The following is a 461,373-nucleotide window of genomic DNA, read 5'->3' as shown; positions in this document are numbered from 1 at the left end:
GAGCTACCACGAGAGCGTACAGCAATTGCAGCAACGGCTATAGGGGCAATTCGTGGTTCGATAGATGTCACTATCCAATACGTCAAAGAGCGTCAAGCCTTTGGTCAACATATTTCGCAGTTCCAAAATACACGCTTTGTTTTGGCTCAAGCCAAGATTGATGAACAAGCCACAGCTGCTTTTTACAATCAAAATGTTGAGCTTTATATGCAAGGCAAACTGGATGTCGAAACAGCAGCTGCGCTGAAATGCTTTTCAACAGATATGCAAATGAAGGTGGCAGATAATTTATTGCAGCTCTTTGGTGGCTATGGCTATATGAGTGAATATCCAATTTCACGTTTCTTTGTCGATGCACGTATTCAACGCATCTACGGCGGGACCAATGAAATTATGAAAGAAATTGTCGCGCGTAGCTTACTTGGGCGCTAAGCCTTAGGTGTTGATATAAACATGCGTAAAAGAGCCTCAAGTAGGCTCTTTTTTATCTGTTCAGTACCAATAAACTTTCTTGTATAAAGGCGGGGAGGTCATATTGGGTTTGTGATGAAATGTATAAATTATTGTCATTCACAACACCTGTGTCATAAAGCACGGCACCTGCATCTTTTAAGTCTTGATGAAGGTGATGGATACACGTCATGCGTCTACCTTTCACAACTCCAGCATGCATTAAAATTTGGGGTGCATCAGCACTGCATAAAATGGGTTTTTGCGTGTTTGCAAAGTGCCTGACAAATAAGATATAGCGTTCATCTTGGCACAGGTTATCTGGCGAAAAACCGCCAGGAATGAGTAAGGCATCGAAGTCATGCACGGAGGCATCATCGATACTTTGGTCGATGGTGACAAAGGCTTTACGCTTTTTGCCATAAATGATTTTGCCAGCCTGACTTTCAAGGTTAATAATACTATGCCGAGCTGCTCGAAATGCTTCTACGGGTTCAGCATATTCGGCATCCTCAAAGTCATAGGTGACCAAGACTGCAATTTTTTTGTGCATGACAGTACCTACAGTTCATTATTGTTTTGTTTTATTGAGACTATAGAGCAATCGCTACTGCTGCATACTCTCTTTGTTATGAATACGTCAACTTAAGTAAAGCATATTTTAAAAGATATTCTAACGCACTGAAATACGGATGAATGGTGATTTTTGTGAAGGTGTAGCAAAATTTTTCAAAAGCTAGACAGGGCTTAAAAAGGGAAGAGCTCAGACTCGCAAAACATCGTCGTGGTATTTGGATTGGGCGATATTCTATGCATAACAGCAAGAAGAAAATAGGCAGGGCTCAGTGGTTTTATTGATGTCTATTATTGGGGCAGTTTATTGATAAACTTGATGATTAAATCAACTGTATGTTTTTAGCACTGAAACATACAAAGTCTTATTGCGCAAGATTTCAAAGCTAACTATTGTTATACTGTTTGCACAATGTTTATGAAGGGCGACATAACAATGATCCAAGACGATCAAAACACAACGACTTCTCTTGACCTCAACCAAATCCGTCAGGATATCGACTCTGTTGATCAACAGATTCAACAACTTATTAACCGTCGAGCGAAACTGGCGGAAGCTGTTGCAAAAGCAAAATTTGCTTCTGAAGAGAATCCAATGTTTTACCGTCCAGAACGTGAAGCGCAAGTTTTACGGAATGTTATGGAGCGTAATGAAGGCCCTTTGTCTGATGTGACCATGGCACGTTTGTTCCGTGAAATCATGTCTGCATGTTTGGCTCTTGAAGCACCGCAAAGTATTGCATTTTTAGGCCCTGTTGGTACTTATACACACTCTGCGGTGTTGAAGCACTTTGGACATGATGCTGTGGTTCGTCCTTTACCGACCATTGATGAAGTGTTCCGTGAAGTGGAAGCAGGCAGTGCACACTATGGTTTGGTGCCGGTAGAAAATTCATCAGAAGGTGTGGTCAACCATACTTTGGATTGTTTTAAAGCCTCACACTTAAATGTGATTGGTGAAGTTGAATTGCGTATTCATCACCAGTTTCTTGTGTCTGAAAACACGCGTAAAGACAGTATTAAACAAATTTATGCACATCAGCAAACTTTGGCGCAGTGCCGTGCATGGTTGGACGCACACTATCCAGGTGTGGAACGTGTTGCTTTAAGCTCGAATGCTGAAGCGGCACGTCGTATTCGTACTGAATGGCATTCGGCTGCTATTGCATCTGATGTTGCAGCAAGTATTTATGATTTAGAAATTTTACACAGTAATATTGAAGATAATCCTGAGAACACCACGCGCTTCTTGGTGATTGGTCGTGAAAGAATCCCGCAAAGTGGTAATGATAAAACGTCATTGCTGATTTCTGCACATGATCGCGCAGGTGCATTATTGGAAATCCTTGCACCATTTGCAAAGCACAACATTAGTTTGACCAGTATCGAAACGCGTCCTGCATTGCCTGAAAAATGGGCTTATGTCTTTTTCATCGACTTAGAAGGGCATGTGGAACAAGACAATGTTAAAGCGGCGATTGAAGAGATTCGTCCACTGGTGAAAGAAGTTCGAGTATTGGGTTCATACCCGATTGCAGTACTGTAATCTCTAAGGTGGTTGGGTTTACTCCAAACTCAACCATGTACACCACTTGTAAGAATGGAAAGGTCACATGTCGTTTGCTCCAGCCAATGAAGGTATTGCGAAGTTAAAACCATATCAACCAGGTAAGCCAATCAGCGAATTAGAGCGTGAATTGGGAATGACCGATATTGTTAAGCTTGCTTCAAATGAAAACCCTTTGGGTTGTTCGGACAAAGTAAAAGAAGCAGTTGCTGCTGAATTGGCGGAAATTGGACGATATCCAGACGGTGGTGGTTTTATCTTGAAGGATCAAGTTCATACGCAGTTTGGTGTAGCACATGATTGTATTACTTTAGGCAATGGCTCAAACGATCTACTTGAAATTTTTGCCCGTGCATTTGTTTCAGATAAAGACTCGGTAGTGTATAGCCAACACGCATTTGCAGTTTATGCTTTGGTCACGCAAGCCATCAATGCTGAAGCGATTGAGGTACCTGCTCAAGGTTTTTCGCATGACCTTGACGCGATGGCGGCGGCAATTAAAGACAATACCAAATTGGTGTTTATTGCAAATCCCAATAATCCGACAGGAACTTGGTTTGAAGAGGCCGAATTTGAGCGCTTCATGCAAAAAGTACCGAGCCATGTGATCGTGGTTTTAGATGAAGCTTATGTGGAATATTTCCCAGAAAACTTTAATAGCTTAAAGTTTTTAGCACAGTATCAGAACCTGATTGTTAGCCGTACCATGTCGAAGTGCTTTGGTTTAGCGGCATTACGTGTTGGTTTTGCTTTAGCATCGGCAGAAGTGACAGATTTCTTAAATCGTATTCGTCAGCCGTTTAACGTCAACCATTTAGCCATGGTGGCAGCGGTTGCTGCACTGAAAGATGAAGATTTCATTGAGAAATCACGTGTGGTCAATAAAGCGGGCATGGTGCAACTTGAAACAGGGTTTAAAGCGCTAGGTCTAAACTATGAGCCTTCTCGTGCCAACTTTATTTTGGTCGATATACAAGCCGATCCTGCACAAACTTTTAATGCTTTATTAAAAGAAGGGGTGATTGTTCGTCCCGTGGGCATCGCCAGTCATTTACGAGTATCGATTGGAACTGAAGCTGAAAATACGAAATTTTTAACGGCTTTGGCCAACGTACTAGGTTTAGAGGCGAACGCTTAAATTATGTCTGCGCCACTGTTTGAAAAAGTTGCATTTATTGGTCTTGGACTGATTGGTTCAAGTCTTGCACGGGTGATGATTGCTGAAGGTTTAACCCAAAATATTGTAGCTTCTACACGTTCGGAAAAAACTTTACAGGATGCCAAAGCTTTGGGCTTAATCCAACAGGGGTATAGTGATCCTGTACAGGCGGTTCAAGGTGCGGACTTGGTGGTTTTGGCCTTGCCTGTTCGTGCAACGCAAAAAGTCTTGGAAACCATCAAACCATATTTGCAAGAACATACGATTATTACCGATGTAGGCAGTACCAAAGGCAATGTGGTCGACGCGGCCAAAGCCGTGTATGGCGAAGCATTACCTGCCGGGTTTGTACCGGGGCATCCAATTGCTGGGGCAGAACACACGGGTGTACATGCGGGTAAGGTCGATTTATTTGCAAATCATAAAGTGATTCTGACACCGTTACCGACCAGTGCTGATTGGGCTGTAGAGAAACTGATTCAACTATGGCAAGCTGCGAAAGCAGAAGTGATTTGTATGGATGTGGCCAAGCATGATGAAGTCTTGGCACATACCAGTCATCTTCCGCATTTGATGGCTTTTAACTTAGTTGAACAACTGGCAAACCGTGAAGATAATTTAGACATTTTCCGCTATGCTGCGGGGGGATTTCGCGATTTTTCTCGAATTGCGGCAAGTGACCCACAAATGTGGCACGACATCTTTTTTGCCAATAAAAAAGCCATTTTAAATGCCGTAGATGGTTTTGAATACCAACTGGCAACGATTCGTAAACTCATTGAAGATGAAGATTCACATGCTTTAATGGGCTTGCTTGGACATGCGCAAGCAGCACGCCAGCATTTTAACCATATGCTCGCTCAAAAACCTTTCATGGAGAACAATAAAGTGACGACACAGCAATTCACCATATTACCGGGTAAAAAAAGTTTCCAAGGTAAGTTTAGCGTGCCAGGTGATAAATCTGTGTCACACCGTTCAATCATGTTTGGTGCAATTGCAGAAGGAACGACGCATGTGACAGGTTTCTTGGAAGGAGAAGATGCGCTAGCGACCTTACAAGCCTTCCGTGATATGGGCGTGAGCATTGAAGGTCCTAAAAATGGTGAAGTGACGATTCATGGTGTGGGCGTAAATGGCCTAAAAGCGCCAGCAAGTGCGCTTTACATGGGTAACTCAGGTACTTCGATGCGTCTGCTTTCAGGCATGCTTTCTGCGCAAAAATTTGACTCTGTAATGACGGGTGATGCATCACTGTCGAAGCGTCCAATGGAACGTATTGCTAAACCGTTACGCGAAATGGGCGCACAGATTCAAACAACAGGTGAGCGTGGTACACCTCCTGTTTCGATCACTGGAAACCAAGCTTTGCAAGGCATTCACTATGATTTGCCAATGGCATCTGCGCAGGTGAAATCTGGGATTTTATTGGCAGGTTTGTGGGCAGCAGGTGAAACATCGGTCACAGAACCTGAACCTACACGTGACCATACTGAACGTATGCTACGTGCATTTGGTTATGACGTGAAAACAGAAGGCAATCGTATTTCACTGCAAGGTGGCGGTAAGTTAGTTGGTACAGAGATTCAAGTGCCATCAGATATTTCGTCGGCTGCTTTCTTTATGGTGGGTGCTGCGATTACCGAAGGTTCAGACGTTACTTTAGAAGCCGTGGGCATTAACCCAACACGTACAGGTGTGATCGAGATTTTGAAGCAAATGGGTGCAGATATTACGGTTGAAAATGAACGTATTGCAGGCGGTGAGCCGATTGCAGACATTCGTATTCAAGGCACACGTACACTCAAAGGTATTCATATGCCTGAAGATCAAGTGCCATTGGCGATTGATGAATTCCCTGTATTGTTTATTGCTGCGGCCTGTGCTGAAGGACAAACCGTATTAACGGGTGCTGCTGAGCTGCGTGTGAAAGAATCAGACCGTATTCAAGTGATGGCGGATGGTTTAAAAACCATGGGTATCGATTGTACGCCGACTGACGATGGCATCATCATCGAAGGTAAAGGTCATTCGGGCGAGTGGGGCGCGATTTTCACCGGTGGAGAAATTGAATCACATCACGATCACCGTATTGCAATGAGTTTCTCAATGGCAGGTTTACGCACCTCTGGTGAAATTAAAATCATTGGTACTGAAACGGTTGCCACCAGTTTCCCGACCTTTACGCAATTAAGCAATCAAGCTGGTTTAGCGATCCAAGTCACTGAATAAGACTAAAGCTTAGATATTTTGTGTGAGAACAGCCAAGCTTTTGCTTGGCTGTTTTGTGTTAAGCCATTATGCTAAACCCATATAACAAAAAAGCCTTTGGGATGATCAATGAGAAAATTACAATTTACTGCACAGCATGGACAGCAGCAGGAAGTAAGTGAAAGCGGTGTGGTACAGAAGCAGGTACAAGACTTGCTGGTTCAAAAGTTAGGTCAATTTGGTTTTGAAACATTGCCACAAAGTGGTGATCAGGTGGCTGTGAGTGTCGATAATCATACTTTGCCACTGTCTATTACGTGCCAAGGTCATGACAGCGAAGGAAATCTGGTGTGCGAAATTGCCTCTTATCCAGATGAGGAGCAAGACTGGTTAGACCGAATTGCTGAACGAAGCTTGTTGAACCAACTTGCACAAGCGGTTGAAAATACGCTAAAAACAGATAAAAGTTTTACTGAGTTTGAGTGGAAAGGCTAATTGAATAGATAAAAAATGCTGAATTGATTTTTCCTGATTCAGCATTTTTTAGGACAGAACACGTTTAATATTTTGATGGGTCAACGCGCTTATAACTGGATGTGCTATAAGCCTTATTCCACACGTAACCAAGTTTGGCTACGTCCCACAGCAGAAACGCCTAAATATCCTCTTAAGAATAGCTTTTTACCATTTGGGCTAATTTTACCTTTTAGGCTATACAGCTTGCCTGAAACGGGATCAATGATTTTGCCATGCGTATAATTAATATTATTTTCAGTTTTTAAACCGGTAATCACTTGCATACCAATAATAGGCTTATCGGTGTAGGGTGCAGGGCAGTTGGTGCAAAACTCTTTTGCTGTATAACCTGGACGAGGTGTTGCTTTCAGTGCAGTTCCAGCATAAGTCCCGTTGGCTTGCTTTTCAATTTTCACCAGACCTTTGGGTTCTCCAGTTTTATCATCGATATAACGCCAAGTTCCTATAATGTCCTGAGCACAGGCTGATGTGGTGGCTATAGTGACTAAAACTGCCCCGAGAATTGTTTTCATAAAATCCCTGAATATTTTAAAAATTATTTAAATGAATAGCTCTCTCGAGCTAAGATGTTGATTGTATAACTTATTATTTGAATAATGATGTGCAGAATATATCAAGTTCAAGCGTAGATTGTTGCATAAAGTACCATTAGCAGGGTTCAAGCCTCACTGATTTTTAAAACAGGTATTTGATGGAGGTAGTGCTGATTGAGTTTAGCGCTCAAAAGGGAGCTTAAAATTATTTTGGGAACAGAATAGATATAACGGACGGCTAATGAAGCGTTGGAATAGAAAAAGAGATACGTCTAGATTAAAAATAAAAAGTTCAAGAAAGAAAGGGGCTAATGTTAGACAGTCATTTCTTTCCTGAACTGAGTGATGCGTTAAATCCACAGGAAACGTGTAATCGCAATACGTAACTGTTTTAAGTAACCGGTAAAGAAATGGTTTGCACCAGGTAATACAGTCACTAAATGGCGCTGCGGTTTAGCCCATGTAATCATGTCAGACAGTAAGGTCACTTCATCGGCTTCGCCATGGATAAATAAGATGTCACCTTTAAGTTGAGGTGTTACATAGTGGCGCACACCTGCGACCGTTGCCGTTGGTAGACCACATAAAATGGTTTGTTTTGGTCGAATTTCTTCTTGTAAAGCATCATAGCATTTTGCCATGACATGCGCACCGAAACTAAAACCACCTGCATAGAAGGGTAAAGTTGTATGTGCTGCACGAGCATGCTTAATCACTTCAAGAACATCATCAGTTTCGCCATGACCTTCGTCGTGTAGACCAACACTTTGACCTGAGCCACGGAAACTTGGACGGTACACAATACAACCGCGTTCTAAGAACATTTGCGCAAGCAATGCTGGAACCTTGTGTTGAGGCGTACCACCTTGGAGTGGATGGGGGTGAGTAACTACCGCGAATCCTTTCACTTCACCCTGTGGATAATCTACAAAAACTTCAATTTGCCCAACTGGACCTTGAATGAACATCTGCTCAGACATAGAGAATCGATACATATAACAGGAGAATGGGCTAGTTTAACCGTTTATGCTTATTAAAAACACAGATTGGCAATAAAATAAGTCTACTGATATAGTCTGTTTAATTGTTTTTTAATCAGGTTATCTATGCTTGCCCTTGTTTCTCCTGCCAAAACTTTAGATTACCAAACTGCTTTACCAACCGATGCGTATACACAACCCAGATTGCTACAACATTCCCAAGAATTGATCGAAGTTAGTCGCAAACTGTCAGCAAGTGAAATTGCAAGCTTAATGAGTGTCAGTGAAAAAATTGCCACCTTAAATGTCGATCGTTTTCGCGATTGGCAGCCAGAATTCAACTTTGCAAATGCCCGACAAGCTATGTTTGCTTTTAAGGGCGATGTCTATACTGGTTTAGATGCTTATCATTTGTCAGAGTCGAGCATTGAATACGCACAGCAACATTTAAGAATGCTCTCTGGGTTATATGGTTTGCTACGTCCATTGGACTTGATGATGCCGTATCGTTTAGAGATGGGAACTAAGCTAGCTAACCCACGCGGACATAATCTGTATGAGTTTTGGGGCAATCACATTACCGATTTAATTAACCAAGATTTAGAACAGGCAGGTTCTAAAATTTTGCTGAATATTGCTTCGGATGAGTACTATAAGTCTGTGAAAGAAAGCAAAATTCAAGCAGAAATTATTAAACCTGTGTTTTTAGATCAGAAAAATGGTAAATATAAAGTCATTAGTTTCTATGCCAAAAAAGCACGTGGTTTGATGGCGCGTTATATGATTGAAAACCAAATTGATCAAATTGAGGGGTTAAAATCATTCCAAACAGATGGTTATTACTTTGATGCCGACAGCTCATTAAAAGGTGAGTTGGTCTTTAAACGAGATGAGCAGGCAGCATAACGAAAGGGCATTCCAATGGTGCAGTATACAAAACAGTTTCAGGACTATTGGGTGCTCATCGCAAAGCAATTGAGTTTGGACGACGATACTACTCAAAAGTTCCATGTCTCGCTGTATGACGCCTATAGTGAAGTACAGCGGCATTATCATAGCATTCAACATATTGTTGAATGTTTAGAGCATTTTCATCAGATCAAAACATACTTAGACGATACTTTATCTGTTGAGTTGGCCATTTGGTTTCATGATGTCATTTATAACCCGCAAGCACATGACAATGAGCAGCAAAGCGCCGATTATATGCAACAGATGCTTAAAAATGTGCTTGGAACTGAGCAAATTTCAAAGATCTATGCATGGATTTTGGCAACCCAAGCACATGCACCGACAGCTGACACTGATTTGGCTTATCTATTGGATATTGATCTGGCTATTTTAGCTAGTGATCCTATGCGTTTTGCTGAATATGAACGCCAAATTCAGCAAGAATATGCTTGGGTTGAGCCCGCACTTTATGTGCAGAAGCGCCAGCAAGTGTTAAAGCACTTTTTAGAAACGCAACCATTGTACCAGACGCCATTTTTCCAAAAGTATTATGAGCATCAGGCTAAGCAGAACTTAACCCAAACTTTTGATGTTTAAAGCCCTTTAAATGCTTCAATGGCACGAATACGACTCGATTTTAAATCGACGATTGGTTGGGGATAATCCAATTCCATATTCTGCTGCTTCGCATAAGGCTCATGAATGCTTTTGGCATCTAAATGTGCAAGCTCTGGTAGCCACTGTCGAATATAGTCACCATTGCTATCAAATTTCTGAGATTGGCTCACAGGGTTAAAGACTCGGAAGTAAGGCACAGCATCGGTGCCTGTGGAGGCACACCACTGCCATCCGCCATTATTGGCAGCTAAGTCACCATCAGCCAAATGTTGCATAAACCATTGCTCGCCAAGTCGCCAATCAATCAACAAGTTTTTAGTTAAGAACATTGCGACAATCATACGGACACGATTGTGCATCCAACCTGTCGCAAGTAGTTGTCGCATGCCTGCATCCACAATTGGAATACCAGTACGACCTTGTTGCCATGCGTTTAAATCTTCAGGCGAATCTCGCCAAACAATACGCTGTGTGTTGGTTTTAAATGGTAGATGTTTAGAGACATGTGGAAAATCAAATAAAATATGTTGATAAAACTCCCGCCAAAGTAATTCATCTAACCAAATCTGCTGGCCTGTGTTATCAATCATAAATTGACCGTGTTGAGCACGAAACAGGGCATTGAGACACTGGCGAATCGACACGATCCCGAGATTTAAATAAGTTGAAAGTTGACTGGTGCTATTTAAAAATGGAAAGTCCCTCTCTTTTTGATAGCCACTAACTTTGTGATCAATAAAATCATCGAGCACTGAAAGCGCATATATTTCCGTTTCAGGCCAATAGGCTTTAATTTGATTTAGCTCATTCATATTCACATCAATCAGCGATTCAATGTGTGGAATGGTTGTATTTAAATCGGTAGGAAGTTGTATGGGCTGCTGCGTAGAAGGGAGTGGATAGCACTGCGGTAAGCCAATATTTAAGCGCTCATAACAGGTTTTTTTAAAAGCGCCAAAGACTTGATAGGGCTTACCAGATTGGTTACGAATACTGTTTAAGGGAAAGAGGGTTCGATCTTGGAAGAGTGTAAATTCAATGTGTTGCTGATTTAAGCATTGTTGAACTTCGGCATCGCGCTTAAGCTCATTCACGCCCATTTCGATATTTGCAAAAATCTGTTGTACTTGCAGTGTATGACACAAAGATGAAAGCCGACGTGGAATATCTTGCCACAGCGGAATATTTAGAATGAGCAAAGGAATATTCAGCTGAGCAAGGCTCTGTTTTAAATCGTGCAATTGTCTGACATATAAATCAATTTTTACAGCTGCATCATGATGTAATAGCCACTGTTGTGGGGATAGGATCACTAAAGCCAGCATAGGTCCATGTTGGCTTGCATGCCAAAGTGCGGCATGGTCGTGTATGCGAAGATCTTGTCTAAACCAAATTATGTTCATAAAAGGTTAATCAACTGTAATTTTTTGAAATATAAAATATTACAAAATTGAGCACTTTGATCATATTTTTTTCTCACTCATTTAATTTAATCTTATGTTATTGAAATAATTAAATCAGAAAAAACTATAAAGTGTGAAGATACTTTTTATCTGATAAATGTGTGGCCCTTTGTATTATTTGTTATGATTTGTAATCATGCTAAAGCAGTTGTGGATATTGTGAATGTCATGAAAAAAATTCTAATCCCTATTTTTGTGGCTGCTGTTTGTTTGCTTGGGTTTGTTGTTTTTCAGGATACAGAAACGAAAAAACAGCAACAGTTGAATCAACTCATGAACAGTACTGAGCCTAAAGTGCAAAAGTTGAGTCCTCTCTCAAAGGCAAACGTCGTGCCTGAAAAAGTCAATAGCTCGTTTTCAAAGTGATGCTGAAGCAATAATCGATCAGGTCTCCATTAAAGTAATTTGAAGCTTAAGATAGAATAAAATCATGTATAAATGACTTATCGTGTTGAATTTTAATTAAAAATAAATTTAAAACAATTAAAAATCAGTGTGTTATAATTCGCGCCAAGATATATTGAATTTTAGACTTTGAGTCTAAAATGACGTTTTTGTTGAAAGCTGCATACGGTTTATGCGGCTTTTTTGTTTAGGTATATATGGTTCGACCATACGTTTGAATCATTCATGGCTAAATAAACTTTTCCTGAATTGAGGAAATTTGGCATATTCATTGCTTTAACTTCCAGAAATTTAATCAGATTTTCATCGTACTGAGTGTCGAAATTTTTTGGCAGTTATACAGTTTTAAAAGTTTATTTACAGGGGCTAGGTCATGACGACTCCTAATCCATCTTCAGAAAATATGCTCGAGCGTATGTTCAAACTGAGTGAAAATAAAACCAGTTTTCGTACAGAGCTTCTTGCAGGTGTAACCACATTCTTAACCATGTGTTACATCATTATTGTGAATCCAATGATTTTATCCGAAACGGGGATGGATCATGGTGCTGTCTTTGTAGCGACTTGTCTTGCAGCCGCAATTGGCTGTTTGGTTATGGGTATTGTTGCAAATTATCCAATTGCATTAGCACCAGGTATGGGCTTAAACGCTTACTTTACCTATTCGGTGTGTATGGGTATGGGTGTGCCTTGGCAGACTGCTTTAGCTGCAGTGTTTGTATCAGGTTTGGTGTTCATTGCGATCAGTATGTTTAAGATCCGTGAAGCCATTGTGAATGCAATCCCAATGTCGCTTAAGCTTGCGATTGGCGGTGGAATTGGTTTATTCCTTGCGTTGATTGCTTTAAAAAATGCAGGCGTTATTGTGGACAATCCAGCGACTTTGGTTGGATTGGGCGACTTAAAGCAACCGACGGTTCTTTTGGCTTTATTTGGCTTCTTGATGGTGGTTGTACTGCATCACTTTAAAGTGCGTGGTGCCATCATTATCAGCATCTTGGCTTTAACTGCAATTTCAACAGCAATGGGCTTAAGCGAGTTCAAAGGTGTTGTTGGTGAGATTCCATCAATTGCTCCAACATTCATGCAAATGGACTTTGAAGGTCTATTTACGGCAAGCTTAGTGGGTGTCATCTTTGTATTTTTCTTGGTCGATTTATTTGACTCAACAGGTACATTGGTTGGCGTGTCACACCGTGCAGGCTTACTGAAAGATGGCAAGCTTCCACGTTTGAAAAAAGCATTATTTGCAGACTCAACCGCAATTGTTGCAGGTGCAGCATTAGGTACATCTTCGACGACACCATATATTGAGTCGTCTGCGGGTGTTGCTGCTGGTGGCCGTACAGGTTTAACCGCAGTTGTGGTCGGTGTGTTATTTATCTTATGTTTGTTTTTAGCACCCTTAGCTCAATCTGTACCTGGTTTTGCAACAGCTCCAGCATTGTTATTTGTTGGCGTGTTGATGATTCAGGGGATTACCCATATTGATTGGGATGATATTACTGAAGCCGTTCCTGCGTTCTTAACCATTGTATTTATGCCATTTACCTACTCAATTGCAGATGGTATTGCGATGGGCTTTATTAGCTATGCATTGGTTAAATTGTTCACCGGTAAAGCGGCGACTGTACCGTACATGGTGTGGATTGTAGCTGTGCTTTGGGCATTAAAATTCGCGTTATTTGGTGGCTAATTCATCAAATAGTGATAAGGGTGTAAACTCAGTTTACGCCCTTTTTTATTTTTAAAGAGGAAAAGATATGAGTCAATTGGAGCTCATTCGTGCTTTACCAAAAGCTGAATTGCATGTGCATATTGAAGGGACATTTGAGCCAGAACTCATGTTTGCAATCGCACAGCGTAATCAAATAGACATTCCTTATAAGTCGGTTGAAGAAGTAAAACAGGCTTATAATTTTCACAATTTGCAATCATTTTTAGACATCTATTATGCAGGTGCAAATGTACTGATTCATGAGCAAGATTTCTACGACTTGGCTTGGGCGTATTTTGAAAAATGTGCCGAAGACCGTGTAGTGCATACCGAAATGTTTTTTGATCCACAAACGCATACAGACCGCGGTATTGCTTTTGAAACAGTGATTAATGGTCTGCAACGTGCATGTGATGATGCCAAGGCAAAATTTGGCATTAGTTCGCATTTGATTATGTGTTTCTTGCGTCATTTAAGTGAAGAAGCAGCCCTTGAAACTTTAGCACAGGCATTGCCGTATAAAGATCGAATCATTGGTGTAGGCTTGGACTCAAGCGAAGTTGGACATCCTCCTTCAAAGTTTGAACGTGTCTTTGCTAAAGCACGTGAAGCAGGCTTTTTAGTGGTTGCGCATGCGGGTGAAGAAGGTCCAGCAGAATATGTGTGGGAAGCTTTAGATTTGCTTAAAGTGAATCGTATTGACCACGGTGTGCGTTCTGAAGAAGATCCTGTATTAATGCAGCGTTTGATCGCAGAGAAAATGCCACTGACAGTTTGTCCGCTCAGCAACTTAAAGCTATGTGTCGTTAACGATATGGCACAGCACAACATCCGCCGTTTGTTGCAACAAGGTGTGCAGGTGACAGTAAATTCAGATGATCCATCGTACTTTGGTGGTTATATGAATGATAACTTTATTGCCATTACAGATGCGTTAGACTTAATAGCAGCTGAGCTAAAACAATTGGCGCTGAACTCTTTTGAGGCGTCGTTTATTTCGGCAGAAGAGAAGCAAAAATGGGCGGCTGAAATTGCAGCCATTGCTTAATCTGATGCTCTTTTAAAGACAGAGTTCGCTCTGTCTTTTTTATGTGAGATCAATATGAAAAAAATGATTGCAGTGCTTGTGGTTATTTTTGTGCTCTTTGCAGTTTATTTGCTCAAAACCGATACAGGGTTAACTCAAAAGCTATTAAAGCCAGTGGTGGTGTATCAGTGCGGTGTTGAGCTTGAAGCGACAAGGCTGTGGAAAGTCAGTACAGCATTGCTTGGTGAAGAGAAAAAGAATCAGCTCCAAACGCAAATCTGTGGTTGCGTGGGTGAAAATGCGTTAAAGGATATTCCAGCAACAACCTTGCTACATGCCGTAGTTGATGAACAAGTCAAAAAACAGGTGGTCCAACAGGGTGTGTTGAATACGCTGAAAGGATGTGTGGTGGATGAAGTCCTAAAAGCAACAGATTGATGCTTTTAGGCTGGTTCAACTTGGTCTTACTTTGCCTGTTTGGTCATGCTATTTAACACATTATCTTTATCAATAAAGTGGTGTTTCAGTGCTGCTGCAATATGCCCTACCAACAGTAATCCAGCTGCCCATGAAATCCAGATATGTAAAGGTTTTACGATCGCGAGTAACTGTGGATTGTCTTGTACTAAACGGGGAATTTCAAAAAGGTACAATACCGGTGCAGGGTGCCCAGCACTCCAGCTAAATAAACAGCCAGTAATTGGCAAAGCCAACAAAATGAAATATAAAGCCAAATGACCGAGATGGGCCATTTTTTGCATTAACGGTGACATGCTGTCTGGAAGTTTGGGTGCAGGGTGGGTATAACGCCAAAAGATACGAATTACCACCAGAAAAATAATCGTGGTTGCAATGTTCTTATGTAAGGTAATGACATCCCCTTTAAAGCTACCGTCAGCATCATAGCTGAGGAAGTTTCCGCTATAAAAACCAATCAGCCAAGCAGCAATAAAGATAATTGCCATGAGCCAATGCAGGATTTGAGCAGTACGCGTGTAATGGGTATTTGCCGAGTTCATTAGATTCACATCCATTTTTATGTTGCGCCATTTTATAGAACTATAGGTAGGTCAAAAATGTAGTAGATGCAACATAGCATTGATATTCTGCAACGCTGCACAGACCAATGGTGCATGACTGATTTAAAACTGTGCAATAAGCGAAAGATATTAAAATGGCATGGAAATAGTGTTTCCGTAAACAGTAAAGTTTCGGCAAAATACGCGCACTTTAACTGTTATAAATGGATAGATCCGTGAAAAAAATGATTGCAGTGCTTGCTCCTTTGGCTTTGATCCTTTCGGCTTGTACAACGACTGATATGGCAACGACCAATACGACGACCACCACGCAACAACTGGGTACAGCAGCGCTTAAAATTGCCATTAATGCAAAATGTACGACTGAGTTGAATAATCTACCAGCATGGAAAATAGCAACCAAATTTATGACGGCTGATCAAAAAACCGATATTCAGGCTGAAATTTGTGGTTGCGTAAGTGAAAAAGCCCCACAAAATATTACCGCTGTCGATGTGGCAACAGCGGCCATTGACCCTGCGGCACGTACAACTATTATTAGCAATGCAGTAACCAAAACCATCAATGCATGTGTGGCTGAAGCGGTGAATTAAGTTGTGATATATCAAAGAAGCGGGGACATGCCTGGCTTCTTTGCAGTTTTTTTGTACTTTTTGGCGTTTATCTTTTATATTGATGTGAATAATAACAATTGAAGCCTGATTTCTTTTACAACAAAGGGTGTATCTGTATGAAAAATGATAAGTTAATTCTCTGTTTGTTTGGCTCGCTTATGCTTTCCGCGTGTGTGTCGAATCCTTTATCTAGCTCAGATGATGATGGAATCTCGGCTATTAAAATGGCCTCACATGCAAAATGTATGGATGAAATCGAAACTAATCCGACATGGATCATGGGTAGTAAGCTGTTATCAGAAGACCAAAAACAAAAGAAAAAACGTGAAGTATGTAACTGTGTAGGTGATAACTCTCCCAAAGTATTGTCTAAAGAGCAGTTGGCTTTGGCGGCAATTGATCCCAAAGCAAAGGCAACCTATGGCGCTTTAGCCGCAACAAAAACAACAGCCACATGCGCCTCTGAAATGCTAAACTAAGCCGAATAAATTGTTAAGTTTTTAAAATGGCTGTTGATCAGCCATTTTTTATGAGAGTAGAAAATGCAAATTGCAGGTGCAGATGAGGCAGGGCGCGGCCCTTTGGTGGGTTCAGTGGTCGCTGCTGCGGTAATTTTAGACCCGAATAACCCAATACAAGGGTTGAATGATTCCAAAAAATTGACTGAAAAAAAACGTGAAAAACTTTTTGTCGAAATTCAGGAAAAAGCATTGGCATGGGCCATTGCTGAGGCGAGTGCTGCTGAAATTGATGAGATCAATATTTTACAAGCATCTTTGCTTGCGATGCGCCGCGCGGTTGAACAGCTCACGATACAGCCCCAACATGTTTTGGTCGATGGTAATAAAATTCCACAAGGCTTGAGTATGAGTTGTGAGGCAATTGTGGGTGGGGATGCTTTACATGCTGAAATCTCAGCAGCAAGTATTTTGGCCAAAGTGACACGTGACCATCAAATGATTGAGATGGATCGAAAATATCCTCAGTTTGGTTTTGCCAAACACAAAGGTTATCCAACCAAAGCGCATTTTGAGGCGATTGCTGAACATGGGGTCATTGACGAGCATCGTCGTAGTTTTGGGCCTGTAAAGAAAGTGATTGAGGCACTTGAGCAAAAATAGACTGTATAAAAATTTAAAGCGGCCAATCGGGCCGCTTTATATCTGAATGTTTCAATCTTAACGATTGAAATTATTCTGCTGTGCACCTTCATCTTCAAATGCAGGCTGGTAATCCTGATCAAGATGTTGAAGATGTTCATGCATTGCACGTTCATGCTGAATGCGTTGATAAATCTCTTCACGATGTACAGATACTTCTTTGGGAGCATTGACACCAATACGAACTTGGTTGCCTTTGACACCAAGTACAGTAACACTTACTTGATCCCCAATCATTAATGTTTCACCGACGCGTCGGGTCAAAATCAGCATGTTTATCTCCTTGCAAAACGCTAAACCTGCAGTTGTACTAAAGTAAAATACATAATTTTTTGTATTTAAAAAAATTTAAACAAATGTTTAATACAACCGCATGACACTTGAATTTTTAGATATCTAGTGACATTAGGTATAACATTCATCTAAATTTAAGAAAGCCTCGGGCTTAATATAACAGAGCCACTATAGAAAAAACTATAGTGGCTCCTGATTTTTGTAGTCTTTTGCAAAAACTGTCAGACAATGACAAGTTTTTCGCAAGATTGCTTAAGCACGTGCGCTTGATTCACCGTGTTCACGGTCTAAACCGAAAGCAGTGTGTAGAGAACGTACAGCAAGTTCTAGGTAGTTTTCTTCAATAATCACAGAAATTTTGATTTCTGAAGTTGAGATCATCAAAATGTTGATGCCTTCATCAGCCAAGGCAGTGAACATTTTACTTGCAACACCTGCGTGTGAACGCATACCCACACCTACGATTGACACTTTAACAATGTCGTCACGTGTAGCAACTTCGCGCGCACCAATGGCTTGAGCAGTTTCTTGAAGAATTTTTGTTGCTTTTGCAAGTTCGCCGCGGTTTACCGTGAAGGTGAAGTCAGTTGTACCATCTTCTTCAACATTTTGGATAATCATATCCACTTCAATGTTGGCATTACCAATTGGCGATAAAATTTTAGATGCAATACCTGGTTCATCAGGAACACCTAGAATCGTAAGTTTAGCTTCGTCACGGTTAAATGCGATACCAGAGATAATTGGTTGTTCCATGTTGTCTTCCGCCTCAGTGGTGATTAGTGTTCCGACGTTCTTTTTAAATTCTTCGTCGAATGCGCCATCATCGTCATTATCAAAACTTGATAATACGCGTAAAGGCACTTGGTATTTTCCTGCAAATTCAACCGAGCGAATTTGTAGAACTTTTGAACCAAGTGATGCCATTTCCAGCATTTCTTCAAATGAAATACGGTCTACTTTTTTCGCTTTTGGTGCAACGCGTGGGTCAGTCGTATAAACGCCATCTACATCTGTATAGATTTGGCATTCATCTGCTTTTAATGCCGCAGCAAGTGCTACACCAGAAGTATCTGAACCGCCACGGCCGAGGGTGGTGGTGTTGCCATCGGCATCGAAGCCTTGGAAACCAGCAACCACGATCACACGACCGGCATCTAAATGCGCAGTCATGGTGTCAGTATCAATTGATTCGATACGTGCTTTAGTAAACGCATTGTCCGTTTTGATACCGACTTGGCGACCTGTAAGTGACTTAGCTTCAACGCCAATAGAATTGAGCGCCATTGCTAACATTGAAATCGTTACCTGTTCACCCGTAGAAACCATTTGGTCTAATTCTCGTGGGTCAGGGGTTTCGGTAATGGCTTTCGCTAAAGCAAGTAGACGATTGGTTTCGCCACTCATTGCTGATACAACCACTACAACCTTGTGGCCGTGGTCATGCCAACGCTTTACACGACGAGCAACATTTAAAATGCGCTCTGGAGTACCCATAGAGGTACCGCCATATTTTTGAACGATTAATGCCATAGTTGTTCCATATAAACCATGACCCTGAATGCATCATTCAGGGTCAGTTACACAAAAGGTGAAGTTTTATTTCGCTTCAAGCCAAGCAGTTAAATCTGCCATCACTGTTGCAAACTTCTCGTTTAGTGGCGCGCCACCTTGTGCTAAGTCAGGTTTGCCACCACCTTTACCACCGAGCTCAGTTGCTAGATGTTTGATGATGTCACCTGCTTTAATAGAAGCAGTAAAGTCTTTTGCTACAGATGCGATCAGGCTAACTTTGTCACCTTCAACACCAGCAAGTACGATGACTGCATTTTCTAATTTTGATTTCACACCGTCATGTAGGTTGCGAAGTGATTTCGCATCCATGTTTTGAACAGTCGTGATCAGCGTTTGACGACCCGCAAGCGTTTGAACTTGGCTAAGCAGTTCAGCAGCTTGGAAGCTGGCAAGTTTTTGATTGAGTTGCTCAATCTGTTTTTGCAAGCTTGATGTTGTGTCGACTAAGGCTTCAACTTTTTCTAAAGTTTGGTCCTTTTGAGCTTTCAATAAACCATTGATAGTATTGATATCACGGTCGGATTTTTGAGTAATTTCAATGGCTTTGATACCTGTTACCGCTTCAATACGACGTACACCCGCAGCTACACCACCTTCAGAAGTGATTTTAAACAAGCCAATGTCGCCTGTGCGTTTAACGTGAATACCACCGCACAGCTCGATTGAGAAGTTTTTCTCTTCAATGATTGAACCCATTGAAAGTACACGAACTTCATCGCCATATTTTTCACCGAACAACATCATCGCACCTTTAGCCTTTGCAGACTCGATGTCGAGAAGTTCAGTGGTCACAGCGCTGTTTGCAATCACTTCGGCATTCACTAAACGTTCAATTTCTTGAAGTTGTTCAAATGAAACTGGCTGATCATTGGCAAAGTCAAAACGTAAGATGTCTGACGCAACCAATGAGCCTTTTTGTTGTACGTGTTCACCTAGAATTTGACGTAGTGCAGCATGCAAAAGGTGAGTTGCAGAGTGGTTACGTGCAGTTGCTGCACGAATGTCTGCTTTTACAATCGCTTCAACATTTTGAGCAACCTTAATGCTACCTACAGTCACGATACCTTGGTGTACAAAAGCGCCGCCCGATTTCTTGGTGTCTTGGACTTCAAAAATACCCGTGTCGTTTTTGAAAATACCCGTGTCACCAATTTGACCGCCGCTTTCTGCATAGAACGGGGTTTGGTTCAGTACGATGAGGGCTTCGTCACCTTCAACGACTTCATCAACTTGTTCGCCATCTTTATAGATCGCGATAATTTGACCTTCGCCAACTGTTGCATCATAGCCATCAAACTGAGTTTCGCCTTCAACTTTAACAACAGAGTTGTAGTCAATCGCGAATTTACCTGCATCACGTGCACGTTGACGTTGCGCAGCCATTTCAACTTCAAAGCCTGCTTCATCAATGGTTAAATCACGTTCACGTGCGATGTCAGCAGTCAGGTCAGTTGGGAAACCGTAAGTATCATACAGTTTAAACACCACTTCACCTGGAATCACTGAACCTTTCAGTTGAGCCAATTCACCTTCAAGCAATTTCAAACCTTGCTCTAGAGTTTTAGCAAATTGTTCTTCTTCTTTCAGCAATTGCGCTTCAATACGTACTTTCTGTGCTTCAAGTTCTGGGTAAGCTTGACCCATCACTTCAATTAAAGGTTGCAACATTTTATGGAAGAATGAACCTGTTGCACCTAGCTTGTTACCATGACGAACTGCACGACGGATAATACGACGTAGTACATAACCACGGCCTTCATTTGATGGGTTTACACCATCAGCAATCAGGAATGAACATGAACGTGCGTGATCCGCAACCACTTTAAGTGATGCAGGATATTGAACTGGTGTACCTTTTTCGCGAGCTTCTGCTTCAAGTGCAGCGGTATCTAAACCAATAATTTCAGCGGCTGCTTTGAGTAAGTGTTGGAACAGGTCAATTTCGTAGTTTGAGTTAACGTGTTGTAAAACAGCAGAAATACGCTCTAAGCCCATGCCGGTATCAACAGAAGGCGCCGGAAGAGGGTGTAATACGCCATCCGAAGTACGGTTGAACTGCATGAAAACGTTGTTCCAAATTTCAATGAAACGGTCGCCATCTTCTTCAGGTGTGCCTGGTAAGCCACCCCAAATATGGTCGCCATGGTCAAAGAAGATTTCAGAACATGGACCACATGGACCTGTATCACCCATTGCCCAGAAGTTATCTGATGCGTATTGACCACCTTTGTTGTCGCCAATACGGATAATACGGCTAGCATCTAAACCAATTTCTTTGTTCCAGATGTCAAATGCTTCGTCGTCAGTGTGGTAAACCGTTGCGTAGAGTTTGTCTTTAGGCAGTGCCAACCAAGCTTCACCAGTGAGGAAATCCCATGCAAATTTGATTGCATCACGTTTGAAGTAGTCGCCAAATGAGAAGTTACCTAACATTTCAAAGAAGGTATGGTGACGTGCGGTATAACCGACATTGTCTAAGTCGTTATGTTTACCACCTGCGCGGACACATTTTTGTGAAGACACTGCACGTACATAATCACGTTTTTCTAGGCCTAAGAAACAATCTTTAAATTGGTTCATACCCGCGTTGGTAAACAACAAAGTAGGGTCGTTGGCGGGAACTAGAGAACTCGACGCGACACGTATATGCCCTTGCGATTCAAAGTAGCTTAAAAAAGCTTCGCGAATTTCAGCTGATGTCATAAAACGAGTACTCACAACCAAGTCACTCCATAATTTCGATTTGGCTAATAGTAGCTGAAGAAAGTCTTATTCTAAATACGCTGACTTCAGATACTGGCTTAAAAATTTTAAAACGCCAAATTATAACGGAAAAAGGATGTTGCACCAATCACTTTAAGGAGAATTGATGACATTTCTATGTATTCGATAGTTCTAAGATTTTGCTTGTTATTGTTGGATATTTATATCATTTCGTGGAAATGAGTTGATTAGTGCGAGGTGGTCAGGCTGGTCAATTTATGACTTAAGGGTTCATATACATCATCTTCACTGATGGATGATAGAAAAAGAAAGCTTAACCAAATCTGTATAAATCCATTAATATAGGCCTGCTTTATCTTTCATCATTTTATAAATAAGGGCAAGTCATGCAACGAGTGGCGATAAATGGATTTGGTCGAATCGGACGTAATGTACTACGCGCTTGGTTTGAAAATCCAAAGAACTTTCAGTTTGAAATCGTCGCAGTAAATGATGTAGCAGATGTAGAAACCTTATTGCATTTATTTAAATATGACACCACGCATGGGCGATTTCCGGGAAAAGTCGATTTAAGTTATGAAAATGAAAGGATTTATTTACATCTTTCTAAAGATCAAGCGCAGCTCAAAGTTGAAGTATTGTGTCAGGCAAACCCGCAAGATCTACCTTGGGCAAGTCTCAATGTCGACGTGGTTCTAGAGTGCACAGGTTTATTTCGCTCGCGTGAAGCGGCAACAGGGCATATCAGCTCAGGTGCAAAGCGCGTGATTATTGGTGCGGCACCTTTTGACTCAGTTGATGCCGCAATTGTGTATGGGGTGAATCACCATGAGGTCAAAGCCAGTGACCAAATCATTTCTAGCGTGTCATGTACCACGCAGGCCTTAGTGCCTTTAGTTAAAATCATTGATGATGCTTTTGGAATTGATACTGCGCTCATGACCGAAATTCATGCAGTGACTGCCGATCAGTCTGTATTGGATCATGCGCATCGTGATTTAAGACGTGCTCGTGCTTCAGGTCAAAATATTATTCCCACCACATCGTCAGCCCTCGGTGCTTTAAAACAAGTCATGCCGAAAATGGCCGATCGTATCGATGGTTATTCGATTCGTGTGCCAACGATTAATGTGGCGGCGATTGATTTAACTTTTATTTCACAAACTCCGATTACCGACCATAAAATTAATGAAGTGCTGATTCAGGCGGCGAAGTCAGACTACCGTGAAATTATGGATGTGACGGATGAACCTTTGGTGTCTTCGGATTTTAACCATTCACCCTATTCACTCATTGTTGATTTAACGCAAACCATGGTGGTGGGGCACCAAGCCAAAGTCTTTGCGTGGTATGACAATGAATGGGGCTATGCAAACCGCTTATTAGATTTGTGTGAATCTTTTAGTGCGTCAGCAGCCTAAAGATTTTTTATTTTTAGCATCTTTTACTCTGAAAACAAGATGATAGGCATAGACCGAATACAGACTTGTGGTTATCATGAATTTATAAACGAAAATAATGTAGAGCGGTGCTTATGTTGATCTTAATTTGGGGGTTTATTTTGTTATTGGCGGTTGCTGTTGTGGTTTTAATTTGGTTTCAATTTAAAAATCAGGCAGATAAAACCGATCCAAGCGTAGAGCAAAATCAACTGCAAGAAAAAGTACATCATCTTGAAGAGAATTTAAAAAAGACCTTGGAAATTATGCAAGATCTTGCAAAAAAGATGCATGTGCAACAGGAAGTGATCGAGCAGACCACGTCTAAGTTGCAAAAAGTTGAACTACAAAACGCTGAATTGGTGAATATTCTCGCTAAAGCCGTACAACCAGAACGCTAAAAATTAAGTTTAGATGAGCACGGTACGTAATAATGCCGCGCTCAGCATACTAATCACAACGGTTGGTAAAAGTGAAAAGCGTGAAGCTGCAATTAGAGTGATGGCAATGGCGAGTAGATCTGCGACATTGTCTTTGACAAAATAAGGTGCAATTACTGAAATAAGTACGCAGCCCGGAACAACTTCCAAAATCTTTCGTTGTTTGTTGCTTAAAGCTTTATTTTTCAGCAAAACATAGCCCAATATACGCGTCAGATAAGTGGTGGCTGCGACCAATAAAATTGCGACAAGTGTCGTGCTGTGGATCATAGCTCATCCTCCTGAATAAATAAGAATGCAGAGGCGATACCACAGATTGCACCAATAGGCACATACCAGCCTGTCGGTAAATATAAATAAGCAATGGCCGCACTGATTAGACTGATAAGCCAAGGGCGTGCGGCGCTAAAGCCTTTCCACATGCCACGCAGTAAAACCAGAAATACTGCAGCAAAGGCCATATCAAACCCATAACGGTGAACATCGCCTAGCAAAGGACCAAGAATGGCACCTAAGCTGGTAAAACTGACCCACATCAAGTACAGAGCAAAACAGATGCCTGCGTAGTAGGACATGCTAAAGGCCTGTTGTAACCCAAATCTTTTCTTTTGTTCTGCATCGGCAAGAGCTGCGGCCCAACTTTCATCACACATGAAAAACAGGGCAGGGAAAACCTGTCGATTAGGCAAATGGCGTAAATAGGGCACGAGACTTGCACCCATGAGCAAATGACGGCTATTGACTAAAAAAGTAATGAAAATTAAAACGAGAAAATTTGGTGGATTGGTCCAGACCTCGAGCACGGCAAACTCGGAACCGCCCGCAAAGTTTAGACCAGTAAATAATGGAACTTCTAAATGGCTAAAGCCTTTTTGAGTGGCTTGTGTTCCTAAGACCAAAGCAAAAGGAATAATGCCCAGCAGCATGGGGATAGATGTTTTAATACCACGTTTAAACTCGACGTAATCGGTAGAGTCATTGAGTTCTTGAGTTGTATTTCTAAGGGAGAACATTTTTAAATCGCCTATGCGTGCTAGGTTTTGGTGCAGTAGGTGAATAAGTTTATGTTTTTTATGAGATATTTTTGCTTTATTTAGCTTAATATAGAGATCGTTTGGAATAATATGCTGTGATTGGTTAAGTCTGAGCAAAATTATGCTTTAAGGATGGAATTTATGGATCAAACAGATAAGCGGATATTGCAAGTACTACAAACCGACGGAAAACTTCAAAATAATGAGTTGGCTCAGCGCATTGGACTGTCTGCCTCACCGTGTTTAAGACGAGTAAGACAACTAGAAGAAGACGGGATTATTCGGGCTTATGTGGCTTTGGTAGATCCTGCTAAAGTGAATCTGCGATTGACCGTGTTTGCACGCATTTGGCTAAAGAGTCAGGATCCGCAAACGGTGAACCAATTTGTTGAATCGATTCGTGAAGTTCCTGAAGTGGTCGAGTGTCATTTAATGGCAGGGGATTGTGATTTCTTTTTACGTATTGTGGTTGCAGACTTAGACGCCTATCGACAGTTTCAAATCCATCGTCTAAATAAAATCCCCAATATACAAAGTATTAAAACAGAAATTCCATTGCAAAATATCAAACAAACCACAGAACTGCCGATTTGGTAGCTCAAAAGTTGATAGTGAAATCGCCTATGAATCTGGCAGCATGACTCAAAGTGATAAGACTTGTACTCTAGTCATGCTACTTAGGATGTTATGACTCTTCGTTTAAAAAGCCTTCTTTAATTTCTTTAGGCAGATCTGCGTGCCACCATGCATAAATACTGGCTTTAATTTCTTCATCTTCTTCAGGGTCATTTAGAGGTTCATCATCTTCACGAATCAGTTCATCACCTTCAAATTTGAACCAAAACTCCCAAGGATCATCATCACCGCAACCCCATGCTTGCGCATGGATGTCTGGAAGCAAGGCTTTCAGGAAGAATAAAATCGCTTCCATGAACTCATCACCTGATGAACCATGGACAAAGTGTGCGATGGAATAACCCGCGAGGGAGTATAGTGATTCAGGACCTAAGTCAAACTCGATATTATCGACGGTATTTAAAATATCTTCGGCCAGTTCAGCGCCATGTTCTGGATTGATGTCACAGACTAAAGCCGTAAATTGACTCGCATCGCCGCGATGTTCTTGAAATAATCGGTCTAATTTTGACATGATTTGAGCATCTGCGTGCTTGTAATATAAGTTGCTGTGTATTTCCATCGAAATTTCCCCAAGTAAAAACGGTGTGATTAAAAGTATTATCGGTATAACGATGTAGTATTTATTGTTGCTGTCAAATTGAGCTGAAGTATAAAAGAATGTGTCTTTTGTGCAAGCACAGGTATAATTGGAAATAAAATATAAAACAAAGTCTTAAATGAATTTTTCCAATCTGTGCAGAGCACTAGGATGAGTTAATATTATTGATTCTGATACTTGGGCATTGTCTAAAGTCATGTTTGGAATGGTTCGCTCAAAATCGGTAAGAATGTATAAAGTTGTTAACGATGACATCGAAACGATAAATTAAATTTTCCGAAATTGTCTAATGCACAGCAGATTGTATCGTGATAGACTAAGAGAAATCGGGTGTGCCCCGATTTTTTTATGCGGATTCGTTCCGCGCAGACAAGATTTTAGGTTTACAACATGCCCATTTCAGAGACATGGTTATTACCTGATGGTGTAGCTGATGTACTACCAGAACAGGCGCAAGTGATTGAAACTTTGCGTCGTCAAGCATTAGATTTCCTCGCAACTCGAGGTTATCAGTTGGTGTACACGCCATTCATTGAATACATCGAATCGTTATCTTCTCTTTCAGAATCGAATCAAGATTTAGACTTAGCCACTTTTAAAGTGATTGATCAGCTTTCTGGTCGTTTACTTGGTGTGCGTGCCGATATGACACCACAAGTGGCTCGTATTGATGCGCATGTACATCCAGTGGAAGGCGTTGCTCGCTATTGCTATGCAGGAACAGTCCTACATACCAAACCACAAGGCTTTAATACCACACGTACACCTTTGCAGTTAGGTGCTGAGCTATTCGGTTCAGACAGCATCGATGCCGATGTTGAACTGATTGATGTGATGATCAGCCTGCTTGAAAAAACAGGTTTTGCAGACGGTATCCATTTAGATTTAGGCCATGTGGGCTTATTCCGTAGTATGGTGAAGGTTGCGGGTTTAAACAAAGCGACTGAACGCCAACTCTCTGATTTATATCAACGTAAAGCTCTGCCAGAATTGGCAGAATTTACCCAAGATTTAAACTTTGGTGCAGACTTTTATACTTTAGGCCGTTATGCAAGTGACTTAGCTGCCTTGCAAACGCATTTAAGTGCAGAAGTCATTGCCGATGCTGAATTCAAGCACGCTTTCGATGCATTAAAAACCACACAATCTGAGATTCAAGCACGTTGGCCAAATCTTCAGATGGGTATTGATGTGGTTGAGCTACGTTCGTATCACTACCATACGGGCTTAATGTATGCCGTTTATGCACCAAACCGTGCTGCGCCATTGGCACAAGGTGGACGCTATGACGGAATTGGTGAGCACTTTGGGCGTGCACGCCCAGCAACAGGCTTTAGTTGTGACTTATATGCACTCAGTGCAGGTCGTTTTCAGCAAAACAGTCTCGTGGTTGCACCTAAAGGTACACAAACAGATTTGATCCAAGCGATTGAACACACGCGTGCTCAAGGCATGAGCGTGATTCAACTTTTGGGGCAGGATGATTTAACTACACTTCCGTATGCAACGCACCAGTTGGTGAATGTTGCAGGTCAATGGACTGTAGAACAGATTTAATCACTTCTTCAGGTAAGCTAAAACCTGAGAAGTTCTTCAATTTTAACAGCATGATGCAATGAGGCTATTATGGGCAAGAATGTTGTGGTACTCGGTACCCAATGGGGCGACGAAGGTAAAGGTAAAATCGTCGACCTGCTCACAGATCAAGCGGCTGCGGTCGTTCGTTATCAAGGCGGACATAACGCAGGTCATACACTTGTCGTTGGTGGTAAGAAAACTGTATTACACCTCATTCCATCTGGTATTTTACGTGAAAACGTACTGTGCTTAATTGGTAATGGTGTGGTGCTTTCTCCTGCAGCGCTCATCAAAGAGATGGACATTCTTGAAAAAGAAGGCGTACCAGTTAAAGAACGTCTACGTATTTCTCCGAACTGTCCACTGATTTTGCCAAACCATATTGCACTTGACCAAGCGCGTGAAATCAAGCGTGGTAATGCGAAAATTGGTACCACTGGTCGTGGTATTGGCCCTGCGTATGAAGACAAAGTTGCACGCCGTGCAATTCGTGTTGCAGATTTGGTTCGTGGTGGCGAGCATCTTAAAGCTCAGTTAACTGAACTTCTTGAATACCATAACTTCCAATTAACACAATTCTACGGCGTAGAAGCAGTTAAATTAGAAGATGTACTTGCGCTGTGTGATCAATGGCGTGAAGTGGTTGCACCACTTGTGATTGATGTCACTACAGAGCTGCATAATTACCGTAAAAACGGTGACAACATCATGTTTGAAGGTGCTCAAGGTTCACTTCTAGATGTTGACCATGGTACATATCCGTATGTAACGTCTTCAAATACGACTGCTGGTGGCGTAAGCTCAGGTTCTGGTTTGGGGCCATTACATCTTGACTATGTATTGGGTATTACCAAAGCATATACAACACGTGTAGGTGCAGGTCCGTTCCCAACTGAGTTGGTTTATGACGCTGCAAATGACGTAGGTGATGCGATTGGTAAGCACTTAGGGACTGTAGGTTCTGAATTTGGCGCTTCTACAGGTCGTCAACGTCGTTGTGGTTGGTTCGATGCTGAAATCCTTCGTCGTTCTGTAGACGTAAACTCACTTTCAGGTATTTGCTTAACTAAACTTGATGTTCTTGACGGTTTAGAAGAAGTGAAAATCTGCGTAGGTTACGAAGCAGCGGATTCTGGTTGTGTTGGTTCTTCTGATGCGCTTGCATTTGAAACTTTAAAACCAATTTATGAAACAATGCCAGGTTGGTCTGAGTCTACCTTTGGTGCGAAATCAATGGATCAATTGCCACAAGCAGCGATCAACTATGTAAAACGCATTGAACAATTAATCGAATGCCCAATCGATATCATTTCTACAGGTCCAGACCGTGAAGAAACGATTGTTTTACGTCATCCATTTGACGCTTAAGCGATAAAGCATTGAGTAAAAAACCCTGTCTCGTACAGGGTTTTTTATTTGTGCGGTACATCTGTGCATGAGCATTACTGCTGTTGATTTAAGCTACTGAGCTGGAATGATTTTCCCGACTAAAGTTGCATGAATAAGCACGACATAATGTATAAGTGCTTGTTAGAATAAAATGCACAATAAACAGATGAGCAGGCAGGATGCAAAAGAATATCGCGGGAACTATTTTTTACTCACTACTTTTTGCTATGGGTGGTGCGCCAACAATCGCGATGATGATTATTCAAGGGCAAACCACCGATCCAGACGTGATTTATAGTGCGCTCATTGGATTGTCTGTGATTATTGCTTGTATCTTAGTGCCGATCATACTGCTCCAAAATGCATTCCTGTTCGCGAAGCGTAAAAGTGCGACCCTTGAGGAAAAAATTGAACCTTTAAGCCACCTGTATTTGGGTTTAAATATTCTGTGTTTGGTTTATTGGCTTTTGATTCAGTTTATGTAACTAGGTTTAAGGTGGTGTGTAGATATCGCTCTAGCGCGGAAATTTGGCTTATTGTGCTTAATTGTGAAGATATTTTTACATAATTGCTATGATAAAACGTGGTGATGATATTTAACAATTTAAATCTATTCAATATAATTCAGCACATTATGTAAAATGCTTTGAGATGGATGGAGTTAAGCAATAATGAAAAATAAAATATTAATGAGTTTGTGTGCAGCAAGTGTGGTTACAATTTCAGGTTGTGCAACTTTTGCGGAAGTGGCAGGTGCAGACACTGCAACATTAAATGCAGCAGCAACCCAAGGCTTCAACAAAACTGTGAATGAAGCGCGAAGCACAAAGACCTTAGATACCTCATCTACGACCTATAAGCGTATTTATGGTGTATTCAATCGCTTGAAGCCATATGCTGATCAAATGAATCAAACTGGAACGAAATTTGACTGGCAGTTGGCAGTACTTAAGTCAAATCAGGTCAACGCCTATGTTGCACCTGGTGGTAAGGTGGTGTTCTACACAGGTATTGTAGATAAATTGAACCTAACTGATGCTGAAATTGCAGCGGTGATGGGACATGAGATGGTGCATGCTTTAGAAGAGCACTCGAAGAGTAAGGTTGGTGCGCAGGCATTAACGGATTTGGCATTGGGAATTGGTCTAAGTGCAGCAGGTGTAGGTCAAACGGGTTCGGCAGCAGCACAGCTAGGTAGTCAAATTGGTATTGGCTTGCCATACTCACGTAGCCTAGAAAGTCGTGCAGACCAAGGTGGTTTAATGTTGATGGCTAAAGCAGGCTATAACCCTCAAGCCGCAATTAGTCTGTGGGAAAAAATGAATAAGCTTGATGGAGCAGGCGGCTCTTCATTCCTGTCGACGCACCCATCAAATAGTCAGCGTATTGAAGCAATGCGTAAGAACTTAGCCGCTGCTCAAGCGGTTTATAATCAAAGACGTTAATTTGTTTTTGAGTAAAAAAGGACGCCAAGGCGTCCTTTTTTACTGTCAGTTTATGATTTTGAAAATCATAAATTATTTGTGACAGGTGAAGTAGTGCTTCACCTGAACAGCTAATTAAGAAATATCTATGGCGCAGGATTAGGTTGTTGCTGATGAATAGCTTGAATACCCTGTAAAACTTCTTCCGATAAATCTATCTCAAAGGCTTGGATATTTTCTTTCAACTGGTCTAAGTTGGTCGCACCAATAATCGTACTGGTCACAAAAAACTGCTGCTTGATGAAGGCTAGAGCCAGTTGTGTCGGCGTTAAACCATGACGTTCAGCCAGTTGCGCATACTGTTCTGTTGCCCATTCACACTCTGGGTTGCTATAACGACTAAAGCGGCTGAAAAGCGTCACGCGAGCATTCGCTGGGCGTGCACCATTGCGGAATTTACCTGTGAGATAGCCAAAAGCGAGTGGGGAATAGGCAAGTAAACCAACGCCTTCATATTTCGCAATTTCTGACATACCAATTTCATAAGTACGGTTCAATAGGCTATATGGATTTTGCACACTGACAAATTTAGACAGGCCGAGCTGTTCCGCAATTTGTAGAAACTTCATGGTGCCCCATGGCGTTTCATTAGATAAACCAATATAACGAATACGCCCTTTTTGAATCTCTGCTTCTAATGCTTGTAGTGTTTCTTGCAAAGAGGTCACGGTTTGCGTGTTATGGGCTTCACTGTTTTCATAGCCTAATTTTCCGAAAAAGTTGGTTGGGCGCTGTGGCCAGTGTAGCTGATATAAATCAATATAATCGGTCTGTAAACGCTTTAGGTTGCCATCTAGGGCAGAAGAAATATCGGTTGCATTAAAACGAGTCTGTCCATCACGAATATGACTACCACCTTGCGATGGCCCCGCAATTTTAGAGGCTAGAAATAGCTTGTCTCGACCGCCGCGCTGGGCAATCCATTGGCCAATAATACTTTCGGTTGCACCTTGGGTTTCAGGTTTTGGAGGAACAGGGTACATTTCCGCAGTGTCCCAAAAGTTAATGCCTTGCGCCAAAGCATAGTCAAGTTGCTCAAAGGCTTCAGCTTGAGTGTTTTGCTCACCAAAGGTCATGGTGCCGAGACAAATTTCAGGAACCAAAATACCTGTATCGGCTAAGGGTTTAAATTGCATTCAACATTTCCTTTTATGGACTGCGTTTTTTCGGTCGAATTAGGTTACACAGTTATGCCCAGTAGGTTAAATCACTATTTTTACAAAGTTTGTCATGATTTTGTCAAAGCAGAAGCAGATTTAAAGACATAAAAAAAAGCAAATCCTAAGATTTGCTTTTGGCTGTATCAGCTACGAAGAAAAGTCTTATTCTTCGTCTTCATAGTCATCAGCATTCGCTTTTGACTCTTCTAAAGAGGCATCAAAAATTAAGATGGCTTTACCATCAGTTTCGATCATGCCTTGCTCTTCGAGTGTTTTCAAAACACGACCAACCATTTCACGTGAACAACCGACAATACGTCCAATCTCTTGACGCGTAATACGAATTTGGCGGCCATTTGGTAAAATCATCGCTTCAGGTTGCGACGATAAGTCGATTAGGCAACGTGCAATACGACCTGAAACATCGATAAATGCAAGGTCAGTCACTTTACGTGTGGTATTTTTTAGACGGCGTACCAGCTGTGCAAATACTGCATAGCTTAGGTCAGGGTATTGTTTGCTGAGTTCATGGAAGTTTTCATAAGTCACTTCAGCAATTTCGCAGACATCACGGGTACGCACTTCTGCAGTACGTTGTGAGTTTGCTTCGAATAGACCCATTTCCCCAAAAAAATCACCCGCATTTAAATAAGCGACCACGATTTCACGTTCATCGTCTTCACGCAGAATAATGGAGACCGAACCTTTTAAAATCAAATATAAAGATTTAGATTCTGAGCCTGCATCTACGATGGTGGTACGCTTAGGATAACGATTAATATATGCGCGTTTTAATAATGCTTTGACTGACTCGGGGAGTTGACCTGGAGACAGCGCATCAGTGCTTAATTGTGAAAAGCTTGAAGTCATGCTAACGGTTCCGAAAATGGATAAAATATAGATCGCACAGACCTAGGGTGAACTTGTCACACAGTCAGAGCTGAAATTCCTTATCAACTCAATTTATGTTAGTGTACAGTCACTTCGTCAATCTATAGCTTTTTTTAGGTACTTGCAATGCAAACAACTGTTCATTGGTTAGAGAATGTTGCTTTCGAAGCAAAAACTCAAAGTGGTCACAGTGTTATCATGGATGGATCGCCAGAATATGGTGGTGAAAACCGTGGTCCAAGACCAATGGAATTGATCCTGACGGGACTGGGTGGTTGTGCCTCTTTTGACATCGTGACCATACTTAAAAAATCACGCCAAGAAATTACTGATGTACGCTGTGAACTCAAGGCAGAGCGGGCAGATAGCATCCCTGCAGTGTTCACAAAAATCCACTTACATTTCGTGATTATGGGTCATGCGGTGAAGGAAAAACAAGTCGCAAAAGCCGTGGAATTATCGGCAGAAAAGTACTGTTCTGCGAGCAAAATGTTGATGGATGGTGGGGTTGAAATCACCCATGATTTTGAGATTATTGAAGCAAATTAAACGCTGACTTTTAAGTCATTTGAGGCTGATCTGGTGATCGGCCTTTTTCATGCTTCACGCTTTTGTTTTGATTCCGTAAACTGGGACACAATTCATCACACGAATAAATAGAAAAATGCGTTGCTTGTTTGATTAATAATTGATCAAATGATTTTGGTTGTCACTGATTGATAGGTCGTTGTGGTCTTTAATACATAAATAATGTGGGGTGACGCTTGAAAATAAGGCGGAGAAGACCCATCTTATAACAGAGTCTTATGAGTTTATTATTAAGATAAACTAATGAAAAATAAGTTAAAATGTAGAAAAATTAATTAAATTTGAATTGAATTTTGAGCAATTGTTCCCATATATCCATCAAGTTCGAAATTTATTGTGAGGAAAACAAGAATGCGATTTGAAAAATTCACAAACCGCTTACAGCAAGCTCTCTCAGATGCTCAATCACTTGCAGTGGGGAAAGACCATACCGCAATTGAAGGTATTCATATCTTATCAACATTGTTAGATGAAACCTCCAATCTGAGTTTGTTGCAACAAGCGGGTGCTAATTTACCTGCTTTACAAAGTAAATTAAAACAAGCACTAGCTGATGCACCAACACTGACAAATCCTACAGGTGACGTCAATTTAAGTTCAGAGGCTGTCAAAGCGCTGAATTTGGCAGATAGCTTCGCGCAAAAAGCAGGCGATGAGTTTTTGTCTACCGATTGGGTGATGCAAGCCTTGGCCGAAGTGGGGGCAACTAAAACGCTACTCAACAGCGTGGGCGTACAAGCAGACAGCTTACGAAAAGTCATTTTAAAAATTCGAGGTGATGAGAAAGTCATGAGCAACAATCATGAAGATCAACGTGATTCTCTGAATAAATACACCATTGATTTAACTGAACGCGCACTTGCAGGTAAGTTAGATCCTGTGATTGGGCGTGATGACGAGATTCGTCGTACCATTCAAGTTTTGTCGCGTCGTACCAAAAATAACCCAGTGTTGATTGGTGAACCCGGGGTAGGTAAAACAGCCATTGTTGAAGGCTTGGCACAGCGGATTATTAACCGTGAAGTACCTGAAAGCCTACAAGGTAAACGTGTTTTATCCTTAGATTTGGGTTCTTTGCTTGCGGGTGCCAAATACCGAGGCGAGTTTGAAGAGCGCTTAAAAGCAGTACTGAAAGATTTGTCTAAACAGGATGGTGAAGTCATTTTGTTCATCGACGAATTACATACGCTGGTAGGCGCAGGTAAAGGCGATGGTGCAATGGATGCAGGTAATATGTTGAAACCTGCTCTGGCACGTGGTGAGTTACGCTGTGTTGGTGCAACCACATTAGATGAATATCGTCAGTACATTGAGAAAGATGCTGCGCTAGAGCGTCGCTTCCAAAAAGTGTTGGTCGATGAGCCGAGTGTGGAAGACACCATTGCGATTTTACGTGGTTTGAAAGAGCGCTATGAAGTGCACCATGGTGTGAAAATTTTAGACTCTGCCATCATTGCAGCAGCGAAAATGTCACATCGTTATATCACCGACCGTCAATTGCCTGATAAAGCGATTGATTTGATTGATGAAGCGGCTTCTCGTATCAAAATGGAGCTGGACTCTAAGCCAGAAGCTTTGGATAAACTTGAGCGTCGTTTGATTCAATTGAAACTGCAACTTGAAGCAGTGAAAAAAGATGAAGATGCAGGTAGTCGTGCGGAAGTCGCTCATCTTGAAAAGCAAATTAGCGAAGTTCAACATGAATACAATGATTTAGAAGAGGTTTGGAAAGCTGAAAAAACCTTAGTTGAAGGTACCAAACAAGTTCAAGCTGAATTGGATCAGGCGCGTATTGCGCTGCAAAAAGCGCAGCGTGAAAACGACTTAGGTGAAATGTCGCGTCTTCAGTATGGTGTGATTCCAGAGTTGGAAAAACGTCTCAATGAAGAAGAAGTCGTTGAGGAAAAAGAAGAGCCAAAACTACTGCGTAACAAAGTCACTGACAATGAAATTGCAGAAGTCGTTAGTGCTGCTACGGGCATTCCAGTGGCTAAAATGATGCAAGGTGAACGTGAGAAACTTCTCCATATGGAAGAGTTCCTACATAACCGTGTCGTCGGACAAGATGATGCTGTGGTTGCAGTATCCAATGCGGTTCGTCGTTCGCGTGCTGGCTTGTCTGACCCGAACCGACCAAGCGGCTCGTTCTTATTCTTGGGCCCAACTGGTGTTGGTAAAACAGAGTTGACTAAAGCACTGGCAAACTTCTTATTTGATAGTGACGATGCCATGATTCGTATCGACATGTCCGAGTTTATGGAAAAACACTCTGTCAGTCGTTTGGTGGGTGCGCCTCCTGGTTATGTCGGCTACGAAGAAGGTGGTGTGTTAACTGAAGCTGTACGCCGTAAACCGTATAGTGTCGTGCTGTTCGATGAAGTGGAAAAAGCACATCCCGATGTGTTTAACATCTTGCTCCAAGTGTTGGATGATGGTCGCTTAACGGATTCGCAAGGTCGCGTGGTTGACTTTAAAAATACTGTGATCGTCATGACATCGAATTTAGGTTCGAGTGATGTGCGTGAGTTGGGTGATAATCCTTTGGATGAAGAAGTTCGAGCAGTGGTGATGAATGCTGTGACGCAACATTTCCGTCCAGAGTTTATCAACCGTATTGATGAATTAGTGGTCTTCCATTCACTCAAAAAAGCGCAAATTCGTGGTATTGCCGATATCCAATTGGATCGTTTACGTGATCGTTTGGTTGAAAAAGATATGCGCTTAACGGTGGATGATCAAGCCTTTGACTTATTGATTGACGCTGGTTTTGACCCCGTTTACGGTGCACGCCCATTGAAACGTGCCATCCAACAACAGGTTGAAAACAACTTAGCTCAAAAAATATTGTCTGGTTACTATGTGGCTGGAGACAATATTATGATCACTGCACAAGATGGTCAGTTGAGCTTTGACAAAGTGAAAATGAGTTAATCGTGTAAATGGTTCATTGAAACTAAAAAACCCAGCTTCGGCTGGGTTTTTTATTGCGGGATAGAAATGTTAAAAGCTGACATTTTTAAGCCAAAATGTGACGTAAGTTTTCACATTTATGTGATGGGTATGGCATCTAAGTGATTTATTTGCAAAACAATTATCTTTATTTAAAGATTCTCTTTATAATTTATTTTAATAAAAAACAAACAACTTGAGATAGAAGAAATGACTCAATTGAAGTGGGGTATTGGAGGCGTACTTACGCTTGCTGTGGTCGCAGTAGGGGGGAATCTTTATGCGGATAAAAGCTTGAAGGCTTATTATCAACACAGCACCAAACAATCGAATGATTTAAAGTTGCAATATCAACAATTTCAAATGGGGGCTTTAAATGGCAGTGCGAACTGGACCGCTGAATTAGTCCTAGACCCATGTAAACCGAAAGAAGTGATCCAATTGAAGGGGCAGGATCATATTCAACGGAGTTGGAATGGATATGCGATTCGTTCAGATATTAATATTACGCAAGCACCCGGCGCACTTCAGTCTTTGTTGAAGGAACCACTTAAAGTACAAAGCAAAGTGAATTGGTTGGGTACTTTGAATAGTACCTTGACTACGCCAGTGATTACCCGCAATGAAGCTCAACTCCAGTCTAGATTAGACCCGATGACATTAAAGTTTCGCGCAAAACCGATCGAACAACAGTTAAAGATACTGGATTTACAGCTTGAAATTCCGAATTTAACAGTCACCGATCCAAATATACATTTGCAAATGGTGGGGCTGAAGTTAGAAAGTAACCAAGGGCTGAATGGTGAATATCTTGAGGCGGGGGAAACCAAAATTAAGATGGATCTGCTGAAAATGTCAGATCGAGATATCAATAAACCGATCAATGCTGAACTGAAGAATTTTAGTATAGAAACACAAAGTGAGCTGACAGACCGAGTTGTAAACACCGAAATGTTGTTGCGTCTAGATGAAATGAAAATGCCTTCAGCACCCGCAGTCCAAAACGTACAGTTTAATTTTAATGTACTCGATGTAAACCGGCAGAAATTACAGACGCTGTTTGATATTTTGGCGAAAAGTGAAAACAGTTGTTTGGCAAAAGAGGCAATGGAAAAAGATATGGAGCCTGCTTTATTGGCCGTGATCAATGAAGGTTTCCGTTTTGAATCCAAAGAGAACCAATTTGCTATTGGGGAAGGTGTTGCGCAGGCGAATGTGACGGGGCGTATTATGCCGAGTCATCAATCGACGGTGATGGGTATGGTGAAAATGATGCCGAGTTTAATGGAATACAAAGCAGATATTCAGTTTGATAAAAATATGATCTCGCGCATCATGAATAATTATCTGCAAAAAGGTGGCGTCAGCATGTCTGATCAAGAGATCGAAACCATGCTTTCGACGATGCAGAGTTCAGGGCAGGTGAAACGTGAAGGGAATGTCATGAAAATGTCAGTTGATTACAAATATGGGCAAACCAATTTCCTGACTGAATAATGCAAAATATGATGGTGTAACATATAAAAAAGGGACGTATTTCGTCCCTTTTTTATATCTGAAAATTGTCTAATACATAATTTAGTGAAGATGAAAGACCTACTGATATTTCATCTTCAGTGCATTAGTTTTTTGGATGGGTAATTTTCCATGCACGGTGGATTTTTTGATTGCGCTTGAAATCTGGCCCAATGGTTTCATTGGTAATTTCTTCGACATCAAAGAACGCCAAAATTTCTTCGTCCATTTCAAAACCACGGTAGTTGTTTGAGAAGTACAACGTACCATCCGTGGTTAAACGGTTCATCGCACGTTTAAGCAATGATAAATGGTCGCGTTGTACGTCAAAGGTACCATAGAACTTTTTAGAGTTTGAGAAAGTCGGTGGGTCAATAAAGATCAGCTCATACTGTTCATGACCTTCTTTTAACCACTCAAAACAGTCGCTGGCAAAGAACTGATGTTGTTCATCAGCATGATCGACTGTTAAGCCGTTCAAGACGAAGTTCTCTTTAGACCAGTTCAAATATGTATTTGAAAGATCGACGCTGGTGGTACTTGCCGCACCGCCTAAAGCTGCATGTAAGCTGGCTGTAGAGGTATAGCTATACAGGTTCAAGAAGTGCTTACCACGCGCTTCTTGTGCAATGCGTAAACGCATTTGACGGTGGTCTAAGAACAAGCCGGTATCTAAGTAATCGGTTAGATTGACTAAAATTTTCGCTTTGCCTTCTTGTACGATAAAACGCTTCGAAGCCGTACTCTGCTTGGTATATTGAGTTTTACCTTCTTGGCGAGCACGCGTTTTGATAAAGATCGCATCACGACCAAGACCTGTCACCGCACGAATCGCCTGTAAAGCAAGGTTGAAACGCTTTTTGGCTTTTTCAGGATCGATTTTTTTCGGTGGCGCATATTCTTGGACGTGTAAACGTTCACCATACAAATCGACTGCGACGTTAAAGTCTGGAAGGTCAGCATCATATAAACGTAAACAGTGAATGTTTTCTTTTACTGCCCATTTCTTTAAGGTCTGCATGTTCTTTTGTAAACGGTTAGCAAAGTCTTCAGCACCTTCAATCGCTTCAAACTGTTGCGGTTGCCATGTTTCCAAGAAAGGTTTGACTACTGCAACTGGCTTAACTGAACCTGAACGTACGTAAATTGGCAGTTTACCATTCATCAAACGCATGGTTTGCGGGTCATTCAGCGCCAATACATCGGCTTGCTCGACGGCTGCGGCGATAACTGCTGCGGTTTGATTTGGGAAGTTCTTTTGCAGCAAAGCAGATAAGCCTAAATATAAAGCACGGTTTGAGGCTTTATCACCCAAACGCTCACCATAAGGTGGGTTGGTCACAATAAAGGCTGTTTTTCCTTCGGCTTCAAAGTTTGGCCAGTCTGCTAAAGTCCGTTCTTCGATTTGGATCTGGTCAAGTACACGTTCAAAACCCGCAGCAATAATGTTTTGCTTAGTGGCTTTTACTGCTTCCCAGTCTGCATCAAATGCGTAGAACTTAGGGAGAGGTTGTTCCAAGGCTGTTTGATGGCGTTCAGCTGCTTCTGCTTTAATGCTCATCCACAGATCATGATCATGGCCATTCCAGCCATTGAAACCGAAACGACGAACTAAACCAGGTGCGCGGTCAGTCAGCATCATCAATGCTTCAATAATGAACGTCCCTGAACCACACATTGGGTCAAGGAAAATATCGGGTCTTTTTGCAAGAAGCTTGGCTTTTTGTAAAATCGCAGCCGCTAAGTTTTCTTTAATAGGGGCATCGGTCATATAACGACGGTAGCCACGTTTATGCAATGAATCACCAGATAAGTCTAAACAGTAGGTGTGTTCAGTTTTGCCTGCGAGTGCATAAATGGTAATTTCAGGTTGCTTAATATCAATACTTGGGCGCTTACCCACAGCTTCCATGAATGAATCGACGATACCGTCTTTCACACGTAAAGTTGCAAACTGGCTGTTCACCTTAATTTCACGTTCAATATGTAAACGAACGGCGAAGGTGCTTTGTGGTGCAAAAATCAGTGACCAATCAAAGTTCATTGCACCTTCGTAGAGCTCTTCAGCAACATCACGTGCGTCATGGCTAAATTCCAGCTCATGGACATGAATTGGTGTGAGTACACGCGACGCAAGACGCGACCACATACAAATGCGATAGGCATGTTCCAGTGTACCTTTGAAAACTAAACGCCCAGGAAAACGTTCAATGTTTTGAACACCTAAACCTTCTAATTCTTCTTGGAGTAAGGTTTCTAAGCCATCGGCACACGTAACCCAATAGCTGCTTAAACGCGAAGCGGTTTTCATAAATTTGAGAGACCAAAATAAAACAAAATAAACTCGCTAAAGTTTAACGTATTTTGCCTCTGAATGGTTTTTTAAATATGCCTCTACTCAGCGGAAATATCAAAATAAATGAATCACCATGTGAACAATAACGTTTTTGGTACGTATTTTGCTAATTCCTTGCAAGTTTAATTTGCTGACTGATTTCTGATAGATCGTTAGTAAATATTTTTCACTTGAAAGGGGATGAATATGTCGACCAAGTTAGATCGCGGTGTTGTAAGTCATGCTGATGCTTTTTCAATTGCAACTTTACTTTATGCACGTCTGCGCCGTGTATCGGGGCGTGTAATTGATGTGATGTATTTGGTGGAAAATCCAAGTTATGCACGTCAAATGGCAGAGCTTGCTTTAAGTACGGAAGATGCTGAACTGATTCGATTGGTGAGTCGTTTAGACAGTGTCATGGATGTTTTTAACTATGAAGAAACCGCCGTGATTGAAAAACCTAAACAGGTCGACACGACACGACATGAGTTGGAAGCCACTGAAGAAGAAATCTACCGTGCCCAGGTGTCACATCACTATATTGGCGCTTTACGATAAGAATCGCTGAAGTTGGATCGCTCTCGCAAGAGAGCTTTTTTAAATGTCCGCTTGGGATAAATGAGATAAGAAACTCTATAGAATTGATATTTATAGCAATTTGATGAACTCTGAATTTAGCTAATTTAGCCTTTGATGGTTTAATTTAACTGGTTGAAATAATAGATAAGAATTTCATAATCTTAGTTTTGAAGCCGATGATAATTAAGGCAATTGTTTTAAACTGAGGTCCAAATCAAAAAGAAAATCTGTATAATGCGTTAACTTAACGTACAAGGAATCTCTCATGCACTTGGCAGCATTGCATACTCCGAGTCAGATTCAACTCAACCAAGATGGTCATCTCAAACACTTCCTCACCATCGAAGGTCTTTCTAAAGAAACTCTTACAAAAATATTGGACACCGCGCAGTCCTTTTTTAATGACCAAAATCAGCTGATTACCAACAACCTCTTAGAAGGTCGAACGGTAATGAACCTTTTCTTTGAAAACTCAACCCGTACTCGTACCACTTTTGAAGCAGCGGCAAAACGTCTTTCTGCAAATGTATTAAATATTGATATCGCACGTTCAAGTACTTCCAAAGGGGAGACGCTCAGAGACACTTTGTGGAACTTAGAAGCGATGGCTGCGGATATTTTTGTGGTACGTCATTCTTCGTCGGGTGCAGCACATTTTATTGCCCAAACCGTTTGTCCGCATGTTGCAATTATCAATGCAGGTGATGGCCGTCATGCGCATCCAACACAAGCTATGTTGGACATGCTGACCATTCGCCGTGAAACCAAAAAGAAATTTGAAGATATTTCAATTGCCATTATTGGTGATATTAAACACTCACGCGTGGCGCGTTCAGATGTTGCTGCATTACAAACATTGGGGTGTAAGGACATTCGTGTAATTGCACCGAATACACTGCTGCCATACGGCTTTGATGAATATGGTGAAGGTGTACGTCTATTTAATAACATGGAAGCAGGAATTCAAGACTGCGACGTGATTATTACCTTACGTATTCAAAATGAACGCATTGATTCGCCTGCGCTGTCATCTCAAGCTGAATTCTACAAAATGTACGGTTTAAACAAAGAACGTCTTGCAATGGCAAAAACTGATTGCATCGTGATGCATCCGGGGCCTATGAACCGTGGTGTAGAGATTGATTCCAGTATTGCCGATGGTCCACAGTCTGTGATTTTAAATCAGGTGACCAACGGAATTGCTGTACGTATGGCAGTTTTGGCACTTGCAATGCAAGGTCAACTGCAAGAGCAAGGTTTGTTAGACGCGATTGCGGTATAAGGAATAAGTCATGACTGTTGTAAAAATTGAAAATGTACGTGTTCTTGACCCAATTCATCAAACAGATACGGTTCAAACGGTATATATCGAAAATGGCAAGTTGGTTGCTGAAACAGCCAATGTCACTGAAACAATTGATGGTCAAGGCAAGTGGTTGATGCCAACCATGGTGGACTTATGTGCACGCCTACGTGAGCCAGGTCAGCAGCAGCACGGGACATTAAAATCAGAAGGTCGTGCTGCGCGTGAAAATGGTATTTTGCATGTGTTTACACCGCCAGACTCAAAACCGATTGTGCAAGACAATGGTGCTTTGATTCATGGTTTGATGGAAAAAGCGATGCTGGATGGCGGCATTTATCTGGAAGTGATTGGTGCTCAAACCCAAGGCTTACAAGGTAAGCAACCTGCAAATATGGCGGGTCTTAAAAAGGGCGGTTGTACAGCCGTTTCAAATGCCAATGCGCCTTTTGCAGACGATGATGTGGTGCTGCGCACTTTAGAATACGCAGCTGGCCTTGGCATGACGGTGGTGTTTTATGCAGAAGAACCGCAAATTGCCAAAGATGGCTGTGTCCATGAGGGCTTTGTGGCATCGCGTCAGGGCTTACCAACCATCCCTGCGATTGCCGAAACCATTGCCATTGCCAAGTATTTGTTAATGATTGAAGCGACAGGTGTTCGTGCCCACTTTGGTTTATTGTCTACAGGTGCTTCTGTCGATTTGATCAAAATTGCCAAAGATAAAGGCCTGCCAGTTACATGTGATGTGGCAATGCATCAGCTGCATTTAACAGATCAGCTGATTGATGGCTTTAACTCACTTGCACACGTCCGTCCGCCATTACGTGCTGAGTCGGATAAAGAGCTCCTGCGCCAAGGCGTGAAAAGTGGCGTGATTGATGCGATTTGTACGCATCATGAACCGCTGAGCAGCTCTGCAAAGCTAGCACCATTTGCTGAAACACAGCCAGGCATTACCGCTTTTGATACCTATGTAGCTTTTGGTGTGCAATTGGTGCGCGAAGGTTTGTTCAGTCCTTTGGAATGGGTCGAAAAAGTCACGATTGCACCAGCCACGGTAGCCAATATGCTTGAACGTTGGTCTGCTGAAGCTGGCTGGGTGTTGATTGATCCTGAGTTAGACTGGATTGTGAATAAAGACAATATTTTGTCGCAAGGTAAAAATACGCCTTTGATCAATCAAGTGGTGAAAGGAAAAGTTCTAAAAACTTTTGCAGCTTAAATATTGCCTTAAACGTGGATTAAAAAGTCAGCTTCGGCTGGCTTTTTTATTGGGCCTAGGTAAAACTGATGCAAATACAATATTTTACAAAGTGTAAAAAATGAACAGATAAACTGGAAAATGATGATGAAAACAATGAGAAAAAGTGGGGTAAGACTTCATGAATGTCGATTTTATGGATTTACTAAAACAAAATGTCTCTGCAATTGTTTTAGAGGGTGATACACAACATTTACTTGAAAAAAATCAAGCAATTCAATCCTTTTTACCAATTTTACTGTCTATATTAAAGTCAAAATCTGAATTGATTCCTGCATTTCAACAGCAGTTGAATCCACGTCTCAATGATGCTTTTGCATCGAATGTCAGTCTAAAGCAACAGTTTTTGGAGCATGTCCGCGGGGCAGCGTCCGCAGATGAAATTGAAAGTACCTTGAGCCGTTCGATTACACCTGCATTAGCATTTTTAGCCACTGAGGCAGGCTCTTCAGAACCTGAAGCGATTTCCCATTTACTACAGGTCAACACGGATTCCATTAGTCGTGCGTTACCTGAGTGGGCCAATGCATTACTGGCTGGATTAGGGGTAAATACCTTACAAGGACAGGCTACACATGTCGCACCTGCAAGTGTACATGCCACAAAAGTAGACGAGAAACGGTCATTTTTACTGCCAGTTTTGGCTTTAATTATTTTTGCGGCATTGTTTGCTTTTATTTTTAGGGCCTGTACCGACAAAGCCAAGACTGAAACAGCACCTGCTGCAAATATGAATGCCAGTCAGCCCGCTAAATTTCAAATCACCACAGGGGCAACAGGAGACTTGGTTACCTGCCAAATTTTCTCAGCCAATGCGGCTTATGTTGAAATTTTGCAAAAAGAAGTAAAGCAAATTTTTAATAACAGCATCGGCTGTGGTGCAGATATGCAGAGTATGTATCACACTGAATTTATTGACCAAGATGCGATACCCAGTGTAATCAGTGCGTTGAAAGGTGTGCCAAATGTAAATTTAACATGGTTTGGCAATCAGTTATCGATTCAATCGCAAGATCCAGCCAATGCACTTAAAGTGGCAGATCAAATTAAACCTTTACTGCGTAATATGACAGTTGTGACTCAGCAACCACTGGATGTAAACCGTGCCGTGGATACCAGTATTAGTGATGCTGAGCGTGCGCTGGCAGAAATTAATCCTGAGCAAGTTCGAGCACTAGACGTTGCCACGGCATTGAATTTACAAATTATTAACTTTGATACAGCTTCATCGGCGATACCTGATGTCAATAAGTCGATTTTGGATCAGGCTGCAGCACTGATGCAAAAAGCACCTCAAGTCAAACTGACCGTGATGGGGCATACAGATGCAACGGGAGATGCGGCAGTCAATAAAACCTTGTCGCAAAATCGAGCGCAGGCGGTGGTGGATTATTTAATTTTTAAAGGCGTCGATCCTGCGCAGTTGCGAGCGATTGGTTATGGCCAAGAAAAGCCAATTGCAGACAATCAAACCGATGAAGGTAAGTTTAAAAACCGCCGTATCGAGTTTGAGGTTTTAAATACAGACTCTGGTGTGGTGCGTGAAGTAGATGAACGTGGTGTAGAAAAGGTCAACTAAGTGATACTTTAACCCTGCTACGGCAGGGTTCTTTTATTTAGATACTCGCATAAAAGCTTATTTTTTGGTTAAATACGCTGCGAAAAACAACAGCCTTATGGTTTTATAACAATGATGAAGAACACAATTTTTGCCAGTCTAATCTTGAGCAGTTTATTTTTAAGTGCTTGTAACCGAACAGAGAATAAAACAGAAACGGTTGCTGAACCGCAAGAGATGTCAGATTGGAGTTGTACGGCTCCTGCCAATGTCGAACAAATTCAAGCGCATTTAAAAGCTGAATACTTAAAAGCCCTAGACCGCCGTTTGCGTGATAGCCGTGAATATGAGGCCGATGAAAAATTATTAACACAGATTAATAACGGTATTCGTTTTGAAATTAAAGGGATTTCAACGACCACAGAAAAGCCTGAAACTGCGAAGCAATTGGATTGTGAAAGTCAGTTGGTGGTGATTTTCCCGAAAGGGTTACAGAAACGTGCTGAAAATGCGTTTTTAGCGCGTCCATGCGAAGAGTGTGAGGACGGTTATCAAAGTACTTTGCGTGATGTTTTAGAAGAGGGTGAATATTCACTCAACTTAGACAATGATCAGCTACAAGGTGCATTTAGCTATAACATCATTAAAACGGATAAAGAAGGCATTAGCCTCAATGTACCGAACCAAAATGGCGTGATTGATGGTGTAGTGTTGGTGACTCAGCATGCGGTTCAGTTTGCGGCATATGAAAAAGAAAATGCAGAAATACAAAAGAATATAAAACAATATAATGAGCAAGAAGTTGCGCAGATGGAACTGGCACAGAAAGCCATGAATATTCGTAAGAAGGAACTGGATACTGACCAAGTCAAGGTAGTGGAACGACTGAACCAAACTTGGGACAATTTCACTGAGGAGCAAAAACAGCAGCTACAACAAGACCAAACTGAGTGGTTTGAAAAACGTGATGTAGACTGTAAAGTGATTTCCCAAAAAAGTGTCTACCAAATGACGGATAGTGAAAAAGAAACCTATCAAAAGCAGTCGCAATATTGGGATGATGCTTTACGTGCCCAAGATCAACAATTGCAATATACCAAGTGCTTTAACCAAAAAACCAATGAGCGCATTGTGTATTTAAATAATGTGTTTAATTAATTGGGCTATATTGAAAATACGCTTTATTGAATATTTATAGAATGAGAAAAGGACGAATATGATTCGTCCTTTTTTATTTAGATTGTATTTTCTTCCTTGGTTTAGAAGGTAGGAGGCATATAGGTTAGGCTACGGCCTAAAATCCAAAGTAGGAACAGCACCAAAGGCAGGTGGAAAACCAATTGAGTGACGGTAAAGCCGATCACATCTTTGGCTTTTAATTTGAGAATGCCAAGCATTGGCAGCATAAAAAATGGGTTGATTAAATTCGGCAAGGCTTCAGCAGCATTATAGATTTGCACCGACCAGCCCAAATGCACTTTTAAATCATGTGCAGCTTGCATGACATAGGGTGCTTCAATAATCCATTTACCACCGCCAGAAGGAATGAAAAAGCCTAAAATGGCAGAATATAAGCCCATCACAATGGCAAAGGTCTCTTTGGAGGCAATCGAAACAAAAAACTCAGCAATATAATGTGATAGCGATAAATCATGGCTGTTTAACGCTTGCGTCATCATAAAGGCGATACTGCCATACAGTGGAAACTGAATTAGGACACCTGAAACCGCTGGCACGGCTTTGGTGACAGCATTGAGGAAATTTCGTGGCGTACCATGCAGTGCAATACCCAGCATCAGGAAAATAAAGTTGTAGGTATTTAGGCTTGAAATGGCCAAGATCGGATTACTTTTGCTGAACTCATTGAACATCCAAACTAGACCCAAGAGCACAATCAAGATACTCAATAAAGGCGAGTTCTCTAACCAGTCTCCTGGGCGTTTTGTGGTTGCTGTCGGCTTAGTTTCTTCCTCAAACTGGATGGGGAATTGATCAATGGTTTTAATGTCTTGCCCTTTGGGTGCAGACCAAAATGCAATAGCAATCGAGGCAATAATCAATACAGCCGTCATGATCATGGACTGTGGCAAGAAAATGGTTTCGGTGAAGGGAATCACACCGGTTAGATTGTAAATTGATTCGGGCAGGCTGGCTTTGTTGGCTTGCAGTTGTGCCGCAGAAGAACTAATACCTAAGGCCCACGTCGCTCCCATACCAATAATCGCGGCGGCAGCGGCAGCACGATAGTCCATATTCAGTTCTTTGCGTTTAGCTAAAGCAATCACCAGCAGGGCAGTCAGTACCGTACTCATGGCCCAGTTAATCAGCGAAATTAATAAACTGACTGTCGCAACAAGAACAATCGCACCGCGGCCACTATGGGGAATTCGAGCCATTTTTTGAATCAGCAGTTCTACAGGCTTTGAAACAGAAACCACATAACCAACCACAATCAGCTACACATTTGTAAGGTAAAAGGGATCAGACTCCAAAAACCATCACCAAAGGACACTGCGACATCTTTGGCAGGTGCGCCAATGCTGATCGAAGCAATCGCGACGATCACGACACCCAATAGGGCAAAAATATAAGAGTCTGGAAACCATTTCTCCGACCAATCACTGACACGTAGTGCAAAACGTTGCAAAATATTTTGAGAGTTTTCCATGCATTGATTCCATTTTTATCTATGAGGTATGAATTTTTGATTCAGCCTATCCGTGCTGATAGAAATGCCTTTAAAACAGGATCGCTGCTTTAAAGGCATTGGATTATTTTTTCTATTGTATAAATGATGTTGAATTAACGGATCAGAGCAACACCTGTCACTTTTTGAATCTCTTCAAAACTGACATCTTTCGCCAGTTCAACTAATTTCACACCTTCATGCGTAATGTCCATGACACCGAGATCAGTAATCACGCGATGTACGACATTTTTGCCTGTCAGGGGCAGGCTACATTGCTCGACAATTTTCGGCGTACCATCTTTTGCAGAGTGTTCCATGAGCACCACCACTTTTTGTACTCCAGCCACCAAATCCATCGCACCGCCCATGCCTTTGACTTTTTTACCCGGAATCATCCAATTGGCCAAATCGCCATTTTGTGAGACTTCCATTGCCCCTAAAATGGCGATATTGACATGACCTCCACGGATCATGGCAAAAGAATCTGCACTAGAGAAAAATGCGGCGCCCTGACGTGCAGTAACAGTTTGTTTTCCAGCATTGATTAAATCGGCATCGACTGTTTCGGCTGTTGGAAACTCGCCAATACCCAATAATCCATTTTCAGACTGCAACCAGACGTTGACGTTTTTAGGAATATAGTTGGCTACCAGTGTGGGTAAACCAATGCCTAAATTGACATAAAAACCATCTTCCAGCTCAAGCGCTGCACGTTGTGCCATTTCATTACGAGACCAAGCCATGGGTTAAGCCTCCTCTTTTAATGTGAGTTGTTCGATACGTTTTTCAGGGTTTGCATTCAGCACAATGCGATTGACATAAATACCCGGCAGGTGAATTTGGTCTGGATCTAAAGCGCCAATTTCAACAATTTCCTCAACTTCGACAATGCAGACTTTTCCAGCCATCGCACATACAGGGTTAAAGTTTTGTGCGGTTTTACGGAAAATTAAGTTACCTGCAGTATCGGCCTTGTATGCCTTCACGAGTGCAATGTCTGCGGTGAGTGAGTTTTCTAGAATATAAGGTTTGCCATTAAACACACGCTCTTCTTTGCCTTCGGCAATGAGCGTACCGACGCCTGTTGCGGTAAAGAAAGCGGGAATACCTGCACCTCCAGCACGGAGTTTTTCTGCCAGTGTACCTTGAGGGGTGAGCTCCACTTCAAGCTCACCACTTAAGAACTGACGTTCAAATTCTTTGTTTTCACCTACATAAGAAGCAATCATTTTTTTGATTTGTTTGCTTTCTAATAAGAGCCCTAAGCCGAAACCATCGACTCCTGCATTGTTCGAAATACAGGTGAGGTTTTTCACGCCCGTTTGTTTTAAGGCCGCAATCAGACTTTCTGGAATACCGCATAGATCAAAGCCACCAACCGCTAGGGTTTGACCATCTTGAACTACATCTTGCAGTGCATCCTTTGCACTTGAATAAACTTTATTGACCATAGTGTTCTCGTTATCAATTGAATAGCTTAGGCACAGTGCTTTTGCCAGTAGGCATTGGCATAGTTAGATGGATTGGTGCGTTGCAGTACTTGGCTGATGTTTTGGCTGGCAATCATCAGTGCATCAAGATCAATCCCTGTGTCATAACCCATGTTGGAGAGTAGGTAGTAAAGGTCTTCTGTGGACACATTGCCTGATGCGCCTTTGGCATAAGGGCAGCCACCTAAACCTGCAATGGACGAATCAAATACACGAATGCCTTGTTCTAAAGACTGGTAAATATTGGCAATGGCCATGCCATAGGTATTATGAAAATGTCCTGCTAAACTCGCGGCATCCATTTCAGCTAAACATGCCTGCCAGACTTTTTTCACACGGTCTGGTGTCGCCGTGCCGATCGTTTCACCTAAGGACACTTCATAACAGCCCATGTCTAGCAAACGTTGACTGACGTGTGCAACTTTGCTCGGTGCAATTGCACCTTCATAGGGGCAGTCGACAATACAAGACACATAACCACGCACTTTGATGTTATGGGCTTTCGCCGCAGCCATGATGTCTGCAAATTTTTCAAAGCTTTCGTCAATGGAGCAATTGATGTTCTTTTGGGTAAAGCTTTCAGAGGCTGCGGTAAAAACGGCAACCTCCTGACAGCCGACTGCCAGAGCAGACTCAAATCCTTTTAAGTTCGGAGTCAGTAAACTAAAACTGATATTCGGATCTTTGGGTAAGCTGGCAAAGAGTTCATCACTCTGTGCCATTTGTGGAACCCACTTTGCAGAGACGCAAGAACCCACTTCAATGGCACTGAGTCCTGTCTGCATTAAATCTAAAATCAGTTTACGACGGTCATCCAAGGTGAGCGGTGTCTTTTCATTTTGCAAACCATCTCGAGGCCCGACTTCGACAATTTTGACAAATTCACTCATGCGGCACCTTCCAAGCTCGAAAACTCAACCAATTCATCACCCGCTTTGACCTGATCACCGACTTGGAAGTAAGCTGCAGAGACAATGCCATCATGTGGAGCACGAATTGAATATTCAATTTTCATCGCTTCCAGCGTGAGGAGGACATCATCTTTTTTTACTGCGCTGTTGTTTTGTACCAAGACTTGCGTAATCACACCTGGCATTGGTGCTTTTAAGTTGTTGGCATCAGAAGCATCATCTTCCGTATTAAAGTTAGGCTTAATATGTGCAAACTTATAGCTTTGGCCATCTGCATACAGGGTTAGGCCCTGTGCATTTGAACTATAAGCATAGGTCTTTTTACTTGTTGCACATTCAATTTTAGCTAAATGTGCCTCTAACAATTCACCCTGAATGAAAACGCTCTTTCCATTGTACTTCGCTGTAAAGCCTTTTGCTGTTGGGCTGAAATAGACTTTATGTTCTTCATCGTTTAGTGCCAGTTTAATGGCATAGCTGGCATTAAGATTTAAACGCCATAGAGACTCGGCTTGCCATACAGGATTTGCAGCTGTTTTATTGCTGGTAAAGCGGGACAAAAGTTCAATCAATGCCGCCGTAATAATGAGCTCTGAAGAGGCTGTTTCATTGTGTTGCAGTAAAAATGCTTCTTCACGTTGAATTAAGTCGGTGTCTAAGTTGGCGGTCTTAAACGATTCTGAACGGACCAAACGGTCTAAGAATGCAATGTTATTGCCCAAGCCATCGACATGAAACTGACTGAGTGCATGGTGCATTTGGGTGAGAGCTGCTTCACGATTCTTCGCCCAAACAATTAATTTTGCAATCATTGGGTCGTAAAAGGTCGTGATTTCATCCCCTTCAACAATGCCACTGTCTACGCGGACATGCTCATTTTGCTGAGGGTAGTGCAGGTAGTGAATTTTCCCAATCGCAGGTAAGAAACCTTTTTCAGGCTCTTCAGCATAGACACGCGCTTCTAATGCATGGCCATGAATACTGAGCTCGTGTTGTTGTTTAGGCAGCGGTTCACCAAAAGCGACACGTAGTTGCCATTCCACCAAATCTTGCCCTGTAATCATCTCTGTTACAGGATGTTCAACTTGCAGGCGGGTATTCATTTCCATGAAATACGCCGTGCCGTCTTGTTCCACAATAAACTCAACTGTCCCTGCACCGACATAATCTACTGCACGTGCTGCATCAATAGCGGCTTGGCGCATGGCTTCGAGTTTTGGCTCTGCCATTTGGGGTGCAGGCGCTTCTTCTAGTACTTTTTGATGGCGACGTTGTACCGAACAGTCGCGTTCAAATAGGTGCACATAGTTACCATGCGTATCACCAAAAACTTGTACTTCAATATGGCGCGGTTGTACTACATAGCGTTCAACCAGAACATCGTCATTGCCAAAGCTTGAACGTGCCTCACTTTTACATGAAACCAAATGGCTTAAAAAGTCTTCGCCTCGATCAACCAAACGCATGCCTTTACCACCACCGCCAGCACTGGCTTTAATCAGCACAGGGTAGCCAATGGCATCGGCTTGTTGTTTTAAAAAGTCAGGATCTTGGTTAGTGCCATGGTAGCCCGGTGTCAGCGGTACGCCTGCTTTTTCCATTAAAGATTTAGAGGTGGCTTTTAGGCCCATGGCTAAAATGGCATCTACAGGTGGACCAATAAAGACAATGTTGTTTTTTTGGCAGGCATTGGCAAATTGGTCATTTTCAGATAGAAAGCCATAACCTGGATGAATTGCTTCTGCGCCTGTATCTAAGGCAGCTTGGATAATACGTTCAATTTGTAGATAGCTTTGTGCAGCAGGGGATTCGCCGATATAAATGGCTTCGTCGGCTTGTTGCACGTGCTGTGCTTGAGCGTCAGCATCTGAATAGACTGCAACGGTGGCAATGCCCATTTTTTTTGCAGTTCGGATCACACGACAAGCAATTTCACCACGGTTTGCAATTAAGATTTTATTAAACATATCGATATCCTTTCTTGTTGTTATGCCGTCGTCTTGATCCAGACTGGACTGTGTTTGTTTAAAAAAGCATTTAAGCCATTTTTCGCCTCTGATCCTTGGCGTACATGGGCAATATGTTGTGCGGTTTGCAACAATAATGCTTCGGTTAACACTTGCTGATCGACCATTTGGATAAGTTGTTTTGAAGCCGTTTGTGCTTCTGGCCCACCCAAAAGTAAGACATCGACTATTTCTGTGACTTTTTCATCTAACTGTTCAGCATCGGCCACCACATGCGCCAGACCAATGTGTAGGGCTTGTTCGGCAGAAATACGTTCTGCGGTTAAAAAGTAGCGTGAAGCTTGACGTGCGCCAATCGCACGAATCACATAAGGACTAATGGTTGAAGGGGCTAAACCTAAGTGCACTTCAGATGTCGCAAACTTAGCATCGCTGCTTGCGACACAAATATCACAGGCAGAAGCTAGTCCCATGCCACCACCAAAAGCAATGCCTTGCACGCGGGCGATGGTCGGTTGTTTTAAAGTCGCTAAACTTTGTAGCATTTTCGCTAGTTTTAATGCATCGGCTTCATTTTCAGCCTGTGAGGCTTGTCCTGCTTCTTTCATCCAGTTCAGGTCAGCACCCGCCGAGAAGCTTTTGCCACGTCCTGCTAAAATCACGACACGGACATCATCACGTGTATTGAGTTCGCTAAAGCAGCGGTGCAGTTCTTCAATCACTTGAGTATTGAAGGCATTATGCATTTCTGCACGATTAATCCATACCGTTGCCACTTGGTCGCGTTGTTCGAGTTGTAAATATTGAAAGCTCATCGCTCATCTCCTACATGCGGAACACGCCGAATTTGGTCGGTTGAATGGGTGCATTTAAGGCTGCAGCTAAACTTAAACCGAGCACCTGACGGCTTTGTGCAGGGTCAATCACACCGTCATCCCACAAACGCGCCGATGCATAATATGGATGGCCTTGACGTTCAAATTGGTCACGGAAGGGTTGTTTAAAATCATCTTCTTCTGCGACTGACCAAGACTCACCACGTTTTTCGATTTGGTCTCGTTTTAAGGTCGACAATACACTTGCCGCTTGTTCACCACCCATCACCGAAATACGCGAGTTCGGCCATGTCCACATGAAGCGTGGTGAATAGGCACGACCACACATACCATAGTTGCCTGCACCAAATGAACCACCAATCACAAGGGTAAGTTTCGGTACGTTCGCAGTTGCAACAGCCATGACCAGTTTAGCGCCATTTTTGGCAATGCCTTCATTTTCGTATTGGCGACCGACCATAAAGCCAGTGATGTTCTGGAGGAACAGGAGGGGAATATTGCGCTGCGTACATAACTCAATAAAGTGAGCCCCTTTTTGTGCAGACTCTGAAAATAAAATACCGTTGTTGGCAATAATGCCAACGGGCATGCCATAGATTTTGGCAAAACCTGTGACTAAGGTGGTGCCAAAGCGAGCTTTGAATTCATCAAAACGTGAACCATCGACAATACGCGCAATCACTTCACGAATATCGAATGGTTTGCGTGCATCACTTGGCACAACACCATACAGTTCTGTTGCATCAAATAATGGTTCTTCAATCTCTGTTGCACGCGTATGTGGTGTTTTATTCAGGTTGGCTACGATGTTACGAGCAATGGCAATAGCATGTTCGTCGTTTTCAGCCAAATGATCCGCTACACCAGACAGGCGAGTATGCACATCACCACCGCCTAAGTCTTCACTGCTGACCACTTCACCTGTTGCAGCTTTCACCAGTGGTGGGCCGCCTAAGAAAATCGTCCCTTGATTACGCACAATAATGGTTTCATCAGACATGGCAGGTACGTATGCACCCCCAGCTGTACAACTGCCCATTACCACCGCAATTTGGGCAATCCCCATGCTCGACATGCGTGCTTGGTTATAGAAAATACGTCCAAAGTGATCACGGTCAGGGAAAACTTCATCCTGCATCGGTAAATATGCACCACCTGAGTCAACCAAATAAATACATGGCAGATGGTTTTGCTCCGCAATTTCTTGAGCACGTAAGTGTTTTTTCACAGTCAGTGGGTAGTACGTGCCGCCTTTTACTGTCGCATCGTTGGCGACGATCATACAGGTCACACCATTGACCTGACCTACACCAGCAACGACACCAGCCGCAGGCACATCGTCTGCGTAGACGTTTTGTGCTGCCAACTGACCAATTTCAAGGAATGCCGTGCCTGCATCAATTAACTGATCAATACGATCACGTGCTAACAGTTTTCCGCGTGCCAAATGTTTTTGTCGCGCCGCTTCACCACCGCCTAAAGCAATTTGTTCTGCTTTTTGCTTTAAGTCATCGACCAAGCTTTGCATCGCGGTTTGGTTGGTTTTGAAGTCTTCACTTCGAATATTGATCTTGCTATGTAATTGATTCATCACGAACATCCTTGTCATTTTTATTGTTGTGGAGGGTTAAGCTGTTTCATTAAACAGTTCACGGCCAATCAACATACGGCGAATTTCAGAAGTTCCCGCACCAATTTCATAGAGTTTTGCATCGCGCCATAGACGGCCTGCAGAAAATTCATTGATATAACCATTTCCACCTAAGGTCTGAATGGTTTCACCCGCCATCCACGTGGCTTTTTCCGCGGCATATAAAATTGCACTGGCTGCATCTTTACGTAGGCTACGGCTATGGTCAGCCTTGTCGCACTCAGCACCCACGGCATAAACCAACGCTTTACATGCCAACCAAGTCGAATACATATCGGCAATTTTTCCTTGCATTAGCTGGAACTCACCGAGCGCTTGGCCGAATTGTTTACGGTCATGGATATAGGGAATCACGGTGTCCATGCAGGCATCCATAATGCCTAAAGGACCTGCGCTTAAAACCGCACGCTCATAGTCCAAACCACTCATGAGCACTTTCGTGCCGTTTCCTACACCGCCCATCACGTTTTCTTTTGGCACTTTCACGTTGTCAAAGAACAGCGGGTAAGTGTTCGAACCACGCATACCCAACTTGTCTAAATGTGTGCCATGACTAAAACCTTCCATGCCTTTTTCTACAAGGAAGGCTGTCATGCCTTTAGCGCCTGCATGCAGATCAGTTTTGGCATACACCACAAGCACATCAGCATCACCACCATTGGTGATCCACATTTTTGAACCATTTAACAGGAAGTGATCGCCACAATCTTCAGCTTTGAGTTTCATGCTGACTACGTCTGAGCCTGCGTTTGGTTCAGACATGGCAAGTGCACCGACGTATTCACCTGAAATTAGTTTAGGTAAATAGCGCTGCTTTTGTTCCTCGCTGCCATTTCGGTTAATTTGATTCACACATAGGTTAGAATGTGCACCATAAGAAAGACCTATCGAAGCTGAAGCACGTGAGATTTCTTGCATGGCAATGATATGCGCTAAATAACCTAGACCTGTACCGCCATATTCTTCACTGACGGTCAGACCGAGTAAGCCCATATCGCCAAATTTTTTCCACAACTGAGCTGGAAATTCGTTGTTCTGATCGACTTGTTGCGCAATAGGAGTAATTTCCTTGGCACAAAAAGCCTCAACGGAATCACGCAGTGCAATGAGTGTTTCATCTAAACCGAAATTTAAGCTTTGTAGGGTCATTTCTTCATTCGTCCTATGAGTGTATTTATTGTTCCTGATAAAGCATTTTTGTTGTGCTTGATTTTTACAATACATCGAATTTTTAAAAAAGTGAACTAAAATTCACAAATTGATTTACAATTCATTTTATCTGGTTGAGAATAGAATTATGAGTTATAAAAGATCATCGTTGATGCAAGAAAGAATGGAACAAAATCGTGAAGCGATTTTGCAATCCGCTCGTGAACTTATTGCTCAAGGGGGAATTAAGGACGCACAAATTCAAGCGATTGCTGAACGCGCGGGTGTTTCGAGTGGTTTGGTGTATCGATACTTCGATAACAAAAGCCAAGTGTTAATTGAGGTTTTGTCTGAGGCCATTCAGCATGAGGTGAAAATTTTAAATCACATTGCTGAAAGTGAGCTCTCGTCAAAACAGAAATTGGACAAGGCGGTAACCACGTTTGTGAAACGTGCCATGAATAGCCCCCAACTAGCGTATTCACTCATGTTTGAACCAGTCGATGCTGAGTTAGAACATGAACGTTTTCGCAGTAAACAGCTGATTAAACAGAGCATCAAAGAAATACTGGCCGCAGGGAAAATTAACGGTGAGTTTGGATTTGAAGATTTAAATACCGCAGCACTTTGTGTGGTCGGCGCCATGACCTTTGTGGTGATTGAACCTTTAAATCCGTCTCGAAATGTGATGTTTGATCAAAACTATAAAGACTACTTTGTGAAACAAATTGCCGAATTTTGTGTCAATGCAGTTCAGGTTCAGGAGGAAAAATAGTAGTAGGTGTGAACACAAAGGCTTGGTGTTTCAAGGGAAGTAGTCATAGAACAATTAAAGTTGAATAACAAGATTACAATGAATCAAGGAGATCGATTCGATGACACAAGAACGGTTAAGTTATGCCTATGGAACGAGCAGTCAGCCCTTATTAGGCATGACGATTGGTGAGAAATTTGATCAGGCTTGTCAGCAGTATGCGGAACTAGATGCTGTTGTCAGCCTGCATCAAAATGTCAGACTCACGTATAAGGAATTACAAACTCAGGTCAATGCATTTGCCTGTAGTTTACTAAAACTGGGCTTGAAAAAAGGCGATCGACTTGCGATTTGGTCACCGAACTGTGTGGAATGGACGATTATCCAGTTTGCTGCGTTTAAAGCGGGCATCATTTTGGTCAACTTGAATCCTGCTTATAAAAGTAATGAGCTCGAATATGTGTTGAATAAAGTCTCTTGTAAGGGCTTAGTCATTGCATCACAATTTAAAAGCACGAATTATCAAGATATTTTAATGAAAATTGCCCCTGAAATTAAAGGTGCTGAAAATAAAGTGTTAAAGGCAGAGCGACTGCCACATTTGAAATATATTATTAAAATTGATGAAGAACAACATACGGGGTTACATCGTTTTAGTGATTTGCTCACTCCCCCCAGCAAGAGACAGCTCAATCAATTAGAGCTCGTTGCAAGCGAATCGCAGTTTGATGAAACCATCAATATCCAGTTTACTTCGGGTACTACGGGTAACCCGAAAGGCACAATGTTGACACATAATAATATTTTAAATAATGGTTATTTTGTTGGTGAAGCCATTCATTTAAGTCCTGCCGATCGAGTCTGTATTTCTGTACCGCTCTTTCACTGTTTCGGTATGGTGATGGGCAATTTGGCCTGTATTACGCATGGTTCAACCATGGTCTATCCATCGGCGGTGTTCAATCCTTTAGAAACGTTAAAAGCCATTCAGCAAGAAAAATGTACGGCCGCATACGGTGTACCGACCATGTTCATTGCCATTTTAGAGCATGAACAGTTTGATGATTTTGATCTTTCTAGTTTACGTACAGGCATTATGGCGGGTAGTCCGTGCCCACGTGAAATTATGCAACGTGTTATTGATCGGATGCATATGTCTGAAATTACCATTTGCTATGGTATGACTGAAACGGCACCTGTCAGTGCACAAAGTTCAACTTCAGATTCAGTTGAACAACGAGTCGGAACCGTAGGGCGTGTCCATCCACATCTTGAAATTAAAATTGTTGATGAACAAGGCAAAGTTGTACCGCGCGGTCAGTTGGGTGAGCTGTGTGTTCGTGGCTATTCGGTAATGTTGGGGTATTGGGAAGACCATGAAAAATCGCAAGAAGTGATTGATTCAGCACGCTGGATGCATACAGGTGACATCGCAGAAATGGACGAAGCAGGCTTTGTGAAAATTAAAGGCCGAATTAAGGATGTGGTCATACGTGGTGGAGAAAACCTATTCCCGAAAGAAATCGAAGACTTTTTATATACCCATCCTGATGTCAGCGATGTCCAAGTCATAGGTCTGCCAGATGCGCGTTATGGTGAAGAATTGTGTGCTTGTATTATTTTACATGAGCATCATGAAATTACTGAAGAGTCGATCCGTCAGTACTGTGCGGAACATATTTCACACAATAAAGTCCCACGTTATGTGCGGTTTTTTAATGAGTTCCCAATGACAGCCTCGGGCAAAGCGCAGAAGTTTAAATTGCAGGAATTTATGCGTAATGAACTGGATTTGAAAGAAATCGCATAAGGTTGAAGACGGACTTTCCTTTTGCTGGGTTAAAGCCAAAGGAAAGTCCGAAGTGAAAAGCAAAAGGAATAGCATATGCACCTGAGAAATGATTGGACTCGCGCTGAAATACAAGCAATCTACCAACAGCCTTTTTTAGATTTGGTCTTTCAAGCACAGCAAATTCATCGTCAGTACTTTGAAGCGAATGCCATTCAAGTCAGTACTTTACTGTCGATCAAAACAGGTAAATGCCCTGAAGACTGCAAATACTGTTCACAGTCTGCGCGCTATGACTCAAAGCTTGAAGCTGAAAAAAGAATTGCGGTTGAAAAGGTCATTAGCGAAGCACAGCAGGCGAAGGCCTCGGGTTCTACACGGTTTTGTATGGGCGCGGCATGGCGAAATCCACATGAGCGCGATATGCCTTATGTCTTGGATATGGTGCGTGAAGTCAAAGCTTTGGGTTTAGAAACCTGTATGACGCTAGGCATGCTGAATGCCTCTCAAGCCGAACGTTTAAAAGGTGCAGGACTCGATTATTACAACCATAACTTAGACACGTCGCGTGAGTACTATCCTAATGTGATTAGTACCCGTAGTTTTGATGACCGTTTGGATACCTTAAGTCATGTTCGAGAGGCAGGCTTAAAAGTATGTAGTGGCGGGATTGTTGGCCTAGGCGAAGAGACCAAAGATCGAATTGGGTTATTGTTTGAATTGGCGACTTTACCGATACATCCTGAGTCTGTGCCGATCAACATGCTGGTTCCAATGCAAGGTACGCCTTTGGCAGAAGTTGAAAAGTTAGATGTGACAGAGTGGATTCGCACTATTGCGGTAGCGCGCATTATTATGCCGAAAAGCTATATTCGTCTGTCCGCGGGACGTGAATCGCTGTCCGATACCGATCAAGCTTTGGCTTTTATGGCCGGTGCAAATTCATTGTTTTCGGGTGAAAAATTGCTGACTACGCCAAATACGGCACAAGGCAAGGATCAACAACTCTTTCAAAAACTGGGTTTACATGCAGAAAAAGCCAAACCCCAACTTGCTGAGTTAACGGTCGATGCTATGGCTGTGGCTTAAGTGCTAGAACATGTGGTCATGAACGTGTAGATTTAGGGCGACGAATAAAAGTAGATGAGTGAACAATAAAATGGCGAAAGACTTTCAGAGTCAAACTGTAGTGGATGGTTATGATCAACATATTCGTAAGCTCATTCCAGGATATGAGTTGGTTCATCTGCAAATTCAAGCCATTTTAAAAACACATTTACCAGAACATGCGCATGTATTGATTGTGGGATGTGGAACAGGTTATGAGCTTTCATATTTGTTGGCGCAGCATCCGGCGTGGAGTTTTACCGCTGTTGACCCATCTTTGACCATGATTGAAAAAGCGCAGCAGTTATTGAGCGAGACCCATAGTGATTTAACGCGGGTTCGCTTTGTGCATGGTGATACGACGACCTTACAGGAAAGTGCACAGTTTGATGCCGCTTTAGCCATATTGGTGGCGCATTTTATTCCACTTGAAGCAAAGCCATTCTTCTTTGCCGATATTTTACGCTGTCTTAAAACACAAGCTATTTTACTGAGCTATGACCTGATGCGTTCCAGTGATGACACTGAACTCAAGGTTTTACAAACCTTATGTCAGAGCAATGGTTTGACGGTGGTACAGAGTGAAAAAATGATTGAGCGCCTACAACAAGATTTTTATTTGATCTCGGCCAGCCAGATGCAAGAGCTTCTGACTAAAGTTGGATTTCATGAAGTACGAACTTATAGTCAACTGTTGAATTATTATGGTTTTTTTGCACAAAAGTAAGAACCAATGGCAGTGAAAAGATACATTTTAAAGATAAAAATGAAGGAATACACATGGCAGCCTATTATCAACTTTTAAGTCGTGAACAGCACAGTGATGGGAGCTGTACGGCATCTTATCTTTCCAATATTCATGCACAAGGCGCATGGAATCCGCATGAACAGCACATGGCATCTGCAACAGGGGTTTTGTGTGCGGAGTTAGAGCAGTTTCAACCACGTGATGAGATGCGCATTGGACGCGTGAGTTTAGATATTTTTGGACTGATCGCTTTTGGTGAGTTTACCGTGCATACCCGTGTCATTCGTGCTGGAAAAACCATTGAACTGATCGAGGCGGAAATGCAGGCAAATGGGAAGACTTGTATTGTAGCCCGTGCTTGGAAAATGATGAAGCAAGATACCAGTGCAATTGCAGGGCTAGAAGATCAATCGATTGTACATCCTGAAACTTTGCCAGTATGGGATGGGATGAAATGTTGGCCGGGTGGTTATATTCAGAGTATTGAGACACGTGCGGCAGAAGGGCACCGTGCTGGTAAAGGCATTGTCTGGTTACATAATGATTTGGACATGGTGGAAGCTCAGGACACATCAAGTTTTGTGCGCTTATTGGGTATGGTGGATACAGCCAATGGTATTGTGCCACGTCAAAATCCAGCATCTGGATGGGGCTTTCCCAATTTAGACTTACAACTGCATTTATACCGTTTACCCCAAGGGAAATGGTTAGGTTTGGAAGCGACTCAGCAATATGGTGATGATGGTATTGGCTTAACCAGTGCGGTTTTGCACGATGAACAAGGGCCATTTGGCCGTAGTGAACAGATTTTGACCCTGCGTAAGTTTTAGTTGGTCAGTATCAATTTAATAAAAAAAGGATGAATTGCTTCATCCTTTTTTTATTGGCATGCTGTAGGCACTTTAAAATAGTGAAATGAAGATGCGGATCAGTTTAATTGGAGCGGGGCGGGTGGCTCATCATTTGGCCAAAGCCCTGATGTCTCAGCATGAAATCGTCAATATTTATAGCCGAAGCTTCGACAAAGCTGCGGATTTAGCGCAAGTTGCACATGCAAAGGCGGTCAGTCATTTTAAGCAGTTAAATGCTGATGTGGATTTGGTGATGATTGCAGTAAGTGATCAGTCTATTCCGAGTGTGATTTTGGCCTTGACTGAATATCTGCCGAATGTGTTGATTGTACATACTTCGGGGAGTACAGCGCTTTCAGTTTTGTCTACGAAACATGCACGTGCAGGAGTTTTTTATCCCTTACAGACCTTTAGCTTAGAACGTGAAATTGATTGGTCAAATACACCGTTGTTTGTAGAAGCAACTGAAAATACGGATCTTCAAAGACTACATACACTGGCAGAAAGCCTGAGCCAACGGGTGTATAGCTACAGCTCTGTGCAGCGTCTAAGCTTGCATTTAGCAGCTGTCTTTGCCTGTAATTTTAGTAATTATTGTTATGACATGGCAAAACAAGTGGTGGATGCAGAGCAGGTCGATTTTAGTCTGTTGTATCCCTTGATCTTAGAAACCGCGCAGAAAGCCACACAGAATGACCCAAAGCAGATGCAAACTGGCCCTGCGATGCGTCAGGATCAGAATATTCTACAGATGCATCAACAGATGCTTGCGCAAGCTCAACGAGCGGATCTTGCTGAAGTATATGCCTTAATGAGTCAGCAGATCAGTCAACGTCACAGTTAACATTTAAAATAATAAACGAAGAAGCAAGTCACAAAGAACAAGCAAAGCCACTGAAAACGTGGCTTTTTTTATGTCCTAAGATTCGGTACAGTGTTGCTTAAAATAAATACAAATAGAGGGTATATGCGTTCAGATTCATTATTAGAACAAGTGCAGTGGAAAGATCTCGTTCATTTAGGTCGTACCGATGTGATCAGTGAGTTATTTATCTCTTTACCGTGGTTGATCGTCTCTTTCATTTTTGCAGGTTTACAGTGGTATGTCTTGGCGCTGTTTTGCTCGTTTATGTTTTTCTTAACAGGACTCAGACAGGTACATAACGCTTTTCATTTTGCCTTAGGTATTAGCCGTCCTGCGACTCATTGGGTCATGTTTGTTTTGAGCATCGTCATGCTCGGTTCGATGCATGCCGTACAAATTAATCACCTCCGCCACCATCAGCACTGTATGCAGGACGAAGATATTGAAGCGAAAAGTGCAACCATGCAGTGGTGGCAAGCTTTGCTTTTTGGCCCTGTTTTTCCATGGATATTACATAAAAAAGCCTTTGAGGTTGGGACTAAAACCCAGAAAAAATGGATGTCTGCTGAACTGGTTGCCAACGTCATTGTATTGTTTTTGGTTTCTGTGATCTTGGATATCAGTATTTTAAAATACCATGTCAGTGCTATGTTGATTGGGCAATGTATGACGGCATTTTTTGCGGTATGGACGGTGCATCATGATACGGAAGATCATGTGTATATGGCGCGTACTGTGCGTAATGAGTTTAAACGGGTCGTGACCTACAACATGTTTTATCATGTGGAACATCATTTGTTTCCCGCAGTGCCGACACGACGTTTACATATTTTGGCAAAACGTTTGGATGAACATGATCCAACGGTTGAAATTCGGCATGTGTTCTAACATTTTAAGCATAAAAAATAGGGCACTTGGCCCTATTTTTTTGAAGATCTAAAATTTATTTAATTTTCTTAAATAAGAAGTCGTTGATCTTATGACCTTCTTCGAGTCCACGACGTTCAAATTTAGTTTGTGGACGCCAGTCTGGACGTGGGTAGCTTTTGCCTTTACCTGCCATATTTTCAAGATTTGGACGGTTATCGAGTACATCAATCATCCATTCTGCATATGGTTCCCAGTCTGTCGCTGCGTGGAATGTGCCACCCATTTCTAACTTTTGCTCAACCAGTGGCATACGGTCATGGGATACGAAGCGACGTTTGAAGTGACGTTTTTTCTGCCATGGGTCTGGGAAGTACAGTTGCACAGCGTTGATGCTGTTATCTGGCATTTCACGTAATACTTGAATAGCATCTGCATCTAAAAGACGAAGATTGGTTAAACCTGCAACTCCAGCTTCATACACACATTGCGCAATCCCCGGAACATGCACTTCAATCCCGACATAGTTGCGTTCAGGGTTGGCCTGCGCCATCAAGACCAATGAACGTCCCATACCAAAGCCGATTTCAACCGTGAGCGGACGCTCTGGATGTTCAAACTGCTGGCGTAGGTCACCTACAGGGTATTCCAAAATCATGTGACCATATTGTTCAAGCGCAGTACGTTGCGAGGTGTTCAGCGGAGATGAACGACGCATAAATGTCACAATTTCGCGGTGTTCATTTAAGTTGTCTAGCTCGACGACTTGCTGGTCTAATTGATCATTCGTCATAATTTTGGCAGATGTAGAAATTCGAAAGCGGTATTGTAAGTCCTGAGCAGGACAAGTCAAATTTTTTACTCAGAATTTATTAAATTCAGCACCACCATGTTTGCGCAGCCTAGAAATTGTCATCATTTATTAATCATGATGTAACGAATAAAAATTAACCTGCCAGCTAATTTAACCAACTGATAAAAAAATGATGAAAAATTTTAAGCCACAGATATTAAGCCTGAGCCTGATTTTGGCGGGTTGTTCGTTCCCTGCCTATGCACAACTATTATTGAGTCAGTATGTAGATGGAAGCAAAAATAAGAAAGGGTTGGAAATTTATAATCCAGATCCGACGACAGTCAACTTGGCAGAATATCAGATCAAGCAATACGCAAATGGTGAGACCAGTGCAAATTTGACGGTGAATTTGACAGGGAAATTGGCGAGTAAGGCACACTATTTGGTCGGTTATCCTGATTTAAAAGCAGCTCTAGGTGATGCGGTGCAACAGCAGGCGAATTTAGCTTTCAATGGTGACGACACTTTGATTCTTTATCATAATGGCGTTGCGATTGACCGCTTTGGCACAGTGGGTGAACGCCCAAGCACTGGATGGGGTGGTGTTGCAAAGGGAAATAGCTTTAAACGCACTTTATTAAGCAATAATGTTTCTAGTAGGGGGATAGACGTTACCGCACCATTTGATTTGGCATCGGCATGGGAAAAATGGTCAGATCGAGATGCATTTTCCAGTTATCTGGCTGGAAATACGGCACCGCCGCTAAGCACCGTGAGCTGTAGTACGACAGCTACCCCAATTGCGGCATTGCAAAGTGCAGCGCAAGATGTGGAATATGTGGTGAAAGGCGTAATCACGGCAGATTATCGTTATAACAATGGTTTCTCAGGTTTCTTTGTTCAAACCCCAGATACTCAAGCCAAAGCCAATAGCAGTAATGCGGTGTTTGTCTATGTGCCTTCTTCAAGTAGCGTGACAGGTGGTCAAGTAGGGCAGGAAGTCATTTTCAAAGGCAAATTGAAAACCTATCAAAACCAATTACAGCTTCAAGATTTAAGCAGCGATATTAATGTCTGTAATCCTTCGGCAAGTGATTGGGTTAAACCAATGGCGATCAATTTGCCCTTTGATAATTTGACTGAAGTGTCAGGCCACGCACCAAAACGTTATCAGGGCATGTTGGTCAATATTCCTCAAACCTTAACGGTCAGTGAAAACTATGACTATGGACGTTATGGTCAGTTGGCTTTAAGCCCTGCGCGTTTATATATTCCAACCAATCTATATCCTGCCCATTCAACCGAAGCCAAAACACTGGCACAACAGAATTTACGTTCTAAACTTATTTTGGATGATGGCTATAATAATCAGAATAGAATGCCGTGGTTGCCAACGACCTTTAGTGCTAAAAATACCTTACGTACAGGTGTACAACTGCAAAATGTACAAGGCATTTTAGAGTACCGCTATAACCAATGGCGAATTCAACCTGTGCTTGGGGCAACAGCGCCACAAGTCTTAGACGCGACAAACCCACGTGCAAGCGTTCCAGCAAAGGCTACACAGCAAGTTCGTGTCGCAGCATTTAATGTACTGAATTATGACAATGGTTTGGCGCAAGGTTTTCCTACGGAACGTGGTGCAAGTTCTGAGGCTGAGTTTAAAAAGCAACATCAGAAAATTGTCAGTGCATTAAAAGCGATTGATGCGGATGTTTATGGCCTGATGGAAATTGCCAACAATGGTTATGGTGAGCGTAGCGCAGTTGCTTATTTAGCTCAGGCGCTGGGGAGTGATTGGAAATATGTAACGCCTCCGAATGCTGACAAACTTGGAACCGATGCGATTGCTGTTGCCATTATTTATAACGCCAAGCGGGTCAAACCAATCAATGTTGCAGCGGTCTTTGATGACCAGAGCCAGAAAAACCGAGTCACGATGGCACAAACTTTTCAAGCCTTATCTGGCGGGAAGACTTTTACAGTTATTCCGAACCATTTGAAGTCTAAAGGTAGCTGTCCAGATGATAAAACCTCAATAGAGGCAGATCAGGGCGATGGTCAAGGTTGCTGGAATCCAACCCGCGTTAAAGCGGTACAAGCGTTAATGCAGTGGGTCGCGAAGAATCCAACACAGGTGAGTAAACCAAATGTCTTACTGTTAGGTGATCTGAACAGCTATGCCAAAGAAGATCCAATTCTGGCGCTTGAACAAGCTAACTATAAAGTATTGTTGAATGATGAAAAAATTGGTCAGGGGAAAGCAGCTTATAGCTATGTCTTCGGTGTAGCCAGTAATACCCAAGGTTATGGTGGTGCAGGCAACTTAGACCATGCGATTGCCGACGCAGCACTTTATCCTTTGGTGAAAAAAGCATTTGCATGGCATATCAATGCAGATGAACCGACGGCACTGGACTATAACGAAGAATATAAAACTGAGGAGCAAATTGCTGCATTCTATGCGGACGATGCTTACCGCTCTTCTGACCATGACCCTGTGATTGTGGATTTAGACTTAAACGATGCAGTGGTTAACGATGAGGATAAAACCAGTGCAGGAAGTACAGGGCTGTGGTCTGCATTAGGATTAATTAGTTTGGCCTTGTATGGCAGTTTAAGACGTCGTAAGCATCAGTCTTAACTCGCTTTATTGACAATAAAAGGGCGTCATCGCCCTTTTATTTTGTTTATGGTTTCAACTTTATGAGCTGATACGGTCAATGAGGGTGCTGCTGGCTTCATTTAAGCCTAACACCTCGACCACTACACCGTGGGCTTCAAACTTTTCAACTACCGCATTTAACATTTGGACTGAAGTCATATCCCAAATATGAGCATGGCTGAGTTCAATTTCAACCTTCTGAATGTGTTCGTTAAAGTCAAAAAACTGAAAGAATTTCTCTGAGCTGCTAAAGAAAATTTGACCACTCACCACATAGCGACGAGTATGGTTATGCAGTTCAGACTGAACATGAACCGTACTTTCTAGTTTGTTGATGAAAAATAATGCGGACAGTAAAACTCCGACAAAGACACCCAAAGCAAGATTATGTGTGGCTAAGACAATGATCACCACACTCAACATCACTACATTACTTTGTAGCGGATGTTTAGAGAAGTTTTTAACCGAGTCCCATTGAAAGGTTGTAAATGCCACCATGATCATAATGGCAACCAAAGCTGCCATTGGAATATAAGACAGCCAGTCTTTAAAAAACACCACCAAACACAGTAAAAACACACCAGCCACTAAGGTTGAAAGCCGAGTACGTGCCCCAGAGCTGACATTAATCACAGACTGTCCAATCATGGCACAGCCTGCCATACCGCCCATAAAACCGCTCACAATATTGGCCATACCTTGTCCGCGACATTCTTGATGACGGTCACCTTCAGTACCTGTGACTTCATTCACTACTGTGGTGGTCATCATGCTTTCAAGCAAACCGACGGTCGCTAATGTGATGGCGTAAGGGAAGACAATTTGCAGCGTTTCAAAGGTCAGTGGAATATCAGGCAGTAGAAAAATAGGTAAAGTATCGGGGAAATGACCTAAATCACTGACCATACGCATATCTGTGCCTAAAAACAGCGCCAAAGCGGTCAGGACGAGAATACAAATGAGCGGTGAAGGAATGGTTTTCCCTACTTTAGGCAGATAGGGAAACAGATAAATTACAGCGAGGCCAAGAGCGATAAATGCATAACCCCAGTGATTCATTTGGCTGAGCTCTGGAAGTTGCGCCATGAAGATTAAAATCGCCAGTGCATTTAAAAAACCATACACCACCGACTGCGACACAAAACGCATCAGTTTGGCAACTTTAAAATATCCCGCAATGATCTGAATGACACCAGTGAGGATGGTTGCCGCCAGTAAATACTGTAAACCATGCTCTTTGACCAGCGTGATCATGAGTAGTGCCATGGCGCCTGTTGCTGCTGAAATCATGGCTGGACGACCGCCAAAAAAAGCAATGCTCACTGCGATACAAAAGGAGGCATACAGTCCAACTTGAGGGTCTACACCTGCAATTGCTGAAAAAGCAATAGATTCGGGAATTAGAGCAAGTCCTACCACTAAACCAGCAAGAACATCGGTACGAATGTTAGAAAACCATTCATCTTTTTTAAGGCTAATCACAGATCAAATTCATTTTTAGGGACAAGGGCGCTATGTTAAAACAACTCTGTTGCAAATTGCAGTGTTGTTGTACTTGAAAAAAAATGTGAATTAGACAATATTCAATAGGCGAACGAATGATTTTTCGTTTACGCTTTTTTGCAATTTACAGGTTTTGATCACTTGAAAGTTTGTTAGAAGCCATTTAAAACAGAGAATAGAGTTATAACAAGGATCAGATATGAAGCTTTATTATGCACCGGGTGCGTGCTCACTTGCGGCGCACATTATCCTCAATGAAATTAATGTTGACTTTGATTTAGTCCGAGTAGATTTAAAAACACATAAAACAGAAAAAGGTGCTGATTATTACGAAATTAATCCAAAAGGATATGTACCCGCTTTAGAGATTAATCCAGGTTTGATTCTGACTGAAAATGTAGCCATTTTGCCATTTTTAGCACAACATGATCCAAAACAAGATCTTATTCCGCCATCGGGTTTGGGGCGTGCCAAAGTTTTAGAATGGTTAGGTTATTTAAATTCTGAATTGCACGATGCTTATGCTGTTTTCTTCGGTGCGCCATTAGATGCAGCTGCCAAAGAAAAAGCCTATGCAGAGATTGATCGTTTACTCAGCTATATGGATAAACAAATTGGTGAGTCGGATCATGACTATTTGGTCGATGATAATTTTGGCCCCGCAGATGCGTATTTATTCGTCCTCACCAATTGGTCAAATGGCATCGAACATGATTTATCACCGTATAAAAATATTATCTTTATCCGTAATAAAGTGGCTGAACGTCAGTCAGTACAAATTGCAATGCGAGATGAAGGTCTAATTCCTTAATTTTGATGCTTTGAAGAAGCGCCGAAAGGCGCTTTTTTTATACTTTAAAGTTTATTATTGATATTTAGTCAACAATATTTTGCAGATTCACTACTTTTTAGCGCAGAACAGAGTCTTTATAGTGCCTGCATAGATTTTGGTTTTTAGGCTCTTCCCATGAAAAATATTTTATTAATTAACGGCGCAAAAACTTTTGCACATTCGAATGGTCAGTTAAACGATACCCTAACTGAACTTGCGCAAGAGGTCTTGTCAGGCCTAGGGCATCAGGTTCAAGTGACACGCGCCGACAGCGAATATGATGCAAAAGTTGAAGTGGAGAAATTTCTGTGGGCAGACACCGTGATTTACCAAATGCCGGGTTGGTGGATGGGTGCACCATGGACTGTGAAAAAGTATATCGATGATGTCTTTACCGAAGGGCACGGTAGTCTGTATGCCAATGATGGTCGCTCACGTGCAGATGCTTCAAAAAAATATGGTTCAGGTGGTCTGATTCACGATAAAAACTATATGCTGTCATTGACATGGAATGCACCGATGGATGCATTTAATGATGCTGAACAATTTTTCCATGGGGTTGGGGTCGACGGGGTTTATTTACCTTTTCACAAAGCCAATCAATTTTTAGGGATGCAAACCTTACCGACGTTTATTGTCAATGATGTGATTAAAGCACCTGACGTTGAAGCCTATATGGCACAGTACCGTGACCATTTGACGCAAGTTTTTGCTTAATCGGGAGAAGTGACCATGTTAACTGTCATTGCTGAAATTATTTGTCATTCAGAGCAAGATTTTACAACGGTTCTTGATTCATTCAACAACATCCGTGAGCAAGTATTACAAGAGCCCGGTTGCCATCTCTATGATGTGCATATCGACCATCCTGCTGTTGAGAGTCCATTACAAACCAAAGTACCGTTTTCAATCATGATGTATGAAAAATGGGAAAGCATGCAGCATTTAGAAACCCATATGCACAGTGTCAATATGCAGCAACATGCTCAAGCAACCGAAGGTGCAGTTGCTCATGTGCAAATTCGTATTTTAGAAGCGCAATAAGTGATGCATATGAGTTTGACAGCGCTTTTCTTTGCTCTGTTTATTTAAACTCCAGTAGCTCATTGAACTGAACCTGTTCGAGTTTCAATGCGTAGCGCTGTTTGAGTGTTGTCCATTGAACTTTGACAGGTTGTGTTGTTTCAGCAAACTCATTTTCACCTGTCGTATTTTTTACTTTACCTGTCATAAAGTTGATACTTCGCGCCGTGATGTCGCCTGATGCACGGTGGAAATCGTTGACATCATAACCAATCAGTTTAAATGTGCGGTCTTGGTATCGAAAGGTATACGTGTGATTGGTCACATACCACGAACCACAGCTTAACCAGTAGTGCAGATGAACCTTGAGCACACCTTTTTGAATGCTTAACGCTTCAGTCTCACCGAGTGGATCAGCGAGGCAAGGGGACTCTATGTCACCTTCTGTCGGCAAAGTAGTATTAGTCGCCGCAAGTTGATAACCATGTGTTTGCTTCAATAAAACCAAAAGCTTTCGTTCATTGATATTGAGGACATCACTCCCTAAGCGATCATTTTTAACGAAATGTTCAGGATTGGTGTCTTCAATAATCAGGGCAATATCCGCTTGACCATCTTGGTTTAAATCGCCTTGGACTTTTTCTAAAACCTTCCAGTTTGTTGCCACAAAAGATTGGTAGCTCGTTTTGAGAGTCGGTTTTGCCTCTGCTTTGGCCCAAGCATTGCTTGTGAGTGTTATGAAAAATAGGGTGTTGAGTATGAGTGTTGGTCTGATCCATTTTTGCATGGGCATCGTTTCCTCTCATTTTTATATGGTTATCGATGTTAATAAATAAAGATGGTTGAGTGTATCAAAGCGTGTGGCGAAATGTCCCTACAACCTAGGTCATCATAAAGTGTTGTCCTAGTGTTGAAATAAATAAAAAAGGACTCCGAAGAATCCTTTTTATCGCTTAAAACAGATTAAGAGATTATTTAAAGAAATAACCTGTTTCTGGTGAGCTTGCGTTGGCCATACGTTTGCGAGGCATACGGCCTGCGAGAAATGCTTCTCGACCCGCTTCAACTGCTTTTTTCATAGCAGAAGCCATTAAAATTGGCTGCTGAGCGGCAGCAATCGCGGTATTCATCAACACGCCATCACAGCCGAGTTCCATGGCAATGGCTGCATCGCTTGCCGTTCCCACACCAGCATCCACCAATACTGGCACTTTGGCATTTTCTTTAATAATAGAAATCGTGTGTGGATTCAAAATTCCTAGACCAGAACCAATCAAACTGCCTAAAGGCATGATGGCAACGCAGCCCATGCTTTCAAGTTCTTGCGCCACAATTGGGTCATCCGAGGTATAGACCATGATTTCAAAACCATCGTCAATCAAGGTACGTGCCGCTTTCAATGTTTCGGTAATGTTTGGATATAGCGTTTTTTCATCGCCCAATACTTCAAGCTTCACCAAGTTATGACCGTCTAATAATTCACGCGCCAACATACAGGTACGCACGGCACTATTGGCATCAAAGCAGCCTGCTGTATTCGGGAGAATGGTGTATTTTTCAGGTGGGACCACGGACAATAAGTTTGGTTGGCCGGGGTGTTGACCAATATTGACGCGACGAATCGCAACCGTCACGATTTCTGCGCCACTGGCTTGAATGGCCAAATCGGTTTCTTGCAGGTCTTTATATTTACCTGTGCCCACCAGTAGACGAGATTGAAATGATCTAGAACCAATGATGAGAGGGCTGTCTTGCATGTGAACTCCGTATTAACCGCCACCGACGGCATGAATAATTTCAATTCGATCCATTGCACAAATTGGAGTGTGTTCCAATTTACTTTTACTAATAATGTTTTCGTTTTGCTCAACAGCAAAACGTTTGCCTTCAAGTGCAAAGGTTTGCACCAGTTCAAGCAGGTTTTTACATTCGGTGTGCTGTAGTTCGCCGTTTAAATAAATTTGCATGGTGCTCATCTCTAGTTGTTTACTTGGCATATTTCATGGCATTCCATGCCAGAACCAACCAACCTGCAATCATCAATGCCCCACCAATCGGGGTAATCGCACCTAGGCCACGCGGTAAGCCCAATGCCATGACATAGAGGGAACCACAGAAAAAGAAGATGCCGACTTGAATCAGTAAAAAGCTGATTTTGATGGGAAGCTTGGGAAGGACTTTGGCCAAAATGCCGAGCGCCAATAAACCAAGCGCATGGTAAAAAAAGTAATCAGTTGCAGTTTGCCACCAAGCCAATTGGGCTTCAGTAGCACGTGCTTTGAGACCATGTGCGCCAAAGGCACCTAATATAACGGCAAACGCTAAATTCAGCGCTGAAATCGCAATCCACATATGCAATGCTTTACTTATATCACTGTGCGCAACAAAGTAGCATATTTTGAAGAAAGGTTAAAAGACAAAAAGCCTCATTTATTGGTAAAAAGAAAAGGGCATTTCGCCCTTTTCTGTATTGGTATCATCTTAGTTCGATGACATCGCCACTTTAATTTTTTCCATGGCATTTTTTTCAAGCTGACGAATACGTTCTGCGGAAACATTATATTCAGCAGCCAGTTCGTGCAGCGTCGATTTTTCATCATCTAACCAACGGCGCTGTAAAATATTACGCGAACGGTCATCAAGCTGTTCCATCGCATCATGCAGAGCATTGGTGCTTTGTTCTTCGTAATCTTCTTCTTCAGCCAAACGCGCTGGGTCGTAGCGGTTATCTTCAAGATAGAGGGCAGGTGCAACATGGGTTGAACCTTCATCGTCATCATCACCCTGAGCTTCAAATGCTGCATCATAAGCAGTTAAACGACCTTCCATTTCCAACACTTGTTCAGGTGTTACATTGAGGTCATTTGCAATCGATTGCGCTTCTTTTAGAGTGAGCTTTTTGGACGATTTTTTTAGACTACGTAAATTAAAGAACAGTTTACGTTGTGCTTTAGTTGTCGCAATTTTGACAATACGCCAGTTACGAATCACATATTCATGAATTTCTGCTTTAATCCAATGCACCGCAAAAGAGACCAAGCGTACGCCCATGTTTGGGTCGAAGCGTTTAACGGCTTTCATTAAGCCCAAGTTACCTTCTTGAATGAGGTCACCTTGAGGTAAGCCGTAGCCTGCATAACTGCGGGCAATATGAACCACAAAACGTAGATGCGACATGACTAGAAGTTTAGCGGCATCGAGGTCTTGGTCATAATAGTAGCGTTCAGCTAGCTCTTTTTCTTGTTCCGCTGTCAAAATCGGGATTTGGTTGACAGTACTAATATAAGCGCCCAAGTTTACACCTGGTGCCGATAATGACAGGGGCATCAATTGATTGCTGCTGTCACTCATGTGTTCTCCTTAGGGATTTCATTTTTACCCAACAATTGAATTTATCTTAATCCAATCTTCCACTGAATAATGGAAAATTGGGTATAGAAATGTAAACTTTTATGCAAATGTGAATAGACTTAGTGTAATTGAAAAGAATTAAGATTCAATGAAGTAGTGAAATTCATGTTCATTAATTTGTTTCAAAACACAAGTTAAATGATGGATTTCGCAATAACGCGTGATATCGATCTGACTGTGCGGATCAGACGATTTTAATAGAAAATGCTGCGCCGGACTCTTCTTAAGTGCGCGTTTAAGCAACAACAGAGGCATAGGACATGGTTGCCCCATTGCATCAATAATGTTGGTATTTTGTTCGATATCACTCATATAGCTTAGTAAGGCTTCACAACATTCAGGATGATAGAAATAGTAGCAAATTCAGTGCCAAAACCCAAATATTTCATGTGTTATAGGCCTATAGTCGCTATATCTAAAATTACAAATAACTAGTTAAAAAATATGCTGAATTAAAAAGACGATTAATCAAAAAAAGGGTATGAATTGTTTTTAACCCATGTTAAGCTCGTCGCGTACTGGGATTTAACACAACCATAAATTGTTTTAAATCCTATTTTACAAATGGATGTAACCGGGATTTTGTTAATAGTTATACAGAATGATTACAAGCTTAGAAATAATAAATATTTTTAAACCTTGTTTGGTCTGCTGTTTGCAACACCGGGTGGTCCTTCTTTTAGATACAATGAGGATTAACTTATGACAGCTCGTGAACAAGGCGTAGTTAAATGGTTCAACGACACTAAAGGCTTCGGCTTTATCCAACGCAATGGCGGCGACGATGTATTCGTTCACTTCCGTGCAATCCAAGGCGACGGCCACCGTTCACTACGTGACGGCCAACGCGTTGAATTCAGCGTTGTAAAAGGTCAAAAAGGCTTCCAAGCTGAAGAAGTACAACCTTTAGACTAATTGTCTGAACGTACTTTAAAACGCCCCAATGTAAATTGGGGCGTTTTTGTTTATACTACAGATCAATTTTCGTGATTTTTCGTCAGAGCGCACTTATATGTCATCAGGTTTTGAAACCTTAAATTTACATCCTCAACTTAAACGAGCTATTGATGCTTTAGGTTTTAAGGATATGACGCCTATTCAGCAAAAGGTTTTAAAATTCACTTTGGCGGGACACGATGCAATTGGTCGTGCGCAAACAGGGACTGGTAAAACAGCGGCATTTTTGGTGAGCGTGATTAACGACTTGCTGAATAACCCAATTCAAGAGCAGCGCTACCGTGGTGAACCTCGCGCCTTGATTTTAGCACCGACTCGAGAGCTTGCACTGCAAATCGAAAGCGATGCGAAAGAACTCACAAAATTCTCAGATTTACATGTCGTGACGCTTTTAGGCGGTGTTGACTTTGATAAACAAAAAGCACAACTCGATAAAAAACCTGTCGATATTATGGTGGCGACGCCAGGTCGTCTGATTGACTTTGTTGAGCAAAAAGAAGTTTGGCTCGACCAGATTGAATTTTTGGTGATTGATGAAGCCGATCGCTTATTAGATATGGGCTTTATTCCTTCAGTCAAACGTATTGTTCGTTTCTCACCGCGTAAGGAACAACGTCAGACTCTGATGTTCTCTGCAACGTTTAGTTACGATGTTTTAAACCTTGCACAACAATGGTTGTTTGAACCTGTAACTGTTGAAATTGAGCCAGAGAAGAAGACCAATGCAGATGTTGAACAACGGGTGTACATGGTCGCAAAGTCAGATAAATATAAATTGCTACAAGACATTCTGCGCGATGAGCCTATTGAAAAAGTGATGATTTTCGCAAATCGGCGCGATCAAGTGCGTAAACTCTATGACAACTTAAAGCGTGATGGCTATAAAGTGGTGATGTTGTCAGGTGAAATCGCACAAGACAAACGTTTGAAAATGCTAGATCAATTTAAAAATGGTCAACATAACATCATGATTGCAACTGATGTTGCAGGTCGTGGTATCCATGTGGATGGTGTATCGCATGTGGTGAATTTCACCTTACCTGAACAGTCGGATGACTACGTACACCGTATTGGTCGTACAGGCCGTGCAGGTACAAGTGGTGTGAGTATTAGTTTTTTATCTGAAGATGATGCGTTCTATCTACCCGAAATTGAAAAAGCCATTGGGCAAAAACTACCACTGACACGTTTAGAAGGTTATTGCTAATCGTTTGACGTGATTGGTGTAAAAAAAACCGCTCAGATAAGCGGTTTTTTTATGGCATCTTTATTTTGCTTTACACGAAAAAGTCAGGATTGTTTGATAGTCACTGTCTTGGTTAATGCCTGAGTTTGTGCCCGAAATAGAACCCAGTACAGATGCGGCTGCTTGGATCATTTTTCCAGTTTCGTCACTCACTACGCCTTTTAAAGCACCTTGATATTCGGTTTTTTCATCACTCACAATCGCTGTTGCTTTAGAGCTACAAGTTTTAGCTGCTGCTTCAATCGCGTTGTTTTTTGCAATCAATGCAGTTTTACCAATACCCGTAACTTCGTATTGATTGTCAGCTTTTTGGATCGCTAAAGAGTTGCTTGGTGTCGATGCGCAAGCGCTTAGAAGTAGTGTTAGTGCTGCTGCTCCAGCAATAGCGATATTCTTTTTCATTTCATACCCCAGTCATGTTTTATTAAATCATTGTTTATTGGAACATAGCTTGTCGGATGAATCATGTAAGAAATGTATGAAAAATGCAGTCTTATCGAACAGTTTGAAAAGTGCTCAAAATTTTAAAATTAGTTTTGCCGAAACTGGGTATTTCATACTGAAGCGCTAGAGCAAACTTTTCAGAGTGTGCTACTCTAAAACGTATTGTTTAATTTGAAAGATTAAGAGCCTAATGACGGAACTCGCGGTAGATATCGTTCACCAGAATATGCATCAACGTCAATCGATTGGCCATTTGGTCGAGCCTGCTCCCAATGCAGAACAATTAGAGCGGGCATTTCAAGCCGCATTGACTGCACCAGATCATCATCGTTTAAAGCCGACACGTTTTATCGTAATTGCTGAAGATCAACGTGAGGCATTTGGTGAGTTATTGTCACAGGCCTTGGCTGATTTGGGCGAAACGGAATCAGCGCAATTAGAGCGTGTTAAAAATCATCCTTTTCGTGCCCCATTACTGGTTTTGGCGCTGACTAAATTTCAATCGCATCCGAAAGTCCCTAATTTTGAGCAGACTTTAAGTAGTGGGGCTGCTATTCAGAATTTTATTTTGTCCTTACAAGCTCAAGGTTTTTCGAGTATGTGGCGTAGTGGGGCAGTGGTGGAATCGGTGCATTTCAAACAGGTTTTAGGCCTCAGCGCAGATGATTTGATCTCAGGTATTTTATATATTGGTACGGCAGTTAAAGCGATTCCGCCACGTGCCGAAATTCAAACCCAAGATTATGTAAGTTATTGGAATCAATAGTTCCATTTTAGGATATAAAAATAATGTCAGAGTTAAAGTTTTCAGATTTGGTTGAACCTGTAGCAGTAGATCAAAAAACGGCACTACGTATTACAGTTTTGGGTGGTGGTAGTTTTGGGACGGCCATGGCGAATACCGCGGTTCGTAATGGCTGCGATACCATGATTTGGATTCGTGATGAAACAGTTGCAGCTGATATCAATGTAACGCATATAAATAAACGCTATTTGCCCGATTTTAAACTTGAAGATGGTTTACGTGCAGTTTCAAATATAGAAGAGGCTGTTCGTGATCGCGACATTATTTTGGTGGCGATTCCGAGTCATTCTTTCCGTGATGTCCTTAAACAAATTAAACCGTTTATTACTTCGCAAGCAGTGGTGTCTTTGACCAAGGGTATTGAAGCGAATACTTTTAGTTTTATGAGTGATATTATTCGCTCAGAGTTACCAGAAGTGCCTTATGGCGTGTTATCTGGGCCAAACTTAGCCAAGGAAATTGTGGCAGGACAACCGGCTGGGACGGTCATTGCAAGCCAGTCTGACTTAGTGCGTTACGCTGTACAACAAGCTTTGCATAGTGCCTTGTTCCGTGTTTTCGCCAGTGATGATGTGCATGGTGTAGAACTCGGCGGTGCGCTTAAAAACATTTATGCGGTTGCGATGGGAATGGCTGCTGCATACAAAGTCGGTGAAAATACCAAGAGTATGATTTTGACTCGTGCTTTGGCGGAAATGAGTCGTTTTGCTGTGAAGTTAGGGGCAAATCCACTGACCTTCTTAGGTTTGTCTGGTGTGGGTGATTTATTTGCAACGTGTAGCAGCCCACTGAGTCGCAACTATCAAGTCGGTTTTGCACTGGGGCAAGGCAAGAGTTTGGAACAGGCGACCACTGAATTGGGACAAACAGCAGAAGGCATTAACACCATTGTACAAGTCAAAGCACGTTCTGAAGAGCTAGATGTGTATATGCCGATTACTAGCGCTTTATACAGTGTTATTTTTGAAAATGCACCACCAATGACAATTGCATTATCCTTAATGAAAAATGGGCACCGCAGTGATGTGGAGTTTGTTTTGCCGCATCATGAGGTTTAAAGTCACTTAAAAAACGAAATAAAATGAGCGTTTAAGTGGGTAGAATGACTGAATTGTCATAAAAATTAATTAAAATAATCAGGATTTGAATAAGGATTTTTTATGCAACTGACTTTGGTCCGTCATGGCGAAGCTGCACCACCGATCATGGGGAATGACACTAAACGCCCACTCACTGAACGTGGGCATGCACAGGCAGAGCAAACTGCTGACTTTTTAAAGTCACGGATTCAACCTGATGTCTTTGTGGTTAGCCCATTGCTGCGTGCGCAGGAAACATTGGCACACATCAAACAGCACTTTGCGGATGTGCCTGTCGTAATCTGTAATACCATTAAGCCCGATGATGATGCAAAAGCTGCTGTGGAATGGTTATCACATTTGCCGTATGAGTCTATTGTAGTGGTGTGCCATATGAATGTGGTGGCGCATATGGCCTCGATTTTGGTGACGGAATCTTTTAATCCTTATGCTTTGGCTGAAGCGCGGATTTATGAGCAAGCAGTTATCGCGGAAGGCTTGTCGACACAAACAAAAGCATTTATACCTAGCATATAAAAACCAATTAAAACGGCAGAATATAATACATGTTGCAAATTTGGATGCCCGAAGCCGATGGAACATGGCACTGGTCTATAGGGGAAAGATGGCAATCTGCTCATACACTTGAGCAATTGATCCAAGATATACAAGCGCATCATGGTGAGGAAGCAACTGTTTTCTTTCCAAGCCGTGATGTGCAAATTATTCAGCAAAATATGCCTAAGGCCCAATACAAGCAGTTGGGGGCCGAAGGTGTGAAGTATTTGCTGGAAGAATATATATTGAGTTTAATTGATCAGATGAAAGTATTACATCACTTTCAAGCGCCTGAGCAACTCACTGTTTTGGGTATCTCAAAGTATCGTTTAGAGACTTTGCAGCATGCCTTGAGTTTGATTCCTGTGAAGCTGGTCAGTCTATTGCCTGATTTTCTGATTTTGCCTGTGCCTGACGCAGAACAGGTAATCTTGGGTTGTATTGAAGAACGACTCCTGTTTCGCGCTAATACTTGGTTGGGCGGATCAATTGATGATCTTGCTGTATTTTTAGATTATCAAGCAGTCAACCAAAAATATAAAATTTGTAATTTTAGTGCTTCGCACATGCATAGCTTAAACGCCAGTGTGACGCAGGAGCAGCTTGAGTCTTTCCATTATGAGTGGATGGCATTGCCAAGAGCAAAACAACATCCATGGAATCTTTTGCCGAAGGTGAAAGAGCAACATGTTTCAACGGGCTATTGGAAAGCCTGTGCAGCGGTATTGGCTGCATTGATTGTGACGCAACTGACCTACGATGCGACCCGTTGGTATCAAAATAAAAAGCTTGCAGAGCAAGTGGCTGCTCAGGCGGTCGACCAATTTAAATATTGGTTTGGTGCGAATTATCCTGTGAGCGAGCAAACGCTGCGAAGCCAGTTTGAATATCAACTGAATATGAATAAACAAGCGGATGCGCAAGCTTTGTCTTTATTGAGTCGCGTTGGGCCTGTGCTCATGCAACAGCAAATTGTGGCTAATCAGGTGGTGTATGAAGCGAATAGCCTAAATATGCAACTTAAAGCCAACTCGGCAGAGGCTTTACAGACACTCACTCAGCAGCTTAATCAACAAGGTTTTCAGGTTGAATTAGGCAATATTCAGCCGACCACGGGTGGGGCAATTGGAATGGTGAAAATACAATAATGAAAGCCATGCAAAATTTACAAACTGTTTTGGATCAGCGTTTAGAGCTGATCAGTACTTATTTTGATCGTCTTACACCGCGCGACCGTGTATTAGCCATCTTCTTGCTCATTTTCGTATTGGTGAGCTCGATAGGGGCTGCACTTTGGTATACCTATGCTGCGGCAGAGAAACAGCAAAAACGCGTGAACCAGCTCAAAGAAACCATGACATGGATGCAGAGCAATGCAGTCACCATGAAATCGAGCTCAGATGGGCAACTGACTCCGATGGAGCAGATCCAACGTATTGCGCAGCAGCAAGGTTTGTCGGTTGCTTCGCAGCAGAATGCTGAACAAATTCAGTTGGTGGTAAGCCACGCAAACTATGTGGTGTTGGCCAACTTTTTGACCCAACTGACGCAAAATGGTTTGAGTATTGAAAAAATGGAGTTGGTCTCAGATGCAGGGCAGATTAAATTATCGGCGAGCGTGAAATAATCGCTAAAAATAAAGCCAGACGAAGCATGGTGTTTTAGCGAGGCTATGCCTATAATATGGCGACTTAAAAAGCAGTAGACTTTTACAGATATGTTGTATTCTCTTGCCCGCCCTTTGTTGTTTACTTTAGCACCAGAGCGTGCACATGAGCTAACACTATCGCTATTGAAATCAACGCATAAGCTAGGCTTAATGCGTCAAAATATAGCGGCTAAACCGGTGACATGTATGGGCATCGAGTTCCCCAATCCTGTAGGTTTGGCTGCTGGTCTAGATAAAAATGGTGCTTATATTGACGCACTGGCAGGTCTAGGGTTTGGTTTTATTGAAATTGGAACCATTACTCCGCGTCCACAGCAGGGCAATCCTCTACCGCGTTTATTCCGTATCCCACAAGCTAAAGCCATTATTAACCGTATGGGTTTTAACAACGCTGGTGTGGATCAACTGATTGAAAATGTCAAAGCGGCAAAGTTCAAAGGTGTTTTAGGGATTAATATCGGCAAAAATGCGGATACCCCAGTCGAAAATGCAGTAGATGACTATCTCATTTGTTTAGAAAAAGTCTATAACTATGCGTCTTATATTACTGTTAACATTTCTTCTCCAAATACTAAAAACCTGCGTAGTTTGCAAAGTGGTGATGCTTTAACCGAGCTGCTAGAGACGCTGAAAAAACGTCAGTTAGAGTTGGCTGAAGAGCAGCAGCACTATGTACCCTTGGTGCTGAAAGTTGCGCCGGATTTGGAAGCGGAAGATATTCAATTTATTGCGAAACAACTGCTTCAGTTTAAAATTGATGGGTTGATTGTGACCAATACGACTTTGTCTCGTGAAGGGGTGGAAAACTTACCTTTTGGTGATGAAGCGGGTGGTTTATCTGGTGCGCCTGTGTTTGAGAAAAGTACAGCGTGTTTAAAAACCTTTGCTGAGGTTTTAAAAGGTCAGATTCCTTTGATTGGTGTGGGTGGGATTTTGTCGGGTGAGCAGGCGCTTGCAAAACAAAATGCAGGGGCAAACCTTGTACAAGTTTATAGTGGCCTCATCTATACAGGATCAACCTTAATTCAAGACTGCGTCTCTGCAATGAAAACAACATGAATGCCATTGATATCTTCATATTGATTGTATTGCTCATTGGAGGGCTCAACGGTTTGCGTCAAGGATTTGTTAAAGCCTTTGCGAACTTGATAGGATGGATTTTAGCGCTGATTGTTGGTGCTAAATTTGCAAGCGTTCTAGCACCTTCGATGGTCTCACTCAGTGAAGATCCAGTGGTTCAAAAAATTGCAGCTTTTGCATTTATTGTATTGGTTATTGTGGTTTTGACGTGGATAGTCACGGCATTACTGAATAACATATTGAAGAGTTTAAAACTCGGGCCTTTGAATCGATTAGCCGGCGGTGCTTTTGGTTCATTAAAAGGGTTGTTAATTGTTCTGCTTACGATGCAAGGTGTCGGGTCTTGGGTTGAAAGCTCTCCATATTGGAGACAATCCAAATTTGTCCAAACACTTTTGCCTTACGCGCCTTGGGCGATGGAGCTTTCTAAAGAGGCTGCAAGCGAGGCGATGTCACATATCAAGTCTAAAGATACACATGTATCTTCAGATTCTTCACCGAAAATTTCCTCGAAAAATGCTGAGGGACAGGGTGAGTCAACAAATAATCCTTTTTATTAATCCTAGCTTGTCTGCGAGGTTGCTATGTGTGGAGTAGTTGGTATAGCTGGTAAATCAGCTGTTAACCAAATGTTGTTTGATGCATTAACGATGTTACAACATCGTGGGCAAGATGCAGCTGGGATAGTAACCTGCCACGAAGGTCGTTTATTTTTACGTAAAGACAATGGTATGGTTCGTGATGTGTTCCACACTCGCCATATGCGTGCATTACAAGGTAATTACGGTATTGGTCATGTGCGTTATCCTACAGCGGGTTCATCGAGCAGTGCTGAAGCGCAGCCCTTCTATGTGAACTCACCTTATGGGATCACGTTAGCGCATAATGGTAACTTAACCAATGCTGAAGAAATTCATGACGATCTGTTCAAAACAGACTTACGTCATATGAATACGGATTCAGACTCTGAAGTACTGTTAAACGTGTTCGCGCATGAGTTGCAAAAACGCGGCAAATTGATGCCTACAGCAGACGACATTTTTCATGTGGTTAGTAAAGTACATGAGCGCTGTAAAGGTGGTTATGCTGTAGTTGCAATGCTTACTGGGCATGGCTTAGTGGGTTTCCGTGATCCAAATGGTATTCGTCCACTGATTTACGGTTCGCGTGAAACTGATGCTGGTATGGAATATATCATTGCATCTGAGTCTGTCGCTATTACGGCACTCGGCTTTAAAGTTGAGCGTGATATTGCGCCGGGTGAAGCGATTTTTATCGACTCACAAGGGCAGATGTTTACCAAGCAGTGTGCTGAAGCGCCTGAATACCGCCCATGTATTTTTGAATATGTTTACTTTGCGCGTCCAGATGCGATTATTGATGGCATTTCAGTCTACAAAGCACGTTTAAAAATGGGCGAAAAGCTTGCTCAAAAAATCTTGACGGAGTGGAGTGAAGAGCACGATATCGATGTTGTGATCCCAATTCCAGATACCTCGCGTACCTCTGCACTTGAACTTGCAAATATGCTGGGTGTGAAGTTCCGTGAAGGCTTTATGAAGAACCGCTACATCGGCCGTACCTTCATTATGCCAGGTCAGCAATTACGTAAAAAATCAGTACGTCAAAAGTTGAACCCTGTTGAACTCGAGTTCCAAGGTAAAAATGTACTTTTGGTGGATGACTCGATTGTGCGTGGTACTACGTGTAATGAAATTATCCAGATGGCACGTGATGCGGGTGCGAAAAAAGTCTTCTTTGCTTCTGCTGCGCCGATGGTGAAATATCCAAACGTGTATGGCATTGATATGCCAGCAAAAGAAGAGTTGATTGCATCTGAGCGTACCGTTGAAGAAATTCGTGAAATTATTGGTGCAGATCGTCTAATTTTCCAAGATTTGGAAGACTTAAAAGCAGCTGTGCGCACTAGCAAAGTACCAGATTTACAAGAGTTTGATTGCTCGGTATTTGATGGTAAATATGTTGCTGGTGGTATCGATGAAGCTTATTTAGATGAATTACAGGCGAAACGCCGTGAAACATCGAAAAAGAAAGACAGCTATATTGATGTCAATATTGATGCAGCTTCCGTTGATTTGACGGGCGTGAAAGAAGTCTAATTGATTTAGATTTGAGAAAAGCGGGAGTTTCCCGCTTTTTTCATTTATGATGGATTGATTCAAACAATGTAAGAAAAGGGATTTACATTGAAGGGTGTAAGCTATTCAATCATAAAGAATAAAAACATGTTGTGGTCTGCCAGTATCTGTTTGCTTGCGGTACTTTTGTCGCTATTTATTTTAAATACTGTGGCTGGACTGCTGGTTTTTTATTTTGATTCGAGTCAAAGCATTTTTTGGCATAGTTTGAGTATTTATATCATTGGTTTATTGTTCTTGGTGATGAGTTATTCCGTGGTATATGAGCTGTATGTGTTCCGTTCAGGCGGACACAGTCTGGCCAAGCAACTGCGTGCACGACGTTTAAGTTTGATTGAAAGTACACCAGAAGAAAGTATTGCACTGAAAATTACAGAAAAACTAGCTGATACTTTTTTAATTGAAACGCCTGCAGTCTATGTTTTGCCCGATGAAGTGGGGGTAAATGCCTTAACTGCTGGTTTTTATCCCAAAGATATTGCGATTATTTTAACGTGGGGCGCCCTGCAAAACCTCGATGAACTTGAGCTGACGGGGTTATTAAATCATGAGTTTAATCAAATTTTATCTGGTGAGACCGCTGAAAATACACGGCTAAAAATTTTATATAGTGCCCTCACCACCTTTAGTCAGTGGGGCAGTAAAATTGCTAAATTGGGATTTTCAACTCATCATAAAAAGTCGCAAAGTTTTGAAACTACTTTTGTCGCAACAGGTGGTGTGATCTGGTTGATTGGTAGTTTGGGGGTGCTGGTTACCCGCTGTATTAAGTTTCTGACGTTGGGGGGGCGTACTTTAAAAAATGATATGAAAACACGTCGTCTGATGCAAAATGATGCCAATATTCAAACCTTGATGCGTATCTATGTGCATCACGCAGGTTCGCAAATTCACAGTGAATATTCTGAGTCGATTGCACACATGTGTTTTGCCAACTCATTAAGTGCACAAAGTTGGATGAATATTCATCCAAGTATTGAAGAACGTATTTATGAAATGAATCCGAATTTGGTTCAAGACATACAGTTAGAAAACCTAGAAAAACTGCGCAACCGTCCGCTATTTGGCTTGTTTCGTTCCTTAGAAGAGCAGTACGCGGATTTTCAAGCCCCTTGGACTTCACCGCAGCCTTTGCCCTTATTAAGACTGTCTCCGATTAGTTTTGCCATTAAAGATGCGATTAAACCGCTTAACCCTGAAGTACGTGTACATATTGAACGTCCAGAGCTCATTCAACGTGCTTTACAGACCGCAACAGGTTCGCGCGAGCTGATGGTCGCGATTCTCATGATTCGCCAATTCCGTGAGTTTATTCCTGCTGAGGCTGAAGTGAGTCGTGCCATTGTTGATTCATTGTTAAACCTAGATGGTCGTGTACATATTTCAATTTTCCATGAGGCATGCCGAAATATTGGTGGCATGCCAGCGACAATTGCACGTCAGTTTCTATTAAAGTTGGCGAGGATTATTCAGGAAGATGGAGAAATTGGACTGTTGGATGCGCTGTTACTCGAAAGAGTTAAGTTTGAGCTGAATTTGTTGCCTGTGCATACACCTGCGGCCCTAGATGAAGTTAAACCGCAGATTGTGCGTTTAATTGATGCTTTGTTACATGTGCAACAAATCAATAGTGAAACACAGTTGGAAGTACGAGAGAAAATTTTACGTCGAGTTTTAACTGTGCAAGAGTTGGAGCAGTATGCAGAAATTTCAGATGAACCGATTGATTTGGCCGAAATTTTAAACGATATGGCAGGGCTGTTACTTCGGGATCGTTTGAGTATTTTGGGGGTGGCTGAAATTTGTTTATGGAATGACCGCATTATTACTCAAGATGAGCAGGATGTTTTGGAGTTGCTTTATTGGCGTCTCGGTTTTGACAGTGAAGAGATCGTTGAGCAAATGCAAAAGAAGAATCGCTTGATGATTGTTTAATTGAATGGTGAATTTTGCGTTGAGCATGTTCTTGATATTTGCCTAGTGTCTATGCGAATAAAATGTGAAAAGAACAGCATCTCTAGGCATTTCCCGATAGAATATGCACTGAATTAAGTGTGAAGGTAAAAGATGATCGGGCATCAGCGTGAGGTTTTGGCGAGTTTAGGAATTGATTTGTGGGTTCCTGATTTTTTGCCGTCTCAACAAAATGTAGCCACATCGATCTGGCGAGATCAAAGCGCGACTGAGATTATTTCTGAAATTGTGCGACCTCAATCTCAGCCCGAAGCCAAAAGCATTCCTGAACATCCACTTGTACAGAATAAGCTTCCACATCCAGCGCCTCCTGCTGAAATTGCAACGCAGCCGATTGAACAAGAAGTTGTTACAGCATTAAAAGAAGAAATTGTCCGAGAGGCCATCCATGTTGAGGCTTTTCAGTTGCAAGCTATTGCCTTGGAGCACTGTGCCTTGGTCATTGAAGCGACACAATTGAGCTTGGAGCAGCAACAGCTGTGGCAAAATATTGTGCAAGCCTTACCTGCGCAAAAGTATGCGCTGAATTGGCCTTTTCCTTTGTTGAATTTCCAAGATGGGCGCGGTGTTCAGAGTTATATTCAAGGTTTCATTGATGGTTTAAGTCAGGGTAAAACTGTTATTACATTGGGCTCTATACCAAATGCTAATGGTGTAAAAGTCACACAAGCAGCAAGCTTACAAGAAATGCTTGATCAGCCATTACTTAAAAAAGCCCTGTGGCACATGATGCGAGCAAAACAACAAAATATGGAATAGGTATGAAGCAGAAAGTCGTTGTTTTTAGTCAAATAGATGCAGAAGTATTACAGCGCCTAGAGCACCGTTATCACGTGGTGGTCATCAACCCGAAAGCAGGTGATGTAAATACGCAAATCCGTGAGCAAGTTGCGGATGCGGATGCCATGATTGGTGCAGGGCGTTTACTGAATCAAAACAACCTAGAAACGGCGAAACAGCTCAAAATTATATCTAGTGTTAGTGTTGGCTATGACAACTATGATCTGAACTACTTAAACCAAGCAAAAATTTGGCTCAGCCACACCCCTCATGTGCTAACTGAAACGACTGCCGATTTGGCCTTTACGTTGTTGATGAGTGCGGCGCGTCAAGTGCCTTATTTGGATCAATGGACCAAAACAGGTCAGTGGTCGCGTACTGTCGGGCAGGCACAATTTGGTCAGGAAATTTTTGGTCAAACATTGGGTATTATTGGCTTAGGAAATATTGGTGCGGCAATTGCGCGACGTGGTTTTCATGGTTTTAATATGAATATTTTGTATCACGGGCGCCGAGAAAAATTAGAATTGGCTCAGCCATTAAATGCACGTTTTTGCGAATTAGATGAGCTGTTGGAGCAATCGGACTTCATTGTTGTGGCGGTTGATCTAAACGCGAATACGCAGCATTTGATTGATGCAGAAGCATTTAAGAAAATGCAATCTCATGCCGTCTTTGTAAATATTTCGCGTGGTGCCGTAGTAGATGAGCAGGCACTCATTCAGGCCTTGGAGCAAAAGCAAATTTTTGCAGCTGGGTTGGATGTTTATGAAAAAGAACCCTTGCAAGATTCAGCACTGTTCCAGCTGCATAATGTGGTAACGCTGCCGCATATTGGTTCTGCAACGTCTGTAACACGTAAAAAAATGTCAGAGTTGGCTTACCAAAACTTGGTGAAAGCATTGGAAGGTGGTCAACCTCAATATGTGGTGAATCCTGAATTTAGATAAAGAATTGATAACACTTCATTGCATTTTCATTCAATTATCAATGTTATAGTCATTCGATTCCTTTAAATAAAGTCGGGGTGAGGGTTGAAGCGTTTTCTGTGTGCGTGCAGTTTAAGTCTTATTTCGACTGTTGGTTTTGCAGAAGGTCAATTTCTTACGAATGCCCCACAGTTTAATGTGCCTGAGATTGGTTCGGGTATAGGTTTTATTGATCAATATAACGAGCGCTATATTGGTGAAAAAGTTTATCGTGAAGTACAGCGTCAGCTACCTGTTACGCAAAATCCGTGGCTAGAAGATCAACTGATGAATGCTTTTTCAAGCATTTTGAGTCAAACCCAGCTTGGTCAACCCATAGGTCTGGTGGTCATTAATGACCCGCAAATTAATGCCTTTGCAGTTCCGGGCGGATTGTTTGCATTAAACGCTGGTTTGATTACCAATGCCAATAATATGGATGAAGTTGCCGGCGTAATGGCGCACGAAATTGCGCACGTCACACAGCGCCACTACAGTCGTTCGCAAGAGGCGTTTAAGGGGCAGGGATTACTCGCGCTGGCAGGGATTTTGGTTGGTGCTTTGGTTGCATCTCAAGCAGATGGTGATGTCGGTTCTGCGGTCATGGTGGGTACGCAAGCCGCACTCATGGACAAGCAGCTGTCTTATAGTCGTAACCAAGAGCGTGAAGCTGACCGTATAGGGATGCAGTATATGTATAGCGCTGGTTATAACCCGCAAAGTATGGCTGATTTTTTTGAAGTGATGCACCGTGCAACCAGTCGAGTGAGTTTTTTACCCGACTTTTGGTTCACACACCCACTCACGACTGAGCGAATGAGTGAGGCGAGACTGAGAGCGAATCAGTTGCCTAAAGTGAAATCTACTTGGCGTGATGAAGACTTTGAAATCTTGAAGCTGTATACCATGGTGATCTCGAATCAGGCGACAGAACAGCAACTACAGACGTTGGTGAGTCGTAACAGTTATGCAGCACAACTGGCTTTGGCTAGTTTTTACCTCAAACAAGGTGACTATAAACTTGCTCAACAAGTGTTAGATCAGGCCAAGGCACATCAGAAATTACATAACCTGCAAACCTTGATTCAAACTGATATTTTGCTTGGACAAAATCGGGTGAATGAAGCTCTTGCTGTGATTCAATCACCTACGAGCATCATGCCTGAAAATCGGGCTTTAAATTATAAATTGGCTGAAGTTTACATTCGTCAGAATCGACCTGAGCTTGCGCAGCCTGTACTCAATCGGTTTTTGAAAAATAATCCGCGTGATGTGAATGCGTGGAGACTGATGCAACAAGCCGCAAGTTTAGATAAAAAGTCGCCAATGCATACCATTAATGTTTTGCGCTATCGGGCTGAAGTGCAGTTTTGGTCGGGCTTTGAAGAAGAGGCGATTAAATCTTTGTTGCATGCTCAGCGTTTAGCGAAAGATAATGAATCAATGTCAGCGACCATTAAAACGCGTTTAACCCAAATGCAAAAGGATCGACAATTTAGAGCTTAGAAAAGTGGTATTACAAATAGAGGGATAAAACAGAGATGAGTCAGGAGTTGTTTTTAAAGCTAAGAATGAATAGATAAAATAAAAAGAAGAATAATAATTTTTATATAAAGTAGAACTTTGAACTGCCTTTTTTAAGGTCAGTTCAACGTAATCGATTTAAAGATTTTTAAATTAAGCCAGTTTTGCTTTAATTTTTGCTGAAACTTGAGAAGGATCGGCGCGCCCGGCTATGAGCGGACGCAGAGAATTCATCACCTTACCCATATCTTTCATGCTAGTAGCTTCTTGCGCTGCAATCGTTTGCGCAATCATGGAATCAAGTTCTTCCTCAGTCATAGCTTCTGGTAGAAATTGAGATAAAACCTCAAGTTCGGCTTGTTCCTTACTAGCTAAATCTTCTCGACCAGCGCCTTCAAAGGCTTTGATCGATTCTTTACGTTGTTTAATTTGTTTTTCAATGACCGCAAGAACTTGAGCGTCGTCAAGTTCTTTGCGCTCATCGACTTCGATTTGCTTAATTGCCGCCTGTAGACCACGAATTACCGTTAACTTATCCATTTCTTTAGCACGCATAGTGGCTTTCAAAACTTCAGTTATTTGGCTTTTTAAAGTAGTCATTATTTAGTCCAGGCAGTCAATCACAAATTAATCTTAGTAAAGGCGAGTAGTACGTACTGATTCACGCGCCAATTTCTTTTGGTAGCGTTTAACAGCAGCAGCTTTTTTGCGCTTACGTTCTTGAGTTGGTTTCTCGTAGAATTCGCGCTTACGAACGTCAGCTAAAACGCCCGCTTTTTCGCATGAACGTTTGAAACGACGGATAGCTACGTCTACTGGTTCGCCTTCTTTCAATTTAACTTGTGGCATGAAGAATCCTCATTAAGTTATGGATAAGATCTGGGCGACATTGCCCTGATCACAAGTGAAGGTCAGTATTTTACTCATTTACATCTCATACCACAAGTCTATAATGGTTCACGCAATAGATTTGATACAGGTTATAGGCAGTTTAATGATCGTTTTAGGCTTAGAAACATCTTGTGATGAAACAGGACTTGCCCTTTATGACAGCGAGTTGGGTTTGCGTGGGCAAGTGCTGTACAGCCAAATTAAACTGCATGCAGAGTATGGTGGTGTGGTGCCGGAGTTGGCATCGCGTGACCATGTGCGTAAGCTGATTCCATTGATGAATCAACTGCTTGAAGAAAGTGGTGTAAAAAAATCTGAAATTGATGCCGTTGCATATACGCGTGGCCCAGGTTTGATGGGTGCGCTGATGACAGGCGCGCTGTTTGGTCGAACTTTGGCCTTTGCTTTAAATAAACCTGCAGTTGGTGTGCATCATATGGAAGGGCATATGTTGGCGCCACTTTTATCGGAAACACCGCCAGAATTTCCTTTTGTAGCACTTTTGGTCTCAGGTGGACATTCTCAATTGATGGCTGCCTATGGGATTGGGCAGTATGAATTATTGGGGGAGTCGATTGATGATGCTGCAGGTGAAGCCTTTGATAAGGTTGCGAAAATGATGGGGTTACCGTACCCAGGTGGCCCAAATATTTCAAAACTGGCTGAGCAAGGTGATCCGAATGCCTTTGCTTTCCCACGTCCAATGTTGCATCAAGGTTTGGAGTTTTCATTTAGTGGTTTAAAAACAGCTGTATCTGTGCAAATGAAAAAATTAGGTGATGAAAACCGTGATGCGGATATTGCAGCGAGTTTCCAAGAAGCTATCGTGGATACCTTGGTTAAAAAATCTGTGAAAGCGTTGAAGCAAACAGGTTTAAAACGCTTAGTGATCGCAGGTGGTGTCAGTGCCAATAAACGTTTGCGTGAACGTTTGGAAGCAGATTTAACTAAGATTCGTGCTCAGGTCTACTATGCCGAACCTGCACTTTGTACGGACAATGGCGCTATGATAGCTTTTGCTGGTTATCAGCGCTTAAAAGCAGGGCAGCAAGATGGTTTGGCTGTAACGACAACACCACGCTGGCCAATGACTGAGTTGACCAATCCCAGTGAAGTATAAGGCTTTCATTGTCTTGTCCTGAAATAGATTGACAGTATTCCACTTCAAACCGAGTTAAGCAATTAGCTCGGTTTTAGTTTGCTCATACATCTGATTCGGGGTGTTCATATTTAAACTTAAATGTGGTCTATAGTAATTATAAATCATGATAGATTCCGTAATTAAGTGATCTAACTCCTTCATGGTTTGACATCGTGTAGTTAAAAACTCCTGCTTTAATATTCCATTAATCCGCTCTGCTAATGCATTTTGATATGAGAAACACTGTTTCGCAAGGTATCCATCTGTCATGGAAGGACATATCCCATAATGGCGCAATGCCGATTGATATAGCTCAGAGCAATACTGAGAGCCTCTGTCTGAATGATGAATCATCCTAGTCGCTCGATCCGTCACATGCTGCATCGCCATATGTAGAGCCTGCATAACATTCTCCGCACGCATATCATTCGATAACTTATAACCTTTAATCTGACGGGTATAAGCATCTGTCACCAATGATAAATAATGTACGCCTTCAGCACTCTCAACATAAGTAATATCACTAACAAAGACTTCGTTGGCTTGCACTGCTGAATAATCCTTTAATAAATTTGGATGCTTCTTCATCCAATGCTTGCTATCCGTAGTTTTTGTATAGCGACGCTTGGGGCGAATCAATAAATTATGCTCTTTCAATATTTTAAATAACTGATCCCGTCCACACTTTAAACCACGCTGCAACAATTTGCCTTTAATAAGCCAATACAACTTACGTGTTCCGATACTTGGCATGAGACAACGATATTCCATAACCAACTCAAGTATTTGTTCAGTTGCTTGTGCAGTCATTTGAGCACGTTTTTCTGCTTGATAATAAGCTTGTCGGGTGATTCCCAACCACTGACAATAACGTGAAACGCTTAGTCCTCTTTGGCTTTGCCAATCTTTGAAACGTGCTCGGTATACTTTTTTCCAAGATCAGTCCCACATTCTTTATCAATGTGATAAATCACATCCTGAATAAATTCAGTTTTAAGCTTTTCTGCGGCTAACTGCTTTTCTAATTGGCGGATTCGTTGTTGGGGTGTTAATTGGCGTTTAGAAGAAGGCGGCATATTCGAAGTCCAGTCCTGTTGTCCGTGCTTGCGTAACCATACCAGCACAGTTGATCTTCCTTGAATACCATATTTTGCCTGAGCTTGTTTATAAGTAATTTGCCCTTTTTCTACTTCATGTACAACCATCATTTTAAAGGCAAAGCTATAATCACCTTGTGTACGTTTAACTCTTTGTTCTCGTTCATGTTCCATAAAATAAGCCTCTTAAAGGTGTAAACTTATTTCAGGACGGGACACATTTGATAAGCTTAAAGCCCGACTGAATGTTGGGCTTTTTTTACATTTAGGTCTTTACCAAAGGACTTTTAAAAATGCTCTGCTTAGACTTTAAGAATATTTTTTGACTCACTTAAATGTAACTTAGAATCAAGTTAAAAGTATTTACCCATAGGTTTATCCATAGAAATTGGGGATAAGTATGCCTAGCGTAGTTTTTGATTGATCTCAAAAGATTAAAACTTTGAGTATTTTGACTTCAATTGAAATTCTATTTTATATGGTTTTAAGGTATTGATTAATATTAAGATTTTGTATTTTTCTTAAGTTTTTATTTCTATACGAGGATAAAACTCAAAGCCACGAAGGCCAATTACAACACGTAAGATGATTTAGCTTCCTGAGCTTAAGGATATTCTTTAGTTTATATGAAAGGCAGATGTAGATTTAATTAAAAATATCTTGGTCGTATAAATCACAAAGCTATGACGGTCTGTCTTAGGAACTTTCATTACAACAATGGAAGTACATAATTAGAAGAAAATTTTAGAGGTGTTACCCATGGTGGCTACTAATGGAATGCTAGACCCTGATGATTCGATAATTCTACTGATTGACCATCAAAGTGGACTTTTTAATACCGTACGCGATGTACCTGTACCCGACTTACGCAATTATGTGATTGCAATTGCAAAAGCAGCAACTTTATTAAATATACCTGTAATTACCACGGCTTCTGTACCTGACGGCCCCAATGGCCCTTTAATTCCTGAAATTCACCACTTTGCTCCGCATGCAGTTTATGTACCACGTACTGGACAAATTAATACTTGGGACAATCCCTTATTTGTAGATGAAGTTAAAAAAACGGGTAGGAAGACACTGATTATTGCTGGAACGCTGACCAGTGTATGTATGACTTCCCTGCTGTAAGCGCTCGTAAAGAAGGTTATAACGTCTATTGTGTTGTGGATGCATCAGACAACTGGAGCAAGTTAGCCACAGATACATCAATTGCTCGTGTGACCCAAGCGGGCGCAATTCCAACTGATACTTTTGCGACTGTGGCCGAGTTAATGCGTACTTGGAACCGTCCAGAAGGCTCGCGTTTTGCTGAAATTCTTTCAGATCATGTCTGCCCAGAATATAAATGCTTGATGGAGAGTTATGCAAAAGCGCAAGCTGTGGTCAAAGATGGGCCAGAAACAAACTTGGATAAATATCAATAATCAAATCAAACCTATTTGAACTGATATTCATCCCTCATTTTTTCAAAGAAATAACCCAAATTCTAATGCGGAATTTGGGTTATTTCTTTGATTAGACTGAACTGTTATCCCGCAGATTCAAATCCCAAGTGCAACACATTTGTAGTTAGTTGAAAAAGTTAGGTGTATTCATAGAATCATTAGACTTTTTCAACTCGTAATTGGAAAGCACACAATGAAGAAATACACCCAACTTTCTCAAGATGAAAGATACGAAATTTATGCTACTTTGAAAAGTAAAAGTTCAATCGCTACCCTTGCTCGGGAATTAGGACGTTCACGATCAACCATCTACCGTGAATTAAAAAGAAATACTGGGCAACGTGGATATAGAGCTCAACAGGCAGCTAAATTTGCAAGTCAAAGACGGTACCGTCCTTCATCATCAATGACAGCATTTGCCTTCGCTTATATTGATTATTTGATTGGTTTGGACTGGTCACCCGAACAAATTTCAGGTGCTTTAACACAACGCGGTTGGCTGGATGTACCTTCACATGAGTGGATTTACCAGTACATTTATCAAGATAAATCAAAAGGCGGTAAACTTCATCTACATTTAAGGCATCAGAAGAAATATCGAAAACGCGGTTACAAAAACACGGATCGTAGGGGTCAAATCATTGATAAAACAAGTATTCACTGCCGACACCAGGTCATTGATCAACGACAACGTTTAGGAGATTTCGAAGGTGACACGGTGATTGGTAAACATCATAAAGGTGCTTTATTGACTCTCGTTGATCGAAAGAGCCTGTATGTACATATTGTTCATTTAGGGCCAACAAGAGCATCCTCTCAAACGATTACTTGTGCATTAGATCGTTTACAAATGAGCCATGCTTATAGTGTGACATTTGATAATGGCAAAGAATTTTCCGAACACAAAAGAATTACTGATGCTGGCATAGAGACGTATTTTGCTGATCCTTACAAGTCTATTCAGCGAGCTAGAAATGAAAATACGAATGGTTTAATCCGTCAATATCTGCCAAAATCATCATCGTTTGATGGCGTGTCAAACGAACAAATAGAGCAGATAGAATTTGCACTCAACCATCGTCCTAGAAAAACACTAGGTTGGTATACACCGAGTGAAGTTATGGCTGGTTTTTATACTGTTGCACTTGCCGCTTGAATCCGCCACCTTAGAAAATTAGATAAAAAGGATGCTTAAGTTTTGATCAGTATTTTTATCCTAAAGCTGCTTTAATTGTTGTGAACCGACCCAGTGTTTAGAAAATTGATACGCGGCACGTCCAGAGCGTTGTCCACGCGCCTGACACCAACGTAGTGCTTCGGCTCGTACCATATCGTCCATGGTGATTTGAGCTTTTGCTAAGTAGTGCTGCACAATGTCCAAATATAAGTTTTGATCCATTGGATAAAAAGACAGCCATAATCCAAAACGATCGGAGAGTGAAATTTTTTCTTCAATCGCTTCTTGTGGATGCAGTTCAGTGTACTGCGGTACATCGACTCGAGTTACAGGCGTGTTTTCATGCATAAACTCTGGTAGCAAATGACGACGGTTACTGGTGGCATAAATAATAAAATTACTTGAACCTGACTGCAAAGACCCATCTAGCACACTTTTTAAACTGCGATAGTTTTCATCTTCGGCGTTAAAAGCCAAGTCATCACAATACACAATAAACTTTTCAGGGCGCTCTGCAATTAGCTTTTGAATTTCAGGCAGTTCGGATAAATCATCACGTTCAATTTCAATCAGCCTTAAGCCTTGCTCTGCATATTCCGTTAATAAAGCACGCACAATAGAGGACTTGCCTGTCCCGCGAGAGCCAGTAAGCAGGACGTCATTGGCAGGTAAACCATTAAGAAACTGTTCTGTATTTTGCAGTACTTTTTCTTTTTGACGCTCAATACCTTTTAAATCATTTAGTTCGATTCGTTTGAGCTGATGAATCGCTTTTAATTCGCCATTTTCCCATTTAAAGGCAATCGCTGAAAAATCAGGTGCTTGTTTAACTTCTGGTAGGCTTTGCTGTAGTTGTTGGAGTACAGTCGATAGTGCTTCTAAGATATTGTTCGGTAGGTCAATGGTCGCCATGATTAATCAGCTTATAATTACACTTGTCGTCGATCTTAACATCCGATCTAGTCGTATCAAACCCTTAAAGCGGTGCAGATTTGCCAATTTTAGGGTTGAAATGGCAATTGTAATGCTCACATAATTTGCACATAGTCAGTTAGACTGACGGTTGAACGTGTCAGTGAAATTTTAGGAAAACAAAAAAAGTGGGTGAGTATGAATATGTTGTTTAAAGATTTCACACGGGAAATCAACCCGCACCAAGCCTATCGAATCAAAAAACTGAAAAACCAATTGGCTCAGGCAGAGAACTATACTGAGTGGAAAAGCATTGCACTTAGAATTGATGAAGAGTCAGGGGCGCAAGAGTGGAAGTATGACAACTGTTCACCTTATTTCGATGCAGAAGTGATTACCCATCGTTTGGGGTTGTTGAAGCGTTATCGCCAACAAAAGCGTACGACCGATTTAATGTACCTACTACGTGAAGGTCTGAGTTACGACATTGCCAATATCGCTCACCCCATGTTGTTTACTGCAACCTATGTCGGCACCAAAAAAATTATTGAAGACTATATTGAAGAAGTCAGCCTAGGTTTAGCATTTGTAGCATCTACGGATTGCCAGTGTTTAAATAAACAGCAAAAAATTGAATTTTTTCAGCACTGCCAAAAAGCCTTTGGGCAACCAGCCATGATGTTTTCAGGCGGTGCAACATTAGGACTGTTTCATACAGGTGTGTGCAAGGCTTTGCTTGAGCAAGACCTGATGCCGAAAGTGCTGTCTGGTTCAAGTGCTGGCGCCATTATGACAGCGATGCTGGGGCGAGCAACGCCTGCAGAAATGCTGAGCATCTTAAATGGTGAAAACTTTTTTACCGATGCTTTTCAATTTCGAGGCTTTCGTGAGGTCTTAAAGGGCAATGGTGGCTTAGCGGATGTAAAGCATTTAAAAAACTTTTTAATTGCAAATTTGGGAGACGTTACCTTTGAAGAGGCATTTAAGCAGTCAGGCTTGTATAACAATGTTGCGGTTGCGCCTTATGATGCCTCACAAAATCCACGCATTATGAATACCTTTACTTCACCTGACTTATTGGTGTGGAGTGCGGTGCTCGCGTCTTGTGCAGTGCCGATTCTATTTCCGCCAGTCAAGCTCACCAGTAAACGACATGACGGCTTATATACCCCTTATATGTCTTCCACGCGCTGGGTTGATGGCAGCGTGCGTAGTGATTTCCCGCAGGAAAAAATGGCGCGTTTATATAATTTAAACTACACCATTGCCAGTCAAGTGAACCCGCATGTGGTGCCATTTATGCAGTCGGATGAAGCACGGTTCCGTAAAGATATGTTGAGCTGGCCTGAACGAATTGTACGCAGACAAGGCAAAGTGATTAGTAAAGGGGTGATGGACTTTGCTCGTGAGCGTGTGGGGATGATTCCACCGATCCGCCGTTTACTCGATCATGGCTATGGTGTGGTCGATCAGCGTTATTATGGCGATGTGAACATTGTGGGGAAATATGGCCTGCGTCATTATAGTTATATGCTGCAAAATCCAAGACCACACTTGTTTAAACTCTTACAACGTGAAGGTGAACGTGCAACTTGGCCAAAAATCTCAATGATTGAAACACATGCCCGTGTTGGGAAAACCATTCAACATTGTTTAGAGGTCTTAACTGCATTGGATACGGCAGAGATGAATGAATCCGAATTCTTGGCATTTTAATCGTCAAGAATTAAATGCTCTCGCGACGTCGCTTCATACTCCGACTCAGCGTTTGGGTTGGGGACGAAGACTTTATCGCTTTGAAGTTGCAGGGCAGGGGTATTGGTTAAAGTATCAGTCGCTATCAGAGCATGCGGCGCTAATTAACGGCTTTGACGCTGAACTTGGTTTTTATCAACATGCACTTGCGATGCTGCAACTGCCAAAGTTCTTGCCTGAAGTGCAAATCCTTGAAAATTTTGAGTTTCACTTAGAGCTGGTGAAAGCCGCACTCATCTTAAAAGATGTTCCATCATTATTTATGGCGAATCCCCATCAGTTAAGTAGTGATCATGTCATTCATATCATTTTTAAAATGCTGAATGCAGTTGAAGAATTACATCAGATGGGTTGGATTCATGCGGATTTAAAAGCTTCGCATTTTTTGTTAGATGGTTCTACATGTAAGTTAATTGATTTTGAGCAGAGCCAAAGAATTGGTGAAATAAGCTGTCAAAAGGTTCTAACAGCGACACCGCGCTATATGGCACCTGAATTATTTCATGGTGAAGCAAAGACCGTGCAAACCGACCTATATGCACTCGGGATCATTCTACTTGAATGGTTGACTGATCAACGTTTGCAGGCAGCAAGCTACCAAGATTGGGCGTATTTACACTGTCAGTCTTTGAAGATAGCGCTTCCAGAACCTTTTCAGGGTTTTAGTCCACTATTACATGGACTTTTAGCTAAGCAAAAAAGCCAAAGATGGCAAAATACCATGGCTGCAAAACGATGCTTAATGACTGAAATTGAATGAGAAAAAGCCAAGTATAAAGTTTTTGTTTCTTATTTAATCAAATGAGTGTGTTTTTCTTAAAAATTGCTTGTCATGCGAAAATGATCCCTATAGTATACACAGCCATTGGGGACGTGGCGAAATTGGTAGACGCACTGGATTTAGGTTCCAGCGCCGCAAGGTGTGAGAGTTCGAGTCTCTCCGTCCCCACCATAAATCATTTGAATTAAGATGGTTTATAAGGCAATAGAGGATTGGTGTAATGGTAGCATGACGGTCTCCAAAACCGTTCGTCAAGGTTCGAATCCTTGATCCTCTGCCAACTTAAAGTCTAACGGAAAGTTAGCACCCTGATGGGGACGTGGCGAAATTGGTAGACGCACTGGATTTAGGTTCCAGCGCCGCAAGGTGTGAGAGTTCGAGTCTCTCCGTCCCCACCATCAGTAATGAAGCAAGGTATTAAGCCTTGCTTTTTTATTGCCTAAAATTTAGTAAAGAGCTGAATAGCCTTTTTATATAGATAGAGCATAAAAATAGATTCAACTGCCGATTTTATGACAGAAAAGCGGGTGATTGCTTATAAAAGCGCTTGTCATATAGTGTCTATCGCTATAATATACACAGCCATTGGGGACGTGGCGAAATTGGTAGACGCACTGGATTTAGGTTCCAGCGCCGCAAGGTGTGAGAGTTCGAGTCTCTCCGTCCCCACCATAAATCATTTGAATTAAGATGGTTTATAAGGCAATAGAGGATTGGTGTAATGGTAGCATGACGGTCTCCAAAACCGTTCGTCAAGGTTCGAATCCTTGATCCTCTGCCAACTTAAAGTCTAACGCAAAGTTAGCACCCTGATGGGGACGTGGCGAAATTGGTAGACGCACTGGATTTAGGTTCCAGCGCCGCAAGGTGTGAGAGTTCGAGTCTCTCCGTCCCCACCATCAGTAATGAAGCAAGGTATTAAGCCTTGCTTTTTTATTGCCTAAAATTTAATAGATGATTCATATATAAAAAAAGCCCCTTTAAGGGGCTAAATTTTGATTCATCACGCGAAGTAAGTATGGAGCAATTTAAGCTTTCAAATGGTCTTCGAATTCTTCACCGAGCTGCATGGCCAAGTTATTGCCCGCTAGGTCGCAAGTCACCAGTCCATATTCTTTTTTAAAGCTAAAAGTAAAGCCACGGTTGTCTGCTAAAGTTTTAACTGAATAACCTAATTTCTCTAGCCAAATACGAAAGGCGATGAGGTTTTTTGCTTTCACTACTTTTTTCACGAAGATATTCCTTTTTCACTGATAAATTATTAATAGGGATATTTCACGCTTTTTTAAAGGGGATTTTTTTATATATTTTTGTTTTTGTCTCTTTTTAAAGCAATCTAAACTAAGGCGAAAACGTATAGAAAGCATAAACGATAGTTTTTCATTGTTTAAAATAATTTTATCATGATGAAAAATAATAATATTTTGAGATGAGTCTCAATACAATGGAATTATGTGCGTTCGTGATAGAGAAGTATTTTATCATAAATAGAAATGTAATGATTTTTTTCAAAGGCTGGGTCTTTTGTGACAGTATTTTCAAACAGCCTTGCTCGTGATCATTCGATTCAGGCATCGTGTGGCTTGAAACTGCATTGGTTGAAATTTTGAGAGCTCAAAGGTTAAGGGTAGAAGCCCCAACTGATCGTTTTAACTCAATAGAAGCATACATACATAATAGGAGACTGCGTTCGTTAGCAGTCTCTAGAAGGGGGGAAGCCAATTAAAATTGATCCTTCAGATCACGTAGTCTTTTAAACTCTTCCACATTTTCTGTACGTAAAAAAGGATTGGTTTCAAGTTCGATTTCAATACTGCTAGGAAGGGTACATTGACCCAAATAGCGCATGGTTTCCACACGATCTAAGCGTTCTTGAATGGCGATATTATCTGGTTCGACATGGTTGGCAAACTTCGCGTTAGAGAGCGTGTATTCGTGCGTACAATAGACTTTGGTTTCGGCAGGCAAAGCTGCTAAACGATTGAGCGAATGGTACATCTGCTCATGTGTACCTTCAAACACTCGCCCACAGCCCATAGCAAACAGAGTGTCACCGCAAAATAAAGTCTGGATAGATTCAATAAAGTACACAATATGGCCCAGTGTGTGGCCAGGAACTGCTAAAACATCGATATGTAAATCATGAAATGAGAAATAGTCATCATCCATCAATGCATGGGTGATGAATGGAATTTTAGATAATTCCTCACGTGGCCCATACACAGGAATATTCCGACTCGCAATCAGGTCGGCGACACCGCCAATATGGTCTTTATGCCAATGAGTCAGCCAAATTTGAGCAATGCTTAAGCCATGTTCAGTGCAATAATCTTCAACTAATCCAGCCTCAGTTGGATCAACCACCACGACTTGCTTTGATGAGCTGTGTTCCAGTAGCCAAATATAGTTTTGGAGTTGGTTTTTCACATCAATTATGTGAACTTGATAAGTCATCTTTTTTCTTCAATGTGTTACATGTATTCATTCTACTGTAGCGGGTACACGCACTGAATTCTAGTCATGAATCATGTAAGACGTAAAAGGATAGGTATTTATTGTTTTATGCTTTCTCTTTTTTGTCATATTGTACTGTTATCTTGCTCATAAAAAACCACGCTAAAAAGCGTGGTTTTTTATGTGTTCAATCTAATTTAGATTAGATTTTACCTACTAGGTCGATTGAAGGAGCAAGAGTTGCTTCGCCTTCTTTCCATTTAGCTGGGCAAACTTCACCTGGGTGAGTGTGAACGTATTGAGCTGCTTTAACTTTACGAAGTAATTCTTGAGCATCACGACCAATACCACCAGCGTTGATTTCAACGATTTGGATTTTACCTTCTGGATCGATTACAAAAGTACCACGGTCAGCAAGACCAGCAGCTTCGATTAGAACGTCGAAGTTTTTAGAAAGAGTCCACGTTGGATCGCCGATTAATGGGTATTGGATTTTACCAATAACTTCAGAAGTGTCGTGCCAAGCTTTGTGAGTGAAGTGAGTGTCAGTAGAAACACCGTAGATTTCCACGCCTAATTTTTGGAATTCAGCGTAATTGTCAGCAAGGTCACCAAGTTCAGTTGGGCAAACGAAAGTGAAGTCAGCTGGGTAGAAGAATACTACAGACCATTTGCCTTTAAGATCTGCTTCAGTTACGTCAACAAATTGACCGTTGTGATATGCAGTAGCTGCGAATGGTTTTACTTCAGTATTAATCAAGCTCATCATTGTCTCCATGATTGGGGTTTGTATTTAATGTTGAATAGGGTATCGAAATTTTTGTTATTGCTGAAACAGTATTTTTACATTACAAGAATCGGAAAAACCGAATCTTACTCCAGACTATTTCAGCTAATGTGATCATTCTGTTCATTTAGCATGATAAATATGATGACTAAATGACAAAATCATCTATTCCGCAACTCGTTTACAGACATGATGTCCCTAGGCTTAAAATTCAAGGGGATATTTGAAAAAAAGTTAAAATTAAAAAATTATGCTGTACTTTCGCTTCGCTGTATTACCACGTAAACTAAGCGATTGATGTTTTTGATGTGGGTATTCTTTCTGTGCAGCGTCCTTTAAATATAGAGCAATTGGTGATGGTCAAAGACCGTCATCGTTTAAACCGACTCAAAAAAGGAAAAGATGCCAACGAAAAGCAATATCAAGCATTATTTGAACAGTCGCATTTAAAAGTTCTAGAGCGTATTGAACGCATTCCGAATATTAAACTGAATCAAGACCTGCCTGTTACGCAGTATGCAGATAAGTTAATTGATGCCATTCAAGAGCATCAAGTGATTATCGTTGCAGGGGAAACAGGTTCAGGTAAAACCACACAGCTACCGCAAATTGCGATGCTAGCAGGTCGTGGTTTAACGGGTCTGATTGGTCATACACAGCCACGTCGTTTGGCTGCGCGTAGTGTGTCCCAGCGTATTGCTGAAGAAGTTGGTGAGAAACTTGGTGAGTCGATTTCCTTTAAAGTTCGTTTTAATGAACAAGGGTCGCAGGATTCGATCATTCGTTTAATGACAGATGGTATTTTGCTGGCAGAGTTGGCCAATGACCGTTATCTCAATAAATACGACACCATTATTATCGATGAAGCGCATGAGCGTTCGCTCAATATCGACTTTATCATGGGGTATCTCAAACAGCTTTTGCCTCGCCGTAAAGATTTAAAAGTCATCATCACTTCAGCAACTTTAGATGTAAACCGTTTTAGTCAGTACTTTAACAATGCGCCTATTTTTGAAGTAGAAGGTCGTAGCTTTCCAGTCGAACTACGTTATCGCCCAGTCTCTGAGATGAGCATTGTCGGTAGTGATGATGATGAGTTTGATGACTTTGAAGAAAATCTACCTCGTGCTGTCGTGCAAGCTGTAGAGGAATGTTTTCGGGATGCACAAGAAAAAGGCCATCCTGAATATGCCGATACTTTAATTTTTGCCAGTACCGAACAAGAGATTCGTGAATTACAAGAAACTTTGCAAAAGCATGGGCCGCGACATACAGAAATTTTACCTTTATATGCGCGTTTGGCCTTGGCTGAACAACAAAAAATCTTTAATCCATCAGGTGGTGGGCGACGCATTATTATCGCCACCAACGTTGCAGAAACAGCGCTGACTGTACCCAATATTCGTTATGTGATTGACAGTGGTTTTGCGCGTATTTCTCGCTATAACTATCGTTCACGCGTACAGCGTTTACCGATTGAAGCGGTTTCGCAAGCAGCGGCAAATCAGCGTAAAGGCCGTTGTGGTCGTATTGCCCCAGGTGTATGTATTCGTTTGTATTCTGAGGAAGACTTTCAAAGCCGCCCTGAGTTTACCGAACCCGAAATTAAGCGAACGAACTTAGCTTCAGTTATTTTGCAGATGCAAAGTTTAGGGCTGGGTGCTTTAGAAGATTTTGATTTTATTGAGCCGCCAGATCATCGTTTAGTCAACGATGGTCGTAAGTTGTTGGTTGAACTTGGGGCAATGTCTGATAAAGGTAAAGCCCCTCTTTTGCAAAGAGGGGTTGGGGGAGATTCATCTGAAGTCAATCCCCCTCAATCCCCCTTTTCCAAAGGGGGAGGTAAAGGAGATTTAACCAAAATTGGTCAACAAATGGCCAAAATGCCAATTGATCCACGTTTGGCCCGTATGATTTTGGGTGGGGCACATTTTGGAGTGTTGAATGAAGTCTTGGTGATTGTTGCCGCTTTGGCAGTACAAGACCCACGAGAACGCCCTGCGGATAAACAAATGCAGGCAGATCAGAAACATGCGTTGTTCCGCGAAGCCGATTCTGACTTTTTATTTTATATCAAACTTTGGGAAGCGCTGGTTGCCAACCGAGACATGAGTGAAAACAAACGCCGTACTTTTGCGCGTAATCACTTTTTAAGTTGGTTGCGTCTACGTGAGTGGAAGAAAACTCATGAGCAATTGGTTGATTTGGCAAAAGGCTTAAAGCTGTCTTTTAATGAGAAAAAAGCCAGTTATGAAAATTTACACCGTGCACTTTTAACAGGTTTGTTGTCTTTTATTGCCAATAAAACCGATGAACGCAATGTGTTTATGGCGGTGCGTCAGCAAAAGGCCCGCATTTTTCCAGCATCTACCTTACATAAGACCAATACGCCTTGGGTCATGGCTTTTGAGATGGTAGAAACCTCACAGGTCTACATTCGTACACTAGCAAAAATTGAACCTGAGTGGATTTTGCTTGCAGCAGGTGATTTGCTGAAGCACCACTATTTTGAGCCGCACTGGTCGAAAAAAGCAGGTGTGGTCAATGCCTATGACCAAATTTCACTATTTGGCTTAATTATTGAGCCGAAACGTCAAATCAACTATGAAAAAGTCGACCATGTTGCAGCACATGAAATTTTCCTTCGAGATGCACTGACGACAGGGCATTTGGGCATTACGCCACCATTTTTAAAACACAACCTGCTTAAACTTGAAGAAGTAGAGCGGGTCGAGGATAAGCTACGCCGCCGTGATTTGGTGGTGGATGAAGAGACTATTTACCAGTTTTATGCGGCTAAAGTTCCTGAAGAGGTCGCAAGTCGTCGTAGTTTTGAAGACTGGCGCGCAACGGTTGAACCGCAAAACCCACGTTATTTATTTATCGATGATGATGCGCTATGGCTGAACGACCGTCCAACCACGCAGCAATTTCCCGATTTTTTACGCAATGGTGAACTGCGCCTTGCGGCCAGTTACCGTTTTGATCCAAGTCATGACGAAGATGGTGCAACGGTGAAAATTCCGTTGCAAGCCTTGCCTCAGGTGGATGAAAACTTGTGGTCGTGGGGCATTCCCGGCTGGCGTCAGGATTTAATGGAAGCCTTACTCAAAGCACTGCCTAAAGATAAACGTCGTCACTTGGTGCCTATCCCTGATACGGCTGCAAAGCTAATGGCGAAAGTAGATGCGATGCATTTGCAGCAGCATATTTTTAGTTTTTTAGCCTTCCAGTTACGTGGCGAACAAATCTCTGAAAAAGACTTTAGCTTTGAGCGGATTGAACAGTATTTATTGCCATTGATTAAGGTGATAGATGACAAAGGCCGTGTGATTGAACAAGGTCGTGACTTGTCTGAGTTAAAAGCGCGCTGTCGAACAGAAACTCATAGTCCAGTCAAACAGCTCAAAGGTGAGTTCCAAACTTTTCCTGAAAATTTTGTGTTTGAAGCATCACAAAAAGTGACGGGTGTGGTGGTGAAGCAGTATCAAGCTTTAGTCCCGACCAAGGCCTTTGCTGCACTGGAACAAAAGGATGAGTCTGGTGTGGTGATTCAGACCTTTAATGATCAAGCTGAGGCGATTAAACAGCACCGTGAGGGTGTACTCCGTTTGGTGCATATACAACTGGGGGATTTGGTCCGTCAGTTGAAAAAGCAAATTTCCAAACCGTTGGCATTGGCGTATTCACCTTTGGGCGATAAGGCGCAGTTGGAGCAAATGTTAGTTTATGCCACACTGCAAATGTCGATCAATGAACTGCCTGTCAACGCACAAGAGTTTGAAAACTTGGTTGTAAATGTCAAAAAAACTTTTCTGACCCATGGGCAAAAAGCACTGGCAGATGTGACAGAGATCTATATTCAATGGCAGGATATACGTCGAAAACTGTTGGTCTTAGATGATGCAGTGTTTGGGAAAAATATTGATGATGTTGAAGATCAGCTAGATTTGATGTGCTTATCAAACTTTGTTTACGTAAAATCTTCCGACATTTGGCTTGAATTTCCTCGATATTTGAAAGCATTGGTCTTGCGTTTGGAGCGCCTGCCCAATAACCTACAGAGGGATAATTCTGCCATTGATCAAGTTGACCCGTGGATGGAAAAATTATTTAAGTTTAAAAATGACACTCGCCTTAAAGAATTGTATTTCATGGTTGAGGAGTTTCGGATTTCTTTATTCTCTCAACCGATGAAAACAAAGATGCCCATTTCTCCGACTCGCTTGCAAAAAGTATGGGAAAAACTTGGAATCAGTTAAGATATAGGTAATTTAAAGAAGGAGTTTTACATGGGCATCCGCATTACAGGTATGGGTCTTTATCATCCTGAAGACATCATTACCAATGAAGAGTTAGTTGAAAGTTTAAATGCTTATGTGGAACAGTATAACCTAGACAATGCTGACAAAATTGCTTCGGGCGAGTTGGAAGCCCGTCGTGGGTCAAGCGCAGAGTTTATTGAAAAAGCATCTGGTGTAAAACGTCGTTATGTGGTTGAGAAAACAGGGATCTTAGATCCGAAGCGTTTACGTCCATTGTTACATGAGCGTTCAAATGATGAACTCTCGATTCAAGCCGAATGGGGCGTGATCGCTGCAAAACAAGCGATGGAAAATGCAGGCGTAACTGCAGAAGATATCGATGTGGTAATTTTATCGTGCTCTAATTTACAGCGTGCTTATCCAGCTGTTGCAATTGAAATCCAAACAGCATTGGGTATTCAAGGCTATGCCTACGACATGAATGTGGCATGTTCGGCCGCAACCTTTGGCATTAAACAAGCCTATGATGCGATCAAAGCGGGCGGACGCCGTGTATTATTGGTGAATGTAGAAATCACCTCTGGTCATACCGACTACCGTTCACGTGATTGCCACTTTATCTTTGGTGATGTTGCAACGGCTTCAATCATTGAAGAAACCGACAGCAAAACTGGTTTTGAAATTGAAGACATTAACTTATTCACCCAGTTCTCAAACAACATCCGCAATAACTTTGGTTTCCTAAACTTAAGTGAAGTCGATGCAGACATTGAAAACAATCGTTTCGCTCAAGACGGTCGTAAAGTGTTCAAAGAAGTTTGTCCACTGGTTGCCAAAATGATTACAGCGCAACTTGAGAAAAACAACATTGCACCGACTGATGTGAAGCGTTTTTGGTTACACCAAGCCAATGCCAGCATGAATGAACTGATTCTGAAATTGGTCGTAGGCAAAGAAAATGCTCAGCCTGATTTAGTGCCGATCATTTTGGATGAATTTGCAAATACCTCTTCAGCAGGTGTCATCATTGCGTTGCATCGCACAGCAGACCAAGTCAATGATGGTGAATACGGTGTCTTGTGTTCATTCGGCGCAGGTTACTCTGTTGGTGCTGTGCTTGTGAAAAAACACGTCGCATAAGCCCGTATGTTGCAGGTTGAACATGATGCAAAATGGATTAAACGCCTGAGTGCTTTATCCAAAGTTTATTTCACACCGACATTTATCGGTGCTGAACGGTTAGATGCATCACAACCTGCAATGTATGTAGGAAATCATTCCTTATATGGTGTACTCGATTCACCTCTGTTGATTGATTATCTCTACAATGAGCATCAAGTGGCTGTGGTCAGTATTGCTGATCATAGCCATTTTTATTTGCCACTGTGGCGCAGTGTGGTGAAAAAATTTGGTGCGGTCGATGGCATCCCAGCCTATGTACGTGAAGCCATGCAACAAGGCTATTCTATTTTGGTTTTTCCTGGTGGCGGACGCGAAGTTCTAAAACGTGAGGGCGAACAGTATCAACTGATTTGGAAACAGCGTTATGGCTTTTTAAAACTTGCTCAAGAATTTGGCTATGACATTGTGCCGTTTGCCGCTTTAGGCGGAGATGAAGTCTTTGATATTGGTTTTGATGCTAATAAAGTGGTTCAGCACCAATATTTTCAAAAGTTGCTACAAGTGCCGCAGTTAAGTCGCTTGCTACGTAAAGGGGAGGTGATTCCATCTTTACCGAAACATTTGATTCCGAAACGCTTACCTTTTTATTTTAAGTTTATGCCCAGACAAAGTTTGATGCATATTGAAAACCTAGAACAGTTACAGCAGTTCCGAGACCTGATTGCAGCAGAAATTTATACTGGGCTTGCAGACTTAAGAGTATTGCGTCAACAGCAACATGGTGACCGATTTGATTGAGCATTTACAGACGTAAAATCGGCTTAGCCTTCCTGTAAATCTTTCAACAAATGTGCAATTTTTAAAGTATGGGTCTTATTCCCTTTGACTTCCATAACCTTATTTTCCACCCACCATAAATATTCAAAAATTTCAGTTTCACTGGCTTGTTCACAAATGAATCGGAATAAACTGGGTAAGTATTCCTCATACTCATCTTGTAGTGCAGGATTGCGATAGATACACAGGGGATCCCAGTCTTTAATCAGTATTTTGTTAATCGCATGTAATAAAGAAACATGTCGATTTTCCTCGGTAAACATAATACACCCCGCTGTCCTTGGGTTAGTTTGACGTTTAAAAAAGAAGTTGTGATGAATATTATTTATCTATTGTTTTCATGTTTTAAAAGATCTTAGCGTGCTTTTCGCATGAGTAAATAGCGTGCTCAGATAAGTGGAAGCTAAAGAAAAATATCTAGTAAAGTGGCAGTAAAGTTAGATCGCAGATTTACTTCAAAATATTTTTCAGAATAAATGTTTTAAAATGGTGCGTAATTACGTATCAAGTAACATATAGTAATAATTTAAAAATCAAGTATTTGTTTGAAGGACGCAATTTTCACTAATACCGCGAATTTCATCACTATCTAAATTTATATCATCCCATTTTTGCATTTGCTGTGTGAGCCAAACAAAATCCGAAACTTGCGGCTGGGCTTGTTCGGGAATAAAACCACGAATGATGTTCTGAATCAGGTGATATTTTTCGACGTGAACACTTGCTGAACATGCAAAGCGAATGATGTTGTAATCGACCAAGACTTGCCAAACAGGTTCAAGATCCTGCATTTGTTTAAGTTCAACTTGTGCTTTTTGGATGGCTTGGGCGAGGGCTGCAAGTGTATTGGGATTGGATATAGCCCATTCTTGAGTCACAGCCAGTACTTTGTCTGCGACGCGAGGAATAATGTCTGAGCCAGTCGCAATGATTTGGCTATAGCCTTGAATTTCCGCTTGTGTGTTCCAAGGTTCCCCAACACAAAAACCATCGATCAATTGATTTGAAATGGCTTCCACCATATAGGGCGGCGGTAAAGTGCGGAGATGTACACGTTTGGCAAATTCAGGATTGGCCAATGCCAACCACTCACGTAAACAATAATGATGAATAGACTGCTTAAACACATGGGCAATCGGAAGATACTGTTCATGCTGCATGGCACTAAAGAATTTCTGTGCAGTGGTGGCTGCATCGTCAGTTTTTTTGATATCAAGCGCGTAGCATAGTTTTTGGCTTAAGCTGATAAAAGCACTGTTATAACTTAAGACAAGAGGGGTTTGTAGCGGAATGCCGAGTTGATCTTGAGCGAGTGCGGCAGCAGGCAACATGGCAGACAAACAATGTGCAGCGTCTAGGAAACCAAAAGCCAAACGATCTCTTAAACTTGCCCAAGACGCTTCTTTCACTAAGCTTACGTCTAAGCCTACTTCCTCAAAAAAACCGCGTTGTTTAGCCCAGAGTAAAGCAACACAGTCTAAAAGTGGAATATAGCCCAGATGAAGTTGTGACTTTTCGAGTTGAGCCATGACTTAGTCCTTGAGTTGAGATTGTAAAAGCTGTTGAGCATCCAACAGACGTCTTGCCATTTCGCCGATGGTCATACGGTGGCTCATGGCATTTTTACGCAGCAATTGAAAGGCATCGTCTTCAGATAGTCCATGTAATTGCATCAGTAAGACTTTCGCACGCTCTACATCTTTACGATCGGCGAGTTTATTTTTAGTGTCTTGTAAGTCTGTGAGCAACTTTTTGTGTTTACGAAACTGCTCGATCGAGATTTCTAAAATATTTTCTAACTTTGAAGGATCGATCCCATCCACAATATAAGCTGTTACCCCAGCATCTATGGCACTTTTAATGGTGTCTTTATGGCTATTTTTAGTAAATAAAACAGTGGGTAGATTAAATTGACTTACACAGCTTTCAATAATGTCACGTTGCGGATGGTCCATATCTAACAAAATGACGTCAGCACTTAATTGTTCAAGACGGCTAATATTGATGTGATCGATAATCAGGCAGGCAACCACATCAAAATCATGTTCGATGAGGGAACTTCGAATATATTGTGCGCGTTCTTGATTGTCATCAATCAATGCAATTTTCAGTTTAGGCATACTGTACAGTGCTCAGGAAAACCTGAAAATGAGATCTAAAAGTGTACAAGCAATTTAAATGCCAAACTTAACAAATGCCAGCTTTATCTCGGATTAGGCAGTCAATCTTTATGGTCGCGATTACAGACAAAGTATGCATGTTGCATATGTTGTGATCGGAGTTTTCATGAAAGAGTTTACGGATATGGATTCAGTAAATTGAAGTGTTGATGTTCACAGTCGATTTGTACATCTAAGGGAGAACTTCTAGATGTCGTGCTTAGAACAAAGCAATGTCGTTTATTTGAGAAAGCAGATGCTCATCGATAATGCAAAATGCACCAAGAGGTAGCAGGGTTTTAAAAAGTCGGAAAAATTAGCTGTTGTGCTTTAAAAATAAAAAGAGCTGACTATATCGAATTATAAGATTATTTTTTAAATAAATTTTTAAAAAACAATATGTTGTTATTTAATTATAAATATTGGCACACTCGTTGCATTATCCTTAATGAGTCAAAGACGACTCTAAATCAAATTTGTAAGACGGCCAACGACGTCCGTTCTGATCGCTTCTACATCCCAAGAGTTTGTGCTGTAGAAAAACTATACGCTCAGTTCAGTCTGGAGAAGGTTATGTCTTCAAATTTACATGCTAAAAAAGCAACAAAAATAAGTCTTTTCAGTTTTAACGGCGCAGCAATGAGAGCCTTCCACATGAGTTGGCTCGCCTTTTTTGTCTGCTTCTTTGCTTGGTTCGCTTGTGCTCCGCTGATGCCAGTGATCGCGGGTGAATTTCATTTAACCAAAGATCAAATTGCCAATATTAATATTGCGGCCGTAGCCATCACCATTTTAGTTCGTCTTATTGTGGGGCCGCTGTGTGATAAATACGGCCCGCGTAAAACCTATACCGCACTTCTAGTACTCGGCAGCATTCCAGTCTTTGGAGTCGCGTCTGCAAATAGCTATGAATCCTTCTTGTTCTTCCGTCTATTGATTGGTGCGATTGGGGCGAGCTTTGTCATTACTCAGTATCACACCAGCATAATGTTTGCGCCAAACGTAGTCGGGACTGCAAACGCAGCGACAGCAGGTTGGGGGAATGCAGGCGGTGGTGCAACACAAGTACTTATGCCATTGATGCTCGGTGCCTTGGTGATGTTTGGTGTAGAGCAAGCGATGGGCTGGAGAATTGCACTGATTGTTCCGGGTGTCCTGATGCTGATCGTGGGTTTGATGTACTGGAAATTTACTCAAGATTGTCCACAAGGCAACTTCAAAGAACTTCGTGCAGAGGGCGTCAGTGTTGGTTCAGATAAAAAAGGTGGTGTAGCGATTCTGATGCATGCTGCGAAAAACTACCGTGTTTGGATTCTATTTGGTGCCTATGCCGCGTGTTTCGGGATCGAAATCTTTATTCATAACATTGTCGCGATGTACTACGTCGACCATTTTAGCTTTGGTTTAAAAGAAGCAGGGATGGCGGCAGGTATTTTCGGTTTACTGGCATTGTTCGCTCGTGCTCTGGGCGGCATTGTGTCAGACAAAGTCGCAACCAAAAAAGGGCTTGATGGTCGTACCAAAGTGTTGTTTGGCATGATTTTGCTGGAAGGCCTTTTCCTCGTCCTATTCTCTCAAATGAATACCCCTATCTTTGCGATACTCGCAATGACAGTCTTCGCATTGTTCACGCACATGGCATGTGGTGCAACTTATGCTTTGGTACCTTTTATTGATCGTGATGCCTTAGGCGGTGTGGCAGGCATCATTGGTGCAGGGGGTAACGTTGGTGCAGTGGCAGCAGGTTTCCTACTCAAAGGTATGTTGGATATTCAAACCACACTGATGATTTTAGGTGGCTTGGTGGTCATCGCTGCAAGTTTTGTCCTGATGATTCGGTTCTCTGTTGAGCATAAAGAAAAGGAACAGCGCTTATTCGAACAAGCATTACATGATCGTAGCATTGCTGAAGCGCAAAACTAAATAAAGAGATTAAACCCAAGCCTCAAGGCTCAGGCAGAACAAATGAAATATTGCGGAGAAAGAATATGAAAATCATCATGATTGGTCATGGCATGGTTGGCCACAAATTTATCGAATCAGTACTCGAACATGTGGGTGATGATGTTGAAATTACCATCTTGGCCGAAGAACCGCGCTTGGCTTATGACCGCGTACATTTGACTGAATATTTCAGTGGTAAATCAGTAAAGGATTTAACCCTTTGTCGTGCAGATTTTGCTGATGCTTATGGCATAGATTTACGTTTAAACACCAAAGCGGTTGCAATTGATCAAAGTCATAAAACGGTGACGACGAATCATGGTGATGTTCTTAGTTTTGACAAATTAATCTTGGCAACAGGTTCATACGCTTTTGTTCCGCCTATTTCGGGCAATGACCGTGAAAACTGCTTTGTCTACCGAACCATTGACGACTTAGATGCGATTCGTGCTGCAAGTCTTAATGCGAAATCGGGTGTGGTGATTGGTGGCGGTTTACTGGGCCTAGAAGCTGCTAAGGCGTTACGTGATTTGAACTTGGAAACCCATGTGGTTGAGTTTGCACCACGTCTCATGGCGGTTCAAATTGATGACTTGGGCGGAAAGGTTCTACGTGCAAAAATTGAAAACTTAGGCGTAAAAGTTCATACCCAAAAAGCGACTTCATCAATTGAGGAAGGTGCTACGACGAAGCATGTGATGAAATTTGGTGATGGTTCTGAGCTTGAAACAGACATCATTTTGTTCTCAGCGGGTATTCGCCCACGTGATGAGTTGGCACGTCAAAGCGGTTTAGCTCTAGGGGAGCGTGGCGGGATCATGATTAATGATTATTGCCAAACGTCAAATCCAGATATTTATGCTATTGGCGAATGTGCACTGTGGCAAAACAAAATTTATGGTCTGGTGGCACCGGGCTATGACATGGCACGTATTGCAGCAAAACATGTCACTGAACAAACTTGTGCTGAATTTGCGGGTGCAGACATGAGCACCAAGTTGAAACTGATGGGCGTTGATGTTGCTTCGGTCGGTGATGCACATGCGATGACACCGAATGCACTCAGTTATTTCTATGCCGACGAAGATACGCAAGTTTATAAAAAAATCGTGGTGAACGGCGAAAAGACCAAGTTACTTGGCGCAGTTTTAGTGGGCTGTGCAAAAGAGTACAACGACTTACTACAAATGATGCTGAATGGATTAGCGCTTCCAGAAAATCCTGAAAGCTTAATCATGCCGGGTTATGCACAAGCTTCAAGTAAATCGGGCGGTAGTGGAGTTGATTTACTGCCAGACAGTGCAACCATTTGCTCATGTAATAATGTCTCTAAAGCTGATATTTGCAGTGCAATTGCTGAGGGTTCAACATCTCTAGGTGCACTAAAAAAATGTACCAAAGCAGCTACAGCATGTGGTGGATGTGCGCCACTGGTCACTCAAGTACTGAAGTCTGAATTACAACGCCAAGGCGTGACAGTGAATAACCATATTTGTGAGCACTTTGCTTACTCACGTCAAGAGCTGTATCACTTGGTACGAGTCAATGAAATCAAAACGTTTGATGACCTGATTCAACAACATGGCCATGGTTTAGGCTGTGATATTTGTAAGCCAACTGCAGCGAATATTTTAGCGTCGTGTTGGAATGACTTTGTTTTAAAACCAAGCCATGCAGGTCTACAAGACAGTAATGACTACTATCTTGGCAACATTCAAAAAGATGGTTCTTATTCTGTAGTTCCACGGATGGCAGGTGGTGAAGTGACGCCTGATGGCTTAATTGCTGTGGGGCAAATTGCTAAAGAATATGGCTTATATACCAAACTCACTGGTGGACAACGTGTCGATATGTTTGGCGCGCAAATTCACCAACTTCCTGAAATTTGGGAAAAGCTCATCGCTGCGGGCTTTGAGTCAGGCCATGCTTATGGGAAATCGTTGCGTACAGTGAAGTCTTGTGTCGGCAGTACATGGTGTCGTTACGGTGTGGATGACTCGGTGGGTTTAGCCATTTTCCTAGAGAACCGCTACAAAGGATTGCGCTCACCGCACAAATTAAAAATGGCTGTTTCAGGCTGTACTCGTGAGTGTGCCGAAGCGCAAAGTAAAGATGTCGGTGTGATTGCCACTGAAAAGGGTTGGAATTTATATGTCTGCGGTAATGGTGGGATGAAACCACGTCATGCAGAATTATTGGCTTCAGACCTCGATACCCAAACTTTAATTAAATACATCGACCGACTCTTTATGTTCTATGTGCAAACCGCAGACCGTTTACAACGAACTTCGGTATGGCGCGACAACATGGAAGGTGGTTTAGATTATCTCAAAGATGTGGTTGTGCATGATTCTTTAGGTCTAGCTGCTGAACTAGAACGCCGTATGAGCCATGTGGTGGGGACTTATCAAGATGAGTGGCGTACGGCTGTTGAAGACCCAGAAGTACGTAAACGCTTCATGACCTTTATCAATGCCAAAGCTGAGCAGCAACAAGATCCGCATATTCAGTTTGCAGAAGTTCGTGGACAGATTCGGCCTAAAACTGCGGTTGAACGAGATCGTAGCCGTATTCCAGTGGTTGAAGCTTAACAAATTAGGGTATTCAAACTTCTTTCTTCAGCACTCTCTCAAAAGCAAAGATAGAGGGAATAAATGAATGAAAAAGTTTAAAAAGGATCAAGATGATGACAATTTTAAAAGAAATGAATGAGCTAGATTGGGTTGATGTCTGTGCACTAGATGATCTAACGCCAAATACAGGCGTAGGTGCACTTATTGAAAATCAGCAAATTGCTATTTTTCGTGTCGGTGCTGAAAAGCGGGTATATGCCTTGAGTAACCAAGACCCATTTAGCCAAGCTTTTGTGATGTCGCGCGGCATTATTGGTGATTTGCAAGGTGAGCGTGTGGTGGCATCCCCGATTTATAAACAGCATTTTAGTTTAGCCACAGGACGCTGTTTGGAAGATAAAGATCAAAAACTATTGGTTTTTCCAAGCAAAATTGAAAATGGCCGAGTGTGGATTAGTCCGACACCACAAAAAACTTATATCACCAACACAGGTGCATCTCAGGAAAAAATGAAGCTGGTGCTGGTTGGCAATGGCTTAGCGGGCATGCGTTGTTTGGAAGATTTACTCGACATGGCACCAGACCGTTATGACGTGACAGTGATTGGTGAAGAGCCTTGGGGAAACTACAACCGTATTATGTTATCGCCAGTGTTGTCAGGAGATAAAACCATTGACGACATCATGTTGCATCCACATGCATGGTATAGCGACAAAGGAATTCGTTTCATTGCGGGTGATCCTGCGGTACGTATAGACCGTCCTCGTAAGCAGGTCTATACCGAAAAAGGCGAAGTGGTCGATTATGATCGTTTAATTTTAGCGACAGGTTCGAAACCGTTTATTCCTCCAATTGCTGGAGCGGATTTGAAAGGTGTCATTAGTTTCCGAGATATCTATGACATCAACACCATGCTGGATTACTGCAAGACCAAGAAAAATGCCGTGGTAATCGGTGGTGGACTGTTGGGACTTGAAGCTGCATATGGCCTCAAACAACGCGGGATGAATGTCACAGTTTTACATCTGATGGATCGCATCATGGAGCGCCAACTAGACAGTAAAGCCAGCCAAATGCTACGCCATAGTATTGAACAAAAGGGTATCTCCATTATCACTGAGGCCAATACTGAAGCATTGGTAGGTGTAGATGGTCATGTCACTCAAATTCGCTTGAAAGACGGTACAGTCCTAGAGGCGGATCTTGTGGTTTTTGCAGTCGGTATTCGTCCGAACATGGCACTTGCACAAAGTGCAGGACTGCGCTGTAACCGTGGTGTGTTGGTGAATGACACCATGCAGACTTTTGACCCAAGTATTTACGCCGTGGGAGAGTGTATTGAACATCGTAGCCAGACTTTTGGCTTGGTTGAGCCACTTTGGGGGCAGGCGTTCATTTGTGCCTCACATTTGGCAGAGCATGGCAGCTTAACGTTCAAAGCACCAACTGTTCCAACACAGTTAAAGGTAAGTGGCTGTGATGTGTTCTCAGCGGGTAATTTTGAACCGAAGGATGACTTTGAAGACATCATTTTAAATGATGAAAAACGTCAGATTTATAAACGCATTATTATTCAAAAGGATAAGGTTGTCGGTGCGGTATTGTTTGGTGATACCGAAGATGGTGTTTGGTATGCAGAACTTATTTCGGATCAAACCCCAATTTCCTCAATTCGAAATAAACTGTTATTTGGTAAAGATTTTGCATTAAAAAAAGCAGGGTAAAACCTTCCACTAACCCCTTCTAAAAAGGAGGGGGTGATTTTAAGTATTTGCCATAGATAAAGGAGCGAAGCAGAAATGAATAGTATCCCTGTAATGGAACTGCATAGCTCCACAGAAAAAATGATTACAACCACGCAAACCACCTGCCCATATTGTGGGGTGGGGTGTGGGGTAACAGCAACTGTTGAAGAAACGGCTTTAGGGCAAAATGTGTCTGTGGTGGGTGATGCTCAGCATCCATCTAATTTCGGAAAGTTGTGCATTAAAGGCAGTAATTTAGCCGACACGGTAGGTTTAGAAACGCGCGTCTTACATCCCATGTTGGGGCGTAAACCGCAACGTGAAGTAAGTTCATGGGATACCGCAACAGATTTAATCGCCAACAAATTTCAACATTATATCGATCAATATGGGCCTGAAAGTATTGCTTTTTATGTCTCAGGTCAACTGCTGACTGAAGACTATTATGTGGTCAATAAATTTGTTAAAGGCTACCTCGGTACGGCCAATATCGACACCAATTCACGGTTGTGTATGTCTTCAGCCGTTGCTGCGCATAAACGCGCTTTTGGGGAAGATTTAGTCCCAGCCAGTTATAGTGATTTTGAGCATACCGATATGGTGGTTTTGGTGGGTTCAAATACCGCATGGTGTCATCCTATACTGTATCAACGCATCATGAAAGCCAAAGAGGAGCGAGATCTTTTTGTCGTCGTGATTGACCCACGTTTTACAGCCACCTGTGAGGCGGCTGACTTACACTTACCGATTTTACCGGGTCAAGATGTCGCGCTGTTCAATGGTCTATTACAGTATTTAGCAACCAATCATTATACCGATACCGATTTTATTGAAAAGCATACTCAAGGCTTAGAACAAGCGCTGGCAAGCAGTGCTTCTGAAGCATCAATAGCGAGTGTAAGCGAACGGACGGGGATTTCTGTTGAAAAATTAGCACTCTTTTTTGAAAAATTTGCTCAAACAGAAAAAGTGATGAGCTTATTTTCAATGGGGGTGAATCAGTCTTCACGTGGGGTAGACAAAGCCAATAGTATTACCAATTGTCATTTGCTGACTGGCAAAATTGGAAAATTGGGTGCTGCACCTTTTTCCATGACGGGCCAGCCGAATGCAATGGGCGGACGTGAAGTGGGTGGACTTGCCAATATGCTGGCTGCGCATATGGACTTGGATAACCCACAACATCAACAATTGGTTCAGCAGTTTTGGCACAGTCCAACGATTGCCAAGCAAGTGGGTTTAAAGGCTGTCGACCTTTTTGAAGCAGTTGAAAGCGGTAAAATTAAAGCCATTTGGATTATGGCGACCAATCCTGTGGTGAGTTTACCCAATGCCGATCAGGTGAAACGTGCACTAGAGAAATGTGAGTTTGTGGTGGTGTCAGACATTTGTCTAGATACAGATACCACGCAATATGCCGATGTGTTATTGCCTGCATTGGGTTGGGGTGAAAAAGACGGCACGGTGACCAATTCTGAACGCCGTATTTCCAGACAGCGTACTTTTTTAGACATTCCAGAACAAGCACAAGCGGATTGGTGGTCAGTTTCACAAGTGGCGAAAAAATTAGGGTTTCAGGGTTTTGACTTTGAAAGTAGTCATGACATTTTCAAAGAACATGCCCAGCTCTCAGCTTATCAAAATGCAGAAATTGCTTTACGTTCATCGACTGAAACATTCCGCTATTTCAATTTGGCAGGTCTGACGAATCTTTCATTTGATGACTACCAAGAGCTTGAACCGACGCAATGGCCTGTGCTCGTACCTTTGAAAAATGGCAAAACCAAACCAAACACTTTTGCTCAATTATTTAAAGATGGTCAGTTTAGTCATCCAGATGGTAAAGCCAAGTTTATTGCAACAACAGCAGTTGGTGCAGTGAATCCAATTAGCAGTGAGTATCCATTGGTGCTGAATACAGGACGCATCCGCGATCAATGGCATACCATGACACGTACAGGTTTATCAGCCAATTTAAGTACACATAAAGCAGAACCCTATTGTGAAATTCACCCAAATGATGCCTTGAAATATGGTTTGAAAGATGGGGAACTGGTAGAGATCAAATCGGCTTGGGGAAATTGCGTACTGCGTGCCACGGTCAGTGACAATATCCGCCGTGGACAGATTTTTGCACCGATTCACTGGAGTGATCAATTCGCATCAGATGCACGGATTGGTAAAGTGGTGAATCCTGTGGTGGATGCGATTTCGGGAGAACCTGAGTTCAAACATACCCCTGTGATGATTCATCCGTTTTATACGCAATGGCAGGGCGTATTTTATGTCAGAACGGGCTTTGAACATTTGGTACAACAAAGTATTGAACAAAGCATTTGGTGGACCAAAATCAAAACGTCCAAAGCTATTCGTTATGAGCTGGCAGACCGTCGACGTTTTACGGAAACGACGGAACAGCTCAAAGCTTTATTGCCTTTTGATGACGAAAGTTTTGAATGGCTCAATGTAGAAGATCAAACTGCCCATATCAGTCATAGTGTGGTGTTACAAGATGGACACCTCATTGCAAGTCTGTATATTGCGCCTAAAGCCTTATTGCCAGATCGAGACTGGGTGGCAAGTCTGTTTAAGCGCGAACGCTTAAGTGCTATGCATAGGAAAGCTTTATTGGCAGGGCAAGCGATGTCAATGACTAATAGCGATGGCCCACTGGTCTGTAGCTGTTTTAAAGTTGGGAAAAATCGTATTATCGATGTCATTAAAGAAAAAAATATCACCCATGAAAAACAAGTCACTGCATGCTTAAAGGCAGGAGGCAATTGCGGTTCTTGCTTACCTGAAATTCGAGGTCTGATCAAAGCGTGTCAAACGGAGGATGTAGAATGAAAAGAAAAATATTCAAACCCGTGAGTTACCCAGAAACTGAAGTTGTTATTTTGGCGGGTGGTCAGGCGCGCCGTATGAATGGCATCAATAAACTCTTGCAAAAATTTGATGATGAAATTCAACTTATCAAAATTCATCAGCAGTTAAAGTCACGTGCAACCAAGGTATGGGTCAACAGCCATCGTGATCATTCCATTTATGAGCGGTTGATTCCGTCGATTGGCTTTTTTGAAGATGAGGCAACAGGCTTTCAAGGGCCCTTGATGGGGATGAAAAGTGCATGGACACATGTGCAATCAGACTATGTGCTGTTCGTACCCTGTGATGTAACTTTTATTCCGAAAAAAGTGTTTTCGCGGTTACATCAAGCGATGCAACAAGATCCGAACTGTGGTGTCGTTGTTGTAGAAATCAATGACCGTGCACTGTATCCGTTTTGTTTGTTAAAACGGAGCAGTTTGCCGACATTGATTCAGCACCTTGAGCAAAATCAGCGCAGTTTAAGGCAGTGTTTTGCAGATTTGCACCCACAGGTGGCACGATTTAAAAATCATGCACTGTTTTTTCACAGTATTAACTCGTTGGATGAATTACAACAGCATCGGCAACTCAATTTTTTATAAATATCTCCTCTGTACACGACAAAAATAGATAACTCATTGAAATAATGTCACAATAATTGTTTTCTAACGACGAATACTATGATACATCTCAATGAGTTATATCTTATCTTAAACAAATCTCTAAAATGGAACAAGTCACATTTAAAGTGCTTTGCGCTCATCATGCTTGTGATTATTTTAAAGCAAACATGTAATCTTTCTTCTGCATCTAAAGCCTTGCCCATCAAGTGCTTACCACAATCATTTTATCGACGTATGCAGCGCTTCTTTGCAGGTCAGTATTTTGATTATCGTCAAATTTCTCAGTTGATTTTCAATATGTTTTCATTCGACCAAGTGCAACTGACTTTAGATAGAACCAATTGGAAATGGGGAAAACGAAATATTAATATCCTGATGCTCGCAATCGTTTATCGTGGAATAGCGATACCTATCCTTTGGACATTGCTTAATAAACGTGGAAATTCAGATACGAAAGAGCGCATTGCTTTGATTCAACGCTTTATAGCCATTTTTGGTAAAGACCGTATTGTGAATGTGTTCGCAGACAGAGAGTTTATCGGTGAGCAGTGGTTTACATGGTTAATTGAACAAGACATCAACTTCTGCATTCGTGTTAAAAAAACTTCATTGTCACCAATCATTTAGGAAAGAATCATAAAATTAGTGATTTATTTCGCCATCTTAAAGTTGGTCAAATTGAATGTCGTAAACGACGGATTTTGGTTGGTCGGGTGAAACTATATATAAGTGCACTACAGTTAGAAAATGGAGAGCTTTTACTCGTCGTTTCTCCTCAGTTTAATGCCAATGCTATTCAGGATTATGCATTACGCTGGGAAATTGAAACCTTATTCAGTTGTCTCAAAGGACGCGGGTTTAATCTTGAAAATACGCGCTTGACAGACCCTAGACGAGTGAAAAAATTGATTGCGGTGTTAGCTATAAGCTTCTGTTGGTGTTACTTAACGGGTGAATGGCAACATGATCAAAAAAAAGCGATAAAAATAAAGAAGCATGGACGACTCTCAATGAGTTTATTTCGCTATGGTTTAGACTATGTTCAAATGGCGATTCAGCGTTTAATTGGTTTTGGGAAAAAAGAAGAGTTTAAGGAAATTTTGGCAATTTTAAGAAGGCAGAATCCTGATAGGATAAGGGTTCTGTGAAATTTGTCGTGTACAGAGAAATATCTCAGATACGGAGAATGAGAGTGTGTGTTGAGAGCAAAAGATGTTGCCATAAACCGATTTGACTGTTTAAATAAAAATCTATAAAAGAACCAAATAAGTATTCGTGTTTATATTAAATTTATTATAAAACAAAAATTTAGAATATATTTATGGGAGTCGTTATTTTATTTAGATTATAAACGTATGTAGCAGTGATCACTCATTACGGCGGTGAACTGAAAATACTCAAAATGTAAAAAGTGCACAAAGTTGGAACAGTTATTGCAATTTATACTTTAGAAAATAGGGCGTGAAATATGAACTGCACCGACACCGCTCAAAGGACGCATAGGTAAGACAGATGAACAGCATGACCCATGTATCCGCAGTTAGAGTATTCCAAGATCAGTTTGGACGTGAAAAGCGCAAACTACGAATCTCTGTGACGGATCGTTGTAATTTTAAATGCGTCTATTGCATGCCCGAACATCCCGAATGGATGAAGAAGCACGACTTGCTCAGCTTTGAAGAACTCTACCATTTTTGCAAATTTATGGTGCAGCATGGCATTGAGCAAATTCGTATCACGGGTGGTGAACCGTTAATGCGCCAAGGTGTGGTACATTTTATCGAACAGTTACAAAGCCTAAAAAAACAGGGGCTGAAGCGTATTTCCATGACCACCAATGGTCACTATTTAAAACAATATGCCGCTGCTTTAAAGCAAGCAGGGCTGGATGATTTAAATATTAGTCTAGACAGTCTAGATGCCGAACAATTTCAACACCTCACTAAAAAACAATTACATACAGTGCTGGAAGGAATTCAGGTCGCACAGCAGGTTGGTTTTAACATCAAAATCAATACCGTGCTGATGAAAGGCATCAATGACGATCAAATTGTTCCTTTGGTTCAGTGGGCAAAGCTGCAAAAGGTAGAACTGCGTTTTATTGAGTTTATGCCTTTGGATGGCGATCAAAATTGGTCGCAAGCCGATGTCGTCACTGAACAAGAGATTTTATCCCAACTCAGCTCGCAATTTACGGTGCAAGTGCTTGAAGGACAAGGTGCCAATCCAGCGCGTAGTTATCGAGTGGATGGTGCGAACATTGGGATTATCTCCACTATTAGCAACTCGTTTTGTGGGGAGTGTGATCGACTGCGATTGAATGCACAGGGTGAGTTTTATAATTGTCTTTTTGCCAAGCAAGGTTTAAATTTAAAGTCAGACATTCAACAAATTGCTCGACTTAATCAGCATGAAACCTTTGTTTTAGAGGGGAAACTTTCAACTTATGTTTGGCATAAAGAGCAAGGCTTTCATGCTATTCAAAAACAGCAATTGCATCAGCCCGTGCGAAAAATCAGTATGCATATGATTGGAGGTTAGGATGACTCAGGAATTAAACAATGTGATTAGAGTGAAGATCGAAGCTTTTGGTGCGATTGAACGGCAGTTATCCCCCAATTTAATGCTGCAATGTGAGCCTGATTCATCGGTTACGGTGGTTTTAAAGGATCTCGTTGCTCAATACCCAGCTGTCCACACGTTATTGGAGCGCTGTGCCTGTGCAATCGGTGAAGACATTATTCCAAGGCAGACCATTTTAAGTCGAGATTGTACTTTGGTGTTGTTGTCCCCTGTGGCAGGAGGTTGATATGGAATTAAAACAATTTCCACGGATTCAAACAGTGACTTTTAGCCAAAATGACTTTGATGGCATCCAGCATTTTCCTGAGTGTGGCGGCATAGGCATATTCATTGGTACGGTGCGGAATCATCATCAAGGCAAAGCTGTAAAAGCATTAAAATATACCGCTTATGCACCTGTCGCTGAAAAAATGATTCGTCAAATCGAACAAGAGATCCAATTAAAATATGGCGTGTCCTACGTTCGGGTGGTGCATCGCATAGGTGCTTTAGATATTGGCGATACAGCCATTATTGCGATGGCGTACGCTGCGCACCGCCGTGAAGCCTTTCAAGCCTGTGAGGAAGCGGTAGAGCGGGTGAAACATGAAGTTCCTGTATGGAAAGAGGAATTTTATATGGACGGTACCAGTCAGTATGTCGAGGGTTGCTGTATTCGAACAGATCATGAAGCGCCAAAACTTCATAGCCATGAGCATTGCGAGCATGCACATGTTCATCCCTAACAAATGCATCATGCACTGCCAATATTTACCAATAATTCCTTTCAGATCTGAATAAAGGAAATTTAGTAATAGTTGAGTATGAATGAAAAGTGGCGAGATAATTGAAAGAAAAATCTTCTGAAAACTTTATGAAAAATAATGCTTAGGTTAAGATGATCCATTCTTATATTTGAAGTCTTTTGAATCGCTATGCAACCATTTGTTCTATATAACTCAGAGCAACGCAAAAAAGTAGAATTCGTACCTCGTGTTGAGGGACATATTGATATGTATGTCTGCGGTATGACGGTTTATGACTACTGTCATATTGGACATGCGCGCGTGATGGTTGCATTTGACTATATTATTCGCTTCCTGCGTAGCCAAGGTTGGAGCGTGAAATATGTACGTAACATTACCGACATTGACGACAAAATCATTAAACGTGCCAATGAAAATGGCGAGTCGATTACGCAGCTGACAGACCGCTTTATTCAAGCGATGAATGAAGATGCTGAAAATCTAGGCTGTTTACATCCAGACGAAGCACCGCGTGCAACGGACTATATTGATCAAATGCAAAGCATGATTGGTAATCTGGTTGAAAAGGGTACAGCTTATTCATCTGCCAATGGTGATGTGTATTTCCAAGTGGAAAAATTCGCCAAGTATGGTCGTCTTTCGGGTCGTAAACTGGAAGATATGCAGGCGGGTGCATCTGAACGTGTCGATGTTGAAGTTGAGAAAAAACATCCCTTTGACTTTGTACTTTGGAAACATGCCAAAGAAAATGAACCTGCATGGGCTTCGCCGTGGGGCAAAGGTCGTCCGGGCTGGCATATTGAATGTTCTGCGATGTCGACTTGCTGCCTAGGGAACCATTTTGACATTCATGGTGGTGGTTCAGACTTGATGTTCCCGCACCATGAAAATGAAATTGCACAGTCTGAGGCTTCAACTGGCGAGCAGTATGTCAACTACTGGATGCATGTCGGTTTCATCAACGTTGATGGCGAGAAAATGTCGAAGTCATTGGGCAATTTCTTTACCATTCGTGATGTGATGGATAAGTTCCATCCTGAAGTGATTCGCTACTTCATTGTGTCATCACACTATCGTAGCCCTGTGAACTTCTCTGATGTTGCCTTAAAAGAAGCAAAAACAGCACTGTCACGTTTCTATCATTCATTCAAAGCTTATCAACAAGCCTATGGTGATACGCAAGTCGATACCTTAGATGAAACATTGCTTGAGCGTTTCAATAGTGCCATGCGTGATGACTTCAATACCGCTGAAGCCATTGCGGTATTGTTTGAAGTGAACAAAGAATTGAACCGTGCCGTGAAAGAGCAACAAGCGGAACAAGCGGCGATTTACTATGCAACTTTGCGTCATTTAACCAATATTTTAGGTTTGGTTCAGCACAATGTTGAAGAGTTCCTGAAGTCTGATATTGGGCAAGAGGCTTTGGCTTTGTCTGAAGAGCAAATTGAATATTTGATTCAACAACGTCAAGATGCGAAAAAAGCTAAAGAGTTTGCCAAAGCAGATGAAATCCGTCAGTCCTTGTTGGATCAGGGCGTTGTTTTGGAAGACACCCGTCAAGGGACAATTTGGCGTCGTGCTGATTAATTCAGCAATTGCATTATAGAGTGTTGACAGTTTGATGAAACTCTCTATAATGCACATCCATATTGCGGGAATAGCTCAGTTGGTAGAGCACAACCTTGCCAAGGTTGGGGTCGCGAGTTCGAGTCTCGTTTCCCGCTCCAAAATTTAAAAACCTCAAGTTCAACTTGGGGTTTTTTTATACCTGTAATTTGAGTGTATTGAAAATAATTCATTTAAATGTGAAATTATCTCGGCGTTTCAGCCCATAATTTTGACAAAAATATGCTTAAATTATTCATCCTAATTTGTGAATAAAATTGTGTTTCTTCAACCCCATAGCACTGTAGTACCGACCGAAGATCGAGACTATCCTGAATGGCATTTGGGACGAGAACGCTATGCACTTTGGTATATTGAAGTGGATGATCCCGTTTTGATCAACTATTTAAAACAGCTTCGTGAGCAGTTTTCAGATCTACTTTATCAACCAAACCAACGGCAGTTCCATATCACTTTATTTGTTGCTGGTTTTTGGGTGGAACAGGTGACACAGTCGGATGACTTTAGTCGAGCGCAACTGACTCAGCAGATTGAACGCCTTAAAAATTTAAAACTAGAATCTTTTCAGTTACAGATGGGTGAATTAAATAGTTTTGAAAGTGCCTTATTTTTAAAAATGGATGATACCGCAGGCGTGTTGGATAAAATTAGAAAAACATTGCTGCATACATCGCAGGAAGTCGCGGCATTAAGTTATTGTCCACATATTACATTAGGTCTATACCGTGAAGCAGTGTGCAGTGATCATGTATTGGCACGGATGGCTGAAATTGAAGATATTAGCTATAGCTTAAACGTCTCAAAGCTCACGTTTGGTTTTTATCAGGCCCATGTCCTACAAGGGCCATTGTTTTCACATACACAGATTGAGTTGGGGAATGCACAATGCAGCTGATTTTAGGTGGTGCACGTTCGGGGAAAAGCCGCTTGGCGGAGCAGATTGCACAACAGTTGGCGCAGCCTGTGGTTTATGTGGCAACTGCACAAGCCTTGGATGGGGAGATGCAAGCGCGTATTCAACACCATCAGCAACAACGACCCGAAGATTGGGGGCTGTGTGAAGAACCCATTTATCTTGCAGCGCAGTTGCTCAAATTAGACCGCCCAAACCAAACCATTTTGGTCGATTGTCTGACTTTATGGATGAGTAATTTACTGATGCATGATGACCCAGATTTGCAAGTTCAAGAATGTCAGAAGTTGTTAGATGTAGTCGGAAATTTACAGTCTGAGCTGATTTTAGTGAGTAATGAAACAGGCCTAGGTGTGGTTCCTATAGGACAAATTAGCCGACGCTTTGTCGATGAAACAGGGCGATTGCATCAGCAGTTAGGTCAAATTGCTCAAAAAGTGATGTTCTGCGTGGCAGGATTTCCCATGATTTTAAAAGGAGAACAAGTGTGAGTTGGTGGTTAGAAGCATGTCAAAGTCCGAGTGAGTCTGTATTGGCTCAAGCCCTAGCACGCCAGTCACAATTGACCAAGCCAACGGGATCGTTGTCGGAGTTTGAATCGGTTGCAGTGACTTTAGCCAGTTTGCAAAACACTGTAAAACCTAAGATAGACAGCCCATGGATTACGATTTTTGCAGGTGATCATGGCGTGATGGAAGAAAATATTTCTGCCTATCCACAAGCGGTGACGCGTCAAATGTTGCAGAACTTCGCAACTGGCGGGGCGTGTATTAGTGTGATTGCCAAAGAGTATCAAGCCAAGTTACAAGTCATCGACTGTGGTTCAGTCGGTGAAGCGTATGAATATGTCGGGGTTGAACGCCACTGCATCCGCGCTGGGACGGCTAACTTTGCTCAAACCCAAGCCATGACTGAAGCTGAATGTGAAGCAGCTTTTGCTTTGGGGCAAAAAAGTGTGGAAGATGCCATCGCTTATGGGGCAGATATCTATGTTGCGGGTGAGATGGGCATTGGAAATACCTGTTCAGCCTCAGCTGTCGCTTGCTTTTTATTGGCTGAACCCGCTGAAAAGCTCACGGGTGTTGGAACGGGTATCCGTACTGATCAATTGATACATAAAAAACAGGTGATCGACCAAGCACTTGCATTGCATGCACAATATGTCGGGAACGATCCGTTTAAAGCCTTATGTGCGGTGGGTGGACTTGAAATTGCAGCCATGACAGCTGCGTATATTCGCTGTGCACAATTGGGTCTACCGATAGTGGTGGATGGGTTTATCAGTACTGTTTCGGCATTGCTCGCAGTACGTTTAAATCCAGACGTTCGCGCTTGGATGCTTTTTGGGCATCAGTCGGCTGAATATGGTCATGTACGTTTGTTAGAAGAACTTAAAGCGATGCCTTTATTGAAGCTGAATCTGCGTTTAGGTGAAGGCAGTGGAGCAGGGGCCGCACTGGGGTTGATCAAGCTAGCCTGTCGCTTACATAATGAAATGGCGACATTTGCTGAAGCAGCCGTGATTGGTGAGAAAGTTTAGAGATGTTGTATTTAGATTTTCTGCGCCACGGCGAAACCAGCTTAAGTCATACTCTACGGGGTAGAACGGATGATGCTTTGACTGCGAAGGGGTGGGCGCAAATGCAGTCTACTATCGCCCAGGCTGAGCAGCTTAGGCCGGCGTGGGATGTCATTTATAGCTCACCATTACAGCGCTGCCGTCTATTTGCAGAGCAGTGGGTGGAGCAAAAACAGCTTCCTTTATTTATAGAACCGAATTTGCAAGAAATGGATTTTGGAGAATGGGAGGCTCAGCCGACCGATCGACTCTACCAACAATTTCCTAATGAATTGGTTCAATTTTGGCAAACACCGTTAAGCTTTACCCCGCCTCAGGCGGAAAGTTTAATGGCATTTAAAAGCCGCGTTGTCGAATCTATACAGATCTTGACTCAGCAAATGTATGCGCAGGGTTGGCAACGGGCATTGATTATTTCCCATGGTGGAGTGATTAAACTCTTAAAATGCCAAGCGCTGAAACAGCATGATAACGATCTTTTAAAAATGTCTGCGGAGTTGGGGCAGTTGAACCGCTTTGTATTCGATCAAGGGCAACTTCAGTTTATTCAAAGTGAGGACGTGTAATGACACCTTTTTGGATTGCATTACAGTTTTTAACGACGTTTCCAGTTCGCTTAAGCGTAATGCCAACGCCTCAGCAAAATGCGCAGGCATTGTTGTTTTATCCTGTAGTGGGTTTGCTTATGGGAGGCATTCTATATGGGATCGCCCTATTATTGCATGCTTTACCACTTATGCTGTTAAGCAGTGTGATTCTGGTGCTATGGATTTGGCTGACGGGTGGTTTGCATCTGGATGGTTTGGCTGATACCGCAGATGCTTGGGTCGGTGGTTTTGGCGATAAAGCGCGTACACTTGAGATCATGAAAGATCCGAGTTGTGGACCGATAGGTGTACTCAGTCTTGTCATTGTATGCATATTAAAGTGGGCTGCTGTGTATGTGTTATTACAAAAACAGCTGTATACAGCGCTGATCCTCTTTCCTATGTTAGGGCGTCTCGTGCCGCTATTTTTCTTTTTAAGCACAGACTATGTACGTGAAAAAGGACTTGGCAGTCAGTTGAGCCAACATTTAGCACGGCCAATCGCAATGGCAATTTTGCTGCTTACGCCTTTGGTGGCTTTGTATTGGGCATGGGTTGGTACTGTGGTGATTGCCACTTTTTATCTGGTACTGTGGTATTTGCGGTATAAATTTATACAGCGTATTGGCGGTGTGACGGGAGATACCATTGGTGCCAGTATTGAAATGATTGAATTAGCGACACTCTTTAGTTTTGTGATGGCTACTTTTTATTTCACTTAAGTTAGGGGATATATAAGAGCCTCTCAGTGTGAAAGCTGTGCAGTCATGCGTTGCCGAAAGAAAAAAGAATAAAAAGGTAGCGAGCTATATGCATTTGAAACAAAGGTCTTTCATCATCAGCAAAACACATTTGTAGATATGTTGTGAAAATCCAAAGATTTCCGCGCTAGTTGTCTACAGAGATATGATAAAATTGCGAAAATTATTTTTTATGTGCTGACGTTTCATTTCGTCACACGATTCAGGTAAAACAACGTTGAATTCTGAAAATATGTCAAATCCCATTGATTTCCAAAAAGTTGCTTTAGAAACACTAGAGATAGAGCGTCAGGCACTCTCGGTACTTGCTCAGCAAATCGATGATCGTTTTAGCCGTGCTTGTGAAATTATCTTAAAGTGTAAAGGTCGCTTAGTCATTACTGGCATGGGTAAATCAGGGCATATTGGCCGAAAAATGGCAGCCACCTTTGCCTCTACAGGTACGCCATCATTCTTTATGCACCCAGGTGAAGCGGGGCATGGTGATTTAGGGATGTTGGTTGCAGGTGATGTGCTGATTGCGATTTCAAACTCGGGCAAGAGTGATGAAATCATGATGCTGATGCCTTTGATTAAGTATTTAGGTGTGCCTTTAATTACCATCAGTGGTGATGAGCGTGGGCCGATGCCACAGAATGCTGATGTGGCGCTGACATTGGGTAATATCCAAGAAGCTTGTCCATTAGGTCTAGCACCAACATCGAGTACAACGGCGACTTTAGCTTTGGGTGATGCATTGGCTGTTGCACTGTTAGATGCACGCGGGTTTACTTCCGATGACTTTGCACGCTCGCATCCTGCGGGTGCTTTGGGTAAACGCTTGTTATTACATGTGAAGCATTTAATGCACACTGGGGACGAACTACCGAAAGTGTCTCCAGATACAGCAATGAACAAAGTTCTGTACGAAATCTCTAACAAACGCCTAGGTTTAACCACAATTGTGGATGACAATGATCATCTATTGGGGATTTTTACTGATGGTGACTTACGCCGTTTGATTGATAAACAGCAAGGTTTTGATGTGAACTTGGCGGTGTCTGATGTGATGATTAAGAGCCCGCTGACGATTTCACCTGAAGCGCGTGCTGTTGAAGCATTAGAGCGAATGAATGAAAAGAAAATTAACCAATTTGTCGTTGTTGATGAGAGCAATAAAGTCATTGGTGTTTTGAGTATGCATGACCTGATTCAAGCTGGGGTAAATTAAAAATGGCTTCTTATATTTTGTTAGAACAAGCGCGTTATGTAGAAGCTCTAGTTTTGGATGTTGATGGTATTTTAAGTGATGGTTTTGTGACTTTGACCAACTCGGGGGACGAAATCAAATCTTTCGATATCCGTGATGGCTTAGGTATGAAACTGGTTCAGCAAGCTGGTGTGAAAGTGATTATTATCACAGGACGTAAAAGTCAGATCGTAGAAAAACGGATGTCTGATTTGGGCGTGGACCTTGTTTATCAAGGCCGTGAAGACAAAGGTGTTGCACTGCGCGAGGCTTGTGCAAAATTTGGTATTTCACCTGAAGATTGTTTATACATGGGTGATGACTGGCCTGACCTATCTGCATTTGCCATTGCAGGCATGAAAGTGACCGTGCCAAATGGTCATTTAGAAGTACGTCGTCGTGCCGATTTGGTAACTCAAGCGATGGGTGGACGTGGCGCGGTACGTGAAATCTGCGATATGATTTTACAAGCCAAAGGTGTATACGAAACTTTACTTGAAAAGTACACCGCAGTCCCGCATTAATCTGTATGCATGCATGAGAGTTTAGTTAACATTTATGGATACTAAAGTTTTATATATCACTGCTGTAGCCATTGCGGCTATCAGTAGTGGTTATTACTATTACAGTGGAAAAGGGCAAAAGCTCGAGGTCGATGGTGCGCAAAGCATGACCTATTCTGCTGAGCAGATCCAACTGACTCAAACAGATGAGCAGGGTCATTTATACGTCCGTGCAAAAGTAGATCGTCTTGAGCAGGACATGCAAAAGAAGACCTCTAAGTTAGAAAACTTAAATGCTGAGATGTATAAAGATGGAAAAGTGGATGCAACTTTCTATGCCAAGCAAGCCAATGGCATCAACGACAACGAAAAAGTCGTTCTGACAAACCAAGTGGTTGCAAAGAAAATGTTGGATCAAGGTCAGATGCAGTTTGAGACAGCAGAACTGACTGCGTTTCCACAGACGCGTGAACTTGAATCTCAGCATCAAGTGGTTGTTACGACACCACAAGCAGAATTTGTTAGTCAGGGCTTAAAAGCGAATTTAAATACGGGTCAATATGACTTTTTCCATATTCGAGGGAAGTATGAACCATAATCCAAAATTTTCTATTTCGAAAACTTTCCTCAAGCAAACACTTGCACTGAGTTTAGGTGTGGCTGTTTCAACTTTTGCTTTGGCATTGCCAAGTGACCGTAGTAAAGCGATTTCGTTGGTGGCAGATCGTGCAACTTTTAATGAAAAAACGGGTGTTACGACGTACACAGGCAATGTCATCATTGAACAGGGTACGATGAAACTACAAGCGGATTCGATTGTTGCCAATTTAAATCAAACCCGTCAAATTAGCACCATTACGGCCAATGGTAAGCCTGCACGTTTCCAGCAGCAAGTCAGTACCAACAAAGGTATTGCCAAAGGTCAGGCGCAAAAAATTATTTATAATGCAGAAACAGGCATTATTACCTTATCGGGCAGTGCACTTCTAGAACAAGATGGTGCCAGTATTCGCGGTAATACATTGCGTTATAGTATGAATAAAGGTGATATCGAAGCGATTGGTACACCAAATAACAGTGGTTCGTCGAGTGGTCGTGTTAAGATTGTGATCCCACCTTCAGGTTCTCAATCCTTCCCAGGAGCGCGTGACTAATGGAGCAAACTCTCAATCAGCCACAAACCCTATGTATTAAGCATCTCGCGAAAAACTACAGTAAGCGTTGGGTAGTGAAAGATGTATCTTTTAGCATGCAAAGCGGACAAATCGTAGGTTTACTGGGCCCTAATGGTGCTGGGAAAACCACCAGTTTCTATATGGTGGTTGGACTGGTGCGTATGGACAAAGGTGAAATTCATCTTGATGACCTAGATATGTCTGATTTGGCCATGCATGAACGTGCACGTAAAGGCATTGGTTACTTACCTCAAGAAGCCTCAATTTTTAGAAAACTCACTATTTCTGAAAATATTATGTCGATTTTGGAAACGCGCAAAGATCTAAATAAAGAACAACGTAAACAGCGTCTGCATGAATTGCTGGCCGATTTCAAAATTAGCCATATTAAAGATTCATTGGGTATGAGTGTGTCTGGTGGTGAACGTCGTCGTGCTGAAATTGCACGTGCACTGGCAGCCGATCCAAAATTTATGTTGCTCGATGAACCTTTTGCTGGGGTTGACCCAATTTCAGTGGGTGACATTAAAGATATTATTCGTACCCTAAAAGACCGTGGTATTGGCGTTCTTATTACGGATCATAACGTTCGTGAGACTTTAGCCATTTGTGAACGTGCTTATATCGTGAGTGAAGGGGCGGTGATTGCTGAAGGTTCTCCAGATGAAATCTTAGCCAATGAAACCGTTCGTCAAGTCTACCTTGGTGATGACTTCACTGTATAAGCTTTTTCTGCGTCAATGAAAATAATTGGCGCAGATTTCCCTCTCATATTTTTAATCCATCGCTGTGCATTGAATTAATAACAGGGCATCCCTTTATATTCAAACTGCGCACTCTGCCATCCATTTGATATCGCTTTTTCAGCATGCTACACAGTATGCATATCTCTTTATTTTGTGTGGGCTTAAAGCGAAAAGCCATTTTCATACGATAGCTGATTGAAAATACGTTATAATTTTTTGTGAAATTTTTCTCTGTACACGACAAATTTCACAGAACCCTTATCCTATCAGGATTCTGCCTTCTTAAAATTGCCAAAATTTCCTTAAACTCTTCTTTTTTCCCAAAACCAATTAAACGCTGAATCGCCATTTGAACATAGTCTAAACCATAGCGAAATAAACTCATTGAGAGTCGTCCATGCTTCTTTATTTTTATCGCTTTTTTTTGATCATGTTGCCATTCACCCGTTAAGTAACACCAACAGAAGCTTATAGCTAACACCGCAATCAATTTTTTCACTCGTCTAGGGTCTGTCAAGCGCGTATTTTCAAGATTAAACCCGCGTCCTTTGAGACAACTGAATAAGGTTTCAATTTCCCAGCGTAATGCATAATCCTGAATAGCATTGGCATTAAACTGAGGAGAAACGACGAGTAAAAGCTCTCCATTTTCTAACTGTAGTGCACTTATATATAGTTTCACCCGACCAACCAAAATCCGTCGTTTACGACATTCAATTTGACCAACTTTAAGATGGCGAAATAAATCACTAATTTTATGATTCTTTCCTAAATGATTGGTGACAATGAAGTTTTTTTAACACGAATGCAGAAGTTGATGTCTTGTTCAATTAACCATGTAAACCACTGCTCACCGATAAACTCTCTGTCTGCGAACACATTCACAATACGGTCTTTACCAAAAATGGCTATAAAGCGTTGAATCAAAGCAATGCGCTCTTTCGTATCTGAATTTCCACGTTTATTAAGCAATGTCCAAAGGATAGGTATCGCTATTCCACGATAAACGATTGCGAGCATCAGGATATTAATATTTCGTTTTCCCCATTTCCAATTGGTTCTATCTAAAGTCAGTTGCACTTGGTCGAATGAAAACATATTGAAAATCAACTGAGAAATTTGACGATAATCAAAATACTGACCTGCAAAGAAGCGCTGCATACGTCGATAAAATGATTGTGGTAAGCACTTGATGGGCAAGGCTTTAGATGCAGAAGAAAGATTACATGTTTGCTTTAAAATAATCACAAGCATGATGAGCGCAAAGCACTTTAAATGTGACTTGTTCCATTTTAGAGATTTGTTTAAGATAAGATATAACTCATTGAGATGTATCATAGTATTCGTCGTTAGAAAACAATTATTGTGACATTATTTCAATGAGTTATCTATTTTTGTCGTGTACAGAGGAAATTTTTAAAAATTACGCTATGCCATTTACCATCTCTAGTTTAGTGAGCTATGAAGAAGACATTAAAAAAAGTCGTTTTCAAGCTTTTGCTGTGCCTGTTGAAAATGAACAGGCCGTTAAAGATTTTCTAGAGCAATATAAAGATATCAGTACCACGCATCAGTGCTGGGCATGGAAAATTGGTCATAATGTTCGTTTTAATGATGACGGTGAACCTTCAGGTACTGCAGGTCGTCCTATTTTAGCGACCATTGAAGGCAATGAACTGACCAATGTTTTGGTTTTAGTCAATCGTTGGTATGGTGGTGTCAAGCTAGGCACAGGCGGGCTGGTACGTGCTTATGGTGGAACAGCAGGACAGTGTTTACTGTTGGCTGAAAAAATAGAGCTCATTGAGAAGAAAAAAGTGCATTTTGCCTGCCAATTTAATGAATGGGCGATTTTCCAGTATGAGCTGAATAGCCAGCAGATTGAGTTTAATGAGCAATATACTGCGGATGGCGTGCTTGTAGAAGCATTATTACAAGTGCATCAGATTGAAGCGCTCGCACTTAAAATACAAGATGTGACCCGTGGACGTGAAGCGTTAAAAATTGTGGATGACCATCATGACTGATCCCTTATTAAAATATCGTGAGCAGCATAAGCACCGTTTAAACTATATGCCTTGGTTGTATTGGTCGCTCAAACCCAAAAACCGTGTGTGGGCTGAAGCATGGCAGCAAGAATACCAAGCTTATTTAATGGAAATGGAAACCATTGAAATTGGTCAAAACTGTTTTATTTCTCCATTGGCACACATTTTTGCAGAGCCTGGCCGTAAAATTGTCATTGGGGACAACACTTTTATTGCTGCCGATTGTACTTTGCATGGGCCTTTAGAGATTGGCAGCGAAGTCGCGATCAACCACCATTGTATTTTAGATGGTGGTCGTGTTGGGATTAAGCTACATGATCAAGTGCGTATTGCAGCCTATTGTCACTTATATGCCTTTGATCATGGCATGGCACTCAGTGATCCGATTTATCAACAGTCTGTGCGTTCAAAAGGTATAGAAATTGGACGGGATGTTTGGTTGGGTGCGCATGTGGGCGTGAAAGATGGTGTGAAAATTGGTGCACATGCTGTAGTGGGGATGAATAGCATGGTGACTAAAGATATCGCTGAACAATCGATTGTTGCTGGCAATCCCGCACAGTTTATTCGTTTACGTGATTAAGATATCAAAGAATATTGAACATTTATCAATACTTAATTACATAAAAACCTGCCATCAAAAAAAAAGATATGCTAAGTTTAGAACAACAATGAGACCTTATACCAAATGCGGTGTAATGAGAGGCGATAATGAAACGAGTCATTGCATGTATTGATTCTTCCCCTTGTATCAATGCCCTAGCAGAAGCTGCGGCGTGGATTGCAAAACAGACGGGGCGGGAATTGGTCCTTTTACAAGTTTTGGATTATTATCCTGCAAGTTATCACTTAGGTGAAATTAGTGGGGTAATTGGATTTGAAAGCAATGCAATGTTGCTCAAAGAGCTGGCTGAATTAGAGCAAAAACAAAGTGAACTTGCGCTCAGTTATAGCAATAATTTACTCGATCATATTTCTAAACTCATTCTCGAAACGCATGGCCTGCATACGACACATATTCAAGAAAAGGGTGACTTTCTAGAGCAAAGTTTTAACTTATTGCATGAAGATGACATTGTGGTGATTGGCCGTGTGGGTGAGAAATCGGCTGAACGCAATAAACCGTTGGGCAGTAATGTTGAGAACTTTATCCGTGGCGCAAACTGTACCGTCATGACGGTAGGTGATAGCTTTAAGCCACCTACGCGTTTTATCTTTGCCTACGAGTATTCACCGACGTGTGTGAAGATGATGAAACGGATTGCGCAAAGTGATCTGTTGCGCCTCTTACAATGCCATTTGGTATATGTCGGTGACCACCCTGAAATTTTAAGAGAACCTGAACAGTATTTGAAAGATGCGAATTTGGATGTGATTACAGAATATCGTTATGGTGACGTGGCTGAGAATATTCTGGAATACCAAAATGAGCATGGCATACAACTGATTGTGCTCGGTGCGTTCAGCCACAGTAAAATTCATCAGTTCTTCTTGGGCAGTATTGCAACCACCATTTTTAGGAATGCCAAAGTTCCCTTACTGGTCGCCCGTTAATTTAGAGTGATTTATCTAAATTGGAACTGTTTTATCCATAGTTATCCGCATTAATTGTGGATAACTATATGGACAGTAAATGTAAGTTTATAATTTATATAAGCTTAAATTAATCGATTGTTTTTTAATCTAAGTTTTGGCTCATTTTACAATGGCTAAGGCAAATCCATCATGTCCTTTGCTACCGACCGTTTGAAGTGCGGTGCATGACAAAATTTTTGGATGGTTTTGCATCGCTTTGAACATATCTCGAATCCCTTCAATACTTGGTTTATGATTTTCAGGATTGATAATATCGCCTGCACGAATCACGTTATCGAGGAAAATCAAAGTACCTGAATGCGATAGGTTGAGGCTTAATTCCAAATACTCTGGGTAGCTTTGTTTATCGGCATCAATAAAAATAAAGTCGAAAGGTTCAATGTCTGTAGGCAGTGATTTAAGGATATTTGCTGCACGTCCACATTTGAGTTCAACGGTTTGTTTGAGCTGAGCTTTGTCGATATTTTCTTGACCCATCGCGGCATGCGTATCACGCCCTTCAATCGTTAAAATATAGCCGTCTTCAGGTAAAGCGCGCGCTAACCACATGGTGCTATAGGCAGCAAAAGTGCCAAGCTCTAGCACACGCTTACATTGATTCATTTGAATCAGCATTTGTAAAAGCATGCCTTGGTTCGGTGCAACAGCTAAGTGATCTGGAAAACCATGCTTCTCTGTATTTTCTAAAGTTTGCAGTAGAATGGAGTCTTCAGGAATTAAATGTGCATCGATATAGTTATCAATCTCTGTCCACATTTGTTGCATAGCATGTTCACCTTGGTTGCGATGTGGAGCATTTTAAACTTTTATTTTCAGAGTGCAATTTTTCCGACCATATTTGTTGAAATCAATGCTCAAAAAAAGAGGTCATATTGACCTCTTTTAATTTTTAAAAACTAGTAACTACACATCGAAGAATTGCGACTGAGGTCTGGGCCCCATGTACGATATCCTTGGGTATCAATGTGAATCTGACCAGAAGCATATAAACCTAAGCCCATGTTCAAGCTCTGACCATGTTGGGTCCAAAATTGGCATAGACGATATTTTGTATTTTCAATATAAGCATAATCTTCAGGTTGTGGGTTTTCAGACCCAATTCGAAAATCGATGGCAGAATTGAATAAGTGGCGTGACGAGTTTGCACCGCCAGCACATTGGTTTAAAGGCAGATCTCGATAAACTGAAGTGACTTCAAAATCGGTCAGTACTTTGGCTGCAACTAAGTATTTAAAAACTTTTAAGGTCGCAATTTGGTTTTTCCAAAGTTCACGATTTGGAATCATGTACTGTGAACGACCACATTTTTGCCAGTCACGTGCTGTTCTGAGCAACTCAAAGCTTGGGATGATATTTCCCACACCATTGCGTTCAAGAAAAACTTCATACTCGCGTACGCGTGCTAGCGTGTCACCGACAGACATCCAAGCATTGTAGGTATAAGGAATAATTTTAGGTGGAGCAGGGCGGTCAAAACTAATTTTCTCTTGCGGGATAAAAATACGTTTTCCATCAGGAGTTGTGATGGTCTGTCCTTTGTGGGATGAAGTCGTACAGCCAATCATCACCAAGGGGATTATGCTAACCGCAAATAATCCCTTTAAAAATTTCTTCATTATAGAAATCAAATATTTAAAAAATACGCTTATTATTTTAATCCAAATTTGTGAGGAAAAATTGGAAATATTGCAATCAAATGTGTGTTTTAGGTATAAAAAAAGATCAGCTTATGCTGATCTTTTTCTGGCTTACTTTTCTAAGAATTGTAACTTATCTGTTTTACCGTTCCATTCTTCACGGTCAGCAGGTTGGTCACCAATCTGGGTAATGTTCGGCCAAGTTTGTGATAATTCAGCATTTAGTTCAATAAATACTTCTTGACCTTCTGGCAGTTCATCTTCAGAGAAAATTGCATTTGCTGGACATTCAGGTTCACACAGTGCGCAATCGATACATTCATCTGGATTGATCACTAGAAAGTTTGGACCTTCATAGAAACAGTCTACTGGACAAACTTCTACGCAGTCTTGATATTTACATTTAATACAATTTTCAGTGACAACAAAGGTCATGGCGAAGGCTACCTAAAAATATGGTTCTAATAACTAATGTGTATTTTAGGCAAAAACAGCACCAACTAACAATTGCTTTTATTGATATTTGTTATATGCACGGCTGTTAAATTTGATAAAAACTGAACATTCTGCTGAAAACTGCTTTTGACAATAAAAAAGACCGTCATTTTGACGGTCTAGATGGGTTACAAAAATAGAAAACTACTATGAATGTAACTGATCTTTTAATGCATAAAGCTGCTGTAAAGCTTCACGTGGGCTTAAGTTATCAACATCAATGCTTTTGAGTAGTTCAAGTGCGGCAGAAGGTTTCTCAATTTCGACTACACGTTCAATGATTTCAAGTTCAGGCGTTTCTATTGCAGCAAACAAATCATTTTGAACGACTTTAGGTTTTTGCAGTTGTTGCTTCTCTAAAATTTTCAGACGATTTTGTGCTTCTTTGATCACACTGGCAGGAATACCTGCTAATTTTGCTACTTGTAAGCCGTGACTTTGACTCGCTGGCCCATGTTGGACTTTATGTAACAAAATGAGGTTGCCATTGAGTTCTTTTGCAGTGACATGGTAGTTATCAATAGCAGTTTCTTTCGCCAGCTCGGTCAGTTCAAAGTAGTGTGTGGCAAATAAACATAAGCATTTAATACGTTTAGTTAAGTCAAGTACGCAAGCCCATGCCAAAGATAAACCATCATAGGTACTGGTGCCACGACCAACTTCATCCATCAAAACCAGTGACTGATTGGTTGCATGATGTAGGATTTGCGAGGTCTCAGTCATTTCCACCATAAAGGTCGATTTGCCTGTAGATAGGTCGTCCGCAGAACCAATGCGGGTAAAGATTCGATCAATAGGACCTAATACTGCCGATTGGGCTGGTACATATGAGCCACAATAGGCCAATAGGCTAATTAAAGCCGTTTGACGCATAAAGGTTGATTTACCCCCCATGTTAGGACCGGTAATAATGGCCATGCGGTGGTTAAAATCAAGTGTCGTGTCATTCGGTGTAAATGTGGCTTTGTTCAAAGCCTCAACCACTGGATGACGTCCCGCAATAATTTTAACCCCAATTTCTGGGCTATACTCAGGACGTGACCAATTGCGTAAGCGAGCCTGATGTGCAAAGTTGGCTAAGAGGTCGATTTGCGCAATAGCGCTACTCATCATTTGTAAATGACCAATGTCGGCGCGCAGTTCATCTAAGAGCATTTCGAACAGCATTTTTTCGCGAGCTAATGCACGGGACTCACTCGAAAGTACTTTGTCTTCAAAGGTTTTCAGCTCAGGCGTGATATAACGCTCCGCATTTTTCAAGGTTTGACGACGAATGTAGTGATCAGGTGCTTGCTCGGCTTGTGCACGGGTCAGTTCAATGTAGTACCCACTGACACGGTTATAGCCAATTTTTAAAGTCGAAATTCCAGTATTTTGACGTTCTTGAATTTCAAGGTCGATCAAGTACTGTCCTGCATGATCGCGGATTTTACGCAGTTCATCCAGTTCATGATCGAAGCCTTCGGCTATTACATTTCCATCCCGTAAAAGCACAGGTGGATGTTCAACGATGGCGGACATTAAACGTTGATGTAAGCCATGGAAATCACCCAATTCCTCATTCAATTGGCTAATGAGTGCAGACTGTTTGCTTTGGATCACGGGTTGAATGGCATGACGTAAATAAGGGACTTGCGCACAGGCCTGGCGCAGTTGCACTAAGTCACGCGGACGGGCGCTACCTAAAGCCACCCGACTGAGGACACGTTCGATGTCTCCAATCTCTTTTAATACTAAACGGACTGGTGATTCATGGTAACCATCCACAAGACTCTTGGTAGCATCTAAACGTGCGTCTAAGAGCTTGGTATCACGTAACGGTTGCATCAGTGTACGACTAAGTAAACGTCCACCCATTGCAGTTTGACAGTCATTGATGAGTTGAAATAATGACGTGCCATGTTCAAACAGAGGCTCAACCAGCTCTAAGTTTCTACGTGTCACAGGATCAAGCGCAATGAAATCACTGCTTTGTTCAAGCTGAATAGAGCGAATATGTGGTAAGGCTGTTTTTTGCGTTTCTTTGGCATAATGAATCAGGGATGCCGCTGCTGCTTTAGCAAGCGGCAAATGGTCAATACCGAAACCAGCTAAAGTCGATACTGCAAACTGATCGCATAAGGTTTTTTGTGCGTTGTTTAGGTTAAAGTCGACATTCGGACGGCGTGTTACAGGGCAGTCGAGCAGTTTTTTAATGTGTTCAATAATGTTGGGGTCGACAATATTTTCATCGACCAAAATTTCACTTGGCATGAGGCGAGACAGTTCAATACCGAGTTGCTCAAGCTGAAACTCTTGTTGCTGAACTTTGAATAAACCTGCACTTAAATCTAACAATGCAATACCAATTTCATTTTGTTGTACGCAAAGCGCCACAAGGTTTGAACTTTGATGTGCAGTCAATAAGGCATCGTCAGTCAGCGTACCTGGTGTAATAATCCGGACAACGCCACGTTCAACAGGGGCCTTACCTGTAACTTCACCAATTTGCTCACAGATGACGACGGTTTCTCCTTTTTTCACCAAGCGAGCAAGGTAGCCTTCAGCTGCATGGTAAGGAACACCTGCCATAGGGATGGGTTCACCATTGGCTTTGCCACGATGGGTCAGGGTAATCCCGAGAAGTTTAGCAGCCTTGTGTGCATCTTCAAAAAATAGTTCGTAGAAGTCACCCATACGATAGAACATCAAAGAGTGCGGATGTTGCATTTTGACGCCCATGTACTGTTGCATCATGGGAGTGAGGGTGGACAAATCAGTGATGATTCCCGAATTGCTCATGTAGGTGAAATCCTTAAATCTTTGAAAATGCACAATATAAAAATAGACCGAGCGACACCGCTTACGGTGTGTATTTATGCGCTATGAACAGCTATTGTATGAATGGCAATATCTTAGCAAAATTGAAAACGACTAAACAATAAATCATCTATAAAGCGAACAGTTGTTAAACAGCCAAGTGATTATTGCTGTAGGCGTTAGGTGTAAAGCAGAAATAAAAAAGCCTAAACATCTGTTTAGGCTTTTTAAGATTTAAGGCTTATACAGACCGAGTTCAGTCAGGTGCAACCGCAGGATACGACGTAACTCAAGAACGGCTTCAGGCGTTTCTTGAATAGAATGTCCACCTTTAATAATCTTCTCAGACAATGCACCATCTAGATGGGCACTCGTATAAGGCACGACATCGTCTGTAATGATATTGAGGTCATCACTTTTGGTCGCATTCCCCATGATGCTGTGGAATTTCATGCCTTTGTATGGAACGACGTTTTTAGTTAACCGAGTAAAATTAGAGTTTTTGCTGAGATCACTTGGTCCATTTTGAATGAGTCCATTATCGACATCTTTAATGAAGGCTTGTAGGTCAGGGTCACTACTTTGTATAACATCGGTCAGTGCCCCCAAAAATGCACCTGGTAGACGAATGACTTTACGTGCCGCAAGGGTAAACCAGCGGTCAGCAAACTCTGTCCCACGATGTGGTGCTGCCAAGAAAATGGCCCGACTAAAGTTTGGAATCGGTTGAATGTCGAGGCGTGATTTAAAAAGAGGGTCATTTTTAAATTGTTGCGCACGTCGATTGGGTAGCAGTTTCATTGCCGCAGGGGTTAAGTCAGCATCGCTTACCAAAAGCCGCGCAATAATACCGCCCATACTATGACCCACTAGCACGGCATCCTTTTTGGCAGGCGCTTTGCTATCGACCAAATTAAAACTTTGTTGAATGATTGCATAGATTTGGAAACGACTTTCCAAAATTGGCATATTGGTCGAGTAGAACACTTGCCAGACTTGATAGTGTTCACGTAGCACGGGGTCGCCCATGACATCATTCGTCAAACGAATCCATGCCTCTGGACTACTGGCTAGTCCGTGAACGAGCACCACCACTTTTTTATTTGGGTTGTACGGCTCAAGCATGTATAGGTGCGGCATAGTGAGGCGTGCATCACGATCAATCAGTGATAAATACGCGGCTTTACCTAAATTGTTTTGTGCCAACCATAAGCCATAAGGTGCAGAAAAGTTTGCAGCAAGAGGGTAACTTTTACCTGCAATTTTCGCAGATTCAAACTTATAGGGATCATAAGCTGAGATTTCAAACTCAGGGTTGTTTAAGATCTCATCGATACTGGATGCAGAGCGTGGCTGTGCGGTAATAGTTGCCGCTAAATAACGGGCATTGTGAATGTTGGGATTACGACCGTTGGTGTACTGATAATGCAGTGGATCGACAATATATTTGGCTTTTTCAGGTGAGGTATCGTTGTGCTCGGGTGGGAGGACAATCAGAAACTCTGAACCAAAACCATCGCGACGTGTGATAGAGCGCAGGCCTGAGAAGTTCATATTGTAAGTTGACATTAGTTGTTCAACTTGACGGTTTTTTAAAAGTGGGTAGTTGTCATAATTAATACGGTAAATACTTTGCCCCACTTTTATTTGATTACCGACTTCTGCTGGTCCATGGCGTAGGCCATAACTATTTACAAGTTTAGCGATAGCTTGGTTATAAAAGTCACGGAGTTGGACTTGTCGGTTATCAAAAATACGGTCTTGCGGGCCACGTTTGGTGTTAAACATGTAGGCATAACTATAGCGAATGCTTTTATCAAGCATGCCAAGTTGTTGATCTAGGCAGTTTTGGTAGTTTTGTTTTTGTAGCGCCTGTTTTTCTTCAGAGTGTGTCTTGGCTAAAATACTCACTTTACAGGCTGATGATTTTTCTAAGGAAAGTGCTTTAGCGAGATAGAGTTCGCTGGCAGTAGAGAGGAGCTGTTCATCTTGAATTTGTGGAATTTGTTTGAGTTCGCTGACACATTCTTCAGGTTGCTCTGAACAGATTTTGGCTTCTCGACCTGTCATAGACAGCACGTTTAGACTCGCTTCACTGAGCTTATCCCGCGTTAAAATACTCTCACGCTCATTGGTAATCGTGACGTTCAGTGATTGATTTTTCACACTGACCACTTGGCAACCACTCAAAAGCGAAACGAGAGTGGTCATCATCAAGGTGCTACGGATGTATTTAGGCATAAAAAGCGTCGACTACCGTTTATTCTTTTGAATTTTTTAAATCATACGATAATTCTCGGATTTATCAATTCGCCTAAAATAAAAATAGACCGAAAATTCGGTCTATTTTTATTTACATCATAAGCGATGGAATTATTTTGCAGTATTTAGAACTTGCCAAACATTCCAGCGACCTTGTTTTTCAATTTCATTAATCAAGCGATCCGCAACTTCAGCTTCTTGCGGATATTTTAGCTTGTAGTTTTTCAAGGTTTGCACCGCATTTTTCTTTTGTTCCATAGCGATGTAGTTATTTGCTGTCGCTAAATAAGCTTCTTGAACACCAGATTTCATTGCTTTATCGAGGTATGGCATCGCTTCGCGTTGGCCACCACCTTCAGACAAAGCAAAACCGAACCAGAAGTTTGCTTCAGGGTCTTCTTGGTTAATTTTTAAAATACGCTGTGCATAAGCCAAAGATTTGGTGGTATAGACTGAACCGAGGTCTAAATTACGTGCCATAACGCTAGCTTTGAACGCACGAACCAGTACATCAAATGAGGCATTGTCTTTCGACGCTAACGTATCGAGCTGTTGTGTCACTTCTTTCAGTTTTAACTCAAAACCTTTACGCTCTTGGCGTTCTGTAAAGCGTGGTGGGTAGTGACGGGCTTTGCCTTCAACCAACTGTAAGAAGTCATCAATTTCAGTAATGTCGACTTCATTGTCGCCCGCCAGTACGGCAAACTTCAACTGACGGTCTTTGCTGTTTACGGTCGGAATAATCAGCTTATTGGTGTCTAAAACCAGTTTTTTAGATGGGTCGTCAGAGCGAGTCACTTCCATTTTGGTTACGGGTTGAGCCGCTGCTTTTTTTAAGTTAATTTCAAATGGAGGTGGCGCATCATAATTAAATGGATTGAGTGCATAAAATGGTGCTGTTAATTCAGGCTCTGTAAAAACGATGGTATCGCTATTGTTCTTCGTTGGGTTTGAGCTACACGCTGTTAAAAACGAGACAGCAAGAACAGCAACCGCTAAGGGTTTAAGCATCATAAGGTTCATCCATTCATTATTTTAAGAAGTGGTATAAAAGGCATGTCCGTCAGTCTAAAAAAACTCTGATGAACATGCAAGGTTTGCTATAGGCAGGGTTTCAAAAACTAACACTTTTCATGTTTAGTCATTGGATGGCAGGCTTTGAGCTTCACATTCGCGGCGTACATCTTCCAAAATTTTCAATTCTTCAGCACTAAAGGGTTGTTCATTTTGTTGTTGCTTTTTAAAGGTTGGATCAAGCAAAGACAAACGTTGGCATAGGGTATTCATCCGTTTCTCATTCAGCTGAATGCGGTCAAGTAGAACACGCATACCTTCAAGAATTGGATCAGACTGATCTTGCGTTGCAGCATAAGGTTGGAAACCAATACTTTCTGCATAATCGCGACGACGTGTTTCTGCTTCATCTTTCGGTTTATCTTTAGAAATAAAGCGCGCAGGATTACCCACTGCGGTGGTGTCAGCTGGAACAGCTTTGGTGACGACTGCATTTGAGCCGACTTTCGCATTTTTACCGACAGTAAAAGGGCCTAAAATTTTAGCACCAGCACCAACCACCACGCCGTCTTCTAAGGTCGGGTGACGTTTGCCTTTATTCCATGTAGTTCCACCTAAAGTGACACCGTGATATAGGGTCACATCGTCACCAATTTCAGCGGTTTCACCAATCACGACGCCCATGCCATGGTCAATAAAAAAACGACGACCAATTTTAGCACCCGGGTGAATTTCAATACCTGTTGCAAAACGGCTAAAAGAAGACAATAAACGTGCTGAGCCTTTACATTCTTTTTTCCATAACTCATGCGCCATACGGTGCATGATCAAGGCATGAATGCCTGGATATGTGGTTAGAACTTCTAAAGTGTTTCGTGCCGCAGGATCGCGCGCGAATACAGCTTGTATATCTTCTTTGAGCTGTTTAAGCATTTGATTGATCCTCTGTTTGATCCGTATTTGACTTTTTCCATGTGCCGTTATTTAAAGCTTGTACACGACTAAAAATACCACGAAGTAAATGATATTCCATACGATCTAATTGTATACGTCCAAAAAGACGACGCAAGCGTAAAGGCAGTAAGCGAGGATTTTTTGGATCTAAAAATTCAATCTCAGCCAACATTTTTTCAATGTGCGGGTAGAACTGTTCCATTTGCTCATGTGTGACCAAAGGCTCATCCCACTGCATAGACTCTGTATCTGTTACAGGCATGGTTGCAGCTTCATCTTTACCGCTTTCCACAGCAGCAAGAGTTGCCATACGCATTTCATAACAAATCACTTGAATGGCTTGAGCCACATTTAGTACACCATAGTCTGTATTTACAGGAATGGTGACATGATAGTTAGCCATGGCCAGTTCTTCGTTGGTCAGTCCGCGGTCTTCACGGCCAAATACAACAGCAACCTCTTGCTGATCATTGACCACTGCTGAAATTGATTTTTCAGCCGCGGGACGTGCGTCTAGCAAAGGCCAAGGAATGGTACGACTACGTGCACTCGTGCCAAACACTAAATGGCAGTCTTTGATGGCATCGGCAAGGGTTTCAACGATTTCAATCTGCTCGATTAAATCCGTTGCACCTGCAGCCAAAGCATCGATATCGGGATGCGGATAGGTTTTTGGCGCAACCAAAACCAGTTTTGAGAGTCCCATCGTTTTCATGGCACGCAGTGCGCTACCAATGTTCGCAGGGAGTGTAGTATTGACCATGACAATACGCACATGGGAGAGATGCGCTGAAACAGCGGCATTGTCAAATTGGCTCATGATTTTTCCAATGAATCTTTAAAATTTAAATAATTAAGAGAACTGACCGACTTCAGCTTGATATAAGTCCATGGCATCATCCATGCTCATATCCGCAGGTGGCGGTGGTACATCTACAGGTTTGGCTTCTTCATAGCTCACCGCTTTGGCGGCTTTGGATTTGACCTGATATTCCACATGAAGATTTTCTTTACCAAAATAGTCACGGAGTTTAGAAAGTAGTTCATCCTGCGGCGCCACTTTCCAATTAATCCCTAAGTGTAATTCAGCCGTGGCATACGGGTAGTCCAACAGCAATTGCAGCGGGATGTGGTTACACATATCGACATTACAAAAGGGTGCAAGAATATTTTTTAAATCTTGGCTTAGTGTTTTTGTGCTATGTGTTGGGTCGAGACGAATTTGAATACAGTTGGCCCGTTTTTGACGAATTTCATTCAGCGTAAATGCTTTGGTTAAGCGCCCCATTGGGCGGTCAAAACCTTCACGCTCGTAAATTTCACCCTCAATCACCACCACTTTTTCATTTTGAATGATGTCTTTAAAACGCATAAAGCGTTCATGATTCGCAGAGACTTCAATCCGTGAGGTACCATCATCTAAGGTCACCATCATTCGGTTCGGGAAGTTGGCTACATCAACCACAAGACCAGCAAAAACCGTAGTAACACCGCGACGGGTTGGGGTAAGTTCATTAATTTTGTTCGGAATAAACGCTTTCAACTCAGTGCGATAGACATCGATCGGGTGACCGGTTAAATACAACCCTAGGGTGTCTTTTTCACCTTTGAGACGGACTTCATCTGACCATGGCTTAACAGGTTTGGCAGGTTTACGTTGTAATTCTTCAACCTCCCCAAACAAGTCCATAATGCCTGTTTCACGGTTTGAGCGAGCTTGATCCGCTGCTTGTACCGCTTCAGGTAGCTGCGCCATTAGACTTGAGCGCTCAATGCCGAGGCAGTCTAAAGCACCTGAGCGAATCAATGCTTCTAAAGTCCGTTTATTGATTTTTTTCAGATCAATTCGATGGCAGAAATCAAACAAGTCACGATAAGGCCCATCTTGAATACGCGAGTCAATAACCGACTGCATCGCCGCTTCACCGACGCCTTTAATTGCACCGAGCCCATAGACGATCGTTTTGTCGTCCGAAGCATGGAATTGATAGATAGACATATTGACCGAAGGCGGCAATACCTCTATATCATTGTGGCGACAGTCATCAATCAAGAACACCACGTTATCGGTGTTTTGCATTTCCGATGACATCACCGCTGCTAAGAATTCAGCTGGATAATGCGCTTTGAGCCATGCCGTTTGATAGGCCACTAAGGCATAAGCTGCGGCATGCGATTTGTTAAAGCCATAACCTGCGAACTTTTCCATATAGTCAAAGATATGGTTGGCAGTGGCTTCATCAATGTCTTTTTTGGCTGCACCTTCCGTGAAAATTTGGCGCTGTTTGACCATTTCTTCGGGCTTTTTCTTACCCATCGCACGACGTAGTAAGTCCGCACCACCCAAGCTATAGCCCGCACAATACTGTGCTGCCTGCATTACCTGTTCTTGGTAAACCATAATGCCGTAAGTCGGTTCAAGTACACCTTCAAGTAGGGGATGGAGATATTCAAACTCGCCACCATGCATACGGTGGATAAAGTCAGGAATCAGGTCCATCGGACCCGGGCGGTAAAGGGATACGAAGGCGATAATTTCTTCAAATTTGCTTGGACGTGCTTCCTTGAGCATTTTTTTCATGCCCACGGATTCAAACTGGAAGACCGCTGTGGTGTTAGCATTGGCAAAGATGAGATATGCATCTTTGTCATCAAGCGGAATGAAAGCAATGTCTAAAGGCACATCTAGCTGAATGCGCTTATTGATATTCTTCACGGCATCTTCAATGACCGTTAAGTTACGCAGACCCAAGAAGTCGAACTTCACTAGACCTGCAGATTCAACATCGTCTTTATCGTACTGCGCAACACGGCCTGTACCATCTGCGTCACATAGGACGGCAGAAAAGTCGGTAATTTTAGTCGGGGAAATGACTACGCCACCTGCGTGTTTACCTGTGTTACGGGTAATGCCTTCGAGTTTTAATGCCATTTCCCAAATTTCAGCGGCATCGTCATTGTCTGGGTTGGATGGGTTAGTAACAATATCTTTAAGTTGTGGCTCTGCTTCAATCGACTCTTCGAGGCTTAAACCTAAAGGTTTAGTCGGAATCATTTTTGAGATTCGGTCTGCCAAACCATAGGATTTACCCAAGACACGCGCCACATCACGAATGGCACCTTTGGCTGCCATGGTGCCGAAGGTGGCAATTTGTGATACTGCATCGCGTCCGTATGTACGCGCCACATAGTCAATCACACGATCACGACCAGCAATACAGAAATCGACGTCGAAATCGGGCATTGAAACACGTTCTGGGTTTAAGAAGCGTTCGAAAAGTAGCCCGTATGGGAGAGGATCGAGATCCGTAATTTTTAAGCTGTATGCAACAAGTGAACCTGCACCTGAACCACGACCCGGACCAACGGGAACGCCATTACCTTTGGACCATTGGATGAAGTCCATGACAATCAAGAAATAGCCCGGAAAACCCATTTTAAGAATGGTCCCGATTTCATATTCTAAACGATCATCATATTCTTTACGTTTTTGAGGCCAGTATTCATCACGCGTTTCAGGTGGATATAAAAAGTCTAAACGCTCTTCTAAACCTTCTTTGGATAAATGTGCAAAGTAGGTGTCAATGGTATGGCCTTCAGGAATAGGGTAGTCAGGCAGGAAGTATTTACCTAATTGCAGAGTAACGTTACAACGCTTAGCAATTTGATAAGTATTTTCAATTGCAGATGGAATGTCTGCAAATAATTCCGCCATTTGTTGGCCAGATTTAAAATATTGTTCTGGAGAGTAATTTTTTGGTCGGCGGTTATCCCCTAATACATAACCATCGGCAATACAGACCCGAGCTTCGTGTGCTTCAAAGTCGATTTCTTTCATGAAGTGCACATCGTTGTGCGCAACTACACCAATATTGTATTTTTTAGCCAGTTTTATGGCTTCATAATTGAAGTCATCTTCACCGGAGCGTTCTGTTCGACATAGAGCCAAATAAACACGATTGCCAAACTTTGCAATCCATTCTTCGAGTAAAGGTTCAGCTTTTTGCGGATTCGATGTACAAAGCATTTTGCCGACATCAGATCGCATGCCAAGTAGCGCAATCAGGTCATGGTTTTGTTCTAAAATCCAGTCTTTTGCAACGCAAGGAATATCAAGCTGTTGACCTCGGATAAAACCTTCTGAAACCAGTTCGGTTAGATTACGCCAGCCAACATTGCTCATCGCCAATAATGTCACACGATGTTCAGCATCGTTCAAGCGAACTTCTGAACCCATAATCGGTTTGATACCATTATCTAAGCATTTACCATAAAATTTTACAGCAGCATGTAAGTTAGATAAGTCAGTAATGGCAAGGGCTGGCATACCTTCTGCCTTAGCAGCTTTGACTAAATCAGGTATACGTACAATTGATTCTGTGATTGAAAATTCTGTATGAATACCAAGATGTACAAAGTGCATAAGTGAGTCCCTGCAAAAACCGCTGGATAGTTTAACATGCTCTGCCTTCATTCTGAGTGCCATTCAAATGAATTGGCAAAATTTAATAGGTCGCAGTGTTTGGACTGTTTATTTTATTGTCAGTAAGTTCTAAACGACTTAGAAAAGTCAATGTTAGTCGCATTGTTTCTTGGCATAAAAGCCTTTAGCAGGCCACTGCTTGCTGAATGGCAAAGCTGCTTAACCGTCCATTTTTAAAACCAAAGTTGAGATAAGCCGTGTAGGGTGGGGCAAAGTCTTGCGGTTCTTTTAGAAAGGCTTTGATTTCATTGGGCTACAAGAGCAAAACTTGGGCTTCACCTGATGCTACCATACCTTGTGCACTGTATTTAAAGTCTTGTTTAAACTGCTGCAAAGTATAATTCGGTGTGATCTGAATATTTTGCACGCGTATATTTTCACTCATCGCTTGAGTGCTTTTCCAGTCAAGCCAAACACGGCCTTTGGTTTGACCGAGTTGTTTGAAATTCGTTTTGTCTTTATAGAATTTTTCAGTCTGAATCTTTGGATTATCTTCGTTAAAAATCTCAAACTTTAGGCTTTTGGGTTGGGTACTTGTAATACTGTATTCATAGTTGCCTGTACATTCGGCATATAGTTTGCTGGTTTTTCCATTCGGAGGAGCGAGTAATTGACTGACTTGATGTGCTGACACGGGTGCATTGAGTTCAACCTGATTCACTTTCACACTGGTGACGTAGTTATAGGGATTTGAAGCTGCATGACTGAGCATCGGCAAAAGACTTAGACTGATCAATAGAGTTGTTATTTTCATCGTTATAGCTTTTAAAAGTTTTGTTTGCCGCATGATATAAAACTTAGACCTGAAAAAAAGCTCCCAATATTGAGAGCTTAATTTTGTTAGCGCAGTTTAGATAGCCAATCGCCAACGGATTGTACAATTTGCACCATGATTAACAGCACAATCACCGTGAGGATCACGACACTGGTATCAAAACGTTGATAACCATAAGAAATAGCAAGGTCACCAATACCACCTGCACCCACTGCACCGGCCATCGCGGTTGCACCAATTAAGCTAATCGTGGCTGTGGTTAAGTTTAAAATCAGTGAACTGCGTGCTTCAGGTAAAATAAATTTAAAGATGATTTGTAGTGGAGTTGCACCCATGGCTTGTGCAGATTCGATAATCCCCTCATTCACTTCCAGTAATGAAGTTTCCACCAAACGACCAATGTATGGTCCAACATAAATGGTGAGCGGAACAATCGCTGCCCACGTGCCAATCGATGTGCCGACGATGAGTTTGGTTAAAGGTAAAACCGCAATCAGCAAAATAATAAAGGGCAGAGAGCGCAGGGCATTCACAATTGGGTTCAGGCTGTGATAAATCGCTTTGTTTGGCAAAATACCATCAGGACGTGTGACCAATAAAATGATGGCCTGAATAAAGCCCCAAATACAGCCAAATAGCATTGCAAAAAACACCATATGAAATGTTTCTTGCAAAGCAGTAATAAACTGGTCAATTGATAAAGAGCTTTTCCAAAAAGGCGCTGTGATTTGAGTTAACCACTGGACAATTAAATCTCTCATGCCAGCTCTCCTGATTGTTCAACAGCCACACCATGTTGTTTTAAAAACTCAACCGCTTCAGCAATCAGGCTTTCATTACCCAAGAGCTGAACAAACATTTGTCCAATCACATTGCCATCAATTTCAATCATGTTGGCAAACAGGATATTGAGACTAATATCAAACTGTTTAATTAAGTTTTGAATTACTGTTTCGTGTGCAGAGTTACCCAGGAACTGTAAGCGGTAAATACTATGATGATGCTTATGTTCGAGGTTATTCAGAAGTTTAATTGGTAGCTGTTGATGCAAAATCGTTTGAATAAAATTCTGTGTCGTTGCATGTTGCGGACGACTAAATAAGTCCACCGTTTTTCCAGTTTCAACTACTTTGCCAAGTTCCATCACGGCCACATGTGAGCAGATGCTTTGAATCACATCCATTTCATGTGTCACCATGACGATGGTAATGCCTTGCTCTTGATTGATTTTTTTGAGCAAGTCTAAAACAGACTTGGTGGTTTGTGGGTCTAGTGCAGAAGTCGCTTCGTCACAAAGTAATATTTTAGGATGGTTGGCAAGCGCACGTGCAATACCGACACGTTGTTTTTGACCACCCGAAAGTTCGTCTGGATAAGCTTCTTTTTTGTGTTTGAGATCAATAAACTCAAGTAGCTCATTCAAACGTTTTTCACGTTCAGCTTTGCTATAACCTAAAAGTTTCATGGGCATTTCAATATTGGCTGCAACGGTTTTGGTTTGCAGTAAGTTGAAATGCTGGAAAATCATGCCAATATTTGCACGTTCTTGACGTAATGCTTTTGCATCTAATGCAGTAAAGTCTTTCTGATTGATAATTACTTGTCCTTCGGTTGGACGTTCAAGTAAATTGATCAAACGAATGAGGGTACTTTTACCTGCACCACTATAGCCAATAACGCCAAAAATACTGCCTTCTGGAATGTCCAAATTGATTTGGTCCAGTGCAGGAATGGTTTGGCCCTTCAACTGATAGTGCTTTGAAATGTTTTTAAATTGAATCATATCGTCAAAAACTACACAAAAATGAAAAAACAGGCAAAGAGACTTTGCCTGTTTCGTTGATTTGATTATATTACTATTTAGCTTGAGTAAGGTAGCTTACTGGCTTGTTCACATCAATTTTTGTGCCGCCAAAATGTTCTTGAACATATTTGCCTACTGCAGCGACATGGTAAAGTTCACCGACTTTTTTCAGTACAGGGTCATTTTGACGCGCTTCAGCCACAGCAAGTACGTTTACGTTCATTTTTGTGGTTTGATCGATTGGCTCATAGTAAATCGCATCTTTCAATACGTTTAGACCACCTTCCATTGCAAGGGTATTACCCAAAACAATTGCATCAACTTCGTCTTTCACACGTACAGCCGTTGCCATTTGAATAGGCTTGATGACGAGAGCTTTGTTGTTTTCAACGATGTCTTTCGAAGTGCCCTTCACGAAGTCAAAGTCATTTTTTAACTTCACTAGACCCGCAGATTGTAATAATAACAATGCACGTGATTCGTTCGCACCATCATTTGGAATCGCAATCGTTGCACCATTTTTAAATTCAGCCAGTGTTTTTACTTTGCTTGAATAGATGCCCATTGGTTCTAAGTAGGTCGTTGAAAGAGGGGCAATCTTCGCTGTGTTCGCTTCATTATATGCCACAAGGTAAGCATAAGATTGGAATGCGTTGACATCGACTTCATTGTTTGCAACAGCAGTATTCATTGCGACATAGTCGGTGAAGTTTTTAATGTCTAACTTTAAGCCAGCTGCTTTGGTTTCTGGCAAAGTTGCAATGTGGCGCCAAATATCAGCATCAGAACCAGTTGATGCGATGGTTACTGTTTGTTCAGTTGCCGCTGTATCCGTTTTAACCGCATCTGTTGCAGGGGCTTCAGGTTTGCTGCAACCCGTTAAAGCAACAGATAAACCCAGCGCAATTCCTAGAATTTTTTTCATTTTTTCTTCCCGATTAAGCATCCAAAAGAGGCTTAACTTAGCTGAACAATAGAGAGATCAATTGATTTTAAATCAGGCATTCCTGATTTGTTGCATATGACTGTAATGTGAGTTTTGTAAGCGTGCAATTCGATATCAGTCGAATATGTGCTTTCACTTTGGAAAAGATTAACTTTTTCAACTCACTAGAAACATCTCTGCTCAATCGTTAAATTTTGCACATCATATCAACAAAGTAATATTCGATATAGAGCATAAAAGTTCAATACTTATCTTATTTAAAGATTAGTAATTTGCATTTTGTTTATAATTTTATAATGAAAACAATATATTATTTTTAATTAATCTATTTAAAAATAATAATTTGCATAAATTTTGTGCTTTATAAGATTTTATCTAAACTAAATACAAAAAATAGATATAACGAGTATAAAGTGCAAAAAGTATGTCTCAGAATATAGGATGAATATAGCTATATCTTTAGAAATTAATTTATATTCATACGGATATATTTAAAAAAATTCGCAGCGGTTTGCAATAAAAAAACCCGCATTTAGCGGGTTTTTTAAAGTGTGTTGACTGCATTACTTATGCGTTTTCACGCGCAATGGCACGATAACCAATATCTGTACGGTATTGCATACCCGTAAATGTGACTTGACCACAAACTTCTAAAGCATTGACTTGTGCTTCAAGTACGGTATCACCAAGAGCTGTCACACATAAAACACGACCACCCGCAGTCAAGATGTGACCGTCGGCACTCATTGTTGTGCCCGCATGGAAGATTTTTGTGTTTTCAGGAGATTGACCAAGACCAGAGATGACGTCACCTTGACGAACGGTTTCTGGGTAGCCTTCAGCTGCAAGAACAATACCAATTGATTTGCGTTCATCCCATTCAGCTTCTGCTGGAAGATTACCTGCAATACCAGCTTCAACCAGATCGACCAATGATGATTTTAAACGCATCATAATCGGCTGAGTTTCAGGGTCACCAAAACGACAGTTGAACTCGATCACTTTTGGTTGACCTTTGTCATCAATCATCAAGCCTGCGTATAAGAAACCTGTATAAACGTGACCGTCTTTTTTCATACCTTCAACGGTAGGACGCATCACTTCATTCATGGTTTTTTCAAATACATCTGCAGTCACCACAGGAGCAGGAGAGTAAGCACCCATACCACCCGTGTTTGGACCTTGGTCGCCTTCAAAAATACGCTTATGGTCTTGAGATGTTGCCATTGGTAAGATGTTGTCGCCATCAATCATACAAATGAAAGATGCTTCTTCACCTGCAAGGAACTGTTCAATCACAACACGTGAACCGGCATCACCAAACTTGTTGCCCGCCAACATGTCATCAATCGCATCAAAAGCTTCTTGGTTGGTCATGGCTACAATCACGCCTTTACCCGCAGCAAGACCATCGGCTTTGATCACGATTGGCGCGCCATTTTTTTCAACAAATGCTTTCGCTGCATCGACTTCAGTAAATACATCGTAGAACGCAGTAGGAATGTTGTGGCGTTTTAAGAAGTGCTTAGCAAATGCTTTTGAGCCTTCTAGCTGGGCAGCAAATTGAGTTGGGCCCCAAATTTGAAGCTCTGCCGCGCGGCAAGCATCAACTACACCATTTACAAGCGGTGCTTCTGGACCCACAATAATCAAATCTACTGCATTGTTTTTTGCAAAGTCGATAATTGCAACATTGTCTAAAATGTTGAGTGCAACATTTTCACATTTGTTTTCTGTTGCAGTTCCTGCATTACCTGGTGCAACAAAAACTTTTGCAACTTTTTCATCTTGAGCGATTTTCCATGCCAATGCATGTTCACGACCGCCATTACCCAAAACTAACATGTTCATCTTACTATCCTTTTTTAATCCCTCCCAACCTCCCTTTGAAAAGGGAGGGGCATCACGAATTTAAAGAGTCCTTTAATTCATGACAAGTCCCCCTTTAAAAAGGGGGATTTAGGGGGATTTTTGAATATGAATTATTGTAAATTAATGACGGAAGTGACGCATGCCCGTGAAGACCATCGCAATACCTGCTTCGTCTGCAGCAGCAATGGTTTCTTCATCACGCATAGAACCACCCGGTTGGATGATACATTTAATGCCTGCTTTCGCTGCATTATCAATACCATCGCGGAATGGGAAGAATGCATCAGACGCCATTACAGCACCTTCAACCACTAAGCCTGCATGCTCCGCTTTAATTGCAGCAATACGCGCTGAGTTAACACGGCTCATTTGACCTGCGCCTACACCAATGGTTTGACGACCTTTAGCATAAACAATGGCATTTGATTTCACGTATTTCGCAACTTTCCATGCAAAAATTAAGTCATCAATTTCAGCATCCGTTGGTGCACGTTTCGTCACGACTTTTAGATCATCTTTGGTGATCATGCCTAAGTCTTGGTCTTGAACCAATAAACCGCCATTTACGCGTTTATAGTCAAGTTGTGGCGCACGTTCATCAAGTGCCGGTAATTCACCACAAACGAGAACACGAACATTTTTCTTCGCGCCAGTGACTTCAAGTACGCCTTCAGCAATGCTTGGCGCAATGATCACTTCCACAAACTGACGGTCAACAATCGCTTGTGCAGTTGCAACGTCTAATTCACGGTTGAATGCAATGATGCCGCCAAAAGCTGATTCAGGATCTGTCGCATAAGCCAAGTTATATGCCGCTTGAATACCATCTAAAGACACCGCAACGCCACATGGGTTTGCGTGTTTAACGATGACACAAGCAGGTTTTGCAAATGATTTCACACATTCAAGTGCGGCATCTGTATCTGCAATGTTGTTATAAGAAAGTTCTTTACCTTGAAGTTGTTTCGCTGTTGAAACAGAGGCTTCAGTTGCTGTGCTTTCTACATAGAATGCTGCTGACTGATGCGGGTTTTCACCATAACGCAAGTCTTGAGCTTTATTTAATTGTGTATTGAAGGTACGTGCAAACTTGTCTGCTTGACCTTCTTCCTTGCCTACGCGAGCGCCTAGGTAAGAAGCAATCATGCCATCATACTGTGCTGTATGTTCAAATGCTTTAACGGCTAAGTCAAAACGAGTTTCGTAAGACAAAGCACCATTTGCTTTTAGCTCAGCAACAACAGTGTCATAGTCTGTAGCATTGACCACAATACCGACAGAAGCATGGTTTTTTGCCGCAGCGCGAACCATAGTTGGACCGCCGATGTCGATATTTTCAATCGCATCCGCAAGTGAGCAGTTTGGTTTAGCGACTGTTGCAGCAAATGGATAAAGGTTCACAACCACAAGATCGATCGCATCGATATTGTGTTCAGCCATCACAGCTTCGTCTAGACCGCGACGAGCTAAGATACCACCATGAATTTTCGGGTGTAGCGTTTTTACACGACCATCCATCATTTCTGGGAAACCAGTATGCTCTGAAACTTCGACTACAGCGATATTGTTGTCTTTTAACAACTTATATGTACCGCCAGTAGATAAAATTTCTACCCCTAGAGCAACAAGGTTTTGAGCGAACTCAACAATGCCAGTTTTATCGGAAACAGAGATTAAAGCGCGTTTAATGGTCATGATCTTCGTCACAGTTATCAAGAATTAAAACAAAAAGCCAAAAATAGCAGGTAAAAAAAATGCCTGCGGAAGCCGCAAGCATTTTATCATTTATTCACTCATTAAACCGTGAGCTTTTAACTTTTTACGTAAAGTTCCACGGTTAAGTCCTAGAATCTCCGCAGCACGTGTTTGGTTACCGCGGGTATATTCTAAAACTACAGATAGAAGAGGTTTCTCCATTTCTGCCAGCACCATGTCGTAGACCTGAGATGGTTGCTCGCCTTGCAGTTGTGCAAAATAGTGGCGAACTGCGCGATCTACGTGAATACGAAGAGCGACATCAGACTGTGCAGTAAAAATAGGAGATTTGCTATTCATGCGAAGTAATCCGAAAAATCTAAATATCACTTGGGTAAAGTGACATATATAAAGTGGTCTAAAATTAAAATGAACTTCGTTTTAGATCCTAAAACGACTAGTTCTAAAACTGTACATTTAGCATGCCACAATATCGCTAAGTTGGTCGAAATATAAGCGTAACAATAGTTAAATATTTGTTACCGACCTTTTTTAAACAAAAAAATCTGCTCAATACGCGATATTTTGATAACGCGCATTTTTGCTGATGTTCTATTTGTATTAAAAGACTGAGGAGATTGCAGCACTAAGCTTTTGTGGCGCGTATCATACCATTGTCTAAGAAAAAGTGAGCAAGAAAACTGCATTTTTTTTCACTTTTTTTACATTTTTTTTTAATTTTAGGGCTGGACTATTTCTAAACTGTAATGATTGAAGCTTTTACGACTTACTGGCAGGCTAAATTTGAATTTGAATGGACTATTTTTAGGAATTCGTTTAATTCCAACCAGGCTATCAATCAAATATTCATTTGCATGCAGTTGATAGGTTGAATCGACTTCACCATCCACTTTTAAAATGACCTTAAGATCAGGTAGCGGAAGGCTGGTATCATGATAATTGATCAGTTCACCTGAAAATTGAGTTTTCTGCTTGTCTATACGTTTTACTTTTAATTTATTAATGCTGATCAGACTGTAACGTTCTTGTAGGCTGCTACAGTTCAGTACGAGACAAATTTTATTATAGGTTGCACCTAATGCGGGGCTATTATTGAGGATGTGTGGATTAAACCATAGGTATTGGAAACACAATAATGCCAATAAGCTGAAGTTAATCACACCCCAAAGCATATAGTACATCGGGCTTTTTTGTGGTTTCGCTGGATTGTTGTCTGCCAAATTCATGGCAGGATAGTTACCAATCGGGTCGGTACTAAAATAGTTTAAATTGTTTAAATAGGTTTTAAGGTCAATGTTTGAGTGCTCAACTTTCAGGTTGAAAATATCAAGCAAATTTGATGTCGACATTGAAAGCGCAGCAGATTGTGATAAATCAAAATGAATGCTGTCTACACGAGGAGAGGAAAATGCTGAATTTGAAGACATGCTCATGTCATTCTGATTCGACGATCTTTCCTCACCTGTGTCAAAAGTATGACCCGTGGTTAAATGCGAGAGCGCATTAAAGGTCATCGAACACTTTGGGCAACAAACCATACCTTGCGCAACAGTGAGTTGCGCAACACTTACTTTGTAGATGGTTAGGCATTTAGGGCAAGAGGTTTGTTTGTCGCTCATAGTGTATTAAGAGTTCATTTAAAGGGTGTGGCGTTTACCCGAGATTCGGCACCAGTTTTCATCACGTTTCTCGACCTCTAATATATCAAAAAACTCAGAATAAACACTAGAAACATCAGAAACTTGCTCTTCAATTACACCTGCAAGTGCGAACTCTCCCTCAGATTTGACCAAAGTTGCGAATTCCGGCGCTAACATCATAAGCGGGCCTGCCAAAATATTTGCAACAAATACATCTGCTTTTTGGTCAGCCAGCTCTAAATTGAACTCGTCTGGTAAGCCGACATAAAGGTTCTCAGCCACGCCATTGAGCGCCGCATTTTGTTCAGTGGCTAAAATTGCTTGAGGGTCAATGTCTGTGGCATAGACTTTTTTTGCACCTAGAAGTAGAGCAGCAACACCTAAAATACCTGAACCGCAACCATAGTCGATCACGATTTTATCTTTAACATCAGTTTTACCTAACCACTGCAGGCAAAGAAAAGTAGAGGCATGGTTCCCCGTGCCAAACGCTAAGCCTGGATCAAGTTTAATGTTGACTGCATCTGGTTCTGGTGCTTCCATCCATTCAGGAACGATCCAGTATTTGTCAGCAATTTGAATTGGTTCGTAGGCATCCATCCATGTGCGTTCCCATTCTTGGTCTTCAAGAAATTCGCTACGCATCGGTGCATCAGGCATTTGAGTGCGAATAAAAGTTTCTAATGCATTGACATCAATTTCTTCATCGTCTTCTTGCGCATAAATACCTGTCACAATGACTTTATTCCAAAGTGGCGTTTCACCTGGAAGTGGTTCAAGTAAGTCTTGGTTTTCTGCATCATCTAATGTGACACTGACTGCACCCAAAGATTCTAAAAGGGTTTCAGTAAAATCGACTTGCGCTTGATCAACCGTAATATGAATTTGTAACCACTTCACAGGAATAACCTAATATTTATGTATAAATAAATATTGTAGCGGAACAGGGGGCAGTTCGACAGCATTCCTCAAAATAAAAAAGGATGCCGAAGCATCCTTAGACCTACATCTGTTCTAGGCTTGTTCTGTACTGGTTTGAACCGATGGAGCATAACGGTTGAGTAATGTGCCAAAGATGGCAGCAAAGATATACATAAAAATAGAATAGACCGCTGCGGGCATGGCAATGGTCGTACTGGCCATCACGGTGAGTGCAATGGTCATGGCAAGGGTGCTGTTATGAATGCCAATTTCAAAGGCACAGGCCCGTGCTTGAGCACTATTAATGCCCAGTAGTCTCGGTACAAAATAACCAATCATTAAACTACAAATACAGAAAATGACTGTGGCTAAACCGACCTGAGTCAGATATTCCAGAATATGTGCGCGTTCTTTGGCTATTGCTCCAACAATGATTAAGACCAAAAATACAACAGAAAAAATACGCAATGGCTTATTCAGCTTCTTGGTAAAAGAGGGTGCATAGTGGCGAATCAACATACCAATACAGACGGGGATAAGAATAATCGAGAAAACCTGTAAGATTTTACTAAACTGCATACTGACGTGTTGTCCATCCTGCATAAAGTATTGAATGGCAAAGTTGACAATTAAAGGTAAGGTAAACGCTGCAATAACGGAGTTAATCGCGGTTAAGGTAATATTGAGCGCAATATCACCTTTGAACAAATAGCTAAATAAATTTGCAGTACTACCACCTGGGGAAGCCGCTAAGAGCATTAAGCCGACGGCAAGCAGTGGTGGTAAGTTGAGCACTTTGCAAATCACAAAGGCAATCCCAACAAGAAGTACCAACTGACAAAATAAAGCAACCAATACTGCTTTGGGGTGTTTGCTCACACGTGCAAAATCTTTTGGGGTTAACTCTAAGCCCAAGCCAATCATGATGATGGCAAGAGCTAGGGGTAACATAATAGTTATCATTCCTGAATCCATAGGTACATATTCTCCTTAAAATTATATAAATCATGACCGTGAAATTATTCAGCTACGGTCTCTTTCTTCAAAAATAAACTGTCATTTCTTCGCGAGATTAATAGGCCTAATAACGCAGCAAATACAAACATGAAAATAGAATAAATACCGGCAGGAATGGCCATGGCAGTGTTGCCTAAGACTGACAGGGCAACTGTAATGGCAAGTGCGGTGTTATGAATGGTGATCTCAAAGGAGCAGGTCAACGCTTGTTTTTCTGGAATATTGGCAAGATGTGGCACAAAAAAACCAATAAACATGCTACAGAAGCAGAATAAGGCTACGGCAGGCCCAATCTCAAACACATATTCAACAAAATTATGTCGCTCTAAGTACAGTGCGAGAAAAAAGATAAAAAGAAGACAGCTTGCAGATAAAATACGCATTGGGCGGTTTAATCTGTCGGCAAGTTTTGGAAAGTAATAACGTAAAAACATGCCCATGCTGACTGGAAGTAGAGTGATGAAAAAAACTTTCATCATTTTCATGGCGGGCATGTCAACGGGTTGTGATGTTTGTAGAAAGTACATCAGTGAAAAATTAATAATAAAAGGCAGGGTTAGTGTTGAAATGATGGAGTTCGTGGCTGTAAGAGTAATGTTGAGCGCAACATCACCTTTAAATAAATAGGTCAATAGGTTTGACGTTGGCCCACCTGGTGAAGCTGCAACGAGCATCAAACCAATCGCGAAAATAGGCGCTAAATTTAAAAATTGGCAAATGAGGAACGCAATGCCCACCAATAAAACCAACTGTGAAAATAACGCGATGAAAATGACTTTGGGATGCAGTGTGAGGCGATAAAAATCAGCTGGGCGTAGGTGTAAACCAAGACCCATCATCATTAATGCCAAAGTCAAAGGCAAAAAAACTGTAAACAATTCCGAATCCATGGAATACCTTTTTTTATTCGTTTTTATCTTTTGTGTTTTTGAGTGTATACAGAATTCAATAATTTACAAGGTAGAAAAAAGGGTAAAAAATGGACTATTTTTTACCCTCAATACAGCATGAAATTTAAGTTGTTTTGATTACATTCTTGGTTTAGGTGCTACAAAACCAAGGGCACATTTGCCTTTGATTTCTTTACCTTCGATATTGATTGATGTCGCTTTTGAGTCGCCTTGGCAAATGCTGGCTAACTCAGCTTCATCACCATGAATATTGGCATTTTTTGAGCTTGGGAAAAATTGAGGTTCACAGGTACCATTCCAAATAATGCCTCGATAGGCAAAACTAACCGCTGTTCCTTGTGACTTGCCTTTACAGACTTGTTGATAACGTTGACTATCATAGACCTTTTCAACTTTGTCGTTGGCTGATACAAAAGGCGAAAAAAATAAACCGCAGAGAATGGATGAAAAAAGAATCTTCTTATTCATAATGCTTACCTTTGGTTGTTGTATGATCAACTTATAGGATAAAAAATGATCAAATTAATGCAAGGCTTTTCAGGTAACAAAACGCATCCTTTGTTGAGTTTTTGCTACTGCTCTGCAAGTAAAATTACATAAACCTAGTGCTGGCGCAGTAAGCACAGCACCGCATATACAATAAATTCCACGGAATCTGTCAACTTACAATCGAAAATTTGCTATAATCTTTCGTTATCATTTTTTAATCTCCTTTACCACTATGCATTATCCTAAAGTTTACGATGTCATTGTTATCGGCGGCGGTCACGCAGGTACAGAAGCAGCATTGGCTGCGGCACGTATGGGGCGACAGACTTTACTCTTAACTCATAATATTGAGACTTTAGGGCAGATGAGCTGTAATCCAGCAATTGGTGGTATTGGTAAATCGCATTTGGTGCGTGAAATTGATGCCTTGGGCGGTGCAATGGCATTGGCTGCCGATAAAGGTGGTATTCAGTTCCGTATCCTAAACTCACGTAAAGGTGCAGCCGTTCGTGCAACACGTGCACAGGCAGACCGTATTCGCTATAAAGCCGCGATTCGTGACACTTTAGAAAACCAAGCAAATCTCGATATTTTCCAACAAGCCGCAGACGACCTGATTGTTGAGGGTGATACTGTAAAGGGTGTTGTAACTCAAACGGGTATTCGCTTTGATGCGAAAACAGTTGTACTCACCGCAGGGACGTTCTTAGGTGGTGTAATCCACGTAGGGCTTGAAAAATCAAGCGGTGGCCGTGCAGGTGATCCACCTTCAATTTCACTGGCACACCGTTTACGTGAATTGAATTTGCCGGTGGGTCGTTTAAAGACCGGTACACCACCACGTATTGATGCGCGTTCGGTTGATTTTTCTGTGATGATTCCACAGCCGGGTGATTTCCCATCACCGACTATGTCATTCATGGGTGATGCATCTATGCACCCTGAACAAGTGAATTGTTATATTACACATACCAATGAAAAAACCCATGACATCATCCGCGGCGGTTTAGACCGTTCACCGATGTACACTGGTGTTATTGAAGGTGTGGGGCCACGTTACTGCCCATCCATTGAAGACAAAATTCACCGTTTTGCCGATAAAGACTCACACCAAGTATTCTTAGAGCCTGAAGGTCTAGATACACATGAGCTTTATCCAAATGGTATTTCAACTTCACTTCCGTTTGATGTGCAGTTTGAGCTGGTTCGTTCAATTCGCGGGATGGAAAATGCGCACATTTTACGTCCGGGCTATGCTATTGAATACGATTATTTCAACCCGCAAGCGTTGAAATTTACTTTAGAAACCAAAGCTATTAATAACTTGTACTTTGCTGGTCAAATCAATGGTACGACAGGTTATGAAGAGGCGGGTGCACAAGGCTTGCTTGCAGGCTTAAACGCTGCGCGTCGTGCGTGGGATCAAGAGCAATGGACACCAAAACGTGATGAAGCCTATATTGGCGTATTGGTGGATGACTTGATTACGCTCGGTACGAAAGAACCGTACCGTATGTTTACTTCACGTGCCGAATATCGTTTGATGCTACGTGAAGACAATGCGGATCAACGTTTAACCCCAGTAGGCCGTGAAATGGGCTTGGTAGATGACGAGCGTTGGGCTGCTTACTGTGAAAAAATGGAAGCCGTTGAACAAGAAACTGGTCGCTTACAACACCTTTGGGCAGCACCAAACAACCCAATGGGCAAAAAATTTGTTGAAATGACGGGTGCAGATTTATCGAAAGAGTGTTCTGCGATTGATTTGTTAAAACGTCCGAATATTTCATTTGCTCAAATTGCGGAGCTCACAGGTTCTGAAGTCTCTGCACAAGTGGGCGATCAAATTGAAATCGCGGTGAAATATGCAGGTTATATTAACCGTCAGCATGAAGATGTCGCGCAAATGAAGCGTTTGGAAGAAACTAAAATTCCAGCCGATTTTAATTATGATGTCGTTTCAGGCTTATCTCGTGAAATTACTTTAAAATTGAAAGATGTACGTCCTGAGACATTGGCTCAAGCAAATCGTATTCCGGGGGTAACACCTGCAGCAGTGCAATTGATCATGATTACGATCCGTAAAAATGCACAAGCGAAAAAATCTGCTTAATATTTGAAAGTTATTGAAAAAGTCCGCTTTATGCGGGCTTTTTTTTGGGTAAAATCTGTGCAGGGGAAATATACAATAAAAAATAAGGTGAATTATGTCATTACATTATAAAAGCGGAGAAGAGATTCGCGCGGGTGATGTGGTTATCTGGCTCAATCAAAGTAGTGAGTTTTATCAATTTGATCAAGCCATTATGAAAGTTTGGGAGGTTGCTAAAACCAATGATGGAGAACTGGTTGGGGTAAATTTAATGCCACCAGAAGCAGAATCTCCTATGCAGATGCTGAGAGCTTTGGTTCGACCCAAAGATCCTGAGCCATCTTCTGACATTGTGAAAATGCAAGATGTTCCGGGACTCTATACCATTACACGATGGTTTTTACCCTTGGAGCAAGTATCTAAAAGTTTGGGATTGATTGAACGTATTGAGTGTTTTTCTGAGCATGAAACAGGACATGGAGCGTTAATCCTTCAACTCATTCGAGGTAAAGCCGAGCAACATCGGGGTATTTATCAATATTATTTGGCAGATCAAGCCTACCAAGAGCGTGAGTTTCAGCTCTATATTGATTTACTACGTCAATCTGCTCAGTCGGGTTATACCCCTGCGATGTGTCAGTTAGCGCAGCAATTATTCATAGGCGGAATTTTACAAAAAAGTCTAGAAGGAAGCTTTAACTGGTATCGAGAAGCCGCGTCCAAAAAGGATAGCATAGCGCTATATCAGTTGGCGGGATGCTATGCACGAAGTCATGGCACCGAACAAGATTTACAAAAAAGTTTGCAGCTCTTGGAACAGTCCTCCGAACAGGGTTGTTGGGCAGCCACATTGGGGTTGGCGGCTTATTATCGTTTTGGCTGGTTAACGTGTTTCTTGGTCAATTCAGTTTATCCAAATTATGGCGTGGTGAGCGAACATGTGATTAATTCGGCACGAGCATTTTATCTGTATCATCGAATCTCGTCACAAGCGCCCGAAACTGAAAAAGGTGTTTTGGCAAATGCTTATTATCATTTAGGCTGGATGTATCAAGATGGTATTGGGACTCAACAAGACTACGAGCAATGTGTCTATTGGTATCAAAAGTCTGCTGATCTGGGTAATCCCGTTGCGATCAATAATTTAGCGGATAAGTATGAGCATGGTTTAGGTGTACCACTTGATTTAGATATGGCAATTGGACTGTATCAACAAGTAGCAGGTCAGGTCATAGCGGCAGATTTAAGTTTGGGTCGTATGTATTTAGAAGGACGAGGTGTTGAGCAAGACTTCGAATTGGCTCGAAAACATTTAAATGTAGTACTGGATGCGCGTATCACTGGGATAGATGAGATGCAGGCAGAAGCAATGCAATTAATCGCATCCTTTACCGAAGAAAGTCCACTGCAACAGGCTCAACATGTTCTCAAAAATGCACGTGATTATTCGATTAAACAAGTTTCGGAGCAGATTGGAAAAATTGATTCATTTTTACATATGGATGAAGCCAAACAATTATTCTTCAAACTGTTTTTATTGAATGCCCAAAAAGGTGAGGCATCTTCACAGTACCAAGTGGGTTATTGGTATTTAAATGGCATGTACACTGAGAAAGATTTGGAAGAAGCCGTGTATTGGATTCAAAAAGCGGCTGATCAGAAAGACCAATATGCGGAATGTAAAATTGGCTATTTGTATGAAAAAGGGCTCTATTTTAATGCCGATTTAGACGTTGCACAAAAATGGTATGAGCGCTCATTACGAAAACCTTGTACATCGTATACGCCTGAATATATCGGAGAGCAGTTGAATCCTGAATATTTAAAAATGTATGACAGAATCAATAATGAAGCCCTCAAGGGATTGGTGCGTATTGAAGAAAAGCGGCCTAAACGTAGCAAGTGGCAATTTTGGAAGAAATAAACGCGGATGATTTGTAACGATTACTGATGAGGGCGGTTTTTGAGATCGGCATTTGGAAATGCAGAAGGCTAATCATAAGCCTGCTGACCATAAGGTCTGCTTTTTGTTTTGGCAGATAAACAAAGCAAAAGAGTTGTTTAAGATAAAAACAGATAAAAATAGCCAATCATGTTATTTCACAAAAGTATCGCCATATTTTAAATTGATTTTACGTTCTTAACATGAGGTCAACACCATGACGATGAAATCGATCCGTTTTAACAGTGGAGAGCTTGCATGGCAATGCTAGTTTGTATCAATCACCAAAAACAGCGCACTTATCTTGGTTTAGGGGAGGCATTAAACCAAGATGAGCAATGAAAACGACAAACCCAAGCAATTCAAATATCTAATACCAAAAAAACTGTAAAGCCCCTAATACTTGGGGCTTTTTTTATTTTAGTCGGTGATGGTCTGATTAACTGCATCACGAACTTCTTTGGGTTCAATGTGACTAATTTTATGCCCAAAACTACGTAACCACCACACCAGTTGATTGGTAAAAGGGACGGTCGCATGAACCAAGATTTGCCCATTGCCAAGCGATTCTAAAACCTGATTGGTACTGAGTTTGGTTTCTTCCAAATACAGTGCATCTATTTCAGTCATAGTCAGGGTAAGTGCAACGGTTTCTGTAGGTTTTGAAAAGTCTACACGGAAACCTAATGCACCCGATTCGATGTATTCATCGATATCAAAATTGACTGGGTGTAAGGCACGAGTGGTTAAAACCGTCGCTGATTTGAAACGGTGCAGTGCAAAGGTTTGAATATCAGTTTTGTCGTGGCGGGTACAAATCAGATAAATAATTGCACCTTTTTGAACCAGTGCCAGAGGGTTGAGGGTATAGGTTTTTGCTTCAGCCGCTTGGTTTAAACCTTGATAAACGCATTCCAGTTGTTTGTCTTGGAGCAGTCCTTCATAGATGGCTTGCTGTGCTGTTTTCTCCACAATTGGGGGAATCAGCGGTTGTGTCGCAGGGACAATGCGTACGCGGTTAATCCATTGGCGCACATTGTTTTGAGTAGAGAGGCTACGACGTGCTAAGTCAAACCACGGGTTCATTTCTTCAATTAAGCTGGGAGGAAGAAGATGTTTAAGGTGTTCTTCAACCATCATAAACGTCACCGCCTGAGAGCTGGTCATGTGCGGTAAGCTTTGAATCGGGGCATCAGAACGCCAACGCCAACCTTGAGGTACAGCGCCATTGTTTTCAATCGGAAAGCGTTGAGAGATTTGATTTAAATCACGTTGAATGGTTCGCAAAGTAATATCGATGCCTTCACGTTGTAAAATCTCTTGCAGCTCTCGAGTTCCCATCCATTTTCCAGTGGAAAGACGAGACAAAATTTGCCATTGGCGATAGAGACTATTGGACGTTTCTTTTTCTTGTATAGGCATAGTTTAATAAAATATAGGAGTCGAAATTACTTACTTGAATGTGAACACAATAAGAAAACTCATTCGTTTAAGCAAGCTTTGCTTGAAATTTTTCAGTTATATTTTTTGACACAACTTAATGCGAAATAGAATTGAAGCAATGCGTTTTTTATCGATTAATAAACAAAGCATCTTTAGAAATCCATGGCATAGATATTGCTACGTATGGGTTACATATCGATAACAATTGAGAGGTTTGTATGTTTAAAGAAGATAAAGATACAAATGTAAATACGATGTTGGACGGATATAAGCTTAACTCTCCTGTATTAAATCCGATTCACTCTCATGATCGTCTATCGAGCCAGTCTGTTGGATTGTTTCATCAAATGACCTCGAATTTCTTTAATGAAATGACAGATGACCAAGCGATGTCGGGTGAGGTTTGTACGCGTATTGAGCACTGGTTGTCACAGCATAGTGTAGAAGAACTCGAAGAACTGAACCAAATTGCCAAACAGCATTTTTTATATGAAGGTATTACGTTTACTGTATATGGTGAATCTGAGGGCATTGAGCGCACCATTCCTTATGATTTAATTCCACGTGTGATTGCCAAACAACAATGGAATAAAATCTCCCTTGGCTCTGCACAACGTGTGCGAGCTTTAAATCTATTTTTACATGATATTTACCATCAACAAGACATTCTCAAAGCGAAAATTATTCCAGAACTGCAAGTGTTGACGCATGAGGCTTATCAACCGCATATGTATGAGCGCCGTTTAAAAGGTCAGATTTATAGCCAAATTAGTGGAATTGATATTATCCGGGATGGGCAGGGTGAGTTTTATGTACTTGAAGATAATTTAAGAACGCCGTCGGGCGTGTCTTATATGCTTGAAAGTCGTAAGATTAGTGAAAAACTTATGCCTGATTTGATGCAGAAGAACCATATTTTAGGCATAGAACAATACCCACAATTACTCAAACAAATCTTGGCTGAAAATGCTTATGTCGATCAGCCTTTCATCGTGGTGTTGACACCGGGACGTTTTAATAGTGCCTATTATGAACATGCTTTTTTAGCCCGTGAAATGGATGTGCCTTTGGTGACATCGCGCGATTTGTTTGTAGAACATGATAAGGTCTATGTCAAAACCATTCGTGGCCGTCAACGAGTAGATGTAATTTACCGCCGTTTGGATGATGCATACCTTGATCCGCTGTGCTTTATGCCGAATAGCACTTTAGGTGTCGCAGGGTTAATGTCGGCTTATTTGAGTCATAACGTGGTTATTGCGAATGCACCAGGCACAGGGGTTGCGGATGATAAATCGATTTATCCTTATGTCGATAAAATGATTCAGTTTTATTTAGGTGAAAAACCTATCTTAAAAAATGTTCCGACATATCAATGCCGTAACAAGCAAGATTTGGCTTATGTACTAGAGAACCTTGAGCAGTTAGTGATCAAAGAGGCGCAAGGTTCGGGTGGGTATGGTATGCTGATTGGACCGCAAGCCTGTAAAAGCCAAATTGAGCAATTTAGAGATAAGCTCATGGCGACGCCGCATTTATATATTGCCCAGCCCACTTTAGAGCTTTCAGTCAGTCCAACCATGACTGAATCGGGTGTGTCTGAGCGTCATATTGACCTTAGACCGTTTGTACTCAGTTCACCGTATCGTACCGAAATTGTCCCTGGTGGTTTAACACGTGTTGCGATGAAAGAAGGTTCGTTGGTGGTCAACTCATCCCAAGGAGGAGGAATTAAAGACACTTGGGTCGTGGAAAACTTACATTCATAAAATAAACAAATATGAGGGTAGAACTATGATTTTATTAAGTACCAATGCTGAAAATATTTTTTGGTTAGGGCGTTATTTAACACGTACTCAATATTTGTGTGCTCAGTTTCCTTTTACCCAAGACCAGCCTGCAATGGACTATGCGCATGCATTTTGTTTGCCTGCTTTTGATGCGTGCTCACTGAATGAGCTGATTTTAAACCCAAACAATCCTGCTTCATTTAACCAGCAATTTCAAAGCGCCAAGAGTAATGTTCAAGACTTGCGTGGGATTTTATCTGCAAAGGCCTATGCAGAACTGAATCAATTTATCAAAAATGCCACTGAAAACACCGCCTACATTTGTGATGTGGTTGGAGAGTGTCAGGATGTACTTGAGTCTGAAGTCAGTGATGTCTTTTTATTCTTTAGTTTGGGGCAAATGATTGAGCAGCTCGACCGTCAAATTCGTCTGAAACAAGATGCACAAAATACTTTAGTTGAAATAGAAAACATCGTCATGTTGTTAAAAGAAATGGGCTGGCTAAATTTGGCACAGGCTTGGCTAGAGCTCAAATCACAACCTGATGCGATGAATTTTTATCATTTTAGTGATTATATTCAACAATTGTTTGAGGTTGATGTATGAAACTTATGATCAATCACCAAACGCATTATCAATATAGTGAATTGGCGCTGAATAGCATTCAATATATCAAAATGACACCCACGAATAATTCACACCAAAAGGTATGTCATTGGCATGTGAGTGTACCGGGGGAGCGTGAAGAAAAACGGGATGCCTTCCAAAATATTTGGATTACCAGTTCGCAACGTGAAGCCTATCAACAGCTGACCATAATGGCGCAGGGCATTGTTGAAATTAATAGCTTGGCAGAACATGGCATCCAAGATCGACTGAATCCCAATTTATTTTTACAGCCGACGCTCAATACCCAGTGCAATGCTGAAATGAAGGCATTTGCACATCAGTATGTGCCTGAGTTGAATCGGGAAAATTTGATGAAACTGTCAGAAGCAGTTTTAGCGCATATTCCTTATGTACCTGCCGAAACCTCGGTGCTAACTTCGGCAATCGATGCATTCAATGGGCAGCAAGGCGTATGTCAGGACCATAGTCATGTTTTTATTGCCATGTGTAAGCATCTTGGCTTACCGGTACGTTATGTATCGGGGTATTTGCATGTGCCTGAAACTTCACACCTCGCCAGTCACGCGTGGGCCGAGGTGTATATTGATGATGCATGGTATTGTTTTGATACCAGTAATCAATTGTTCAAACCACAGTCACATATCTATGTAGCTATTGGGCGCGATTATTGGGATGTGGCTCCCGTTCGTGGCGTACGTGAAAAAGGTGGGGTGGAATCGATGCATTCCATGGTACAAGTTTTAAGTTGTTAAGGTTTAGCTGAAAAAGGATGTTCTATGACCTATTGTTGTGCACTTCGTCTGCAAGATGGTTTGGTTTTTATAAGTGATACGCGTACGAATGCCGGTGTAGACCATATATCCGTGTTTAGGAAACTGTATACCTTTGGTGTAGAGGGTGAGCGTTTTATTGCGATTCAAACCTCAGGAAACTTAGCAACAACTCAAGCAGTGATTGGACATTTAAAAAATCATCTGGAGTTAAGCCAAGAACCGAATTTATATAGTGTTAATACTATGTTCGAAGCGGCTGAGTTGGTCGGGCATACTTTGAAAAAAGTCTTGGCGGATATGGCACCAGACACACAAGAACAAAGTAATTACTACTGTAGCTTATTGGTCGGTGGGCAAATTAAAGGGGCTGAAATGCAACTTTACAATATCTACCCGCAGGGCAATTTTATTTGTGCGACCAAAGATACGCCGTATTTTCAAATTGGTGAAAGTAAATATGGCAAGCCGATTCTAGATCGTGCATTACGGTATGACATGCCCTTAGATGAAGCAGTGAAGTGTAGTTTGATTTCTTTTGATTCAACCTTACGCTCCAATGTTTCTGTCGGTTTGCCCTTAGATGCTTTGGTGTATACAAGAGACAGTTTACATATTCCAGTGGGTAAGCGGATTGATGAAGAAGATCCGTATTTTTCAAGCATCAGTAAACAATGGTCAGATACTTTAAGAAAAGGATTGCAAGAATTGGCAAAGCCGACGGATGACTATTTAGTATAAACATGCTAAATGCTAAAAATAATGAAATCAATAAATTGGGGAAGTCTATGCGGCAAATTTGCTATGCAAGTACTTCAACTTCGGATCATGTACAGCTTCTTCAAGATGTTCGAGACATTTTAAGCGAAGCACGTGATTTTAATGCAGTGCATAATATTTCAGGCGTTCTTTATTATGCAGATCAGCATTATTTCCAGTGCTTAGAAGGGGATGAAGCTGCTTTAGAATTATTAATGTCGAAATTATTAAAAGACCATAGACATAAAGATATCAAAGTCTTTGAGGCGAAAACCATTCACGCGGCACATTTTAGAGCTTGGGGCATGAAGTATGTGCAACGTATGAGTAGTGTACATACCAAAATGCGTGAGATGGGTTTTGCAAAATTTGAACCGCAGAGTATGAGTCAGCAATAAATTGATCAGTTGTTACAAGACCTTTACGATGCCCAGCCCGATGAGAGTTTGTGTTGAAAAAAGCCCAAGTAGAACTTGGGCTTTTTTGTTAGATTTGCTTACGTGTAGGGCGATTGCTTAACCGACAAAGTAGTTCATAACCAATAGTTCCATTGGCTTCTGCAACATCGTCAACTAAGCGGTTTTCACCCCAGAGCTCAACCTTTGTACAGAGTTTGGCGTTTAAACCAGTCACATCGATCGCAATCATGTCCATCGCAACTCGGCCCACAACAGCTACTGCTTGACCATTTATAGCAACATAGTTTTGCTTTGGAAATGCACGTGGATAGCCATCACCATAACCAATCGAAACAATGGCCAGTTCAGTTTCTTGGTTCGCGACAAAATGCGAACCATAGCCGACACCTTCACCTGCTTGAATGGTATTTAATGCAATAATTTCCGCCGTGAAAGTCATAACTGGCTTTAAGTCTAAGTCGTGTGCATTTTTATCGGCAAAAGGTGATGCACCGTAAAGCATGATGCCGGGACGAACAAAATCAAAATTAAGTTCAGGCCATTTAAAAATAGCAGCTGAGTTACAACATGAGGCTAGAATTGGTGAGCACGCTTCTTTGATGTGTAGGAATTGCGCACGTTGCTGCTCATTGAGTGGGTGATCCGCATCGGCATTGGCAAAGTGCATTGCTAGGACACATGTAAAGCCTTCTGCTTTTAAAGTGTTGATAACATCAATGATTTCGGCAACTTTAAAGCCTAAACGGTTCATACCGCTATTGAGTTTGACCCATACTTTAAGCTTTTGTGCGATATACGCGGTTTTATGTGCGATTAACCAATCGACTTGCTGTTGCTGATGAACCACACACTCGATATTTTGCTCAATGACGGTTTGCATTTCATCTGCTGAGAAAACACCTTCAATTAGGGTAATCGGCTGTTTAAAGCCGAGTTCACGAATCTCTAATGCTTCTTGTAAACAGGCGACGCCAAAGGCATCGGTTTCTCTTAAGGCTGCTAAACAGTCTTTGACTCCGTGTCCATAAGCATTGGCTTTGACCATGCTGACGATTTTCGCGTTTGGGGCAAGTTGTTTGACACGGTTTAAATTATATTGCAGCGCTTGGCTATCAATATAAACTGTTGCTTGACGCACCCTAATTACTCCTACAGGGTCATGGAAGGGCGACGATGAGGCTTTAATTATTCCTCATCATCGTACTGAGCATAAAACTCAGGGGATAAGTTACTAAAGCGGGTATATTGGCCTTCAAAAGCAAGTCGAACGGTACCAATAGGACCGTTACGCTGTTTACCAATAATAATTTCAGCGGTGCCCGCTTCTTTGGACTCTTTGTTATAGACCTCGTCACGGTAAATAAACATGATTAAGTCGGCGTCCTGCTCGATCGCACCCGATTCACGTAAGTCTGACATCACGGGACGTTTGTTTGGACGGTTCTCGAGGGAACGGTTAAGCTGCGATAGTGCAATCACAGGGCACATCATTTCCTTGGCAAGAGCTTTTAAGCTTCGTGAAATTTCCGAAATCTCACCTACACGGTTATCACCCATGCCTGGTACTTTCATCAGCTGTAAGTAATCGACCATGATGCAGCCGAGTTTGCCATCGTGCTGTTTGGCAATACGACGTGCGCGAGCACGAACTTCTGTAGGTGGAAGAGCAGAAGAGTCATCGATATAGAGCTTTTTCTCTTGCAGTTGCAAAATGGTGCCCGTAACTTTTGACCATTCATCGCCATCGAGTTTACCCGAACGTAAATGGCCCTGATGGACTTTCCCGTAAGAGGAGATCAAACGCATAGCGATGGAGTCGGCTGGCATCTCCATGGAGTAAACCAAGGCAGGTAGGTCATTATTAAACAGCACGCTTTCAACCAAATTCATGGCAAAGGTGGTTTTACCCATCGATGGACGCGCTGCAACAATAATCAAATCACCTGCTTGCATGCCCGAGGTTTTATTGTCGAGTTCAAGAAAGCCTGTGGTTAAGCCTGTAATGCTGCCTTCCATTTGTGATAATTCATTTAGCTTATCAAAGACATCGGCCACAACTGTATTGATGGCTTTAGGCCCTTGAGCTTTGGCGTTGTTATTGTGTTGTTCTGCCAAAGAGAAAATATTGGTTTCGGCCAAATCTAAAATTTCACTGACGTTACGACCTTTGGTGTCATAGGCATTTTGTAAAATTTCAGAGCTGACCTTAATCATACTGCGCAAAGTCGAAAATTCTTTGATCTTAGTAGCATAAGTTTCCATGTTATAGAAACTAGACGGGGAGTCTGCCATCAATTGCATCAGGTACTCTTCACCACCAACCGCATCGAGTAGGTTTTGTGTGGTGAGCCAGTCATGAACTAAAACCGCATCATAGGGTGAGCTGTCTTTGGAGAGTTGCGCAATGGCGCGAAAAATATATTTATGGCGCGTCGCATAAAAGTCATTTTCAGTCAGTACATCGCCAACTTGTTCAAAGGATTCAGCAACCGTCATTAAAGCGGCAAGTACAGCTTGTTCCAATGCTAAGTTATGCGGAGGTGTACGGAATTCTTTCAGTTGCCCTGACTCATTTGGTTTATTGTCTTGTTTCGATGAGCTCTTTTGAGCAGTGGCATTCGCCTGTGACATATAACGCCCTGATTTTTAATACAGTAAGAGGGATAACTTAAGATAAATTTCACTGTAAATTTGGAAAAAATTACAGCCATTTAACTGTATGCACTTTATCAAAAAATGCAGCTGCTGTGTGCTGAATTCAAGGCTTATGGATAAAACCCATAATATTCAAATTTGGCATTTTGAGGGGCAGGCTGATGAAGTTTTAAGCTGAGCGAAGAAACTACTTTTTCATAGAGATAAAAAAAGAGCATGCAAAAGCATGCTCTTTTTTTTGCAAGAAATTACTCAGATACGATAGTAACGAGAACTTCAGCAACAACATCATGGTGCAATTGGATTGCGATGTTGAATTCGCCAGTGTGACGAAGTGCACCGTTCGGTAAACGAACTTCTGCACGGTCAACTTCAAGACCAGCATTTGTTAACGCGTCAGCGATATCACGAGTACCGATAGAACCGAATAGTTTACCTTCGTCACCAGCTTTCGCAGTGATTACGATGTTAACTTCGTCTAATTGGCTAGCACGTGCTTGAGCAGCAGCTAAAACATCAGCTTCAGCTTTCTCAAGTTCAGCGCGACGAGCTTCAAAAGCAGCAGTGTTAGCTTCAGTAGCTGCTACTGCTTGACCTTGAGGGATAAGGTAGTTGCGGCCGTAACCAGCTTTAACTGAAACTTTATCGCCTAATTTACCAAGGTTTTTAATGCGTTGTAATAAGATAATATCCACAGCTCAACCTCACTTATGATTGTCAGTGTAAGGGATCAAAGACAAGTAGCGAGCTTGTTTAATAGCAAGCGCTAATTGACGTTGGTAACGAGCTTTAGTACCTGTAATACGGCTAGGAACAATCTTGCCGTTTTCAGTGATGTACTGTTTTAAAGTGTCGATATCTTTGTAGTCGATGTACGTAACGTTCTCAGCTGTAAAGCGGCAGAACTTGCGACGACGGTAAAAACGTGCCATTGATGTTCTCCTTATGCTTCAGCAGAGTCTTGAGCGTGTTGTGCTTCTTCACGTTGAGCTTTACGCGCACGTTTTTCTTCAGCACTCTTAGCCAATAGTGACTCTTCAGTGATAGCGTTCTCACGACGGATGATAAGGCTACGAATAATTGCATCGTTGTAACGGAACAATTCTTCTAACTCATCAAGAGTAGTTTGACCACACTCAACATTCATAAGAATGTAGTGAGCTTTGTGGATCTTGTTGATTGGGTAAGCCAATTGACGACGGCCCCAGTCTTCAAGACGGTGGATTTGACCTTCAGCTTCTTTGATGTGAGTTAGGTAGCGTTCTACCATACCAACGACTTGATCGCTTTGATCAGGGTGTACTAAAAGTACGATTTCGTAATGACGCATTGTCAGCTCCTTACGGTTTAAACAGCCCCTAACAAAAAAGTTGTTAGAAGCAAGGAGTCACAACCTAGGTTGTGTCGCATTAGATGCGAAGGGGGAATTTTAGAGACTTTGCTCGCCAAATTCAAGAACTTCTCTTAAAAAGCCCTAATTATTTTGAGGTTTTGAGCGTAAAAGGAAGACGACATAGCCTTTAAAGTTCGGATCATTTTCAAGCTTGGGCGGTCTATGCCACTCACCATATTGAACAATGCCAATTTTATAAGGCAGTTTTAGTGCTGAAACTTTTTTTAGATAAGCTGCATAGTTGGGTATGGTGGTTGAACTTTGATAAGTTTGAATGACCAACTCATCGATGGTGTTATTCAGGAGGTTTAAAGTCTCTTGGTTTGTCACATTGGTCCAGTCCATTAAACCAGTGATACTGAGTTGATAGTGCTGCGGTAATTGTTTTCTTAATTGACTTAAGAATAGGGCATATTGGTGGATATGTCTGGTTTTGGCATCGGAATCAATTTGTATGCCTTGAATATGATTCCCTGCATTTTCCCATTGCTGAACGCGTTTTAAAATTTGTGTAAGCTCTTGGCCTTGCCAGTCTAAATGATAATTACGAAAAACCAGCCACACCTTTTGCTGAGGAATTGTTAAGACGCTTACGCCTTGCGGTATGAGCTTAGAGTGATGTGTTTGGGAATCTAAACGGATTTCACCTTGTAAAATATAAAGTTCTTTAGCCGCATTTAGGTAAGGGGTAGATGAAATATTGCCCCAAATCCAAAATGCATCATAGTCTTCGGCATTTACCTGACCAGATGTTGAAGCTAACTGACTCGGCTGACAAGCCATGATGCTGAGCATACAGATCAGCGTCATAACAACGGAAAAAATCTGCTTCAACATATAGTCTTACCAGTAATACTTTAAAGATTGTGCCCAAGAGGTACTTGGATAGTCGCGTTTAATGTGGTCGAACCATTGTTTACGGGTAGATTTTTCAACCTCTGCATCCTGACAGTCATTCATCCCGCTTGGTGAATAACACATGATTGAGCGATAAAGCGCATACGCTTTTAAATCAGGTACAGAACTGGATTTGATGATGTCCTTATACACTTGACCACGGGCAAAAATTGCACCTTGGAAGCTGGAAGTTTCTTTTTCTAAAGCGGTGACATAGCTTATGTTGTAGCCTTGAGTCGAGCGTGCATATTCGCCCAAACAAAGTCGGAGCTTTAAATCTTGAGGTGAATTTTCAAGTTTCTGAGTCAGACTGAATAAGTCAGGGCATTGAATCTGTGGCGTGATTTTTGTTCCTGCCCAAATGAAATCACTGAAGGGTGGTTGATTTTTATAGTTTGTATATGTTTCTGAGTCATATTTATATTTCGCGGCATCTTGTGGTAGCAGTACAAAGGCTTGATTAAACAGTTTAAAGTTTTGATGTACCAATGATTTTTGCAAAGTTTTATATAAAGCTAAATTTTTTTGATCTGAATTTGATGCTTTACTCTGTACAATTTGCATTAAGCTTTTTTCATTGGCTTTATTTTCAATAAAGCTTTTTTGCAATGCAGCTTGTTTGATTTTAGCATCTGAACCGATGAATACGTTTGCGCTTTGCTGCTGAGCATAATGTGGATACAACATTAGCTCAAATAAGCCACGCTGTTCAATGGATTTTGATTGACTCAGCCAACCTTCCCAATACTGTTGTGCATTTTGAGTTTGTCCGAGTTTTTCTAAAATACGACCTTTTAACAAGATTTGACTGAGTTGAAGGTAACTCTTGATTGCATTAGAGGAATGTTCTGGCAAATATTTTAAAGCTTCGGCTGGTTTTTTCTGCACAAAGAATAAGTGATTGGCTTGTAGGTATTGGAACAGTTCTGGCTGACTCTTAAATAGTGTTTTTTGGTTGTTGAGTTCAGACCAGCTTAAGACTTTATCTTCTGCTGAGGTTGCCTGACGCATTTGCATTAAATCTGAAATGGTCAGAAAGAAGGGATCTTTTAGATTTTTTGGATTGAATGAGCGGCTTTGAAAAACATGGCGATCTATTTCAAAGACTAGATTATCGAGCTCTAAATTATAGTATTTGGAATCGGGATGATTGATTTGCCATGCGAGTTCGCTGGTCAGGAGTTCGGTATTTCCACTCAGCCAATAACAACGACGTAGTAAACCGCGTGCGCTTGCCGCATATTTTCCCTCAGGGAAGCGTTTGAAGTAGGTAGTGATATGCTCATAGGTATTTTTGAGTAAAGTCTGATTTACTTTATCGATTTTTAAATCACCATATTCACCGATACCCGACTGATAGCTTTCATTGAGGCTGCTACGGATCAACATATATTGCGATGTTTCTTTGATCCAAGACTGATCAACCGTAGTTAATACTGAGTAAATTTTAGTAGCTGTGGAAAAGTTACTATTATAAAAGGCAATGGTTGCATTTAAATAAGACGCATACTGACGTGCTTGTATAGACCAGTTCGGATTGACTTGGATGAGGGCAAGATCACGGTCACAGGCCGAGATATTTTGTCTTTCTTGAATCAGTAAATCTTTTTCCACTTTGCTGAGATTTTGGTCGGCTTTCACCTGTTGGGTAAATTGATCCGCACCATTGTCTAGACTACTGCAATGTTCTTGGTAAGGAGTCTTTTGATTGTTTGGTTTTAATCGGGCATTCGGTCGTTTATTGGTTGCGCTTTCAAACAATGTTTTAGCCGCAAATGGTACGTTGCTATATTCAGTTTCCCAAAGCGGACTATTTGGCTGATTAAAATTCAATTTGGCCAAGCCCATGTCGCTCAGGAGTAGGAGCATATTGGTTTGATTGTCATTGGCGGGCGTGAGCGCAGGCAAATTGTCACAGGCTGTATAGGCATTGGTTTGAATGTTGGTCGATGGGTAGCAAGTAACATCAAAACCAGAAAAACTGTGCGTGCTATAAGCAAGAGTGATAGGGAATAGACTAATAAAAATAGATTTTTTAAAAAATTGTGATGGCATTTTCATTACAGAGCATGAGTTATTGTTGTGTCTGCTATGGTAACAATTTAAAGACTAGACTTAAATATTGAATAAGTTGAAATAAAAAAAAGATAGAGAGAACTCTATCTTTTTAAAACAGCGGCAAATGTGGAGCAGGTGAGACATAGCTAAAACTAAAACTAAAACTTAATGCAGTAATTAAAATCACTGAATATAAGAAATAGCGTTTTGCCCAAACCTGATCATTTTCAGCTTTAAAACCAATGATTGATAAATATACCCAATAAGCACAGAGTGCGTTAAAGGTGATAAGAAAAAACATATTGGTATAGCCAAAACAATACAAACCATTTAACACCGCAGCAAACAGCAAGACATAAATCAAGCTTTCAACTTTCGTGCGGAAAATTGAACGTGCTACAGGTAAAATTGGAATGCCTGCATTTTTATAGTCGTCAAAGCGGTATACCGCAATTCCCCATGAATGAGGCATTTGCCAAAGTGCGTATGCTAAGAAAAGCAACAATGCGGCAACATCAAATTCATTGGTCACAGCTGTATAGCCGATCACTGGTGGACTAGCACCAGAAATACTTCCAATCACGGTTTGGTGAATGGATGTGCGTTTGCTCCATAGACTATAAAAAATCACATAAACCACAAAACCAAGTACAGCAAAGCCAAAGGCATAAGCATTAACAAAGAACCAGAGTAGGGCGAAACCTAATATTCCAAGCGCAGCAGAAAATGCCAAAGCAACGGAAGGACTGATGGCTTTTTTAACTAATGCACGGTTCATCGTCCGTTCCATCTTTTGATCAATATCTTGATCAATGACGTTATTGACGACACAGCCAGAAGCAACAACCAGTGTTGTACCGAGTAGGGTGATGAGAAGGAGGAGGAAATCTACAGACCCCTGAGCGGCTAAAAAGAAGCCGCCCAGAGTGGTAACGAAGTTACCAAAGAGAATTCCTGGTTTAGTCAGGAATAAATACTTTTTCAACATGACGATCAGTTTAGATCATCATGTTGTAGTGTAAGTAGTTCATAATCCATACAGAGCCGACTAGAAGTACAGCAATACAAAGTACTGTATAGATAAATGCAATCACGTTCCAACGTTGCTCTGAAGATGAGTTCATGTGCAAGAAGTAAACTAATTGAACTAGAACCTGAGCAACCGCTGTAATTGCGATAACCGCCATAACAATACCGCGACCAAAACCACCAGCCATTACCATACCGAATGGAATTACGGTCAGGATAACTGAAAGGATAAAGCCGATCGTGTATTGCTTGGTGTTACCGTGTGAAGCACCAGCTGAGTTATGATCGTGACTCATTATAGAACTCCCATCAAGTAAACTACGCTGAATACACAGATCCAAACGATGTCAAGGAAGTGCCAGAACAAGCTTAGGCAAGCAAGACGACGAGTGTTTGGAAGAGTCAAACCATTTTTCTTGATCTGAATCATCAAAATGATCATCCATACCAAACCTGAAGTTACGTGAATACCGTGCGTACCTACTAAAGTAAAGAACGACGATAAAAACGCACTTACGCTTGGACCGTGGCCAGCATGAACTAAGTGATTAAACTCATATAGTTCCATCCCGATGAATGAAGCACCGAATAACCAAGTGATCGCTAACCAAGTTAAAACTTGGTTGACGTTCTTTTTGTATGCAGCAAGAACCGCAAAACCAAAAGTTACAGAAGAGATCAAGAGGGCGAAAGTTTCAGTTAAAACGAAACCTAAAGATTCACCGAATAATTCTTTTGCACTTGGTGTGCCCATAGGCACATGGCTACTTAAAACAGCGAATGCAATGAAGAGTGTACCGAATAGAATCAAGTCACTCATCAAATAAGTCCAAAAACCAAAGACGGTGATGTCAGTATCATCGTGGTGATGATGCTCATCGTGTCCGTGGTTTTCGTGATGAAGTACGTCAGCCATTGTCTTAGTCCTTCTTCAAATGTTTTTCAAGAATCGCGTAACGTTCATTTTCAATACGCTCAACTTCAGCAGCAGGAACATAGTAGTCCACTTTCTTCGTGAACGAAGACGCGATGAAGCTGATAATAGAAGCGATGAACATCACAACAACTAACCACCAGATATGCCAGATTAAACCAAAGCCCATAACAGTAATGAACATGGCAATCACAACACCAGCAGCACGATTCGTTGGCATATGAATGTCTTCGTATGAAGTAGGTTTCGCATACGCTACGCCATTCTCTTTGTCATTCCAGAATGTATCAATACCATTGATTGTTGGAAGGTGAGCAAAGTTGTAGAACGGAGCAGGAGACGAAGTCGCCCATTCAAGTGTACGACCATCCCATGGATCGCCTGTAAGGTCGAGGTTGTCGTTGCGTTGTAAGTAACCAACAACAATCTGCATAACGAAACATGCAATACCAATCGCGACTAACACAGAACCGAAGAATGCAATAGCAATGTACGGATCCCATTCAGGGTTGTCATATGTATTCAAACGACGAGTCATACCCATGAAACCAAGGATATAAAGTGGCATGAATGCAAAGTAGAAACCGAAGAACCAGAACCAGAACGCAGCTTTACCCCATGCTTCATTGAGCTTCCAACCAAACATTTTCGGCCAGTAGAAAATGATGCCGGCAAACATACCAAACACCACACCACCGATAATTACGTTATGGAAGTGAGCAATCAAGAACAATGAGTTGTGTACAAGGAAGTCCGCAGGTGGAACCGCCATTAATACACCAGTTAAACCGCCAATACCGAATGTTACAAGGAAGCCAAGCGTCCATAACATAGGAGTAGTGAAGGTGATACGACCCTTATACATTGTGAATAACCAAGAGAAGATTTTCACACCTGTAGGAATCGCAATAACCATGGTCATGATACCAAAGAACGCATTCACGTTCGCACCAGCACCCATGGTGAAGAAGTGGTGAAGCCATACTACGAACGCAAGTACTGTGATCGCAATTGTTGCATACACCATTGATTTGTAACCGAACAACGTTTTACGAGAGAACGTTGATACAACTTCAGAGTAAATACCAAATGCTGGTAATACTAAGATGTAAACTTCTGGGTGACCCCATGTCCAAATCAAGTTTACATACAACATTGGGCTACCACCCATGTCATTTGTAAAGAAGTGGAAACCGAAGTAACGGTCAAGCGTTAACATCGCAATTGTTGCTGTTAACACTGGGAATGACGCAATGATCAATACAGCTGTACACAAAGATGTCCAAGTAAAGATCGGCATGTCCATAAGTGACATACCAGGCGCGCGCATTTTAATGATGGTAACGAAGAAGTTAACACCCGTTAATAGCGTACCTAAACCTGAAATCTGAAGTGCCCAGATATAGTAGTCCACACCCACGCCTGGAGAGTATTCGATACCTGAAAGAGGAGGATAAGCCATCCAACCTGTTGCAGCGAATTCACCAATTGCAAGAGATGCCATCATTAAGCCTGCAGCACCAGCAAATAGCCAGAAGCTTAGAGAGTTTAATAATGGGAAGGCAACGTCACGTGCACCAATTTGAAGTGGTACAGAGATGTTCATTAAGCCAACAACTAGACCCATTGCTACGAAGAAGATCATGATGACACCGTGTGCGGTGAAGATCTGATCGTAGTGCTCTGGGTGTAAATAACCTTCACCGCCACCTTTTGCAAGGAACAGTTGAAGACGCATCATAATCGCATCGGCGAAACCACGCAAAAGCATGATGATCGATACGAAAAGATACATGATACCAATTTTTTTATGGTCGACTGATGTGAACCATTCGTTCCACAAGTAGCCCCATTTTTTAAAGTAGGTAATACCAGCAACAACTGCGATACCACCTAAGATCATCATTGCAACTGTGACCAGTACAATTGGATCGTGCGGAATAACGTCCGGACCTAACTTACCTAAGAAGCTCATGTCTTATTCCCCTACAACTGATGAAGCAGGTTCAACAGCGGCATGTGCTTCAGATGAAGCAGCCCCGTGAGCACCCGCAGTCGCTGAGTGATCAGCACCGTGATAGTTGCTCATATATTTGCTGATGACTGACTTAAACAAGCCTTCCTCTACAGAAGAGTAGTAAGTCACAGGGTGTGGCTTAGTTGGATAAGGCTTCATTGCCTCAGCAGCAGCCTTCTCTTCAGGAGTTTTTGCTTTTGAAATCAAAACTTCAATTTGGTGTTTACCACGGTTACCGTCACGTAAAGACTCAAATTCAGCCTGATCTAAAATTGTTTTTTGTACAGCTTTAGGATTAATGCTTGTACCGTTACCTGCTTTAACTGCAGCAACCCATTCAGCGAATTGAGCGTCAGTTACAGAGTGAGCACGGAAGCGCATTTGCGAGAAGCCGTAGCCTGAATAGTTTGAAGAGAAACCGCGGTAGCCTTCAGCTGGGCTAGTTCCATCTGCTAACAAATTCAAGTGCGTTTGCATGCCTGCCATTGCATAAATTTGACCGCCTAACGCAGGGATGAAGAAAGAGTTCATCGTGAAGTTAGAGGTAATTTTAAGTGCAACTGGAGTTTTTTCAGGGAAACGAATTTCGTTAACCGTAGCAATGTTAAGATCAGGGTAAATGAAGATCCATTTAAACTGTTCTGCAATGACTTGAATATTTACAGGTGCTTTATCAGATTCGAGCGGGCGGTAAGGGTCATACTTGTGTGAACCCCACCAAGTTAACCAAGCCAGAATACCAATAATAATGACAGGAATACCCCAAACTACAATTTCAATTGCAGTAGAGTGTGCCCATGTAGGTTTATAGTCTGCATCTTTATTCGACGCGCGATATTTCCAACCAAACCATAATGCCATTACGACTGATGGAATAACCACCAATAGCATTAAATAGATCGCAGTCATCATTAAGTCAGATTGACCTTGTGCAACTGGACCTTTTGAGTTTAGAAGTACCATATCACCACCACACCCAGTTAAGAGCGCGGCGATCGCAGATAAAGACAATACAGCTAAAATCGTTTGTCTCATTTTACAACCTCGGTGAAGAGTCCCATTCCCTAATAAAATTGGGATAGCGATTAAAGTGTCGCATGATTGAAAAGTTTCTTTTTAAGTCTAAAAACACTTCTCAATCATAAGACACCGCTACGTTGTAGGGCATTATGCCTCATATCGACAAACTAAGCTATACGTAAAGATGCTTTAAATGACTGTTATAAAAACCGATTTTTTCACTCGGAATTTTATAATTTATTTATGGATTTATTTTGAATATCAATAAACTGCGGAAAACTGAGGTGAGCCAAACCTCAGCTTAAATATGGTCAAATTACTGCTTAATGACTTTGGTTTTCGCTAGCTTATCGTGCAAAGTTTGACGCTTTGCAGTTAAACCAAAGACGTGATCGGCGATGGTAATAAACGGCATGAACAGCATATTGAGCACAATAAAAACAACGCTGCGTAATGTGAATACACGTAAAAGGCTGACTTTTTCGTTCGTTTCAACGTCTACAATTTTAATCTTGGTGATTTTTTTGCCAATACTTTGACCACTTTTTGCTAAGAAAAAGGCCTGAATACCGAGCATAATCAGCAGGTAAATTCCCATGGTGGTCCATGCTTCAGTAGGAATCAAACTGAACAGTTGTGCTTGTAGTTCACTGGCCTGAGTTGCTGTAGTAGCCGCTTGCATTTTTTGCTGAATTTCAGTGAGTTCACCAAATTTATCGGCTTGTAAAAAGAACGAGGGAATCGCAGCGGCAGGGAGCCAAAGAAGTAAATCAATGACTTTGGCTAAGACACGTGTGCCTATTGATGCCAGTTCAGGTTGAGCAACTTTCGCCACTTTGCGGTTTGGCTGTGAAAATTGATTTGGCGTATGCATTGGCTCAGGAATAGGGGGCTGAGGCTGATACCCTACAGGTTCATACGCCAGTTTTCCTTGGGTGAGTTCACCTAAAGCTTTCCATTCAGGCATACCCTGATGCCAAACTAAATCCGTCAATAAAACTTGTTGGCTTGCGAGCATCTGATTCAACTGCTCTAAGGTATATGGACCGGCTTGTTGATTATTTCGTGCCAAGTAAATCTGCATATAAACTTAATCTCAAAATATAAGTTGGGATATTCAAATAATAAATGTATTTGTTTTCAGATTAAAAACAAATAAAAAATCTATGGTAAAACATGCGGATAGTCTAGAGAATTTCAAGCTAAAATTAACCAAAACTACACAAAATGCAGGACAGTGTAACAAGGATTATGCTGCTTCTTCTAGCTTTATCGCAATGCAATCTTTTCTCAATCAAGATGTTGATGCATGAGTATCAAACTTAGTCTAAATTTTTGCATCAATATGCTTGTTTTAATGCGGATACGTTGAAAGAGTGGATATAAAAAAAGACCCACAAAAGGGTCTTTTTTTATCGGATCAAAAAGTTAAGCTTTTTGAACTTTTTCTGCTGCAAGGAAGAACCAAGTATCTAATACTGAGTCAGGGTTAAGTGATACAGATTCGATGCCTTGTTCCATCAGCCATTGCGCAAGATCTGGATGATCTGATGGGCCTTGACCACAGATACCCACATATTTACCTGCTTTACGGCATGCATGAATTGCCATAGAAAGAAGTGCTTTTACTGCTGGATCACGCTCATCAAATAGGTGAGACACAATACCAGAGTCACGGTCTAGACCAAGCGTTAACTGGGTTAAGTCGTTTGAACCGATAGAGAAGCCATCGAAGTGTTCAAGGAACTGTTCAGCCAATAATGCGTTCGTTGGTAACTCACACATCATGATCACTTTTAGACCATTTTCACCACGTTTCAGGCCGTTTAACGCCAATAATTCAATTACACGTTTCGCTTCATGTACAGTACGTACGAAAGGAATCATGATTTGAATATTGGTTAAGCCCATTTCGTCACGTGCTTTTTTCAACGCGCGGCATTCTAATTCGAAACAGTCACGGAAGTTGTCAGACACATAACGGCTTGCACCACGGAAGCCCAACATTGGGTTTTCTTCTTCAGGTTCGTATAACTTACCACCGATCAAGTTTGCGTATTCATTTGACTTAAAGTCAGACATACGAACGATCACAGGTTTGTCTGCAAATGCTGCAGCAAGGGTAGAAATACCTTCAACCAGTTTTTCAACATAGAATTCGATTGGCGATGCATAACCCGCTGTACGCGCCATCACCGCAGCACGTGTTTCACGTGGCAAGCTGTCAATGTTCAACAATGCTTTAGGGTGGACACCGATCATACGGTTAATGATGAACTCAAGACGTGCAAGGCCAATCCCTTCATTTGGAATTTGTGCAAAGTCAAATGCGCGGTCAGGGTTACCGACGTTCATCATTACTTTGAACGGAAGCTCTGGCATAGATTCGATTGAATTGGTTTGAATCTCGAAATCTAAAGAACCTTCGTAGATGAAACCTGTATCACCTTCTGCACATGAAACAGTTACTTCTTGGCCGTCTACTAGAACTTCAGTTGCATTACCACAACCGACGATTGCTGGAACACCCAATTCACGCGCAATAATCGCTGCGTGACAAGTACGACCACCACGGTTAGTGACAATTGCAGCCGCACGTTTCATTACTGGTTCCCAGTCTGGGTCAGTCATGTCAGATACAAGCACGTCACCGTCTTGTACTTTGTCCATTTCTTTAATAGACGTAACAATACGTACTTTACCAGAACCGATACGTTGACCGATTGAACGACCTTCACAAATCACAGTGCCTTTTTGTTTTAAAAGGTAGCGTTCCATGGTGCCGACGTTTTCACGGCTCTTTACTGTTTCTGGGCGCGCTTGAACGATATAAATTTGACCGTCATCGCCATCTTTTGCCCACTCGATGTCCATTGGAGAACCATAATGGTTTTCAATAATCAGCGCTTGTTTTGCAAGTTCTTGTAGTTCGTGGTCGTTTAATGCGAATTGTTGACGCTCTTGTTTTTCAACATCCACCACAACAACTGATTTACCTGCAGAAGCTTCTTCACCATAAATCATTTTTTGGTGTTTAGAACCCAGATTACGACGGAGTACAGCGTGCTTGCCTGCATTTAAAAGGGGTTTAGAAAGGTAGAATTCGTCAGGGTTTACTGCACCTTGAACCACCATTTCACCCAAACCATAAGATGCAGTGATGAAGACTACGTCACGGAAACCTGATTCAGTGTCGAGTGTAAACATTACACCTGCTGCACCAGTTTCAGAGCGAACCATACGCTGAATACCAGCAGATAAAGCCACAACATCATGCGCAAAGTTTTGGTGTACGCGGTAAGAAATTGCACGGTCGTTATACAGTGATGCAAATACTTCTTTGATCGCGATCAATACGTTGTCGATACCGCGAATGTTTAAGAAGGTTTCTTGTTGGCCTGCAAAAGAAGCATCTGGTAAATCTTCTGCTGTCGCAGAAGAACGAACCGCAACCGCGATGTCTGGGTTGCCGTTTGAAAGCTCTGCAAATGCTTTACGAACTTCTTGTTCGAGTTCTGCCGTCAGTGGAGTATCTACAATCCATTGGCGAATTTTCGCGCCTGTTTCAGCAAGAGCATTTACATCATCAACATTGAGGACTTTTAACTCTGCATTGATTTTAGCGTTTAGGCCACTTTGCTCGAGAAATTCACGATATGCTTGAGCTGTAGTAGCAAAGCCACCTGGTACAGATACACCTGCATTTGATAGGTGGCTGATCATTTCACCTAAAGATGAGTTTTTCCCACCTACAAGTTCAACGTCGTGTTTCCCTAATTTTTCTAGACCAATTACGCGCGCTTCCAAAGTTGTTACTCCACTTTTGCAGTATTTAATCACTATCTTGGCATCAGATTATAACAAATCTACTTAGCTTTTTGATTTTACTAAGCGACAGTCATGTAAGATCGGTTTACTATAAAGATTATATAGCACTAAGACAAATTTTTGAGGAGAATTTTAATGTCAGGAAGTAAACAATTTAAGCGGAGTGTTTTTTTTGTATCTGATGGTACTGCAATTACCGCTGAAACCCTTGGGCACTCGCTATTGGCGCAGTTTCCAAATGTTGACTTTGACATTCATATTATTCCTTATATTAGCTCTGAAGAAGCTGCTACAAATGTGGTTGCTGAGATCAATTTAAGGGCGCAACAAGACGGGCAAAAGCCACTGGTTTTTGACACTTTAGTCGACCCGTACGTGCGTGACATTATTAATACTGCAAATGCTATAAATCTTGATGTATTTGAAGGGCTTATTAGTAAATTGTCTGAAGAGTTAGGAACACCGCCTACAACTTTAGTCGGACAGACCCATGCAGTGACCGATTCGGAGTCTTATAAAGCACGTATTGATGCGGTGCATTTTGCTTTAGATAACGATGACGGTGCACGTACACGCCACTATGACAAGGCCGATCTGATTCTGATTGGGGTGTCGCGTTCGGGTAAAACACCGACGTCAATTTATTTGTCATTACAGTTTGGTATTCGTGTTGCAAACTATCCATTGACTGAAGAAGACTTAGATGACAACCGTTTACCTGCGGTACTTCGCGCGCACAAACAGAAGCTTTTTGGTTTGATGATTGATGCTGAACGTCTTGTTGCTATTCGCTCTGAACGTAAAGCCAATAGCCGTTATGCAAGCTTCAGCCAGTGTCAAATGGAGCTTCGCGCAATTGAAGGGATTTATATTTCTGAAGGGATTAAATACTTAAATGTCTCGGAAATGTCGATTGAAGAAATTTCAACTCGAGTACTCCAAATGACGGGTTTAAAACGTCGCATTGGTTGATATTGTCATTACATTATAAAGCGTCATATTGATGATGCTTTATAATGTTGATCAATATAAAAATACAGATTAGATCAAATGAAAATAATATCAAAATATCTATTAGGTGTATTTTGTTGTGCTCATTTTAATATGGCTTTATATGCGCAAAATATATCAATTCAACAGGCTGAGCAGGCGCTTGATCAAAAATATGCAGCGCTAGATTTTTATGCGGTGAATCAACAGATCGAAAGTGATGTGGTTGATTTAATCCGTGAAAATGCAGAAAGTTATGCTTATTCTTTCCCCAAATTGACTGAAAATCTTAGACTAAAGATTAATGCCTCACCGGACCAACTGCTTAAATTCTATACCTTTGATGTAGGTGGTGGCGGTACCATGGGTGAATTTTCATCCTATGTGCAGATGAAATCGAGCAATTCCACTAAACTTCAGCCTTTAGAAGCTGGCTATATTTTAAAGATTGACCAAGTGAAATGGGGTGCACAACCGATTTATCTGATTCAAAGTTATTACAAAGGCGATAGTTGTCACGGTCTTTATCAAATTCAAGCCTTTAAAATGCACGCCCAAGCTTTGACAGCAACACCAGTTTTTCAGACCAAGAACAAGCAACTAAGTTCGATTGAAGTAGATTATGACTGTCACTATGACGAAGAGCGGCGCGGTTCATATATTCGTGTTTCAAAAGACTTAAACAAGATTGATATCACTTTATTAGATCAAAACAGCCGCCCGACTGGAAAGTACTTACGTTATCAACGTTCAAATACAGGCTATCAATATACAGGTGTGACGAAATAAACAACGGGTAAGTGGCTAAAACTTACCCTATATGGTTAATGGCTATAGGTGGTAATGATCACATCGACGGGATATTCAGCGCCATCTAAACTTTGAATATCATGTTCTCGAATTTTGACGATCGGCCAAGTGATTAGCTTACAGTTGTCGCGCTGTAAGGCATGATAATAATGATCGGACTTAAAAAATTTAAGTTTATCGGCAGCGGAGTTAGGTTTGAGCTGGTGTCTAAGCCATGGGTCTTGAACTTGGGTTTCTAAGAAGCGTAAAGCCAGTAGGCATTTGATACGTGTGTTAAATAGGCGTCGGTTCTTAATAACCAGTGGATGTTGAATTAAGCGCTGAATTCCACGCTCTGTTTTTGGCAAGATAAATTGTGGCGCATTTTGAAAAACATAGACCGATTGAGCGACCTGACAAACCGACTCAAGGGCAGTTACTGTATGCTGGTTGGTACCAATAATTGCGACACGTTGTTCAGTAAAAGCATGTTGTTTAATTTCTGATGCGGTAATCAATTGCCCTTTAAAATGCTGAAAATATTCGGGATGGTTTTGAAATAAACCAGATACGTTGTCTGTTGAATACAAATTGACCATGCTTGATCCTTAATTGTTTTTTATCGTCTTTCCTTAATTTATTATTTTTAGTGCTTTTGCTCTAAAAAAGCAAAGTGATAAATTGTCTGAGCAGTCACGCTAACTTTAGTCTAGACATAGCAGCAGTTTTGCAGGGCTTTAAGGATTTTTTAAGTATCGGCTAAGATTTTGGTTATTCATTTATGCACGTCGCCTTATGGGTATGCATTAATACGCATAAGGCGATTCACTTCATTTGTACTTAACTGTTTTTGATCTGCATGAGACGTTCAAAGTTTTCTAAACGTTTGTCCGTGTCATAGATGTCACAGGTGAAAATAAACTCATCAACATCATATTCTAAAAGAAGTTGTTTCAAACCTTCTTTCACTGTGCCATTGGAACCGATTTGCGCCATGGCATAAAAACTGTCTACCGACATTTTTTCCGCAGGTGACCATAGACCGTCCATGCTGGCAATTGGTGCTTTTAACTTTAAACTTTGACCGCGCATGAGACCTAAAACTCGTTGGTAGGCACTGGTCGCTAGATATTCAGCTTCAGCATCGGTTTCAGCAACGACCGTCGGGACACCCATAGATACATAAGGTTTCGATAAGTATTCGGAGGGTTCAAAGTTTTCACGATAGAGCTGAATCGCTTGTTTCAGCATACGCGGTGCAAAGTGTGATGCAAAAGAGTAGGGAAGTCCGAGTTTTGCAGCCAGTTGTGCACTAAATAAACTTGAACCGAGTAGCCATACAGGCACATGTGTCCCTTGCCCCGGAGTTGCAATGATGCGCTGATTTGGCTCAGCATCTTTAAAGTAATGCAGAATTTCTAAGACATCTTGTGGGAACTGATCTTCAGTTTCTTGACGGCCACGGCGAAGTGCGCGCATGGTCACTTGGTCTGTACCCGGTGCTCGACCTAAGCCTAATTCAATCCGGTTTGGATAGAGTGTCGCAAGCGTACCGAATTGCTCCGCTACGATCAGTGGGGCATGGTTCGGGAGCATGATACCGCCAGAACCTACCTTTAAGGTTGAGGTATTCGCGAGTAAATAGCCGAGTAGCACCGCAGTCGCAGAACTGGCAATACCATCCATATTATGATGTTCTGCAAGCCAAAGTCGGCTATAGCCTAAACGCTCAGCTTGTTGGGCCAATTTTAAGCTATGCTGTAGAGTGAGCTGTACAGTTTGATCTTCGCGGACAGGAGCTAATTCTAGAATAGAAAATTGAGTCTCGGACAACGTGCGCATTCTACTTCTCAGTTTTGTTTTATATATCGAAATAATACGATATAACTGTTATTTTGTATATCGATTTTATTCGATATTCTGGTTTTTTTATATAAGGTGTTGATTTAAAAATGAAACTAAATATCTATTCAACATCGTTGAACCGCACCAGCCACACATGCGTTTAAAACCAAAGAAGTAAGCTGCTGCATTCAGTAGAAACGATACAGTGTCTTTTTTGAGTGTAGTGGTCAGATAAATAAAAAGCACCCGAAGGTGCTCTTTTATTTGAAAATGTTTTATGCGGTGCTTAACGTTTCCCGTTTTTGTACCATCCCAAGTGACGGCCATTGTCACCACGATAGTCACGACCATTATATTTATAATTGCTATTACGGTAGCCGCGGCTGTCATAACGACGATCATAACGGTCGTCGTAACGGCGGTCATATTCATCATCATAACGACGGTCTTCAGAGACTTTTTTACCTAGAACTGCACCACCCGCTGAACCGAGACCTGCACCAATATACCCACCATTGGTACCGCCCATGTTTTTACCTACGGTATAACCACCAGCACCACCGAGTGCTCCACCAATGATTGCACCATTACGGTCACGTTTGTTGGCTGAAGCAGCTGCACCTGCACCACCACCAATGGCAGAACCAATCATTGCGCCTGTTTGTCCACCCATTTGGTTACCAATCGCGGCACCGACAACACCACCTAATGCAGACGTTAGTGCAGTATTGGTTGTATTACCTGCATATGTTGTGGTCATCGTTAATGCTGAAGCTGCAATTACGGTACTCATTAAAATTGATTTAATTTTCATTTTTTAACTCCTAAGAGCATGTCTATTTTGTCTTGATTTCACTTTAGCGAAACATGTTGGAAAAATAATGAAGAGAAACTTTATCGAAACCGTTGCTTTGGTAAGTGCTGTGTAACGACTCTTCGTATTTTCTACCAGTTTGGCTGCTGTGTGTTGCGTCTAAATCTGTGCCATAAAAAAGCACCCGAAGGTGCTTTCAATGACATCTTAACGATGCGGTCAATTAGTGGTGTTTGCGGTGTTTCTTTTTCCATTTTTTACTTTGGTAAGAATCATATTGTTTGTCTTTTGAGATTTTGTTGCCGAGTGCTGCACCGCCCGCTGCACCTAATGCAGAACCAACGTAACCACCATTGGTGCCGCCCATGCTTTTACCTACGGTATAGCCCGCACCACCACCGATGGCACCGCCAATAGCAGATTCAGTACGATGACGTTTGTCACTTGCAACTGCTGCACCACCCGCGCCACCTAATGCTGCGCCAATAGTTGCACCAGTTGTGCCGCCCATGTTTTTACCAATTGCTGTCCCTGCAACACTACCTAAAGCACTTGCTGCCGCAACGCGAGTTGTGCTGTCTGCATATGCAGTTGCAGTAAACATAGATGCCGTTGCTAATGTTGCTGACATTAAAAGTGTATTTAGTTTCATGTGTTTCTCCATGTCCAACATTGGTTGAACTGTCGTACTTTTTTCGATGTGGCTAATGTAACAAAAAGATTCCAGTTAATTGTGGAGAGTTAAAACTAAATTGAAACCCGTTGGTTTCTTGTTTGTATCAGTTTTATTACAAATGTGAATAAGCAGAATGAAATTTATCCAAAATCATGCAAATGTGGATAAACCTAGGAGTGATGCAGTTCACACTCTGAATTTTGAGCTGAAATGACCTATTTAAAAGATGTATATGAAATAAGCTGTTTTGCATTTTTTAAGCGTTAGTAAGTGCATAAACACGCTTTAAAAGTGTATCAATCCACTGCGGCGTATAAAGTAAACGTCGCTCAGGATTGAATAAAGATGTTCTTTGCGTGATAGAGCCGTTAAACTAAGCGCAAATTTTTTGGTGCTGTGAAACTGTATTGCAGCCTTTATATTGAGATATTTTCCTAATGAAAGAATCGTTACGTTTACGATTAGATCAACTTTCTGACCGTCACGAAGAATTAACAGCATTACTTGCAGATGTAGAAGTCATTTCGGATAACAAACGCTTTCGTCAGTTGTCACGTGAACATAGTGATTTAAGTGAAATCACAGAAGTTTGGACCAAGTACAAACAAGCAGAAGCTGATATTGAAACGGCTGAAGCGATGCTGTCAGATCCTGATTTTAAGGATATGGCTGTTGAAGAAATTAAAGAAAATAAAGCTATTATTGCGTCTTTAGAAGCTGATTTAAATATCTTAATGATTCCGAAAGATCCAAATGATGCGAACTCTGCATATTTGGAAATTCGAGCGGGAACAGGTGGTGATGAAGCCGCTATTTTCTCGGGTGACTTATACCGCATGTATACCAAGTACGCTGAATCACAAGGCTGGCGTATTGAAGTGTTGTCTGAAAATGAAGGCGAACACGGTGGTTATAAAGAAATCATTTGTTTGGTGAATGGTGAAGGCGTTTACGGTCGCTTGAAGTTTGAAAGTGGCGCGCACCGTGTACAACGTGTACCTGCAACAGAGTCTCAAGGTCGTGTACATACTTCGGCGTGTACCGTTGCGATTTTGCCTGAAATTGATGTCGATACAACGGTCGAGATTAATGCATCAGACCTACGTATTGATACCTACCGTGCCTCAGGTGCGGGTGGTCAGCACATCAACAAAACTGATTCAGCTGTGCGTATTACTCATATTCCAACAGGAACCGTGGTGGAATGTCAGGAAGAACGTTCACAACATAAGAACAAAGCCAAAGCGATGGCTTTACTTGCTTCACGCTTGGAAAATGCAAAACGTGCAGCAGCTGATGCAGCAACTTCTGAAATGCGCCGTGACTTGGTTGGCTCGGGTGATCGTTCAGAACGTATCCGTACCTATAACTACCCGCAAGGTCGTATGACCGATCACCGTATTAACTTAACTTTATACAAGTTAGACGCGGTTATGGAAGGCGATTTAACTGAACTATTAGATAGCTTACATCGTGAATATCAAGCAGATCAGCTTGCGATGCTTGCACAGCAGAATGGTGGATAATGAATATTGCCCAAGCTTTGGCTTTACGTGGTGAAGCCGAGAGTTACGAACGTCAAGAGAACGCATGGTTGCTGGAACACATTACCAAAATTGATTCTTTTGATTTGGTTATGAAAAAAGATCAAGTGCTGACCAATGAGCAAGAGCAAGCCTATGTTTCTGCCTTGGCACGAATCGAAGCAGGTGAACCTTTGGCCTATGTGACAGGTTCACAGCCGTTTTGGACGCTCGATTTGATTGTCACTCCTGACACCTTAGTGCCACGTCCAGATACCGAGGTACTGGTAGAAACTGTATTACGTTTAGACTTACCTGAAGATGCCCGCATTGTCGATTTAGGTACGGGGACGGGTGCGGTTGCGCTTTCATTGGCCACTGAACGGGACACGTGGGACATCACGGCTACCGATATTTATGAGCCAACTTTAGCTGTTGCGCAGCAAAATGCAGAAAAGCATGACTTAAATGATGTGACTTTTGTGTGTGGCAGTTGGTTTGCACCGCTAAATCGAAAGTTTTTTGATGTGATTGTCTCGAACCCACCGTACATCGATGCCGATGACGCCCACATGCAAGACTTAGCAACTGAGCCTGAACGTGCCCTAGTTGCGGCAGATCATGGTTTGGCTGATTTAAAAGTCATTATCCAGCAAGGTAAAAAGCATTTAACTCTTGATGGCTGGGTGGTACTTGAGCATGGTTATGATCAAGCTGACGCTGTACAGAAAATCTTTAAAGAAGCGGGCTATAAACAAGTCCGTACGGTGAAAGATTATGGTGGAAATGACCGCGTTACTTTAGGGCAGTGGACACAATAATTTCATTGTTCCCTCCAAAATAAAAGCGCATTCGATGCGCTTTTATTTTTTCTACCTTATGTTCCAAATACGTCACGCCAACGTAGTAGCCAAGTCTCGATGGCTTTCATGATGCTATCACTGAATTTTCCGAGCACGGCTAAAAGAATAATCGCTAAGATCACAATATCAGGACGTGAAGTTTCTCGGCCATCACTCAGTAAGTAGCCTATGCCTTGTGTCGCTGCAATGAGTTCTGCTGCAATCATAAACATCCATGCCAAACTTAAACTGTTGCGCAGTCCCGTTAAGATCCCCGGAGATGCCGCAGGCAAAATAATCTGTTGCACTTGCTGCCAGTACTTCAGTCGATAGACTCGTGCGACTTCGATGAGCTTGCGATCAACCCCTTTAATCGCTGCGACAGTGTTGGTATAGGTCGGAAAAAATGCGCCAATCGCAATTAGGGTAATTTTCGATGCTTCATCAATTCCCAACCACAGTAAAAGTAGAGGAATCCACGCTAAGCTCGGGATGGATTTAATCGCTGAAAAACTGGGTTCTAAAAACGCTTCAACCTGTTTATTGAGTCCCACCAAAATCGCAAACATTAAAGCCAGAGCACTCCCAATAAGAAATCCTAAAAACACCCGCCATGTACTGGTCCAGACATGCATCCATAAATCTGCCTGCCATAAATCTAGAAAGGTTTGCCATAGACTACTGGGAGCAGGCAATAAATAAGGTTCAATAAAACCAGCACGGACTAGATATTCACAAGCAATCAGTAAGAGCGCTGGAAGGGTGATCGCTTTGAGAACACTCTTCAATTTCAACTGAAATGAGGAACTCTTTTTCACTACAATAGGGCTGAAAGAGCTCGCGACTGACTTGGTCATTATTTGCTTACAACCTTTTGTGCATATTGTGGTTTAAACAACTGAGTCACGACTTGATTAACATTGGTGCCTTTACGAACTAAGTTTTCTTCATTCAAAATACCGCCAGACTTTTGTAATGCGACAATCTGTTTGGCTGACGGAATGTTTTGATCAAAGTTGGTACGGCTTAATTGTAATTTTGCGACATTCAACGGAAGTTTGGACTCGCGTGCCAATAACTCCGCCAGTTTCTCTGGATTGGCTTTTGCCCATTTACGTGCTTGCTCATAAGCTTTAATCACTGCTTCAATGGCTTCGGGACTTTGCTGAGTAAAAGACTCTTTGACACTGAGTACGCTATAACTGTTAAACCCAATATTTCGATACAGCAGTTTTGCGCCAGATTGCACTTGTGCGGATGCCATCAAGGGATCTAAGCCTGCCCAAGCATCGACTTGACCACGTTCTAAAGCTGTTTTGCCATCTGGATGTTGTAAATGAACCAGTTGAACATCACGTTTATTTAGACCCACTGTATCCAGCGCTTGTAAGGTAAACAGAAAAGGGTCTGTGCCTTTGGTCGCGGCAATTTTCTTTCCTTTTAAGTCTTTTAAACTTTTAATTTGGGAGTTTTTAGCAACCACCAAAGCGGTCCATTCGGGTTGGCTTTGGATATAAACGGTGTTTATCGGACTGCCGTTGGCACGACTGAGTACGGCTGCAAGTCCTGCGGTTGAAGCAAAATCGACACTGCCGCTATTTAAATATTCCAACGAGCGGTTACTTCCTTGGCTAAATACCCATTTAATTTCAGTTTTAGGTAAGGCCTTTTCTAAGAGCTTTTGTTCTTTGACTACGAGGCTGGTTGGTGCGTAGTAGGCATAATCAAGTTTGAGCGTGTTTGGAATAGCGGCATTGGCATAAGAACCGATCAGACTTAAAATCAGTGAAGTGCTCAGTAGTTTAAAGTTTTTCATGTTGTATCATTTAAATAAGTTCATTTGTGGGTTCTTTTAACCTTATGGATGCGAAAAATAAAAAAAGAAAAATGGATAACAAAATATTAGACCTCTTGCGAAAGTATCGTTTTGCCTAATTTTTGAATTGGCTAAAACCTTATTAAATGTAGCTTTAGGCTGTTTAAATTTTGACTAACGCAATAGGTCTATTTATTAGGACAAAATGTATGGTATTTTCAAAAAGATGTAGAAAATCATAGCGAAAGATATGATGATTTTAAAAAATTTATATCAAATAAATTAAGTATTCCTTTTAATAATATTTCGATAGTGGGCAGTGCTAAGACAAAATTTAGTTTTTCACCTAAAAAAAACTTTAAAGAGTTTGGTGTGGATTCGGATTTAGATTTAATTATAGTGTCAAAATATTATTATAAGAAAATTTGGTCGGCTTATAGGAAAATCTCACAAGAAAGTTATTTGCAAAATTTTAATACCAAGACAGGGAATATATTTAACGGTTTTATTGGGATAAAAGACTCAGATAATACTTATGGAAATCAAGATTTAATTGACTGGCAACAATTAGTTCGGACATTTAAAGCTGAATTGCAATTAAGATTTTATATAAATCATGAGCTTAATTACAGAATTTATGCGGATTGGGAGTCAGTGCAAGACTATCACATGCGTGGTATTAATAAGTTAAAAGAAGGAATAGTTAAAAGTGAAATTAATTGATTAGATCTCCTGCGAAAGTCATTATTGCAAGTTTATCCGGTTTACGAGTGCAGCAATTAAGTTAATGCGTAAACCGAATCTTTTCCGTCTATTTCGATAGCGTTCACTTAATATTCTAAATGTTTTCAATTGACTATTAATGTGTTCGATCACAACTCGTATTTTTCCAATCATTTTATTGTACCTTTTCTCAACATCAAATAAGGGTAAATTCTTCTTTTTCTTTATTGGCATCAATAATTTAAAGCCATCTTGCTCTAATCCGTAGTACCCTAAATCGGTCATAACATATTCACAATGTTTGAATTTCTTAACCGTTTTTCTTGCCAATTTAATATCATGCTGACTGCCATTCGATATATCTAGCCCTATGATTTGTTTGCTGTTCGGATGATAGATCACTTGTGCTTTTAGCGTATGTTTCTTCTTTTTACCACTGTAGAACTTACTCTGATTTTTTTTTCGGACGTTCTATTGAACATTCTGTCGCATCAATAATGACCCAGTTAAAGTGTTCGTCTGCTGTGGTAATGCTTCGTTTTGGCAGAGTAAAACGTCTTGATTTCATCAATGCATCTTCAACCTTTTTAATGGTTCGATTCACATTACTTTCAGCGATATGGTAATTTGCCGCTAATTCCAGTTGAGTGCTGTAGTTCCGTAAGTAATTGAGAGTTAATAACAACTGATCCTCTATATCTAAAGTATGAGGACGACCTGATTTCTTTTTGAGTGATTCTGCTTTTTCTAAAACCTCTACCATTTCAGTAAAAACTTGTCGAGGTACGCCAACCAAGCGTTTGAATTCAGAATCTGAAAAACGATTTAATTTCTGATATCTCATGAAATTTATATTGAGGTGGTTTTTACTTTCGCAAGAGGTCTATTAAATTGAAATAAACGGATGGTCTTGGTTTAACTATCTGAATTTTAATAACTTGGTTGAGCTATGTGCAGTTTTTGGAGTATAGAATAACTTCCAAAAAGCATAGAATAATTTCTTCTTATATGAAAATTGCATAACTAAATCATTCATTTTGAATGTAAAAAAGCGACTGTAATAGTCGCTTTTTTAAGGGGGTTGCAAGCTTACATTGGATAGTCTTGTAAACTGTCAAACACTTCAACTTGCTCTAAAGCATCAGTTTCAAGTGCAAGACAAAGTGTCACAATTTTCTTTAGATCAGCTAAATATTGTTCATCTTTAAACGATGCACCTAACTGAAGGGCTTGAATACGGTCAGCGCTAATATCCAACGCTTGAGCAGCTTCAATCGCATTAACTTCATTAAAAAATGCAGTAACAGCATGATTTAATTCAAGGTCTGATGCATTGAGAATACCTTGACCCAGTTGCTCTTCAAATTGTGGGGTAGGAGACTGCAAAGCTTGAGTAAAGTTTTGCACCAGACGTTGATCGAGAACATCAATCATTTTAAGCATGTCATAACCTTTAAAAGAAATAAGGTGATTAAACAGGGGGAGTACAGCCGAAAATAAGCATTAAAAATGCTTTAAAAGTGGGTGAAAAGTAATCTATTTTGGAATATTTTGCAAATAGATTCCGATAAATGAAAGATGGATTTGTTAAGTGAATGAAAAGCTTAAATTTATTAAATCGAGTGCCTGTTTACATTTTACACTATTGTTCCAATGGACTCGGATCGATCAAAAAGAAGTATTCAATGTGAAATATTGTGGAGTTTTAATCAAAAAGTTCTTTTATTTTTATTTAAGATGTTGAATTATAATAATTTATTAATATTATCGTTGCAATGGTCTTTATTTTACGCATCACTGATGCGAACTCAAAACATTGTGGAATTGCAATTTATAAGGACATGCTAAAGCAACATGAGGTATATCACCTTGCTTTAGCTGTCTTTAGCTGTCTTTGTTTGATGTGGAGAATGATGAACGTTTAAGCCACTAGTTAAAGTGTTTTTGCCTCAGTTGTTCTAGACGGAGTTGATATTGCTGCTGCCATGCACTTTCAGCTAAGTTTTGTTTTTGCTGGTTCATTTCTTGGTTGAGAGCAGCAAGCTCAGATTGATAACTGGCGATCTGTTGTTGTTGTCGAGCGACTTGTTGTTCGCGTTCAGCTAACTGCGCTGCTTCTTTGCCTGAAAAGTAGCTGTTACGAATTTGTTGGGTAATTTCTTGTTGCTGCATTGGGTCGGTGACGCCAATTAAAGCCAATTTAAGGGCTTTATCGTAACTACCACTTTGACCATCAATATTTTTGCTCGGGTTTTTGTATTTTTGCTGTAATTGCGCAAGTTCACTCAGTCGTTGTTGTAAGGTCATGTGCGGTGCGCGGCTCAAGAGCTCACCATAAGCAAACTGATAGCTGGCAAATTCTTTTTCTTCAGCAAAGCCGAGTTGTGTTTCTTGCTTACCTAAAGTCTGTTCACGTAAGTTCCAAATCTCCTGATAACGCTGTTGTGGTGTCATTTGTGTGGACATGGTTTTAGCTTGCATTTCTTTTTCGTACAGTGGTAGGCGTTCTATCAATTGTTTTAAAGTCTGGGCAAGCTGCTGATCTGGATATTCGGCCAAAACCTGTTTTAATAAAGCCTGACAGTTAGTATCGGGGCAGTTTTGTTGTAACTGGTTTAATAATTGTGTGATATTGCCCGGATTTTTTTGAAAATGTTGAATCATTTTTTGGATGGATTCTTGTTGCTGTTGTTGCTGCATTTTTGACTCGTCATTGTTTGCAGCAGCAAGCTTCTCTTGCAAACTGCTGGGTTGAGCAGTCTCCGTAAGGGACGGTGAGGATGCCTGAGTTTGACCCGATGTGGCATATGATGAGCCAAGGCCCAACCATATCACCACACCGATCACCAATACACTCAGCACCAAAGCGATAAGCCCAAAGCGCTTCATTATTCTTCCTTATGGGTTGTATTGGAATTGACTCATTACTGGGAAGTGGTCAGATAAGTCCCAAGTCATAAATACGGGGTCGGCAGCCGAGCGAAGAATGCGGACATCATTACGTGCTTGCATAGGCTGACGGTGGTTATTGGATGACACCACGTAGTCTAAATACTCTACGGTAGAGCCACCCGTAAGTCCTGCACCTGCGAGTTTATTCACTCGTGGATCGAAGTTCGATGCGGTATATCCTGTGCTGACTGGTACTGTACCATTCAAGTTAATTTGCATTTGAGCATAATCTTGTGGCCACAGGAGTTTGTTGACATTAAAGTCACCGCCCATGAGCACTGCATCAAATGATGGAATATTTTGCTTATCGACCAAAGCGCGGATTTGCTTAAATTTTTGCTGGCGCATATCACGTGCCGCGTCGGTATCAAACGATGCGGTATGCGTGGAGGTCACATGATAGGCTTTGCCATTCTTGAGAATTTCAGCATAAATCACGCCTTTATCGGCAAAACAGTCAATCCCCGTACAGCTCGGGTAAATAAAATGATCTGTTTTTACAATTGGATGGCGACTTGCAACCAATATGCCGCTGTCATAGATATTGAAACCTGAACCGATTGGAATATAAGTTTGGTACGGATATTCCTGTGCTAATTTGGCCAACATGGCAGTACGACCAGAAGCAAAGGTTTCTTGGAATAAGATCGCGTCGTAGCCTTTTAGGTTTTGCGGCAGTTGTTCTAAACGCGAATCAATTTTACTTGCCACTAAAGGAAGAGCATAAATATTGTAGGTTAAAACTTTAAACTCATCGGCACTGCTGACAACGGGTTCTGGCACGGTATTTTGATGGATAGTGTAGTGGAAGTCGTCATAACCACCAGTGTATTCAGCTTTAAAAGCAGTCTGCGCTGCTTTTCCTGCATAATTGGTGTTGAAGCGCTGAATGTTACGATCGTTAAACCATGGTGCAGAGAAATCACTGCCAGATGCAGAGTGTTTAATATCACTGCCAGACTAAGTGCCAGTCATAGATTGCTTCAGGGTGACACTGGAACCACCGCCTGTAATCACGGTATCAAAATTATAAGTTTGACCTGACTTTACCCCAGTATAACGGTTAAAACGCAGTACACGTTTGGTTTCATAAGGTGCAATTTGGGTGGCTTCTTGAGCCCATTGACTCCCCTGAGTTAAGGTGCGTGTACCATGATGATTAATATTGACGGATACCGTTTCTGGGGTGGTATTGGTCACATAAATGTATGAGTCTGCTATCACTTGCTGACTGCACAGCAATAATGATAACCATCCGATGTTTTTCATTAAGTTTTTATTTAATTGGGTGCTCATGTGTTCCCTCCATGATGTTTTTATTCAATATTGTGTAAAACAATATGACGAGATCACTATGGCAGGTAATTTTTTTAAGTCAGTGACAAAGTGCGACAGCACCCTGATTTTCCGATGAATGAGCATCAAAAATTCAATTTAATTTATAAGCTCTGTTGACATTTCATTTTGCAAATCAAAACCCAAGCCTGAACAGTTGGATGATAAGGTTTGACTTGAACGAGAAAATTTTATGGGTTGGTTATTTATTATGTGGAAAGAGCATGAGCGTCTCATTGCCACCTATATCAATCGGTCTAGGTTAAGCGTCCTTATTTTGACGATAGGCGCCAGGACTGACGCCTGTCCACTTTTTAAAAGCTCGATGGAAAGCACTCGGATCATGAAAATTGAGTTCAGTACTAATGTCTTGTAATGATACTTGGCTGTTACTGAGCAGCTCAATCGCCATATCACGGCGTATATCATTTTTGAGCTGTTGATAACTGAAACCTTCACTTTTCAGTCGACGCTGAATTGTTGCCTCAGACATATTGAAATGATGGGCAATTTCAGACAGTTCAAGCCACTGTATCGGGTGTTCTTGCATTAAATAGCGACGAATTTGGGCACTGGTTGAATGTGGGTTTTTATAACGGGTCAGTAAAATATGTGGGGTTTGTTGAATAAATTGATACCACGATTTACTGTCCTGTTTTATGGGCATTTTTAAATAATTGGCATCAAACTGGATATAATTTTCAGCCATTTGATACTGGATATTTTCACAAAAACGAACTTTGTAGTCGATGTCATCTGTAGGTGCATCACATTTGAGTTGAATTTGATTCAAAATCACCCGTTGCCCCACTAGCCAACACATTAGGGCATGAATCAGCATGATGTAAGTTGCGTAACTAAACATGCGCTTGGGCTGTTGTCGTTCATAAATCACGATATAGGCATAATGCTCTTGCACCATGAGTTGACTGCTAAAGTCGTCTAGTACCAAATTCATAAACTGCAAAATATGCTGAATGGCTTGGTCGAGCTGGGTAGTGTGTAATAGTGATTTAGATAAAAACTGAAAACTGCCACGGCGCATAGCATGGCGATCCATTCCAAAAAACTCATCATTCATGACATTGGCCAGTTCAGTCCAGAGCTGTGCATATTGATTGACTGAGACCCGTGTTTTTGTCGCACTTAACAGTTCGCTATTGATGCCTGCATTTTTCAAAATATCAGCAACTGCATATCCCTGCTTTTCAGCTTCAACCAATGCTTCGTGTACCAAAGCAATTGAAATGGAGTCTTTCTGGGCGTTTGCATGTTCCGATGCAGTCATAGCGGCGTCCATATTTTTATTGTGCATTTTCAGCATTGTCCAAAACCATCATGGAAGATGCAATATTTGGAAATTGTACTCAAGTGCTTCTGTGTTTACATTTCTTCTTAAGTCGTAGCATTCAATCATACAAGGAAAAATAAATGAAGATTCAAGGGAAGGTTTTTGTCGTCACGGGTGGAGCATCGGGTTTGGGCGCAGCAACAGCACGTCATTTGATTGAACAAGGTGCGAAAGTCATTTTGGTGGATATGAACCAAGCTTTAGGTGAAGAGCTACAGCGTGAGTTGGGTGAAAATGCTCAATTTAAAAGCCTCGATGTTACTGATGAGCACGCTGTGCAAAGTTTCTTCCAAGAAGTCGAGGCTGAATATGGGCAATTGAATGGTTTGGTGAACTGTGCGGGTGTAGCACCTTCAGCCAAAGTGTTGGGTCGTGATGGTATTCATGAACTGGCGTTATTCCAAAAAGTATTAAACATCAATGTCTCAGGTACTTTTAATATGCTGCGTTTTGCTGCGCAGTTAATCGCGAAATATGAACTTCAAGCTGGTGAAGAAGAACGCGGAGTGATTGTGAATACAGCTTCGGTTGCAGCCTATGACGGACAAATTGGCCAGACCGCTTATGCAGCCTCTAAGGGTGCTATTGTCTCGATGACTTTACCGCTGGCACGCGAGCTAGCACGTGAAAAAATTCGAGTGATGACTATTGCTCCGGGCATTATGGAAACACCAATGTTGAAGGCGATGCCGCAAAATGTACAAGATGCGTTGGGTGAAATGGTGCCATTTCCGAAGCGTTTGGCAAAACCTGAAGAGTTTGCTCAGCTTGTGGGGCATATTTTTGAAAATAATTATTTGAATGGTGAAGTGATTCGTTTAGATGGCGCGATTCGTATGCAGCCTAAATAATCTATTTTGACTTGTGATCCTTGAGTTTATGACGAAGTCTTTGCGTCGATAAGTAATGGCTTCTTATAACCTTCGGTTCGACCTACTTTTCTTTCGAAAAAAGTAGGCAAAACCATCTCCATTCACAAAACCTGTTCTATTGAATTTACAGACTACTTTCTCGCAGAAACATTATCTTTTGAAAGGCTTTCAGGTTGCGAATGGGTCGCCGTGTATCAAATATTTATTAAATTTAATAACCTGAATAGAGAAGGGATACTCCATGCTTTTAAATGAAGAACAAAAAATGGTTCAGGATATGCTGCGTAGTTATTCGCAGGAAAAACTGAAACCAACTGCAGCTGAACGTGACAAAACGGCACAGTTTCCTGCGCAAGAACTTAAAGAGCTGGGTGAGTTAGGTGCTTTGGGTATGACTGTTTCACCTGAATGGGGTGGTGCAGGCTTAGATTATATTTCACTGGTGGTAGCACTTGAGGAAATTGCAGCAGGTGATGGTGCGATTTCGACCATTGTCAGTGTGCAAAACTCACTGCCGTGCGGTATTACCCAGCGCTACGGAACTGATGCACAAAAGCAGAAATATTTAAGCAAGTTTGCCACAGGTGAGTGGTTGGGTTGTTTTTGTCTCACTGAACCACAAGCAGGCTCAGATGCAGGTGCGTTGGAGTGCAAGGCCGTTCGTGAGGGCGATGAGTGGGTGCTGAATGGAACCAAACAATTCATTACCACAGGTAAGCATGCTCAAGTCGCTTTGGTTTTTGCAGTCACAGACAAAGCTGCGGGGAAGAAAGGTATTTCTTGCTTTTTAGTCCCAACCGATACCGAAGGCTATATTGTCTCTCGTATAGAAGAAAAGATGGGGCAGCACTGTTCGGATACGGCAACCATTGTTTTGGAGAACTGCCGCATTCCGGCAGATCATTTGCTAGGCGCGGAAGGTGAGGGCTATAAAATTGCACTTTCAAATTTGGAGTCGGGACGTATTGGTATTGCAGCGCAATCAGTCGGTATGGCGCGTGCCGCTTTAGATGCAGCAGTTGAATATGCCAATGACCGCAAAGCCTTCGGTGTTGAAATTGTGCAACATCAGGCTGTTGCTTTTCGTTTAGCCGATATGGCGACGCAAATTGAAGCAGCACGTCAGTTAATTCTCCATGCAGCCGCTTTGAAGGATGCAGGTTTGCCATGTTTAAAAGAAGCCTCTATGGCCAAACTGTTTGCCTCAACCATGGCAGAGCGTGTTTGTTCTGATGCGATTCAAATTCATGGTGGCTATGGCTATGTTTCAGATTTTCCTGTTGAGCGAATTTATCGCGACGTCCGTGTGAGCCAGATTTATGAAGGGGCGTCTGATATCCAGCGTCTTGTCATTGCACGTGAAGTCACCAAGGTTTAAGTCTACTCAGTTTTAGACCTTGGTCGATGTTCAAAGCCTGCACTTTCATTGAGGGATTTGGAAATTGTAGGTGCATTTAAAACATGGTTATCTAGGTACAGCGGTTAATTACAGTCATTAAATAGAGCAACTGAACTGCTCGAGGTTTTCAAACAATATAGGACTGACAATCAGGTCAGTTCAATGCTTAAAACGATAAAGAACATGGACGGCCAAAGTGGATTTGGCCTTAAAAAATGGATAATGCGAGGTTGTCGTGATGAAGACATTAGAACAAGCCCATCAAGAATTTAACTATGAGCAACTGATTCAAGAACAATTGGTCGGCCAACCCAATGCAATCAATGCCTATATTGAGTGCTGTCAGCGCTATGTAGGGCAGAAAAAAACAGCACTCATTTGGGAAGGAAAAAATGGCGAGTCTGAGCAATGGAGTTTTGAACAGCTCGATGTTGCCTCAGCTCAGTTGGCAAATTATTTTAAAAGTAGTGGGATTCAAGTGGGTGACTGTATCGCAGGGCTGTTACCGCGTACGCCTGAGCTGTTGATTACGATTTTAGCCACATGGCGGATCGGTGCGATTTATCAGCCTTTGTTTACTGCTTTTGAGTCGAAGGCGATTGAACATCGAGTGTTAACTGCAAACACCAAATTGATTGTAACCAATGCAGAGCAACGTCCAAAGCTAAATCATGTTGAAGTCAAACATATCCTGACTGTGAATGCAGGAACAAACTTAACTAGCAATGAAGCTGATTTTTGGCAGGAAGCAGAACAACATTCCGATCAATGTGAAGCTGTTTTACGTAGCTTTGATGATGATTTCCTGATGATGTTTACCTCAGGCACCACCGGTTTGGCGAAATCCGTGCCTGTTCCTTTAAAAGCAGTTTTGGCTTTTAAGGGCTATATGCAACATGCAGTCGATTTAAGAGAAGACGATTCATTTTGGAATTTAGCTGATCCGGGTTGGGCTTATGGGTTGTACTACGGTATTACAGGGCCGCTCAGCTTGGGACATAGCATCATTATGGATGAGCGTGCATTTAGCGTCGATCATGCGGTTGAAGTCATTAAAAAGTATCGCGTCAGTAATTTAACGGGTTCGCCTACAGCTTTTCGGATGTTCTTTGGTTTTAAAGAAAAGTTTGATCCCACCATTAAAACCCACTTGCGCGCCGTCAGTAGTGCGGGTGAGCCTTTGACCCCAGAAGTGATTCATTGGTTCAATAATGATCTGAACGTCAACATTTATGACCAATATGGACAAACTGAGTTGGGCATGGTGATTGCCAACCATCATGCATTGGAGCATGAGAAAAAAGTTGGGTCGGCAGGCTTTGCCAACCCAGGACATCGCTTTGCTGTACTTGATGCGAACTACCAAGAAGTGAAGTACGGTGAAATAGGAACGTTGGCGATAGACTTTAGCCAGTCACCACTAACATGGTTTAAAGGCTATGGTGGTAATAACCGTAAATCCTTTGTGGGACAGTATTATTTAACTGGTGATACGGTCAAGCTGAATGAAATTGGCGGTATCGACTTTGTAGGTCGTGCTGACGATGTCATTACAACGTCAGGCTATCGCGTCGGGCCTTTTGATGTCGAAAGTACCTTACTTGAGTGTGCGGAAGTACTCGAGTCAGCTGTGATTGGTAAGCCTGATCCAGAGCGTACGGAAGTGGTGAAAGCTTTTGTGGTGCTGAAACCACAGTACCAAGCATCTAAGGAATTGGATAGCAAACTTCAAGCCTATGTGCGCTCACGTTTATCTAAACATGCGTATCCGAAAGAAATAGAGTTTGTTGAAAGTTTGCCAAAAACGTCGAGTGGAAAAATTCAACGTAATTTGCTGAAACAGCAGGAAGTGGCGAAAGTACAAAGCATAATTTAACTACGTCTTTGATGTTTTAAATCTTATATGATTTTGCACCCGAAAGGGTGCTTTTGTTATGGGTTAAGATATAATTACTGCCTTGTATTTTATATATTTTATATAGGTAATGTTTAAATGGATTGGCTGACTTTTATTTCTAATATAGTAAGTTCACTCGCATGGCCTTTAATATTAATAGTAGTTTTTATTTCTTACAAACATGAAATTATTTCGTTAGTACAATCGATCAAAAATTTTAAGGCTGGTGAGTTTCTAGAAATAGAATTTGAAAGAAAGGTTGATCAATTAAGTAATTCTGAAAACAATCCAGATACTAAATTAAGTATTGAGGAACTCAAAGAAATAGAAATGTCCCCAAGAGATGTCGTTCAGACTTCTTGGCTGAAAGTTGATCAGGCTCTAGTGGAGCTGGCTAAAAGTAAAAATATTTTAATAGGATCAACGGTTCCTAGATATACGATTAATAAGTTGAGAGAAGAAAAGTTAATTTCTAATGAAGATGCAATAGCCATTCATGAGTTGAAAAAGTTAAGAAATACATCTGCACATACAATTGATTTTTCACCACAAATTTCATCTATTGTAGAATATAAAACTATGGCTGATAATCTGTGTGAGAAGATAAAGAATAATATTATTCGCTGAAAACCTTTTTCATAACTTATTGTAGTTTCATGGGTATAATTCGCCATCAACATTTTCTTTAGCAAAAGGCTGAATCATGGACGAGTTAGATGAAAGTCTAGAACTCAGTAATGCTGAAATGCACCTCTATAGTCGTCAGATTTTATTGGACGGTTGGGATATAGAGGCACAAGAAAAACTCAAGTTGGCCAACGTACTCATTGTCGGCTGTGGCGGCATTGGTTGTATGACTGCGGAGTTATTGGCACGTGCTGGCGTAGGGCAAATCACCCTGATTGATGCTGATACGATCGAAGTGAGTAATCTCCAAAGACAGATTGCCTATGTAGAAAATAATGTCGGTTTTTATAAAGCGGAGGTTTTGGCCCAGCGTTTAAAGCAGATCAATCCCTACATCAAAGTCCATGCGCATGCTGTAAAACTTGATACAGCCAATGCAGCTAGTTTAATTGCAGGCCAAGACTTAGTCCTGGATGGTTGTGATAATTTTACGACACGGTATTTGGTCAATAAGCAGTGTAAAGTGGCCAATATTCCACTCATCAGTGCATCGGCCATTGGTTTTCAAGGGCAACTGTTTATGGTGGAAGGTGAGTCCGCTTGCTATGAATGCTTGTTCCCGAAAGAAGAACAAGCGAATGAAAGCCTACGCTGTGCAGATTCGGGCGTTCTCGCCACCACGCCAAACGTGATGGCCAGCCTTCAAGCGCATCATGCACTCTTATATTTGGGTTTAAATGTAACCGCACTCAAACAACGCCTGTTGCTTTGGGATGGTCTAAGTATGAAACAACGTTTACTTGCTTTCGAAAAAGATACAGATTGTCCCGTTTGTCAGGCAAGATAAGCCTACAATTTTTTCATTCTTTGATACACTCACTACAATTTATTTTTGACCGATATTATGAAGAACAATATCTTTTTAGATGGACTGCGTTCTGTTGCCCGTGTTGGGGAAACAGCAGTCATTGCAGCGCGTGCAGGTATTAAGTACGCAACTGAAAAACCAAGTAACGCCAAACTGATGCGTGAAACCTTCGAGTCTCTGGGTTCAACCTATATCAAGTTGGGTCAGTTTATTGCGAGTACACCTTCACTTTTTCCACGTGAATATGTTGAAGAGTTTCAAGGCTGTTTAGACCAAACTCCATCTTTACCGTTTAGTTATGTACAAGGGGTTTTGGCGTCTGAGTTTGAAGGCCGAAACCTGTCTGAGATTTTTGCATCGATTGATGAAACACCGTTAGCTTCAGCGTCTATTGCCCAAGTCCATGCTGCAAAGCTGGTGACGGGCGAAGATGTAGTGATTAAAGTACAAAAGCCGGGTGTAGAAACAATTCTCTATACCGACTTAAATGTTCTGCACTGGGCAACCAAGGTTTTAGAAAAAGCAGTGCCTAAAGTCAAATTTGCATCGCTTGCAGACATTGTGGAAGAAATTAAAACCCGCATGGTTCGTGAAGTCGATTTCATTGAAGAAGCCAGTAATCTGGATGACTTTGTGAACTATCTCAATATCACGCAAAACCATAAGGCGATGGCACCTAAGGTCTATCATCAATATTCGACTCGCCGTGTGCTCACCATGCAGCGTCTTTACGGTGTGCCATTAACTGATTTTGAAGTGGTTAAAAAGCGCTGTAAAGATCCTTCACAAGTCCTGATAACTGCCATGAATACATGGTTTGGTAGTCTAATGATGTGTAATAGCTTCCATGCTGACTTACATGCTGGAAACCTGATGCTGCTTGATGATGGTCGTGTGGGTTTTATTGATTTCGGCATTGTGGGACAGTTGAAACCTGAAGTATGGACAGCTTGTATCGCCTTTATGGATGCCTTACAAAAAACGGATTATCCACTCATGGCGGAAAACATGCTGAAAATGGGCATGACCGCAGTGAAGATTGATACGCAAGTGTTGGCTGCAGATCTTGAGCGTTTATTTAGTGGTGTGTTGTTGGCAGATCCGCAAGAATTGCTGAGTTCAAACCCAGCAGATTTAAATGACATCATGATGGATATGGTTGCAGTAGGCGAGCGTCACGGTATTCGCTTCCCGCGTGATTTTGCCTTGTTATTTAAACAGATGCTGTATTTCGATCGTTTCATGCGCATCCTTGCACCGTATACCGACATCTATGCTGACCAGCGTTTGCAAATGGTGCAAACTATGGATCCAAATGTGTTGTTAAAAAACTAAGTTCTTTTGAAGCACATTCACCAAAAGAACCTTTCAATCCTTCTTTTGAAAGGAGGGACTGAAAAACGCTTTCCTGTTTAAGCGGTGAGAAACATGGTTTCGCAAGGCAGGGATTAAAAGTCAAAATCTGTTAAAGGTAATAATGTGGACGCAATTATCATTGAAGGCTTAAAAGTTGAAACAGTGGTTGGCTGTTTTAACTGGGAACGTCAGATTATTCAGCCTTTAATGTTGGATATGATTATTCAAACAGATTTGGAACAAGCTTCAAACTCAGATGACTTAGACCATACCTTAAATTATGCTGAAATTTGTGAAATTGCAGCAAAGGTCATTCAAGACGCCAAGCCTGAACTGATTGAACATGCGGCAAAATTGGTCATCAATGCACTTTTTTCTACCTTTCATGCGATTGAATCGATTAATATTACCATCCGTAAGCCTGCCATTATCGCGCAAGCAAATTCTGTAGGAATTCGTCTTGAACGCCACCGAAACGATTTTCGCCCTAGCTCTGGCGAGTAATAATAATCCAAAGCAACATTTTTTATATGCCTCTAAGCAACTTGCTAAAATTGGGCAACTGCAATTTTCGAACATTTATTTAATTCCATGCCGTGATGGAGTTGGGGCAGATTATTGGAATGCAGCGTGTTTGCTTAAATCATCTTTGTCTGTTGGCGATATTTCGGTATTGCTGAAAAATATGGAAGCAGCATCTGGGCGTGTCCGTCCATCACATCAGATTTCACTGGATGTCGATTTGATTGCATGGGGTGAAAACTTAGAACATATGCAGTTCAATCCCAAAAAATTGCCTTTGGCTCTAGATGTTAAAATTCCAATGTTCGATGTGTGGAAGGATAATGCATTTCAACATCAAGCGCATGTATTTCCAACGGTGAGCTGCTTGGAAGCCAAGTAACATATCGGGTGGTGTTTTAAAAAGTATGCTGACATTAAATGAAGCCATTATTGATGTAAAAGAAGGTTAAGTCGAAGGCTTTAAAATGGTTTTCAAGCTTTTTGGAGAAATTGCAACTTCTTCTAAAACCACGCCTTATTCGATGCCTTATTTTGCAATTATTACCTTCAATTCCTACAGTAAACAACTTACCAATACTTTGCTTGCAGTTTTTAAAAGCAGTGATGAAACTGTCCCAATGATCACTTGCAATTCGGGTGTAGTGAATACCTAATTGTTTAAGCTTTGTCTTCAACCTTTGGACTGTAGCTAAATCTCTCTTACCCCAAACATAAGCAACAATCTCACCTGTTTCTCGATGGTAGGCGTAAATAAGCCATTGTTTATTATTTTTATTTCCAACAAAAGTCCAGAATTCATCTACTTCGAGAGATTCATAATGACTTTGTTTAGGCTGAATTTGATAGGCCGATTCAGTTAAAGTCCGTAAGACTTTACCGATACTAATGCGCTCAACTTCAGCGATATCTCGTATACCGCTGCCTCTGACCATTAACTGTAATATTTTACGAGTAATGCCAGAATTACATCCTAGATAGCTCAGAGCATGGTCACCAATAAACTGACGTTTGCAGTCTTTGCATTGGTAGTTTTGTTTCCCATCTACTTTGATGCCATTTTTCTTTATACTGTCACTGAGGCAGGTTGGACATTTGATTTCTAGAGTTATTTGCATTTCTCTATTTTATCAAAATTCAACCTGCTTTTTTTTAGCATACTTTTTGATACACCACCACATATCGAAGTGTGATTGGCACTTGAACTGGCTTAATATGCTTATAAAATATAATTCGCAGCGAGCTATTTTCATGAAAATACAAATTTTGAGTGCTCTTTCTTTAGCAGTGTTTTTAGCGGGTTGTTATTCAACTCCGTCCAAAACGACAGCGACAACTGCTATGGATATAACGAGTGTATCTCAAACGACTGAAAAACAAGGGTTAAAACTAGCTGTTCAGGCCTATACCCAAGATCAATCAGATTATCAAACTCGCTTATATGACTTAAACCAAGACGGAATCGATGATGCCGTGGTGTTGTTAAGTGGGATGGAGTGGTGTGGTTCAGGTGGCTGTACGTTGTTGGTCTTTAAAGGTCTTGTAAATGGAAGTTTTCAACCGCATAGCAAAATGACTGTTTCATCTACCCCGATTTATGCTTTAAGTACCCAAACCCAAGGTTGGCGTGATTTATCGGTCTATACCCGAGGTTTAGGGCAAGTTGTACTGAAGTACAATGGGAAAAGCTATCCATCCAATCCATCACTAGCATCAAAATATACGGCGAATTTAAAGCAAGCGGGTAATACCTTATTACTGCCGATATCAGCGGAATAAGCGAATTAGAGTCAATAAAAAAGCAGTGGTTTTTCCACTGCTTTTTTATTGGGCTAAAGCATGTTTGTTTAAATAAAATAACTGGTCTTGGTCATGAGTTTGGAAATAGCCGTCATGGTAATTTTGACAGGAATCGGTAAATCGACTCCGCCAGCATTCAGTGCTGTATCACGATGGTGTAATTCATCTTCATTCATTTGCACAAGAATATTGCGTGAACGGTCATCTTGAGCAGGGAGTTGGCTGATGTGATGCTGTAAATGCAGGCTCACTTGGCGTTCAGTTTCTGCAACAAAACCTAAGCTATATTTATCGCCTGCAATGCCTGCGATTGCACCCATACCAAAGGATAAACCGTACCAAATTGGATTAAGCAGACTGGTATGGCTGTCTAGCTCTTTTAAGCGGTCTTCACACCATGCAAGATGGTCTTGTTCTTCAATTGCGGCTTGTTCCATTTCACGGCGTACATTCGGCAGTTTTGCCGTTAAAGCTTGCCCATGATAAAGCGCTTGCGCACACACTTCGCCACTATGGTTGACCCGCATTAAACCTGCAACATGACGCGCTTCACTCACTGCTAGTTGGGTTTCGACCGCCTTGCCTGGGTTTTCACGTTGAGCAGACGTTGTGCCCGGAACTAAGCTACGCAGGGCTTGATCAAAAGAATTGATAAATTTATCGATGCCAGTGTAATGACGCATAACTTTAGTCCTCTAACTCAGGTTGTACAGTTTTTAGCATGGGTTTGAGTCGATATAACAACCACAGCGTAAAGCCCGCACTTAATACAGCAGTAATGCTGAAAAGTATTTTAATATCAATCTTCAAAACAGTTAAAATGATAATCGAAAATACAGCAGAAGACACCATAAACACCGCATTTAATATGTTGTTTGCGGCAACAACGCGTGCACGGTGTGAACGCGGTGAATAGGCTTGCATCATGGCGTATAGCGGCACAATATAAAAACCGCCACTGATGCCGAGCAAGGTCACCGCAAGCATGACATGGTAGTAAATTGCACCGTGGTTAAACATATCTGCAACATTCATCATTGCGCCTGTACGCTCAGGTACAAAAGCCAGACTCAAAGCTAAGTAAAAGGCAAATAGAGTGAGCCCAATTGCACCGATTGGCACCATTTTAATATTCACTTCAGAGCCACCAATTCTACGACACAGCAGTGAGCCGACTCCAATCCCGACAGAAAAGAACGTGAGTAAAAGACTGACGACATTTTCTGATGCATGTAGGTTTTGTTGAGTCAACTGTGGAATTTGGGTGAGATAGGTTGCGCCGTAAAACCAATACCACGAATTCCCCAGTAAAATCATAAAGATGAGGGGGAGGCTTTTGGCATATTTGAGTGTTTGAAAACTGGTTCTAAAGAAATTCCAATCAATTTTTAAGTCGGGTGAGCTGACTTGTTGTTTTAAGATAAATCGACTGGATAGATAACCCAAAACAGCAATGATGACGACAGTCAGGCTGATCCAAATAAGATTGCCTTGAGAAACCGAAATAACTGCGCCACCCAAAATCATCCCGATTAAAATAGCAATGGAGGTGCCCGACTGAAATAGCGCATTGCCTGACATGAGTTCATTCGGTTTTAGAATCTCAGGTAAAATGGCGTATTTAATGGGGCCAAAGAAGGTGGAATGTGTGCCCATCATAAATAGAGCCAAGAGCAGTAGCCATAAATTGCCCAATAAGAAACCCGCGGAACCGATGAGCATAATCACAATTTCTAGAACTTTGATGCCACGAATGAGTTGTGAGCGCTCAAACTTATCGGCAATTTGTCCTGCGGTTGCAGAAAAAATGAAGTAAGGCAAAATAAATAACAGCGCGGCCAAATTATTTAAGGTACTGACATCTGTAGCTTGTTGATTAATCCATCCATAAGTAATGACTAAAAGCAAAGCTTGTTTATAGACATTGTCGTTTAAAGCACCAAAAAATTGGGTAATAAACATGGGAAGAAAACGACGGGTACTTAATAGATGTTCATTGTTTTTCATGCTTTTTGCACTGCATTAAGTTTTATTAAGAAATGTGACTAATTGCTCAAACGTCCAATAAAATCATGTAAGATATTTAAAACCTGAAATTGGGTAAAATAATCAATAGATTTCAGTTCTTTTGTGACAATTCATTAGAGCAAATCCATAACGATTAAATAAATTTAGAGTTTTCTATGCTTGCCAAAACACAATTTAAAAAGTCGACTCTTTCATTGAGTATGAATTCTTTCATACCGTGGCATCATAACAATAAATATTTGTGTCTGAGTATCTTTTTAACGCTTTTGTCACAAGCGGCTTTGGCTGAAACCCCCGTTGTGATTGAACCAAGTAACGTACAAGTCGAGCCACAAAATTCTACACAATTCACTGAAGACATTAAAAAAGAAGCGATTCGTCAAGGTATGGGTAGCGCGGACAAATTAAAAAAAGTTGAAAATGCTGTAATTCGGCCCACGGTTCCAGACAGTATGCAAATGTTGCAACAGCAACAGACAGCTTTAAAAAATTTACCTGAATTTGCACCGATTAAGTTTGATGATCTTGAAGATTTGCCAACTGTACAAGTTGATCAAGGCATGGCCAATGATATTTATCAGGTGGCTGAGCAAGCGAAAGCAGAAGCTCAAGCTTACCGAAGTGGTAAAACGACCGAGTTGGTGCTGAGCGATGCAACTCAGCAGGAAATGGCGGAAATTAATCAAGCTCCGGTCAATGTTGATCAACTGATGCAAAGTATTCAAGCAGACAGTAAAATTTCAGTAGAAGCCAACACGGAAGGAAATACTTTAGATTTTGGCATGAGTGCTGAAGAGCAAATTGCCAAAGAACCTAATTTCTTTAAACGCATGCTTTATAAAATTCGACCACCAAGAGAATTGGATACTGCAAAAGTTCCGAGGATCAGTGCGGATGTCGAAATCATCAATGCGAAATATGAAGGTGAAATATCCAATAAAGCATATCAGGCCGCTTTGGTTAATTTAAAAGAAAATATTAAAGGCAAAGTTTCTAGCTTTACCGAAGAGTCTTTTGAAGACTTTCCTTCTGCACTGCCACAGTTGCGTTCACTTTCCAACCAAGCCGCTCAAGCCGTCGGGTTTTATAATGCTGAGTTTAAGTTTGAAAAAACCAGCAGTAACCGTGTGCGCATTCAAGTGGTACCGAATACACCTGTACGGATTGAAGAACAAAACATCGAGTTTAGTGGTGCAGGTCAGTACTTACCGCAGTTCCAAGTGATTAAAGTCTTACCGGAGCAAGACATCGGTGATGTATTGCACCACGGCTTATACGAGTCGACCAAAGCACGAATTAATGATGCGGCCAGCAATAACGGTTTCTTTGATAGTTACTGGCGTTTACATGATGTGAAAGTTGAGCAGCCGCAAAATACGGCAGACATTAACTTACGTTATGAAACAGGTCAACGTTATAAACTCGGCGGTGTTGAGTTTGTGATGAGTGATCCAAGCAAACCACTGCCTATTGATTTAGATGTTTTACAAAGTTTAGTGACTTGGGAGCCTGGCGCGGACTATACCTTTTGGCGTGTTAATGGTTTGGCCAATAATTTGACCAACTCACGTTACTTCAACTACAGTTTGGTAGATGCTGTTCGACCTGATCCGGTTGAAGGAATCCGTGAGTTACCGCCTGATTTACAGCAGTTGGTCGATGATCAACAACTTTCTCGTCAGGATGTTTTGGTTCAAGAGAAAAAGAAGGTTGCTTCGAATCGTGAAGTGACACAGTCTGTGGTCAGTGAGGCACAGTTTGCCGGTGTCAATGATCCTGAGCAGAATAAAGCACAAGCAGCGCTTCGCACCGCACAAGAAACCAAACAAAGTGAAGAAGAGCGTTTAAAACTTGAAGCTCGGGAAACAAAAGTAATTCCTGTTAAAGTTACTTTAAATGCAGACCAGTTAAATAGTGTAGAAGTCGGGGCAGGTTATGGTAGTGACTCAGGTGCTCGTTTACGTACACAGTATCGCCGTGCGATTGTGAACCAGCGTGGACACTCTTTTGATGCCAACTTAGAACTTTCAGAAATTCGACAGGCTATTGATGGTCGCTATAATATCCCATATAAGCATCCACTAAATGATTATATCAGTCTCGTGGGAGGTTATGAGCGTGAAGAACGAGATGACATCGGACAAGGCGTAAACTTACTCACTGAATCTGCTGTTGCTGGGGCTGACCGTGTTATCAAAAACCCAATGGGGAATTGGCAACATACCTATGGGGTGCGTTACCGTTTAGATCGATTAACGCAAAAGGGTTCGGCGAATGTAGATGATTTGCCGGATGCATTTATTGCAAATAATGACCCTGAGCAAGAGTCGCTTTTATTGGGCTATGAAATTTCTAGAATCGATAGCGATAAGCGTGTAAACCCAAGTAAGGGAATTAAACAAACTTATAAAATTGAACTGGGAAGCGAAAGCCTACTTTCAGATGCAGATATGGCCATCGTAAATGCGGGTTGGCGTTTTATCTATTCATTGGGTGAAAATGATAATCACCAGTTTGTTGGACGTGGTGATCTCGGTTATATCTTTACCTCAGACTTTAATAAAGTCCCTTATAACTTACGTTATTTCACGGGTGGAGACCAAGGCATTCGTGGTTTTGACTACAAGAGTTTGTCACCTGTGGTCGATGGTTTTAAAGTGGGTGGTCAAGCCTTAGCTGTCGGCTCCATGGAATACAATTACCAATTTAAAGAAGGCTGGCGTGCGGCAGTATTCAGCGACTTTGGTAATGCTTATGATACAGATTTTAGCAATGACACCGAATACAGTGTCGGTCTTGGTGTGCGCTGGGCATCACCGATAGGACCGATCCGGATCGATGTAGCTTCAGGTATTTCTGATGATAGTCATCCGATACGTGTGCATTTCTTTATTGGCTCATTATTATAATATTTAACACTTTTTTGGGAAGACTATGGTTGAAGTAGAACAGCAGCAAGAACCAACACCACCTACGCCGCTTGCCAAACAGCGACGTATTCTTAGAAGTGTCCTTTTGACGCTGTTGTTGACGCTCATCTTGTTGGTGATATCGCTTGCGGTCATGTTTTCTACCGATAAAGGCAGTAAGTTTTTACTCGACCAAGTTTTGCAACGTCAGCAGATTATCCAATATGAGTATGAAGGCGGTAATCTGTTGAAGGGTATTATTCTTAAAAATGTGGTGGTTACCTTAAAGCCTGTCGATGTCAAAATTGACCGTGCTGACGTGATTTTGGGTTGGCGTGCCATCTTAGATAAGGAGATTCATCTACGTGAAGCTGATGTACGCAATTTGCGCATCATTACCAAAGGTGAACCGAGTGATGAACCCTTTAAGTTCAGCGAAATTAAATTACCCTTTGTTTTACGTTTAGATACAGCAGATATTGATCATTTAAATATCCGGACTGCATCCGATGCCCAAGTAGATTTTTATGATGTGCATTTAAATAATGCCCTCTGGTCGGGGACGGAACTTGAGTTTGAAGACTCTCGCATGGACATGGGCTATTTAGCAGTTCGTAATGCAACTGGGAAAATGAAATTCTCAGGGAAATATCCACTTGAGGCGACTGCTATTGCCAACCTACCGGCACTGCGTGATAGTTTAAATGTGCATGATATTGCTGTACACGCAACAGGGACATTGGATACTATTCAAGCGGGTTTTGCAACGCGGACACCTGACCTGTTGACGGGTTGGGCCATTTTGCACCCTGTACGTAAGCATGTACCGATGCAAGGTCAGCTTAAATTTAATCATTACAACTTACCGCTCCTGACCGATTACAAACTCTATGCTGAAAAAGGCGTTGCTAAATTTTCAGGTGATATAGAACGTTTAAATATCGACTTAAATACAGATCTGAGTGGTAAAGATATTCCAAAAGGTCAATATACAGCTTTGATGCATACCGACTTGGTTCATCAACTTGACATTGATAACCTAAATGCTCAGTTGATGAAAGGTTCGGTCAATCTGGGTGGTGTGGTAAGTTGGAAGGATCATATCACTTGGGACATACAAGGTCGTTTAGATAAAATCAATCCTAAAGATGATGTACTGCCACAAGTAGTTTCTGACTTTCTACCACCAAGTTTGGATGCAAAAATTGCATCCAAAGGTACGCTTGAAAAAGGTTTACACTTAACTGCAGATCTAGACTTTGATCGTTATGAAGCATGGCATCTCAAACTAGACCAAAACCCAGAGAAAAATAACAAAGTCCAGCCAATGTTGATGGATGTCTCTTGGAAAAATATTGACCGTGCTGTGCCTTATATCGGCTGGTTAAGTAGTGCTTCAGGGGATGTAAAACTGGCGTTAGTTGAAGGTCAGCAAGATATTCATGTTGCAACTGTTGTGAGTCAACACGAAAAAGCGACATTACCTGCGGGTAATTACCTCGCACAGTTAAATTTTAAAAATAATAATTTAAATGTGCCGAGTTTTAGTTATGTGGCAGGCAAGGGAAGCTTAAGTGGTAATGCGGTGGTTGAGCTGCCAGATGAGAAACGTCAACTGAAGTGGAAAGCCGTTTTAAACGCGAAAGATTTTAACCCGCAAATGGTGGCAGAAGCTTCACCGGTTAATCTATTGAACGGAAAGCTACAAGCAAGTGGCTATGCCAAACCGAATCAGCAAATCATTCAGCTACAGGGCATTGATCTGACTGGAAAAATGGTGGGCAATAATGAAACGGTTCACTTAACGGGTAAGTCAACAGCGGCACTCCTGTTTAATGATGAAAAAGCTGGTGGTGCTTTCAGAGGCTATGCAGTGAACTATGATGGTGCTTTAAAAGCCAGCCAGTTTGAAGCCAGTCAGGGCACGTTAAACCTAAAACTTTCAGGAACGCCTGAGTTTATTAAAGTAACTGAGTTGAAACACAATGGTGTGGCAGGTCAAATTAATGCCAGTGGTTTGGTGCATTTTATTCACGGTATCACTTGGGATGTGAATGCAGCATTCATTCGTTTTAAACCACAATATTTTGCATCTAGTGTTAAAGGTGAATTGTCTGGTGTAGTGAAAACTAAAGGTACATGGTCGGATGCTTTAAAACGCATTAACATTGAGAGCTTAAACCTCGCAGGTACGCTGAACAATAAACCAGTCCGTGGCACAGGTAATTTAGCTTTGGTGCTTAACTCCAGCGAAAAGGGCTTTTTACCGCAACAGTTTGAAGCGAATAATCTACTGTTGGCTTATGCCAAAAACCAAGTGCAAGCTACGGGTAATGCACAAAACCTGAGACTGAATATTAATGCACCTGCACTGTATGAAGTTTATGCGGGCCTACGTGGCCGTGCCTACGGCTATTTAAATATCCAATCTCAACCACGTTTAAGAGCTACCGCAAACATAGCAGTGGATAATTTTGGCTTTAAAGATCTGATTGATATGCGTAAATTACGCATTGTCGGGCAATTACCGACATCGGAAACAACGCCATCATTATTGACTGCAAAAATGGAAAGCTTAAGAAGCGGTAACCGTGAAATTCAACAAGGTGAAATTTCACTGGCAGGTATTCGTAAAGCCCATTTATTAAAAGTTTCTGCACAAAACGAAAAGTCGAAATTTTATGTGCAATTGGCAGGTGGTTTTAATGCGCAAAATGATTGGTTAGGTCAGATCCAAAAAGGTGATTTTGACTCTTTACGTGCACGTTTGGTACAGCGCCAAAGTGCAGCCGTGGTCTATAACAGTGCTAAAGCAGATTTGTTGATTGGTGTGCATTGTTGGATGAGTCAACAAAGTCAGTTGTGTTTTGATCAACCGATTCGTGTCAGTAAAACACGTGGCAATATTTCATTCTTGACTCAAAACCTTGACTTAAACGACTTTGCTGCCTTTATGCCGGAAGGATTAGCAATTACAGGTAAGTTAAATGGACATGCTAAAGCAGTTTGGGCACAAGGGTCTAAACCAAAAATTGATGCGCGTTTAGTCACTCGAGATGGTGTGATTGGCTTGGCGGCGGATGACCCACAAGATATGGGCTCAACCTTAAAATATGAACAAGTGGCGTTGGTTGCCAAAAGCATTGCGGAAGGTTTACAAATCCGTTTGGATGTCAAAACGCCTGAAATTGGTGTGGGCTATGCCAATGTGGTTATTGATCCGTATCGGGACAGTATGCCAATGCGAGGTGAAATTGCATTTGATCAGGTACAACTCAAAGTCTTTAAACCTTTCATTGCTGATGTACGTTCGATGGGTGGAACAATTTCGTATGCAGGTAAGATTAATGGAACGTTAAAAGCACCACTACTGACAGGCGATGTCCGCCTGAAAGATGGTTCGATTAGTATGATTTCACTGCCAGTCAACTTGACCAATATTCAGCTGTATTCCGCTATACGCCAAGACCAAGCTACCATCAATGGTGCTTTTAACAGTGGTCGTGGGGTGGGCACACTTACAGGGACGGTAGATTGGAAAAATGATCCACGCATTCAGCTTCAGTTGAATGGAGAAAATTTACTGATTCGCCAAGCGCCATTAATTACCGCGCTAGTGACACCGAAAATCACACTGGATGTTTTACCGTTGAGTAAGAAATTAACCTTAAACGGTGAAATTCAAGTTCCTCGTGCGCTTATTTCGATGCCTGAAGCATCTGTACCTGTGGTGAATGTATCGTCTGACGTACGCGTGGTCAGAGAAGGTCAAAACCAATTGGCGATTTTAAATAGCGCAAAACCTTGGGATATTCGTGCTGATCTGATGGTTGGACTAGGTAATCAAGTTGTGTTCCAAGGGTTTAATAGCCGTATTCCATTGTTAGGACGTTTATATCTATCGCAGCGCGGTGCTGAAACCGCAATGCGTGCCAATGGTGCAATTGGGGTAAGTCAGAAAGTTAAAATTGAAGCTTATGGGCAGAGTTTGGATTTAAACCGTGCCATTGCGCGTTTTAACGGTGTGTTGAGCAACCCAACACTGGATGTCGATGCAAATAAAAATGTACAAGGCAGTACGGTGGGTTTCCGTGTGACGGGAACGGCAACGTCACCAAATATTCAAGTCTATAACGATGCAGGGCTGTCTGAGCAAGAGGCTTTGAATGCGTTAATTACAGGCCGCATTAACGAAGGTACAAGCGGTTTAAGTCAAACGGAAGGCTTCAAGTCAGATGTCAACAACACCATTGCTGCCGCAGGGATTAGTTTAGGTTTAGGCGGTACACGCGCCTTTACGAACCAAATTGGACGTACTTTTGGCTTAAGCGGTTTGGCGTTGGATGCGCAAGGCACAGGGGATGACACACAAGTCAGCCTGACGGGTTATATTACACCTGACTTATATATTCGTTATGGCGTGGGTGTCTTTACACCAGTCAATAAACTGACTCTGCGTTATCAAATGAACAAACGTATGTACTTAGAGGCGAGTCAGTCATTAGAGCGTGCCATCGACGTCTTCTATAACTGGAAGTTCTAAAGCTGCTCTTCTGCCAAATAAAGCCTACATCATGTAGGCTTTATTTTTAGGTGTTAAAAAAGCTTAATTCGTCATTTGATAAAATTCTTTATTTGATAGATGAAGAAAACCTATGAATAACAGACACTAGATACTTAAAATCAATTAAACCATAATGAAAGTAGGTGTATAGTAAATGGACTTGCTAAATTTAGAGTGATGATCCCTATGCCGATCAATTTTGTAATACGCTTTGCAGTGATTTTATTTTCAGTTTTAATTTTAGTGGCGCTTGCTATCCAGTTTTTCTTTGATCCGCACTATACCGTGGTCTTTTGGATCTTTGCTATGCCGTTCATTTTAGGTACTCCAATTCTAGCATCTGTAGTTTTAGCGAAAAATGAAGAGCTTGATATTCACTCAGTCAATTAAAAATGACCTGAAAATACAGCTTTTCAATATAAAAAAGTCCGTCAAGTGATGGGCTTTTTTATATAATCTTAAATTTTGCAAAACTCGCACAGTTTTTTTTAAATATATTTGCTATGTTGATCTTTTATTTAAAGAAATTTTTTTTATGAAAAAAATCGTAATGCTTGGATTAATGGTTGCTGCTATTTCGGGTTGTAGTACTGCGCAAAAGAATGAAACTGACAAACCAACTTTGGGAATGGCTAATCCTGCCAGTACGTACTGTGTTGAACAGGGTGGTAAATTAGAGATTCGAAAAGAGGCTAATGGTGAAGTAGGCTATTGCCATTTACCGAATGGTCAAATCATTGAAGAATGGGCACTTTTCCGTGCTAGTCAAAGCAAATGTGTTGCTGAGCAAGCGACAGCTTTGATTGGTCAGTCAAATTTAACTGAAGCACAGATTAAGCAAAAAACCAGTGCGAAGATGGTACGCTTAGTACAATCAGGGCAGCCTGTGACTATGGATTATCGCGAAGACCGTGTGACAGTAACAGTCGATCCGAAAACCAATAAAGTAGTTCAAGCAAGCTGCGGTTAATTTTTCTAAGTATAAAAGCCCAAATTTGGGCTTTTATACTATTTAAAGTGGGTAATGGTTCTTCATTTGAAAAAGTTTGATTATGATAGGGCGAATAGGAGAGTTGTAATGAAAAAGTTATTCGCTTTGGCTGCTGTGATTGCACTGGTGGGTTGTGCTGAAAAAAAACCGTTAACACCAGAAGAGCAATGGCATGGCTATTGTAAAAGTATTGGTAATGCAGCACGTTCAATTATGTTAGACCGTCAAAATGCCATTGAAAAAGATAAAGCGATTGAGCATGCCAATAAAGTTGAAGACGAAATGACTAAGGCATTTGCGTTAGAAATTATTGAAGATGTTTATGCTTTACCTGAGGCTGAAATTAAATCCGATATTGAAGGTGCGCGTGAAAAAATTCGTGTGAAATATACTGAAAAATGTATTGCAACACCGCATACTGAAATGCCAGATTACAAACCGTTCTAAGGAACGGTTTTTTTATTTTTTGCATGGAACTTTTTGTGACAAAACTCTAAATCATATATATAGCAAAGCATATAAAAATAAAGAATAATGAACATAGAATAAAAAACGAGAGGAGCAGAAAATGGAAGTTGTTGGCTATTTAAATCACGCTGATTTACTCTTGGAAGATGAAAATGGTGTGGCCGTAATTGGCGGTGGTCATTATGTCCTTAGCTTGGGTGACCATGTATACTTCAAACACGCACTTGACCATGAACCTACACGAATTTTAGTACAAATTTCTTTTGCAAGCTCTGCACATCAAAATTTACATGAGGACGAAATTCAGATGAAATTTGAAGGTTGCCGTGAAAGTTTCAAACAATATATTCAAGCGACAACGGTACACTAAGGTTGAATATTTATATTGCGTAAAAAGAGGCAACATAGGTTGCCTTTTTTGTTTTTAAATGGCAGTTCAAAGTTAATGTGAAACAATTCCAAACGATCTGACTATATTGCTGTTTTTATGTCCAATCGATATGAACATCATTTAGTTAGAAAATAATGGGCATCACGAAGAAACACTTGTAGTGCATTAACTTTTAACTGGAATTTTAGTAAAATTAAGCAGTCCATATTATTTACGTAGCTTTATTTAAAGCAGGAATACGTAAATAATTTTTTAAAAAAGAGGAATAACACCGTGCTAGAAGCTTACCGCCAACACGTTGCAGAACGTGCCGCACTCGGAGTCCCACCGAAGCCACTTGACGATGCTCAAACAGCTGAATTAGTTGAATTATTAAAAAACCCACCAGCTGGCGAAGAAGCATTTTTAGTTGATTTACTAGAAAACCGTGTTCCAGCGGGTGTTGACCAAGCTGCATATGTTAAAGCTGCATTCTTAGCTGCTTTGGCTAAAGGCGAGGCGACTTCACCATTAGTTTCTAAAGAACGTGCGGTTTACTTACTAGGCACTATGCTTGGTGGTTATAACGTTGCTCCTTTAGTTGCTCTTCTTGACGATGCTGCACTTGCTGAATTAGCAGCTGAAGCACTTAAGAAAACGCTTCTTGTATTTGATGCGTTCCATGACGTTGCAGACAAAGCAAAAGCGGGTAACGCGAATGCACAAGCGGTTATGCAATCTTGGGCTGATGCTGAATGGTTCACGACTCGTAAAGATGTTCCGACTGAAATCAAACTTACTGTTTTCAAAGTAACTGGCGAAACCAACACTGATGACTTGTCACCTGCACAAGACGCATGGAGCCGTCCAGACATTCCATTGCACGCAAACGCAATGTTGAAAAACGTACGTGACGGTATCAACCCAGAAGTTCCTGGTGAAGTTGGTCCATTAAACCAAATCAAAGACTTGATCGCGAAAGGCAACCAAGTTGCTTACGTAGGTGACGTTGTTGGTACTGGTTCAAGCCGTAAATCAGCAACTAACTCTGTACTTTGGTTCTTCGGTGACGAAATTGCTCACATCCCGAACAAAAAAGACGGTGGTTACTGCTTAGGTTCTAAAATCGCTCCGATTTTCTTCAACACAATGGAAGATGCTGGCGCGTTGCCAATCGAGATTGATGTTGCAAACATGAACATGGGCGATGAAATCGTTCTTAACATTGATCATGCTGCTGCAAAAGTAACTGCAACTAAAGACGGCGCAGTCATTGCTGAAGCTGAACTTAAAACTCCAGTGCTTCTAGACGAAGTACGTGCGGGTGGTCGTATCAACTTAATCGTTGGTCGTGGTTTAACAACTAAAGCGCGTGAAGCTCTTGGTCTTGCTCCATCGACTTTATTCCGTACTCCAGTTCAACCTGCTGCTACTGGCAAAGGTTTCACTCAAGCACAGAAAATGGTTGGTCGCGCATGTGGTCTTCCTGAAGGTCAAGGCGTACTTCCAGGTACTTACTGTGAACCTAAGATGACGACTGTTGGTTCGCAAGATACCACTGGTCCAATGACTCGTGACGAATTGAAAGACTTGGCTTGCCTAGGCTTCTCTGCTGACCTTGTTATGCAATCTTTCTGTCACACAGCTGCGTATCCAAAACCAGTTGACGTTCAAATGCAACACTCGCTTCCTGATTTCATTATGAACCGTGGTGGTGTGTCTCTACGTCCAGGTGACGGTATTATTCACTCTTGGTTAAACCGTATGCTTCTTCCAGATACAGTTGGTACTGGTGGTGACTCACATACGCGTTTCCCAATTGGTATTTCATTCCCAGCGGGTTCTGGTCTTGTAGCATTCGCTGCTGCGACTGGTGTTATGCCACTAGACATGCCTGAATCTGTACTTGTTAAGTTCAAAGGTAAAATGCAACCTGGTATCACTCTACGTGACCTTGTACATGCAATTCCTTACGTTGCGATTCAGCAAGGTGACTTAACTGTAGAGAAGAAAGGTAAGAAAAACATCTTCTCTGGTCGTATCCTTGAGATCGACTTAACAGAAATGGAAACAGACCTTACTGTTGAGCAAGCATTCGAACTTTCTGATGCATCTGCTGAACGCTCTGCTGCTGGTTGTTCTATCACGCTTTCTGAAGAGAAAGTTGCTGAATACCTCAAATCAAACATCACAATGTTGAAGTGGATGATTTCTGAAGGTTATGGCGATGCACGTACTATGGCTCGTCGTGTAGAGAACATGGAAAAATGGTTAGCGAACCCATCACTTCTTAAAGCTGATGCTGACGCTGAATACACGAAAGTGTATGAAATTGACCTTGCGACAATTACTGAACCAGTTCTTTGCTGCCCGAATGACCCAGATGACGCTAAATTGCTTTCTGACGTTCAAGGCGTGAAAATTGACGAAGTATTCGTTGGTTCATGTATGACGAACATTGGTCACTTCCGCGCAACTGGTAAGTTGTTAGAGAAAGTTCCTGGTGGCGTACTTTCAACTCGTTTGTGGATTGCTCCACCTACGCGTATGGACGAACGTCAATTGATGGAAGAAGGTTTCTACAATACTTATGGTAAAGCTGGCGCGCGTACTGAAATGCCAGGTTGTTCATTATGTATGGGTAACCAAGCACGTGTAGCTCCGAACACAACGTGTGTATCGACTTCTACGCGTAACTTCCCGAACCGTTTAGGTCAAGGTGCGAACGTTTACTTAGCGTCTGCTGAACTTGCATCTGTTGCTGCTGTACTTGGTAAATTACCAACTCCAGAAGAATACCAACAGTATGCAGCTCAAATTGATAGCATGTCTGCTGACATCTACCAATACTTAAGCTTCGACAAAATGGGCGACTATACTGACGCTGCTGCGAATGTTGATACCAAGAAAATTGCTGCTGCTCAGTTGACTTAATTGATTGATAATTAAGATACAGTAGTTTATAAAAGCTTCACTTAGGTGGGGCTTTTTTTATGAAACTAACAAAATTTACAATTAAAAATTTCAGAAGTATTACTGATGGTGGACAAATTAATTTAAAAGATCAATCTGTCTTAGTTGGTAGGAATAATGAAGGTAAAACTACAGTTTTACTTGCTTTGAGGGGCTTTGTTGCACAAACCTATCTCTAAAGGCTTATTCCACAATATAATTCTCAAATGAATAAGCCCACACCTAAAATCTATCGTACAACCAATTGGTCTTCTTATAACAGTGCATTAATAAATCGAGGAAATCTCTCAATTTGGTTTGATCCCAAGACGCAATGGTACGCTCAACCCAAAGGTAAACATGGTCGAAATCAAACTTATTCAGATACAGCCATCCAATGCTGTTTAATGATCAAATCCTTATTTCGTCTTTCTTTACGCATGGTCACTGGCTTTGTGCAAAGTCTCATTCATCTTTGTAGATTAGATTGGACAGCACCGGATTATTCAACCATTTGTAGAAGACAAAAGCATATTGATATTGCAATTAACTATCAAAAAAGCAGTAATGGTCTCCAGCTACTCGTCGATTCTACTGGCTTAAAGTTTCTAGGCGAAGGTGAATGGAAGCGTAAGAAACACCAACCTGAATATCGTCGCCAATGGCGTAAACTTCATATTGGTATAGATGCTGAAACCCTTCAAATACGCGCTATTCAACTCACTACAAATAATGTGAGTGATTCACAAGTGCTTGGTGATTTACTCGATCAGATTCCACAAGATGAGCAGATTGACTCTGTCTATACTGATGGGGCTTATGACACCAAGCAATGCCGTCAAGTAATTGCAGACCGACAAGCACATGCGGTGATTCCGCCAAGAAAAAATGCGAAACCTTGGAAAGATACAAAGACCAGCTCGCTAGAGCGAAATGAATTACTTCGAACAGTTAAACGTTTAGGGAGAACAATATGGAAAAATTGGTCAGGCTATCATCGGCGAAGTTTGGTTGAAACTAAGATGCATTGCATCAAATTATTAGGAGATAAACTCAGTGCAAGGAGTTTTGATAGCCAAGTGAATGAGATCCATGCACGTGTAGCAGTCCTTAACAGATTTACGGAATTAGGTCGACCACTTACCCAAGTTACGCCTTAAATTTGGCTCAATTAGGGGCGCTTTGCATTTCAAATCTTTGTGCAACAAAGCCGCTCTCAATTGGTATTTTGGGTTAATATTTTTAGAGATGATATCGTTAATAAAAAAGCACCTTGGGGTGCTTTTTATTGGCTACCATTTTGTATTTGAATAATTTGCACTATCTAAAATATCAGTATTCTAAAACGTATAGACATTAAAAAGCCCCATGGTTAGGGGCTAGTCGTATGCACATCTAAGGCACATACTGTAAGAGGCTCATCTCATACTGAGTGTATTAAACCACATTTACACAATATTTGCAGCAATCACTCAATCATAATGAGGTCGGATTTATTTTCGAGTTTTAAAGGGCGTAAGGCAAAAATGGAGCGTGTATGACGTACACCTTTCATTGAGTATAAGTTTTTACGCAAAAAGCGTTCATAGTGTTCTGCATTTTTCACTGCGACTTTGAGTAAGTAGTCGTAATCGCCAGTTACTAAATGTGCTTCAACCACTTCAGGCATGTAAGCCAGTGCTTCACTAAATTGCTCTAAGATTTCATCATCATGGCGTTCAAGCGTAATCTCAATAAAAAACAGCTCATTAATACCAATGGCTTTTGAATTAATCTTCGCTGTATAGCCTTCAATGATATTGAGGTTTTCTAGACGTTTTACACGTGTCCAGCACGGAGAAGACGAGAGCCCAACTTTCTCAGCCAACTGGGTAACAGTCAGGCGGCCATCTTGGCGAAGTTCAGACAAAATACGGCGGTCAATTTTATCTAAAACGTAGTGAGCGTCATTCATAACGTATTCCTGCGTATAATTTTCTTTATAAACTATTTTATGTGAAAATATTTCTCAATAAATACTCAAAATAAGCAAATAAAAGAGAAACACTCTGCATCGGTTATGACTACAATAAAGTGATTCAATCAAAGTCATTTGGGAAATTGACTTTGATTTGCAACCAGCGCCCTTAAAGGGAAGGGTGCCTTTTATTGGCGCTGTTTGCTGACTTATTTATGGTATTTTTTGCGTTTTTGATCTTTGTTTAAACCAGTAAGTTAGAGTTAAGCAGCCAATCCAAAGTGGAATCAGCATTACTGCAATTCGCATATCAGGTGTGAGCCACATCACCACTAAAATACCGAGCATAAATACAATACAGATATAGTTGCTGATAGGGTAAATCAAAGTTGGAAACAAGGTTGATTTTTGCAATGCCAGCATACGTTGCTTGAATTTTAAATGGGTCAACGCCAACATCATCCAGTTAATCACAATGGCTGAAACCACAAGGCTCATTAGCAGCTTAAAGGCTTTTTCTGGGAAGATATAATTCAATACGACACACAGTAAGGTCACCAACGCAGAGCATAAAATGGCTGCATAAGGAATGCCGCGTTGGTTAATTTTCTTTAAAAACTGTGGGGCATTGCCTTGTTCTGCCAGACCTAATAGCATACGACTCGTGCCATAGCTGGTACCGTTATACACCGATATGGCTGCGGTTAAGACCACAAAATTCAGCACAGTTGCAACGCCTTGACTACCTAAGGAGTCAAAAATCAAAACAAAAGGACTACCGCCTTCTGCGATTTGATTCCATGGAAATAATGAGAGCAGAACGATGATCGTAAGCACGTAAAACAGCAACACACGATAGACAATTTGATTGACTGCTTTAGGAATAGTTGTAGTCGGATTTTTGGTTTCCGCAGCAGCAATACCAACGAGTTCAATCCCGCCAAAGGAAAACATAATGATGGCCATCGCCATGATTAGGCCAGAAATACCATTGGGAAAGAAACCGCCTAGAGCCCAGAGGTTGGAAATAGAGGCATGTGCACCACCGTGACCACTTGCCAGTAACCAAGCGCCATATCCAATCATGCCAATGATTGCGAGAATTTTAATCATGGAGAATAAAAATTCTGTTTCACCAAAGACTTTGACATGTAACAGATTGATGGCATTGATCAGTACAAAGAAACCAAGTGCTGAAATCCATGTGGGAATTTCAGGCCACCAATACTGGACATAGAGGCCTATGGCACTTAGTTCCGCCATGCAGACCAAGACATTGAGCACCCAATAGTTCCAACCCGACATAAAGCCCGCAAAAGGGCTCCAAAACTTATAGGCAAAATAACTAAAAGAGCCACTTACTGGTTCTTCAACCACCATTTCACCCAACTGGCGCATCATGAAAAATGCAATTAAGCCCGCCAGTGCGTAGCCTAAAATAACGGAAGGGCCAGCCAGTTTAATGGTTTGCGAAATGCCTAAAAATAGGCCTGTACCAATAGAGCCGCCTAAAGCAATCAGCTGAATATGGCGGTTGCTCAGCCCATGCTTAAGCTGGGGTTGCTGTTGTGCAGACATGATTCATCCATCTCTAGCACATGCGATAGTCATCACATGAACTATGACTTAATAAAAATTCGTGGTGGAAATATAATATTTATTTATCGATTAATGAAATTAAATTTATCAATAGCGTTGGTTTTTATCTGAAAGCTGCAGTTTTGCGGTGAAAATAAAGCCAGTCAAGTAAGTGCTGCTTGAACTGGCGATAGGCTTGGCTTGATATGTACCGCCTTAAGATGAAAGCTGTGCTGCAATTTCAGGCCATAAGTTTTGATGGGAGCGCTTAAACATCGCCATATGTCCAATGACTTTATGACCATAAGCCTGTGGTTTGAGTTCAATTTGATCTGTTTGTGCATTTGGGTAAAGGCTGAGTAAGCCTTTGACATTCACTTGCGTGGCAATTTCATCATCCGATGCCCAAATGGCTGTGATTGGACAGCGAATATCACGGTGGAAGTCATCTTGTACTGTTTTGCCTAAGGCATTAATTACATAACCAGGTTTGCTGCAAAACTGTGCCCAATCACGTGCCACATCTTTAGGTAGGTTTTCGCCCATGCCAATCGCATTGGTCGGTCCATAACCTAAGGTATAACGTGCAATAGGAAAGATCAGTTTAAACATCACAGGAGCCAGTAATTTGGTACGACCTTTCAAATCTTTTACGTGGCCTGTTGATCCTGCAACAGCAACGACTTTTGCGACTTTTTCATAGTTTGGGTTAATACCTAAAAGTTGCCCACCTGCACTATGACCGAGCAAGATCACTTGTTTTGCTTGGGTCTTATTCAATAACACCTCCATCGCCGCTGGGATATCCAATTGCCCCCATTGCACGATGCTGGCTTTCGACTTTTTAAGTGGTTCATGCAGAGACTCACCAATACCGCGAAAGTCAAAAACCAAAACGGCATAGCCTTGTTCTGCAAGCCATGATGCAAAATGGTGGTAAAACTGCTGGGTAATACCTGTGGCAGGGCAGATTAAAACAGGTAGGGCTTGTTGTGTACCTTGGGCTGCATAAAAGCGTCCACTGAGTGAATAATGGTCAGAGCAGGTAATAGCTAAAGTTTCGTAATTTTGCATAATTGGTTAAGTATTGAATTTTTTTCTACTCTACCTAAGTTCCAAAAAGAAACTTGTCTAATCTATGACTTTGAAGTCAAGTAGATCTGTATAGAATAGGGTGAAAATAAAAAAGGAAAACACATGCAGTTTGTTGAATTAGATATGTCGGTAAAATTCGCACTTTTGTTTAGTGGGATTTTTCTATTTGTTGGAATGCTGACAGGGGTATGGAAATATGCACAAATTCGCCATTCACCACAGTTTCGCGCGCACTATTATGTTGATATCGCACACCGCAGCAGTTTGCTATATGCACCTGCAAGTTTAATTATTGCGGTAATGGCCGCAATTTCAGTCTGGCCTGAACCTGTGAATATGCTGTTTGTGGGAATTAATTTATTCTTTTTTAGCTTTTCGATACTGAGCTATATTGTGCATGGGCTATTGCAAGACACCAATAACCAATTTCGTAGTCCACATGTTTTAGGCAAATGGACTTTACCCAAATCAATCATGCTAATGGCAATGATGGCATTGGTTGTGGGGGAAATTGTGGCGACGTTAGGCTTGTTGTGGGGAATGTTTTTAGGTTTATTTTAAGTTGTTCTTATAGTTTTTTTAATTTTTATACTTTTACAAAGGTGGATGACTAATCATCCACCTGTTTGCTAGTCAATTGACTGTGAGGCCTTTCGGAATTTTTGATCGACGACTGCCCATAAATAAAAGGCAAATGATACGACGATAGCGTAAGCAAAATATTCAGCTTTAAGGTTACCTTGAATTAAGCCATGCATGATCATAATGACCATCAGGGCAATGGTGGTACTTAAATACGTCACCATATTCTTGTTTGCCTTCAGAGCGTTAATGAAGACTTGCTTGTTGAAATGTAATGATAACATCTCCATCCCTCCTTGAGTTTTTGACTAAAAACCAATGTGTTTAGTCGGATTAGTTCTTAATGTTGTACTGCTAAAACTTGCGTTGATCAAGAGCAAAAACAACTATTTTTCAGAGAAATTATGCTATACCAATCAGAAAATATGTGTGTAGCATTTTTTTAGTGAATAAATAGTATTTCGTTACCGTATAAGATGACAAATAAATGATGTATGTAAGCTTATACATATATTAGACCTCTTGCGAAAGTAAAAACCACCTCAATATAAATTTCATGAGATATCAGAAATTAAATCGTTTTTCAGATTCTGAATTCAAACGCTTGGTTGGCGTACCTCGACATGTTTTTACTGAAATGGTAGAGGTTTTAGAAAAAGCAGAATCACTCAAAAAGAAATCAGGTCGTCCTCATACTTTAGATATAGAGGATCAGTTGTTATTAACTCTCAATTACTTACGGAACTACAGCACTCAACTGGAATTAGCGGCAAATTACCATATCGCTGAAAGTAATGTGAATCGAACCATTAAAAAGGTTGAAGATGCATTGATGAAATCAAGACGTTTTACTCTGCCAAAACGAAGCATTACCACGGCAGACGAACACTTTAACTGGGTAATTATTGATGCGACAGAATGTTCAATAGAACGTCCGAAAAAAAAATCAGAGTAAATTCTACAGTGGTAAAAAGAAGAAATATACGCTAAAAGTACAAGTGATCTATCATCCGAACAGCAAACAAATCATAGGGCTAGATATATCGAATGGCAGTCAGCATGACATTAAATTGGCAAGAAAAACGGTTAAGAAATTCAAACATTGTGAATATGTTATGACTGATCTAGGGTACTACGGATTAGAGCAAGATGGCTTTAAATTATTGATGCCAATAAAGAAAAAGAAGAATTTACCTTTATTTGATGTTGAGAAAAAGTACAATAAAATGGTTGGAAAAATACGAGTTGTGATCGAACACATTAATAGTCAATTGAAAACATTTAGAATATTAAGTGAACGCTATCGAAATAGACGGAAAAGATTCGGCTTACGCATTAACTTAATTGCTGCACTCGTAAACCGGATAAACTTGCAATAATGACTTTCGCAGGAGATCTACTGTATAAAGCAATATTGATGCCATGAATGGCTTGCTAGGACAGGCTTTAAAGAATTTTTTATTTTCTAATATTAAATTTATAAGAGATATGAAGGTGTTGATATACGACTTTAGGGGTGTATATGAAATGTATCAGTATGTACAAAAACTGATGTAGAAAGAAATGAAACAATATGTGTCCATTTGGATAAAATGTGACAAATATTGATCATGCTTAAAATCAGGTTTGGGTAAAACCAGACTTTAACAACATCAGTTTTTGCTTACTTTTTCACTTTGTCGATTACAATAGCAATTACAAAAACCACCAATGATGGGATAAGCCATGCAAGGTTTTGTTCTGCAAGAGGTAAGTGAGTCAGCGCATACGGCAGTTCAAAGTTTGCTACTTTTAAACCATCTAGAAGACCAAAGACCAAAGACACTGCTGTAACAGGTGCAATCACTCGGCGAGGATGATTAAAGAATTTCCAGCCAAAGCTCAGCATAATCACCACAATTGCAGGTGGATAAATTGCACTTAAAACAGGCACAGAAAAGGCGATGAGTTTGGTTAAACCTAAGTTTGAAATAATGAAAGAGAAACCAATCAGAATGAAGACCCAAACTTTATAGCCAATTTTAGTGATTGAACTGAAATATTCAGCACAAGCACAGGTCAGGCCAATGGCAGTGACCATACACGCAATAAAAATCATGGCAGAAAGGAAGATAGAACCTAAGTCACCAAATGCATGTTGAACATATGCATGCAGGATCACTGCACCATTGCTCGCATTTGCTGCGACTTCATGGCTTCCAAGGCCAAGTTTAAATAAGCTGAGATAAACTACAGTTAAACCAATACCAGAAATGATACTCGCAATAACCGCATAACGCGTGATCAGTTTAGGGTTGCTGACACCGCGTGAACGAATCGCTTGAATAATCACAATACCAAAAACCAAAGCACCTAAAGTGTCCATGGTTAAGTAACCATTTACAAAACCTTCAGAAACAGGGCTGTCGACATAATTATTGATGGCTGGCGGAACGAAACCCGTTGGAATCATCATCGCCGCAATGCCAAGGATGGCTAAAGATAAAATCTTCAGTGGCGAGAGTACATAGCCAACCGTGTCTAAAATCTTGTTTGGATACAGTGAAATGAGGGTGACTACACTAAAGTAGATTGCACTGTAGATCAGCAAGCTGCTGCTTGATGTTCCAAGATAAGATGAAAAACCAATTTCATAAGAAACGGTTGCAGTACGTGGTGTCGCAAAGAGTGGTCCGACAGTTAGGTAACACGTAATGGTTAAAATGAGACTGGCTATTTTACCCAAAGGTGAACTTAAAATTTGAATCGAACCTTCGACACGTGACAGCGCAATAATGGTGATTACAGGTAAGCCCACAGCAGTGATTAAGAAACCAAAAGCTGCTAGCCATACATGCTCACCCGCTTGCTGAGCCACAATCGGTGGAAAGATAATGTTGCCCGCACCAATGAAGAGTGCGAAAGTCATAAAACCCAAAGCAACAATATCCCGAGTACGCAGACTTGTCATAAAAGGGAGATCGAGTTGAACAAAGGGGACGATTTTAGTGCATAAGTGTTTTTTTGGCTAATTTATTTCATGGGTAGTATTAAATTTTTTTATAAGATGAAAAGTGAATATATCAACTTGTAAAAAATAGGTTGATATATGTGATTGATTATCCATTTTAAAATAGAAAAATTATAAATATTAAAAGCTTGAGGCGCTATTTTTCCTAAATTAAAAGTTGTAGTGCAAATGCTTTAAAATTACACAAATTTTTTAAAGGCTGGTTGTTGGAGGCTACCCTAAGATTTAAGTTTGAACAAAAATATTGAGAAAAGGTCTATACTTGCGACTTCATAATTGAGGATATTTCAATGCGTGGCTTAAATGTGAGCATAAAAACTGAACAAGATGTAGAAAAACTTCGTATATCTGGTCGTTTGGCTGCCGAAGTTTTAGCGATGATTGGTGAGCATGTAAAGCCGGGTGTTACGACTGAATATCTGGATGATATTTGTCATGACTTCATTGTAAATACCTTAAAAGTGACGCCTGCCAATATTGGTTATCATGGCTATACCAAAACCACCTGTATTTCTCCAAATGAAGTGGTCTGTCACGGTATTCCATCGCCGAATGTTGTACTCAAAGATGGCGATATTATTAATATTGATGTGGCGATTATTAAAGATGGCTACTTTGGTGATACCAGTCGTATGTACTATGTGGGTACAGTGAAACCGGAAGCCAAAAAGCTAGTCGATACGACTTATGAGGCGATGGTTGCAGGTATTCATGCTGTGAAGCAAGGTGCAACGCTTGGTGATATTGGTTATGCCATTCAAACTGTTGCGCACCGTGAAGGTTATAGTGTGGTACGCGAGTATTGTGGTCATGGTATCGGCAAGGTTTATCACGAACAGCCAAGCGTATTGCACTATGGTCAACCAGGTAAGGGGATGCAGCTTAAAGCGGGCATGGTGTTTACGATTGAGCCGATGATTAATATGGGCAAAGCGCATGTCAAAGAGCTCAAGGACGGTTGGACAGTCGTGACTGCTGATAAGTCTTTAACTGCGCAGTGGGAGCATATGGTACTCGTGACTGAAACCGGTTTTGAGTTACTATCACCTTGGCCTGAAGGTACGGGCAGTTATCCAGAAATTTAAGTTGATGTTTTGTCGTTGATTAAATTTTAGACTTTGGTCTAGCTTTGTGACTTAAAAGCTAAATTAAGTATTAAAAGCAATCACTGATATTTCTGAATCCCTTTATTTATCGCATTTTTGCTATTTTTTGATTAAAACTTATACATGCAAGCTATTGGTCTATACTTCATTTTGTCACTAAAATTGTTTCCAAGATACTCGCTGTAGTTTCTTATTTTGAAAGTTTATGAGCTTATCCACCTCGGTTAAGCTCTTTTTTTTGTCTAATAGATTGGCTCAATGTCATTGAGCATGTGTAGAGTTTAAAGTGATTTATTTGAGCTAAGGTGTTCAATTAAATAGTCAATAAACACGCGGACAGCAGGCAATAAACCACGACGTGAAGGATACACCGCATGAAAAATACCGTGTGGTGCTTTCCAGTCGGGTAGGACACGAACCAGCTCACCACTTTTCACCATATCTTGTACGATGCTGTCTGGAAGTAAGGCAATACCGCAGTTCTTACGGACCAGTTGAGCCAACATACTCAAATCAGAGCCCATCACTACAGGATTGACGCGTATTTTCTTTTGTTGCTGCGCATCATTATGCACGATGATATGTTGATCTAAATGCTCATCAACCATACTTAGTATATGATGTTGGCTTAAATCTTCAGGTTGTTTCAGTTCGCCAAATTCATTTAAGTAGGCTTGGCTGGCAAATAAATGCTGCTCGATATTTTCAAATTTACGAATTACCAAACTTGGATCATCGTCTAGATTGGAGCGAACCCGCAGCGCGATATCAAAACCTTCGTTAATAATATCCACACGGCGATTTGTTACCATCATTTGCACTTTAATTTCGGGATAGGTTTTTAAGAAGTTCGGTAAAGTACGTGCAATTTCATTTTGTGCAATCGATACAGGCAAACTGAGTTTAATGACCCCACGCGGTTGTAAACTGAGATGATCGACCAAATCGTGTGCGGCTTGTGCTGCATTCATCATCACTTGTGCATGACGGTAAATATTCATACCAATATCGGTCACTGCGAAATGTCGAGAGCTGCGTTGAATTAGGCGGACACCCAATCGTTCTTCGAGGTTATACACGCGTCGACTGAGCTTGGATTTAGGAATATCTGTTGCGCGTTCGGCTGCGCTAAAACCACCATGTTCAACCACTTGAGCAAAACAATAAAAATCATCTAAATCGCTTAACATTCACGATGTCCATTTGTGCAACGATAGGCTTAATTAAAAAGTGATCGTTGCAGTTTGTCAATTTTGAAATTGTAGAGATTTAATTGAAAATACTCAGCTATTTTAAGGGTTTCGCTGAGTTTTCGCTTGTTTGAGTATTTCAAGCACCACTTTATATTCTTCAAGTCGTGCAAAGTCGTGTGCTGTTGGATTGTTTATGCGCGTAAGGTTCATATTATCGAGTACATCAACATATTTCACTTGGGTTGCAAGAGGGTTTAATACAGTGCGCTTAGCCGCTTCCAAACGTGATTCACCTGTTTGTTTGGTCAGTGCTTGTATGGATTGAATGATCTCGGCACTAAAGCCAAGCGCTTTTAAGTCTTCAGCAGTCGTTGCGGTGTCTTCCAAAATGTCATGCAACACCGCAATGATTTGTAGGGTGGGATTGGAAAATTGCAACATGAGGCGAAGTGGATGCAAGATGTAAGGTTGTCCGCCCTTATCGAGTTGCCCCGCATGTTGGGTTGCAGCCAGTGCAATGGCTTTTTCTAAAGTCGACATGATTATTCTAGGTACTTTATCCTATGCTAAACTTCGCAGCATCTTTGTTTAAAAACTAAATTATGACTTATCAATTGATCCCACTAGACTGTGAAGCGACAGATCCCGTAGCGTGTCCACACTGCCAACAACAGGTAATTGATTGGTCTCAGGAACAATACGTTCAGCCTTGTGAGCATACCTTATTTATTGCGATGGACATTGGTTTTGAATATATCACAGATGAATTTGAAGCGACCATGCAGCGCAGTGTTGATGATCTCCATGCACATGATGATCAAGTGATTATGTTTGAAGAGTTAACTCAAGCCAGTTACCCAAAATTTATCATGTTAAAAGCACCACTTGGTGTTGAAGGCTATTCACGCTATTTAGGCTTTACGGCTTAATAAATAAAAGCGCCATTGCGGCGCTTTTATTTGAATCTGTCTTAGTTTTCTAAAGCTTCTTCTTCACTTTCATCATCTGCGGTATCCATACCTAGCTCTTTAAGTTTACGCGTAAGGGTGTTACGCCCCCAACCGAGTAACTCAGCCGCATGCCGTTTACGGCCACGGGTTTGTTGCAGTGCAGCAATGATCAATGTACGTTCGAACATTGGGGTTGCGATATCGAGGATTTTCATCTCGCCATTTTTCAGCTTTTGCACAGCCCATTGACCCAACAACTCATCCCAATGGTGGACTGCAATCCGATCTAAGTTTTGCGCGGCTTGCGCATCTTCACCTGAGCGGGTAATTGGAATTTGCTTCAGCTCTGATGGTAAGTCTTCAGGATAAACTTCACGTCCTGTAATCATGACCGTTAACCAGCGGCAAGTGTTCTCGAGCTGACGTACGTTTCCTTGCCAAGGCAGCTGTTGCATATATTCTTGCGTTTCAGGACGAAGGATTTTAGGGCTTACACCTAATTCTTTGCCTGCACGTGCCAAGAAGTGTTGCGCTAACATTGGGATGTCTTCGCTACGATGCGCCAGTTTTGGAATGTGAATGCGAATCACGTTCAGACGGTGATATAAGTCTTCACGGAAGCGACCATCATGTACCAATTTTTCTAAGTCTTGGTGCGTTGCCGCGACAATACGTACATCTACTTTTACTGGGATATGCCCACCAACACGGTAAAACTCGCCATCAGCCAAGACACGCAGTAAACGCGTTTGTGTTTCAAAAGGCATATCGCCAATTTCATCTAAAAACAGCGTTCCACCATTGGCCTGTTCAAAGCGACCTTGGCGCTGGGTATTGGCGCCAGTAAATGCACCTTTCTCATGACCAAAAAGCTCTGTTTCAATTAGGTCTTTGGGAATCGCGGCCATGTTGAGTGCAATAAAAGGTTTGCTGCTCCGTGGTGAGTGGCGGTGTAGCGCATGCGCAACTAACTCTTTACCTGTACCAGATTCACCATTAATTAACACTGTAATGTGTGATTGAGACAAACGACCAATCGCGCGGAAGACTTCCTGCATAGCAGGAGACTCGCCAATGATTTCGGTCGATTGAATCGGTGGTACCGTTTTTGCCGATTCTTGCTGCTGCATTTTGGTGATGTGCAAAATCGCACGATTCACTAAAGCTAAGGCTTCATCAATATCAAAAGGCTTGGGTAAATACTCAAATGCGCCTGTTTGATAACTTGAAACAGCAGACTCTAGGTCAGAGTGAGCCGTCATAATAATGACAGGTAGATCAGGATAGTTGGCTTTAACTTTCGCTAAAAAAGTTAAGCCATCTATGCCGGGCATACGAATATCGGTCAAGATCACATCGGGTGCATCTAAACTGAGTTGGTCTAAAGCAGATTGAGCTTCTTCAAAACTTGTGACGTCAAAACCTTCTTCTTTGAACGTTTTTTCCAGCACCCAGCGCATGGCGCGATCGTCATCAATTACCCATATTTTATTTCGCGACATGGTTTAACTCCCAAGGTATATATAAGCTAAAAGTTGTTTTTCCGGGAACAGATTGGCATTCAATCATTCCGTTATGTTGATGCATAATATTTTGCGCAATACTTAAACCCAGTCCTGTGCCTTTAGCACGACCCGTGACCAGTGGGTAAAACACGGATTCTAAAATTTCTTCTGGAACGCCCGGACCATTGTCTTCGATATCAATCCGTACCACAGAGCGTTGCAGTACACCATTGATGGTCACTAAACGTTGAATACGGGTGCGTAACATTAGTTCAGGTTGGTGGTCGACAAAGAACTCTTTATTTTCAGTCATGGCTTGCACTGCATTGACGCTAATGTTCAGCATAACTTGTATCAGTTGATCACGATCGGCCATCACTTCAGGTAATGACAAATCATAATCACGGGTGATCTTAATTTTCTTTTTGGTTTGGTTGGTAATGAGTGAGCGAACACGCTCTAAAGGCTCATGTACATTGACCAACTCATAACTTGGGAGCTGACGTGAACCAAGCATGGTGTCTGCTAAATTACGTAAGCGATCGACTTCACTAATAATAATGTCGGTGAACTCGCTATATTGAGGATCATTGAGGCTACGTGCTAAAAGTTGTGTAGCACCGCGAATTCCGCCTAGCGGATTTTTAATTTCATGTGCAACACCGCGAATCAGTTGGCGTGCAACCTGATGTTGTTGTAAGAAGTTTTCTTCCTTGGAAATTTTGAGCATCCGATCAATCGGATTGATCTCAATTAAAAGCAAAGGATGATAGGGTTTATTTGAATTTAGCTGTGACACGGTATAGTCAACATGAATATCTTTAAAGTTGACCTTTATAATGGCTTCACGACGGGTGTAGTGTTGTCCCGAGTTTAGAGTATTGAGGAGTGCTTCTTCTGTATTAAACTCATCATTGGGTGCATGGAGTAAATTAAGCGCAGGTTGGCCAGAGGCACGTAAAAGACTGATATCAAATAATGCTTCGCAAGAGGAATTTAAGTAAAAAATATTTAATTTACTGTCGACCAATAAAATCGCAGTGGTCAAATTGTCCACTAAAAGGCGATAGTCGATAGAAATAGGGTGATCCATTAGCGAATGTATCCTGTATTAAAATAGCGCAATGGCATCTTGATAAAGCATTAACCGTTCCAAATAGCGGACTGAATTGATGCAAATAAAGCAAAATGCACGCCAACTTTGATTTTGTATAGTGAAATGAGCACACTTTTTTTGCGGAATGCGCTGTAAATGAACGATTAGCTAAAGATATAGCGGATTCTAAAAATCAAGTAAACTGAAAGTGACTTAAAATGGTGCGTTATGTTAATTCTACTACAGTGTTGGTTTTATTTTGGTGCATTAAACAAAGAGTGTAGAATCGATCTGTTTTTATAAACAGAAAAGACATACAATACGCGCATTCTAGTGGAGCGCAGATTCATGAAATCCCCCAAAGTCGGTTTTGTTTCTTTAGGTTGTCCTAAGGCATTGGTTGATTCCGAACGAATTTTAACTCAGTTGAAGACTGAAGGTTATGATGTAGCATCAGATTATGATGGTGCGGATTTAGTTGTTGTAAATACCTGTGGTTTTATTGAATCTGCAGTGCAAGAGTCTTTAGATGCCATTGGCGAAGCCATGAGTGCGAACGGTCGTGTAATCGTTACGGGCTGCCTAGGTAAAGACGAAGACAAAATTCGCCAAATGCACCCAAATGTCTTAAAAGTGACAGGGGCGGCTGCATATCAAGAAGTGATGGAAGCCGTGCACCAATACGTGCCTGAGCCACCAAAACACAACCCATTTATTGACCTTGTTCCAGAACAAGGGATTCGTTTAACGCCGAAGCATTATGCGTACTTAAAAATCTCAGAAGGGTGCAACCATCGTTGTACCTTCTGCATTATTCCAAGTATGCGTGGTGACTTAGTGTCTCGCCCAGTCGGTTCTGTTTTAGAAGAAGCGGCTGCGCTTAAACGTGCCGGTGTAAAAGAAGTACTCGTTATCTCCCAAGATACTTCTGCTTACGGCCTCGATACCAAATACAAATTAGACTTTTGGAATGGTCAACCTGTTAAGACGAAGTTCTATGACATGTGTGAGGCCTTAGGTCAACTGGGTATTTGGGTGCGTTTGCACTATGTCTATCCATATCCACATGTGGATGCAGTGATTGACTTGATGGCACAAGGTAAAATTTTGCCTTATTTGGATATTCCATTCCAACATGCCAGCCCAAAAGTTTTAAAACTAATGAAACGACCTGCGCATAGTGAAAATACACTTGAGCGTTTAAAGCTGTGGCGTGAAAAATGTCCTGACTTGGTGATTCGTTCAACCTTCGTTGTGGGTTTCCCTGGCGAAACTGAAGAAGATTTTGAAATCTTACTTGAGTGGTTGAAAGAAGCACAACTTGATCGCGTAGGCTGCTTCACCTATTCACCTGTTGAGGGTGCGACAGCAAACGACTTGCCAGATCACGTGCCTGAAGAGATTAAGCAACAGCGTTATGAACGCTTTATGGAAGTGCAACAGGCGATTTCTGCTGCCAAACTTCAAAAGCGTGTTGGTCAGAAAATGACGGTGCTGGTCGATGAGTTGGATGAAGAATTCCCAGTTGCGATTGCACGCTCATACGCAGATGCTCCTGAAATTGATGGCAATGTCTTTGTGGAAGATATTGATAAAAGCCAGATTAAATCAGGCGATTTGTTAGAAGTCGAAATTACCGATGCAGATGAATATGATCTGTATGCACAGTTGATTTCGATTAAATCGAATTAAGACACAAATAAAATTTTAAAATTTAGATATTGGAGTTATTGCGATGTTGGATTCTAAAAAACCACGTTTTGAACGCATCTTACTGAAACTTTCTGGCGAAGCGTTGGCTGGAAATAAAGATATGGGTATTGATGCTCAAGTACTTGATCAAATGTCTTTGGCAATTGCGCACTTAGTGGGTTTGGGTGTACAAGTCGGGATTGTTGTGGGTGGTGGTAACTTATATCGCGGTAGTCAATTGCAAAAAGATGGTTTGGTTGGTCGCGTAACGGGTGACCAAATGGGTATGCTTGCAACCGTGATGAATGGCTTGGCATTACGTGATGCTTTGGTACGTCGCAATATCAAAACGCGTTTGATGTCAGCATTGCCAATTGGTGCTGTGGTTGAATCATACTCAAGCCGTGATGCGATTCGTCACCTAACACAAGGTGAAGTTTGTGTGTTTGTCGCAGGTACAGGTAACCCATTCTTTACCACAGATACAGCAGCATGCTTACGTGGTATCGAGATTGAAGCCAACCTGATCCTAAAAGCAACGAAAGTTGATGGTGTCTACAACAAAGACCCAAGCAAATATGATGATGCTGTTAAATATGACACATTAACTTTTGACCAAGTGTTAGATGAGAAATTGGGTGTGATGGATTTAACAGCGATTTGCTTGTGTCGTGACCACAATGTGCCGCTTCAAGTCTTTGACATGAATAAAGCAGGCTCATTGCTTTCAGTGGTTATGGGTGAAAAAGAGGGTACTCACGTAACGAACTAATGTACGTGACCTCGAAAGCTCTTTATACTACACGCTATTTTAGAATTTATATCTTTTCGAATTAAGTAAGGAAGATCACATGATTAACGATCTTAAAAAAGACGCAGAAGACCGTATGAACAAGTCACTTGACTCGTTAGAACACGGTTTTGCCAAGGTTCGTACAGGACGTGCGCATCCATCTATCTTAAACGGGGTAATGGTTCCTTACTATGGCTCAGATGTGCCATTAAACCAAGTGGCAAACGTGGGTGTTGAAGACTCGCGAACATTGTTGATTCAGCCATTTGAGCGCACCATGGTTGCGGCAATTGATAAAGCCATCCGTGAATCAGATTTGGGTTTAAACCCGATTACGGCTGATGCGATTCGTGTTCCAATGGCTGCATTGACGGAAGAAACACGTCGTGACATGCAAAAAGTTGCGCGTAACGAAGCTGAAAATGCAAAAGTTGCAGTACGTAATATTCGCCGTGATGTACTGGGCGACATCAAAGCATTGTTGAAAGAAAAAGAAATTTCTGAAGATGATGAACGTCGTGCATCTGATGATATTCAAAAAATCACAGATAAGTTTGTTGCTGAAATCGACAAACGTCTTGCGAATAAAGAAGCTGAGTTGTTGAAGGTCTAACTTGTATAATGACCGATTCAGAAGATAAGCTTACTCTTCCAAAACATGTTGCCATCATCATGGATGGTAACAATCGTTTTGCCAAAAAAAATGCAATGCAAAAGGGCGATGGTCACCGTGAAGGAAAAAATGTCCTTGACCCGATTGTTGAGCATTGTCGAAAAAGAAATATTCAAGCATTAACCGTTTTTGCTTTTTCGAGTGAAAATTGGAAGCGCCCTCAAGCTGAAGTTGATTTGCTCATGAAATTGTTGGAAGACACGATTCATGAACAGTTGCCTCGTATGCATCAATATCAAATGTCCTTACGTTTTATTGGTGATCGTTCTAAATTATCTCCGCAATTGCGTGACTTAATGTTGCATGCCGAACAAGACACTGCTAATTTCGACAAGATGACTTTGACCATCGCAATTAGTTACGGTGGGATGTGGGATATGGCGCATGCGGCTAAGCAGATTGCACTTGCTGTTCAATCTCAAGCGTTAGATCCTGAGCAAATTGATGAACATGTTTTTGGCCAATACGTTAGTTTGAGTGATTTACCCGCTGTGGATCTATTGATTCGTACAGGCGGGGATTTTCGTTTATCGAACTTTATGTTGTGGCAAGCAGCTTATGCAGAGCTTTACTTCACTCCAACTCTTTGGCCAGAGTTCAGTGTAGAAGAGTTTGATGACGCCTTGGCTGTATTTGGTGGGCGTGAACGTCGTTTCGGGAAAACGACGGAACAAATTCTACAAGATAAAATTGAGAACTAATAAATGTTAGAGCGGATTATAACCGCATTGGTTTTGGTGGCCGTTGTACTGAGTTGTATGTTTGCAACCCAGTCACACTATCCAATGTTTGTGCTGATGATTATTGCGGCAGGGGTTGCAGGCTATGAGTGGTTTAAACTCATGCCCCGTACAACAAAAAATGTTAATAAACCTCTAGCATGGGGTTTTGGTTTACTAAGTGCTGGCCTTGCTACACTTGCTTTATACTTTAACGATATTGCGCTTCTACTTTGGGCTGCCTCTATCCTATGTTGGCTGCTAAGCCTGTATTGGGTTAAATCCTATCCAAATTATGATGCTTGGTATAATTCAACCCTTAAGGTGGTTGGTATTGTTCTGATATCTTCAGCTGTGACCGCTATTTTTGCACTCTGGAAGATGTCTCCATGGTGGCTAATGTACCTGTTTTTATTGGTTTGGGGTGCTGACAGCGGGGCATATTTTGTTGGGCGTAAACTGGGTAAGCGTAAACTTGCACCTGAAGTGAGTCCAAATAAATCATTGGAAGGTCTCTATGGTGGTGTGATTACGGCCATGATCATCGTGGTTGCTGTTGAAATCCTCTATTTAGACTTAACGTACGCACAGCATTTATTATTTCTTATTTTATCTGTAGTGACTGTATTTAGCTCAGTTTTAGGTGATTTGTTTGAATCTATGATTAAACGTCGTGCTGGAATTAAAGACTCAGGTCGTATTTTGCCGGGGCATGGTGGAGTACTGGATCGCATTGACTCGCTACTAGCTGCTGCACCTATCTTTGCTGCGGGTGTATATGTGTTAAAACTTATTGGCGTAGATTTGTAAATGTCTCAATCTGTTTGTATTTTGGGTGTTACGGGTTCGATTGGGCAGAGCACCTTAAAAATATTGCAACAACATGCTGAACGCTATTCTGTGTTTGCTGTTACGGCACATAGTCGGATGCAAGAACTTGTTGATATTTGTCAGCAGTTTCAACCTAAAATTGCAGTTGTACCTCAAGTTAAAGTGGATGAACTGCGCCAGCTCCTAGTCGCAGCCAATTTACAAAACATTGAAATTTTGGCGGATGAGGCAGGCCTCATCGCGGTTGCTGAACATCCAGAAGTGGATGTGGTAATGGCGGCGATTGTGGGCGCGGCAGGTTTAATGCCGACGCTAGCAGCGGTAAAGGCAGGAAAGCGTGTCCTTTTGGCAAATAAAGAAGCGTTGGTGATGTCGGGTGACATCATGATGCAGTCTGCTCACGACCATCAGGCTCTTTTGCTTCCTGTAGACTCTGAGCATAATGCAATCTTCCAATGCTTACCGCAGACCTATTTACAAACTGAGCGACACGGACAGCCGAAACTTGGAGTTTCTGGTATTCTTTTGACCGCATCAGGCGGACCATTTCTAAAGCATAGTTTAGATGAATTACATAATGTAACGCCTGCACAGGCGTGCAAACACCCGAATTGGTCCATGGGACAGAAAATCTCGGTTGATTCGGCAACCCTCATGAATAAAGGGTTGGAGCTAATTGAAGCTTGTCATCTTTTTTCAATCGAAGAACATTTTGTTACAGTAGTTGTGCATCCGCAGAGTATTATTCATTCCATGGTGCAATATGTGGATGGTTCAACATTGGCGCAAATGGGAAATCCTGATATGTGTACGCCGATTGCACATGCGTTGGCATGGCCTGAGCGTATTCAAACCCATGTTCCAGCTTTAGATTTATTTAAAAATCATCAGTTGGATTTTCAAGCGCCTGATACGCATCGATTCCCCGCATTAAGCTTGGCACGTCAAGCGATGAAAACTGGGGGCACAGCCCCAGCGATTTTAAATGCAGCCAATGAAATTGCGGTTGCTGCATTTTTAAATCAACAGGTGGGGTTTATGGATATTCCTGCTATTGTTGAACACACTTTGAATACCATCCCACATCAAGCAGCAACACAACTTGATGTTATTTTAGAAGCCGATCGAAACGCACGTCATGTTGCTCAGCAATATGTGGTGAATATAGGAATTTAAGCATGAGCGCCTTGTTTATGATTGTTGCGGCAATTTTGCTTTTAGGCCCACTTATTGCAATACATGAGTTTGGGCACTATTTTGTTGCGCGTAAATTGGGCGTAAAAGTTTTAGTTTATTCCATTGGTTTTGGACCAACGGTTTTAAAGTGGACCTCTAAAAAGTCAGGTATTCAATATCAGCTTTCGGCATTGCCCTTGGGTGGTTATGTCAAAATGCTGGATGAGCGTGAAGGCGATGTTGCTGAAGAGGATGTGCCCAAAGCATTTAATCGTCAGTCACCTTGGAAGCGTATAGCAATTGTTGCAGCTGGCCCATTGATTAACTTGGTATTTGCAATCTTTCTGTTTTGGATTTTGTTTTTGCCTGCACAAGAGCAGTTGAATACTCGTGTGGGTAAAGTGTTACCTAATACACCTGCCGCACAAGTTCAAATGCAAGTGGGCGATAAAATTACCGCTGTTGATGGCTTAACGACACCGACTTGGGAAAAGTTGAATTTCGCCTTGGTTGACCGTGTGGGTGAAACGGGATCAATCCAAATTCAGGCCGAACGTGCGGGACAAGTTAAGACGTTTAGTTTACCTATTCAAAACTTCTTGAAAGATCAATCACAGTCTCCGCTTGATGTTCTGGGTTTTACGCCTTATCGACCAAAAATTCCTGCGGTTGTGACTAAGTTGAGCGAAGATGGTGCAGCCATTCGTCAGGGTATGCAACAAGGTGACAAAATTGTCGCGATTGATGGTATCAAGATGAATGATTGGTTTGATGTGGTGCAAGTGGTTCAAGCCTCGCCTGAGAAATTGTTAAAAATTGATGTGCTTCGCCAAAATCAATTGGTACAACTTGAGGTGATGCCGCAAGGTAAACGTGACAACATGGGCAAGGTTTCTGGTGTCTTAGGTGTACAAAGTGACCCTGGGAAAATCAGTATTCCTACAGAATATAAACAAACGATACAATATAATCCTGCCGAAGCCTTCATGATGGCGGTGGATAAAACCGGTCAACTGTCGAGTATGATTTTGAACTCGATTGTAAAAATGGTGCGCGGTTTGATTGGTCTAGACAACCTATCAGGACCGATCACGATTGCCAAAGTCGCAGGACAAAGTGCGGAAATGGGTTGGCAAACTTTTATCTCATTTATGGCACTGATGAGTGTAAGTTTAGGGATATTAAATTTATTGCCTATTCCTATGCTTGATGGTGGACATTTGGTCTATTATTTTATAGAACTAATACGTGGTAAACCTGTTTCTGAACAAATACAATTGGTTGGTTTAAAAATTGGTATGGTATTGCTCGGAAGTATGATGCTTTTGGCACTATTCAATGATTTTATGCGTTTGTAAAAAAGCGTAGATACGGAATTAAATTTTACATCGGAAAAAACTGGCATGCAGCACACACATTTATTTATGCCTTTGGCGCTCATCAGTGCTATGGCAACAGTACAACAAGTATATGCAGCAGAAGATTATATAGTACGTGATATTAAGGTTGATGGACTTGTTCGTTTAACGCCAGCAAATGTCTATGGAATGATTCCGTTGAATAGTGGGGATCGTGTGAGCGATGCAGCACTTGCCAATGCCATTCGTAGTTTATATGCAACAGGTTTGTTTGATGACATTAAAACAGAAAAGCAGGGTGATGCGCTGGTTTTCAAAGTTGTCGAACGCCCACTAATTTCTAAAGTTGAATTTAAAGGTAATAAACTCATTCCTAAAGAGGCCTTGGAAGAAGGCTTGAAGAAGATGGGAATCACCGAAGGTGAAGTGCTGAAAAAATCAGCGCTACAAACGGTTGAGTCTGAGCTTGAACAACAGTACATGCAGCAAGGTCGTTATGATGCTGATGTAAAAGTTGTGACGACGGCAAAGCCGAACAACCGTGTAGACCTTACTATTGAGTTTGTTGAAGGTAAGGCTGCAAAAGTCGTAGATATCAATATTATTGGTAATACAGTATTTAAAGAAAGCGAAATTGAACAAGCGTTTGCGGTAAAAGAGAGTGGTTGGACATCCATTATTTCACGTAATGACCGTTATGCACGTGAAAAGATGGCTGCAAGCTTAGAGTCTTTACGTGCGCTTTATTTAAATAAAGGCTATATTAACTTTAATATCAATCACTCAAGCTTAAATTTAAGTGAAGATAAAAAGAATATTTTTGTTGAAGTTTCAGTGGATGAAGGCGAACAGTTTAAATTTGGCGAAACCAAATTTTTGGGCGATGCTTTATACACCCCAGCAGAGCTGAAAGCTTTACAAATTTATAAAGATGGCGATATCTATTCACAAGAAAAAGTGAATGCTGTTAAACAGTTGCTTCTGCGCAAATACGGTAATGCAGGTTATTACTATGCAGAAGTGAACGTCGTGCCTCAGATCGATAAAGAAACTCATCTGGTGAATTTAAATTATTATGTGAATCCAGGTCAGCAAGTGACTGTGCGTCGTATTAACTTTACCGGCAACACGAAAACTGCGGATGAAGTATTACGTCGTGAAATGCGCCAAATGGAAGGTGCACTTGCAAGTAATGAGAAAATTGATTTATCTAAAGTTCGTTTAGAGCGTACAGGTTTCTTTAAAACTGTAGATATCAAGCCTGCACGTGTTCCGAACACAGCCGATCAGGTTGATTTAAATATTAATGTTGAAGAGCAGCACTCGGGTACCAGTACCTTAGCAGTTGGTTTCTCACAAAGCGGTGGTGTAACTTTCCAAGCAGGTTTAAGTCAAACCAATTTCATGGGTACAGGTAATTCTGTTGCAATTGATTTATCCCGCTCGGAAACGCAAGACTATTACAACCTAAGTGTGACGGATCCGTACTTTACTATCGATGGTGTACGTCGTGGTTATAACATGTACTACCGTAAAACCAAGTTGGATGAAGACTATAACGTCAATAACTATGTGACGGATAGTCTTGGTGGTGGTATCAATTTCGGTTATCCAATTGATGAAAACCAAAGTATTAGTGCGGGTTTAAACATTGACCAAACTGAAGTAACCACAGGTCCGTATGTATCGACCTATGTACGTGATTACTTGTTGGCGCATGGCGGTAAGGCAACTGGCAAAGCTGAAGATGTTTGTATTGGTACTATAAAAAACTTGTATGAGGATCCTGCTCATCCAACAAAAATAACTGGTACGAAATGTAATGGTCAGACTGTTGATTATGATAATGAATTTAACGGTGATTTCCTAACGTATAACTTAAACTTGGGTTGGTCATATAACACTTTAAACCGTCCGGTGTTCCCTACATCTGGTATGTCGCATCGTGTAAATGGTGAAATTGCATTACCGGGTAGTGATGTTGAATATCAAAAACTGACTTATGATGCTCAAGCTTATTTCCCATTAGGTAAAGACTTCGTACTTCGTGGCTATGGTAAGTTGGGTTATGGTAATGACTTACCATTCTATAAAAACTTCTATGCAGGTGGTTTTGGTTCAGTTCGTGGTTATGATAACAGTACCTTAGGTCCAAAATACCCAGGTGTGACTTATAGTGAATCAAGATCTAAAGATTATGATTTTGAGGAAGTAGGTGGTAACGCACTGATCCAATTTGGTACAGAATTGGCTTTACCTTTACCATTTAAAGGGGACTGGACGCGTCAGGTTCGCCCAGTTATCTTTGCTGAAGGTGCGCAAGTATTTGATACACAGTGTGATGTTCCATCTGGTCAATTATATATGACTGGAAGTAAAACTGATGCTGGTGTGGATGCGAAGCAATACTGTAAAGACAACTTCGGTTTCGAGCTTGATAACATGCGCTATAGCGTGGGTGTAGGCTTTACTTGGATTACGATGATTGGTCCATTGTCTCTCAGCTATGCATATCCATTGAATGATAAAGAAGGCGACGAGACAAAGAACATTCAATTTGAAATCGGTCGTACCTTCTAAGGTCGACCTTTTCTCTACATGAAAGATATCAATATGAAAAAACTTCTTACAGCTTTAACACTTACAGCATTAACTTCTACAGTGGTGAATGCTGCTGGCTATGGTGTGGTGGATCTTGAGCGTGTTGTTGAAAATAGCACCTATTTAAAACAACAAAATTCGAGTTTTCAACAAAAAATTCAACCGCAAAGCACCAAGCTTGATCAACTCAGTAAAGAGCTTCAAGACTTACAACAGCGTTTACAAACAGGTGATAAGCTGAGCGCTGCGGATAAGCAAAAAATGGTGACTCAGTACCAAACCAAAATGAATGAGTTCAATACTTTACAACAAACCATGCAAAGCAGTGTGCAAAGCTCTATTCAGCAAGTACGTACTGTATTTGATGGTCGTGTAAAGCAAGTTGCTGAACAATTGCGTAAAGAAAATCAATTAGATGTTGTTTTGAATAAAAACTCAGCACTTGCCTATGACGCTAAGTATGATTTAACTGATAAAATGATTCAAAAGGTTAACGCAATTAAGTAATCAATGAATCCTCAACAGTATCGCTTAGAAGATCTTGCTCGTTTAGTCCAAGGTGAGTGTGTAGGTCAAGCTGATTTAATCCTTAAGGGATTAGCAAGTCTAGATTCGGCAGAATCTAGACATCTTGCATTTGTAAATGGTGAAAAGTACTTAGAGCAAGCACAGCAGTCTAAAGCTGGAGCATTTATTGTTACAGCAGATTTGAAAGATCACTTGGTTGAACATCAAAACTTTATTGTTGTTGCCAATCCCTATTTAGCCTTTGCAATTTTAACCCATGCTTTTGAGGTTAAACACACTGAACAGGGCATTGAAAGCACTGCGCAGATACATCCTTCTGCAATCATCTCAGATACTGCTTATATTGGTCATTATGTGGTCATTGGTGAAAATTGCGTTGTTGGCGATGACACGATTATCCATTCCCATGTCAGCATACATGATGGGGTTGAAATTGGCCGCGGTGGTTTAATTGAATCGCATGTAAATCTGATGTCATGCAAAATTGGTGATCGTGTCCGTATTCATGCCAATACTGTGATTGGTAGTGAGGGTTTTGGTTTTGCCCCTTATCAAGGGAAATGGCATCGAATTGCTCAATTGGGTTCGGTCATCATTGGAAATGATGTACGGATTGGTTCAAATTGTAGTATTGATCGCGGTGCATTGGATGACACAATTTTGGAAGATGGTGTCATTATTGATAACCTTGTGCAAATCGCCCATAACGCTAAAATTGGTGCCAATTCGGCTTTTGCTGCCAATACTGCAATAGCCGGTAGTACAACCATTGGCAAAAATTGCATCGTAGGTGGTGGGTCTGCAATTGCAGGGCACTTAAATATTGTTGATAATGTTACGTTAACTGGAATGTCAATGGTCACAAATAATATTTCTGTGGCTGGAACGTATTCCTCAGGAATTGGGCTGTTTGAAAATCAAAAGTGGAAACGCACCGTTGTTCGTTTAAGACAATTAGCAGATGTGCCATTGACCCAATTGGTAAAAAAACTTGATCATATGCAGGCTCAAATTGAGTCCCTTGAATCAACAATTAAATTGCGTAAATAGAAATATGATGACTGAGTCGAATTCTACTAGTTTCACGAAACCTGAATTGCCAATGACGATTCAAACTATTCGTGAGTACTTACCACACCGCTATCCTTTTTTATTGGTCGATCGTGTTGTTGATGTGACTGAAAATGGAATTGTGGCGTATAAAAATGTGTCTATTAATGAAGAGTTTCTTCAAGGCCATTTCCCTAATTATCCAATTATGCCTGGTGTTTTGATTGTCGAAGCATTAGCGCAAGTTTCAGGTATTCTTGGTTTCATCATGAACAATGAGAAACCAAGTGAAGGTTCTTTGTTCTTGTTCGCAGGTGCAGAGAAAGTTCGCTTTAAAAAGCAAGTCGTTGCAGGCGACCAATTGGTGTTAAAATCAGAATTGGTCATGCAGAAACGTGGTATTTACAAATATAATTGTATTGCCACCGTTGACGGTGTAGTAGCAGCATCTGCGGAAATTATGGTTTCGCATCAGAAAATAGAGCAATCATGAGCAATAACGAATTTATTCACCCAACAGCAATCATCGATGCATCTGCCGTGATTGCAGCAGATGCAAAGATTGGACCGTATTGTATTATTGGTCCAAATGTCACTATTGGTGCAGGTACGCAGTTACATTCGCATGTGGTGGTCGGTGGTTATACGCGTATTGGAGAACAAAATGAAATTTTCCAATTCGCAAGCGTGGGTGAGGTCTGCCAAGATCTAAAATATGCAGGTGAAGAAACCTGGTTAGAAATTGGTGACCATAATAAAATTCGTGAACATTGTAGTTTACACCGGGGTACGGTTCAGGATCACGGTATAACCAAGATTGGTAGCCATAATTTATTGATGGTGAATACGCATATTGCGCACGACTGCGTGGTCGGTGATCATAATATTTTTGCAAACAATGTCGGCGTAGCTGGTCATGTTCATGTAGGTGACTATGTGATTGTCGGTGGTAACTCGGGTATACACCAATTCTGTAAGATTGATTCTTATAGCATGATTGGTGGCGCATCATTGATTGTAAAAGATGTCCCTGCTTATGTGATGGTTTCTGGTAATCCTGCACATGCTTTTGCGATGAATGTTGAAGGCATGCGTCGTAAAGGTTGGTCTAAAAATGTGATTCAAGGTTTACGTACTGCATTTAAACTGATCTATAAAGAAGGTTTAACGACAGAGCAGGCTTTAGAACGTATCCGTGCAGAAATTTTGCCTGAAGTTGCTGAAGCACAGTTGCTCATTGACTCGTTAGAACAGTCAGAGCGTGGCATTGTGCGTTAAGCTTATTCCAAAGATAAAAAAGACACTTCGCGTGTCTTTTTTTATATCTATAGGAAAATTATTTCTTAAAGAAAGAGGCTTCTTCAGACTTAGGATATTGCTTAAGGAGTTTGGCTTTGTATTGGTTGGCCTGAGTCGAGTTTTTATCCACTTCTTTTGCAATATTATAGAGTTGATAGACTGCTCGAGGCGCACGCGAAGAGTTTGGGTATTGGTTTGCCACAATCCCGTAGTTCTTTTTCGCTTCTGCATAGTTGGTAGGTTCAATCGCTAAATTAAATTCCGCTAACCAGAAATATGCATTGCTGATGTAAACACTGTTGGGGTTGTTTTTAATAAAATTTTGCATGGGTGCAATCGCTTTCTTCGCACCACCTTGCTTATAGGCATCCAATGCGACAGTATACGCGGCTTTTTCTAGCTCAGATGGCTCTGATGTGTTTTGCGTACTGACCACTACAGGTGCTTTGTTTACTGCGACCGTGGTTGTGCTACTGCTGGCGTTGGTGATTGTGGTGTTACTGGGAGGAGTATCCTGTTGGTTATCCTCCGTTGTATTGCTCGCTTCAGGGTCTACTTTTTGTTGAAGTAACTCTAAGCGTTGATCTAGGTCAGCGTAACGGTTTTCCAACTCATGTTTGAGTTGAGCGATCTCGTTGTCTTGCTCTTCAAGTTTACCGCGTAAGCTACGCAAATCATTTTCTAATTGTTGGTTCTTTTGCATGATTTGCCAATTAATATTGGTTGCTGTTGCACTCGCACCTGTGTCTACTGCGACGCTGGTTGGATTGACACTATTGTTCGTTGCTTGACTTAAGCCGCGAGATTCAATTGGAATATTGGCGAAAACAGGCGTTGTGCAAAGTAGGGTGAGGGCACATAGGCTATGCTTCTTTAGCATCATAAAATATCCGTGTTATAAGGCTTTGATGGGGAAAACATCAAACGAAATTCATTTACCCCATTAAAAACGGCAACGTTATGAATTGCAATAAGCTTTTACATTGTTGTCGTATATTTAGGTAAATGAATGTAGCCTAGTCGTTACCAATAATTGAGCGATTTTTCTTAAGTTTGTTTTATAAATAGTCAATTGAATGAAATGCTTATTGAAAAGTCGTTTATAGGCTTGCAACTTAGGGAAAAATCTCTATACTCTGTTCTTGCAATGGTAGCCCTGCCGGTTACTTCGCAATTGTACTCTACGAACCCCGCCAGGACCGGAAGGTAGCAACGGTAGTAGAAATATGATGTGCCGAAGTCTTGCTGGTAGGGTTGCCACCAGTTTTATAAATAAAAAGAATAAAAATGAAAGACTACTATGGCATTGATGCAGGTCTAGTTGTAAGTATTGAATCCTCTGAGAAAGTGAAAAGTATTCTGCTTTTTCTTCTATTTTTTGCAATTACCACTATTTTTATCTATTTCTCAATTCTATATTTTATTTCAAATGGTTTTTTAAATTATATTGCCATAGGCTTTGTTGTATCTTGTCTCTGTGTTTTATTCTGCATTTTTTATTTGTTGCTTGAAAGCATAAATACCGAAATTGTTTTTAATGAAGATCATCTTCTCTATCGTAAAGTTTTCACTGTTAAAAAAGTGCTCTATAGTGAAATAAAAGGCTATGAAATTTTATCTTTTAGAAAAAGAAGTCGTTTGCTACTGATTGATCAGCATCATCAAATCGTTAATATTAGTTCAGATTTTGAGTCATATAAAAGAATTTGTAATATGTTCATGGCACATTTTGAAGATATTGAGGTTGTTAATAAACGAGAGCAAGAACAAAATTTTATACAAGAACATACAAAAAATATTTCCAGTGAACAGCAACAAAAATATTTAAAATATGCATTAAGATTTAGAAAAATTTTAGATGTATTGACGGTTATTATTTTCTTTTTAGCCCCTATATTTGATTGGTCAGATCTTTTATTTCATGGTATGGCTTTGGTTTATCTATACCTTAGTTATCCAAAGCATCATAATTTTTATATTATTTATATGCAAAAGGCTAAAATCTCTACAGAAGTGCTGTCTTTTCTGATTATGCTTGTATGCAATTATTTATTTCTTAGGGGTATTATCCAGCATTACGATTTAGCTTTTTTATTTTATTCATTGATATGCATGAGCTTTCTATTATCTTCTCTATATATTGTATTTAAAAAGAAGTTTGCTCAGAAAATGAAGCGGCAAATGATCATGGTGATCGCACTTGCTATACCTGTTGTTGGTATTTATTCTGCGAGTTTGGTGCGTATTGTGAATAGCATAAATGATAATAGTATTTTAAGTTCTCAAGATGTGCAGGTCGTAAATAAGGAGAAGAGCGAGGGTGTTTGGAGAGTAGGCGCGCGTCGTCATTCGCTTTCGCATTATTATTTAGATGTACGAATGTCTGATGGTGCGGTACAGCGTGTCAAAGTGAGATCTGGTGACTACTATAATACAAATGTTGATGGTGGTTATAAGATGACACTACATAAAGGTAACTTAGGCATTACTTGGTCAGCTTATGAGCTGCAGTAAATTAGATTTTAGTATTTAAGGTTTAATAGCTGATAAGCTTGTTTACGTTTTCTTGATATAGCTAGATGACAGATCAATCATGTGTGGGCCAGTGCAGGTAAATAGCCGTTTAATCTTCAATTTTTCTCGAAATGGCTTTCATAATCGCGTCCATTTCAAAGCCACGGTACATTAAAAAACGGATTTGTTTGGCTTTTAGTTTTGGATCTGTTGCGACCTCAGTTCCATACTTTCTAACTTTGAGTTGATAGGCTTGTTCGACCCAATCCGTTTCTTTCAATTCTTCTAAAATTAAACCAGTGTCAATCTTTTTGGTTTTTAGCGCCATTTTAATGCGATTAGGACCTTTGCCTTTACGCTTTTGGCTCGATAAAGTGATCTCAGCCACACGTTGATCACTCTGATAGTTTTGTGCTGAAAGCTCTTCAACCAGTGTAATCACTTCTTCGCGGTGCATTGCCCATGTGGCCAATTTTTCAATCAATTCTGCTTTTGAATATTCCTTACGTGTTAATACAGCAAAGGCATAAGAGCGTAGACGGGAACCTGTTAAACCTGTGGGTTTGGGTTGATTCTCTTCATCAAAATCTAAAGCATCAACAGTTTCTTGTGTTACCTGCGTGTGGCAGTATTGACTAGCAGGGGATTCTTCCTCGCCAAATTGTTGTTTGAGAGCATCGTAGTCAAGGAGTTTGGGAAATTTTGAATTAGGCATAATTGGGTATGAAGTAGATCTGAATAAACAAAACGCCCCGTAGGGCGTTCTTAGTGTAAGCCTAAATGTCGTGTAATAACATTTAATCTTTTTCGATACTTTTAATTAAGCATCTAAAAAGTCTGGCTCTTCTTCATTCTCTTCTACAGGCGCAGCGTTTGCAGTCGTCAGTAGTTTTTCTCGAATGATTTTCTCAATGGTTTCAGCCAACTGAGGGTTTTCTTCAAGGTGACGGATCACATTGTTTTTACCTTGACCGATTTTGTCGCCTTGGTATGAATACCAAGCACCTGCTTTTTGTACGATTTCTTGTTGAACAGCCAAGTCTACAAGTTCGCCCAAATGGTTGACACCTTTACCATATAGGATTTGGAAGAGCGCTTCGCGGAATGGAGGTGCCATTTTGTTTTTGACAACTTTCACTTTGGTTTCAGAACCAACGATTTCATCGCCTTCTTTGACCTGACCTACACGGCGAATGTCTAAACGCACAGACGCATAGAATTTCAACGCATTACCACCAGTCGTGGTTTCAGGGCTACCAAACATTACACCAATTTTCATACGAATTTGGTTAATGAAAATCACCATACAGTTTGAACGTTTTGCATTACCTGTAATTTTACGTAATGCTTGGCTCATTAAACGCGCTTGGAGGCCCATGTGCGAGTCGCCCATTTCACCTTCAATTTCCGCACGTGGTGTCAATGCTGCAACAGAGTCGACAACGATAAGGTCAATAGCACCAGAGCGAACCAGCATGTCTGCAATTTCAAGTGCTTGCTCACCATGGTCAGGTTGAGAAACCAGTAGATTGTCAATATCTACGCCAAGTTTACGCGCATACTGCGGGTCTAAAGCGTGTTCTGCATCGATAAATGCACATGTACCACCTGCTTTTTGACATTCGGCAATCGCTTGTAAAGTCATGGTTGTTTTACCTGAAGATTCAGGACCATAAATCTCAACGATACGACCTTTAGGTAAGCCGCCAATGCCTAGAGCAATATCAAGTGTCAAAGAACCCGTTGATACCGCTTCAACAGCTTGTACGGTGTTATCGCCAAGACGCATTACTGTGTTTTTACCAAACTGCTTTTCAATTTGGCTTAGCGCAGCATTGAGCGCCTTGCTTTTATTATCATCCATCTTACAACCTCAAAACGATGTCACGGATATTTACTGAATATGCTCAGTATAGTGACAGATTTAGTCTGTATCTTCTATAAAAGTCAGATCGTGTGCGACACAATATGACGCATGTCATTCATCATCATTATAAGACCAATATTGGTCAAATTGTTGATCATTTTCTTGTCTAAACTTACTGATATCGCGTCGGTCTTTTTTACTTGGACGATGATCAGGTCGAGCTAGATTATGCAACTTTCTTTGGCTTGCAATCAATTCCCGTCGTGTAATACTGACTTCAGTTTCTTCATATAATTTTTGTGCAACAGGAGCGGGGCCACGAACGTCAGAGAGTTCTTTGATCACTACGGTTTTCTTGTCAATACCTTGTTGTATGGTGAGTTCCATTCCAACCCGAACTTCTCTCGACACTTTGACACGTTCGCCATGGTGGTGAACTTTGCCCCCCTCAATTGCATTTTTGGCAATGGAGCGCGTTTTAAAAAAACGTGCTGCCCATAACCATTTGTCAATGCGCATGCCGACAGTATCTTCCGCTAAAGTGGATTTACGCATATTTGGCAGTGACCTCAGCTTGCTCTAAATACGGAATTAAATCGGTGAGCTGATTTAAGATCGGATAAGGGCTGGATGTCTTGCTTTGACCTAGTGATGAGGGTTGAGCAATGGTAAATAGGTTTTGAATACCATAACTTTCAGCACCTTTTAATACTTTTTCAGTGTCATCGATAAAGTAACACTGTGTGGCTGCAAAAGGATGGCGTTCATGGAGATGTTGCCAAAACTCAGTAAACTCTTTGGCATGACCGAGGGTTTCGCTGCTAATAATGACATCGAAATATGAGGCCAGTTTCGTGTGTTCGAGTTTGAACTTGAGTCCCTCACAGTCCGCATTGGTGGCAAGCCAGCAAGGGTAGCCGTTACTTTTTAAATAGTCGAGAAGTTCAAGACAGCCTTCACGTAGGCTAACTTTATGCTTAAATTCCTGCTGCAAAGCGAGCGTATCTACGCCAACTTTAGCTGTCCAAAAGCGCGTAGAATACCAATTGAGTGTATGATTATGGGTTTGATAAAACTGAAACAGGGCCTGAGTACTTTGTTCTAAAGAGCACTGGTGTTGTTCAGCATAACGGATAGGAAGCTGATGATTCCAAATAAAATCATCATAGGCAAGATCCAGTAATGTACCGTCCATATCAAAAATGATAATTGGCTTTTCCACTCAAAAAATCTCCAATATTTCAAAGTTCAGCAATGGCTATAGAAAACAGTTAGCAACTGATTTAGCAGTTTTGCTTTATGCAAATATGACGTAATTATAGCGTATAGATGCATAAGATGACGGATTTGCATAGCCCATTGTCAAAAATTGAAGAATATGGGATCTCAATTTTTTAAGTAAGAGCATATAAGATGTGTTAATCGCACATTGATCCACAACAATATTGAACTTCAGCATAAGAAATGATTCACCTTATGGAGAAGGAAGAGTTTTTGTAAACATCCGATGAGAACACTTAGAGCTGTCATTATTATCGAAAGCCTCCACTGTTGCTGCTGACCTAAATCAGCCATGGATTACAACGGACAGCATCATTGGTTTTGTCAGCTTTTCAGTACTGCTTAACTATTCGGCTCACATGTCTATCTAATCTATTTCATCAAATGTTCATTTTATATCGATACCATTAAAACCACCTAAGGGTAGTTTTTATGTTTGAAGCTAAATTTAAACCACTTCAGCTGACGGAGAAAGACTCGTTGTATCCAGCCCAGCGCAATAAAAGTAAGTTTTCTGACAAAAATAAAAAATAAAGTGGTTTTGCTGGTTATTTAAACAAGAATCGGTTAAAAAAGATGTGGCGAATGAGAATAAAATAGAGAGGAATAGATGAGTGAATTAAATTTAGATTTTTTAGATGAAACCTTAGATAAATATGAAGCAAAAGGTAAGAAAAAGGCCATTAAAAAAATCCGTATTGGTTATATGCTTTATGCAAAATTTATGTCGAATAAAAAATTTGCAGAAAATGTAATGAGTTCATCTTTAGATCCAAATAAGCGGACTTATCGTAATACCAAGATTAAAATTACGCATGATGAATATGAGCTAACTTTTTTACGTAATGATGATTAAATATTCAATTGTGTAAAAAAACTAAGGTTTCATTTCTTTGAAATATTTGAGCTGTAGAGTGTATGGCATAAAGAAATGAAAATATAATGATTAGATGATGTTTGTGCAGTTAAACCTGTTTATTTGGAGAGAGGTAAACAGGTTTTTTATTATAATAACTTTCTGGTCTGAGTGATTGCAGACTAAAAGCCCGATTTGTTTTTATACTGATCGGGCTTTTATTTTTCTATTGAAATGAAAATAGTGAGAAAGATGATTTCTGACATCTTTTGATCATATTATTCATGGATAATCTTTTTTATTTTGAGTTGCTTCGATATGTCAATTGTTACTGCAAATGAACTAGACGATATTCTAAAAGAATTAATTTCCAAAAATAAAAAGCCTGAAAAGATTTTGATTGGTTATAAAGCATATAGCGAGCTTATGAATGACCGAAAGTTTTTGCATGAAGTCGCTAGTTCGGCTATGGATCCGAATAAAAGAAAGTATCAAAAGATTAAGATCAAAGTCACACAGGATGAATATCAATTAGAAGTGAAGTGTTCAGATAAAAATGAGTAGGTGTACCGTAATTTAAAAAAACTAGAGGAATGCCGCATTTTTTAATTGATGTATTTTAAATACAGGTTTATACTACACTCGAAATTAAAGCGCTCTAGCTTTTCTTGTTTTATATCCCACGCTCCCATGCGTGGGATTTTTTTGCGCGATGATTTTTCCTAAAGTAATCACTTGGATGTATAAAGCTGAAAAGAAATTAAGAGTAAGCACAAATTAGAAAAAGTCAGTTTTGACTTTTTCTAGCATCAATATTCAATGTGTGAGTAAAGGTAAAGTCAGGTTAATTGGACTACTCAACCCAAAGTCAAAAGAAGAATTGGAATCGAATGACATCTCCTGAATGTCTTAGGCGTATAATGTTTTAAGGCAGTGTTTTGAAAAGTATTCGCTTGCTCTCACTCTAAGGTGACAGTATACCGTTGAATATGAAGCGATCATTAGGCTGCTATCCCAATAGATGAATTTCTCTATCTATAACTTGATGAATAAAAAGGCGATCTCATGTTTAAGCCCACAACTGCACCTCAAGATGCGCTGATATTGCAACTTGTACCGATTGTGACTCAAGCGTGCGAGATATTACGAGCAGAGTATCAAGCTTATGTTGCAGGTGGTGATTTTACAGTTGAACGAAAATCCGATCATTCACCCGTCACGCAAGCGGACTATCGTGTCAATCAATTTATTACTGATGCTTTAAACAAAGCCTTTCCTCATTTGCCTGTTCTTTCTGAAGAAGGGCAGCATGTGCATAGACAGCAGTGGCAGTCTTTTTGGATGCTTGATCCCTTAGATGGTACGAAAGAATTTTTGCATCAACGTCCAGAATTCACTATCAATCTCAGTCTTATCGAGGGTGCGCATACAACTTTTGCGGTGTTGGCTATTCCTTGTGAACAGCAAGTTTACTTCTGTCCACTACACGGTCAGCCGTTAAAATACAATATGGAAAAAGACGTATGGTCTGAATATGCTCCAGTTGAAAACCACAGTGCTGTTCAAGTCGGCTTAAGTCAAAGTAGTCAGAGTAAGCCGCAGTATCAAGTATATTTAGAGCAGTTGGAAAAACTTACGCCTATTCAAGAGTATCGCGCAGGGAGTGCATATAAGTTCTGCATGGTGTTAGAAGACCGAGTCGATATTTACCCGCGCTTTCACCCAACGAGTGAGTGGGATACCAGTGCTGGACAGTGTTTATTGGAGCGAATTGGTGGTGGTTTGGTTGATTTTCAGGGACGACCATTCGTATATAACCAAAGATTGAGTTTACTGAATGGCGGTTTTATTGCATATCGAAATAACGATATGAAAAAACTGGCATTACAAGCACTTGAACTAATGCCTTCGTCGGCTTGAGCTAAAAACTGAGCGTGCTATAGTGTTTTTGAATTATTGAGTTGCTAGTGATTATGGCCTTAGAGTTACTCCCGCCTAGTATGTTGAAGGCAATCGATTTATTGCCAGATGCCAAAACGCCAGTGACGTTGTTTACACGTCATTCCATTCGTGAAGTTGTTACGGGTCAGGGGCTTGCAGGCTATGATTTACAGTTGACGCATCAAGGGCGAGATTTGGCACAGGCATGGGGTTCCTATCTGATCGATAATACGGATCGAGTGATACAACACTGTATTTCTAGCCCAATTCAACGTTGTATTGATACCGCTGCATTAATGATTCAAGGGGCAGATGGACAAACCCTTGAGCCGAATACCCACCGTATTGAAATTATCGAACAAGGTTTATTGGTTGAGCCAGGCAGTTTTGTTTTGGATATTAAGCAAGCTGGGCCTTATTTTCAGCGCCAAGGCGCTTTAGGATTTATTAATAGCTTTGTGAATAATGCCTTACCCGGTATGAAGCATCCGATTCATGGTGTCGTAGATGTATTGGAACTCATATATAACACACATCCGAATAACCCTTATGGTCTGAGCCTTGCGGTCAGTCATGACACGATTTTAGCTGCGATTTTGGCGGTTATTTCAGGGCGCACGATTGTGACCAAAGAAGACTGGCCGAAAATGATGGAAGGTCTTTTTGTATGGTTTGAGGGAGATGTGTTTTTGGAATCAAAATTGAAATGGATTTGGCGTGGGGAAATGAATGAACTGAATATTCATGAATTTCAAAATCTGTAAGTGCTTTTTTTATTAATAAAAAAAATCAGCTATAAATCTCGTTCATTCATTTAGGCGGTCATTTGAACGAGAAAAAGAATATACGAGATTTATAGATCGATCATTTGTCACCGTTATTGAATGATATACCACATAAGTTTAAATTTTTGCTTTGAGTCGATTGGGAAAATCGAGCAAGTCGATACTCAGGCCTTCATCATTTAAAGGCCATAATGAGGTATTCACTGCTACGCTGTGCTGATGAATGCGATTGTATTTATCTGCAGCAATTAACGTGGCAATCTCATGATTCGAAAGAGTATATGCATTGACAACATCGGCTGGATATTGAGTACGGTCATAAAACTCAGCTTCGCTTTCCCCTTGGTGTAGTGCAAAAATACGTTCAATTGCAGGCAAATAGACGCCATAGCCTAACCACGCATCAACGCCCTGAGAAGCCTGAATTTCTGCGGTTCCACGCATATTTGAGATGACTTTGGCGAGTATGTCTTTTTCACCTTTGGCATAAAAATACTCAATATATTGTTGTTCTGTCGGTTGGAATTTTTCAAGTGTTGGAAGAAATTTATTAATCATGCTATTCCCCAGTAGAACATTCTATGTGGTTTCATTATAAGAAAACAGAATACCATAATTTATTTATGGGATTTTAATCATTTTGGATCTAAAAATTAAAATAAGTTACATGCTTACAAAGAAAATTAGGTGTTTAGTCCCAGATTTTAATGGTGCAATATTCTCAGATAAATGGAAGGAAGCACTATGGGACAAGTTCTACACAGCAGCGCCACAACGACACAGGCAGTGCGTCGAGCAATACAAAATAGTCAAGAGAGCTTAAGAACGCTAGCCAAGCGTTACGGCATCAATCAAAAGACCGTCGCAAAATGGAAGAAACGTACTTCAGTAGATGATCTTACAACCGGCCCAAAGAATCCTCGCTCAAGCGTGTTATCGCCTGAAGATGAGGCGGCAATTGTTGCTTTTCGAAAACGCACTTTGTTGCCGCTAGACGATTGCCTTTATGCATTGCAGCCGAGTATTCCTTATCTGACACGCTCGTCGTTACACCGCTGCTTACAGCGGCATGGTATTTCACGACTGCCTGAGGTACAAGGTGATCGCCCTGTCAGGAAGCGCTTCAAGAGCTACCCCATTGGTTACTTTCATATCGACATCGCTGAGATGCAAACAGCACAGGGTAAGCTTTATCTCTTCGTTGCCATTGATCGCACTTCCAAGTTTGCGTTCACTGAATTGCATACTAAAGCCAGTAAGATGGCAGCCGCGGAGTTCATGCGCAATCTGGTTAAGGCTGTGCCCTATAGAATCCATACGGTGCTAACAGATAACGGCATCCAGTTCACGAACCGCACCTGTGATCGCTACGCCTCTGAGCACATCTTTGATCGGGTTTGTACTGAATGTGGCATTGAACATCGTCTTACCAAGGTTAAGCATCCATGGACCAATGGACAGGTCGAGAGGATGAACCGAACGATTAAAGAAGCTACTGTCAAACGGTTCCATTACGACGATCACACTCAGCTATGCATTCACCTTGCTGATTTTATTGCTGCATACAACTTCGGCCGCAGACTCAAAACACTCAGGGGCCTGACTCCCTACGAATTCATCTGCAAACAGTGGACAGATGAACCTGAACTTTTTAAAATTGATCCGATCCATCAAATGCCGGGACTAAACAATTAGGGTCTGTTGACATTTACTGTTCATAATTAACCCTATAAAGGTAGCCATAAAAATATACAGGCTAAAGCAACAGAACTTTGATAATTTCTTTTGAGCTTGTCATATCGAGTAGCTATTCCTCTAAATTGCTTTAATCTACAAAACATATTTTCAACTAAATGCCTGATTTTATATAAATACCAGTCCATATGGTCATTGTTCGATTGGCTATTTGTTTTCTTTGGTATATTCGCTTTAGTCCCTGTTTTCCTGATCTGTTCACGCAGTGGTTCTGAATCATAGCCTTTATCTGCACATACCACTTTTGTCTCTTTTAAATCTAATGTTGATATTAAATCAGGTGCAACTTTAACATCATGTGTGGTTCCATCGGTAATCATGAAATCAATAGGATTGCCATGTGCATCAACAATCAAATGTATTTTTGAGGAGTTTCCTCCTACACTTTTAGAAATAGATTGATTCGCTATGCCGGCAGAATGTTGATGAGCACGTACATGAGAGCCATCAATAAAAATCCACTCCATATCGGGGCATGAGGCTAGTAATTTGAATAATCTAAGTAACTTACCGCTGCTTGACCAACGATTAAAACGTTTGAAAATAGAGTTTGAATGACCAAAACAACAAGGAATATCTCGCCACGGACAGCCTGTTCTAATTCTATAGAGAATAGCTTCAATAAAATTGCGTAAATTTGAGTTGTGGTGAATGGATAAATTACGCAGAATAACTTTCAACTTTTGCCAGTGTTGATCTGTCAGCATGGTACGAGGCATAGCGAATAGTAAAATTGGGTTTGGCGATTTGATTTTACTACTTCGCTATTTTTTTAAGCTAAAAGTGTCAACACACCCTAATGATTTTTTAGTTTTATTTGTGACTATTTTGGGGGAAGATGTGAAAAGTGTGAATGAGTTCTTGTATTGCAAGCTAAGTGTTTGTGTTGTAACGCTGATGCTTGCTGCGTGTGGAGGTGGAGAGAGTGGAACCGAAAACTCTACAAGACCTGTAGTGAAAACATATGCGGAGCCTACACAGGATGTGGCTGATGGAAATACATTGGGTTATTTTGATTACGATGCAAACTCAAAAACACGTGTGATACGAAATGATTTAACTGGTAGCTTTGAGGCGATGTTGCAATTTGGTCAGAGTCATGTGGTTGATCCAAATGGTAATGAAAGTAAAAAAATGCCGCGTCTGACGATGGAAAAAGAGGCATTGTTATTGGTTACACCCAGTCAAGCAATGGGAACAATCGAGATGCTGAGAGCAGACATCTATATGAATAACCAATGGTTAAGAATTATTGAATTGGCTGATCCAACACACATTCCTCAGTCTGATCAAACTAATACTGATGACCGTCTGCGTGTGCAATATAGTAAGCGCGCGTGGAGTGCTCGACTCAATTGGGATGAAATACGTCCAGGTTTGCGTATTCAGCTCAAAGATTCTCTTGGACGTCAGGGGCAAATCGCGGAAGATAAAATTGATTTTGCCTCTCCGGGAGAGTTGGTCTTAAATAATATTCGTATCGGCATGTTAACTGCTCCCCCTGTTTCCAATGGTCACTATATGCTGAATGATCCTGTTCGGGCAGGTTCAGATTACTTTCAAACGATTCCAGCTGCTGAAATGACCGTTGCAAAATATGATGATATTCAGTTGGATCGCGTCATGATTGCCGACGGGACGATTTACGATACTGCAAGTGCCAGCCAAGGTGGGGTTTATGAGGGTGACATGCGTGAAAACGTGGGTAAGTCGACATTTAGCGTGGGCATTAACCTAGCAAACTGGGGCATTACCAGTGCTTCGATGGCAAGTCAAAATCAGCCTCAATTAACTCAAACAGTAGTTGCACACCATAGTCGTGGAAAATATGCCAATGGCGAAATTAGCCATGGTTTAAGTGGTGGTAACGGCATGCTGACGTTGTATGATTCAGTTGGCAACGAGTTTAGTCATGAAATTGGACACCACTATGGACTGGGGCATTATCCTGGGCAGGAGGGTGATAACCAGTTCTGGACTTCACATCATGCGGATAGTGGTTGGGGTTATATTCCCTATCGCAATATGATGCGGGGTAATTTGACTTGGAATAATAAGGATTTATGGGCTGCCTCTACAGGAATTGCAAACTTCTTAGCTTTATATCCACATAGCCGAGATGCAATGTCTGGTGGTTATGCATCAAGCTCAGTTTCACGTTATACCCACTATACGGGCTATAGCACTTATTTAAAAATTCAACCGCATTTTAACCGCTATGTGTGGGACAAGACTTCACCTACAGGCTATAAAAAATGGAATGAAGTCACACGGCAGATGGAAGTGGTTCAGCCTACTATGCCAGATTCTGCTGCACCTGTTTGGTATCAACCAAAGCAAAACTATTTACGCCCACGTGTCTTTGGTGAGCCTGTAGTGACCATTTTGGGTGGCTATGACCCTGTTGCAAAGGTTGGGCTACTATATCCTGCAGCACGTTCAAATTGGGGTAATGTCTATGATTTACCCGCTGCAAATACTGCGTTAAATCAGGATACATGTTGGTTAAATGTACAGTATCCAAATACGGTGACTAATATTGCACTGGCTCCAACACGATTAGGTAGTAATGCCAATAAATTACATGTCAATTTAGCGCTTGCAGATTATCCTCAAAAAGTTGATTTATATTGTAAGCAGGCCAATGCTGCTGCCAAATTATTATCGACTACAGTGATTCCCCAATATACTAAGGCTATTACACCTGCAGTTAAGATTGGTAAAGCACAGGGTTATAAAGCCTTACGCGATGTAGAGTTGCCTCTCCTTGAGCAAGAGCTACTGAATCAAGCGGCGAACAATCTTATTGTTTTGTCATCAAATGGTTCAATGCTTTATCTGGCTTATAAGTCATATAAAAATGAGATGAGTTTGGTTGCACAGCAGGTACTTGAGCGTTATGAAGAGCAAGAAACTAGGTGGATGCGTTTAAATCGTTGGGTAAATGTTTATTATGATGATTTGGCCAAAGATGTACCTGCTGCGATTGATGCACTCAATGCTTTTATCAAACAGCTAGGTTTACAACAAGATGACCCACTTGCACAAAGTACTTTGTTAAAAAATAACAAAAACTGTTTAAAAACGGAGTTAACTGCGAACAAAAAAATGGATGTTTACATTAGTGGCCCGTCGGCTTGTGCTGCTGATGATACTGAGCAGTGGGTTTATGACAGTTTAGGACGTATCCATAGCAAAGCGGCTATGGGGCAGTGTTTAACGGGTAATGGGGGAAGTGCTAAAGTCACCTTGACTGACTGTGTGGCGAATAATGCAGCACAAGTGTGGTCAATGGATGCCACGACGTCTGCTATTAAACAATCAGGACAGTGCTTAGATCTAAACTCGGGTAATTTGGTAAATAACCGTCAAATTGCAATTCGATATAGTTGCTCTGGAAATAATAATCAACGATGGACAATGCTGAACCAAAATACAAGCTTGATTCTAGCTGGGGCAACATCAAGAAACATTGGTATTTTAGTGAAAAACCTGAAAACTCAATCTTTGAATTAAACCACTGCTCATCTGGCAAATGGTTAACATGAAATGAAACGAGCTCCCTAAAAGGGGGCTTTTTTTGTAAGTAGATGTTCTCGTGGGTGCGAGAGAAGGCTGCTGGATTCTATTTAGGTTTTAAGCTGTATTTTTAGGTAGCAGATGTATTAGAAAAGGTATAGGCGTTAGAAAGTTCAAAAAATAGATACAAAAAAAGCCCTTTAAAAAGGGCTTTTTTTAATGCATAAATTAGTTAGCTAAAGCTTTAACTTGTGCATTTAAACGGCTCTTATGACGAGCAGCTTTGTTCTTATGGATGATGCCTTTATCAGCCATACGGTCGATTACTGGTACAGCAGTTTTGTATGCTTCAGAAGCAACTGCGTAATCACCAGCAGCGATAGCAGCTACTGTACGTTTGATGTAAGTACGAACCATAGAACGTAAGCTTGCGTTGTGTTTGCGTGCTTTAACGTTTTGACGAGCACGTTTTTTAGCTTGAGCAGAGTTTGCCACTCGTGCACTCCTTGAAATAGATTGGTCTGGGCGGGCTGAAATTCAAACTGAAAACCACATCAGAAGAACAATCACCAGCCCGTAAACAAGTGGCATATTTTGATTAATATACGCAGTGAAGTCAAGTCTTGACATGCTTTGACTATATTTAAGATACATAAAAATTCTAAAGAAAAGGTAAGATTAGCCATCTGCATGGGAGTTTGTATAAAAATGACACAAAATATAGAACAAGCCATTGTGATTGGAGCGACGGGTTTGGTGGGCTTAAACCTGATTCAACAATTACAACAACTGCCAAGTTGTAGCAAAATTTTGGCTGTGGTCAGAAAGCATAATGTGCAGCTCGATCACTATGACAAAGTTCAGCAACTGGAGCTGGATGATTTTTTATTACTCAACCATGAAGATGTTCAGGGCTATAGTCATGCTTTTAGTTGTTTGGGGACGACTTTAAAGAAAGCTGGCTCAAAAGAGCAGTTTTATGCCATCGACTATGTGGTGAATGCACATTTTGCTGAATTGTTTGTTTTGATCAAAACCCATTATGTGTTGATCAGTGCCTTGGGGGCGCAAGCCAATTCAAAAATTTTCTATAATCGCGTCAAAGGTGAGCTTGAAGAGACTATTCGAGGACTCGATTTATATAAGGTTAGTATTCTGCAGCCATCCTTACTGATCGGACAGCGTAATGAAGGTCGCATGTTGGAAGATATTTTCCAAAAGGCTTATATCAAACTATCGCATTTTATACCAAAGCATTTTAAATATAAGCCAGTGACAGCAGAACAAGTGGCTCATACTATGGTCGAGGCTGCCCAAACGCAGACCGAGAAATTTGAAATATATGATAATTTACGCATACAAAAGACAAAATGAGGGGAAGTGTGGTGACGACAGCATTTGTGACATGCGATTTATTGGATGATCATCCTGAACTTGATTTACAAGTGGTCAGCCCATCGATGGATGGTAAGTTCTTTAGGAGCTATGGTGCACGTAAAACCTTTGGTGGTCAGGTGGTGACGGTTAAATGCTTTGAAGATAACTCTCGGGTGAAAGAGCTGTTAGCAACAGATGGTACGGGTAAAGTATTGGTTGTGGATGGTGGCGCTTCGATGCGCTGTGCCTTGATGGGAGACTTAATTGCAGAGTCAGCAGTCAAAAATCACTGGAATGGTGTGGTGATTTATGGCTGTGTCCGCGATGTAGATGCGATTGCTGAACTAGATTTAGGTGTGCATGCTTTAGCCGCCATTCCACAAAAAAGTAATCGTAAGGGTGTAGGAGAAGTTGATATCAGCCTGCATTTTGGTGGTGTCACCATTCAATCAGGTCATTATCTCTATGCGGATAATAACGGTATTGTCATTGCAAAAGAAAAACTGGTCGATGCATAAGTAGCAACCAGACTCATAACAACATAAACAAAAGATATGGACGTGTAATATGGTGAAGCATCAAATTAAAGTGATTCAGGCTCTTTTTTCGGGGCTTGCGCAAGGTGGGCGTGGTGTAACTGGAACGCCGCATCCTAAACAACCTGAACAACCTTTAAAGCTCTATGAGTTTGAAGGCTCGCCATATTGTCGTCGTGTGCGTGAAGTACTGACTTTGTTGAACTTGGATTATGAAGTGTATCCATGTCCTAAGGGTGGAACTAAATATCGTCCTTTGGTGAAACAGTTGGGTGGGAAAACCCAATTTCCTTTTTTACTCGATGAAAATACAGACACTAAGCTATACGAGTCTGAAGATATTATTCACTACTTGTTTGAACAGTATGGCCGCAGTGGTAAAACACCGAAAAAGTATGCACATTATCCTAAAACACCTTATGTTGCTTATGTCGGGACATTGGTAAATGGTGCGAGTGGAGTGTGGGTCAATAAGAGTATTAAAGATCGCGTAGTGCCAGAACAGCTGTTACAACTTTGGGGATTTGAAGCCAGTCCTTATACTCGGATTGTCCGTGGTTTACTTACCGAGTTGGAGCTGCCTTTTAAGTTTCATAATGTGCCTAAAGAACGTTGGCAAGATCAAGGCCCAGCAGTACTGCGTTTAAAGCCGGGCAAATATGTACCTTTGGCAGGTGGAAAGCGTGAGCAAGTCATGCAGGTGATGGGGCGTGATATTCAAGTGCCATATTTGGTTGATCCAAACACTGAAACGGCTTTGTTTGAATCGGCAGATATTGTTGCTTATCTCAAGCAGACCTATGCAGCATAAGAAAAAGGCATCTCTTAGAGATGCCTTTTTTAATTCCTAAGCATTGATTTTTTATCGGGTTGATCTGTTTTTTGTCATTACAATGGAATGATTGAGTGTATTTATCTTCAGTTGTTATAAAAATATTCATTATTTGATTGATAATACGACACACATTCAAACATCCGTGGTGTTGAGGAAACGTGTAATTTCTTGGGAAAATTTGCGCGGTTCACTCAATAAAGGCGTATGCCCAGATTTTTTAAAGATCACCGTTTTGGCATGCGGTACGCTTGAGGCAATCAGCTTTTGTCCTTGAGCAGGATAAAGTTTTGATTCTTCACCAATAAAAAATGTAGCTGGTCGGTCAAGCTGACGGAGGGCACTGCGATAGTCTTCTTGATGATCAAGATAATTTTGAATATACCAAGCCATATAGTCTAAACGCTGGATTGGGAGCATGAATTTTTGCAAGTGTGGCTGTTGAAATGCTTTTTGAAATAAGGCCGCAGTTCGAGAGGGTGTGGCTTGTAGTTGAATAAAAGCCAACCATTGCTTAACCAGTTCTGTGCGCGTAGACGCTGTTAAGTCTGAAACCAAACGATACTGCGCATTTTGAGCCAATAGGTCTGTAATGTTTTGTAGGATGGCTTTGAAGTCAGCATGCTTTTCAGCAAATAAACCATGTGGCCAGTCTGCATCAACGCTAATCTTGGGTGTTTGGTCGATGTGTAAATAGCTGCGGATATGGTTTTGAAAACGACCATATTGCATGCCATGCATGGCTGTCGTGGCGCCCATAGAATAGGCAATCACATGGAATGCTGTATCAGCATATTGTTTTAGAAAGCAGTTTAAATCTTGCCAGTGGCTGGAAATCGCATCCAGTGTGGGAATTTTGCACTGCGCTGAACCACCAAAACCTCGCCAGTCAGGAATGTAAAAACGGTACTTTTTACGGTGTTGATATAAAAAAGGTAGCCATTGCCAACTTTGCATCCCTAAGCCAGATAAGACCAGTACTGGTGTGCCTTGTCCAAATTCTCGAACATAGAGTTTTTCGCCATCTGGCATCAGGTAATGTGGCATGGTCAATCCTTTGCGTTGTTTATTATTTTTCGAAGTTTTTAAGAGCTGGAATCATGGTCTCTAGCCACTCAATCCAACCACTTTCTAAATTAATTCCAATTTGTAAAATCATCTTATGAATATATAAGGTACGATCATTTTCTTCTGCATGGCCAAAATCTTTGGCAAAAATGCTTTGGTAAATTTGTAGTTTTTCTTTGTGTAGGATGAGATGTCGTTCTAGTTCAGGCAAAACCGTGTTGCCGCCAAGTTGGGCCTCAACACGCAGTCTCACCATCAGTTCTTCGCGGAGCTGGGCAGGTGGGCTTTGTTTTACCAGCCAGTCGGCAAGTTCTGTACGTCCGAGCTGTTCTGCTTGATAGGTTTTTTTACGCGAGGTTGCACCATCATCTTCTATCGTTGAAATCCAGCCTTTGCTCTGCATCGCGCTGAGTTCTCTATATATTTGTTGATGTGTTGCATTCCAAAAGAAGCCCATTGAACGGTCAAAACGACGCGCTAACTCAATACCTGTGCTTGGTTTTTCAATCAAACTGGTCAATAAAACATGAGCTAATGACATTTCGGTAATATTTCGCAAATAAAATGGACGTAGAGTCATTATGCAACATGTTGCATAAAAAACAAATCTCGATTATAAAGATAAACATTATGCAACTTGTTGCATTAAATAATTTGATCTAACCTTGTATTTAAAATACCAGCCAGCGAAAGCACGCCAAGGAGTACACATGTCTAATTATCCGCATTTACTTGCGCCTTTAGATTTAGGCTTTACCACATTAAAAAACCGCGTATTAATGGGATCTATGCACGTTGGACTTGAAGAAGTTGAAGGTGGTTATGATCGCATGGCGGCATTTTATGCAGAGCGTGCCGCTGGCGGTGTAGGACTCATTGTAACAGGTGGTATTTCACCGAATGATCATGGTGTGACTTTTCACGGTGGTTCTAAGTTAGATACTTTAGAAGAAGCGGAAAAGCATAAAGTCATCACACAAGCCGTACATGATGCGGGTGGTAAAATCGCATTACAGATTTTACATACAGGTCGTTATTCGTATCAGGCTGAAAACGTTGCACCTTCTGCAATTCAAGCACCGATTAACCCTGTAAAACCCCATGCTCTTACTTCTGCTGAAGTAAATCAGACTATTGCTGATTTTGCCAATTGTGCAAAATTGTCACAAGTTGCTGGCTATGATGGCGTTGAAATCATGGGTTCAGAAGGCTACTTAATCAATGAATTCATTGCGGCACGTACCAACCATCGTGATGATGAATGGGGTGGAAGCTATGAAAATCGTATTCGTTTTCCGATTGAGATCGTAAAACGCACCCGTGCAGAAGTTGGTGAAAACTTTATTATTATTTATCGTCTTTCAATGTTGGATTTGGTTGAAGGTGGTTCGACTTTAGAAGAAGTGATTCAGCTTGCCAAAGAAATTGAAAAGGCGGGTGCAACCATTATCAATACAGGTATTGGTTGGCATGAAGCACGTATTCCAACGATTGCAACCAAAGTGCCACGTGCGGCATTTACATGGGTGACCAAGAAGCTAAAAGGTTCGGTTCAGATTCCTTTAGTGACGTCTAACCGTATTAATACCCCTGAAATGGCTGAACATGTTTTGGCTCAGGGTGATGCGGATATGGTGTCGATGGCACGCCCAATGCTTGCAGACGCTGAGTTTGTACTCAAAGCAGAACAAGGTCGTAGTGATGAAATCAATACCTGTATTGGTTGTAACCAAGCCTGTTTAGATCAAATTTTCTCCATGCAAATTGCGACGTGTTTAGTCAACCCGCGTGCATGCTATGAAACTGAACTGATTTTTAAAGAAAGTGCAGTTAAGAAAAATATTGCGGTGATTGGTGCTGGGCCTGCAGGTTTAAGTTTTGCGACTTATGCCGCTGACCGTGGACATCAGGTGACTGTTTTTGATACAGCCAGTCAGATTGGCGGTCAGTTTAATATTGCGAAGACTATTCCTGGTAAAGAAGAGTTTTACGAAACACTGCGTTATTTCAAACGTAAAATTGAATTACAACCGAATATTAAATTGGTGCTGAATCATACAGCAACTTATGAGGAACTGAGTGCTGAAAACTATGATGACATCGTGGTTGCAACAGGTGTTACTCCACGTGAGTTGACTATAGAAGGGATTGATCACCCGAAAGTGTTGAGCTATATCGAAGTTCTACGTGAGCGTAAGCCTGTCGGTAAAAAAGTCGCGATTATTGGTGCGGGTGGTATTGGCTTCGATACAGCAGAATACTTAAGCCATGAAGGTGAAAGCGGTAGTTTAAACCCACAAAAATTCTATGATGAGTGGGGAATCGACACTAGCTATGCGCATGTCGGTGGCTTAAAACAGCCAGTCTTGGAGCAATCGGATCGTGAAATTTACCTTCTACAGCGTAAAGCGAAGGCAGTCGGTGCAAGCTTAGGTAAAACCACGGGTTGGATTCACCGCACAGGGCTAAAACATCGCGATGTAAAAATGATTGCAGGTGCAAGCTACGACAAAATTGATGATCAAGGTCTCCATATTACAGTGAATGATCAGCCAACGGTTTTAGAGGTTGATCACGTGATTATCTGTGCAGGACAAGAGTCTTATACTGCAATGTATGATCAGTTAAAAGCCGATGGTAAAAATGTGCATTTGATTGGTGGTGCGAAAGAAGCAGGTGAGTTGGATGCGAAGCGTGCGATTCGTCAAGGTGCGGAATTGGCTGCGACCATTTAATCAATAACAATAATTTATCCGATTAAATTTTGTAATAAAGCTCCCTCTCCTATACGGAGAGGGTTTGGGAGAGGTATTTTCTAAAATATTATCCTTTTCCCTCGTGTTGCCTTTTCCATGAAACGTGTGTGGTGTAAGAGAAGGTACCTTTATTGCAGATTTGAGTGGATTCACTTTCATAAGGACATAAGAATGAGTTTAGCAACAACAAAACAAGCCTTGGTACGCTGGCATGATATGGTCATGATTCGTGATATGAGCATCTTAAATGAGCTTTTAGCAGAAGATGTTGTTTTCCGTTCACCGGTGGCATTTAACCCTTATCCGGGTAAGCAAGTGGTTTTTTTTATTTTAAGTAATGTGATTCAGGTTTTTGAAAACTTTACTTACCACCGTGAATTTTTTACAGAAGATGGTTTAAGTGTCGTCCTTGAGTTTTCTGCCAATGTCGGCGAAAAAAAGCTCAAAGGGATTGACATGATTCGTTTTAATGAGCAAGGTCAAATTGTAGATTTTGAAGTGATGATCCGTCCTAAATCGGGGCTAGAGGCCTTAGCTGTACAAATGGGACAGCGAATGGCAGCTTTTGCACCTCAAGCTGGATGATAAACGTGTGACTTGTTATTTATAGTTAGGCACGAAAATTGATGCATCACCAAGAAAGATAGGAAAAAAGAAGGTGCTGATATGAATGCTGTGTTCAGTTTGCTAAACCAATTAAGCCAAACGGCGTGGGATCGAGTGACTGGTGCGGAACAACCGAAGCTCTATATTAACCCGAAAGGGCAAATTCAAGAGACTGTTGGGGCGCTTACACAGCTTCAAGAAAAGTACCGACCAACACCGTGGTTATCCAACACGCATGCCCATCTTTTGTATTTTGATGTGATTCGAAAGCGTCGGATTCAATTGGAATACGATCATTTTGATCAATTAGAGATGCAAGACGGTGGGGTCACTGGCATTATGTGGTTCGGTTATGACTTGCCTGAAGCGACGCCAACGGTTGTGGTTATGCATACGATTACGGGCTCTCCTGAAAGTATGCGTGAAGTGGTGCGTGACTTAAATCGTTATACGGGTTGGCGCGTTGCACTGTGCTTACGCCGTGGACATGCAGACCTTCCAATGCCTGTACCCAAAATGAATCTTTTCGGTTCAACCGATGATTTACGTGAGCAAATTGCCTTTATTCAAAGCACATTTCCAAGTTCAACGTTGTATGCGGTTGGCTCTTCTGCAGGAACGGGGCTTTTGGTGCGTTACTTAGGCGAAGAAGGGAGTCAAACCCCTTTTAAAGCGGCTTTTGCCCTGTGTCCGGGCTATAACACTGAGTTGGGTTTTGTAAATGTACATCCCTTTTATAGTAAGGTCATGACTAAAAAGCTATTTAAGAAATTTATTTTTCCCTACCAGCAAACGTGGCAACAAACAGCGTCTGTGTCCCAAGTCTTAATGACCAAAACCTTGGCTGAGTTTGAGTCGAGTTATTATGAAATGGCGGGTTTTGTGGACTATGACAGTTATAACCAAGCCACAAACCCAATCTATGTATTTAAAAATGTCACCATTCCATTGCTGATTTTAAATGCAGAGGATGATCCCGTCTGTCACATTAAAAATTTTGAACCGTATAAAGACATGATCCGTCAAATGCCGAATATTGCAGTAGTGACCACCAAAAAAGGTAGCCATTGTGGCTTCTATGAAGGGGCGCTCAATACCGAGTCTTGGGCAACCAAGCTGATTGCGGACTTTTTGAAACTGGAACAACAAAAACACTAAATATAAAAAGACCTACAGCTGTGTAGGTCTTTTTTTAATTGGTTCAGCAGTGTAAAGGCTTAAACGGCTTCACAGGCTTTCTTGCTAAGACCGAACTTCATTTGCAGTAAGACCAAGATCAAGGCCATAAAGCTGAGTGCGGCACCTGCATATGAAACCGCTGCATAGCTGAGTTGCATACTTAATACGGTTGCACCTGCAAAGGCACCTAAGGCATTGCCTAAGTTAAACGCGCCAATGTTAACTGAAGAGGCGAGACCAGGCGCATCTGCTGCAACTGACATGACGCGCATTTGCAGTGGTGGTACTACCGCAAATGCTGCCGTACCCCAAATCACTAAGCCAATCGCTGCACCAACGGTTGTTTGCGCTAATACTGGGAAAACAAGCATCATCACCATCAAAAGTACAAGGAAGCCTATCAGGGTTTTCTCTAGGGATAGATCGGCAAACTTTCCGCCAAAATGGTTACCAATAGAGAAACCGATCCCGATTAACACCAACATCAAGGTGATGGTTTGCGGTGATGCCTGCATAAATACATGTAGGCTCGGAGCAATGTAGGTATATAACGCAAACATTGCGCCCGCGCTCATGACCGTGGTTAATAAAGCAAGGACGACAGGCGCACGTGTTAAAACACGTAATTCTTTTGCTACATTCGGTTTAACCACATCGTGATCTTGTGGGAGTGCTTTCCATAGTGCCAATATGGTCATAACGCCTAAGATTGAAATCGCAGCAAAAGCCATGCGCCAACTGGTATTTTGACTGAGCCACGTTGCAAGTGGCACACCGCCAATATTGGCAATGGTGAGGCCCATAAACATCATGGCGACTGCACTGGCTTGTTTATCTTTAGGCACAACACTGGCTGCCACCACCGAACCTAAGCCAAAGAATGCACCATGGTTTAAACTGGTAATTAAACGTGCACCCATTAAGCTCATATAATCAGGTGCAACGGTCGCAAACACATTCCCAATAGTGAAAATAGCCATCAATAGGATTAAAGCGGTTTTCTTAGGAAAGCGTGCCAGCCATAAGGTCATGAGCGGAGCCCCAATCATGACACCTACTGCATAGGCACTAATCAGCAGTCCGGCTTGTGGAATTGAAACGGACAAATCGTTGGCAATTTCAGGCAAAAAGCCCATGGGTGAAAACTCGGTGGTTCCAATGGCAAAAGCACCCACTGCAAGTGCCAAAAGTGGAAAATTAATTTTCATAGCGATGCTCAATCCCACATCGGTGCTAATCCCTCAGGACTAACTTCACGTTGATTTCGGTCTAATTGCGTAATTGCCATCATTTCTTCAGTCGACAGTTGAATCTCTTGCGCCTTTAAGTTGGACATCAAGTGTTCACGTTTGGTTGAAGAAGGTATGACTGCAAAACCACGTTGTAATGCCCAAGCCAAGCTAATTTGTGCAGTTGATACCTGATGTTGCTGCGCGATGTGCATTAAAACAGGATTATTCAAAACCTTACCGTAAGCCAGTGTCATATATGAAGTGACATCAATGTTTTGAGCTTGGAGAAAATCAACCAACTTGTGGTTTTGTAGATAGGGACTGAGTTCGATTTGGTTGGTCGCGATGTTTTCTAGCCCAATACTCTCAATCGCCTGTTGAGTCAGCTCAATATTGAAGTTAGAAATACCAATGTATTCGGTCAAACCTTGTTGTTTTGCCTCCAATAGGTTCTGCATGAGTTCTGTAATGTTCACACCTGTACTTGGGGCAGGCCAGTGGATCAAGGTTAGATTCACGGTATCGGTTTTTAGTTTATGCAAACTTTCTTTTAAGCTTGGAATCAATTTTTCTGCTGAGTAATTTTCCGTCCAGATTTTTGTGGTGAGAAAAAGATCTTGACGATTGATACCACTGAGTTCAATGGCTTGACCAACTTCGGCTTCATTACCATAGATTTGAGCAGTATCGACCGCACGATAACCGACTTCTAGTGCAGTTTTCACAGACTCAATGACAGTGTCACCTGTTAAACGGAAAGTACCTAGGCCGAATTGAGGAACGATATTCATTTTTTACTCGATAACTTGTTTCATGGAATGAGGCTATTTTGTAGAAAAAAGACTTGCTTAAAAACTGGGTAATTTGCAAAATATTATTGACTATTAATCAATAATTACACATGAAATCAACCATAGAAGAATTAACGGCTTTTGTGAGCATTGTTGATAGTGGCTCTATCGTCAAAGCTGCGCAGCAGTTGGATCAAACCACATCGGGTGTCAGCCGTGCCTTGCAACGTTTAGAGTCAAAGTTGAATGTGACTTTGCTAGAGCGAACGACACGGAAGCTCAAGCTGACCTATGAAGGGCAGCAGTTTTTGACAAAGGCACGTAAAATTTTACTCGACCTGACCGAAGCTGAAGAAAGCCTGCAAAATAATGATGCTGAGGCATCTGGTTTAATTCGGATTGATTCGGCAACGCCTTTTGTGCTGCATGTGATAGTGCCGCTGATTGAAGAGTTTATGCAGCGCTATCCAAAAATTGATATAGAAATTACCAATCACGATCAGGTTATAGACTTACTTGAACATAAAACCGATGTCGCGATTCGGTTTGGTGAGTTGGCGGATTCAAGCTTACATGCCAAGCTGCTTTGCAAAAGTCGTTTATATATTGTGGCAAGTCCGATTTATGCACAAAAACATGGTCTACCTAAAAATGCAGCAGAATTAAGCTCACATACTTTGCTTGGTTTTAGTCAGCCTGCACATTTAAATACGTGGCCTATTCAGTTGGAGGATGAACCTTTAACTATTCAGGCCAAAATTAAATGCTCAAATGGTGAAACGGTTCGTCAGTTGGCATTGCAAGGGGCAGGGATTGCGTGTTTGTCACGCTTTATGGTTGAAAAAGATATTCAGGAAGGGCGTTTTGTAGCTTTGTTTGAAAATGAAATAAAAATACATGAACAGAAAATACATGCAGTTTATTATCAGCAAAATTATGTGCCAAAGCGTATTCGCTTGTTTATCGACTTTCTTGCAGAAAAATTAAAAGCCTATTTATAAGCCAGCATTAAAAAAACCCGATATCAATCGGGTTTTTTTAATCATCTAAATGGTGATGATTAGTTTTCTAAAGCTGGTGTCGCTGCTGCAATGGCTGCTGCAACCGCATCGTCTTCAGTTTGCGTATTTGGGTTTGTATTACTTGGACGTGCTTGCGTTGGTTTTTCTTCAGCTTTTGGTGCTTCTGCTTTAGGTGCAGGCTCTGCTGCTGGAGCAGGTGCTGGCGTTTCACGACGGATTTCAGTAGTTGTATTCGGCGTTTCTTCGCGAATCACTTCAACTTGCGCTGGAATCTCAGGCTCAGACGTTGCTAAAGGTTGAAGTTCAACAGTTTGTTGTTGCTCTGTAGTAACAACTTCAACTTGTTCTTGTTCATCTTCTTTAGGTGCTTCTTTCTTTACACATGCTGTTAATAGTAAGCCTGCTGCAATGGCGCCACAAATTAAAAGTTTTTTATTCATAATTACATAAAATCGAGTGTTTGAAGGATCGTGCCATTATAACAGCAAAATGCAAGATGAAAATCCTATGAACTTAGCTTAATTTTATCTGCCAAATGCTGATAGAATATCCAATTGTTTATTGTTCTATGAATTGATGCGGATTGACTTTGCTTTATTGGTACAAGGTAAAGTAAAATTGCGCAACATTGCAGGCCGAATTAGGCTCGATTGTACGAGAAACCCAATGACCCATTTTATTTTCGTGACTGGTGGTGTAGTTTCATCACTAGGTAAAGGTATTTCAGCTGCTTCAGTTGCTGCGCTTTTAGAAGCCCGTGGATTAAAAGTAACCATGGTAAAAATGGATCCATACATTAATGTCGATCCAGGGACTATGAGCCCGTTCCAACATGGTGAAGTTTTTGTCACAGAGGATGGTGCAGAAACCGATTTAGACTTGGGTTATTACGAACGTTTCTTGCGTCGTGCGAAAATGACCAAGTTAAATAACTTTACTTCTGGTCGCGTATACCAAGACGTTTTAAATAAAGAACGTCGTGGTGACTACCTTGGTGGAACTGTTCAAGTTATTCCACATATTACAGACAACATCAAAGAACGTGTACTTCGCGCAGGCGAAGGTTATGACGTTGCGATTGTTGAAATTGGCGGCACAGTAGGTGACATCGAATCTCTCCCATTCATGGAATCTGTACGTCAACTTATGGTTGAACTAGGTCATAAGCGCACTATGCTTATGCACTTAACTTTGCTTCCATATATCAAATCTGCGGCAGAGTTGAAAACTAAACCAACTCAGCACTCGGTAAAAGAGTTGTTGTCGATTGGTATTCAGCCAGACATTTTAATTTGTCGTACTGAATATGATGTTGATGCAGACACGACCCGTAAAATTGCCTTGTTCACAAACGTTGAAGCACGTGCAGTTGTGGTGTGTAAAGATGCACGCAGCATTTACCAAATTCCACGTACATTCTATGAACAAAATGTTGATGACTTGATCTGTGAACGTTTTGGTTTCAATGACTTGCCAGAAGCTGATTTAACAGATTGGGACAATGTTGTAGAAGCACTACTAAACCCTGAATACACTGTACGTGTTGCAATGGTTGGTAAGTATGTTGAACTTCCAGATGCGTATAAGTCTGTAAATGAAGCACTTTTACATGCGGGTATTCAGAATCGCGTTAAAGTTCAAATTGACTATGTCAATGCTGAAGAACTTGAAAGCCAAGATGTCAATGAAGTATTGAAAGATATGGATGCAATCTTGGTACCAGGTGGTTTTGGCGAACGTGGTACTGAAGGAAAAATGCAAGCGATTAAATTCGCACGTGAAAACGGTGTTCCATTCTTGGGTATTTGTTTAGGTATGCAGTTGGCTGTGATCGAATATGCACGTAATGTCGTGGGTATTAGTGATGCGAGTTCGACTGAATTCAACCGTTCGACGAAGTCTCCATTGATTGGTCTAATCACTGAATGGTTAGATGAGCGCGGTGAAGTTCAACAGCGTAATGTTGACTCTGATCTTGGTGGTACGATGCGTCTTGGTGCTCAAAAATCAGAATTGGTTGAAGGCACTAAAACACGTGAAGTGTATGGTTTAGCAGATATTATTGAACGTCACCGTCACCGTTATGAGATGAATAACCGTTTTATTCCAGCGCTTGAAGAAGCTGGCATGAAAATTTCGGGCTATTCACCTGTACAGCACTTAGTAGAAACAGTTGAAATTCCTCAACATCCTTGGTTTATTGCTGTACAATTCCACCCGGAATTTACAAGTTCACCACGTGATGGACACCCATTATTTGCTAGTTTTATTGATGCTGCAAAAGCACAGTACAAAAAAGCGAAGTAATTTGGGTTAAGCAATAAACTAGGAAGTTTAAATGTCACAATTAAAACCACAAGAAATTGTACGTTTAGGCGATATACAAATGGCAAACCACTTGCCATTTGTACTATTCGGCGGCATGAACGTACTTGAGTCTAAAGATTTGGCTTTTGAAATTGCAGAGACTTATGTCGACATCTGCAAGCGTTTGGAGATTCCTTACGTATTTAAAGCCAGTTTTGATAAAGCCAACCGTTCAAGCTTGAACTCGTTTCGAGGGCCAGGCCTAGAAAAAGGGATTGAGTGGTTAGCTGACATTAAAAAACATTTTAATGTACCCATTATTACTGATGTACATGAACCTTACCAAGCTGCACCTGTAGCGGAAGTTGCGGATATTATTCAACTTCCTGCTTTTCTAAGTCGTCAGACGGATTTGGTTGAAGCGATGGCCAAAACGGATGCCATCATTAACATCAAAAAAGCACAATTCCTTGCACCTCATGAAATGCGCCATATTTTGCATAAGTGTTTAGAGGCAGGGAATGACAAGCTCATTATTTGTGAACGTGGTTCGGCATTTGGTTACAACAATTTGGTTGTAGACATGTTGGGTTTCGACATCATGAAAGAAATGAATGTCCCTGTGTTCTTTGATGTGACCCATGCGCTTCAAACTCCGGGTGGTCGTGCAGATTCTGCGGGCGGTCGCCGTGCGCAAATCACGACACTTGCTCGCGCGGGAATGGCAACAGGTCTAGCAGGTTTATTCTTGGAAGCGCATCCTGACCCAGAAAAAGCCAAGTGTGATGGACCATGCGCATTGCGTATGTCTCAACTTGAGCCTTTCTTGGCACAGCTAAAAGAATTGGACACCTTGGTTAAAGGTTTCAAAAAGCTAGATACACACTAAATTATAAACTCATTGATGCCATCTAAAGCATCTCGTTATTAATCAACTGAGGAATTGTTCATGAGCCAAATCGTTGACATCCGTGCACGTGAAATTTTGGACTCTCGTGGTAACCCAACCATCGAAGCAGACGTAATCTTAGCATCTGGCGTAGTTGGCCGTGCATGTGCACCATCTGGTGCTTCAACTGGTTCTCGTGAAGCTTTAGAACTTCGTGATGGCGACAAAGCGCGCTATTTGGGTAAAGGTGTTAAAACTGCGGTTAACAACGTAAACACGATTATCCGTGATGCTTTAGTGGGCAAATCAGTATTTGAACAAAAAGACATCGATAATACGATGATCGAACTTGATGGTACTGAAAACAAAGAAAAATTGGGTGCAAATGCAACTTTAGCTGTTTCGCTCGCTGCTGCACGTGCTGCTGCTGATGAAAAGAAAATTCCTCTTTTCCAATACATTGCAGACTTACGTGGTCAAACCATTTTGACTATGCCTGTACCAATGATGAACATCATCAATGGTGGTTCGCATGCAGACAACAACGTAGACATTCAAGAGTTTATGATTGAGCCTGTAGGCTTCACCTCATTCTCTGAAGCATTACGTGCGGGTGCTGAAATCTTCCATTCTCTTAAGTCAGTTTTAAACAAAAAAGGTTTAAACACTGCTGTAGGTGATGAAGGTGGTTTTGCACCGAACTTACGTTCAAACGAAGAAGCAATCACAGTTATTCTTGAAGCGATTGGCCAAACGGGTTACAAAGCGGGTTCTGATATTATGCTTGCGCTTGACTGTGCATCTTCAGAATTTTACAAAAATGGTCAGTACATCCTTGCTGGTGAAGGCAATAAAGCATTCACAAGCAACCAGTTCTCTGACTATTTAGCTGGACTTGTAAACCAATATCCAATTATCTCTATTGAAGATGGTCTAGATGAGTCAGATTGGGAAGGTTGGTCTTACTTGACATCAATCCTTGGTGACAAAATCCAGTTGGTGGGTGATGACTTGTTCGTTACAAACCCGAAAATTCTTCAACGTGGTATTAATGAGAAAGTAGGTAACTCTATCTTAATTAAGTACAACCAAATTGGTACGTTGACTGAAACTCTAGATGCAATCTATCTTGCGAAAGAAAATGGTTACTCTACAGTGATTTCACACCGTTCTGGCGAAACTGAAGATTCTACTATTGCGGATCTTGCGGTGGGTACTGCGGCTGGTCAAATTAAGACAGGTTCACTGTGCCGTTCTGACCGTGTTGCGAAATACAACCAATTGCTTCGTATTGAAGAATTGACAAATGCTGCTTACCGCGGTAAAGCTGAGTTTAAAGGTTTAAACTAAGCGACTGATGTCAATGTTCAATGTATTCGACTCGTTGATGAGTAAAGTACTACTAGGCCTTGCGATCATTTTGATCGCAGGGTTTCAGTATTTATACTGGTTTGGTGAGGGTGGTTATCAAGACCATTTACAACTCACACAAAAAATCCAACAACAAACTGAAATTAATAACGACTTAAAAGAACGTAATCGTGTCTTGGCGGCAGAAGTGTATGATTTGAAAAATGGTATTGAAGCCATTGAAGAGCATGCGCGTCTAGATTTGGGTTTAATCAAACCCCGAGAAACGTTTATTCAAATGAGTACCATCAGTACTCAATATAAGCCTGTTTATATTGATCCTAACGCCCAAATTGATTTGCGAACCAATGAAGACGATGAGCCTGAAACCCCTCCAGCTACCCCATAAATTGTGGGCTATTATTCCTGCTGCTGGCTCGGGTAGTCGCTTTTCTAAAACTGAACTAAAACAATATCAAATGATTGGACAAAAGACCGTACTTGAACATACGGTTTCACGCCTTAATCAATTGCCATTGCAGGGCTATGTTTTGGCGATTGGTTCAGATGATGATGTCGCTCAAAGTTTGCCTTTTACCAACATGGAAAAAGCACATTTTTGTGAAGGTGGTGCTGAGCGTGTAGACTCAGTGCTTAATGCGCTCAATTATCTTTCCACAATCGCTGATGCGGACGACTGGGTCTTTGTCCATGATGCAGCTCGTCCATGTGTCACGCAGGATTGTTTGGTGAGACTGGTTGATACTGCTATTCAGTCCAATACAGGGGCAATTTTAGCTATTCCTGTTAGAGATACTTTAAAGCGTGTGATCTCAGCGCAAGATATTCAAGAAACCGTTGATCGTTCAGAGCTTTGGCAGGCACAAACCCCACAGATTGCTAAACTGGGGATACTAAAAAAAGCAATTGAACATGCGCTAGAGGCACAAGCTTTAATTACTGATGAAGCAAGTGCTTTAGAGTTTGTTGGTGAAAAAGTTCAAGTCGTACAAGGGCGCTCCGATAATATTAAAATTACCTATCCAGATGACCTTGAGCTTGCGCGCCTGATTTTGGCGGCACAATAAGAATTATTTAGATTTATTGAGCTAAAACTACAGAAATATGGGTTTGAATGATGTTATCTAAAACACTTTGAACTTATAATTTGCCCTGTCTTTAGCTCATTCAATTTACGCAAATGATACCATCACAGCAGTATCGTTTTTTACGTCAGTCTTTACGTGACGGTAGAAGCATTAAACATGACTCATCTCGCTGGGCTAAATTGCATTTAGATCCATGGCTTTTATGCTTTCTGATTTTAAACGCCGTGTTGGGATTGTTGGTTATTTATAGTGCTTCAGCGCAAGATATGGGCATGGTGTTTCGCCAAGCCACAAGTTTTGCTGTGGGCTTCATTGTGATGATTATCTGTGCACAAATTCCACCCAAAGTCTATCAGGCCATTAGTCCTTATTTTTTCATCTTTGCTGTGATTTTAATGGTATTGGTCTTGGTGGTGGGCGAAACCCGCATGGGAGCTAGACGTTGGATTAGTCTACCCGGTATTGGTAGTATGCAGCCTTCTGAGTTTATGAAGTTTGCCATGCCTTTGATGATGGCGTGGTACTTTGCAGGCCGCGCATTCCCGCCGAAGTTTATGCATATTGTGATTTCGTTGGGTATCATGATGTTGCCGTTTTTATTGGCAGCTTTACAGCCCGACTTAAACCTAGGTCTTTTGATTCCTGGTGTGTGCGTCATTTTCCTCAGCGGTATCTCTTGGCGGCTCATTACTTTGGCCTGTGGCGCATTGGCTGTTGTGGCTCCCTTACTTTGGATGTTCTTTTTGCAAGAGTACCAAAAAAAGCGAGTGCTCACTTTATTTGACCCAGAGTCAGATGCATTAGGCGCAGGTTGGAATATTATCCAATCCAAGATTGCCATTGGTTCAGGTGGCTTAATGGGGAAGGGGTTTACAGAGGGTACACAGTCACATTTGGGGTATTTGCCTGAGCACCATACCGACTTCATTATGTCGACGTATGCAGAAGAGTTTGGCTTTATTGGGGTGTTCTTGCTGTTTAGTTTGTTTGCAGCCATTATCATTCGTTGTTTGATTATTGGTATGAACAGCTTCCATAATTTTGGACGTTTATATGCGGGTGCTGTGGGCTTAACGTTCTTTTTCTTTGTATTGTTAAACTCTGGGATGGTGAGCGGGATTTTACCTGTAACAGGTGATCCATTGCCACTGATGAGTTATGGCGGAACCGCGGTGATTACCATGCTAGCGAGCATGGGCATCGTGATGTCGATTCATACTCATCGCTAAAGTCTAGAAGAATCAAGCCAGCGATATTGCTGGCTTTTTGTGCTTAAAATAAGAAGAAAACTCTAACGGTTTTTTTGATCTTTATAAAGCACCATATTGCTGCCATGTTTCACCTGTATGCAGGCTATTATAATAGTTTTGTAGAGTATTCAAGTCATGGTATTGCGTATAGGCTAATACTAAAAGCCCAAAAATTAAAGCCGCCTTCAATAGATTTAAACGCGAATGTTGCTGTGAAAAATAGCCTAAGCTAAGTAAGATGAGTATGACTGAGGGGAGAATCGCAATACTTTCATGCTGAGAAATAAACCTCCAACCATTGAGATAAATCAGAATTAGAATGATTCCAATCAATCCCATATAGTTATGGATCTTTTTATTTACAGATGCTTTAAAAACAGTAATTGTTTGAAATATTAAAATTAGAACACTGAAAAGGTATGCGCTTTTTCCACCAATAACCACACTATAGATTGCATTGAATAGGCAATAAGCCAACAACACGGATAGTAAGAAAGCATAGAGTTTGGTATAGAGAATGTGTGAAAAGGGGAAAATCTGTTTCATAATTTGCTCTATTGAAAACTCACATCATATTAAAAGAGGATTTGAAGCTTAACATGCTATTCACCTTTTGCCACTGTGGCATGTTTTTTTAGTGTTGGAGATGGCTTGAATAAATGTCGCGTACGAGTAGAGCTTAGACCACAGATTATTAAACACAGCGTCCCTCCAATAAGTACTGCTGGCACCACAGAAAAATAGCGCGTCATCAGGCTCATGTGTAGGGCACCGAGCTGATTGCCTGAAGTGACTAATATGCCATTTAAAGCCGCTACACGCCCTAATAGTGCTTTTGGGGGGAGTTGCTGTAATAAAGTTTGTCGAATGACCATGCTGATGCTATCAAAGGCACCGATTAGAACAAGGAAGAAGACTGAGAGCCAAACATGGGAGGATAGTGCAAAGGCTAAAGTACACAAAGCAATTGCAAAACTACTATAGAGCATATTTCTCCATGCATTTTGCATCGGAGAATAACAGGTCAACATCAACATCATGATACAGGCGCCAATAGCTGGTGCAGCTCTGAGTATACCTAAGCCTTCAACACCAAGATGCAGGATATCGTGTGCAAAAATAGGCAGTAAGATAATGACACTACAAAAAAGCATGGCGCTGAGATCCAGCAACATACTCCAAAACATTAGTGGATGTTTAAAAATAAACAAATAGGCTTCTTTCAAACTTTTGCTCAAATGCTGTTTATGTGGGCTAGGGAATTGACGAGGACTTAATCTGAATAAGCAGATGCTACCCACGCAACACAAGAAAAAAACAATAAAGAGGGTCTTTTCAAGCCCAAGTTGGCCGAGTAAAAGTCCTGCGCATAAAGGCGCTAAAATGCCGCCTATTTGCCAAATGAGCGCGGTCCATGTGGCTGCATTGCTATAGGCTGACTCGGGGGTTAGAAAAGGGCGTAATGAATTAAATGATGGGCTGTAAATGCCTCTAAGTATGCCTAAGCAAAAGATGAGGCTATAAATGCCGCATAAAAGTGTATTTTGTTGAATGTGCTGTTGTTGGTACTGAGAAAAAAGAACAATAAATAATAATGGAATTAAAGTGCTACAGCTAAAACTCCACTGCACAATTTTTTGTCGGTTATAGCGATCAGCCCAGTCGCCACTGATCAGGGAGAGGCAAATAAAGGGGAGTAACTCAATTAAGGCAATCATGCCAAGGCTGAGTGGATTTTGAGTGAGTTGATAGATACTATAGGCAATGACGACTTCTTGAATCATGATGGTTAGAATTAAGCACAACTGATTGACACTCAGAAGTGAAAAATCACGTGAACGAAAAGCCAAAAAAGCATCGGAATGGAAAAGCGACATAAACAGAATAGTTTCAAATATGAATTAAAAAAGGATGGCGCAAAGTCCATCCTTTTTAGGGTTTAAAGCAGATTACTGTGCTTTTGCTACCGCAATAGTTTCGTCATTTGCAGCTTTAGCCATAGGTGTATATTTCAAACCAAGGGTTGTGCTGGTGTATTGGCGAACTTGGTCAAGAAGCACAGGATTAGTGCTGAGTTCTTGTTGGTACGATTTTACAATTTCATGTAATTTCGGATTCCATTTACCTGCTACTTGCTGAGGGAATGCTTTTTCAAGCAAGCTCAACATAATATAAGGGGAAGTTGAAGCACCAGGAGACGCACCTAATAGGGCAGTCACAGCACCATCTTGTGATGCAAAAATCTCGGTACCAAATTGCAAGCTTGTAGGTTTGCCTGGTTCTTTCTTAATGATTTGAACACGTTGACCACCTTGATTCATGCGCCAGTCTTCTGGTTTTGCATCAGGATAGTATTTTTTCAACTCATTAAAACGGTCTTCATCGGTCATCATGACTTGGCTAACTAAGTATTTCACCAAATCAAGATTTTCCATACCCACAGCGGTCATTGGTAAAACGTTGTTCTTAGTGGTTGATTTCAATAAATCAAGCTGAGAACCTTGTTTTAAGAACTTGTTTGAATAAGTTGCAAATGGACCAAACAACACATATTTTTTACCGTCGATATAACGTGTATCAATATGTGGAACAGACATTGGCGGTGCGCCTAATTCAGCACGACCATAAACTTTTGCAGTATGACCTTCAGTGACTTTTGGGTTGTCGGTCATTAAGAACACGCCACCTACAGGGAAGCCAGCATATTGCTTCGCTTCTGGTAAGCCTGTCATTTGTAAAAGTTTAACCGCTGCACCACCTGCACCAATAAAGACAAAGCGCGTTTTCACGTGATCTGTTTTCCCTGTAGTGAGGTTTTTAAATGCAACAGTCCACGTTTTATCATCGTTTTGGCTAATGCCAGTCACTTCAGTCGATGTTTGTAACTGGAAATTAGATTGTTTTTTAAGGTGATCGACCAATTGAGTGGTGATCGAACCATAGTTCACATCCGAACCTACATCCATGCGTGTTGCAGCTACTTTCTGTGCAGCATCACGGCCATTCATTACCAATGGCGCCCATTGTTTAATTTCAGCAGGATTCTCAGAGAATTTCATGCCATAGAACATTGGGTTTTTAACCATTGCAGCATAACGTTTTTCTAGAAAATTCACGTTATCGCCCCAAACGAAGGCAATGTGCGGCACAGGGTTGATAAAGCTATTTGGTTGACCCAAAACGCCTTCTTTCACCTGATAAGACCAGAACTGTTTTGCAACTTCAAATTGTTCCGCAACGTTCACAGCTTTAGAAATGTCCATTTTCCCATCTTTTTCAGAGGTATAGTTCATTTCCATAAAGCCAGAGTGGCCTGTGCCAGCATTGTTGAAGCCGTTTGAGCTTTCTTGTGCAACATTATCTAGGCGTTCATACATGCGAATTTGCCAGTTTGGCTCAAGCTCGCTTAGATATGTGCCTAAAGTTGCACTCATGATCCCACCGCCGACTAAGACTGCGTCAACAACAGGCTCATTGCTGGTGGTTTGAATTTTTTTAGACGTGACGGGTCTAAATAAGAAAATTACAACTGCAATAATAAGCAGTACGATCAATACCAAAAGGTATTTTAAAAATTTGTTCATGCGATTATGACCTTGGGGAGCAGGTTTTGGATCGCTTTATAGCGAATAGAATAAAAATAAGAAGAATGATAGAGCTGCTTATAAATGATCAGCTTGGTATAGTTGAAGTAATACTTAAAAGCTGAAAAGCACACAAAAAATATAACTTTTGAGCCTATCACACAGTTCTGATTTATGAATATTTTAGACTAAATATGTATTGACTTAGTAATTTTTATTGTAAATGAGTTGGGTTAAACTATAAATATGAGTGATGTGTAATATTAATCATTGTTTTTGTTGGTGTTTATTTTTGTTAAGATTTGATAATTAAGATATTGATGTCGAATATATATGCAGGCATTCAATTTTTTAAAAGCTAAAATGTATAAATTGGATGTTAATAGAAATAGCACTGTCTATATAAAACGCAGCACTGTTGTTTAAGAAAAAATGAATAATCACCTGACTTTATTATTTTAAAGCTAATTAAAGTCAGGTGCTGAGCTATTAAAACTTATTCAGTTCCAGCTTGATAAAAAGGTGTATGAGAACGAGGTAGGGCTGTACGGCCACGGATTTGATCCGCAATTTTTTCAGCCATCATAATGGTGGTTGCATTTAAGTTACCTGTGATAATCAGCGGCATAATCGATGCATCCACCACACGTAAACTTTGCAGGCCATGCACACGACCTTGTCCATCGACTACCGCCATATCATCTTCACCCATTTTACAACTACAGGATGGATGATAAGCCGTTTCAGCGTGATTACGTACAAATTCGTCTAATTCAGCATCGCTACTCACATCTTTTCCGGGACTGATTTCTTCGCCTCGGTAAGGATCAAGCGCAGGTTGTTGCATAATTTCACGAGTAATACGGATGGCATCACGAAACTCCTGCCAGTCTTGTTCTGTCGACATGTAGTTAAATAAAATACTTGGATGGTCGAAAGGATTCTTGGATGTCACATGTACTCGACCGCGTGAAGGCGAGCGCATCGAACCGACATGGGCTTGGAAGCCATGCTCTTTGACGGCATTACTGCCATTATAGTTAATCGCAACAGGCAAGAAGTGGTATTGAATATTTGGCCAAGCAAACTCTTTGGAGGATCGAATAAAGCCACCTGCTTCAAACTGGTTGCTTGCTCCAATCCCTGTTCCGTTAAACAACCACTCTGCACCAATTGCAGGTTGATTTTGCCATTTTAAAGCAGGGTAGAGCGAAACAGGTTGCTTACACTTATATTGTAAGTACATTTCTAAATGGTCTTGCAGGTTTTCACCGACACCCGGTAAGTCATGCACGACTGGAATGTCGAGAGATTGAAGTAAGGTGCTTGAACCCACACCTGAACGTTGCAAAATTTGCGGTGATGCAATTGCCCCTGCACAAAGTAGAACTTCTTTATTGGCATAGACCTGAAGCAAGTTGTTTTGATTAGCACCTTGAATATATTCAACACCAATCGCTTGTTTGCCATTGAACAAAATTTGATTGGTCATGGCGTGGGTAATAATGGTTAGATTCGCTCGACCTTTGGCCATATCTAAATAGCCACATGCTGTGCTTGAGCGTCGACCTTTGGGGGTCACGGTTCGATCCATTGGGCCGAAACCTTCTTGTTGATAACCATTTAAGTCATCAGTGCGTGGATAGCCTGCTTGCACACCCGCTTCAACCATGGCGTGGAATAAAACATTGTTGTTTGCTTTAGGCGTGGCGACAGAAACAGGGCCAGCATCGCCATGATAGTCATTGCCACCAATATCACGGGTTTCAGCTTTTTTGTAATAAGGCAGACAGTCTGCATAACTCCAATCTTCAAGGCCTTTAAGGGTTGCCCACTGTTCTAAATCCATGGCATTTCCACGGATATAACACATGCCATTAATGAGGGATGAACCGCCTAAGCCTTTGCCGCGACCACATTCCATACGGCGGTTGTTCATGTGGGGTTCAGGGTCGGTTAAATATGCCCAGTTATAACGACGCCCTTGCAGAGGATAAGCCAAAGCTGCAGGCATTTGAGTGCGAAAGTCGAGGCGATAATCAGGTCCGCCTGCTTCGAGTAACAGTACCGAAACATCGGGGTCTTCAGTTAAGCGAGCAGCTAGTACATTACCTGCTGAGCCTGCGCCAATAATAATATAATCGTAGTGTTGAGAATGCATAATGATCCTTTTTCTATGGCAGGACCACGTTGCATGAGAACGTGGCCACATGTTGAGTTGAGGATGAAAGAAGAATAAATAAAAATGGAGTAAGGATTTAGATAGTTAAAATTCAGATTTTAAAAAATACTTTGGTATTGACCCAGTTCGACTTGAACCGATTTGATGCGAGTATAGTGTTCAAGTGTGGTGATGCCATTTTCACGTCCGACCCCTGACTGTTTATAACCACCTACAGGCATTTCAGCAGGGGATTCGCCCCATGTATTGATCCAACAAATACCTGCCTCAAGTTGATGAATAATGCGATGTGCTTGGGAAATATCTTGTGTGACCACACCTGCGGCTAAACCATAACTGGTGTTGTTGGCACGTTGAATGGCTTCTTCAATATTGTCATAGCTTAAAATGCTCATAACCGGACCAAAGATTTCATCTTGCACAATGTGCATGTCGTCATGACAGTCGGTGAACACGGTTGGTAATACATATGCGCCCTGAGCAAGTGCTGCTTCGGTGGCACGTTGTCCACCAATCAATAAGGTCGCACCTTGTTGTTTGCCTGACTCAATATAAGACAAGACTTTTTCCATATGCGGAAAGCTGACTAAAGGTCCAAAGTTGGTTTCAGCCTGCATCGGGTCACCTATGCGGATACGTTTTACACGCTCAATCACTGCTTGTTCAAATGCAGCCTTGAGGGTTTGTGGTACAAACACACGGGTGCCATTGGTACATACTTGACCTGAGCTAAAGAAGTTCGCCATCACCGCAATATCGGCTGCGCGATCAAGGTTGGCATCGGCACAAATAATCAGAGGTGATTTGCCACCGAGCTCCATGGTAACTTCTTTGAGACTAGAAGCCGCAGCACTGGCCATGACCTTTTTACCCGTTGCCACACCACCTGTGAATGAAATTTTTTGAATATCTGGGTGTTCAGTCAACCATTGACCCACTTCAGCACCAAAACCTTGTACCACGTTGAAAACCCCAGCAGGTACGCCTGCTTCAGTATAGATCTCTGCCAACTTTAAGGCGGTAAGAGGGGTCACTTCGCTAGGTTTAAAAATCATGGCATTCCCAGCAGCGAGGGCCGGAGCTGATTTCCAAAGTGCTATTTGGATTGGATAATTCCAAGCACCAATGCCTGCCACCACACCTAAAGGTTCACGGCGCGTGTAGAAAAAACTACTTTCACGTAGCGGCACTTGTTCACCTTGAATGGCAGTTGCAAGTCCCGCGTAGTACTCTAAAACGTCTGCACCAGTGACAATATCGACGGTAGAGGTTTCACTGAACGCTTTACCTGTATCCAGTGTTTCTAGGCGTGCTAATTCGTCATTACGAGCGCGTAAAATATCGACTGCACGACGTAAAATACGGGCACGTTCGACCGCTGTTTTGGCAGCCCATTCACGCTGCCCTTGTACAGCACTTTGCACGGCTGAATCGACATCAGCTTTGGATGCTTGTTGAATGGTGGCAATGACTTCACCTGTAGCGGGGTTGATACTGTCAAAGGTTTGACCACTGGTGACATTGAAATATTGTCCGTGAATATAAAGCGAGTGAAGCTGTACATCATTCATTTTGTTGTTCCTGCCGTATCTGTTGAATTAAGCGAAGTTGCATATCGACATAGTCGTATGCAATAGAACGTGCCAAATCACGATCAAATGCTTGATGACCACTTAAACTTCCACGTAACCATAAGCCATCAATCAGTGCTGCTAGACCTTTAGCCGCTTGGCTTGCTTGTGACTTTGGCATGAGCTGCAAGAAATGAAACTTTAAATTTGAATAAAGACGTTGGTCATTGATTCGTTGCAGTCGACCTAAGTCGGGTAGGTGCATACTGGCAGACCAAAAATCCAGCCAAACCCGCATAGCAGTGTTGTTGACCTGACTGATGTCAAAGTTGGCATCAATAATGGCTTTGAGCGAATGTTCTGGACTGGGCTTCGCCACCTTTGCCTTATAGCTTGCCGTAGTCTCGGCTAAGACATTCAGCATTTGGCGCATGCAACTGTGAATGAGGCCTTGTTTATCGCCAAAATAATGACTCACAATGCCCGTAGAAAGCTGTGCTTTTTTCGCAATTTGAGCAATAGTGGTGTTGGATAAGCCCACTTCATAAATGACTGCATAGGCAGCATTAATGATTTCTTCACGGCGCTCATGCTCAGGTTTTACTCTACGTTTATTCATGACAATCCAGAACAATTTGCCTTAAATTTAAAGGCGTTAGATTCAATAACTTACATGGAAAGCATCATAGCATTTTTTTATGATACTTTTTATTGATTGAACGTTCAATCAATAAAAAGTACACTTATGGTTAAATTCAAAGCAAAATATTGCTAAATTGCTTTGAGTATTCGACATAACTTTTTATTTATCAAAAGGATGTGCCATAAGAGTTTAATTGCAGAACATCATTCAGAAAAGTGAGCTGATGAGCTACAGGCTTACGGTTTTATACTTTTTTCGAGTTGAGAAAGCTCTTATAGTCATGTTGAAGGGAGATATGTGTAGGATTCCTATCAAAATATCGATGAACAAGGGCGGCTCACATTTTAAGCCTGTGTAGCAAATGCACCTCATAAATGATTTAGACCTTCAGGTTTAAAGAAGATAGCATTTTTATTCCTGATAAAAAAACTATCGTTTTCGTTAGTCGATTTTTAAGCTCTCGACCACGAGAAGTTTAAAAATTGGCTTTTGTCTTTTTTTATTTACTTTCTTGAGGATTGTATGGCAACAGATAATCCAAGAGCAGTTGATGATCAAACATTAGCGCCTAAAGACCGTTTAAATGGTGTGGTCTTTTATATTTCAGCTCTCATTATTTTAATTTTTTCTGCTACTACCATTTTGTTTAATGATTTTGCTAATCGGACCTTAAATACGGTCTTGGCATGGGTAAGTTCAACTTTTAGTTGGTATTACTTACTCGCAGCGACCTTGTATATGGTCTTTGTCATTTTTATTGCCTGTTCTCGCTACGGCAACATCAAATTAGGCCCCAAACATTCCAAGCCAGAATTTAGCCTTTTAAGCTGGTCTGCAATGTTGTTCTCAGCTGGGATCGGCATCGATTTGATGTTCTTCTCGGTGGCGGAACCTTTATCTCACTATATGCATCCACCTGTGGGTGAGGGGCAGACCCTAGAAGCTGCACGTCAAGGCATGGTGTGGACCCTGTTTCACTATGGTCTAACTGGATGGTGTATGTATGCCTTGATTGGCATGGCATTGGGATATTTTAGTTATCGCTATAACTTACCACTGACTATTCGCTCTGCTTTATATCCGATCTTTGGCAATAAGATTCATGGGCCGATTGGTCATAGTGTTGATACCGCAGCGGTCATCGGGACTATTTTTGGTATTGCGACGACCTGCGGGATTGGGGTAGTACAGCTGAACTATGGCTTACATGTGTTGTTTGATTTACCTGAAAACCTTTGGATGCAAACCGCATTAATTGTGGTTGCGGTGGTAATGACCATTATTTCAGTGACTTCAGGGGTGAATAAGGGACTGCGAGTTCTCTCTGAGATCAATATTTATGTTTCTGTTGGGTTGATGCTGTTTATTTTGTTTTTAGGCAATACCGAATTTTTACTGAATGCTTTTGTGCAAAATATTGGAGACTACATTAACCGTTTTCCAAGCATGACTTTGGAAAGTTTTGCCTTTCAACAACCGAAAGAATGGATGAACAGTTGGACTTTGTTCTTTTGGGCATGGTGGGTGGCTTGGTCGCCATTTGTAGGTTTGTTTTTAGCACGGATTTCACGTGGTCGAACCATTCGTGAGTTTGTTAGCGGAACGCTCATTATTCCTTTATTTTTCACACTCACGTGGTTATCAATATTTGGAAATAGTGCACTACATAGTGTGATTTTTGATGGTAATTTAGCCCTTGCACAAAGTGTCATTGCAAATCCTGCGCATGGTTTTTATGACTTGCTAGCACAGTATCCATGGTTTCCGTTTATTGCAGGTGTAGCCACAATTACGGGCTTATTGTTTTATGTGACCTCGGCGGACTCTGGTGCACTGGTGTTGGGTAATTTCACCACTCAATTTACCAATGTTGACCATGATGCACCGCGATGGTTGAGCGTATTTTGGGCCGTAGCGATTGGTTTGTTGACCCTTGCAATGTTGATGGCTAATGGGATTACGGCACTGCAAAATGCCACGATTATTATGGGGTTGCCGTTTAGTTTTGTGATGTTCTTGGTGATGGCAGGTTTGTATAAATCACTGCGGTTAGAAGACTATCGACAAGCCAGTAGCAGTTTAAATGCCGCACCCGTGGTGGGCAATGTCGACATCCTCAACTGGAAAAAGCGTTTGTCCCGAGTCATGCACCATCCAGGAACAACTGATACTCGGCGTATGCTCGATGACATCTGCCGACCTGCGGTAATGGCCGTTGCAGAAGAAATGCAAAAACGAGGTATCGACATCAGTGTTCAAGAAAGTGCGCTAGAAGAAGACCCAAATCTGTATCATTTAGATTTGATGATTCATTTGGAAGAAGAGCAAAACTTTGTCTATCAAATTTGGCCAGTACGCTATATCGCCCCGACTTTTAGTGAACGCGGCAAACTGGGCAAACGCTTCTATTATCGTCTTGAGACCTATTTGTATGAAGGTTCTCAAGGCAATGATCTTGTTGGTTATACCAAAGAGCAAGTGATTAATGATGTGCTGGATCGTTATGAACGCCACATGACCTTCTTACATATCAATCGAATCAGTCCAGGGAATCGTCCCTTATTTCCAGACCCTCAAGGATAATTAGGAGGAACCATATTGACCTCATATTTACATGCTTTTGCTTTGTTTTTCTCATTGCTGAATCCGTTTTTAATGAGTATTTACATGATTGGCATGATTCGGAACTCCGAAGCTAAAGTGTTTAATAAGGCCTTGATTCAGGGCTGTCTCATTGCTTTTATAGTATTTATGCTGTTCGCATGGGGTGGGGAAGCGATTTTTAGTAAATATTTAAATGTACGCTTTGAAGCCTTTCAAATATTTGGTGGTCTGATCTTCTTGGTGATTGGTTATCGCTACGTGTTTCAGGGAGCAGATACCATTGGTGAAATGCGTGGTGCGCCTGAGCATTTGGCAGGAACCATTGCGATGCCTTTTATGATTGGTCCAGGAACCATCAGTGCTGCTGTGGTGACAGGTATGGCACTGCCAATCAGTGGTGCGGCCATGATTATTTTCCTGACTTTGGCGTTGACCTGTGGCTTGATGATTTTAATGAAATTTGCGCATGACCATTTGCGTTACAAGCATGCCAAATATATTGACCGTTATGTTGATATTGTCGGGCGACTGTCGGCCTTACTGATTGGGACTATTGCGGTAGATATGATTATTAATGGCATTATTGGTGTCATGGCTGAAATGTAGAATCCAAGAAAAACGAACCATAAAAAAGCCCTCAGTCAATGAGGGCTTTTTTATTTAACTGAAGAACCAAGTGTAATAACCCCAGATCATCAGTGGCCACGATAGAAACGGGCTAAACAGCCATTTCCAAATCCAGTGGCGTGGCACGAAGCCAACACCGTGGATAAAGCCACCTGAGATACCAATCATGATATACATCAACGCACTGTGGCTATAGTGACCATTGTCATCCAACATAGCAGCAGGATGCACTAACAACACCGCTGCAAGTGGAAAGGCCAATAGGCAGGAAATTAGCATCGCAAATTTGTTCGGCTTTTTATCTACAGTTTGGTTTTCCATAGCAACGTCTGTCATGGTTTATTCCTCATCAAGGTCTTGATGATGTTCGATATACAAAGCACTGAGTACACCTGCAAAGCAAGCCATCAAAATGCCGAGAATCCATGCAAAATACCACATAATTTGATCTCCTTAGACACAGCCTTAGTAAAGGCTGTGTGAATTCTCTTTAATGTGTGTGTTGGTAATAACACCCCACATTTTGTAGTAACACCAAGTGGTATAGCACAAAATGAGTGGGACAAAGATACATGCAGCAACTGTCATTACAGTTAACGTCGTTTTACTTGAAACGGCATCCCACATAGTCAAGCTTGCAACAGGTTGAATGCTTGATGGCATTAAGAATGGGAACAGCGCAAAACCAGCAGTTAAAATTGCACCCACGACCGCTAAACTCGAACCTAAGAAGCTAAAGCCCGCTTTGTTTTTGCCAGCTGCAAGAACCACAATCAAACCACCTAAGATACCTGCGATAGGCGCAATCATGGTAATTGGGTAAGTCGAGTAGTTGTTCATCCAGCCATGGTTGGCATTGGTCAACACTTCTTTTGCCAATGGGTTAGCAACACCGTTGGTATCAAATGGAGTGACTAAGGTATAACCTTCGATTCCACCAAAGTACAACCAAGCACCAGCGCCTAAGAAACAGATGAGATAAGCAATGCCCATAAGTTTCGTTGCTTGTGCTGAGCGTCTGCGTAAGTCACCATCGGTACGAAGCATTAGCCATGCACCGCCGTGTGCACACAGCATTGATAAGCTAACTAGGCCGCAGACTAAAGCAAATGGGTTGAGTAGAGCAAAGAAGCTCCCTGTATAAGTTGAACGGACTGTATCATCTAAGCTAAATGGCACGCCTAAGAACATGTTCCCAAACGCCACACCGAAGACCAGTGCAGGCACAGCACCACCCACGGCTAAACCCCAGTCCCATGACGTACGCCATTTGGTATTTTGTAGTTTAGAGCGGTAGTCAAAACCTACAGGCCGTAAGAATAGGGCAAACAGTACCAACAGTAGCGCCCAATACATGCCTGAGAATGCTGTTGCATAAACCATTGGCCATGCGGCAAACAATGCGCCGCCAGCAGTAATGAACCAAACTTGGTTACCGTCCCAGTGCGGAGCAATGGTGTTGATAGCCGCACGGCGTTCTTCATCTGTTTTGCCCACAAATGGCATGATTGCCATAGAGCCCATATCGAAGCCATCGGTGAGGGCAAAGCCAATCAGCAAGACGCCGACTAAAACCCACCAAATGATTTTGAGTAATTCATATTCGATCATGCTTGAGTCTCCTCATTACGAGCTGCTTCAAGTTTTTCAAAATGGTATTTACCAGTATGAAGCGAACTTGGACCAAGACGTGAGAATTTGATCATTAAATACATTTCAATAATCAAAAGAACGGTATAGAACGCAGCTAAGGCAGCGATAGAACCCCACACATCACCTGTGCTTAAGCTCGATGCTGACAAGTGTGTAGGTAAAACTTCACCAATGGTCCACGGCTGACGACCTACTTCTGCAACATACCAACCTGTTTGTGCAGCAATCCATGGCAGAGGCAGAGCGAATAGTGCGAACTTCAGTAACCATGGTTTGTTTTCTGCATTGCGTTTTGCCACAGCAAAGGTTGCTAGAGCAAATAACAACAGCATAAGGAAACCAGATACAACCATGGCACGGAATGCCCAGAATAAGCTTGGTACGTGCGGAATCGTGTCTTTTGCAGCAGATTTAATTTGATCTTCAGATGCATCAACTACATTTGGTGTGTATTTTTTCAGCAGTAAGCCATAACCCAAGTCTTTTTGAGTTTCAGCAAATGCAGCCTTTAGCTCTGGAGAAGTATCACCCGCGCGTAGTTTTTCCAGTTGCGAGTAAGCCACCATACCGTTACGAATACGATCTTCGTGTTGTACGATCAAATCTTTAATACCAGTCACTTCTTTGTCTAAAGAACGTGTTGCAATAAGACCCATCACATATGGAATTTTCACTGCATAATCTGTAGTCATGGTTTCTTTATTTGGAATACCAAACAAAGTAAAGGGTGCAGGTGCAGGGTGAGTATCCCATTCTGCTTCAATGGCCGCGAGTTTAGTTTTCTGAACATCACCCAGTTCATAACCTGACTCATCGCCCAGTAAAATCACTGAAAGTGTTGAAGCTAAACCAAAAATTGCGGCAATGGCAAATGAACGACGCGCAAACGGAATATCGCGTTTTTTCAGTAAGTAGTAGCTTGAAATAGCAAGGACGAAAATAGCGCCTGTCACATAACCCGCAGACACGGTATGTACAAATTTTACCTGCGCAACTGGGTTAAAAATGAGAGCACCAAAATCTACCAGTTCCATGCGCATGGTTTCATAGTTGAATACAGAACCGACAGGGTTTTGCATCCAACCATTTGCAACCAAAATCCATAAGGCAGACATATTAGAACCGAGTGCAACCAGCCATGTCACACATAAGTGCTGCACTTTGGATAAGCGATCCCATCCAAAGAAGAACAGACCGATGAATGTCGATTCTAAGAAGAATGCCATTAATCCTTCAATGGCTAATGGAGCACCGAAAATATCCCCCACATAGTGTGAGTAATATGCCCAGTTAGTCCCGAACTGGAACTCCATGGTTAAGCCAGTAGTGACCCCTAAAGCGAAGTTAATACCGAAGAGTTTCCCCCAAAACTTGGTCATGTCTTTATAAATTTCTTTACCTGAAATCACATAGGTGGTTTCCATAATGGCAAGAATAAAGGCAAGCCCCAGTGTAAGTGGAACAAAAATAAAGTGATACATCGCGGTCATAGCGAACTGGAACCGCGAAAGATCGACCACGCTTTCAGATATCATCAACGTGTCTCCTTGATTGGGGATGGATTGCCTGCAATACGCTCAGCAACTTGATTGTCAAAATTTTTAGGAATAGTCGGGGCGTCAAACCAGATGTTCTTAATAACCATTAAAATAATCACCTTAATGATTAAAATGGCCACAATCTCTCTGGTGACTTTTTGATTGAGATTTTTGGGGACTAAGCTCATTTCACAAAGCCTATTTTTTAACTTGCTTTATATTATTAAACAAAAACATACAAAAGATAAATAGTCTTTAAACTTAAATAAAAAATATATTATTAATTCTTTTAAATACATGTACTTAAAAAAATGGTGTGATGAAAAATAAACTAATATTTTTGTATTTTAAAGTTGACCAAATTACTTATGTTTATATTTAAATACCTGACTAAAATACTTGTATATATTTATTTTAAATCCGACTAAAACACTTATATTTAACGTTCATCGTTATTTTATTGGTAATTCGTATTAAGATGATAAAAGTGATAGGGCTTTTAAATGATAGATTTTAACGGATATGAATCATGGATGATTTGATCTGTCGCATACATCACAAGGAAATTAGGAGTTGAAAATCGAATTCATATTAAAAAGTCTTTTATTGTGTCATATAAGCTTGAAGGCAGAGGCGGGGAGTAAAATTCTCATTCTGAGCTTATTTTTGCGCAAATATTTTAAATTGTAGAAAGCTGGATTGTGACTGACTGATTCCTTTAAAAAGATTGAGCAAGAAGATGATGCAAGGCTTTGATTTAAACAGCGCGTTGTGAGGCGTTTGTTGGAGACTGACGCAGTAAGTAGGTATGGCAAAGGATAGACATGCTTATATAGACGTGCAGCGTTGAAATAGGATTGGATTTGGTGTTTGTTTAGCGCGTACTTTCACCACTAAAAAGTTGATTAGATTTTGAAATTTTCTTTGCTATATAATGCGACTTTTTTAGACGAATGAGAATAATTTGTGACTGAAATTCAAGTTCACCAAACTCAGGTTCAACTTGGACATAGTGTAGCTGACCATATTCATCGCGAACGCGAGCTTGAGCCGAAAAACCAGGACGTGCATTCCCGCTGGAGATAGTCGCCAGACGACCCAGTAAGTTGGTTTGTTTTTTATCTGGTCTGGGTTTAATAACTTGATCCAAACAGTGGATCATAAAAACGGTAAAGAAAATTGCAATAATCAGCGCAGGCAAAATCAGGTAGTAAGCCGAAGTAAAGGCCTGTTCTTTGGCGTAGATGCAGAACTGAAGGAAATAACCTGCAACACTAAAATTAAGTAAGAGAAAAACTACAATCAGTACTTTAGAAAACTTAACGTCCAGCAGCGGAGATTCAGTCAGTTTTTGTGGCGAGAGCCTTTTAAGGAAATGACTTGGGCGAGATTTAAAAAAGTAGCCTAAGGTTTCCACCATGCTGAGTATGACTAAAGTCAATAAGCTGAAATGAAAGAGCATCAAGTCAGGGTGATGTAGCAACTCATACATGGTGAACGTCCAATTTCATTATTCTTCTGTGAGATAAATCCCGCCGTCAGAATGCACGGTAATCGCTACTTTTTCAAGTGCTTCACCTTGGCATGGGCCAGAAATGCATTCACCTGTTTCCACCATAAACAGGGCACCATGGGTCGAACATTCAATAAATTCTTGGTCGCGGTCTAAAAACTGATTTTCCAAAAATTCAAGTTCAACTTGCAAATGCGGGCAAATGTTTTGGTAAGCAAAGAAGGCACCGTCACGTTGGGTGATAAAAATTGTATCCCCCTTAGGTGTTTCAAAAGAACGCGCTTCGCGTTCTGGGATGTCTTCCGTCATGCAAATTTTTTGCATCATGCACATTCCTTTTGCAGTTGTTGGAACAATTCAGCGTAATCTGCCACAGCCAAACGAGGGCCGAACTGTGACACCACTTCACTTGAAATCAAAATTGCAAGTTGCGCAGCTGTATGTAAGCCTAAGCCCGCATTCACTGCATAAAGGAAGGCACCAGCAAAGGCATCACCTGCACCATTGGCATCGATAGCGTGTACTTTACGACCGGCAACGCTAAATGTTTCCTGTGCATTTGAAATAAGTGCACCTTCAGCTGAAAGGGTAATCACCACATGCTGGCTCAGTGTTTTGAGTTTTGCTAAGGCCGCCTCAACTGTTTCGGTTTCGGTGTACATCATGGCTTCTTGCTGGTTACAGAACAATAAGTCCACACCATCCGCAATCATTTCATCTAGACCATGACGCGCGTATTGCACCATCGCAGGGTCAGATAGGGTTAATGCAATTTTAACACCATGAGCTTTGGCAATTTCACGAGCCTGCTTGACAGCTACACGTGCGCTATCGCTGGTTGAAAGATAACCTTCGATATAGAGCCATTTCGCTGTTTTTAAGGGTTCAAAGTCAATCTGTTGTTCAGTTAACTCGGCCGTAATACCTAAATAGGTATGCATAGTGCGTTCAGAGTCTTCGCTGACTAGAACCATACACGTGCCTGTTACGCCTTGACTGATTGATTTTTCAGTGTTTTTAATGCCTGCTTCGTGCAAACCGTTGAGGTAAGTTTGTCCTAGCTCATCATTACCCACGCGGCATGCATAAAATGCTGAACCACCCAAGGCACTAAAAGCAACGGTGGTATTGGCTGCTGAACCACCCGAAGCTTGACCTTTATAGCTTTGTGTTTCTTTTAATTTTTTATAAAGATCTGCTTGTGTTTCACCATCAGTTAACTGCATAGTGCCTTTTTGCAAATGTTGTTGAATAAGGAAGTCGTCAGAGACTTTAAATTCTTGGTCGATTAGTGCATTACCAATTGCAAAAAGATCAACAGTTGCCATGTCTTTTTTCGTCACGTATTGAAAATAAAGCGACATTTTACACCAATGCTCAAGATTGCTGTAGTTTGTTGAGGAAAATTCATTTTATTTACGCGGCAAATGTAGTGAAATGGCTTTGCTCATATTCAAGGAAGTTTAGATGGAAATTTTAATTCAAGCGGCAGAACAATTACCTCCTCAAATACAAGCTTTGGCACAACTTGCGGCAAAAGAAGGATATGAACCGTTGACCCGCTTGATCGAAGAATATCAAAGTGGAAAAAATCGTTTTGATCAAAAGGGTGAAGTGTTGTTATTGGCCTATGATCAAGACCAATTGATTGCTTGTGGCGGTTTAAATCAGCAATGGGGTGAAAATGAAATCGAGGCGCGTATTGGGCGTGTACGTCGTTTCTATGTGCACCCTAAATACCGTAAGAGTGGTGTGGGTCGTCAGTTGTTGGCGCATCTAGAAAAATGTGCGCGTCCAAACTTTTCTGCACTGTGTTTAAATACCGCAGATTTATCCGCAGCCAGTTTTTATCAAAAGCAAAACTATGTTTTTGTGGAAAATCACCCGAACTATAATTATTTTAAATATCTCATCTAGTTTTACTTTTTGAGAACGCTTCCCTCAAAAAGACTGAAATTTGGAAAGCAGCGAGATGCTTTTCAAATTTCCAGCAAATTACTCGGGTTTTCAGCGTGAAATCTTTTGACAACTAAAGCTATAATGCAGGCAGTGTATTAATTATTGTTAGGAGATCACATGACTGTAGATGTCACTGAAACCATTTCTCAAACTGTACATCCTGCGTTTCAGTTGGTACGTCAACACCATGTTGAAGCTTTAGACATTTTAGTGTCTGAATATAAACATAAAGTCACTGGGGCAGTGCATTATCACTTGGCCACCAATCATGATGAAAATGTATTCTTGGTTGCATTTCGCACCCAACCTATGGATTCAAAAGGCGAAGCGCATATTTTAGAGCACACAGCACTGTGCGGTTCGGAAAAATTCCCTGTTCGTGATCCGTTCTTTTTAATGATTCGTCGCTCACTGAACACTTTTATGAACGCCTTTACTGCGGCGGACTGGACAGCGTATCCATTTGCGACTCAGAATAAGAAAGATTTCCAAAATTTACTTGAAGTGTATTTAGATGCGGCTTTTGCAGCCAATTTGAATCCGCTGGATTTTGCCCAAGAAGGGATCCGCATTGAGCTTGAAAACGGTGAGCCTGTTTATAAAGGTGTGGTTTTCAACGAAATGAAAGGGGCAATGAGTTCGCCTTCAGACCAGTTGTATCATCAGTTAGCGCATCACTTATTTCCTGAAACCACTTACCACTACAACTCAGGTGGCGACCCTAAAGATATTCCCGATTTAACTTACCCAGAGTTAGTTAATTTCTATAAGTCACACTATCATCCAAGTAATGCGGTTTTCATGACTTTTGGTAATGAGCCTGCTTACAACTTACAAGAACAGTTTGAAACTTTGGCGTTGGCGAAGTTTTCAAAGGGTGAAACCCTGTTTTCTAAAGAAGAGCGTCGTTTAACTGCGCCGCTTGAAGTGACTGAAACCTATGCGGTGGATGCAGAAGATTTAAAAGACAAAACTTATCACATTATTTCGTGGTTATTGCCCAAAGCCAGTGAGATCAAACTACGCTTAGGTATGCGCCTAGTGGAAGGTGTACTGTTAGAAGATTCAGCTTCTCCGCTACGTCACTACTTAGAGACCTGTGATTATGCACAATCTACAGGCCCGATTATGGGTGTAGATGATTCTAACTATGAAATGACCTTCTACTGCGGTGTACAAGGTTCAAACCCAGAACATGCAGCTGAGTTTAAAGCAGGTGTGTTTAAAGTTTTGGAAGACGTTGCTGCAAAACCTGTTGATCAAAATATGGTGGATGCGATTTTACATCAAATTGAATTGCACCAACGTGAAATCAATGGCGATGGCATGCCTTATGGTCTAAGCCTGATTTTAAATGGTTTGGGCAGTGCGATTCACCACAGCGACCCAGTCACTGTATGGGATGTGGACTCAGCCATTGCTGCGGTAAAAGAAGAACTGAAAGATCCAATGTGGTTGTCAAACTTAATCAAAACCTATTTGATTGATAACCCGCACCGTGTACAAATGACTTTGGTGCCTGATGCTAATAAGTCTGCAGTGGAAGCGGCAGCAGAAAAAGCACGTTTAGCCGAAATTGGTGCGCAGCTAACAGACGCTGAAAAAGCAGAAATTGAAGCACAAACTGAAGCACTTAAAGTTCGTCAAGATACCCCAGATGACCTTAATCTTTTGCCGAAAGTGGGCTTGGAAGATGTGCCTGCTGAACTGCAAATTGTACAAGGGCAGTTGCGCGAGATTATCTCAAATCGTATCGATTATCCGTTGAATCTTTATCATGCGGGTACGAACGGTATTTACTACAACCAAGTACTGATCCAGATTCCGCAAGATGTAGTGCAGTCACCTTACTTTAATCTGCTTTCCATCCTGATGGGCGAGGTGGGCGCAGGTCAGTATGACTACCTTGAGCTACAACAACTGCAAACTGCGGTGAGTGGTGGTTTAGGGATGGGCGCCTCTTTACGTTCTCAAGTAAATGACAAAAATCAAATCAGTGCATGGTTAACGCTGACCACAAAATCGTTGGTGAGTAATTTTGACAGTATTGCTTTGTTGAAGTTGGCATTTGAACAACTTCGTTTTGACGAAAAAGATCGCATTGTTGAGTTATTGCAACAACGTAAAACCCGTTGGGCATCACGTCTTTCAGGTTCAGGCCACAGTTATGCGATGCAAATTGCAGGACGTAACCACAGTGCGTTGGCAAAACGTGATTATCACAACACGGGCTTAGGTGCACTAAACTGGTTAGGCGATCTAGTCAGCCGTATTGAAAATGATGCAGCAGCTTATGATGATTTGATCAATGAATTAAAAGCGATTCATTTAAAACTTTTACAAGCACCAAAACAGTTCTTACTGGTTTGTGAAGAACATCAGTCAGACCGTTTGGTTGAAGAAGTTCAAAATGTGTGGGACAAGTTAGCCATTCCTGAGCAAACTGTGAGTTTGAAAACGGCTGAGCAGATCGATACCGATGCAGATGAGGCGTGGTTAATTCAAGCCAATGTTCAATTCTGTTCATCGGCTTATCAAGCCGTTGAGGTGTCACATCCAGATGCTGCACCGCTGATGGTACTGGCAGCGTACTTGCGTAATGGTTTCTTACACAGTGCAATTCGTGAAAAAGGTGGGGCTTATGGTGGTGGCGCAAGCTATGACGGCAATGCATGTTCATTCCGCTTCTATAGCTACCGTGACCCGCGTTTGGCTGAAACCTTCAATGACTTTGAAGCCAGTGTGCAATGGTTGCTCAATACTGAGCAAAAGCCACATCAGCTTGAAGAAGCAATTTTAGGTTTGATTGCTGGTATGGACAAACCAGGTTCACCAGCGGGTGAAGCGATTACGGCATGTTATGCACTTTTACATGCTCGTACGCCAGCCTTCCGTAAGCAGTTACGTAGCCGTCTTTTGGCTGTGGGTTTAGAGGACTTGCAACGTGTGGCGGTACAATACTTGCTTGAACAAAAACCAACGAAAGCTGTGGTTGCACCTATGGCGAAGCGTGATACTTTAATTGAGTTAGGTTTTAGTATTCAACAAGTTCAGTAAAACAATAAGAGGGTCGTATGGCGTTCAAATCATTTGAGCGTTCAACTTTAGTACTGGGCATGACTGTGCTCAGTACTTTGGGTGTCGCTAAAACACATGCACAAATTTCCGAAGTACCTGCAGCTCCAGCAACAGCCGAAGCATGTGTTGCATTAGCATCGAATGCAGACCGTTTGGCTTGTTATGATGCATTATTTAAAATTCCTGAAGCGGTAAAACCACATATTGTTTCTGAGCAACGTGCAGCTATGGAAATTGCACCAGAACCTGAAAATATCACAGGGAAGATTGCACAAAGTGTAAGCTCTGTCTTTGCTTCGGAAGGCCCTAAAATATCCCCAAATTTATCTTTAATGGATAGTCGTTGGGAGCTTTCACCAGAAAGCAAACTGGGAACTTGGAATATTCGTGCCTATCAGCCTGTGTATTTAATGCCTGGTTTTTGGACGACAGATAAAAATGAATATCCACAAAGTCCAAATCCGACCAATACGGTGGATGAAGATCAGAACCTAAAGTCAATGGAAGCGAAATTCCAATTGTCTTTAAAAACTAAAGCTGTGGAAAACCTATTTGGGGACAATGGTGATGTTTGGTTAGGCTATACTCAGTTTTCTCGTTGGCAGGTGTATAACGGTGAAGAATCACGTCCGTTCCGTGAAACGAACTATGAGCCTGAAGCCAGTTTGGTTTTTCGCACCAATTATGAATTGTTGGGTTTAAATGGTCGCTTACTGGGATTAACATTCAACCACCAGTCTAATGGCCGTTCCGATCCGTTGTCACGTAGTTGGAACCGTGTCATGTTGAATGTGGGTTTTGAAAGAGACAACTTTGCGCTCATGCTGCGCCCTTGGTATCGTCTAGACGAAGATGCCGGTGATGATAATAACCCTGATATTAAGGATTATAGGACTTACGCACTATTATTTATAGATTCTCTGTGGTAGCAGATGATTTTTATCGAGAATAAAGTCATCAATGAAGTTTTTGATAACTGGTCTAAATAATTTCTTCTGCCAACGATATACATTTTCAAAGATCCGCTCAAACTGGTTCTTTTGTATCTCGACGTAGGCCATCAAGGCTGAAAAAATATGATTCAAAATCAGTTTAGATCGTCTTACTTGAAACTTTTCAATATGACAAACCTGTTTAATCACCCGGTGATATTGCTCTATTTTCCAATGACTTGAATGTAATTCATGAAAACCCTCAAAGGACAATAAATCATCTTCATCTTGATGCACAATATAAAACCTCTGCTGTTCTTTTAACTGAGTCTTAAATAATTGTACAAAGCCAAAATCTTTGAGCCAGACCACTTGACCCTGATGGAAATTTGGCAATAAACGCAGTTGAAACCATTGTCCTTTTTCTGGGGAAACCTTACGGTTACAGTCGATACCAAACATAAATCGAATACCATATTTTCTTATGGTTTTTAGATTTCCAGTCGATGAATACCAACTATCACCTGTAATAAATTGAATCTTTGCACCCCAACTGAGTACTTCACTTAACATATCCATAAAGTAATCATTCTTGGTTTTACTTTCAGATTTGTCATAAATTCGGAAATTAATTGGAATATTTTGACCATTCTGATCTGTCGCATACAAGGTAATGAGATTAATACCCTTGACGGATCGGTGGTGTTTGCCTGACCAAAAATAGCTAACCAAGTCCATATGTTGACTATAGGGTTTATCTAAAACAGTATCATCAATACTGACTATAAGTTTATTATTATCAATATGTTGAATTGCTTCTTGATATAGGTCGTGAGGTGTGTAGTCTTCACGTTCTAGAAAGCGATTTACACTATCATGCGAGATGTTATAAGTCTCGGCAAGTTGTGTGCAGCTAATAGAGTTCGGTTCTGTCATGAGAAAGCCCATATAAATGGGTAATGTACAAGTTGCTGTAGAAGCATGTTTAATTCGTCTGATCACAGATACTTTATAAAGTATTTTAATACTTTTTTGAATCCGTCAATGCGTAAGTCCTAGATTATGTCGGACGGGGTGACTTAACAGCATTCTACCGTTGGAATGAACATGATTTTTCACTCATGCTACGTCATAGTTTAAAAGGTGGCGATGATTCACGTGGTGCTGCACAGTTTGACTGGGCTTTCCCTATTTCAGGGAAGTTGCGTGGCCATTTCCAGTTGTTTGATGGTTATGGCGAAAGCTTAATTGATTATAACCACCGAGCGACTTATGTGGGCTTGGGCGTGTCTTTAATGAATTGGTACTAATTTAGAAACATAAAAAACCACGTTTGATACGTGGTTTTTTATGTTTAAGTGTTAGGTGTTTTAACCAATTTGAATATCGGCAGTTGGGTGTTTTAGGCGGCTCTTTTTCGGCGTCGCTATCAGGTAGGCCAGCGTTAAAGGACCTAAACGACCTGCAAACATCAAGAGCATCAGAATAAATAAACTTGCAGGTTGAAGTTCACCGGTGATGCCACGTGACAAACCGACAGTACAAGCAGCGGAAATAGCTTCAAATAACAAATCCATAAACTGATGATTAGGTTCGATTAAAGATAAACTAAAGATGCCTAAGAAAATAAGTGCTGCAGTAATAGAGACAACAGCCATCGCCTTAAAAGAGGTTTTTTGAGAAACAGAGTGATTGAACACACGAATTTCATCTTCGCGTCGAAGGAAGCTAATCACGCTGAGTAAAACAATAATAAAAGTACCTACTTTAATCCCGCCTGCGGTACTCATCGAGCCGCCCCCAATGAACATCAGTAACATGGTCACGAGGGTCGAGGCATCTTTCATTTGTGCCAAATCGAGGCTGTTAAAACCCGATGAACGAGGCACGGTGGCATGGAACCATGCATTTAAAGCTTGGTCACCTAAGCTCATTGGCGCTAAGGTGAGGGGATTGTTTGATTCAATCGCCCATAAAAGAACAAAAGCAATCAGGTTCAAACCTGCAATGGTGGATAAAATCAGTTTGCTATTGGTACTTAAACCTTTCCAACGTTTGCTGCGTTTAATATCCATTAACACTACAAAACCTGTCCCGCCAATGATGTATAGCATACTAATGGTAAAGGTAATGAGATACTGACCCGAGAAGCTCATTAGACTGTTGGGAAACAGTGAAAAGCCACCATTGTTAAATGCGGATACACTATAAAAAGCCGCATAGAACAAAGCTTGATTGAAGTTGTAATCTTCTAACCATGCAATGGTCAAAATAACCGTGCCGATTGCCTCAAAAAATAAGGAATACAGCAGTACCCCTTTAATGGTGAAGGACACTTTGGATAAGCTGGTTTGACCAATGGTCTCTTGCGCCATGATTTGTTGCTTTAAACCCAGTTTAGTCGACAGACTCAGTGCGGCTAAAATTGCGAAAGTCATAAAGCCTAAGCCACCAATTTGAATCAGCAGCATGATGATGACTTTACCTGTTACGGTAAAAGTTTCACCGACATTCACCACAGACAGCCCGGTAATGGTGACTGCTGAGCTAGCGGTGAACAAAGAGTGAATCCAACTCAGTTCACCGTGGTGTGAAATGGGTAACTTTAATAATAGAGTCCCAATAATAATAAAACTCAAAAAACCCAAAGCCAGCAGGCTGGGCGGGCTTAAATTAATGGTGCTGTTTTTGGGGGTTTGCCATTCTTTGACTTTTTTCATGATTTGAACCGTGCTGAAAGACGACGTAATGTTTCAACTAAACCTTCAACAACTAGAATATCACCCACTTGTAAAATTAAATTGGGGTCAATGCTGTACAAAACGTCTTTGCCACGTTTATGGAGTAATGTTTTCACATCAGGTGCTTGATCCATCAGTTGGCGGAAGCGAGTCCCTTGTAGTTTTTCATCAATTTCAATTTTGACAATATAGTGGTTATCTTCAAGCGCCATATAGCGACTGACCATGGGATAGCATAAAGACTGCGCAATCCGCACGCCCATGTCCTCTTCAGGGTGAATAATTTTACTAATCCCTAAATGGCTTAAAATCATATGGTGCGACTTTGATTTGGCTTTGACCCAAATTTTTTCAACCCCAATATTTTTGAGGTGCAGTACACACAAAATACTGGCTTCAATATTTTCACCAATTGCGACCACCACGGCATCACAGTTTTTAATATTTAATTCATCGAGGACATGTTCATCTGTTGCGTCGGCGATGACAGCATGGGTCACCTGCTCAGAAATATTTTCAACATATTTTTTTTCACTATCGATACCAATGACATCATGTCCCAGTTCAATGAGTTGAGTTGCAACTGTGGCTCCAAAGCTTCCTAAACCAATCACTGCAAATTGTGCCATGTCATCTTTCCTTTAAATTTTTTTATACGTCGATTGTTAACGAATGTTGTGCCAAATTTCACAAGATGTCATCTTTATACAGACACGCTTTTTTCGATCAACCGCGCTTTGCCTTATACCAATATATCACTCATCCAAAGGAGTATATAAATGCGGAAGACACTGTATGAATCCCTCAGGATCGCGTTTCCAGAATTGAATGATACCGCAATTCCAGAAGAACAAGATGAGTTCGAGCACTTTGTACGTTGGTTGAATAGCTATTATTCAAACATTCAAAAAATAGAACTCGATGATTTTCGACAAAATGGTATTGATGAATGCCATCGACTTCAACAGTTGGGTATTGACTTAGACGAGCTGAAAAACCAAATCAATGATGATATGGCGTCTTTTTATCAAATGTATGAGAGTGAGGAAGAAGAAACCTCAGACATGCATGGTTATGATTTTGAATTTAGTTTTGATGTTATTTTTAATCACATTAAAATTTTTATTGAGCCTTATGAACTCAGTTTATTGGTTATTGAGCGGGAAAACCCTTATTGGCTATTGGTACCGCATAATGATGAGCTGATCGATAGAATTATTGTTACGTATAACCACACGTTTGGTGATGAAGAGCCGATGCAGCTCATAGAATAAAACCGCCTCGAAGGGCGGTTTTATGTATGTATTGAATCTTTTATTTTAAGAAACGTTGATAACCTAGGTTATTGGTAATTTCTTCATATGGATACGAAATACTTTCTAAAGTTTCAATCAAACCATCTGGGTTTTGTTTCGCATCACTTGCCTCTAAACCAACGAGGACGCGACCTTCCGCCGCACCATGGTTACGGTAGTGGAATAGGGTAATGTTGTGCGTAGGGCCAAGGCGTTCGAGGAACATTAACAGTGCACCTGGGCGTTCAGGGAACTCAACACGGAACAAACGCTCATTTTCAAGGTCTGCATGACCACCAATTAGGTAGCGAATATGCAATTTTGCTACTTCATCATCAGACAAGTCATCGACATCGAACTGAGTTTTGAGCGCTTCAAAAATATCGTGACGCTCTTTTTCACCGCCTTTTAAGCTAATGCCGACAAAGACTTGCGCTGCACTGGCATCGCTCGCACGATAGTTAAACTCGGTGATATTACGGCCTTGTAGCGCTCGGCAGAAATTCAGGAATGAACCTTTTTTCTCTGGAATGGTCACAGCAAAAATAGCTTCTTTGCGTTCACCCAATTCAGTACGTTCTGCAATATAACGTAAACGGTCAAAGTTCATGTTTGCACCACATACAATTGAGACGATGTTTTGCCTAATTAGCTCGTGTGTTTCAACATATTTTTTAATCCCTGCTAAGGCCATCGCACCCGATGGTTCAACGATGCTACGACATTCATCATAGGTGTCTTTAATTGCGGCACAAATTTCATCTGTATTGACTAAAACTACTTCACGCTCAACGAGCGGGCCTGAGTTATCTGACTTTTGTAGTTGAATCACTTCAAATGGTTTTTCACCAATCTGTGCTACAGCTGTGCCATCAGCAAATAAGCCGACTTGAGGCAGTACAACACGTTCACCTGCTTCAAATGCAGCTTTTAAACAAGCAGATTCGTCATATTCAACTGGAATGACTTTGACATGTGGTGCAACATCGCCTAAGTAGGCTGCTACACCAGCAATTAAACCACCGCCACCAACAGCGACGAAGACATAGTCGACATCGCGCCATTGGCGCAAAATTTCATTGCCAATCGTGCCTTGACCTGCCATGACCAGTTCATCGTCATAGGGTGGAATAAAACTCATACCGTCTTCTGCAGCACGTTGAATTGCATATTTGTTGGCAACATCAAAAGAGTCGCCATGGAGAACTACTTCACCGCCTAAGCGTTTGACTGCCTGAACTTTAATATCTGGGGTGGTTTTCGGCATCACAATAATGGCGCGAATCCCGAGTTTTTTACCTGACAGTGCTACACCTTGGGCATGGTTGCCAGCAGACGCAGTAATCACGCCACGTTCAAGTTGGGCTCTAGGGAGTTGGCTAATGCGGTTATAGGCACCGCGCAGCTTAAATGAAAAGACTGGTTGTAAGTCTTCACGTTTAAAACGAATGTTGTTATTGAGTTTCTCACTAATTCGAGGTGCCGCTTCGAGTGGAGTTTCGATTGCAACATCGTAGACTGTTGCTTGTAATATTTGTCGAACCAAACGAGACAGCATGTTAATTTCCCATTTAACAGTTTAAAATAGAGGATCATTGTAACAAACCCCTGTACATTTGGGCTGTAAAATCAGCAACAAATGTCAAAAAATAGTTGAGCCAAATTATGAGTCTGTATGCTACCCAAGATGAAAAAAAGCAAGCTGCTGCAAAAGCTGCCTTAAAGCACTTACCTAAAGGTGGCATTTTAGGGGTGGGTACAGGCAGCACCGTCAATTTCTTAATTGAACTTTTACCTGAGCTTCAGCTTGAAGCGGCTGTGGCAAGTTCAGAAGCAACGGCTGAGCGCTTAAAAAAATTAGGCATTGAAGTGGTTGATATGAACTCTGTGGGCGGTTTAGATGCCTATGTAGATGGTGCAGATGAAATTGACCGTCATATGCATATGATTAAAGGTGGTGGGGCTGCACTTACTCGCGAGAAAATTGTAGCTTCAATTGCGAGAAAATTTGTTTGTATCGTTGATGACTCTAAGTGGGTCGATCAATTAGGCCGTGACTTCCCACTTCCGATTGAAGTGATTCCTATGGCACGTTCGGCTGTGGCACGTAAAATTGTAGCGCTCGGTGGTGATCCTGCTTACCGTGAAGGCGTGGTGACGGATAACGGTAATGTGATTTTAGATGTTTATAACCTGAATATTTTAAATGCGCTTGAGCTTGAAAAAACCATTAACGACATTCCAGGTGTGGTGTGTAATGGTATTTTTGCAATCAATAAAGCAGATGTGGCAGTTGTTGCAACAGACAGTGGTATTGAAGAGCGTACCGCGGTTTAATTTTAAATCTTCCCTGAGCTCTTCTTTGAAAAAGAGGGGCTAAAAGCAAAAACATTTTTATCTTATGTTTTTCTCCCTCCTTTCAAAAGGAGGGTCGGGAGGATGATTCAATAAAAGAATAATATTAATGACCTTAGCAGACCTACCTGAAATTCAAATCACCCATCATGCACGTGCGACCCGGTTACGACTTCGTGTTGAACCAACTCAAATTCGTTTAACCGTGCCTAAATTTTGTAGCAAACGGCAAATTCAGGATTTTTTAAATCAATCTGAACAGTGGATGGTTGAAACTTGGCAGAAGCAACAAGCCAGTCTGCTACAGATAGATCAAACCCTTCCCACAGAATTACGGTTATTTAATCGCCAAAATGCTTTAACGGTGAGCTATCAAACACAAAAAAATGCGTATATTTTGGATGAGCACAATCACCAGCTTTGGATCAGTGACCGTCAGCCTGAAAGTTATTTAAAATCTTTTGTTATTGTATATGCCAAACAGCACTTGCCTATTTATTTGCAACAGATTAGTCATGAAACTGGTTTAAAATTTGCACAATGTTCAATTCGTCAGCCCAAAACACGTTGGGGGAGTTGTAGTGCCAAACACGACATTATGCTTAACAGTGCTTTAGTGTTGTTTCCTGAAGCCATTACGCGTTATGTCTGTGTGCATGAACTCGCACATACGCAACATTTTGATCATAGTGCACGCTTTTGGGCGGAAGTTGCCAAATATGATGCTGCTTTTCAACAGCATCGAAAAACTTTAAAAACAATCGCATTGCCGCATTGGTGGGCAGGCGTTTAAAGTTAATTTTACGTACAAAATTGAAAAATAATTTCTTCTGATTGATTGAGGGTGAGTCAAAAAATGCTCTAAACTTCATGATCTAAGGTAAACATTCCTCAATTTCAGTCCAAAGACCTCAAATGTGAATTTTACAGATATCCACTATTTTATATTAATTGTTCCAGCTTGCCTGATTTTAATGGGAAGCTTACTTTTAATATGTCATTTTGCTTTTAGGGCTCCCTCATATTTATTGTGGCTCGGGCTTGGATATATTGTGCCTTCGTTTTCTGTGGCCGCGCAAAGTTTTATGTCGAATAAGCAGTTGGCTTTGTCGGCACCCATTTTAGGCAGTATGTATTTGTTTGGCGCATGGGCCAGCGCTTATGCCATGGGCTTAAGAAAGAACGCGAATGCACGTCCATATTGGTGTTTGGCCTTGATCATTATGGCTTTATTTTCACTCAGTTATTATTCCTACGTAGATGATCAACTGTGGATCAGAATGCTGATTCTGAACATTTCAATTGCATTGATTGAGTCTTTGGTTTTGTTTTCAATGTTTAAACATTATCAAGGGATTGATTTGCTCAATAAAATAGTCGACTTTTCCTACTTGTTTATTGTGCTGTATACCTTTGTTCGTGGAATCATTATTTTTCTGTTTTTAAGAAATATCGAAGCAGACATGCTGGCAAATTCAGTTTGGTGGCTGATGATGCTTGCTGCGAGCATTATCTTGAGTATGTGGTTTGCAATAGTGCTGCTCGGAACCTTGGTACGCGATATTATCCATCAACTCAATGATGAGCGGCTAAGAGATCCGCTAACGCATTTATTCAATCGACGTGGCTTTAACGAAGCCGCTAAACGGAAGTTGCATCAGCTCTCTAAACAGCCTTATTTCTTGCTCATGTGTGATATTGACCATTTTAAGAAAATTAATGACACCTATGGGCATTTGGTGGGTGATCAAATTTTACAACAAGTCGGTGAAATTATTGGGCAAAATGTTCGTACGCACGATTTAGTAGGGCGTTTCGGCGGAGAGGAGTTCATTGTCTTATTGCAAATTGATGACCCAACGCTGGCTTATAATATTGCCAATCGTATTCGTTTAGGTATTGCCGATGCACGATTATCCTCAAAAAATATTGCCGTGACAGCAAGTTTTGGACTGGCTGCAGTACATCAACCCAACTTAAAATATGCCATACATGATGCCGATCAATTGTTATATCAGGCGAAACATTCGGGACGAAATCAGATTGGTTTTGAGCCTGCACAGAGTATATTGGGTGTGTCTCATTAGATGTCGATAGCACTAAAAACGCATAAATTCCAAGTAAAACAGTTTAGAAAGCAGAAACTTCCTGTCATACTAGGCAGTTACGAAATGGACAGTTTAAGTTTGAGGTAATACACGTGATTTCAGTTGGTATTGTCGGCGGTACAGGTTATACAGGCGTTGAATTGTTGCGTCTTTTACTACGACACCCAAATGTGCAAGTAAGCGTATTAACATCGCGTACAGAAGACGGTCGCCGTGTAGATGATATGTTCCCAAGCCTACGTGGACATACCGAACTTAAATATTCAGATTTGAATATCGATGAACTGAAAAAATGTGATGTGGTGTTCTTTGCGACACCGCATGGCGTTGCCATGAAGCATGCCGAAGAGTTAGTGGCTTCAAATACTAAAGTGATTGACCTTGCCGCAGACTTCCGTTTACAAGATTTAGAACAGTTTGAAAAATGGTATGGCATGCAACATGCGTGCCCTGAACTACTGAAAGACTCGGTTTATGGTTTGTCAGAATTAAACCGTGAGCAGATTAAACAAGCTAATGTCATTGGTAACCCTGGTTGTTATCCAACAACAGTACAACTGGGCTTAGCGCCGTTATTTAAGCAAAACGACACATTAGTTAAACCTGAAAGCATTATTATTGATGCAAAATCGGGTGTGTCTGGTGCAGGTCGTAAAGCCAGCCTTGGTATGATCTATTCTGAAAATGCTGATAATTTCAAAGCTTATGGCGTTGCAGGTCACCGTCATCATCCTGAAATTGTGGAAGCATTGGAAAATATTTCAGGCTTAAAAGAGGTGTTTAACCACATTTTGTTTGTTCCGCATTTGGTGCCCATGATTCGTGGCATGCTGAGCACGATTTATGTGGACTTAACCGATGCGGGTGAAGCTGCTGATTTGCAAAGTTTATACGAACAGTTTTATGCCAATGAAGCTTTTGTCGATGTGATGCCTGCTGGAAGCTCACCAGAGACACGTTCTGTGCGGGGTGCAAATCAACTTCGTATTGCGTTGTATAAACCGCAACCGAAAAAGTTGGTGGTCATTTCAGTACAAGACAATTTGGTTAAAGGGGCAGCAGGTCAGGCCGTTCAAAATATGAACTTAATGTTTGGATTTGCTGAAACTGCAGGCCTAGACGGAATTGGTTTATTACCATAAAAAACGTTTTAGAACTTCACACACATTTAGATTTCGATTTAAATGTGTGTTTTGAATTGAATCAAAATAAGAGATGACGATGCCGAACACTGACACAAATATGACGTCACAACAGCCTGAACCTGCAAAGCCGTTTTTACAGACCAATAAGCCCTTGGCAATTGGTGCTGCAATATTGATGGTTGCAAGTGGACTATTGGGCTATACCGTCGGACATCGTCAGGGTTTAACGGTGGTAGGTTTTGATGCGGATGCTGAGCAACTGGTTGAAGTGGTACAAAAGCAAAAGACCAGTCTGGATGCTTTAAATAAAAACTACAATGCTGCTGTTCAGGAGCGTGACGTTGCTGTGACCAATTCAAATGAGCTGTATTTGTCGTTGCAAAAAGCTCTAGATCAACAAGCGCAATCTGAAACCACGGCTGTGATTTACCGTGAGGTTTTGCGTCAACGCGGCGGTATTCCACTGGCTGTGCAGCATATTGCGATTAAACCTTTGCCTGAAAATGCATTTGAATATCAACTCGATTTGGTTCAAGTCAGCCCATCTAAACGTGCAGCTTCAGGTACAGTTGAACTCCGACTCATTCGTGGTACAGAGGTTTTAGTTGTGCCTCTTGAAGACAAAAACTTTAACTTTGAAAACTATGAGCGTTTAACAGGGCGTTGGACGATGCCTAAAGGCTTTACGCCACAGTTTATCGAAGTCCGTTTAACAGGTAGCACACCAGTGACACGACGCTTTAGTTGGTCACGTGGTGAGGCCGTAGAAAGTCAATCAGCATTTGTCTCTGAAATTCCTCAGGCTGAGGCGAATGCACAATAATTGTGAATTGTAAGTTTATGGGTATCTCTAAGCGTTCAACGTGTTTAAATGAAATCAAGCAGTCTTTTCATGAATCTGGCTATGTCGATTGGCATATCAGCCCGCGCTTGAGCAATGATGAACCGCATGAAGAAGAAAATGGGGATGTCGCTGTCCAAACCGCGCCACCAGAACTTAAGCGTCCTCCACTCTATGCTGTCGTTTTAATGAACGATGACTATACCCCAATGGACTTTGTTATTGAAATTTTACAACAATACTTTGCTTTGAATCTTGACCAAGCCACTCAAGTAATGCTAACTGTACATTATGAAGGAAAAGGTGTTGCAGGCGTTTACCCGAGAGACATCGCGGAAACAAAAGCAAACCAAGTCAATAATTACGCTCGGTCTCAAGGTCATCCTTTACTTTGTCAGATTGAGCCGAAAGATTAAGGGGGTTCCATGCTCAGTCGTCAATTAGAAGTATCCTTACGTTTGGCTGTTAGTATGGCTCGACAAAAGAGACATGAATTCCTAACAGTTGAACATTTATTATTGGCTTTACTCGATAATGATTCGGCCGTAAATGCATTGAAAGCCTGCGGTGCAGATATTATTGTGCTTCGCAAAGAGCTTGAAGAATATGTAGAGCAGCACACCCCTAAGTTGGGCGAAAACAGTGATCAAGCCCCACATCCAACCGAAAGTTTTGACCGTATCTTACAACGTGCAATTTTTCATGTGCAATCAAGCGGTGGTGATCGTACAGTTGAAGGCGCAGACATTTTAGTGGCGATGTACTCTGAGCGTGACTCTTTTGCAGTCTACCTCTTGAAACGCCATCAAATTAACCGTTTAACTCTGACACAATACTTGGCCCACGGCACACGTAAAGACGAAGTGCAAGTGGAAGAAGAAATTGAAGATCTCGATGGTGAATCTACCAGTTCAAGCAACGCAGGCCCTTTAGAGCTGTATACAACCAACTTAAATGTTGAGGCACAAAAGGGTAAAACAGATCCTTTAATTGGTCGTGAAAAAGAAATTGAGCGTGCAGCACAAATTCTATGCCGTCGCCGTAAAAATAACCCGTTATTGGTCGGTGATCCTGGCGTCGGTAAAACATCGATTGCTGAAGGTTTAGCTTGGCTCATTGTTAATGGTAAAGCACCGAAACCATTGGCAAATGCTGAAGTGTATAGTTTGGACATTGGTGCTTTGGTGGCAGGAACCAAATACCGAGGTGACTTTGAAAAACGTTTAAAACAGCTTTTGAACGCGTTGAAAAAGAAACCAGAAGCAGTTTTGTTTATTGATGAAATCCACATGATTATTGGTGCAGGCTCAAGTATGGGCAGCACGATGGATGCGTCAAACTTGATTAAACCCGCTTTGGCCAATGGCTCATTGCGCTGCATCGGTTCAACTACGTTCCAAGAATACCGTCAAGTCTTTGAAAAAGATCATGCATTGTCACGTCGTTTCCAAAAAATTGATGTCAATGAGCCATCTATTTCAGAAACGATTGATATTCTACGTGGTTTGAAGAGCAAGTTTGAGGATTTCCATCATGTTAAATATGATGACAAAGCTTTAATTTCTGCGGTTGAGCTGTCTGCGAAGTTCATAAATGATCGTTTCTTGCCGGATAAAGCCATTGATGTTATTGATGAAGCAGGGGCACAACGTCGTCTGAAAGCTGAACAAGATGACACCTTGATTACCGTAGAAAATATTGAAGATATCGTGTCGAAAATTGCACGTATTCCACCAAAAACTGTGTCTAAAGATGACAAGACCGTTCTTGAAAATCTTGAACGTGATTTAAAACGTGTGGTCTTTGGTCAAGATGAAGCCATTGAAGCTTTAGGCTCAGCAATTAAGCTGTCGCGTGCAGGCTTAAAATCACCAGATAAGCCTGTGGGTAGTTTTGTTTTTGCAGGTCCAACTGGGGTAGGTAAAACAGAAGTCACTAAGCAGCTTGCGAAATTACTGGGTGTTGAGCTGGTTCGCTTCGATATGTCAGAGTATATGGAGCGCCATGCAGTTTCACGTTTGATTGGTGCGCCTCCAGGTTATGTCGGCTTTGACCAAGGTGGTCTGTTGACCGATGCGATTCATAAAAATCCGCACTGTGTATTATTGCTAGATGAGATTGAAAAAGCGCATCCAGACGTATTCAACTTATTGCTACAAATCATGGATCATGGTTCATTGACCGATAACAATGGTCGTAAATCAGACTTCCGTAATGTGGTGTTGGTCTTGACCACAAATATTGGCGCAGAAACTATTTCTCGCGTGAGTATTGGCTTCATGGATCAAGACAACAGTAATGATAACCAAGATGCGATGAAGAAAGCGTTTTCTCCAGAGTTCCGTAACCGTTTGGACAGTGTGATTCAGTTTAAAGCCTTACCAACGACAGTAATTGAAAATGTGGTGGATAAGTTCTTAACTGAACTACAAGCGCAACTGGATGAGAAAAAAGTCATTCTAGAAGTGGATCAAAGTGCGCGTGAGTGGATGGCTGAAAATGGCTATGACCGTTTAATGGGCGCTCGCCCAATGCAACGACTCATCCAAGAGCATTTGAAAAAACCACTGGCTGAAATGATTCTATTTGGTGAGCTTGCAGAACATGGTGGCAATGTTGCGGTCTCTGTGAAGAACGAAAATGGTAAAGCGGCGGGTCTAAAACTTGAAGTTTTTGAAGACCAAACGGCTGAGCCTGCTTAAAGATCGCTACATAATAAAAAACCCGTGTTCGCACGGGTTTTTTATTGAAAAAGTATTTAACAGTTATAAGTAATAAAAGTAGGTTGCATGGATATTCAATTGACGAAAGTTTTAAGTACATTTGTACTGTTTTTGGTCACCGCTGTGATGGAAATATTAGGCTGTTATTTCCCTTATTTGATTTTAAATCAGGGAAGAAGTCATTGGTTGTGGATTCCTACAGCTTTAGCGCTAGGCGCTTTTGTGTGGTTGTTGACTTTACATCCGGCTGCGTCAGGACGTATTTATGCCGCTTATGGCGGAATTTATATTTTTACCGCATTGCTATGGTTGCGTTATTTCGATCAAGTTTATTTATCCCGTTGGGACATAATGGGTGGGACAGTGGTGTTGATTGGTGCGGCCATGATTATCTTACAACCGCAAGGATTGGTTCGCTAAAGTAGAGAACCAATCGCTAAAAAGGTACTATTTGATACCACAATCTTTTTGCTTTAATTCTAAATCGTAGCTATTTTTCTCAGAGCTGAGCTGTAATTTTATAATGTAGGGGTTATGGCGTTGATATTGATGCTCGAAGAAAATATTGCAGTTTTGCACAACATTCTTTTTAATCACTTTTTGAACTGCTTTCGCACCCAAATCCTGTTCAAACTGCGCGAAATCAGGGGTAATGATCAAGCCTTTAAGCTCGGTACGGTCTGCATATAGATTAAATTGTTCAATGATAGTGTTGTTATCAATTTCAATTGGGAGGGTTCGAGAGTCTTCTGCAGTTAATACCGTTAAGATCTCATTCAACGTTTCTGGTTGTTTAATTTTAAAATTTTGATCAATAATTTGTTTGGATTGTAAGTAGTCATCAAACTCTGAGGCTTGAACCTGAAAAAAAATAGAGCTTAGAATTGTAGCAAGGCACAGGCCAGTTTTTTTGAAATGCATGGAAAGTGTCGCTTATAAAAATTATGTTCCAATTATAGCTTTACCCGTATAAAAAAAGCACCCTTAGGTGCTTTTCGTTGGAAAAATTACTTAATCTTTCTTAGTATTTTCATTGATTAAAAATTCAACCAATGCTTTTTGTGCATGTAAGCGGTTTTCAGCTTCATCCCAAACCACGGCATTTTTATGGTCGAGCATCTTTTCAGAAATTTCTTCGTCGCGATGCGCAGGTAAACAATGCATAAATAAACAATCAGGATGAGCCAGATCCATAAGACTTTCATTCACTTGATAGTCTGCAAAAGCAGCTTCACGAATTTTTTGCTCTTCTTCTTGGCCCATGCTTGCCCATACATCGGTCACGATAAGGTCTGCGTTTACGGCAGCATCTTCAGCTGAGTTAACTAGTTCAGCACAATGCGCAAATTCACTTAAAAATTCTACTTTGGGTTCATAACCTTTAGGCGCAGCAATTTTTAACTTAAAGCCCCACATATGCGCAGCTTCGATATATGAATTACACATGTTGTTGCCATCACCAATCCAGGCTACAGTTTTGCCTGCAATGGGCCCACGGTGTTCAACAAAAGTTTGAACATCTGCAAGTAGTTGGCAAGGGTGGTGATCATCGGTTAAAGCATTAATCACAGGAACTTTTGAATAAGAGGCAAAACGTTCAACAATGTCATGTCCAAAAGTACGGATCATCACAATATCCAACATGCTTGAAATCACGCGTGCTGAATCTTCAATCGGTTCACCACGACCCAATTGGGTGTCTCGTGGAGAGAGGAAAATTGCACTGCCACCAAACTGGCTCATGCCTGCTTCGAACGATACACGGGTACGGGTGCTCGATTTTTCAAAAATCATACCCATGACTTTACCAACAAACGGTTGGAAGACTTCGCTGTTGTGCTGTTTACGTTTTAGTTCGATACCGCGTTGCACAACTTGGTTCAGTTCTAAAGTAGATAAATCGCGTAAGGTAAGAAAGTGACGTAGAGCCATTGTTACTCCACAATAATTGCTGAAAACCGAAATAGGTATAGAACAACAATTAGTTGTTGGTTGGTGAAAAGAAAAAAGAGAGTCGATTAATATACTATATGCAAAGGAAATTGCAAAAAAACTAGACTTTTTGATGACCTGCTAAGAAACGATCTACACAATAATGAACATATTCTAGATTTTCTTGTTCATTTTCTTCAACATAGATGTTCATGAGTACTCGCCACTCTAACTCGCGCACAATGCCAAAAAAAAGCTGGGCAGAATAATTTGGATGTTCACATCGAATAATGCCTATTTCATCTGCTTTGCTTAAAATGCAAGCCACGGCATCTTCAATATGTTTAGGTCCTTGTTTGTGAATATGAAAGGCCAACTGCGGATTACGCTGTACTTGTTCCATAATGAGTCTTAAAAAAGAAGCATTTTCTGGAAGTGCAAGATGCGTTTGAATATTTAAAATGGTTTGTATTAAATAAACGCGCAAATTGTCCTTAGTGAAATCAAAAGGCATACAAATATCTTTAAAAAACAGCTCACGACGGTAGTCGCAAATTGCCGTAAAAAGACCGTCTTTATTGCCAAAATATTTGTAAATGGATGCTTTTGAACCACCCGCATGATTGACAATATCATCGAGTGAAACAGCATCGTAGCCATGTTGCAAAAACAACTCGTTTGCACTTAATAAAAATGCAAGACAGCGTTCATGACCTCGTTTTGTGTGAGGTATGTCACGTGTAAGGGGTTCTAGTTGAACTGAGTCGTGCATATAACTAACAACAGCCTAATAAATGTGGATCTCTAGTTGCTATCATAGCAAAAATATGTACACATTGTTGTTTTGGGGCTTATCTGTTTACCACTAAACCTCAGTGCGTGGAAGAAAATTACACAATAAAAGCGTGAACCATGGGACTAAAGTTTTAGAGTTTTCATTCTAAAATGTCATAGCCAATTCAGTCATTATGGCTATACTCAAAACTCGAAAATTAAAGTAAATGCCGTGGAAAGGACGATGACAGAACAAAGATCTGCAGGCTTAAGATTTAGACAAGCACTGGAAGTGGAAAAACCATTACAAATTATCGGTACAGTCAATGCTTATGCAGCAATGATGGCGAAACAGGTGGGCTACAAGGCCATCTACCTTTCGGGTGCTGGTGTAGCCAACTACTCTTATGGATTGCCTGATTTAGGCATGACCAGTCTGGATAATGTTTTGGAAGATGTACGCCGCATTACCGAACGTGTAGACACCCCGTTACTGGTCGATATCGACACCGGTTGGGGTGGGGCATTTAACATTGCCCGCACTGTGAAACAAATGATTGCCGCAGGGGCAGCCGCAGTTCACATCGAAGACCAAGTAGCACAAAAACGTTGTGGCCACCGCCCAAACAAAGAAATTGTCACCCAACAAGAAATGGTCGACCGTGTAAAAGCGGCTGTCGATGCCAAAACTGATGCAAACTTTGTGGTGATGGCACGTACCGATGCCCTACAAAAAGAAGGCTTACAAGCGGTGATTGACCGTGCCTGTGCCTGTGTAGAAGCCGGTGCTGATGCGATCTTTGCCGAAGCAATGACTGACATTACCATGTACAAAACCGTCTGTGATGCAGTCGGTGTCCCTGTACTGGCCAACATTACCGAATTTGGCGATACCCCATACTACACCAAAGAACAACTGGCAGAACAAGGCATCTCGATGGTGCTGTACCCACTGTCACCGACTCGTGCCATGCAAAAGGCAGCACTGGAAGTCATGCATGCCATTCGCAATGACGGCACCCAAGTCAACGTCCTCGACAAAATGCAACAGCGCAAAGAACTCTACGAATTTCTCGATTACCACACCTTTGAAAACACATTAGACAAGCTGTTTAAACAGGAGAATTAAAAATGGCTGAAGGAAAAGTCCTCACAGGCGCAGGATTGCGCGGACAAGTTGCAGGAAAGACAGCACTCTCAACCGTAGGCAAAAGCGGGGCAGGTTTAACCTACCGTGGTTATGACGTCCAAGACCTCGCTGAAAACTGCCAGTTTGAAGAAGTGGCCTACCTGATCTTCTTTGGTGAACTACCCACAGCAGCACAGCTCACCGCCTATAAAGCTAAACTCAAATCACTGCGCCAACTGCCACAAGCACTCAAAGAAGTACTTGAGCGTATCCCAGCAGATTCACACCCAATGGATGTGATGCGCACGGGCGTATCAATGCTGGGCAATCTCGAAACAGAACAATCTTTTGCAGAACAACAAGATGTTGCAGACCGCATTCTCGCAACGCTTCCAGCAATCATTTGCTACTGGTATCGCTTTAGCCATGATGGTGTACGTATTGAAGAAAATACCGATGACGACTCAATCGGTGCTCAGTTCCTACACCTACTTCGTGGTGAAAAACCAAATGAACTGCATGAACAAGTGATGAACGTATCACTGATCCTCTATGCAGAGCATGAATTCAACGCATCGACCTTCACCGCACGTGTATGCGCATCAACCTTATCCGATATGCATTCATGTATTACCGGTGCAATTGGTTCACTGCGTGGTCCATTACATGGTGGAGCAAACGAAGCAGCGATGGAAATGATTGAAAACTGGACGTCACCTGAAGAAGCTGAGCGAGAAATGCTGGGTAAATTGGAACGTAAAGAAAAGATCATGGGCTTTGGCCATGCAATCTACAAAGACAATGACCCACGTAATGGCATCATCAAAATATGGTCAGAGCGCTTAGCCAAAGATGTCGGTGATACCGTCCTTTATCCAGTTTCAGTACGTTGTGAAGAAGTGATGTGGCGTGAGAAGAAATTATTCTGTAACGCAGACTTCTTCCATGCATCGGCTTACCACTTCATGGATATTGCGACTAAATTATTCACCCCAATCTTCGTGATGAGCCGTGTCACGGGTTGGGCAGCGCATGTGATGGAACAACGTGCGGACAACCGTATCATTCGCCCAAGTGCGGACTATACGGGTCCTGAGCTACGTAAAGTAGTGCCGATTGAAGAACGTTCAGCGGCTTAATATAAAGCTCTGATACATTATTAAAAAAGCCTCTTCGGAGGCTTTTTTTGCATGCAAACTTTTTGTTGGTGTTTCTCACGGTTTGATTTCATATAAATATTTAATTTTAATGAAATAATCAATAAATAAAAGAATAGAGTTGCTATAATCGCGACCGTTTATTTCTTCATTTTTATTGTAATTTACTTTATGAAACATAAGTTTTTGTGTGCATCAGCACTGTTTTTGGGGTTGTCTCATTCTGCTTTCGCCATGCCATTTGATCCGCTTATTGGAACATGGAAAGTGATTGATGATCGGACAGGGTATTACATTTCAGATATTGTGATTCGTAAGAATTCTAAAACATCACAATATAGTGCAGTGGTGACCAAGTACTATCCTTTGGCTGGAGCGCCTGTGAGTGATGTATGTAGTAAGTGTAAGGGTGGGCTTAAGGATAAACCGATTTTTGGTATGCAAGTGCTGAATGGCTTGATGGGTGATGCAACAGGTCAAAAATTCGCAAAAGGACAATGGCTGAATCCTCAAGATGGCCGTGTGTATAATATCAATACTGCGCAGTTAAATGCTGGTAAAGATCAGATGAAGGTACAAGCCTCAGCAAAAGATGCGAAAGGTTTGAGCAACATGACATGGAAAAAGCTTTAAGTTTTTTGATTGTGTCGATAAAGCCATTGCACTTTCATAGTGCGGTGGCTTTTTTTTAGGGATAAAAAAGCTGGAAGGGTATTTTCTAGACTTGTTGAATCCGTATAAAAAGGAAAAATCATCTTTCGGAGTGCGTGGTCAAAGAAAATGTAGTCTATTTAATCGATGAGATGTACGTCATGACAGAGAGATGATTAAGATTTACTTAATTGATAATGATAACTATTATTGTGTGTTAAGCTTCGGTATCTCATGGCTGTATATACGAAAAATGACTCATCTTTATAGAAAGATTTTTACTACTGTGCTTTCGCAAATTTTTGGCTCGTTGTTGATTTTGGGTGCCAGCTTAAGTATTTATGCAAAACCTGAAATGAAACCTTTACCTGCCAATATTGCAGAAATCGGTTCGGCTTATTACAGCTTTAAAGTCAAAGAGTTTGCAACTACAGATCCAAATAAAACTTATAGCGTTTGGTTGGGTATTCCAAAGACAGTACAGAAGACGAAGGATGCTTATGCATCGGTCTTTATGCTGGATGGGAACGCTGCGATGTCCTATCTGAATGAAGAAATACTTAAGTCTTTGTATGAAAATGATGCCCCTGTATTGGTTGCTATTGGTTATAAAACCAATTTGCCATTTGCCACAGCTCTTCGTTCACTTGACTATACTCCAGCAGATTTATTAACTGGAAAACCCGCCCAAGATCCACGAAATCCAGAGCGAATGAGCGGGGGAAGTGCTGATTTTAGAAATGTGATTTTGAAGGACATCGCTCCTTGGGTTGAGCAGAATGTAAAGCTGGATGCGCAAAAAAGAGCGTTATGGGGGCATTCCTATGGAGGGCTTTTTGTGCTTGATAGCTTGCTCGATGGTCGTTATTTCAGCCATTTCTTTGCTGCAAGTCCATCACTTTCTTGGGCAGATGAGCGCATGATGCAAAAAATTAGAACAGTAAAATTAGTCAAAGAGCCACAAAAACATGTATGGCTGATGGAAGGTGATCTTTTAACACATAGTGGAACACAGCAAAGTGCTAATTTTGATGCAAATGGCATCAATAAAAATAGAGAAATTTTGTCTATATTCGATCAGCAGGGCATAGAGTCTAAATTTTTAATCTATCCAAATCTAAAGCATGGTGAGGTCTTTAAAGCGTCTTTATTAGACGTGCTTTCAAATAAATTGTATTGATGGTATTTAAACTATCCGAACATAAAGAAAAGCCTGACCATATGATCAGGCTTTTTATTTTAAACAACGTTAAACAGGATTTTGTTCCAGTAGTACTTGGCCATATTGAGCACGGAGTTCACGTTTTAGCATTTTACCCGTACCGCTCAGTGGAATACTGTCGACAAAGATCACACGGTCAGGGATCTGCCATTTCGCAATTTTGTCCGTATAGTAGTCTAAGACACCTTGTTCAGTGACCGTGCTATCGGGTTTCTTCACAGCGATGACAATAGGACGCTTATCCCATTTTGGATGTTCAGCTGCAATAACGGCTGCCATAAGAATGTCTGAATGTCCCATCGCAAGGTTCTCAAGTTCAACCGATGAAATCCATTCGCCGCCAGACTTAATTAAATCTTTAGAGCGGTCACTGATGCATAAGAAGCCGTCTTCATCTAAGGTTGCAATATCACCTGTGTCAAACCAGCCATCGGTCGTGAGTGCGGATTCATCTTTACCAAAGTAACTGTCAATAATCCAGTGCCCTTTAATTTGTAGATTTCCAATTTGTTCACCATCGCGGGCAATTTCGTTGCTGCCTTTTTCTTCATCGGTAAGACGTAAATCCACGCCAAAAGGCGGACGGCCTTGAGAAAGACGTAGCTTGAAACGCTCTTGTTCAGAGAGTTGTTGATGTTTGGCTTTAAGTTGGTTGGCAGAACCGAGTGGACTGGTTTCGGTCATACCCCATGCATGGATGGTGTCGCAGTTATAGTCATTTTTAAAGGCCGCTAACATGGATGGTGGACATGCAGAACCACCAACAACGTTACGGTCCATACTTGCCAGCTGGCTGCCTGTTTGTTTGGCTGCTGCCAGTAAACCTTGCCAAATGGTGGGCACACCCAAAGCCACAGTGACTTTATAGGTGTCAATCATGTTCACTAAACTTGGCCCATCTAAGCCTGGCCCAGGCAATACAACGGTACAACCGACCATAGCTGCTGCATAAGGCGTACCCCAAGCATTGACATGAAACATGGGCACTACAGGCAACATAATGTCATTTGCAGATAGATTAAGAGAATCGGGTAGGCTGATGGCAAAACTATGCAATATGGTAGAACGGTGGCTATATAGCACGCCTTTTGGATTTCCAGTTGTGCCCGAGGTATAGCACAAAGAGCTTGCTGTTTGCTCATCAAAGCTTGGCCATGCGAATTGTTCAGACTCTTTGCTGACCAAGTCATCATAAAATTTTACATCGGCAATTTTTTCTGTAATAGCGTCATCTGCAGCATCTAAACAAATAAAGTGTTCTACATGGGGTAAATGTGCTTTTACTGCAGCAATCAGTGGTGCAAAGGTTTTATCAAATAACACCACGCGGTCTTGGGCATCATTGATAATAAAAATCAGTTGTTCTGGAAATAAACGTGGGTTGATAGTATGGCAAATATAACCACTGCCAGAGATCGCATACCAAGATTCTAGGTGACGATGGTTGTTCCATGCGATGGTCGCCACGCGGTCACTTTGCGAAAGCCCTAAGCCTGCGAGTACATTGGCAAATCGCTTAGAATTGGCTGCGACTTTGGCCCAGTTAGTTTCAGTGATACTTCCATCTGTATTTTTAGAAATAATAGCTGTATCCGCATGGTAGCGTTCTGCGTGATTAATAAGATTGCTAATTAATAGCGGTTGAAACATCATACGTCCAAGCATGTATAAATATCCTTATCGTTGCTTTTTATCAAACTCTTTATTGGTTGCTCGAAACATCTGTTTTAAGCATTGATTGTATTTTTATCCTAGCTTGATCCAAATTTAAATCAAGCATTGTTTCATTCTCAGCCGCATTTTTAACAGCGATGTGAGGTAGAACGACAAGTAAATAAAAAGCATCATTTAAAAAAGTAAATGACCATTTATCACTTTATGTTGTTATTCGACAAAAGGCACTTGAAATTTATAAAAAGTATGTTTAAAACTGTGTATAGCTCATAAGATATCAGTTGTGGGTATTTCAGGAAGATATACCTATTTTAAGAAGCGAATTTTTAAAAAATCACTTACAGGAGTTAAAAATGCTTCAGTTGTTTAAAAAATTATTTTGCATCCACGTTTATGAATATGAACAAATGACTGAAATAGGGGAGCATATGGAATGCCGAAAGTGCGGTAATTCTAAAACCGACTAATCATCTTAAGGAAAAGTGAGCGTAGGCTCACTTTTTAATGCCTGTATTTTTTATGGCTTGGTTTGGCTGAATCGACGCAGAACGGCTTACAATAGACGAATCACAGTGTTTAGCATATACAGATGATGACTAAAAATTTTCAAGCACAGACTTATATTGTCGATGATAATCTGAGTGATACCTTAAGCTGGCTGTGTCAGCATCAAGAGTGTTTTAATTCTTTTCACTATGACGCGATTTGCCAAACCTTAACGGTACGCCATGCCAATGGTGAAGATGAGATATTCCAAGGCGATTATCTGAATGCCAGTTATGGTATTCTAATTACTGCGCATAATTTTGCTCAGTCGCCTGAAGGTTAAATAGATAGACATTAAAAAAGCCCCATATTGAAATAAGGGGCTTTTTTGTGCTTAGCAGCTCTTAGGTATTAGCTTGCCATGGCATCTAAGCTAAGGTCTGCCACTGTTGGTTTTGGCTTTTCTGCCACTAAACCTAATTTGGTGAACAGTTGGCGGTCTTTACCTTCGCCTGCATTTGGTGTGGTCAGTAATTTCTCACCCGAGAACAACGAATTTGCACCCGCCATAAATGCAAGTGCTTGGTCTGAGTCAGAAAGTGCTTCACGACCTGCAGATAGGCGGATATAACTGTGCGGCATGATAATGCGCGCAACAGCAATGGTGCGAATCCATTCCGTCACATCGAGTTTTTCAACATCTGCCAGTGGCGTGCCTTCAATTGGAACTAACATGTTGATTGGCACAGATTCTGGGTGAATAGGCATCGTTGCAAGCTCTTGCAATAAACCAATACGGTCTTCTTTCTTTTCACCTAGACCAACAATACCACCGCTACACACTTTCATGCCTGCTTGACGGACATATTCTAAGGTATTTAAACGGTCGTCAAAGGTACGTGTGCTAATAATATGTGAATAATACTCGCGTGAAGTGTCGAGGTTATGGTTGTAATAATCTAAACCTGCATCTTTTAAACGCCCAGCTTGAGACTCATTCAGCATCCCTAAAGTCATGCAAGTCTCTAAACCAAGTGCTTTCACCTCTTTAACCATTTCTAGTACATAAGGCATGTCACGTTCATGTGGGTTACGCCAAGCCGCGCCCATACAAAAACGGGATGAGCCTGAGGCTAAAGCTTCTTTAGCTTCTGAAATCACTTTGTCTACAGCAATTCGCTTTTCGGCTTCAAGTTTTGAGTCATAACGTGCTGACTGAGAGCAGTACTTACAGTCTTCAGGACATTTTCCTGTTTTAATTGACAATAAAGTACTGACTTGAATGGTGTTGGCTTGGAAATGTTGGCGATGTACGGTCTGCGCTTGAAAGACGAGATCAAGAAAGGGCTGATCATACAAAGCTTCGATTTCTTCACGCGTCCAATCATTGCGTAGGTTCATAATGGCGATCCATTTTTAATTCTAACTTGTATACATCATACATTTAACGTGCCAACTTAAAAGGCATTATTGCTCAGTTTTAATAGTATCTCCCGATTATGTTTTTAATTTTATCTTTTTATGAGATTGTAAAAATAGTTGCAAAGTTGAGCGTTTTTTCGGAAATTTGGCCGCAAAATTCTATTTATTTGGATTTTGAGTTACACTGAAAATGCAGCTAAATAGATAAAATAAATAAAATTATGCAAGCAAATGGCTGTTTGATTGAACTTTTATTGATTGAGTCTGTTTGAAGCAAGTTTTAGTGCTTTTTCATCAGCTGCTCTTGGATGGCCCAGTCAATATGGACTTGCACAATATCGTTAAGCTCTGGGCGAGAAGCTTGTAATTGCTGCAATATTTCATCTGAAAATGGTGCATTACCTAGACCAATCGCGACGTTACGCATAAAGCTTTGGTAGCCTGTACGACGTAGGGGACTCCCTTCTGTATTTGCCATAAAGGTGTTTTCATCCCATTGCCAAAGGTCAATCAGTTGAATGTCATCCAAGCTATGACGCGGGTTAAAATCATCAATTGGTGTGGTTTTGGCAAAGCTATTCCACGGGCAAATGAGCTGGCAATCATCGCAACCAAACACACGGTTACCAATACCGCGGCGCAGCTCTAGAGGAATAATGCCTTGAAACTCAATAGTTAAATAGGCAATGCATTTACGCGCATCTAATAAATAAGGCTCAACAATGGCTTGGGTCGGGCAAATATCAATACACGCGCTACATGAACCACAGTGTTTGGTGGTGGCTTGGTCAAAAGGTAGCTCTAAAGAGGTAAACAGCTCACCCAAAACAAAAAATGAGCCTGATGTTTTATGAATGAGTAAGGTGTGTTTACCGACCCAGCCCATGCCCGCATTTTCAGCCAATGATTTTTCAAAAATGGGTGCTGAGTCTGCAAATGGGCGAGATTCAAAATCGCCAACTTTGGCTTTGATTTTCTGAGAAAGGGTCTTTAAACGCCCACGCATGACTTTGTGATAGTCACGTCCGCGTGCATAACGCGCAATGATGGCGCTATTTGGTGCAAAAGGCACAAGACGTGGTTCAGGAACGGCAACTAAATAATCCATACGCACACAAATAATGCTTTTGGTGCCCGGAACAAGCAGTGTTGGATCTGCGCGTTTTTCTAAGTTTTCAGCAAGAAAATGCATGTCACCATGATAACCAAGTTCTAAATATTTTTTAAAACGCGGCAATTCAGCTTGAGCATCTGGTTTGGCGATGACACAATCAGAAAACCCCAAAGCCAGTGCTTCAGCTTTAATCCAAGCCTTAAGCTGCTCTGGATCATATTGATCTACAGGGGTTTTTGAGGAAGATGTGGATGTTGTCATAACCAAGAACAAAGGAAAAATCATGCATCAGCAAGTGTACCACAGCAGCGAGATTCAAGCATGGGAAGGGCGTTGGTTCGCGCAGCAAAATAGTGCTTATGGGTTGATGCAACAAGTCGCATGGTCAACAACTGAACATATGCTGCCTAGGCTTAAACAGCAGCAGGTCAAAAGCATCGCAGTATGTTGTGGTCAAGGCAACAATGCAGGTGATGGTTACTTGATTGCATCGTATCTAGCCGCGCAAGGTTATGACGTTGAAATTTATGCAGCTGCTTTGGGAGAGTCTACTTCACTGCAACAAGCACATGCAGCAGCTGTGCAACAGGGGATAATTATTCATACCGGTTTTGCTTTTCAACACCCTTATGATGCCTATATTGATGCTTTGTTTGGCATTGGGTTAAACCGTGAACTCAGTTCAGACTGGCAGGCAGTGATTCAGCAGATTAATAGACAAACAGGTTTAAAAATTGCGGTTGATATTCCAAGTGGTTTGCAGGCCAACACGGGACAAGCTTTACCTTGTGCAGTTGTCGCCGATTATACCTTTACGGCTCTGGGCTTAAAGGCGGGTTTATTTACTGGGCAGGGTAAAGCTTATGCAGGAGTCGTTGAGCTTATTTCGCTACTTCCTGTAGACAGTGCTTTAAAACCTTTAGCTTCACTTGCTCCACAGTATGTGCACCTTGTACCACGTCAAGCCTTTGGACATAAAGGAAGTTATGGGCATGTACTGGTGATTGGGGGACATACACAGATGGGTGGTGCGGTGATGTTAGCCGCTGAAGCTGCCTTTCATGCGGGTGCTGGCAAGGTGACCGTGGTATGTGATGCAAAACACCATACTGCAATTTTAGCTCGTGCACCCAATATTATGCTGCGCGATATTAACCAAATGTCGCTCCAAGAGCGTGAAGCATTGGTGGCACATGTGGATGCAGTCAGTTTTGGCATGGGCTTGGGAAGAGATGCATGGGCTCAGCAGCAGTTTGAAGCATGGTTTCCACTCATTCAGACCAGTGCTTTGCAGGTGGTATTAGATGCAGATGCTTTATGGTTTTTATCCTCAAAGCCAGTAAAGCTTGGTAAACAGGTGTACGCAACACCGCATCCTGGCGAGGCCGCAACTTTGCTCGGTATCAGTACCTCAGCGGTGGAGTTCGACCGTATTGCAGCTATTTATGCCTTACAAGAAAAATATGCAGGGCAATGGGTGCTGAAAGGTTCGGGAAGCTTGATTTTAGATACGCAACTTTGGATTTGTACCGCAGGTAATCCGGGGATGGGGACAGGTGGAATGGGTGATGTATTGGCAGGCATGATTGCCAGTTTAAAAGCACAGTTGCAAGATGACATTGCGTTACATCAAATTGTGACCTTACATGCCCAAGCAGGCGATCTTTTGGCTCAACAAGGTGAGCGTGGTTTACAAGCACAGCAAATGAGTCAGGCTATTTATACGGTCGTGAATCGAGAGCATACAGTATGAAAGCAGTAAAACTGACCATATCGGGAAAAGTTCAGGGTGTTGGATATCGACGTTGGTTTGCACAATATGCTGTTGCTTTAGGTTTAAAGGGTTATGTACAGAATCTGGCTTCAGGTGCAGTTGAAGCGTTGCTTTTGGGTCATGATGGTGTGGTTGCCGAACTGGTGAATTGCGCTAAAGTCGGGCCAACTCATGCGGTAGTCACGGATGTGTTCATCATAGAACTTGCTTCAGAACAGCAAACATTTACAGATTTTCAAATACGTCGCGAATGACTAAGTATTCAAAAATAAAAAAAGGGCAAAAGTTTAACTTTCGCCCTTTTTTCTAAGATGTTAAATCTTAGTGGTGGTGACCACCAGCACCGTGCGCATGGCCGTGCTGTAATTCTTCTTCAGTTGCATCGCGGATTTCTACGATTTCAACTTCGAAAGTTAAATCTTGACCAGCAAGTGGGAAGTTCGCATCAACAATTACGTTTTCGCCTTCAACTGCTTTTACAGTTACGATTTGAACGCCATCATCAGTTTGAGCTTGGAACTGCATACCGGCTTGGATGTTGTCTACGCCTTGGAACATTTGCGCTGGAACTTCTTGAACGAGTTCAGGGTTGTATTCGCCATAACCTTCAGCAGCAGGAACAGTAACAGTGAATTTTTCACCTACAGTTTTGCCTAGCAATGCATTTTCTAAACCTGGGATGATGTTACCTGCTCCGTGCAAATATGCAAGTGGTTCACCTTGTGATTGGTCTAGCGTTTCGCCTTCAGCGTTAGTCAATTTGTAGTTGAAAGAAACCACGTGATCATTTGCGATAGCAGTCATGTTTTTCGTCCATTCATTTAGAATTTAAGGGGTATATCATAAAGTGAAAAGCAGCTTTTGTAGACTAAATTTAGCAAAAAAACTGCATTTTCCACGTTCTTATGGCGTTTTTTTATTAGTGGGGACGCATTTTTAGATTTCAATGCAATTTTATTTTCGGACCGACTTTTTTATTCATCAGGTCTTTTGCGGTCATCAGCCCAGCTTGGGTATAGCCATGTAAGGTGGCCTGATGGAGTCGATATAAAGAAACATACATGGTTTTTGCCAGCACGCCTTGCACATTGACTTGGCCCAGGAGTTCGCCCACAGCTTTGTATTGACTGAGGGAAACCAAAGAGCCTTTGTCAGAAAATTTAAACATCGGCAAAGACTGACCACGAATGCGCGCTTTGAGCGCTCGAAGCAAAAAGGCTGCTTGTTGGCTGGCCACTTGAGCACGTGGGCCAAGGACTGGTTCATCGGCCGCGGGTTGGCAGTGGGCGCAATCACCAAAGGCAAAAATGTTGGGGTCGGAACGGGTTTGCAAAGTAGCATAGACTTTAAGACGGCCAATCGTATCTTTTTCAAAGCCTTTAAGTGCATTTAAAACGACAGGCGCTTTGATGCCTGCCGCCCAAACTTTTAGATCGGCATCGATTTGTGAGCCGTCAGCAAAATAGACATGGTCTTTGTCTAACTTGGCAACACGGTGATGGGTGAGGACTTCAACGCCAAGTTTTTCCAATTGGGTATGTGTGTGATTTGCCATTTTGGTGGATAGGGCGGGAAGAATACGATCCGCTGCTTCAATCAAGGTCACTTTGACTTTATTTGGGTCAATTTTATTGAGACCGTATTTAAAAAAGGTACTTTTCGCATGGATCAATTCGGCTGCAAGCTCGACCCCTGTGGCACCTGCACCAATAATCGCAATATTGAGTGCGCGTGTTTCGGGGCGGTTTTGTGCATCCAAATACAAATGTAGAAGGTCTTGCTGGAAAATTTCAGCTTGCTGGCGACTGTCGAGGAAGTGGCAGTAATGTTTAGCGCCTTCGGTCGCAAAGTCGTTAGAGGTCGAACCGACTGCTAGGACTAAGGTGTCGTAGTGGAGTTCAAACTGCGTGGTTTCCGTGCTTTGTTTGGCATATTGGCGTGCTTCAAGTTTTACTTGTTTATGTTCTTGGTTTAAGCCGACAAAACGACCCAAAACAAACTCATAATGATGCTTAGAAGCATGTGCAAAATAATTAATTTCTTCAACACTTGGGTTGAGTGTACCTGCCGCAATTTCGTGGAGTAAGGGTTTCCAGATGTGGGTGAGGTTTTGATCGACGAGGGTGATTTTAACCCACTTGGATTTTGCGAAGCTGTCACCGAGTTGCGTTGCTAACTCTAGACCACCAGCACCACCGCCAATAATAACAATATGGTGTGGCACTTGTTCTGTTTGTACAGCCATATAAAGCAACCTATTTATTATTAAAAAAAAGAAGATGACATTGAATATGCCATCTTCTTGATTTATTGATAATTAGATTGTCTTACAAGTTACATAAAGTATAAAACTCGGGATACTGCTCGAACTTAACCGAGTGTATAGGTTTTTACTTTAGGTTCATCACTTGATAAAAATGGAAACAAGCTTTTGAACCAAAACATTAGTCGTTGGAAAATATTGGCTTCTTCAATTTGTACATCTTCTTCAATGGTGAACGTTTGAATGAGCTGATTGTTTTGATAAACCTGAACTTTTGCCAGTTGCATCACTTCCGCCAGCGGAGCGGTCAGCTTGTTTTGTAACACTTCAATATTGAAATGCGTTTTTGTAGACTCTAATGGATCAATGCGTTGAATAGTGCCATTGCCTGTATTGAGCATAATGCGTTGGTTGGTCTGGTCAAAGGCATGTAAGTCAATAGCGTAGGGTTGCTCGTACAATGATGTGGTCACAATTTTCGGTTGCTTACTTTCCACTTTGAACATTTTCAATGTCGATTTGACTACAGGCAGTTCTGCGATAATTTGCTTATCTTTCAGTGCAACTTCATTGCGAGTATAGGTATAAGACAAATTCATGAGGTTGTGTGCAACTTCAGCGCGTTTTGCAGCACTTTCTGTACCTAAAACGATGACAACCAAACGACGGTTTGGATTATCGGGGTTCATGGTCGGGCGGTTTGCTGTCAGCGCTAAATTGTATCCCGCTGCTTTGGTATAACCTGTTTTTAAGCCATCTACTGTCGGGTCTTGTTTTAACAGAACATTGGTTGCACGGTGAAAGCGTTGGTTGTAGCTAAAACTTTGCTGTTTTGAATAGTATAAATAGTCTGGCGTTTCATTCACCAAGGCTTGGCCTAATAGCGCTAAATCATGTGCGGTTGAATAGTGCTCTGGCATGGTGATACCCGCAGGGTTTTGAAAATGCGTTTCAGTCATTCCCAGCGCTTTGGCTTCTTGGTTCATTCGTGCAACAAAGTTTGGAATATCACCTGAGATGCGTTCCGCTAAAGTCACTGCTGCGTCGTTGGCAGACATAACCACTAAACCAGCTAGAAGCTGATCCACAGAAATCTGTTCGCCTTGTTTTAAGTACATTTGGGACTCATCCCACATCACAGTACTGACCACAGGTGTCGCGGTAAGAATTTCGCTCTTATTGAGCTTTCCTGCATTGATTTCTTTGAGTGCAATATACGCCACCATCATTTTGGTGAGCGAAGCGGGTGCACGTTGAACATGACTATTATGCTCTGCAATGACTTGCCCCGATTGGCTGTCAAAAACTGTCCAAGCTTGAGCTTCAACTGTTTCAGGAACAATATTGAGCAATGCCGCTTGAGTAAAACTTGAACATAAGGCGAAGAGTGTAGCGATGAAGTAGATGACAGCTTTCAATGAAATTCCCTAACCAAGCCATTCCGTGACTTTTAAACCTAAAACAGCTGCAAATGCTATGCCTTTTTTTCCTCAATGACCAGTCAAAAATGCAGACAAATGTGACTGTGACGCAAAACTGGCGTAAATAATGCTAAGCTAAGTTATAACTCATTTCATTTTATTTTGTATCGCCCATTATGTTGCATTATCAGATCGAATTTGACGATTATCGTCAGCACCTTATACACGTGACTTTACGTTTTGTAGCAGACCCAACACAGGTACTTTCATTACCGACTTGGATTCCGGGTAGTTACCTCATTCGCGAGTTTTCAAAGCATATAGAATCGGTTCGTGCTTATGATGAAGAAGGGCGTTTGTTAGAAATTCAAAAATTTGAAAAGAATAAATGGCGTCTTTTTAATACCGACCATGAACTGATTACGGTAGAGTATGATGTCTATGCCTATGATCTGTCGGTGCGCGGTGCGTATGTAGATCAAACCCGTTTATATGTAAACCCTGCATGTGCTTGCTTAGGTTTGGAGGGTCAAGAGGACAAAGCAGTTGAAGTTGAACTGTTCCTTCCTGATGAGCTGAAACACTTCCAATTGGCTACTGGTATGGCTTCAAAAAGCCTCGTTAAAGGTCGTTTTACCTTAAAAGCCAAAAACTATGCCGAGCTGATTGATGCACCATTTGAGTTAGCAGAGCAGACGCGTTTTGGTTTTGAAGCCAATGGCATTCCACACGAGTTTGTGGTGTCAGGTAAACATGCCATGAATGCTGCACGTATGCAGCAAGACATTGAAAAAATCTGTGCAACAGAAATATCAATGTTTGGCTCAGCGCCATTTGCAAACTACACCTTTATGACGATGGCAACAGCAAATAGCTATGGTGGTTTGGAGCATCCAAATTCAACCAGTTTGATTAGTCCACGTGAAGACTTACCAAAAGCCAATGAGCCTGAAGAGCCGTCTGAAGACTATCAACGTTTCTTAGGTTTATGTAGTCATGAATACTTCCACTCATGGTTGGTCAAATTCATTCGTCCTGAAAACTTTGTCAATTATGATCTAAATAAAGAAGGCTATACCTCTTTGCTTTGGATTTTTGAAGGTTTCACGTCTTATTATGATGACTTGATTTTGCTACGTAGTGGTGTGATTTCCCAAGCCTCATATATCAAACTACTCAAAACTCAGATTGATCGCTATTTGCAAAATCCGGGTCGTTTTGTTCAGTCTGTGTCTGAGTCTAGCTTCGATGCATGGGTGAAATTTTACCGTCAGGATGAAAACTCGAACAATGCAGGCACCAGCTATTACAACAAAGGTTGTTTGGTTGCCCTATGTTTAGACTTAGGTTTGCGCTTACGTGGTTCAAGCTTGGACGCGCTTATGCGTAAACTTTATGAGAACGCGCAAAAGGGCATACAAGTACATGAGCGTACAATTGTTGAGTTGTGTAATGAACTGACGGGTGATAACTGGATTGAGCAAATTAATCACTTAATTAACACCACAGATGAGTTACCGCTGGATCAACTTTTCCCTGAGTTTGGTTTAAGTTATAGCCTGAAAAATGATAAGTCATTACCGCTAGGTTTAAAGCTTGTAGAGAAGCCAGAAGGCGTGTTGGTACAAAGCGCACGTCGTGATGGTGCTGCTGCTCAAGCTGGCCTTTCTGCCCATGATGTGATCATTGCGATTGATGGTCTCAAAGCAACGATGAAACTGGTAGAAAAGTATGCCAAACAAGAAGGCTCGTATAGCATATTGGCATTCCGCCGTGATGAGTTGATGAGCTTTGACGTAAAAGCTTCTGGCTCAGAGCTGACTGAAGTTGAATTGAAAGTTGAAGACCAAGCAAAAGCAGAGAAGTGGTTCAAGGCTTAGTCCCTAAGCCACTTTATTTGTCATTCTGTTGAGATAGAAAACCGATGCTTAGGCATCGGTTTTTTATGCGCTTATTTATGTGCATTAACTACCACGATAAGTGGAATAGCCATATTGGCTAATTAATAGAGGAATATGGTAATGATCTAATGAGCCATCAATTACAAATACCACGGGCACTTCAGGAAAGAATGAGCGCTGATTTTTTTGGCGAAACCAATCACCCGTTTTAAAGGTAACTTTGTATACACCTTTTTGTAAGGCCGTATCTTTGGGATATAAATCGTTGATTCGACCTTGGTCATCGGTCGTGCTTGAGCTGATTTCTGTCCATTTATCATTTTGTTGGGCTTCAAGTGTCACTTTGACATTGGCAGAAGGGAGACCATTTTCCAAATTCAGCACATGGACGCTCAATGGATTTTGAGCAAAACACCAAGAAGAAAAACCAAGTCCAATGAGCGGAAGCAGCATTTTTAGCATTGAATTGACCCTTACCGTTGCAGGAAAAAGATTCAGTTTAACCAACCATATAAAAATCATAGGTTTAAAAATGTAAAAATTGAGGAGTACGCGTAGAGGGTTTATTTATCAATATTTAAGCTGCGGCATGTTGAATGGCTCTGCCGATTTAAATTTAGCGGTGAGAAAAGCTATTTTTATGGATATATGGCTACAAGACTGTAAAACGATTTGAAGACTGTATTATGTGAAAACTATCTGTTGTTGTGGCTTAAATGAGGTAAATAACACATTTCGCTAAAAAATTTGTTTATTTGCTAAGCAAAAGCTAAAGCCTTGTGGAAAGACGTGATTTTGAAAAACGAAGGCTGTAGTGGTATTTTCTGGCGAAATGTCGTTATCACTGGATATTACGTTGACTGGAAAGCCCTGAGGGACGATACTTTCAGGGTTTTATTCAAGCACATCGGTTCGCAGGGGTTGAGCCAGAAGCTCATCACCCTAAAAAACTCAATCTAACGCAAGGGGCTATATATGGCTGGTGGAAAGTCAACCATCATTTACACACTGACCGACGAGGCGCCATTGCTAGCGACTTATTCGCTACTGCCGATCATTGAGACCTTTACTAAACCTGCTGGTGTAGAGATCATTAAAACTGATATCTCTGTTGCCGCACGTGTTCTCGCAGAATTCTCTGAATACCTAAAAGAAGAGCAAAAAGTCCCAGACAATCTTGCAGAACTAGGTCGTCTTACCCAAGATCCAGATACTAATATCATCAAACTCCCGAATATTAGTGCCTCTGTTGCTCAGTTAACAGCATGTATCAAAGAGCTTCAATCAAAAGGCTACGCGATTCCTGACTATCCTGAAAACCCAACCACTGAAGACGAAAAAGCGCTTAAAGCACGCTATGGCAAATGTCTTGGTTCAGCTGTAAACCCTGTATTGCGTGAAGGTAACTCTGACCGTCGTGCACCAGCTGCAGTGAAAAACTATGCGAAAAAACACCCGCACTCTATGAGCGAGTGGAAGCAATGGTCTCAAACTCACGTTTCTCACATGGATGAAGGCGACTTCTACCATGGTGAAAAATCGATGACTTTAGACCGCGCACGTAATGTGAAAATGGAACTCATCACCAAGTCTGGTGAAACGATTGTTCTGAAGTCAAAAGTTGCACTCCAAGACGGCGAAATCATCGACTCAATGTTCATGAGCAAGAAAGCGCTTTGCGATTTCTATGAAAAAGAACTTGATGATTGTAAAGAAGCGGGCATTTTGTTCTCTTTACACGTTAAAGCAACCATGATGAAAGTTTCACACCCGATCGTTTTCGGTCACTGTGTGAAAATTTACTACAAAGATGCTTTTGAAAAACACGGTAAATTGTTCGATGAGCTAGGCATTAACGTAAACAACGGTATGGCTGGTCTTTACGAGAAGATCGCAACTTTACCGACATCTTTACGTGAAGAAATCATTGAAGACTTACACGCTTGCCAAGAACACCGTCCTGCACTTGCAATGGTTGATTCGGCGAAAGGCATCACAAACTTCCATTCACCAAACGACGTAATTGTAGATGCTTCAATGCCTGCAATGATTCGTGGTGGCGGTAAAATGTGGGGCGCTGACGGCAAACCTTATGACTGCAAAGCAGTAATGCCTGAGTCAACTTTTGCACGTATTTACCAAGAAATGATCAATTTCTGTAAGTGGAACGGTAACTTCGATCCACGTACGATGGGTACTGTGCCTAACGTTGGTTTGATGGCGCAGAAAGCTGAAGAATACGGTTCGCACGACAAAACTTTCGAAATGTCTGAAGCGGGTGTTGCAAACATCACTGACCTAGAAACTGGTGAAGTGTTGATGACTCAAAATGTTGAGGAAGGCGACATCTGGCGTATGTGTCAGGTGAAAGATGCACCGATTCAAGATTGGGTAAAACTTGCAGTAAACCGTGCTCGTAACTCGGGTATGCCAGCAATCTTCTGGTTAGACCCATACCGTCCGCACGAAAATGAAGTGATCAAGAAAGTACAAAAATACTTGAAAGACCACGACACTGCTGGTTTAGATATTCAGATCATGTCTCAAGTACGTGCAATGCGTTATACACTTGAACGTGTAGCGCGTGGCCTAGATACGATTTCTGTAACGGGTAACATCCTACGTGACTACCTGACTGACTTGTTCCCAATTATGGAATTGGGTACTTCAGCGAAAATGTTGTCTATCGTTCCGTTAATGGCGGGCGGTGGTATGTACGAAACTGGTGCGGGTGGTTCAGCACCTAAACACGTACAGCAGCTTGTAGAAGAAAACCACTTGCGTTGGGATTCTTTAGGTGAGTTCTTGGCGTTAGCGGTTTCTTTAGAAGAGCTAGGCATTAAAGAAGATAACGCTCAGGCGAAACTTCTTGCGAAGACTTTAGACCAAGCGACTGGCAAATTACTTGATAACGACAAGTCTCCATCACGTCGTACTGGCGAGTTAGATAACCGTGGCAGCCACTTCTACTTAGCGAAGTTCTGGGCTGAAGCGCTTACTGCGCAAGATGAAGACGCTGAGTTGAAAGCGAAGTTTGCTCCACTTGCGAAAGCACTTGCTGAAAACGAAGACAAGATCATTGCTGAACTTGCTCAAGTTCAAGGTCGAGCTGCTGACATCGGTGGTTACTATGCTGTAGATACAGCTAAAGTAAATGCTGTAATGCGTCCAAGCGAGACTTTGAATGCTGCACTTGAAGAGATCTAAGTCAAAACTAAATCGGTAAATTTACCGATGAAGTGAAAAAAGCCGATGCGAATGCATCGGCTTTTTTTTATAACTAAATACTATATATTTTACCGAGGAAGAATTTGTAACTCAGTTGGAATTCATGTAGAAAGTATAGTATCAACCGGCTTTGTTGCACAAAGATTTCATAACTATATGATTTTAAAAGTTTTGATTATTTTTTGATCCAAAATTAAATTTATTTAAATCAGATGCTTACATATTTATGCAACAAAGCCCTTCTGAACTAAAGGGGGATTCTGAGCATTTTTATAACAGGACTTATTCACATATTTACGATACATTGCATGCTCTAGATAATTTAAAGACTTCACATATGAAATCTGCATTTAGGATTTTATATTCAATTTTTGATAAGATTTCATATTTTATTGCAAAGTATTTTGATTTATCTATTAAAGATCATGAGATTAGCATTAAAGGAATATTTTATGAAGGAAAATTAGATAAGATTCGTGGTAGATTTTTTGAATCTAAAAACTATTTCTTGCATGCTTTATTTTATATATTAAAAGAGATTGAGACTGAACCGAAAGGGAAAAACAGAGATTCCATTGAAAATATGAATAAGATGGAAAATCTTGCAAATTTAGAAAAACATCGATTAGCAAAAATTAGGAACCATTTGGAGCATAGGTCTTTTCGAGTGATTGATGATTTTGGCTATGAATTAAATACAAAGTATAATTCTAGTGAAGTGTTTTGGTATCAAGAGTTATTAGAGAAAAAAGAGGAGTTGGAGAAGAAAAACCTTCAGAGTTCTGATGAATATATAGAAGTTATAAATTACATAAAAGAAAAAGAGATAAAATCTAAGTATATTTTCGAAATGCCTTTTTCGGAATTTGAAGAGTGTGTAATGCACATAGCGAGACTTGTTAGAAACTCTTTAATGTATTTATCGTTGGTTGTGCATTATGAAGAAAAAAATAAATCTGTAAGTGATAAATTTATTTTACAAAGAGAAGTTCCTCTGAAGTAAAAGCCCACTGACGTGGGCTTTAAAATACTTAATTTTTAACGTCCATTACGTCCGCGACCGCGTGGCGCTTTTGTATTTGGACGAGTAGTACCATTGGTTTTACGCTTTGGTTTCTCACTATCATCCATTTGCCAAATACGCTTTGTACCTGACTTTTTCACAGAGCCATCTTTGTTCTTACGAACCATAGGCTTACCGCCTGTACCACCCGGTTTTTTCACATAAGAGCGTGAACGGTAAGGTTCTTCCGCAGGAATGTTTTGAAAGTCAGGGTATAAAAGTGGTTCGATTTCTTTGGATTCACCTGGTTGTAAACCCATTTGAACCAAATCAATTGCACCAATTTTAGTACGGATTAAACGTAAGGTTGGAAAACCTACAGCAGCAGTCATACGACGTACTTGACGGTTACGGCCTTCACAAATTGAAATTTCGACCCAAGAAGTCGGCACAGACGCACGGAAACGTACAGGAGGATCTCGCTCCCATAACCACTCAGGTTGTTCAACTTTAGATGCTTCAGCAGGTAAAGTTATACCATCTTTCAGTTCCACGCCTTTACGCAACTGCTCAAGGGCTTCTTCAGTTACATCACCATCGACCTGAACCAAATACGTTTTAAATTTTTTATTGGCAGGGTTGGTGATGTATTGGTTCAAACCACCATGGTCGGTTAAAAATACCAAGCCTTCAGAGTCCATATCCAAACGACCAGCCAAGCGCAAAGTAGAGTCGCTGACAAAGTCAGACATCGTCATATGTGCTTCATCTTTACGGAACTGGGAGAGGACGTCATAGGGCTTATTCAGGATGACGATTTTCATTATAACCTACTAAAATATATAAATTAATTTTGATGTGGTTTCCTACTTACCCGTTTAAGTACCCGCTCTGGGAGAGATAGCGGAGAAATTAGGAATAAAATGACCACTAATTGTGGGGTACTATATCAGATTTAGGCTTATGCTCCTCAACTTTATTCTTAACGTACGAGGAATACCAAAAAACATCTTTATCAGAAAGTCTAATTGGTTGCTGAATATCCCCAGTATTAATCATGTTATAGAATTTATCTTTTCCAATGGATAGGAGTTGCATAAATTCTTTAGCTCGAATTCTGCGATCAATCTCAATCATCTTGCATCCTCTGTGCTCATCCCACCACCTTCATATCTAGAGGATAAGACTCTTGGTGATTCATGTATTCTTCATCAAATGACGGGTAAACTGTATTAGCTTTTAAATTGTGCTTTTTAAATATAAATCTAAGTGAATTTTTCGTACTGTTACCAGAAAAAGTGCAGCTACCATTAGCTTGTACTTTTTTTACATATTCAGATAATTCAAACCGAATTTTGAAGTTCATCGATCCTCCCATAAATTGATAAATTTTTCATTTTCAGGGTGAGCTGGTAATTAAATGAAAAAACGAATATGCACATTATCAAAATATTTAAAAAAAAGATGAGAAAAGTTTAAAAAACAAAAAAAAGTTTTATTTTTTAATTTATTATATCAGTAAAATAATCTTAAGTTTATTTAGATGGTATTTTGTAAAATGTATAATTCTGTTTTGTAAAGTGATTTGTTAGAAAAATTATAATAAAATAAGAGAATTGAATTTTTAGAAACGCACACTGCTAAGCCGACCTTAATTCAGGTCGGCTATTAACGTTTGCTACTTTTTCTGTTAATTTTTAATGGTTACTCATCATAGATTTTAAATGGGTTGTTTAAATTGAGAGAAATTGCGTTCTTTTTATTGTTGAATTCTCTGCCGATATCAGAGATATTAAATTCACTTAACTCTGTATCTGAGAATACTTCTTTATTGAAGTAATCCTGCAATAGATGAAGTTTTATGATCTTAAATAATATCTCAAGTGGATCGTCATCTATATGATGTAATTTAAGAAGAGAAAGTACTGTTCCACCGATAAAGAATTTTTTATGATTCTCTCTATTTCTCTTTTTAATATTTTGTTGTTTGTCTAAAGCATCATCCCTGTCCAAGATGTTTTGATGAATTTTTATTTTTATATTGTCAGGTAGTTTTGACATATAATTGTCTAACATTTTTTCAGCTAAAAAATAATGTTCAAGCACTGGTGGAACAACTTCTCCGAAATAACTATAATCTAAAATATCGCGTTCTATTTTTGTGATCGAGTTTGGATCTTTTTTGGATATAAAATGAAGTTTATTATCATACGTCTTTCTTTTTTTTGTATATAGATACGTTTTTCTGATTAATTGTTTTTCTTTATCACTCAGTTCCCCTAATTTTTTTTGTTCGATTAATTGAATGACATCATAATGTGAACTTTCGAATGCAGGATTATTCATTGCAAAATATTCGATTGAATTAATATGCTCTTGTGTTGTTAATGCTGTACGACTCATCGTGATATTTTCTCACTAAAATAATAAAAAATGTATATCACATGTCAATTTTAAAACTTGAGAAAAGTTTAAATATTCAAAAAAAGTTCTGCTTTTTTTTCTGCTCTCTGTTAGTCACTTTTAGTTTGCTGTTAGTTTTACTGTTAGTGGTGAGGGATAAAAATCATTTTTTGCGAATGCAAAAAAAAGATTTTTATCTCGTCTCCGTGTTCATTAAAATTTTCTTTCAGAAAATTTTAATGAACACTACGGCTCGTCCTGCGGAGCACTTTTAGTTAGTTAAGTGATTGTATTTAAATGATATTATTTATTAAATATTCGAAAATTTACTTGAAGTGGCTAAAAATTGCACAAACGCCTGTTACACGTTAAAAATTGGGGCTGTTACATGTTTTTTTGCTTAAATTTCGTTCGGTGTTACACGTTAAAATTTCTGTTGTTACACGTTAAAACTGGGGGGTGTTACACGTTAAAAGTACATACATTTATGATGCTGATATATTTTCTATAAAAAAACGCATTATTTTTTCATTTTCTGTATCAAACGAATAAAATTTTTGAATAATTTTATATGCTCCATTTTCTTTATTTGAAATTGGATTTGTATATGTATTATTTTGATTTACGTCATAATGTGAAAGAACTAAAAATTCAGCATAAAAATTTGCGTAGAGACAAATTTAGACATTCTTCAGAACTCGGTTATCACTACATTACGCGAACATTATATTTTTCAACGCATAAACAAGATATTGAAGAGCTTGAATATACAGCATCAGCCAATATGCCAATCTGGGCAGCTGATTGCCCCGAAGTATTTTGGAATGCAGCGGATCAATATGAAAGTATGAAGGGGAGGACATCTACGCATATTACCGTGGCTCTGCCGAAAGAACTCAATTATATGCAGCGGATAGATTTATCAAATCAACTTATATATGAATTCTGCGGTCAATATCAGATGCCCTACAGCTTTGCCATCCACAATCATGTTTCCACCCTAGATGGGCGTTATGAACAACCACACCTACATTTATTATATTCAGAGCGAAGTATTTATGATGGCATTGAACGAACACCAGAACTTTATTTTCAAAGACACTGTCCAAAGAATCCTGAGAGAGGCGGTGCCAAGAAACTAACAGCAGATGTAATTGGTCTCGGTCGTCATCAAATTAATCATTATCGAAAAATCACAGAAAATGTCATAAATAAATTTTTAAAAGAATATGCACCCATTAAAGAAGTGGAGATCTACGGAATTAAGTTCCACGTCGAAAATAAGGTCTCATGTTTATCGAATGAAGATTATAATCAAAAAAATGGGACAAATTTAAAAGATGTTCCGCAAATACCTCGCCATTATTTACATAGTAAAGATCCGGATATTCAAGAAAAAATTCAAATGGTTAGACAGACAGTTAAAGAGATTCGAGAAGCGAATTTATATGAATTACATCAAGCTGAGTATCAGTTTGAATTGTCCAGAAGAAATCAGTATCAATATGAAAATAATGATATTGCTCAGAAGCCTAAATCTAATGATTTCGACTTCTAATTTATTTTGATTCTCAGTGTAAGAGTAGTTTCTAAAAAGCAAGTTCAATCTGGATAAGATGAACTTGCTCACTTGATTAAATAGTTGTCGATTTGCAATTGCTCAAGTGCATACCACTTATAGCGATCTTGGCCTGAAAAATGCTGTTTGATATAGGCAATATGTCGAATCACGTGTTTCTGCTGTTTGAGTAAATATTGGATGCGCTGATCTGCATAATGAATATCAACGCGCTGCTGCAACAGCGCTTGATAAAAATGACGATAATCCATATTCATATTTTTGAGTATTTCACTTGTAGCGATCGGGGAGAGTGGTTGGCTCAATCCTTGTGCCGTCGTATGTTCAGAAATGACAATTTTCGACTGTACGCAACATTTCTCTGTTCTTAAGGGCTGCGTGGGTGCAGGCACTTGATCTTTGAGGGTGTGAAAAGCCTGTTGAATCGACTGTGTTAGCGTATCAGCTTGCGTATTTTCCGCAGGATGTACACTGCTTATGGACTTTGTATCTGTTGTCCTCGTTGTTTGAGTAGACGATTGCGGTTGAGCTTGAGTTTCAGTATTCGGCTGGATCAATTGTTCTAACTTTTTATAGTTAATTGAATAAAAATTGGTTTGGAGCCATTTATTTTTTGAGAGCTTTTTAATCACTAAAATCTCTGCCTGTTTTAATTTAGCGACGATCCGTTTGATTGTGGAGACACTATAGATCCCGAGGGTTTGTTGCCATTGCTCATAGCTATGAAACCAATACTTTTTTCCTTTGTGGACTTGAGCATCACTTTTTTCTAAGCAGTAATGCAGCTTTTGCAAGAAAGTTGCGGCTGCGACGCCATACGCTTTTGCAAGCGTAGGCGAAGCAATTAAAGGGTAGTCAGAGGGAGCCAGCAGAATATGCTGATTATGCTTCATAACGTGCTCCCAAAAGACGCTCAGCACGTTCAATCAGGTTTTGACGTTGATGGGTTCGGAATGCCCAGAGCGATGGGGTATGATTATTTTGATTGAGTTTTGCGACTTCAGCGATTTGTTCATCATTCATCTGGCGCATGCATTGACGAATAATTTGGTGCGCATGTTCAAGCTCGGTCAGCATGGAGTCTGCAGTATCGAGTGCTTGATAAAGATGGGTTAAGCTTTGACGCTGGGGATTTGAAATGGTTTTGCCAAGTTCAACAATCAGTTGAGAGGCTTGTTTTTTAGATGTGCAAGTGTATGCACCATGAAATTTAGCGTTCATAGTCGTTTTCTCTGATAAGTTTTAAATACTTACCAACATCACTTTCCTACGGTGATGGTGGCAGCTCGACAGAAGTAGGAAATACCGTTCAGAGAGTACGGCCAGCACAAGGCTGTCCTGTCAAGCCGCCATAGCGACTGCTAAAACAGTAGGCAAAAAAATAGCCGCTAAGCGACTTTTATTTACCGCTCTCTGATGATATCAGGTTTCCTACGCCTGAACACAGATTTTGCTGTGTCCTATAAGCTTATCTGCGTATCCCGTGAGCTGTCAACGCTATATTTGATTATTTTTACAAAACGCAACATTTAATTAATTCATTGATTAAGCTTTAGTTATTGGGGGAAGTCTGACGGCTAGGTCTACCTATGATGAACAGGAATGTGTCGTTTGATACAGCAGGGCTTTTTTTCAGATCCACTTAAAAAAGTGAATGTTTGGTGAAGATCTATTCAATCATTTTATTCATTTATTTTATTACAGAAGAGCAGTTCATTTTAGACCGATCCATAGCATCAAAATCAGCCCATCGATGGTTTTAATTTGAGCTTATGGGTGAAATCAATAACTTAACTGAATTTATTCAAGCCGATCATGTGAATTTTATCGTATCGCGAAATTGACTAAAGCGCTGGATAAATCTAATATGAGCTCGCTGGCCTACATTGCCAGTCGGTTTTAGCAGACCGATTCATCTAGCACATGAGGTTTATATTTTTGGATATAAACTGAATGTGGGAATCTTCACGTCCCCCTTTTTTTCTATGGTAGGACGGAAGGGGGACACTTTCGGGTGTGCTGATTCCTAGATGATCAGTCTGCTAACCCCTTTTCGTTCTGCCACCATTATTTAGCAGTAATTTGGTAGAACTTCTATTACATCTAGGAGCTTCTCATGCTGTATCCATCTAATCTTTATTGTGCCTCCGCATCTGTTCAACCTTGTTGTGTCATTCAACAGGGCATACCGCACTGATTTTAATTTTTAAGCGGTATTAAAAAAACATTTTTATACGAACAATCTCTAAGGTGGATGGCTCAATCACGCCTATAAAAAATACTTATTTTTATATCCCCTGGTGATTGTCAATTGCATTGAACATGCGGGGAACAATGATGTCTGAATTCACTCAACCAAAAATCATTCCAATCGAAACTCGCCCACCAAAATCCAAAGTTTTTATAAAGTGCATCGTGGCGCCGATCGTCATCTTTTTAATTATGGCCAAAGTCTTTTCCTTTGGCTGGTTTGGTTCTCTATTTTTTGGCATTTGGCTGTTATGGTTTGTGATCACCTATTACTTCTATGAATATGGCAATACCTATTTTGCAGGCATGACGGAACAACTGACCCGTCAAGGTGAACAGTTTAATTATCACAATCGTGGGGTCTGGATTAACAGTCAGCATAAAACCATCATCCTGTTTGATGAACCCGAACAGCGTTTAGTGAAATACCCCTTTGACTATATTACGTCGGTCGGTCACTTCAACTTAGTTGAAGACAAAGTCTCTTATACCAGCACAGTCACCAGCAATCCGATGACGGGAACGCATATCCACCATCACGAACATCGCAGCCCAGTCAAAAGAGAATACCAAGTCAATATTGGAACACGAGATCAATTCAAACCGCATTACTGCCTCAAAGTGTTGTTTCCTTGGCGTAGCCCAAAAATGGCCAGTGAAATTCGTCAACTGCTGTCGGCTGATCATTACCAATAAAAACCAAGAATAAGAGGGCGAATAAAATGATGAAACATTCAAAAACGGGGATAGCATCGATTAGAAACAGCACCTTGATGCTGGTCATCAGTATGGCCATGGTCGGATGTGGCGGTGGTGGTTCAGGCGGAAGCACTGGTTCCAATAGTGGTGGAACGGATGGAGCAAACGATGGCGGTACTTCACCTCAGCCTGTCACGTGTTCTGAAACGCAATATCTCCAAGAAGGGATCTGTAAAAACAAGACAGCACAACGCTTTGAACCCTTACAGCTCCAGCGCTTTCTCAAAGGTCAGGCCTATCAGTTGAACCTAAAGACGGATCAAGATCTGGCCCTCAGTTTTAGCAGTGAAAGTCCGAGTATTTGTGACTTCGAACAAGGCGAGCTCAAAGCCCTGGATGTGGGAAAATGTACTTTAAAACTGACACAGGCGGGAACCTCACAGCTTCTGCCTGTGCATAGCACGATGGTGGTGGATGTCATTGAGGCGCAAGCAGAGGAGCATAAAGATCTGAATGCTTGTCAGGCAGGGAGACCCAGTGAGGCGGAGCGGCAGCTGTTTATCAATACCCTGAATGAGATCCGTGCCTTACACAATCTGCCGAAAGTTCGCTATGACCAAGCCTATGAAGACCAAATGATGCAAGCCTCTATGTTACTGGCGGTGAATGAAAAGACCTCACACTATCCGGACCGTACGTGGCGCTGTTTTAGTGACATTGGCTATCAAGGGGCTTCAACATCGAACTTGAACTTTGTTCAAGCCTATCAACCTTTAGCCAGCTACGGTGCTGATACCCATCTGATCAATTGGTTGATTGAAAAAAACTCGAGCAGCATTGGACATCGACGTCATATCTTGAGTCCCTTTCTGACTAAAACCGCCTATGGCGAAGTCTCCAATACCGAGGCTAAAAGCGTATCGACCATCTTAGGCGCTGCCATGAAAGTGGTCTATCCCTATGCATCACAAACCTTAAGCACCACGATGCCGAAAGGGGTGATTGCTTATCCGTATCATGCCTATCCAAAGAAATTCTTTGCAAAAACTGAACCTTTATCCCTGTCGATATTAGTCAATCCACAAAATGCCTATGCCAACAATACGGTGGATTTTTCTCAGGCGAAACTAACCGTGACGAGACGGGATAATCAGCAAAGCCAAACGATCAGCAACATCGAGTATGACAATATCAGCTATGGTTTAGTCGCCAATAATCTGCAATTCCATTTTAGCGCAATGGAATACAACGTGATCTATGACGTTAATGTGCAGAATGTATTGGTGGATGGAAAAGCTGAGGACTATACCTACTGGTTTAAAGTTGATGATCAGTCTAGTGAACAGCACTTATCAGGAGAATCATCCAATGAGATTTAAGCTGAGGCCATTTTTACTTGCCAGTGCTTCACTACTGGTATTACAGACAGCGGTAGCTCAACCCGTTTCTAACGCCAATGCATTGACTTTGCAGCCAGTGACTTTAGCGCAGGGCTTAAACTGTTTGGATTGGGCCAAGCAAGAACAGTCGTTTAGCAATCAACTGGCTACGGGAGATTGGACGCATACCGCAGCCTCTAAGCTAACAACGCTGCAACAACAATTTAAGCAGCAATACACCCAGCAAAAATCATCCGTTGTGGATGATCCAGACGATGAAAACTACTGTGAGGATTGTCCTGAAATCGAGGTCTATTTGCCCAACGATCAACGCAATCCGATTCAACGGATTGAGGCTTTGATGCAGGTCAGTGTGGCTGGGGCAAGTACCTCGATTTATCGCAATGATGACATGGCCCAAACCAAGCGAAAGTTAGAGAAAGGTTTAAAAATTCAGCTCAGTCACTATAGCGGGCAGCAATTTAAACGCTTTAAACAGCAGTGGGATCAAGCCTCAGCACATGACAATGAGAAACGTACTAAGACCCAACAGGTCTTTCAACAGTATCCGCATTTAAAAGTGTTTAACGGGGAGGTCTTTCAAAACGGAAAGCGTTACAGCCCTAAACAGATTTACATCTATACCCAGCACTATAAACGGGATGCTTCTGATCTGACCGACATGATTGCCTATATCAGTCTGTATGACCATCCCGTGAATCCATCACAGCACATATTACAGTGTGGCTTTATTGACAGTATGTCTTAAACCGCTTCAACTGATTAAATAAAGAGTAGCATCATGAAAAAAATATTTTTAGCGGGCTTATGTCTCAGCCTTTCAAGCTTGGCCTGTGCGGGCGCCAAAGAAAATCTTATTGGAAAACGTCTGGTGATGGACATCCCTGAGGTTCAATGTGCCGGCTTGTCCTTCTCGAAAAATGGCAAAGATGCGGCGATGTATGCAGAACTGGGGCAATGTCAGGATCCCCTACATCTTAGAGTCAGATGGTTAGATGACAAGACCTTTATCTTAATCGAAAAAGTACGCCTCAATGAAACCTCTCCACCCCGTAGCTTTTTATATAAGGTCAAAAGCGTCAATCAGCACTATGTAGAACTCACTCAGATCTGGACAGGGTGGGGAGACTCAAAAGACGATACGTGGGGTTATTACTTTAGATAACAAGAGTGTACTAGTGAGCAAGAGAAGCCTCTGCTGAGGTAGGGGCTTTTAAAACAAGAAAGAATGGTTCGATCAGTATTTAAAGGAATTCGATCATGTTATGTCGTCCAGTGTTTTATCCAGCAAAATTCGAACAAGAAGGGCAAGCGTACAATGTCTCTTTTCGTGATATTCCCGAGGCAATGACTTGTGGTGACAATTTCGAGGATGCGCTACAGATGGCCAAAGATGCGCTGTTTACCAGTGTAGACTTCTATCTTGAAGAGGGTCGGAGTTTACCTCCACCCAGTGAATGCCAAGAGGGTGAGATCCTGATTGCTTTGGTTCAGTCTCTGAAATAATCACAGGGATCAACAATGAGGAGGCCAATGTGGAAAGCAAAGAATACAAAGACTTAGAACAAGATAAAGACCTAGAACAACCCACAGATGTTTTATGTGATGTTTGTATGGAATCCACGAAACTGAACCATGCTGTCCTGTCTACCAATTGGGGCAGTGGGTCGAAGCATGATGGAGAACAGTATGAACTGCATTTATGTGAGGCATGTTTCTTCGCTACTCTCGCAACGTTAAAAAGAGAGCATCGGGTGAAGCAGATGTTTAATGAGGATTTTAATGAAGCTGCATTAGAAAAGTTTGGTCTGAAATAAGTAGATCAAGATGACGGATTGTGCCTATGGATGACAATATTAAAAGACTTTTAGTAGAAGCTGAATTGAAAAACTTAGCAGCCGACTCAGTGTTTTCTGTTCAAGATATCAGAGTTGCTCTTTCTAAGAAGCAGCTATTAAGCTTTTTATCTCCTTATCTGGATCAAGGGGAGGTCAGTCAGGTTATCCCTAATATTTACTATAAAGTTAAATGCTCAAATCTTTTTAATCCGCCGAGAGCTTTATCTCCTGATCTCTCCAAAGTATTAGCCGCGATAACCCGATTAACTGGTGAGACGTTTCAATATGATGGCGGCTATTGTGCCAATCGTTTAGGGTTAAGTACTCAAGTGCCTCTATATCATGTCTTGCATACAAATGGCCGTTCAAGGCGATTCAAACTGGCTGGTGTAGATGTGGTACTGAATCACACGGATGATCAGCGGCTCCTCCAATACCCTTTACAAAAAGTGGGCATGGCGATCTCTGCTTTGTACTATTTAGGACCAAATGTTGTTGATGATAAGATCATCAAAGCGATCAGAGATCAGTTATCACTTGAGGAGTATGAAAAGTTACTTTCAGCAGATTTGCCGAAATAGCCTATTCCTGTGTAAGCCTAAGAACTATTCCAATTTGCACCCTACCTGTCATTCCTGTTCCAAGTAGGCTATCAAGAATTAAATTACATAGTTAATATTGATATTGCATGCTTGAAATATGGTCAAATTATAGGGCAAATATGATGCAATTCTTACCATATAGTATGAGGTCTTAGATATGAAAGGATTAACTTTTATTAATGGTGCGACAGTTTCTGCGACTGATGTTCGCAAATCTTGGAGTAAAATTGTTCAAGGTGTCAAAGATAGCCATAAACCTGTTTTTGTTTGCAGGAACAATACGCCCGAAGCTGTTATTCTAAGCTTTGAAGAATTTCAAAACATGCAGGAAATCGTTGAAGCTGCTCGACGTGAACAGTTCGGACAACAGATGGTTTGCGATCTATTGGATATTGCTCAGTTAACAGATCAGCCGATCAAACATATGCTTTTGAACAAAAAAGGTGTGTTTGAAGAAGCAGAAGGGCAATAAGCATAGCTGTTGGTGATAATTATGAGATTTTCGTAAGATTTGATTCAGATACCCTTGAACGGAAAGGGTGTTATACAGTTGGAATTGGTAAAACTAATTTAACTGTTATATTTTTAGATTCGATTATAAGCCAGTACAAAGCAATAAAAAATGAGTTATCACCTGAAGATTATGCAAAGTTACTTTCAGCCTATTTGTCGCAATGGATCAAAAGGTTGATGAGTGATTATGAAAATTGGACTGCCACCACTTTCCTAGACAAATATGGTCTATTTTTGGACTGTCACCTGTATTAGGCTCTACATCTCCTGCTTCAGGATTTAATGCTAAGAATGTTTTGAATTCCTCATATTTTTCCTGAGCCCAATAAACAAGACAGTATTTAGTAAATAATGGTCTCACATATTGTATACATTGATTTTAGTTATACTACCTTGTAGTAGTTTATTTCATACTACTTGGTGATATTTTTACATACTAAATTTTAATTCACAGGGTTAAAGACGATGTACTATTTCGCAGAGGATCCCTTCTAGGTAATGTTACCTAGGAGGAACAATGAAAAAACTAAAACATCAATACAAGCAATCAATACAAAGTACTCGACACGATTATCTTTGGAAGGTTTACCCTAATGTCAGAAGTTCTATATTTAAGAAATTTAGAACTCAGCAAGAGCGTAGCTTTTATTTTTTGCATCGTATTGAATACAAAAGTTATTCGCTTAAAATTCGAGTAGCACGTGGTGCAGGCTTACCTCAAGTTTGGGATGATTTTCCGACTTGCGTTTATAAAGTTGCTAAAAGTTGGAAACATAATTCTAAGAGAGCACATCAGTACTACAAAGAACATGAACAAAAATAAAAAATGGGAGCTATCAGCTCCCATTTTTTGTTGTTTCTGCATAGCCTGCAGAATCAATAGCCCCATTATGTTAAATAGGGCTAAAATTCCCTCTTTGAGAAATCTGATTGAGCTGATCCTAGACAGTCTTAACCAAATATCGGTAACTGTCAGATTAGGTCGGAACTAATACACATGATCAAAGTTTTAATACTGTGCCTCCTGCTTTCAGCCTGCACAGCCCATTCGATTTCGACAAAAGTGCATGTCACTGTTTGCGTGCAGTGTGTGAATAAAAAAAAGCTCTCGTGTGAGAGCTTTTTCGCATAAGTTAGATAGGCACTAAGATTAGTACCGAGTCTTACCTTTTAATTTTTATAAGTTGTATTACAGTATGGGTGAGTTAATTGAGCATTATCAATACTTCCATTTCCACCATCTTCTTTTCGTTTTATGTGATCAATAGAAATTGATTTTTGATGGAGTAGTCCATGGCAAATTTTACATTTTGGAGCACCTAGAAGCGCATCTCGTAAAAAAACTTCGCTTTTTACATTCTTAGAAAAGCTCTTACCTATTTCAAAATCAGGATTGGAATCAAAAACAGTATCTTGAATAATATATGAAAAATCAGGGTTTTCAGGCAATTTTTCTAAAATTTCTTGAATTGAAAGATTCTTTTCTAAAGAATCTAAAACATGGATGTAGAAATCTACAAGTGGTTGAATGGCTTTATTTGCTTGACGTGCTTTTCGAACAATTTGTTGAATGATGTGTTCTGATGAATAAATTATTTTTTCAAAGTTTTCTCGATGTTTTGTGAAGACATTGAGTTTCTTTTTATCAGTTAAATATTGAGTGAAAGCAATAATAGAGTTAAATGAACTCACTCGAAAATTTCCAACAGAGCTGTAAATATAAATAGCAGGATGTAAGCCAAGTGATGAAGGGTGGTTTGAATTCACTCTATAAAGCGTTTTTTTAATATCCTTTAAGGCCTTTAGTGTTAAATTTCCATCAGTATCATCATCATTACTGTTCACTTTTAATGTCGTTAATAGATCTAAGATCATGCTTAAAGAATTACTTGCATGATTTTTACCACCTAGAGGAAGGTCCAAAGTTTTGATTGGGGTCATTAGTGCAGGATTAAAGATGAGTTCATTGATTTCTTGTGCTTGCTCTTTAATTTCTTGTGCTTGCTCTTTAAATTTATCCCAATAACCATAGCCTTGCCCACCTCTTAAAATGGCTCTAGCACATAAGCCAATAGGTTTTCTTCGAGTTTTTAGAATATTTATTTCAGTATCACTAATTGGTGTAGATTTTTGATTAATTTTAAAGAAGCTATCTTCAGCTTTTTTAGAGTCCCCATCAACCCATTGCAATTGAATAGCACGAGTACCAAAGTTCTTAAGCTTACTTTGAATGTTCTTAGGTGCACTAGCTTGATCATATAAAGCTTCTTTAAATGAGCTAAATGAACCAATTTCTTTATTGATTAAATCTCTTGCTTTCTGTGCAACTTTAATTTGTTCTTCAGGGATAGCATTATCAAAAAACTTTCTAGAAATCTTACCATCACCATAATCATCATTAACCCATGCCGCTATAGCACTTAATCGATGTGCACCATCAATTACAAATGTGAAACTATCTGCATATTTCCAAAGAATAATTGCAGGGATCAAATCACCATCTAAGAAGCTAGCAACTAAATCTTTAATTTTTTCAGCATCCCATTCATTTGTTTCTCTTTGAAAATCTGGTTTTCTTAATGAAGAGAAAAAAAATCCAGGAATCTCAAAATCACTATATCCTAATGTAGATTTATGAGGTCCTTGAGACATTAGATTTTGATCTTGAATTTCAAAATCATCGCGCCCGATTAAAGCGTCTAAAAATAATTTTTGTGACATATTAGTATCTTAAAGTATTTGAAATTAAAGTATTTTAATCTTTCTCAGCATATAAAAGCATATATTAGAAATTTTAAGATTTCTTAAAACTAACATAATACGCTTTATAAGAAACTATTAAAAATTTCGTATGAAGATCAAGATTTTAGCTGTTCTTGTTCTTAATAAACCAGAACATATCTTTAGTGATTATTCACGTTTCGCGCATATAATTCAACAGAACTAATGATTTAAATCCTTAGCATTCATTAACTATAAAATATCGCTAACGACAATAAACATCCCTTCCCAACTAAAATAATCCCTAGTCAAACTTCCTCGATCCATCGACCAACCAAGTTTCGGCTGGTGCAATGCAATAGTCATAATTAGGGATCACCTAAAACAAGTTGCCTAACTTTAACTGCTTTCTCGAAATGGTCTAGTTTGTGATGCATAATCCACCATTGAGCAGCTTCCATCAATAGTTCTGGGTTATCATTCTTATTCTTGAAGAAAGCATAAAAGGACAGTCCTACGTTATCGCCCTGCTTCTCAATTTTCTCGTTACACCCACGAATAAAAATCTCTTTTAATTCATCTCTCATTTTTGACCTTTGTTAATTATTCAATTTCTCTAAAACCCATATTCCTGCGGATTGTTTTAGTTTACTGTTCCCAACACTGGAATCATTCTAGGTCCAGCCTGTCTAGCCTTGCCAATAATCTCAACTAGCTCATCATAAGTCAGTTCAAACTTATCTTCGCTGTCAAAGACGTAGACCATATTTTTGTCTTTGTATTCTTCAGGTGTAGGTGGCACAAAACGTTTAGGGATTAGAATCTGCGCCAATTGCTCATTCGAAAGTTTATATATATGCATAGTCTTATCTCACTCTAAAGAGTTCATTCCATTCGGTTAAATAGTTAGGAGATTTGCGTTCTTGATTCATTTGCCAGTGCTCATCTTTGCGCCCGCACAAACCCAAGGACAGTGTGTTCTTGCCATACTTGTGGGTGATGTGATCTAAGGCGTCTGAGAGCTTGGCTCGCTTAATCTGTAGCGAATAATCGGTAAATAGGTCAGGGGAGAATTTCGCTTTCGGGATGATTTCCATCAGGATGATGCCTGCCTTTTTATACTTAAAGCCGGGTTTGAATATTTCATCAATGGCCTGCATGGCTATACGGGTAATCTCTAATACATCATCAGTATGTTCGGGTAGCTGCATAATCACGTAAGGTGTGTATTTCTCAGCCTTATCAAAGCGACCAGTCTGAATGAATACCCCAATCATCTTGCATAAGGACATATCATCCCGAAGTCTTGAGACAGCCCTTTGCACATATAGACGCACTGAGGATTTGATATTTTCAATGTCATAAATCGGTTGGCCATAAGACTGGCTGCTGATGATTTGCTTTTTAGCAGGTGCATCACTCTCCAAATCGATACATGAGATCCCATTCAGCTCGCGTACGGTCTTTTCCATAACAATGCTGAATTGCTTTTTAATTTCTGCCGGGTGCGCTTGAACCAAATCCAAAACGGTACGGATATTCATCGCATTGAGCTTTTTACAGTTCTGGCGACCAACTCCCCAAACCTCACCAACGTCGATCTGTGCAAGCATGGCTTCGGTAGAACATGGGTCCATATCGACCAGATTGCATACCCCATTAAAAAACTTATTCTTCTTGGCTAGATGATTGGCAATTTTTGCTTCTGTTTTTGAACGTCCAATGCCCACACAGCAGGGTAAAGTGAGCCACTGCCAAGCGGTTTTGCGAATTTCTTGGGCATAGTCGGTTAAATCAAATAAGTGCTCATAGCTGGTGAGATCTAAGAAGCATTCATCAACTGAATAAATCTCTTGCTCTCCTGGTGCAACATACATCCCCAGTAAAGTCATAAAACGACGAGACATAGCCCCATACAGCGCAAAGTTGCTGGAGAACACCTGAACATTATGCTTCTTGATGATGTCTTGAATCTGGAATACCGGCACACCCATTTTAATGCCAATATCTTTGGCTTCTTGGGAGCGCGCCACGGCACAACCATCATTACTCGAGAGAACAATGACCGGACGATTATTGAGGGACGGATTAAAAATACGCTCACAACTGACGTAGCAGTTATTCACGTCCACTAACGCGAATATACGATTTTCAGCTTTCATTTTTTATACTTCTTACTTGCTGGTAGAGCGTCTATAAAATTGCTTGAGGTTGAAGGTCACAACCCCTTGGATAGAGATAGACTGGCTGTCTTTAGGAATAATATGTTCGTAAGCTGGGTTTTCAGCTCTCAGCCAAATAGGGGGAAGTTCATAGTCTTCATCCCCAAACATTTCTTTGATTTCTTGTTTTGACATCTTAGCGGTCATCATTAACCGCTTAAGTGTTATTTCACGCTCATCGATGAGGGCTAAAACGATATCTCTATGCTGCGCTGTAATGCTCTTATCGACCAGAAAAGGATCATCGATTTCAAAGCCAGCATAAAGCATAGACTCACTATCAACCCGTCCCATAAAAGTGGATATTGGATTGAAGATGAGGAAGTCATTTAAGTCGATCGACTTGTCGATATGGTCTTTGGTACCAAAAGCAGGACCAGCTGAAAACCGTTCAAGTGCAGAAGGAATTTCGAGGCGGGTTTTGACTGAAATTTCTTTAAGATCAAACTTAGACCCTAGCTCATGCTCTTTTTGTATTTTTTCAAAGACAGCATTGACTGTAGGACTTGGAGCACCATCTGGGCCCATAAGTGTTTGAAGGAATGACCAGACGTCATCCGAGAAATAGATCGGTAGTTTCTTTGACATGTTTGACTCCTACGCTACGAGGCGTGTTTGGAACTGAACTCTTTTTTTAGGATAGTCGGTGGCAAATTAAATTTCAAATTTAAAAGCTGTGGATAATCAATGCACCTTCAAATTAAATTAGGTTGAGCATCGTTTTCAGATAAGCGGGATTTAGGGAAGGTGATGTACTCATCCTGCATTTCAAAGAAGAACTCATGCGCCTCTTTAAAGCTGCAATTCAGCCATTCTTCGCGGTATTCATCAGGGATTACGATGATCGAGCGCTTTTCATCATCTGGTTTATGGAATTGCCTCATGAAAGGGTGTTTATCGGCATTAATGGTGAGCATACTCATCGATCTGATTTGCTCTCCATCGATTACGGCATTCTCATATATGGCCGCCACGGTAAATGGCATACCATCCTCACGCGCAATGCCATACCAATAAGATTTCCCATCAATGTATTTGGGTTCAAAGATGGTTTCGACAGGGATCAAGCCAAACTGAGACTTATGCCAAGCTTCCCTAAAACTGGGCTTCTCGGCTACCGTTTCAGTCCGGGCATTATATGTGTACTTGCCGAAACTTTTTTCTTTGGCCCACTTAGGAATCATCCCAAAATTGACCGATCGCCATTCGATCTTGCCGTCATTGGAAAAGATCAAAGGAGAGGGATAATTAGGGAAAATATCTTCAGGGAATTCCAATTGATCAGGCTCAGGAAGATCCAATAGAAACGCACGATTCTTTCTGATCGCTTCAAAGTTTGCGCACATAGACTTATCCCTTTTTATTCTTTGTAATCATCGCTCAAATAATAACCCAACTAAGAATAAAATGATTTCAAAACAATTTAGTATCGTCAACGCAGTGCTCACATAAGAATTTGCAGTATTAAACCTAAAAACAGTGAGTTTTACATATCTATAATTGATACTCAGCTCTACAAGTCATATTTATTTATATAAGCTATACTGGTGATGGAATCGCTATGACTAATAAACAAACGCAAGAGTCCAATCCTCAAAAAGAATCAAACGATGACAAGGGTGATCAGAAAACCTATCAGAATCCGGATCCCCAAAAAAAACCTAATGAAGAGCCCGAGAACCCGCTTAAAGAGCAGAAGTAGATCAAAAAGCCCTCGACAAGGGCTTTTTGAAATCAAATGCTTACACTACTTTTAATCTCAAATAAATTCATGCTGGAATAGCTGCGACAACTTTTTCTCTATCCCACAAACGGTGATTTTGAATAGCTTGTTTGAATTGATCTTGGATCTCTTTAAAATTTTGAGTAGAGAATAGAGCTGCATCCTTAGTGAGTTGAAACTCATCTATTAAAGCGCATTTATCACCGAGGAAAACAATAGGTTTGAGATGCTTATATGTCTCTAATACATAATGTTTAGAAACTCCATCAGCCTTAAATACTTCTAAATTATTCCCATCAATCACGATTACGGCATCATAAGTCACTGAAGGCTCGCCATTTTGTCTTCCATCTACTGGTATTTCATTGCCATCACTAGATTTAACAGGGGCTGCGTTCGGTGCTAAAGTTTCCACAATAGCTTTTTCTGCTTCAGCCCATATTTTAATATCATCTATTGATGACGCATTTACACCGTTATGAACGAGTAAGGCAATTTTTCGCTGTTTAATATCAGATGCAGGAAAAGATGAGGTACTTAATCTTTTCGAAGATGCAATTACGGGTTGGTGCAGACTATCTTGCTGTTTAGGGGGAGTTTTAATACCTAACTCTTTCGCAACATATTCAGCTAAGTCCAAGTCAATATTAGCTAAGACAGCGTAAACTACACGTCTGCGGATATCTTCCGATTTAACCTTAGATAATTCAAAAGAATATGCATCCTTAATATGCTGTTGTTCATGATTTTCCAAACTATGGTAGTGCATTGTGGCTTGCGAGAAATGATCAGCGAAACTTTCTGGTCGAACTCGTAGTTTGCTGCCTTGTACTTCTTCAGGATGTGTCTTAAAGGCACCACTGTCATTAGGTGATTCTCTTGGCCAATTTTCATCAACAGAATTAGGTTCATAATTTGCCTTTCCTTTATAAACTTCGTGATTAGCATAACCACCTCGTCTATTCGTATGAAAAGGACAAACGGGTTTGTTAATTGGAATTTGATTAAAATTTACCGTACCTAGTCTGTGTAAGTGAGTATCCGTATAGCTAAATAGCCGTCCCTGTAAAAGGGGATCGTTACTAAAATCTATACCTGAGACAATATTTGCAGGACTAAAAGCAACTTGTTCTGTTTCTGCGAAAAAATCATCTGTATTTTTGTTTAAAACAAATTTACCTAGTGGAGTGACAGGTACAAGTTCTTCTGGGATTAATTTTGTAGCATCTAAGACATCAAAGTCCCATTGTTTTGCATCTTCTTCAGAGAAAATTTGTGCGCCTAATTCCCATTCCGGGTAATTGCCACGCTCAATAGCATCCCACAGATCACGTCTGTGAAAATCGGGATCTTTGCCATTAATTTTTAGGGCTTCATCCCAGACGACTTGAGCTACCCCTTGCTTTGGAGTCCAATGGAATTTCACTAAGAATGCTTCATTATTCTTATTAATCAATCTAAATGTATGAACACCAAAACCTTGTATAGAGCGTAGATTTCTTGGAATTGCTCTATCAGACATTATCCAAGTAGTCATATGTGATGCTTCGGTGTTTAAAGAAATAAAATCCCAGAAAGTATCATGGGCAGATTGACCAGTTGGAACTTCATTGGCATCTTCTGGTTTTACTGCATGAACAAAGTCCGGAAATTTAATAGCATCCTGAATGAAGAAGACAGGGATATTATTCCCCACCAAATCATAATTTCCTTCTTCAGTATAAAATTTTATAGAAAAACCTCGTACATCTCGAACGACATCAGCCGAACCTCGCCCACCTTGAACTGTAGAAATACGGACAAAGATAGGAGTTCGATTATTTGTGTCCGTTAGGAACTTAGCTTTAGTCCATTTTTCATTACCTGCATAAGCTTGAAAGTAACCATGAGCACCGACCCCTCGAGCATGTACAACACGTTCTGGAATACGCTCACGATCAAAATGAATAAGTTTATCCCTTAGAAGAAAGTCCTCGAGAAGAGTAGGGCCTTTCTCATTAATTTTTAGACTATTTTGATTATCAGCTACGGGAACACCTAAAGAAGAGGTAAGGGTTTTACCTATAGGATCCACGTATGCTTCCTCAGAAAGTTGGTCGATTTTTGGTGTATTTGGTTCTTTCATATCACATTCTCTTATACATTTGCTTTATAACGTTTTATGAAAATAAGTATTTATTTTCACGTAAGTTAATGGCTTATTTGTTGACGGATATTTTGTGCTTATACAATTTAATAGGTTATCTACAATCGAATATGAGTTACTTGCAAGAAAACTCTTTTTTGGATCAAAGATACCCATATAAACTTTAAGTATTTACTCTTTGAGTAAGGTAAAGAAATGTGTATTTTTTGTTCGCTTAAACTTTTCATTTTAAATAATATTGAATTAATCTAAGTCAAAACAAAAGCTTATTAATTTTGATATTCCTCGCAATACAAACAGGATTTAGCCCATTTGGTATTTTGACAGCGTGGGCATTCTTCATTTAAATGATTTAAATGTTGGGTTTGACCACACAACATACAAGAATAAAAGTGATCTACATTGTGATGATCTGCGATTTGGTATTCATCGGGAAATAGAGGAAGGCCCCATTTTATATTTTCTTTAGAATATGGGATCACGCTTAGGCAGCCATCAGTCTCAAGCAGTGCCATTTTAACTTGTCCAAGATGCTCTATCTTCTTTTGGCGCATTTCAGCAAAGAACTCATCATATGAATACTTTTCTTGCTTAATATCCTCAACAATCAGTAAACCATTTTTGACGATGTATATAGGTCGACCTTCCAATACGGTCTCAAAAGCATCGGATTTCATCATTAAGTAAGTTGTTAAGCGATATAAAGCTATAATTACTGCAAAAACGATGACAGCATGAATGATAGGAACTTCTTCATAGAACATAGCATCGCCAGCAGCAGATCCTAAACTAAGAATAATTGCGATTTCAAAGATGGAAAGTTGCCTAACACCACGTTTACCAGAAAATCTTAAAACTAAGATAATCAGGAAGTACATCAAGACACTACGAAGTACAATTTCTGCTGCAAAAGTAAATGTAGTATCAGCTAATAGTATTTTTATAAAGTCCATTTTACACCTATTTAATTATTATTTAGATGTGCTGATAATGAGCCTAAAAGGCTCATTATCATTATATTGGCTTACATTTTGTCCCATGCATCTTTAATCGCATGTTTGGCTTGTTCCCACTTTAAGCGTGATTCAGCCTTTAGTTCTTCCCATTTTACTTTCAAATCACTTTCGGAATCTTCAAATCGTGCATCAGTACCACGCTCATTACGGGCATGCTGACCTAGTTCATAGGCTGAACGAAGATCACGGTCATAATCCACATCAGGAAGTTCTCTTTGGATATCGCCGTAATATGGGCGGTTTGAATAATCTGTACGCCAATCATGCTTGATTGGGTTTTCGTCTTGATGGTCATTGATAGTCATAATGAACTCCAATTCCATCCAACTAAGAATTCAAAAAATAATTCTTAGTTGGATTTAATTAATGAATGAGTTTTAGAATTTAATAATATTATTCAACATGAAAAACTATTATTTCTGTTGAGCGTGTTGGTCATTTTGCTGGTTTTGGTTCGGTTGTTTTTGATGATTTGGATTTTTTTGCGGTTGGTCTGGTTGCTGTTGCTGTTGTTGCTGCTCTGGCTTTTTTTGCGGTTGATTTGGCTGCTGCTGTTGCTGATTTTTCTGCTGTTGATTTTGATTAGTCATTTTACTGAACCTCATAAGATTAGAATTAATCTACATTAATTAATCAGTAGATTTATTATTAATATCATAATTTTTTTTAAAAAAAACATCAGAGATGTTACATTTTAATTTTTGAGTTAAATTGTGTTTGTTTAAAAGTTTAGGTATTGATAATAAATGGAAATATATATTTTGTTTTTTACAAAAGGCTAACAATGTTTAATTTTATTCTTAATTCAGATTTATATCTTTTTGATTGGAGTTGTGTTTGTAATTTATTGATTTTTTTGAATTTGAAAAACAATAAAAATCCGTTTAGAATCAATGGAATAACGACAGGAATAATAACGGTTCTTGTGCTTTCAATAAATAAAGTTAACAATTTTATAAAATAGATAAAATGCTTTTTACTAATTTTAAAAACCATAATTTTTTTAATTACAATGAGTGTGATTTATATCACAGATTGTGAAATTTATATTTTTTATAAAAATTATAAATATTTAATTAAGGTGTTGTATTGTGATGTTAAATAAATTAAAGGATTACATTTATTAACGTTTCTTTTCAAAGTTGTTAATTAATTAAGTATAAGTGTCAATTATGTTGGTATAAGTTATTTACCGCGAGAGAATTATAATGCCTACTGCAGTAAAAGAGAGAATTTTAAATCTAATAACCGATGCCCATCAGAAATATTTTGAAATAACACAATTTTTTTTAGATCCATCAATGTCACGTTCTTCAAAAGAGTTGAAAGCTTATCATTTCCTAGAAAACGAAATACTTCATTTGGATAGTGATTTCTCTGATTTTCCTACTAGTGTTGATCAATTGGCAGTCTGGGTACAGAAACAAAATAAAACACAATGCTTGCATTACAAAGAGTACTTAGAAAGGCGTGAAAATGGGAGTGCAAGGGAGTTTTTTGGAACTACAAGTAAAGCTTATGAATTTTTATACAAAGTAGCACCGACCAAACGTGTAGACGGTGCTTGGCTTTATAGCTTTACGCAGTACTGGAATGATCCAGCTTTTAGAGACTTTATACAAATATATGTTGAGGAGTTAGGATTAGGTTCTAGCCAAAGTAACCATGTAAAACTTTTCAATAAATTACTTCTATCACTTGGTCTTCACCAATTTTCAATGAATTTACCTGATGAATACTATCACCAGTCAGCAATACAATTGGCTTTAGCTTATGCTCCATCAGATTTTATACCCGAGATTGCAGGTTTTAATTTTGGATATGAACAACTACCACTTCATTTATTGATTACAAATTATGAACTTAAAGAGTTAGGCATTGATTCCAAATATTTTAACCTACACATTACAATTGATAATTTTGATAATGGACATGCTCAATTAGCTACAAATGCTATTAAATGTTTAGCCAAACGCTACCCAAATCAATCCGAATTTATTCGTAAATTAAAGATAGGCTTTTTATTAAATAATCGGGGAGTTAGCTCAGTTCAAATAATAAAGAACCTAAATACTGAGCGAGTGGTTCTGGAGATTTTCAAGAGCAAAGCTTTAGTTGGAAAGCACATGCATAATGAGAAATGCAAGTTTAAGAATAAGTCTGTAAATTCATGGCTATCAGAAGAAGATCAGGTTGAGGAATTCATTCTTGAGCTAACAAAAATAGGATGGATTAAGCTTAACGAAGATCCTGAACATAGCCGATTTTGGAAAATGATCAATGAAGAAGATGGGAAAATGTTTGGAGTTTTCTCTGCTGCAGAAAAAACTTTTATTTATGATTGGATTGCGGGTGCTAATTTAAGTAGACGCATTAATCCAGTAAATTCAGAATATATAAAAAACTTTATCGAACTAAATGATTTTAGTTATTTGTCAGAAAATGAATTATTGCTGTTACAGCAGCAAATTCAGATATCTACAAATACTGGCCATAAAATTAGCAAATTGATGCCATATTTAGCTCCACATCAACATCACCAAGAGATTGGTTTATGGGCTACTCAAAAAGTAGTTGAGTATATTTTCCCATTCTTAGGCAGTAATTTTAAATAAGAGTAGGCTAACTTATTAATTTATAGAGAATAGATGTAGTCTATGACAAATAGATTGCATCTAGCTATTTTTTACAAGTATGAAATGAAATACCTATGACTCAAACGGACATTGCGAAGGGTTAGGGCTTTTTTGAAATTACTTACAAAGAAATAAAGAGTACGATCAAAGTCTAGCCGTACTCTTTACTTTAGGATAATTTAAATAGCTTGCCATTGTTGCTTAACTTCTTCTGAATTTTTAATCAGAACTATTTTGTCATCTTTGACTTCACCAATCCATGCCGTTGGGATCAGATGATGCTGATCATTTTCATCACGCGTCAGCTTGAGTTGGCTATCACCTTCGAGATGATCAACTGTTCCGACTTTGGTACCACAAGAAGCAATTACATCTGAATGTTTTTTAATATCTTGAATATTTAAAGTACTCATTTCTTAAACCTCTTTTATAAACATTACAACACGGAAGCCTTTAAGCTACTGCTTATTTCCTCATAATTGTTGGATTTTAAATAAACCTTACATGATGATTTTATAGATTCACTTAAACCTACTATTTAGTTAACAATGAAACAAAAAGAAATAAATAGTTAAATAATTACGAATAATTATCTCTTCATTACAATTTATCTATTTAACTAAACAGATTATTTCAATTATTATTTAAATAAACTCATTTGAATTAACATTTTAAGAATGAATAGAAAAATATTTATAAAAAGCTCAACTTTAGACATATTAAATCGCTTTGAGCAGTATTCAGCTGAAGAAAAGCTAACTCAACGTCGAATTGTGTTGAAACAGTTGATTCATTCTGTTGGACGATTGCCTGACCCTGCTTCGGGACAAACCTATCAACGCTGGCAAATTTTTGCTCAGATAGCTGGCTTTGACCTAAGTTTAGCCAAGCTTTTTGAGTCCCATTTTGATGCTTTAAGTATTTTGCATGAACTCGGTTATCAACATGAAATCGATGAGGAGACATGGGCTGTTTGGGCTGCCGATGGTGGACCCGTGCCGTTACAGGTCGAAAATGGGCTTTGTCATGGAATTAAGCCGTGGTGTTCAGGCGCTGAATTTATTCATAAAGCATTAATCAGTTTTAAAGATCAACAGGGGCAATCTCAGCTCTGCATTATTGACCTCAACCAATCCTTGATCACCATTGATCTGGCTCACTGGCAAGCTATAGGCATGCAGGGAACACAGACCGCAAGAGTCAATTTTCAGGGGATAGCAGTCAAACTCATTGGTCATCCCAATGACTACCTTGATCGGGTTGGTTTTTGGCATGGTGCTGCGGGTGTTGCAGCTTGCTGGTACGGTGCCGCGGTGCGGTTAGTGGATGAGCTACAACAAAGTTGCCTTAAAACCCCTAATCCTTTTAAGAAAATGTATTTAGGTCAGTTGGCAACTCGACTTGCTGTAACCCGACAATATTTCCAATATATCGCGCAACTGATTGATAGCCAACCCAAACTTAGCCATGAACGGGATGTACGGATCTTGCGTGCGCAGGCAGAGCAAAGCTGTTTGGAGGTTATTGAAGGGGTAGGAAAAGCGCTTGGAGCACGGCCTTTTTGTGAACAAGCAACTTTTGCCAGCCTAATGGCTGATTTACCTGTATTTATTCGGCAAAGTCATGCGGCATTTGATGATGAGCAAATTGCTGAACGATGTTTACAGGAGCAAATATCATGGCAGATCTAAAACATCCTTTAGTCGAAGATCGTATTATTGAAGGGCATGGGACCTCCCGAGAACAATGGCTGCATGCATTTGAGCATCAGCCGCTTTCTCTACTCAATTTTAAAAAATTTCAATCCAAAAGAATCTTGATTGTCGCACCCCATCCCGATGATGAGATACTGGGGTGTGGCGGCTTGATGCAACAATTAATTATGTTGAATTGTCAGTTGGTGATCGTTGCCGTCAGTAATGGGACACAAAGCCATCCACATTCAACCAAATACAGCCCAGATCAATTAGATCAAATTCGCCCACAAGAAAGCTTGGCGGCTTTACAGTGTCTAGATATTTCTGAATATGTTCAACGTATTGCATTAAATTTACCAGACGGGCAGATTCATTTGCACAGGGAACATCTGTGGCAAGAATTAGACAAGTTGGTTAAAGCGGAAGATATTTTAATTTGTAGCTATGCACAGGATGGGCATCCAGATCATGAAGCGGTAGGAAAAACTGTACAGGCATTTGCTCTAGCTCATGACATATCATATTTACACGTGCTGATCTGGGCTTGGCATTGGGCGCGACCACTAGATCCGCGTATCAACTGGCAAAAGGCTAGAGCTTACAACTTAACTCAGGCCCAATTAATCAAAAAACGTCAGGCCATCATGCAGTTTAAGAGTCAGATTGAAGCTGATGAAAGTACAGGCAATGCTGCGATTTTATCTCCAGCAATCATCGAACGTTTGTTAATGCCTTGGGAGGTTTATCTTTGTGAATGATTCTAGTCAATATTTCGAAGCCTTATATCATCACAATAATGACCCTTGGGGCTATGATTTACATTGGTATGAAGCTCGTAAAAGGCAGATTTGTTTGGCATTGCTTACTCAAGAGCGTTATTCATCAGTGTTGGAAATCGGCTGTTCCAATGGACATTTAAGTGTACATTTAGCCAAACGCGCTGATCAGCTTTTATGTCTAGATTTTTCTGAACATGCTGTTCATTGGGCCTCTAAACGTTTAGAGAGTTTGAAGCATGTGAGCGTTCAACACCAAAAAATTCCTGAATATTTTCCTGAACAGAAATTTGATCTGATTGTCATCAGTGAAGTGGCCTATTACTTATCACGCAATGAACTGCATGAACTGATCGATCAGCTCCAAGACAGTTTAACGCCACAAGGTGAAATCCTGTGTTGTCACTGGCGTCACGCCATTCAGGATTTTGAACTAGATGCTTCTCAAGTCCATCATCATTTAAAACAATCTTTGTTGTTCACTCATTATTTAAGTCTGAATGATCCAGATTTCATTATTGATATCTGGACGGTAAATCCTTCATCTTTGGCAAAACAACAGGGCTTAATATGAAAATAGGTATTGTTATCCCAGCCCATAATGAAGAACAGAATTTATCCGCTTGTTTGCAGTCAATTGAACAAGCTACACAGTATATAGGTCACGGTCAGGTCAAGATTCTAGTGGTTTTAGACAGTTGTACTGACCAGTCCCTCATGATTGTAAAGTCACATCAGATGAACTGGGTTGAATGTAATTTTGCTTGTGTGGGCAAGGCCAGAGACCTTGGTATTAGGCAGCTAATCGATCAAGGAGTTACATGGGTCGCTTGCACGGATGCTGATACAATTGTAGATCCAGATTGGTTACTATGCCAAATGCGACATCAGCCAACAGATGCCATTTGTGGTATCGTTATACTGGATGATCTTAGTCACTTATCAATACAACAACAGCAGAAATATCTGACGCATTATCAGGACATGATGGATCATCAACATATACATGGGGCGAATTTAAGCTTTAGTGCCGAAGCCTATATTCAGGCAGGAGGCTTTGAACCTATTCCTTGTCATGAGGATGTCTCATTAATTGAAAAATTTATTAAGCAATGTTGCAAAATCACTTGGAGCAATTTGGTTCGGGTCACCACTAGCAGTCGATTAAATGGACGTGCACCTGAAGGTTTATCGTACTTTTTAAAACATTTATAAAATTGACCTAATTCGAGAGAGAAAGTTAATCCACAGCTTTAGCGGGTGACATATATTATTCAGCTTTATAAATGAGCTATTTAATTCTGTCATCTTTACAAAATTTAAGTAAATTCATATCTTTGCCTAATTAAATTGAAAAGCTAAGAAGAAAAAGGGTTAAAAATAAATGCTTTAATTTTATTTGGATAATTAATAATAAGTTATTGATATATATAAATTTTATTTTTGTAAAAAATACTGTTTTTAGATTGGTTTTGTGTATAATTTCGTCATAAAAGCCTCTGTGGATTTATAGAACTTCTCTATAGATTAGCAGGGGTTTTTCTATGGCGATTTATCCGAGATGGACGCTCTGAGTTAATTTGTGTGGATGGTATTAAATGATCCTTTTTTCCAGAACTGCTCTTATTGATCCTGAAATTCAATTAAGTGCTCAACGTCTTTCAACTCGTTTTAGCTTTTTCGGTCTGGGTTTCGCCACGGCTGCATGGGCGCCGCTGATTCCTTTTGCCCAGCAACGTTTACATTTTAATCATGCCGATTTTGGTTTGTTGCTATTATGCAGCGGCTTAGGTGCAATGCTAGCTATGCCTGCAACAGGTAAAATTGTTCAGCGTGTTGGTTGTCGTGTGCCGATCGGTTTCGCTTTACTCTTGCTTGCCGTTTTATTGCCAAGCCTAAGCTTATGGACCACGCCGTTAATGATGGCGATCACCTTATTCTTATTTGGTACAGCAGCAGGAAGTCTGGGCGTTGCACTCAATATTCAGGCCGTAGTGGTTGAGAAAAATAGCTTAAAATCATTGATGTCTGGCTTTCATGGTATGGCGAGTCTAGGCGGATTAGCTGGGGTACTGACGATTACTGCATTGCTTGCTTTAAGTATTTCGGCTGTTATGAGCGCATTTGCTGTGAGTTTACTGTTGGTAATTATTGTTTTTCTTTCAGTGCCATACAGCATAAAAGCTGTAGAAAATACCAGTCTTGAAGCATCTTCGAAAGTGAAAAAGTCGATACGCCAGCGCCTGCCACAACCTTTGATTATATTAATTGGTATTGCCTGCTTCATCATTTTCATGGTGGAAGGCGCGGCGATGGACTGGAGTGGTATTTATTTAACGCAACAATATGGAGTTAATACCGCTTTTGCGGGATTGGCGTATACCTTCTTCGCGATTGCCATGACCACAGGACGTTTTACGGGGCATTATCTGATCCGTTATTTTGGTGAAAAAAAGCTTTTAACCTATAGCGCGATTTGTGCAACTTTAGGTTTAGCTTTGGTCAGTATCGTGCCTTATTGGTGGCTGGTTTTAGTGGGTTATACACTGGTTGGGACAGGTTGTTCTAACATCGTCCCGATCATGTTTTCCCGTGCTGGACGTCAGACGGTGATGCCGAGCGCAGTTGCATTGTCTTGTGTTTCGACCATGGCTTATACGGGTATTCTGGTTGGACCGGCTTTCATTGGAATGGTGAGTGAGCTGATTGGCCTAAGTACAGTGTTTATGGCACTATCTGGTCTATTATTATTGATTGTGGCTTTAAATCGGTTTACTTATGTGAAATAAGTATCATAGTGAATTGAACTGGCAATATCTGGATACTGCCAGTTCCTTACAAATCGAAGTACTATAAATTTTGATAAATAGGGTTGACGTTACGTATTCCCAGGAATCTGAAATCCTGCATAGCGGTTTTGTTCTGTAAGTCGTTAAGAAATGCATTGCGCCAGTCATTAATATCAAAATCTTTTAAACCTTTCATTAGTTGTTTGTAGCGTGAAATACGTTCTTGTCGTGGCATTTCCAGTGCTGTTTTTAAAACATCGACCATTGCCGTTTTATCGGTAGGATCAACCAGTAGTGCTTCTGACATATGCTCTGCAGCACCTGCATATTTGGATAGAATAAGTACACCAGGATTTGATGGATTTTGCGCGGCAATATATTCTTTCGCGACCAGATTCATCCCGTCTCGTATTGAACTGATCCAGCACACATCGGCTTGACGATAGATTTGCATCAAATGATGATGTTTTATTGCATCATAAATACATTCCACGGGTTGCCACTCTTCCTTTGCAAATTCCTGATTAATCATCTCGATCTTAATCTTGAAACGCTCAAATAAACGTTGATAAGCTGGAACTTCCAAACGACATGGGCAAGCAATTTGTAAATGTTGAATATGCTGCTGATACTCAGGATATTTCTCTAAGAACTCTGCATAGGACAAAAAGCGTTCCAGTAAACCTTTTGAATAATCAATCCGATCTACGCCGATAATGGTTTTTGCAGCATTCAGCTCTACTGGGCGGGTAAGGAAGTCTTGTACATCAATAAACTTATGGGCCGCTTTTTGAATCGCTGTTGGATTTACACCAATTGGGTAGCATTTAATTATGGTTAAACGTTGATGGTAGCTTAACAAAGTTTGTTGAATTTTCTGTGCGTTCAATAAAGATGTGCATACTTGCATACACACTTTTTGATCTTTATCTGTTTGTAGACCCACCACATCGTATTGGCATAGATCCTCAATCAATTGTTGAGCACATGGAATTTTTTGCCAGATAAATAAAGGTGCAAAAGGAATGTGCAGGAAAAATCCAATTTTATTCTGCATACCGAGTTCACGGCAATATTTCGCCACACTTAAAAAATGATAATCATGAACCCAAATGGTATCGTCTGGATCTGCAATTTCGGCAAGTTTTTGAGCGAATAAAGAATTTACTTTTTGATATCCTTCGTATTCTGATGTTTTAAACTCAATCAGGTCTGAACGATAATGCATGGCAGGCCAAAGTGAATTGTTGGCAAACCCTGCATAATAATCTGAATATTGAGAATTTGTTAAAGGGCAGGTGACATAATCAACTTTATCCTTCCGAAAAATATTAAAATGTACTTCCTCTTGCTTATGAACTCGTTCGCCATTCCATCCGAGCCATATACCACCAATATCATCTAATGCATCTTGTATAGCGACTGCAAGCCCACCTGCGGTAGTTTTTTGCCCGTTGGGAATAGTGACTCGATTCGATAAAATAATTAATTTAGACATGTTTTCTCTCCATCTAAGTTGTTGTTACCCTTAAAATTGTTATCATGGTTTCGAATATGGTCTAAAAATAATTCTAAAAAATCATATACTTGCTTTGTGTCTCTAAGCTGGTATTTGGCATGGGTAAGCCCTTGACCGACTTTGATTGAGATGCCATCTTCCAACTGATTCACAAAATAAAAACCATCTTCGTCCGTAACGTCATCACCAATGAAAATTGGTGTGTAAACCTCATACTGGTTTAAATGAGCTAAAACTTCCTTGATTGCCAAGCCTTTATTGGCTTGAGCGGGTATTAATTCATAAACGAATTTCCCTTGAATTAATCTTAGGTTGGGGAATATCTTTTGAGCTTCTAACATTATTTTTTTTGCTATATCTTCGAGCTCTGGAGCTTTCCTATAATGCAACGCAATTGATGATTTCTTGTTTTCAATCAGTAAACTTGGATAGGCGATACATGCTCGAGCTAAAATTTTGTAAATATTTGAAATTTCTAAGAAACTCTTTGGTGTATGTAATTTTTTTTCATTTCCTATATATATTTCTAATCCATGCAATGCGGCAATTGGAAGATCAATGGATTCAAATAATTTACGTGCAGAATCAATATCTCGTCCAGTCACAGCTATAACAGGAATCTTCTTTGAAATAATTTGTCTTAAAATATTTAAAGTCTTAGTCGGAATATAACTATCGATAGGATTTAATTGAAAATCAGATAAAGTGCCATCTATATCTAAAAATAGACATGGCTTATTGTAATTTGAGCTAAGCTTATCTCTTAATAAAGAGTTCAAGTATTCTAATTGTGAAATTGATTTATCTATTATGTCTCTCAATTTTTAATATCTCATATTGCGATTATATTTTATTATAGATCGATATTTTTTTTATAATACTTAAGTTGTCAATAAGCAAACACAAGCAGAACGTAATTTACATTATTAATGCTTATAATACATCGTAAACCTTTCTTACATGTTTAATAAGAATTCATTTTTTATATTTATTATGGCTTTGTTACACAAAGATGTATAAGTTGAAGTCGCTTTATTGCATAAATTTCTTCTTGAATATTTTTCAACAATATAAATTCCAAATGAAGAAGCCTGTACCTAAAATCTATCGTACAGTGAATTGGTCCACCAATAACCGAGCTTTAATAAATCGAGGAAATATCTCGATTGGTTTTGATCTTACAACTTAATGGTAGACTCCTCCCAAAGGCAAACATGATTGAAATTAAACTTATTCGAACACATCCATCCAAATTATTAACTTATTATTCCTTAAATGTCTCATTCAAAGCTTGTTGTACAGCATCAACACGTGTTTTACAGGCTTTGTATGCCACCATAGACTCTTCAACGATTTTCATTAAATTGTCGATGTCTGGCTCTTCGTGTGACTCCAATAGCTCGGCATTCTTTTTAAGGACTCCATAGCCTTCCTTGAAAGAGAGTTCTTTTTTACTCATTACCAATTACCTTCGTTACATTTGCTTGAATGGTACCATCCTGTAATTCGACTTGGATGTTATCACCTGAGATTTGTTGGATAGATCGAATAGCTTTACCTTCGCTACGAACTATTCCATAGCCTTTAGCCATCACGTTTCGCGGATTCTGGATTAGGGTTTCACGCATCAGCGATTCGACTTGATTCGTTGCCAGTTTGATCTGTTGCTGGGCTAAGTAATGTAGGGTGCTTCGCATCAAATCTACGCTTTTATTAGCTTCATTGATCTGCCCATGTGCAAGTGTCTTAATCATTCTCATGTATTGATCATTTTGGCTTTGGTACGCCGTGATTTGATGTTGGGATAATAGCTTAATGGTTTGGAATGAATCTAAGACACCCTGAGTCCGTTCAGCGATAAGATTACGAATACCACCAATTACCTTACTTGGTGTGTCAAATGAACGGTTTGCAACTTCATCCAATATCGTACGGTCTTTCTCGTGACCAATACCGACCCAAATCGGAACGGTTCGTTTGGCCAACAATGCTGCCAGTTCGAAATCATTTAAATAGGCAAGGTCGTTCACGGTACCACCACCGCGGATAATCACAATGAGATCAGGTGGGGTATTGAAATCAGTAGCCCATTGTCTCAGACCATTACTTAAAGATGTGATGATACTCTGTGCTGCTGTGTTTCCTTGGAATGTAGCTGAATAGTATTTGAAATGACATACACCAGCTTTTTCTAAAGCATCAGCATCTTTTTTGAAGTCACCTAAACCTGCAGCATTTTCAGGAGCAATTACCAGGACATTCTGAATATCAAATGGAGTAGGGATGAGCTTATTTTTATTTAACAGACCTTCAGTGGTTAGTCTTTCTAATATTTGTTGATAACGCCGTGCAATGTCTCCAAGGGTATAGCTTGAATCAATATCTTCAACATTCACCGAAAAGCCATACTGAGGATCAAACTTGGCTCTAACTTTTACCAAGACATTTAAATCCTTTGAAAGCTCTACACCGCTTTCTCTTTCAAACTTAAGCACCATTTTCTGAGCTGTAAATTTCCAGATGGTCCCTTTGCAACTTGCTATAACTTTGTCGGTACTTTCATCCTTTTCAGCTAACTCAAGATAGTAATGCCCACCCTTAATACTAAGATTGCGGATCTCAGCTTTAACCCATACAGGTTCATTGAAAGTAATTTGAATTACTTCCTGTACTGTGGATAGATAATCACTGAGAGAAAACTGAGGTTCAGACATTAGGTCAATTATTTTAAGTGCTTAGATGAATAGTATTAAAGCAAAGCCAGAAGTGCAAATTGAGAATATGCTCACTTGACCCTGATCAAGGTATATGGCATATTTCTGCTATAGTGGACGTACATATGGAAATTCACTTAATTACCGTAAAAAGCTCATCATTTGATGGGCTTTTTTTGTTGCTAGATAATTTGGAATAAAATGTGAATGAGGTCTCAATATAAACCAAGTATATTAGTTGGTATTAAGTTCTCCATGATAGTTAATATCAGTTTATACCTGCACCTTCCCCAAGTTGCAGGTTTTTTTTCTTCATTTTTTATTCGATTAATGATTTAATTATTTTGTTGTAAATAAAAACAACGATTCCTTGTTTCGGCGCAAAAGACCAAGGGGAAAGCCTTACAGAAATGTAGGGCTTTTTTAATAGGAGCTTAACTTAAATCGTATTGGTATAAATTTTTAATTTTTTATCAGATGCTTAGTCGATAAAGTGCGTTCAAATAATTGCGCTTTTTTGTTGTGATATATTTTAATCATTACTTACAACAAGAAGAATAGAAATGAATATTTATATCGGTGGTGATTTAGATGGCAGGGTAATAGTGCTTGATAAACCATGTTTTAATGCTAAAAAAGTAAACAAGACTAAAGCAGCAAACTACATTAAGCAAATGTATGTCATACATGGTGACGTCTATTATTTTTGGCGTGATGCTGAGCTTAAATTATTGGAAGTTACTCAACGTATAGAGATCTTACTGGCAAAGACTAAGCGAAAATCTATTTAACTGTCCCTGATAGTAAGTTTTTTATTGTCTTTATCCGTAAAAGAAATTAGTTTAAATTGAACCAATTGTTAAAATAATTATGAGAACGGAAAAAATGAATAGAAAATTTGAACTACATGTGATTAGCCAGATCTATGACTTTTTAGTTGAAAGAGAGGCGTTTACCTCACTAAACCTTGATCGGAAAGTTACGGAGTTTTTTCGGGAAGTACATGTAGGGCGAGAAGAAGATTTTACAATTCGTGAATCAAATAAAATCTCAGGAAACTTTGGTGAAGTTTCCTATATCAATTTATTGAATGTCCCTAATTTCAACGATAAAGATAAATTTCTGAAATGGGCACATAAAGCTTTAAATTTATAAGTTGTAATAAATCAGTGTAATTTAATAGGAATTGTTTCATTGTTTAACAAATTCAATTACATAAATAATAATGTGGTTACATTATGAACAGTAATTCATCATAAGGCGGTTAGATAAATACAAATCACAGTGTTATGTTTGAATCAAAAGTTCTACATGGATGGAATTAAAGATGAAATTCTTAACTTTGGTGAGCATAGGTGCGGTAGCAAGTTTCTGTTTATTGTTAAAGAGTCACACTACTGAAAATTCATTTCATTCAAACTTCGATAAAGTTGTTCGAAATGCTGTCTTACAGGGATTCATATAAATATAGATGCCTAAGACATATACTTTTTAGGTACTTAAAGGAGGAATAAGATGATCAGATTATTAATGTGTATATTTGGCCTTCATGGTGCTAGAGAGATTGATTACACAAATGACCATAAAGAAATTTGTGTATGCCGAGAGTGCTTGAAGAAATTTAAAAGTCCTCATGATTAGGTATAATTTCTTTTTATGAAAAGACTGCCTAAAAAATCTGAGCATATAACCTCAAATTGGACAACCGAGCAGGATATTTTCTTAATTGAAAATAGTGTTATGGCGATTGAGGAGCTTATCAATCATCTGCCTTTTACTAAAGATGAAATTATTAAGCGCAAAGAGGTACTAGGTCTCACTAGAAGACATAGACAGATGCGTAAATTTTTAAGCAATCCATCTTAAGAGAGTTCTAAGCCTCTATTTTTTTAAATGGATCAGACATAAAAGACCCTGTTCGATATCTATTATTCGCGGAGGTTTTTTCTCTCTTATGAAATGTTGTTATACAACTTTATACACTTAATCAACGTCACAGTTACTTTTATAAAACCTCTTACATGTCTATCCCTAGAATTTGTGATAATTGTTTGCATTTAGAGTCAAATGCATTCTTAATGACTAGAGCATTAAATAGAACAATAGAAGGAGATGGATATGACCTCGCAAGAAGTACTCGTATTTTCAGCCTCAGCATTTGGTCTCACATTACTCATTTATGAGTTTGGACAGATGTCAATGATGTTTAGTTAAACCACCTTCGGGTGGTTTTTTATTGCAAGATATAACTACATCACAATATGGATAGAATATGTAAACTGGTTAAATTTTAGTGTAATTGTGAATTTACAATATTTACTGGAAGTTTCATTTACGTAACAAACGAGTAATTAATTATTGATTATGTATTCACATAATAGTTTAGGTATGATTTATATAAAGGAAATTATCATGCCACAATATCTAGCTTTGGCTGAAAAAGTCATAAAAGACATTAAGGAAGAGGTTGGTATTGAAAGGGATCAAAAAGGCCTTTTCACATTGATAATCCTCAAAGTTAGAGAGTATACCCACTCAAGCAATTTAAAAGTTGATCATGAAATTTGTGCGACCATTTTTGATGATGAGAATAAAATTGAGGGTATTAAAAGGTTGGATTTAACCCTAATTCCTCGAATCTCAAATGAAGATGAGTTTCTGTTATGGTTAGCAGGTTTCATACAACATATTACTATTGATGAGAGTAAGAAAGACCAGATTTCTTTATCCATTGTTATGAAACAAAGTAAAAAATCCAGCAAACATACTTTGTTAGATGATGTTAATTATGAGTATGAAATTTATAAGTATTTCAGAGAGCCATCTAAGGAAAAAATTACTGATGAATAATAAGTTCTAATAATAAAATAGAACTCATAATAATTATTTCTAGATATTTTAACCACCTTAGGGTGGTTTTTTAATAAGCGTACCATGTGTAAGCAGACGACTACTTCCAGAAAAACAAAAAGCGGCCACCCAACTGCTATCAGGCTGTGCAGCATATTCGATTTCGACAAAGGTACATGTCCTAGTTTGTGTGCAGTGTGTGAATTGAGAAAAAGGAGGTAAAACTGATTTATTGAATGACCGCAATCCAGTCAACGTCACACTTTTCACCATTTTTAAAAATTAACTGATTTGAGTATGAATATTTATCGTAAATCAAAATAGCTTCCTCTCCATAAATATATTCATAGCAATATTTAGTTTTAATAATTAGTTTTGCTTGGGTATCCATGTAGATGTTGCTATCGTCTCTTTTAATGTAAACTTTATAGTATTCCGCATTCGCTAAGGTGGAAAATAGTGAGAGTGCGAAAGCCCCAGAGATTAAAAAGCTTTTCATATTTAGAGTTGTGTCCTAATTTTTTAAAGGATTATACATAAATCAATAAATTAGGGCCTAATTTTCTAATAACCTTAGCACCTTTCCACGTTGTTTTAATAAGGAGGAACTGGCAATCCCTCTAGTGTTAAACATTTTTGTTGTCAACCTAAACCTTTCTTTGACACCTTTCACAGCAAGCTGTAGCTTTTCATTTCGTTCTATCGATTCAACATTAGTAAGCAAGGCCAGGTTGTATGCAGCCTTGTTCTCGATACATATTAAAATCACACAGCACTTTTTAAACTAAATTCCTTCTTGAAACAGCTCATTCGAGTGCGATTTCCCATTAATGTATTGGGGTTCAAAGATGGTTTCGAAATGGATTAAACCAAATTGAGACTTGTGCCGAGCTTCTCTAAAACTGGGTTTCTCAGCAACCATCTCTGTCCAGGCATTATATGTGTACTTTCCAAAAATTTTTTCTTTTGCCCATTTGAGAATCATTCCAAAATCAACTGATATCTATTTGATCTTGACGTCATTGGAAAAGATCAAAGGTGAGGGGGAGTTCGGAAATATGTCTTTAGGGAATTCTAATTGATCTGGTTCAGGAAGGTCTAGCAAGAATGCGCGATTCTTTCTGATCGCTTCAAAGTTTGCGCACATGAGAGAAATATTCAGTAATATACAATTTTTTGATCGTTTACACCAAAGCCAGTATAAAACGCACTCCATCTTGAGACCGAGGGAGATATGTTAATTTTTTCTTTTTCGATTAGCTTTCCAAATAACTCCCAATCAATCACTAGAACCGATTTTACTTTCATTACTTATCTAGTGCATTAGGTAGTTAGTTGGGTGTTATATCTGATATTTTCATAATTCATGTGCTCCAGCTATCTACAATATTTGCCCAATCCTGAAGCATCTTTCTACGATCAGTCAAATATTTCGCATGGTTATATGAAGCGCGGGTCTTATTTACTTCGGCATGGGCTAGTTGTGTTTCAATCCAGTCAGTATTATAGCCAAGGCCATTTAATTCAGTTGAGGCTGTAGCCCTAAAGTCATGAGCTGTTACTTGATTTAAGCCAATATATGTAAGCATTTTGTTTAGAGTAGTTCTAGAGATCATGCAGTCTCTTTTTTGCGGGGAAGGGAATACATATTTTTGATCTTTAGTAAAAGCATATTGTTCATTCAAAATATTAAGTAATTGATTGGAAATGGGAACGATATGAACTCGATTTTTCTTCATTGTTCGTTCTTGCTTTAATCGTCTAGAGGCTTTAGGAAATTTGATAATCTTCTCTTCAAAATCTACAAAACTCCATTCCATTTTTCTTATTTCAACAGTCCTGAGCATAGAGTAAAGCATTGCCAAACATGCATTCTTAACGGTTGTAGAACCTCCATAACTATCAATATTTTGTCGTAGTGCATTCTTCTCATGCTTTTCAAGTGGTCGAGCATGTTCTACCTCAGGGGATTCAATGGCCTCCCTTACCGCGTATGTGGGATCGTTATCAGCGCGTAAAGTCACAATTGCATAGCGCATAACTAAACCAATGAATCTACGATTAAGGTTGGCAGCAGACTCACCAGTGCCATGCTTCCCTTGACTTAATACACGTTGAACAGTGTTCTTCATAATGGATAAGATATCTGCAGAGCTAACGTCATTGATTGGCTTATTGCCAATGGCTTTGTAGACATCCTTTTCCATAGAATTATTAAAACGGCCGATATAGTCCTCTGATTTGTACTTCATTCTCTCTTGAACATATTCTTGAGCAATGGCCTTAAATGTATTGTTAACAGCCAATTCTTTTTCAATTCTATCTTTTTTCTTTTCTTCAACAGGGTTCAAGCCTTTAGCAAGTTTAGCTTTAGCCTCGTCTTTAAGCTTACGAGCATCCTGAAGTGATACTGCAGGGTATTCGCCAAAACTAATAGTCCCTTCTTTTCCATGTAAGACAAATTTGAATCGCCAAATTTTTTTACCAGTCGGGCGCACTTCAATATATAAACGTTCAGCATCAAGTATTCGGTAAGATTTTTCTAGTGATTTTAAAGTTCTGACTTTTGCATCTGTGAGCATACGGGTATCTTGTTAATAGAAATATGTTACCCGTTAAGATACCCGTTTTTATTGAGGATTAAAATAGAATAAAAAAGACTAAAATAGAGTGTAAGTTTTGTTTTGTAAAGGTTTTAGTGGTTTTGATTAGATTGTAACGGATTGATACAGACTCATATTATCAGCATTATTCAGGATGACGATTTTCATAGTCAATAACTTCTGTAATTACATAAAATAAGAAATATCAAGATTTATTTAATAGAGAAATGTAGTTATTTCTCGTATAAATCTCAAAAACAGCGGAATTCGATTAAGCTATTATGCGATAAGAAGAGTGGAAAGTATTGTCTATCGGCAATTATTTTTTAAATTTGCCAATTATAATAAAAGGGAGCGCCTGCAAAATGGGTTATCAGAAGATCATCGTTCCTGCGGATGGTAGTAAAATTACCGTAAACGCAGATTTATCCTTAAATGTTCCAAATCAACCGATTATTCCTTTTATTGAAGGCGATGGTATTGGTGTCGACATTACACCAGCTATGAAAACTGTAGTTGATGCTGCAGTACAAAAAGCATATGGTGGTAAACGCTCGATTGAGTGGATGGAAGTCTACTGCGGTGAAAAAGCCAATAAAATTTATGGCTCTTATATGCCAGAAGAAACTTTTGATGCGCTACGCGAGTTTGTGGTTTCAATTAAAGGCCCCTTAACCACACCCGTCGGTGGGGGCATTCGTTCTTTGAACGTGGCGCTACGCCAAGAATTAGATTTGTATGTCTGTGTACGCCCTGTACGTTGGTTTGAAGGGGTACCATCACCTGTTCAGCATCCTGAACTGACCGACATGGTCATTTTTCGTGAAAACTCAGAAGATATTTATGCTGGAATCGAGTGGAAAGCTGACTCTCCTGAAGCGAAGAAAGTGATTAAGTTTCTCAAAGAAGAAATGGGCGTGACTAAAATCCGATTTGAAGATAACTGTGGTATTGGGATTAAGCCCGTATCGAAAGAGGGAACGCAGCGCCTTGTGCGTAAAGCCATTCAATTTGCGATTGATAATGATAAGCCGAGTGTGACCTTGGTTCACAAAGGAAACATCATGAAATATACCGAAGGGGCGTTTAAAGAGTGGGGCTATGAACTTGCGATGGACCGCTTCGGTGGTGAGCTCATTGATGGCGGGCCATGGGTAAAAATTAAAAACCCAAAAAATGGTAAAGACATTATTATTAAAGATGTGATTGCCGATGCATTCTTGCAGCAGATTTTAATGCGTCCTGCGGACTATTCAGTGATTGCAACTTTAAACCTGAATGGTGACTATATTTCTGATGCACTGGCTGCAGAAGTTGGAGGGATTGGTATTGCGCCAGGTGCGAATATTGGTGGGGCGATTTCTGTTTATGAAGCCACGCACGGAACAGCACCAAAATATGCAGGCCAAGATAAAGTCAACCCAGGCTCTATTATTCTTTCTGCTGAAATGATGCTACGGGACATGGGCTGGGTTGAGGCGGCAGATTTGATCATTAAGGGGATTTCAGGGGCAATTGAGGCGAAAACAGTCACTTATGATTTTGAGCGATTAATGCCAAATGCAACCTTATTGCGTTGTTCAGAGTTTGGTGAGGCTATCATTGCAAATATGGAATAAGTTTTAAGCTGAATTGGTAGAAGCCCGCACATACTGCGGGTTTTCTTTTGTTGTGTTGAAAATAGCTCTGGAAATAGGTTTGCAATGTAAAACTAGGTTAAAGGATTTGTGCTTTCAGTGAGTATAGGTAAGGTTAAATAAAAAGGAGAGTTGATTCTTAACCACAATTTATATATGTAATTACAATGAAGTACTTTGATACAGCTTATAGCTTGGGTTTTTAGCTGAGTGATGTATGGTGGTCTTTGTCGAATGTTACGGCAGATGATAAAGGAGTAGTCTCATGGCTAATCAACAAAATCAACAGCAGAACAATCAGCAGCAACGTCAACAACAACCAAATCAACCACAAGAACAACCAGACCAGCAACAACAGCAACAACAACCCAAACCAAATCAAGGTCAGCAAAAACAGCCGAATCAAAACCAACCGAACCCAGATCAGCAACAACGCTAGGCGTATTGCTATTTCATGAACGAATGTTAAAGGCATTTCAAGGAAGAATCGATCAAAGGGAGTTGAACCAAAGGAGGACCCTATGTCGAATAATGTTGTGAAAACATTAAAACAGAAGATCAAAGCACGTTTAAAAAAGATCTCTAAGCATCAGTCTAAGCTGAAAGCCTTAGAGAAAAAACTGAAGAAGCGTAAGTAGTTTTACGTGGTTTATTTGAAGCAAAGCCCTCATTTTATATGAGGGCTTTGCCGTTACATATATAAGATATCTTTCAATATATGAGGCATTTAGTATGAAAAGGTAACTTTATCTTATTTTAATATCTAAAAATTAGCTGAGTAGTTGAATCATGTCTCGTTTAGTTCTGAGTGGAGCTATTTTAAGTACAAGTCTGCTGATGAGTGGATGTCAGCCACCCGCTTCGGGTGAAGCAGCAGGTTTGAGTTATCCATATTTATATTGGCAGTTATATAAGACACCTTTAGAGAAAAACTTAAATGTGCCTGTACAAGGTGTAAGCCATAAGCAGATACAGGACACTTGGGGGGCTGCACGTGGTCAGGGCCGAAAACATCAAGGTATTGATATCTTTGCCAAACGTGGTACGCCTGTCTTAAGCGCCACATCAGGCATTGTCTTGGATGTCGGCCTCAATAGTCTAGGTGGACAAGTAGTATGGGTAATGGGACCAAACTTAAGCCGTCACTACTATGCACATTTAGATGCTTATGCGCCTAATATTCAAACGGGTGATTGGGTTGAAGTGGGAGAGGTATTGGGCTATGTCGGGAACACGGGCAATGCCAAGAATACGCCACCACATTTGCACTATGGAATTTATAGGACTGGGAAAGGAGCTGTGAATCCTTATCCGTATTTAACTTTAAATGCATTGAAATAACCGAGCTTTGATTTACAGCTGTAAAAGTTTGAATGCGTGAATTGTATTGGTTATAGAAGGCACATCAATTGGGTTCTTTTCTTATACTTACACAGTACATTTGTATTATTTAGAGGTAAGTTAAAAATATCACAGGTATTTAACATGGACGGCCCTTTATAACGGAACCTACAATTCTTTTTCGATTTCCTTCTATGTGAAGGATTAAAAGGCCTCTTTTTTAGTTGTTGAATTGGAGCTGGATGTCGTACGGGTAAAGTAAAATAGTTGCAGTGTTCCTAAACCGAGAACTCCCGCAGCAAGCATAAACTGAAAGTGATATGACCAACCCAAATGTTGCAAGGTACTAAAACTTAAACCACCGAGCAGCTGGACCGTTGCAAAGCTGAGTGTTGCCATACTCCACAACTTTTTATAGGCCAAGCCGTAGAGTTGTAAGATGGTGTAGGAAGTGAGAAAAACCACCGCAGGGTTCAGTAGGCCTGTGAGAAATGAGGACATGAGCGTAAATACGGGCGAAAAACTCAGAACCGCAATAAAAACTGCCGCAATATAGACACTGTATAAAATCTTTAAAGCCAGAAAGTTGCCAAATTTACGCGCTAAAGCATAAGCTGTCGCTGCACCCAAAGCGCTGCCTAAGCCATATAAAATCCAGTTAAAATTGATCCAATATAAATTTAGCGTTAACACATGGCTTAAGTAATCAATCCAAAACAAAGAATGGGGAATATACGCAAAGGCGCTGCAGGCATAAACAATGAGTAAGCTATAGTAAATTTTATTCACTGTATAAGTCTGGGGCTGGCTTGTAGGGATACTGTGCAGTTGTTTTTGGAAAGGGTGAACAAGTATCCATAATAACCATGTAATGACAAATGCAAAGCCACAGAGAATGAACCATGCGCTACTGATTGCAATACGGTCTAAATACGGCATAAACAGCGTGGCTGCCAATACACCAATTCCTATTCCGCTAAATCCAATGAGATTAATTTTAAAACGGTGCTGTAACTCACTGCACTGTGCCACAATACTGGGCGATAGAATCATCAGCAAACCACCGCCGATACCTGAAATGATGCGCCACACCAAATACCAGACTTCATTAAAATGCGCAAATGCACAGGCAAACAGGCTGATTGAACCAAAGAGCGCAGCAAAAATGATATAGGTCGGCATTTTTGCATTTTGTGGCAACTTCATCGCCCAGAACGCGCCGATCAGATAACCCAGCAGATTGGCACTACCGAGTAGACTGGCGAAATTGTGTGACCATTCATAGGCTTCGCGAGTGGACGGCAGTAGCGCGGTATAAGAAAAACGTAAGATGCCAATTCCCAAGCACATACTCAGGCAGAGAAAGAGACTCAGTTGTACGGTGCTTGAGAACGTCCTGTTCATCATAATTTGACTATTTGTTTAAAAAACACACTTGAACTATAAGATGAAATTTACAATAAAACAATCGGGTGATGTCCACCTTTAGTCGAGCGGAGTAAAGGCGCAGTCAATTTAATCAGTATCTTTGAGTTGATTGATATCCACTGCATCACCAATGGTATAAAAATGCCCGCCTGCAACATGATGGATACTTTTCCATTCATCTGCGGCTTCATGGTAGTACCAATGGCCATCTCTAAAAACACGATCATCTGCATAAGCGGCAATGACTTTGCCAATAAACAAGTCATGCTGCTGCTGATTATGCGGTTCAGGAATGAGTTCACACAGAATCCATGCACTACAGCCTTCAACCACTGGAATTGGGCTGTGACCAAACTGAAAAAGTTCGACCCCACATTGACGTAACTTTTCAGGAGCATCATATTGACTGATCATGCCCAGTGCGTAGACCATTTTCAGCTGTTTAAGTGTAGGGACTTGCAGCGCAAACAAACCCGATTTTTCAATAATACTGCGGGTTTTTGTCGATTTATCGAGTACCACCGTCACTTTGGCTGGGCTAAACTCTAGAGCGCATGCCCAAGCCGCGGCCATGACATCGGTGCTTTCATCATCTTGACTAGAAACCAGCACGGTTGGGCCGTGGTTGAGTAGCCGATATGCTTTTTCTAAAGGGACGGGCAGAATGTGAGGATTAAGCAAAGATTGATTCATGTAAAAGAACACTTTAACAGCCGTTTAAATGCTTTATACCACATTCTAAAACTGCCAATTCAGTCTAAATTTGTACATTCAGCGTGGAATATGGCGCAAAACAGTAAGCCCGTTTAAATTTTGATTTATAATTATGACAGCATCATTTAGGGAAACAATATGAATATCCCCTTAATCGTCAATGTCATCATTTTTATTGCATTGCTTTTTTTACTGGGCCGAACCCGTAAAACCGATTGGAGTTTAGCGAAGAAAGTACTGGCGGGTCTCTGTCTTGGTATTGTTTTTGGTCTCGCTTTACATGGGTTTTATGGTACGAATTCGCCTGTACTGCAAGAGTCGGTACAGTGGTTTAATTTGGTCGGCAAAGGCTATGTCAAACTACTACAAATGGTGGTGATGCCTTTGGTATTTGTTTCCATTTTAGGCGCTGTGATTAAGCTGCACGATGCGGGTTCATTGGGTAAAATTAGTTTTATCAGTATTGGGACTTTGTTATTTACCACAGCGATTGCTGCATTTGTCGGTGTGGTGGTGACCAATCTGTTCGGCTTAACTGCGGCAGGTTTAGTGCAAGGGGCACAAGAAACAGAACGTTTAAATACGATTCAAACTGACTATGTCGGGCAAGTGGCTGACTTGCAAGTGCCTGATTTATTTCTGTCATTTATTCCGAGCAATCCTTTTGCCGAGCTGACAGGGGCACATCCAACCTCAATTATCAGTGTAGTCATTTTTGCAGTGTTTTTAGGCATTGCAGGCTTGAACCTCATGAAAGCGGATGCTGAGAAAGGGCAAAAACTGTTGTCTGCAATTGACATCTTGCAAGCGTGGGTCATGAAGTTGGTGCGTCTAATTATGATGCTCACGCCTTATGGTGTGTTCGCACTCATGACCAATATTGTGGCCAACTCTAAAATGGCGGACATCTTAAACTTAGGTGGCTTCTTGGTTGCGTCTTATATCGGCTTGGCGATTATGTTTATCGTGCACGCCGTGATTTTGGCGCTCACAGGCGTGAACCCAATTCAGTTCTTTAAAAAGGTTTGGCCTGTGCTGACCTTTGCGTTTACTAGCCGTTCAAGTGCTGCGAGTATTCCTTTAAATATTGAAGCGCAAACACGACGTCTGGGTGTACCTGAGTCGATTGCCAGCTTTTCAGCATCATTTGGTACGACCATTGGGCAAAACGGCTGTGCGGGGCTGTATCCTGCGATGTTGGCTGTTATGGTTGCACCGACAGTTGGCATTAATCCACTCGATCCACTTTGGATTTTGACTTTGGTTTGTGTCGTGACCTTGAGCTCGATTGGGGTGGCAGGTGTAGGTGGTGGTGCAACATTTGCAGCGCTGATTGTCCTGCCAATGTTGGGCTTGCCTGTGACTTTGGTTGCACTGCTCATTTCAATTGAGCCTTTAATTGATATGGGTCGCACAGCTTTGAATGTGAATGGTTCGATGACCGCAGGTGTCGTGACCAGTCAAGTCTTAGGTCAAACAGATAAGCGCATTTTTGAGCAAGACAATGTGGACTTAAAAGAAGTCTAAGCTGAGAAATATATAGCTTATGAACTGAAAAGAAGCCTATCTTCATGATTAGGCTTCTTTTTATTGGGCGTGTATCCATAAATGACGAAAAACTGTATCTACTTTTTTGCGCAGTTTTTTGCAAAATAAAGCTTCAATTTAGGAGAAAAACGATGAAAATGTATCAAGTCGATGCCTTTACAACTGAATTATTCAAAGGTAATCCTGCAGCTGTGATTGTGCGTGATGAATGGTTAGCAGTAGATTTGATGCAGAATATTGCCCTGGAAAACAATTTGGCAGAAACGGCTTTTGTGAAAGTGATTGATGCTGAAAACTTTGAAATTCGCTGGTTCACTCCTCAGGTTGAAGTAGACTTTTGTGGGCACGCGACTTTAGCCAGTAGTTTCGTCCTGTTTCGCGATTATACCGATGCTAAACGTATCCAGTTTCATGTAAAAGACTTGGGTATTTTTATCATTGATCAAGATGCTGACGGCAAGATTCATATGAATTTTCCAATTCGTGCACCGCAAAAGTTAGAAGACTATCCTGCGGAAATTCATGAGTTGGTCGATTGTGAAATTAAAGAAGTCTATTTAAACCCACAGGCTTATATTTTAGTCTGTGAGTCTGAGCAGGCCGTTAAGGATGCCAAACCGAACTTGGATAAAATTCGTCAAATGGCAGAAAAGCACAAAGTCAGTACTGCTATTACCGCTGAAAACTTGGATGTTACCCTGACTTCAACGTCGCAAGACTATGACTATATCGCGCGTTATTTCGCACCGCATAAAGGCATCAATGAAGACCCTGTGACAGGCTCCATGCATACAGGTCTTGCGCCCTTGTGGGCGGAGAAGTTGGGTAAAACCTCATTGATTGCCTATCAGGCATCGAGCCGTGGAGGATTGCTTTACTGCGATCTTCAGTCTGAAACACGGATCCAAATCTCAGGCTATGCCAAGTTATATATGACGGCTGAACTTTACTTAGATTAAGTTGTAATTCTCTTAAATTAAAACTACTGGTGAAAAATAAGCATTGATTAAAATGCTATTTTTCACCAAATTACTATAAAAATAATTTCACTTTCCTCTATGATGTTGAGAATCATTCATATTTTGTCGAATTATTTGGAAAAATAATGTTAATGCGTTTTAAAACATTGAGTTTGTCGGTATTGCTACTTGGCTTTGGGGGCACAGTATGGGCACAACCCGTATTGGTAAAATCGGAACAGAAAATTGAAGAATATAAATTAGATAACGGTTTACGTATTATTCTTGCGCCAAACGATAAAGAAAATAAAGTGTATATGAATATGGTCTATTTGACTGGTTCATTGAACGATCCCAAAGGTAAGGGCGGTTTGGCGCACCTACTGGAACATTTAGCGTTCAAGGGAACTAAAAATGTTCCAGGGGACGAGTTTCAGCGCCGCTTAGATCAGTACGGTTTAATGAATAATGCCAGCACGGACTATTATTCAACCAAATATATTAATGTGGTTCGTCCTGAACAAAATGCGATTAATGAGCTGATTCATCTTGAAGCTGAGCGTATGGACGGCTTGGTGCTCCAAGAAAAATATGTACTGTCTGAAATCGCGATTGTAAAACGCGAGCGTGAAGTCCGTATGGATCAGCCTTTTTCGGTACTCATGGATCAGATGTGGAAGTCTGCTTATGGTAATCAATATTTAGGGCGTTTACCGATTGGTGATCTAAATGAGTTACAGTCAATCAAAATGGCTGAACTGAATAAGTTTTATCGTGACTGGTATGCACCGAATAATGCGGTATTTGTTATTTCAGGTAAGTTTGACCAAGCAGCTGTACTGAAGCAGATTGATGAAAAGTTTAGTGCGATTAAAGCGCGCGCTGTGCCTGCGAAAGTTAAAGTGCCTGTCTTAGATGCCAGTAAGATTAAAGAACGCCAGTTTGTGGTGAAAAAAGGCAGTAACTTAGCCAAATATAATATTTACCTGAATGGTAAAAACGAGAACATTAAGACCGCGTTGGCGGTGTCACCGTATTTATATACCATGCAACCCAGTGGACATTTGTACCAAAGCATCGTAGAAACCGGAACGGCGACAGCAGTTCAGTCGACCACATGGTTAGACCAAGATTTCAATATGGTGTTTATGGGTGCAGTTTATGCACCCAACCATGATGTGAAAAAAGTCGAGTCGGCTTTGGTTACTGGGGTAGAAAAAACACCAAGCTTCAACGAGGTTGAGCTCAACCGTGTGAAGAGCATGATTAAAAATGCTCAAGAAAGCATGTTCAGCAGTGCAACAGCAGTCGGTGGCATGCTCAGTGACTATGTGGTTTCTGCCAATGGTGATTGGACACAATACTTTAAAGATCAGCAACAGTTACAACAGCTCAGCGTTACTGATGTGAACCAACGTTTAGATGACTTTTTAGTGCCTGAGCATCGTATTTCAGGCACTATTTTACCAACCCCAGAAGATCAGAAAAAAGCACTTGAACAAGCGGCAGCAGCGACCCCAGCAAAAACTTTAGACCAACAAGCAGTGGCTGAAGAACCATTGAAAGATGTCAGTGCGTATAAGGCAGAAGTGGCTGGATATGTAAAAAGCTCAAAGCAGTATTTAGAAAGTGCTGAAAAACAAATTCAGCGTGGTAAGTTAAAAAATGGCATGCAATATGCGCTGTACCCAAGTACCACGCGTGATGATAAGACTTATGCCACCATTTCGATTGATTTCGGTACTGCAGAAAGTTTGTTTAATAAAGCAGAGTTATTAGATTTAACTTCTTATTTACTGCTCAGAGCTTCAACTCAATATAGTTTGCAAGATATTGCCGATCACTCGATCGATGCGGGCGGTGGAGCAAGTGCCTCAAGTAATGGCAATGGGATTAATATTTCAATCGTGGCGAAGAAAGAAAAATTTGATGAATTTTTTAACTTCGTGATTGATGTCCTTAAAAATCCAACCTTTGAACAAAGCCAGTTTGATTTGATTAAGTCACAAAGCTTAGCAAGTCTAGATCGACCGTATACTGAACCTGAAACTGTAGCGGCTTTAACCATTGCTCGTTTACTTGAAACTTATCCAATTGGGGATATTCGACATCACTTCGAGCCTGAATATGTCAAGAAGCAGTATCAGGCCGCAACACAAGCTCAGGTTAAACAGTTGTATCAGCAGTTTTTTGCGATGAATCATGCACAAATTTCGGTAACGGGCGTGATTGATACGAAAAAGATGAAAAAGACTTTAAATCAGGCTTTTGCGAACTGGAATTCGGCAGCGCCTTATCAGCGGATTACTTCTGACTTTACTGCATATAAAGCGCAGCGTGTACATGCACTGTCAGAGCAGCGTGAGTTTGGTAGCTATCAGAGTATTATGACGTTCCCTGTGGGCACATACCACCCAGATGCACCTGCTTTACAGGTACTCGAGCACATTTTAGGTGAGTCGCAGTTATCTTCTCGTTTGGCACAAGAGCTGCGTGAAAAGAATGCCTTGGTCTATGGTTTCGGCAGCAGCATTTCGTTGGATGACTGGACGGAGTCAGGAGCGCTGACGATTGATGCAAACTATAGCGCAGGCAAATCGGCTCAAGTGTCTCAGGCGGTCTATAAAGTGTTGAATGAGTTACTGGCAAAAGGCGTTACTGAACAGGAAGTGGAAGCTGCCAAGGCTGATATTTTGAAAAAGCGTGTGACTGCACTTGAAGATAGTCGCAATATCCATCGTATGTTAATTCCTCAAATGAAGCGTAATCGTACTTTACTGGATCGTGAACAACGTGATTTAGCATTGGCAAAAATTAGTAAAGCCGATGTTGATGCGGTGATTCAGAAGTATATTAAGCTGGATCAGTTGGTTGAAGTGATGGCTGACCAATATGGCAAAGCGCAACCAGCGCTGAAAAAGTAAAGATTTCAGTTTTCATTTAAAAAGAACCCCTCAAAATTGAGGGGTTCTTTTTGTTATAGCTTTTAGAAATTAGTTTTCTTATTTTTTCAATTAAAGCCGATAAAACTGTTTGGCATTGTGATGGAATACGCGTTTTAAAGCATCAGGGTCATAGGCTGCGACGACATCGCTAAAGGCATCGATAATATTCACCAACGATGTACTGACCGAATCCATCGGAAAGTTAGAGGCAAACATCACCCGATAGGTGCCAAAACAGGCGAGGGCATGTGTAATCATGGGATGTGCAAAGTCAAAGACTTCTTGTTTGGAAGCCAGTCGGCCTTCTTTATGAAAACGATGTCCTAATACAGGCATGAAAAGCCCTGACATTTTGGTATAGACATTCGGATAGCTTGCAAGTTCAGCTAAGTCATCTTTCCAACGGAAGAAAATATTTTCCCGTGCCGTCTGCGTCATGCCTGTATTTGCACCAATTGGACCAAATAAACCTGCGGGTGTACCCAAATGGTCTAGCACAATGGAAGTTTCAGGGAACTGCTTGGCCAGATAAATCACATCTTCAAGCTGTGTGGAATAAACCCAAGCATCAAAACTCAAGTTGTATTGGGACAGCACTTCGAAGCCTTTGAGAAATTTTTTATTGCGATATAAGTGTGGCTCATCTGTCCACGCATGGATTGCTTTGTCTTCATGAAAAGACGCCATTTTACGTATACCACGAAAGTGTGGTGAAGCTTTATGGTGTAATTTTAGGATCTTTTTAAAGTTACGATCACGTGGGTCAGCTGTTGCGACAATGCCACCCAATTTGACCGTATCGGCCCCAAAAGCTAAAGACTCGATAAACTGAGTTTCCTCAACCACACCTTTGCCTTTGCTGTGATGCCAACTGGCTTCAACATGTACCACTTGTTCTATTGTGTATGGGCCAGTATCGTGTTTATAGTCTTGGGGCAAATAAGGACGTGTGATATGACGGGTTAGGCCTAGGGTTTCAATCAGATCTTTAGGTTTCACCAAACGAACCATTTTGTCCAAAAGCTTAGGATGCTTACCCAATAATTTGACTGCCAAAGCCGCTGCATGTGGCGTGTTATAGGGGTCCCACTGATGGATGTATGGATCGATGAGTGCAAAGTCCAAATGCTGCATGTTCTTCCCTAAGTCATATTCCTTAGCGATTACCTTACTGTAAATTGAGGTGTTGCAACATTGTATTTCGTTTCAAATACGACGAAATGAAAAAAGCCTGCACGAGGCAGGCTTGGATTGATCAGTGATCGTGTTTGTGGTCATGCTTGTTGGCATGAAATTCTTCGTTATGACGGAAACGAAGGTAGTTCTCAAACTGTTCACAATATTCGTCATAGTTGTCTTCAAGCATCATTTGGAACTGCTGCAAAATATAAGACATCACTTGTTCTTTGGCATCACGCATTTCATCGCCATCTTTAAAGTTGTTGGCTGCCACCCATGTGTTAAAACGGGCTGTACCAAACAACATCGCAGCACTCACTTGGCCACGTATTTCAGCAGGTTTCACTTGTGAACCTTTTTCAGTGCGACAAAAATCGTTGGCTTGCTTAATAAATTCATCTGCACGTTCAAAAAAAGCAGCATTCAACGCTTCTTCTTCGGTTACATCTGTTGCTTCAATCTTCTGAACCATGAACTTGTCCTAAAATACATAAATAACTCAGACTGCATTATAGGCAAAGCCTTGCAGAAACTAAACCTTTGCCTTAATCTAAAAATAGCCTAAGCAATAAAATAGAGAATATCCATGCAAGATGCGATTGCGGTACAAAGTTTAAAAAGTGATATTGCCTTATTGCGTCAAAACATTTGGCCACCACAAAATTTAGCCAATGTTGAAGGCTTACCAATCTATTACGGCACGAAAGCGGAAGTCGAGGACTACTATCTTCAGTGGACGGGTTTGATTGAGCGGGCACAAGACTTGTTCCAACCTTTTATGGAAGATGAAGTGTTGGATGCAATTCATTTACCTAGTCATTTGAACTTACCGCTGTTTTATTTTCACGTCGATCGTATTCGGATTAATAAGACCCGCGCCAAAGAGTCTAAAAGTTTTCGCGGCATTGCGAGCTTAATTGAAAAATGCGGACAATTTGAACCAGAGCAAGTCCAAGCCATGCGTGCTTGGTTAGACAGCGATGATAATGCCGCCTTGGTTGCGCATAGGGAATTTATTGACCTCAGAACCTATGTGTTTCAGCATGGGCAGAGTGAATATACCCGTACCCGATTTTATGTAAATGGTATTGTGTTAAGTACCGAAGCACATTTTGAGTTGGTCGATGCTCGAGACAAACCACGTAAACAGCGCAGTGATAGCTATAACGACCCCTTAGCAGATAACAATATGTGGAAAGTGTATGGAAAGTATCGTTAACTTAGGTATAGACAGGAAATTCACTTATAGAAGAACTTTTCACTGTTGGTGGATATTTTGGTTTAAAGGTTATTTCAGCTTTTGGGTTTGACTGAACAACATCAGTTGTTGTTCAACCAATTTCAGCATTCTATTTTTTTCCGCAGCGATCCAGCCTGCGGCAAAACTATAAGCGGCTTCTGGTTCAGGGGCTTGTTGAAATAAGGCGTCTGCAACCACCAAATCATTATAGTGCCCTAAGCTTTCCTGAACTGCTTTGAGTTTTTTTAAATAGGTTTTTAATGCTTTTGCATCGAGTAAAGACGCCACAAACTCAATGCTATAACGCAGTTGTTTGACTTGCTTACGAACGCGGTGTTTTTCCTCATCTTCAAGCTGGCTAAAGTGCTCGGCATGTGCGCATATTTTATGGTGTAAAGCTTGTATCACTTTGAGTGCATGTTTTTTCAGTTTGCTTTTTGAAGGCGAATCTAGTTCTTGCTCTGTAAATAAAATTAATTCAAGCCAAAGTTGAGTCGTTTCTGGTCGTTGGAATAGAGCGCAGACATCAGTGATGGCTTCTGTACTTGGAGCAAGATGGTCTAATGGATAACCTGCCTCAATTAGCTGAGGAAGTAAATCCTCGTTCAGCGCATCGATATCACGTGTTCCACTTAAGGCTTGAAAAATAGTGGTGAGTTCCGTTTTCCAGTGCGGTTGCGTAGCCTCCGACCATGCAGCAAAACTTTTTAGTGCACTACGTAATCGGCGGATTGCCACGCGTGCTTGGTGCACATGCTCACTGGAGTACTGCTGTCGAGCAATTGAACTGGCATTCGGAAGTAAGTGCTGTAAGCAATTGGCCACTATGCTTTGTAGCGCTTCAGCTTCACTTGAGGTTCTGTTCAGTACAAGAGCTGTTTGATACTGCGCAGGAAAGTAGGTCTGTTGGTGAACCACTTGAAGACCATAGTCTGACTTGCTATGTATGTCGAGAGTCAGTTGGTATTTTTGAACCCAAGGTCGTATAAATGCGATCAAATCCTCTGTTGATCCTTGTTTTAATTCAAATTCGATCTCGAAAATATCAACACTGTTTTGTTCTTTAAAAATTTTGCCAATATCGAGAGCAATTTCAACTGTACTGCTTCCAACATCCTGCAAAACGCGTAAACGTTGGATGTTGGTTTCAAAGAGCAATTCAAGGGTTGGAAGTGGAAGCCCCAAAGCGCGTTTTAATTTTTTGTAGATAGCGGAATAATCTTTATAGTTATCTAAGTCGAGTGTAGTCGTTTCAGGTAGTGAAATATCAAATTCAAGTTCAAAGCGACTCAATGCTTTTGCGCTGTTCACTGCTTTGAAGGTTTGTTTCCATGCATCATTTTCCAGACGCCGTCGAATCTCGATGCAATGCTTAGCAAGCGTTTGATCGACTGTATCAAAGTATTGGGCTGCCAAATGAATCGGCTCAGCCTTGAGCAGTGTAAAGGCTTTTTGCAAGGCCTTACGCTTCTTAACTGGAACTTGAAACTTAAATTCAATCTCTTGCATAGCCCTGACTCATGACAATCTACGTTTTACTATATGCTAAATTGAGCAAAAAAAGACCAGTTTTGAATAGGTATAAGCTAAAAGAGCAGAAATAGTGGGCTAGATGTCACTTTTAAAATAAGATCGTGGTTGAGAAACATGCAGGGTTAATAAGTATGGATTGTCGCCGTGAAGTGACTATAACTCGACGTTAAGTAGGGGTGCATAGCTATATCTTCTTAAAGAATAAAAATGAATATAAAGCCTGTATTGTTCTGATAATGTTTTTTTATCACAGATAAATTGGTGACATCCATGCCACCAACCACGATTGTCTATCGTGGTTTTGGGGCTTATCAAGCCTCATGGAGAGTCGATAGCAGTCATGTATTTAACATGACTGCTATGGGATACAGAGCGTTATTTTAAGAATTTACGGCTAACTAAGAACTGTTCTGTCGCTTCTAAAAGTTTATCGGCATAAACTTCAAGCTTTGCCGTGAGCCAACCCAAAACAAACCAATCACTGGCTTCAAGTTCGGTCTGTTGAATGTATGTAGCTGAAGTCGCCAAGATTTGATATTCATGTGCGGCTTGTTGGGCATCATTTAACGCTTTACTGTATTTCTGCAAATTTTTCACATCATAAATGGATGTTAAAATAGGAAAGCTAAACTTCAATTCCTTAATTTTCTGCGCCACAACATCTAAGCTTTCAAAGTGGCTAATATCTGCAGTATTTAAGCTTTCTTGTAGCTGTCGATATTGGTTTTGCAGGGTGTTGTGTGCATAGGTTTTTAAATCCTGCTTTTGCACCTGATCATGTGAACTTAAACTAAAGGTCAATAATTCAAGATAATGATGTACGTTTTGGGTCGATTTAACTAAATTTCCAAGCTTTTCTTGAGCATATAAAATGTCTTTGGCAAGATTTTCAGTAGTGGTTGGGTTTTGAAGAAAAGCACCTAGGGTACTTTGCATATGCTGCAAATGTTGTAAATGATCAAACTGATGCTTAAATGCAGCAAGTTGCATCGCCCATTTATCAGAAATATTACTATTCCAGTCTTTAAACAAAGCTAAGGTCAGTTGTAAGTGCTCTAAAGCGGTTTGAGCCTGATCAATATGGCTTTGCTCAGCAACACCTGCTGAAATTGCAGCAATATTCGGCAGTAAATGCTGCATTTGCTGACCAATCAACAAACTCAGGTTATGTGCTGCACTTTCTTTTTTCGATAAGACAAACTCTTTTTCAAAACGTGCTGGACTTACGGTTTGCTCAAGTGCCAGTAGATTACCCATTTCGGCTTTGCTGCGGACATCTAACCACAGTTGATACTTCTTCACCCATTCAAAACTAAAAGCCAAAAGCGACTGAACAGAGCCTGATTTGAGTTCAAACTCTACCTCATGGATGGTCTGTTCTCGACCAGATGCACGAACCACACCAACATCTAAACAGACTTCAATTTCAGCGTCTTCAAACTTAATGACGCGATAGGTACGTTGGATGTCCGTTTCAAAGGTGAGCTTTAACGCAGCTGCATCTGAGCCTAAAGCTTGGGTTAAAATTTGCTGAGCCTCTGGAATAGTTGCATAAATGCTTAAGTCCAGTTCAGGAGATGACTCTAACTCACCCAAATGATGATTATGTTCAAAACGGTGTAAATGACTTTTACCTGCGGCTTTGAGTGTTTGAATCCAGCAAGTACCTTCAAGACGCTGACGCAAAGCAGCGCCGTGTTGGGCCAAGAGGCGATCAGGCGTGTCAAAATACTTGGCTTGAAGTTGAATCGTTTCAGATTTTTTAGGATCTAAAGCTTTAAGAAGGGCGGTACGTCGTGCTTCGCTAATCTGAAATTTTAATTCAATTTCAACCATGAAAAATTCCTAATTTGAGGGGCTAGGTCAGTGCCAAGCCTTTATGTATTTAGATGCATGATCTGTAGTTTGTTTTTATGTGCGCTAAAGGCACAACAATGGACCACTGGATTGTAGCGAAAAAGAGACAGTATGTAAGACTTGACGACACAATAAAACAAAGTTGCAGTGCGAGATTGATCAAAAAACAATTCTGTTTTTAGTGGACGCGCGCCCAGAGGCGATTGCACTTTGCAGATTGCATATTTTCAGTTATGTTGATAGAAAAACATCAGGATGATGACAGATGAATGCTCAGGTTGAACCGAAACAGGAACACGACGCTGAACCTAATTTTCAATTGCCGATTAAGGACTATCACCAGTTTTATCGTTTTTATCTAACAGAGCACCGCAACATCATGAGTCGTCGGCTACACGTCGCGGGTAGTTCAATTGGACTGTACTTTTTCTCTAAAGCCATACTTAAACGCAAGCCGCGTTATTTTATATACGGCTTAGTCTCTGGCTATGCCTGTGCGTGGGTAGGTCATTTTGTTTTTGAAAAAAATAAGCCAGCTAGTTTTAAACAGCCTTTGTATAGTTTTATTTCTGACTGGCGCATGTTTTCCGATGTTTTACGTGGAAATTTAAGCTTACAAGATCGTGCTTTGGATAAAATTCCAAGTTAGTGAAGCACTTTGTGACTTCATCATGAAAGTTTTATGAAAAGCTTGAAATTAACAGTTGCAAAGTATGAATTAATGTTCTAATAATGAGGTAGTTGATTATATTTTCATCAAATAATATATAAGTACTTTGAACTTTAAAGTGCTTTTAGTTTTCCAAGCCTAGAGCGACCTTCTCTAGGCTTTTTTTATATGGACGTTAATTAAAATATGCGGCTTTTTAGCTTTTATGATGTTATTTCAACATCACTGGTTTAAAAAGCTAAAAAGCCGTATCAGATCGCTGTGTGTCTCTTATTCTTGTTATAAAGTTGTTATTTTTATTTTATTCTTGTTGCTTTCTGTATCCATTAAACTGCGAAAGCGGTGGGGCGACTATCACTGAAAATAGGTATTTTTATATAGCCTGAACTTGGCCGCGGGATTTTTGTGCAAAGCAAAGTATTTTCGGTCCCAATTCATTAAAGAATTAGTCACCATTAGCTTTATAATAGAATGACATAACCCAAAGGTAGAGTTAAATGCGCGGTTTATATTTAATTACAAATGATGATCCTTTAGAGCTACTTTTGGCTAAGCTAGAAGGTGCAATGGCAACACGTGAAGTTGCCATTTTGCAGTATCGCCGAAAAAAAGTACCCAAAGAAGAACAGGCTTACGAAGTTGAGTATATGAAAGCGATGTGCGCTGAGTATCGTGTTCCTTTTGTGATCAATGATGACTTAGAAATGGCCGTTAAATACGGCGTTGGTGTGCATTTAGGGCAAGGTGATGGCGAAGTTGCCGAAGCTGTCGCACGCCTGCCAAAAGATACGGTGATTGGTCGTACGTGTTTGAACTCGATTGAGCTGGCTGAAAAGGCGATTACTGAAGGTGCAACTTACGTCGCTTTTGGTGCAATTTATGCAACTGAGACCAAACCAGAAGCTGGCAATATTGGCTTGCAGACTTTAAAAGAAGCCAAAGCCAAATTGGATGTGCCTATTTGTGCGATTGGTGGCTTAACAGTTGAAAATTCAGGTGAAGTGATCGAAGCTGGTGCCGACCTTTGCGCAGTGATTAGTGATATATTAGGGCTATCAATGTCTGCGATTCCTGATCGTATAGAACAGTGGGCTGATTTATTTGCATCTAAAGCTTAAGCGTTTTTAGATGTTTTTTTATTTTTTGAGTTGAGTAACTTCATGAGCTTATCTCCAAAGCAAGAACAATTGTTTAAACAAGCAAGCAAACATATTCCGGGTGGTGTGAACTCACCTGTACGTGCATTTAATAGCGTAGGCGGAACGCCTGTCTTTATTGAAAAGGCGCAAGGTGCATACTTGTACGATGTGGATGGTAAGCGCTATGTAGACTATGTGGGCTCATGGGGACCAATGATTTTAGGTCATGCTCATCCTGAAATTATTAAAGCAGTTCAGAATGCTGCAGTGGATGGTTTAAGTTTCGGTGCGCCTACCGTACATGAAACGACTTTAGCCGACATTATTTGCGAAATTATGCCGTCAATTGAGCTGGTTCGTATGACCAACTCAGGTACTGAAGCTACCATGACAGCTATTCGTCTTGCGCGTGGTTATACAGGTCGTGACAAGATTGTAAAATTTGAAGGCTGTTACCACGGTCACTCAGATTCACTGTTGGTCAAGGCAGGCTCTGGTTTGTTAACCAGCGGCGAAGGCGAAGCAACTTCAGCAGGTGTTCCTGCCGGCTTTGCCAAACACACACTGACTCTTCCATATAACGATATAGCCACTTTAAAAGAGTGCTTTGCTAAGTTTGGTTCAGAGATTGCAGGCGTGATTGTGGAGCCTGTGGCAGGGAACATGAACCTAGTCAAACCAATCGACGGCTTCTTACAAGCGATTCGTGACGTATGTGATGAACATGGTTCTGTTTTTATCATAGATGAAGTGATGACTGGTTTCCGTGTTGGATTGGGTGGTGCACAAGCTCACTATGGCGTGACTCCAGATTTAACCACCTTGGGTAAAATTATTGGTGCAGGCTTACCCGTGGGTGCTTTTGGTGGGAAACGAGAAGTGATGGAGTGTATTGCGCCACTGGGTAAAGTTTACCAAGCTGGAACACTGTCGGGGAATCCACTTGCAATGCGTGCAGGGATTGAGATGTTTAAACACCTGCGCCAAGATGGTTTCTATGAAAAATTGACAGCGCAGCTAGAAAAACTTCTTGTAGGTTTACAAGCCGCAGCTGATGAAGCGGGTATTGCTTTTAAAACACAACAAGTAGGCGGTATGTTTGGTTTGTACTTTACAGATCAAGAAGACATTACCAGCTTCGACTCGATGCTGAAGTGTGATATCGATGCATTCCGTAAGTTCTTCCACGGTATGTTAGACCGTGGTGTGAACCTTGCACCCTCCGCATTTGAAGCTGGCTTTATTTCAGCTGCTCACTCTGATGAAGATATAGAATTTACGCTGCAAGCAGCGAAAGAAGTTTTTGCAAGCATGAAGTAAGTATTTGTCCTTGCTAAAAAGCCCATCTCATTTGATGGGCTTTTTATATGATGGGTATTTTGAATAAAAAAATACTATATCTCAAATACTTTGTGTTAATTTTAGGAGTACATGAAAAAAATGAATAATTAAATAAGATGACTTATGATTTTAGATTTTCTTAGAAAGCCGATTCAGCTAAAACATTTTTTGATCTTTATACTATTGTCACCAATCATTATCGTCATTTTGAGCGTTATTGTTAGCGTATTAGAACCAAGTGATATACCGAGCTTAAAAGAAAAACCTTATGAGTGCGGAAGTTTTGGCGATCAGAAAATGCGTATAGATCGACGATATTTATTTTTTGCAAGAGTTGAATATCAAGATGTCAGTTACTGGGAGAAAGGCTATAGAGAGCTGCATAATACCAAAGATTGTAAGGATCAAATCGGTAACGCCACATTTCTTGTGAAATGGCCAGAAATGCATCCTTCAGAAGGTTTTAGGCTTTCCTCAAATCAACACAGTGACATCGCTTTCACTCTATTACAACGTGGTACTTGGAAGGATGAGTGGGGAGACGACAAAACGTTTTTTGATTATACGCCTTCATTGAAATTTTATTTAAGTAAACGAATGGGTGCTCGAAAAGATATGAGCATAAGTGAGATTAATTCAGAGAAGAAATTTAATTCAAGTTTGTCACTTTATGAAATAGATTTGGGGGAGCAAGATAATATTTCTAAAAAAATTTACTGGAAAGAAGAAAACGGGAAAGGCATTGGTGTAGTCATTGCGTGTGCTTCATATCCAAGTGGTGCTACGGCGTGTGAATTAAATAGTCATGTACCAAATTATGGTTTTAATACTAGTAATTTGGATATAGATTTCCATGCGGAGCTTCTGCCACATTGGGAAAAAATTCAGCGTGATTCTTTAAAATTATTTAATTCTTTTCAGATAGAAGAAAATAAAGTAAATGCTTCCAAGTAAGAATATTGAAGTAGCATAAGAACTATTGAGTAGTAAGAAAATGCGATATAACGCAATCAAGCCTAAAATTTAAAGACTTCGAATAATGGTAAAAGTGGGGGAGGAAGAATGGATAAATACTTACTGGTGGCCTTGGTGGTTGGTGCATGCATACTGTTGGTGATTTATACCCAACTTGCACCATCAGGTGGACAGAAAAATTTTAAACAAATCGTACAGCAGGCATTTGGTCGTTATAAAGTGATCGAAAAAAACTACACTATTATGATTTGTGAGATCAACCATCGCAATGAGCCAGAAGAATTGGTCTTTATCCGTATCGATCCTGCTCAAAAGAAAAATTTACGCATTTCGGGAAGAATGCTGATAGCAACTTATCCCAAAGCACCGTCAGTATGTGAAATGCGTAAAGACTTTAAAAACCATCTCACTTAACACTTAGCTTAGCGTCGACGAGAGCTACTACGGCTGCGTCCGCGCGCCATACCGCCGAGAGCATTGAGTACAGCAAGCTTGGTCATACTGCCTGAAGCATGTGCATGACAAATAGCAGCAGCGAGAGCATCGGCGGCATCTTGCTGTGGTTTGATGCTCAGGTTTAGGAGTCTCATCACCATCATTTGTACTTGTTCTTTGTCCGCAGCGCCATAACCGACCACCGACTGTTTAATCTGGCGTGCGGTGTATTCTGCAACTTGTAGGTCAAGGTTTACCAGTGCAGCAATAGCAGCCCCGCGTGCTTGCCCTAGCTTCAGTGCGGAGTCAGGGTTTTGTGCCATAAATACTTGCTCAACTGCGGCTTCGGTTGGGCCATGAAATTTTACAATACGATCAATCCCTGCAAAAATACGTTTTAGCCGTTCAGGCATATCAGCAGCTTCGGTACGAATGGTGCCAGCATCGACAAAAATTAGTTTTTGACCTTCTTTTTGAATAATACCGTAGCCTGTGAGGCGAGAACCGGGGTCAATACCAATAATTAATGACATGCTTGCCCTTTAAAAAAAATAATATGCCCATATTGTTACATAAGCGTATCAAAAAAGCTTGATGTAGATTGAGCACTTGATTCTTGCACCTTATTCATTTTGTTGAGATTAGATTAATTTTCATGAAATTATTTCTTTTTATATTAGCTGGTGTCATTCTCGAAGTCTTCGTATGGATTGGCGTGGGCGACCTCGTTGGTAGCATGTGGTACGTGTTCTTCTGGTTTATTGCCGCTTTCTTTATTGGTATGAGCCTGATTCGTAAGTATTCAGCAGGTTTAATGCCACAAATGCAGCAAATGCAAGCGGGCCAGATGGGTGCAGATCCTGCATTAACAAACAATCTGCCAAAAATCATTGCGGGTTTTCTTTTATTGATTCCTGGCTTGGTGACAGACGTGGTTGCCGTGTTATTGCTTATTCCTGCGGTACAAAAAGCCATGACGGGCGCGCTGATGAACGTGATGATGAAACGTCAGCAAGCGATGATGGAAAAAATGATGGGTGGCATGATGGGGGATATGAATGGCATGGGCGGTGGTACCCAAGGTCAAAACCCATTTGCAGATATCATGCGTCAGATGCAAGAAATGCAGCAACAGCAGGGCAGTTCAGCTTATCGTGACTCGAGTATTATTGATGGCGAAGCACGAGAAGTTACGCCAGAGGCGAAAAAAATTGAAATGAAAGATGTGAATAAATAATTTCATACCTAATTTTAAAGCCGAGTTCTAATTCGGCTTTTTTATCTTTATGAAAATGTTTTAAGTGCTTATGATTTAAAATAAATATAACAAACGATATAATTATTTTTTAAAATTTATGCCGCTTTTTTATGTCATTGCTTTTCACGATTTGCGCATTGCATTTTGTTGCGCAGCTAAGTCCTGGTCCTGATGTTTTGCTGATTGCTAAAAGTTCAGCTTCGGTCACACAAAAAAATACTTTAAAAACGATCTTAGGTATTTCTGTTGGAATCGTCGTTTGGGTGGTTTTAACCTTGTTAGGTTTTACCGTACTCATCGACAAAATGCCGTGGATTCAACAAGTATTGATGGTGGTTGGTGGGGTGTTCCTTGCACGTATGGGTTGGCTTATGTTGAAAGCAGGCCTCAGCGCAATGCAGCAAGAAGCCTTGCTAGATGATGGTCAAAAACTGCCTCCACCAAAGGCCAACCATTATTTCATGTCAGGTTTGCTGACTAACTTGTCTAACCCGAAAACGCTAATTTATTTCAGTAGTGTGTTTTCATTGGCACTGAGTTCTAGCGCAAGTCCCTATTTAAAAATGCAACTTGCGGTCATTATTCCCATTCAAACTTTTATGACTTTTGCACTACTGATGTTGCTTTTGTCATTACCTAAAATTAAGGCGGCATACCAACGTTCAGGAAGTTATATTGACATTTTTTCTGGCGGGCTGTTCCTAATTTTTGCTTTATGGCTTTGGTACGATGCTCTCGCAATCTACATCTAAGTCATTTTTAAGCTCTTTAGATGATGGAGCCTGTTCCAAGATAGAAACTTCGTCTTTTTTACTTTGCTCATAGCGGTTGGGCTGCAATGTCGCTTCGGTATTTTCTGAGCCCTTATAGCTACGACTGCGGTTGGCACGTTCGCGTAAACCGCCTTTTTTAATCAACTGAACCATTCTTTCTTCCTCATCGTTGCATCTTATTTTAATAAACAATCGCGAGAAAACTAAAGGGTTTTAAGCAAATACTTTGGAATACGTCAAAAACTATTATGTTACAAAATGAAATTGTCATGATTCGGTGTTATAAAGAGGAATATGCGTTAAATCAATTGATTGATCTTTCAGTGTAAGCCGTTGCTGACATCACTTCAGGTGAATTGCGCTTGAGTCTCAACAAATACTCACATAAGATAAATGAATCTAACATTCTGTGAGGCAGGGTGATGGACAATAAAAACAAGAAAGGACAAAAACAAGGGGGGTAAAGCCATGCTCTATCAATACCACTGCGCATGTTGTGAAACAGTTGTCGCATCAACAGATAAAGACTGTCCAAACTGTGGATCACATAATATTCGAAGTCCTTTTGGATTTTGGATTTTCTGTATTGTTGCATGTCTTGCAGCAGCGATTATCGTTAAATCTGTACAAGTCTATTTGGCTGACCGAAACAGCGAACCAGCTGCCGTGACTTCGCTCTTTGATGTACTTAACCATGACAACAAACCCAAGTAGTGAGGTTCAATGACTTCACGACTGAACTGATGGAAAATAGTCCATCAGTTAAAATAAAAAAACCCGCATTAAGCGGGTTTCTTTTTGGATCAAACTTATAGACCAGCTGAAGCTTTAAGCGCTTCCACTTTGTCTGTTTTTTCCCAAGTAAATGCAGTATCTGAACCTTCACGACCGAAGTGACCATAAGCAGCAGTTTGCTTATACATCGGTTGAATGAGGTCAAGCATACGAGTGATCCCGTATGGACGTAAGTCGAAGTGTTCACGGACTAACGCAATGATCAGCTCTTCAGATACTTTTGCTGTATTGAAGGTATTGATCGAAATAGATGTTGGCTCAGCCACACCAATGGCATAAGACACTTGAATTTCACATTTGTCTGCAAGACCCGCTGCTACGATATTTTTCGCAACATAACGACCTGCATATGCAGCAGAACGGTCAACCTTAGATGGATCTTTACCAGAGAAAGCACCACCACCGTGACGCGCCATGCCACCGTAAGTGTCTACAATGATTTTACGACCTGTTAAACCACAGTCACCTACTGGACCACCAATCACAAACATTCCTGTTGGGTTGATGTGGAATTTGGTGTCTGCATGGAACATTTCAGCAGGGATCACTTTTTTCACGATTTCTTCAATCACAGCTTCTTTTAAGTTGCTTTGAGAAATTTCAGGATCGTGCTGAGTAGATAATACGACTGCATCTAAACGAACAGGCATGCCATTTTCATAAGCAAAAGTCACTTGGCTTTTTGCATCTGGACGTAACCATGGTAAAGCGCCACTACGACGTAGCTCAGCTTGCTTTTCCATTAAACGGTGTGCATATGAAATTGGAGCAGGCATAAGCACGTCAGTTTCACGGCTTGCATAACCAAACATTAAGCCTTGGTCACCTGCACCTTGATCTTCAGGCTTTTGACGGTCAACACCTTGAGCAATCTCTGGTGACTGTTTACCAATCATGTTGATCACAGCACATGTTGAACCATCAAAACCAAGGTCAGAATGGTGGTAACCAATGCCATTTACGGTTTGACGAACAATCGCTTCGAAGTCAACATTTGCAGTTGTTGTGATTTCACCTGCAAGTACTACCGCACCCGTTTTTACAAGCGTTTCACAAGCAACCCGCGCATATGGGTCTTCTTTTAAGATCGCATCCAAGATAGCATCACTGATTTGGTCAGCCATTTTATCTGGATGGCCTTCGCTTACAGATTCCGAGGTAAATACAGCGTACTCGCGCATAAGTCCTATCACAGTTAATTTAAAAGACGCAATATGGTACATCGACTTAGCCGTTTGAGCCAGTTCTACACGACCAAAATGACTGAATTTATTTCAATTCAACGACTTTTTATCTGATATAAGCATCTAAAAAATTGATATAGCGTTTATTTTTAGTTCGAAATGACAAAGTAAAGGCTTGTTATTCAAAGTTTATGGGTGCGTATCATGAGATTTTGTGCTTTGGTTATATCTAATTGTAAAACAATAGTTTGTTTGAGTATTTTTTGGCTTGGGTGTTAAGTGGATAAATAAAAAATGCTCAAAATAAGTATCATAAAATCATCTATAATTTGTACTAATTCATGAAAAATCTAAAAAAATGAATAAAATTCACTATGGATGTTTAATTGTATGTAAAAAATACAAATGTATCCTGTGATGTGTTTGATACTCAAGGATAACGGTTTGTTCTGATTAGTGAATAGGGTAGCCGAGCTTTGTTTTTAAAAAGTTGGCCATTCTATCGTGTGGAATTTGAACTAGAAGAAGCTAGAGAGACATTTCTGAGTGAAATTGTTGTGATTTTAGGCAATGCCCGCATTTATTAGACATTGATGATGAATAAATAGCGAAATATTGTCCATTAGGCTTTACCCATTCCTCTTTTTTTAAGACAATACACCTATCTTTGAATTCTATTCATCTTACTCTTTAAATCATTTGTTTGGACTCTGACCTATGACAACCCCGCTTAACGAACGTCGTATTGCAAACGCAATTCGTGTATTGGCAATGGATGCTGTGCAAAAAGCAAACTCTGGACATCCAGGTGCGCCAATGGGGATGGCTGATATCGCTGATGTGGTATGGCGTGAGTTTTTCAACCATAACCCGACTAACCCGCAATGGGCGAACCGTGACCGTTTTGTATTATCAAATGGTCACGGCTCTATGCTGCAATATGCGTTATTGCACCTTACGGGCTATGATTTATCAATTGAAGATTTAAAAGCATTCCGTCAACTGCACTCTAAAACGCCGGGTCACCCAGAATTAGGTTATGCACCAGGTATTGAAACGACAACTGGCCCGCTTGGTCAGGGGATTGCAAACGCAGTTGGTTTTGCTCTAGCTGAAAAAACCTTAGCAGCGCAGTTCAACAAAGATGAGATGAGCGTTGTTGATCATTTCACTTACTGTTTCTTAGGTGATGGCTGTTTAATGGAAGGTGTTTCTCACGAAGCATGTTCACTTGCAGGCACACTAGGTCTAGGTAAACTGATTGCTTACTATGACGACAACGGTATTTCGATTGATGGTGAAGTAGAAGGTTGGTTCTCTGACGATACAGAGCAACGTTTCTTGGCGTATGGTTGGCAAGTACTTAAAGCTGATGGTCATGATGCAGATGCATTACGTGCTGCAACTTTGCAAGCAAAAGCTGAAACGAAAAAACCAACGATCATTATCTGTAAAACGATTATTGGTCTAGGTTCACCAAATAAGCAAGGTAAAGAAGACTGCCACGGTGCACCGCTAGGTAATGACGAAATTGCATTAACACGTGAGGCATTGGGCTGGACTGAAGGTCCATTTGAAATTCCTGCTGACGTTTATGCAGCATGGGATGCAAAAGCAAAAGGGACGGCTTCTGAAGCAGCTTGGAATGAATTATTTGCTCAATATGCAGCAAAATATCCAACTGAAGCAGCTGAATTGAAACGTCGCCTTTCAGGTGAATTGCCAGCTGAATTCCTTGCTCAAGCAGATGCGTTTATTGCTGACACCAATGCAAAAGCGGAAACCATTGCTACACGTAAAGCAAGCCAAAACACATTACAAGCTTTCGGTCCATTATTGCCTGAATTATTAGGCGGTTCTGCGGACTTAGCTGGCTCTAACTTAACACTTTGGAAAGGTTGCCAAGGCGTTCAAGACAATCCAGCAGGTAACTACGTACACTATGGCGTACGTGAGTTTGGTATGACTGCCATTGCAAACGGTGTTGCGCTTCACGGTGGTTTCATTCCTTACGTTGCAACATTCCTCATGTTTATGGAATATGCGCGTAATGCAGTACGTATGTCTGCGTTAATGAAACAACGTGTAATCCATGTATATACACATGACTCAATTGGTTTGGGTGAAGATGGTCCAACGCACCAACCTGTAGAGCAAATTGCGTCTTTACGTGGTACACCAAACTTAAATACTTGGCGTCCATGTGACACAGTTGAAGCAGCGGTGTCTTGGAAATCTGCACTTGTACGTTCAGAAGGCCCAACTGCGTTGATCTTCTCTCGTCAAAACCTACCATTCCAAACACGTACAGATGCACAAATTGCAAATGTAGCGAAAGGTGGTTATGTATTGGCTGAAGAAAAAGGCGAATTAAAAGCGATTATTATCGCGACGGGTTCTGAAGTATCTTTAGCAATGGAAGCACATGCTCAACTTGAAGGTGTGCGTGTCGTGTCTATGCCATGTGCAGAAGAATTTGTGAAGCAAGATGCAGCGTACCGTGAAGCGGTTCTTCCATCAAATATTCGTGCGCGTGTTGCTGTTGAAGCAGCGCACGTAGACTACTGGTGGAAGTTTGTAGGTTTAGACGGTCGTGTAATTGGTATGACGACTTATGGTGAATCTGCACCTGCGAAAGACTTATACCAATACTTCGGTATTACCACTGAAGCAGTTGTTGCTGCGGTAAAAGAATTGACAGCTTAATTTTTAAAATTAACTGTTTGAAGGACGCTCCAGTTTAGGGGCGTCTTTTATTTTGAATGGCGTATATAATATGCAAGCTGCTGCTGAAGTAGCTGCATAAATTTTAGGTGATGATATGAGCTTGTACGATCAAATTCATGATGAAGTTGTATTGATGGATGCGGGCGAACAGAAGTGGATTGGACCAGATCTACCTTTGGAGGCGATGGTTGCTGTTGAACTGTTATTGCAAGATTTAGCAGAAGATAAGCAAATTAAGATCCGTCGTAAAAACCATGAAAAGCAGACAGGTATGAAGTTGATTGATCGGATTCTGATTGAAAAACTATGATGGTTGTCACGTCTAAAAGAAGTCTTATTGAAGCGATTCAATAAGGCTTTTTCTTTGTGGTGATTTTAGCTTAAATATAAGCCTTACAAAAATAAATAGTACTTTGAGAGCCAAATGGAAGTACGAAATATTCAAATTGTGCCACTGACAGAAATCGATCAGTCGATCTGGGTTACACTATGGCAAGCTTATCAGGCATTTTATCAGGTTGATTTATTGGAACAGATATCTGAAAACACATGGCATAAACTGACTGATTCTAAGCGTGAATATAGTCAAATCATTATAAAACAAATACAAATAAGTCGATGAATTATTTAGAGTTTTCTTATAATAATGTATGGATAATAAAGTAGTTTGACTATATATGTATGGTTTGCTGCACTTATATAGCAGGTCGGCTTGTAGGCATTGTGGATGTGATAGAGCATGATAGTACGCATACTTACAAGATGTGTTTACCCATGAGGACTATCATGGGCTAGGAATTGCAAGAGCTTTAATCGAACACGTCAAAATGCATACCGAAAAGCGAGCCTGTGATCGGGTTTATTGGCTCACCCATCAGGACAATTTGGTCGCACAACAACTTTATAATAAAGTCGTGAAGAAGACGGGTTTTATTCAATATCAGGTGTAGGTAAGTCGCTACATTTAAAAACAATTATATCGTTCTAAAGTTGCAACATATCGTTTTATCTTTATAGATGTATTCGTTGTAGAACTCTATAGACTAAGCAGTATTCCAATGTGAGATAAAAACATGAACTTTAAAGCTTTAACAATCGGTTTGGCTGTTGCAACTGCGACTACATTTGCTATGGCGAAACCTGTGGCCTATCAAATTGACCCTACACATACAGCAACAGTTTTCACATGGAGCCACTTTGGTTTTTCAACTCCATCTGCTAACTTCAGCGACATTCAGGGTGTAATTAATGTTGATAATGCAAAACCTGCAAATTCATCGGTGAATGTAACGATTCCTTTATCTAGCTTAAACACCAACGTAAAAGCTTTAGATGAGCACTTGCAAGGCGGGGATTTCTTTGATGCAGCAAAATATCCAAAGATCACTTTCAAGAGTACAAAAGTACAAGCGGTTGGTGCAAACAAATACAAAATCACAGGTGATTTAACCATTAAAAATGTGACAAAGCCTGTCGTTTTAGATGCCGTGTTGAATAAGCAAGGTGAGCACCCAATGACCAAAGCACAGTCAATTGGTTTCAATGCAACCACTTCATTTGACCGTTCTGCTTTTGGTGTAGGCGCATACGTGCCAAACGTGGGTGATAAAATCACTGTGAATATCACCACTGAAGCATCAGTTCCACAGCCTAAAGCTGCTGCAAAATAAGCGATATCTACCAAAAAAGCACCTCATAGAGGTAATGCTGATCAGTTAAGACAAAATAGCTGAAATGCGGTAAAAATGAGCGTATCCAGATACGCTCATTTTTTTATGACTTTTTCTCAGAATTTAAGTTCAGCATTTCAGCAGACAGCTCCTTCACTTTCTAATTTTAGCGAATTAATTGATTTAAACTGGATTGAAGACTGTTTAAAACGGACCGGGAAAGCATCGGTCAGAAAAAGAAAACTCCCCGCAGAGCATGCTGTATGGCTAGTTATTGGACTTGCATTGTTCCGCGACCAGCCCATCTGGTATGTTGTTCAGCAGCTGCAGCTGGTTTTTGGCACGGCTGAAAGCTGCGCCCCAAGCGCATCAGTGCAGGCCAGACAGCGCTTGGGTCTGGAGCCTTTAAATGTCCTGTTCAATACACTGAGTCAGACATGGTTTGAAGATTCTCAGCCGCAATATTCCGCCTTTCATGGCCTAAGCATCTGCGCTGTAGATGGAGCCGTCTGGTCCATGCCCCACACAGATGAGAACTTCAGGCACTTCGGTTCTTCCAAAGGCAAAACGATAGCAGCACCTTGGCCGCAAGCCAGAGCGGTTTGCCTGATTAACACCAATACTCATGAAGTGATTGATGCCGGGATTGGAAGTATGGATCAAGGCGAGCTGACTTTAGCGAAGAAATTGAAAGTGCCTGCAAATAGCCTGACTTTATTTGACCGGGCCTACTTCTCTGCTGATTTCTTATCAGGGTGGCAGTCTCGGGAAAACTGCCATTGGCTTATGCGGGCTAAAGACAATCTGCGCTATGAAATTATCAGGAAAAACTCAGCGCATGACTTTCAAATCAGAATGCCTGTTTCTCCAAGAGCGAAGAAACTGAATCCGGATTTAGGTGACTATTGGGAAGCCCGCCTGATTGAAACTGAACAGTCTGGAAGGGTTAGACGATACGTTACATCATTATTAGATTCAAAGGCTTATCCTCTGGAAGAGGTCAGTACGCTGTATGCTCAGCGCTGGGAAATCGAGATGTGCTACCGTGAAATCAAGAGCGACCTGCAAGATGGGATGCATTTAAGAAGCAAGCAGCCTGAATTGGTGTATCAGGAATTATGGGGTGTATTGATTGCTTATAATATTCTTAGAAGGCAAATGAAATTTATGGCTCAACGGGCGAAAGTCAGCCCTTTGCGTATCAGTTTCCATATTGCTTCAATCAGCATTATCAATATATTAAGGCATACTCCGCTGGAATCGGCAGGGAATTTGCCCAAGCATTTAGAGCGTTTGCTGGAACAGTCTAAAATGTTTGTTTTGCCTGAAAGAAGATCAAGGCAATGCCCTAGAGTCGTCAAAATAAAGCCTCAAAAGTACCCAAGAAAATGCCAGTCAATTTCTTAACTGACTGGCATTACCTCATAGAGGTGCTTTTTTATGTCCGCTGTAAACTTAAAAGTTAGAGCAATAGGCGCATTGAGCGGATTATGGCTGAATTATTAAACCAGTGCTTTTAAATACGCTGCCAAAACTTGTCCAGAGACATGCTCTAGTTGAGCTGCAAAGCGTTGGTTATCTGCACGCAATGCTGGAATATTGATGTTCGCTTGACGAAGCTCAGCAGTATGCCCGATGAGCCATTTTTCTAAACCGTCCGCTGCGACTTCAGGATGGAACTGTAAGCCAAGAATATTTTTGCCTACACGAAAAGCTTGGTTGGGATAAACTTCTGAGCTGGCCAACAGTTCAGCTTGAGCAGGGAGTTCAAAGGTGTCGCCATGCCAATGTAGCACTTCAGTTCCTACCAGTGCTTGTAGCGGGTTATGTTCAACGGTATTGAGCTGTAACTGACTCCAGCCAATTTCTTTGCTATGACCTGCATATACTTTTGCACCGAGTGCGTGTGCAATTAATTGTGCACCTAAGCAAATGCCTAAAGTCGGTAAATTCTTTTCTAAACGAACTTTTAGTAAGTCTATTTCTTTTTGTAAGAAAGGGTAATCTTCAGTTTCATATACCCCAATCGGGCCACCTAAGATGACAGTTAGACCTGTGTAGTTCAACGCTTTAGCTAAGTCATCTTTGCCTGCTTCGAAATATCGTACCCGATAACCCAATTGATATAACACATCTTCCCATGCGCCCAAATCTTCAAAAGCAAGATGCTGAATCGCGTAAATGGTGTCGGGTAGTGTCGTCATAGCTGGCTCGTTCACAGGCGTTAAAGGAGTGTAAAAATGTACAGGGAAATGCACAGAAGTTGAAGGCAATAAATCAGAAAAGATGCAGAAAAAAACTATAAATTCAATCCAAGCTTTCACTTGCGCTGCAGCATGTTTTTAATCATCCATTTGCTTGAACTTAAAATTTCTCTTTGTAGATGTTCATCCGCCATGCTGCGCGCCATGACGATTGCGCCGACCAGTTGACATAGTACCGCCCAAGCTTGTGTTTCACTGCCTAGATGTTGTGTAAAGAGTGCGTGACCACGAAGCATTTCCTGTTGAAAACACAGTTTTGTTGTTTCACTACTACGTGCTACTTCGGCTGCAAGAGAGGGAATAACACAGCCTTGATCTGGACGTTGCACATGAGACAGCGCTAAATAACGTTCAAGTTCGAAGTCAATCCACTCTTCGAGGTTGTCATGCGGATTGGCTTGCCATGCTTGAAAGCTGTGTTGTAACTCGGACTGGATCAGTGCTTCAAATAATTCATGTTTTGATGAAAAATGCGAATAAAAAGCACCGCTGGTCATTTGAGCCGCTTTCATAAAACCGTCGACACCTGTATTGGCAAAGCCTTGCTTCTTGGCCAGTTGAGCACTGATTTTAAGCAACTCTTGACGTTTTTCTTCTTTATAGCCTGTTTTATAGCGCATAGGGGTTTCATCAAAATAAAATTGACTGATGCTGAAAACTATAACATAGTGATCGTTATGATAACGATCGTTATTTTATAAAGGGAGTGGATTTATGGATGGATTACAGCCAGAACAGCAGTTGCAAAAGACTGATGCTGAAAAGAAAGTCGCGTTAGTGATTGGCGCAGGAGATGCTACAGGGGGCGAAATCGCAAAACGGTTTGCACGTGGTGGATACATCGCCTGCATGACGCGAAGAAATGCCGAAAAACTCCAGCCTTTAATTGCAGAGATAGAAGCTGAAGGTGGTCTTGCATATGGCTTTGCTTCTGATGCACGTAAAGAAAATCAAGTCATCGCTTTGGTGGAAGAAATTGAAGCCAATATTGGTGAAATCGATGTTTTAGTGTTTAACATTGGGGCGAATGTGCCGTGTAGTATTTTAGAAGAAACTGCACGTAAGTATTTTAAAATTTGGGAAATGGCTTGCTTTGGTGCGTTTTTGACTGGGCGTGAAGTGGCGAAGCGTATGGTCATACGTGAACATGGGAGCATTATTTTCACGGGTGCAACCGCAGGCATAAGAGGTGCAGCAAACTTTGCCGCTTTTGCAGGGGCGAAACATGCACTGCGTGCCTTAGCCCAAAGTATGGCACGTGAGCTCGGCCCGAAAAATATTCATGTGGCACACGTGGTGGTGGATGGGGCAATTGATACTGATTTTATTAAAGACACTTTTCCTGAAATGTACGCGCGTAAAGAACAGGATGGCATATTAAATCCCGTGCATATTGCAGAAGATTATTGGCATTTGTCGCAGCAACCGCGCGATGCATGGACGCATGAGTTAGATTTAAGACCTTGGATGGAAACGTGGTAAAAGGACAAAGCATGAAAAGCGTAGAATTTTATTTTGATTTGGGCAGCCCATATAGCTATTTGGCCTACTATCGTTTACTGCAAATGGCAGAGCAACAAGAGATTCAGATTGTGTATAAGCCTATTTTATTGGGCGGGGTGTTTAAAGCAACAGGCAATCGTAGTCCGATAGAGATTCCTGTCAAAGGGGTCTATTCAATCTTAGATATGCAGCGCTGGGCGGAGTATTACCATATCCCAATGCAAATGAATCCGCATTTTCCGATGAATACTTTAACCCTAATGCGCATTTTGACAGGCGTTCAATTGTTGCATCTAGAAAAGTTTGAGCAAGTTTTGAAACTTTTATTCGATGCGATGTTTGGTACACCACAAAATCTCAATGAACCTACTGTCTTGGCAGAAGTGTTAAAACCGAGTGGCTTTTCTGTAGAAGATATTATGAGTATGGTTCAGTCGGATGTGGTGAAACAAAAACTGATCACTGAAACAGAATTAGCCATTCAACGTGGCATTTTCGGCGCACCGACATTCTTTGTGGGTGATGAAATGTATTGGGGCCAAGATCGCCTACATTTTGTAGAACAAGCGCTGAATAAAGCGAGCTAAAATACAAGTTAAAAGAACACACCATTTAAGATCAGCCATAAAATTACGGCTGATCTGCTTCAAATTAAAATAAACGCTTAGGCGCATGTTCCGTGTCTAGACTGACCATTTCATGTTCATCTTTTAAGTCTACACCTGAGTAACCGAGTTTCTTAGAGCCACGCATGAGAGACAGTAGTCGTTGTACTGCAACAGGAATGCTTAAGCCTGCAGGTCGAATATTTGAAATACAGTTGCGTTTAGCATCCAAAGTGCCTGAGGCTGCTTTCCATGTATAGTAAATGCCCATACTATCAGGTGAGCTTAGGCCAGGCCTTTCGCCAATCAGCATCACGAGCATAGTCGCCTGTAGGCACTCTGCAACTGGATCACCCAAAGCGACTCGGCTTCCAGTAGCAATAACCATCGGTGCAATGCTCCAGTGTTCTGCTTGCAGCTGCGGGATAAGGTGCTGAATAAAAGGAACTGTATTTTCTTCAATCGCCCGTGCAGATAGTCCATCACCAATCACAATACAGACATCATAGTTTTGCGGGTTACTGGCTTTAAAAACCTCTAAGCCATGTTGTGAAGCTGGACTTAACAGGCGACCTAAGTCAGGACGTTTTAAGTATTCTTGCTTATTTTCAGCTTGACTGTGTACCGTTAAACTATCCAAACCTAGTGTATTAAGACTCGCAACTAAGTGTTCGACATCTAAAGGTTGATGTACGGCATCTTGCGCTTCCGCATGCGCCAGTTGAAATTTCAGCAGTTCATGGGTCGGGATGCTACAACCAGCGCGACCAATGGCAATACGTGCATCGGTAAATTTTTTTAAGTTTTCCCAAACATCCTGATGCTGTTCAGATTGATAGTTTTCTAGAGGAACAAGTGACATAAGTTGCTCCTTATATATGCAAAAGTTTTTCAAATTGTGGCGGAATATGTTCCGGCCAGAGAATGTGTTGCTGCTGTTGTTTAAAAATGCCTTGTTCAGCCAACCAAAGATCAAACTCAGGTGCGGCTTTTAAGCCCAGAAGTTGCCTTAAATACAGCGCATCATGAAATGACGTGGTTTGATAGTTCAGCATGACGTCATCCGAACCCGGAATGCCCATAATAAAGTTCAGACCTGCTGCACCGAATAGGGTGAGTAGTACATCCATGTCGTTTTGGTCGGCATCGGCATGGTTGGTATAGCAAATGTCACAGCCCATAGGTAAGCCTAAGAGCTTTCCACAAAAATGGTCTTCCAAGCCTGCACGGATAATTTGTTTGCCATTGTATAAATACTCTGGTCCAATAAAGCCAACCACAGTATTTACCAGTAGTGGGTTAAATTTACGAGCTACTGCATAGGCACGGACTTCTAAGGTTTGCTGATCTACGCCGTGATGTGCATTACTAGATAAAGCACTGCCTTGACCTGTTTCAAAATACATCACATTTTGTCCCACAGTCCCACGCTTGAGAGCCAGTGTTGCTTCATAGCCTTCACGTAATAATTCAAGGTTAATGCCGAAACCTTCGTTGGCGCGCTGTGTGCCTGCAATCGATTGAAACATTAAATCAATCGGCACATTTTGCTCAGCCAGTTGAATCCCTGAACTGATATGCGTCAGCACGCAAGACTGGGTCGGAATGTGATGCTCTTGGATCACATGATCGAGTAGTTTGAGCAGCTCCGATAAATTTTGTAGGTTATCGGTTGCAGGATTAATCCCAATGACGGCATCACCATTGCCATACATCAAGCCATCTAAAATACTGGCCGATATCCCCAAGAGATCATCAGTCGGATGATTCGGTTGTAAACGGGTCGAGAGATGACCTTTTAAACCAATGGTGTTGCGAAATTGGGTGATGACTTCACATTTACTTGCAACCAAGATGAGGTCTTGGTTGCGCATAATCTTACTCACCGCAGCCACCATTTCAGGGGTTAAACCGAGCGCAAGTTGTTGTAATTTCTGCGTAGTCGCATCTTCACTGAGTAGCCAGTTACGAAAGTCTCCTACGGTAAAATGTGAAATTGGTGCAAATAAATCACTACGGTGCTCATCGATAATCAGGCGGGTTATTTCATCCTGTTCATAGCTGATCAGCGCTTCAGTTAAAAACTGCTTTAATGGAACATCGGCCAGTGCCATTTGTGCAGCAACACGTTCCGTGGCATTTTCCGCTGCAACACCTGCAAGTTGATCACCTGAGCGCAGCGGGGTTGCTTTCGCCATTAAAGTTTTTAAATCATTAAACACATAGTGCTGATGTCCAATCAACGTTTTATAAGCCATGTCATAGGTCCTTTTATAAGTCTTTTTCGGCCTTACGAATACTTTCAAACTCTTCTTCAGGTGTACCTTGAACGAGTCGATGGCGACTATGGAAAATAAAGTAGGCAATAAAGACCGCATAAATAGCGGCAGCCATAAACCAAACTTTAGGATCCACCACAAAACCAGCTATCACCGCAATACTGGCTAAAATCAAAGCAATTGATGAGGTGACAATCCCACCTGGGGTTTTATAGGGACGATGTAATTCTGGACGGCTGATGCGCAGTTTAATGTGAGAAAGCATCATCAAGACATAAGAAATGGTCGCACCAAATACCGCCATCAGGATGAGCAGATCACCTTCACCTGTTAGGGACAATAAAAAGCCAATGATGCCGGGAATAATAATCGCTAAATAGGGCGCTTTGTTTTTATTGGTCAGTGATAACGAGGTCGGTAAATACCCCGCACGGGATAAGGCGAAAATTTGACGTGAATAGGCATAGATGATGGAGAAGAAACTTGCAATTAAACCTGCCAGACCGACAAAATTGACAAAGCTGCCTAACCAGCTGTTTTGACCATAGACGGCTACCAGTGCATCAACTAAGGGTGCGCCTGATTCTTTAAGTTGTTCTGCACCAGCAGCACCAGCACCTAAGAACAGAATAAGTAGGGCAAAAGCGGCCAAAATCAGCATCGAACCGATCAAACCACGCGGTAATGATTTAGATGGATCTTTAGCTTCTTCTGCTGCAAGTGGAACACCTTCTACCGCTAAAAAGAACCAAATGGCATAGGGCACCGCCGCCCAAATGCCGATATAACCCATCGGGAGGAAGCTACTTGCACCGATATTTTCAGTCGGTGCAATGTTAAATAAGTTGGCGCTGTTAAAATGTGGTGCCATTGCGATGATAAAGACAAAAAGAGCTACGGCTGCAATGGCGGTAATGACAAACATGATCTTGAGGGCTTCACCTGCACCTTTAAGATGAATACCCATAAAAACCAGATAGCAGATGAGATAAATGATCCATCCACCGACACCAAATAAGGACTCGCAGTAGGCACCAATAAAGCATGCGATGGCTGCAGGGGCGATGGCATATTCAATTAAAATCGCCGTGCCAGTGAGATAGCCGCCAAATGGACCAAATGCGGTACGCGCAAAGCTATAGCCACCGCCCGCAGTGGGCAGCATGGTGGCCATTTCAGACATCGACAGGCACATGCATAAGTACATGATGGCTACGACAACCGTTGCGATAAACATACCGCCCCAGCCACCTTGAGCAAGACCGAAGTTCCAGCCAGCAAAGTCGCCTGAAATGACATAAGCCACGCCTAAACCGACTAATAATAGCCAGCCTACAGCACCTTGTTTCAGTTGCCTTTTTTCAAAATAGTCGTCAGATGTGCTTACTGTTGAAGTAGAGAGCGGAGTCGTTGAGCTGTTAATGGGAGAATCTGTCATGTGAAGCTCCATATCTTGAGTTTTTATAGATGGCTTGATGGATGCAATATTTATGCAATTTCAGTACCAAGCGACTAGACGTCCTGTCTAATATTTATATGACACAGTTTTGAATTATTGTTTTGATGTTTGATGTTTGATGTTTGATGTTTGATGTTTGATGTTTGATGTTTGATGTTTGATGTTTGATGTTTGATGTTTGATGGAGAAATGTTTAGGGTAACGAATCACCCTAAACACATAGAGAACTGTATACGAATAAGCTAAGTGCTTAGAAGAAGCCCATAGGCTTGGTTGCATAGCTCACAAGTAAGTTTTTAGTTTGTTGATAATGTTCTAACATCATCTTGTGGTTTTCACGACCAATCCCTGACTTTTTATAGCCACCGAAAGCGGCATGTGCAGGGTAGATGTGGTAACAGTTGGTCCAAACGCGACCCGATTGAATTGCACGACCTGCGCGGTAAGAGGTATGTGCTGAACGTGACCATACACCAGCGCCTAAACCATAAATAGTGTCGTTGGCAATTTTAATTGCATCGTCAAAGTCTTTGAATGTTGCCACTGAAAGTACAGGCCCAAAAATTTCTTCTTGGAAAATTTTCATGTCATTGGTGCCTTTGAAAATGGTTGGTTCAATATAGAAACCAGAACCCACTTCATTACGCTCACTACCACCTGTTAGTACTTGTGCACCTTCACCGCGACCTGTTGCGATACAACCCAAGATTTTCTCTTGTTGTTCCAGTGAAGCTTGCGCACCAATCATCGTTTCTGTATCGAGCGGATGACCCGTTTTAATGCGTTTTACACGTTCAACTGCCATTTCAAGGAATTTATCCGCAATGCTTTCTTGAACTAAAGCGCGCGATGGGCACGTACAGATTTCACCTTGGTTAAGCGCAAACATAGCAAAGCCTTCGAGTGCTTTGTCTAGGTAGTCGTCATCTTGCGCCATAACATCTTCAAAGAAAATATTTGGAGATTTACCACCAAGCTCCAAAGTCACTGGAATGATGTTTTCAGTGGCGTATTGCATGATCAATTGACCGACCTGAGTCGAACCTGTGAATGCAATTTTGGCAATACGTGGATTGGTTGCCAATGGGCGACCAACTTCTACGCCGTAACCATTGACTACGTTTAGTACGCCTGCAGGCAATAAATCTTGAATGAGTTCAATTAAAACCAAAATGCTCGCAGGGGTTTGTTCTGCAGGTTTAAGTACAATACAGTTACCCGCAGCCAAAGCAGGAGCAATTTTCCATGTTGCCATCAAAATTGGGAAGTTCCATGGAATGATTTGTCCTACCACGCCTAATGGTTCGTGGAAGTGATAGGCAATGGTATCTTCATCAATTTCAGAAATGCCACCTTCTTGCGCACGGATACAACCTGCGAAATAGCGGAAATGGTCAATGGCTAAAGGAATGTCCGCTGCAAGTGTTTCACGAATCGGTTTACCGTTATCCCATGTTTCAGCCACAGCCAATTTTTCTAGATTTTGTTCTAGACGATCTGCAATTTTAAGGAGTAAATTTGAACGTGTAGTAGGAGAAGATTTGTTCCATTGTTCTTTGGCTTTATGCGCAGCATCCAGTGCAAGTTCGATGTCTTCTACAGATGAGCGAGGGACTTTTGTAAAAACTTTACCGTCGACAGGAGAGATATTTTCAAAGTATTCACCTTTTACTGGAGCAACCCACTCGCCACCAATAAAGTTGTCATACTGTGCTTTAAATTCTACTTTAGAACCAGATTGGTTAGGGTCTACATAGCGCATATTGAAGTTCCTTTGCTTATTGATTTTTTAAAAGCATCTACAGCTTTGGTATAAGGTACATCTGTACAATATTTAAGTAGCATAACTAATATAAGGTTGGAAAAAGGTTGGAAGGAAGGAGGTTTACACGGCTTTGACAAATGTTTACAACCAAGTAATACAGTGGACGTATATCAGGAATTGTTTTGAGTATAAGGAATGATGGCAATGCAACATTTAATACAGAAAAGACAAGAAATAGAAAAGCTAAGAACCAGTAGCAGTATTTCGACGGTACAAGCTGAACAATTGGGAAAAAGTATTGCAAGTTCATGGCAGCGCTCTAACTCCGCAGAAATTCCAAAAGATCGCTTTGCTGCGCCCATTTCTGAGGGTTCCATGTCACAAGGTTCAGCGTTGCAACATGCTTTGAGTTATTGCGCAGATGAACTGAGACATATTGCACAACAGTCGTCTATGGTGGTGGCTGTAGGCGATATTGGTAGTACCATTATTTGGAGTGCATCTAGCAGACAAATGCGTAATGCGGCAGAAAGTGTACATTTTGTTGAAGGCGGGCAGTGGCGAGAGGAATTGGTGGGGACCAATGCATTGGCCTTATCCTTAAAAACCCAACAATCCAGTTGTGTCTTTTCAAATGAACACTATATGAGCTCCATTCATGATTGGGTCTGTTATGCGGCGCCGATCATTGACCCTTACTCAAAACACGTCCTTGGGGTAATTGATTTATCCACCACATGGAAAAACCACAATAGCCTTGGTCTACTCGCAGCAGAGCGCTGTGCATCTATCATCCAAACGGCACTCTTAGAATATCAGCGTCAACAGTTGTATATCCGTGCTTTTGGTGTTCCACAAGTACATTTCAATGGCAAAGTGATGGTCCTCACACCGCGACAAATTGAAATTTTGACCATCTTGGCGCTGTGCCCACAGGGCATGACGTTAGATACTTTGCATCAGGCCTTATATGGTGAGCGCAAGGTGAGTGTGGGAACACTTAAGGCCGAAATGTCACAATTGCGTGACTTGCTTGGTGGTATGTTGGGATCTCGTCCCTATCGGATTTTGGCGCATATTGAGGCCGATTTTTTACAAGCTGAGCAAGCCTTAGATGCTGCATATATTGAGACCGCATTAAAACTTTGTTCAGGGGTTTTACTGCCTAAAACAGAAAGTCCATTTCTATGTGCATGGCGCGACTGCTTGGAGTCACGTTTAAGCAGTGCGATTTTTAAAGCCAATGAAACCGATATGTTGTTTAAACATGTCGCACGTTACCCAGAGGCGATTGATGCTGTTGAGCGACTCATTGAGCTGACACCGAATGGACATCCTGCGCATCAGCTACTTGAGAAATATAAAATTTAAAAATTATGAATTGTGTTGGAAAGGTGTAGTTACACTATTTTTTGCTCGAGCCACTGGAACAGCTCAGCATAAACTTCAGCACGAACTTCAGGTGCAGAGAGGACTAAGTCGTGTAAACCATTTTGAATGGTCACGACACTGACGTCACCTTGTAAATTTTTAGCCTGCTTTTCAATGTCTTTAACATCTAAAATCACATCACTGGTTTGCGCGGCTACGCCCCATTTCTTTGGGTTAAGCGTTTGATGTGAATGCATGATGAGTGCAGGGACGGAGAGCTTCAAACCACCACGATGAATTTCTTTCTGTGCTTCATGGATTGCACGTACAAAGCTGATCCGAACCATAGAATAGCGTGGTTGTTTCCACTTCAAATCAAAGTTCCATTCACCATGCTCATTTTGATGTAGGCTCGGTACATACCATTTATTCAGTTCACTTGGAAACTTGAGGTCAGGAAAATGCTTTGCGAGTCGACTGAGCTGCGGCACGCCAAGTTTGCGCTTAATGGGATGCATATTAAAATCATAAAAAGGGCTATTGGCCCAAAGTGCTTTGATCAGCGGATGCTTAGGATTGTGCGCAGCGTATAAAGTCGTGATTAAGCCACCGGTAGAGTGTCCTGCAAGCAGCACCGCAGTATGGCCTTCATTGCCAATGGTCTCTAAGGCTTGGGTAATCTCAGCATCATATTCGTTGAGATCACGGACGTTATAATATTTTTGATGGCTCAAGTGAGAACGACCATATTTTCTTAAATCGAGCGCATAAAAATCATAACCATGCTGATTAAATTGTTCAGCCATTTCGGTTTGGAAAAAGTAGTCAATAAAACCATGGATATACAGCACAGCTTTTTGAGTATTTTGCGGTGCTTTTTTGCGTACGAGGGTTGCGCATACAGCACCTTCATAATCGTCTGGAAAACTGAGTTTTAATTGTTCATAGCCTTCACCGAGGACATCAGTTGTATACGCAGGATGAGTCTGAGTTGCTGACATAATTTGCTCTGGTTGTTATTGTCATGAGTTTTCTTATCCTTGATGAAGTGCAAAACTTTGTCAACCACAAATAAAAAAAGACAATTTAAGTGCACAGGTAAGCAAGGATTAGGCTTACCTGAATGAAACAGTATGGACGTCTGTTTCATTTCACTTAAATTGTCAAAGCAAACAAAAAGTTAAGAAGAGAACTTAGACCGCTGCTTTAAAATCGACCACTGAAGCACTAGATGTGAGTGCAGCTTTGAAGATGTCGACCACTTGAGCATGGTTTGCTTTACGTGGGTTCGTCAGCATGCAGGCATCTTTTTGCGCATTTTCAGACATAACACCCAAATCTTGCTCTTTCACACCCAGTTCAGACAAGCTCGATGGAATACCAATCGATGCAGATAGTTCACGAATTGCGTCAATGGCAGCATATCCAGCTTCTGTCACAGTTAAACCTGTGGTGTTAACTCCCATCAGTTCAGCAATTCGTGCATAACGGTCAGGGCAGGCAATTAAGTTGAACTCACAGACGTGTGGAAGTAGGACTGCATTACATACGCCGTGAGGTAGGTTATAGAAGCCGCCGAGTTGATGTGCCATTGCATGGACATAACCTAGAGATGCATTATTAAATGCCATACCTGCTAAATATTGTGCATAACTCATGGCATCACGTGCTTCTAAGTTTTCGCCGTTCGCAACTGCTGGACTTAACCATTCGCTAATCATTGAAATAGCTTTTTCAGCACAGGCATCAGTGATTGGGTTTGCGGCTGTTGAAACATAAGCTTCTACTGCATGGGTTAAAGCATCCATACCTGTTGCTGCTGTTAAGCTTGCAGGTTTTGCAATCATCAGTTTAGGGTCATCAATTGCAATTAGTGGAGTGCAGCGCCAGTCTACAATTGCCATTTTTACATGGGTATCTGTATTGGTAATAATACAGAAGCGTGTCATTTCTGACGCTGTACCTGCCGTGGTGTTGATGGCAATAAGAGGGGTCATTGGAACCGTACTTTTATCGATCCCTTCGTAGTCACGAATATGACCGCCGCCCGCAGTCACAAGTCCAATACCTTTAGCGCAGTCATGCGAAGAACCACCACCTAAGGACACAATAAAGTCACAACCTTGTTCGTTATACGCAGTCACGCCGTTGTGGACATTGATGTCAGTTGGGTTCGGTTCTGCACCTGGGAAGATGTGGCTATCAACACCTGCATCTTTGAGATATCCTGCAATGGTGTCGGCTACGCCAAATTTAAATAAACCTGCGTCGGTTACAATCAGTGCTTTCTTTGCACCGAGGTTTTGTGCTTTACCACCAATTTCTTTGGCACAGCCTGGGCCAAAAAGTGAAACACAAGGGATATAAAAACCGTTCGTTTGATCTGCAATATTTTTAAAAGCCATGGTGCGATTCCTTCTACCATTATTTATGTTGTTATCGGTGCTCATTACCGTTTTTAGAGTATTGAATGATTCCAAAAACTTGTGTACCTACCAAATACCTACCATGAGTAAGGGAATGAGGAAAAATGGCTTCACCGAACAAAATGGCTATCGATAAAAGGCATAGCCTGTGGTTCAGGATTTGTTTATATTGGTTTTGAAGTTGTGGTGAAAATAGCCAAATTCAAAGAGGGCCAGCCGTGGAGAAAAACGATAAGCTTAAGCAATATCAAAGTCTTGCTATACAGTTAAGACAAGTTGTTCCGAGTATTCAGCAGCTTTATCACGAGCAATTCGCTTTTCTTTCCACACTCAATGTGCAAAACGTTTTAAGTGTCGATGCAAAACAACAACGGATTCAAATTTTAAATCATTGTTTTCATATTCAGTTTTATACACCGACGGAACAGGCGGAGCTGTGTGTTCCACAGTTTATCTATCAAGGGCACTATGCAGAAGCGCTCGAAGAATTTTGTTTACACGACATTGTGTTTTTAGTGGGTGATCAGTCCCCACAACATTCTTTGTATTTGCGCAATAAAGTTAAACAGCTGCGTCAGCTGATTCTTCAACAAGTGTTTGTTTTGTTCGATGGACCGAGTCGCGTGCACATGATTTTGCCTGAAATACGGGAAACACAATCAGAACTCTTTCAACAGTTATGCCAGCAAGTTGAATTCAATACAGCTGATCCAGCTTCTGAGCGAAGTTTGCTGGCCGAGTTGCAGCGCTTATGTAACTTAGATGCAGATCAGGCGGAAGATATTTTACCGCTACAGTCTTTGATGAGTAGTTATGACGAGCTGTGTTGTAGTGCTAGTCAACTCTTAGATCCGTATGTTTATCGCATTGTACAAACGGCATTTCCTGAACGGTTTTCTTTACAAGAGTTGGTGGATCATACGCATGACATTCACTTGTTATATCCGCATGCTAAAGAGCAGCCCAATATGCTTGGCTTTGTGCGGCTTATGCATCGGGATCTTTGGACATCGCGTGATTTGTTGGCAAAGCGCCATTTTTTAAAAACTGAGGCCAAGACATGGCAAAAGAAGGTTGCCAAACTCCCAATTTTTGATGAAAGCCGTACCGTAAATTGGCTATTCAAACAAAAAGCAGTGGTGACAGACTGGGTTAGTCAAAATATTCAGCATAGTAGTATACGCGTTGCCGTAACGGCTTTAAGTTATCTCGATACACAGTCTTATCATCCCGAAATTATTGTCATGACCCTAAAGTACTTCCAACATGTGGCGGCTCGCTTATTTATACAAAGTTGCTATGAGTATGCCTTACAACAGCATTGGTTTGAGCTGGAGGCTAACCAGCATGTGGTCTTAAAAAATAGACGCCAAGATATGGATGATCAGCGGATAGCGATCAGTCCGTCTATTTTGTATTTAGATGAATGGCTCGAACTGCTGCGCCGTGTGGTCGAACAACAGCCCGAATGGGGGAAACGGGTCTACACAAAATTGAGTCGTGTAATGCAGGCCTATATTCAGCATCTAGATAAAATTGCGCAGACACTTCCTGAAGACTTAGTGGTTTATTTTAGCGAAGATAAGCAACAACACCGTGATTTTTATCTTCAGTTAAAGCAACATAAAATGCATATTGAAAGCTTTCGACAGTTGTTTTATTTAAATCGGCCTCCTTTACGAGTTTCGGTGTTTGATGCCTATGTGCGCGATTATTTGCCTGAACATTTTGAGACGCAAAAGGAGGTTTTAAAAAATGTCACATGGAAGAGCCTATTTCATCAGGCTGTGCAGTGGCATGATCAATTGCATAGCCAAGAGTTACTCGCTGAACTGAAACGAAAGCTTGGTTGTGTCTCATGGCAACCGATCAGTCATGAAGCTTATTATTTTATTGAGAGTTGGGTGCTTGAGGAGCTCAAAGATATTGATCGCATCATTGCTGAGTCACGTCGCTTTCAACATTGTTTAGCAGCCAGTTTTGCTGAGCGAATCATTGTACGTGAATATGCTGCATTTCATATGAGTCATACCGACGCACAGCGGCACTTGACGCTCGGTTGTCACTATATTGCAGGACAACTGTTATTTGATCAGCTTGAATATCCAAATAACCAAAAAGCACTACCCGATGATGTTGTCGTCGCTGAACAATTCATTGCCATGCTGAATCAAACCGAATAACCAAACCCTTAAAAATTAAACAACAATGGACCTAATTTGTCGCACATCATTTACTGTGTGACGAGATCTGCTTAACTTTTTTGCAAAAACTCGGTAGGCTATAGCCGTTCATCAATGGTATAGGTCTTATGAAGCAAGAAACTGCACTCAAACTCTTAAAAGCGGGCGAAAATGTCTTTTTAACCGGTTCCGCTGGTGCAGGAAAAACCTATACGCTGAACCAATATATTAACTATTTAAAAGCTCGTAAAGTGCCTGTGGCGATTACCGCTTCTACAGGTATTGCCGCGACGCATATGAATGGTATGACTATTCATACTTGGGCTGGCATTGGAATTAAAGATGCGTTGGGGGAAGATGAACTCAAACGCATGAAAGAACGTAAATACTTAAAAGAGCATTTAGAAAATGCCCAAGTCTTAATCATTGATGAAATTTCGATGCTACATGCCAAGCAACTCAATTTGGTCAATAAAGTCCTTAAGTTCTTTAAAGAAAGTGAAGAGCCATTTGGCGGGATTCAAGTGATTGTTGCAGGTGATTTCTTCCAGTTACCGCCAGTTGGTAAAAATGAAGAGCGCAACCGCGATAAATTCTGTTTTATGTCTGATGCTTGGGTCGAAGCCAAGTTTCGTGTGTGCTATTTGACCGAGCAGCACCGTCAGGGCAATGATTATCTCAATGATATTCTAAATGCTATTCGCAGTCAGAGTATTAACTCTGAGCACTTGCAGGCTTTACAAGCCACACGTCAGCAAGATATTGGGGAAATCTTTACACGTTTATATACGCATAATATGGATGTGGACACCATCAATTTCAAACATTTGAATGAAATTGAAAATGAAGGTCGCCAGTTTGAAGCGGTGTGTGATGGCAATGACAAGCTTATTGAAACCTTAAAGTCTTCTGTGCGTGCACCTGAAAACCTAACCCTCAAGAAAAATGCCAAAGTGATGTTTGTAAAGAACAACTTCGATGTGGGCTATATCAACGGTAGCTTAGGCGAAGTAGTGGGCTTTGAAGAAGATGATGACTTTGGGATCTTGCCGAAGGTCAAACTGACTGATGGTACGGTACTGGTGGTTGAGCCTGAAACTTGGTCAGTGGACAATGATGCAGGCAAAACCATTGCCAGTTTTCAGCAAATTCCATTGCGTTTGGCATGGGCTATCACTATTCACAAGTCACAAGGGATGACTTTAGCGGCAGCAGAAATTAATCTTAGTCATACTTTTGAAAAAGGACAGGGCTATGTGGCTTTGTCGCGCTTAAAGACTTTGGAAGGTTTAAGGTTGTTAGGTTTTAATGAACAAGCGTTGGAGTTAGATAGTCTTGCCATTAAGGCAGACCGCCGCTTCCAAGAACTGTCCGATGAAGCCGAAACACATTTTGAGGCCATTGATCTTGAGCCACAGCACAAGGCCTTTATCCGTCACTGTGGCGGAACGCTCAATGAAATTGAGATTGAGCGAAATGAAAAGAAAATTGCTCGTAATGCAGGTAAAGCCAACTATGCGTCTGCAACACTCGATGAAACACGTGAATTGTTTGAAGGTGGTTATGAAATTGCAGATATCGCACAAGAGCGCGGTTTGACGGCTGCAACTATTATCAACCATTTGGCAAAGTTGCATAAAGAGCAGGGCTTAGATATTTCCGTGGCGCATCCTGGAGAAGAAGTGGTAGAGCAAGTGCGGAAAATTTATAAACGCTTAATGAAGCGTCAGCAAACAGAACACTTTAGTGAAGATGGTGCGATTAAGCTTCGTCCGATTGTAGAGTTAACCAATCCGCGTATGGGTTATGACCAAGTACGCTTGGCTTTACTCTATATTGAATAATGCCGCCGCAGTTGTACGATTCGTACCGAAATTTCTTACTTACTTTGCTGTTAAGTTCGGTTAAACTGAATTTTAAGGGATAAGAATAACTTAGAATCGTAATGAAATTGACAGCTTGGTACACGCTACGCAAATTTGTTTATAACAATTTACATAATGAAGACTATGAGACACCCTTAAGCCGAGGGCTGAACTATTTCCTCATTGTACTGATTATGAGTAATGCTGCTGCTGTGCTGTTGGAGTCGGTACAGAAGTACTATGTGTTGTATCAAGACTTTTTTTATTATTTTGAAATCTTCTCGATCATCGTTTTTACGATTGAATATCTCTTACGTTTTTGGTCAGTTGCTGAAGCTAATAGTTTTGAGTCGGATTGGAAAAACCGCCTAAATTGGGTCAAAAGTGGTGGAGCGATTATCGACCTTTTGGCTATTCTACCTGCGTATTTAAACTTCTTTGTTCAGTTCGACTTACGATTCTTAAGAATTGTTCGTTTGCTTCGACTTCTCAAGCTCACCCGCTATTTTGTCTCTCTACAAATTTTATTACGTGTCATTGAGCGTGAAAAAGGCTCATTTCAAGCGGTTATTTTCATCTTAATGATTATGATCATTATGGCGGCTGCGGGGGTATATTTGATTGAAAGTCAGGCACAACCTGAAGTTTTTAGCTCTATTCCAGCTTCAATGTGGTGGGCCGTAGTCACACTGACCACCGTCGGTTATGGTGATGTGACACCTATTACGCCGTTAGGACGCTTTCTTGGAGCGATTATTACCATCTTAGGTGTAGGTTTGGCCGCATTACCTGCGGGTATTTTGGCGAATGGTTTGGCCAATGAACTTGAGCAGCGTAAAGAAAAACTTGAACTTAGATTTCGAGAATTAATCCAAAATAGCGATATTGATTTTGTCTTAGAGACAGAAAAAATTGAAGAAGTTCGTAAAGAAGTTGGGCTGACCAAAGAGCAAACACACGATATTATTTTACAGCTCATTCGTGAACAAAAAGAAGAGTCTTTAAGGCAAGAGCGTGAAGAATATGCCTATTGTCCACACTGCGGGAAGAAACTACCTGAATGATTATGCCAGTCAGTTAAGGAGTTTCGTATTTAACTTCTTAATGCGGATGACGTTATCGCGTATCGAATAAAACCTAGAATTTAAAAAAATGCCAGTAAGATTCTTAACGGCTTGATATTAATCTAAATGATGGATTGTAAAAGCGTGCATAACAATACGATTGAATTTTTATGCACGCTTATTGTTTTTAGATAAAAGTCATTTATAGGGGGTTAACAAGTCTGGTTTGCATCGCTTTTACATGCTGATATCGACTTTTTCTCATGCTGAAAAGCCAACAATAAAATCATCAGCCCACCCAAACTTAGTAAAACTCCGACCCAGATTGGAGCTAACCAACCAAAACCTTGGCTAATTAACCAGCCGCCCAGGAAGGCACCGAAAGCATTGGCAATATTAAATGCAGAATGATTCAGCGAAGCTGCTAAGCCTTGTGCATTACCAGCGACATCCATTAAGCGGGTTTGTAGTAAAGGCCCCAAGCCTGCAATACTGAAGCTGACCAAGAAGAGTGCAATAAAAGCAGCGGCAAGGTGATCCATAGATAGGGCACAAAGCACATAAGAGCAGGCATTGGAAACTAAGACCCAAATAATCGCCTTGTTTAAGTTTTTATCGGCAAAGTGTCCTGCGACAACACCGCCGACGACCAACCCGAGCCCAATACATGCCAGTGCAAACGGAATGACTTGAATGCTAGCATGAGTATATTCAGTCAAAATAGGCGATACATAACTATATACAGAGAATAGTCCACCAAATCCAATTGCACCGACAGCAAGCGTGATCCACATTTGTGTATTTTTAAGTCCACGTAGTTCATTTTGAATGCTGGCTGTGTGATCCAGTTGCATTTTAGGTAGGCCAAAACAAATCGCGACCACGGTCAAAAATGCGATAGATGCAGAAAACTCAAAACCTGCACGCCAACCATACAGCTGACCCAGCCATGTCGCAAAAGGCACACCAATCACGGTCGCGACATTCAGACCCATCATGAGCATGGCGACCGCCGAAGCGCGCTTTTGTTTTCCTGCAAACTCTGCAACCACCAAAGCGGCAATACCAAAGTAAGCGCCGTGAGGGAAACCTGCAATAAAACGTGAGACCAACATAGACTCATAGCTGTTTGCGAGTGCTGTACTGGCATTGGCGATACCATAAAACAGCATGAGGCCAATTAAGAGCGTTTTACGCGGAACCTTTGCGGCCAAAATGGCAATCACAGGCGCGCCTATAGTCACACCTAAAGCGTAGGCACTAATGAAATGCCCTGTGACAGGAATACTGAGCTTGAAACTTTGTGAGATCTCTTGGATGAGTCCCATCGCAACGAACTCAGTAGTCCCAATACAAAAACCACCGAGTGCCAATGCCAAAATAATGACAGATAAGTGGCTTGTTGGAGAGATGCTATTTTCTTGAGAGCACATAAATAGAGGAGTAAATGAAAAGTATTATACGTTCTTTATCACATGAAAATTTGGTTGTTCAAAAAAGTTATAAGTGAACTAAGCAATCGTAATATTCATATGAACTCTGAAGATTCTGTACGATGAATATTTATTCATAGCGCTATATTGAGTGGACATTCTATAAAAGAAGTCAAATTTAAAGGTAGCAAATACAGATTAATTCGACCTAGCTTGAGAATTTGGATTTGTTAGGCTATGGCTGTCCTGTACCAATGATTAGGGTAAGTAAACCAGCCGCAATGAGTGGGCCAACTGGAACGCCACGCAGTAAAGCTACCCCTGCAACGGTTCCAACCAGTAAGCCTGCAACAACATCGGGTTGGTTTGACATCAGTTTTACGCCGCGCCCACCTAGCCATGCAACCAAAACACCAATGGCGATAGCAAGTAACGATTTAACACTTAAAAAAGATTTAAAAATACTTTCACCGCTAATTCTGCCACTTGCAATAGGCACTAAAACTGCAATGGTTAAAATGATGATACCGATATTTAATCCATGTTGTTGAATTAGTGGAAAGTATTCACTCAGTGGTGTCATCCGCAAAATAATGAGTACTGCAGCAGCAATGGTTACCGCAGAGTTGTGACTGAAAATACCACAAGCCAGTAGGATTAGGAGGACGATCAGATTCAAATCTAAGTTCGGCATAGGGGAGAGACTGGTCAAAAAAACATGTGCATTGTAACGTTTTTTTAGCCGCTCTGCTGAATGATCCGAGTCCTTTGATTGATGTTCCTGTATTTCAGTATAAAATGAGCCTTTATTTAAAAATGTGGTGTGCTGATGCTGTTGGAAAAAATGTTGCAGTCGCAAGGATTTGGTTCGCGAAAGCATTGCCAACAGTTGATTAAAAATGCAGTCATTGAAATTGATGGGAAGATCATTACTGACCCTAAACATAAACTCAAATTGGATGCGCTGCACTACAAGGTACACGGCAAGAGCTTTGAATACCGTGAAAAAGTCTATATCGCCTTAAATAAACCTCAAGGCTATGAATGTTCACATCAGGCGACACATCATTTTAGTGTTTTTGATTTGTTTGACGATGTGCTCTTAAATCGTGGTATTCAGTGTGTAGGTCGTCTAGATCAAGACACCACAGGTTTATTGTTACTCACCGATGATGGTCAGTTTTTACAAGCGATGACACACCCTAAAAAGCATGTGGCAAAGGTGTATCGCATGCAAACGGCCGACCCTGTTACAGATGAACAAATTCAACAGCTGGAGCAAGGAGTGGAGCTGCGAAATGAAAAAGGAAGTTTTGCTGCAACAGATGTAAAACGCTTAGCTGAATGTGAACTGCAAATGACTGTGCATCAGGGGGTGTATCATCAAGTGAAACGTATGCTTGCGGCAGTGGGAAATAAAGTTGAGAGTTTGCATCGTCAGCAAATTGGAGCGCTCGACTTAACGGGGATACCAGATTTAGTCGAGGGACGTTGGATCTATTTAAATGCTGAACAAGTGGCTTTAGCCAAGACACGCAATGTTCTTGAGAGTGAAGGTCTTTAGACGCTGAATGCTATAGAAAGCAATGATAGGTCTTAAACTCATTATCCGCTACAAAGCCCATGGCTTCATATAAGCTGTGGGATTGATAATTATTTTTTTGCGTTTCAAGCGTAATACGAATGGCTTTTTCGTGTCGCGCAAACAAAATAGCGGTATCGATCAATTGTTTTGCTGAGCCATGGCGACGATGCGGTGGAGAAACATAAACATCATCTAAAATATAATAAGTTGCACAGGCCACAGAAGAGAAACCTAAATACAGCAGCACAAAACCTGTAATCACATCGTCTTTGACATGAATGAAGATGACGCTTTGTTCGTTTTCAAGGCGAAGTTTAAGGAACTTTTGGGAAAGCGCTAAGTTGGACGATGCACCATAAAATTGGCGATATTCATCAAATAATACAGCAAGTTTTTCTAAGTCTTTTAAAGTGGCACGTCTAACGATCATGTATTACTCCATGCTGTATTTATAGTGTTTACATGAAGCATACCTAAGTTTTGAAAGGGATATTTCTAAAATTTGTTTAGAAATGCAACACTGTTAAGTTTTGTCACTTTCTCCCAAGATTGCAGCTAATTCCTCAAAAAGATCAATATGTTCATCATCTGCAAATAAATCATTGGTTGCTGTTGAGTCTGCACTAGTGATGTGTTCAACCGCTTTTTGTTCTTGCTTGAGTTTACGTAGTTTAATCAGTTGTTCAATATTGATGTTCTGGTTTTCGATTGAGAAAGGGATGGATTTGGTTAAAACCACTTGTTTGAAGAACAAACGAACGGCTTGCGCAGGCGTAATTCCCAGTTGTTTAAACACTGCAAAAGCTTGTTTCTTTTCTTGGGAATCGAGTCGAATTTGATAGACTTCTGTTTTTCTCATGATTTTTTAAATAATTTGAACGACTTAAGGGTAGAAGTTATTTTAATCAATTTCATTGTAATTTCAATATTCATACAATGGAATTTTAAATTATTTTGTAATGACAAGCAGATTACAATGTCAATTCAGAATTGGAGCTAAACTGCATAAGCTGTTGAGTTATTGGGTCTTTAAATGAAAGATGCTTAGCTAAGAGTTGTAAAGGCTGGCTAAAATCATCGTCGGCTTTATGTACAACTTTAGGATAGAACGGATCATTTCTAATCGGGAGACCTAAGAAGTTGAGGTGTACACGGAGTTGATGTTGCTTCCCTGTCTTGGGTTTAAGCTCATATTTTGCCCCTGTTGCATCATGCTCTAAAAGCAAGATCTCGGTTTCACTGTTCGGTGCTTTGTATAGGACTTGCATGGTGTAGAACGGTTCACCTTTTTGCATATGCAACTTTACAGTATGTGGAAAGCTGAGTTTGCGATGAAAAGGAGCAATTGCATGGTAGGTTTTTTGAACCTGTCGATCTGCAAACATCTGCTGATACATCCCTCGACTGTGAATGCATTTGGAAAACATCACTAAGCCAGCGGTTTCACGGTCAAGGCGGTGGATGGGCGTTAAATGCTCAATGCCTGTTTGTTTTTTCAGGCGCACCAATAGGGTTTGTTGAACATATTGCCCCGTTGGACTGATGGTCAAAAAGTGCGGCTTATCCACCACTAAGAAATGATCATTTTCAAATAAAATGCCGTGTTGAAATGGAACTTCAATTTCATGCGCTAAAAAGCGGTAATAAAACACATGCTGATTTTCAAGATATGCCGAATCTTTATGGAGTACATTACCTACAGCGTCATAGACCAAGCCATCATGAAAGCGTTGCTGCCACTCAGTTGCTTCAATATGCGGAAATTGGTCAGATAAATAAGCCAATACGGTGTGCGGTGCTGGCTCTAATGTAGGCAGAAACACTTTACTTGCGCTCACGCCATTGAGCATGGGTGGGCAAAATTCAGCAGTTTTTATGTTGAGCATGATGTACAGGCAATATCTAATCGGTTGGCGCAGTTAAATACGAGATTTCAAGCTTGTGGCTTGGGCATTTTGTGAGTCCAGTGCTATCATAATTGTTCTTTTGTCACTTGTCGTGAGTATTATGCAGTATTCATTTAATTTAACGCTCAATAATGAACAAGATACCCAAAATTTAGCGCAAATTTTGGCACAGCATTTTACGACGGGTGTAGTGTATTTAATTGGGGATTTGGGGGCAGGTAAAACTACCTTAACGCGTCATTATTTACAGCATTTAGGCCATCAGGGTTCCGTAAAAAGCCCAACCTATACCTTAGTTGAGCCATATCAAGTTAAAGGGCGTGATATTTTCCATTTTGACTTGTATCGTTTAAACGATCCGTATGAACTGGAGCTAATGGGCATTCGTGACTATTTGGAAACGCCCAATGCACTATTTTTGTTTGAATGGCCGTCTAAAGGGGGCGATGAAATCCCTCAGGCAGACTTAATTATTGATATTCAAAAATCGGAAGATGAACTGACACGGTCTGCTACCTTAAGTTTCCATTCAGTAGCATTATTACAAGCTTTAGAGAGCCAACTAAACAATGCGTGATGATTTAAAGATACGCCGTATTCATACTTTGAATCCTGCTTTGGCCAATCAAATTGCAGCAGGTGAAGTCATTGAGCGTCCAGCGTCTGTGGTCAAAGAGTTACTTGAAAACTCGATTGATGCAGGTGCGACAGAGCTGATTATTCGGGTAGAGCAAGGCGGCAGTACTTTAATTGAAATCATGGACAATGGTCGAGGGATTCACGCTGAAGACCTCCCTTTGGCGGTGATGCGACATGCGACCAGTAAAATCCAAACCGCTGAAGATTTACATGCAATTGTCAGTTTAGGCTTTCGCGGAGAGGCATTGGCTTCTATTGCAGCGGTGTCGCGTTTAACCTTGACCAGTAGTCAAGCGGATGATGGAATTGGTTATCAAGTTGAAGTCAATGGAACTGCATTTGACCATCAAGAGATTCAGGTTGTAGCTGCACCGAAAGGTACGCATATTCGGGTACAAGATTTATTTTTTAATGTGCCTGCGCGTCGAAAATTTCTCAAAAAACCTGGCACAGAGTTTGGTCATATTGAGGAAATCGTCCGACGTTTAGCGCTGACGCATTTCGATATTCGTTTTGTGCTTGAACATAATCAAAACATCAAATTGAACTTGCCGATTGCAGACAGTGGTGAGCTACGTTTTCAGCGTGTACAGCAGTTGCTAGGGCGCGCATTTACTGAAAATGCTTATTGGATGGATGCAGATAGCATCAACATGCGTTTAACAGGTTGGTTGGGACATCCCTCCGATGCGCGGGCTCAGGCTGACTTACAGTATGTTTATGTGAATGGTCGAATTGTTAAAGATAAAACCATCTCTCATGCGCTGCGTATGGCTTATGATGGTATTTTGCATGGACATCAGCATGCGGGTTATTTACTTTTTCTGGAAGTAGACCCTGAAAATATTGATGTCAATGTACATCCGACTAAACATGAAATTCGCTTTTTAAATCAACGTGAAGTACATGAATTTGTACGTCATTATGCCAAAGAGACTTTATCGCAGTTTCAAACGGCAACCGCAGATTTATCTGATGCAATGAAGATTGCAGAGAATCAAGCTTCGATGTCTGTGCAGCCTCGTTATCAAGAGCCTTTGCAGTTGCATCGTCGTGTTGAGTCTACACAAACTGGTGAGCAAGCCCCATCGGATGTGCTCACTGACTTTAGTTCAAATCAACCGCAAGGTGTCCATTATTCGGTGCAACCTTCACGCTATCAGGGCTCACAACAGCTCAATAATGCCTTACAAAGCTATTTAGCACCTCTACGTGATACATCATCTGCTGTTGATCAAGCTCAGTCTTTGGCTGATTTTACAGTGCAAAGCCCAAAAGTCGATGAACATCCGTTGGGAATTGCAATTGCACAATTGCATGGTATTTATGTGCTGGCTCAAAATACAGAAGGGCTGATTATTGTTGATATGCATGCAGCGCATGAGCGTATTCTGCTACAGCAAATGAAGTCAGCGTGGGATAAACCAGAGTTTTGGACTTCTCAGCAGTTACTTATTCCCAAAGTGATTAATATCACGCGAATGCAAGCTACACGCGTGGAAGAGCTCAAAGATCAATTGGCGCGTTTAGGTCTTGAAATTGATCAATATGGCGATGAGCAGGTCATTGTTCGTGGTGTGCCTGCGATTTTACATAAAGCCAATTTTGAGGCGCTGGTACCTGAATTACTGAACGATTTGGATCCAAATGATGAAGCGCAGGGCTTACTGCAAAAGCGTGATCAAATTTTAGCGGGTATGGCCTGTCATGGTGCTGTTCGCGCGCATCGCATTTTAGGTCTTTCTGAAATGAATGCTTTGCTTCGTCAAATGGAACAAACTGAATTTGCCAGCCAATGTAACCATGGTCGCCCAACCTGGCGTGCGTTTCCATTGGCTCAACTAGATAAGCTTTTTGCTCGAGGAGAGTAATTGTACATGTCAACTCAATTGCCGGTCATCAATTTAATGGGGCCAACTGCAAGTGGTAAAACTGCTTTGGCATGTCAGCTCTATGAGCAAGGAAATTTTGAACTGATATCTGTAGATTCAGCATTGGTCTTTAAGCATATGGATATTGGTACAGCAAAGCCGACCAAAGAAGAGTTACTGCAATATCCACATCACCTTATCGATATTATTAGCCCATTAGAAGTCTACTCGGCTGCAAACTTTGTTGAAGATGCATGTGGTCTAATTGATGATATGCATGCACGAGGTAAAACCCCGATTTTGGTGGGTGGAACCATGCTCTATTTCAAGGCACTTTTAGAAGGTCTTTCAAGCAATTTACCGAGCGCAGATTATGCTGTTCGTGCTGAAATAGAAGCTAAAGGTGAAAGTGAGGGTTGGTCTGCGGTCTATGCTGAATTATGCAGTGTGGATCCACTGGCGGGCGAAAAATTTAAAGTGAGTGATAAACAACGTATTATTCGGGCTTTAGAAGTTTACAAGTTGACAGGGCAGCCCATTACTAAACTTCAAGCTGAACAGCCTAAAAATGTGCCTTATCGCTATAATTTTCATAATTATGCTTTGATGCCAGACCGTGCAGAATTGCACCAAAGAATTGCACAACGATTGAAAATTATGTGGAAAATCGGATTTTTAAATGAAGTGGAAACACTTATGAAAAAATACGATTTAGATGAAAATTTACCCTCTATGCGCTCAGTTGGGTATCGACAAGCACTCGAATTTTTACAAAAAGGAGATAAAACTGTCGAAAAACAACATGAAATGGAGGATAAATCACTTTTTGCGACACGACAACTTGCCAAACGTCAATACACTTGGTTAAGATCTTTGCAAGAGGCACATAAATTTACAACGTATTCTACTATCACGCAGGCACAAGAAGACTTGCGAAACTGCTACGGATAAAGCAAAATTTAGCTACTATCTTTTTTATAATTTTTAATTGAAAAATAAAGATAGTTTTTTGCGCTGATTTTTAAATTTTTTTGGAGTTATAACATGTCTAAAGGTCAAACTTTGCAAGATCCGTTCTTAAATTCTCTCCGTAAAGAACGTATTCCTGTCTCTATCTTCCTTGTAAACGGTATTAAGTTACAAGGTCATATTGAATCTTTCGACCAATATGTTGTTTTATTAAAAAATACAGTAAGCCAAATGGTTTACAAGCATGCAATTTCTACAGTTGTTCCTGCACGTAATCCACGTCCTGCTGGTGCACCTGCTGGTGCTGGTCAACAAGGTAGCTTTGGCGGTCAACAAGGCGGCTTTGGCGGTCAACAAGGCGGCTTCGGCGGTCAACAAGGCGGCTTCGGTGGTCAACAAGGCGGCTTTGGTGGTCAACAAGGTGGCTTCGGTGGTCAAGGTGGTTTCGGTGGTCAAGGTGGTTTCGGTGGTCAAGGTGGCTTCGGTAGTCAAGGTGGCTTCGGTGGTCAAGGTGGCTTCAGTGGCCAATCGACTGGTTTTGATGGCGAATCAAAATTTGAAGACACTCAAGATGACGAAAATAATCGTTAATTGATTGTTAAAAAAGCCTCTCACATGAGAGGCTTTTTTTATGTCTAATTTTTAGTTTTCGGCCAAGCGAAAAAAAGACCAGCATTAATGCTGGTCTTTTTATGTGTTCAAATTTATGACTTGTTGTTCTTACGGTCTAAGTTCGGATCTTTGATTTCGACATAAGCTCTGTTGCGTGTTTCGCGTAACCAGCTATCAAGCTCTGCATCAAATTGACGCTCACCTAAAATTTGACGGGCCATACGTTCTTGGTATTCAGCAGTCATGTCTTGTTGACGTGTTTCAGTCACTTGAAGAATATGCCAGCCAAACTGAGTTTGGAAAGGTTTGCTGGTTTGACCTACAGGCGTATTTTTCATGGTTTCTTCAAACTGAGGAACCATCACACCTGGGCTGACCCAACCCAAGCTCCCGCCATCACGTGCTGAACCTGTGTCATTAGAGTAGGTTGAAGCTAAGACTGCAAAGTCTTCACCTTTTTGAACGCGGTTATACAAGCTTTCGATCATTTGTTTAGCATTTTCAGGGCTAACCACTTCAGAGGGTTGAATCAAAATATGGCGTGCTTTGTATTGAGGTACAATTGCTTTTTGCTCAGCACCTTTGCGTTCAACTAATTTTAAAAGATGTACACCATCTCGTACTGTAATTAAATCTGTGGTTTGTCCCACTTGGAGTGGACTCACACGTGCTGCAAGCTCGCTAGGGATGTCAGAAAGTGCTCTAAAGCCCATATCTGCACCTTCAACTTTAGTGCCACCAGTACTGAACTTTTTAGCAATTGCAGCGACATCGTTGTCGTTTGCTAGTACTGTTTTAACTTGCTTCGCCACAGCGTCAGCATTGTCACCTGAAACACGCACATGTAGCACATGCACTTGGTTACCGAGTGCTGCTTGGCCTTGTGGGGTATTTAAGAAGTTTTTAACGTCTTGATCTGAAATCTGGATACGAGAGGTAACGATTTGCTGGCGTAAACGATTGATTGCCAAATCTTCAGCAACGCGACTACGCAAAGAAGCATAGGTTCCTGGTGCCATTTTATCGAGCTTTTGTTGGAATGCTTCTAGGCTTGTGCTACCAGATTGTTTTGCAACATTTAAAACCGCTTCATTCAAGCTTTTTTCATCAGGTTGAATGTTGTAACGTTTCACTTGCTCAAGCTGAGTCTGACGAATAATCAGTTGCTCTAATGCTTGTTGTGCCAAATATTGCTCTGGTGGGACTTGTTTCTTTTGGCTCTCAAGTTGATGTTTGAGCTCAGCCATACTTGCTTCTAAGTCACTCTTCAAAATGACACTGTTATCGACAACAGCAACAACTTCATCCGACGCATGTACAAAAGTTGGAATAGCGGTTGCGAGAGCTAAAGCCAAAGCACTCGCTTTAAAAAATTGTTTGAACTGTTTTGTCTTCATTAACGGTCTGTCCAAGTCTGATTAATATTGTTAAAGCCTAGAATACGATTTTCTAGTAATGATGAAAGTTTACTGTTGAGTCCGCCTAAGCCTTTAAGTGTAATTTCGGCCATAATTGCACGTTTAGGTTCTACACCTGCAGCATTGACGTCATCCAAGTCGTTATAGTACTCGCGACCATAAACGGAGATCCCCCAACAGCAAGACTCGTAATTGACACCAAGGAGGTATTCACGAGCGACATTGTTGTCTAAGTCATATTGAGCGTGGCCCATAATACGCCAGTTGTTATGGATCGGTTGTACAAAAGATGCAACCACTTGGTCGTAATGTTCTTGACGGTCTGCAATTTCTTTACGGTAGAAATAGCCAACGTTATAGAGGTTGCCTTTATCACCCGTAAAGTAAAGTTGTAAGTCGCGTTGCGCATTATCGCCATTTGCCATCCATGCTGAGTTTGCACCGAGGGTAAAGTTTTGCGAGAGCTGGCTAGATACGCTGACAATCGGACCAGAGTGATTTTCTGTGTCAAAGACATCTGCTGTTTGGTCAAGCGTTACGCGGCGGTCTTCGAAATAATAGCTTTGGCCCACACTGGCTTTTAAGCGCTCTAGACCCACCGTATCAAATAGGCTATAGCTTAAGCCCAGTGACAAGAAGTTATTGTCTTCTAGACGGTCATGGCCATAGAAGCGATTTGCACTAAATAACTGATCATAGTTTATCGATGCTGTTGCAGAGTCAAAGTTTGGTGCGCCATCTTGATTTTTATAGGGTGCATAGGCATAGAACATGCGTGGGCTTAACGTCTGTAAGAAAGTGCCTTCTTTTTCAAAAGTTAAACCTGCATCAAAAGTCACCTGTGGCACAACATAAGATTTGTCATTCGATGAGCGGTTGGTGTTGTCAAACTCATTGATGGTGTCTTGATCGTAGAATGTGTTCACATTGCGAATAGATACTTCAGGAATGGCGAAAGCCCACGGTGTACGGTAGTTATAGCGTACAGAAAAGTCATTATAGACACGGGTGCCGCTTGGTTCAAAGCTATCGTTGGTATCGCCGTCGATAGTCCCAAAGTCCTTTTTAAAGTAAGCCGTATCGTTGTTGAACTCGTATTCTAAGCCCAGTGCATTACCCGCTTTATAGTTGAGTAAGAACTGTGGTAAACGCGCATACGGACGGTCAACGTAGGGTGTGGTTTCGTCTAGTGTTTGGAAGTCTTCAACTTTTAGTTGGGCTTTTAGACCAGGAATTCCATTTTTATAGTTTAACTCCCACGCACGACGCAGGTTTAAGTCTGTTTTGGTGTTTGGGTTGTTACTTAGGTCAGTAAAGTAGTCTTTGTCTGATGCATAGTTATATTCAAGGTTGGTTGAGAACTGTTCATTGATTTGCCAGTTATGTAAAAAGTGCAAATCTTTACGGTCTTCATCGTCATATTTTCGGTCACCAGCTAAGTACCCCCCAAAAATTTGACCTGAACCAAAGTTTTCGGTCAAATAGCGAAACTCACCCTCAAACATTGGGCCGCGGTCGCTGATATAGCGTGGCGTAACGGTCGCGTCGTAGTTAGGTGCTAAGTTGAGATAAACAGGCACTGCAAGCTCGACACCACCATCATTGGTGAAGCCAAAACTTGGTGTCAAAATACCAGTAGTACGACGGTCATCAATTGGGAAGTTGAAATAAGGAACAGCGAGAACGGGTACATCTTTAACATAAAGTTTTGTACCACGTGTTTCACCACGTCCAGTTTCTTGATTTAACTTAATTTCGTCGGCTTGGATTTTCCATGTTGGCGATTGCTCTGGTGGGCAGGTGCTATAAGTTGCATTTTTTAGCGTGGTGGTCGTTTGTGACTCACGTAGGATTTGGTCAGCCCGCCCATGCGCATGTTGTTCTTCTGAAATATAGAAACTGTTTTTCAGATCGCCTTGTTGAGTTTTTAGGTTGTAATTGATTTGGTCGCTTTGCGCTAATAAGCCACTTTGCGCCATTTGTACACGGCCTTCAGCATTGGCAAAAGTCTGAGTCTGGTCAATGGTGATTTTATCGGCACGGATTTGACGACCTTCTTGATCAATCAGGACATTACCTTCAAGAACAGAGTCACCTTGTGGGTTGTAGTGACCATAGTCCGCTGTAATGGTGGATGTCGCACTGGCTGCGTCAGCAGCTTTGGTTTCAGGGCTTACAGGGGTTAACCATGTGCCTTGGCAATACGCGGAACTTAAGTAACGACCTTGGCGCTGTTGAGCTTCAGGAGATGACTTATCAACGTAGTATTGTTCGAAAAACTTTTGCCCAGGATAGCTTTCTTGTAGTGCTTGTTTTAGCGATTGTTGTTCGTCTGAAATAGACGTAGTTGGTGTTGCAGCATAGCTTGTGATTGAGCTACCACAAAGAAGGGTAAATATCGCAGTCGCTAAAGGATTAAATTTAAACTGATGCTTCATGTGTCTCATTTACCAAGTATGCTTAAAACGCAATTAATTATTGTCGCATCATAGAGAAAAAGTTGATAAGTGGCTACACTTAGCACTTTAAAAACTCAGCCTGTATTAGAATTTATCGCAAATGAATACACAACGTGAACAATTGATACAAACATGGATTTCATCTGTACTTGGTTCAGATCAATTTGAAATTAACTTTTTAGCAGGCGATGCAAGTTTCCGTCGTTATGCACGAATCAAGTTGAATAATAAAACATTTATGCTGATGGATGCACCACCAGAAAAAGAAGATTGTGTGCCTTTTGTGACGATTGATGAATTTTTTGATACGAACGGTGTTCGTGTACCACATATTGTGGCGAAAGATTTGGAGCAAGGCTTCTTATTGCTTGAAGATTTTGGTGATGTGCTACTGTCAACCCAGCTCGATGACAAGACTGTCGATGGACATTATGAGCAAAGTTTTAAGCAGTTGATTCAATTGCAATCTATTGATGGTGAAGGTCGTTTCCCTGCTTATTCTTATGAGAAGTTAATGACCGAAATGTCGCTATTGACAGATTGGTTATTGCCAAGTTTACAGATTCAACCTTCTGATGACGAGTCTGCGCTGATTAAACGTACATTTGCAATTTTAGCCAATGCTGCTTTAGCTCAGCCTCAAGTGATTGTACATCGTGATTTCCATAGTCGTAATCTCATGCTTTTGGTAGATGAGCAAGAGCAAGGCGTAATTGACTTTCAGGATGCTGTGATAGGTGCAGATACTTATGATCTAATCTCAATTACACGTGATGCGTATGTACAGTGGAATCCTGAGCGCGTTTATCATTGGTTTAAAGTGTTTTATGACCTATTGCCAGCTTCTGCCAAAGAAGGGCGTGACTTTGAACAGTTTAAGCAAGACGCTGACCTGATGGCAATTCAACGTCATATTAAAATTTTAGGTATTTTTGTGCGTTTATTTGAACGTGACGGAAAATCAGGTTATCTGAAAGATTTACCACGTGTGATGTGGTATTTACTTGAAGAAAGCAAACCATATGCAGAACTACAACCTTTCATGCAGTTTATTTGCGATAAAGTGATGCCAAAATTTGAAGCAAAATATGGCAAATATGAGGTTGTTGCAGCATGAAAGCAATGATTTTGGCAGCGGGACTTGGCAACCGCATGCGTCCTTTAACACTCTATAAACCGAAACCTCTGCTTGAAGTTGGCGGTAAGCCACTGATCGTTTGGCATATTGAAAAACTTAAGCAAATTGGGGTCACAGAAATTGTGATCAATTCTGCTTGGTTGGCCGATGTGTTGATTGGTGCGCTTGGGGATGGTTCACAGTTTGGTGTGACTATTCGTTGGACGCGTGAAGAAGAGGGGCTTGAAACAGCAGGTGGTATTATTAATGCTCTACCATTGCTGGGCACAGACCCGTTTATTTTAGTGAATGGCGATGTTTGGACCACTTTTGATTTTGCATCTTTACTTGATGTGCAATTGGACGCCGATTTTGCGCATCTCGTATTTGTACCCAACCCGACACAACATCCCAAAGGCGACTTTATCTTAAATCAAGGGCGTGCTTATACCTTTGAACAAGAGCAGTCAGGTGAAGCACTGACTTATAGTGGTGTTGCGGTTATTCATCCACAGATGTTTAAGGGCTTGGAAGCAGGTAAGCGTCCATTGGCTCCATTGCTAAAAGAAGCGATGTCTGCTGGAAAAGTTTCTGCTGAGAAAATGCAAGCCGCATGGGTGGATGTTGGCACACCTGAGCGATTAAGTGATCTAGATCTACAGATTCGTCAAGGTATGTACGTTTAAGTGCATAATCACTAAGCGTTAGCTACTGTTCCACGGCTGAGAAATCGGTATACTTCAGTTTAATTTTATTGAGATGTCTTCTTTATGCATCCTTTTTTTCAAGACTTAAAGCAAGGTAGTCAAAAGCTTGGCTTAGATTTGAGTGAAGAAGCATTAAATTTATTGCTGAAGTATCAAGACGCACTTGTGCTGTGGAACAAAGCTTACAATTTAACAGCGATTCGCGATCCTAAAGAAATGCTGGTGAAGCATTTATTAGATAGTTTAAGTATTTTAAAAGATTTGCCGAAAGGTCGTTTGCTGGATATTGGTACAGGCGGTGGTATGCCGGGCATGATTATTGCTCTATGCCAACCTGAGCGCCAATGTGTTTTGCTCGATTCCAATGGGAAAAAAATTCGTTTTTTAAAGCAGTTTATTGCAGACTTAAAATTAACCAATGTAATTGCAGTTCAAACGCGTGTTGAGAATGAAGATAGCATCCATGATTTGGGTCAGTTTGATGTTATTACCAGTCGTGCATTTGCCTCTTTAACCGATTTTATCAATGCATCGAAGCCTTATATGCACCAAGACAGCATCATTGCGTCGATGAAAGGCTTGATTCCACATGACGAAGTTGAAGCGTTCAAAAACGAATTTAGCTGTGACATTATTGCGTTAAAAGTTCCACGTTTGGACGAACAACGACACTTACTTTTATTAAAACGTATCTAAAAAAATTCAAAGGATTGGGCGGGTCATGGCACAAATTATTGCGATTGCGAACCAAAAAGGTGGTGTAGGTAAAACCACAACCGCAGTAAATTTGGCTGCATCTTTAGCAGTACTTAAAAAGCGTGTTTTATTGGTTGATATGGACTCGCAAGGCAATGCGACCATGGGGTCTGGCATTCAAAAAAATGACTTACTGTATTCAGTGACCGATGTTTTACTGGGTGAAGTACCTATAGAAACTGCAATTACCAAGGCGGAAGTGGGTTATAAGGTCTTGGGTGCAAACCGTGATTTGGCAGGAGTTGAGCTTGCGATTGCTGAACAAGAAGGGCGTGAGTTTATTCTGCGTGATGCGTTGCAAGAAATTGAACAAGCATATGATTACATCATTGTGGACTGTGCGCCCAGCTTAAGCTTGATCACAGTTAATGCACTAGCAGCGGTGGATGGTGTGATGATTCCAATGCAGTGTGAATACTATGCTTTGGAAGGCTTGGCAGATTTAACACAGACCATTGATCGCATTCAACAAGCATTGAATCCTGAGTTAAAGATTATTGGTGTTTTACGCACCATGTATGATGCACGTAATGCACTCACACGTGATGTGTCTGAAGAATTAGAACAATACTTTGGCAACAAACTCTATGACACGGTCATTCCACGTAATGTGCGTCTAGCTGAAGCACCTGCGCATGGTTTGCCTGTGATTTATTTTGAAAAAAGCTCGAAGGGTGCAGTTGCTTATTTACATTTAGCAGCTGAAATGATTAAGAAAAGCAAAGTGAAAAAAGGAAGTAACGCATGACCGTTAAAAAACGTGGGCTAGCAAAAGGTCGTGGTTTAGATGCCTTACTCGGTTCCATTCAAAAAGAGAAATTACAACTTGAAGCACAAGCTCTTGATCACGGTCAGCTAAAACAAATTGATGTGCATTTATTGCAGCGTGGTGAATATCAGCCACGTCGTTTTATTAATGAGCAAGACTTACAAGAGTTAGCGGCATCGATTGAAAAACACGGTGTGATGCAGCCGATTGTGATTCGTCCAATTGATAATGAAAAGCACCCCTATGAAATTATTGCGGGTGAGCGTCGTTGGCGTGCGGCCCAACTTGCTGGCTTAACGCAAGTCCCAGCCATTGTTCGTGATTTAACAGACCAAGTTGCAATTGCACTGGCGTTGATTGAGAACATCCAACGTCAAGACCTTAATCCGATTGATCAAGCGATGGCATTACAACGTTTTCATGAAGAGTTTGGTTTAAGTCATCAAGAAATTGCAGATACTGTAGGCAAAGCGCGTACCACAGTAAGTAATTTGCTACGTTTATTAAGTCTAGCTGAGCAAGTTAAAGACTTTATGCAGCAAGGTTTACTAGACATGGGACATGCTCGTGCCATTTTGACTTTGAAAGGGAAAGATCAACTGAAAGTCGCAGAATTGGTGATAGAGAAAAGCTTATCTGTTCGCCAAACTGAACAATATGTTCGTGATCTCAATGCGCCTAAACAAGAAAAATCAAAAACGGAAATTGCACCAGATCTTCAACAATTGACACAGCGCTTAACAGATCGTTTTAGTGCAAATGTCAAAATTGATCATAATAAACAAGGGAAAGGCAAGCTCACGATTCATTATCATTCACTCGATGAGTTAGATGGTATTTTGAATATTTGCTTAGCTGAATAATTTTATTTTCTATTTTTAAATACTTGGGGAAGTGTTATGTGGGAATTGGTAAAAGCAGGTGGGTGGCTTATGCTGCCCCTTGTGCTCTGTTCGATCTTTACTGTTGCGATTAGCTTAGAGCGTTTGATTCGCTTGAAGAAATCCACTATTTTACCGAAAGATTTGCTATTAAATTCAGCGCAAAGCGTACAAATGGTTTTGCCTAAACTTAAACAAAATCAGGATTTACAGGCAACGACATTGGGTCGTATTTTGGAAGTTGGTTACCAAAGTAAGGCACAAGGTGAACAGTTTGCACGTGCGCAGATGGAAGCAACTGCTTCTCAGGAAATTGGTTATCTTGAAAAAAATATCAATTTTTTGGGAACATTGAGTGCTGTCGCGCCTCTTTTAGGATTATTGGGAACGGTACTCGGGATTATCGAGTCATTTTTAATGATTGATATTGGGAATAGTAGTAATCCAACACTGATGATTCCGGGGATTTCTAAAGCACTGATTACAACTGCGGCAGGAATGTTCATTGCGATTCCCGCATTATTTGCTTATCGTTATTTTCAGCGGTTAGTTCAAGAGTATGTTGCTGAATTAGAACAACAATCGACTTTATTTCATGCGGCTTTATTTTATAAGCAAACAGAAACTGTGCTTGAAAACCATGATGATGTTGTTGTGAAGCAAGCGAGCTAAGGTGAAGTATGAAATTCAAACGTTCACAAGTTGAAGATGTTCATATTAACCTTACACCAATGATTGATTGCTTATTATTTATTTTGGTGTTTTTATTGCTGACCACCACCTTCAATCAATTTAGTCGTATGAATTTAACCTTGCCTGATGCGCAAGGTGTTCCACCGAAAACATTTGATCATAAAATCGAAGTGGTGGTAGATTCCACTGGGCATTATTCAATTAATGGTCAGTCTATTGCATCGAAAGATGTTTCAGAATTAAATACCGCAATTAAACAGATTTCCAATGACCGTCGTGATCTAATGTTTGTGATTGCTGCGGATGCAAAAGCAACCCATCAGGATGTGATCCGTGTGATGGATGTGGCAGGTCAGTTGGGATTTGTAAATATCAATATTAGTACCAAAGTGCCTTCTCGAGGTTATTAGTGAAACACGATTTAAAAGTTTATCTACGTCTACTGAGCTATTTAAAACCGTATTGGGGCGTAGCGATTCTTGTGGTGATTGGTTTTGCTATGAATGCGGCGACAGAAGTTTCTGTCGCTAAATTACTTGAAAAAATTATTGAAGCGATTCAACACCGTGATCAAGGTTTTACGACATTGTTCCCAATTTTGGTTGTTGTGGTAATGTTCTTTCGTGGGCTGGGTTTGTTCATGGGAGGCTACTTTACAGCGGTCATTTCTAGAAACTTGGTCTTTAATATTCGCCAAGAAGTTTTTGCAAAATTATTGCGTCTTCCTGCACAGTATTATCTAGATAATAATAGTGGTCATATCACTGCGAAGATTATGTTTAATGTGGAGCAGCTTACCGCTGCATCTTCAGAATCATTAAAAACTATTGTTCAACAAGGCCTAATCACTCTTGCATTGCTCGGTTACCTTATATATAGCAACTGGCGTCTGACTTTGTGTATTTTGATTTTTGCGCCACTGATAGGTTTGCTTATTCGTAAAGCAGCAAAGCGTATGCGTAAGCTTTCCATTCAAGTCCAAGACACCATGGGGGATGTCAATCACGTGGTACAAGAGACAGTCAATGGTCACTTGGTGGTGAAAGGCTTTGGTGGTCAAGGGTATGAGCAACAACGTTTTAAAGATACCTCATTGGAAAATTTACGACGTGGTTTGAAAATGGTGGTTGTGCAACAGCTCAATAGTCCAATTGTACAGTTGATTATGTCCGTTGCTCTGAGTATTGTGATGTGGATCGCACTACGCCCAGAAATTCTGCAAGATACCAGCGCGGGTCAATTTGTGGCGTATATTACTGCAGCAGGCATGTTGAGTCGGCCAATTAAAGCATTGACTGATGTGAATGAAAAGATTCAACGGGGCATGGCAGCAGCACATTCAGTTTTTGAAATTTTAGATCTGCCTGAAGAAAAAAATACTGGCACTTTAACTCCAGTGTTGAAAGGTAATATCGACTTTAAAGATGTGAACTTAGTTTATGTGGATGGTTATCAAGCGCTGCATGATTTTAATCTGAGTGTCAAAGAAGGTGAGACGATTGCTTTAGTGGGGCGTTCTGGTGCTGGTAAAACGTCTCTAGTGAATTTACTGGTGCGTTTTCAAGATACGACCTCGGGCCAAATCCTCTTTGATGGTATTGATATTCACGATATTGAAATCAATAGTCTGCGTACCCAAGTGGCAATGGTCAATCAGCAAGTGGTTTTATTTAACCGCACTGTGCGTGACAATATTGCCTATGGGCAGCTTGAAAATGCCTCTGATGAAGAGGTAATTGCAGCGGCAAAAGCAGCTTATGCACATGACTTTATTATGGCTTTACCACAAGGCTACAACACCAAGTTGGGGGCACAAGGTCTCAATTTATCAGGCGGTCAACGCCAACGTATAGCCATTGCTCGTGCGATTTTGAAAAATGCGCCTGTACTGATCTTAGATGAAGCTACCAGCGCGCTTGATAATGAATCAGAGTATTTTATTCAGCGTGCCTTCGATGCTGCAATGCGAGATCGTACCACGATTGTCATTGCGCATCGTTTATCCACTATTGAGAATGCAGACCGTATTGTGGTGATGGATAAAGGGCGTATAGTAGAGCAAGGTACACATGCTGAACTTATTGCTAAGCAAGGTGCTTATTATCAACTCCATCAGCGTAATTTTGAGGAAAACTAAGTCATGTCAGGTGCACGGTTTATTCAGGATGCTTGGAACTCACAGGCAAAGTGGTTAATTGTGCTTCGTCCGCTGTCTTGGTTATATCGTGGCGGTTTTCTTTTAAACCGTAAGTTGTATCGGTGCAATATTAAAAAAGCCTATACGGCTCCTGTACCTGTCATGGTGATTGGTAATATTACTGTGGGTGGGAGTGGAAAAACCCCTCTGCTTATTCACTTGGTGAGTTATTTACAAAATAAAAATATTCGAGTTGGGGTGATTAGTCGCGGTTATGGTGCCAAAGGACCATTTCCGACGATGGTGGATCTCAACTCATTGCCTGAAAATGTAGGTGATGAACCAACACTCATCGTGCAATCCACTGATGTGCCGATGGCAGTGGGTCCAAATCGCCAAGAAAGTATTGAACTGCTTTTATCTCACTATCCCATTGATCTGATCATTAGCGATGATGGGCTGCAACATTGGGCATTGAAGCGTCAAATTGAATGGATTGTCTTGGATAATAATCGTGGTCTTGGTAATGAAAAATTATTGCCCGAAGGTTATTTACGAGAGCCAAAATCTAGACTGGATCAAGGTACAGTGATTGAACATGCAGATCAGCCTACTCGTACTATGCACATGCACTTAGAGGTTGCAGAGCCTTACTTGTTGAATAGTACTGAGGCAAAAGCATTCAATCCGCAAGATGATTTTTATGCAGTCGTGGGGATCGGGTTTCCGCAGCGCTTTTATCGTACTTTAGAGCGTATGGGAGTACAGCAATTCCAGTGTCATGAGTTTGCCGATCATTATGAATATGAGTTAGAAGATTTGGTTTTTGACGATGCCAATCCCATCATTACCACTGAAAAAGATGCAGTGAAAATTTTAGCACTGCTCAAACAAAATCCTAGTTTTGCCCGTGATATTTGGGTTGTTCCTGTCGATGCGGTGTTATCGACGGCGTGTTATGACACCTTACATCAACAGCTTGGCGCTGTAGGTATTGAAATTTCTTAAGGTCTTTTATGAAGCATATTGTTATTCCTGCGCGTTTCGCAAGCACACGTTTATCTGGAAAACCACTCCTTAAAATTCATGGCCGTGAAATGATATTACGGGTCGTTGATCAGGCAAAGAAAGTGGAAGGTTTTGATGATCTCTGCGTTGCAACGGATGATCAGCGAATTTATGACCTTTGCATGGCTGAAGGAGTGGATGTGGTGTTGACCTCAGCGGATCATCCTTCGGGAACAGACCGTCTAAGTGAAGTGGCAAAAATTAAGGGCTGGGCCAGTGAAGATATCATTGTCAATGTTCAAGGTGATGAGCCTTTATTGCCAGCGGCTTTGGTCAAGCAAGTCGCGCAACTTTTAGAGTCACAAGTCGATTGTTCAATGTCGACCTTGTGTGAACCAATTCAGCAGTTAGATGAATTTAAACGTGACAGTATTGTTAAAGTAGTGATGTCGAAGTACAAACAAGCACTTTACTTTAGTCGTGCCGCTATTCCATATGACCGTGATGCTGCAAAGCAAGTGCAACAAACGTTGCATAATCAAGCCTTCCGTCATTTGGGTTTGTATGCTTACCGCGTGAAACTACTTCAAGAGTATGTGACATGGGATATGGGTGCACTTGAAAAGCTCGAAAGCTTAGAGCAGCTGCGTGTTTTGGAGAATGGACATCATATTGCCATTGATATCGCAGAAGCGAACTTACCACCGGGTGTGGATACACAAGAAGATTTAGATCGTTTAAATGCCATGGATGTGGCTTATTTTGCATAATAGAACTTAGGTCGTCTACATGAAACAAACGCTGCCTGAGCAGATTTATCCGTGGCATCAAAATGTTTGGGAAACTTTAACCACGCGATTTCCCAATATTGGTCATGGCTTATTGTTTTATGGCAAAAAAGGTTGTGGTAAAGAGATTTTTGCTGAGCAGTTTCTTGCTTGGGTCTTATGTGCGAAGCGGCAGCCAAATCATTTGGCCTGTGGGGAGTGTGGGAGTTGTCAGTGGTTAAAGGCGGATACACACCCCAATTATGTGCACATCACTACCGATGAAGACAATAAGAAACAAAATGCCAAGATCAAAATTGAGAAAATTCGTGATCTGCTGCCTTTTGTGCAGCAAACGGTAGATGGTTGGCGCGTCATCATTATTGAACCAGCGGAAGCTTTAAATACAGCTTCAGCCAATGCTTTATTGAAAACGCTTGAAGAACCAGGTGATCGTGTTGTTATCATTTTATTGGCAGATCATTATTTAAAACTGCCTGCAACCATTCGCAGTCGTTTGCAACATTTTGCTTTGGATCGCATAAATGAACAGCAAGCAGAGCAATTTTTAAATCAGCATTTGTCCCATAGCGATTTGGCACAGCAACATTTGTTGATGAATTTGTCCAATCATATGCCGTTGCAGGCAATTACATTGTCCGAGAGTGAATGGATTCCTCAACGTGCTGAATTTTTAAAAGATTGGCAAAAGTTGGTGATGGATAAAAATATGCCGATGGCAATTGCGACCAAGTGGAATAAAGCGCTTACATTTAGTGATTTTAGTCAAATGTTTGAGTACTTGTTGTCAGATTTGATTTGTGTCAAGCTAAATCAGCAATTAAAAAACACTGATTTGGATTTCAGTGTGCTGGCAGAACGGTATTCATTTGAAACTTTGTTTTCAATTTACGCCGAGTTGCAACAGTCAAAACAATATATTGAACAAAACGTACAAACTAATTTAGTGCTCGACCAATTGTGTATTCGGTTGATGGATGTTTAAAACAGGGGAATTTTATGCAACCACGTATGGGCGGAATCATTCAAGCCAATATTCCAGATAAAGCAACATTATATGCAAGCTATATGCCTTTTGTGGTTGGTGGAGGTTTATTTATTCCATCCAAACAACCCGTAAAAATGGGAGAGGAGGTCTTTGTTTTGGCAACATTGCCAGAGCAAGCACAGAAAATTCCTCTCACCGGTAAAGTGATTTGGATTTCGCAAAAGCAAAATGGAATCAAACTCCAAGGATTTGGTATTCAACTTTCTGGGGAGAAGGGGGTTTATTACAAATCAGAAGCGGAAAAGTTGCTAGCAGGTCTTAAGTCTGAAGGGCGAACTAGTTACACTATGTAATTAAGTATATCAAGTAGGAAACGCCTGTGTTTGTAGATACACATTGCCATTTAACCATGCTAGATTTAACCCCTTATGATGGGGATTTGGATTTAGCATTAGCGCAAGCACGTGCAGCGGGCGTTCATCGCTTTATGAGTATCTCGGTTGATCTTGATGATTATATTGAGCTAGCAAAAATTGCGTCACGGCATGACGATGTGGGCTATAGCGTCGGGGTACATCCTTGTGAAGATCCTGAAACCATGGCTCGTGCGACCACAGACTATTTAATTGAGTTGGCGCAGCCTGAAAAAGTTTGGGCAATTGGTGAGACTGGGCTCGATTATTTTCATAGTACAGATTTCATCGCTGAGCAAAAAGACTGTTTTGCACGACATATTCATGCTTCACGAGCTGTAAAAAAACCAGTTGTTGTGCATACCCGTTCTGCCAAGCACGATACTGTCGATATTATTCGCGCCGAAAAATCGACCCATGGGATTTTGCATTGTTTTACCGAAGACTGGGAAACAGCCAAAGCTGTCTTAGACTGCGGTTACTATGTGTCATTTTCAGGGATTGTATCTTTTAAAAATGCGCAAGACCTGCGTGATGTGGCGAAGCAAGTTCCTTTAGATCGCCTATTAATTGAGACAGATAGTCCTTATTTGGCACCGATGCCATATAGAGGAAAGTCTAATGAGCCAAAGTACGTTCCTTATGTAGCCAAAGCCTTGGCAGATGTATATGATAAGTCCTTGGAAGAGATGGCTTTCATCACAACACAGAACTTTGAAAACCTTCTCAACATGAAGTAAATAAATTGAAACGATAAAAGCGTATAAGAGAGTACTAGGGTGAAAATGGATCGTCAGGCTCAGTTTCGAGCAAGAGAAGCGTTAATTTTCCAAGTGGCTGAACAGTTGCTTTTAGAGAATGGCGAAGCAGGGATGACCCTTGATGCATTGGCTGCAGAATTAGATCTAGCAAAAGGTACGCTTTATAAACATTTTCAAAGTAAAGATGAACTCTACATGTTGCTCATTATTCGTAATGAGCAAATGTTGCTTGAAATGATTAAAGATACAGATAAACAATTCCCTGAACATCTAGCATTTTTTATGTTACATCATTTGCATCATCCTGAACGCACCGTGTTGTTTCATCAAATAGAAGAGCGATTATCGACCACGGGTGTTGGGATCTATCATTTATTTACTGAACTTTATCAAATTCGAAAGCAACGTCTACGTTTAATTATTCGTATGACCGAGCGGTATTTGGAGTCGATAGAAAGTCAAATGACAGTTCGTGATTATTTGGCATCGATTTGGTCTTTGACGCATGGTGCCGCAGCGATTTTGAACTCTAGTTTTTATCAACGATATTTGGGGTCGCGCGATACTTTGCGCGTGGCCTACATCGACCAAGCTCTGGCGATGCCTAAACAAACGGGCGCAGCGGGATATCTTGCTTAGCGGATAGGATGTATGAAACAGAAACCACCTTCAAGGATTCAAGGATTTACACTGGTTGAATTGATGGTGGTTATTGTTATTATGGCCATTCTGGCATCATTGGTGATGTTAAATATCAATGGAGTTGACCAACGTAAAGCTGCGCAAGCCCGTGATTTTTTTATCATGGATGTACAGAAAATTGCACGTGAGGCAAATGATCAAGCACGTGTTTTGGCATTAGAAATCTATCCTGCGACTGATGTGGCTGATTTTTCTTATGCTGTCGTTGAATATAAAAACCCACAACTCATCATGCAAGCAGAACAACAAAATAATGTAATGTTGAATCATCAAAAATGGCAAAAATATAATGAGTTCCCGCAGCAAATGTTAGCTAAAAATGTTTCTTTTGCTGTGCAATCCTTAGACTATGATGTTTCCCAAGCCCAAAACGATGATTTAACCCAAGAGAATGCACCTAAACTGATTTGGTTGGGGAATGGCGAAGCCAAACCTGTTCGTATTCAATTTTATTATGCCAATGAGCCCGTGGGTGCAGAAATTGAAATTGATCATTTCGGTAAAATAAATGCGAGCTAAAGATTTAAAGAATAGTCTGCCGGCTTGCGCTCGAATGAAATGCTATTTCATTAATTCTCGTACCTCAAGCATAGCTTTTGGCCTTGCTCGAGTTAACCGTGTCTCAGGATTTACGTTACTGGAAGTGATGGTGGCGCTGGCTATTTTTGCTACGGCAGCGGTCGCTTTAACCAAAGTGGGTATGCAATATACTCAGTCTACAGCCCATGCCATCTTGCGTACCAAGGCACAATTTGTTGCCTTGAATGAAATTTCGATGACGGAAATCAATCGTGATTGGCTACAAGGCACGGCCTCTAAACAAATCACCCAACAAGGTGAAACTTGGCAAATTGATAAATCAGCGCAAGCAACGATTAGTGCTAATGTGCAACGCGTCAATGTACAGGTGAGCGTGGTGAATACTGAAACTGGAAAAGTAGATTTGGGTGTTACGAGTTTAGTTTTTTTTAACCATCGTGATGGAAGCCAACCATGACAAAACGCTCAGGCTTTACTTTGGTTGAGTTATTGGTGGCAATCGCGATTTTTGCTGTGCTTTCAGCTTTGGGTTGGAAGGTTTTTGATTATCTGATCAAGATTAAAGAGCGTAATACCCAACATGAACAGCGCTTAGGTCAACTACAAGAAGCATATCAACAAGTGTTACGTGACACTGTGCAAATTGTACCAATTACTGCCAATGTTGCGGGGCAGGTTCAACCCGCAGTCATGTTGCAAAATGGTCAGTTGACCTTTAGTAAAACTGGCGTGACTGATCCTTTAATGCAAGGTATACCGCCTGAAGAGCGAGTTGAATATATTTATAAAGCAGATGAAAAAAAACTGTACCGTTATAAATATAAAAATTTAAATCAAACAGGTAATGATCAACCTGAAACCAGTGTTTTACTTGATTCAGTTGATCAATTTCAAATTATGTTACTCAATCCCAATGAAATGGCACAATGGCCTGAGGTGGCATTGAGTGAAAATGATGTGACTCAGGCAAAAATACTACCGCGCGGTTTAAAAATAAACCTCACTGTCAATGAAGTGAGTTATGAATGGGTGTTTAGTTTATTAAATACAGACTTTTTAAAACAAAAAAATTAAGTTGCAGGATATGAAACTCACGGACTCTATGCAAAAACATTTTTCCTTAAATGTATTCGTTGTAAATAGGTGGATGTTTTGAAGCGCTCTCAGAATGGCATTGCATTGATCACCATTTTGGTGATGGTGGCTTTAGCAACTATCCTTGCGGCTACGATTGCGAAACATCAGCGTAATACCGCAGAGAGTACAGCCTATTTAATGCGACAAAACCAAGCTCTGTTATATGCAAAAAGTGCTGAAGCTTTTTTTTCTGAGTTATTGGTGGATGATGCTCAAAATGCAGCAGAGGTTGATCATCTACAAGAAACGTGGGCAAAGCCTATGCCTGCTTTTCCAGTGGAAGATGGTTTTGTTTCTGGACGTTTAGAAGATGAGTCGGGAAAATTTAATTTAAATGCTTTAGTTAAGTCGGATAAAAAGCCGAATGAGGCTGCAAAACTTTGGTTTGAAAAGCTGTTGGTACGTGTTGGATTGCCTGCACAGCTTTCAGAAGCAGTGATTGATTGGCAAGATGAAGATGATGAAGTCAGTGGCCCGATGGGTGCTGAATCTGCTTATTATCAAAGTTTAGCTCAGGGTTACTTGGCGCCAAATCGTGCTTTTTATAATGTTGAACAGTTGAAGTTGGTGCGTGGGTTTGAGGGGCGTAACTATCAACTGATTGCACCTTATGTGAGTGCTTTGCCGAGCAATGACTTAAAGGTGAATATCAACACTGCACCTGCATTGGTGTTAGCCAGCATTGATCCTAAGTTGGATGTATCTGCTATTCAAAATTTACAAAAGCAAAGACGGGCCAATTTGGAGCATTTTTCCAATATGAATGAACTGTGGGAAGTTGATCCATTTAAGCAAGTGGACGAGGCTCAGCAGGCTGCTGTTAATGATTTTCTCGGAGTTCAATCGAACTATTTTAAAGCCAGAATTGAAGTGTTGCTGAGTGAGCGTAAGCGTCAGTTTAGTAGTGATTTGGTGCGAAAAGATCAAGCGGTATATGTGGCTTATCGGAGCATGTCACCTTTTTAAAGGGTAAATATAAGACTGATATGATTTGCAAATTGGATTGAACAATAAAATAAATGAGCATAGGTTTACTTTTGCTTTATAATTAAAGTCAATTCTCAGAAAGTTTGATTGCATTACGGCATATGTTAATTCGTAAGTTATTTAAGTTTGAAAATGCCCATATTGTACGCAACTGTACATCGGATCGTTGTAAACGCTCTATTCATGGTCATAGTTATAAAGTTGAATTACTCCTCAAAGCATCGAAATTAGATCATGGTCAAATGGTTTATGACTTTGGCTTGCTGAAAGGGGTAATTAAAGACTTTTATGACTCTTTTGATCATGCGATTTGTTTTTGGCAAAACGACGATCCAGAATATATCCAAGCATGTAAAACATTTAGTGCACGTTGGGTGTCGCTGCCTGTTTCGCCATCGGCTGAACAATTTTCACGTATTTTCTTTTATCTTGCACAGGAAGTACTTGCGTCGACCGTGACTCAAAACGGTGAAGGTGATGTAGAAGTGTACTCTGTGATTGTGCATGAGACCGATACGGGCTATGCACAGAGTTTTATTGAAGATATTGAAAATACACAGATGGGGCTTTTAGATTTAAGCCAGATCGAGTTTTCAGAACAAATCCAAGCGGAATGGGCGGACACTGAAATGTATACCAAATTAAAAGAAGGTATCCAATTTCACAATCCGAATGTAGAATTGCAAGTCAAACTGTGAAATTTGTCACGGAATATACAGTAAGGGAATAAGGCGCAAGTATGTCTTTAACAGAACAACAGCAAACCAAGCTTGATAAAATTCAGCTGGATGCCAGTTGGAAACATGGATTAAGTGACTTTTTGCTTAGTACTAAGATGGATGCGTTAAAGCAGTTTCTTGTTACAGAAATAAAAGCGAATAAAGTGATTTATCCGCCAAATGCGCTGATTTTTAATGCATTTAATACGACGCCTTTGGCGAATGTAAAAGTGGTAATACTCGGACAAGACCCATACCATGGGCCGAATCAGGCACATGGGCTCAGTTTCTCTGTGCAAAAGGGGCTTGCTTTACCACCATCTTTACGTAATATTTTCCATGAGTTAAATAAAGATTTAGGAATTGATATTCCTAAACATGGGGATTTAACTCGTTGGGCGCAGCAAGGCGTTTTGCTGTTAAACAGTGTATTAACCGTTGAAGCTGGTCACCCCACATCACATCAAAAACAAGGTTGGGAAGACTTTACCGATCATGTGATTGATGTTTTAAATGAACAGCGCGAGCATATTGTTTTTATTCTTTGGGGAGCATATGCGCAGCGGAAAGGACAACGGATTGATCAAGAAAAGCATTTGGTGTTAAAGGCGGCACATCCGTCACCTTTAGCAGCAAACCGTGGTGGATTCTTCGGTTGTAAAGTTTTCTCAAAATCCAATAATTATCTTAAACAACATGGCATTGAGCCTATAGATTGGCAGCTGGACGCATGACATATTCTCCCGTTTCTAAAAACTACCATCCAGATTTGATTGTAGAAGAAGCAAAAAATGGTTGGCGCATTGTTCGTCTGAATAGACCAAAATCACTTCACGCTTTAGATGAAACGATTGTTTCAGCTTTATTTGAAGTATTTCAAGATTTTCATTGCGATGACGCAGTAAAAGCCATTTGGTTGGATTCAACCACACCAAAAGCATTCTGTGCGGGTGGTGATGTACGTAAACTTCGTCAATTGGTGATTAACGATGAAGTTGAAACAGCCAATCAGTTCTTTGAGCAAGAATATGCTTTAGATTTGTTACTACACAACTATGCTAAGCCTGTCTTGGTGTGGGGTGAAGGTTATGTCATGGGTGGTGGTTTAGGTCTGTTTATGGCAGCGCCATTCCGTTTGGTGACACCGCATTCACGTTTAGCGATGCCTGAAATTAATATTGGTTTGTACCCAGATGTGGGCGCAACGCGTTTCTTGGCGGATCGTGGAGCAATTGGTCTGTTTACAGGTTTAACGGGTTCAATCATGACAGCTGCAGGCGCATATGGTATTGGTTGGGCAACACACATCTGTGATGCGCAGCGTAATACGGTGCTTGAGAAAGTTATCAATATAGACTGGAGTCATTATCCAGCAGGTGGTTTTAGAGCCATTGATGACACATTAAACAGTATGCATCGTCCGGTAGGCCCAGGTCCATTACAGAACTCTTTGGATGTCATTCATAGTGTATGTCGTGGTGTGAACTTCGAGCATGATTATGATGCTATTGTTGGTTTAAGTGATGCGCGTAGCGATTGGCTTCGTCAAGCCAGTGAAAACTTACAAAAAGGCTCACCAACAACTGCTGCATTAACATGGTTGCTATGGCAGTGGGGCAAGCAGGTTCATTCTTGGAATGAAGTGTTCGAGCTTGAAACCCAAATTTCGGACTGGAAAATTCGTCATGCAGACTTTGTTGAGGGTGTGCGTGCGCGTTTAGTGGATAAAGACTTGTCACCAGCATGGAAACAAGGGGCTAGTAATAGCTTAAAGGGTATTTTCGCTGGTAATCCACCAACAACGAGCATTGAAAGCTGGAATGAACTCCTTAAACATTACGATGTAATCTAATCTTTATGACTGATGTTTTAAAAATAGATAGTGAATGGATGCAGCTTGCTTTAGAGCAGGCTGCTATTGCAGCGTCAAAAGGTGAAGTCCCGGTCGGGGCAGTCATTGTGAGTCAAAATAAAATTATTGGTTCGGGCTTTAATGCGCCTATTACGCTAAATGACCCTACCGCGCATGCTGAGGTTCAAGCACTTCGCGATGCTTGCCAAAATACACAAAATTATCGTTTACCTGATGATGCGGTCATGTATGTGACGCTTGAGCCTTGTACCATGTGTGTAGGTGCTTTGGTGCATGCACGCGTTTCAAAAGTGGTATTTGGTGCGACAGAGCCGAAAGCGGGTTCTCTTATAAGTGCACGTAAATTATTTGAAACGGGTTATTATAATCATCAGTTCTTGGTTGAGTCGGGTTGTTTACATGAGCAATGCTCACAGCAGCTCAGTCACTTTTTTAAAATGCGCCGCGAACAAAAGCGACTATCCCGTCTACAAGAAAAGGGATGAATGAATTCGTAAAATAATAATTTCATGTAAAATGAAATGACAATAATTATTGTCAAATAAAGCGCTGGAACCACCATGAACAATATTCAGATTAAAAAAGAATTTAATGCACCCGTAGAGCAGGTGTTTGATTTACTTTCTAAACACTCAACCTATAACGTCGCTTTTGCACCAGTTCAAGTGGTGCGAGTGAAAGATTCAGCAGATCCAGAACGTCCGGATGGGCTTGGTTCTGTGCGTCGTATGGGTTTTGGTCCAATTAAACCACTACAAGAGCAAATTACATTAATGAATGTGAATGAGCGTATTGAATACAAGATTATTAAAAATCCACTAATCAAACATCATTTGGGTGTTATTGAGTTTGAGCCGATTGACTCGAATAAAACTTTAGTGACCTATACGATTGAATTACAGGCACGTGCACCTTTTGTAAGTAAATTAATCCTTGCACAGCTTAAATCTGCGATTAAACTAGGTTTTTCGAAACTCGCTAAATCTGTATAACAAACTTTGGGTAAGCAATGACAGTTCAAATAATCACAATTGATGGTCCAAGTGGTTCGGGTAAGGGCACACTGGCTGCAAAAATAGCAGCTCATTATCAATTTCATTTACTTGATTCGGGAGCGTTATATCGCTTGTTGGGCCTGTCATTGCATCAACAGGATTTGTTGGATGCTTTGTCAAGCGAACTGAGTCAATGTGTCGAAATCGCTAAACATTTAGACATACAATTTTTAAGCTCTGCACAAGGCACACAAGTCTTGCTTAATGGTGAAGATGTTAGTCAAACCATTCGAACAGAACGAATTGGTGAGTTTGCATCAAAAGTTGCAACAATTCCTGAGCTTAGAGCTGCGCTAGTCGATCGTCAGCATGCTTTTGCACAAGCACCAGGCTTGGTTGCAGATGGCCGAGACATGGCAACATCCATCTTTCCAGAGGCTCAAGCCAAGATTTATTTAACCGCTTCAGCCCAATCTCGTGCTGAACGCAGAGTAAAGCAGTTGCAGGGTATGGGGCTGGATGCTAAAATAAACGATATTTTAGCTAATATTGAGGCGCGTGATAAACGTGACATGGAGCGCGAAGTTGCTCCACTCAGACCAGCAGCTGATGCCTACATCATTGATAGTTCTGAATTGAACATTGATGAGGTATTTCAGCTTATGACGGCTTATATCGATAAGCAATTAGCAAACTAACGAATTTTTATATTCAGCAGAAGCATAGCTTGATCAGTTCAAAATGGACTATGTAGACGCTTAACTAAACCGGCCTTGTCTGATCCAAGACCGCTGACTTTATCAGGTATATCATGACCGAATCTTTTGCAGCCCTCTTTGAAGAAAGCGAATTAAACCTCAACGTTGAAAAGGGTGCTGTCATCCAAGGCGTTGTAGTAAACATCGATTCTGATTGGGTAACAGTTGACACTGGCCTTAAATCAGAAGGTATTGTTGACCGCGCTGAATT

General features: G+C 41.0%; 434 protein-coding genes, 7 tRNA genes, 1 other RNA gene and 8 pseudogenes (2 of these 450 running past the window's edge). 262 read left to right on the top strand and 188 right to left on the bottom strand.

Going from position 1 to position 461,373, the window contains the following annotated elements:
- Window positions 1–432, top strand: the end of a protein-coding gene (locus tag AC4CVD_RS11310) for an acyl-CoA dehydrogenase family protein (protein WP_490753126.1). It extends 711 nt beyond the left edge of the window; 432 of the gene's 1,143 nt are visible here — the last part of the coding sequence; its start codon lies beyond the left edge, outside the window; it ends in the stop codon at window positions 430–432.
- A gap of 52 nt (window positions 433–484) precedes the next feature.
- On the opposite strand, the gene AC4CVD_RS11305 is transcribed toward AC4CVD_RS11310, so the two are convergent.
- On the bottom strand, window positions 485–1,003 hold the full coding sequence (locus AC4CVD_RS11305; protein WP_078426360.1) for a DJ-1/PfpI family protein: 519 nt from the start codon (window positions 1,001–1,003) through the stop codon (window positions 485–487).
- 456 nt (window positions 1,004–1,459) lie between these two features.
- On the opposite strand from AC4CVD_RS11305, the gene pheA reads away from it, so the two are divergent.
- The 4 genes from pheA (at window position 1,460) to AC4CVD_RS11285 (ending at window position 6,455) form a co-directional block, all read left to right on the top strand.
- The gene (pheA, locus tag AC4CVD_RS11300) at window positions 1,460–2,569 is read left to right on the top strand and encodes a prephenate dehydratase (protein WP_004696123.1); all 1,110 of its coding nucleotides are present in this window, start codon (window positions 1,460–1,462) and stop codon (window positions 2,567–2,569) included.
- Window positions 2,570–2,636: 67 nt separating this feature from the next.
- Entirely contained in the window at window positions 2,637–3,728 is a 1,092-nt protein-coding gene (hisC, locus tag AC4CVD_RS11295; RefSeq protein ID WP_490753125.1) for a histidinol-phosphate transaminase, read from the top strand.
- 3 nt (window positions 3,729–3,731) lie between these two features.
- Window positions 3,732–5,981: a bifunctional prephenate dehydrogenase/3-phosphoshikimate 1-carboxyvinyltransferase gene (locus tag AC4CVD_RS11290; protein WP_490753124.1), complete on the top strand. Its 2,250-nt coding sequence runs from the start codon at window positions 3,732–3,734 to the stop codon at window positions 5,979–5,981.
- 108 nt (window positions 5,982–6,089) lie between these two features.
- Entirely contained in the window at window positions 6,090–6,455 is a 366-nt protein-coding gene (locus AC4CVD_RS11285; RefSeq protein WP_178928518.1) for a hypothetical protein, read from the top strand.
- 113 nt (window positions 6,456–6,568) lie between these two features.
- Here AC4CVD_RS11285 and AC4CVD_RS11280 read toward each other — a convergent pair whose 3' ends face one another.
- Both AC4CVD_RS11280 and AC4CVD_RS11275 read right to left on the bottom strand, forming a co-directional pair.
- Window positions 6,569–7,009, bottom strand: coding sequence for a DUF2147 domain-containing protein (locus AC4CVD_RS11280; RefSeq protein ID WP_010327146.1), 441 nt, complete (start codon window positions 7,007–7,009; stop codon window positions 6,569–6,571).
- A 371-nt stretch (window positions 7,010–7,380) separates the two neighbouring features.
- On the bottom strand, window positions 7,381–8,010 hold the full coding sequence (locus AC4CVD_RS11275) for an alpha/beta hydrolase (RefSeq protein WP_010327145.1): 630 nt from the start codon (window positions 8,008–8,010) through the stop codon (window positions 7,381–7,383).
- A gap of 126 nt (window positions 8,011–8,136) precedes the next feature.
- On the opposite strand from AC4CVD_RS11275, the gene yaaA reads away from it, so the two are divergent.
- Window positions 8,137–8,916, top strand: a complete 780-nt coding sequence (gene yaaA, locus AC4CVD_RS11270) for a peroxide stress protein YaaA (protein WP_490753123.1) — start codon at window positions 8,137–8,139, stop codon at window positions 8,914–8,916.
- A 15-nt stretch (window positions 8,917–8,931) separates the two neighbouring features.
- Window positions 8,932–9,558, top strand: coding sequence for an HD domain-containing protein (locus AC4CVD_RS11265; protein ID WP_490753122.1), 627 nt, complete (start codon window positions 8,932–8,934; stop codon window positions 9,556–9,558).
- Here AC4CVD_RS11265 and AC4CVD_RS11260 read toward each other — a convergent pair.
- Window positions 9,555–10,982 (bottom strand): cryptochrome/photolyase family protein, encoded by a 1,428-nt coding sequence (locus AC4CVD_RS11260; protein ID WP_490753121.1) that lies wholly within the window; start codon window positions 10,980–10,982, stop codon window positions 9,555–9,557. The genes AC4CVD_RS11265 and AC4CVD_RS11260 overlap by 4 nt on opposite strands.
- Before the next feature lie 228 nt (window positions 10,983–11,210).
- Here AC4CVD_RS11260 and AC4CVD_RS11255 point away from each other — a divergent pair, with 228 nt between their 5' ends.
- The 4 genes from AC4CVD_RS11255 (at window position 11,211) to AC4CVD_RS11240 (ending at window position 14,629) form a co-directional block, all read left to right on the top strand.
- Window positions 11,211–11,408, top strand: coding sequence for a hypothetical protein (locus AC4CVD_RS11255; RefSeq protein WP_224216868.1), 198 nt, complete (start codon window positions 11,211–11,213; stop codon window positions 11,406–11,408).
- A gap of 412 nt (window positions 11,409–11,820) precedes the next feature.
- Window positions 11,821–13,143 (top strand): NCS2 family permease, encoded by a 1,323-nt coding sequence (locus AC4CVD_RS11250; protein ID WP_004696144.1) that lies wholly within the window; start codon window positions 11,821–11,823, stop codon window positions 13,141–13,143.
- Between the two features lie 67 nt (window positions 13,144–13,210).
- Complete coding sequence (locus AC4CVD_RS11245) at window positions 13,211–14,212, top strand: adenosine deaminase (RefSeq protein WP_490753120.1); 1,002 nt, start codon at window positions 13,211–13,213, stop codon at window positions 14,210–14,212.
- Window positions 14,213–14,266: 54 nt separating this feature from the next.
- On the top strand, window positions 14,267–14,629 hold the full coding sequence (locus AC4CVD_RS11240) for a hypothetical protein (protein ID WP_178927683.1): 363 nt from the start codon (window positions 14,267–14,269) through the stop codon (window positions 14,627–14,629).
- A gap of 26 nt (window positions 14,630–14,655) precedes the next feature.
- Here AC4CVD_RS11240 and AC4CVD_RS11235 read toward each other — a convergent pair whose 3' ends face one another.
- Complete coding sequence (locus tag AC4CVD_RS11235; RefSeq protein ID WP_062033726.1) at window positions 14,656–15,210, bottom strand: cytochrome b; 555 nt, start codon at window positions 15,208–15,210, stop codon at window positions 14,656–14,658.
- A 236-nt stretch (window positions 15,211–15,446) separates the two neighbouring features.
- On the opposite strand from AC4CVD_RS11235, the gene AC4CVD_RS11230 reads away from it, so the two are divergent.
- From AC4CVD_RS11230 to rnhB, 3 genes are all read left to right on the top strand, one after another.
- Entirely contained in the window at window positions 15,447–15,824 is a 378-nt protein-coding gene (locus AC4CVD_RS11230) for a hypothetical protein (RefSeq protein ID WP_490753119.1), read from the top strand.
- A gap of 137 nt (window positions 15,825–15,961) precedes the next feature.
- Complete coding sequence (locus tag AC4CVD_RS11225) at window positions 15,962–16,324, top strand: hypothetical protein (protein WP_004696154.1); 363 nt, start codon at window positions 15,962–15,964, stop codon at window positions 16,322–16,324.
- Window positions 16,325–16,387: 63 nt separating this feature from the next.
- Window positions 16,388–16,966 (top strand): ribonuclease HII, encoded by a 579-nt coding sequence (rnhB, locus tag AC4CVD_RS11220; RefSeq protein WP_336955716.1) that lies wholly within the window; start codon window positions 16,388–16,390, stop codon window positions 16,964–16,966.
- Between the two features lie 57 nt (window positions 16,967–17,023).
- Here the strand turns inward: rnhB and csrA are convergent, their stop codons facing one another.
- The 3 genes from csrA to alaS form a co-directional block, all read right to left on the bottom strand.
- On the bottom strand, window positions 17,024–17,278 hold the full coding sequence (csrA, locus tag AC4CVD_RS11215; protein ID WP_004982340.1) for a carbon storage regulator CsrA: 255 nt from the start codon (window positions 17,276–17,278) through the stop codon (window positions 17,024–17,026).
- A gap of 273 nt (window positions 17,279–17,551) precedes the next feature.
- Entirely contained in the window at window positions 17,552–18,832 is a 1,281-nt protein-coding gene (locus AC4CVD_RS11210) for an aspartate kinase (RefSeq protein ID WP_005400573.1), read from the bottom strand.
- Window positions 18,833–18,898: 66 nt separating this feature from the next.
- The gene (gene alaS / locus AC4CVD_RS11205) at window positions 18,899–21,592 is read right to left on the bottom strand and encodes an alanine--tRNA ligase (RefSeq protein ID WP_490753118.1); all 2,694 of its coding nucleotides are present in this window, start codon (window positions 21,590–21,592) and stop codon (window positions 18,899–18,901) included.
- 392 nt (window positions 21,593–21,984) lie between these two features.
- On the opposite strand from alaS, the gene AC4CVD_RS11200 reads away from it, so the two are divergent.
- Window positions 21,985–23,019 carry a type I glyceraldehyde-3-phosphate dehydrogenase gene (locus AC4CVD_RS11200; RefSeq protein ID WP_490753117.1) on the top strand — a complete coding sequence of 345 codons (1,035 nt, stop codon included), beginning with the start codon at window positions 21,985–21,987 and terminating at the stop codon, window positions 23,017–23,019.
- A gap of 113 nt (window positions 23,020–23,132) precedes the next feature.
- Window positions 23,133–23,438 (top strand): hypothetical protein, encoded by a 306-nt coding sequence (locus tag AC4CVD_RS11195; RefSeq protein WP_490753116.1) that lies wholly within the window; start codon window positions 23,133–23,135, stop codon window positions 23,436–23,438.
- Between the two features lie 9 nt (window positions 23,439–23,447).
- Here AC4CVD_RS11195 and AC4CVD_RS11190 read toward each other — a convergent pair whose 3' ends face one another.
- A complete protein-coding gene (locus AC4CVD_RS11190; protein WP_490753115.1) occupies window positions 23,448–23,747 on the bottom strand; it encodes an AzlD family protein in 300 nt (99 codons plus the stop codon).
- Window positions 23,744–24,490: an AzlC family ABC transporter permease gene (locus AC4CVD_RS11185; protein ID WP_029575069.1), complete on the bottom strand. Its 747-nt coding sequence runs from the start codon at window positions 24,488–24,490 to the stop codon at window positions 23,744–23,746. The genes AC4CVD_RS11190 and AC4CVD_RS11185 overlap by 4 nt, the downstream gene beginning before the upstream one ends.
- A gap of 162 nt (window positions 24,491–24,652) precedes the next feature.
- On the opposite strand from AC4CVD_RS11185, the gene AC4CVD_RS11180 reads away from it, so the two are divergent.
- Complete coding sequence (locus tag AC4CVD_RS11180) at window positions 24,653–25,108, top strand: Lrp/AsnC family transcriptional regulator (protein WP_078426373.1); 456 nt, start codon at window positions 24,653–24,655, stop codon at window positions 25,106–25,108.
- 88 nt (window positions 25,109–25,196) lie between these two features.
- On the opposite strand, the gene AC4CVD_RS11175 is transcribed toward AC4CVD_RS11180, so the two are convergent.
- Window positions 25,197–25,709, bottom strand: a complete 513-nt coding sequence (locus AC4CVD_RS11175; RefSeq protein WP_078426374.1) for a hypothetical protein — start codon at window positions 25,707–25,709, stop codon at window positions 25,197–25,199.
- Between the two features lie 429 nt (window positions 25,710–26,138).
- Between AC4CVD_RS11175 and AC4CVD_RS11170 the strand changes: the two genes are divergently transcribed.
- The 4 genes from AC4CVD_RS11170 to AC4CVD_RS11155 all read left to right on the top strand — a co-directional run bounded on the left by AC4CVD_RS11170 (window position 26,139) and on the right by AC4CVD_RS11155 (window position 30,160).
- On the top strand, window positions 26,139–27,305 hold the full coding sequence (locus AC4CVD_RS11170) for an ATP phosphoribosyltransferase regulatory subunit (protein WP_078388960.1): 1,167 nt from the start codon (window positions 26,139–26,141) through the stop codon (window positions 27,303–27,305).
- 69 nt (window positions 27,306–27,374) lie between these two features.
- Entirely contained in the window at window positions 27,375–28,694 is a 1,320-nt protein-coding gene (locus AC4CVD_RS11165) for an adenylosuccinate synthase (protein WP_114836827.1), read from the top strand.
- Between the two features lie 200 nt (window positions 28,695–28,894).
- Entirely contained in the window at window positions 28,895–29,200 is a 306-nt protein-coding gene (locus AC4CVD_RS11160) for a hypothetical protein (RefSeq protein WP_004696180.1), read from the top strand.
- 186 nt (window positions 29,201–29,386) lie between these two features.
- The gene (locus AC4CVD_RS11155; protein WP_004982314.1) at window positions 29,387–30,160 is read left to right on the top strand and encodes a M48 family metallopeptidase; all 774 of its coding nucleotides are present in this window, start codon (window positions 29,387–29,389) and stop codon (window positions 30,158–30,160) included.
- A 125-nt stretch (window positions 30,161–30,285) separates the two neighbouring features.
- On the opposite strand, the gene AC4CVD_RS11150 is transcribed toward AC4CVD_RS11155, so the two are convergent.
- Complete coding sequence (locus tag AC4CVD_RS11150) at window positions 30,286–31,335, bottom strand: NADP(H)-dependent aldo-keto reductase (protein ID WP_490753114.1); 1,050 nt, start codon at window positions 31,333–31,335, stop codon at window positions 30,286–30,288.
- A 186-nt stretch (window positions 31,336–31,521) separates the two neighbouring features.
- Window positions 31,522–32,229, bottom strand: coding sequence for a cAMP-activated global transcriptional regulator CRP (gene crp, locus AC4CVD_RS11145; protein ID WP_004696183.1), 708 nt, complete (start codon window positions 32,227–32,229; stop codon window positions 31,522–31,524).
- A 147-nt stretch (window positions 32,230–32,376) separates the two neighbouring features.
- Here crp and AC4CVD_RS11140 point away from each other — a divergent pair, with 147 nt between their 5' ends.
- The 3 genes from AC4CVD_RS11140 (at window position 32,377) to AC4CVD_RS11130 (ending at window position 37,284) form a co-directional block, all read left to right on the top strand.
- Window positions 32,377–32,799 (top strand): OsmC family protein, encoded by a 423-nt coding sequence (locus tag AC4CVD_RS11140; RefSeq protein ID WP_078426237.1) that lies wholly within the window; start codon window positions 32,377–32,379, stop codon window positions 32,797–32,799.
- 390 nt (window positions 32,800–33,189) lie between these two features.
- Entirely contained in the window at window positions 33,190–35,769 is a 2,580-nt protein-coding gene (gene clpB, locus AC4CVD_RS11135; RefSeq protein ID WP_078426236.1) for an ATP-dependent chaperone ClpB, read from the top strand.
- 228 nt (window positions 35,770–35,997) lie between these two features.
- Window positions 35,998–37,284: a DUF945 family protein gene (locus AC4CVD_RS11130; protein ID WP_078426235.1), complete on the top strand. Its 1,287-nt coding sequence runs from the start codon at window positions 35,998–36,000 to the stop codon at window positions 37,282–37,284.
- Between the two features lie 124 nt (window positions 37,285–37,408).
- Here the strand turns inward: AC4CVD_RS11130 and rlmKL are convergent, their stop codons facing one another.
- Window positions 37,409–39,613: a bifunctional 23S rRNA (guanine(2069)-N(7))-methyltransferase RlmK/23S rRNA (guanine(2445)-N(2))-methyltransferase RlmL gene (rlmKL, locus tag AC4CVD_RS11125; protein WP_490753113.1), complete on the bottom strand. Its 2,205-nt coding sequence runs from the start codon at window positions 39,611–39,613 to the stop codon at window positions 37,409–37,411.
- Between the two features lie 231 nt (window positions 39,614–39,844).
- On the opposite strand from rlmKL, the gene AC4CVD_RS11120 reads away from it, so the two are divergent.
- The 5 genes from AC4CVD_RS11120 (at window position 39,845) to AC4CVD_RS11100 (ending at window position 45,502) form a co-directional block, all read left to right on the top strand.
- The gene (locus AC4CVD_RS11120) at window positions 39,845–40,198 is read left to right on the top strand and encodes a hypothetical protein (RefSeq protein ID WP_004696191.1); all 354 of its coding nucleotides are present in this window, start codon (window positions 39,845–39,847) and stop codon (window positions 40,196–40,198) included.
- Between the two features lie 286 nt (window positions 40,199–40,484).
- Window positions 40,485–41,501 (top strand): aspartate carbamoyltransferase catalytic subunit, encoded by a 1,017-nt coding sequence (locus tag AC4CVD_RS11115; RefSeq protein WP_125273513.1) that lies wholly within the window; start codon window positions 40,485–40,487, stop codon window positions 41,499–41,501.
- Between the two features lie 10 nt (window positions 41,502–41,511).
- Window positions 41,512–42,747, top strand: coding sequence for a dihydroorotase (locus tag AC4CVD_RS11110; protein WP_490753112.1), 1,236 nt, complete (start codon window positions 41,512–41,514; stop codon window positions 42,745–42,747).
- A 160-nt stretch (window positions 42,748–42,907) separates the two neighbouring features.
- Window positions 42,908–44,365, top strand: a complete 1,458-nt coding sequence (locus tag AC4CVD_RS11105; protein WP_490753111.1) for an OmpA family protein — start codon at window positions 42,908–42,910, stop codon at window positions 44,363–44,365.
- A 111-nt stretch (window positions 44,366–44,476) separates the two neighbouring features.
- Window positions 44,477–45,502 (top strand): DUF1311 domain-containing protein, encoded by a 1,026-nt coding sequence (locus AC4CVD_RS11100; protein ID WP_114836820.1) that lies wholly within the window; start codon window positions 44,477–44,479, stop codon window positions 45,500–45,502.
- A gap of 101 nt (window positions 45,503–45,603) precedes the next feature.
- On the opposite strand, the pseudogene AC4CVD_RS11095 reads toward AC4CVD_RS11100, so the two are convergent.
- The 8 genes and pseudogenes from AC4CVD_RS11095 to AC4CVD_RS11060 all read right to left on the bottom strand — a co-directional run bounded on the left by AC4CVD_RS11095 (window position 45,604) and on the right by AC4CVD_RS11060 (window position 55,037).
- A pseudogene (locus AC4CVD_RS11095) lies at window positions 45,604–47,012 on the bottom strand (short-chain fatty acid transporter).
- A gap of 134 nt (window positions 47,013–47,146) precedes the next feature.
- Window positions 47,147–47,776 carry a CoA transferase subunit B gene (locus tag AC4CVD_RS11090; protein ID WP_490753110.1) on the bottom strand — a complete coding sequence of 210 codons (630 nt, stop codon included), beginning with the start codon at window positions 47,774–47,776 and terminating at the stop codon, window positions 47,147–47,149.
- A 3-nt stretch (window positions 47,777–47,779) separates the two neighbouring features.
- Window positions 47,780–48,484 (bottom strand): CoA transferase subunit A, encoded by a 705-nt coding sequence (locus AC4CVD_RS11085; RefSeq protein ID WP_490753109.1) that lies wholly within the window; start codon window positions 48,482–48,484, stop codon window positions 47,780–47,782.
- Window positions 48,485–48,510: 26 nt separating this feature from the next.
- Window positions 48,511–49,413, bottom strand: a complete 903-nt coding sequence (locus AC4CVD_RS11080) for a hydroxymethylglutaryl-CoA lyase (protein WP_490753108.1) — start codon at window positions 49,411–49,413, stop codon at window positions 48,511–48,513.
- Entirely contained in the window at window positions 49,410–51,401 is a 1,992-nt protein-coding gene (locus AC4CVD_RS11075) for an acetyl/propionyl/methylcrotonyl-CoA carboxylase subunit alpha (protein ID WP_490753107.1), read from the bottom strand. Before AC4CVD_RS11075 ends, AC4CVD_RS11080 begins: the two co-directional genes overlap by 4 nt.
- A 20-nt stretch (window positions 51,402–51,421) precedes the next feature.
- A complete protein-coding gene (locus AC4CVD_RS11070; RefSeq protein WP_490753106.1) occupies window positions 51,422–52,216 on the bottom strand; it encodes an enoyl-CoA hydratase/isomerase family protein in 795 nt (264 codons plus the stop codon).
- 10 nt (window positions 52,217–52,226) lie between these two features.
- Window positions 52,227–53,828 carry a carboxyl transferase domain-containing protein gene (locus AC4CVD_RS11065; RefSeq protein ID WP_490753105.1) on the bottom strand — a complete coding sequence of 534 codons (1,602 nt, stop codon included), beginning with the start codon at window positions 53,826–53,828 and terminating at the stop codon, window positions 52,227–52,229.
- Between the two features lie 36 nt (window positions 53,829–53,864).
- Entirely contained in the window at window positions 53,865–55,037 is a 1,173-nt protein-coding gene (locus AC4CVD_RS11060; protein WP_490747546.1) for an isovaleryl-CoA dehydrogenase, read from the bottom strand.
- A 148-nt stretch (window positions 55,038–55,185) separates the two neighbouring features.
- On the opposite strand from AC4CVD_RS11060, the gene AC4CVD_RS11055 reads away from it, so the two are divergent.
- The 7 genes from AC4CVD_RS11055 to AC4CVD_RS11025 all read left to right on the top strand — a co-directional run bounded on the left by AC4CVD_RS11055 (window position 55,186) and on the right by AC4CVD_RS11025 (window position 62,039).
- Complete coding sequence (locus AC4CVD_RS11055) at window positions 55,186–55,812, top strand: TetR/AcrR family transcriptional regulator (RefSeq protein ID WP_004982268.1); 627 nt, start codon at window positions 55,186–55,188, stop codon at window positions 55,810–55,812.
- Between the two features lie 100 nt (window positions 55,813–55,912).
- On the top strand, window positions 55,913–57,601 hold the full coding sequence (locus AC4CVD_RS11050; protein WP_490753104.1) for an AMP-binding protein: 1,689 nt from the start codon (window positions 55,913–55,915) through the stop codon (window positions 57,599–57,601).
- A gap of 75 nt (window positions 57,602–57,676) precedes the next feature.
- Window positions 57,677–58,669, top strand: coding sequence for a biotin synthase BioB (bioB, locus tag AC4CVD_RS11045; RefSeq protein WP_490753103.1), 993 nt, complete (start codon window positions 57,677–57,679; stop codon window positions 58,667–58,669).
- 70 nt (window positions 58,670–58,739) lie between these two features.
- A complete protein-coding gene (locus tag AC4CVD_RS11040; protein ID WP_490753102.1) occupies window positions 58,740–59,414 on the top strand; it encodes a class I SAM-dependent methyltransferase in 675 nt (224 codons plus the stop codon).
- 53 nt (window positions 59,415–59,467) lie between these two features.
- Window positions 59,468–60,265 carry a thioesterase family protein gene (locus AC4CVD_RS11035; protein WP_490753101.1) on the top strand — a complete coding sequence of 266 codons (798 nt, stop codon included), beginning with the start codon at window positions 59,468–59,470 and terminating at the stop codon, window positions 60,263–60,265.
- A gap of 91 nt (window positions 60,266–60,356) precedes the next feature.
- Window positions 60,357–61,130 carry a Rossmann-like and DUF2520 domain-containing protein gene (locus AC4CVD_RS11030; RefSeq protein WP_490753100.1) on the top strand — a complete coding sequence of 258 codons (774 nt, stop codon included), beginning with the start codon at window positions 60,357–60,359 and terminating at the stop codon, window positions 61,128–61,130.
- Between the two features lie 123 nt (window positions 61,131–61,253).
- Window positions 61,254–62,039 (top strand): fatty acid desaturase family protein, encoded by a 786-nt coding sequence (locus AC4CVD_RS11025; RefSeq protein ID WP_490753099.1) that lies wholly within the window; start codon window positions 61,254–61,256, stop codon window positions 62,037–62,039.
- A gap of 55 nt (window positions 62,040–62,094) precedes the next feature.
- Here AC4CVD_RS11025 and trmB read toward each other — a convergent pair whose 3' ends face one another.
- The gene (gene trmB / locus AC4CVD_RS11020; RefSeq protein WP_490753098.1) at window positions 62,095–62,811 is read right to left on the bottom strand and encodes a tRNA (guanosine(46)-N7)-methyltransferase TrmB; all 717 of its coding nucleotides are present in this window, start codon (window positions 62,809–62,811) and stop codon (window positions 62,095–62,097) included.
- Window positions 62,812–63,004: 193 nt separating this feature from the next.
- On the opposite strand from trmB, the gene AC4CVD_RS11015 reads away from it, so the two are divergent.
- The gene (locus tag AC4CVD_RS11015; protein WP_490753516.1) at window positions 63,005–65,458 is read left to right on the top strand and encodes an ExeM/NucH family extracellular endonuclease; all 2,454 of its coding nucleotides are present in this window, start codon (window positions 63,005–63,007) and stop codon (window positions 65,456–65,458) included.
- 60 nt (window positions 65,459–65,518) lie between these two features.
- Here the strand turns inward: AC4CVD_RS11015 and AC4CVD_RS11010 are convergent, their stop codons facing one another.
- On the bottom strand, window positions 65,519–66,961 hold the full coding sequence (locus AC4CVD_RS11010; protein ID WP_490753097.1) for a SulP family inorganic anion transporter: 1,443 nt from the start codon (window positions 66,959–66,961) through the stop codon (window positions 65,519–65,521).
- Window positions 66,962–67,181: 220 nt separating this feature from the next.
- On the opposite strand from AC4CVD_RS11010, the gene AC4CVD_RS11005 reads away from it, so the two are divergent.
- From AC4CVD_RS11005 to AC4CVD_RS10995, 3 genes are all read left to right on the top strand, one after another.
- A complete protein-coding gene (locus tag AC4CVD_RS11005) occupies window positions 67,182–67,793 on the top strand; it encodes a glutathione binding-like protein (protein WP_004696236.1) in 612 nt (203 codons plus the stop codon).
- A 156-nt stretch (window positions 67,794–67,949) separates the two neighbouring features.
- Window positions 67,950–68,531 (top strand): NAD(P)H-dependent oxidoreductase, encoded by a 582-nt coding sequence (locus tag AC4CVD_RS11000; RefSeq protein ID WP_078426212.1) that lies wholly within the window; start codon window positions 67,950–67,952, stop codon window positions 68,529–68,531.
- A 15-nt stretch (window positions 68,532–68,546) separates the two neighbouring features.
- Window positions 68,547–68,858: a putative quinol monooxygenase gene (locus AC4CVD_RS10995; RefSeq protein ID WP_078426211.1), complete on the top strand. Its 312-nt coding sequence runs from the start codon at window positions 68,547–68,549 to the stop codon at window positions 68,856–68,858.
- Window positions 68,859–68,898: 40 nt separating this feature from the next.
- Here the strand turns inward: AC4CVD_RS10995 and AC4CVD_RS10990 are convergent, their stop codons facing one another.
- The 6 genes from AC4CVD_RS10990 to AC4CVD_RS10965 all read right to left on the bottom strand — a co-directional run bounded on the left by AC4CVD_RS10990 (window position 68,899) and on the right by AC4CVD_RS10965 (window position 72,560).
- Entirely contained in the window at window positions 68,899–69,624 is a 726-nt protein-coding gene (locus AC4CVD_RS10990) for a hypothetical protein (protein ID WP_078426240.1), read from the bottom strand.
- A 184-nt stretch (window positions 69,625–69,808) separates the two neighbouring features.
- Window positions 69,809–70,594, bottom strand: coding sequence for a thiazole synthase (locus tag AC4CVD_RS10985; RefSeq protein WP_078426210.1), 786 nt, complete (start codon window positions 70,592–70,594; stop codon window positions 69,809–69,811).
- A gap of 12 nt (window positions 70,595–70,606) precedes the next feature.
- Window positions 70,607–70,804 carry a sulfur carrier protein ThiS gene (gene thiS, locus AC4CVD_RS10980; protein WP_004696245.1) on the bottom strand — a complete coding sequence of 66 codons (198 nt, stop codon included), beginning with the start codon at window positions 70,802–70,804 and terminating at the stop codon, window positions 70,607–70,609.
- A 19-nt stretch (window positions 70,805–70,823) separates the two neighbouring features.
- Window positions 70,824–71,189, bottom strand: a complete 366-nt coding sequence (locus AC4CVD_RS10975) for a DUF423 domain-containing protein (protein ID WP_004696247.1) — start codon at window positions 71,187–71,189, stop codon at window positions 70,824–70,826.
- A 129-nt stretch (window positions 71,190–71,318) separates the two neighbouring features.
- Complete coding sequence (gene rpoH / locus AC4CVD_RS10970; protein ID WP_004982243.1) at window positions 71,319–72,188, bottom strand: RNA polymerase sigma factor RpoH; 870 nt, start codon at window positions 72,186–72,188, stop codon at window positions 71,319–71,321.
- 138 nt (window positions 72,189–72,326) lie between these two features.
- Entirely contained in the window at window positions 72,327–72,560 is a 234-nt protein-coding gene (locus AC4CVD_RS10965; RefSeq protein ID WP_004696251.1) for a sulfurtransferase TusA family protein, read from the bottom strand.
- 390 nt (window positions 72,561–72,950) lie between these two features.
- Between AC4CVD_RS10965 and AC4CVD_RS10960 the strand changes: the two genes are divergently transcribed.
- Together AC4CVD_RS10960 and rhlB are read left to right on the top strand one after the other, a co-directional pair.
- The gene (locus tag AC4CVD_RS10960; RefSeq protein WP_004648643.1) at window positions 72,951–73,163 is read left to right on the top strand and encodes a cold-shock protein; all 213 of its coding nucleotides are present in this window, start codon (window positions 72,951–72,953) and stop codon (window positions 73,161–73,163) included.
- A gap of 97 nt (window positions 73,164–73,260) precedes the next feature.
- Window positions 73,261–74,412, top strand: a complete 1,152-nt coding sequence (gene rhlB / locus AC4CVD_RS10955) for an ATP-dependent RNA helicase RhlB (RefSeq protein ID WP_004982241.1) — start codon at window positions 73,261–73,263, stop codon at window positions 74,410–74,412.
- Between the two features lie 60 nt (window positions 74,413–74,472).
- On the opposite strand, the gene AC4CVD_RS10950 is transcribed toward rhlB, so the two are convergent.
- Entirely contained in the window at window positions 74,473–74,853 is a 381-nt protein-coding gene (locus tag AC4CVD_RS10950; RefSeq protein WP_333653026.1) for a hypothetical protein, read from the bottom strand.
- 232 nt (window positions 74,854–75,085) lie between these two features.
- Here AC4CVD_RS10950 and AC4CVD_RS10945 point away from each other — a divergent pair, with 232 nt between their 5' ends.
- From AC4CVD_RS10945 to AC4CVD_RS10890, 12 genes are all read left to right on the top strand, one after another.
- A complete protein-coding gene (locus AC4CVD_RS10945) occupies window positions 75,086–75,661 on the top strand; it encodes a nitroreductase family protein (RefSeq protein WP_005400613.1) in 576 nt (191 codons plus the stop codon).
- A gap of 23 nt (window positions 75,662–75,684) precedes the next feature.
- Window positions 75,685–76,758: an NAD(P)H-dependent glycerol-3-phosphate dehydrogenase gene (locus AC4CVD_RS10940; RefSeq protein ID WP_114837502.1), complete on the top strand. Its 1,074-nt coding sequence runs from the start codon at window positions 75,685–75,687 to the stop codon at window positions 76,756–76,758.
- A 102-nt stretch (window positions 76,759–76,860) separates the two neighbouring features.
- Entirely contained in the window at window positions 76,861–77,316 is a 456-nt protein-coding gene (locus tag AC4CVD_RS10935; RefSeq protein WP_005400615.1) for a phosphoglycerate mutase family protein, read from the top strand.
- A gap of 29 nt (window positions 77,317–77,345) precedes the next feature.
- Window positions 77,346–78,485, top strand: a complete 1,140-nt coding sequence (gene gspL / locus AC4CVD_RS10930; protein ID WP_348927982.1) for a type II secretion system protein GspL — start codon at window positions 77,346–77,348, stop codon at window positions 78,483–78,485.
- A complete protein-coding gene (locus tag AC4CVD_RS10925; RefSeq protein WP_490753096.1) occupies window positions 78,485–78,964 on the top strand; it encodes a type II secretion system protein M in 480 nt (159 codons plus the stop codon). The genes gspL and AC4CVD_RS10925 overlap by 1 nt, the downstream gene beginning before the upstream one ends.
- A gap of 90 nt (window positions 78,965–79,054) precedes the next feature.
- Complete coding sequence (locus tag AC4CVD_RS10920; RefSeq protein WP_490747553.1) at window positions 79,055–80,065, top strand: quinone-dependent dihydroorotate dehydrogenase; 1,011 nt, start codon at window positions 79,055–79,057, stop codon at window positions 80,063–80,065.
- Window positions 80,062–80,646 carry a CvpA family protein gene (locus AC4CVD_RS10915; RefSeq protein ID WP_490753095.1) on the top strand — a complete coding sequence of 195 codons (585 nt, stop codon included), beginning with the start codon at window positions 80,062–80,064 and terminating at the stop codon, window positions 80,644–80,646. The genes AC4CVD_RS10920 and AC4CVD_RS10915 overlap by 4 nt, the downstream gene beginning before the upstream one ends.
- 24 nt (window positions 80,647–80,670) lie before the next feature.
- Window positions 80,671–82,206, top strand: coding sequence for an amidophosphoribosyltransferase (gene purF / locus AC4CVD_RS10910; protein WP_004696272.1), 1,536 nt, complete (start codon window positions 80,671–80,673; stop codon window positions 82,204–82,206).
- An 87-nt stretch (window positions 82,207–82,293) separates the two neighbouring features.
- On the top strand, window positions 82,294–84,180 hold the full coding sequence (locus AC4CVD_RS10905) for a M48 family metalloprotease (RefSeq protein WP_490753094.1): 1,887 nt from the start codon (window positions 82,294–82,296) through the stop codon (window positions 84,178–84,180).
- A 132-nt stretch (window positions 84,181–84,312) separates the two neighbouring features.
- Window positions 84,313–84,978, top strand: a complete 666-nt coding sequence (locus tag AC4CVD_RS10900; protein ID WP_178927657.1) for a hypothetical protein — start codon at window positions 84,313–84,315, stop codon at window positions 84,976–84,978.
- 2 nt (window positions 84,979–84,980) lie between these two features.
- Window positions 84,981–85,949 carry a 2-hydroxyacid dehydrogenase gene (locus tag AC4CVD_RS10895; protein WP_490753093.1) on the top strand — a complete coding sequence of 323 codons (969 nt, stop codon included), beginning with the start codon at window positions 84,981–84,983 and terminating at the stop codon, window positions 85,947–85,949.
- 84 nt (window positions 85,950–86,033) lie between these two features.
- Window positions 86,034–87,473 (top strand): M48 family metalloprotease, encoded by a 1,440-nt coding sequence (locus AC4CVD_RS10890; RefSeq protein WP_374758865.1) that lies wholly within the window; start codon window positions 86,034–86,036, stop codon window positions 87,471–87,473.
- A 171-nt stretch (window positions 87,474–87,644) separates the two neighbouring features.
- On the opposite strand, the gene AC4CVD_RS10885 is transcribed toward AC4CVD_RS10890, so the two are convergent.
- Together AC4CVD_RS10885 and rpsU are read right to left on the bottom strand one after the other, a co-directional pair.
- Window positions 87,645–88,091, bottom strand: coding sequence for a GatB/YqeY domain-containing protein (locus AC4CVD_RS10885; RefSeq protein ID WP_004982206.1), 447 nt, complete (start codon window positions 88,089–88,091; stop codon window positions 87,645–87,647).
- A gap of 33 nt (window positions 88,092–88,124) precedes the next feature.
- Window positions 88,125–88,340 carry a 30S ribosomal protein S21 gene (rpsU, locus tag AC4CVD_RS10880; RefSeq protein ID WP_001136722.1) on the bottom strand — a complete coding sequence of 72 codons (216 nt, stop codon included), beginning with the start codon at window positions 88,338–88,340 and terminating at the stop codon, window positions 88,125–88,127.
- 145 nt (window positions 88,341–88,485) lie between these two features.
- Here rpsU and tsaD point away from each other — a divergent pair, with 145 nt between their 5' ends.
- Entirely contained in the window at window positions 88,486–89,502 is a 1,017-nt protein-coding gene (tsaD, locus tag AC4CVD_RS10875; RefSeq protein WP_490747557.1) for a tRNA (adenosine(37)-N6)-threonylcarbamoyltransferase complex transferase subunit TsaD, read from the top strand.
- 54 nt (window positions 89,503–89,556) lie between these two features.
- Here the strand turns inward: tsaD and AC4CVD_RS10870 are convergent.
- Window positions 89,557–90,794 (bottom strand): IS3 family transposase gene (locus AC4CVD_RS10870; protein WP_101495500.1). Its coding sequence is split into 2 segments (ribosomal slippage): window positions 89,557–90,458 and window positions 90,458–90,794, totalling 1,239 coding nucleotides; the frame shifts between segments, so codons are not numbered across the junction.
- 585 nt (window positions 90,795–91,379) lie between these two features.
- Between AC4CVD_RS10870 and AC4CVD_RS10865 the strand changes: the two are divergent.
- Both AC4CVD_RS10865 and AC4CVD_RS10860 read left to right on the top strand, forming a co-directional pair.
- A pseudogene (locus tag AC4CVD_RS10865) lies at window positions 91,380–92,047 on the top strand (isochorismatase family protein).
- A 214-nt stretch (window positions 92,048–92,261) separates the two neighbouring features.
- Complete coding sequence (locus AC4CVD_RS10860) at window positions 92,262–93,224, top strand: IS30-like element IS18 family transposase (RefSeq protein ID WP_004691346.1); 963 nt, start codon at window positions 92,262–92,264, stop codon at window positions 93,222–93,224.
- A 60-nt stretch (window positions 93,225–93,284) separates the two neighbouring features.
- Here AC4CVD_RS10860 and AC4CVD_RS10855 read toward each other — a convergent pair whose 3' ends face one another.
- On the bottom strand, window positions 93,285–94,157 hold the full coding sequence (locus AC4CVD_RS10855; protein ID WP_490753092.1) for an ATP-binding protein: 873 nt from the start codon (window positions 94,155–94,157) through the stop codon (window positions 93,285–93,287).
- A 204-nt stretch (window positions 94,158–94,361) separates the two neighbouring features.
- Here AC4CVD_RS10855 and AC4CVD_RS10850 point away from each other — a divergent pair, with 204 nt between their 5' ends.
- The 8 genes from AC4CVD_RS10850 (at window position 94,362) to AC4CVD_RS10815 (ending at window position 97,592) form a co-directional block, all read left to right on the top strand.
- Entirely contained in the window at window positions 94,362–95,873 is a 1,512-nt protein-coding gene (locus tag AC4CVD_RS10850; RefSeq protein ID WP_490753515.1) for a DUF3336 domain-containing protein, read from the top strand.
- A complete protein-coding gene (locus AC4CVD_RS10845) occupies window positions 95,848–96,672 on the top strand; it encodes a protein kinase domain-containing protein (protein WP_490753091.1) in 825 nt (274 codons plus the stop codon). The genes AC4CVD_RS10850 and AC4CVD_RS10845 overlap by 26 nt, the downstream gene beginning before the upstream one ends.
- A gap of 107 nt (window positions 96,673–96,779) precedes the next feature.
- Window positions 96,780–96,864: transfer RNA gene (locus tag AC4CVD_RS10840), tRNA-Leu, on the top strand.
- A gap of 35 nt (window positions 96,865–96,899) precedes the next feature.
- A tRNA-Trp gene (locus AC4CVD_RS10835) sits at window positions 96,900–96,973 on the top strand.
- A 33-nt stretch (window positions 96,974–97,006) separates the two neighbouring features.
- Window positions 97,007–97,091: transfer RNA gene (locus AC4CVD_RS10830), tRNA-Leu, on the top strand.
- Window positions 97,092–97,280: 189 nt separating this feature from the next.
- A tRNA-Leu gene (locus AC4CVD_RS10825) sits at window positions 97,281–97,365 on the top strand.
- 35 nt (window positions 97,366–97,400) lie between these two features.
- A tRNA-Trp gene (locus AC4CVD_RS10820) sits at window positions 97,401–97,474 on the top strand.
- 33 nt (window positions 97,475–97,507) lie between these two features.
- Window positions 97,508–97,592, top strand: a tRNA-Leu gene (locus tag AC4CVD_RS10815).
- A gap of 129 nt (window positions 97,593–97,721) precedes the next feature.
- Here the strand turns inward: AC4CVD_RS10815 and AC4CVD_RS10810 are convergent.
- The 3 genes from AC4CVD_RS10810 to ahpC form a co-directional block, all read right to left on the bottom strand.
- On the bottom strand, window positions 97,722–97,925 hold the full coding sequence (locus AC4CVD_RS10810; protein WP_004696295.1) for a hypothetical protein: 204 nt from the start codon (window positions 97,923–97,925) through the stop codon (window positions 97,722–97,724).
- Between the two features lie 490 nt (window positions 97,926–98,415).
- On the bottom strand, window positions 98,416–99,147 hold the full coding sequence (gene gloB, locus AC4CVD_RS10805; RefSeq protein WP_490753090.1) for a hydroxyacylglutathione hydrolase: 732 nt from the start codon (window positions 99,145–99,147) through the stop codon (window positions 98,416–98,418).
- Between the two features lie 202 nt (window positions 99,148–99,349).
- Window positions 99,350–99,913: an alkyl hydroperoxide reductase subunit C gene (gene ahpC, locus AC4CVD_RS10800; RefSeq protein WP_419324878.1), complete on the bottom strand. Its 564-nt coding sequence runs from the start codon at window positions 99,911–99,913 to the stop codon at window positions 99,350–99,352.
- A gap of 344 nt (window positions 99,914–100,257) precedes the next feature.
- Here ahpC and hrpA point away from each other — a divergent pair, with 344 nt between their 5' ends.
- From hrpA to AC4CVD_RS10785, 3 genes are read left to right on the top strand one after another with little or no spacing between them, the layout of a single operon-like run.
- Window positions 100,258–104,196 carry an ATP-dependent RNA helicase HrpA gene (hrpA, locus tag AC4CVD_RS10795; protein WP_490753514.1) on the top strand — a complete coding sequence of 1,313 codons (3,939 nt, stop codon included), beginning with the start codon at window positions 100,258–100,260 and terminating at the stop codon, window positions 104,194–104,196.
- A 30-nt stretch (window positions 104,197–104,226) separates the two neighbouring features.
- On the top strand, window positions 104,227–105,339 hold the full coding sequence (locus AC4CVD_RS10790; protein WP_490753089.1) for a beta-ketoacyl-ACP synthase III: 1,113 nt from the start codon (window positions 104,227–104,229) through the stop codon (window positions 105,337–105,339).
- A 6-nt stretch (window positions 105,340–105,345) separates the two neighbouring features.
- Entirely contained in the window at window positions 105,346–106,119 is a 774-nt protein-coding gene (locus AC4CVD_RS10785; protein WP_490753088.1) for a 1-acyl-sn-glycerol-3-phosphate acyltransferase, read from the top strand.
- 23 nt (window positions 106,120–106,142) lie between these two features.
- On the opposite strand, the gene AC4CVD_RS10780 is transcribed toward AC4CVD_RS10785, so the two are convergent.
- The 3 genes from AC4CVD_RS10780 to AC4CVD_RS10770 all read right to left on the bottom strand — a co-directional run bounded on the left by AC4CVD_RS10780 (window position 106,143) and on the right by AC4CVD_RS10770 (window position 108,278).
- The gene (locus AC4CVD_RS10780) at window positions 106,143–106,421 is read right to left on the bottom strand and encodes a hypothetical protein (RefSeq protein WP_490753087.1); all 279 of its coding nucleotides are present in this window, start codon (window positions 106,419–106,421) and stop codon (window positions 106,143–106,145) included.
- Between the two features lie 270 nt (window positions 106,422–106,691).
- Window positions 106,692–107,687, bottom strand: a complete 996-nt coding sequence (locus tag AC4CVD_RS10775) for an ABC transporter substrate-binding protein (protein ID WP_490747559.1) — start codon at window positions 107,685–107,687, stop codon at window positions 106,692–106,694.
- Window positions 107,688–107,690: 3 nt separating this feature from the next.
- Window positions 107,691–108,278, bottom strand: a complete 588-nt coding sequence (locus AC4CVD_RS10770) for an ANTAR domain-containing response regulator (RefSeq protein WP_004696311.1) — start codon at window positions 108,276–108,278, stop codon at window positions 107,691–107,693.
- 612 nt (window positions 108,279–108,890) lie between these two features.
- On the opposite strand from AC4CVD_RS10770, the gene AC4CVD_RS10765 reads away from it, so the two are divergent.
- The 21 genes from AC4CVD_RS10765 (at window position 108,891) to lptB (ending at window position 130,499) form a co-directional block, all read left to right on the top strand.
- Window positions 108,891–110,240, top strand: coding sequence for an MFS transporter (locus tag AC4CVD_RS10765; protein ID WP_490753086.1), 1,350 nt, complete (start codon window positions 108,891–108,893; stop codon window positions 110,238–110,240).
- A gap of 65 nt (window positions 110,241–110,305) precedes the next feature.
- Complete coding sequence (nirB, locus tag AC4CVD_RS10760) at window positions 110,306–112,852, top strand: nitrite reductase large subunit NirB (protein ID WP_419380801.1); 2,547 nt, start codon at window positions 110,306–110,308, stop codon at window positions 112,850–112,852.
- Window positions 112,853–112,947: 95 nt separating this feature from the next.
- Window positions 112,948–114,558, top strand: coding sequence for a nitrite reductase small subunit NirD (gene nirD, locus AC4CVD_RS10755; protein ID WP_490753513.1), 1,611 nt, complete (start codon window positions 112,948–112,950; stop codon window positions 114,556–114,558).
- A 75-nt stretch (window positions 114,559–114,633) separates the two neighbouring features.
- Entirely contained in the window at window positions 114,634–117,426 is a 2,793-nt protein-coding gene (locus AC4CVD_RS10750) for a molybdopterin-dependent oxidoreductase (RefSeq protein WP_490753085.1), read from the top strand.
- On the top strand, window positions 117,423–118,049 hold the full coding sequence (mobA, locus tag AC4CVD_RS10745; protein ID WP_078425905.1) for a molybdenum cofactor guanylyltransferase: 627 nt from the start codon (window positions 117,423–117,425) through the stop codon (window positions 118,047–118,049). The genes AC4CVD_RS10750 and mobA overlap by 4 nt, the downstream gene beginning before the upstream one ends.
- A gap of 78 nt (window positions 118,050–118,127) precedes the next feature.
- Window positions 118,128–119,218 (top strand): IS4-like element ISAba1 family transposase gene (locus tag AC4CVD_RS10740; RefSeq protein ID WP_100607965.1). Its coding sequence is split into 2 segments (ribosomal slippage): window positions 118,128–118,668 and window positions 118,668–119,218, totalling 1,092 coding nucleotides; the frame shifts between segments, so codons are not numbered across the junction.
- 364 nt (window positions 119,219–119,582) lie between these two features.
- Window positions 119,583–120,611 (top strand): GTP 3',8-cyclase MoaA, encoded by a 1,029-nt coding sequence (gene moaA / locus AC4CVD_RS10735; RefSeq protein WP_078425904.1) that lies wholly within the window; start codon window positions 119,583–119,585, stop codon window positions 120,609–120,611.
- Between the two features lies 1 nt (window position 120,612).
- Window positions 120,613–120,879 carry a MoaD/ThiS family protein gene (locus AC4CVD_RS10730; protein WP_078425903.1) on the top strand — a complete coding sequence of 89 codons (267 nt, stop codon included), beginning with the start codon at window positions 120,613–120,615 and terminating at the stop codon, window positions 120,877–120,879.
- A 1-nt stretch (window position 120,880) separates the two neighbouring features.
- On the top strand, window positions 120,881–121,378 hold the full coding sequence (locus AC4CVD_RS10725) for a molybdenum cofactor biosynthesis protein MoaE (RefSeq protein WP_419380803.1): 498 nt from the start codon (window positions 120,881–120,883) through the stop codon (window positions 121,376–121,378).
- A 189-nt stretch (window positions 121,379–121,567) separates the two neighbouring features.
- A complete protein-coding gene (gene cysS / locus AC4CVD_RS10720) occupies window positions 121,568–122,989 on the top strand; it encodes a cysteine--tRNA ligase (RefSeq protein ID WP_490753084.1) in 1,422 nt (473 codons plus the stop codon).
- A 64-nt stretch (window positions 122,990–123,053) separates the two neighbouring features.
- Window positions 123,054–123,129, top strand: a tRNA-Gly gene (locus AC4CVD_RS10715).
- A gap of 146 nt (window positions 123,130–123,275) precedes the next feature.
- Window positions 123,276–123,923, top strand: coding sequence for a 2'-5' RNA ligase family protein (locus tag AC4CVD_RS10710; protein ID WP_205667819.1), 648 nt, complete (start codon window positions 123,276–123,278; stop codon window positions 123,921–123,923).
- The gene (gene cobU / locus AC4CVD_RS10705) at window positions 123,914–124,432 is read left to right on the top strand and encodes a bifunctional adenosylcobinamide kinase/adenosylcobinamide-phosphate guanylyltransferase (RefSeq protein WP_490753083.1); all 519 of its coding nucleotides are present in this window, start codon (window positions 123,914–123,916) and stop codon (window positions 124,430–124,432) included. The genes AC4CVD_RS10710 and cobU overlap by 10 nt, the downstream gene beginning before the upstream one ends.
- Entirely contained in the window at window positions 124,429–125,481 is a 1,053-nt protein-coding gene (gene cobT / locus AC4CVD_RS10700; protein ID WP_348928879.1) for a nicotinate-nucleotide--dimethylbenzimidazole phosphoribosyltransferase, read from the top strand. Before cobU ends, cobT begins: the two co-directional genes overlap by 4 nt.
- A gap of 2 nt (window positions 125,482–125,483) precedes the next feature.
- Entirely contained in the window at window positions 125,484–126,086 is a 603-nt protein-coding gene (locus AC4CVD_RS10695; protein WP_490753082.1) for a histidine phosphatase family protein, read from the top strand.
- On the top strand, window positions 126,086–126,829 hold the full coding sequence (locus tag AC4CVD_RS10690) for an adenosylcobinamide-GDP ribazoletransferase (protein ID WP_490753081.1): 744 nt from the start codon (window positions 126,086–126,088) through the stop codon (window positions 126,827–126,829). The genes AC4CVD_RS10695 and AC4CVD_RS10690 overlap by 1 nt, the downstream gene beginning before the upstream one ends.
- Window positions 126,830–127,100: 271 nt before the next feature.
- Window positions 127,101–128,078 carry a KpsF/GutQ family sugar-phosphate isomerase gene (locus AC4CVD_RS10685; RefSeq protein ID WP_058869901.1) on the top strand — a complete coding sequence of 326 codons (978 nt, stop codon included), beginning with the start codon at window positions 127,101–127,103 and terminating at the stop codon, window positions 128,076–128,078.
- A gap of 2 nt (window positions 128,079–128,080) precedes the next feature.
- A complete protein-coding gene (locus AC4CVD_RS10680; protein WP_004982122.1) occupies window positions 128,081–128,620 on the top strand; it encodes a KdsC family phosphatase in 540 nt (179 codons plus the stop codon).
- A 34-nt stretch (window positions 128,621–128,654) separates the two neighbouring features.
- Window positions 128,655–129,197, top strand: a complete 543-nt coding sequence (lptC, locus tag AC4CVD_RS10675) for an LPS export ABC transporter periplasmic protein LptC (protein ID WP_078389214.1) — start codon at window positions 128,655–128,657, stop codon at window positions 129,195–129,197.
- Window positions 129,187–129,753 carry a lipopolysaccharide transport periplasmic protein LptA gene (gene lptA, locus AC4CVD_RS10670; RefSeq protein WP_078389213.1) on the top strand — a complete coding sequence of 189 codons (567 nt, stop codon included), beginning with the start codon at window positions 129,187–129,189 and terminating at the stop codon, window positions 129,751–129,753. Before lptC ends, lptA begins: the two co-directional genes overlap by 11 nt.
- A complete protein-coding gene (lptB, locus tag AC4CVD_RS10665; RefSeq protein WP_004696348.1) occupies window positions 129,753–130,499 on the top strand; it encodes an LPS export ABC transporter ATP-binding protein in 747 nt (248 codons plus the stop codon). Before lptA ends, lptB begins: the two co-directional genes overlap by 1 nt.
- Before the next feature lie 268 nt (window positions 130,500–130,767).
- Here the strand turns inward: lptB and AC4CVD_RS10660 are convergent.
- A protein-coding gene (locus AC4CVD_RS10660; RefSeq protein ID WP_100607965.1) for an IS4-like element ISAba1 family transposase occupies window positions 130,768–131,858 on the bottom strand; the annotation gives its coding sequence in 2 pieces (ribosomal slippage) (window positions 130,768–131,318 and window positions 131,318–131,858; 1,092 coding nt in all).
- 92 nt (window positions 131,859–131,950) lie between these two features.
- On the opposite strand from AC4CVD_RS10660, the gene AC4CVD_RS10655 reads away from it, so the two are divergent.
- The 3 genes from AC4CVD_RS10655 to AC4CVD_RS10645 all read left to right on the top strand — a co-directional run bounded on the left by AC4CVD_RS10655 (window position 131,951) and on the right by AC4CVD_RS10645 (window position 134,122).
- Window positions 131,951–132,547: an IMPACT family protein gene (locus tag AC4CVD_RS10655; RefSeq protein ID WP_078389212.1), complete on the top strand. Its 597-nt coding sequence runs from the start codon at window positions 131,951–131,953 to the stop codon at window positions 132,545–132,547.
- Window positions 132,540–133,151, top strand: coding sequence for an acyltransferase (locus tag AC4CVD_RS10650; protein WP_490753080.1), 612 nt, complete (start codon window positions 132,540–132,542; stop codon window positions 133,149–133,151). Before AC4CVD_RS10655 ends, AC4CVD_RS10650 begins: the two co-directional genes overlap by 8 nt.
- 128 nt (window positions 133,152–133,279) lie before the next feature.
- On the top strand, window positions 133,280–134,122 hold the full coding sequence (locus AC4CVD_RS10645; protein WP_004696353.1) for a universal stress protein: 843 nt from the start codon (window positions 133,280–133,282) through the stop codon (window positions 134,120–134,122).
- A gap of 141 nt (window positions 134,123–134,263) precedes the next feature.
- On the opposite strand, the gene AC4CVD_RS10640 is transcribed toward AC4CVD_RS10645, so the two are convergent.
- From AC4CVD_RS10640 to AC4CVD_RS10540, 21 genes are all read right to left on the bottom strand, one after another.
- Window positions 134,264–134,929 (bottom strand): O-methyltransferase, encoded by a 666-nt coding sequence (locus tag AC4CVD_RS10640; protein ID WP_490753079.1) that lies wholly within the window; start codon window positions 134,927–134,929, stop codon window positions 134,264–134,266.
- 131 nt (window positions 134,930–135,060) lie between these two features.
- Window positions 135,061–135,780: a D-Ala-D-Ala carboxypeptidase family metallohydrolase gene (locus AC4CVD_RS10635; RefSeq protein ID WP_004982106.1), complete on the bottom strand. Its 720-nt coding sequence runs from the start codon at window positions 135,778–135,780 to the stop codon at window positions 135,061–135,063.
- 132 nt (window positions 135,781–135,912) lie between these two features.
- Window positions 135,913–136,236: a ferredoxin FdxA gene (gene fdxA, locus AC4CVD_RS10630; protein ID WP_490753078.1), complete on the bottom strand. Its 324-nt coding sequence runs from the start codon at window positions 136,234–136,236 to the stop codon at window positions 135,913–135,915.
- Window positions 136,237–136,443: 207 nt separating this feature from the next.
- Window positions 136,444–139,077: a DNA mismatch repair protein MutS gene (gene mutS / locus AC4CVD_RS10625; protein ID WP_490753077.1), complete on the bottom strand. Its 2,634-nt coding sequence runs from the start codon at window positions 139,075–139,077 to the stop codon at window positions 136,444–136,446.
- 252 nt (window positions 139,078–139,329) lie between these two features.
- Window positions 139,330–141,336: an esterase/lipase family protein gene (locus tag AC4CVD_RS10620; protein ID WP_490753076.1), complete on the bottom strand. Its 2,007-nt coding sequence runs from the start codon at window positions 141,334–141,336 to the stop codon at window positions 139,330–139,332.
- A gap of 132 nt (window positions 141,337–141,468) precedes the next feature.
- Window positions 141,469–142,371: an ABUW_2363 family tetratricopeptide repeat lipoprotein gene (locus tag AC4CVD_RS10615; RefSeq protein WP_078425893.1), complete on the bottom strand. Its 903-nt coding sequence runs from the start codon at window positions 142,369–142,371 to the stop codon at window positions 141,469–141,471.
- 123 nt (window positions 142,372–142,494) lie between these two features.
- A complete protein-coding gene (gene cysE, locus AC4CVD_RS10610) occupies window positions 142,495–143,304 on the bottom strand; it encodes a serine O-acetyltransferase (protein ID WP_004696365.1) in 810 nt (269 codons plus the stop codon).
- Entirely contained in the window at window positions 143,297–144,145 is an 849-nt protein-coding gene (locus AC4CVD_RS10605; protein ID WP_490753075.1) for an RNA methyltransferase, read from the bottom strand. The genes cysE and AC4CVD_RS10605 overlap by 8 nt, the downstream gene beginning before the upstream one ends.
- 33 nt (window positions 144,146–144,178) lie before the next feature.
- Window positions 144,179–147,748, bottom strand: coding sequence for a DNA polymerase III subunit alpha (gene dnaE / locus AC4CVD_RS10600; RefSeq protein WP_490753074.1), 3,570 nt, complete (start codon window positions 147,746–147,748; stop codon window positions 144,179–144,181).
- Between the two features lie 313 nt (window positions 147,749–148,061).
- Complete coding sequence (locus AC4CVD_RS10595; RefSeq protein WP_228199307.1) at window positions 148,062–148,562, bottom strand: hypothetical protein; 501 nt, start codon at window positions 148,560–148,562, stop codon at window positions 148,062–148,064.
- 86 nt (window positions 148,563–148,648) lie between these two features.
- Window positions 148,649–149,344: a methionine ABC transporter permease gene (locus AC4CVD_RS10590; RefSeq protein ID WP_004696373.1), complete on the bottom strand. Its 696-nt coding sequence runs from the start codon at window positions 149,342–149,344 to the stop codon at window positions 148,649–148,651.
- Window positions 149,341–150,366: a methionine ABC transporter ATP-binding protein gene (locus AC4CVD_RS10585; RefSeq protein ID WP_195728083.1), complete on the bottom strand. Its 1,026-nt coding sequence runs from the start codon at window positions 150,364–150,366 to the stop codon at window positions 149,341–149,343. The genes AC4CVD_RS10590 and AC4CVD_RS10585 overlap by 4 nt, the downstream gene beginning before the upstream one ends.
- A gap of 73 nt (window positions 150,367–150,439) precedes the next feature.
- Window positions 150,440–151,312: a MetQ/NlpA family ABC transporter substrate-binding protein gene (locus AC4CVD_RS10580; protein ID WP_490753073.1), complete on the bottom strand. Its 873-nt coding sequence runs from the start codon at window positions 151,310–151,312 to the stop codon at window positions 150,440–150,442.
- 588 nt (window positions 151,313–151,900) lie between these two features.
- Complete coding sequence (gene purD / locus AC4CVD_RS10575; protein ID WP_490753072.1) at window positions 151,901–153,184, bottom strand: phosphoribosylamine--glycine ligase; 1,284 nt, start codon at window positions 153,182–153,184, stop codon at window positions 151,901–151,903.
- Window positions 153,185–153,325: 141 nt separating this feature from the next.
- Entirely contained in the window at window positions 153,326–154,900 is a 1,575-nt protein-coding gene (gene purH / locus AC4CVD_RS10570; RefSeq protein ID WP_078425887.1) for a bifunctional phosphoribosylaminoimidazolecarboxamide formyltransferase/IMP cyclohydrolase, read from the bottom strand.
- A gap of 90 nt (window positions 154,901–154,990) precedes the next feature.
- Window positions 154,991–155,260: a DNA-binding transcriptional regulator Fis gene (gene fis, locus AC4CVD_RS10565; RefSeq protein ID WP_001086304.1), complete on the bottom strand. Its 270-nt coding sequence runs from the start codon at window positions 155,258–155,260 to the stop codon at window positions 154,991–154,993.
- A 380-nt stretch (window positions 155,261–155,640) separates the two neighbouring features.
- Window positions 155,641–156,540 (bottom strand): MJ0042-type zinc finger domain-containing protein, encoded by a 900-nt coding sequence (locus AC4CVD_RS10560; RefSeq protein WP_490753071.1) that lies wholly within the window; start codon window positions 156,538–156,540, stop codon window positions 155,641–155,643.
- An 18-nt stretch (window positions 156,541–156,558) separates the two neighbouring features.
- Window positions 156,559–157,461, bottom strand: coding sequence for a 50S ribosomal protein L11 methyltransferase (gene prmA, locus AC4CVD_RS10555; protein ID WP_004696394.1), 903 nt, complete (start codon window positions 157,459–157,461; stop codon window positions 156,559–156,561).
- Between the two features lie 114 nt (window positions 157,462–157,575).
- Complete coding sequence (locus AC4CVD_RS10550; protein WP_039890107.1) at window positions 157,576–158,457, bottom strand: bile acid:sodium symporter family protein; 882 nt, start codon at window positions 158,455–158,457, stop codon at window positions 157,576–157,578.
- 44 nt (window positions 158,458–158,501) lie between these two features.
- Complete coding sequence (locus AC4CVD_RS10545; RefSeq protein ID WP_004982071.1) at window positions 158,502–159,389, bottom strand: bile acid:sodium symporter family protein; 888 nt, start codon at window positions 159,387–159,389, stop codon at window positions 158,502–158,504.
- A gap of 138 nt (window positions 159,390–159,527) precedes the next feature.
- Complete coding sequence (locus tag AC4CVD_RS10540; RefSeq protein ID WP_004696401.1) at window positions 159,528–159,878, bottom strand: hypothetical protein; 351 nt, start codon at window positions 159,876–159,878, stop codon at window positions 159,528–159,530.
- A 253-nt stretch (window positions 159,879–160,131) separates the two neighbouring features.
- Here AC4CVD_RS10540 and mnmG point away from each other — a divergent pair, with 253 nt between their 5' ends.
- Window positions 160,132–162,012 (top strand): tRNA uridine-5-carboxymethylaminomethyl(34) synthesis enzyme MnmG, encoded by a 1,881-nt coding sequence (gene mnmG, locus AC4CVD_RS10535; RefSeq protein WP_078425883.1) that lies wholly within the window; start codon window positions 160,132–160,134, stop codon window positions 162,010–162,012.
- 94 nt (window positions 162,013–162,106) lie between these two features.
- Entirely contained in the window at window positions 162,107–163,915 is a 1,809-nt protein-coding gene (locus AC4CVD_RS10530) for a tetratricopeptide repeat protein (protein ID WP_490753070.1), read from the top strand.
- 438 nt (window positions 163,916–164,353) lie between these two features.
- On the opposite strand, the gene AC4CVD_RS10525 is transcribed toward AC4CVD_RS10530, so the two are convergent.
- Window positions 164,354–165,355: a helix-turn-helix transcriptional regulator gene (locus tag AC4CVD_RS10525; protein WP_490753069.1), complete on the bottom strand. Its 1,002-nt coding sequence runs from the start codon at window positions 165,353–165,355 to the stop codon at window positions 164,354–164,356.
- 239 nt (window positions 165,356–165,594) lie between these two features.
- Between AC4CVD_RS10525 and AC4CVD_RS10520 the strand changes: the two genes are divergently transcribed.
- From AC4CVD_RS10520 to AC4CVD_RS10500, 5 genes are read left to right on the top strand one after another with little or no spacing between them, the layout of a single operon-like run.
- The gene (locus AC4CVD_RS10520; protein ID WP_490753068.1) at window positions 165,595–167,145 is read left to right on the top strand and encodes a circularly permuted type 2 ATP-grasp protein; all 1,551 of its coding nucleotides are present in this window, start codon (window positions 165,595–165,597) and stop codon (window positions 167,143–167,145) included.
- A gap of 25 nt (window positions 167,146–167,170) precedes the next feature.
- A complete protein-coding gene (locus tag AC4CVD_RS10515; RefSeq protein ID WP_490753067.1) occupies window positions 167,171–167,773 on the top strand; it encodes an alpha-E domain-containing protein in 603 nt (200 codons plus the stop codon).
- Window positions 167,770–168,549 (top strand): transglutaminase family protein, encoded by a 780-nt coding sequence (locus tag AC4CVD_RS10510; protein ID WP_333641862.1) that lies wholly within the window; start codon window positions 167,770–167,772, stop codon window positions 168,547–168,549. Before AC4CVD_RS10515 ends, AC4CVD_RS10510 begins: the two co-directional genes overlap by 4 nt.
- Before the next feature lie 24 nt (window positions 168,550–168,573).
- Complete coding sequence (locus tag AC4CVD_RS10505; protein WP_004696423.1) at window positions 168,574–169,308, top strand: proteasome-type protease; 735 nt, start codon at window positions 168,574–168,576, stop codon at window positions 169,306–169,308.
- 47 nt (window positions 169,309–169,355) lie between these two features.
- Complete coding sequence (locus AC4CVD_RS10500) at window positions 169,356–169,724, top strand: BLUF domain-containing protein (protein WP_490753066.1); 369 nt, start codon at window positions 169,356–169,358, stop codon at window positions 169,722–169,724.
- Between the two features lie 88 nt (window positions 169,725–169,812).
- Here the strand turns inward: AC4CVD_RS10500 and alr are convergent, their stop codons facing one another.
- From alr to ppsA, 14 genes are all read right to left on the bottom strand, one after another.
- A complete protein-coding gene (alr, locus tag AC4CVD_RS10495; RefSeq protein WP_490753065.1) occupies window positions 169,813–170,883 on the bottom strand; it encodes an alanine racemase in 1,071 nt (356 codons plus the stop codon).
- A gap of 47 nt (window positions 170,884–170,930) precedes the next feature.
- Window positions 170,931–172,376, bottom strand: coding sequence for a replicative DNA helicase (gene dnaB, locus AC4CVD_RS10490; RefSeq protein ID WP_004696432.1), 1,446 nt, complete (start codon window positions 172,374–172,376; stop codon window positions 170,931–170,933).
- A 272-nt stretch (window positions 172,377–172,648) separates the two neighbouring features.
- On the bottom strand, window positions 172,649–173,095 hold the full coding sequence (gene rplI, locus AC4CVD_RS10485; protein WP_004696433.1) for a 50S ribosomal protein L9: 447 nt from the start codon (window positions 173,093–173,095) through the stop codon (window positions 172,649–172,651).
- A 9-nt stretch (window positions 173,096–173,104) separates the two neighbouring features.
- Window positions 173,105–173,332, bottom strand: a complete 228-nt coding sequence (gene rpsR / locus AC4CVD_RS10480; RefSeq protein WP_004278792.1) for a 30S ribosomal protein S18 — start codon at window positions 173,330–173,332, stop codon at window positions 173,105–173,107.
- A gap of 11 nt (window positions 173,333–173,343) precedes the next feature.
- Window positions 173,344–173,730: a 30S ribosomal protein S6 gene (gene rpsF, locus AC4CVD_RS10475; protein ID WP_004278789.1), complete on the bottom strand. Its 387-nt coding sequence runs from the start codon at window positions 173,728–173,730 to the stop codon at window positions 173,344–173,346.
- Between the two features lie 144 nt (window positions 173,731–173,874).
- Window positions 173,875–174,630, bottom strand: a complete 756-nt coding sequence (locus AC4CVD_RS10470; RefSeq protein WP_490753064.1) for a DUF3142 domain-containing protein — start codon at window positions 174,628–174,630, stop codon at window positions 173,875–173,877.
- 6 nt (window positions 174,631–174,636) lie between these two features.
- On the bottom strand, window positions 174,637–176,751 hold the full coding sequence (locus AC4CVD_RS10465) for a PA5441 family protein (protein ID WP_490753063.1): 2,115 nt from the start codon (window positions 176,749–176,751) through the stop codon (window positions 174,637–174,639).
- 106 nt (window positions 176,752–176,857) lie between these two features.
- Complete coding sequence (gene cyoE / locus AC4CVD_RS10460; RefSeq protein WP_490753062.1) at window positions 176,858–177,736, bottom strand: heme o synthase; 879 nt, start codon at window positions 177,734–177,736, stop codon at window positions 176,858–176,860.
- Window positions 177,737–177,746: 10 nt separating this feature from the next.
- Window positions 177,747–178,076 carry a cytochrome o ubiquinol oxidase subunit IV gene (locus AC4CVD_RS10455; RefSeq protein WP_026056475.1) on the bottom strand — a complete coding sequence of 110 codons (330 nt, stop codon included), beginning with the start codon at window positions 178,074–178,076 and terminating at the stop codon, window positions 177,747–177,749.
- Complete coding sequence (gene cyoC, locus AC4CVD_RS10450) at window positions 178,073–178,693, bottom strand: cytochrome o ubiquinol oxidase subunit III (RefSeq protein ID WP_004696446.1); 621 nt, start codon at window positions 178,691–178,693, stop codon at window positions 178,073–178,075. Before cyoC ends, AC4CVD_RS10455 begins: the two co-directional genes overlap by 4 nt.
- A 4-nt stretch (window positions 178,694–178,697) precedes the next feature.
- Complete coding sequence (gene cyoB / locus AC4CVD_RS10445) at window positions 178,698–180,686, bottom strand: cytochrome o ubiquinol oxidase subunit I (protein ID WP_176537896.1); 1,989 nt, start codon at window positions 180,684–180,686, stop codon at window positions 178,698–178,700.
- 3 nt (window positions 180,687–180,689) lie between these two features.
- A complete protein-coding gene (cyoA, locus tag AC4CVD_RS10440) occupies window positions 180,690–181,763 on the bottom strand; it encodes a ubiquinol oxidase subunit II (RefSeq protein WP_004696450.1) in 1,074 nt (357 codons plus the stop codon).
- Between the two features lie 301 nt (window positions 181,764–182,064).
- Entirely contained in the window at window positions 182,065–182,832 is a 768-nt protein-coding gene (locus AC4CVD_RS10435) for an RDD family protein (protein WP_490753061.1), read from the bottom strand.
- Between the two features lie 344 nt (window positions 182,833–183,176).
- Window positions 183,177–185,555, bottom strand: coding sequence for a phosphoenolpyruvate synthase (ppsA, locus tag AC4CVD_RS10430; RefSeq protein WP_004696454.1), 2,379 nt, complete (start codon window positions 185,553–185,555; stop codon window positions 183,177–183,179).
- Window positions 185,556–185,711: 156 nt separating this feature from the next.
- Between ppsA and ppsR the strand changes: the two genes are divergently transcribed.
- Both ppsR and AC4CVD_RS10420 read left to right on the top strand, forming a co-directional pair.
- Window positions 185,712–186,548, top strand: coding sequence for a posphoenolpyruvate synthetase regulatory kinase/phosphorylase PpsR (ppsR, locus tag AC4CVD_RS10425; protein ID WP_005400687.1), 837 nt, complete (start codon window positions 185,712–185,714; stop codon window positions 186,546–186,548).
- Window positions 186,549–186,680: 132 nt separating this feature from the next.
- The gene (locus AC4CVD_RS10420; protein WP_490753060.1) at window positions 186,681–187,355 is read left to right on the top strand and encodes a hypothetical protein; all 675 of its coding nucleotides are present in this window, start codon (window positions 186,681–186,683) and stop codon (window positions 187,353–187,355) included.
- Window positions 187,356–187,390: 35 nt separating this feature from the next.
- Here AC4CVD_RS10420 and AC4CVD_RS10415 read toward each other — a convergent pair whose 3' ends face one another.
- The 4 genes from AC4CVD_RS10415 to AC4CVD_RS10400 all read right to left on the bottom strand — a co-directional run bounded on the left by AC4CVD_RS10415 (window position 187,391) and on the right by AC4CVD_RS10400 (window position 190,666).
- On the bottom strand, window positions 187,391–187,954 hold the full coding sequence (locus AC4CVD_RS10415) for an NAD(P)/FAD-dependent oxidoreductase (RefSeq protein WP_078389323.1): 564 nt from the start codon (window positions 187,952–187,954) through the stop codon (window positions 187,391–187,393).
- A gap of 241 nt (window positions 187,955–188,195) precedes the next feature.
- Window positions 188,196–189,197: an LLM class flavin-dependent oxidoreductase gene (locus tag AC4CVD_RS10410; protein WP_004696463.1), complete on the bottom strand. Its 1,002-nt coding sequence runs from the start codon at window positions 189,195–189,197 to the stop codon at window positions 188,196–188,198.
- A gap of 289 nt (window positions 189,198–189,486) precedes the next feature.
- Window positions 189,487–190,014, bottom strand: coding sequence for a YMGG-like glycine zipper-containing protein (locus AC4CVD_RS10405; RefSeq protein ID WP_004982017.1), 528 nt, complete (start codon window positions 190,012–190,014; stop codon window positions 189,487–189,489).
- A gap of 223 nt (window positions 190,015–190,237) precedes the next feature.
- Window positions 190,238–190,666, bottom strand: coding sequence for a glycine zipper domain-containing protein (locus AC4CVD_RS10400; RefSeq protein ID WP_224468886.1), 429 nt, complete (start codon window positions 190,664–190,666; stop codon window positions 190,238–190,240).
- Between the two features lie 461 nt (window positions 190,667–191,127).
- Here AC4CVD_RS10400 and prfA point away from each other — a divergent pair, with 461 nt between their 5' ends.
- Together prfA and prmC are read left to right on the top strand one after the other, a co-directional pair.
- Window positions 191,128–192,216, top strand: a complete 1,089-nt coding sequence (gene prfA / locus AC4CVD_RS10395; protein ID WP_114836748.1) for a peptide chain release factor 1 — start codon at window positions 191,128–191,130, stop codon at window positions 192,214–192,216.
- Window positions 192,216–193,034, top strand: coding sequence for a peptide chain release factor N(5)-glutamine methyltransferase (gene prmC / locus AC4CVD_RS10390; RefSeq protein WP_490753059.1), 819 nt, complete (start codon window positions 192,216–192,218; stop codon window positions 193,032–193,034). Before prfA ends, prmC begins: the two co-directional genes overlap by 1 nt.
- Before the next feature lie 56 nt (window positions 193,035–193,090).
- Here the strand turns inward: prmC and AC4CVD_RS10385 are convergent, their stop codons facing one another.
- On the bottom strand, window positions 193,091–193,912 hold the full coding sequence (locus AC4CVD_RS10385; protein ID WP_490753058.1) for an ABC transporter permease: 822 nt from the start codon (window positions 193,910–193,912) through the stop codon (window positions 193,091–193,093).
- A complete protein-coding gene (locus tag AC4CVD_RS10380) occupies window positions 193,912–194,871 on the bottom strand; it encodes an aliphatic sulfonate ABC transporter substrate-binding protein (RefSeq protein WP_490753057.1) in 960 nt (319 codons plus the stop codon). Before AC4CVD_RS10380 ends, AC4CVD_RS10385 begins: the two co-directional genes overlap by 1 nt.
- Window positions 194,872–195,183: 312 nt before the next feature.
- On the opposite strand from AC4CVD_RS10380, the gene AC4CVD_RS10375 reads away from it, so the two are divergent.
- Complete coding sequence (locus AC4CVD_RS10375) at window positions 195,184–195,594, top strand: hypothetical protein (RefSeq protein ID WP_490753056.1); 411 nt, start codon at window positions 195,184–195,186, stop codon at window positions 195,592–195,594.
- Between the two features lie 21 nt (window positions 195,595–195,615).
- Here the strand turns inward: AC4CVD_RS10375 and AC4CVD_RS10370 are convergent.
- The 5 genes and pseudogenes from AC4CVD_RS10370 to AC4CVD_RS10350 all read right to left on the bottom strand — a co-directional run bounded on the left by AC4CVD_RS10370 (window position 195,616) and on the right by AC4CVD_RS10350 (window position 201,169).
- Window positions 195,616–196,438 (bottom strand): IS5 family transposase gene (locus AC4CVD_RS10370; RefSeq protein ID WP_087554504.1). Its coding sequence is split into 2 segments (ribosomal slippage): window positions 195,616–196,056 and window positions 196,058–196,438, totalling 822 coding nucleotides; the frame shifts between segments, so codons are not numbered across the junction.
- Window positions 196,439–196,683: 245 nt separating this feature from the next.
- Window positions 196,684–197,037, bottom strand: coding sequence for a hypothetical protein (locus AC4CVD_RS10365; RefSeq protein WP_026056476.1), 354 nt, complete (start codon window positions 197,035–197,037; stop codon window positions 196,684–196,686).
- A gap of 486 nt (window positions 197,038–197,523) precedes the next feature.
- Complete coding sequence (locus AC4CVD_RS10360; RefSeq protein WP_490753055.1) at window positions 197,524–198,483, bottom strand: lipase secretion chaperone; 960 nt, start codon at window positions 198,481–198,483, stop codon at window positions 197,524–197,526.
- 9 nt (window positions 198,484–198,492) lie between these two features.
- Window positions 198,493–199,815 (bottom strand): annotated as a pseudogene (locus AC4CVD_RS10355) (sphingomyelin phosphodiesterase).
- 328 nt (window positions 199,816–200,143) lie between these two features.
- Complete coding sequence (locus AC4CVD_RS10350; RefSeq protein ID WP_490753054.1) at window positions 200,144–201,169, bottom strand: AraC family transcriptional regulator; 1,026 nt, start codon at window positions 201,167–201,169, stop codon at window positions 200,144–200,146.
- A 143-nt stretch (window positions 201,170–201,312) separates the two neighbouring features.
- Here AC4CVD_RS10350 and AC4CVD_RS10345 point away from each other — a divergent pair, with 143 nt between their 5' ends.
- The 8 genes from AC4CVD_RS10345 (at window position 201,313) to AC4CVD_RS10310 (ending at window position 209,155) form a co-directional block, all read left to right on the top strand.
- The gene (locus tag AC4CVD_RS10345; protein ID WP_490753053.1) at window positions 201,313–202,083 is read left to right on the top strand and encodes a 3-hydroxyacyl-CoA dehydrogenase; all 771 of its coding nucleotides are present in this window, start codon (window positions 201,313–201,315) and stop codon (window positions 202,081–202,083) included.
- A 262-nt stretch (window positions 202,084–202,345) separates the two neighbouring features.
- The gene (locus AC4CVD_RS10340) at window positions 202,346–203,482 is read left to right on the top strand and encodes an acyl-CoA dehydrogenase family protein (protein ID WP_490753052.1); all 1,137 of its coding nucleotides are present in this window, start codon (window positions 202,346–202,348) and stop codon (window positions 203,480–203,482) included.
- A 259-nt stretch (window positions 203,483–203,741) separates the two neighbouring features.
- Window positions 203,742–205,379 (top strand): AMP-binding protein, encoded by a 1,638-nt coding sequence (locus AC4CVD_RS10335; RefSeq protein ID WP_490753051.1) that lies wholly within the window; start codon window positions 203,742–203,744, stop codon window positions 205,377–205,379.
- Between the two features lie 117 nt (window positions 205,380–205,496).
- Window positions 205,497–206,027 (top strand): hypothetical protein, encoded by a 531-nt coding sequence (locus AC4CVD_RS10330; RefSeq protein ID WP_148825832.1) that lies wholly within the window; start codon window positions 205,497–205,499, stop codon window positions 206,025–206,027.
- A gap of 76 nt (window positions 206,028–206,103) precedes the next feature.
- A complete protein-coding gene (locus AC4CVD_RS10325) occupies window positions 206,104–206,874 on the top strand; it encodes a HesA/MoeB/ThiF family protein (protein WP_490753050.1) in 771 nt (256 codons plus the stop codon).
- Window positions 206,875–206,931: 57 nt separating this feature from the next.
- Complete coding sequence (locus AC4CVD_RS10320) at window positions 206,932–208,230, top strand: ABC1 kinase family protein (protein ID WP_218288336.1); 1,299 nt, start codon at window positions 206,932–206,934, stop codon at window positions 208,228–208,230.
- A gap of 144 nt (window positions 208,231–208,374) precedes the next feature.
- A complete protein-coding gene (gene folB, locus AC4CVD_RS10315; RefSeq protein ID WP_010327015.1) occupies window positions 208,375–208,755 on the top strand; it encodes a dihydroneopterin aldolase in 381 nt (126 codons plus the stop codon).
- Window positions 208,712–209,155, top strand: coding sequence for a 2-amino-4-hydroxy-6-hydroxymethyldihydropteridine diphosphokinase (locus AC4CVD_RS10310; RefSeq protein ID WP_125274746.1), 444 nt, complete (start codon window positions 208,712–208,714; stop codon window positions 209,153–209,155). The genes folB and AC4CVD_RS10310 overlap by 44 nt, the downstream gene beginning before the upstream one ends.
- A gap of 34 nt (window positions 209,156–209,189) precedes the next feature.
- On the opposite strand, the gene AC4CVD_RS10305 is transcribed toward AC4CVD_RS10310, so the two are convergent.
- Window positions 209,190–209,891, bottom strand: coding sequence for an IS1 family transposase (locus tag AC4CVD_RS10305; RefSeq protein WP_005005861.1), 702 nt, complete (start codon window positions 209,889–209,891; stop codon window positions 209,190–209,192).
- A gap of 133 nt (window positions 209,892–210,024) precedes the next feature.
- On the opposite strand from AC4CVD_RS10305, the gene AC4CVD_RS10300 reads away from it, so the two are divergent.
- Entirely contained in the window at window positions 210,025–210,552 is a 528-nt protein-coding gene (locus tag AC4CVD_RS10300) for a COG3650 family protein (RefSeq protein WP_227518555.1), read from the top strand.
- Between the two features lie 68 nt (window positions 210,553–210,620).
- On the opposite strand, the gene coq7 is transcribed toward AC4CVD_RS10300, so the two are convergent.
- Both coq7 and AC4CVD_RS10290 read right to left on the bottom strand, forming a co-directional pair.
- On the bottom strand, window positions 210,621–211,256 hold the full coding sequence (gene coq7, locus AC4CVD_RS10295; RefSeq protein ID WP_004696505.1) for a 2-polyprenyl-3-methyl-6-methoxy-1,4-benzoquinone monooxygenase: 636 nt from the start codon (window positions 211,254–211,256) through the stop codon (window positions 210,621–210,623).
- A 4-nt stretch (window positions 211,257–211,260) separates the two neighbouring features.
- Window positions 211,261–212,580, bottom strand: coding sequence for an MFS transporter (locus tag AC4CVD_RS10290; protein ID WP_490753049.1), 1,320 nt, complete (start codon window positions 212,578–212,580; stop codon window positions 211,261–211,263).
- Window positions 212,581–212,756: 176 nt separating this feature from the next.
- On the opposite strand from AC4CVD_RS10290, the gene AC4CVD_RS10285 reads away from it, so the two are divergent.
- The 9 genes from AC4CVD_RS10285 (at window position 212,757) to AC4CVD_RS10245 (ending at window position 226,015) form a co-directional block, all read left to right on the top strand.
- On the top strand, window positions 212,757–215,510 hold the full coding sequence (locus tag AC4CVD_RS10285) for an autotransporter assembly complex protein TamA (protein WP_490753048.1): 2,754 nt from the start codon (window positions 212,757–212,759) through the stop codon (window positions 215,508–215,510).
- Window positions 215,511–215,535: 25 nt separating this feature from the next.
- On the top strand, window positions 215,536–220,053 hold the full coding sequence (locus tag AC4CVD_RS10280; RefSeq protein WP_490753047.1) for a translocation/assembly module TamB domain-containing protein: 4,518 nt from the start codon (window positions 215,536–215,538) through the stop codon (window positions 220,051–220,053).
- A 207-nt stretch (window positions 220,054–220,260) separates the two neighbouring features.
- Window positions 220,261–220,464, top strand: a complete 204-nt coding sequence (locus AC4CVD_RS10275) for a hypothetical protein (RefSeq protein ID WP_004696512.1) — start codon at window positions 220,261–220,263, stop codon at window positions 220,462–220,464.
- 145 nt (window positions 220,465–220,609) lie between these two features.
- Window positions 220,610–221,044, top strand: a complete 435-nt coding sequence (locus AC4CVD_RS10270) for an I78 family peptidase inhibitor (RefSeq protein ID WP_490753046.1) — start codon at window positions 220,610–220,612, stop codon at window positions 221,042–221,044.
- Between the two features lie 108 nt (window positions 221,045–221,152).
- Entirely contained in the window at window positions 221,153–221,512 is a 360-nt protein-coding gene (locus AC4CVD_RS10265) for a hypothetical protein (RefSeq protein WP_058869841.1), read from the top strand.
- Window positions 221,513–221,633: 121 nt separating this feature from the next.
- The gene (locus AC4CVD_RS10260; protein WP_125273286.1) at window positions 221,634–221,903 is read left to right on the top strand and encodes a hypothetical protein; all 270 of its coding nucleotides are present in this window, start codon (window positions 221,634–221,636) and stop codon (window positions 221,901–221,903) included.
- A gap of 294 nt (window positions 221,904–222,197) precedes the next feature.
- Window positions 222,198–224,837 carry a bifunctional aconitate hydratase 2/2-methylisocitrate dehydratase gene (locus tag AC4CVD_RS10255; protein WP_490753045.1) on the top strand — a complete coding sequence of 880 codons (2,640 nt, stop codon included), beginning with the start codon at window positions 222,198–222,200 and terminating at the stop codon, window positions 224,835–224,837.
- A 59-nt stretch (window positions 224,838–224,896) separates the two neighbouring features.
- Window positions 224,897–225,055 carry an AAA family ATPase gene (locus AC4CVD_RS10250; protein ID WP_281963249.1) on the top strand — a complete coding sequence of 53 codons (159 nt, stop codon included), beginning with the start codon at window positions 224,897–224,899 and terminating at the stop codon, window positions 225,053–225,055.
- A gap of 27 nt (window positions 225,056–225,082) precedes the next feature.
- Complete coding sequence (locus AC4CVD_RS10245; protein WP_490753044.1) at window positions 225,083–226,015, top strand: IS5 family transposase; 933 nt, start codon at window positions 225,083–225,085, stop codon at window positions 226,013–226,015.
- 308 nt (window positions 226,016–226,323) lie between these two features.
- On the opposite strand, the gene AC4CVD_RS10240 is transcribed toward AC4CVD_RS10245, so the two are convergent.
- The 3 genes from AC4CVD_RS10240 to AC4CVD_RS10230 form a co-directional block, all read right to left on the bottom strand.
- Window positions 226,324–226,809 carry an Lrp/AsnC family transcriptional regulator gene (locus tag AC4CVD_RS10240; protein WP_004696532.1) on the bottom strand — a complete coding sequence of 162 codons (486 nt, stop codon included), beginning with the start codon at window positions 226,807–226,809 and terminating at the stop codon, window positions 226,324–226,326.
- Window positions 226,810–227,025: 216 nt separating this feature from the next.
- A complete protein-coding gene (locus AC4CVD_RS10235; RefSeq protein WP_004696534.1) occupies window positions 227,026–228,390 on the bottom strand; it encodes an amino acid permease in 1,365 nt (454 codons plus the stop codon).
- 216 nt (window positions 228,391–228,606) lie between these two features.
- A complete protein-coding gene (locus AC4CVD_RS10230; RefSeq protein WP_490753043.1) occupies window positions 228,607–229,464 on the bottom strand; it encodes an alpha/beta hydrolase family protein in 858 nt (285 codons plus the stop codon).
- 123 nt (window positions 229,465–229,587) lie between these two features.
- Here AC4CVD_RS10230 and AC4CVD_RS10225 point away from each other — a divergent pair, with 123 nt between their 5' ends.
- Entirely contained in the window at window positions 229,588–230,046 is a 459-nt protein-coding gene (locus AC4CVD_RS10225; protein WP_183175529.1) for a hypothetical protein, read from the top strand.
- A gap of 68 nt (window positions 230,047–230,114) precedes the next feature.
- Here AC4CVD_RS10225 and AC4CVD_RS10220 read toward each other — a convergent pair whose 3' ends face one another.
- Window positions 230,115–230,351 (bottom strand): hypothetical protein, encoded by a 237-nt coding sequence (locus AC4CVD_RS10220; protein WP_490753042.1) that lies wholly within the window; start codon window positions 230,349–230,351, stop codon window positions 230,115–230,117.
- Between the two features lie 272 nt (window positions 230,352–230,623).
- Between AC4CVD_RS10220 and AC4CVD_RS10215 the strand changes: the two genes are divergently transcribed.
- Window positions 230,624–231,446 (top strand): IS5 family transposase gene (locus AC4CVD_RS10215; protein ID WP_094148576.1). Its coding sequence is split into 2 segments (ribosomal slippage): window positions 230,624–231,004 and window positions 231,006–231,446, totalling 822 coding nucleotides; the frame shifts between segments, so codons are not numbered across the junction.
- Between the two features lie 284 nt (window positions 231,447–231,730).
- On the opposite strand, the gene brnQ is transcribed toward AC4CVD_RS10215, so the two are convergent.
- Complete coding sequence (brnQ, locus tag AC4CVD_RS10210; RefSeq protein ID WP_010326996.1) at window positions 231,731–233,017, bottom strand: branched-chain amino acid transport system II carrier protein; 1,287 nt, start codon at window positions 233,015–233,017, stop codon at window positions 231,731–231,733.
- A 350-nt stretch (window positions 233,018–233,367) separates the two neighbouring features.
- Here brnQ and map point away from each other — a divergent pair, with 350 nt between their 5' ends.
- Entirely contained in the window at window positions 233,368–234,162 is a 795-nt protein-coding gene (gene map, locus AC4CVD_RS10205; RefSeq protein WP_005400725.1) for a type I methionyl aminopeptidase, read from the top strand.
- A gap of 302 nt (window positions 234,163–234,464) precedes the next feature.
- Here map and AC4CVD_RS10200 read toward each other — a convergent pair whose 3' ends face one another.
- Together AC4CVD_RS10200 and AC4CVD_RS10195 are read right to left on the bottom strand one after the other, a co-directional pair.
- Entirely contained in the window at window positions 234,465–235,373 is a 909-nt protein-coding gene (locus tag AC4CVD_RS10200; protein WP_335999080.1) for a LysR family transcriptional regulator, read from the bottom strand.
- Between the two features lie 102 nt (window positions 235,374–235,475).
- Complete coding sequence (locus AC4CVD_RS10195) at window positions 235,476–235,916, bottom strand: phosphohydrolase (protein ID WP_078388764.1); 441 nt, start codon at window positions 235,914–235,916, stop codon at window positions 235,476–235,478.
- Window positions 235,917–235,978: 62 nt separating this feature from the next.
- Here AC4CVD_RS10195 and AC4CVD_RS10190 point away from each other — a divergent pair, with 62 nt between their 5' ends.
- Window positions 235,979–236,305 carry a hypothetical protein gene (locus AC4CVD_RS10190; protein WP_004696551.1) on the top strand — a complete coding sequence of 109 codons (327 nt, stop codon included), beginning with the start codon at window positions 235,979–235,981 and terminating at the stop codon, window positions 236,303–236,305.
- A gap of 41 nt (window positions 236,306–236,346) precedes the next feature.
- Here AC4CVD_RS10190 and glnG read toward each other — a convergent pair whose 3' ends face one another.
- Entirely contained in the window at window positions 236,347–237,828 is a 1,482-nt protein-coding gene (gene glnG / locus AC4CVD_RS10185; protein ID WP_004696552.1) for a nitrogen regulation protein NR(I), read from the bottom strand.
- A complete protein-coding gene (glnL, locus tag AC4CVD_RS10180) occupies window positions 237,815–238,924 on the bottom strand; it encodes a nitrogen regulation protein NR(II) (protein ID WP_004696555.1) in 1,110 nt (369 codons plus the stop codon). The genes glnG and glnL overlap by 14 nt, the downstream gene beginning before the upstream one ends.
- A gap of 351 nt (window positions 238,925–239,275) precedes the next feature.
- On the opposite strand from glnL, the gene rimO reads away from it, so the two are divergent.
- From rimO to lpxA, 12 genes are all read left to right on the top strand, one after another.
- Window positions 239,276–240,619 carry a 30S ribosomal protein S12 methylthiotransferase RimO gene (rimO, locus tag AC4CVD_RS10175; RefSeq protein WP_004696556.1) on the top strand — a complete coding sequence of 448 codons (1,344 nt, stop codon included), beginning with the start codon at window positions 239,276–239,278 and terminating at the stop codon, window positions 240,617–240,619.
- Between the two features lie 43 nt (window positions 240,620–240,662).
- On the top strand, window positions 240,663–241,391 hold the full coding sequence (pyrH, locus tag AC4CVD_RS10170) for a UMP kinase (RefSeq protein ID WP_004696558.1): 729 nt from the start codon (window positions 240,663–240,665) through the stop codon (window positions 241,389–241,391).
- Window positions 241,392–241,470: 79 nt separating this feature from the next.
- Entirely contained in the window at window positions 241,471–242,025 is a 555-nt protein-coding gene (frr, locus tag AC4CVD_RS10165; RefSeq protein WP_004981941.1) for a ribosome recycling factor, read from the top strand.
- A gap of 8 nt (window positions 242,026–242,033) precedes the next feature.
- Window positions 242,034–242,786, top strand: a complete 753-nt coding sequence (uppS, locus tag AC4CVD_RS10160) for a polyprenyl diphosphate synthase (protein WP_058951731.1) — start codon at window positions 242,034–242,036, stop codon at window positions 242,784–242,786.
- A 3-nt stretch (window positions 242,787–242,789) separates the two neighbouring features.
- The gene (locus AC4CVD_RS10155; RefSeq protein ID WP_004981939.1) at window positions 242,790–243,614 is read left to right on the top strand and encodes a phosphatidate cytidylyltransferase; all 825 of its coding nucleotides are present in this window, start codon (window positions 242,790–242,792) and stop codon (window positions 243,612–243,614) included.
- Window positions 243,615–244,811 carry a 1-deoxy-D-xylulose-5-phosphate reductoisomerase gene (gene ispC, locus AC4CVD_RS10150; protein WP_490753041.1) on the top strand — a complete coding sequence of 399 codons (1,197 nt, stop codon included), beginning with the start codon at window positions 243,615–243,617 and terminating at the stop codon, window positions 244,809–244,811. It abuts the gene before it with no gap.
- Between the two features lie 2 nt (window positions 244,812–244,813).
- The gene (gene rseP / locus AC4CVD_RS10145) at window positions 244,814–246,169 is read left to right on the top strand and encodes an RIP metalloprotease RseP (protein WP_490753040.1); all 1,356 of its coding nucleotides are present in this window, start codon (window positions 244,814–244,816) and stop codon (window positions 246,167–246,169) included.
- Window positions 246,170–246,214: 45 nt separating this feature from the next.
- Complete coding sequence (gene bamA / locus AC4CVD_RS10140) at window positions 246,215–248,749, top strand: outer membrane protein assembly factor BamA (RefSeq protein ID WP_490753039.1); 2,535 nt, start codon at window positions 246,215–246,217, stop codon at window positions 248,747–248,749.
- A gap of 33 nt (window positions 248,750–248,782) precedes the next feature.
- Window positions 248,783–249,277 (top strand): OmpH/Skp family outer membrane protein, encoded by a 495-nt coding sequence (locus tag AC4CVD_RS10135; RefSeq protein ID WP_335999099.1) that lies wholly within the window; start codon window positions 248,783–248,785, stop codon window positions 249,275–249,277.
- Window positions 249,278–249,280: 3 nt separating this feature from the next.
- The gene (gene lpxD, locus AC4CVD_RS10130) at window positions 249,281–250,348 is read left to right on the top strand and encodes a UDP-3-O-(3-hydroxymyristoyl)glucosamine N-acyltransferase (RefSeq protein WP_094148179.1); all 1,068 of its coding nucleotides are present in this window, start codon (window positions 249,281–249,283) and stop codon (window positions 250,346–250,348) included.
- A gap of 7 nt (window positions 250,349–250,355) precedes the next feature.
- Window positions 250,356–250,841 carry a 3-hydroxyacyl-ACP dehydratase FabZ gene (gene fabZ / locus AC4CVD_RS10125; RefSeq protein WP_010326983.1) on the top strand — a complete coding sequence of 162 codons (486 nt, stop codon included), beginning with the start codon at window positions 250,356–250,358 and terminating at the stop codon, window positions 250,839–250,841.
- A complete protein-coding gene (gene lpxA / locus AC4CVD_RS10120; RefSeq protein WP_078388772.1) occupies window positions 250,838–251,626 on the top strand; it encodes an acyl-ACP--UDP-N-acetylglucosamine O-acyltransferase in 789 nt (262 codons plus the stop codon). Before fabZ ends, lpxA begins: the two co-directional genes overlap by 4 nt.
- 58 nt (window positions 251,627–251,684) lie before the next feature.
- Here the strand turns inward: lpxA and AC4CVD_RS10115 are convergent, their stop codons facing one another.
- Window positions 251,685–252,530, bottom strand: a complete 846-nt coding sequence (locus tag AC4CVD_RS10115) for a YbgF trimerization domain-containing protein (RefSeq protein ID WP_078388773.1) — start codon at window positions 252,528–252,530, stop codon at window positions 251,685–251,687.
- A gap of 274 nt (window positions 252,531–252,804) precedes the next feature.
- Between AC4CVD_RS10115 and ffs the strand changes: the two genes are divergently transcribed.
- Window positions 252,805–252,901, top strand: an RNA gene (gene ffs / locus AC4CVD_RS10110) — signal recognition particle sRNA small type.
- A 33-nt stretch (window positions 252,902–252,934) separates the two neighbouring features.
- Window positions 252,935–254,161: a hypothetical protein gene (locus tag AC4CVD_RS10105; RefSeq protein WP_490753038.1), complete on the top strand. Its 1,227-nt coding sequence runs from the start codon at window positions 252,935–252,937 to the stop codon at window positions 254,159–254,161.
- A 109-nt stretch (window positions 254,162–254,270) separates the two neighbouring features.
- Here AC4CVD_RS10105 and AC4CVD_RS10100 read toward each other — a convergent pair whose 3' ends face one another.
- The 4 genes from AC4CVD_RS10100 to AC4CVD_RS10085 all read right to left on the bottom strand — a co-directional run bounded on the left by AC4CVD_RS10100 (window position 254,271) and on the right by AC4CVD_RS10085 (window position 257,250).
- Complete coding sequence (locus AC4CVD_RS10100) at window positions 254,271–254,876, bottom strand: regulatory protein RecX (RefSeq protein ID WP_490753037.1); 606 nt, start codon at window positions 254,874–254,876, stop codon at window positions 254,271–254,273.
- Between the two features lie 105 nt (window positions 254,877–254,981).
- Window positions 254,982–256,025 carry a recombinase RecA gene (gene recA, locus AC4CVD_RS10095; RefSeq protein WP_005401034.1) on the bottom strand — a complete coding sequence of 348 codons (1,044 nt, stop codon included), beginning with the start codon at window positions 256,023–256,025 and terminating at the stop codon, window positions 254,982–254,984.
- A 114-nt stretch (window positions 256,026–256,139) separates the two neighbouring features.
- A complete protein-coding gene (locus AC4CVD_RS10090; RefSeq protein ID WP_419275479.1) occupies window positions 256,140–256,583 on the bottom strand; it encodes an RNA-binding S4 domain-containing protein in 444 nt (147 codons plus the stop codon).
- Window positions 256,576–257,250: an HAD-IA family hydrolase gene (locus AC4CVD_RS10085; protein WP_004981908.1), complete on the bottom strand. Its 675-nt coding sequence runs from the start codon at window positions 257,248–257,250 to the stop codon at window positions 256,576–256,578. The genes AC4CVD_RS10090 and AC4CVD_RS10085 overlap by 8 nt, the downstream gene beginning before the upstream one ends.
- 669 nt (window positions 257,251–257,919) lie before the next feature.
- On the opposite strand from AC4CVD_RS10085, the gene AC4CVD_RS10080 reads away from it, so the two are divergent.
- The 4 genes from AC4CVD_RS10080 (at window position 257,920) to AC4CVD_RS10065 (ending at window position 260,870) form a co-directional block, all read left to right on the top strand.
- Window positions 257,920–258,165, top strand: a complete 246-nt coding sequence (locus tag AC4CVD_RS10080; protein WP_004696593.1) for a hypothetical protein — start codon at window positions 257,920–257,922, stop codon at window positions 258,163–258,165.
- A 318-nt stretch (window positions 258,166–258,483) separates the two neighbouring features.
- A complete protein-coding gene (locus AC4CVD_RS10075) occupies window positions 258,484–258,729 on the top strand; it encodes a hypothetical protein (RefSeq protein WP_004696594.1) in 246 nt (81 codons plus the stop codon).
- A gap of 501 nt (window positions 258,730–259,230) precedes the next feature.
- Window positions 259,231–260,085: a 3'(2'),5'-bisphosphate nucleotidase CysQ family protein gene (locus AC4CVD_RS10070; RefSeq protein WP_490753036.1), complete on the top strand. Its 855-nt coding sequence runs from the start codon at window positions 259,231–259,233 to the stop codon at window positions 260,083–260,085.
- A gap of 53 nt (window positions 260,086–260,138) precedes the next feature.
- Window positions 260,139–260,870: a histidine phosphatase family protein gene (locus AC4CVD_RS10065; protein WP_078388778.1), complete on the top strand. Its 732-nt coding sequence runs from the start codon at window positions 260,139–260,141 to the stop codon at window positions 260,868–260,870.
- A gap of 138 nt (window positions 260,871–261,008) precedes the next feature.
- Here AC4CVD_RS10065 and AC4CVD_RS10060 read toward each other — a convergent pair whose 3' ends face one another.
- A complete protein-coding gene (locus AC4CVD_RS10060; RefSeq protein WP_490753035.1) occupies window positions 261,009–261,449 on the bottom strand; it encodes a hypothetical protein in 441 nt (146 codons plus the stop codon).
- A 186-nt stretch (window positions 261,450–261,635) separates the two neighbouring features.
- Between AC4CVD_RS10060 and AC4CVD_RS10055 the strand changes: the two genes are divergently transcribed.
- Complete coding sequence (locus tag AC4CVD_RS10055) at window positions 261,636–262,586, top strand: IS481 family transposase (protein ID WP_031952559.1); 951 nt, start codon at window positions 261,636–261,638, stop codon at window positions 262,584–262,586.
- A gap of 13 nt (window positions 262,587–262,599) precedes the next feature.
- Here the strand turns inward: AC4CVD_RS10055 and AC4CVD_RS10050 are convergent.
- A pseudogene (locus tag AC4CVD_RS10050) lies at window positions 262,600–263,365 on the bottom strand (IS5-like element ISAba31 family transposase).
- 178 nt (window positions 263,366–263,543) lie between these two features.
- Here AC4CVD_RS10050 and AC4CVD_RS10045 point away from each other — a divergent pair.
- Window positions 263,544–266,162 (top strand): M66 family metalloprotease, encoded by a 2,619-nt coding sequence (locus AC4CVD_RS10045; RefSeq protein ID WP_490753512.1) that lies wholly within the window; start codon window positions 263,544–263,546, stop codon window positions 266,160–266,162.
- A 231-nt stretch (window positions 266,163–266,393) separates the two neighbouring features.
- On the opposite strand, the gene rpsT is transcribed toward AC4CVD_RS10045, so the two are convergent.
- A complete protein-coding gene (gene rpsT / locus AC4CVD_RS10040; protein ID WP_004696602.1) occupies window positions 266,394–266,660 on the bottom strand; it encodes a 30S ribosomal protein S20 in 267 nt (88 codons plus the stop codon).
- Between the two features lie 213 nt (window positions 266,661–266,873).
- Here rpsT and AC4CVD_RS10035 point away from each other — a divergent pair, with 213 nt between their 5' ends.
- Genes AC4CVD_RS10035 through AC4CVD_RS10025 form a run of 3 tightly spaced genes read left to right on the top strand, consistent with a single transcriptional unit; the run spans window position 266,874 to window position 268,889 of the window.
- Window positions 266,874–267,539 carry a Rossmann-fold NAD(P)-binding domain-containing protein gene (locus tag AC4CVD_RS10035; RefSeq protein WP_490753034.1) on the top strand — a complete coding sequence of 222 codons (666 nt, stop codon included), beginning with the start codon at window positions 266,874–266,876 and terminating at the stop codon, window positions 267,537–267,539.
- A gap of 8 nt (window positions 267,540–267,547) precedes the next feature.
- Entirely contained in the window at window positions 267,548–268,060 is a 513-nt protein-coding gene (gene rraA / locus AC4CVD_RS10030; protein WP_279734431.1) for a ribonuclease E activity regulator RraA, read from the top strand.
- Between the two features lie 49 nt (window positions 268,061–268,109).
- Window positions 268,110–268,889: a glutathione S-transferase N-terminal domain-containing protein gene (locus tag AC4CVD_RS10025; protein ID WP_490753033.1), complete on the top strand. Its 780-nt coding sequence runs from the start codon at window positions 268,110–268,112 to the stop codon at window positions 268,887–268,889.
- A 156-nt stretch (window positions 268,890–269,045) separates the two neighbouring features.
- Here the strand turns inward: AC4CVD_RS10025 and AC4CVD_RS10020 are convergent, their stop codons facing one another.
- Together AC4CVD_RS10020 and AC4CVD_RS10015 are read right to left on the bottom strand one after the other, a co-directional pair.
- The gene (locus AC4CVD_RS10020; protein WP_490753032.1) at window positions 269,046–269,957 is read right to left on the bottom strand and encodes an alpha/beta fold hydrolase; all 912 of its coding nucleotides are present in this window, start codon (window positions 269,955–269,957) and stop codon (window positions 269,046–269,048) included.
- Between the two features lie 22 nt (window positions 269,958–269,979).
- Window positions 269,980–270,519, bottom strand: a complete 540-nt coding sequence (locus tag AC4CVD_RS10015) for a PadR family transcriptional regulator (RefSeq protein ID WP_130235140.1) — start codon at window positions 270,517–270,519, stop codon at window positions 269,980–269,982.
- A gap of 169 nt (window positions 270,520–270,688) precedes the next feature.
- Between AC4CVD_RS10015 and AC4CVD_RS10010 the strand changes: the two genes are divergently transcribed.
- The 3 genes from AC4CVD_RS10010 to AC4CVD_RS10000 all read left to right on the top strand — a co-directional run bounded on the left by AC4CVD_RS10010 (window position 270,689) and on the right by AC4CVD_RS10000 (window position 274,498).
- Window positions 270,689–272,713, top strand: coding sequence for an NADPH-dependent 2,4-dienoyl-CoA reductase (locus AC4CVD_RS10010; RefSeq protein ID WP_490753031.1), 2,025 nt, complete (start codon window positions 270,689–270,691; stop codon window positions 272,711–272,713).
- 192 nt (window positions 272,714–272,905) lie between these two features.
- A complete protein-coding gene (locus AC4CVD_RS10005) occupies window positions 272,906–273,319 on the top strand; it encodes a nuclear transport factor 2 family protein (RefSeq protein WP_490753030.1) in 414 nt (137 codons plus the stop codon).
- Window positions 273,320–273,400: 81 nt separating this feature from the next.
- On the top strand, window positions 273,401–274,498 hold the full coding sequence (locus AC4CVD_RS10000; protein WP_114837394.1) for a YheT family hydrolase: 1,098 nt from the start codon (window positions 273,401–273,403) through the stop codon (window positions 274,496–274,498).
- A gap of 59 nt (window positions 274,499–274,557) precedes the next feature.
- Here AC4CVD_RS10000 and AC4CVD_RS09995 read toward each other — a convergent pair whose 3' ends face one another.
- On the bottom strand, window positions 274,558–275,727 hold the full coding sequence (locus tag AC4CVD_RS09995; RefSeq protein ID WP_236770008.1) for an MFS transporter: 1,170 nt from the start codon (window positions 275,725–275,727) through the stop codon (window positions 274,558–274,560).
- 8 nt (window positions 275,728–275,735) lie between these two features.
- Entirely contained in the window at window positions 275,736–276,542 is an 807-nt protein-coding gene (gene dkgB, locus AC4CVD_RS09990) for a 2,5-didehydrogluconate reductase DkgB (RefSeq protein WP_236770009.1), read from the bottom strand.
- A gap of 110 nt (window positions 276,543–276,652) precedes the next feature.
- On the opposite strand from dkgB, the gene AC4CVD_RS09985 reads away from it, so the two are divergent.
- A complete protein-coding gene (locus AC4CVD_RS09985; protein ID WP_490753029.1) occupies window positions 276,653–277,543 on the top strand; it encodes a LysR substrate-binding domain-containing protein in 891 nt (296 codons plus the stop codon).
- A gap of 59 nt (window positions 277,544–277,602) precedes the next feature.
- Here AC4CVD_RS09985 and AC4CVD_RS09980 read toward each other — a convergent pair whose 3' ends face one another.
- Complete coding sequence (locus tag AC4CVD_RS09980) at window positions 277,603–278,004, bottom strand: internalin (RefSeq protein ID WP_490753028.1); 402 nt, start codon at window positions 278,002–278,004, stop codon at window positions 277,603–277,605.
- Between the two features lie 226 nt (window positions 278,005–278,230).
- Here AC4CVD_RS09980 and pyrG point away from each other — a divergent pair, with 226 nt between their 5' ends.
- From pyrG to rodA, 6 genes are all read left to right on the top strand, one after another.
- Window positions 278,231–279,871, top strand: a complete 1,641-nt coding sequence (pyrG, locus tag AC4CVD_RS09975; RefSeq protein ID WP_490753027.1) for a CTP synthase — start codon at window positions 278,231–278,233, stop codon at window positions 279,869–279,871.
- A gap of 31 nt (window positions 279,872–279,902) precedes the next feature.
- Window positions 279,903–280,760, top strand: coding sequence for a 3-deoxy-8-phosphooctulonate synthase (gene kdsA, locus AC4CVD_RS09970; RefSeq protein ID WP_005401052.1), 858 nt, complete (start codon window positions 279,903–279,905; stop codon window positions 280,758–280,760).
- A 60-nt stretch (window positions 280,761–280,820) separates the two neighbouring features.
- On the top strand, window positions 280,821–282,110 hold the full coding sequence (eno, locus tag AC4CVD_RS09965) for a phosphopyruvate hydratase (protein WP_004696631.1): 1,290 nt from the start codon (window positions 280,821–280,823) through the stop codon (window positions 282,108–282,110).
- A gap of 7 nt (window positions 282,111–282,117) precedes the next feature.
- Complete coding sequence (locus AC4CVD_RS09960) at window positions 282,118–282,519, top strand: septum formation initiator family protein (RefSeq protein WP_010326966.1); 402 nt, start codon at window positions 282,118–282,120, stop codon at window positions 282,517–282,519.
- A complete protein-coding gene (ispD, locus tag AC4CVD_RS09955; RefSeq protein WP_490753026.1) occupies window positions 282,479–283,198 on the top strand; it encodes a 2-C-methyl-D-erythritol 4-phosphate cytidylyltransferase in 720 nt (239 codons plus the stop codon). The genes AC4CVD_RS09960 and ispD overlap by 41 nt, the downstream gene beginning before the upstream one ends.
- 113 nt (window positions 283,199–283,311) lie before the next feature.
- Window positions 283,312–284,448 carry a rod shape-determining protein RodA gene (gene rodA / locus AC4CVD_RS09950; RefSeq protein WP_078424919.1) on the top strand — a complete coding sequence of 379 codons (1,137 nt, stop codon included), beginning with the start codon at window positions 283,312–283,314 and terminating at the stop codon, window positions 284,446–284,448.
- 81 nt (window positions 284,449–284,529) lie between these two features.
- Here the strand turns inward: rodA and AC4CVD_RS09945 are convergent, their stop codons facing one another.
- The 6 genes from AC4CVD_RS09945 to betI form a co-directional block, all read right to left on the bottom strand.
- Entirely contained in the window at window positions 284,530–285,015 is a 486-nt protein-coding gene (locus tag AC4CVD_RS09945; protein WP_078424920.1) for a hypothetical protein, read from the bottom strand.
- A 56-nt stretch (window positions 285,016–285,071) separates the two neighbouring features.
- Window positions 285,072–286,346, bottom strand: coding sequence for an MFS transporter (locus tag AC4CVD_RS09940; protein WP_490753025.1), 1,275 nt, complete (start codon window positions 286,344–286,346; stop codon window positions 285,072–285,074).
- A gap of 72 nt (window positions 286,347–286,418) precedes the next feature.
- Window positions 286,419–288,053, bottom strand: coding sequence for a malate dehydrogenase (quinone) (mqo, locus tag AC4CVD_RS09935; RefSeq protein ID WP_490753024.1), 1,635 nt, complete (start codon window positions 288,051–288,053; stop codon window positions 286,419–286,421).
- Window positions 288,054–288,549: 496 nt separating this feature from the next.
- The gene (gene betA / locus AC4CVD_RS09930) at window positions 288,550–290,214 is read right to left on the bottom strand and encodes a choline dehydrogenase (RefSeq protein WP_490753023.1); all 1,665 of its coding nucleotides are present in this window, start codon (window positions 290,212–290,214) and stop codon (window positions 288,550–288,552) included.
- Between the two features lie 119 nt (window positions 290,215–290,333).
- Window positions 290,334–291,806, bottom strand: coding sequence for a betaine-aldehyde dehydrogenase (gene betB, locus AC4CVD_RS09925; protein ID WP_490753022.1), 1,473 nt, complete (start codon window positions 291,804–291,806; stop codon window positions 290,334–290,336).
- A complete protein-coding gene (betI, locus tag AC4CVD_RS09920; RefSeq protein WP_490753021.1) occupies window positions 291,799–292,425 on the bottom strand; it encodes a transcriptional regulator BetI in 627 nt (208 codons plus the stop codon). Before betI ends, betB begins: the two co-directional genes overlap by 8 nt.
- A 546-nt stretch (window positions 292,426–292,971) precedes the next feature.
- On the opposite strand from betI, the gene AC4CVD_RS09915 reads away from it, so the two are divergent.
- Window positions 292,972–295,032: a choline transporter gene (locus AC4CVD_RS09915; protein ID WP_490753020.1), complete on the top strand. Its 2,061-nt coding sequence runs from the start codon at window positions 292,972–292,974 to the stop codon at window positions 295,030–295,032.
- A gap of 12 nt (window positions 295,033–295,044) precedes the next feature.
- Window positions 295,045–295,659 (top strand): MarC family protein, encoded by a 615-nt coding sequence (locus AC4CVD_RS09910; protein WP_004981851.1) that lies wholly within the window; start codon window positions 295,045–295,047, stop codon window positions 295,657–295,659.
- A gap of 54 nt (window positions 295,660–295,713) precedes the next feature.
- Here the strand turns inward: AC4CVD_RS09910 and AC4CVD_RS09905 are convergent, their stop codons facing one another.
- From AC4CVD_RS09905 to AC4CVD_RS09870, 8 genes are all read right to left on the bottom strand, one after another.
- A complete protein-coding gene (locus tag AC4CVD_RS09905) occupies window positions 295,714–296,016 on the bottom strand; it encodes a cyd operon YbgE family protein (RefSeq protein ID WP_004696655.1) in 303 nt (100 codons plus the stop codon).
- A 3-nt stretch (window positions 296,017–296,019) separates the two neighbouring features.
- Window positions 296,020–296,121 carry a cytochrome bd-I oxidase subunit CydX gene (cydX, locus tag AC4CVD_RS09900; protein ID WP_002120988.1) on the bottom strand — a complete coding sequence of 34 codons (102 nt, stop codon included), beginning with the start codon at window positions 296,119–296,121 and terminating at the stop codon, window positions 296,020–296,022.
- Window positions 296,122–296,145: 24 nt separating this feature from the next.
- On the bottom strand, window positions 296,146–297,291 hold the full coding sequence (cydB, locus tag AC4CVD_RS09895) for a cytochrome d ubiquinol oxidase subunit II (RefSeq protein WP_234964351.1): 1,146 nt from the start codon (window positions 297,289–297,291) through the stop codon (window positions 296,146–296,148).
- Complete coding sequence (locus tag AC4CVD_RS09890) at window positions 297,288–298,868, bottom strand: cytochrome ubiquinol oxidase subunit I (protein ID WP_004696658.1); 1,581 nt, start codon at window positions 298,866–298,868, stop codon at window positions 297,288–297,290. The genes cydB and AC4CVD_RS09890 overlap by 4 nt, the downstream gene beginning before the upstream one ends.
- Complete coding sequence (gene cydP, locus AC4CVD_RS09885) at window positions 298,868–299,059, bottom strand: cytochrome oxidase putative small subunit CydP (RefSeq protein ID WP_004696660.1); 192 nt, start codon at window positions 299,057–299,059, stop codon at window positions 298,868–298,870. Before cydP ends, AC4CVD_RS09890 begins: the two co-directional genes overlap by 1 nt.
- Before the next feature lie 686 nt (window positions 299,060–299,745).
- On the bottom strand, window positions 299,746–300,363 hold the full coding sequence (locus AC4CVD_RS09880) for an OB-fold-containig protein (RefSeq protein WP_010326962.1): 618 nt from the start codon (window positions 300,361–300,363) through the stop codon (window positions 299,746–299,748).
- Window positions 300,364–300,381: 18 nt separating this feature from the next.
- On the bottom strand, window positions 300,382–300,693 hold the full coding sequence (locus AC4CVD_RS09875; protein WP_010326961.1) for a Rieske (2Fe-2S) protein: 312 nt from the start codon (window positions 300,691–300,693) through the stop codon (window positions 300,382–300,384).
- A 14-nt stretch (window positions 300,694–300,707) separates the two neighbouring features.
- Window positions 300,708–301,712 (bottom strand): adenosine kinase, encoded by a 1,005-nt coding sequence (locus AC4CVD_RS09870; RefSeq protein WP_490753511.1) that lies wholly within the window; start codon window positions 301,710–301,712, stop codon window positions 300,708–300,710.
- 139 nt (window positions 301,713–301,851) lie between these two features.
- Between AC4CVD_RS09870 and AC4CVD_RS09865 the strand changes: the two genes are divergently transcribed.
- From AC4CVD_RS09865 to AC4CVD_RS09855, 3 genes and pseudogenes are all read left to right on the top strand, one after another.
- The gene (locus AC4CVD_RS09865; RefSeq protein ID WP_004696669.1) at window positions 301,852–302,301 is read left to right on the top strand and encodes a GNAT family N-acetyltransferase; all 450 of its coding nucleotides are present in this window, start codon (window positions 301,852–301,854) and stop codon (window positions 302,299–302,301) included.
- 159 nt (window positions 302,302–302,460) lie between these two features.
- Complete coding sequence (locus AC4CVD_RS09860) at window positions 302,461–305,400, top strand: insulinase family protein (RefSeq protein WP_490753019.1); 2,940 nt, start codon at window positions 302,461–302,463, stop codon at window positions 305,398–305,400.
- Window positions 305,401–305,417: 17 nt separating this feature from the next.
- A pseudogene (locus tag AC4CVD_RS09855) lies at window positions 305,418–306,311 on the top strand (phospholipase A); the annotation flags it as partial.
- Between the two features lie 15 nt (window positions 306,312–306,326).
- Here AC4CVD_RS09855 and AC4CVD_RS09850 read toward each other — a convergent pair.
- A complete protein-coding gene (locus AC4CVD_RS09850; protein ID WP_007116247.1) occupies window positions 306,327–307,355 on the bottom strand; it encodes an IS701 family transposase in 1,029 nt (342 codons plus the stop codon).
- A 56-nt stretch (window positions 307,356–307,411) separates the two neighbouring features.
- Between AC4CVD_RS09850 and AC4CVD_RS09845 the strand changes: the two are divergent.
- Window positions 307,412–307,663 (top strand): annotated as a pseudogene (locus AC4CVD_RS09845) (phospholipase A); the annotation flags it as partial.
- 60 nt (window positions 307,664–307,723) lie between these two features.
- Here AC4CVD_RS09845 and AC4CVD_RS09840 read toward each other — a convergent pair.
- A complete protein-coding gene (locus AC4CVD_RS09840) occupies window positions 307,724–309,073 on the bottom strand; it encodes a TrkH family potassium uptake protein (RefSeq protein ID WP_201951593.1) in 1,350 nt (449 codons plus the stop codon).
- Window positions 309,070–309,723 carry a potassium channel family protein gene (locus AC4CVD_RS09835; RefSeq protein ID WP_058869788.1) on the bottom strand — a complete coding sequence of 218 codons (654 nt, stop codon included), beginning with the start codon at window positions 309,721–309,723 and terminating at the stop codon, window positions 309,070–309,072. Before AC4CVD_RS09835 ends, AC4CVD_RS09840 begins: the two co-directional genes overlap by 4 nt.
- 150 nt (window positions 309,724–309,873) lie before the next feature.
- Here AC4CVD_RS09835 and AC4CVD_RS09830 point away from each other — a divergent pair, with 150 nt between their 5' ends.
- Window positions 309,874–310,368 carry a hypothetical protein gene (locus AC4CVD_RS09830; RefSeq protein ID WP_279734370.1) on the top strand — a complete coding sequence of 165 codons (495 nt, stop codon included), beginning with the start codon at window positions 309,874–309,876 and terminating at the stop codon, window positions 310,366–310,368.
- 40 nt (window positions 310,369–310,408) lie between these two features.
- Here AC4CVD_RS09830 and ilvA read toward each other — a convergent pair whose 3' ends face one another.
- A complete protein-coding gene (gene ilvA, locus AC4CVD_RS09825; RefSeq protein WP_490753018.1) occupies window positions 310,409–311,947 on the bottom strand; it encodes a threonine ammonia-lyase, biosynthetic in 1,539 nt (512 codons plus the stop codon).
- 107 nt (window positions 311,948–312,054) lie between these two features.
- Between ilvA and rpiA the strand changes: the two genes are divergently transcribed.
- The 8 genes from rpiA to AC4CVD_RS09785 all read left to right on the top strand — a co-directional run bounded on the left by rpiA (window position 312,055) and on the right by AC4CVD_RS09785 (window position 319,981).
- Window positions 312,055–312,726 carry a ribose-5-phosphate isomerase RpiA gene (rpiA, locus tag AC4CVD_RS09820; RefSeq protein WP_004696685.1) on the top strand — a complete coding sequence of 224 codons (672 nt, stop codon included), beginning with the start codon at window positions 312,055–312,057 and terminating at the stop codon, window positions 312,724–312,726.
- Window positions 312,727–312,853: 127 nt separating this feature from the next.
- On the top strand, window positions 312,854–313,537 hold the full coding sequence (locus tag AC4CVD_RS09815; RefSeq protein ID WP_004696687.1) for a YgjP family zinc-dependent metalloprotease: 684 nt from the start codon (window positions 312,854–312,856) through the stop codon (window positions 313,535–313,537).
- 259 nt (window positions 313,538–313,796) lie between these two features.
- Window positions 313,797–314,831, top strand: coding sequence for a GGDEF domain-containing protein (locus AC4CVD_RS09810; protein WP_490753017.1), 1,035 nt, complete (start codon window positions 313,797–313,799; stop codon window positions 314,829–314,831).
- A gap of 107 nt (window positions 314,832–314,938) precedes the next feature.
- Window positions 314,939–315,994, top strand: a complete 1,056-nt coding sequence (gene argC, locus AC4CVD_RS09805; protein WP_490753510.1) for an N-acetyl-gamma-glutamyl-phosphate reductase — start codon at window positions 314,939–314,941, stop codon at window positions 315,992–315,994.
- A 79-nt stretch (window positions 315,995–316,073) separates the two neighbouring features.
- On the top strand, window positions 316,074–316,820 hold the full coding sequence (locus AC4CVD_RS09800; RefSeq protein WP_195728051.1) for a DUF6776 family protein: 747 nt from the start codon (window positions 316,074–316,076) through the stop codon (window positions 316,818–316,820).
- A 17-nt stretch (window positions 316,821–316,837) separates the two neighbouring features.
- Window positions 316,838–317,254, top strand: a complete 417-nt coding sequence (gene clpS, locus AC4CVD_RS09795; protein ID WP_004981811.1) for an ATP-dependent Clp protease adapter ClpS — start codon at window positions 316,838–316,840, stop codon at window positions 317,252–317,254.
- Window positions 317,255–317,263: 9 nt separating this feature from the next.
- Entirely contained in the window at window positions 317,264–319,540 is a 2,277-nt protein-coding gene (gene clpA, locus AC4CVD_RS09790; protein WP_490753016.1) for an ATP-dependent Clp protease ATP-binding subunit ClpA, read from the top strand.
- Between the two features lie 87 nt (window positions 319,541–319,627).
- On the top strand, window positions 319,628–319,981 hold the full coding sequence (locus tag AC4CVD_RS09785; RefSeq protein WP_490753015.1) for a YnfA family protein: 354 nt from the start codon (window positions 319,628–319,630) through the stop codon (window positions 319,979–319,981).
- Between the two features lie 27 nt (window positions 319,982–320,008).
- Here the strand turns inward: AC4CVD_RS09785 and AC4CVD_RS09780 are convergent, their stop codons facing one another.
- From AC4CVD_RS09780 to AC4CVD_RS09770, 3 genes are all read right to left on the bottom strand, one after another.
- A complete protein-coding gene (locus AC4CVD_RS09780; RefSeq protein WP_490753014.1) occupies window positions 320,009–320,482 on the bottom strand; it encodes a hypothetical protein in 474 nt (157 codons plus the stop codon).
- Between the two features lie 90 nt (window positions 320,483–320,572).
- The gene (gene argF / locus AC4CVD_RS09775; RefSeq protein WP_490753013.1) at window positions 320,573–321,493 is read right to left on the bottom strand and encodes an ornithine carbamoyltransferase; all 921 of its coding nucleotides are present in this window, start codon (window positions 321,491–321,493) and stop codon (window positions 320,573–320,575) included.
- 121 nt (window positions 321,494–321,614) lie between these two features.
- The gene (locus tag AC4CVD_RS09770) at window positions 321,615–322,265 is read right to left on the bottom strand and encodes a TetR/AcrR family transcriptional regulator (protein WP_279737413.1); all 651 of its coding nucleotides are present in this window, start codon (window positions 322,263–322,265) and stop codon (window positions 321,615–321,617) included.
- Between the two features lie 246 nt (window positions 322,266–322,511).
- Between AC4CVD_RS09770 and prpB the strand changes: the two genes are divergently transcribed.
- The 4 genes from prpB to AC4CVD_RS09750 all read left to right on the top strand — a co-directional run bounded on the left by prpB (window position 322,512) and on the right by AC4CVD_RS09750 (window position 326,384).
- Window positions 322,512–323,396 carry a methylisocitrate lyase gene (prpB, locus tag AC4CVD_RS09765; RefSeq protein ID WP_004696708.1) on the top strand — a complete coding sequence of 295 codons (885 nt, stop codon included), beginning with the start codon at window positions 322,512–322,514 and terminating at the stop codon, window positions 323,394–323,396.
- A 2-nt stretch (window positions 323,397–323,398) separates the two neighbouring features.
- Window positions 323,399–324,535 carry a bifunctional 2-methylcitrate synthase/citrate synthase gene (gene prpC, locus AC4CVD_RS09760; protein WP_004696709.1) on the top strand — a complete coding sequence of 379 codons (1,137 nt, stop codon included), beginning with the start codon at window positions 323,399–323,401 and terminating at the stop codon, window positions 324,533–324,535.
- A gap of 189 nt (window positions 324,536–324,724) precedes the next feature.
- Complete coding sequence (locus AC4CVD_RS09755; protein ID WP_490753012.1) at window positions 324,725–325,186, top strand: DUF2147 domain-containing protein; 462 nt, start codon at window positions 324,725–324,727, stop codon at window positions 325,184–325,186.
- Between the two features lie 271 nt (window positions 325,187–325,457).
- Entirely contained in the window at window positions 325,458–326,384 is a 927-nt protein-coding gene (locus AC4CVD_RS09750) for an alpha/beta hydrolase (protein WP_490753509.1), read from the top strand.
- Window positions 326,385–326,453: 69 nt separating this feature from the next.
- On the opposite strand, the gene AC4CVD_RS09745 is transcribed toward AC4CVD_RS09750, so the two are convergent.
- Window positions 326,454–328,091, bottom strand: coding sequence for a long-chain-fatty-acid--CoA ligase (locus AC4CVD_RS09745; RefSeq protein ID WP_490753011.1), 1,638 nt, complete (start codon window positions 328,089–328,091; stop codon window positions 326,454–326,456).
- A 601-nt stretch (window positions 328,092–328,692) separates the two neighbouring features.
- Here AC4CVD_RS09745 and AC4CVD_RS09740 point away from each other — a divergent pair.
- Window positions 328,693–328,929, top strand: a complete 237-nt coding sequence (locus AC4CVD_RS09740) for a hypothetical protein (protein ID WP_490753508.1) — start codon at window positions 328,693–328,695, stop codon at window positions 328,927–328,929.
- Between the two features lie 68 nt (window positions 328,930–328,997).
- On the opposite strand, the gene bioB (AC4CVD_RS09735) is transcribed toward AC4CVD_RS09740, so the two are convergent.
- Together bioB (AC4CVD_RS09735) and queG are read right to left on the bottom strand one after the other, a co-directional pair.
- Entirely contained in the window at window positions 328,998–329,987 is a 990-nt protein-coding gene (gene bioB / locus AC4CVD_RS09735; RefSeq protein WP_004981788.1) for a biotin synthase BioB, read from the bottom strand.
- Between the two features lie 301 nt (window positions 329,988–330,288).
- A complete protein-coding gene (queG, locus tag AC4CVD_RS09730; RefSeq protein ID WP_490753010.1) occupies window positions 330,289–331,383 on the bottom strand; it encodes a tRNA epoxyqueuosine(34) reductase QueG in 1,095 nt (364 codons plus the stop codon).
- Between the two features lie 22 nt (window positions 331,384–331,405).
- Here queG and AC4CVD_RS09725 point away from each other — a divergent pair, with 22 nt between their 5' ends.
- A complete protein-coding gene (locus AC4CVD_RS09725) occupies window positions 331,406–332,875 on the top strand; it encodes an NAD(P)H-hydrate dehydratase (protein WP_490753009.1) in 1,470 nt (489 codons plus the stop codon).
- Window positions 332,872–333,150: an acylphosphatase gene (locus AC4CVD_RS09720; protein WP_490753008.1), complete on the top strand. Its 279-nt coding sequence runs from the start codon at window positions 332,872–332,874 to the stop codon at window positions 333,148–333,150. Before AC4CVD_RS09725 ends, AC4CVD_RS09720 begins: the two co-directional genes overlap by 4 nt.
- Before the next feature lie 67 nt (window positions 333,151–333,217).
- Here AC4CVD_RS09720 and slyD read toward each other — a convergent pair whose 3' ends face one another.
- From slyD to AC4CVD_RS09705, 3 genes are all read right to left on the bottom strand, one after another.
- Window positions 333,218–333,700 (bottom strand): peptidylprolyl isomerase, encoded by a 483-nt coding sequence (slyD, locus tag AC4CVD_RS09715; RefSeq protein WP_004696728.1) that lies wholly within the window; start codon window positions 333,698–333,700, stop codon window positions 333,218–333,220.
- A gap of 139 nt (window positions 333,701–333,839) precedes the next feature.
- Complete coding sequence (locus AC4CVD_RS09710; protein ID WP_490753007.1) at window positions 333,840–335,141, bottom strand: NAD(P)/FAD-dependent oxidoreductase; 1,302 nt, start codon at window positions 335,139–335,141, stop codon at window positions 333,840–333,842.
- A gap of 125 nt (window positions 335,142–335,266) precedes the next feature.
- Entirely contained in the window at window positions 335,267–336,577 is a 1,311-nt protein-coding gene (locus tag AC4CVD_RS09705; protein WP_148825895.1) for a D-alanyl-D-alanine carboxypeptidase PBP6B, read from the bottom strand.
- A gap of 179 nt (window positions 336,578–336,756) precedes the next feature.
- Here AC4CVD_RS09705 and AC4CVD_RS09700 point away from each other — a divergent pair, with 179 nt between their 5' ends.
- Window positions 336,757–338,460 carry a M61 family metallopeptidase gene (locus AC4CVD_RS09700; protein WP_490753006.1) on the top strand — a complete coding sequence of 568 codons (1,704 nt, stop codon included), beginning with the start codon at window positions 336,757–336,759 and terminating at the stop codon, window positions 338,458–338,460.
- Window positions 338,461–338,544: 84 nt separating this feature from the next.
- Here AC4CVD_RS09700 and uraH read toward each other — a convergent pair whose 3' ends face one another.
- The gene (gene uraH / locus AC4CVD_RS09695) at window positions 338,545–338,943 is read right to left on the bottom strand and encodes a hydroxyisourate hydrolase (RefSeq protein WP_148825897.1); all 399 of its coding nucleotides are present in this window, start codon (window positions 338,941–338,943) and stop codon (window positions 338,545–338,547) included.
- A 513-nt stretch (window positions 338,944–339,456) separates the two neighbouring features.
- Here uraH and AC4CVD_RS09690 point away from each other — a divergent pair.
- Window positions 339,457–341,688 (top strand): NADP-dependent isocitrate dehydrogenase, encoded by a 2,232-nt coding sequence (locus tag AC4CVD_RS09690; protein WP_490753005.1) that lies wholly within the window; start codon window positions 339,457–339,459, stop codon window positions 341,686–341,688.
- A gap of 247 nt (window positions 341,689–341,935) precedes the next feature.
- Complete coding sequence (locus AC4CVD_RS09685) at window positions 341,936–342,712, top strand: LA2681 family HEPN domain-containing protein (protein ID WP_490753004.1); 777 nt, start codon at window positions 341,936–341,938, stop codon at window positions 342,710–342,712.
- A 35-nt stretch (window positions 342,713–342,747) separates the two neighbouring features.
- Here AC4CVD_RS09685 and AC4CVD_RS09680 read toward each other — a convergent pair whose 3' ends face one another.
- The 3 genes from AC4CVD_RS09680 to AC4CVD_RS09670 form a co-directional block, all read right to left on the bottom strand.
- On the bottom strand, window positions 342,748–343,536 hold the full coding sequence (locus AC4CVD_RS09680; RefSeq protein WP_333640116.1) for a pseudouridine synthase: 789 nt from the start codon (window positions 343,534–343,536) through the stop codon (window positions 342,748–342,750).
- 106 nt (window positions 343,537–343,642) lie between these two features.
- Window positions 343,643–343,846: a helix-turn-helix transcriptional regulator gene (locus AC4CVD_RS09675; protein ID WP_029575045.1), complete on the bottom strand. Its 204-nt coding sequence runs from the start codon at window positions 343,844–343,846 to the stop codon at window positions 343,643–343,645.
- Window positions 343,847–344,416: 570 nt separating this feature from the next.
- On the bottom strand, window positions 344,417–345,115 hold the full coding sequence (locus tag AC4CVD_RS09670; protein WP_326942861.1) for a hypothetical protein: 699 nt from the start codon (window positions 345,113–345,115) through the stop codon (window positions 344,417–344,419).
- Window positions 345,116–345,722: 607 nt separating this feature from the next.
- On the opposite strand from AC4CVD_RS09670, the gene AC4CVD_RS09665 reads away from it, so the two are divergent.
- Entirely contained in the window at window positions 345,723–346,673 is a 951-nt protein-coding gene (locus tag AC4CVD_RS09665) for a MobA/MobL family protein (protein WP_348930160.1), read from the top strand.
- 68 nt (window positions 346,674–346,741) lie between these two features.
- On the opposite strand, the gene AC4CVD_RS09660 is transcribed toward AC4CVD_RS09665, so the two are convergent.
- Both AC4CVD_RS09660 and AC4CVD_RS09655 read right to left on the bottom strand, forming a co-directional pair.
- Entirely contained in the window at window positions 346,742–347,587 is an 846-nt protein-coding gene (locus AC4CVD_RS09660) for a hypothetical protein (protein ID WP_114837512.1), read from the bottom strand.
- On the bottom strand, window positions 347,577–347,915 hold the full coding sequence (locus tag AC4CVD_RS09655) for a hypothetical protein (protein ID WP_114837513.1): 339 nt from the start codon (window positions 347,913–347,915) through the stop codon (window positions 347,577–347,579). The genes AC4CVD_RS09660 and AC4CVD_RS09655 overlap by 11 nt, the downstream gene beginning before the upstream one ends.
- Before the next feature lie 1,116 nt (window positions 347,916–349,031).
- Between AC4CVD_RS09655 and AC4CVD_RS09650 the strand changes: the two genes are divergently transcribed.
- The 9 genes from AC4CVD_RS09650 to AC4CVD_RS09610 all read left to right on the top strand — a co-directional run bounded on the left by AC4CVD_RS09650 (window position 349,032) and on the right by AC4CVD_RS09610 (window position 354,819).
- Window positions 349,032–349,640 (top strand): hypothetical protein, encoded by a 609-nt coding sequence (locus tag AC4CVD_RS09650; protein WP_114837527.1) that lies wholly within the window; start codon window positions 349,032–349,034, stop codon window positions 349,638–349,640.
- A 26-nt stretch (window positions 349,641–349,666) separates the two neighbouring features.
- Window positions 349,667–351,022 (top strand): CAP domain-containing protein, encoded by a 1,356-nt coding sequence (locus AC4CVD_RS09645; RefSeq protein ID WP_114837514.1) that lies wholly within the window; start codon window positions 349,667–349,669, stop codon window positions 351,020–351,022.
- Window positions 351,012–351,791, top strand: a complete 780-nt coding sequence (locus tag AC4CVD_RS09640) for a hypothetical protein (RefSeq protein WP_114837515.1) — start codon at window positions 351,012–351,014, stop codon at window positions 351,789–351,791. The genes AC4CVD_RS09645 and AC4CVD_RS09640 overlap by 11 nt, the downstream gene beginning before the upstream one ends.
- 33 nt (window positions 351,792–351,824) lie before the next feature.
- A complete protein-coding gene (locus tag AC4CVD_RS09635; protein WP_114837516.1) occupies window positions 351,825–352,208 on the top strand; it encodes a hypothetical protein in 384 nt (127 codons plus the stop codon).
- 95 nt (window positions 352,209–352,303) lie between these two features.
- A complete protein-coding gene (locus AC4CVD_RS09630; RefSeq protein ID WP_114837517.1) occupies window positions 352,304–352,549 on the top strand; it encodes a type II toxin-antitoxin system HicB family antitoxin in 246 nt (81 codons plus the stop codon).
- A gap of 29 nt (window positions 352,550–352,578) precedes the next feature.
- Window positions 352,579–352,860: a hypothetical protein gene (locus AC4CVD_RS09625; RefSeq protein ID WP_171355086.1), complete on the top strand. Its 282-nt coding sequence runs from the start codon at window positions 352,579–352,581 to the stop codon at window positions 352,858–352,860.
- A gap of 26 nt (window positions 352,861–352,886) precedes the next feature.
- Window positions 352,887–353,462, top strand: coding sequence for a DUF6088 family protein (locus tag AC4CVD_RS09620; protein WP_114837518.1), 576 nt, complete (start codon window positions 352,887–352,889; stop codon window positions 353,460–353,462).
- Between the two features lie 178 nt (window positions 353,463–353,640).
- Window positions 353,641–353,955, top strand: a complete 315-nt coding sequence (locus AC4CVD_RS09615) for a type II toxin-antitoxin system Phd/YefM family antitoxin (protein ID WP_114837519.1) — start codon at window positions 353,641–353,643, stop codon at window positions 353,953–353,955.
- 558 nt (window positions 353,956–354,513) lie between these two features.
- On the top strand, window positions 354,514–354,819 hold the full coding sequence (locus AC4CVD_RS09610) for a hypothetical protein (RefSeq protein ID WP_078424956.1): 306 nt from the start codon (window positions 354,514–354,516) through the stop codon (window positions 354,817–354,819).
- 347 nt (window positions 354,820–355,166) lie between these two features.
- Here the strand turns inward: AC4CVD_RS09610 and AC4CVD_RS09605 are convergent, their stop codons facing one another.
- The 6 genes from AC4CVD_RS09605 to AC4CVD_RS09580 form a co-directional block, all read right to left on the bottom strand.
- Window positions 355,167–356,717: an HNH endonuclease family protein gene (locus tag AC4CVD_RS09605; protein WP_114837520.1), complete on the bottom strand. Its 1,551-nt coding sequence runs from the start codon at window positions 356,715–356,717 to the stop codon at window positions 355,167–355,169.
- A 368-nt stretch (window positions 356,718–357,085) separates the two neighbouring features.
- Window positions 357,086–357,304 carry a DUF6500 family protein gene (locus AC4CVD_RS09600; RefSeq protein WP_490753000.1) on the bottom strand — a complete coding sequence of 73 codons (219 nt, stop codon included), beginning with the start codon at window positions 357,302–357,304 and terminating at the stop codon, window positions 357,086–357,088.
- 56 nt (window positions 357,305–357,360) lie between these two features.
- On the bottom strand, window positions 357,361–357,579 hold the full coding sequence (locus tag AC4CVD_RS09595; protein ID WP_114837522.1) for a hypothetical protein: 219 nt from the start codon (window positions 357,577–357,579) through the stop codon (window positions 357,361–357,363).
- A gap of 4 nt (window positions 357,580–357,583) precedes the next feature.
- A complete protein-coding gene (locus AC4CVD_RS09590; protein WP_114837523.1) occupies window positions 357,584–358,879 on the bottom strand; it encodes a Y-family DNA polymerase in 1,296 nt (431 codons plus the stop codon).
- A 12-nt stretch (window positions 358,880–358,891) separates the two neighbouring features.
- Entirely contained in the window at window positions 358,892–359,527 is a 636-nt protein-coding gene (locus AC4CVD_RS09585) for a LexA family protein (RefSeq protein ID WP_049174675.1), read from the bottom strand.
- A gap of 107 nt (window positions 359,528–359,634) precedes the next feature.
- Window positions 359,635–360,285 (bottom strand): SOS response-associated peptidase, encoded by a 651-nt coding sequence (locus AC4CVD_RS09580; RefSeq protein ID WP_114837524.1) that lies wholly within the window; start codon window positions 360,283–360,285, stop codon window positions 359,635–359,637.
- Between the two features lie 215 nt (window positions 360,286–360,500).
- Between AC4CVD_RS09580 and AC4CVD_RS09575 the strand changes: the two genes are divergently transcribed.
- Window positions 360,501–360,641 (top strand): hypothetical protein, encoded by a 141-nt coding sequence (locus tag AC4CVD_RS09575; RefSeq protein WP_004981682.1) that lies wholly within the window; start codon window positions 360,501–360,503, stop codon window positions 360,639–360,641.
- 67 nt (window positions 360,642–360,708) lie between these two features.
- Here AC4CVD_RS09575 and AC4CVD_RS09570 read toward each other — a convergent pair whose 3' ends face one another.
- From AC4CVD_RS09570 to AC4CVD_RS09555, 4 genes are all read right to left on the bottom strand, one after another.
- Complete coding sequence (locus AC4CVD_RS09570) at window positions 360,709–362,787, bottom strand: catalase (protein ID WP_114837525.1); 2,079 nt, start codon at window positions 362,785–362,787, stop codon at window positions 360,709–360,711.
- 290 nt (window positions 362,788–363,077) lie between these two features.
- Complete coding sequence (locus tag AC4CVD_RS09565) at window positions 363,078–363,761, bottom strand: DUF421 domain-containing protein (RefSeq protein ID WP_114837526.1); 684 nt, start codon at window positions 363,759–363,761, stop codon at window positions 363,078–363,080.
- A 71-nt stretch (window positions 363,762–363,832) separates the two neighbouring features.
- Window positions 363,833–364,129, bottom strand: coding sequence for a hypothetical protein (locus AC4CVD_RS09560; RefSeq protein WP_004981674.1), 297 nt, complete (start codon window positions 364,127–364,129; stop codon window positions 363,833–363,835).
- A gap of 108 nt (window positions 364,130–364,237) precedes the next feature.
- Window positions 364,238–364,414 (bottom strand): hypothetical protein, encoded by a 177-nt coding sequence (locus AC4CVD_RS09555; protein WP_165382175.1) that lies wholly within the window; start codon window positions 364,412–364,414, stop codon window positions 364,238–364,240.
- A gap of 618 nt (window positions 364,415–365,032) precedes the next feature.
- On the opposite strand from AC4CVD_RS09555, the gene AC4CVD_RS09550 reads away from it, so the two are divergent.
- Window positions 365,033–366,439 carry an iron-containing redox enzyme family protein gene (locus AC4CVD_RS09550; protein WP_114837727.1) on the top strand — a complete coding sequence of 469 codons (1,407 nt, stop codon included), beginning with the start codon at window positions 365,033–365,035 and terminating at the stop codon, window positions 366,437–366,439.
- A 200-nt stretch (window positions 366,440–366,639) separates the two neighbouring features.
- Here AC4CVD_RS09550 and AC4CVD_RS09545 read toward each other — a convergent pair whose 3' ends face one another.
- A complete protein-coding gene (locus AC4CVD_RS09545) occupies window positions 366,640–366,873 on the bottom strand; it encodes a DUF2171 domain-containing protein (RefSeq protein ID WP_114837728.1) in 234 nt (77 codons plus the stop codon).
- A gap of 264 nt (window positions 366,874–367,137) precedes the next feature.
- On the opposite strand from AC4CVD_RS09545, the gene AC4CVD_RS09540 reads away from it, so the two are divergent.
- From AC4CVD_RS09540 to AC4CVD_RS09520, 5 genes are all read left to right on the top strand, one after another.
- Complete coding sequence (locus AC4CVD_RS09540) at window positions 367,138–368,151, top strand: acyl-CoA/acyl-ACP dehydrogenase (protein WP_034700367.1); 1,014 nt, start codon at window positions 367,138–367,140, stop codon at window positions 368,149–368,151.
- The gene (locus tag AC4CVD_RS09535) at window positions 368,139–368,915 is read left to right on the top strand and encodes a PIG-L deacetylase family protein (RefSeq protein ID WP_114837729.1); all 777 of its coding nucleotides are present in this window, start codon (window positions 368,139–368,141) and stop codon (window positions 368,913–368,915) included. Before AC4CVD_RS09540 ends, AC4CVD_RS09535 begins: the two co-directional genes overlap by 13 nt.
- A complete protein-coding gene (locus tag AC4CVD_RS09530) occupies window positions 368,908–369,507 on the top strand; it encodes a class I SAM-dependent methyltransferase (RefSeq protein WP_004986550.1) in 600 nt (199 codons plus the stop codon). Before AC4CVD_RS09535 ends, AC4CVD_RS09530 begins: the two co-directional genes overlap by 8 nt.
- A complete protein-coding gene (locus AC4CVD_RS09525) occupies window positions 369,504–370,148 on the top strand; it encodes a glycosyltransferase family 2 protein (RefSeq protein WP_004986552.1) in 645 nt (214 codons plus the stop codon). Before AC4CVD_RS09530 ends, AC4CVD_RS09525 begins: the two co-directional genes overlap by 4 nt.
- Before the next feature lie 383 nt (window positions 370,149–370,531).
- Window positions 370,532–371,722 (top strand): MFS transporter, encoded by a 1,191-nt coding sequence (locus AC4CVD_RS09520; protein WP_114392966.1) that lies wholly within the window; start codon window positions 370,532–370,534, stop codon window positions 371,720–371,722.
- A 61-nt stretch (window positions 371,723–371,783) separates the two neighbouring features.
- On the opposite strand, the gene AC4CVD_RS09515 is transcribed toward AC4CVD_RS09520, so the two are convergent.
- Together AC4CVD_RS09515 and otsB are read right to left on the bottom strand one after the other, a co-directional pair.
- Window positions 371,784–373,220, bottom strand: a complete 1,437-nt coding sequence (locus AC4CVD_RS09515; RefSeq protein ID WP_114392964.1) for a trehalose-6-phosphate synthase — start codon at window positions 373,218–373,220, stop codon at window positions 371,784–371,786.
- Entirely contained in the window at window positions 373,208–374,062 is an 855-nt protein-coding gene (otsB, locus tag AC4CVD_RS09510) for a trehalose-phosphatase (protein ID WP_114837730.1), read from the bottom strand. The genes AC4CVD_RS09515 and otsB overlap by 13 nt, the downstream gene beginning before the upstream one ends.
- 260 nt (window positions 374,063–374,322) lie before the next feature.
- Between otsB and AC4CVD_RS09505 the strand changes: the two are divergent.
- Window positions 374,323–374,427: pseudogene (locus AC4CVD_RS09505) on the top strand (IS5/IS1182 family transposase); the annotation flags it as partial.
- A gap of 78 nt (window positions 374,428–374,505) precedes the next feature.
- Here AC4CVD_RS09505 and xseB read toward each other — a convergent pair.
- Both xseB and xseA read right to left on the bottom strand, forming a co-directional pair.
- Window positions 374,506–374,700, bottom strand: a complete 195-nt coding sequence (gene xseB, locus AC4CVD_RS09500) for an exodeoxyribonuclease VII small subunit (protein ID WP_078424972.1) — start codon at window positions 374,698–374,700, stop codon at window positions 374,506–374,508.
- Window positions 374,693–375,955, bottom strand: a complete 1,263-nt coding sequence (gene xseA / locus AC4CVD_RS09495; protein WP_114837731.1) for an exodeoxyribonuclease VII large subunit — start codon at window positions 375,953–375,955, stop codon at window positions 374,693–374,695. The genes xseB and xseA overlap by 8 nt, the downstream gene beginning before the upstream one ends.
- A 563-nt stretch (window positions 375,956–376,518) precedes the next feature.
- Between xseA and AC4CVD_RS09490 the strand changes: the two genes are divergently transcribed.
- The 4 genes from AC4CVD_RS09490 to AC4CVD_RS09475 all read left to right on the top strand — a co-directional run bounded on the left by AC4CVD_RS09490 (window position 376,519) and on the right by AC4CVD_RS09475 (window position 378,805).
- The gene (locus AC4CVD_RS09490) at window positions 376,519–376,746 is read left to right on the top strand and encodes a hypothetical protein (protein ID WP_004984985.1); all 228 of its coding nucleotides are present in this window, start codon (window positions 376,519–376,521) and stop codon (window positions 376,744–376,746) included.
- Window positions 376,747–376,840: 94 nt separating this feature from the next.
- Window positions 376,841–377,110 (top strand): hypothetical protein, encoded by a 270-nt coding sequence (locus AC4CVD_RS09485; protein ID WP_114837732.1) that lies wholly within the window; start codon window positions 376,841–376,843, stop codon window positions 377,108–377,110.
- Window positions 377,111–377,611: 501 nt separating this feature from the next.
- Complete coding sequence (locus AC4CVD_RS09480) at window positions 377,612–377,821, top strand: acyl-CoA thioesterase (RefSeq protein WP_114837733.1); 210 nt, start codon at window positions 377,612–377,614, stop codon at window positions 377,819–377,821.
- 546 nt (window positions 377,822–378,367) lie between these two features.
- A complete protein-coding gene (locus AC4CVD_RS09475) occupies window positions 378,368–378,805 on the top strand; it encodes a hypothetical protein (RefSeq protein ID WP_490752993.1) in 438 nt (145 codons plus the stop codon).
- Window positions 378,806–379,034: 229 nt separating this feature from the next.
- Here the strand turns inward: AC4CVD_RS09475 and AC4CVD_RS09470 are convergent, their stop codons facing one another.
- Together AC4CVD_RS09470 and AC4CVD_RS09465 are read right to left on the bottom strand one after the other, a co-directional pair.
- Window positions 379,035–379,196 carry a hypothetical protein gene (locus AC4CVD_RS09470; RefSeq protein WP_212749328.1) on the bottom strand — a complete coding sequence of 54 codons (162 nt, stop codon included), beginning with the start codon at window positions 379,194–379,196 and terminating at the stop codon, window positions 379,035–379,037.
- Between the two features lie 973 nt (window positions 379,197–380,169).
- Window positions 380,170–381,387: a tyrosine-type recombinase/integrase gene (locus AC4CVD_RS09465; RefSeq protein ID WP_078424976.1), complete on the bottom strand. Its 1,218-nt coding sequence runs from the start codon at window positions 381,385–381,387 to the stop codon at window positions 380,170–380,172.
- A gap of 386 nt (window positions 381,388–381,773) precedes the next feature.
- On the opposite strand from AC4CVD_RS09465, the gene icd reads away from it, so the two are divergent.
- The 3 genes from icd to AC4CVD_RS09450 all read left to right on the top strand — a co-directional run bounded on the left by icd (window position 381,774) and on the right by AC4CVD_RS09450 (window position 384,386).
- Window positions 381,774–383,027: an NADP-dependent isocitrate dehydrogenase gene (gene icd, locus AC4CVD_RS09460; protein WP_005401098.1), complete on the top strand. Its 1,254-nt coding sequence runs from the start codon at window positions 381,774–381,776 to the stop codon at window positions 383,025–383,027.
- A 283-nt stretch (window positions 383,028–383,310) separates the two neighbouring features.
- Window positions 383,311–383,484: a hypothetical protein gene (locus tag AC4CVD_RS09455; RefSeq protein ID WP_004696738.1), complete on the top strand. Its 174-nt coding sequence runs from the start codon at window positions 383,311–383,313 to the stop codon at window positions 383,482–383,484.
- A 350-nt stretch (window positions 383,485–383,834) separates the two neighbouring features.
- Window positions 383,835–384,386 carry a M23 family metallopeptidase gene (locus tag AC4CVD_RS09450; protein ID WP_058869762.1) on the top strand — a complete coding sequence of 184 codons (552 nt, stop codon included), beginning with the start codon at window positions 383,835–383,837 and terminating at the stop codon, window positions 384,384–384,386.
- 204 nt (window positions 384,387–384,590) lie between these two features.
- Here the strand turns inward: AC4CVD_RS09450 and AC4CVD_RS09445 are convergent, their stop codons facing one another.
- Both AC4CVD_RS09445 and AC4CVD_RS09440 read right to left on the bottom strand, forming a co-directional pair.
- Entirely contained in the window at window positions 384,591–385,793 is a 1,203-nt protein-coding gene (locus AC4CVD_RS09445; RefSeq protein WP_490752990.1) for a YbfB/YjiJ family MFS transporter, read from the bottom strand.
- Between the two features lie 108 nt (window positions 385,794–385,901).
- Window positions 385,902–386,507, bottom strand: a complete 606-nt coding sequence (locus AC4CVD_RS09440) for a flavin reductase family protein (RefSeq protein WP_005401102.1) — start codon at window positions 386,505–386,507, stop codon at window positions 385,902–385,904.
- A 159-nt stretch (window positions 386,508–386,666) separates the two neighbouring features.
- Here AC4CVD_RS09440 and AC4CVD_RS09435 point away from each other — a divergent pair, with 159 nt between their 5' ends.
- From AC4CVD_RS09435 to AC4CVD_RS09425, 3 genes are all read left to right on the top strand, one after another.
- Complete coding sequence (locus AC4CVD_RS09435; RefSeq protein WP_490752988.1) at window positions 386,667–388,055, top strand: L-cystine transporter; 1,389 nt, start codon at window positions 386,667–386,669, stop codon at window positions 388,053–388,055.
- 152 nt (window positions 388,056–388,207) lie between these two features.
- Entirely contained in the window at window positions 388,208–389,035 is an 828-nt protein-coding gene (locus tag AC4CVD_RS09430) for a PhzF family phenazine biosynthesis protein (RefSeq protein ID WP_419275594.1), read from the top strand.
- Between the two features lie 146 nt (window positions 389,036–389,181).
- Window positions 389,182–391,959: a M16 family metallopeptidase gene (locus AC4CVD_RS09425; protein ID WP_490752986.1), complete on the top strand. Its 2,778-nt coding sequence runs from the start codon at window positions 389,182–389,184 to the stop codon at window positions 391,957–391,959.
- A gap of 90 nt (window positions 391,960–392,049) precedes the next feature.
- Here the strand turns inward: AC4CVD_RS09425 and AC4CVD_RS09420 are convergent, their stop codons facing one another.
- A complete protein-coding gene (locus AC4CVD_RS09420; RefSeq protein ID WP_490752984.1) occupies window positions 392,050–393,114 on the bottom strand; it encodes an amidohydrolase family protein in 1,065 nt (354 codons plus the stop codon).
- 121 nt (window positions 393,115–393,235) lie between these two features.
- A complete protein-coding gene (locus AC4CVD_RS09415) occupies window positions 393,236–393,631 on the bottom strand; it encodes a DUF3144 domain-containing protein (RefSeq protein WP_004696747.1) in 396 nt (131 codons plus the stop codon).
- A 114-nt stretch (window positions 393,632–393,745) separates the two neighbouring features.
- Here AC4CVD_RS09415 and AC4CVD_RS09410 point away from each other — a divergent pair, with 114 nt between their 5' ends.
- Window positions 393,746–394,378 carry a hypothetical protein gene (locus AC4CVD_RS09410; protein WP_335998161.1) on the top strand — a complete coding sequence of 211 codons (633 nt, stop codon included), beginning with the start codon at window positions 393,746–393,748 and terminating at the stop codon, window positions 394,376–394,378.
- A gap of 69 nt (window positions 394,379–394,447) precedes the next feature.
- On the opposite strand, the gene AC4CVD_RS09405 is transcribed toward AC4CVD_RS09410, so the two are convergent.
- Together AC4CVD_RS09405 and AC4CVD_RS09400 are read right to left on the bottom strand one after the other, a co-directional pair.
- A complete protein-coding gene (locus AC4CVD_RS09405; protein ID WP_490752982.1) occupies window positions 394,448–395,908 on the bottom strand; it encodes a CYTH and CHAD domain-containing protein in 1,461 nt (486 codons plus the stop codon).
- Window positions 395,909–396,307: 399 nt separating this feature from the next.
- On the bottom strand, window positions 396,308–397,768 hold the full coding sequence (locus AC4CVD_RS09400) for a CYTH domain-containing protein (RefSeq protein ID WP_490752980.1): 1,461 nt from the start codon (window positions 397,766–397,768) through the stop codon (window positions 396,308–396,310).
- Window positions 397,769–398,054: 286 nt separating this feature from the next.
- Between AC4CVD_RS09400 and AC4CVD_RS09395 the strand changes: the two genes are divergently transcribed.
- The 5 genes from AC4CVD_RS09395 (at window position 398,055) to AC4CVD_RS09375 (ending at window position 402,328) form a co-directional block, all read left to right on the top strand.
- A complete protein-coding gene (locus AC4CVD_RS09395; RefSeq protein WP_005401111.1) occupies window positions 398,055–398,438 on the top strand; it encodes an Mpo1-like protein in 384 nt (127 codons plus the stop codon).
- A gap of 518 nt (window positions 398,439–398,956) precedes the next feature.
- Window positions 398,957–399,577, top strand: a complete 621-nt coding sequence (thiE, locus tag AC4CVD_RS09390) for a thiamine phosphate synthase (RefSeq protein ID WP_078424989.1) — start codon at window positions 398,957–398,959, stop codon at window positions 399,575–399,577.
- A gap of 42 nt (window positions 399,578–399,619) precedes the next feature.
- Entirely contained in the window at window positions 399,620–400,918 is a 1,299-nt protein-coding gene (hemL, locus tag AC4CVD_RS09385; RefSeq protein WP_490752978.1) for a glutamate-1-semialdehyde 2,1-aminomutase, read from the top strand.
- A 144-nt stretch (window positions 400,919–401,062) separates the two neighbouring features.
- A complete protein-coding gene (locus AC4CVD_RS09380) occupies window positions 401,063–401,893 on the top strand; it encodes a hypothetical protein (protein WP_490752976.1) in 831 nt (276 codons plus the stop codon).
- Window positions 401,894–402,001: 108 nt separating this feature from the next.
- Window positions 402,002–402,328: a hypothetical protein gene (locus AC4CVD_RS09375; protein ID WP_490752974.1), complete on the top strand. Its 327-nt coding sequence runs from the start codon at window positions 402,002–402,004 to the stop codon at window positions 402,326–402,328.
- A gap of 8 nt (window positions 402,329–402,336) precedes the next feature.
- Here the strand turns inward: AC4CVD_RS09375 and ruvC are convergent, their stop codons facing one another.
- The gene (gene ruvC / locus AC4CVD_RS09370; protein WP_004984936.1) at window positions 402,337–402,882 is read right to left on the bottom strand and encodes a crossover junction endodeoxyribonuclease RuvC; all 546 of its coding nucleotides are present in this window, start codon (window positions 402,880–402,882) and stop codon (window positions 402,337–402,339) included.
- A 122-nt stretch (window positions 402,883–403,004) separates the two neighbouring features.
- Between ruvC and AC4CVD_RS09365 the strand changes: the two genes are divergently transcribed.
- Both AC4CVD_RS09365 and AC4CVD_RS09360 read left to right on the top strand, forming a co-directional pair.
- Window positions 403,005–403,586 (top strand): FxsA family protein, encoded by a 582-nt coding sequence (locus AC4CVD_RS09365; RefSeq protein ID WP_490752973.1) that lies wholly within the window; start codon window positions 403,005–403,007, stop codon window positions 403,584–403,586.
- 131 nt (window positions 403,587–403,717) lie between these two features.
- Window positions 403,718–404,359, top strand: a complete 642-nt coding sequence (locus AC4CVD_RS09360) for a LysE family transporter (RefSeq protein ID WP_490752972.1) — start codon at window positions 403,718–403,720, stop codon at window positions 404,357–404,359.
- On the opposite strand, the gene AC4CVD_RS09355 is transcribed toward AC4CVD_RS09360, so the two are convergent.
- Window positions 404,321–404,533, bottom strand: coding sequence for a hypothetical protein (locus AC4CVD_RS09355; protein ID WP_490752970.1), 213 nt, complete (start codon window positions 404,531–404,533; stop codon window positions 404,321–404,323). The two genes, AC4CVD_RS09360 and AC4CVD_RS09355, sit on opposite strands and share 39 nt — an antisense overlap.
- Window positions 404,534–404,848: 315 nt before the next feature.
- Here AC4CVD_RS09355 and AC4CVD_RS09350 point away from each other — a divergent pair, with 315 nt between their 5' ends.
- A complete protein-coding gene (locus AC4CVD_RS09350) occupies window positions 404,849–405,094 on the top strand; it encodes a hypothetical protein (protein WP_005401120.1) in 246 nt (81 codons plus the stop codon).
- 95 nt (window positions 405,095–405,189) lie between these two features.
- Here the strand turns inward: AC4CVD_RS09350 and metK are convergent, their stop codons facing one another.
- Window positions 405,190–406,356 carry a methionine adenosyltransferase gene (gene metK, locus AC4CVD_RS09345; protein ID WP_004984924.1) on the bottom strand — a complete coding sequence of 389 codons (1,167 nt, stop codon included), beginning with the start codon at window positions 406,354–406,356 and terminating at the stop codon, window positions 405,190–405,192.
- Window positions 406,357–407,076: 720 nt separating this feature from the next.
- On the opposite strand from metK, the gene tkt reads away from it, so the two are divergent.
- From tkt to AC4CVD_RS09320, 5 genes and pseudogenes are all read left to right on the top strand, one after another.
- A complete protein-coding gene (tkt, locus tag AC4CVD_RS09340) occupies window positions 407,077–409,065 on the top strand; it encodes a transketolase (RefSeq protein WP_279045414.1) in 1,989 nt (662 codons plus the stop codon).
- Window positions 409,066–409,180: 115 nt separating this feature from the next.
- Window positions 409,181–409,396, top strand: a complete 216-nt coding sequence (locus tag AC4CVD_RS09335; protein ID WP_004696769.1) for a hypothetical protein — start codon at window positions 409,181–409,183, stop codon at window positions 409,394–409,396.
- A 114-nt stretch (window positions 409,397–409,510) separates the two neighbouring features.
- Window positions 409,511–410,036 (top strand): annotated as a pseudogene (locus tag AC4CVD_RS09330) (GNAT family N-acetyltransferase).
- 123 nt (window positions 410,037–410,159) lie between these two features.
- Complete coding sequence (locus AC4CVD_RS09325; protein WP_114837831.1) at window positions 410,160–410,756, top strand: YceI family protein; 597 nt, start codon at window positions 410,160–410,162, stop codon at window positions 410,754–410,756.
- A 105-nt stretch (window positions 410,757–410,861) separates the two neighbouring features.
- On the top strand, window positions 410,862–412,163 hold the full coding sequence (locus AC4CVD_RS09320; RefSeq protein ID WP_039891156.1) for an IS4 family transposase: 1,302 nt from the start codon (window positions 410,862–410,864) through the stop codon (window positions 412,161–412,163).
- A 95-nt stretch (window positions 412,164–412,258) separates the two neighbouring features.
- On the opposite strand, the gene AC4CVD_RS09315 is transcribed toward AC4CVD_RS09320, so the two are convergent.
- Together AC4CVD_RS09315 and AC4CVD_RS09310 are read right to left on the bottom strand one after the other, a co-directional pair.
- Window positions 412,259–412,960: a glutamine amidotransferase gene (locus AC4CVD_RS09315; protein WP_490752968.1), complete on the bottom strand. Its 702-nt coding sequence runs from the start codon at window positions 412,958–412,960 to the stop codon at window positions 412,259–412,261.
- A 116-nt stretch (window positions 412,961–413,076) separates the two neighbouring features.
- Window positions 413,077–413,640, bottom strand: coding sequence for a TetR/AcrR family transcriptional regulator (locus tag AC4CVD_RS09310; RefSeq protein ID WP_114836914.1), 564 nt, complete (start codon window positions 413,638–413,640; stop codon window positions 413,077–413,079).
- 94 nt (window positions 413,641–413,734) lie between these two features.
- On the opposite strand from AC4CVD_RS09310, the gene AC4CVD_RS09305 reads away from it, so the two are divergent.
- The gene (locus AC4CVD_RS09305) at window positions 413,735–414,502 is read left to right on the top strand and encodes an SDR family oxidoreductase (RefSeq protein ID WP_114836913.1); all 768 of its coding nucleotides are present in this window, start codon (window positions 413,735–413,737) and stop codon (window positions 414,500–414,502) included.
- Between the two features lie 11 nt (window positions 414,503–414,513).
- Entirely contained in the window at window positions 414,514–415,110 is a 597-nt protein-coding gene (locus tag AC4CVD_RS09300; protein WP_114836916.1) for a 2-hydroxychromene-2-carboxylate isomerase, read from the top strand.
- A gap of 64 nt (window positions 415,111–415,174) precedes the next feature.
- On the opposite strand, the gene eutC is transcribed toward AC4CVD_RS09300, so the two are convergent.
- The 4 genes from eutC to exaC form a co-directional block, all read right to left on the bottom strand.
- A complete protein-coding gene (gene eutC / locus AC4CVD_RS09295) occupies window positions 415,175–415,990 on the bottom strand; it encodes an ethanolamine ammonia-lyase subunit EutC (protein ID WP_490752966.1) in 816 nt (271 codons plus the stop codon).
- Between the two features lie 10 nt (window positions 415,991–416,000).
- Window positions 416,001–417,386 (bottom strand): ethanolamine ammonia-lyase subunit EutB, encoded by a 1,386-nt coding sequence (locus tag AC4CVD_RS09290; RefSeq protein WP_490752964.1) that lies wholly within the window; start codon window positions 417,384–417,386, stop codon window positions 416,001–416,003.
- Window positions 417,387–417,399: 13 nt separating this feature from the next.
- Window positions 417,400–418,845, bottom strand: a complete 1,446-nt coding sequence (gene eat / locus AC4CVD_RS09285; protein ID WP_125281353.1) for an ethanolamine permease — start codon at window positions 418,843–418,845, stop codon at window positions 417,400–417,402.
- A gap of 271 nt (window positions 418,846–419,116) precedes the next feature.
- Complete coding sequence (exaC, locus tag AC4CVD_RS09280; RefSeq protein ID WP_078388662.1) at window positions 419,117–420,628, bottom strand: acetaldehyde dehydrogenase ExaC; 1,512 nt, start codon at window positions 420,626–420,628, stop codon at window positions 419,117–419,119.
- Between the two features lie 198 nt (window positions 420,629–420,826).
- Between exaC and AC4CVD_RS09275 the strand changes: the two genes are divergently transcribed.
- Window positions 420,827–422,002, top strand: coding sequence for a helix-turn-helix domain-containing protein (locus tag AC4CVD_RS09275; protein WP_005401132.1), 1,176 nt, complete (start codon window positions 420,827–420,829; stop codon window positions 422,000–422,002).
- 29 nt (window positions 422,003–422,031) lie between these two features.
- On the opposite strand, the gene AC4CVD_RS09270 is transcribed toward AC4CVD_RS09275, so the two are convergent.
- Complete coding sequence (locus tag AC4CVD_RS09270; RefSeq protein WP_490737927.1) at window positions 422,032–423,003, bottom strand: alpha/beta hydrolase; 972 nt, start codon at window positions 423,001–423,003, stop codon at window positions 422,032–422,034.
- A 192-nt stretch (window positions 423,004–423,195) separates the two neighbouring features.
- Window positions 423,196–424,407, bottom strand: coding sequence for an iron-dependent methanol dehydrogenase (gene mdh, locus AC4CVD_RS09265; protein WP_279740925.1), 1,212 nt, complete (start codon window positions 424,405–424,407; stop codon window positions 423,196–423,198).
- 239 nt (window positions 424,408–424,646) lie between these two features.
- Here mdh and AC4CVD_RS09260 point away from each other — a divergent pair, with 239 nt between their 5' ends.
- From AC4CVD_RS09260 to AC4CVD_RS09250, 3 genes are all read left to right on the top strand, one after another.
- The gene (locus AC4CVD_RS09260) at window positions 424,647–426,611 is read left to right on the top strand and encodes a hypothetical protein (protein ID WP_490752962.1); all 1,965 of its coding nucleotides are present in this window, start codon (window positions 424,647–424,649) and stop codon (window positions 426,609–426,611) included.
- Between the two features lie 128 nt (window positions 426,612–426,739).
- On the top strand, window positions 426,740–428,455 hold the full coding sequence (locus tag AC4CVD_RS09255; RefSeq protein WP_176537542.1) for an AAA family ATPase: 1,716 nt from the start codon (window positions 426,740–426,742) through the stop codon (window positions 428,453–428,455).
- A gap of 101 nt (window positions 428,456–428,556) precedes the next feature.
- Window positions 428,557–429,540 (top strand): ion transporter, encoded by a 984-nt coding sequence (locus tag AC4CVD_RS09250; RefSeq protein WP_490752960.1) that lies wholly within the window; start codon window positions 428,557–428,559, stop codon window positions 429,538–429,540.
- 212 nt (window positions 429,541–429,752) lie between these two features.
- On the opposite strand, the gene AC4CVD_RS09245 is transcribed toward AC4CVD_RS09250, so the two are convergent.
- A complete protein-coding gene (locus AC4CVD_RS09245; RefSeq protein ID WP_490752958.1) occupies window positions 429,753–430,973 on the bottom strand; it encodes an MFS transporter in 1,221 nt (406 codons plus the stop codon).
- 235 nt (window positions 430,974–431,208) lie between these two features.
- The gene (locus AC4CVD_RS09240; RefSeq protein ID WP_004696797.1) at window positions 431,209–431,667 is read right to left on the bottom strand and encodes a DUF441 domain-containing protein; all 459 of its coding nucleotides are present in this window, start codon (window positions 431,665–431,667) and stop codon (window positions 431,209–431,211) included.
- Between the two features lie 135 nt (window positions 431,668–431,802).
- On the opposite strand from AC4CVD_RS09240, the gene AC4CVD_RS09235 reads away from it, so the two are divergent.
- Entirely contained in the window at window positions 431,803–432,537 is a 735-nt protein-coding gene (locus AC4CVD_RS09235; RefSeq protein WP_490752957.1) for a pseudouridine synthase, read from the top strand.
- A gap of 10 nt (window positions 432,538–432,547) precedes the next feature.
- Here the strand turns inward: AC4CVD_RS09235 and AC4CVD_RS09230 are convergent, their stop codons facing one another.
- The 3 genes from AC4CVD_RS09230 to AC4CVD_RS09220 all read right to left on the bottom strand — a co-directional run bounded on the left by AC4CVD_RS09230 (window position 432,548) and on the right by AC4CVD_RS09220 (window position 434,444).
- Entirely contained in the window at window positions 432,548–432,988 is a 441-nt protein-coding gene (locus tag AC4CVD_RS09230; protein WP_490752955.1) for a GNAT family N-acetyltransferase, read from the bottom strand.
- 93 nt (window positions 432,989–433,081) lie between these two features.
- Complete coding sequence (locus tag AC4CVD_RS09225) at window positions 433,082–433,417, bottom strand: type II toxin-antitoxin system RelB/DinJ family antitoxin (protein ID WP_004984882.1); 336 nt, start codon at window positions 433,415–433,417, stop codon at window positions 433,082–433,084.
- 112 nt (window positions 433,418–433,529) lie between these two features.
- Entirely contained in the window at window positions 433,530–434,444 is a 915-nt protein-coding gene (locus AC4CVD_RS09220; RefSeq protein WP_490752953.1) for a pseudouridine synthase, read from the bottom strand.
- 121 nt (window positions 434,445–434,565) lie between these two features.
- On the opposite strand from AC4CVD_RS09220, the gene tsaE reads away from it, so the two are divergent.
- The 4 genes from tsaE (at window position 434,566) to hfq (ending at window position 438,535) form a co-directional block, all read left to right on the top strand.
- Window positions 434,566–435,042 (top strand): tRNA (adenosine(37)-N6)-threonylcarbamoyltransferase complex ATPase subunit type 1 TsaE, encoded by a 477-nt coding sequence (tsaE, locus tag AC4CVD_RS09215; RefSeq protein WP_125274223.1) that lies wholly within the window; start codon window positions 434,566–434,568, stop codon window positions 435,040–435,042.
- Complete coding sequence (gene mutL / locus AC4CVD_RS09210) at window positions 435,035–436,975, top strand: DNA mismatch repair endonuclease MutL (RefSeq protein WP_490752951.1); 1,941 nt, start codon at window positions 435,035–435,037, stop codon at window positions 436,973–436,975. The genes tsaE and mutL overlap by 8 nt, the downstream gene beginning before the upstream one ends.
- 6 nt (window positions 436,976–436,981) lie before the next feature.
- Entirely contained in the window at window positions 436,982–437,926 is a 945-nt protein-coding gene (gene miaA, locus AC4CVD_RS09205; protein WP_004984875.1) for a tRNA (adenosine(37)-N6)-dimethylallyltransferase MiaA, read from the top strand.
- 93 nt (window positions 437,927–438,019) lie between these two features.
- A complete protein-coding gene (gene hfq, locus AC4CVD_RS09200) occupies window positions 438,020–438,535 on the top strand; it encodes an RNA chaperone Hfq (RefSeq protein ID WP_004984873.1) in 516 nt (171 codons plus the stop codon).
- Between the two features lie 113 nt (window positions 438,536–438,648).
- Here hfq and AC4CVD_RS09195 read toward each other — a convergent pair whose 3' ends face one another.
- Together AC4CVD_RS09195 and AC4CVD_RS09190 are read right to left on the bottom strand one after the other, a co-directional pair.
- Window positions 438,649–439,953, bottom strand: coding sequence for a peptidylprolyl isomerase (locus AC4CVD_RS09195; RefSeq protein ID WP_114836901.1), 1,305 nt, complete (start codon window positions 439,951–439,953; stop codon window positions 438,649–438,651).
- Window positions 439,953–442,412: an LPS-assembly protein LptD gene (locus AC4CVD_RS09190; protein WP_490752948.1), complete on the bottom strand. Its 2,460-nt coding sequence runs from the start codon at window positions 442,410–442,412 to the stop codon at window positions 439,953–439,955. The genes AC4CVD_RS09195 and AC4CVD_RS09190 overlap by 1 nt, the downstream gene beginning before the upstream one ends.
- Before the next feature lie 121 nt (window positions 442,413–442,533).
- On the opposite strand from AC4CVD_RS09190, the gene AC4CVD_RS09185 reads away from it, so the two are divergent.
- From AC4CVD_RS09185 to rpsA, 25 genes are all read left to right on the top strand, one after another.
- Window positions 442,534–443,550 (top strand): aminoglycoside phosphotransferase family protein, encoded by a 1,017-nt coding sequence (locus AC4CVD_RS09185; protein ID WP_125281116.1) that lies wholly within the window; start codon window positions 442,534–442,536, stop codon window positions 443,548–443,550.
- Window positions 443,547–444,236, top strand: coding sequence for an N-acetylmuramate alpha-1-phosphate uridylyltransferase MurU (gene murU / locus AC4CVD_RS09180; RefSeq protein ID WP_490752946.1), 690 nt, complete (start codon window positions 443,547–443,549; stop codon window positions 444,234–444,236). Before AC4CVD_RS09185 ends, murU begins: the two co-directional genes overlap by 4 nt.
- An 84-nt stretch (window positions 444,237–444,320) precedes the next feature.
- On the top strand, window positions 444,321–444,953 hold the full coding sequence (rsmG, locus tag AC4CVD_RS09175; RefSeq protein WP_114836897.1) for a 16S rRNA (guanine(527)-N(7))-methyltransferase RsmG: 633 nt from the start codon (window positions 444,321–444,323) through the stop codon (window positions 444,951–444,953).
- A gap of 25 nt (window positions 444,954–444,978) precedes the next feature.
- Window positions 444,979–445,761 carry a ParA family protein gene (locus AC4CVD_RS09170; protein ID WP_490752943.1) on the top strand — a complete coding sequence of 261 codons (783 nt, stop codon included), beginning with the start codon at window positions 444,979–444,981 and terminating at the stop codon, window positions 445,759–445,761.
- Complete coding sequence (locus AC4CVD_RS09165) at window positions 445,758–446,645, top strand: ParB/RepB/Spo0J family partition protein (RefSeq protein WP_004696828.1); 888 nt, start codon at window positions 445,758–445,760, stop codon at window positions 446,643–446,645. The genes AC4CVD_RS09170 and AC4CVD_RS09165 overlap by 4 nt, the downstream gene beginning before the upstream one ends.
- A 36-nt stretch (window positions 446,646–446,681) precedes the next feature.
- Entirely contained in the window at window positions 446,682–447,335 is a 654-nt protein-coding gene (locus tag AC4CVD_RS09160; RefSeq protein WP_004984856.1) for a MotA/TolQ/ExbB proton channel family protein, read from the top strand.
- 8 nt (window positions 447,336–447,343) lie between these two features.
- Window positions 447,344–447,766: an ExbD/TolR family protein gene (locus AC4CVD_RS09155; RefSeq protein ID WP_004696832.1), complete on the top strand. Its 423-nt coding sequence runs from the start codon at window positions 447,344–447,346 to the stop codon at window positions 447,764–447,766.
- Window positions 447,766–449,493 carry a lipid A export permease/ATP-binding protein MsbA gene (gene msbA, locus AC4CVD_RS09150; RefSeq protein WP_490752941.1) on the top strand — a complete coding sequence of 576 codons (1,728 nt, stop codon included), beginning with the start codon at window positions 447,766–447,768 and terminating at the stop codon, window positions 449,491–449,493. Before AC4CVD_RS09155 ends, msbA begins: the two co-directional genes overlap by 1 nt.
- 3 nt (window positions 449,494–449,496) lie before the next feature.
- On the top strand, window positions 449,497–450,501 hold the full coding sequence (gene lpxK / locus AC4CVD_RS09145) for a tetraacyldisaccharide 4'-kinase (protein ID WP_114836895.1): 1,005 nt from the start codon (window positions 449,497–449,499) through the stop codon (window positions 450,499–450,501).
- Window positions 450,502–450,509: 8 nt separating this feature from the next.
- Window positions 450,510–451,271, top strand: coding sequence for a 3-deoxy-manno-octulosonate cytidylyltransferase (gene kdsB / locus AC4CVD_RS09140; RefSeq protein WP_114836894.1), 762 nt, complete (start codon window positions 450,510–450,512; stop codon window positions 451,269–451,271).
- Between the two features lie 19 nt (window positions 451,272–451,290).
- Complete coding sequence (locus tag AC4CVD_RS09135) at window positions 451,291–452,274, top strand: DNA polymerase III delta subunit-related protein (protein WP_490752938.1); 984 nt, start codon at window positions 451,291–451,293, stop codon at window positions 452,272–452,274.
- 14 nt (window positions 452,275–452,288) lie between these two features.
- On the top strand, window positions 452,289–452,630 hold the full coding sequence (locus tag AC4CVD_RS09130) for a PilZ domain-containing protein (RefSeq protein ID WP_058869739.1): 342 nt from the start codon (window positions 452,289–452,291) through the stop codon (window positions 452,628–452,630).
- A gap of 26 nt (window positions 452,631–452,656) precedes the next feature.
- Window positions 452,657–453,430, top strand: coding sequence for a TatD family hydrolase (locus tag AC4CVD_RS09125; protein ID WP_078388684.1), 774 nt, complete (start codon window positions 452,657–452,659; stop codon window positions 453,428–453,430).
- A 45-nt stretch (window positions 453,431–453,475) separates the two neighbouring features.
- The gene (locus AC4CVD_RS09120) at window positions 453,476–454,090 is read left to right on the top strand and encodes a TetR/AcrR family transcriptional regulator (RefSeq protein ID WP_004696845.1); all 615 of its coding nucleotides are present in this window, start codon (window positions 453,476–453,478) and stop codon (window positions 454,088–454,090) included.
- A 12-nt stretch (window positions 454,091–454,102) separates the two neighbouring features.
- Complete coding sequence (locus AC4CVD_RS09115) at window positions 454,103–454,672, top strand: type II secretion system protein (protein WP_490752935.1); 570 nt, start codon at window positions 454,103–454,105, stop codon at window positions 454,670–454,672.
- A gap of 34 nt (window positions 454,673–454,706) precedes the next feature.
- A complete protein-coding gene (locus AC4CVD_RS09110) occupies window positions 454,707–455,150 on the top strand; it encodes a type IV pilus modification PilV family protein (protein WP_490752933.1) in 444 nt (147 codons plus the stop codon).
- Entirely contained in the window at window positions 455,147–455,767 is a 621-nt protein-coding gene (gene gspJ, locus AC4CVD_RS09105) for a type II secretion system minor pseudopilin GspJ (protein WP_004984837.1), read from the top strand. The genes AC4CVD_RS09110 and gspJ overlap by 4 nt, the downstream gene beginning before the upstream one ends.
- A 78-nt stretch (window positions 455,768–455,845) precedes the next feature.
- Complete coding sequence (gene gspK / locus AC4CVD_RS09100) at window positions 455,846–456,796, top strand: type II secretion system minor pseudopilin GspK (RefSeq protein ID WP_490752931.1); 951 nt, start codon at window positions 455,846–455,848, stop codon at window positions 456,794–456,796.
- A 122-nt stretch (window positions 456,797–456,918) separates the two neighbouring features.
- Complete coding sequence (locus AC4CVD_RS09095) at window positions 456,919–457,515, top strand: 6-pyruvoyl trahydropterin synthase family protein (protein ID WP_348960249.1); 597 nt, start codon at window positions 456,919–456,921, stop codon at window positions 457,513–457,515.
- Window positions 457,516–457,556: 41 nt separating this feature from the next.
- A complete protein-coding gene (gene ung, locus AC4CVD_RS09090; RefSeq protein ID WP_490752929.1) occupies window positions 457,557–458,270 on the top strand; it encodes a uracil-DNA glycosylase in 714 nt (237 codons plus the stop codon).
- On the top strand, window positions 458,267–459,388 hold the full coding sequence (locus AC4CVD_RS09085; protein ID WP_490752927.1) for an enoyl-CoA hydratase/isomerase family protein: 1,122 nt from the start codon (window positions 458,267–458,269) through the stop codon (window positions 459,386–459,388). Before ung ends, AC4CVD_RS09085 begins: the two co-directional genes overlap by 4 nt.
- Before the next feature lie 5 nt (window positions 459,389–459,393).
- Window positions 459,394–459,894, top strand: a complete 501-nt coding sequence (gene tadA, locus AC4CVD_RS09080; protein WP_005401161.1) for a tRNA adenosine(34) deaminase TadA — start codon at window positions 459,394–459,396, stop codon at window positions 459,892–459,894.
- Between the two features lie 75 nt (window positions 459,895–459,969).
- Window positions 459,970–460,401 (top strand): SRPBCC family protein, encoded by a 432-nt coding sequence (locus AC4CVD_RS09075; protein WP_490752925.1) that lies wholly within the window; start codon window positions 459,970–459,972, stop codon window positions 460,399–460,401.
- Window positions 460,402–460,418: 17 nt separating this feature from the next.
- On the top strand, window positions 460,419–461,102 hold the full coding sequence (gene cmk, locus AC4CVD_RS09070; RefSeq protein WP_234956128.1) for a (d)CMP kinase: 684 nt from the start codon (window positions 460,419–460,421) through the stop codon (window positions 461,100–461,102).
- Between the two features lie 113 nt (window positions 461,103–461,215).
- A protein-coding gene (gene rpsA / locus AC4CVD_RS09065; RefSeq protein ID WP_004696863.1) for a 30S ribosomal protein S1 crosses the window boundary here: on the top strand, window positions 461,216–461,373 show its beginning. The gene runs 1,519 nt beyond the window's last position; 158 of the gene's 1,677 nt are visible here — the first part of the coding sequence; its start codon is at window positions 461,216–461,218; the stop codon falls past the right edge of the window.

This window comes from Acinetobacter sp. LipI_23, assembly GCF_058243045.1.
This window is presented reverse-complemented; position numbering and strand designations above follow the sequence as displayed.

Bases quoted from the DNA above. Each gene is read 5' to 3' on its own strand.
- AC4CVD_RS09685 (WP_490753004.1), top strand. From the start codon at position 341,936: ATGCAACAAAGCCCTTCTGAACTAAAGGGGGATTCTGAGCATTTTTAT.
- lptC (WP_078389214.1), top strand. From the start codon at position 128,655: ATGGATACTAAAGTTTTATATATCACTGCTGTAGCCATTGCGGCTATC.
- AC4CVD_RS10605 (WP_490753075.1), bottom strand. From the start codon at position 144,145: ATGAGCCAATTTGACAATGCCGCTGTTTCAGCGCATCTCTCCCATGTG.
- AC4CVD_RS09290 (WP_490752964.1), bottom strand. From the start codon at position 417,386: ATGGCTTATAAAACGTTGATTGGACATCAGCACTATGTGTTTAATGAT.
- clpB (WP_078426236.1), top strand. From the start codon at position 33,190: ATGCGATTTGAAAAATTCACAAACCGCTTACAGCAAGCTCTCTCAGAT.
- AC4CVD_RS09770 (WP_279737413.1), bottom strand. From the start codon at position 322,265: ATGCACGACTCAGTTCAACTAGAACCCCTTACACGTGACATACCTCAC.
- AC4CVD_RS10850 (WP_490753515.1), top strand. From the start codon at position 94,362: ATGTTGTTTAAAGATTTCACACGGGAAATCAACCCGCACCAAGCCTAT.
- bioB (WP_004981788.1), bottom strand. From the start codon at position 329,987: ATGAACCTACGCAATGATTGGACGCGTGAAGAAATCGAAGCTTTGTAT.
- AC4CVD_RS10940 (WP_114837502.1), top strand. From the start codon at position 75,685: ATGTCAGAGTTAAAGTTTTCAGATTTGGTTGAACCTGTAGCAGTAGAT.
- AC4CVD_RS10780 (WP_490753087.1), bottom strand. From the start codon at position 106,421: ATGTTTACCGAGGAAAATCGACATGTTTCTTTATTACATGCGATTAAC.
- slyD (WP_004696728.1), bottom strand. From the start codon at position 333,700: ATGACTGCTATCGCAAATGATCACGTGGTTTCTTTCAACTACAAATTG.
- AC4CVD_RS09750 (WP_490753509.1), top strand. From the start codon at position 325,458: ATGACTCATCTTTATAGAAAGATTTTTACTACTGTGCTTTCGCAAATT.
- AC4CVD_RS09485 (WP_114837732.1), top strand. From the start codon at position 376,841: ATGAATAGAAAATTTGAACTACATGTGATTAGCCAGATCTATGACTTT.
- AC4CVD_RS09160 (WP_004984856.1), top strand. From the start codon at position 446,682: ATGTGGGAATTGGTAAAAGCAGGTGGGTGGCTTATGCTGCCCCTTGTG.
- AC4CVD_RS09600 (WP_490753000.1), bottom strand. From the start codon at position 357,304: ATGAGAGATGAATTAAAAGAGATTTTTATTCGTGGGTGTAACGAGAAA.
- AC4CVD_RS09785 (WP_490753015.1), top strand. From the start codon at position 319,628: ATGGATATTCAATTGACGAAAGTTTTAAGTACATTTGTACTGTTTTTG.
- gloB (WP_490753090.1), bottom strand. From the start codon at position 99,147: ATGACTTATCAAGTTCACATAATTGATGTGAAAAACCAACTCCAAAAC.
- AC4CVD_RS11285 (WP_178928518.1), top strand. From the start codon at position 6,090: ATGAGAAAATTACAATTTACTGCACAGCATGGACAGCAGCAGGAAGTA.
- AC4CVD_RS10135 (WP_335999099.1), top strand. From the start codon at position 248,783: ATGAAAAAACTTCTTACAGCTTTAACACTTACAGCATTAACTTCTACA.
- AC4CVD_RS10945 (WP_005400613.1), top strand. From the start codon at position 75,086: ATGACGGAACTCGCGGTAGATATCGTTCACCAGAATATGCATCAACGT.
- AC4CVD_RS10060 (WP_490753035.1), bottom strand. From the start codon at position 261,449: ATGATTAATAAATTTCTTCCAACACTTGAAAAATTCCAACCGACAGAA.
- cydX (WP_002120988.1), bottom strand. From the start codon at position 296,121: ATGTGGTATTTTGCATGGATTCTCGGCATTTTGATGGCTTGCTTTGCA.
- AC4CVD_RS09520 (WP_114392966.1), top strand. From the start codon at position 370,532: ATGATCCTTTTTTCCAGAACTGCTCTTATTGATCCTGAAATTCAATTA.
- AC4CVD_RS10615 (WP_078425893.1), bottom strand. From the start codon at position 142,371: ATGATGCTTAAACCCTTAGCGGTTGCTGTTCTTGCTGTCTCGTTTTTA.
- trmB (WP_490753098.1), bottom strand. From the start codon at position 62,811: ATGACGAATGATCAATTAGACCAGCAAGTCGTCGAGCTAGACAACTTA.
- AC4CVD_RS09835 (WP_058869788.1), bottom strand. From the start codon at position 309,723: ATGGCACAATTTGCAGTGATTGGTTTAGGAAGCTTTGGAGCCACAGTT.
- AC4CVD_RS09300 (WP_114836916.1), top strand. From the start codon at position 414,514: ATGAAAAGCGTAGAATTTTATTTTGATTTGGGCAGCCCATATAGCTAT.
- kdsB (WP_114836894.1), top strand. From the start codon at position 450,510: ATGAAGCATATTGTTATTCCTGCGCGTTTCGCAAGCACACGTTTATCT.
- AC4CVD_RS10790 (WP_490753089.1), top strand. From the start codon at position 104,227: ATGGGCATCCGCATTACAGGTATGGGTCTTTATCATCCTGAAGACATC.
- AC4CVD_RS09320 (WP_039891156.1), top strand. From the start codon at position 410,862: ATGACTTTTTCTCAGAATTTAAGTTCAGCATTTCAGCAGACAGCTCCT.
- clpS (WP_004981811.1), top strand. From the start codon at position 316,838: ATGGGTATCTCTAAGCGTTCAACGTGTTTAAATGAAATCAAGCAGTCT.
- AC4CVD_RS09535 (WP_114837729.1), top strand. From the start codon at position 368,139: ATGGCAGATCTAAAACATCCTTTAGTCGAAGATCGTATTATTGAAGGG.
- AC4CVD_RS09305 (WP_114836913.1), top strand. From the start codon at position 413,735: ATGGATGGATTACAGCCAGAACAGCAGTTGCAAAAGACTGATGCTGAA.
- AC4CVD_RS10275 (WP_004696512.1), top strand. From the start codon at position 220,261: ATGCCGATCAATTTTGTAATACGCTTTGCAGTGATTTTATTTTCAGTT.
- AC4CVD_RS09875 (WP_010326961.1), bottom strand. From the start codon at position 300,693: ATGACGGAAGACATCCCAGAACGCGAAGCGCGTTCTTTTGAAACACCT.
- rlmKL (WP_490753113.1), bottom strand. From the start codon at position 39,613: ATGAAAACCGCTTCGCGTTTAAGCAGCTATTGGGTTACGTGTGCCGAT.
- AC4CVD_RS10265 (WP_058869841.1), top strand. From the start codon at position 221,153: ATGAAAAAGTTATTCGCTTTGGCTGCTGTGATTGCACTGGTGGGTTGT.
- AC4CVD_RS10380 (WP_490753057.1), bottom strand. From the start codon at position 194,871: ATGAAAAACTTTAAACTACTGAGCACTTCACTGATTTTAAGTCTGATC.
- AC4CVD_RS10655 (WP_078389212.1), top strand. From the start codon at position 131,951: ATGCCATTTACCATCTCTAGTTTAGTGAGCTATGAAGAAGACATTAAA.
- AC4CVD_RS09195 (WP_114836901.1), bottom strand. From the start codon at position 439,953: ATGAAGACAAAACAGTTCAAACAATTTTTTAAAGCGAGTGCTTTGGCT.
- AC4CVD_RS11040 (WP_490753102.1), top strand. From the start codon at position 58,740: ATGGCGAAAGACTTTCAGAGTCAAACTGTAGTGGATGGTTATGATCAA.
- AC4CVD_RS10280 (WP_490753047.1), top strand. From the start codon at position 215,536: ATGGTTGAAGTAGAACAGCAGCAAGAACCAACACCACCTACGCCGCTT.
- AC4CVD_RS11240 (WP_178927683.1), top strand. From the start codon at position 14,267: ATGAAAAAAATGATTGCAGTGCTTGTGGTTATTTTTGTGCTCTTTGCA.
- lpxK (WP_114836895.1), top strand. From the start codon at position 449,497: ATGTCAGGTGCACGGTTTATTCAGGATGCTTGGAACTCACAGGCAAAG.
- coq7 (WP_004696505.1), bottom strand. From the start codon at position 211,256: ATGCGTCATTACACTGGCATCGATAAATTTATCAATTCTTTTGATCAA.
- AC4CVD_RS09545 (WP_114837728.1), bottom strand. From the start codon at position 366,873: ATGAGTACTTTAAATATTCAAGATATTAAAAAACATTCAGATGTAATT.
- AC4CVD_RS09555 (WP_165382175.1), bottom strand. From the start codon at position 364,414: ATGACTAATCAAAATCAACAGCAGAAAAATCAGCAACAGCAGCAGCCA.
- AC4CVD_RS10015 (WP_130235140.1), bottom strand. From the start codon at position 270,519: ATGTCATTAGCTCATGTTTTATTGACCAGTTTGATTGAAAAACCAAGC.
- AC4CVD_RS09170 (WP_490752943.1), top strand. From the start codon at position 444,979: ATGGCACAAATTATTGCGATTGCGAACCAAAAAGGTGGTGTAGGTAAA.
- AC4CVD_RS10260 (WP_125273286.1), top strand. From the start codon at position 221,634: ATGGAAGTTGTTGGCTATTTAAATCACGCTGATTTACTCTTGGAAGAT.
- AC4CVD_RS10405 (WP_004982017.1), bottom strand. From the start codon at position 190,014: ATGAAAATTAAATCAATTTTAATGAGTACCGTAATTGCAGCTTCAGCA.
- AC4CVD_RS09135 (WP_490752938.1), top strand. From the start codon at position 451,291: ATGAAACAAACGCTGCCTGAGCAGATTTATCCGTGGCATCAAAATGTT.
- AC4CVD_RS09710 (WP_490753007.1), bottom strand. From the start codon at position 335,141: ATGGCTGTACAAACAGAACAAGTGCCACACCATATTGTTATTATTGGC.
- brnQ (WP_010326996.1), bottom strand. From the start codon at position 233,017: ATGACAAGTCTGCGTACTCGGGATATTGTTGCTTTGGGTTTTATGACT.
- dkgB (WP_236770009.1), bottom strand. From the start codon at position 276,542: ATGAATATCGTTCCTCAATTCGGCCTAGGTACTTTCCGTTTAACAGGT.
- cyoB (WP_176537896.1), bottom strand. From the start codon at position 180,686: ATGAGCTTCTTAGGTAAGTTAGGTCCGGACGTTATTCCGCACGATCCA.
- AC4CVD_RS10225 (WP_183175529.1), top strand. From the start codon at position 229,588: ATGCAGTTTGTTGAATTAGATATGTCGGTAAAATTCGCACTTTTGTTT.
- eat (WP_125281353.1), bottom strand. From the start codon at position 418,845: ATGACAGATTCTCCCATTAACAGCTCAACGACTCCGCTCTCTACTTCA.
- lpxD (WP_094148179.1), top strand. From the start codon at position 249,281: ATGAATCCTCAACAGTATCGCTTAGAAGATCTTGCTCGTTTAGTCCAA.
- pheA (WP_004696123.1), top strand. From the start codon at position 1,460: ATGATCCAAGACGATCAAAACACAACGACTTCTCTTGACCTCAACCAA.
- AC4CVD_RS10860 (WP_004691346.1), top strand. From the start codon at position 92,262: ATGAAGAAATACACCCAACTTTCTCAAGATGAAAGATACGAAATTTAT.
- AC4CVD_RS10680 (WP_004982122.1), top strand. From the start codon at position 128,081: ATGGCTTCTTATATTTTGTTAGAACAAGCGCGTTATGTAGAAGCTCTA.
- lpxA (WP_078388772.1), top strand. From the start codon at position 250,838: ATGAGCAATAACGAATTTATTCACCCAACAGCAATCATCGATGCATCT.
- AC4CVD_RS10080 (WP_004696593.1), top strand. From the start codon at position 257,920: ATGAGTGAATTAAATTTAGATTTTTTAGATGAAACCTTAGATAAATAT.
- AC4CVD_RS11115 (WP_125273513.1), top strand. From the start codon at position 40,485: ATGCACTTGGCAGCATTGCATACTCCGAGTCAGATTCAACTCAACCAA.
- AC4CVD_RS10105 (WP_490753038.1), top strand. From the start codon at position 252,935: ATGAAAGACTACTATGGCATTGATGCAGGTCTAGTTGTAAGTATTGAA.
- tsaD (WP_490747557.1), top strand. From the start codon at position 88,486: ATGATCGTTTTAGGCTTAGAAACATCTTGTGATGAAACAGGACTTGCC.
- AC4CVD_RS10045 (WP_490753512.1), top strand. From the start codon at position 263,544: ATGCTTGCTGCGTGTGGAGGTGGAGAGAGTGGAACCGAAAACTCTACA.
- ispD (WP_490753026.1), top strand. From the start codon at position 282,479: ATGAAGACGATGAGCCTGAAACCCCTCCAGCTACCCCATAAATTGTGG.
- AC4CVD_RS09365 (WP_490752973.1), top strand. From the start codon at position 403,005: ATGAAATTATTTCTTTTTATATTAGCTGGTGTCATTCTCGAAGTCTTC.
- AC4CVD_RS11075 (WP_490753107.1), bottom strand. From the start codon at position 51,401: ATGTTTAATAAAATCTTAATTGCAAACCGTGGTGAAATTGCTTGTCGT.
- AC4CVD_RS10690 (WP_490753081.1), top strand. From the start codon at position 126,086: ATGACACCTTTTTGGATTGCATTACAGTTTTTAACGACGTTTCCAGTT.
- AC4CVD_RS11000 (WP_078426212.1), top strand. From the start codon at position 67,950: ATGAAAAATATTTTATTAATTAACGGCGCAAAAACTTTTGCACATTCG.
- AC4CVD_RS10685 (WP_058869901.1), top strand. From the start codon at position 127,101: ATGTCAAATCCCATTGATTTCCAAAAAGTTGCTTTAGAAACACTAGAG.
- AC4CVD_RS09475 (WP_490752993.1), top strand. From the start codon at position 378,368: ATGCCACAATATCTAGCTTTGGCTGAAAAAGTCATAAAAGACATTAAG.
- cobU (WP_490753083.1), top strand. From the start codon at position 123,914: ATGCAGCTGATTTTAGGTGGTGCACGTTCGGGGAAAAGCCGCTTGGCG.
- rhlB (WP_004982241.1), top strand. From the start codon at position 73,261: ATGTCATCAGGTTTTGAAACCTTAAATTTACATCCTCAACTTAAACGA.
- AC4CVD_RS09915 (WP_490753020.1), top strand. From the start codon at position 292,972: ATGGCAACAGATAATCCAAGAGCAGTTGATGATCAAACATTAGCGCCT.
- glnL (WP_004696555.1), bottom strand. From the start codon at position 238,924: ATGGATCACCCTATTTCTATCGACTATCGCCTTTTAGTGGACAATTTG.
- AC4CVD_RS10345 (WP_490753053.1), top strand. From the start codon at position 201,313: ATGAAGATTCAAGGGAAGGTTTTTGTCGTCACGGGTGGAGCATCGGGT.
- AC4CVD_RS09420 (WP_490752984.1), bottom strand. From the start codon at position 393,114: ATGCAGCATTTGGACTTTGCACTCATCGATCCATACATCCATCAGTGG.
- AC4CVD_RS10340 (WP_490753052.1), top strand. From the start codon at position 202,346: ATGCTTTTAAATGAAGAACAAAAAATGGTTCAGGATATGCTGCGTAGT.
- xseB (WP_078424972.1), bottom strand. From the start codon at position 374,700: ATGAGTAAAAAAGAACTCTCTTTCAAGGAAGGCTATGGAGTCCTTAAA.
- AC4CVD_RS10435 (WP_490753061.1), bottom strand. From the start codon at position 182,832: ATGCAGATTTACTTGGCACGAAATAATCAACAAGCCGGTCCATATACC.
- AC4CVD_RS09830 (WP_279734370.1), top strand. From the start codon at position 309,874: ATGCGGAAGACACTGTATGAATCCCTCAGGATCGCGTTTCCAGAATTG.
- AC4CVD_RS09680 (WP_333640116.1), bottom strand. From the start codon at position 343,536: ATGAAAATCGTCATCCTGAATAAGCCCTATGACGTCCTCTCCCAGTTC.
- AC4CVD_RS11070 (WP_490753106.1), bottom strand. From the start codon at position 52,216: ATGAGCTTTCAATATTTACAACTCGAACAACGCGACCAAGTGGCAACG.
- map (WP_005400725.1), top strand. From the start codon at position 233,368: ATGCGTGGCTTAAATGTGAGCATAAAAACTGAACAAGATGTAGAAAAA.
- AC4CVD_RS09325 (WP_114837831.1), top strand. From the start codon at position 410,160: ATGAACTTTAAAGCTTTAACAATCGGTTTGGCTGTTGCAACTGCGACT.
- AC4CVD_RS09570 (WP_114837525.1), bottom strand. From the start codon at position 362,787: ATGAAAGAACCAAATACACCAAAAATCGACCAACTTTCTGAGGAAGCA.
- AC4CVD_RS09540 (WP_034700367.1), top strand. From the start codon at position 367,138: ATGAATAGAAAAATATTTATAAAAAGCTCAACTTTAGACATATTAAAT.
- cyoC (WP_004696446.1), bottom strand. From the start codon at position 178,693: ATGGCTGACGTACTTCATCACGAAAACCACGGACACGATGAGCATCAT.
- AC4CVD_RS10415 (WP_078389323.1), bottom strand. From the start codon at position 187,954: ATGGTCAATTTGTATTCAACAGACAACGTATCTGGTTTATTTCAAAAC.
- AC4CVD_RS10270 (WP_490753046.1), top strand. From the start codon at position 220,610: ATGAAAAAAATCGTAATGCTTGGATTAATGGTTGCTGCTATTTCGGGT.
- AC4CVD_RS11085 (WP_490753109.1), bottom strand. From the start codon at position 48,484: ATGGTCAATAAAGTTTATTCAAGTGCAAAGGATGCACTGCAAGATGTA.
- AC4CVD_RS11165 (WP_114836827.1), top strand. From the start codon at position 27,375: ATGGGCAAGAATGTTGTGGTACTCGGTACCCAATGGGGCGACGAAGGT.
- AC4CVD_RS09095 (WP_348960249.1), top strand. From the start codon at position 456,919: ATGTTAATTCGTAAGTTATTTAAGTTTGAAAATGCCCATATTGTACGC.
- AC4CVD_RS09225 (WP_004984882.1), bottom strand. From the start codon at position 433,417: ATGAGAAAAACAGAAGTCTATCAAATTCGACTCGATTCCCAAGAAAAG.
- AC4CVD_RS09720 (WP_490753008.1), top strand. From the start codon at position 332,872: ATGAAAGCAGTAAAACTGACCATATCGGGAAAAGTTCAGGGTGTTGGA.
- rimO (WP_004696556.1), top strand. From the start codon at position 239,276: ATGAAATCCCCCAAAGTCGGTTTTGTTTCTTTAGGTTGTCCTAAGGCA.
- AC4CVD_RS10965 (WP_004696251.1), bottom strand. From the start codon at position 72,560: ATGAGTGATATCGAACAAAATACCAACATTATTGATGCAATGGGGCAA.
- AC4CVD_RS11150 (WP_490753114.1), bottom strand. From the start codon at position 31,335: ATGCAATTTAAACCCTTAGCCGATACAGGTATTTTGGTTCCTGAAATT.
- purF (WP_004696272.1), top strand. From the start codon at position 80,671: ATGTGTGGAGTAGTTGGTATAGCTGGTAAATCAGCTGTTAACCAAATG.
- thiE (WP_078424989.1), top strand. From the start codon at position 398,957: ATGCGCGGTTTATATTTAATTACAAATGATGATCCTTTAGAGCTACTT.
- AC4CVD_RS10750 (WP_490753085.1), top strand. From the start codon at position 114,634: ATGAATAGTATCCCTGTAATGGAACTGCATAGCTCCACAGAAAAAATG.
- AC4CVD_RS10330 (WP_148825832.1), top strand. From the start codon at position 205,497: ATGGATTGGCTGACTTTTATTTCTAATATAGTAAGTTCACTCGCATGG.
- AC4CVD_RS10400 (WP_224468886.1), bottom strand. From the start codon at position 190,666: ATGAAACTAAATACACTTTTAATGTCAGCAACATTAGCAACGGCATCT.
- AC4CVD_RS09610 (WP_078424956.1), top strand. From the start codon at position 354,514: ATGAAAAAACTAAAACATCAATACAAGCAATCAATACAAAGTACTCGA.
- AC4CVD_RS09410 (WP_335998161.1), top strand. From the start codon at position 393,746: ATGCAAGATGCGATTGCGGTACAAAGTTTAAAAAGTGATATTGCCTTA.
- AC4CVD_RS10560 (WP_490753071.1), bottom strand. From the start codon at position 156,540: ATGAGCGACAAACAAACCTCTTGCCCTAAATGCCTAACCATCTACAAA.
- prfA (WP_114836748.1), top strand. From the start codon at position 191,128: ATGAAAGAATCGTTACGTTTACGATTAGATCAACTTTCTGACCGTCAC.
- rsmG (WP_114836897.1), top strand. From the start codon at position 444,321: ATGCATCCTTTTTTTCAAGACTTAAAGCAAGGTAGTCAAAAGCTTGGC.
- AC4CVD_RS09995 (WP_236770008.1), bottom strand. From the start codon at position 275,727: ATGAAAATTAATTTTCCACTTTTGGCACTTGCAGTGGGTGCTTTTGCC.
- tsaE (WP_125274223.1), top strand. From the start codon at position 434,566: ATGCAGTATTCATTTAATTTAACGCTCAATAATGAACAAGATACCCAA.
- AC4CVD_RS10005 (WP_490753030.1), top strand. From the start codon at position 272,906: ATGAGTTTAGCAACAACAAAACAAGCCTTGGTACGCTGGCATGATATG.
- AC4CVD_RS09360 (WP_490752972.1), top strand. From the start codon at position 403,718: ATGTCATTGCTTTTCACGATTTGCGCATTGCATTTTGTTGCGCAGCTA.
- AC4CVD_RS10235 (WP_004696534.1), bottom strand. From the start codon at position 228,390: ATGTCTGCACAACAGCAACCCCAGCTTAAGCATGGGCTGAGCAACCGC.
- AC4CVD_RS10855 (WP_490753092.1), bottom strand. From the start codon at position 94,157: ATGGCGACCATTGACCTACCGAACAATATCTTAGAAGCACTATCGACT.
- AC4CVD_RS10545 (WP_004982071.1), bottom strand. From the start codon at position 159,389: ATGGATTCGGAATTGTTTACAGTTTTTTTGCCTTTGACTTTGGCATTA.
- thiS (WP_004696245.1), bottom strand. From the start codon at position 70,804: ATGCAAATTTATTTAAACGGCGAACTACAGCACACCGAATGTAAAAAC.
- AC4CVD_RS11060 (WP_490747546.1), bottom strand. From the start codon at position 55,037: ATGACCCTACAAAGCTTAAATTTCGGTTTAGATGAAACACTCATTGCA.
- AC4CVD_RS10590 (WP_004696373.1), bottom strand. From the start codon at position 149,344: ATGAGAGATTTAATTGTCCAGTGGTTAACTCAAATCACAGCGCCTTTT.
- ung (WP_490752929.1), top strand. From the start codon at position 457,557: ATGTCTTTAACAGAACAACAGCAAACCAAGCTTGATAAAATTCAGCTG.
- AC4CVD_RS09640 (WP_114837515.1), top strand. From the start codon at position 351,012: ATGAGATTTAAGCTGAGGCCATTTTTACTTGCCAGTGCTTCACTACTG.
- AC4CVD_RS09890 (WP_004696658.1), bottom strand. From the start codon at position 298,868: ATGATATCTGAAAGCGTGGTCGATCTTTCGCGGTTCCAGTTCGCTATG.
- AC4CVD_RS10240 (WP_004696532.1), bottom strand. From the start codon at position 226,809: ATGAATGACGCTCACTACGTTTTAGATAAAATTGACCGCCGTATTTTG.
- AC4CVD_RS10595 (WP_228199307.1), bottom strand. From the start codon at position 148,562: ATGAAAATAACAACTCTATTGATCAGTCTAAGTCTTTTGCCGATGCTC.
- AC4CVD_RS09650 (WP_114837527.1), top strand. From the start codon at position 349,032: ATGTCTGAATTCACTCAACCAAAAATCATTCCAATCGAAACTCGCCCA.
- AC4CVD_RS09745 (WP_490753011.1), bottom strand. From the start codon at position 328,091: ATGCTTGGACGTATGATGTTTCAACCGCTATTAATTAGCAATCTTATT.
- murU (WP_490752946.1), top strand. From the start codon at position 443,547: ATGAAAGCAATGATTTTGGCAGCGGGACTTGGCAACCGCATGCGTCCT.
- AC4CVD_RS10885 (WP_004982206.1), bottom strand. From the start codon at position 88,091: ATGACTACTTTAAAAAGCCAAATAACTGAAGTTTTGAAAGCCACTATG.
- AC4CVD_RS09440 (WP_005401102.1), bottom strand. From the start codon at position 386,507: ATGAATCAATCTTTGCTTAATCCTCACATTCTGCCCGTCCCTTTAGAA.
- AC4CVD_RS11140 (WP_078426237.1), top strand. From the start codon at position 32,377: ATGCAAACAACTGTTCATTGGTTAGAGAATGTTGCTTTCGAAGCAAAA.
- exaC (WP_078388662.1), bottom strand. From the start codon at position 420,628: ATGCGCTATGTAGACCCTAACCAATCTGGTTCTAAAGTAGAATTTAAA.
- AC4CVD_RS10920 (WP_490747553.1), top strand. From the start codon at position 79,055: ATGTTGTATTCTCTTGCCCGCCCTTTGTTGTTTACTTTAGCACCAGAG.
- AC4CVD_RS09560 (WP_004981674.1), bottom strand. From the start codon at position 364,129: ATGACTATCAATGACCATCAAGACGAAAACCCAATCAAGCATGATTGG.
- AC4CVD_RS10500 (WP_490753066.1), top strand. From the start codon at position 169,356: ATGCGGCAAATTTGCTATGCAAGTACTTCAACTTCGGATCATGTACAG.
- AC4CVD_RS10020 (WP_490753032.1), bottom strand. From the start codon at position 269,957: ATGCCACATTACCTGATGCCAGATGGCGAAAAACTCTATGTTCGAGAA.
- dnaE (WP_490753074.1), bottom strand. From the start codon at position 147,748: ATGCACTTTGTACATCTTGGTATTCATACAGAATTTTCAATCACAGAA.
- nirB (WP_419380801.1), top strand. From the start codon at position 110,306: ATGAAAATCATCATGATTGGTCATGGCATGGTTGGCCACAAATTTATC.
- AC4CVD_RS11260 (WP_490753121.1), bottom strand. From the start codon at position 10,982: ATGAACATAATTTGGTTTAGACAAGATCTTCGCATACACGACCATGCC.
- AC4CVD_RS11160 (WP_004696180.1), top strand. From the start codon at position 28,895: ATGCAAAAGAATATCGCGGGAACTATTTTTTACTCACTACTTTTTGCT.
- AC4CVD_RS10515 (WP_490753067.1), top strand. From the start codon at position 167,171: ATGATTTTATTAAGTACCAATGCTGAAAATATTTTTTGGTTAGGGCGT.
- AC4CVD_RS11170 (WP_078388960.1), top strand. From the start codon at position 26,139: ATGCCCATTTCAGAGACATGGTTATTACCTGATGGTGTAGCTGATGTA.
- AC4CVD_RS10410 (WP_004696463.1), bottom strand. From the start codon at position 189,197: ATGCGCACGTTGTCCGAGACTCAATTTTCTATTCTAGAATTAGCTCCT.
- pyrH (WP_004696558.1), top strand. From the start codon at position 240,663: ATGTTGGATTCTAAAAAACCACGTTTTGAACGCATCTTACTGAAACTT.
- AC4CVD_RS10990 (WP_078426240.1), bottom strand. From the start codon at position 69,624: ATGCAAAAATGGATCAGACCAACACTCATACTCAACACCCTATTTTTC.
- betB (WP_490753022.1), bottom strand. From the start codon at position 291,806: ATGAATGATGTACAGCTTCACTCGCTTTATATTCACGGACAATATTTC.
- prmC (WP_490753059.1), top strand. From the start codon at position 192,216: ATGAATATTGCCCAAGCTTTGGCTTTACGTGGTGAAGCCGAGAGTTAC.
- uppS (WP_058951731.1), top strand. From the start codon at position 242,034: ATGACCGATTCAGAAGATAAGCTTACTCTTCCAAAACATGTTGCCATC.
- AC4CVD_RS10065 (WP_078388778.1), top strand. From the start codon at position 260,139: ATGGCCTTAGAGTTACTCCCGCCTAGTATGTTGAAGGCAATCGATTTA.
- AC4CVD_RS10775 (WP_490747559.1), bottom strand. From the start codon at position 107,687: ATGGCTCAACTCGAAAAGTCACAACTTCATCTGGGCTATATTCCACTT.
- purD (WP_490753072.1), bottom strand. From the start codon at position 153,184: ATGAACATGTTAGTTTTGGGTAATGGCGGTCGTGAACATGCATTGGCA.
- AC4CVD_RS09525 (WP_004986552.1), top strand. From the start codon at position 369,504: ATGAAAATAGGTATTGTTATCCCAGCCCATAATGAAGAACAGAATTTA.
- AC4CVD_RS09245 (WP_490752958.1), bottom strand. From the start codon at position 430,973: ATGTGCTCTCAAGAAAATAGCATCTCTCCAACAAGCCACTTATCTGTC.
- AC4CVD_RS09515 (WP_114392964.1), bottom strand. From the start codon at position 373,220: ATGTCTAAATTAATTATTTTATCGAATCGAGTCACTATTCCCAACGGG.
- AC4CVD_RS10925 (WP_490753096.1), top strand. From the start codon at position 78,485: ATGAAAGCCATGCAAAATTTACAAACTGTTTTGGATCAGCGTTTAGAG.
- AC4CVD_RS10250 (WP_281963249.1), top strand. From the start codon at position 224,897: ATGAAACTAACAAAATTTACAATTAAAAATTTCAGAAGTATTACTGAT.
- AC4CVD_RS09655 (WP_114837513.1), bottom strand. From the start codon at position 347,915: ATGAACGCTAAATTTCATGGTGCATACACTTGCACATCTAAAAAACAA.
- betI (WP_490753021.1), bottom strand. From the start codon at position 292,425: ATGAATAAACGTAGAGTAAAACCTGAGCATGAGCGCCGTGAAGAAATC.
- AC4CVD_RS10420 (WP_490753060.1), top strand. From the start codon at position 186,681: ATGGCTTTATATGCGCAAAATATATCAATTCAACAGGCTGAGCAGGCG.
- AC4CVD_RS09415 (WP_004696747.1), bottom strand. From the start codon at position 393,631: ATGGTTCAGAAGATTGAAGCAACAGATGTAACCGAAGAAGAAGCGTTG.
- AC4CVD_RS09220 (WP_490752953.1), bottom strand. From the start codon at position 434,444: ATGCTCAACATAAAAACTGCTGAATTTTGCCCACCCATGCTCAATGGC.
- AC4CVD_RS09620 (WP_114837518.1), top strand. From the start codon at position 352,887: ATGGATGACAATATTAAAAGACTTTTAGTAGAAGCTGAATTGAAAAAC.
- lptB (WP_004696348.1), top strand. From the start codon at position 129,753: ATGGAGCAAACTCTCAATCAGCCACAAACCCTATGTATTAAGCATCTC.
- tadA (WP_005401161.1), top strand. From the start codon at position 459,394: ATGACTGATGTTTTAAAAATAGATAGTGAATGGATGCAGCTTGCTTTA.
- csrA (WP_004982340.1), bottom strand. From the start codon at position 17,278: ATGCTGATTTTGACCCGACGCGTCGGTGAAACATTAATGATTGGGGAT.
- recA (WP_005401034.1), bottom strand. From the start codon at position 256,025: ATGGATGATAATAAAAGCAAGGCGCTCAATGCTGCGCTAAGCCAAATT.
- AC4CVD_RS09985 (WP_490753029.1), top strand. From the start codon at position 276,653: ATGAAATCAACCATAGAAGAATTAACGGCTTTTGTGAGCATTGTTGAT.
- AC4CVD_RS10585 (WP_195728083.1), bottom strand. From the start codon at position 150,366: ATGATTCAATTTAAAAACATTTCAAAGCACTATCAGTTGAAGGGCCAA.
- AC4CVD_RS10640 (WP_490753079.1), bottom strand. From the start codon at position 134,929: ATGCAACAAATGTGGACAGAGATTGATAACTATATCGATGCACATTTA.
- AC4CVD_RS09380 (WP_490752976.1), top strand. From the start codon at position 401,063: ATGATTTTAGATTTTCTTAGAAAGCCGATTCAGCTAAAACATTTTTTG.
- AC4CVD_RS09670 (WP_326942861.1), bottom strand. From the start codon at position 345,115: ATGAGTCGTACAGCATTAACAACACAAGAGCATATTAATTCAATCGAA.
- AC4CVD_RS11305 (WP_078426360.1), bottom strand. From the start codon at position 1,003: ATGCACAAAAAAATTGCAGTCTTGGTCACCTATGACTTTGAGGATGCC.
- AC4CVD_RS10550 (WP_039890107.1), bottom strand. From the start codon at position 158,457: ATGGATTCAGGAATGATAACTATTATGTTACCCCTAGCTCTTGCCATC.
- cmk (WP_234956128.1), top strand. From the start codon at position 460,419: ATGACAGTTCAAATAATCACAATTGATGGTCCAAGTGGTTCGGGTAAG.
- AC4CVD_RS10305 (WP_005005861.1), bottom strand. From the start codon at position 209,891: ATGCAAATAACTCTAGAAATCAAATGTCCAACCTGCCTCAGTGACAGT.
- cysS (WP_490753084.1), top strand. From the start codon at position 121,568: ATGCAACCATTTGTTCTATATAACTCAGAGCAACGCAAAAAAGTAGAA.
- AC4CVD_RS10335 (WP_490753051.1), top strand. From the start codon at position 203,742: ATGAAGACATTAGAACAAGCCCATCAAGAATTTAACTATGAGCAACTG.
- AC4CVD_RS10695 (WP_490753082.1), top strand. From the start codon at position 125,484: ATGTTGTATTTAGATTTTCTGCGCCACGGCGAAACCAGCTTAAGTCAT.
- AC4CVD_RS10525 (WP_490753069.1), bottom strand. From the start codon at position 165,355: ATGCCTATACAAGAAAAAGAAACGTCCAATAGTCTCTATCGCCAATGG.
- AC4CVD_RS09115 (WP_490752935.1), top strand. From the start codon at position 454,103: ATGAAACAGAAACCACCTTCAAGGATTCAAGGATTTACACTGGTTGAA.
- AC4CVD_RS09350 (WP_005401120.1), top strand. From the start codon at position 404,849: ATGCTCTATCAATACCACTGCGCATGTTGTGAAACAGTTGTCGCATCA.
- AC4CVD_RS11225 (WP_004696154.1), top strand. From the start codon at position 15,962: ATGAAAAATGATAAGTTAATTCTCTGTTTGTTTGGCTCGCTTATGCTT.
- cyoE (WP_490753062.1), bottom strand. From the start codon at position 177,736: ATGTTGAAAAAGTATTTATTCCTGACTAAACCAGGAATTCTCTTTGGT.
- AC4CVD_RS09270 (WP_490737927.1), bottom strand. From the start codon at position 423,003: ATGTCAGCAACTCAGACTCATCCTGCGTATACAACTGATGTCCTCGGT.
- AC4CVD_RS11255 (WP_224216868.1), top strand. From the start codon at position 11,211: ATGAAAAAAATTCTAATCCCTATTTTTGTGGCTGCTGTTTGTTTGCTT.
- AC4CVD_RS09450 (WP_058869762.1), top strand. From the start codon at position 383,835: ATGTCTCGTTTAGTTCTGAGTGGAGCTATTTTAAGTACAAGTCTGCTG.
- AC4CVD_RS10510 (WP_333641862.1), top strand. From the start codon at position 167,770: ATGAAACTTATGATCAATCACCAAACGCATTATCAATATAGTGAATTG.
- AC4CVD_RS10350 (WP_490753054.1), bottom strand. From the start codon at position 201,169: ATGACTGCATCGGAACATGCAAACGCCCAGAAAGACTCCATTTCAATT.
- AC4CVD_RS09240 (WP_004696797.1), bottom strand. From the start codon at position 431,667: ATGCCGAACTTAGATTTGAATCTGATCGTCCTCCTAATCCTACTGGCT.
- AC4CVD_RS09635 (WP_114837516.1), top strand. From the start codon at position 351,825: ATGAAAAAAATATTTTTAGCGGGCTTATGTCTCAGCCTTTCAAGCTTG.
- eno (WP_004696631.1), top strand. From the start codon at position 280,821: ATGAGCCAAATCGTTGACATCCGTGCACGTGAAATTTTGGACTCTCGT.
- AC4CVD_RS11110 (WP_490753112.1), top strand. From the start codon at position 41,512: ATGACTGTTGTAAAAATTGAAAATGTACGTGTTCTTGACCCAATTCAT.
- AC4CVD_RS09630 (WP_114837517.1), top strand. From the start codon at position 352,304: ATGTTATGTCGTCCAGTGTTTTATCCAGCAAAATTCGAACAAGAAGGG.
- miaA (WP_004984875.1), top strand. From the start codon at position 436,982: ATGTCAACTCAATTGCCGGTCATCAATTTAATGGGGCCAACTGCAAGT.
- AC4CVD_RS11015 (WP_490753516.1), top strand. From the start codon at position 63,005: ATGAAAAATTTTAAGCCACAGATATTAAGCCTGAGCCTGATTTTGGCG.
- AC4CVD_RS09250 (WP_490752960.1), top strand. From the start codon at position 428,557: ATGAAATTGACAGCTTGGTACACGCTACGCAAATTTGTTTATAACAAT.
- icd (WP_005401098.1), top strand. From the start codon at position 381,774: ATGGGTTATCAGAAGATCATCGTTCCTGCGGATGGTAGTAAAATTACC.
- AC4CVD_RS09905 (WP_004696655.1), bottom strand. From the start codon at position 296,016: ATGACAGACGTTGCTATGGAAAACCAAACTGTAGATAAAAAGCCGAAC.
- AC4CVD_RS11090 (WP_490753110.1), bottom strand. From the start codon at position 47,776: ATGGCTTGGTCTCGTAATGAAATGGCACAACGTGCAGCGCTTGAGCTG.
- AC4CVD_RS10725 (WP_419380803.1), top strand. From the start codon at position 120,881: ATGGAATTAAAACAATTTCCACGGATTCAAACAGTGACTTTTAGCCAA.
- AC4CVD_RS10770 (WP_004696311.1), bottom strand. From the start codon at position 108,278: ATGCCTAAACTGAAAATTGCATTGATTGATGACAATCAAGAACGCGCA.
- AC4CVD_RS09870 (WP_490753511.1), bottom strand. From the start codon at position 301,712: ATGGCAACTGTTGATCTTTTTGCAATTGGTAATGCACTAATCGACCAA.
- bamA (WP_490753039.1), top strand. From the start codon at position 246,215: ATGCAGCACACACATTTATTTATGCCTTTGGCGCTCATCAGTGCTATG.
- AC4CVD_RS09800 (WP_195728051.1), top strand. From the start codon at position 316,074: ATGCCGAACACTGACACAAATATGACGTCACAACAGCCTGAACCTGCA.
- cydP (WP_004696660.1), bottom strand. From the start codon at position 299,059: ATGAGCTTAGTCCCCAAAAATCTCAATCAAAAAGTCACCAGAGAGATT.
- ilvA (WP_490753018.1), bottom strand. From the start codon at position 311,947: ATGCTGTCTCGTTTGGTTCGACAAATATTACAAGCAACAGTCTACGAT.
- AC4CVD_RS09700 (WP_490753006.1), top strand. From the start codon at position 336,757: ATGTTGCATTATCAGATCGAATTTGACGATTATCGTCAGCACCTTATA.
- purH (WP_078425887.1), bottom strand. From the start codon at position 154,900: ATGACCATTAAACGCGCTTTAATCTCTGTTTCCGATAAAACTGGCATT.
- AC4CVD_RS11120 (WP_004696191.1), top strand. From the start codon at position 39,845: ATGTCGACCAAGTTAGATCGCGGTGTTGTAAGTCATGCTGATGCTTTT.
- rpsR (WP_004278792.1), bottom strand. From the start codon at position 173,332: ATGGCACGTTTTTACCGTCGTCGCAAGTTCTGCCGCTTTACAGCTGAG.
- AC4CVD_RS09645 (WP_114837514.1), top strand. From the start codon at position 349,667: ATGATGAAACATTCAAAAACGGGGATAGCATCGATTAGAAACAGCACC.
- fis (WP_001086304.1), bottom strand. From the start codon at position 155,260: ATGAATAGCAAATCTCCTATTTTTACTGCACAGTCTGATGTCGCTCTT.
- AC4CVD_RS10520 (WP_490753068.1), top strand. From the start codon at position 165,595: ATGTTTAAAGAAGATAAAGATACAAATGTAAATACGATGTTGGACGGA.
- AC4CVD_RS09445 (WP_490752990.1), bottom strand. From the start codon at position 385,793: ATGATGAACAGGACGTTCTCAAGCACCGTACAACTGAGTCTCTTTCTC.
- yaaA (WP_490753123.1), top strand. From the start codon at position 8,137: ATGCTTGCCCTTGTTTCTCCTGCCAAAACTTTAGATTACCAAACTGCT.
- AC4CVD_RS10025 (WP_490753033.1), top strand. From the start codon at position 268,110: ATGGTGAAGCATCAAATTAAAGTGATTCAGGCTCTTTTTTCGGGGCTT.
- fabZ (WP_010326983.1), top strand. From the start codon at position 250,356: ATGACTGAGTCGAATTCTACTAGTTTCACGAAACCTGAATTGCCAATG.
- AC4CVD_RS11275 (WP_010327145.1), bottom strand. From the start codon at position 8,010: ATGTCTGAGCAGATGTTCATTCAAGGTCCAGTTGGGCAAATTGAAGTT.
- AC4CVD_RS10245 (WP_490753044.1), top strand. From the start codon at position 225,083: ATGAATAAGCCCACACCTAAAATCTATCGTACAACCAATTGGTCTTCT.
- AC4CVD_RS09590 (WP_114837523.1), bottom strand. From the start codon at position 358,879: ATGAAAGCTGAAAATCGTATATTCGCGTTAGTGGACGTGAATAACTGC.
- AC4CVD_RS09615 (WP_114837519.1), top strand. From the start codon at position 353,641: ATGAAAGGATTAACTTTTATTAATGGTGCGACAGTTTCTGCGACTGAT.
- cysE (WP_004696365.1), bottom strand. From the start codon at position 143,304: ATGCTTAAACAGCTCAAAGAAGATATACAAGCTGTATTCGCGCGCGAT.
- AC4CVD_RS11210 (WP_005400573.1), bottom strand. From the start codon at position 18,832: ATGGCATTAATCGTTCAAAAATATGGCGGTACCTCTATGGGTACTCCA.
- rseP (WP_490753040.1), top strand. From the start codon at position 244,814: ATGAGCGCCTTGTTTATGATTGTTGCGGCAATTTTGCTTTTAGGCCCA.
- AC4CVD_RS10010 (WP_490753031.1), top strand. From the start codon at position 270,689: ATGTCTAATTATCCGCATTTACTTGCGCCTTTAGATTTAGGCTTTACC.
- AC4CVD_RS11195 (WP_490753116.1), top strand. From the start codon at position 23,133: ATGTTGATCTTAATTTGGGGGTTTATTTTGTTATTGGCGGTTGCTGTT.
- AC4CVD_RS09480 (WP_114837733.1), top strand. From the start codon at position 377,612: ATGAAAAGACTGCCTAAAAAATCTGAGCATATAACCTCAAATTGGACA.
- prpC (WP_004696709.1), top strand. From the start codon at position 323,399: ATGGCTGAAGGAAAAGTCCTCACAGGCGCAGGATTGCGCGGACAAGTT.
- clpA (WP_490753016.1), top strand. From the start codon at position 317,264: ATGCTCAGTCGTCAATTAGAAGTATCCTTACGTTTGGCTGTTAGTATG.
- AC4CVD_RS11025 (WP_490753099.1), top strand. From the start codon at position 61,254: ATGCGTTCAGATTCATTATTAGAACAAGTGCAGTGGAAAGATCTCGTT.
- AC4CVD_RS11200 (WP_490753117.1), top strand. From the start codon at position 21,985: ATGCAACGAGTGGCGATAAATGGATTTGGTCGAATCGGACGTAATGTA.
- rpsU (WP_001136722.1), bottom strand. From the start codon at position 88,340: ATGCCACAAGTTAAATTGAAAGAAGGCGAACCAGTAGACGTAGCTATC.
- hfq (WP_004984873.1), top strand. From the start codon at position 438,020: ATGTCTAAAGGTCAAACTTTGCAAGATCCGTTCTTAAATTCTCTCCGT.
- AC4CVD_RS09755 (WP_490753012.1), top strand. From the start codon at position 324,725: ATGAAACATAAGTTTTTGTGTGCATCAGCACTGTTTTTGGGGTTGTCT.
- crp (WP_004696183.1), bottom strand. From the start codon at position 32,229: ATGACTTCAAGCTTTTCACAATTAAGCACTGATGCGCTGTCTCCAGGT.
- hemL (WP_490752978.1), top strand. From the start codon at position 399,620: ATGAGCTTATCTCCAAAGCAAGAACAATTGTTTAAACAAGCAAGCAAA.
- AC4CVD_RS09335 (WP_004696769.1), top strand. From the start codon at position 409,181: ATGAGCTTGTACGATCAAATTCATGATGAAGTTGTATTGATGGATGCG.
- AC4CVD_RS09690 (WP_490753005.1), top strand. From the start codon at position 339,457: ATGGCTGGTGGAAAGTCAACCATCATTTACACACTGACCGACGAGGCG.
- AC4CVD_RS09395 (WP_005401111.1), top strand. From the start codon at position 398,055: ATGAATGCTCAGGTTGAACCGAAACAGGAACACGACGCTGAACCTAAT.
- AC4CVD_RS09155 (WP_004696832.1), top strand. From the start codon at position 447,344: ATGAAATTCAAACGTTCACAAGTTGAAGATGTTCATATTAACCTTACA.
- AC4CVD_RS10645 (WP_004696353.1), top strand. From the start codon at position 133,280: ATGAAACGAGTCATTGCATGTATTGATTCTTCCCCTTGTATCAATGCC.
- mutL (WP_490752951.1), top strand. From the start codon at position 435,035: ATGCGTGATGATTTAAAGATACGCCGTATTCATACTTTGAATCCTGCT.
- ppsR (WP_005400687.1), top strand. From the start codon at position 185,712: ATGTCAGGAAGTAAACAATTTAAGCGGAGTGTTTTTTTTGTATCTGAT.
- AC4CVD_RS10635 (WP_004982106.1), bottom strand. From the start codon at position 135,780: ATGAAGAAATTTTTAAAGGGATTATTTGCGGTTAGCATAATCCCCTTG.
- AC4CVD_RS11155 (WP_004982314.1), top strand. From the start codon at position 29,387: ATGAAAAATAAAATATTAATGAGTTTGTGTGCAGCAAGTGTGGTTACA.
- AC4CVD_RS10985 (WP_078426210.1), bottom strand. From the start codon at position 70,594: ATGCAAGACAGCCCTCTCATCATTGGTTCTAGATCATTTCAATCTCGT.
- tkt (WP_279045414.1), top strand. From the start codon at position 407,077: ATGACAACCCCGCTTAACGAACGTCGTATTGCAAACGCAATTCGTGTA.
- AC4CVD_RS09550 (WP_114837727.1), top strand. From the start codon at position 365,033: ATGCCTACTGCAGTAAAAGAGAGAATTTTAAATCTAATAACCGATGCC.
- AC4CVD_RS10580 (WP_490753073.1), bottom strand. From the start codon at position 151,312: ATGAAAAAAATTCTAGGAATTGCGCTGGGTTTATCTGTTGCTTTAACG.
- AC4CVD_RS09435 (WP_490752988.1), top strand. From the start codon at position 386,667: ATGAATATCCCCTTAATCGTCAATGTCATCATTTTTATTGCATTGCTT.
- bioB (WP_490753103.1), top strand. From the start codon at position 57,677: ATGCACCTGAGAAATGATTGGACTCGCGCTGAAATACAAGCAATCTAC.
- AC4CVD_RS10975 (WP_004696247.1), bottom strand. From the start codon at position 71,189: ATGTGGATTGCGATTTCAGCGCTGAATTTAGCGTTTGCCGTTATATTA.
- AC4CVD_RS10090 (WP_419275479.1), bottom strand. From the start codon at position 256,583: ATGCGTAAATCCACTTTAGCGGAAGATACTGTCGGCATGCGCATTGAC.
- AC4CVD_RS09725 (WP_490753009.1), top strand. From the start codon at position 331,406: ATGCATCAGCAAGTGTACCACAGCAGCGAGATTCAAGCATGGGAAGGG.
- AC4CVD_RS11280 (WP_010327146.1), bottom strand. From the start codon at position 7,009: ATGAAAACAATTCTCGGGGCAGTTTTAGTCACTATAGCCACCACATCA.
- glnG (WP_004696552.1), bottom strand. From the start codon at position 237,828: ATGTCGCGAAATAAAATATGGGTAATTGATGACGATCGCGCCATGCGC.
- AC4CVD_RS10730 (WP_078425903.1), top strand. From the start codon at position 120,613: ATGACTCAGGAATTAAACAATGTGATTAGAGTGAAGATCGAAGCTTTT.
- AC4CVD_RS09940 (WP_490753025.1), bottom strand. From the start codon at position 286,346: ATGTCGCTTTTCCATTCCGATGCTTTTTTGGCTTTTCGTTCACGTGAT.
- AC4CVD_RS10365 (WP_026056476.1), bottom strand. From the start codon at position 197,037: ATGCTTAAAATGATTGATGTTCTCGATCAACGTCTGGTGCAAAACTTT.
- AC4CVD_RS11105 (WP_490753111.1), top strand. From the start codon at position 42,908: ATGAATGTCGATTTTATGGATTTACTAAAACAAAATGTCTCTGCAATT.
- AC4CVD_RS09575 (WP_004981682.1), top strand. From the start codon at position 360,501: ATGACTAATAAACAAACGCAAGAGTCCAATCCTCAAAAAGAATCAAAC.
- AC4CVD_RS09310 (WP_114836914.1), bottom strand. From the start codon at position 413,640: ATGCGCTATAAAACAGGCTATAAAGAAGAAAAACGTCAAGAGTTGCTT.
- AC4CVD_RS11180 (WP_078426373.1), top strand. From the start codon at position 24,653: ATGGATCAAACAGATAAGCGGATATTGCAAGTACTACAAACCGACGGA.
- AC4CVD_RS09860 (WP_490753019.1), top strand. From the start codon at position 302,461: ATGACTGTAGATGTCACTGAAACCATTTCTCAAACTGTACATCCTGCG.
- AC4CVD_RS10190 (WP_004696551.1), top strand. From the start codon at position 235,979: ATGACTTATCAATTGATCCCACTAGACTGTGAAGCGACAGATCCCGTA.
- uraH (WP_148825897.1), bottom strand. From the start codon at position 338,943: ATGCTAAAAATGCTGCTTCCGCTCATTGGACTTGGTTTTTCTTCTTGG.
- AC4CVD_RS10470 (WP_490753064.1), bottom strand. From the start codon at position 174,630: ATGTTGAAGCAGATTTTTTCCGTTGTTATGACGCTGATCTGTATGCTC.
- AC4CVD_RS09185 (WP_125281116.1), top strand. From the start codon at position 442,534: ATGAATACACAACGTGAACAATTGATACAAACATGGATTTCATCTGTA.
- AC4CVD_RS09400 (WP_490752980.1), bottom strand. From the start codon at position 397,768: ATGGTTGAAATTGAATTAAAATTTCAGATTAGCGAAGCACGACGTACC.
- AC4CVD_RS10230 (WP_490753043.1), bottom strand. From the start codon at position 229,464: ATGCAAAATTACGAAACTTTAGCTATTACCTGCTCTGACCATTATTCA.
- AC4CVD_RS09190 (WP_490752948.1), bottom strand. From the start codon at position 442,412: ATGAAGCATCAGTTTAAATTTAATCCTTTAGCGACTGCGATATTTACC.
- AC4CVD_RS11235 (WP_062033726.1), bottom strand. From the start codon at position 15,210: ATGAACTCGGCAAATACCCATTACACGCGTACTGCTCAAATCCTGCAT.
- AC4CVD_RS11185 (WP_029575069.1), bottom strand. From the start codon at position 24,490: ATGTTCTCCCTTAGAAATACAACTCAAGAACTCAATGACTCTACCGAT.
- AC4CVD_RS09075 (WP_490752925.1), top strand. From the start codon at position 459,970: ATGAACAATATTCAGATTAAAAAAGAATTTAATGCACCCGTAGAGCAG.
- fdxA (WP_490753078.1), bottom strand. From the start codon at position 136,236: ATGACCTTTGTTGTCACTGAAAATTGTATTAAATGTAAATATCAAGAC.
- moaA (WP_078425904.1), top strand. From the start codon at position 119,583: ATGAACAGCATGACCCATGTATCCGCAGTTAGAGTATTCCAAGATCAG.
- ruvC (WP_004984936.1), bottom strand. From the start codon at position 402,882: ATGTCATTAATTATTGGTATTGACCCCGGTTCTCGCCTCACAGGCTAC.
- AC4CVD_RS09235 (WP_490752957.1), top strand. From the start codon at position 431,803: ATGCTGTTGGAAAAAATGTTGCAGTCGCAAGGATTTGGTTCGCGAAAG.
- AC4CVD_RS10995 (WP_078426211.1), top strand. From the start codon at position 68,547: ATGTTAACTGTCATTGCTGAAATTATTTGTCATTCAGAGCAAGATTTT.
- AC4CVD_RS11050 (WP_490753104.1), top strand. From the start codon at position 55,913: ATGACACAAGAACGGTTAAGTTATGCCTATGGAACGAGCAGTCAGCCC.
- mdh (WP_279740925.1), bottom strand. From the start codon at position 424,407: ATGGCTTTTAAAAATATTGCAGATCAAACGAACGGTTTTTATATCCCT.
- AC4CVD_RS10290 (WP_490753049.1), bottom strand. From the start codon at position 212,580: ATGAAAAACAATGAACATCTATTAAGTACCCGTCGTTTTCTTCCCATG.
- AC4CVD_RS09980 (WP_490753028.1), bottom strand. From the start codon at position 278,004: ATGAATAAAAAACTTTTAATTTGTGGCGCCATTGCAGCAGGCTTACTA.
- AC4CVD_RS09780 (WP_490753014.1), bottom strand. From the start codon at position 320,482: ATGCATTTCAAAAAAACTGGCCTGTGCCTTGCTACAATTCTAAGCTCT.
- AC4CVD_RS09470 (WP_212749328.1), bottom strand. From the start codon at position 379,196: ATGGATACCCAAGCAAAACTAATTATTAAAACTAAATATTGCTATGAA.
- AC4CVD_RS09230 (WP_490752955.1), bottom strand. From the start codon at position 432,988: ATGATCGTTAGACGTGCCACTTTAAAAGACTTAGAAAAACTTGCTGTA.
- mobA (WP_078425905.1), top strand. From the start codon at position 117,423: ATGAAAAGAAAAATATTCAAACCCGTGAGTTACCCAGAAACTGAAGTT.
- AC4CVD_RS10465 (WP_490753063.1), bottom strand. From the start codon at position 176,751: ATGAAAATGCCATCACAATTTTTTAAAAAATCTATTTTTATTAGTCTA.
- AC4CVD_RS09375 (WP_490752974.1), top strand. From the start codon at position 402,002: ATGGATAAATACTTACTGGTGGCCTTGGTGGTTGGTGCATGCATACTG.
- gspL (WP_348927982.1), top strand. From the start codon at position 77,346: ATGTTGCAAATTTGGATGCCCGAAGCCGATGGAACATGGCACTGGTCT.
- AC4CVD_RS11005 (WP_004696236.1), top strand. From the start codon at position 67,182: ATGAAGCTTTATTATGCACCGGGTGCGTGCTCACTTGCGGCGCACATT.
- AC4CVD_RS10055 (WP_031952559.1), top strand. From the start codon at position 261,636: ATGGGACAAGTTCTACACAGCAGCGCCACAACGACACAGGCAGTGCGT.
- AC4CVD_RS11130 (WP_078426235.1), top strand. From the start codon at position 35,998: ATGACTCAATTGAAGTGGGGTATTGGAGGCGTACTTACGCTTGCTGTG.
- AC4CVD_RS10220 (WP_490753042.1), bottom strand. From the start codon at position 230,351: ATGTTATCATTACATTTCAACAAGCAAGTCTTCATTAACGCTCTGAAG.
- AC4CVD_RS09740 (WP_490753508.1), top strand. From the start codon at position 328,693: ATGACTAAAAATTTTCAAGCACAGACTTATATTGTCGATGATAATCTG.
- AC4CVD_RS10915 (WP_490753095.1), top strand. From the start codon at position 80,062: ATGAATGCCATTGATATCTTCATATTGATTGTATTGCTCATTGGAGGG.
- AC4CVD_RS11100 (WP_114836820.1), top strand. From the start codon at position 44,477: ATGATGAAGAACACAATTTTTGCCAGTCTAATCTTGAGCAGTTTATTT.
- AC4CVD_RS10195 (WP_078388764.1), bottom strand. From the start codon at position 235,916: ATGTCGACTTTAGAAAAAGCCATTGCACTGGCTGCAACCCAACATGCG.
- nirD (WP_490753513.1), top strand. From the start codon at position 112,948: ATGACAATTTTAAAAGAAATGAATGAGCTAGATTGGGTTGATGTCTGT.
- AC4CVD_RS09315 (WP_490752968.1), bottom strand. From the start codon at position 412,960: ATGACGACACTACCCGACACCATTTACGCGATTCAGCATCTTGCTTTT.
- AC4CVD_RS09120 (WP_004696845.1), top strand. From the start codon at position 453,476: ATGGATCGTCAGGCTCAGTTTCGAGCAAGAGAAGCGTTAATTTTCCAA.
- rpoH (WP_004982243.1), bottom strand. From the start codon at position 72,188: ATGAGTGACAGCAGCAATCAATTGATGCCCCTGTCATTATCGGCACCA.
- AC4CVD_RS10935 (WP_005400615.1), top strand. From the start codon at position 76,861: ATGCAACTGACTTTGGTCCGTCATGGCGAAGCTGCACCACCGATCATG.
- AC4CVD_RS10200 (WP_335999080.1), bottom strand. From the start codon at position 235,373: ATGTTAAGCGATTTAGATGATTTTTATTGTTTTGCTCAAGTGGTTGAA.
- AC4CVD_RS10620 (WP_490753076.1), bottom strand. From the start codon at position 141,336: ATGCCTAAATACATCCGTAGCACCTTGATGATGACCACTCTCGTTTCG.
- AC4CVD_RS10960 (WP_004648643.1), top strand. From the start codon at position 72,951: ATGACAGCTCGTGAACAAGGCGTAGTTAAATGGTTCAACGACACTAAA.
- AC4CVD_RS09815 (WP_004696687.1), top strand. From the start codon at position 312,854: ATGACCTTAGCAGACCTACCTGAAATTCAAATCACCCATCATGCACGT.
- AC4CVD_RS10765 (WP_490753086.1), top strand. From the start codon at position 108,891: ATGTCTTCAAATTTACATGCTAAAAAAGCAACAAAAATAAGTCTTTTC.
- kdsA (WP_005401052.1), top strand. From the start codon at position 279,903: ATGTCACAATTAAAACCACAAGAAATTGTACGTTTAGGCGATATACAA.
- rpiA (WP_004696685.1), top strand. From the start codon at position 312,055: ATGAGTCTGTATGCTACCCAAGATGAAAAAAAGCAAGCTGCTGCAAAA.
- AC4CVD_RS09880 (WP_010326962.1), bottom strand. From the start codon at position 300,363: ATGTATGAGTTGCTACATCACCCTGACTTGATGCTCTTTCATTTCAGC.
- AC4CVD_RS09275 (WP_005401132.1), top strand. From the start codon at position 420,827: ATGATGGCAATGCAACATTTAATACAGAAAAGACAAGAAATAGAAAAG.
- AC4CVD_RS09665 (WP_348930160.1), top strand. From the start codon at position 345,723: ATGTATTATTTTGATTTACGTCATAATGTGAAAGAACTAAAAATTCAG.
- AC4CVD_RS10115 (WP_078388773.1), bottom strand. From the start codon at position 252,530: ATGATGCTAAAGAAGCATAGCCTATGTGCCCTCACCCTACTTTGCACA.
- ahpC (WP_419324878.1), bottom strand. From the start codon at position 99,913: ATGAGCTTGATTAATACTGAAGTAAAACCATTCGCAGCTACTGCATAT.
- AC4CVD_RS10785 (WP_490753088.1), top strand. From the start codon at position 105,346: ATGTTGCAGGTTGAACATGATGCAAAATGGATTAAACGCCTGAGTGCT.
- AC4CVD_RS11065 (WP_490753105.1), bottom strand. From the start codon at position 53,828: ATGAATCAATTACATAGCAAGATCAATATTCGAAGTGAAGACTTCAAA.
- pyrG (WP_490753027.1), top strand. From the start codon at position 278,231: ATGACCCATTTTATTTTCGTGACTGGTGGTGTAGTTTCATCACTAGGT.
- frr (WP_004981941.1), top strand. From the start codon at position 241,471: ATGATTAACGATCTTAAAAAAGACGCAGAAGACCGTATGAACAAGTCA.
- AC4CVD_RS11245 (WP_490753120.1), top strand. From the start codon at position 13,211: ATGAGTCAATTGGAGCTCATTCGTGCTTTACCAAAAGCTGAATTGCAT.
- AC4CVD_RS11290 (WP_490753124.1), top strand. From the start codon at position 3,732: ATGTCTGCGCCACTGTTTGAAAAAGTTGCATTTATTGGTCTTGGACTG.
- cydB (WP_234964351.1), bottom strand. From the start codon at position 297,291: ATGATCGAATATGAATTACTCAAAATCATTTGGTGGGTTTTAGTCGGC.
- AC4CVD_RS09085 (WP_490752927.1), top strand. From the start codon at position 458,267: ATGACATATTCTCCCGTTTCTAAAAACTACCATCCAGATTTGATTGTA.
- AC4CVD_RS11265 (WP_490753122.1), top strand. From the start codon at position 8,932: ATGGTGCAGTATACAAAACAGTTTCAGGACTATTGGGTGCTCATCGCA.
- hisC (WP_490753125.1), top strand. From the start codon at position 2,637: ATGTCGTTTGCTCCAGCCAATGAAGGTATTGCGAAGTTAAAACCATAT.
- cyoA (WP_004696450.1), bottom strand. From the start codon at position 181,763: ATGAGACAAACGATTTTAGCTGTATTGTCTTTATCTGCGATCGCCGCG.
- AC4CVD_RS10285 (WP_490753048.1), top strand. From the start codon at position 212,757: ATGCTTGCCAAAACACAATTTAAAAAGTCGACTCTTTCATTGAGTATG.
- AC4CVD_RS09405 (WP_490752982.1), bottom strand. From the start codon at position 395,908: ATGCAAGAGATTGAATTTAAGTTTCAAGTTCCAGTTAAGAAGCGTAAG.
- AC4CVD_RS10895 (WP_490753093.1), top strand. From the start codon at position 84,981: ATGAAGCAGAAAGTCGTTGTTTTTAGTCAAATAGATGCAGAAGTATTA.
- AC4CVD_RS09455 (WP_004696738.1), top strand. From the start codon at position 383,311: ATGGCTAATCAACAAAATCAACAGCAGAACAATCAGCAGCAACGTCAA.
- AC4CVD_RS10360 (WP_490753055.1), bottom strand. From the start codon at position 198,483: ATGAAGCGCTTTGGGCTTATCGCTTTGGTGCTGAGTGTATTGGTGATC.
- mqo (WP_490753024.1), bottom strand. From the start codon at position 288,053: ATGAACAAATTTTTAAAATACCTTTTGGTATTGATCGTACTGCTTATT.
- AC4CVD_RS10540 (WP_004696401.1), bottom strand. From the start codon at position 159,878: ATGAATAAGAAGATTCTTTTTTCATCCATTCTCTGCGGTTTATTTTTT.
- AC4CVD_RS10900 (WP_178927657.1), top strand. From the start codon at position 84,313: ATGATCGGGCATCAGCGTGAGGTTTTGGCGAGTTTAGGAATTGATTTG.
- AC4CVD_RS09960 (WP_010326966.1), top strand. From the start codon at position 282,118: ATGTCAATGTTCAATGTATTCGACTCGTTGATGAGTAAAGTACTACTA.
- betA (WP_490753023.1), bottom strand. From the start codon at position 290,214: ATGCATTCTCAACACTACGATTATATTATTATTGGCGCAGGCTCAGCA.
- AC4CVD_RS10300 (WP_227518555.1), top strand. From the start codon at position 210,025: ATGAAAATACAAATTTTGAGTGCTCTTTCTTTAGCAGTGTTTTTAGCG.
- AC4CVD_RS10385 (WP_490753058.1), bottom strand. From the start codon at position 193,912: ATGACCAAGTCAGTCGCGAGCTCTTTCAGCCCTATTGTAGTGAAAAAG.
- AC4CVD_RS10530 (WP_490753070.1), top strand. From the start codon at position 162,107: ATGTCATTACATTATAAAAGCGGAGAAGAGATTCGCGCGGGTGATGTG.
- metK (WP_004984924.1), bottom strand. From the start codon at position 406,356: ATGCGCGAGTACGCTGTATTTACCTCGGAATCTGTAAGCGAAGGCCAT.
- AC4CVD_RS11175 (WP_078426374.1), bottom strand. From the start codon at position 25,709: ATGGAAATACACAGCAACTTATATTACAAGCACGCAGATGCTCAAATC.
- AC4CVD_RS10070 (WP_490753036.1), top strand. From the start codon at position 259,231: ATGTTTAAGCCCACAACTGCACCTCAAGATGCGCTGATATTGCAACTT.
- AC4CVD_RS09595 (WP_114837522.1), bottom strand. From the start codon at position 357,579: ATGCATATATATAAACTTTCGAATGAGCAATTGGCGCAGATTCTAATC.
- AC4CVD_RS11035 (WP_490753101.1), top strand. From the start codon at position 59,468: ATGGCAGCCTATTATCAACTTTTAAGTCGTGAACAGCACAGTGATGGG.
- gspJ (WP_004984837.1), top strand. From the start codon at position 455,147: ATGACAAAACGCTCAGGCTTTACTTTGGTTGAGTTATTGGTGGCAATC.
- AC4CVD_RS09425 (WP_490752986.1), top strand. From the start codon at position 389,182: ATGTTAATGCGTTTTAAAACATTGAGTTTGTCGGTATTGCTACTTGGC.
- prpB (WP_004696708.1), top strand. From the start codon at position 322,512: ATGACAGAACAAAGATCTGCAGGCTTAAGATTTAGACAAGCACTGGAA.
- lptA (WP_078389213.1), top strand. From the start codon at position 129,187: ATGAACCATAATCCAAAATTTTCTATTTCGAAAACTTTCCTCAAGCAA.
- mutS (WP_490753077.1), bottom strand. From the start codon at position 139,077: ATGAGCAATTCGGGAATCATCACTGATTTGTCCACCCTCACTCCCATG.
- AC4CVD_RS09865 (WP_004696669.1), top strand. From the start codon at position 301,852: ATGGAAATTTTAATTCAAGCGGCAGAACAATTACCTCCTCAAATACAA.
- queG (WP_490753010.1), bottom strand. From the start codon at position 331,383: ATGACAACATCCACATCTTCCTCAAAAACCCCTGTAGATCAATATGAT.
- AC4CVD_RS10845 (WP_490753091.1), top strand. From the start codon at position 95,848: ATGAATCCGAATTCTTGGCATTTTAATCGTCAAGAATTAAATGCTCTC.
- AC4CVD_RS10100 (WP_490753037.1), bottom strand. From the start codon at position 254,876: ATGCCTAATTCAAAATTTCCCAAACTCCTTGACTACGATGCTCTCAAA.
- rodA (WP_078424919.1), top strand. From the start codon at position 283,312: ATGATACCATCACAGCAGTATCGTTTTTTACGTCAGTCTTTACGTGAC.
- AC4CVD_RS10950 (WP_333653026.1), bottom strand. From the start codon at position 74,853: ATGAAAAAGAATATCGCTATTGCTGGAGCAGCAGCACTAACACTACTT.
- AC4CVD_RS09565 (WP_114837526.1), bottom strand. From the start codon at position 363,761: ATGGACTTTATAAAAATACTATTAGCTGATACTACATTTACTTTTGCA.
- AC4CVD_RS10155 (WP_004981939.1), top strand. From the start codon at position 242,790: ATGTTAGAGCGGATTATAACCGCATTGGTTTTGGTGGCCGTTGTACTG.
- AC4CVD_RS10320 (WP_218288336.1), top strand. From the start codon at position 206,932: ATGAAGAACAATATCTTTTTAGATGGACTGCGTTCTGTTGCCCGTGTT.
- dnaB (WP_004696432.1), bottom strand. From the start codon at position 172,376: ATGTCACAGGCGAATGCCACTGCTCAAAAGAGCTCATCGAAACAAGAC.
- AC4CVD_RS10075 (WP_004696594.1), top strand. From the start codon at position 258,484: ATGTCAATTGTTACTGCAAATGAACTAGACGATATTCTAAAAGAATTA.
- AC4CVD_RS11055 (WP_004982268.1), top strand. From the start codon at position 55,186: ATGAGTTATAAAAGATCATCGTTGATGCAAGAAAGAATGGAACAAAAT.
- xseA (WP_114837731.1), bottom strand. From the start codon at position 375,955: ATGTCTGAACCTCAGTTTTCTCTCAGTGATTATCTATCCACAGTACAG.
- AC4CVD_RS10000 (WP_114837394.1), top strand. From the start codon at position 273,401: ATGAATGCTGTGTTCAGTTTGCTAAACCAATTAAGCCAAACGGCGTGG.
- argF (WP_490753013.1), bottom strand. From the start codon at position 321,493: ATGGCTCTACGTCACTTTCTTACCTTACGCGATTTATCTACTTTAGAA.
- AC4CVD_RS09585 (WP_049174675.1), bottom strand. From the start codon at position 359,527: ATGTCAAAGAAACTACCGATCTATTTCTCGGATGACGTCTGGTCATTC.
- AC4CVD_RS09840 (WP_201951593.1), bottom strand. From the start codon at position 309,073: ATGAAAAAAGTCAAAGAATGGCAAACCCCCAAAAACAGCACCATTAAT.
- AC4CVD_RS09430 (WP_419275594.1), top strand. From the start codon at position 388,208: ATGAAAATGTATCAAGTCGATGCCTTTACAACTGAATTATTCAAAGGT.
- AC4CVD_RS11080 (WP_490753108.1), bottom strand. From the start codon at position 49,413: ATGAGTGAATTTGTCAAAATTGTCGAAGTCGGGCCTCGAGATGGTTTG.
- AC4CVD_RS10325 (WP_490753050.1), top strand. From the start codon at position 206,104: ATGGACGAGTTAGATGAAAGTCTAGAACTCAGTAATGCTGAAATGCAC.
- AC4CVD_RS10035 (WP_490753034.1), top strand. From the start codon at position 266,874: ATGACACAAAATATAGAACAAGCCATTGTGATTGGAGCGACGGGTTTG.
- rnhB (WP_336955716.1), top strand. From the start codon at position 16,388: ATGCAAATTGCAGGTGCAGATGAGGCAGGGCGCGGCCCTTTGGTGGGT.
- AC4CVD_RS09490 (WP_004984985.1), top strand. From the start codon at position 376,519: ATGAATATTTATATCGGTGGTGATTTAGATGGCAGGGTAATAGTGCTT.
- AC4CVD_RS09165 (WP_004696828.1), top strand. From the start codon at position 445,758: ATGACCGTTAAAAAACGTGGGCTAGCAAAAGGTCGTGGTTTAGATGCC.
- AC4CVD_RS09945 (WP_078424920.1), bottom strand. From the start codon at position 285,015: ATGAAACAGATTTTCCCCTTTTCACACATTCTCTATACCAAACTCTAT.
- AC4CVD_RS09255 (WP_176537542.1), top strand. From the start codon at position 426,740: ATGAAGCAAGAAACTGCACTCAAACTCTTAAAAGCGGGCGAAAATGTC.
- AC4CVD_RS11030 (WP_490753100.1), top strand. From the start codon at position 60,357: ATGCGGATCAGTTTAATTGGAGCGGGGCGGGTGGCTCATCATTTGGCC.
- AC4CVD_RS09130 (WP_058869739.1), top strand. From the start codon at position 452,289: ATGCAACCACGTATGGGCGGAATCATTCAAGCCAATATTCCAGATAAA.
- AC4CVD_RS10505 (WP_004696423.1), top strand. From the start codon at position 168,574: ATGACCTATTGTTGTGCACTTCGTCTGCAAGATGGTTTGGTTTTTATA.
- AC4CVD_RS09580 (WP_114837524.1), bottom strand. From the start codon at position 360,285: ATGTGCGCAAACTTTGAAGCGATCAGAAAGAATCGTGCGTTTCTATTG.
- AC4CVD_RS10650 (WP_490753080.1), top strand. From the start codon at position 132,540: ATGACTGATCCCTTATTAAAATATCGTGAGCAGCATAAGCACCGTTTA.
- AC4CVD_RS09605 (WP_114837520.1), bottom strand. From the start codon at position 356,717: ATGTCACAAAAATTATTTTTAGACGCTTTAATCGGGCGCGATGATTTT.
- mnmG (WP_078425883.1), top strand. From the start codon at position 160,132: ATGCATTATCCTAAAGTTTACGATGTCATTGTTATCGGCGGCGGTCAC.
- AC4CVD_RS09465 (WP_078424976.1), bottom strand. From the start codon at position 381,387: ATGCTCACAGATGCAAAAGTCAGAACTTTAAAATCACTAGAAAAATCT.
- AC4CVD_RS11250 (WP_004696144.1), top strand. From the start codon at position 11,821: ATGACGACTCCTAATCCATCTTCAGAAAATATGCTCGAGCGTATGTTC.
- eutC (WP_490752966.1), bottom strand. From the start codon at position 415,990: ATGTCACTTGTTCCTCTAGAAAACTATCAATCTGAACAGCATCAGGAT.
- rpsF (WP_004278789.1), bottom strand. From the start codon at position 173,730: ATGCGTCATTACGAAATCGTACTTTTAGTACACCCTGATCAAAGCGAT.
- AC4CVD_RS09355 (WP_490752970.1), bottom strand. From the start codon at position 404,533: ATGGTTCAGTTGATTAAAAAAGGCGGTTTACGCGAACGTGCCAACCGC.
- AC4CVD_RS09660 (WP_114837512.1), bottom strand. From the start codon at position 347,587: ATGAAGCATAATCAGCATATTCTGCTGGCTCCCTCTGACTACCCTTTA.
- AC4CVD_RS09110 (WP_490752933.1), top strand. From the start codon at position 454,707: ATGAAATGCTATTTCATTAATTCTCGTACCTCAAGCATAGCTTTTGGC.
- AC4CVD_RS11190 (WP_490753115.1), bottom strand. From the start codon at position 23,747: ATGATCCACAGCACGACACTTGTCGCAATTTTATTGGTCGCAGCCACC.
- ispC (WP_490753041.1), top strand. From the start codon at position 243,615: ATGTCTCAATCTGTTTGTATTTTGGGTGTTACGGGTTCGATTGGGCAG.